The organism is Hyphomicrobium sp. CS1GBMeth3 (genome assembly GCF_900117455.1).
Classification (GTDB): Bacteria; Pseudomonadota; Alphaproteobacteria; order Rhizobiales; family Hyphomicrobiaceae; genus Hyphomicrobium_C.
The window spans coordinates 1,361,576-1,811,392 of record NZ_FPHO01000003.1 but is presented as its reverse complement, the minus strand read 5'-3'; the positions used below and the strand labels follow the sequence as shown (position 1 = coordinate 1,811,392).

Genomic DNA, 449,817 nt, shown 5'->3' with positions numbered 1-449,817 from the left:
CTCGTCCCTCCGGAACCCGCCGTATGCGCAAGGAAGCGTGTAACTCCGCGTGCGCCTTTCGTGAGCGAACCGATGCCCATTCCGCCGGCTACATAGGGTGTCGCGCCATAGACGCCCCGCCAGAGGTCCTGCGTGTCGAGGCCCGGCGCATTGACGTAGCCGCGCTGCTCTTGCCCGTCCGGGCCGCGCGTCACAAGCACGTCGTAGCCGTGGGCGTCCGTCTCGCGGCGGATGAAGCGATCGCCGAGCTGCTTCGCGATGATGTCGGACATCTGCGCGTCGGAAGCGCCGAGCATGGCGGCTGTCGCGGTCGGGCTACGCAGGTCGTCGGTGAACTGCTCGTAGACGGTGCCAATGCCGGCCTCTCGCGGGTCCTGGCGGCCGCGAAAATCCTGCAGGCGCCGTCCCCACCAAGTCTCGGCGTCGGGTTCGACGAATGGCGAAGCCGGTTCCGTTTCATGCGTTCTGGCCTCGCCAAACAGCAGATCCTCGCCATTGAGCTCGGGGGCTTGGGGCGCGGCCTGAGTCGGCTGGGCCTCTCCAGCGGGATTCGGGCCGAACAACAATTCTAGGCCATCGAGTTGCGGCGCGGCGCCCGACGACGGCTGTGCCGCCTGCGTTGCAACCTGCTGCGCCATGGAATACCACGCTGGTGCATCCGGCTCGCCGTTGGCAAGACGGAAGCGCGAGACGTGGCGGAGGGGCGGAGTGTCGATCGGCATCAGGCGTCAATCCCGAATTCTGCGCGCAAGCGCTGACGGACGACGGGCGCCACGTCTTGCGGCGTGAGGCCCGGGTTGCTGTCGAGGCTCTGCTTGAGAAGCTCGTTCGTGCGGCGCTGAATGAACTTCGGCATATCGTCGAGCGGCAGCGCCTTGGCCATCTGCTCGACGTCGGCGGGGAAGCCGTTCTGGGAAAGATAGTTGTAGCGCGCGAGCGCCATCTTGCTCATGCGGATGCCGTTCTTGAGCTTGGCCTCGAATTCGATGGGGCTGTCGCCGTCGAAGACGCCTTCACCCGGATTCGGCTGCGCTTTCTTGATGCGCTCCGCCTCCGAGATCGTCATGGCGGCTCCGGTAATTTCCTTGATGTACTGGTTGAGGTTGTTCAGGGCTTCGGCCCGGTTCGCGGAGTACGCGGCGAGCTCCTGCCGCTGCTGCGGCGCCAGTGATTTCCGCGTGCTCGAAAACTTGTCGAGGAGCGCGTTCCACTTGAAACCGAGGCGGCTTTCGATGGTCTGATACTCCGGCTTCCAGGACTGCTCGATGCCCTTGAGGCGCGAGTATTGCTCCGTCGTGTTGAACTGCTTTTCCTGCAGGGCGTTGATGGCCGGCTTCTGCATTCCGGGCGCGACCGCGCGCGACGCGTCGAGGAACTCTTTGCCGGCCGGCGCAAATCGCGGATCGAACAACATGGCGCCGCCGAGACGGCGCGCCTTGTCTCTGGTCATTGGTCCGAACGGTGTTTGCACGAAATCCTGACCGCCCGAGACGGAAGCGGCTGGTGGACCTTCGAACGGCGCGGCGTTCTGCGTAAGGGCGAGCTGGGCGGGCTGGTACCACGCAGGCGGCTCTCCGGCGTACGGGCTGCGGGGAGCGTTCGCGACACGCTCAACCGTCACCGTCCCGTTCGCATCCTTGCTCATATCGCTGCCGCGGTTCGATGTGTTTTGCCAGAGAGCGGGCAGGCCTTCGTCGACGGCGTTCTGCAAACCGGAGGCTGGGGCTGTCGGCGCTGACTGCGGCAACGGAGGCGGGGCCGTATCCGGGAGGAAAGGCGCCAGCGGAGACGCAGCGCTGGCGTCCGTCTCGCCGTCTCCGAGCAACCCCATGATGATGCCGCTCATCGCGTCCTTTTGCGAAAGCGCGCTCGTTTCGGCCTTGGTCTTGGCGAGATTCGCGCGCAGCATCTCGACATCGAGAGCGCGATCAGGATCCGCGTACTTGGCGAGCAACGGGAAGCCGCGATCGGGTCCGGCCGCGAGCAGCATATCGCCGAAGCCGGGCGGCAGGTTCGACCGTAGGTTCGGATTTTCCAGCAACCCTCGATAGGCCTGCTTCTCCTGCGCAGCCATCGATCGCCGGCGGCGGTCCTCCTCAAAGGCGGCGCCCACTCGCGCTCCTTGCATGGCGCCGTCCCAACCGCCCCCGGTAAGCAATCCGAGGCCGGTCAGCGTTATGGGATTCATGAACCCCTGTTGCAATCCTGCGAGAAGGCCTTGCGGCTCGTCGTCGAAGTTTCCGAGAAGTCCGGCCATGGTCCTGCCTCCCTCACGCGTGGCCGCATTCGGCACTAAAGCCGTATGCGAGCCCGCCAATTTGGATCATTTCAAACGCACCGCCGGGAGCGACATCGACCATGGCCTGCCACAGGCCCGCGGATGCTTCATTGAGACGTGTCGGCTGCTCCGGGATCCATACTCGTAGAATCGAGACATGCCCGTCTGACCATCGCACGGGGCGCAAGGTGTCCTCGTCGAACGGCGCGTATCGGCTCGCAACGAAGCCACCGTGCGCTGTCGCGCTTACGCCGTACGTGGAGAAGGTTCCGTTCGGGCTAGGCTCGGTGACCACGAATTCGCGCGCGGCGCTGTTCAGCATTGCAGCAGTCACAAGCTCGCCAATGCGTGAGAGCATTTCTTCCTCGGTGGCAGCGTAAAGCTCGCCGAGCGATAGCTCCCCGTTCGCCGCTGTCCCGAGAATGAGAACCCGGCGTTTCAGCGGCAATCCGAGGTTAATGAGATGCTCCGAGTATTCGAGTTCCGAAGCGATGGCGTCCTGCAGACGCTCAGACAGCGGTCCTTGTTTCATGGTGGTCACCTCAGAACGGGATCTCGTCGCCGGCGGCATGCGCGCCCGGGACGTTCGATTGCATCGGGGGATCACGCGGGCGCTCGGCCTCGGCCCGTCTTCCGGAATGGCCTCCAGCGCGATCGCGGGACGGCGCCGCGGCGATCATCAGATTCCAGATCGGGTTGCCTTCGGCGTCGACATCCTTCGACTTCAGCAGTGTGATTTTCATCGTGCCGAAAAAGCCGGAGATGTACTGATTTCCGGCGGCTGATGTGCGTTCGTACAACTTGCCGACGTTCACGGAGGGCGGGAACTCGCTGCGACGGTCAGACATGGGCAGGCGTCCTTTCGGTTGCTTTCACGCGGCGTGCTTCGCGCTCGGCGCGATCACGAGCTGCGTTGCTGAACACGCACGGCTTGCACCGGTCGGTCAGGCTATCGGCCGTGATCGGAGACGGCAGGAAGTCGCTGGCAGGGCGAAGCGTGCTGCACTGGCGGCAGATCTTGTGCGAGGGGAGAGGGCTAGGCTGCATCGCCAGGCCCTCCGAGCAGGTCGTAGCCAAGGCGCGAGACGTTAAACCGGTTCATCCGCGGATCGAGCGTGAGCTCGGCTAGCGTCGGCCGCCCCATGGTTTCGTGGTCCTTGAGCTTATCGATGTGCAGCAGCGTCGGACCGTCCATATCTGGCCGCCAAACCGCCCAGCCAATATCGGCCTTGTTGCCCCAATGGGCCGTGTCGGCGCCGTCGTTGAGGGTGAGCAGCTTCCCCTTAGCAAGCCGCTTTTCAACGCCATCCTTGGGCGGATGGGCAGCGACGATCATCAGAAGGTTGTAGTCGTCAGCGAGCGCTTTCAGGGCCATGATGAACTGGCCCATATAGTCGGTTTTCGAGAGGTGCTTCGGGACCTCGTGGTCGAGCTCGTTGACGGGATCGATGATCACGACGTCGACCCCGTGCGTCTTGACTGCGAAGGCGATGCGGTCGAGCAGCCGTTCAAGGTTGAGCACCGCACCCCGCGGACGACGCAGGAAACGAAAGGCCCCCCGAATTTCCGTGTCCGCCCTGGCCACGTCCTCATCGGTCCAGAAATCGATAGGCTTGGCGATGAGGTGGCGCCGCAGATCACGTTGGATCCGCGGTTTGATCTTCTCCTCAAAACTTGTGATCAGCGTGCGCCAACCGTGCTTGCGCCAGGTGCTGACGGCGAGTTGGCGTAGTAGGACTGATTTGCCCGAGCCATACGGACCAATCACCGGCATGAAGGCAGGGCGAACGAGCCGAAACCCATGGCGATCAAGTCCTAAGATTCCGGACTCATAGGTGACTTCTGGATCCGGATCCGGCACGTCGTCGATCGTGCAGACCTCTTCGGTCCACATCGGCTTGGCGGTGAGGACCAAGTTCGCGAGTGCCTGAGTGCCTTCGCTCTCCGCGTAAGCCGCGGCATTCGGAGCCTCGGTTGAGAAGCTCATCCAACGGCATCGCAGGTCGCCCAGCCGCACGGCGATGTCGTCCCGCAACTGCGCCGAGCCCACCGGATAGGCGAGCACAATGCTACCGAAGTGCTCGAGCGTTTCGTCGAGCTCGTAGCCGACCCGCGTGACGCGGTAGAGATCCTCGACGCGGGGGACAACGCGCACTGAGCGATACCCGGCTTCGCGGATGGCTCGGGCGGCACCCTCATCGTCGCAGAGGATCAGTTGAAGGGGCTTTTCGACGGAAGCAAGCATTATACGTACCTCCGCATGTGGGAGGGCTTGCTGCTGCCGCCATTGGTGATACTGGCAGACGGCGGCGGAAGACCTTTCTCGCGGCGGTGCTTGTGGTCCGAAACCGCGCTGCGGAAGTAAGCCCACGACCGAACCGAGCCGGGGGCGGCCCGATGGGCAGCGGCGGCAACGGCGGGCAGGATGTCGAGCTCGAAGTCGGCCCCTGACTGGATCCAGCCTATCGGCTCAGCGACGCTCTGAAGCCCCACGCCTTTCGCGACGGGATGCAGAGCACCATTGGCCGTTGCCATGAGTTTGGCGCAGAGCTCGGCAGGGTTGATTTTCGCAGGGCGAGCGTCAGCCGTCGCTACTACTGACGGTTCAATGGTAGGTTCAATGGTAGGTTCAGCCTTATATGTAGGGATCACCATTGACCCGGGGGGCGGGTCACAATCCTGAGCCGGGGTATGGTCAGAGTTATGATCCGGGGTCGGCTCATAGCCTTGAGCCATGCCCTGCACTGATAGGAACCTAATCAGGTTGGAAGCGCGAGCGCCTGTCGACGGACTGTAGCGCTCCTCGCGTGTGATGATTTTGCGGTTCGCGAGCTCGGCAACATCGCGCTTAATCGAGGCTTCTGAAGCGTGCGCCATCTCGGCTAGGCGACGACGGCTCGGATGGCACGTCCCATCCTTGCCGGCGAAGTTTGCCAGAAGTACCAAGACGAGGCGTGTGCGGGGCTGCAGATCGCATTCGGGATCTGCCAGCAGCTTTGTTACAGCGTTGATGGCAGCGATGCTCATGCGAGCTCCCCGTCGAAAACGAGGAAGCTTCGGCCGATTGCGCACACCATCTCTGCGTCGGCCGAAGTGGGTGCGGCTTCCTTCAGCGCAAACTTGAAGATCTTGTCGATCGAGGGCTTGAGCAGCTGATGCGAGCGAGGGTGCGCAAGAACGCCCGCCGCGATCAGCGATGTGTCCCCGTGATCAAGCGCTGCGCGCAGTATGTGGTTCATTTTGCCGTTCCTTGTTGGGGAGACGGCGGCAGGTCTTGTCGAAACGGAAGGACGCAGCTACATTCAATCCGTCGACGTTGCTGCCGTCGACGTTGGTATGAAGAGATCGCGCCCGCTCCTGACGTTGCCTGTCGGAGCGGGTGTTTCTTTCGGTGCTGTCGGAAAAAACCGTCATGCAGCCGCGGCCTCACGAGCATTTCGGAGGTCGCGCTGCCAGCAGGCGATGTCGTGAGCTGACCAAGCCACCTTCGTCTTGGAGAGAGGAAGCGGCCGTGGAAACTCTCCCCGTCCTATCCGCGCATAGATCGCCGTCTTGCCGAGAGAGGTAAGGCGCATCACCTCATGAATTGTTAGAAACCTGTCGAGGTCGGGGCGCGATCCATCACTTTTAACGACTGGGAATGTGCGGCGCTGGTCGTTGGGGACAGCTTCGACGTGCATCTGGTCTCACCTCGCTGTTTAGCGGTGAACCAGTCAAAACCACGGCGAATAGCCCTACCAAATAGGAACCTTTCGGCTATTGGATAGCTGCTTGAAATCCAATGGCAAACTCACAGAATTCGTCACAAAGCGCCTCGGGCGCGGAGGATTGCCTCACGAGGGTTGTGAGGTAGTCGTATTCCCGCTGGGCCGATTCCTGGCCGGTACTGCCCGCGTTGCGGTTTTTGAAATCCTGATGCCAGTCCTTCAGGTTGCGTTCGTATCGATCCTGGTCAACGCGATCGTCATCCTCTTTCTTGCGGCGGAAGAGCCAGGCCAGATCAAGTCCACGCTTCTCCAAACTGGTAAGCACGGCTCTACGTGCTTTGGCCTCGGTCCCATGGCGCTCGCCGAGGGCCTTTGATTTCGCAGAAACGGCAGCCGCGACAGTGGCCCTCAAAGCCAGTTCAACAGTGGGGACGGCTGTTCCTGGCGTTGGGTCTTTCAAGGACTCAGCGTGGCACCGCAATCGAAGCACCGTCTGCCACGGATAGCTCAGGGCCTCAAAGATGTAGGCTGCAGCAAAGATGTCGGCCACGAGTTCAGCCTTGCGCAAACCGCTCGTACTGGCTGCCGCTTGGGAGCGTGCTCCAGTAGCTGCCGCCGTGCTCACGATATTGTAGAAATTGGCGAGCGTGTTTGGGCTTGCTTCTCGCCCATTGATGACTGGTGCCTCGGTTAGAGGCATGGTTTCGCAGCGTGCCAACAGACGCTCTGGGATGGATATGGCGCGGACCTGTGTTGCGACGAGCCAAGGCAGTGGCTCACCATCTTGGTACGCTGCAACGGCCACTTGCTGGGTAGGGCGCAGAACGCCGGCGTCCACCGATCTTACAACAGCCGTTCTCTTCGCTGCCGGAGAGCCGACGCGTTGTGCGAACTTCCCCTTGGGACCTGGTTTAATGCGAAGACGGGACATGCGCATCACCTCGCGCTCACCACGGAATCAAACCGCGGCGGCCGGTGGTGAGGCCGGCTTTTCGGGAGCTACCCTAGCCGCGTCAGACTCGGTCTGAACCTGTTCGAGTCGGGGCGCAAGGCAGCCCACTGGCGCGGAAGCGTTCGCGAAGTATTCGGAATCCTATTGTCCCCGGTTTCCACAGAATCGTGGCTGCGTCCGGGCCCATCAACTAAGGTGCGCCCAACAATCGAGAATGGGAGCGATCGGAATGGCAGATGATCTCGCGGCAAGGCTGGCCGAGCAACTGGAGCAGCTTCGGGAGGAAGTGCGCGATTTGAAGCTGCGCATGACACTCGCGGAGGAAGGGAAGGCCAGCGCCAACCGGCGGCTAGATCGGATCGAGGCGCGGTTAGATGCGGTCGAACGAAAGACCGTCGTTGAGCTCTGAATGGGGCCGTTACTTCCCCAAATGGTTATTATGGGAAGTGCGGAAATCGAGGAGAATCCGGTACGCTGATCGTGATGTCGTGGCGTTTTTGGGTGCGCTGTTGAAGCTCGGACAGCCTTCCCGCAACCCTCCCGTTCTTCAGAAGCTCGCAGGCCTTGGCGTTCAAACGACCACTTCCTAGAGCGGGGTCGGACTCCACAGAAGGCGTCCATTGAGTTTACGCATCGGCTGCGGTTCCGTCGTCGGCTTGAGCTTGCGGTGCAGGCCCTCATATTCGAGCAGCAAGGCGGTGTATCGCTTACGCCGCATATAGCGGGGCCGCCTGCTGAGCGTCCCCCCGAGCAGATGCAGGATCTCGTCGCGCCTCTGTTCCCATCGCTGCGTCTTGAACGTCACCGTGCTCCGGTGCTTCAGGTCGGCGCACGTCCGGCACCCTATAGTGTTGTGCCGGAAATAGACCGTGCGGACGTTGCGGGCGCAGCAGGGACAGCGGAACCAAAGGCGCGTGCCCGCGATCGTATTCGGGGCTTCGACGATCTCGACGTGATGCACGGAGCGTTCGACGGTTCGCGTCTTGGAACTCGCGCTGATCGAGATGCGCAGCCCGTCCGCCGTGCGGGTGATGATGGCCGACGCCCATCGGTGCGCCAGATCCAGCACATAGCCGCCGTTGACCCAGGGCTGCCATTCCCAATCCGTGGCGTGCAAATGGGGCAGGCGGCGGTGCGCGCCAGGCTTCAACGTACCGAGCTTTGCGAGATCGAACGTCAGATGATCTTCGCAGACGCGGTTCCTAGGTGCTGAGTGCAAAATCTATCTCACCCTAAAAAATCGAAATCGACGCGACTTTTCCGGGACCCGTGATGTCCGAAATTGCGGTGCTGTTGCGTCTTCGGATGCCCTCGCCATGGGTTAGCAGTAACACTCTAGCACATTGATAGTCATGGCTTAGTGCCGGTTGACTGTGGTTCCGTCACAGTGTCAGGCCGACGCCGATAGAGTCCGCCTTCGAGAGCATGACTACGCCCTCGCCTTTCAGCGCCCGTTCGATCGCCTCAAGCGCATCCCGGCGGCGATGCCGTTTGGCGGCTGATAGCTGCTCATGCTTCTCGAGCGCGGCGACGGTGTTCAAATGCACCTGCGCCGCTGCCGCGAGGTCGCGCTGATGCCAGCCTATCAACGCCCGGCCGGCCCGGATCTGTGCGCCATCAACGATCATGAGGCGAAGGTACTATGGTTCCCGCGCGCTGCGAATCCCAGAGCTGTGAACTATCCACATGCCGATGGCATACCCTGAGGCCGCCACGATCGTTTTGCACCCTACGACATGGGCAAGGGTCGGCGTGTCAAGTTCGAGAAGGGAAGCAGGACAGACAAGATCCTGAAGAAACAGCTTCGAGCGTTTCGCAAGAAGTTCGGACGCGACCCGGGGCCCGGCGATCCGGTGTTTTTCGATCCCAACGCCGAGACACCGCAGCCGATGCCGCGCGCAACCATCGATGAGGCTATGCGCGCGTTGGCAGAGCAATTGCCGGCTGACATTGCATATGCATATCTCAAGACCGACGGGCTGTTGCCAGTCCAGGAGAACCTCCATCTGCTTTCCGAGGAGGATTTGGCCGAGTGGAATGCCGCTATAGACGAGTATTGGCGTCTCCATGGAGAGCAGGAGGACGGGAAGCCGAATTAGCTCGCAGACAGGCGGTGGCGCCAGCAGGTGACGCAGCGGACTGCAAAATCCGCGCGCCGTCCGTGCGGTCGTCGTCTTGCCGCACTGCTGAGACTATCTCCCGGTATGGAACCCTTCGCCTTCATCGTCTGCGCGCCACTGTGTCTGATCCAGGCACCCACCGATGGGCAATCGCGCGAGGTCTGCCTCTACCGCATGCAGGTCGCGCTCGCTGAGCGCCCACACGAGCGCGTCATCTGCGAAAGTCTCGACGCGCCCTACGGTGACGTCATCGATAGCGCCGGGAAGTGGAAGCGGCGCATCCCCCCATGGGAGGACATTCACACCGGATGGGCGGGGAAGTGAAGCATGGACGCCGCAACGTTGTTTATCATCTGGATACTCGCAGACGGCCGGGAGGTCGCGCGCGAGTCGCGGAAATTCCCGTCTGTCGCTGAGTGCGAGCAATTCATTGCAGAAGCTAACAAGCACCGCCCGAAGGGCTTCCCACCATCCCGCTACGAGTGTTGGCGGCACTATCGGATTGCGCCAGGGGTAGATGAAGCTCGGGCGCCCTGAAGTCCACTACCGATAATTCATGTTTGGGGAAGTAACAGGCCTCTGTGGATCCGGGCGGTCCAACAACCTAAGCCGCTTCGGACTTATCGGATCCTGCGATTTCGACGGTCAGCCGCAGCCCCAGAGCGCTCAGCACCTTTTGGATGGTTTCAAACTGCGGCGCGCCGTCGGCGCTCAAAGCACGGTATAGGCTTTCCCGGGAAAGTCCCGAGATCTCTGCGATGCGAGTCATGCCGCGAGCTTTGGCTGCAACGCCGATGGCGTGCGCTATGTGCTCAGTGTCGTTGGTGCGAAAGGCCTCGGCCACATAAGCGGCGACGTCGGCTTCATCGGTGAGATACTTCGAAGCGTCGAAGGGTTTTGATTTGGCCATGGCGTTACTCCGGATACTCTGCCGCTAGGCGTTTGGCTCTGATGATATCGCGCTCCTGGGTGGACTTGTCGCCACCGGCCAAGAGCAGGATGAATCGTTCCCCTCGTTTGATGAAATAGACCCTGTAACCCGGTCCGAAGTGCATCCTCATCTCGCTCACGCCCTCCCCCACCGGCTCAACGTCACCAGGGTTTCCGCGTTGAAGCCGTTCGATGCGGTTCAGTATGCGCGCCTTTGCGGGTTTGTCCGTCAGGCTACTCAGCCACGAACTAAACTCGTCGGTCTCTCGCACTTCGATCATGGGCCAAATTGTAGCCTGTGGGCTACAGCATGGCAAGGTAAACTTGCCACCTAAAACTTCGGAGCCGCCGGCTGGCAACTCAGGACAAAGGTTAGGAACGGTTCCTTTTCTCCGTCGAGGGTGATCCAGGTTACGGCGTCGCCAGTGATCCGATCAATCCGCCCGACGTGTACGCCGTGGCGCGCTCCTTTCGGCTGATACTTGCCTTCAAACCGGATCTCACGTTCGTCGCGGTGGGTGATTAAAAAATCGCCCAGCGAACTTTGTACGATGCCTTTATGATCGTCGACGAGGAATGATTTTTGACCTGTAGGCATGCCCTTGCCGGCGCCGGGGCCAGCAGCGAACCCGTCGCACGCAAGGATAACAGTGCCCGCTTGCGCAGCATCTAAAGATGCGATTGCCAGCAAAACCACGGCCGCCACCCTACGCATGCGTCACCCGAAAGGGCGCGCCGCGCGTCACGAGCACGAGCGCTCTGCGGTCTGACATGGCCGCTCCCCATAATGCCATGAGTTGCATATAGCCGCACCGGCAGGGGGCGATAGCGCCCCGTCAGCTTTTCTCTTTCGCACCGGACGACCGACGCTTCGCATGCGTAGGCCTCGGGAGCTTGTAGTGATCGCGAAGAATGGCGTTGACGACCCACGCTTGATTGCGGTCCTGCGCCGCGGCATCGGCCTCAAGGGCTTCCTTCACGTCGAGATCGAAACGCATAGCGATGGGGTGGCTCTTCTTCATGTAGCGACTTGTAGCGAGATGTTGTTGACGGGACAACCCTGCTGATGTAGCGAAGCGATGCGTAATGTTGCGCATAGTTGCGAGAGGTTGTGTCCCATGTTGCATCGGTCACCCCGTCCCCGTCGTCATGCGGTCGTCGTCTCAGGCGATCCGTACAATCCCCCCCTCACCGTACCCCCTGCGTTCTTCACCCGCCCCGCGCGCCTGATCTGGCGCGACGACGGCGATTTCGTCGAGCTCCGGCAAATCGTCGGCGCTTACTTCGCAGCCCTGGAGCCCGTCGGCGGGACGACGGAGGAAGCCTGCAACAGACTCGCCGATCCGGAATTGAGGGAAGCGCACGCGCGCTGGCTTCGGGCTTGCTGGGAATGTGAGGCGATGGCCGCCCATCACCTTGCTCGCGAGGCCGAGAATGTCCGCGACGTGTTTCTGCGCGCCGAGTTGCTGACGATGTACTACGGGCGCGGTCAGCTATCGGAACTGACCGGTTCGGACTGTGCCGCGCAACGGATGCTCGGCCGTCTTGTTGAGGCCTGCTGGAAAATCGGAGGGGCTGCACATGTCTAAGCTTTCGCGCCGTTCAATGCTCCGGGTTGTCGCTGGTACGGCCGTCGCCGCTCCCGTCGTCATCGCCGAGGCTTCGCCGCACCCAGCAGCGTTCCCCCTCACCGGAGATTGCGATATCGAGCTGCTCGAGCTCCGCCGCGCGATCGACGCCTATCAGGCGGCCGTGCGATACGAAATGAGCATCGAAGGTGACCCCGGCCATGCCGCTGCGGTCGCTGAGAGCGATGCTCGCGAGGCCGTCATCCGTGGCCTCGTCGAAGCCATTCACAAGCGCAAGCCGACGTCGATGCGCGACATTGCCCTGAGAGCCGAAGCCCTGCGGCAGTTCTTCTTTGATGGGCACCGCGAATGCGTTGGCGAGTGGGCCGACCGCGATACGAACGGACCAGACTACTGCCTCGCCAAGCTTTACGAAGCGGCTGTGATCGTGACGGGAGGAGAGCAGCATGTACACCAGTCATAACGATAATCCGACGGTGTTTGATCAGATCAGGGCGCTATACGGGATCGGTGATGTGGTCCTTTCTATGGCTCAAGCGGCCGACGAAAAAGATAAGGTCGCGCTGGAGTTCATTGCGACGGCGATCAGGGTTGCCACGGGAACGCTCGACAGCACTCTAGATAAGGACCATGACCGTCAGACGTATCGAGGCGAGGGCTTTCCGGGCCCCTTCGATCACATCCCTGACGACAGCATCCCGCTGAAAGGGCCGGCCCCGTCGACCACGATCAGCAACTAGCGGCCTTCATCCTCTGTTCAAAAAATGCGGTATAGGGTGATTGTCACGTTGGGACGTGTCCCCCGCGTCTTTCCCCAATGCAAAACGGAGCCTCGCTTTGTAAGAGCGTATGAGGCTCCGTCCCTTTTTGGCGTCTGGCACAATGCCGGCCTTCCCGCTGGCTGGCGCGCCATCGTCCACCTCACAGCACGTTCGCAATGCTTTCGGCGACCTTGCCGGCGAGATCGCGTCGATTGTCATCGTACCGCATCGTTGTTTGCGGATTGGCATGGCGCGCATGCTGCTGGGCAGCCCGCAGGTCGCCGTTGTTTACATCCAAAGCGGTGGTAATGCTCGCATGCCGTAGACCGTGCGGTCTCGTCTTGTAACCGGAATCGGCGCCGACGCCGGCGATGACCCAATGCACGCCGCGACCGGTGATGCGCCGGCCATGTGAGTTCCCGGATAGGCTGATGAACACCGCGTGCTGCTCGGGCGCCGCATATTTCTCGCGCTCATCGAGCCAGGCAGTCAAAGCTACGGCAGTTTTGTCTGGCAGCGTGCGCGCCTCTTTCTGCTTCCTGCCTTTGCCGAGGATCCAGATCCGCTTGCCGGCAAGGTCAAGATCCTCGAGGTCAAGGGATACGCATTCACCGCGGCGGAGGGCGAGATCAAACATAAGGCGAATGAGGGCAACGTCCCGAACAGCAATGCCGGGATGGGTATTCGTCAGCGCGATCTCGATCATGGTGCGCGTGCCCTCGAGCCCCGGACCTGTTGTGTCCCGATAAACCTGGGCCTTGAGTCCGGCCACTTCGGGCTCCCAATTGGAAAAGCCAATGGTGCGCGCAAGCTTCGCTGCGGAGCGGATCGCGGACAGGCGCCTGTTGATGGTCGACGGCGCCAGCTTCGCGTCGACCATGTGCGTTCGGTAGTCGAGCAACAACGCGTTCCCGTCGCCTCCGCTCAGCGCGAGCAGGTGGCTCATGGCGGAAGCCGCGCTCGGTTCTCCGAGGAACGAGGCGAAGAAATCGATGTCCTTGGCGTAGGCCGCGCGGGTGTTCGCCGTCTGGCTCTCCAGGAACGCCCGGTAGAGCCGTTCCGCGGGGGTTTCCGCGACGGCCGGGATGGCAGCTTGGCTGACGGTGAGTTCGTTCATGGCATCAACTCTTGGACTTGGCCTGATACTTCTTCGCCGGCTTGGCGGCCGCGCTCCTGCTCGCCGTCTCCGCAACCGCCATGGTCTCGCACATTCTCGAGGCCCAGCGTGCCAAGGTGGCGGACGAAGGGGGCGCCCGCGGTGCCTACGATCGCGCCGAGGCCGCTTACCAGCGCGCTGCGGCCGAACTCGAGGCGCTCGGCAATCCGCGTCCGGTTTCGGTCATTCAGGCCGACGTCCGCAACTTCAAGATCGACGCTGCCTTGTGGCGCCGCTCTGCACAATGCGAGGACGCCACCAAGCCGGACACGCAAGCCTACTGCGAGCCGATCCTTGCGCTCTACAAGGAACGGGGCGCAGCGGCGCGCAAGACGGAGCTCGAGCCGGAGGTTGCCCGCCTTCGCGACGAGCTCGGCAGCCTCGCCCGCCCTGAGGCCGTCTCAACCGAGGAAGCGGCGATCGGCGGCTGGTGGGCCTGGATCATGGGCGCTGCCGTTGTCTTCGTGGCAACGTTCGGCTCCGTGATCTTCGCCCGGTCCGATCGGGCGACCGTTGCCCAGCGCTGCAAGGCTCCGGTCGACGTGCTCGGACAGTCCGACTTTCCGGCCGTGTTCGATCATCAGGCACTGAGCGCGCCGACAGGCCCGGATCGTCCGGCAGGCGGCACGCGGATTGTCCGGATGCCGAAAGGCCCGAAGCCCAGCGCACCGGACGGACGCTCGGACGGTCGCAAGGCCGAGGTTCGCCACTACATCCGCGGTGAGATCGCGGATGGACGGAGCGTACCGAGCAGCGTGGCGCTCACCGGATTGTTCGGCGTGCCGCGTTCGACCGTTTCGGACTGGCTGCGCGAATGGGAAGCAGACGGCAGCATTCCGGAGCGTCGGACGGTCGGACGGTGCAAGGCGATCGTGCCGGAACACCGGAGAGTCGCGACAGACTGAGAGCGTACTAGACAAACTGGCCGGGCCCCGCCCCTCGAGGCGGGGCATCGCTGTTGCGACAAACTAGGCCGCGCGCCAATTGCCCTGCCCTCGCTGTATGGCGCGGTCCAATATTGAAAAGAGGACCGGTGGCCACACAGCTCCATCGTCCGCGGCACGAACGAGCAGCTCCCTGACCCTCTGGGGGCTCGATGCTTCGCCGGCTCTAAGCTCATCGTATGCTTGCGTCATCTTGCCGACCAGGGCGGACACCTTGGTCAAAGGGTCCGCTTCTCGAGAAAGCAGGCGTTTAACAACTCGCAAAAGCCGGAGTGCGCATCTCGAAATAAAAACGACCACTACAAACAGAGCGATGATCGCGGCCAACTCATTGTACTGGTACTCAGCCGCAAGCCATGCAAGCGCCAATGGCAAAACGTAAAGAAAGCCAATAATGCCTATTGCGCTCCTAAGACGATCCTTGAGCGTGAGCCACATTAGCTTGCCGGAGTCGCCCTTCGACATGACGTAGCGGCCGTACTCGCCAGAATCAAACCATAGAGAAAACATAGAGGCTCTCTTGAAGAAACGGGATGGACTTCGCTTTATCTCTTCCGCAAAGGACGTTATCTCGGTCGCAATTATCGCGTCGACAATAAGTACTTCGAACGTGGATGACTGAAACTCGCTGTCGATATAGGATTCCGCCACGCCAGCCAAATCCTCTAGATTACCATGACTGTATTCAGGACTCGTGTATCCATCCCTTACCGACGCAGAGACCTGCCTATGTCGCCAAATCTCTTTTGGTCGCACAAGCGGCTGAGTTAGATAGGTTTCGACGTGACAAGCCTGCGCAAAGCCGAAGACCAAAGCGCCAGCTTCGTAGACGGCCCCCTCAATCTCGATCTCGTCTCGTTCCGGCGCCCGCCTAATAAGGTCGGAAAGGAGTTTTGCATATTGCACTTTGAAGCTGGGAGCGTCTTCACTCGCCCACTCATCGAGGTGCCTCTGAACTGCTCGCTCTTTCAGAGAGCCGGGTGGCTCTCTGATGCCCTGCAACGCCTTGTCCAACTCCATTGGGCCCCCCAAAAAAATATCAGTGCACACCTGAAAATCGTCGTCGTCAATCCGGCGGCACTTAAAAACAGGCATCGATACAAGCGGGGTGCTTTGGCGTTGGAATCACTGTTTGAGGAAAAGTGGGAAAGACAGCCGCGAGACGTGGTGGCAACGCGCAGATGGATTTTCTTTCCCACTGCGCCCTAGGCTTTTGAAATCGTTTGGATCAGTCAGTCCGCCCCTGGGCACCATTTCCTTCAAACAGTTAGCTGATCTCTCGCATGGCTGACGCTGTGCAATAACCAGCCATGTCGTGGTCCTGTAATGACCTAGCGCTCGGTGGATTGCGGAGCTTCGCATGCTCTCGCTTCGCTATGCCTCGCACCCTCGTCGCTCGCTAAAGCTTCGCTCCTCGTCCTCGCATTCGCTCGGATGAAGATGCTCGGCTACCAACTGAGCTACCGCAAAGCAGGGACAAAGGAGATACCGACATATTTCTCCCAAGCTGGGGGCAGCCTGGGTGTTGGGGTCACACCCGGCCCACGTAGACGACGCCTACGGAGAGGGCACGCTCCCTGCAATGGTGGGCTGCTTTCAGAAAGGCGTTTTAATGAAGTGAAGGATCATCTGCATCCGCATCAGCTTCAAGTAATCGCTCACAAAAAATCGAGGAGATGGGTCAGAGGCACTTATTCGGTGCGATTTACGTGCGAAACACACCGTGGATAATTGCAAAGGATAACTGCTCTATATCATTTATATGATTGCCTAGGCCCCTCGCATATGCTCACTGTACGGATTGAGCATATGGGGGAGCACATGAAGTGCTTGTTATGTTGGGTCGGCGTTCACCGATGGGAATACATAGGACGCCCCAATAACCGGCGCGCGTGTTCAAGATGTGGGCGCCCTGAGCATATCGAGGACGGGTGTTGGATGCATATTTCAGATCCGCACTTGATAGGGCTGTTCCCACGACCTCACAAGGAACAACAAAAGCACAGTGAAGCAGGCATGCATCCGCCTGAAAATACCGAGCGCTCACGGGATCTGAAACTGGATGACGGACGCCTCCCACGCATCCAGAGCTGGGAGGCCCACCCCCGGGGTCGTCGCTGAAGGGGTTCATTTGTCCTATGAGAATAGGAGGCGTTTGGAACCTTTTTGACGGTCCGGAGCCTCTCATCGGCTTCGTAGATGCAAATTCCCTAAGAACATCTCTAGTGACTCATCGATAGCAGACTGTCGACAGGGCTTATCCGAGGCCGCGGGCGATAAAGCCGGGATTGAGGAAGCCGGTTTCGGTTTTGCCGTAGACGAGCGGCTTTCCCTCAAGATCTCTGAGGGAGCCGCCGGCTCCGACGAGGATCGCCTCACCCGCCGCCGTATCCCATTCGCTCGTCGGTGCGAAGCGCGGGTACATGTCCGCTTGCCCGTCGGCAATGATGCAGAACTTGATCGAGGAGCCGCGAAAGATGCACTCGTCGCCCGGCAGGTCGTCGAGGAAGGCGCGCGTCTCGGCATCGAGGTGCTTGCGGCTTGCGACGGCGACGAAGCGCTCAGCCTCGGGCTGCCGGCAGCGCAGCGGGCGGCGGCCGCGGAGCGCGCGCAAATCCTCGCCGGGGGCGAGCCAGCCGGTCCACGCGTCGCCGAACGCGCCGACGTAGAGAGACTCCAGCGCCGGCGCGTAAATGATGCCGATGATCGGTCTGCGGTCGACGATCAGCGCCAGGTTGACCGTGAACTCCGAGCGGCCCTCGATGAACTCCTTGGTGCCGTCGATGGGGTCGATGACAAGGAACGGCTCCACGGCATCGAAGCCTTCGAGGCCCCTGGCAGCGGATTCCTCGGCGATGACGGCGATGCCCGGCAGCACGCGGTGAACCTCGGCCAGGATCGCGGCCTCCGATTCACGATCGGCGATGGTGACAGGCGAGAGATCGGCCTTGGTCTCGACCGTGTAGCCTTGCGCGCGATGGGCGAGGATGATGGCACCCGCACGCGATACCGCCTGAGTGAATACCTTCAGGATCTCTGCCCGGGCGTCCGGGCCGAGATCGAGCATGCCCATCATTGCGACCTTACCTTGCTGCCTTTCCCGCCATCGAACCGCCCCAAGCCACGCTCGTCAATCGAAACGGTCTTTACGAGGGCGTAAATCGGCCTGCCCTCGGAAATTTCCAGTGCAGCGACAGCCTGACGCGTGACATAGGCCTGGATTCTGTCGCCGCCTCTGAGCTCGACGGTGACGACGGCCGAGGGGCCTGATCCGCTTGTGATCGCCTGCACGCGGCCTTCGAGCACCGTGCGCACGCTGAGGCCGCGGGGTGGCTCGGTTGCAAGCGACACGTTAGTTGCCTGGATGGCGACGCGGACCGTGCTGGCGTCCGGGCCGATCTGCGCGGGGATCACGATCTCGCCGGCCGGATGGGCCAGGATCGACACGGCAAACTCGGGGCTCTCGCGCAGCGGTGTGGCGGACAGGAACGAGACCGTCTCGAAGCGCTCGGCGGGTGTCTCCGGTACGTGCGCGGCGAAGACCTCGGACGGCGTTCCCTCGGCAACGACGCGCCCCGCAGCGAGCCGCACTACGCGGTTGGCGATGCGCGCGACCTCGTCGACGGCATGGGAGACGTAGATGATCGGAAGCCTCACCTCGTCGCGCAGGCGCTCTATAAAAGGCAGAATCTCCTGCTTGCGCTCCGTGTCGAGGGCGGCCAGCGGCTCGTCCATGACGAGCAAGCGCGGCTTGGCGAGCAGCGCACGTCCGAGGGCAACGCGCTGGCGCTCGCCGCCCGACAGCGTGGGCGGACGCGCGGTGAGCAGATGGCCGATGCCGAGCAGATCGACGACCTCGTCGAACGCAACGCCCGCTGCGTCGCTGGGCGCGAAGTAGCGGCCGTAGGCAAGGTTCTGGCGTACCGAGAGATGCGGCAAGAGCTGGCCGTCCTGGAAGACGAGGCCGATGCGCCGCTTGTGGACCGGCTCCCAGGTGCGGGCCGCGGTGTCGACCAGCACGTGTCCGTCGATGACGATGCGGCCATGGTCCGGGCGCTCGATGCCGGCGAAGAGCCTGGCGATCGTGGATTTGCCGGAGCCCGAGACGCCAAACAGCGCCAAGCAGCCACCGGGCGTTTCGAACGCCGCGTCGAGCACGAACCGCGGGCGAGTGAGGCGACACGCGAAGCTGATCATTCGAAACCGGCCCTTCGCTGTGTGGAGCGACGGACCAGAAGCTCCGAGGCGATGAGGGCCGCGAACGAGATGGCGACCGCGATCAACGAAAGCCGCAGGGCGCCGGCTTCGCCATCGGGCGTCTGCGTGTAAGTGTAGATTGCGGACGGAATGGTCTGTGTCTCGCCGGGGATGTTGGACACGAAGGTGATGGTGGCGCCGAACTCGCCGAGCGCCTTGGCGAAGGCGAGCACGGTGCCGGCAATGATCCCCGGCAGCGCCAGCGGCAAGGTCACGGTGGCGAACACCCAAAGGGGAGACGCCCCGAGGGTGGCGGCGGCCTCCTCGCTGCGGCGGTCAATGGCATCCAACGAGAGGCGAATAGCCCGTACCATCAGCGGGAAGCTCATGACTGCGGCGGCAAGCGCCGCGCCGGTCCAGCGAAACGACAGCACGATGCCGAACGTCTGATCCAGGAAGGCACCGATAGGGCCGCGGCGGCCGAACAGGATCAGTAGTACGTAGCCAGTCACCACAGGCGGAAGTACGAGCGGCATGTGCACGAAGCCATCCAGCACGGCCTTGCCCCTGAACGCCCCGCGCGACAGCACGTGGGCCACCAGAATGCCCACCGGCAAGCTCGCGAGGACCGCGACGCTCGCGACCTGGAGCGAGAGCTTGATGGCGACGATCTCTGCGGGGGTAATGGCCTCGAGGCCCATGACAATTCCGGCTTCGGCGTAGGAGGGCTTCACTATAGCCGATCAAAATGCCCAATCGCTCCTTGGGGCGCAATATTTTGTGCAATACAACGTTGCAATCCGGTGAGCATGACGCAGAGAGGCTTTGCCCGGCAGCTTAATGGATGGTTTGTGTGCCGATTTCCCGCAGCGTGTCCTGCGGCGAGGGGGCGTTGTCGCTTTTCGCCCGGTAGCCTTCGACGGTGCGCGTCAGAATGGCCTGGACCGCCGCCTTGTCGCGGATCTCCATGGCCTGCTTCAGGAGCCCCAGCTCGTGATAGAGCTCGGAGCGAATGCGGCTCGGCTCATCCGACTTGAAGATGCGCGGGTGCTCGGTCGTTTCCGTATGCGCGGCTCCCCCGATCAAAAGCTCCTCGTAGAGCTTCTCGCCGGGCCGCAATCCGACGTAGGCGATCTCAATGTCGCCCTCGGGATTGGCCGCGTCGCGCACCTCGAGGTTGGTGAGGCGAACCATGAGGCGCGCCAGATCATCGATGCGCACGGGCTCGCCCATGTGGAGCACGAAGACCTCGCCGCCCTTGGCCATGGCCCCAGCCTGGATGACGAGGCTGGCCGCCTCGGGAATCGACATGAAGAAACGGGTCGCATCCGGATGCGTGACGGTGACGGGGCCGCCGCGGCGGATCTGCTCGCGGAACAACGGTACCACAGAGCCCGAGCTTTCGAGCACGTTTCCGAAGCGGACCATCGTAAACACGGTCGACGTATTGCCGACAGCCTCGGCTTGCAGCACAAGCTCGGCCAGGCGCTTGCTGGCACCCATGATGTTGGTCGGGCGTACGGCCTTGTCGCTCGATACCAGAACAAAGCGCTCCACGCCGTGCCTGCTCGCGGCCTGGGCAGCGACCACGGTGCCGAAGACATTGTTATCGAGCCCGACGAACGCGTTCACCTCGACCATGGGCACGTGCTTGTAGGCCGCGGCGTGGTAGATCACCTCGATACCGTTTTCCACGACGACTTGGTCGAGAAGGCGGGAGTCACCAACGGAGCCCAGCACGGCCTTGAGCTCCGGAGGATCCGGCTTGTCGGCAAATAGCCGGCGGATCTCAAGCTCGATCGTGTAAAGCGCGCTCTCGGAAATATCGAGAAGCACGAGCACGCGGGGTGAGCGCACAGCCAACTGGCGGACGAGCTCCGAGCCAATCGAGCCGCCGGCTCCTGTGACGAGAACCGAGCGACCCGTCGTGTAGCGGTTCATGAGGTCGACGTTGGGCGTGACAGCGTCGCGGCCAAGAATGTCGCCGACCTCGACGGCGCGCAGGCTGTTGAGACTCACCTGGCCCGACGCGACATCTTCGTAGGTCGGGAGGATCTTCACCGAAACCGGGAACCGCTCGAGCTCCTGGAGCACGCGCCGACGCTCCTGGCGGCGATCCCCCGGCAGCGCGATCAACACCTCGCGCACCTTCTCGTGCTCGATCAGACGGCCGATGCGGTGCGGCGGGTAAACCTTGAGGTCGCTGACGTACTGGCGCCAGAGATTCGGCGAGGAATCGACGAAACCGACAACGTGGCGATCACGCGCTGTTTGGATCGCGCGCAGCAACGCGATGCCGACCTGATCGGCGCCATAAATCAGCGTTGCGGCGTCCTTTCTGGCACGAATGTCGGACCTCGAGCCAGCCGTCGCATCGAGGAGGGTTCGGATCAGCGCACGTATCGAGATGATCGCCGATGCGCCTACGAGACCATAGGTGATAACGACGGTGCGCGGGATGCCATGCTGGCCGAGCATAAAGAGCGTCAGCGCCCAGATCAGCACCGACAGCGCCACGGCAGCCAAGATCTGAACGTTACCGCGCCGGCCGATGAAGCGCGTCACGAGCCGGTAGATGCCGAACCGCCAGAGGATGGCGGTCGTCAGCACCGGCCCCACGGCGAGCAACAGCCCCGTCATCACGTTCGGCGGCATAAAGATCACGCCGTAACGGAGCCATAGCGCCGCGACCAGGACTGCAGAGAGCGTCAGAAGATCGATGATGACGAGCGCGGCGCGCTTCGGGTAGCGTGGCAGCGCCAGAATCCAGTCGCGAAGGCGAACAAGAGACGGCCTTCTCGCCCCCGTGCTTCTGCCCACTTCACCCACCCCCGCGTGTCTCTCCTCCAAGAGTCCTTATCTAGCAAACAATACGGCCATACGCCGATGTATTATTACGTCTGTTTGTATTTGAACGTCCGTCACAAAACTCTCATATTTCCACGCGCCGAGTTAGATGTCGATCGAGCATAACGCTGCCGCGCCGGGGGATTTCCGCTCAGCCGGGCTTCTTGACAGAGGTAAGCGGCGATGATCAGTAACCCTCTCCCTCAGCAGCGAACCCCCTCCTGGCAATGACGATACGAGCAGAACACGCGGCCCAAGCTCTCGAGCGCGCTCGCTCCATCATCGACCAGGAGATCGAAGCCATGTCGCTCCTGCGCGACAGCTTCGACGACAACCTGATCAAGGCAGTGGGGCTTATTCAGGCCTGCGTGGGACGTCTTATCGTCACAGGCGTCGGCAAATCGGGGCACATCGGCGCCAAGCTCGCGGCAACGTTCGCCTCGACCGGAACGCCTTCGTTCTTCCTGCATGCCGCCGAGGCCTCGCACGGCGATCTCGGCATGATCACTGGGCAGGATGTCGTGCTCGCGATCTCCAACTCCGGCATGACGAAGGAACTGTTCCCGGTGCTCGACTTCTGCGCCGCCAACGGCGCCAAAGTCATATGCATGACCTCCAACGACCAAAGCCGTTTGGCGCAGCGATCCGATATCTGTCTGCGCCTACCGCCGGTCAAGGAAGTCTGCCCGAACAATCTCGCACCGACATCGTCGGTGATCATCACGCTGGCGGCCGGACACGTGCTCGCCGTGCTGCTGATGGAGCGACGCGCCTTCGTCGACGCCGATTTCGGAAAGCTGCACCCCGGCGGGCGGCTCGGGCTCCTGCTCTCGTCCGTGCGTCGCTACACCGAGGAGTTCAAGGATGTGGTGCCGACGGTCCTGCCGACCGAACTCCTCGGGCACGTGGTCATCAAGATGGCAGAAGGCCAGCGCGGGTGCGTCGTGGTCACCGAGGACGGCACGAACCGCCTGCTCGGCCTCATCACCGAAGGCGACCTCAGACGCGCCTTCTCTCCCGACATGTTCTCCAAAACGGCGCAGGCAATCATGACGACCCGGCCCGTCGCAGTCAGCGTCGAGGATCTGATGAGCAGCGCCGTCACGCTGATGAAGGAGCGGCGGATCGCCCACATCGTCGTCGTGGACGGCGAGAGCGTGGTCGACGTACTGCACTCCAAGGACCTCATGCAGCGCGGCTACATGTAAGGCGCAGGCCCTGGCGCGCATAATAAAAGACCCCGGCACCACGAGGTCCGGGGTCTTCAAGTCTTTGCCCGTCGTTTTGAGATCAGGCCGCGACGGGAGCAGCCAGCGCGAGGTCGATCTTCTCCTTCAGGACCTTCTCGTTGAACGGCTTGATGATGTAGCCCGAGACGCCGGCGCTCTTGGCGGCGTTGATGTTGTCCTGCTTGGATTCGGCGGTGACGAGGATGAACGGGGTCTTGCCCATCTCGGGATCTGCGCGCACGACCTTGAGAAGCTCGTAGCCGGTCATCGGCTCCATGTTCCAATCGGAGATGATCAGGCCGTACTGCTTGGATTTGATTTTCTGGAGCGCCGCCTCGCCGCTCGAGGCATCGTCGACATTCTCGAAACCGATCTGCTTCAAGAGTTTTTTGATGATCCGCACCATGGTGCTGTAATCGTCGACGACGAGTACAGGCATGTCGTTCGCGCTCATAACCCACATCCCCTAAAAAGACATCGCGTCAACAAACGGCCAACCCACGGAGGCCGAACGCGCCGCGCTCTGCAATGCCTAGTGAGTATGCGAGCATATTGCTTGCGATAGTGTTAAGTGCCCGTTTCCGACCCGCCGCGGCGCGCGCCTGCGGCACGGCGTAACGGAATCGCAACCTCTCCCGGGTTAACCATGCGTTTGGATGATGACCCTTGCGCGCTTTTCGCGCATGCGTCAGAGCCCAATAAGAAGCAGGCCCGGCCTTCGCACCCGGAGCCGACAAGGAAGCGCGCATGTCCCATCCGCTCATCCGTGTGCTGGTCGTCGACGATTCGCCCTTCATGCGCGGCGTGCTGCCGCCGAAGATCGAATCCGATCCGCGTTTCAAGGTCGTCGGCACCGCCGTGGACGGGCGGGACGCCGTCGAGAAGACACTCGCGCTCAAGCCTGACGTGGTGACGCTCGACATCGACATGCCGGTCATGAACGGGCTCGATGCGCTGCGCGAGATCGTGCGTCTGAGCCCGGCATCGGTGGTGATGCTCTCGGCCCGGACCGAGCAAGGCGCCGCCATTACGCTCGAAGCGCTTGCGCTCGGCGCAGTCGACTTCATTCCGAAGTCGCGCGGCGTTGATCGGATTCACGAGAAGCTTCTGGCTGCCGTAGAGGCCAAAGCGCAGAAAACCCGCGCCTCCGCTCCGAAGCCCGTCGTCGCCTTGCGCCCCGCGCCCCCTTCCCGGGCAGCCGCGGGCGCGCGTATCAACGCCAAGATCTGCGTTATCGGCTCGAGCACGGGCGGGCCCCAGGCCTTGCAGACCGTCCTCTCGCAGCTTCCCGAGACGCTTCCCGTTCCCGTGGTTGTTGCCCAGCATATGCCGCCCAACTTCACCAAGGCCTTGGCACAGCGTCTGAACGATCTCTGCAAGCCGGCGGTGGTCGAAGCCGAGGATGGAATGGCGCTCACCAGAGGCAAAATCTACATTTCCCCCGGCGGCATGCAGACGCGCGTGACCCCGACCGAAATCCGGATCAGTGCGGACCACGGCGAGAGCCTCTACAAGCCGTCGGTCGACGTGCTGGCGGAGAGCGCGCGCGGCGCGTTCGGCAAGAACGTGCTCGGAGTCATGCTTACGGGCATGGGTGGCGACGGCGCCGCTGAAATGACCAAGCTGCACAAGCTCGGCGGCTTCAACATCTCGCAGGATCAAGCCTCGTGCGTGGTCTACGGCATGCCGCGCACGCTTTTCGAAATGGGCGGCGCCGACGAAGTGCTGCCGCTCGACCAGATCGGCCCGCGCATACGCACGGCGCTCGGCTGCTGATCTAGGAGACTAGTTCAGGTCCTCGGGCAAGCGCGGCACGGGCATGAACGGGATGCCATCCTCGGCCAGCTCCTTGACCTCTTCGGCCGTCGCCTCGCCGTAAATGCCGCGCGCGTCGCTTTCGTCGAAATGGATACGCCGTGCCTCTTCGGCGAAACGACCGCCGACGTATTCCGCCTTGGCGTGGATCTCGTCGCGAACCTTGCGCAGGAACTGCACGTACGCCTGAGGCGGCGTTGCGGCCGGGCGGGCCGCCGCCGCCGCGGGCCGATCCTCACGACGGGCGATGGCCGGCGCCATTACGGCCTTGTCCACAGCGGTATCACCGCAATGCGGGCACGTGACCTGCTTGGCGGCGATCTGCATCTCGCTGGCGGCGCCGCTCTTGAACCAGGCCTCGAACTCATGGCCGTCCCGGCACACGAGGCTGAACTTGATCATCACACGACCTCCGCGCCGGTTTTTCCATCCGCCGCAATAATCTCGAACGTCCTGTCGTGCCGCAAGGACGGCACCCGTGACCGGACGTCCTCGATAAGACCCGACTCTATATCGGCGAAAATGACTGACGGGTGAACGCCGCCTTCGGCAATCACCTGCCCCCACGGCGAGACGACCAAGCTGTGCCCGAACGTCTCGCGCCCGTGCTCGTGCACGCCACCTTGCGCCGCGGCAAGGACGAAGCACTGCGCCTCGATGGCGCGCGCGCGCAGCAGCGCCACCCAATGGGCTTCCCCCGTCACGCGCGTGAAGGCGGCCGGCACCGTCAAAAACGACGCGCCTGCATGGGCGAGCGCGCGGAAGAGATAGGGAAAGCGCAGGTCATAGCAGATCGCGAAGCCGAGCCCGCCCCACGGCAACTGAGCCACGACCGCGCGCGTGCCCGGCTCATAGTTCTTGCTCTCGCGGTAAATCTCGCCGTTCGGCAAGTCGACGTCGAACATATGGATCTTGTCATAGCGCGCCGTCACCTCGCCCTTGGGCGAGATCAGGAAAGCGCGGTTGGCGAGCTTTGTTTCGCTCGCCTTGATCACCATCGAGCCGAGGTGCAGCCAGATCTTAAGCTCGCGCGCGAGGTCAACGAGCTGCTGCAGGCCGGCATTGGCGCTCTCGGGCTCGGTGGCGGCGAACAGGCGCTCGCGATCGAGTTCCATGATGTTCGTGCATTCGGGCGTCTGAACGTAGTGCGCGCCACCCGCGGCCGCCTCGCGGATCAAGGCAGACGCGTCGCGTACGTTGCGCGCGGTATCGCGTCCGGAGCACATCTGGACGAGGCCAGCACGGAAGGTCGTCGTATCGGTGGGCATTGGCTTAGTGGCTCGCGGACAAAAGAGGATCGAGCTTGCCGCTGCGCTCCAGGCACATCAGGTCATCGCAGCCGCCGACGTGTCGATCGCCGATCCAGATCTGCGGGACAGTGTAGCGCCCCCCGGCCTTGGCCGTCATCTCGGCCCTTAGCTCGGCCTTGCCCGTCACGTCCACCTCCTCGAAGGACACGCACTTGGCGCGCAACAGCTCCTTTGCCATGTGGCAATAGGGGCAAAGCGTGCTGGTGTAGATCGTGACTTTGGGCATGTCTCCCGAGCGTCCTCGTCCGCCGGCCGCATTCAAAATCCGTGTTGATCCGATCGAGCCCCGCTGCGGACAGGTCCGAAGCGATCCTCTTATCCAAATGTAGCGACTAAGCTTTCGGCCGGAAAGTGCGGCTCTGCGTCATGTCACACCGATTTGCGGCATTTTTCCAGTGTTTACCGCCTTCACGACGGACTATGGGCATGGTCCGTGACCAGCGCCAGGGCGAGCACGTCGACGCGCGCGGCACCCGCGCGGCGCAGGGCCCGCGCGCACGCGCCAACCGTCGAACCGGTGGTGATAACGTCATCAACAAGCAAGATGTTGCGTCCCTGCGCACGTGCCGCGAGGCGGCTGGTGACGGCAAAGGCGCCAGCCACGTTACGCTGACGCTGCCCCCGCGAAAGGCCGACCTGGCTTGTCGTCGCCCGTGTCCGCGCGAGCAGTAGCGGCTCATGGCGCAGGCCCGTCAGGCGCGCGATCTCGGCCGACAGCACGGCCGCTTGGTTGAAGCGCCGGGCCAGGAGCCTGCGGCGGGCGAGCGGCACCGGTACGATTATCTCCGTCTCCACCAGCAGCTCCCGGCCGGCCTCGACGAGCCATCTGCTCAAAAGGCGGCGCACGTCGTGGCGGTCGTGGAACTTCAGGGCATGAACCAGCGTGCGCATGGAGCCAGTGTGGGCCGCGACGGCGCGGGCCCGGTTGTAGGGCGGCGGATCGGCTGCGGCGGCCGCAGAGATCATCGGGGCGCCGGTGTCGAACGGAAGCGGCGTTCCGAGCCGATCACACAGCGGTGGACGGATGAACTCGATGTCGCGCCAGCAGCGGGCGCAAAGTGCGTCGTGTGCGCCGATCGGCTCGCGGCAGACGAGGCAAACCGGCGGCATGACGAGATCGGACAAGGCGCTGAACGCCCGGCGGAACAGGCCCGGCGGCGCGGGCATGCCGTCCGATCCGGCGTCGTTCTCCGTGCTCCACTCGGCCACGCTTCGCCCTCCCGGGCCGCATGCTAGAGCGCGAACGCGCTCATACTCTTGATCAGACCAATGACTCACGCTTCGGACTGGTAGGGTCGGAAGCAATCATGGTCTAGACTGAAACCGACCGATACCACGCTTGGCGCGTTGCAACGAAAAGCTTCCGTATCCTTACGATGTCCGAGCCACACGCCATTTTCGACACCTCCCTGCTGACCTCCCGGCGCAACCGGGCCGCAAGCGAGGCGGCGTCGCACGACTTTCTTCTCGCGCGCGTCGCGGACGATCTGGCCGAGCGGCTCGCCATCGTCCGGCGCGACTTCGGCGTGACCGTCGATCTGGGCTCGCACCATGGCGTCGTGGGACGGCGCATCGGGGACTTGCCCAACGTCAGGCGTCTCATCTCACTCGATCCGGCGGAGGCGCTACTGGCCAAAGCGCCGGGTACGCGCGTTGCGGCAGCGCTCGACGTACTGCCGTTCGCGCCGGAGTCGCTCGATCTCGTGGTTTCGGGGCTGGCGCTGCATCTCCTCGACGATCTGCCTGGCGCGCTGATCCAGGTCCGCCGCGCGCTGAAGCCCGACGGACTGTTGCTCGCGGCCCTGCTCGGCGGGCAAACGCTCTTCGAGCTGCGCGACGCTTGGCTCGCCGCCGAAGCCGAACTCACAGGCGGGGCGTCGCCGCGCGTGGCACCGTTCGCGGACGTGCGCGACCTTGGGGGGCTGTTGCAGCGCGCAGGCTTTGCGCTGCCCGTCGCCGATTCCGAAACGGTGGCTGTTACCTATGCCGACCCGATCGCGCTGATGCGCGATATCAAGGGCATGGGTGCCTCCAACATGCTGGCCGACCGGCGCCGGGTGCCGGTGACGCGCGGGCTTCTGATGCGCGCTGCCGAGATCTATGCTGAACGGTTCGCGTTGCCCGGTGGGCGCGTGCCGGCGACGTTCGAGATCCTGACGCTGACGGCGTGGGCACCGCACGAGAGCCAGCAGAAGCCGCTGAAACCAGGCTCGGCGCAGAGCCGGCTCGCGGACGCGCTTGGCGTGCCGGAACGGAAGCTCTAACCAGCGATCCGGCGGACCATGAAGCGCGCGTCGGCATCGTAGGTCAGCAGCTTCTTCGTCAGCGCCGGCTCCTCGGTGACGACGAAGCCAAAGCGGCTCCAGAACGGCACCGACCCGTTCACCGCTACGAGCGACAGGTTTGGGGCTCCGGCCGCCTCGGCCTCGGCGATGATGGCTTTCACGATGGCGCCGGCCGCCCCCATGCCACGCACCTCGGACAACAGCGCGATGTCGTGGATGTAATAGGTCGTGGCGTGCTCGGGCAACGCGCCGAGCATGACGTTCAAAGCGGGCGGCTCGGCGTAGTGCCAGGGATGGGTGAGGGTATAGGCCAGCGGCTTGCCTGCGACCTCGAGCAACGCGCAACCGCGGGGGTACAGACGCAGTCGCTCGGCAATGATCGCATCGTCCTCCGGATAGGCGACGTGGATCTCGTCGGCGATGGCGACGATAGCCGGAAGGTCCCGCTCCGTCGCCGGCCGCCACACTCCGCGCTCGAGATCGACCTGCATGGCGTCCGCTCCTAGCCCAGGAGATCGCGCAGCCAGGGGACCAGCGGCGCATCGGCTGGCGGCATCGGGTAGTCGGCAAGGCGTTTTGCGCGGACCCAGGCGATCTCCTGTCCCTCGCGGGGCTCCGCGTCACCCTCCCAGTTGCGGCAGAGGAACAGCGGCATCAAGAGGTGGAATTCATTGTAGGTATGGCTCGCGAACGTGAATGGCGCGAGGCACGTCTCGCAAACATCGATGCCGAGCTCTTCCATCAGCTCGCGGCGTAACGCCTCCTCGGGGGTTTCTCCCGCGTCGACCTTGCCACCCGGAAACTCCCACAGGCCGGCGAGCGACTTTCCCTCCGGCCGCCTGGAGATCAAAACGCGGTTGTCGGGATCGACGAGTGCCGCGGCGGCCACCAGGAGAATGGGTTTGCTCATAAGCTTATCTGGACCTTCGTGAGATGGAGTGTCCGCCGCGTGGAGGGCTAGCAGCGCGGGGCATGCGCGCCGGACACTATGCGGCCGGGCGGCGCGTGACAAATCCGGATTCGCTGAACGCAAGGACACGGCGGGAGTCGCTCGGCCAGGGCGGCGCCGAGCCAATAATCGAAAGGGCCGCCCTCCAAGCCGCGGGCAAATGGGCCGCGCGCGGTTCTAATTCGCCGCTAATGGCCAAAACAATGCGAAGCCGGCCACCTCGTCGCCGCGTTGACGACGCGCCATGGCTTTCATTGGAAATGCCGCCGCAATACCAGACCATGCCAAATCGCCTTGAGAGACACGATAAATCGTGCCCGCATCAAGGAATGCGGCGATCTTTTGCTACATGGTGTTGAGGAGGACAAAAAGTCCGACACCGACAGCCGGGCCCAATAAGGTGGCTGCCACCAGCATTAAAAATGATCGAGCAAACATAACACGACAAACCCCGCACGCTACTCACACACCGCGCAAAGCCGCCCACCCTTCGCCGGTGCCAGTTCCGTTTCGCGGTGACCCCTCACCCGCGAAACAAAAATATAATACAACAAAAAATATATCTGCTCTACTGGCCATTCCCAATTTCGCCACAATATCGTTTCGCGGCGGCGAGGGCGTCATGTTGCGCCGCAATGCCGTCGGTGGATCTTAATATTTTTCTTATGTTGCTTCAGAAGCTTCCGCAGGGGAACGGTCCTGAATTATCTCTCGCGCGCAATTTTTCACCATGCGCGAACGCGGGTCGCGCCCCATCAGGGCGGCGGATTTCGTTGCCGACGCGCCACACGTCTTTCGTCCAGTGGGCGCTCAGCGGCGGGCAGAGAAGTTGCGCAGCGCGTCGAACAGGCGGAGCTGTCTTTCGTCCTGTCCCTTGGTCTCGTGGGCGAGCTGCTCGATGCGATCGAACGGCACCTGCTCGGCTTCGATCATCGAGCGCTGCGCCTTCATCGAGCGCACGAGCCCTTCCTGCACGAGGTGGAACTCGCCGACCGTCTGACCGGGCAGCACCGCGGCGGGATCGAGACCGCTCTCGCTCTGGAACGCGGCCTTGAGCTTACGCAACGCCGTGTCTTCACGCACGCGGCCGATGAACCAGCTCGTGATCTGATCGCGGCTCTTATAGTCGAGGTCGCCCGGCGACTGCGTCGCGAGCATCAGACCGAGGCCGGCCGAGCGAGCGCGCTTCAGCAAGCTCTGCAGCGGCTCGGCGGTTGCCGGCTTGGCATTGGCCGGGATGTAGAGGTCCGCCTCGTCGAACATGACGACGGCCTGCAACTCGTCGTTCGGGTTGCGCTGGCAGAAGCGTAGTGCCTCCGACAGGAACTGCGAGACCCAGAACAGGATGTTCTCGTTGTCGCCGAGGAAGCCCGTGTAGATGATCGAGAGGCGTGTGCGGCTCTCGCGCGCATAAGGACCAAGGCCCAGCAAGCTCTCCATGGTCAGGCTCTCGCCGCCGCCTTCGAACAAGGCAGCGTTGCGATGGCGGAGGCTGTCAAGCTGGGCGACGAGGTCGCGGCGGATCTTGCCCGATGGGTCCATGCGCTGCGTGAGATCGGTGAGCTCCGGATCCTCGTCCTCGAGCAAGTGGATCAGGTCGCCAAGCGTCACCTCGCGACTGTGACGCGAACCCAGGATGCGCAGCGCCACAGACAGCGTGCCGGACTGCTTTTGGTGCGTCGCCGAGTTCTTCAAGTGCAGCATGTCACCGAGGGCCGCCGCGGACAGGTTGGCAAGCAGCTGCTGCTCGTGGTCGGGCAGCTCGTTGATGCCGTTCGGGAGCAGCGTGATCGAGATCGGGCGGCCCGACGAGCGGCCCGGCGTGTAAACCGCGACGTCGATGGCGTCGGCCAGACGCTCACGCTCGCCACGGCGCTCGCCGAACTCGTCGTCGTTTGCGCGCCAGACGTCGGGGTTGGCGTAGCTGCAGAGGTCGCCCTTGCGGTCGATCAGAACGGCCGGGATGCCTTTCAGCAGCAGCTGCTCGATCAGGCACAGCGCAAGCGTCGTCTTACCGGAGCCGGAACCACCGAGCACTGCCGCATGGCGCTTCAGCACGTTCTGGTTCAGCGTCACCGGCTTGCCACGGGTGCCGATCTCGCGACCGGCGAGGATGCTGCTGCCGTGGGTGCCGGTCTCGTCGAGGATGACCGACATCGGCAGCTCGTCGTCGTTCGCGGGCAGCGGCTCGGCCGGATTTTCGCCGAGCGACCAGGGCGGCGGCAAGGCGGGATCCGACGGACGCGGCGCGGCGACGGCGACAGGAGCCGGAGCGGCCGTCTTGTTGTGCGCCGTGGTTTCCACCTCGCGCGAAGCCGCACGCGGCAGCTGGCGGCCAAGGAGGTCGAGGCGCAGCACGCTGATGATCGAGATGATGTTCGAGAGCAGCTTGGCGTCCTCGAACCAGGCCTGGAAGCCGGGGTCGTTACGATAGTGGGCGTGGAACTCGCGCACCATCATCATGCGCTCCCACTCGGGGATCGGGATCGTGAACAGCCGGCCTCCGCCCTCGCGGAATTTGCGGAAGGCTTGCGCCGTCTGGTTCTTCTTGTTCGGCGGGTAGTCGCTGGCGCGCAGCATGACGCAGGTCTTGCCGGCCGTCATCGGCAGCACCTTGTCGAGTTGGCGCTTCAGGCCACCGCCTTGCGTCGGGCGGTTGCAAAGGAAGACGCGCAACTCGCTCATGTGGCCGGATTTGTGCGTGACTCGGACGTCGACACCCGGCACCTCGTCCGACACTTCGAGCCGGCCGACGGCGATCTTGATCGCGCTGCCCCATTCCTCCTTGGCGAGCGAAAGGGCGGACGCGAAGACGTCTATTAACTCATTCTCGTCGGATGGGATCTCGGCTTCCGACGCGTTCTGGAACCGATCCCAGGCCTCGCGATAGTCGAGTGACGGCGACAGCGGGCGCGTGTCGCCTTGCTCGTCACCGCCGCCAAAGAAGCCACCGAGGACCGAGGCCAGCGTGGACGTCCAGGAGCCCTGATCGGCTTCGGGCTCGTCGTCCTCGTCGGTCGCGGTCTTGTCACGTAGACGGTTCTGCGCGTGCTCCAGCAGGCGGCGCGTCGAGAGACCGCCGAACTCCTCGAAGAAGTCCGGGCCGAAGTATTGTGCAGGGTCCGGGAAGCCCAGGCCGCCGCCTTGCTCTGCGATGCGCTCGAGGCGCTTGGCGATGATCAGGCGCGCCTCGTTCGGCGTGCGGCTTTCGAGCAGCGGCACGGGGCCCGACTTCTCGATGCGATCGATGTACGACTGGGCGAGCACGCCACGCACCTGGCCATAAAAATCCTCCAGGCACGAGATGATGATGATGGCGGTCGGCAGGCGGTTGGCGATCTGAATGAGGTCGCGCGCAGCCTTCTGGAAGCGCTCCTCGGCATCCTCGAAAAAGCGCAGGTCCTCGACCTGATCGATGGCGAACACCAGCGCCGAGCGGTCGACGGTCCACATCAGCATGCCGAGTGCGGTGATGATCTCGAAGGCGCGGTCCTCGCCCGTGTTCGGGTCGAGCGCGGCAACGGCCTGATGCGCGAGCTGCGTCAGCTGGCGGCCGAACAGATATTGACGGACGCGCTGGTCGATGCGCGGATCCTTGCGCTCGAGGTAAAGCAGCGCGCGCACGATGTTGATGTCGAGCTCGAGGTCGCGGAACTTGGGGCTGGCGACGATCTCGTCGGCGAGACGCAGGATCAGCACCGCCAGTGCATCATCCGACAGCGAGCCGTCGCGCAGCGACTTGAGATCGGCCTTAGAGAGCACCTCGGAGCCTTCGACGAGCCGCACGGTGAGACGCGAGATGCCGCTTTCGCTATCGTTGTCGGGGTCGTAGGGCTTCTCGAGCGAGTGCACGAGGCGGCGCAGATAATAGTCGGCGTAGTTCGAGACGTCGGGCGTCATCTGCGCGTAGCCGAAGTAGGCCTTGCCCTCGCGATGCGCCGACGTGCGCAGCGCGCGCAGCAGGTGCGTCTTACCGGCGCCGGATTGGCCGTGGAACAGAAGAATGCGCGACTGCGTAGCCGCGCTCGCGCCTCCCGCCGTCACCTGTGACAGCAGGTCGGAGAACTTGCGGCGGGCTTTGACGTGCACCTCGGGGACGTCGACGGGATCGGCCCGCCAGATGTCGTCCTCCCAGGTAATGCTGTGCTCAAAAGCCTGGGACAGCTTGTCCGCGCCCACGGCCTCGACAACGTCCTGCTGCATGCGTCACCGGTCTCCAACGCAATTCCAAAAAACCAATCGGGCCTTACTCTTCGACCCGCACGAAATGCCAAACGGTATTCTTGTAGGGAACGGCAGAGCTCTCGAGCGCTTGCATGTTGCGCTTGTCCTTGAGGTCGGCATTGGCAAGCACGAGAGCACCCGCACGGTGCGCCTCGGCCAGCATGCACTTGAATTCAATCTCGGAGACTTGCCAGAAAGGGTGACTTACGCGGATCGCATCCCAGACGTGGGAGATGTAGGCCTTGCGGTTGCCGGGCCATCCCTCAGCGCGGACGGCGGCGGCCTTCTGTACGGCGCGGGCAAATTCGGGAAGATCGGGGCGCGGTGTCTGAGGCGCGCGTTCGGCGGTGGGCGCCGGGTCGTTGGCCGCGGGCTTCAGCGCAGCCGGCGCCGCGACGACGACAGGCATTGGCGCACGCTCGGCTTCCACTGCGCCCGCCTCGGCGGTGCCTGCCTCGAGCGCGCGCGCGCCAAGGCCGCGTAGGATGCCGATACGAAGCCCTTCCAGCGTCGCATCCTTGCCGCCGGCGTGCTCGGCCGCGAGTTCGGCGATCAGCTTGGCGTCGGTCGCGAAGGCGCGCGGGGTCTGCGAGAGCTGGCCGGCGAGCAGGCGGCCCGCCTTTGCGGATAACGCCGAGCCCTTACCGAAGCCTGCCTTGATGCGGTTGCCGAAAGCGCGCTCAAGCGCGACGACGGCCAACTGGGCGCGCATCTTGGTTGGCGGCACATTCTTTTTGCCGGGGAGCGCAAAGGCCTTCTGCACGATGAGCGCGCGCAGGCCCTCGACGCGGGCCAGTGGCTTCAGGCGCGCGGCCGGTTCCTTCTCGAGGCCGAGCCCCTTGGCGATCAGTGCGATATCGCGCAGCTCCGCCCACGGCTTGGGGTCCCAGACCTTCTGGCCGAGATAGCGGGCGGCATCGGCGGCGCCGGCTTCCGTGGGCGTCAGCCGGTTCTTGGTCTCGACCGCAAGCCCGCGGGCGATCAGCTGGCCGATCTCCTTCTCGGCGAGGCGGCGCCAGTCGGCCGGCGAAAGCTTATGCGTGAACAGCGACGCCAGATCGGACGCCACCTGGGCGCGCGTGGCGCCGCCGTCTGCCGCTAGGCGGACGAGGATCAGATGGCCGGTCGCGGATGCGCCTCCGCGCCGCGGCCCGGCAATGGGAGCACCGCTGCCAAGCGCCGACATTCTCGTACGCCTCCGGGCTGGATTAACAATGATGGGGAAGCCGTACGCGCGAATCAGCGGCTCGATTCAGGAATAGTGAGGGAGAGCGTCTTGAGTTCCAAGGGATTCCGGGGCACGCGCGACTCATTTTTTGATGAGTTGCATCTGCGCATCCTGGGCTTCGTCTTTTTTCGCGGCTGCCCAATTGGCGACATGTTCGTTGGCAAAATTACCAACGGGCTTCGGGGGATGCAGATGGGGGGAGTCCGACTTCAGCCATTTCATTCCCTCGTTAACCACCGGGCAAGCCCGGCTTAATCTTAACGACGAGTTAACTCCTTACTGCGAATGTTGGCTCTCTATACCGCGCGTCCACTTGCGGGAGTTAAGGGAATGTATCGCGTCGCCCTACCGGTTCTCCTCGTGGCCTCCCTGGCCCTTGGGGCTTGCAGCCTCAACACGGGCGCCATTTCTTCCGGATACAACGGACCCAGCGAGAGCGCCTCGCTCAGCCCGCGCGGCAGCTCCGGCCTCACCGGCTCCGGCACCACGACAGCCTCCATCGACCGCAGCTCGCGCTCGTCGCTCAGCGGCGGTGGTACCCAGGTGGCTGCCTATACGCCCGACAAGGCGCCGCGCGGCTCGTTCGAGAAAGCCCCGCGCGGAGCGCTTTCGGACCGCGACTACACCGCGACGGCGCTCAATCCCGAGCGTGCGCGCGACCTCATCAACCAGTATCGCGCCGAGAATGGGCTGAAACCGCTCAAGCTCAATCCGGCGCTCAGCGAGGCTGCAAAGGCGCACAGCCGCGACCTCGCGAAGTGGGACCGCATCTCACACTATGGCTCCGACGGCTCGAACCCGTGGGATCGCGTCAAGCGGACGGGCTACAAGCCGCGCGTCGCGGCCGAGAACGTCGGCACAGGGCAGGTGACCTTCGAGGAGGTGCTCCGTGGCTGGAAGGAAAGCCCCGGGCACAACAAGAACCTCTTGCTCGCGGACGGGCGGGAGATGGGGCTTGCGCTGGTGCAGGACCCGAAGACGGAGTTCAAGTCTTTCTGGACGCTCGTGGTCGGCACCTCGATGTGACGCGCGCGTCGTCCGCGTGTCTCCTTTGACTCACGTGAAAACAGCTCAGCGCTGCTCGTCTCTGGCGCTCTTCAGGGCAGATGCCGTCGCGGTCATTGTGCGGCGGGAGGGCCTTTTGCTTTTGCTGCTCCGGAGGCCTCTGCCACGGCCTCCTCATGCAGCGTGAATTGCAGGAGCACTGTGCGCTGCAGGAAGCGATTGTAGTTGTCGTCCGACATCAAGGTCAGCACGGTCTCGCCGTCCTCTCCCGTCGAGACGGCGAGGGCTTCGAGGTTGTCGATCTCGGACGAGGCATGGTTCGCCTCGAGCAGCACCTTGCCCTTCGCCACAGAGCCAGGGCCGATGCTCCCTGCATCGATCTGGCGCAGGCGCACGCGCAGCCCCTCCAGCCAACGGAACCGGCGCTCCAGTACGAGCACGCTGCCGTCGGGCAAGCTTGCGGCGTCGGTGATACCGAAGCCTTCGATGCCCGCGACGGTGAAGCCGCGGGGCGTGTCGGATAGCCAGATCCAGCCGCGATGCACGTCTTCTCCGCGCAAGGGATGCTCGGCGAAGGCGACAAGCGCTCCTTTGCGGGGGCCGCCCGCGAGCACCGTCAGCGCCTCGATGCCGTCCATGCGCATGCGCGCCGCCTCTCTCGGCATCTTGAGATACGAGGACGGTTTGCCGAGCCTACCCTTTTCAATTTTGAAGAGGCCGATGCGGTCGACCTGCTCGAAGGCGATGTAGGCCGTGCCGTTCGACGGCGTGCCGCCGGCGAGCGCGAGGGCCTCAGCATCGCGCTCCCGCTCGCGGGCGAGCGGGCCGCCCTTCCTGTTGAGGAGGGCGCCAATGCGGGTATCGCGAAGGTCCTCGGGTTTGCCGGACGCATCGTAGGCGATCTTGCCCGTCATCCAGGCACCGGCATCCGACACGGCGACAAAGCTCTTGCCGTCGCCGGCCAGCGCGAGACCCGACCAGCCGCCGAAGTAGCGCGAGGGCGAGGAAAGCACCAGCCCGCCACGCCATTCGAGGCGCGGGGAGAGCTTGGCGCCCTTGTCAGCACCACCACGCGAGAAGCGCTGGATCGGGCGAGCGCGCACCTCGATCGCGTGCGTCTCCATGCCGGACGTATCGGGCTTCTTCTGCGCCGTGGCAGCGCCCGAACCCGAAAGGGCCGTTGCGAGTGCAATCACAACGGCCAAGCAGACATTCTTGGATTTTGTTGGCACGTGGCGACCTAACTCGCGCGGCGCAGGCGGCCGCGGCCGGGCGCGCGCGTCGGCATTCCCTTCGGCGTTTCCTCGAACAGCTCGACCAGCTTGTCCGTCATGGCGCCCGCGAGCTCGCTCGGATCGGAGATCGTAACCGCACGTGCGTAGTAGCGCGTCACGTCGTGGCCGATGCCGATGGCGATCAGCTCCACAGGAGAGCGGGTTTCGATCTCCTCTATGACCTTGCGCAGGTGCTGCTCGAGGTAGCTGCCTGAGTTCACCGACAGCGTCGAGTCGTCGACGGGGGCGCCGTCGGAAATCATCATCAGGATGCGACGCTGCTCGGAGCGTGCCATCAGCCGCTGATAGGCCCAGGCCAGCGCCTCGCCGTCGATGTTCTCCTTCAGAAGTCCCTCGCGCATCATGAGCGCCAGCGAGCGCTTGGCGCGCCGCCACGGCGCATCCGCCGTCTTGTAGATGATGTGGCGCAGGTCGTTGAGGCGGCCGGGCGTCGACGGTTTGCCGGCGGCGAGCCAATCCTCGCGCGACTGGCCGCCTTTCCAGGCCCGGGTCGTGAAGCCCAGGATCTCGACCTTGACGCCGCATCGCTCCAACGTCCGCGCCAGGATGTCCGCGCAGCAGGCCGCCACCATGATCGGCCGCCCGCGCATGGAGCCGGAGTTGTCGAGCAGCAATGTGACGACAGTGTCGCGGAAATCGGTATCGCGCTCGCGCTTGAACGAGAGCGGATGCATGGGGTCGGTGACGATGCGCGTCAGGCGCGCCACGTCGAGGGCGCCTTCCTCCAGGTCGAAGTCCCAGGCGCGGTTCTGCTGTGCAAGCAGACGGCGCTGCAGGCGGTTGGCCAAGCGCGCGACGATGCTCGCGAGCGACTTCAGCTCCTTGTCGAGGAACGTACGCAGGCGCTCGAGTTCCTCGGGATTGGAGATCTCCTCGGCGGCGACCTCCTCGTCGTAGGCGCGTGTGTAGACCTTGTAGCCGAAGGGCTCTGGGTTATCGAGAACCGACACATTGGGGCGCCACGGCTCGCTCGTCTCGAGGCCGTCCGGCTCGTCGGCGTCGGCATCGAAATCGTCGCTTTGGGGCTGCTCCATCGGCTGCTCGGACTCGCCGGCTTCGCCTTCCGAGCGCTCCTGCTCGCGCTCCTCCTCGGCCCCTTCGCCGCCCTGATCTTCGCTTTCCGCTTCGGCCTCACCAGCGTCCGGCTGCTCCTCGGAGGTCTGCTCCTCGGTTTCTTCGGATTGGCCTTCGGCGAGATCCTCGGCGAGGTCGAGCGCCTTAAGAATGTCGCGCACGAGGCGACCGAAGCTCTCCTGATCCTCGGCGACCCCCTTCATTCGATGGAAGACGCCCTCGGCGCGCTCCTCGATGTGAGGACGCCAGAGATCGACCAGAGCCCGCGCACCTTCCGGCGGGGCGCGCCCCGTCAGCCGCTCGCGCACGAGAAGCCCCAGCGCGCTGCCGAGCGGGGCCTCGTTGCGATCCGAAATGTTTTCGAAGCGGCCCTGACCGAACTCGTCCTCGCACTTCGCCGCGAGGTTGTCGGCCATGCCGCTCATGCGGTTGGCGCCGACCGCTTCGACACGCGCGCGCTCCATGGCCTCGAACACCTCACGCGCGGCGCCAGCGGCAGGGGCGAGGCGGCGATGCACGGCGTCGTCGTGGCAGGCAGCGGTCAGTGCCAAGCTGTCGGCCCAGCCGCGCAGGACGGCAACCTCGGCACGCGACGGCACGCGCGATGGCTCGACGAGGCGCACGTGCTTGCCTTCGAGCGCGGGTTTGGTCGGACCGTAGGTGACCTCGACCTCCGGATCGCCGGCGATGGCGCGCACGGTCAGGCCCAGCACGCGCTTCAGCGGCTCGGACGGGGTCTCACGGCGTTTCGAATTCTGCGTCATGGCATTCTGTCGGACTGCTGGTGGCGCGCCAGGCGGCGCCAGGCTCGGTCCTCGACCTCCTCCCGGGCTTCCAGGTTGCCGCGACGGATCTTGATCAGGCCGATCCAGATCCCGAGCGCAACGCCGGAGGCGATGCCGAGCACGGTGTTCTCAGCCTGCGTGTTGGCGGGTACCGCCAGGCTCCATAGGATGGCAAGCGCCACCGAACCAAACAGCGCACCGATCACGGCCAACAAGGAGCAAAAGAGCACCGTGCCGACAGGTCCCGTATGGCCCGCGGCGGCCAGTGCATCTCGATGCTCACGGTCCTGATCCATCAACGGCGGCGCTCAAGCGCTCCCTCTCAGCCGAGGGCAACGTTGGCGGCGCTCTCAGGCAACTCCTCGCCGAAGGCGCGCTGGTAGAACTCGGCGACCAGCGGCCGCTCCAGCTCGTCGCATTTGTTCAGGAAGGTGACACGGAAGGCGAAGCCGACGTCGTTGAAGATCTCGGCGTTCTCGGCCCAGGTCATGACGGTGCGCGGGCTCATCACCGTCGACAGGTCGCCGTTGATGAACGACTGGCGCGTCAGATCCGCAACGCGGACCATGGACGAGACGATCTTGCGCTTGGCATCCGACTTGTTCCAGCCCTTGACCTTCGACAGCACGATGCGTGCCTCGTCGTCGTGCGGCAGATAGTTCAACGTGGCGACGACCGACCAGCGGTCCATCTGGCCCTGGTTGATCTGCTGCGTGCCGTGATAGAGGCCGGACGTATCGCCGAGGCCGATCGTGTTCGTGGTCGCGAACAGGCGGAATGCCGGATGCGGGCGGATCACCTTCGACTGATCGAGCAGCGTCAGTTTGCCCGAGACCTCGAGCACGCGCTGGATCACGAACATGACGTCGGGCCGGCCGGCGTCATATTCGTCGAACACAAGTGCGGTATTGCTCTGCAGCGCGTAGGGTAGAATGCCCTCGCGGAACTCCGTCACCTGCTTGCCGTCCTTCAGCACGATCGCGTCCTTGCCGACGAGATCGATGCGCGAGACGTGGCTGTCGAGGTTGACGCGGATGCACGGCCAGTTGAGGCGGGCAGCGACCTGCTCGATGTGGGTCGACTTGCCGGTGCCGTGGTAGCCCTGGATCATCACGCGACGGTTGAACTTGAAGCCCGCCAGGATTGCGAGCGTCACCTCGCGATTGAAGAGATAATCCGGATCAAGGTCGGGGACGTGCTCGTCCGCTTTCGAGTAGGCCGGCACCTCAAGGTCGGTATCGATCCCGAACACCTGGCGGACCGAAAGCTTCATGTCCGGAAGGCCGGGCGTCGGAGAGGTCGTCGTAGCCGTGGATGTTTGCGCGCGCATTGAAACCTGTTCTCGGGCACGGGGCGCATGCCAAGCCGCGCCCCCGGTGGGCTCGCGGTTCCGCGTCCGTTGCCGGATGCGGGCCCGCAAGGGTTATACACAAGGCCTACGCCCTCCCAGCGCCGCCCGCGAAAAACGGGCCACGATCTGGCTCAGACGAGGCCCGCCTTCTTAAGATAGTTATAGGCTTGGATTATTTCTCGCAACGTGTCCGCCGAGCGCGTATCGCCGCCGTTCGCGTCGGGGTGGTGCCGTTTGACCAACTCCTTGAAGCGAGACTTGATTTCGTCCTTCGATGCGGTCTCCGGCAGGTGCAGGGCGTCCAGCGATTTCTTCTCGAGCGGCTTCAGCTGGCGCCGGCGCGCGTCCGCCGGCTCTTCGCGGGCTTGGCGCGCCCGTTCAGCGAACAGGTCGTGGGGGTCGTGGGCCCGAAAACCTGTGTCCGCCGCGCCCCGCGACATGCGCTGGCCGGTGCCATGCGCCCATGAGTTCGCGCCGACCTTCCAGGTCGGGCGGTGGCCGGTCATGGCATCCTTCTGGAAGTCGGTGACCTCGGCGTCGCTCATGCCGTCGAAATAGTTGTAAGCGGCGTTATAGGCACGCACGTGATCGATGCAGAACGCGAAATACTCCCCGTCGCGGCCGCGCCCTTTTGGCGCGCGATGTGGCGCCGGACGGCCGCAGCCCTTCCACTGGCAAGCCGGGTGCTTGCGGTCGGCGTCGTCAGCCGCCTGACGCTTCGAACCGACGCGGATCGAATCGAAGTATTTGGAATTGAGCTTCATGTCCTAGATTATGGTCTGCCGCTGGCGACCAGACAAGACGCACCTCGGGCTTGACACAACGGTCGCGCGCCAATTCCTCACTATGTACGGAGACTGCGACATGTCGGCAGAAGAGCGTCTACGTGAAAAGCTCATGGTGGCGCTCGAGCCAACGCGGCTCGACATCGTCAACGAAAGCGAGTTGCATGCGGGACATCGCAACTCGCCTGGCACGGGCGAAAGTCATTTCCGTGTTCTCATCGTGTCGCCAAGGTTCACCGGCGTGTCACGCGTCGGTCGGCACCGCATGGTGAACGACATCATCGCCGAGGAGCTCAAGGGTGGCATTCACGCGCTTGCCCTTTCCACTTACGCGCCAGGCGAGCCTTTGCGCTAGCGGCCGATCGGCTCACGCCTTAAGCGGTTACCGCAGCATCATCGCGCCTCACCGGTGCGCACGAGCCGACGCGAACTCCTCGAAGCCGTACCGGCGTCTTGGGTGTCGAGGCGCTTGATGCGCACCGCCGCGATCTTGTTGCGGCTTCGGCGCAGGATTTCGATGCGGTAGCCGTAAAACGTGAACACCTGGCCGGGCTCGGGGATCAGCTCCGCCTCATGCACGACAAGCCCCGCGATGGTGGTCGCCTCATCGTCGGGCAGGTCCCAATCCATATGGCGATTGAGATCGCGAATTGGAACAGTGCCGTCGACGTTAACGGTGCCGTCCGCCTGCGGGCGGATGTGGCTCTCGGCCGCATCATGCTCGTCAGCGATCTGTCCAACGATCTCCTCGAGGATGTCCTCGAGGGTGATCAAACCCTGCACCTCGCCGTACTCGTCAACGACGAGCGCCATCTGCGCCTTGCGCTTCAGAAACTGGGCGAGCTGATCCTTCAGCGTGGTCGTATCGGGCACGAACCAGGGCGTCGTGGCGAAGCTCATGATGTCAAGCTTGGCGACGTCCCAACTCGAGGCGGCGAGAGCGCCAAGGATGTCCTTGATGTTGAGTACGCCGACGATGTTCTCCGGCTGATCCTTCCAGATCGGGATGCGCGTATGCTGGGAGCGCAAGACCTCGTCGAGGATGACCTGCGGCGGATCGGCGGCGTCGAAAGTCTGCATCTTGGTGCGGTGGATCATGATATCCGCGATCTGAAGCTCGCCCAGATCGAGCACGCCGCCCAGCATGTGCGCGTCGTGGCGCGCAACGCCGCCTTCTCTCGTCCTCAGGTCGATCGCACCGCGGAGCTGTTCGCGCGCGGCCAGAATGTTTGCCTTGTCGTCCATTTTGCCGGGCGTGAACGCCAGCACCCAGCGCACGACAAGCTCGATTGCCTGCGTGACGGGCCCGAGCGTGGCTACCAGCACGCGCATGAACGGCGCCACGAGCAGCGCGACGCGATCCGCATAGGCGAGGGCGTAGGTCTTCGGAAGGACTTCCGCGAAGATCACGATCACGAGCGTCAGAAGGAGGGCCGCACAGACAAGACCCGCTCCCCCTGCCACATGCACGGCGAGGACGGCCGCGAGGCCCGCAGCCAAGATATCGGCCAGCGTACCGCCGATGAGCACGGCGCCGATCAGCTTTTCCGGAGATGCGAGAAGGCGGGCAACGAGCTCCGCGCGGGCGCTCCCTTCCTGCTCCAGCGCATGGATCTTGGTCCGCGAGACAGCAGAGAGTGCAGTCTCGCCAAGCCTGATAACAGCGCTCACCGCAACGAGGATGATGATCGCCAGCAGAAGTCCGATCTCGAACGTCATTCTTACACCAAGGCTGCCTCTCCCTTGGCGTTATAGCGGCTCTCGAGCGCGGACCGAAGGACGCGTTCACAAGGCGGCGTGTGCCGTGGGCTAGGCGGCGGCGATCTCGTCGGCGAGAAAGGCGCGCACCTGCGCCTCCTCAATGTCGCGCGAGATGAAGGCCTCGCCGATGTCGCGCGTAAGAATGAAGGTTAAACGTCCGTCGCGCACTTTCTTGTCCTGGCCCATGAGGCGGACCAGCTCGTCTGCATCGGCTTTGCCGCCCGGGATGCCGGCGATGCGCGTCGGCAAACCAACGGCCTCGATGTGGCGCGCAACGCGCTCGGCGGTGCCGGCCGGGCAGAGACCGAGGCTCTCCGAGAAGCGGAATGCCAGGCACGTACCGATGGCCACCCCCTCCCCGTGCAGGAGGCGATCGGAATAGCCGGTCCAGGCTTCGAGCGCATGGCCGAAGGTGTGGCCGAGGTTGAGCAGCGCGCGGTCGCCCGTCTCATGCTCGTCGCGCGCGACGATGGCGGCCTTGGCCTTGACGCTGGTCTCGATGGCGGTGACGAGCGTTTCCTGGTCGAACGCGAAGATGCCCTCATAGGCCTGCTCCAGCCAGGTGAAGAAGCCTGCGTCGCCGAGCAGACCGTATTTCACGACCTCGGCGTATCCAGCGCGCATCTCGCGTTGCGGCAGCGTCTTCAGAACGTCGGTGTCGGCAATGACGAGTGACGGCTGATGGAAGACGCCGATCAGGTTCTTGCCCTGGGGCGTGTTGATGCCCGTCTTGCCGCCGACAGAGCTGTCGACCTGGGCGAGCAGCGAGGTCGGGATCTGCACGAAGCGGATGCCACGACGTAGGATTCCGGCCGCGAAGCCGGCAAGGTCGCCGATGACGCCGCCGCCGAAGGCGACGACGAGGTCGCCGCGCTCCAGACCCATTTCCAAAAGGCGCTCGCACAAGGGGCCCAACGCGGCGAAGCTCTTGGTCGGCTCGCCGGCCGGCAGCACGATGGAGCCCTTGTGACGCCCCTCGGCGCGCAGGCTCGCTTCCAGGGCAGCGAGATGATGGCGCGCCACGTTCTCGTCGGTGACGATGCCGCAACGGGCCTTGCCGAGGCGGCCGGCGACGAGGCGGCCGGCCTCCGTCAGAAGATCCGGCCCGATCAGCACATCATAGGAGCGCCCGCCGAGCGGTACCGGCACGGTGCGGGCGGCTCGGGTCGTGGCGGCCATGGAATGGGCTAGGGTCGGCATAGGCTTGATCTCTGGACTTTGGGTGCGGCTTTCAAGGGTTTCTTGTTGGGACCGACGATTCACGCTTCAGGCTGATAGGGCCTGAAGCGATCGTGGTCCTTGTGCTGGGACCGACGATTCACGCCTCAGGCTGATAGGGCCTGAAGCGATCGTGGTCCTTGTGCTGGGACCGATGATTCACGCCTCGGACTGGACCCTGAAGCGATTGTGGTCGTTGGTATAGGAAGCGATCATGGTCCAGTATCAGATCGTGGTCGGTTGCGCCAATGCGGGGTGGCGCGACAGGGCGAGAACGATCTCTCCGACGATGCTTTCGTGCGGGATCTCGCGGCTTTCGACCGTCAAATCCGCCTCGGCGTAGACGGGATAGCGCTTCCGCATCAGGTCGCGCATGATCTGCTCGGGATCACCACCCTTGAGCAGCGGTCGGCAGTCGCGCTTCCCGACACGGCGCATGAGAACCGGCAGCTCCGCGCGGAGCCAGATGGAAATACTGGCCTCGCGGATCTGCTCGCGCGTCTCGGGGGTCATAAAGGCGCCGCCGCCGGTGGCGAGCACCTGCGGGCCGTTGCCGAGCAGCCGGGCGATCACCTTGGCCTCCCGGTCGCGAAAAAAGGCCTCGCCATGGTCGGCGAAAATCTCGCTGATGGACTTCTGGGCGACGCGCTCGATCTCGTCGTCGGTATCGACGAAGGGCAGGCCGAGGCGCGCGGCAAGGCGCCTGCCGATGGACGACTTTCCGCAGCCCATCAGCCCGACAAGTACGAGCGAGCGCGGCCCCAGCGCCTGGCGCACTCTCTCGACGATGTCTTTGTCCTGCTCCATGCGTCTCCACGGCTCGGATCGGCCTACGCGCCCGCCCGTAGGGCACTTTCCGCATCGGCCATCAGGGCCGCGTCACTCATACTGCAACTTGCCGCCCCAAGGCGAGCCGATTGACGGCGGAGGCCGATCCTGCCTTTGATCTTGGTAAGGACTTATCAGCCATAATCGCGCCACCTTGGGCCCGGACATACCTAACCGAGGCCGCCGTTTCCATCGTGGGCGCTGTCATCCGAGCGCAATCCTTAAGATGCCGAGCCTTTTCCGCTTCCTGATCACGACCGGTTCGCTGGTGGCCCTGATCTCGACCGGGTTGTACATTCTTGCGCACCAGTTCGAGCCCGAGCAGCACGAGGTGGTGAAAGTGGTACCCGGGGTCAAGATTCGAAAGCCTGAAACAACCCCATGACCGGCTGGCCGCACGCGCCCCGCCCTTCGATTTGGCTGCGTCCGGCCCTGGCCGCCCTGTTGCTTCCCCTGGCAGCAGCCGCAGCTGCGCAGGAGCGCGCGCCGACTGTCCTTCGCGAAGACCTGGCGGCGCCGGCCGCCTACGAGGAGCGAGCACGCGGCGTGATCCGCGAGGAGCTCGACCCCGTCATGTCGGCGGACGGCTCAGGGCTGCCGCACGAGCTCTGGAACGGGCTTTCCGCGGAAGCCTTCGCAGAAGCCATAGCCGGTCTTCAGCTTCCGCCGAAGTCGCCGACGCTGCAGGGCCTGTGGCGGCGGCTGATCGGATCAGACACGGTTCCGGTCTCGGGTGTCGATGGCGCGCGCTTCACGGCGTTGCGTATCGAGGCGCTCGAGCGCTCCGGCCTTATCGACGAAGTGACCGCCGTTCTGGCGCGCGATCCTCAAGCCTCTAGCGATCCTCTTCTGCTGGCGCTGACAGCGCGCAGCGAGATCGGTCTCGGCAACATGGAACGCGGCTGCGAGATCGCGCGCGGATTGCGGTCGGCGCAATCCGGACTGCCGAAGCCGATGCAGGCCGACGTCATCCTCATCAACGGCATCTGCGCGGTGGCGTCGGGCGACAAAGCCGCGGCCGCGATCCAGGCCGGCATCCTCAAGGAGCTCGATCTGGGGCTCGTCGGTGCCGACCTCCTGGACGCGATTGCCGGGGGGCTCAAGCCCGAGATCCCGAAAGATACGCCTCTCACGCTCCTCGACTATCGCGTCGCAGCGCTTGGAGGCGAGGCGGACGCGGGGGCGCTTATTTCTGCAGCGCAGCCGGCGCTGCTCGCGGGGCTCGCGCACGATCCACGCGTGGCGGCCGACGTGCGGCTCGCGGCAGGTGAAGCCGCTGCCAAGATCAATGTGCTTCCCGCGCAGGAACTGTCGCCGCTCTATCGCGCGGAGGGAGCGGGCGGAGACGCCGGCACCATCGAACGCGCGGGGCTCTTCAAGTCGGCTGAGGGTGAGCAGACGCCGCTCAAGAAATCGCGCCTCATTCGCGCGTTTCTCGATCACGCGCGGCGCGCGGGTTTCTATTGGCAGTCGTTGCAGCTCATGGCGGGGCCGACACAATCGCTGGAACCGGCACCGGAGATCGGCTGGTTCGCGGAGACGGGCGTCGAGGTCAATCTGTCGGCGGGCAACTTCGAGGCCGCCCGACGCTGGGCCGCCTTCATCGACGCGCCTTACACAGCCAACCGTCCCTCAGACCCGCTGGCGCATTGGATCGCGCTCGCAGATATCGCCGATCCGGCCGTGACAAGCGGCCATGGGCGTAGCCTCGCGGCCGTCGAGACGCTTGCCGCGCGGGGGCGGATTCCGCCCGATCTCTTGCACCGTATCGTGACGGTACTCGACGCGCTCGATATCGCCGTGCCGATGCCGCTGTGGGATTTTGCCGGGCGTGCGCCGCAACCCGCAGGCGGGCATCTTCCCGATACAGGCGTGTTGTCCGAGCTCGCGGATGCTTCGACAAAGAAGCAGTTCGGGCGCACCGTCCTCCTGGTCATGCGCACGATCGGGCCACAAGGCGCGGACGGCGCGCACATGATTGCGCTCGGCGATGCGCTGCGGGCGTTGCAGCGCGCGGGCCTCAAGGCCGAGGCACGCCAGCTCGCGCTCGAAGCGCTGTTTGAAGCTTGGCCGCGCACGGTGGGCCAATGACAGACGATCGGCAGCATGTGGCGGCGTTTCTCGAAATGATGGCCGCAGAGAAGGGCGCGGCGGCGAATACGCTCGACGCCTATCGCCGCGACCTCGCCGACTTCACCTCTTTTCTCGCAAACGCGGGCATCGAGATCGCGGATGTGCGGAAGGCGGAGGTGTCGCGTTATCTGCAGGAGCTTTCCGTTGCAGGGCTGAAAGCTACCTCGCGGGCGCGGCGGCTCTCCGCCGTGCGCCAGCTGTACAAATTTCTCGAAGCCGAGGGCGTCGTTGCGGAGAGCCCGGTGGAAGGTCTCAAGGCACCGGGCAAAGCGCGTGCGTTGCCGAAGACGCTCTCCGTCGACGAGGTGGACCGCCTGATCGCGACGGCGGCCGGCGCAGTGGAGGGGCTCACCGGGCGCGACCTCGTGCGCGCCGTGCGTCATCACTGCCTGCTCGAGATGCTGTACGCTACCGGCATGCGCGTTTCCGAGCTGGTCTCGCTGCCGCGCAGCGTGCTCAAGGGCGATCCGCGGCTGCTCCAGATCCGTGGCAAGGGCGGACGCGAGCGGCTCGTGCCTCTCAACGCAAACGCACGCACGGCGCTGACGCGGTATCTGGCGCTTGGCTCCACCCCCGAGGACGGCGTCGCGCCGATGATCCATACGCGCTATCTCTTTCCCTCGCGCGGCGACCAAGGTCACCTGACGCGGCAACGGTTCGCGCAGGACCTCAAGGACACGGCGCTTGCGGCGGGTCTGGATCCCGAGCGCGTCTCCCCGCACGTGCTGCGACATGCCTTCGCGAGCCATTTGCTCGACCGGGGAGCCGACCTCCGTAGCGTGCAGAGCCTGCTCGGGCATGCCGACATCTCGACCACCGAGATCTACACCCATGTGCTCGAGGAGCGGCTCAAGCGGCTTGTCACCGAGCACCATCCCCTGGCGAAGAAAAGCTCCTAGCGCGCAGGACTTAACCACCAGAGCTGCGGCCCATTTACGAATAATTGGGTGGGGGTTGACAGAAAATCCGCCAGGAGGTCAACGTGCCGCCTGCTTTCCGGATAATCTGCCCGCGTACCTCGCTGCCCGCATGAGGCCCCCGCTTGGAAACCACGAAGATCGACCGTCAAATCCCTGTCCGCACCTATCTCGACTTCGAAAAGCCGATCGCTGAGCTCGAGAGCAAGGTCTCGGAGCTCAAGGCTCTCGAGGACGGAGAGGGCGTGTCGATCTCGGAGGAGATCAAGAAGCTCGAGCAGAAGGCCAAGGCGGCGCTGGTCGACACCTACGGCAAGCTCACGCCCTGGCAGAAGACGCAGGTGGCACGCCATCCCGACCGGCCGCACGCGCTCGACTACGTCTCTGCGCTGATCGAAGATTTCACGCCGCTCGCCGGCGACCGCTACTTCGCCGAGGACGAGGCGATCATGGGCGGCCTCGGCCGCTTTCGTGGGCGCTCTGTCGTCATCATCGGGCACGAGAAGGGCTCGGATACGGAAGGGCGCATCCGGCACAACTTCGGCATGGCGCGCCCCGAGGGCTACCGCAAGGCGGTGCGGCTCATGGATCTAGCCGACCGGTTCAACCTGCCGGTCATCACGCTGGTGGATACGGCGGGTGCCTATCCCGGCATCGGCGCCGAGGAGCGCGGTCAGGCCGAGGCCATCGCCCGCTCGACCGACAAGTGCCTCGCCATCGGGGTGCCGCTGATCGCCCTTGTGATCGGTGAGGGCGGTTCGGGCGGCGCCATTGCCATCGCGGCCGCCAACAAGATCCTGATGCTCGAGCATGCGATCTACACCGTCGCCTCGCCCGAAGCCGCGGCCTCCATTCTGTGGCGCGATTCGTCGAAGGCCATCGACGCAGCGACGAACATGAAAATCACGGCCCAGGATCTCGACACCCTGGGGGTGATCGACGTCATCATCCGGGAGCCCGTGGGCGGCGCGCACCGGGACCGAGCGCTTGCGATCCAGACCGCTGGCGACGCCATCGCCAAGGCGCTGGCCGAGTATGACGGGAAATCCCCAGAAGAAATCAGGCGGTTGCGCCACGAGCGCTTCCTCAACATCGGCCGCCAGCTGTAACATCGGCCTCAGCCGTATATTGTCCGCGTACCGCCGCATGTGCGCCGTAATCCGTCGCAAGACTTGACTTTGCGTGCGTTCGTCCTGAAAAGTCTCAGGAATCCGTAACGTTAATGCAATCTTTACGGTTGCGGTCGGATGGTCGTTCGTATGCGCCAAGGGGGGAATGCGTGTGCGTCTAGACATCCTCGGTGACACCCTTGTCTCCCGCGTCAAGCTCGCGCTTGCGGCGGGGTTTGCGTGTGTCGCCGCGGGTTGCTCCAGTGTGCCCGCGCTTTTGCCGCCATCCGAGCAGCCGCTTACGCCCGAGACCGTCTCGCTCATCGGCAAGAAGGGCATGCAGGCCGGCGCCCCCATCTTCGTGCGCATCTTCAAAGAAGAATCCGAGCTCGAAGTGTGGAAGATGCGCGACGACGGGCGCTTCTATCACTTCAAGACCTACCCGATCTGCAACTGGTCGGGCGATCTCGGGCCGAAGATCAAGGAAGGCGACAAGCAGGCGCCGGAGGGCTTCTACACGATCGCCCAGACGCAGATGAACCCCAACTCCAAGTTCTATCTGGCTTTCAACCTCGGCTATCCGAACGCCTACGACCGCGCGCACGGACGCACCGGGCAGGCGCTGATGATCCACGGCAAATGCAAGTCTGCCGGCTGCTATGCGATGACCGACGCGCTGGCGGAGGAGATCTATGCGCTGGCGCGCGATGCCTTCCGCAGCGGCCAGCAGAGCTTCGAGGTGCACGCGTTCCCGTTCCGCATGACGCAGGAGAAGCTCGACCGCTTCAAGAAGCACCAGTGGTACTCCTTCTGGAAGACGCTCAAGGAAGGCTACGACTTCTTCGAGGCGAACCGCATCCCGCCGGCGATCGCGGTCTGCGAGCGCCGCTACGTCGTTAACGCCGTGCTGGCGGAGCCGCAGCTGATCGATCCGCTGGGTCGTTGCCCGCGCTTCTTGCGGCCCAATCTGCAGGCCTTCACGCCGCGGCCATCGGAGTGGAAGCTCGCCTCGGAGCGCTTGGCCGTGCCTGGCCCGAAGACGCGTGACGCCTCGGAAGTCGCATCCACGACGCGCGCGCAATCTGTTCCTGCCTACGCGAGCACGACAGGCTCCGTGCCCACGCTCAGCGGCATGCCGCCCGGCGCCTCGGCGCTCGGCTTCAATCCATAATGCGGGCCGCGATGCGCATCCTGCGTGCGCTTTTTCTGCTCGTCGTCGCGCTTGCCATCTCGGCCGTAATCTTCGCTTCCGTTCGCCCGGTCGAGGCGGAGCGCGTCTGGATCGGTATCGAGCGGCACTGGCGCTCGATGCTCGCGTCGTATGGCGTGGCGCTGCCGGGGACGCCAGACCTCGCTAATCTCGACAGCCGCCTCGCCGCGCATGGACTCAAAGTCGGCGACCCGATCTTCATGCGCATCTTCAAGCGCGAGTTCGAGCTCGAGCTCTGGATGAAGCGCGATGGCCGCTTCCACCGCTTCGCGACCTACCCGATCTGCAAGTGGTCGGGGGAGCTCGGTCCCAAGCTCAAGACGGGCGACCGGCAGGCGCCGGAAGGCTTCTATACGGTCGATGCGACGGCGCTCAATCCGAACAGCGCCTGGCATCGCTCCTTCAACCTCGGATTTCCGAACGCCTTCGACCGCGCGCACGCACGCACGGGATCGTTCCTGATGGTGCACGGGGGCTGCGGCTCGATCGGATGCTATGCGATGACCAATCCCGTCATAGACGAGATCTGGCAGCTCGTGACGAGCGCACTCAAGAGTGGGCAGCAGCGCTTCCAGGTGCAGGTGTTTCCGTTCCGCATGACGGAGCGCAACCTGGGGCGGCACGAGGCTTCATCGCTGGCGCCGTTCTGGGCCGACCTCAAGACAGGCTATGATCTGTTCGAAGCGAGCCAGCTACCGCCTAAGGTGAGTGTGTGCGGCAAGCGCTACGCCTTCCAGGCAGGCAGCGAAGGCAATGACGGCTCGGCGCCGATCGGGGCGGGCTGTCCCGCGGCGACAACGTCTGCGCCTTAACGTCTTCAGTTTTCCACATCTTGCATCGCCGACTGTGGCTTCACGGGTTCGCCGGCAATGCCGAATTATCGATACCGCCACGGCAGGCTTTCGTCGCCGCTTCGCTCATGCTTTGAATTGCAAAGCTTTCTAGGCAGGGCGGAATGGCTGGCGGGATGCGGAAACTGAGACGGTTTGCTGTACGGCAGGCGGCCAGCGCCGGCCTCGTCGCGGTGACTCTCCTCGGGGGCCTCGGCAACAGCCACGCGATCACCATCGAGCTCAAGGACGTTGCGCCCGATCGCATCGAGCGCCAGCGGGCCGCTGCGGACGGTCGCATCCCACTCTCCCGGACTCCCGATGTCGACCGTCTCGCCGAGCGCCTGCAAGAAGCCGGCGTGAAACCCGGCGCGCCGATGCTGATGCGCATCTTCAAGGAAACGAGCGAGCTCGAGGTCTGGCTCGAGAAGGGCGACCGCTTCCACCTGTTCGCGACTTACCCGATCTGCCACTGGTCGGGGACGCTCGGCCCCAAGCTGCGAGAAGGCGACAAGCAGACGCCGGAAGGCTTCTATGCGATCAACAGCCGGCAACTGCGCCATATCGGCCGGTGGCCGCGTGCCATCAATCTCGGGTATCCGAACACATTCGATCGCGCGCATAACCGCGACGGCTCGTATATCCTGATGCACGGAGGCTGTTCCTCGGTCGGGTGCTTCGCCATGACCAACCCGGTGATGAGCGAGATCCATGGACTGGCGAAAGCGGCGATCGGCGACGGCCAGCGCTATATTCCCGTGCACGTGTTTCCGTTCCGCATGACGGACGCAGCGCTGTCGGCGCGCGCCGACAGCCCGTGGCACGATTTCTGGGCAACGCTGAAGGAAGGCTACGCGTCGTTCGAGCGCACGAAGCGGCCGCCGCGGGTCAGCGTCTGCAAAGGGGAATACCGTGTCGAGGACGCGCTGCCGAAATCTGCGGCGGCCGCCGAGGAGCCGCAGGCAAAGCGTGGCCGCCGCGGACGGGCTCGTGGCGAGTTGATGCTGGGTGCGCTCAGGACGCACTGTCCGGAGCCCCTGGTCGTCACGGCGGATGGCAAAGAGCATACGACGTCCGCGACAACCGACCGCACGCCGGTCGACGGGCAGACTGTCACGCAGCGCTGAGGCGCTTGCCGCACGCTCTTTGCGCGTGTCATACACCCCCTCGTTCAGGAGCGAAATTTGAGGGAGTGACCCGGAATGTCGGACTCGCAGAGCGGAAAGCTCGAGAAGGCGCTGGAAACGGCCATTTTCGCCAGCCGCTGGATCCTGGCGCCGTTCTATCTCGGCCTGGCCATTTCCATCGTGATCGTTTTCATCAAGTTCATCGGCGAGCTGATCCACCTCGCGGCGCACGCTTTCTCATCCACCGAGAGCGAGGTCATTCTGGGCGTGCTGGCCCTTGTCGACCTGACGCTGATGGGCTCGCTTTTGATCATCGTGATCTTCTCGGGCTACGAGAACTTCGTCTCCAAGATCGATCACAGCGGGCACAAGGACTGGCCGGAGTGGATGGGAACCATCGACTTCTCGGGTCTCAAGCTGAAGCTCTTGTCGTCGATCGTTGCCATCTCGGCGATCCAGCTTTTGAAGCAGTTCATGTCTATCCAGAACGTCTCGGAGCGCGAGATCTTCTGGCTGGTCGTGGTGCACGTCGTGTTCGTGGTGTCGAGCGTTCTGCTTGCGCTCTCCGATCGCATCTCCGGTAAAGCCAGCCATTAGCGGTCTTGAGGCTCCGCCGCGTGCTCAGGCGACGCGGCGGGGCTTGCGCTTGGTCAGGAACGGCAGCAGGGCTTCCTGCGGGCGCGCCTTGCTGAACAGGTAGCCCTGACCCTGCTCGCAGCCGATGCTGCGCAGGCAAGCGAGTTCCGCGTCCGTCTCGATACCCTCGGCGGTCGTCGCCTTGCCGAGCGTCTCTCCGAGACCGACAATCGCGCGCACCACCGCCTGCTTCTCAACGTTGCTTGCGATACCTTCCACGAACGACCGATCGATCTTGATCTTGTCGAAAGGGAAGCTGCAGAGATAGCCCAGCGACGAATAGCCGGTGCCGAAGTCGTCCATAGCGATGCGCGCGCCGAGATTGCGCAGCTCTGCCAGCGTGTCGAGCACGTGGGTCGACCGATCGAGAAATAGGGATTCTGTGATCTCGAGCTCGAGGCGGTCCGGTGCGAGACCGGTCAGCGTCAGCGCGCTCTCGACCATCTCGCGCACGTTGCCGCAGCGGAACTGCATCGGCGACAGGTTGACGGCCACCCGCACATCCTGCGGCCAGGTGACCGCGTCGCGGCAGGCGCGGCGCAGAACGAACTCTCCGAGCGCCCAGATCAGGCCTGCTTCTTCGGCTATGGGAATGAATTCCGCCGGAGAGACGAAGCCGCGCCCCTCGTGCGACCAGCGCACCAGCGCCTCGGCTGCCGTGATGCGCCCCGTCTTCAGCGAGACCAGCGGCTGGTAGTGCACGTCGAGCGTTCCGCGCTCGATGGCCTGGCGCAGATCGGCTTCCAGGCTGCGGCGCTCCTGTGCGCGCGCGTTCATCTCCGCTTCGAAGTAGCGGAACGAGCCCTTGCCGCGCAGCTTGACCTGTGACAGCGCGAGGTTGGCGTTCTTCAAGAGCTTCTCGGCGTCCTCGCCGTCGCCCGGCGCAACCGCGATGCCGATGCTGGCTCCGATCGTGACCTCCTGGCCCTGGATCTTGAAGGGCGTGCTGACCACATCGATCAGCCTGCGCGCGACGGCGCTCACCTCCTCGGGGTCCGAGACATCGCGCATGATGATGCCGAACTCGTCGCCGCCGAGACGTGCGGGCGTGGCTTCCTGGCGTAGCGTGTTGGCGATGCGCCGCGCGACGGCCTGAAGCAACAGGTCGCCGGCACCCGGCCCCATCGTCTCGTTCACGGACTTGAAGTTGTCGAGCCCCAAGCACAAGGACGCACCCAGGCCGCCCTTGGCCTTGAGTCCAGTCAGCATCTTCTCGGCATGCTTGAGATGAGCCGCGCGGTTGGCGAGGCCGGTCAGCGAGTCGTGGCGCGCGAGGTAAGCTACCTGCGCCTCGGCACGCCGACGCTCCGTGATGTCGACCGCCGCAACCAGGATGGCGGGCGTGCGATCATGGACAATCGATTGAGAAAAGATCGCGACCTCGATAGCGGTTCCGTCACGCTTGAGGTGCGTCCATACATGTCCAGCCATGATACCGGGATCAGCGCTGTAGAGCTGCCCGATCCGGCCCGAATCCGTGTCGCGATGCAAAGCCTGAACCGGCTTGCCGATGAGATCATCATCCGGATAGCCGTAATGATCACGCGCAGAGGCGTTGGCAGACAGAATGCGCTTGTCGGAATCGGCAACGACGAACATCGGTACCGGGTTGGCCTCGAACAGCAGGCGGAACGAAGCCTCGCGCTCCTTGAGCTCCGTGATGTCGACGCGAATGCCGATCACTCCGCCGTCGCTCGTGCGCCGCTCCTCGATCATCAGGCAGCGGCCATCAGAGAGCCATTGCTCGTGGCGCTCGCGCGGCTGCCTGAGCTGGGCGAGACGTTCGGCGATCCATTCCTCCTCGCGCCCCTTCGCTGCGGGATAGTCGCCGCGGCTGACGCCGATGCGCAACGTGTCCTCAAGCTTGACGCCTACTTTGAAGAGGTCTGCGGAGCGATGGTAGATGCGTGCGTACTGCTCGTTCCAGAGCACGTAGCGGCCTTCACCATCGAGGAATACGATACCTTGCGGAAGGATCTCGATTGCTTCGCGCAGGCGCGAATTGGCTGTCCGGGCCTGTTCAACTGCGCTGCGTGCGAGCTTCAGCGCGCGCTCCACCTCCGTGGATTCGGCAGCAGCCGAAGCGGGGGCACCGTGCCGGATGGCGGCATCGCCCTTCAAAACCTTGAGCGCGGCGCGCAAGGGCCACCGCCCGCGCATACTCGTTCGCTTCTCTGTCGTCCGCCGCTTCATTGCCGAAACCCACTACCCAACACTTTGTACAGGCGTGAGTATTCCGGGCGGCTAATTAATGACCTCCTTCTCAGACATCTGACAAAATGGTTCCATATCAAAAACATGGCTTAAACAATGCCCGGCACTTGAGCACCTGACAGTCGCGAAAGGAGTCGTCCGGTAACGTCCGCGCAACTGTTGACTCCGGTTTGGTCTATTTTGTCCGTTTACCAGCCGTTATCAGTAGGCCGACCGTTTACAAATTGTTTTGCGTTGCTCAAACGCTTTGCATTCAATGAATTTTCCGGATTCTTGGTTTTATGGTTAGCGGATCGTCAACACGGTGGGCGACACAAAGAACCCCTCCCGCCTTCACGGCGAAAGGGGTCCCGAAACCACGCAGAAACTGAAAGCGATCAAGTGCGCCAGGGATGCTCCGGAAGCTCCGAGACACCGACTGGCTTGATGCCGGCCGCAGCCACCTGATGGTCGTTCTCCACCGAGCTGCCCGACACGCCGATGGCGCCGATCAGCACGCCTTCCTTGTCGACGATCGGCAGGCCGCCCGGGAAGGTGATCAGTCCATCGTTCGAATGCTCGATGCCGAACAGTGGACCGCCCGGCTGCGAGAGCTTGCCGATCTGGCCCGTTGGCATACCGAAGAACACCGCCGTTTTCGCCTTCTTGATGGCAATGTCGATGGAGCCCACCCACGCGTCATCCATGCGGTGAAACGCCTTCAGGTTAGCGCCGCTGTCGACGACGGCGATACACATTTTTGTCTTGGTTTTTTCCGCCTCCTTGCGGGCGGCTTCGATGATCTTCTTTGCGTCGTCGATTGTGACATGCATCGGTGTTCTTCCTCCGGTCTCGCGCGGGGGTTTGCGCAGGACGTGATATCGGCCCGGGAGGCATGAATTTCAACGGCGTTTAGAGCCGCACCTTCCGGGGAGTTAATTGCGGCTTCACGCCCTGAGCGAACGTGTCGAATTCTGCTTGCGTTCCGCGAAAAACGTTGAGATCGAGATCGCCCTCGACGGCCCAAGCGGCGGCCGCGTTTGTGATACTGCCAGATGCCCCACTACCCGTGTCGGAACAGGGGGGCGGGATCGTCAGGCCGCGGCCCCCAGAAGCGCTTGCCCGCGACGACCGAGTGCCCCGCAAAACCGGCGAGAAAACCAGAGCTCTTTCCTCACGCTATTTTCCGTCGGCAGCTTTCTCGCCGAGCTTGTAGAGGTTCGAGAGCAGCGCGTCGAAGCCGCCCGCTCCTGAGCCCGTGTGCAGATCGATGCGGCCGACCTTCTCGACGAGCTTTTCCAGCGCCTCGAGCTCCTTCAGACGCAACAGCAGCGAGTTGTTCTCCATCAGCTTCGCCGTGTTCAAGAGCGACCGCGTGGCGGCCGTCTCCTCCTGGCGGCGAATGATGTTCGCCTTGGCGACACGCTCAGCCTCCACGACCTTGTTCAAAAGCTCGCGCACGTCACCCGGCAGGATCACGTCCTTGACACCGATCTCTCCGACCTCGGCGCCGAGATCTGCGGCGCGCTCGGTCACGTAGGCGCGCACCTCGCGGTCGATGGTATCGCGCGCGGCCAGAATCTCGTCGAGCGTGCGCGCGGCAACAGCCTCGCGGATCGCGAACTGGATCAAGCGGTAGAGCGTGGCGTTGACGTCGGGCGCGGCAAGCGCTGCCTTCTCCGGATCGACGATGCGCGCGAAAGCCGTCAACGTCACGCGGATGCCGACGCGATCCTTGGTCAGTATCTCTTGTGCCGTTACCTCGAGCGGCTGCGGGCGCAGGTCCATCTTGACGATGCGCACCTGACGACCGACGGACCAGAACCCGTACCGGCCCGGTACAAGCCGCTCCGTCAAAACACCGTCGACAAACAGAAGGCCCGCTTCGCTCGCCTCGACGACCGTCGTCACGAGCGCGCCGCCGGCGCGCGCCGCATCCAGTCTGTCCAGGTGGCGCTTCTCGACGCGCCATGTCGACGCGGTGTCTATGACCTCGACATCGACAGCCGTCAGCGTCTTCCAGAACGCGCGCGTGGTGTTCGGCAGCACGAGGTGCTTCGGCTCGCCGTCGAGCGAGACGATGGCGACCTCGGTCGGCCCCGTCTGCACGATCGCAAAATTCTCGTCCGCGAGATCCGGCTCCGTCTTGGCGAACATGCGTGCGCGCTCCGGCGCAATTTCGGCACGCAGGACCTTCACGATCTCGACGGACGCTTGGCGGAACGGATCGAACTCGACGAAACGGCCCGGCTCGAGCAGGCGCACGAAGCGCCCGTCACGGTAGAGGAAGGCGCGCTCTTCGTCCTTCACGATTGCCGTGGTCCAAAAGCTCAGGCGGGACATGGGAAACTCCGGATACCTGTTGGCAGTCAGGGCACTCTGAGCGTGCCCCTCCTTTTCGTTCTTAGTTAGGGCCAGCAGGTCGCCGGCCGCTCTTCCACAACGATGACGCGGGCCCCCGCTTCAGCCACGCGGCTCGGCCTTCCGCGACATGCTCTCGGGCAAGCCCGCAGGCCCGCCTCCGATACGCGCCGCTCCGGCTTCGCCGCGAGGCGATATCCGCGCGGGGCACGGAGCGCTTCGCCGCTTGCCGCCGCCCCGCCATCTCGGCCGAAGCCTTGATGACGATGCTTGGGCAGGAACAACGACCGGCTCCCAGAAGTCGAGATCGCTTGGAGGCGATTGGCATGGGGATCGAACCCATCACAGCGAGATTAACAGTCTCGTGCTCTACCCACTGAGCTAGCCGTTTGGAGAAGCTAAAGGGACTCGAACCCTCGACCTCCCGGCATGGCCGGGCGCTCTGCCGCTGAGCTACAGCCTCAGATTCCCAGTCGACGCGGAACACGCGGCCGCAAGGCGGTGCGCGCCAGCCGGGTCTCGGCGAGCCCGGACACATGGCGCCGATCAGGAGGCCGTGAGTAAACAGCCGATTGGGGCGGAATTCCATTCCCGCCCTGCGAAACCGCTGCCGATCGTTACGCGAAAGCCTCATCCCGCACTCGATTGTTCGCAACGTGCGGCTCCGCGTTGCGCGCCGTGGGCCGGCGGAGTACCCCAACGGAGCGTTACGTCCGGGACAGCGAGCGGCTGCGGGGGGTCGGCACGCTGCAGAGCGGAGAGCAAAGCCGGCCGAGGCCGAAAGTCGTTACGGGATAGAGGGATGCCGAGATTAAGCCTGCCTGGCAGCGCGCTGAAGCAGCGCTACGACGTGATCGTCGTCGGCTCGGGTTACGGCGGCGGTGTCACGGCCTCGCGTCTTGCGCGCGCGGGCAAGCGTGTCGCCGTGCTCGAACGCGGGCGCGAGATCGAGACCGGGGCGTTTCCGCAGAAATTCTCCGAGCTCAAGAACGAGTTCCAGGTCACGGGCCAGAACTTCCGCACCGGATCCGAGCAGGCGATCTATGACGTGCGTCTCGGCCGCGACATGCACGTGCTGGTGGGCTGCGGGCTCGGTGGCGGCTCGCTCGTCAACGCCGGCGTGTCGCTGGTGCCGGACCGGCGCGTGTTCGCGGACGAAGCATGGCCGGGGCAGATCGTGCAGGACGGCACGCTCGATGAAGGGTTCCGGCGCGCCCGGCAGTGGATCCGTCCCGCGACCGATCCGCGGTTCCGCGAGATGACGAAATTCTCCGTGCTCGAAGCGGCCGGGCGCGGCATGGACGGCGATCCGGTGGCTTCGCCAGTCGCCGTGAGCTTCGAGGAAACGCTCAATCCCGCCGGCCTCTCGCAGCCGGCCTGCACGCGGTGCGGCGACTGCTGTGCTGGCTGCAACGTCGGCGCAAAGAACACCGTGGCGATGACCTATCTGCCGGATGCGGCACGGCATGGGGCCGAGCTCTTCACCGGTTTCAAGGTCGATGTCGTGCGCAAGGGCGCGGACGGCATCTGGCAGGTCGCGGCAAAAGCCGTGGGACCTGACCGCAGTATCCCGGAGGTTACGATCGAGGCGCCGGTCGTCGTGCTCGCCGCCGGCACGCTCGGCTCGACGGAGATCCTGCTGCGCGCACGCGCGGCGGGCCTCAAGCTCTCGGACAAGCTCGGTCATCGCTTCTCCGCCAACGGCGACATCATCGCCTTCGGCTATGGCGCGAAGCCTGTCGTCAACGCCGTGGGCGTCGGTCATCCGGCGAAGTTGGAGGGGCTCGACGTCGGCGTGGCAGTATCCGGACAGCTCGAGTTCCGCGACGCGGAGACGCTGGCCAATCAGCTCCACGTGCAGGAGGGTGCGCTGCCGTCGGCGTTCGCCTCCGTGCTGCCGGTTATGTTCCTGCCGAACGGGCGTCTGCTCGGCGCGCTGTCGAGTCTCGTCAGCGGCGTCTACAAAGGGCCGTTCGCGCATCTGCAGACGTTCTTCGCCGTCTCGCACGACAGCGCCTCGGGCCGTTTCGCGCTCGAGGATGATCGGCTGGCGCTGGCCTGGCCGGGCGCCAAGGACGAGCCCGTCTACGCGCGGCTCGACGCCATCCTTTCCGAGCTCGTGGCGGCGAGCGGCGGTTCATACGTCAAGAACCCGCTGGCGGGTACGGTCATGGGGCATCAGCCGGCAACGGCGCATCCGCTCGGCGGCTGCGGCATGGGGCGCGAGCGCGGCGAGGGCGTGGTGGATCACAAGTGCCGGGTCTTCGACGGCTCGCCCGGCGCGGACGAAACCGGCGTGCATGACGGCCTCTACGTCATCGACGGCGCGGTGATCCCGCGCTCTCTGGGCGTCAATCCGCTGCTGACCATCACGGCGCTCGCCGAGCGGGCGATGCTGCACTTTGCGCAGGACCACGGTCTCAGCTACACAACGGCACCCGTTTCCCCAGCCGCCGCAGCCTGAACACTCAAGGGCTCCGCAGGGTGTTCCAGTCGAGAGACGCCGCATGCGCATCGAATACCATCGCACGCTGATCGCGGATCGCGTGCGCAACCAAGCCTTCCATGACGCGCTCAAGCGCGTGATCAAGCCGGGCGAGACGACGGTTGCCGACATCGGCGCCGGTACGGGGCTGATCGGACTCATGGCGGCGAAGCTCGGCGCGCCGGAAGTGCTCCTGTACGAAGCGGCGGAAGTCGCCGGCGTCGCCGCCCAGACGATCAAGAAGAACCGCGCTCGCGCGTGCCATCTCATGCCCTGCCACTCGACCGAGATGGAGGATCCGCCGCGGGTGGACGTCGTGGTCTCGGAGACGCTCGGCAACTATGCGTTCGAGGAGAATATCATCGACACGCTGGCGGATGCGCAGCTGCGTCATCTCAAGGACGGCGGCGTGATGATCCCGGCCCGCATCCGGCAATTCGCCGTGCCGGTGATTTCGGATCGCATCCATCGTGAGCTCACGGTGTGGGACGAGGTAGGGTTCTGCGTCGATCTCTCGGACGCGCGCGAGATGAGCCTCAACAATGTCTACGTGAGAAGCTTCTCGCCGGACGAGCTTCTCGCGGGCGGCGGCGCGGCCAAGGTGTGGGATACGGTCACGCTCGGCTCCGACAGGAAGGGCACGCGCAAGGGCGAGGTTTCCTGGAAGCTGGATGCTTCCGAAACCATCTACGGCATCGCCTACTGGTGGGAAGCGGATCTCGCCGAGGGCATCATGCTCTCGACGGCGCCCAACGCGCCGAAGACGCATTGGGAGCAGCTTTATTTTCCGCTACGCGCGCCCGTGCGTGTCGAGGCCGGCGAAAGCCTGCTCGTGACACTGCGCTCGCGCTCGTCGGAAGAGGCGGGAACACACCTGGCTTGGACAGCGGTGCTGTTCGACCGCGACGGCGCCTCGAAAGCCCGCCAAGCCATGGACCTCGACAAGGGTTGGATTCCGTAACGCTACGGCAATCCGACACCCGCCGTGCCCGCCGGCTGCGGCGTAAGTCCCTGGTCGTTGGCAACGGCCGCCGCAAAGGTGAAGGCCACCGCTGACGGATCGTAGCCGCCAACCAGCTTGGCAACGAGGCCGCGGCGCGGCGTAACGGGACGCGTCAGGATCAGTGCCGAGCGCGGATCGAAGAGGCGCACGAACTGGGCGATGCGCGGCGCGATCTCGGTGCGGAAGCGCGAGCCGTTGAAGATGCCATAATGCCCGACGCCTTCGCACTCGATGTGCATCTTCTTCTCGATCGGCAGCCCCGTGCAGAGGTCGATGGCGGCACGACACTGGCCGAGGCCGGTGATGTCGTCCTTCTCGCCTTCGATCGTCATCAGCGACGGGCGGCGGATGGCGCCCGGATTGACGCGCCGTCCGCGATGCATCATCTCGCCCTGCGGCAGCGCATGGCGCACGAAGATCTGATCGATGGTCTCGAGATAGAACTCGGCCGTGAGATCCATAACGGCGAGATACTCATCGTAGAAAGCGCGGTGCTTCTCCGCCGAGTCGCCGTCGCCGTCGACCAGATGGAAGAAGAGGTCCTTGTGGGCCTTGGCGTGGCGGTCGAGGTTCATGGACATGAATCCCGAGAGCTGCAGAAAGCCCGGATAGACCTCGCGCCCGGCGCCTTCGTATCCCCACGGCACGCTGGTGATGACGTGGCGTGCAAACCAATCGGTGCCGCGCGAGACCGCAACGTCGTTGACGGCGGTGGGGCTCATACGCGTGTCGATCGGACCACCGGCGAAGATCATGCTCAGCGGCGAGGCCGGATCGCCGTCCTCCTCCATCAGCGAGACGGCGGCCAGCACCGGCACAGCCGACTGGCAGACGGCGAAAACGTGCACGTCGCCCTGGAAGGCGGCGAGCATGCCGCGCACGTAGTCGACATAGTCGTCGAGACCGAAGCGCCCGGCAGAAGGCGACACGGAACGCGCATCCTGCCAATCGGTGATGTAGACCTCATGATTGGGCAGCAGCGCCTCGACCGTGCCGCGCAGGAGCGTCGCGAAGTGGCCCGACATCGGCGCGACGAGGAGGATTTTCGGATCGGCGGCGCGCTGCGCCATCGGCATGTCACGCCGGAAATGGATGAGCCGGCAAAAAGGGCGCTGCCAGACTACCTCCTCCGTTACGGCAACGGTGCGATAGCCGATGCGCGTGGTTGGAAGATTGAACTCCGGCTTCTCGTAGCGACGCGTGGTGCGCTCGAAGACCTGGAACGCGGCGGACGCGTGGCGTCCCGCCGGCGTATGCGAAATTGGGTTGAACGGACTCTCGATAAGCAGCCGCAGATGCTCGGCCGCGGCGCGGGCCGGCTTCATCGCGGCATGGCTCAGCTCGTAGAGGTGATAAAGCACGATCGCTTGCTCCGATCTCGTGCAGTCAGCATCTGACCGCCAGTACCAGTCCCTGCCCATAACGCGCGAGGAGGCCAAATCGTACCGACGGAAGCGCGGCGAAAAGCCGCCCAGGCCGTATTTGCTGGGTTCTTGATTTTCTCCCCCATCGTCAGAATGCACTGATTCGAGGCATCTGACTAAGCGCCAGGACTGGGCGCTGTCGGGTTGTCTATCGCCTTCGACAGCGTGTCGGCAAGATCAGTTGCATCAACGCTGTGCGGGAAGTGGCGCACATACTCGCCGTTTCCGTCCATCAGATACATGAAGGAGCTGTGGTCGACGTTGTACTCGCCCGGGTTCTCAGCGTCGGGAACTTTCTTGGCATAGACGCGGTAGGCCTTGTTGACGGCGGCAACATCCTCGCGCGTGCCCGAGAGGCCGACAATGTCCTTGTGGAAGCTCGCCACATATTTTCCGATCACCTCCGGCGTATCGCGCTCGGGATCGACGGTGATGAAGACGGCCGTTATGCTCTTCGCCCTGTCGCCGAGCTTGTCGAGCGCCGCGGCGATGACCTGCAGACCCGCGGGGCACACGTCAGGACAATGGGTGAAGCCGAAATAGACGAGCAGCGGACGGCCCGCGTAGTCCTTCTCCGTCACGCGCTTGCCAGAACCGTCGGTCAGGGTAAACGGGCCACCGACCAGCGCCTTGCCCGTCGTCTGCACCGTGGACGTGCCCGAAGGTATGGCCGCCAACAGCACGGCCGTCATGACGCCTGCCGCGAGGCCGAATAAAAGGGCCAAAAGCAGCGTGCGGCGTGAGGCGCCTGCGATCTTCGGTCGGCTGGTGTCCTTGGTCATCCGGTCTCCCGCGGTCGGCATGTGGCGCTAGTTGCATCCGCTCCTGCTCCGTCTTCCCCTATCTGGACGATACCACGCCCGCTTGCAAGCCGTGCTAGAGTTGCCGATCTTTCAGGCAGCAGGATACCGAGAGAAGAAAGCCGCCCGTGCCCTCACGTCTCAACAGAGCGCTCGAAGCCAAATTCATGTTCAGCGGCGACAGCCAGCTGAGGCTGCAGACGATCGTGCGCCTCAGGTGGGTCGGCGTCATCGGGCAGATCCTGGCGCTCTGCGTCGTCTATTTCTGGTTCGGGTTCGACCTCCCGATCGGCCCCTGCCTGACCGTGATCGCGGTCTCGGCGTGGGTCAATGTGTTCCTCGCCATCCGCTACCCGGCGCGCCACCGCCTGTCGGTGAACTTCGCGACCGGACTGCTGGCCTACGACATCATCCAGCTCGCCTCGCTGCTCTACCTCACGGGCGGCATCGATAACCCATTCACCATGCTGATCGTCGCCCCGGTGACGGTCTCGGCTGCGACGTTGCCGCTCGTCTATACGGTCGGCCTTGGGCTTCTGGCCCTGGCGTGCACGTGGCTGCTCGCTTTCCACTCCATGCCCTTGCCTTGGTATGTGGAGCCGCCCTTCGCGTTGCCATTCCTCTACAAGATCGGCATCCTGGCGGCGGTCACGGCCTCGATGCCGTTCCTCGCGATCTATGTGTGGCGCCTGACGCAAGAGGGCCGCCAGATGTCGGCCGCGCTTGCGGCGACGGAGCTCGTGCTGGCGCGCGAGCAAAAGCTACACGCGCTCGATGGACTCGCGGCAGCGGCCGCACACGAGCTCGGCACACCTCTTTCCACGATCACGCTGGTCACCAACGAACTCGACCGGCAGATCGCCAAGGATAACCCGCACCGCGACGACATCCTGCTCTTGCGCAGCCAGGCCCAACGCTGCCGCGAGATCCTGCAGAAGCTCACGCGCCATCCGCCGGACGAGGATCCGCTGCATGGGAGCCTGACGGTCAAGGAAATGCTGCACGAGGCGGCGGCGCCCTATATGGACGGCGCCGCCTCGATCAAGATCCGTACCGCGCCCGCCGAGACCGCGACCGGGCCAGACGCACGCCATCCGCTTGCCAGCCGCCGTCCCGGGGTGATCTATGGCCTCGGCAATATCATCGAGAACGCGGCCGATTATGCTCAGGCGCGCGTCGACATCAGCAGCGAGTGGGACGGGCAGTCCGTCACCGTCGTGATCGCGGACGACGGTCCGGGGTTCAAGCCGGACGTCATCGATACCCTCGGCGAGCCCTACGTCACGACGCGGTCGGATGGGCGCAAAGAGCGCAGGAGCGGCACCAAGGTGGCCGGCATGGGATTAGGCTTCTTTATCGCCAAAACCCTGCTCGAGCGGTCCGGCGCCCGCCTCAACCTCGAGAACCGCGCGCTGCCCGAGCACGGGGCGATCGTACGCATCTCCTGGCCAAGGGCCGCTTTCGAGGCTCCGATCGCCAATCGAGAGACGGAAATTCCGCGTCCGGCGCGCAGGGTCGAGCCACCGGGCCCAAATGATCCAATTTCCGATTTGATTTGAGCTAGTTAGCTGTTTTTTCGCCCCGCCTCGCGCGTTTTGCCCGCGTAAACACTGTATCCACAACGCCAAAATTCACCCTACTCACGGTGCCTTTTTATGCAGGTGATGTTTGCGAACCGTTCTCGGCTATTATATTTGCAAGCTCGGGAGGTGTGCCGTGGTAACCGAAGACCTATCATTCCAGAAAGACGAGCTGCCGGAAGACCGCTCGCTCATCATCGTCGATGACGACCGCCCGTTCCTGCAGCGGCTGGCGCGCGCCATGGAGCTGCGCGGTTTCGAGGTTCGCAGCGCGCACTCGATCGCCGAGGGCATCGACCTGATCAAGCAGCAGGCCCCCGCCTTCGCCGTCGTCGACATGCGGCTCGAGGACGGAAACGGGCTCGACGTCATTGCCGAGCTGACGCGGGTCAGGCCGGATACACGCATCATCGTTCTCACCGGATATGGCAACATCGCGACCGCCGTGTCAGCGGTGAAGCTCGGCGCCGTCGACTATCTCGCCAAGCCTGCCGATGCCGACGACGTCACCGACGCGCTGCTCGCGCCGCATAACGCCAAGGCCGCGCCGCCAGAGAACCCGATGTCGGCGGACCGCGTCCGTTGGGAGCATATCCAGCGCGTGTACGAGCTGTGCAACCGCAACGTCTCGGAGACGGCGCGCCGGCTCAACATGCATCGTCGTACGCTGCAGCGTATCCTCGCCAAGCGCGCGCCGAAGTAGGCGCGCGACTGCCAAGCCCTTGCGAGCATCGCGCGCTCCTTCCGGAGCGCGCTTGCTTTTGCTCACGCGTCCGAGATATTGAGGCCGACGGCGGCCGGGAGCGTGGGGTCCAGCAGCGTGCACAGGCGTGACGCGGACGCGCGGGCGATGCGCAGCGTCATCACCTTGCGCTTGGGCGCCGTAAGCCGGATCTCCGGCGCGGGACGCAGAATCTCTCCGCCGTAACGATCGGCCACGATCAGCCCGGTGTCGTCGGGCAGGATCTCGAGGGGAAACTCCGGCGCCACGGCAAACAGCAGTCTGTCGGAATAGTCGCGATACTCGGGCCACTTGCGGTCACAGCGGAAATCCTCGAGGCATGACTTGATCTCGACAATCCAGATCATGCCGTCGGCACCCAGTCCGACAACGTCAGCCCGGCGGCCGTTCGGAAGCGGCAGCTCGGCGATGGCCGTCAGTCCGTGCGCCGCAAGCACCCGCACGACGCCGCGGCAGATCTCGCGCGCCGCCGCGGACTGCGGCCCACCGAGGGAGGTTTGCGGGTATTCCAGGCGGTTAACCGCGTTGTCCACATCGTCCTCTGAGTCGGTCATCGATCTGCCATTAGGGCGCGAAACATTGCCATCCTAGCTTCCCGTTGTGGCTACGCCTTGCCTGTTGATCGTATTCTACCGGCCGCCGTTTGCTGGCCAGGCATGTCATCAGAGGCCATACCAGGGGCTGCCTCGCTCCACGTTTCAATGATACCGTGAGACTGACATTCGCATGTTCTTCAAACGGCTCACAAAGAGCAAATCCGCGCCCCACCCGTCGGTCGAAACCGACGACCGACCCAGTAAGACCGGCCCGGTCATCGAGGTCAAATCGGGCGTTCAACCGCTTGCGGCGACGGAGTTGCGGCGAAGCGTGGACGGAAAGTCGCTCGGCTTCAAGACGACCGCGGACCTCGAGCCGGTCGGCGGGCTCGTCGGCCAGGAGCGCGCACTGGCGGCCATCGATTTCGGCCTCAGCATGCGGGCGCGGGACTTCAACATCTTCGTCGTGGGGTCACCCTCTTCCGCGAAAAGCGGCGCGGTGCGGATGCATCTGGCCAAGGTCGCGGCGGCCTCGCAGACTCCCTCCGACTGGATCTATGTGAACAATTTCGCGGACCCGCGCCGGCCGCGTGCCATCTCGCTGCCACCGGGGCGCGGGCCCAAGCTCGCGGACGGCATGCGCGCTGTGGTGGCGGAGCTCGTCTCGGCACTGCCGGCTGCATTTTCCTCCGAGGACTATCGGGCGCGGCGACGCGCCATTGACGAGGAGTTCCGCGGCGGACAGGAGGACGCGCTCGAAGCCCTCTACGCGCGAGCCGCCCAACAGAACATCGCCGTGCTGCGCACGCCTCTTGGCTTCGGCATGGCGCCGATGCACGACGGCAAGGTCGTGCGCTCGGAGGTGTTCAGCCAGCTTCCCGAGGCCATGCGGCGCGATGTCGAAACCCGCATTACGGCGCTGCAGACGGAGCTCGAAGCGATCCTCGCCAGCGCGCCGAAAGCTGAGAAGCGGCGGCGCCAGCAGCTCACAGACCTCAATGACGAGGTGGCGCGCCATGTCGTCGAAGAGACGCTGGATGCGCTCTCGTCGGCATTCTCCGATGTTTCCGACGTGGCCTCGTACCTCGCCGACGTCGAAAAGGACCTGATCCGCAACGCGGCACTGCTCGCCACCGAGGTGGAGGAACGCGCGGTCGCGGCTACGGTCGATCCGGCTGAGCACGTGCCCCGGTTTCGCCGCTATCTCGTCAACGTGCTCGTCACCAGCAACTCCGACAAGGCCGGTGCGCCCGTTCGCGAGGCGAGCAACCCGACGCTTCACAACCTCGTCGGCACCGTCAGCTACGCGGCGCAGGCTGGCGATCTGGTCGCCGATTTCCTTTCCATCCGCCCGGGCGCTTTGCACCACGCCAACGGCGGCGCACTGATGATCGAAGCCCGCCGCCTGCTCGGCATGCAGGGTGCCTGGGAGAGCCTCAAGCGCGCGCTTGAGACGGGCGAGATCCGCATCGCGCAAAACGCGTTGCAGCCGGACGGGATCAAGGTCGAGACGCTCGAGCCGGATCCCATTCCGCTCGTCATCAAAATCGTGCTGCTCGTCGACAGCGACGCACTGCTCACGCTGGAGCATACCGACCCCGATTTTCCGCAACTGTTCAAAGTGCAAGCGGATCTAGACGACAGCCTCGCGCGGAGCGCGGAATCCGACCGAACCTACGCCGGCCTCGTGGCTTCGATCGTCAAGCAGCACGGACTGAAGGCCGTGGACGCGAGCGGCGTCGCACGCCTGATGGAAGAGGCCCAGCGCGTCGCCGAGGATCGCGACAAGCTCTCGATCGATGCGGGGCGGATCGGCGATCTGATGCGGGAAGCCGACTACTGGGCCGAGGCCGACAACCGCAAGGTCACCACCGCTACCGACATCGCGCGGGCGCTGAAGGAGCGGGCGCGGCGCACGGACAGGCTGCGCGAGCAGGTGCAGGAATCTGTCGAGCGCGGGATCGTGCTGGTCGATACGGCAGGCAAGAAAGCCGGGCAGATCAACGCGCTCTCGCTCGTGCAGAAAGGTCAGCTCGTGTTCGGCCGGCCGGCGCGCATCACTGCGCGCGTGCATATCGGGCAGGGGCGCGTAACCGACATCGAGCGCGAGGTGGCGCTCGGCGGACCGGTGCATTCCAAGGGCGTCATGATCCTGTGGGGCTTCCTCGCGGGACGCTTCGCGCAGGAGGTGCCGCTCGCGCTCGCAGCCACGCTGGTGTTCGAGCAATCCTACGACACGATCGAAGGCGACAGCGCCTCGGCGGCCGAGCTGTTCGCGCTGATGTCGGCGCTGGCCGACGTTCCGCTCCGGCAGGAACTTGCGGTGACGGGCTCGGTGAACCAGCTCGGCGAAGTGCAGGCCGTGGGCGGGGTCAACGAGAAGATCGAAGGTTTCTTCGACGTCTGCGCCGCGCGCGGGCTCACCGGCACGCAGGGCATCCTGATCCCCGAGGCCAATCGGCAGAACCTCATGCTGCGCGAGGATGTCGTGGCGGCCGTGCGCGAAGGCCGCTTCTCGGTCTATGCGATCAAGACGGTGGACGAGGGCATCTCGCTGCTCACCGGTCTCGATGCAGGCGAGAAGAACTCAGAGGGGCGCTTCGGCGCCGACACGGTCAGCGGGCGTGTGGCGGCGCGGCTCAAGACTTTCGCCGAGCGGGCCCGCGCCTTCTCCGGTGCCGGCACGACGACAAACACCGCAGGCTCGCAATGATCGCGCACGTCGCCAACGCCGAGGAGCAACGCGGCCGCGTGGTGCTATGGCTGGGCGGCGGAGGCGAGATCCAGGAGGCGGCGGTCGATGCGGCGCTGCGGCTGGCGCAGGCATTCGAGTCCGAGGTCGAGAGCCTGTTCATCGAGGATCGGCAGCTGTTCGACATCGCCTCGCTGCCGTTTGCGCGCGAGGTCTCGCTTTCGGGGCGACAGACGCGCACGATGTCAGCAGATGCCTTGGCGCGCGATCTCAAGGCGCATGCCTCTGCGATGCAGCGCCAGGTGCTTGCCCGTGCAAGGGCGGCGGAGGTGAAGGCACTTGCCCGCGTGGTGCGCGCGGAGCCTGCGCAGGCGCTGGCCGAGGTCTGTGCCGAAAAGGGCCCGTGGAACGTCGTCGCCGTTGGCACGACGGTGCGCAACGGCACGGGCACCGGCCATCTGGGCGCCGGGCTCGCGGAAGTGTTCGAGGCCGTGCATGCGACGACAGGCGTCGTCGTTGCGGGTCCCAAGGCACAGCGCACGGCGGGGCCCGTTATCGCCATCGTCGAAGAGTTGGATCGCGCGGTGCCGATGATGCGCGCCGCGCAACGGATTGCGACCGCCACAGGGGGCGATGCGCGTCTTTGGCTTCTCGAGCAGAGCCAGACGCGGCAGGAGTGGCTCGAAGGCCAGATCCGGCTGGCGCTCGGCGCCACCTCGCGGCTCAAGCTCGAAGTTCTGGATATGGCGACGCACACGCCGCATAGCGTGGCGGCGCTCTTGCGGCGCGCTGGCGCCGGCTTCGTCATCACGCGCTTCGGCGGCCTGCTGACGCCCTCCGAAGAGCATGTGGCGCCCTTCGCAGAGGGGCTCGACGGGCCGCTGTTCTTGGTGCGCTAGGTCTCCGTGCCGCGTCAAACGAAGCTTGTCCCGCCGCATCGGGCCCGCTACTAGCTCGCCGTCCACTGGTTGGAATGCGAGATGCCCGAACTTCCCGAGGTCGAGACGGTGCGCATGGGACTCGAGCCCGTGCTGCTCGGCGGTACGTTCCAGCGTGTCACGACGCACCGCGCGGACCTGCGCTTTCCGTTCCCCGAAAATTTCGCGCGGCGGCTCACGGGTGCGCGTGTCGAGCGCCTCGAACGGCGAGCGAAGTATCTCATCGCGCATCTTTCGACGGGGGAAGCGCTCCTCATGCACCTGGGCATGACGGGACGCTTTCATGTGCAGGCACCGGGAGAAGCCGAGGCACACCTGCTCGGCGACTACGAGTATGACGCGGGCACCGCGCCGAAACACATGCACGCCGTGTTCGACATGCGCGGCGGCGGGCGCGTGACCTATGCCGATCCGCGCCGCTTCGGCTACATGCTGCTGGTGCCGGAAGCCGAGCTTGCCCAGCACGCAATGATGCGTGGGCTCGGCGTCGAGCCGCTCTCGGACGATCTGACACCCGCCTATCTCGCCACGCGCTCGCAAGGCCGACGCAGTGATCTCAAGGCCTTCCTCATGGATCAACGGATCGTGGCCGGGCTCGGCAACATCTACGTGTGTGAGGCGCTTTTCCGCGCCGAGCTCAAGCCCACGCGGCAAGCGTCCGTGCTGGCGACGGCGGGCGGCAAGCCCACGGCGCACGCGACGCGCCTCGTTGCGAGCATCAAGACCGTGCTCCGGGCCGCCATCGCGGCCGGCGGATCGACGCTGCGCGATTATCGCCAGGCCGACGGGCAGGCGGGCGCGTTCCAGAACACGTTCCGCGTCTACGATCGCGAGGGCGAGCCTTGCATCCGGCCCGGCTGCCGGGGCATTGTGCGACGCAGCACCCAAGCCGGGCGATCGAGCTTCTTCTGTCCGGTGTGCCAGCGCTGACAGACAACAGGAGCCGGTGCCTATGGCTTATGACACGATCCTCGTCGAGACGCGCGGTCGCGTCGGACTTATTACGCTCAACCGCCCGCCCCAGCTCAACGCCCTCAACGACCAGCTGATCGGGGAGCTGAACCAGGCCATCGACACCTTCGAGGCGGATGAAGCCATCGGCACCATCGTCGTCACGGGGTCGGAGAAGGCCTTCGCGGCCGGCGCCGACATCAAGGAGATGCAGGCCAAGACCTACATCGAGGCCTACAAAGAGGATTTCATCGGCAGCTGGGAGCGCATATCGCGCGCCCGCAAGCCCGTGATCGCGGCGGTGGCGGGCTTTGCGCTCGGCGGCGGATGCGAGCTCGCCATGAGCTGCGATCTCATCATTGCCGCGGACAGTGCGAAGTTCGGCCAGCCCGAAATCAAGCTTGGCATCATGCCAGGCGCGGGCGGCACGCAGCGGCTCATCCGTGCGGTGGGCAAATCGAAAGCGATGGAGCTTTGTTTGACGGGGCGCCTGATGGACGCCACCGAAGCCGAGCGGGCAGGGCTCGTCGCGCGCGTAGTGCCAGCTGCCGAGCTTTTGGACGACGCGCTCAAGACCGCGGAGACCATCGCGTCGATGTCGCTCACGGCGGCGATGATGACCAAGGACTGCGTGAACCGCGCTTACGAGACGACGCTTGCCGAGGGCATGCGCTACGAGCGGCGTACGTTCCACGCTCTGTTCGCGACGCACGACCAGAAGGAAGGCATGGCGGCCTTTCTCGAGAAGCGGCGCGCCGCTTTCAAAAACAGCTAAAGCGGGATGGCTGGGCGTTATGCTTTGATGCGCGTCTGCGTCACGAGCGACATGATGCAGAGCGCGACGATGGCGAGGCTGCCCCACAGGAACACCTCGTTGGCGGCCCAGTCTCCTTTTACGGTCGCTAGCTTGTCGGCACCGATGAGATAGGCGAGACCGCCTGCGGCCGCGATGCCGTGCACGATCGTCAGCGCCAACGGCGGGACATGCCGGTTGCTGGATCGCCCAAGCCACAAGGCGTAGAGACCGATGCCTGCTGCGAAGACGGCGGCGCCGGAGGCGTACTGAAAGGCGTGGCGCCACACCAGATCGGACAGCGAATAGATGGCAAAGAGAGCCGACGCGCCCCACGCATAAACCAAGGCCGCGAGCCAGACATTGCACCTCAGGGCTTCGCGGATGGAGGTCAGCCCGTCGGGCTGGGCGGCGGAGCCCGTGCTCTTCGACCAGAGGGGAGCGTTGACGCCGAGCCCGGTGCCGACGACGAACGCGATCAGAAGCCCCGCGGACAGCGACGGCAGAACCCGGTCGCCGCGCCCGGCGCCGAGCACCATCATGGTGATGCCCAAGGCGGAGGCCAGCAGCAACCAAGGAAGAAGCGGTCGCAGCGAGATTCCTGGCGCGTAGGGGCGCCCGTGCTGATTGAGGCTCATGCGAGCCCCTGACTAGGGGGAATCCTTCCTGGCGTCAATCAAGGCGTAGGCCGAGACAAGCGCCAACGCCACGGCGCCAAACAGGAAAATGCCGTTGCCGGCCCAGTCGTTATCGGTGGCGTAAAGAATCTCCTTGTCGGGATCGACGACTAGGCCGATCAGGGTCGCGATCATGCCGACCAACTGAGCGATGGCGAAATAGCGGCCGAGGCGCAGGAGCGTTGCGTCCTCGCGGCCCTGGCGCGCGTCCTTGGCCAGCAGCGCCGAAAAGCCGAGGCAGAGGAGGCCGGCGCCGGCAAACGCGGCCGAGAAGTGTGTCCACTCGCGCCAGGACAGCACGGTTGTGTAGATCAGCACCAGAGCGGCGGCGCCCCACAGCCATATCAGCCCCATGCCGCGTGCCGTTGCGCTCTCGACGAGGCTGCGCGAGGCGCCCGAGGCCCGCAACGATCGGCGCTCGCTAGCAGCGACGGCAAACAACAGCAGGTTGACGATGGCGACCGCGGCGAGCAGGCCGAGCGGCTCGGCGGCGCCGGCAGAATAGAGGACACCAACCAGCCCGAGGCCCAGCACGAGCGCCAGGCCGACAATGGAATAGACGGTCATTTCAGAGCGTTCCTCCCCGTGCGTGCGTCCCGCGTGCTCTTACAGCACCTTTTCGGGAAGCTGGGAAGCAATCGGGCTCCCTCCGTACGCTCTGAGCGTACGGGCTCGCCACATCGCCACGCGGTGCTCGACCGGAGGTGGTTCAGCCGGCGCCGAGGCACCAAGCCAGAATGGCCTTCTGCGCGTGGAGGCGGTTCTCGGCCTCGTCAAAGACTACCGACTGCGGCCCCTCGAGCACGGATTCCGAAACCTCGTTGCCACGGTAGGCCGGTAGGCAGTGCATGAAGATGGCACCCTTGGCGGCCTTGGCCATCAAGGCATCGTTCACCGCGTAGGGTTTCAGAAGATGCTTTCTGCGCGCACCGTCCGTATCGCCCATCGAGACCCAGGTGTCGGTCACGATGCAGTCGACGCCGCGCACGGCCTTTGCCGGATCGGTCATGACCGCAACGTCCGCCTTCTCGCGGCGTACCCAGTCGACGATGTCATCCTTCGGCGCCAGCTGCTCGGGACAGGCCACGCGCAACGCGAAGCCGAACTTCGCCGCCGCCTGCATCCACGATGCGGCGACGTTGTTGCCATCGCCCACCCACGCGACCGTCCGCCCTTTAATAGGGCCGATGTGTTCCTCGAAGGTCATGATGTCGGCCATGATCTGACACGGGTGCGTCTTGTCCGTCAGACCGTTGATGACCGGGATCGTCGCGTGCTTGGCAAGGTCGAGAAGCGTCTCGTGCTTGTTGGCGCGGATCATGATGGCGTCGGCGTAGCGCGACAGGACGCGCGCTGTGTCGGCGATGCTTTCGCCGCGGCCGAGCTGCAGATCGTTCTGGTTCAGCATGATCGCCTGGCCGCCCAGCTGACGCATGGCGATGTCAAACGAGACGCGCGTGCGCGTCGACGGCTTCTCGAAGATCAGAACCAGGACATCGTCCTCGATGCCCTTCGGCCGCAGCTTGACGGGGACGCGCTTGCCTGCGGCCTTCATGGCGTGGGCCGCATCGATGATGCGCCGCAGCGTCTTGGCGTCGATCTCGTCGAGATCCAGGAAATGTCGAATAGCGGTTGCTTTGGCCATGGCCTGCGGCCGGCTCCAGATCCGGGGTTGAAGTTCAGGTTTTGGGCTCGGAAATGTTGGCGAGCGCGCGCGACAGGCGTTCGACAGCTTCGCTGATCTCATGGTCGGCGACGATCAGTGGCGGCAGAACGCGCACCACGTTGTCGCCTGCGCCGACGAGCAAGAGCCGCTGCTCGCGTGCCGCGGCGACGACATCGGCCGGCGCAGCCGTGACCTTGATGCCGGTCAGCAGACCCTGCCCGCGGATCTCTGTCACGAGATCGGGGAACTGGTCCTTGAGGCGCGCGAGACCCTGGCGCAAGCGTAGCGCTTTCTGCTGCACGGCCTCGATGAATCCGGGCTCGAGAACAACGTCGAGGACTGCCTGGCCGACAGCCGTCGCCAGCGGGTTGCCGCCGAAGGTCGAGCCGTGGGTGCCCGCCGTCATGCCCGCCGCAGCGGCTTCCGTCGCCAGTATGGCGCCGAGCGGGAACCCGCCGCCGATGCCCTTGGCAACGGCCATGACGTCCGGCGTGATGCCGGTCCATTCGTGCGAGAACAGCTTGCCCGTGCGTCCGACGCCGGTCTGAACCTCGTCGAGCACGAGAAGAAGCCCCGCCTCGTCGCAGAGGGTGCGCAGGGCCTGAAGAAACTCCGCGGTCGCGACGTGCACGCCGCCCTCGCCCTGCACAGGCTCGATCATGATGGCGGCCGTCTCGGGTCCGATCGCGGCGCGCACGGCTTCGAGGTCGCCGAAGGGGACGTGATCGAAGCCCGGCGATTCAGGGCCGAAGCCTTCGAGGTACTTGGAGTTTCCGGCGGCCGCGAGCGTCGTCAGCGTGCGCCCGTGGAAAGCACCATGGAACGTGATGATGCGCGTGCGCTCGGTGTTTCCGGCGACGAAATGATAGCGGCGGGCTGCCTTGATGGCGCCCTCGCATGCCTCCGCCCCGGAATTGCAGAAGAAAACACGGTCAGCGAACGTCGTTGCGACAAGGCGCTCGGCCAGCTTCTCCTGGCCGGCAACGCGATAGAGGTTCGAAGTGTGCCAGAGCTTGCCGGCCTGCTCCGTCAGAGCCGCGACCAGATACGGATGGGCATGACCCAATGCGTTGACGGCGACCCCGGAGCCGAAATCCAGATAGCGCTCGCCGGCCTCGGTCTCAAGCCAGCAGCCTTCGCCGCGCGCGAAAACAATGTCCTGGCGCGCGTAGGTGGCCATGACGGCTGGCGACGAGCCCCCTGCGGGGCGCGTGGTCGGGCCGGCCTTACCTGTGAGGGGTTTGGACATAGCGCCCATCCCGCTCCCCAAAAATGACGAAAGCCGCCCTCCCGGCGGCCACGCGAAGCAGGGGTGATACGCGCGCCGGGTGGTAAAGTCAACGAGCGTTGCAGCGTGATTTTCGGGCTCGAACGCCGCGGAAGCTTGGGGGTCATCATTGTGCCGCGAGCGTCAGCAATAATTTCGGGGAAAGTCGGGACTGCCCGTACTTGCTGGGGCCACACGACTCACTCTGTGGCGAGCGAGCCACGCGTCCCCTGTCAATCCCCCGGCGTGCGTGGGGGCCGCTTGTACAGGAAAATCAAGTTATTGTAGGTTAATCCCGTCCAGACACGAGATGTCGCGTTGTATTGCGGCCCTCATGTGTTGCCTGTCTGGCCTGCGTTCGGACCCTTTGTATCGTCTCGGGTTTCTGCCCACCGGTCCGCTCTAGTTCTCTGCGTCATCTTCAGTTTGCGTTGCGAGTAGGGTGTGGCTCTGCTCACGCTTGGCGTGTGTTTCGCCAATCGCGTGGCCCGCCCCTGACCTCTCGCGCGCCTCCGCTTTCCGGGTCTTCGGCCCGGATGGCCCATGCTTATGGGGAGCACGATCATGGCCTGGAACGATGAACGGGTTGAGCTTTTGAAAAAGCTCTGGTCAGAGGGGCTTAGCGCTAGCCAGATTGCGGGGCGCCTCGGCGGCGTCACCCGCAATGCCGTGATCGGCAAGGTTCACCGGCTTGGCCTTTCCGGCCGCGCCACGACCTCGCGCATGAAATCGCATCGCCCGCGGGCACGGGCTGCCACCACGGCGCGCGCACGTATGCAGCAGAAGCCCCGCTTCGCCCAGCAGGGTAATCCGGCGCTGCGTGCGCTCTACCAGCCTGAGGCCGAACCCTTCACGCCGTCTGTCGAGGAGCTCGTCATTCCGCTCAAGGAGCGCCGCACGATCCAGACGCTGACCGAATGCTCCTGCCGCTGGCCGATCGGCGACCCGCAGGACGCCGAGTTCCATTTCTGCGGCAAGACCAAGGTTACGGGTCTGCCGTATTGCGAGTTCCACGCTCGCCGTGCCTTCCAGCCGCCGCAGCCGCGCCGCCGCGAGCGTGAGATTCAAGAGCCGCGCATTCCGGCTCTGGCTTCGGGCAAGGAAGAGCCTGCGGACGCATAAAGCCGCGCAACGAGCTACGCGGGGGGAAGGTCGGGCACACCGGGGGGCGTGTCCGACCTTCGTTTTTTCCGGCGGTGCCGTTCGTGCCGGGGGAGTCGCTCAGGCGGAATAGCTCATGCGGCCAGCGTCGAGGGCTCGGCGCAAGGCTTCGGCAAAGTCGCGACGCTCATCGTCGTTCAGGAGGCGTGCGAATTCCAGCTCCTGGCCATGAGAGGCGATCTTGAGGTGGTTGCCGCCGTCGGGGCGCTCGGTGAACAGCAGCCGTACCCAATAGGGGTTGAACTCGAAGCTTTTGCTTTTTCCGGACGGGGCCACCTGCGTCAGGGTCAGCGTCCGCGGGGTCAGCTCGACCTCCTCGTAGGCGCGCCCAGCGCGGTAGTTCAGCTTGAAGGCGATGTAGACGAGCAGCACGTCGAGGCCGAAGAAGCCCATCACCGGCCAGGCGCCCATCATCAGAAAAGCCATGCCCGAGACGAAGCTCACACCGCCGATGGCGAGCATCAAAATCAGGAACCCCCGCGGCGAAAGCGAGCGATGGGGGTGGAGAATGGCGCGAAAGACTCTCGCGTCGGGGGTTTGAGGTCCGCTATCGTCCATGGACTTAAACCTAGCTTCGGGTTCAATCTTGTCAAAGCGCCTTTCCTCCGAAGACCGTTCCGTCACTCCTGCCGCCGCGACCGTGCGGGGCAAGAGCCCGTCTAAGCCTCGGACGCCGCGTGGTCTCTCGTCCGCTGAAATCGAAGAGATTTTCCGTCGCTTCGCCGCCGCCAACCCGGAGCCCAAGGGCGAGCTCGAGCATACCAACCCCTTCACTCTGCTGGTTGCCGTGGTGCTCTCCGCGCAGGCGACGGACGCGGGCGTGAACAAGGCAACGCGGGCGCTCTTCAAAAAAGCCGATACGCCGCAAAAAATGCTCGCGCTCGGCGAGGAGGCCGTGCGCGATCACATCAAGTCGATCGGACTTTTCCGCGCCAAGGCAAAGAACGTCATTCTACTCAGCGACAGACTGATCCGCGAGTTCGGCAGCGAAGTGCCGCGCGACCGCGACGCGCTCGAGACATTGCCCGGCGTCGGACGCAAGACGGCGAACGTGGTGATGAACGTCGCTTTTGGCGAGCCGACGATGGCTGTCGATACGCACGTGTTGCGCGTCTCTAACAGGATCGGTCTCTCGACCGGCAAAACGCCGCTGCAGGTCGAAGCAGACTTGCTCGCGAAGGTTCCGCCGGAATACGGCGTGCATGCGCACCACTGGCTGATCCTGCACGGGCGCTATACGTGCAAGGCGAGGCGGCCGGCGTGTCCCGCCTGCCTCATCAATGACATCTGCCGCTATCCGGACAAGACCGTCTAGCCCGGCGTGCGTCGCGCTTTAACGCCAAGTCAACCAAAGTCGCGGGTGAAGCGATGGTTTGGCCGCAGATTAATTGCGCGTACATGGGCTTCCTCGTAGAAGTTCGACCTTGTTGCCCGGCAGTGTGTGGCGTTTCTGGAGCAATCCCTTTGAACCTCACTGGCCCCAAGCCCGTGCTGGCCAACACCGTCCCGGTGCAAACAGATGCGGGCATCGACACTTACCAACTTCTCGAGCAGATGCACAAACTTGCGCAGCTAAACGCGCGCTTCGAGATCGCCCTCAACACTATGACGCGCGGGCTCTCGATGTTTGATGCCGATGGCAACCTCATCGTCTGCAACGAGCTCTACCGTCAGACCTACGACCTGCCCGAAGAGCTCACGCTCGACGGAACGCCATTCTCGAGGATAATCGCCTATCACGCTGCGAAAGAAGGCCGCTCAGGCAGCGCCTCCGAGCTTAAGCGACAGCAAAGCTGGATCGCGCGCTACCTCTCAGAGCTGAAGCACGGCGAGATATTCAGCCACACGCACAAGCTTGAAAACGGGCGCTTCATACACGTCACCATTCAGCCCCTTCAAGACGGAGGCTGGGTCGACCTTCAGGAGGACGTCACCGAGAAGATGGCGGCGCGAGAACGCATGACCTGGCTCGCACGCCACTGCCCGCTGACTGAAATCGCAAATCGCTTCCATCTGCGCGAGAGGCTCGAAGAGTCGATCCCACAGCTCGGACCCGGCCGTAAGCTTGCCGTCCACCTGATCGGCCTCGACCTCTTCAAGCAGGTCAACGATGCGAAGGGCCACGCTTCGGGCGATACCGTTCTGAAGGCCGCCGCAAAACGCATGCTCAGCGCGCTGCGTGAAAACGACCTCGTTGGCCGCGTCGGCGGCGACGAGTTCGCGATCATCCAACTCGATATTGCCGGGCCCGACGATGCCGTGACTTTCGCACGCCGGATCGTGGAGACCCTCAACGCGCCGTACCGTGTGCTTGGCTCCAACGTGGAAATCGGCGCCAGCGTGGGCACCTCCTTTGCGCCCGATCACGGTAGCGACCACGACACGCTGTTTCGCAAGGCCGGCATGGCGCTCCATCGTGCCAAGAGATGCGGGCGTCGGAGCAGCCATCATGTCTACTCGGCGGAAATCGAAGCGCTTGCGCTCGAGCGTATGGAGCTCAGCGGTGCCCTCAGGGAGGCGCTCGCGCGGCGGGAGCTCGGGCTGCACTACCAGCCCATCGTCGACGTCAAAGCCGGTACGGTAACGGGATGCGAGGCGCTTATGCGCTGGTGTCATCCGCAGCTCGGCATGGTGCCGCCTGCGACCTTCATTCCGATCGCAGAGAGATCGGGCCTGATCGTCGCCATGGGCGACTGGGCGTTGCGTCAGGCCTGCCACGACGCCGCGGGCTGGCCCTCCGACATCCCGGTCTCTGTCAACATGTCCGCCGTGGAACTCGATCAGTGCGACCTCGCGACGCGCGTACAGAGAGCCCTCGACGATTCCGGTCTCGACGCGTGGCGGCTCGAGATCGAACTCACGGAGCGGGCGTTCCTGCATGACGCGGCCCGCACGCTCGGAACGCTGGAGCAGATTCGGGGACTCGGGGTCCGCGTTGTACTTGATGACTTCGGTAGCGGCTTCGCCTCACTCAATCACCTCCACTCGTTCACCTTCGACAAACTCAAGATCGATCAGTCATTCATCAGCGAGATGGCCAACTGCCACGACAGCCGGGCGATCTTCAATTCCGTCACGGAGCTGGCGAAAACGCTCGGCATGGGGCCGGTGGCCGAGGGGATCGAAGGCCTCAAGCAGCTCGAGGGCGTCGCCGTCGCCGGATGCGAAGAGATGCAGGGGTTTTATTTCAGCCAACCTGTGCCCTCGGTCGATCTCGAGGCGGCGCTGGAAGGCTGCGTCACCCGGCTTTCGCGGAGCCACGATGTCGCCAGCCTTTCCGCCTCCTGATGTCTGGAAATCACACGCTGGCCACTGCGTTCGCCATCCATCTCTCCCCGACGGGAGGGTTGAGCGAACAGCCGGATTAGGTGCTGCGGATAGCGATACCCGCCTCGGCCATGTGCCGCTTGGCTTCGCCGATCGTGTAGGTGCCGAAGTGGAAGATCGAGGCCGCGAGCACGGCGCTAGCGTGCCCTTCCTTCACGCCATCCACCAAGTGATCCAGCGTTCCGACGCCGCCTGACGCAATCACCGGCACGTGCACGGCATCAGACACGGCGCGCGTCAGCTCGATATCGAATCCTGCCTTGGTGCCGTCTCGATCCATAGACGTGAGCAAAATCTCGCCCGCGCCAAGCGCCACAACCTCGCGCGCGTAGTCGATGGCGTCGATGCCGGTCGGCTTGCGCCCGCCGTGGGTGAAGATCTCCCAGCGCGGCGGCTCGCTTTCGCCCGAGACTCGCTTGGCATCGATGGCGACGACGATGCATTGGGCGCCGAACTTTTCCGACGCCTCTTTCACGAACTCGCGGTTGGAGACGGCAGCGGTGTTGATCGAGACCTTGTCGGCGCCTGCTTCGAGCAGCTTGCGGATGTCGTCCAGCGTGCGCACGCCGCCTCCGACGGTCAGCGGCATGAAGCAGCGCTCGGCCGTGCGCTCGACGACGTCGAAGATGACGTCGCGATCCTCGTGCGAGGCGGTGATGTCGAGGAAGCAGAGCTCGTCGGCGCCGGCAGCATCATAGGCCGCGGCGGCTTCGACGGGGTCGCCGGCATCGATCAGATCGACGAAGTTCACGCCTTTGACGACGCGGCCATCCTTGACGTCGAGGCAGGGAATGATGCGGGTCTTCAGCATAAGGTCTCAGCTCGCCAACAATCGCACGACACTGTTTGCCGTTTGCCTCGCCCGGTAGCATATTCTGGTGCAATGCCACAAGAACGGGCCTTTTAGCACATGAGCTTCCTCGATCCGTATCCCGCGTGGCCGCTTCTTCTGGTGCTTTTCGTCGGTGCCGCTTTCCTCCTCAGACGCAAGCGCGCGCGCCAAGGCTCGCGGCGGCGCGGGCAAGACACAAGCGGTTATCAGGGCGATGGGACCTATGCGGCCTATGACGGCGCGCCATCCAGGCCGAGCAAAGACACGCACGCCGACGCCGGCGGCGATGTTCATGGAGGCTCGGACGGCGGTGGTGGCGACGGCGGTGGTGGCGGAGGCGATTGACCTTGCCCGTTACGCCGCAGACAACACAGCTAGCGCCTCTTTCGGATCCAGGCGGCCATCGTAAAGCGCGCGGCCCGTGATCGCGCCTTCCAGCATCGCATATTCCGGCGCGAGAAGGGCCTTCACGTCGTCGATCGAAGCCAGGCCACCCGATGCCACGACAGGGATCGTCGTCGCGCGCGCGAGCTCGGCCGTGGCCGGCAGGTTGAGGCCCTTCAAGACGCCGTCGCGCTCGATGTCCGTGTAGATGATGGCGGCGACGCCGACATCCTCGAAGCGGCGGGCAAGCTCGATCGCAGACAGCTCCGAGGTTTCGGCCCACCCCTCGACTGCAACCTTGCCGCCCTTGGCGTCAATGCCGACAGCGATGCGGCCCGGGAAGTTCTTGCAAGCTTCGCGCACGAGGGCAGGGTCGCGTACCGCGACGGTTCCCAAGATCACGCGGCGAATGCCGCGCGCGAGCCAAGTCTCGATGGTGATCAGATCGCGGATGCCGCCGCCGAGCTGCGCAGGCATGGTGATGGCCTTCAGGATGCCTTCCACCGCCGTGGCATTGACCGGCTTGCCGGCGAAGGCGCCGTTCAGGTCAACGATATGCAGATACTTGAACCCCTGCCGCTCGAACGTGCGCGCCTGCGCGACCGGATCCTCGTTGAAGACCGTCGCCTCGTTCATGTCGCCGAGCTTCAGACGGACACACTTTCCGTCCTTAAGATCGATGGCAGGAAATAGGATCACTCGGCTTCCCCCTCAGCCCGCTCAGTGGCGTCGATGTGTTGAGATGGTGGCGGCCGTTGCGATCCGTCGGCATGCCGCCTTGGCAGCGTGCGCCGCCATCAGTTTGCTTTGGTCCTGCCCGATCAATAGAGTTTGTCGTCGAGCGTCAAGTCCGAGTCATAACATATGCCGTCCGTGCGTCCTTTCCGCAAACCTCCCCATCCCCTGGTGGCGCAATCCCTGACGGAGGCGGATGCCATCGACATCTGGATCGCGCGGTGGCTCAAGGTGCGCCCGATCGACCTCATCCGCCGCTATCGATGCGACCCGCGCCGCCTCTACGAGATCTGGCAGGAGGATCGCTTTCCGGGGAGCCGCACGAAGGCGCTCGCGGCGTTCAAGGCACGCCACCCGGCCTTCGCGGACCGCATCGATCCAGGGCCGCACGTCCGCGTCTCAAAGACCGCGCATCCTGCCCAGCTCAGCCTTTTCGACTAGCGGTTGCGGGTCACAAGTTCTACATGCAGCAATATGACTTATTGCTTTGAATTTCTTAGCATGTTTTGTTGATTTTGCGGTCCGTCAGGCGGCAAATCGAGGGTTTGTGCCCGCAACCTCCGCCTTGGACTCACCGCGCCCCGACCCTCAAGAGAACAAAATTCGAACGGACTCTAGACGTGGTGAACGACTCATGCCACGTTCTCTCTACGTTCTCACCGCGTCCTTCAACTCTTCTCGCCCACGGAGAGCCCCCATGCGCACCTATCTGATCTCCTACGACCTCGCGAAACCGCACCTCATCAAGCACGTCGTTGCCCAGGCCATCATGGCCGCCGGCCAGAGCTGGGCCCGCCCGCTCGAGCAGACCTGGTACGTGCGCTCGGAGGAGAGCGAAGAGGCGCTGGAGGCCAAATTGACGCGCATTCTCGATTCCGAGGACGGGCTCTTGATCCAGCGCGTCAAGGACGAGGCGATCCTCACCAACACCTCGATTCGCTGGTTCAAGCGGCGCCAGGCCGGCGTCGAGACCGGCGGCGACACCAACATCATCGCCTTCCCGATGACGAAGCCCGTCACGGACGAGCCGGAGCTGCCGTTCGCGGAGGCCTGCTGAAGTTTCGTACGCGTCGCGTTCGTTGCGTCTGTTGCGTCCCTGCGTAGAGCGAACCCCGGTTCTCCCCCCATCCCCCGTGCCGGCGTTGCTCCTGAAAGGGAGGCCTTTTGGCCTCCCTTTTTTCTTGCGATGGCTCTCAAGGAAAAAATGTCGGCCGCGCGCACGCCCATTCGTCGTTCGGGCAGAGCGCCATGCAAACTCGTCCAGGGAGAGAACCGATGCGTTACGTGATCCTGGTGAAGGCCACTGTCGATAGCGAAGCCGGCACCATGCCGACCGAGGAGCTGGCCGGGCCGATGGCCGATTATCACGAGGAGATGGCGAAGGCCGGCGTGCTCGTCGACGGCAATGGCCTGCGTCCCACCTCGGCTGGCTATCGCCTGAAATATCAGGGCGACAAGCGCATACTGATCGATGGTCCCTTCACAGAGACGAAGGAGATCATCGCCGGATACACGATTATCAAGGTCACATCGACCGAAGAGGCGCTTGGCTGGTTCAAGCGCTTCCCGAACCCGCACAATGCGGACTGCGAGATCGAACTCAGGCGGCTTTACGAGCTTGAGGATTTCGGACCGCTCGAGTCCATGGACCGCTTCCGGGAGCTGGGCATCAACGGCGCGGAGAAAAAATCCTGACAAACGCGTGCCCAGAACTTGGGCACAAATTTAGCGCTTGGCGCAAACTTGTGGATAAGGGAGTTGCCTCACCGCTTTAACTTGAAGCGGCAACTCTGCAAGGCGCTAGATGCCTTGCCGCGCCGACGATTACGCTATTGCGCGGCTCGTTTGGTCAAGTAGAGGAGTACTTTCCCTATGGCATCCAATGAGAAAACGTCGGCCCAAGTCTCGGCCATCGCTCAACGTGCCCAGCAGAATCCAAAGTCCGTTACGCCTGAAGAGATTCAAGCGCTTGCGGCGTCGGTTCTGAATCAGTCCGATCGCAATCGGCAGCAGCAGCAAGACCCGCAGAACCAGCGCGGTGGCCAGCAAAATCAGTCGTCCCAGCAAAGACGGTAGCTGGCCCGGCTTCTTCCGTCAGTTTTTCGATCGAGAGCACGCAGCGAGTGGGTATCGTCATGATCCCGCTCGCTTGCGCGTTATCGGGGGAGCCCAAATCGCCAATGTTCTGGCACAGCACCTTGACCTCGTCGGTGTCCCGCACCAGCCAGCCAACGGACGCGACCTCCACCGGCTTCGGCTCGGACAGATCCGACAGATAGCGCCACTTGCCGCAAGGCTGGCGGCTGTCCTGCCAGCGGATGATGACCAGTCGGCAATCGCCCGACATCTGCCTCCCCGACGTTGCGCGGCCCCCATGATTCGCTGGGAATCATAGCAGAGTCAGGCCGTTCGCGCGGTGGTCGCTTTACCACTGTCGGGAGGATCCTGCGGTCAGGATAAGAAGCGGCGGCGCTCACCCCAAGGCGTTCACGGTTTACGCCCCAACCGCTACACCCAACCGCCGCTTCCGTAACGTGTGTGACTCATCTTGCCGAGCCTGATCTTGATCAGAAACAAGCCCACGGCGAAGCAACGGTCAGCTGCTCAAAAACTCGCTGGCCTTGAACAGGGACGCAAACGGAATGCCGGCGTCAGCGTACAACTTTGTGGCGCCCTCCTCGCGATCGAGGATCGAGATCACGAGCGCGATCGTGGCGCCAGCGGCCTTGAGTGCCTCGACGGCTTTCATGGCCGATCCGCCGGTGGTCGTCACGTCCTCGACGATGGCGACGCGCTTGCCCCCGACACCGCTCAGACCCTCGACCAGTTTTTTGGTGCCGTGATCCTTGACCGTCTTGCGCACGAAGAAGCCCGGCAGCGCGCGGCCGGCGCGGCGCGCTGCAATCGAGACCGGCGTGATCAGCGGCACGGCGCCCATCTCGAGACCGCCGACGATATCGGCGTCCGTCCTGGCGATGTCAGCAAAGATCAGCTCGGCGAGCAGCTCGGCGCCTTCAGGATCGAACATCGTGGGCTTCATGTCGAAGTAATGGTCGCTCTCCTTGCCGGAGGCGAGCACGACGTGACCGCGCACGAACGATTTCGATTTGATGATCTCGAAGAGGCGCGTCTTCGCGCCGACCGCGTCTGTCATGAGCGATGATCCGGAAATTGCGTCGGAATGCTCTTAGACGGCGCGAGGCGGCGCGTCCACCCGCCCTCCCGGTTTTAAAGTTGGATTACGGCTGCCACTTGAGGAAGTTGGCGAGGAGCGCGAGGCCGAGCGTTTGGCTCTTCTCCGGATGGAACTGGGTGCCCGCGACGTTGCCCTTGGCAATCACGGCCGTCACCGGCCCGCCGTAGTCGGTCTCGGCAACGACCACGGAGCGATCCTGCGGAACGAAGTGGTACGAATGCACGAAATAGGCGTGCAATCCGCTCGGTCCGGTCGGAATGCTGGACAAAAGCGCGTGCTCGCGCCGGGCTTCCAGCGTGTTCCAGCCCATGTGCGGGATCTTGAGCGCCGGATCGTTCGGCTCGATCGCGCGCACCTCTCCCTCGATCCAATCCAGGCCATCCGTGATCTCGAATTCGAGGCCGCGGCTTGCCAGAAGCTGCATACCGACGCAGATGCCGAGGAACGGACGGCCACGGCCGTGCACAGCTTCCTCCATGGCCTCGCGCATGCCGGGAACCGCTTCGAGGCCGCGCTTGCAATCGGCGAAGGCGCCGACGCCCGGCAGCACGACGCGGTCTGCCGTGCGCACATCCTCAGCGCGCGCGCTGACGATGATCTCGGCGTTCGCGTCCGATTCACGGGACGCACGCTCGAATGCCTTGGCGGCCGAGTGAAGGTTCCCGGAGCCATAATCGATGATGACAACGCGCTGCATAAAGGCTCAGGTTTTGACCGCAAAGCGGCTGCGGAGACGGTCGGACAGGCGGCGCGTGGCGGCTTCGATACGCGACGTCATATCGTCGCCCGGCGCGTTCACGGTGCCGTGGTGCGCTTCGGCTGCGGGATCGGACGGCGCGGTCGGCAGCCATGCCTCGAAGAAGCGGCGCTCCGCATCCTCCTGGTCGCGGCCGCCGACGGTCGCGATCTCGTGCCATCCGCGGCGCGCGAGCGCCCAGCGCTTGAGGTCGGTGGCCTCGAAGCCTACGATGACATTCAAAAGCAGCATCGTCCAGCCCGTCCACTGATCGCCCGCACCGAGAAGGCGCAGCAGCACGGTCAGAACGACAGCGGCGACGATATAGATCAGCAGCGACAGCCACTCGGCCCGGAACAGGAAATAGAACGGACCGAACAGTGCCGCGCGCCAGGAGAAGCCATCGCGGACGAACAGAAGCTGCTCGGCTCGCTCCAGCTTCGTGCCAGCGGGATCAGGCGGCTCGTGCACGGTGAAGGCAGCCACGCGTCCCGTTCCTGTGAAGAGCAATCGCAGCATCAGGCCAGCATCCCTTTTGTGGAGGGAACGCGGCCAGCCTGCCGCGGATCCAACGCCACCGCGCCGCGCAGGGCGCGCGCCAAGCCTTTATAGCAGGTCTCGGCGATGTGGTGGTTGTTCTCGCCGTAGAGGTTCTCGACGTGCAGCGTGATGCCGGCGTTCTGTGCGAACGCCTGGAACCACTCACGAAACAGCTCGGTGTCCATGTCGCCGATCTTCGGCTGCGAGAACGCGACCTTCCAGATGAGGTACGGCCGGCCGGAAACGTCGATGGCGACGCGCGTCAGCGTCTCGTCCATCGGCAGATGGACGTCGGCATAACGCGCGATGCCCTGCTTGTCGCCCAGCGCCTTGGCCACGGCCTGTCCAAGCACGATGCCGCTGTCCTCGGTCGTGTGGTGGAAATCGATGTGCAGGTCGCCCTTGGCCTCGAGCTTGATGTCGAACAGACCATGGCGGGCCAGTTGCTCGAGCATATGATCCAGGAAGCCGATGCCAGTCGAAATGTCGGACGCGCCGGTGCCGTCGAGATCGACGGTGGCGCTGATCTGCGTCTCTTTGGTCTTGCGGACGATGCTGGCTTGCCGCTTCACGGTGCATCCTCTGGGGGCAGGTTGGTTCGCGCGTCGTGCTTGCTATCGGAAAAGCGGTTCCCCACTTTTCGGGAAGCACGGCGACCACTCTGCCGTGGTTGCCTTAACGAACCCCAGCGTTTATCAGCTTCGGGGACCCTGGGCCAGAGCGCTGCCTTGCCCCACGTCCCCCTTTTCGGCACAGGACTATGACAGAACCCTCCCACAGCCCCACCGGCGCCCCCTGGCATGCGACGACTATCCTCACCGTACGCAAGGATGGACGTGTCGTGATCGCCGGAGACGGGCAGGTGAGCCTCGGGGCCACCATCATCAAGGCCAACGCGCGCAAGGTGCGCCAGCTCGGTAAAGGCGGGGTTATCGCCGGGTTTGCGGGTGCAACCGCCGACGCGTTCACCCTGTTCGAGCGGCTCGAAGCGAAGCTCGAGCAGTACCCCGGCCAGCTCATGCGCGCGGCCGTGGAGCTTGCCAAGGATTGGCGCATGGACCGGTTCCTCAGACGACTGGAAGCCATGATGATCGTGGCGGACAGGGACATCACGCTGGTGTTGACCGGCACCGGCGACGTGCTCGAGCCCGAGCACCACATCATGGGCATCGGCTCGGGCGGCATGTATGCGCTTGCCGCCGCGCGAGCGCTGCTTGACCAGCCCCTCGACGCCGAGGAAATCGCGCGCCGCGCCATGGGCATCGCGGGCGATATCTGCGTCTACACGAACTCCAACTTGGTCGTCGAAAGCCTGCCGTCCTCGAAATAGCGTCTGTCCGCGGCGAAACGCTTCGTCGCTCCCGCCTTCCGTTGGAGCTTCCCATATGGGTTGGATCTACCTGTTGCTGTCCGGTGTGATCGAGTGCGCATTCACGACCACCATCCGCTACACTGATGGCTTTACTCGGCTGTGGCCGACGGCACTGGTGCTCGCGCTCGCAGCCGTCAGCTTTTTTCTCGTCGCCAAGGCGACAGAGACGATCCCGCTTGGGACGGCCTACGCATTCTGGGGTGGGCTCGGTGCGGTGGGAACCGTTATCATCGGCGCCCTTTACTTCAACGAGCCGGTGACCTTCTGGCGCATGTTCTTTCTGGCGCTGCTCATCATCTCCCTGGTGGGGTTGAAGCTGGTCACGGAGTAGAGGTGGCGCTCATGGTTCGGGAGGTGACATGATCCGGGACGAGCATATCGAGGCTGCGATAGCCGAAGGCGCTCTGACGCCTGATCAGGCCGCGCGCCTGCGCGAGATCGCGCGCGGGGCATCTTCTGCAGGCGCGGCTCTCTCCGCCGATGCGCCGCCCGATCCCGACGACGAGAAGTTCCGCCTGATCGGCGGCTTCAACGACGTGTTCGTCACCATCGGCGTCGGCCTCTTGATCTCGGCTCTCTTCGCGCTGTCGGGGACCTTCGGGGCCAGGGGCGGATTCTCAATCCTCGGCATGGTCGCCGCCTGGGGCTTGGCGGAGATCTTCTCGCGGCGTATGCGGCTCGCGCTGCCGTCGATCGCGCTCGCGATCATGTTCGCAGGCTCTGCCGCGCTTGCTGCGTTCTCGCTCGGCAGCCTCTTCTTGAGCCCTGATGCCGATCCCTCCTGGGGGTACTTCGCTCTGCTTCTCGGTCTCGGCGCTACGATTGCCGCTGCTGTGCACGAATGGCGCTTTCGCGTTCCCATCGACGTGGCGATCGCGGCGATGGGCCTGTTCTGCGTCATCAGCGGCGGAATCGACCTCGTGGCTCCGAGGGCCGAGGGGGGGTTCAATTGGACCGTCACGACGCTGTTCGGCCTCGGCGTCTTTGCGACGGCCGTGCGCTTCGACGCCAGCGATCCCTTGCGGCAGACGCGCCGCGCCGACATCGCGTTCTGGCTGCATCTTCTCGCCGCGCCGATGATCGTGCAAGCCATGATGCCGCTCGTGACCGGCAACGTCGGGGAGATGGGTGCCGCGCAGGCGGTCGCAATTCTCATCGTCTTCACGCTACTCGGCATCGTCGCCGTCGTCATAGACCGGCGGGCAATGCTCGTTTCCGGTCTCACTTATGCCGGCATCGCGATCGGATATCTCATCACGCAGAGCGTCGAGGAAGGCTTTGGCCTTTCGCTGACGCTGCTTTTCCTGGCCGTGCTCGTGCTCGGGCTCTCGGCGGGATGGAAGTCGCTGCGCCGCGCCATCCTTCCGCTGCTGCCGCTCGGCTCGCTCCGAGCCTATATTCCTCCCGCCTGACGGAAACCTCCATGACCACATTCTCACCGCGCGAAATCGTCTCGGAGCTCGACCGCTTTATCGTCGGTCAGGGCGACGCCAAGCGCGCCGTCGCCATCGCGCTTCGCAACCGCTGGCGGCGCCAGCAGATCGAAGGGTCGCTCAAGGACGAGGTGCTGCCGAAGAACATTCTCATGATCGGGCCGACCGGCGTCGGCAAGACGGAGATTGCGAGGCGGCTGGCGCGCCTCGCGGGCGCGCCGTTCCTCAAGGTCGAAGCGACGAAGTTCACCGAAGTCGGCTACGTGGGCCGCGACGTCGAGAGCATCATCCGCGATCTCGTGGAAGTCGGCCTGCAGCTCGTGCGCGAAGCGAAGCGCAAGGAGGTGCGTGCACAGGCCGAGAAGAACGCAGAAGAGCGCGTGCTCGATGCGCTCGTCGGGCCGACGGCCTCGCCCGGCACGCGGGAGACCTTCCGCAAGCGCCTGCGCGGCAACGAGCTCAACGACAAGATCATCGAGGTTCAGGTTGCCGATACGGGTGCAGGCCTGCCGATGCTCGACATTCCCGGGATGCCGGGCGCGTCCGTCGGCGCCGTCAATCTCGGCGACATCTTCGGCAAGATGATGGGCGGGCGCACGAAGCCACGGCGCGTCACCGTCAAGGACAGCCACAAGGTCCTGATCCAAGAAGAGAGCGACAAGCTGATCGACAACGAGCAGATCACGAGCGAAGCGATCCGCGCCGTGGAAGAGAACGGCATCGTGTTCCTGGACGAGATCGACAAGATCTGCTCGCGCGGCGAGACAGGGCGCTCGGGCGCCGAAGTGTCGCGCGAGGGGGTGCAGCGCGATCTCCTGCCGCTGATCGAGGGCACCAGCGTCTCGACCAAGTACGGGCCGGTGAAGACCGATCACGTGCTGTTCATCGCGTCGGGCGCGTTCCACGTGGCGAAGCCTGCGGATCTGCTGCCCGAGCTGCAGGGGCGCCTGCCGATCCGCGTCGAGCTCAAGGCGCTGACGCGCGAGGACTTCCGGCGCATCCTGACGGAACCGGAAGCGAGCCTCATCAAGCAGTACACGGCGCTGATGGCGACCGAGGGCCTGACGCTCAACTTCTCCGAGGACGCGATCGAAGCGCTGGCGGATACAGCCGTGCTGGTCAACGCTACCGTCGAGAACATCGGCGCTCGGCGGTTGCAGACGGTGATGGAGCGCGTGCTCGACGAGATCTCGTTCGAGGCTTCCGACCGCCACGGCGATACGGTCACTATCGACGCCGGCTACGTCACGAGCCGGGTCGGCGAGCTGGCGAAGAACGCGGATCTCTCCAAGTTCATCCTCTGACGACCATTTCGCCTGCAGAGTTTCAGGAGCGCACCAAATGGTGCGCGCTTCGGCGTGCGCGCGCTTTGAAGCGGGTAAAACATCCCGAATACGCGGCGAAATCATCCCGCGAGGAATGTTCGAAACGTCTTGCTCGCGTCCGACGACTGATTAAAAGTAACGATATAATAAAACATACCGGAGGAGCGCGGGATGGCTCGAATTTTCCGCGGCACGGCGCTCGGCGCGGCCGTCGTCTCGATCGTGCTGGCGCTGCATGCCGGCGCTGAAGCCGAGGACGCCAAGATCGCTTCCGTGCTGACCATCTCGGAGCACGATGCGGATGTCTGGTCGGCCACCTACAGCGTCGACGGCGGCCGCATCCTGACCGCCTCTGCCGACCGGACAGCGCGCGTGTGGGACGCGAGGACGGGCAAGGAGCTGCTCCGCCTCTCGGGCCATACCGAAGCCGTGCGCCACGCAACCTACAATGCCGATTCAACGCTGATCGCCACGGGCTCGCGCGACGGCACGGCGCGGCTCTGGCACGCGGCGAGCGGCAAAGAGATCGCCGTGCTCGGCGGTCACGAGCTCATGGTCGAGCACGTGGAGTTCAGCCCGGATGGGACGCGCCTCGTCACCATACCGCACGACAAGACCGCGAAGCTCTGGGACGGCAAGACCGGCGCACCGATCGCGGATCTCGTCGGGCACGAAGCCTACATGACGTGGGGTGCATTCAGCGCGGATTCGAGCCTTCTGCTGACGGCGGCGAGCGACGAGACCGCACGCGTCTGGGACGGAAAAACTGGCGCGCCGCTGGCAACGCTTACCGGCCACACCGGCATGGTGAGCTTTGCCGCTTTCAGTCCCGATGGGGCACGGATCATCACCGGCTCCACCGATAAGACGGCCAAGATCTGGGACGCAAAGAGCGGCGAGCTCCTGCGCACCATCGATACCGGCCACAAGCGCGCGGTGCTGCGCGTCGCGTTCAGCCCGGATGGGACGCGCGTCATCACCGGCGCCGCCGACAAGCTCGCGAAAATCTGGGACAGCAAAACCGGCGAGCTTCTGTTGACGCTCGACAGCGGGCACAAGCGCATCCTCTCGGTTGTGCAGTTCAGCCGCGATGGGCGGCTGGTTCTGACCGCCGCGCACGACAAGACCGCGCGCGTGTGGGACGCGGCGACGGGCGCGCCGCTCGGCGTGCTGGCGGAGCATACGAAGGAGGTCGACACTGCCGAGATCAGCCCGGACGGCACGCATGTGCTGACGAGCTCGTTCGATGGGCTGATCAAGGTGTGGCCGGTGCCGACCGGAGCCCAGGCGGAGAAGTAAACCCGCGATTTGCGCGGGCGACACCGCGCGCGCGAGCCGTTATCATCGGTATGCGGCGCGTCGGGGCCCCGCGCGTTTCAACGTGGATCTTTCATGAGAGCTGTTATCGTTCTCGTCGCCGGGCTCCTCGGCACCGTTGCAGGATGGGTTATTGCTGCGTGCGCCACGATCGCATTCGGCGGCGCTTTCGGGCTGACGGAGTTCGAGGGCGAGCGGAGCATGACGGCGGTGTTCGGCATCGGCCCCGTCGGTGGGCTTGTCGGTCTCATCGCGGGCCTTTGGCTGGCGCTGCGCTGGAGCAAGCGTTAAGCACGGAGCGCTAGCCAGTGCGGCGCTTGCCGCTCGCGACGGACAGAGCGTTTGTTTTGGCCACGGCCTCGAGCGTATCGGCAATCTCGGCCGCGACCCAGGCATGAAACGCTGCCATGGCGCGCGTTTCCTTGCGTTCCGCGCCGCGCACGAGAAAGTAGCCATAGCTTTCGACCGCAATTCCGAACGGCCGCACGAGACGACCGCCGACCAGCGCGTCTCCTGCAATCACCTCGTCGGCGAGCGCAAAGCCCTGGCAAGCCTCGGCGGCGGGAATGGTGAGGTGGAGGCCGAGCGTCGGCCCCTCGGGCGATACGCGATCGGCAACGCGGGCGGCGGTCAGCCATTCATCCCAGTAGCGGCGCGACTCTTCCTGCAAGAGGAGGCCCGGCGGCAGCTCCGCCGGCGTTCGGATTCTCTTGGTCTCAAGCAGCGCCGGGCTCGCGACCGGCGTCAGATGTGTTCCGGTCAAAAGATCGGCGGTGACGCCCGGCCAGCCGCCGCGGCCGTAGCGGATGCCGACGTCTGCCTCGTCGCGTGCGAAGTCGACTAAGCGGCTCGTCGAGTCCAGGACAAGATCGACGTCGGGATTGGCGGCGGTGAAGCGGCCGAGCCTCGGCACCAACCACAGCGCAGCCAGAGACGGCTCGACGCTGACCGCGAGCTTCTGGCGCCGGCGGCGACGCCGCCCCGACACGCTCTCCGTCGCCTGTGCGATGACGTCGAAGCCACGCGTCAGCTCTGAGGCGTAACCGCGGCCGCGCTCCGTCAGCTCGACGCCGCGGCCCGTGCGTACGAATAGCTTGCCGCCGAGCCAGCCTTCAAGCTCGCGAATGTGGCGGCTGATGGCGGCATGGGTGACGTTCAGCTCGCGCGCAGCAGCCGTGAAGCTTTCGTGACGCGCGGCAGCTTCGAACGCCTTTAAGGCATTGAGCGGAGGGAGGTTACGAGCCATGGGATATGTAACAAAATCTTACACCTTATGTAAAGCAAAGGCGTTTGTGCCGCTGCTCCGCACGGCGCACTGTCGGCTCAACACACGAGCTGATGGAGAGCGTCATGCTGTTCGCAATCGAGAGCTTGGTCCGCTTCTTCGAGGAGTTGCTTGTCACCACCCGCCTCAAGGAGCCCGACCCGCCACCGTGGTACGCTGCCAATGATAACGGTGAGATGGACGCAGAAGATCACCGCTGGGCGGCTTACCGCTGACAAGTTAGGGGGCGGGTTTGAGCTGGATCTACCTTATGATTGCAGGCGTCATCGAGGTCGCCTTCACCACCGCCATCCGCTACACGGACGGCTTCACGAAACTAGGACCGACCTTGCTCGTTCTGGCTCTGGCCGGCGTCAGCTTCTTCTGCGTTGCGAAGTCCACGGCAACGATCCCGCTCGGCACGGCCTACGCGGTCTGGGGTGGGCTCGGCGCAGTCGGCACTGTCGTGACCGGCATCCTCTACTTCGACGAGCCAGTCACGGTGGCGCGTCTCGCGTTTCTCGCCCTGTTGATTGCGTCACTCGCCGGGCTGAAGCTCGTCACCGACTGAGGCGCGGGCAGCGTGCGGCGTGTGCGTGCTCATCCCCAGCCGGGATGGGTGCGCCACACGCTTTGCACATAAAGTGCGAGCCGGGCTTTACGCCGTGCTCCAGCGCCACACGCTCGTCGAAGACGAAGCATTCGCCCTGCCACAGGCTTTCCTCCGGCGCGACCGTCTCGAGGTATTTCAGGATGCCGCCTTCGAGGTGGTAGACCTCCGGAAAGCCTTGCGACAGCATGAAGGCCGAGGCCTTCTCGCAGCGGATGCCGCCCGTGCAGAACATGGCGACGCGCTTGTGCTTTGCGGGATCAAGATTGCGCGCGACGAAGTCCGGGAACTCGCCGAAGGTGCGCGTCTCGGGGTCGATCGCGCCAGGGAACGTCCCGATACCGACCTCGTAGGCGTTGCGGGTGTCGACGACGAGGACGTCGGGATCTGCGATCAGAGCGTTCCAATCGGCCGGCTTGACGTAGGTGCCAACGCGCTCAGACGGATCTGCCTCGGGCCGGCGCAGAGTGACGATCTCGCGCTTGAGCCTCACCTTGAGACGTCCGAACGGCATCTCATCCGTGTAGGATTCCTTGCTCGTCAGATCGGCGAACCGCGCGTCGGCGCGAAGCCAGGCAAGGACGTTGCGCACGCCCGCGTCGGGGCCGGCGATGGTCGCGTTGATGCCTTCCGGCGCGATGAGGATCGTGCCCTTGATCTCCTGCTCGCGCGCGACTGCAAGCAGGCTTTCCCGCAGGACGGCGGGCTCCGCGACGGCCGCAAACTTATAGAATGTCGAGACTGTGACGGGCATCGCCGACTTATAGTCCTGAAAGCTTATCGACCGCGCGCTTCATGCCATCGAAGATGCCGGGCTCGCTCATGGCATGGCCGGCTGCGGGTGCGATCTCGAGGCGTGCGCCGGGCCAGCGCCTGGCGAGCTCATAGGCCGCACGCGGCGGACACAAGAGATCGTAACGACCCTGCACGATCACGCCGGGAATTGAACCCAGCCGGCTTGCGCCGTCAAGAAGGGCATTCGGCGCAAGGAAAAAGCTGTTTGCGATGTAGTGCGCCTCGAGGATCGGCGTCGTCGGCACGCGCCCGTGCGCGGGCAGGCCGTTGGGCAGCGTCTCCGTCGCCGGCGCAAATTCCGACAGCGTACGCTCGAACTGGAACCACGCGCGCGCCGCGGCGTCACGGGCCTCGGTGTCTGCTCCGGTGAGGCGGGCAACGTACGCGCGCAGCGGGTCGACGCGCTCTTCCTCCGGCAGCGCCGTGACGAAGCTTTCGTAGAGATCGGGGCGCAACTCGGCAGGCCCACGGCGAAACGCCCAATCGACCTCATCGTCGGTGCCGAGGAACACAGCGCGCAACACGAGCCCCGACACTCGCTCCGGATGAGCTTCTGCATACGCGAGCGCCAGCGTCGAGCCCCACGAGCCACCGACGATCAGCATCCGATCGAAGCCCATGTGCTCGCGGATGCGCTCGATGTCGGCCACGAGATGTTGCGTGGTGTTGGCATGCGTCGACAGATAGGGATGGCTGCGGCCGGCGCCGCGCTGATCGAACAGCACAGCGTGGAAACGGTCGGGCTCGAATAGCAGTCGGTGATGGTGCTGCGAGCCGCTGCCAGGTCCGCCGTGCAGAAAGAGTGCCGGGATGCCGCCGCGCGCGCCAACCTCCTCGACATAAAGCCAGTGTCCGTCGCCGACGGCGAGCATGATGGCATCGAAGGGGCGCGGCGGCTCGCGCTTGGCAGCATGCGAAGACATTGGTGGAAAATCCAATTCAGAACTGGCACCGTGCGGCAGCGAGCCCGCGCATTCAAGTGCTTAATTTTCGGGCATCAACAGCGCGGAACGCACGCGCTGCCTTCGGCGTTATTTTTCGTATACGGAGGCGATTTCATGCTCATCAATTACGGCTTCGACATTTCCATCACCGCTGCTCAATCCACGCCGCTCATTACGCTTCTCGACATCCGCGCCGAACGACGCGGTGACATCACCGGCGAAGGCCCATTCGTCACCACACCCGAGGTGGCGGTTTCAAAGTACCGCGACCAGTTCGGAAATATCTGCCGGCGCCTGGTGGCGCCCGCGGGTGAGTTCCGTCTGACGCTCAGCGGGACGATCCGCGACTCGGGCAAGTCCGACCTTGTCGATGAAAGTCTCGCCGAGATTCCGATTCCAGAATTGCCAGACGACGTTCTCGTCTACCTGCTCGGCAGCCGTTATTGCGAAACCGATAGGCTCAGCGAACTGGCCTGGGACCGGTTCGGATCTTTGCCGCCAGGCTGGACGCGCGTGCAGACAATTGTCGATTTCGTGCACGATCATCTGACGTTCGGCTACCAGCACGCACGGGCGACGCGTACGGCTGCCGACGCGTTCTACGAGCGCGTCGGCGTTTGCCGCGACTTCGCGCATCTCACCATCGCGCTTTGCCGCTGTCTCAACATCCCGGCCCGATACGTAAACGGCTACCTTGGCGATATCGGCGTGCCGCCGGATCCGGCGGCGATGGATTTCAGCGCCTGGTGCGAGGTCTACCTGGGCGGCCGCTGGTGCACGTTCGATGCCCGCCATAACAGGCCGCGCATCGGACGCATCGCTGTCGCGCATGGCCGCGACGCGACCGACGTGCCGCTGATCCATAGCTTCGGCCCGCATCTCCTGAAGTCGTTCAAGGTCTGGACGGACGAGGTCACCGACGCGGGCGCGCAATCGGCACGGCCGGCGGCTTAGCTTCTGCATCGAGACCGGGTCTGCGCCCCAATGCGAGCGCGACGCCCGCATCAGGGCCAATTGTTTCAGAACATCGCAGGGTGCACCTTGTCCGGCGGCACATGTCCGTCGAGGAAGGCCTTGATGTTGATGATCACCTTCTCGCCCATGTCGATGCGCCCTTCGATGGTGGCGCTGCTCATGTGCGGAAGTGCGACCACGCGCTCGGACGCAAGCAGCTTCGGGTTGATCGCCGGCTCGTGCTCAAAGACGTCGAGACCCGCGCCAGCGATGGAGCCGGCCTCGATCAGGCGGGCCAGCTCGTTCTCGTCAATCACCTCGCCGCGCGCGGTGTTCACGATGTAGGCCGAGGGCTTCAGGAGCTTCAGCCGCCGCGCCGAGATCAGATGGTAGGTCGCCGGCGTATGCGGACAGTTTATGGAGACGATGTCCATGCGCGAGAGCATCTGGTCGAGGCTCTCCCAGTAGGTGGCCTCCAGCTCCTCCTCTATATCCACGGTAACGCGCTTGCGGTTGTGATAGTGGATCTGCAGGCCGAACGCCTTGGCGCGCTGCGCCACCGCCTGGCCGATGCGGCCCATGCCGACAATTCCGAGTCGCCTTCCGAAGATGCGATGGCCGAGCATCCAGGTCGGTGACCACCCGGCCCATTTGCTCTTTGGGTCCTTGAGGTAAGCGGCACCCTCGGCAACGCGACGCGGCACTGCGAGAATCAGCGCCATGGTCATGTCGGCGGTGTCCTCGGTCAGCACCCCTGGCGTGTTGGTGACCGTGATGGCGCGGTTGCGTGCGGTGTCGAGATCGATGTTGTCGACGCCGGTCCCGAAGTTGGCGATCAGCCGCAGTTGCGGTCCCGCCTGCGAAATGACGGCACGGTCGATGCGATCGGTCACGGTGGGTACGAGAACGTCGGCACTTCTGACAGCGTCTGCGAGCTGCGCCTGCGTCAGGGGCGTGTCGTCGGTGTTGAGCCTCGCATCGAAGAGCTCGCGCATGCGGGTTTCGACCACATCCGGCAGCTTGCGCGTGACGATGACGACTGGCTTCTTCGGGGGGTTGGGCATATCTCTTCCACAGGCGGGATCCACGGTCTCGGGGCAGTGTCTAACAGAAGGTCATGCCCGTGACAAAGTGATGGATTGTGTGGCGGCGGGAGAAATACGGGGCAGGCTTTGCGGGGAACTTGGATGCGATTGAATTGCCGGGGTTTGGTGGCTGGAACGGCGCTTGCCGTGCTTGCAGTTTGGGCCGGAACGGCGCTGGCCGGCGGCGCAGAGCAGCAGGCGCCTCCCGCCTCGTCGCCGGCTGCATCCTCGAGTGGGCTTCCGCTGCCGCGGTTTGTCAGCCTCAAGGCCGACCGAGTGAACCTGCGCGCGGGGCCCGGCACCGACTATCCGACGTCCTGGGTCTATCGGCGCGCGGGCCTGCCGGTGGAGGTCATCAGCGAATACGAGACCTGGCGGCAAGTGCGCGATGCGGAGGGCGCGACCGGCTGGGTGCTGCAGTCGCTGCTTTCCGGGCGACGAACGGCGCTCGTCACGCCGTGGGACCTCAAAGCAGGCCAGTCCGCGCCGCAGGTGGAGGTGCGCAACAGCGACAGCGAGCGCTCCCGCACGGTCGCCGTAGTGGAAGCGGGCGTCATCGCCAACATCCATTCCTGCGATGGGCGCTGGTGTCGCATCACGATCGACCGCTTCCGCGGATACATGCCGCAAAAGCAGCTCTGGGGAGTCTACGAAAACGAGGTCGTCAAATAGGGAACGATGGGCAAATTGCCCTTATTTTCCCTTTGGGACTAGGCGCACGACGACGTCGATGTGGCTTACGCGCATGCCCTCTGGCGGCTCGGGTACGCCGGCGACCCGGATCGAATCGCCTGGGATATCCATCAGCTCGCCTTCGGATTCGATAAAGAAGTGGCTGTGATTCGAGGTGTTGGTGTCGAAGTAGGCCTTGCCGCCGTCGATCGCGAGCTCCCTCAGAAGCCCGGCGCCGGTGAACTGGTGCAACGTATTGTAAACCGTAGCGAGTGACACCTGCTCGCCGGCCATCAAGGCCTCGGCGTGCAGAATCTCGGCCGAGACGTGCCGGTCCTCGCCGCCGAACAGGAGCATCCCGAGTGCCACGCGCTGGCGTGTCGGGCGCAGCCCCGCGTCACGAAGACGATTGGCGATTGCAGACGGCAGCCCGCCGGCCAATGTGTCCTCGGTGGTCAGAAGGTCGTCGGAAACGTCTTCGCTCATTCTCGATCGCAACCCGAAAGGCTCTCTGCCCAGGCCGTGGCGCAGGCAGTCGATACCGAATTATCCAACTGCCTCAGTATAGAAGCACCGCCCCCGCGCCGCAACCCGCTGCCAAGCCGCTGTTAACGGCAGAAATTCCGCCCGAACGCCCCTTCGCTCGCGCACTCCAGGGCGCTCTGTTCATCGGACAATACGTCACCTTTTCCAAGCCGCGACTTGACGGTGCTGCCGATTATAGTTTGAACGGCAGCCGGATGTGCTAGGACAACGCGGCTTGCGTGCGTTGGCGAGCATCATCCCTCGGAAGGACGGCCGGGCTTGTTCCCCACGGGTATCCGGCGGGTCGGGGCAAGGCGCCTCCGGGCGCCGGGGGACGGACACTGACACAAGGACAATGCTGATCGATGGCCGAGCGCCGTTCTAGCTACGATTACGAGGACTTGCTGGCCTGCGGACGCGGAGAGCTGTTCGGACCCGGCAACGCCCAGTTGCCGCTCCCTCCCATGTTGATGTTCGACCGCATCGCGCATATTTCCGATACCGAAGGGGCCCACGAGAAGGGTCAGGTCGTGGCCGAGCTGGCAGTGGCCGGGAACCCGCAGGTGGATTGGTTCTTCAAGTGCCATTTCCACGGCGATCCGGTGATGCCGGGGTGCCTGGGGCTCGACGCCCTCTGGCAGCTCACGGGCTTCTTCCTCGGCTGGCTCGGCGCCCCCGGACGGGGCCGGGCGCTCGGCGTGGGAGAGGTCAAGTTCACCGGCATGGTCCTGCCTTCGGTCAAGAAGGTCGAGTATGTGGTGGATCTCAAGCGCGTGATTCTGCGGCGGCTGAAGCTCGCCATCGCGGACGGCACGCTGAAGGCGGACGGCGAGGTGATCTACACCGCGACCGATCTGCGCGTCGGTCTATTCGAGGCGGGGGAGGCCCCTGCCGCCGGATAAGCCATAGCGGGATAAGATGGCGTTCTGGATGACGGCAGGCGGGCGAAGAAGGGGTTGTCGATGAGACGTGTGGTCGTCACCGGCATGGGTATCGTGTCCTCGATCGGGAACACGACCCAAGAGGTGCTCGCCTCCCTCAGAGAGGGCAAGTCCGGCATCGTGCGTGCCGAGAAATACGCCGAGCTCGGCTTCCGTTGCCAGGTGCACGGCGATCCGCAGCTCGACTGGGAATCCCAGGTTCCGCGCAAGCCCAAACGCTTCATGGAAGCGGGCGTCGGCTGGAACTACATCGCCATGGATCAGGCCATCCGCGATGCCGGTCTCGAAACAGGCGACGTCGTCAACGAGCGCACCGGCATCGTCATGGGCTCCGGCGGCCCCTCGACGCGCGCCATCGTCTGGTCGGCCGACACTGCGCGCGAGAAGGATCCGAAGAAGGTCGGGCCGTTCGAGGTCCCGAAGGGCATGTGCTCAGGCCCGTCCGCCGTGCTTGCCACCAGCTTCCAGATCAAGGGCGTCAACTATTCGATCTCGTCGGCCTGCTCCACGTCGGCGCACTGCATTGGCAATGCCGCCGAGCTGATCCAGTGGGGCAAGCAGGACGTCATGTTCGCTGGCGGTTGCGAGGAGCTGGACTGGACGCTGTCCGTCCTTTTCGACGCCATGGGCGCCATGTCCACCCACTTCAACGACACCCCCGCCGTCGCCAGCCGCGCCTATGACAAGAATCGCGACGGCTTCGTGATCGCGGGCGGCGCGGGCGTTCTCGTCCTCGAGGAGCTGGAGCACGCCAAGGCGCGCGGGGCCAAGATCTATGCCGAGGTCACGGGCTACGGTGCCACTTCCGACGGCTTCGACATGGTCGCACCGTCGGGCGAGGGCGCAGCGCGCTGCATGAAGCTCGCCATGAAGGGCCTGAACGGCCGTCCGATCGAGAAGGTTGACTACATCAATCCGCACGCGACGGCGACGCCGGTCGGCGACCAGAAGGAGATCGAGGCCATCCGCGAGGTGTTCGCGGGCCGCGAAATCCCCAAAATTTCTGCCACCAAGTCCCTCACGGGACATTCGCTGGGCGCGATTGGCGTGCAAGAAAGCATCTTCTCGCTATTGATGATGAACAACGGATTCATCTGCGAGAGTGCTAATATTAAGGAATTGGATCCGGCGTTCGAAGACATGCCGATCGTCCGCAATCGTATCGACAACGCCGAGCTTAACTGTGTCATGTCGAACAGTTTCGGTTTCGGTGGAACAAATGCCACTCTTATTTTTAACCGATACGATGGCTGAGGTGCTGCAAGTTGCCGGCTGGTGAGGCACCCGCCTCACGGAGACGGCTTGGCATGAAGGTTTATGAAAACGGACGCGGCTGGTTCGACACTGGCCGCAGATTTGGTGTGAGTGTGAGGTCGTCTATGGCCGAATTTGATGTCACCAACCCCGGCCCGCTGATGGCGGGCAAGCGCGGCCTGATCATGGGCGTCGCCAACGATCGCTCGATCGCCTGGGGTATCGCGCGCGCCCTGCACGGGCACGGCGCCAAGCTGGCGTTCAGCTATCAGGACGGCGCGTTCGGGCGCCGCGCTGTTCCGCTCGCGCAGTCAATCGGTGCCGAGATCATCGAGCCGTGCAATGTGCTCGACCTCAAGACCGTCGACAACGTCTTCGCGAAAGTGAAGGAGGTCTGGGGCAGTCTCGACTTCGTCGTACACGCGCTGGCCTTCTCGGATCCGCGCGAGCTTGCCGGCCGCTACGTGAACACGACGCGCGACAACTTCACCAACACAATGGTGATCTCCTGCTTCTCGTTCACCGAGATCGCGCAGCGCGCCATGGAGCTGATGCCGAACGGCGGCTCGCTTCTGACGCTGAGCTACGGCGGCGCGACGCGCTCGGTCCCGTCCTACAACGTGATGGGCGTTGCCAAGGCGGCGCTCGAAGCCTCCGTGCGCTACCTCGCCGCCGACCTCGGGTCGCAGAACATCCGCGTCAACGCGCTTTCAGCCGGCCCCATGCGCACGCTGTCCGGCGCCGGCGTGTCGGATGCGCGCGTCATCTTCAACTTCCAGAAAGAGCACGCGCCGTTGCGGCGTACGCCAAGCCTCAACGACGTCGGCGGGTCGGCACTCTATCTGCTGTCGGAACTCTCGGGCGCGGTGACGGGCGAAGTGCACTTCGTGGACTGCGGCTACAGCACCATCTCGATGCCGAGCCTCGATGCGCTCAAGACGGCGGACCAGGAAGCAACCGCCGCCGCTGCTGGGCGCTCGCCGCCCGAAGCCGCGGAATAGCAGCCAAACAGCCGCCGTATCGATCGAGACGAAAGCTCGCCGATTGACCTGGAAGGCGCCGACCGGCAAACAAGGCCGTCATGATTGGTGTCTTCGATTCCGGACTTGGGGGGCTCACGGTCCTTGCCGCGCTGACGCAGAGGTTTCCCGAGGTTTCGTTCGTCTACCTCGGAGACCATGCGAACGTGCCGTATGGCAACCGCCCTTCCGAGGAGATCATCGAGCTTACGCGCGCGTCCGTCGAGCGCCTTTTCGGGGTCGGGTGCAAGCTCGTTCTGCTCGGCTGCAACACGGCGACAGCGGTCGCCGCTCGGCGTTTGCAAACAAGCTGGCTTCCCGAGACGCCGTGGACGGCGCTAGGCCACAACGTCATCGGCATTGTCGCGCCAACGGTCGAAGCCGCGACGCAAACGCCTTGGGCCGTGACCACGCCGCAGTATCCGCAGAAATTCCTGACCGATCGCATCGCCGTGTTCGGCACCACGCGCACCATCGCCTCCAACGTCTATGCGGAGGAGATCCGCAAGCGCTGCCCGAAAGTCACCTTGGTGCAGCAGGTGTGCTCGGAGCTTGCCGGTGCCATCGAGCATGGCGCGGGCAAAGCCGAACTCGAACGCCTCGTGGAGACGGGCATTGCCGGCGCCATGGCTCAGGCCGGCGGCGAGCCGCCTCACCGCGCCATCCTGGGGTGCACGCATTTCCCCCTTGTCGAGCACCTGTTCCGGCGCCATCTGCCTCAAGCGACACGCATTCTTTCGCAGCCAGAGGTGGTCGCTGACAGTCTCGAGGACTATCTGCAGCGGCATCCGCGTTACAAGGGTGAGACGGTCGAGACGCCGCGCCGGGTGCTGCTCACCACCGGCGATCCCGCTGAAGCGAGTGCGCGGGCGCGTGTGTTCGCGGGCGAAGGCCTCACCTTCGAGCGCCTTGAAGTTTGACGAATGCGTCACGCCTTCGATGTTGCCTCGGCCGCATCTTTCTTGCGAGTCTTGCACCGCAGGTGGCTGCCGATCTCCGGGCTTGCGACCTCGAGCCGATGGAAGTCCTCGCTGTGTAGCTTGAGAAGCCGGCATTTCGAGGCCGTCACGAATGAGCCCTGCATCTGCTCCAGCTCAAGCATTTCGGAGACGCCGAAAAAGTCCCCCTTGGCATAAATGCGGTCGCCCGATGCCAGATGGTGCACGACTTGCCCGGATGCGATGAAATACATGGCGCGTCCCGCCGCGCCCTCACTCTGGACCTCCAGGTTCGGTGGCAGATTGTGGGCATGGAGGAGCGGCATGATCTTCTCGACCGAGCGCGCGTCCAGCTCAGCAAACAGGGGGATGCGCGACATGAGTGACCAAGTGACGACGAAGTCGCGCCGCGCAAGCTCCTGCGCAAACCCGGCAGAGATGATCGCCACGGGCAACGCCAGGATGCAGAGCCCCGTGACCATGACGATCGAGCCGAACGTCTTGCCGAGCGACGTGATGGGCGCAACGTCGCCATAGCCTACCGTTGTCAGCGTGGCGATCGCCCACCATGCTGCATCGGGCACGCTTCCGAAGCTTTCGGGCTGAGCATGACCTTCTATGTAGTAGATGCCGGTCGAGGCAAACAGCACAACCGTGAGGAGGAGAAGTCCGGCACCGATCAGCGACCGCCGCTCGTTGACGAGCACTCGCAGCAACGTGTGCATCGCCGGCGAATAGCGCGAGAGCTTGAAGAAGCGCAGCAGCCTGAGAGCCCGAAGGACTCTGAGATCGATCGTGACCAGCATGGCGATATAGAATGGAAGGATCGCGGCCAGATCGATGAGAAGTGCGGGGCGCAATGCAAACTTTAGCCGAGCTTTCCAGGGGGGAAAGGACTTTAGGAACGGCACCTCGACGGCGGTCCACAGGCGCAGGGCGTATTCGACGGTGAAGATCGCTACCGACAGAACCTCGAAGGCGGTGAAATAGGAGCCGTACGCGGCCGATAGCGACGGCACTGTCTCGGCCACGAAGGCGGCGATGTTGAGCAGGATGAGACTGATGATGACGCTGTCGAAGACCCGACTCGCCCGGCTTCCACCATGGCCGAATTCGATGATCTCGAAGATCCGTGCGCGCCACGACGAGCTCCCGTGAAGGGCGCGCCGCACGGCGGCGAGGCCCGCGAGCGCTCGCAGGCGCATGGCCGGTCCATCCGGGGAGAACTCGCCGACTGGGATTCCGCGGTCGTGATCCATGTTGAGAAGACCCCCTCCCCATGCCACGGGTTGAAGTCTAGCCCCGCAACCCGATACTGTCTCGGCCCAGCTTAGCTCGGCAAGCGCGCTGCGGCCGCGCGGTCAACGGAGATAGGCGAGATGGCCGAAGCCACCCCGATTTGCGATTTCGGCTGGAAGGCACCGGATTTCCGGCTGCCGGCGACAGACGGCAAGACCTACACGCTCGACGAGCTCAAGGGGCCGAACGGCACGCTCGTCATGTTCATCTGCAATCACTGCCCCTACGTGCAGGCGGTGCTGGATCGCATCGTGCGTGACGCCGAGGACCTCGCGCGGCTCGGGGTGGCGACGGTCGCGATCTCCTCGAACGACGCGGCGACCTATCCGGAGGACAGCTTTCCGCGCATGAAGGAAGCGGCGGATGAGCACGGCTTCCCGTTCCCGTATCTCTATGACGAGAGCCAAGACGTCGCACGCCTCTATGGGGCGGTCTGCACGCCGGACTTCTTCGGCTTTAACCGTGATCTCGAGCTCCAGTACCGGGGCCGGATCGACGCCAGCGGCCGCAATCCAGCGCCGGCGGGGGTGCGGCGGGGCCCCTTCGAGGCCATGAAGGCGGTGGCCGAAACCGGCCGCGGGCCTCTAGAGCAGGTGCCGTCTCTGGGCTGCTCGATCAAATGGAAGGCCGCCTGAGGCCGAAGGCCCCTCCCAAGAGCCCAGCCAGCCGGCCAAATCCGTTGACCGCGGACGGCCCCCACCGCTATAGACGGGGCCACCGACCCCGGCCGGCTCGGGTCTTAACGGCTCAGACGTGACCGTCGGTCTCATCGTCAGCCCGCTCGGAACGCAGGTTTCGGGCGGTCAATGCATTTGAGCTTGCGCTTTCTCCGCGCGGCCGACCCGCCACCGACGCAGGGCAAGGCTTCGCAAAAGCGCAGACGCAATTGTCATCATTTCTGAGCAACGTCAGAAAGCGTGCCCGGCGCCGGGAAAGCTTTCGAACAGAAGGAAAGCCTCAATGGCCAACACCAAGTCGGCAAAGAAGGCGGCGCGTCAGACCGTGCGCCGTACGGAAGTCAACAAGAGCCGCCGCTCGGCGGTGAAGAGCAGCGTACGCAAGGTCGAAGAGGCGATCGCCTCGGGCGACAAGGCCGCCGCGACGGCCGCTCTCAAGGCTGCCGAGCCCTCGCTCGTTCGCACGGCGCAGAAGGGCGTCATGCATCCGCGCACTGCAAGCCGCAAGGTTTCGCGCCTCTCGCAGCGCGTGAAGGCGATGGCCTGACCACTTTCGCACAGACTCTTTTGCAAAACTGATTGTCAGCCGCGAGAGTGTGCTGTGTTCGCCACAGGGAAGGCCGCGCGACGGAGTCGCCGGCCTTCCTTTTTGCTTCTAAGTGACGGATTTTTGAGGCTGTCCGAACGGGTGCTCCGGACTCGGATTTTTCGGCTCTCGATCGCGAGTCGAGGCGGCAAACAAAAAAGCACCCCTTTGGGACGTGTCACAGGAACGCCGTAATTTAAAATTGCCATCACACGACCGTCGTCGAATTGGCTTTGGCCTCAACGAGTTTCCCCACTGCACCTGTGGAGAGGACTCAAGTTTTCCACGTTGCACGCACCGCTCATCCAGTGCCTCGCCAGCGCCTTCTCCACCCATCGCGACGCTTGCGAAGAGGTTACCGGTCCGTTAAAAGAGTCCTTGTCAGCGCGACGGGGCCCGAGGGCTGTAATGCCCAGTATATCCCCGCCCGAGACTCTGGGTTTTTGTTGCGTAGCGTCATCCTGGAATCTTCAGTTTTTCAGTTGAGCGTAAGTATCCCGTAGGATTTCACGGGATGCCGATGCGTAATGCTGGATCATTGCTGACTTTTTACTTTGGTTAACCGTTCCGACTTGGGAATTTTTCTGGTCGGGCCGGGTAAGTGGTCGAGGGTAAGGGTTTGTCCAACAGCGTCAAAATTGAAGATGTGCCTGTGGAAGAAACATGGGCCCGCCTTCAAGCTGACGCCGACGCCGTTCTGGTCGATGTGCGGACTCGAGCAGAGTGGACGTTCGTTGGACTGCCGGATCTCAGCACGCTGAACAAGCGTGTACAGGCCATCGAGTGGCAGGCTTTTCCAGACAATCGGGTTGACCCGGATTTTGTGGAAAAGTTGAGCGGGCTGCTCGAGGGGGCCGGCGTATCGAAGGACGCTGAGCTGTTCTTCATCTGCCGGTCAGGGGCGCGCAGCCGTGCGGCTGCCGCTGCAATGGCAGACGCCGGCTATACGCGCAGCCGCAACGTCGCGGATGGCTTCGAGGGCCCTCTCGATGCCACCCAAAAGCGAGGACAGGTCGCAGGCTGGAAAGCAGCCGGCCTGCCTTGGCGGCAAGGATAGAGCGTCTGAGGGACTGGCGCGGCTCGTTTGGGCGAACGAGCAACGCCATGGATCGTCTGCCTTGCGGAAGGCAGGCTTAGCAAGTGCGGGGTACAAAAAATGCAAGCCATTTCGAAAGCGGAGCTGTCTCTAACTGCACCCGGTCGCGCCGTGCACCGGGGGCCAAGCGAGGCTGTTGTTGCCGTCGCTCCTGCGGCCGAGAGCGCGGAAGGCAAGGGCGCGAAGGTGCGTGCATTGCTGCGTGCCCGGCTCGGCGAGGACATCTATACGAGCTGGTTCAAAGCACTCGAGTTCGAAAGCTTCGACGGCAAGACTGTGAAGGTCTCTGTCCCCGTCGTCTTCCTGCGCAAGTGGATCCAGTCTCACTACATGGACGAGCTACTTCGGTGCTGCAAGGCGGAGTTCAAGACGGCAGAGCTCGTCGACGTTACTTTGCGCCAGCCCGGCTCGCCCCCTGCGCGCACCGTCGCCCGCGAGGCCGAGGCTCAGAAGCTGGCGCGTGAGGCCTCGGAGCCGCGTGCTCTCGGACAGATCGAGCCCGTGCGCATGCCGGTGATCCGTCCGGTTGCGGGCCGCACCAGCGTCGACGGTTTCGAGGGCTCGCCGCTCGATCCGCATCATACGTTCGACAACTTCGTGGTCGGCGCGTCGAACCGCATGGCGCACGCCGGCGCCATTCAGGTTGCCGAGACCGTGCTCACCGATAGCCCGGCCTTTAATCCGCTATATCTCTATTCGTCCGTCGGCATGGGCAAGACGCATCTCCTGCAGGCCATCGCCTGGGAGGTGAAGCGTCGCGCCGAGAACGCGCAGGTGCTCTATCTCACGGCTGAGCGCTTCCGCTATCAGTTCGTCGAGGCGCTGCGCGCGCAGGACTCGCTCTCCTTCAAGGAGAAGTTCCGCTCGATCAACATGCTGCTCATCGACGATCTCGAGTTCATGCAGGGCGAGAAGACCGAGCAGGAATTCGATCACATCATCAACGCGTTACTCGATGGTGGCCGTCAGGTCGTGGTTGCCTCGGCCCGTCATCCGGCGCAGATCGAGCGCTTGAACGAGCGCATGCGCTCGCGTCTGCAGCGCGGCCTCGTCGCCGAGATCGGCAGCTTCGACTGCGAGTTGCGCTGCCGCGTACTCGATCAGCGGCTTGCTGAGAAGCGGGCGCAGGATCCGGGCTTCGAGCTGTCGCGCGAAGTCGTGGAAATCCTCGCGAGCCGTCTCACCGAAAGCGGGCGCGAGCTCGAAGGCGCGATCAACCGCCTCTACCTCACGTGGCAGCATATGCGGGCGCCGATCACGCCGGACATCGCCGAGACGGTGGTGCGTGACCTCTACCAGGGTGTCGAGCCGCGCCGGATCAAGATCGAGGACATCCTGCGCATCATCTCGCGCCATTTCGGCGTCTCGAAGGGAGATCTGCTGTCGCAGCGCCGTCATCGCTCGGTGGTGTGGCCGCGCCAGATCGGCATGTATCTCGCCAAGCAGCTCACGCACCGGTCGCTGCCCGAGATCGGGCGCCGCTTCGGAAATCGCGATCACACCACGGTTCTGCACGCCATCCGCAAGATTGAGGGCGTGATCGCCGATGATGCCAGCCTGCGCGACGAGATCGACGAGCTGAAGAAGCTTATTAGCCACTAATTCCAACAGGCTGATAAGCCACAGAGTTTGAGCAAGGAGCGTGGCGTTTCGAGGGAGATCGGCGCCACGTTCGAGCGGGGCGGGAGCGGCGTCTTCGGATACCGCTCCCGAAGTCTCATCGGGCCAGGACAGAAAAAGCACGGCTTTGGGGCGCAAACCCCTTAGAAGGGCCTGCGCCCCCTTGAAATCCAAGGCGTGATCGGGGCAAGTTGTGCTCGCACGCCATTGCTTTCATCCATGAAGAAGGCTGAGTTTCTGCACCCCTCTGCTGAGCGGAGGACCGACGGGCTACACTTCTCCCACCTTTGACCCCGCCCAGAGGCGGGATCGTCAACTTCGAGGCTACAGATGAGGCTTGTGATCGAACGCGGTGAACTTCTGAGGGCGCTCGGACATGTGGCAAGCGTCGTCGAACGCCGCACGACCATTCCGATTCTCTCCAACGTGCTGCTCAGGGCGTCCGGACAGGCGCTCGAGCTCAAGGCTACGGACCTTGAGCGCGAGGTCATCGAGGAGGTGCGGGCCGAGGTTGGGGCGCCTGGCGCCGTCACCGTGCCGGCCCACATTCTGCACGACATCGTTCGCAAGCTCCCGGAAGGCAGCCAGATCGATATCCGCCGCGACGCCGAGAAGGAGCGCCTGACGCTCGCCGCCGGGCAGGCCCGCTTCGCGCTGCAGACACTCGGGCCCGAAGATTTTCCGGATCTCAATGCCGGCGATCTCGGCACCTCGTTCGAGATCGCCGCCAAGGATCTCAAGCGGCTCATCGACAAGACGCGCTTTGCGATCTCGACCGAGGAGACACGCTACTACCTCAACGGCATCTATCTGCACATTGCCGAGACCGGAAAGGCACCGGTGCTGCGCGCTGTCGCCACCGACGGTCACCGGCTGGCGCAGGCCGAGCTGCCGCGTCCGCCGAGCGCGGAATCGATGCCGGGTGTCATCATCCCGCGCAAGACGGTGCACGAGTTGCAACGCCTGATCGAAGAGAGCGCCGAGACCGTCACGGTTGCTGTCTCTACTTCGAAGGTGCGCTTCGAGATCGGCTCGGTGACGCTGACGTCGAAGCTCATCGACGGCACTTTCCCCGACTACGGCCGCGTCATACCGCAGGGGAACGACAAGGAGCTGCGCGTTGCCAACGCCGACTTCATGAGCGCCGTCGATCGCGTCTCCACGATTGCCAGCGAGCGCGGCCGCGCGGTGAAGCTCAACCTCGCCAGCGACAAGCTCGTGCTCTCGGTCAACAACCCGGAAGGCGGCAGCGCGACAGAAGAGATTGGCGTCAACTATTCGTCGACGCCGCTCGAAATCGGCTTCAACGCGAAATATCTGCTCGATATCGCCGGCCAGCTCGAAGGGGACGAGGCGCGGTTCCTTCTTGCCGACCCCGGGTCGCCAACGATGATCCGCAGCGCCGAGGACGACAACGCGCTTTACGTGCTGATGCCAATGCGCGTCTAGGCGGCAGGCGCCGGCAGCGTCTCGCGTTCCCTCATCCGGAAGCGAAGTCAATGCGAAGCATGGCTCCGCCATGACCGATCGCTTCCGACCTCTCCCGAACGCGAGAGGTATGGCCAGACCGGGCCGCACCTTCCACCTCTCCCTTGCGGGAGAGACCGCGCAGGGCGCTGCCCGGATGAGGGGGCGCCACGTGTACCACCCGAAACAAAGAGGCACGGCATTTGGCCTCGGCCATCGACCAGGACACGCGCCCCACGCCACAGACCTCGCCCCGGCTCTGGGTCGAGCGACTGACGCTTGCGAACTTCCGCAGCTATCCATCGCTGGCGCTCGAGCTTTCAGCCGATCCCGTCGTGCTCACCGGCGCCAACGGCTCCGGCAAGACCAACGTGCTCGAAGCCGTCTCGCTGCTGGCGCCTGGGCAGGGGCTGCGCCAAGCGCCACTCCCTGACCTCGCGCATACCGGCAGCGATGGCGCCTGGTCGGTCTCGGCGCGGGTGCATACGGCCTTCGGCCCCGTGACCATCGGCACCGGGCAGGCTGCCTCCGATCGCGGCGGGGAGCGCGCCTCTGGCCGCCTCGTGCGTATCGACGGGGACGCGAAGTCCGGTTCGGGCACCCTTGGCGACTACGTAGAAATGGTCTGGGTGACGCCCGCCACCGACGGCCTCTTCACGGGCCCCGCGTCCGAGCGGCGGCGCTTTCTCGACCGGCTCATCGTGTGCTTCGATTCCGGGCACCGTACGCGGGCGGGCCGCTTCGAGCGCGCGATGGCGCAGCGCAACCGCCTGCTTTCGGACGGCGTGACGCGTGGTGCGCAGCTCGACGGGCTCGAAGTGGTCATGGCGGAGATGGGCGTGGCCGTGGCCGCGGCGCGCGCCGAGGCCGTCGCGGCGCTGCGCTCCGTCATCGAGGCACGCTGGGCCCGCGATCCCGAGAGCCCGTTTCCCTGGAGCGAGGTGCGCCTCGAGGGCGCCATCGACAATGATCTCGCCTCGCGCGCGGCCGTCGACGTCGAGGACGGCTATGCACGGCTCCTGGGCGGCGTGCGCGAACGCGACCGCGCCGCGGGCCGCGCGCTCGACGGGCCGCACCGTAGCGACCTCGCCGTGATGCACGGGCCCAAGGCAACGGCTGCGCGCCACGCCTCCACCGGCGAGCAGAAGGCGCTGCTCATGGGCCTTCTCCTGGCGCACGCTGAGCTGGTCGCGGCCCGACGCGACGGCCTGGCGCCGCTTATGCTACTCGACGAGGTGACGGCGCATCTCGATGCGGACCGACGCGCGGCGCTGTTCGACGAACTCGTACGCCTCGGAACGCAGGCGTGGATGACGGGTACCGACCGACAGTCGTTTTCCAGCCTCGTCGGACGGGCCCAATTCTGGCAAGTCGCAGGTGGCTCCGTGGTGCGTTCGGACTGAGCTTTTTCAGACCTCGTTCGGACTTGCCGACGCACCCCGCCAAATCGCTGATTTTTAATACAAAATAAGTACTGAGTGAGGGGCTTCAGGCGCGCTTTTTTGCCCCTTTCGGGATGCGCTTTGTGATAGACTCGCAATTAGTCAGGAGAACTGCAGAAACAGGGACCGAATGAGCGCTCAGCCCGCCAAGAAAACACCTGCGCCGGAAGACTACGGCGCCGACAGCATCAAGATGCTGAAGGGCCTGGAAGCCGTGCGCAAGCGCCCCGGCATGTACATCGGCGATACCGATGACGGCTCGGGTCTGCACCACATGATCTACGAGGTTGTCGACAACGCCATCGACGAGGTTCTGGCCGGCCACGCCACGTCGTGCGAGGTGACGCTGAACCCCGACGGCTCGTGCACCGTGCGCGACGACGGTCGCGGCATTCCGACCGGCATCAAGCAAGACGACGACCAAGATCCGAAGCGTTCGGCTGCCGAGATCGTGTTCACCGAGCTGCACGCGGGCGGCAAGTTCGACCAGAACTCGTACAAGGTGTCCGGCGGTCTGCACGGCGTTGGCGTGTCTGTCGTCAATGCACTCTCGACGTGGTTGCTCGCACGCATCTGGCGCGACGGAAAGGAACACGTGATCGAGTTCCGCGACGGCGTCGCTACGGCGCCGCTCAAGGTCGTCGGCGATGCCGACGGAAACCGCGGCACCGAGGTCAGCTTCCTGCCCAGCACCAACACTTTCACCAAGGTCGAGTTCGACTACGCCACGCTTGAGCATCGCTTACGCGAGCTAGCGTTTCTGAATTCGGGCGCCAAGGTCGTGCTGACGGACGCGCGCCACGCCGACATCAAGCGCGAGGAATTCCTGTACGAGGGCGGCACGTCCGCTTTCGTGCGCTTCCTCGACCGGTCCAAGCAGGCGCTCATCAGCGATCCAATCATGGTCCGTGCCGACAAGGACCGCGTCGGCGTCGAGGTGGCGCTGTGGTGGAACGACAGCTACCACGAGAACGTGCTCTGCTTCACGAACAACATTCCTCAGCGCGACGGCGGCACGCATCTCGCCGGCTTCCGCGCCGCGCTGACCCGCGTCATCAATAAGTACGCGACCGACAGCGGCATCGCGAAAAAGGAGAAGGTAGACCTCTCTGGTGAGGATGCACGCGAGGGCCTAACCTGCGTGCTCTCGGTCAAGGTGCCGGATCCCAAGTTCTCCAGCCAAACGAAGGACAAGCTGGTCTCGTCCGAGGTGAAGCCCGTGATCGAGAGCGTGGTCTCGGACGAGCTTGCGGCGTGGTTCGAGGAGCACCCCAAGGAAGCCAAGGCCATCGTCGGCAAGATCGTCGAGGCGGCGCTGGCGCGCGAAGCGGCGCGGCGTGCACGTGAGCTGACGCGGCGCAAGAGCGCCCTCGATGGCATGCGTTTGCCTGGTGGCCTCGCCGAATGCCAGGATCGCGATGCCGCCAACACCGAACTCTTCATCGTCGAGGGCGACTCGGCCGGCGGCTCGGCGAAGCAGGGCCGCAAGCGCGAGTATCAGGCCGTGCTGCCGATCCGAGGTAAGATTCTCAACGTCGAGCGAGCGCGCATCGACAAGATGCTTTCCTCCGAGCAGGTAACGAACATCATCGGTGCACTCGGCACCGGCATTCGCGACGACTTCGACCTTTCGAAGCTGCGGTATCACAAGATCATCGTGATGACGGACGCCGACGTCGACGGCGCGCACATTCGCACGCTGCTCTTGACGTTCTTCTATCGGCAGATGCCGGAGCTGGTGGAAAAGGGGCACGTCTACATCGCCCAGCCGCCGCTCTACAAAGTTCAGCGCGGCAAGAGCAGCACGTACCTCAAGGATCAGCGCGCGCTCGAGGACTATCTGATCGACTCCGGGCTCGAGGACACTGTGCTGGTCTCGGGTGGAGAAGAGCGGGCTGGACGTGACTTGCGCGATATCGTCGACCAGGCGCGCGGTATCGTCAGCCTGATCGACCAGCTGCATTCGCGCTATGCACGCCAGATCGTCGAGCAGGCGGCCATTGCCGGCGCTTTCGATCCGGCGCTCCTGGACTCATCGACCTCGGCAAATGCAGCGGCCGGGACAGTCGCTGCGCGGCTGAACGAGGTCGCGGAGGAAACGGAGAAGGGCTGGTCCGGCAGCTTCGGCAACGACGGCTTCCTGTTCCGTCGCGAGGTGCGCGGCGTGACGGAGGCGCACGCGCTCGATCGTGCGCTGCTCGCTTCGCTCGATGCGCGCCGGCTGAACGAGAAGCGCAAGCACCTTGCCGAGGTGTACAGTCTTGGCACGAAGCTGCGGCGCAAAGGTGAGACGCTGGTCATTCACGGGCCGCGCTCGCTGCTCGACGCGATCTACGAAGCGGGCCGCAAGGGCCTTTCGCTACAGCGCTACAAAGGCCTTGGCGAGATGAACCCCGACCAGCTCTGGGAAACGACGCTCGATCGCGATGCGCGCACGCTGCTGCAGGTCAAGATCGGCGACGTGTCCGAGGTGGACGAGATCTTTTCCAAGTTGATGGGCGACGTGGTCGAGCCGCGGCGCGAGTTCATCCAGGAGAACGCGCTGACAGTCGCCAACCTCGACGTGTAAACCTGACGTCGATACGATCTGACTGCTTCCGCCCATGGCCCGGCTGTCGCGCCGGCCATGGGCTTTTCTATGCCATGTAGTGAGCGATGACGGCGACGTAGAAGGCGATTGTCGCCAAGTAGCCTGCGACCAGCCAGTTGCGTCCTGCTGGCGTGATCAACTCCGCGCGTCGCTTCGCTTTGCCGGAGTGGACCAGTACCGGCGCCGTCAGCAGCAAGAGGACGGTGAGGACATACCATCCGAGGTAGACCGAGGCGCCGATCCCTATCATCAGCGCCAACATGTTGATGATGGCGACGAACTCGGGATCCGAGGCGGAGAGCGCTGAATCGAGTACGTGGCCGCCGTCGAGCGGCAGCACGGGCGCGAGGTTCAGACCGTTCAGCACCGCGCTCGCAAACGCCAGATGCAGAAAGAGCTGCTCACCTGTGGCATAGGCCGTGACGAGGAACGCGCCGGTGGAAAGCAGGCTCAGGCCGGGGCCCATCAAGGCAACGAAGCCGCGTTCGCCTTCGCTCCGGTGCGGGGCGGCGGCGACCGCGACGCCCCCGAGGAACGGGATGAAGTAGATCCCCTGCACAGGAAGCCCGACCCAGCGCATGGCGAGCGCGTGGCCCGCCTCGTGCACGATCAGCAAGAGCAATAGGATCGCGGCGAAGATCCAGTCGAACAGGTAGCCGAAGCTCGCGTAAGTCAGCGCTCCTGTGACGAGTGCGGCGCCTAGCCGGTTCCTTGCAGGCGGTGGCGCGCCGACCTTGGCTTCGCAGTAGTCGCGCAGCCGGCGGCTATTCTGGCGGGCTCCGAGCGGAATGAGAAAACGGCTGGCGAACGTTTCGTGGGTCAGCTCGTGCGCGGTGGTCATCACCGTGCCGTCGCCGTCTTCCTCGAGCGTGCAGACGACGAAATAATCGGTGCCGGGCGCGATGTTGGGCGCGCTGCCTTCCCGCAGCACCTCGATAACCTGGCCCACGGGCGGCCTGCTTTCGACCTCCCGGAAGGCCATCGGAAATTCGGTATCACCAACGCGAACGGTACCCTCGTAAATCTCGGTCGAGCCGGGGCGTAGCGCCGTCCTGATCTCGATGGGGACGAGACCTTCAAAGGTGATCGAGCTGGCGGAGGCGGCGCTCCAGACCACGTCGCGCGGGGCCCTGATCGCAATCGCGTTGACATAGCGCCGACGGCGGCGGCCAAGCAGCGCATCCACGAGGCCACGCGCAAAAAAGTAGAGGCTCAGGAGGAGATCGGCCAGGAAGGTCATCGGGAAAGGCTTATCGCTGGTCTCGGAGGCCGAAGCAACATGTCCCGGAAGGCGGCCTCATTCAGTTCCGGCAGGAACACTATTGGCTGCCGCGTGTCCCGACAGATCCCGGATCGTCGGGGTGCGTCCTGTCAACGGGTTGTCGGGATCCCAGGCGACACGCACGGTCTCGAAGCGGGGTTCTTTGGCATCGTAGAGCAGCAGCCGTCCGGCCAAGGTCTCGCCGACGCCTGTGATCTCCTTGATGACCTCCGTTGCCTGCAGCGTGCCAAGCACGCCGACCACCGAGCCCAGGACGCCAACCTCCGAGCAGTTGGGCACCGTCCCCGGAGGTGGCGCCTCGGGAAAAATGCAGCGATAGCTCGGGTACGGCATGCTGTCGCCGGCCGTTGCGTACGGCTTCAGCGTCGTCAGATAGCCGTCGAACGGGCCGACCGCGGCGTGGACCAGCGGGCGGCGGGCGAAATAGCAGGCGTCGGAGACGAGGTATCGCGTGGCGAAGTTGTCGGATCCATCGGCCACTACGTCGAAGCGGCCGATGATGTCTGCGGCGTTTTCCGCATCAAGGCGGATATTGAGCGGCTCGACCACGACGTGCGGGTTGAGGCGGGCAAGGGTTCGTTGTGCGCTCTCGACCTTCGGCACGCCGACCGTGTCCGTCGCGTGCACGATTTGCCGTTGCAGATTGTCGAGAGAGACCTCGTCATCGTCGATGACACCGATGGTGCCGACGCCTGCCGCGGCAAGGTAGAGCAGCACGGGGCTGCCGAGACCGCCCGCGCCGACGACAAGAACGCGCGCAGCCTTGAGCTTCGCCTGCCCTTGGCCGCCGATATCATGCAGCACGAGGTGGCGCTTGTAGCGCTGAATTTCCTCCGGCGTGAGTGCCATCGCTTTCGCTTTCGTGAACGGACGCCTGCGGCTCGCGGCGTCTCCGTGACCGGCTTGTTGCCGGGCGCCCCGATGCCGTTAGCCGGGATCCTTGCTGGTGGGCGTGGCGTCGGCGGCTTTGCCAGGCACGGCCGGGCTGATCGTGGGCGCGGACCAAGGCCCCTCGATCTTAAACGCTCCCAGGGCCTTGTTGGATGCCCCAGCGGCGGCTGGCGCCGGCGTGATCGAGAGTACGAGATCGACGGCGCCCTTGTCGATATCGACGCTTCCCGTGGCGGTGACCACGCGCTCGTCGACAGTCGCCTCCACTTTGTCGGTGGTGAGGGCGCCGTTGGCAGCCGTGAACCGCGCCGTCAGCGTGCTCACGGTCGTGGTGGCGGCACCGACGGCGCGCCAGCCGTCGGTCGGGGGCGCCGGTGCGGCAGCGGCTGCAGCCGGAAGCGCCTCGAGATTAAGCCCGACCCGGCCGCCCTCGCTCATGTCGAGTGCAATGGTTCCGGCCAGCGATTTCGCGATGTCGGCTTCGCTCGAGCCTGAGGCGCGGACGTCGAGGCGGATGTCGCCCAAGCCGTCCAGGGCAGCCGGCCCGAGCCGCGGCGCGGCGACGGTTGCCAGATCGATGTCATTGAGCTCGGTACGCAGCGTGTAAAGCGGTTCGGCCCCCGTGGAATCTATCGTGAACTGGCCTTCTCCGCGTCCGCCCTGCTCGAGCTCCAGCTCAACGATCTCGCCGTAGAGCTTGCCATTGCGCACCGAGATGCTCGCGGCGCCGCGCCCCAGGCGATCCGAGCCGCTGGTCACGGACGCGGCCGAGAGGCGGATATCAGCATCGAGATCGCGCAGGAAAGAAGGCGAGACGAGACCAGGAACACGCAGGCTCGAGACCCAGTCGGACGCCAATGCCAGGGCGTACGGGCGTGAGGGCGTGGCGTAGGGCGCGACGTCGAACGCCGAAAATGCCAGCGTGCCCTCGACGGACGGTCGCTCGGCGCCGAGCTTCATCATCAAGGCGCCCGTTGCGGCATTGCCGTCCAGCGTGAACTCGGCGTGCTCGAACGACGCCGAGCGTTCATCCAGGGTCAGGCGACCGCGTGCGCTGAAGGCGCCGAGGCCCGGCCCGCTAGGCCACGACAGGCCGACCCAGTCCGCAACCGAGCGTAAATCCGTGATCGACAGCTCGGCGCCGTCGGCCGTGAGCTGTGCCACGTCTCCCGAGGTGAGGCGGCCATTGAATGCCAGCGCGACGTGCTCGCCCTTTACCGCGGCACGAATCTGCGCCGGGGTGCCAGGAGCAACCGTCTGCGGATCCGGGACCGTGAGGTCGACGGTGAGCGGCTCGCCGCGAAACTCGATCTGCCCCTTCATATTCAGAAGGCCCCCGCGGGCAGGAGCGACCTCGACGTTCACGAGCGAAACCGTCTCCTGACCTCCGCTCGCCGTCTCGAAGACCAGCGTCGAGTCCAGGATCGTGAGGCTGCGGAATTTGAAGGCGGAAAGAGAAGCAGCGACGGGCCGGAGATCCTCGGACAAGGCGGGCGCATCCGCATGTGTGGTGGACGCCGCCGGCGAAGCAGAGGTTTCGGAGGCTGCAGACTGACCGCGGCGGTCCACGATCAGCCGGGCGCCATCGAGAACGAGATCCGCCGTGCCGCCCGTCATCAGTGCGTAGAGCCGTGCGCCGATGCGGTTCTCGCCCGCCGCGGGACCGACCAGCGCGACGGTTCCTTTTTCGAGGACAACAGAGGGGGTTTGGAACAACGCGATCGGCGCGGTGATGGCCAGCCTCTCGCGCGAGTCCGCACGCACCGTGGTGCCGGGAATGGGCTCACCCTTGCGCGCTCCGACCATGACGGGCGCCACCAAGGCTGCGCCGATCGCAGCGATCAATCCGATCGCCACAAGCAATGGGCGACGCCTATCAGCTTTGCCGGTCATCAGGCCGCTGTCCCGCACAAGAAGGCATTCAAAGCGTGAGAGTCACAGAGATCGGCCGCCCCCCTCAGAGATCGGCGCCTCATTTCTTACTGAACGCAATCCGGGTGCGCAATACACCATGACAGCTCAAACTTGCGATGGATCAATGGAATAGCTTGACACATCAAATACCTGCGGCCTCGCTCCCAAAATCGTAGTTCCTCAGCATCGTGAGGAGCGGGAGCGCAGAATGGCGCAACGCAATATGTGACCTCGTCACTCACGGTGATTAAGAGGCAGGATTTGGGCCAGATGAAGACGTGACGTGACAGGATGGGAGAACCGCTGGGTACGGTCCTCCCTCCCGACTTAGTCGAGCTTGAAGCGAACCTGTTCGGGCTCGTGGTCTGGCATGGTGAGCGACACAACGACGGTCGTGCCCTTGCCGGCGTTGAAGCCGCCCGAGCCCTTGAGTGCGTTCCCGCCGGCCGGGGCAAGCGCGACCTGCTCGGTCTTGCCGTCGGCGAGCACGGTGGCCGTTGCTTTGGCGCGACTTGTGTCCTCCGCATCGCCGTCCTCATGCGTGATGTAGAGCTCGAGCGTGCCGCCCTTGGCGACGAGCTCGAAATGATGGTGCTCCGTGTGCTCGACGATGCCACCGTGCTTCGCCGAGTGATCATGGCCCTTGCCATGGTCGTGGTCGTGCCCCTCGTCGGCGAAGGCAAATCCCGCACCGATGGCGAGCGCGGCAAGAGCGGCAACGAATGGTCTGATCATCAAAAAACTCCTTTGTGATCTGGGTTAGAAGGCTTCGGCGTGAACGGCAGTGGCCTGCTCGGCTTGCAACCGCTCCAGCGGCTTCCTGCCGAACAGCAGGAACAGGACCGGCGTCAGAAACGCGTCGAGCATGGTGGCTGTGAACAGGCCGCCGAAAATCGTGATCGCGACCGGATGCAGGATCTCCTTGCCCGGCTCGTCGGCGCCGATCATCAGCGGCAGAAGTGCGATGCCGGCGGCGAGCGCCGTCATCAAGACGGGCGTCAGGCGCTCGAGCGTGCCGCGGATCACCATCTCGCGGCCGAAGCGCTCGCCCTCGAACAGCGTGAGGTTGATGTAGTGGCTGATCTTCAGGATGCCGTTGCGGGTGGCAATGCCGGTCAGCGTGATGAAGCCGATGGCGCTCGCGACGGAGAACGGCTGGCCTGCGATCCATAGCGCTGCCACGCTGCCGATCAGCGCCAGCGGCACGTTGCCCATGATGATCAGGGCAAGCGCGGTCGAGCGATAGCGCGTGTAGAGCACGACAAAAATCAGCGCGAGCGAGACCAGCGAGAGCAGCGCGATGAGACGCGAGGCTTCCTCCTGCGCCTGGAACTGGCCTTCGAGGCGCGTGAAGTAGCCCTGCGGCAGCGGAGCGGAGGCGATCTCAGCACGGACGGCCTCGATGATGCGTGCCATGTCCGAGCCATCCGTGTTCGCGAGCACGGCGATGCGTCGGCGACTGTTCTCGCGCAGGATCTGGTTCGGACCGTCGGTTTCGGTGACGTCGGCTACGGCCCGCAGCGGGATGCGGCCGGCCGGGCTCTCGATCAGCATGTCGCCGAGCGCGCGCGTCGTGCGATCGGCATCCGACAGGCGCAGCACGACGTCGAAGCGCTTCTGCTGGTCGATGATCTCCGAGACGACGCGGCCGTTGGAGAGCGTCTCAAGCTGCTCGGTGATCGTGCTCGGGTTCAGCCCGTAGCGCTTCGCCCTCTCGTAATCGACGCGAACCTGCAGCTCGGGGATGCGCACCTGACGCTCGGTCTGCAGATCGACCATGCCGGGGATACGGCGCAGGCGCGTCTCGAGGTCGGCCGCGAGTGCACGCAACGTGTCGTAATCGTCGCCGTAGATCTTGAGCGCGATCTGCGCGCGCACGCCCGACAGCATGTGGTCGAGACGGTGGGCGATGGGCTGGCCGACGGTGATCGAAGTCGGCAACACCGAGAGGCGTCCGCGTATATCGGCGAGAACCTCCTCGCGGCTGCGTTCGGAGCGTTTCAAGTCCACGTCCAGCTCGCTCACGTGCACGCCCTCTGCGTGCTCGTCGAGTTCGGCGCGCCCGGTGCGGCGACCGACGGAATGCACCTCCGGCACGGCTGCTATGATCATCTCGGCCAAGCGGCCGATGCGGTCCGACTCGGCGAGACTTATGCCGGGCTCGAGCGATAAGCCGACGAGGACCGTGCCCTCGTTGAAGGCGGGCAGGAAGGCGCGCGGCAACATCGATCCGGCTACGACGGCCGCCAGCACGGCCGCAACCGGCATGCCGATGACGAAGGTGGGCCGCTCGAAGCACCATTCCAGGCCACTCTTTTGCCAGCGCTTCAATACGCGCTGAAGTGGACTTTCGTGCTCCGCAAGGCTCTTCATGCGCGGCAGCAGCCAATAGGAGAGTACCGGCGTCACGGTCATCGAAACCAAAAGGCTGGCCAGAATCGAAATAATGAAAGCGATGCCGAGCGGGGCAAACAGGCGGCCTTCGATGCCCGAGAGCGCGAACAGCGGCAGGAACACGAGCACGATGATCGCCGTCGCGTACAGGATGCCAGTGCGGACCTCGATCGAGGCGTCGCCGACGACCCCCTCGATCGAGCGCCGGTCGCGCCCGCCCGCGAGGCGGTGCAGCCCGAGACGGCGATAGATGTTCTCGACGTCGACCACGGCGTCATCGACCAGCGCACCGATGGCGATGGCCAATCCGCCGAGCGTCATGGTGTTGATCGAAAGCCCCATGAACTGGAACACGATGACCGTAGTCAACACCGAGAGCGGGATGGCGAGCAAAGAGATCAGCGTCGTCTGCCAGTTAAGCAAGAAGGCGAACAAGACGATGGCGACCACGATCAGCGCCTCGACCAGCACCCGCTTCACGTTGTCTATCGACGTCTCGATGAACGTCGCCTGGCGGAACTGGATGTCCGCAACACTCACGCCGTCCGGCATCACACGCTGCAACTCTGGCAATACGCGCTCGATCTCGCGCGTGATAGTGACGGTGTCGGCACCAGGCTGCTTCTGCACGCCGAGGATGACAGCCGGCTTGCCGTTGAAGCCCGCGTCGCCGCGCTTGGTGCGGGCCGCGAAATCGACGTCCGCGACCTGGCTCAGGGTGATCGCCTGACCGTTGCGATAGGTAACGACGAGATTTCTGAGGTCATCGATGCGCGTCGAGCGGCCGATGTTGCGTATCAGGTACTCGCGCGTCTTCTGGTCGACGAATCCGCCGCCGGTGTTGGCGCCAAATGACTTGATGGCCTGCTCGATGGCCTCGAAGCTGATGTCTAGCCCTGTCATACGGCGCGGATCGGGGACTACGCGGTATTGGCGAACCTCGCCGCCAATGGGGATGACCTGCGATACCCCGGGCACGGTCAGCAGTTGCGGACGCACGGTGAAGTCGGCGATCTCGCGCAACTGCATTGGATCGACGACGTCTGGCTTCTGGCTGGACATGGCGAGCAGCATGATCTCGCCCATGACGGATGAGATCGGTCCCATTTGCGGCGAGATGTTCGGCGGAAGCTGCTCGCGTACGAGTTGCAGGCGCTCGGCGACCTGCTGGCGCGCGCGGTAGATCTCGGCGGACCAGTCGAATTCCACGTAGACGATCGAGAGGCCAACGCCCGAAACCGAGCGCACGCGCGAGACTCCCGCCATGCCGTTCATGGCGGTCTCGATCGGGAAGGTGATCAGCTGCTCGACCTCTTCCGGCGCAAGCCCTTCCGCCTCGGTCATCAACGTCACGGTCGGTCGGTTGAGATCAGGAAACACGTCGACGGGCAGGCGGGCGAGCGTGATCAGGCCATAGATGCTGACCGCAATGGCGGCCACGAACACGAGGAGCCGGTTGGCAAGGCTGCCGCGAACAATTGCGTTGAACATGAGCTTTTCCTTTGCGTTGCATCGCGCGGACAACCACTGCTGGGCCATCCGGGCGCACGCTCTCCTCACCGCACCTGATTGATCAGGCCAGCCGCCTTGATGACGATGCGGTCGCCTTTTTCGAGGCCGGCCGTCACCACGACGCGTTCGCCATCGAGCGGCACGGTTCGCACCGTGCGCGGGGCGAAACGCTCTGGCGCCACCTTGACCCACACTTGCGACAGGCCGTTCGGGGCGCGCACGACGGCTCCATCGGAGACAATGATGCCCTCAACAGGGGCGCCATGGCGGACCAGGACCTTGATCGTGGCACCGATGCCAAGCGAAGCGTGTGGCTCGTCGACACGGAACAGGAGAGGGAGGGCCTGCTGGCGCAGGGCGGGCGCGCGACCCACAAAGGTCAATGGGATCTTGTGGCCCTCGGCGTCGACTGCGGTTGCTTCGGTAACGGCGTTCTCGTCATCCGTTCCCGGGATGCCGATGGCTTCGATCCAGATGCGTTTCGGATCGACAATCTCAAACAACGTGTCACGCGCCGAGACGACTTGCCCAGCGCGCACGGTTGCCAACGAGATGATGCCCGAAACGGGGGCCGTGAGCTCCATGCGCTCCGCGTTCTTCGGTTCGAGAACGCGCTTTTGGGCGCGCAAGCTTTCGATCTCCGTCTTGGTGTCGTCGATCTCGCGTTGGGGGATGTAATCGCCGGAAATGCGCGTGAGCCGTGCGAGTTTCTGCTCGGCGATGCGCAGCTTGCCTTCAACGTCGGCCGTGACCTGGGCCAGCGTGCCGCGCTCGTAAACCGGCATGGCTGGCGCCAGCCGGGCGAGAACATCTCCGGCTTTCACCTTCTGGCCAACAAAAGAGACGCCGTTCTTGCCGAGCTCGATCTGGCCGTCCATCGGTGCCTGTACGCGACCCTCGTGAGCCGGATCTGCGATGACGGTCCCCACAAGCTCCGTCGACGGTTGGGCCTTCTCGACGACGGCTGGCGCCGTGCGCACGTGCAGCAGGCGTTGCGTGGTTTTGGGCAGAAAGACTTCGCCGTTGGGCAGCTTGACCGGCGCAGTGCCGCCGGCTTGCGCCGGGGCCGCCGGCCTGCCGAGATCATGGTCTTCGTGGGCGCGCACGCGGTCGGGGAGGGCGGCTGCGGCCACCGCCGCGATCAGGACGATCTCTGCCGCGCTCTTGAACTTCCGCGACGGCGGCACGGCGGCAGGAGCACTTGTGTCGTCCGGCGAAAGGCGCACCGGGCGGAACGCGAAGCTCAGAAAGAAGCCGCCGAGCCCGATGGTGAGCGCCAGCAGCCACAACTCCGGGCGCGTCGTCAGCGTCGACCACCAGGATGCGGAGCCGTGGTCATCCGACGCTTCAGCAGGGATCGCGATCACGCCTGCGAGCAGGTCCGGCACGCCGTCGGCCGTGACGACGAAGGTCAGCGCCTTGCTGCCGGGCTCATCCAGCCACTCGCCCTCGATCGCGTACACACCATTGCCGACCGCCTTTGCGGAGGCCTGGGGGACGCCTTCGCCCATCACTTCGACCGTCGCCCCGTCGACCGGCGCGTTCGTATCTTTGCGATCGAGATAGATGGTCAACGTGTGCCCGTCGGCTGTCGCGACGAGTTCTATGTCCGATCCTTCTGCGACGACCCTCGGCACTGTCGGTGCCGCGGTCGCGCTTGCTTCTCCATGCCCGCCATCTCCATGAGCGTGGCCGGGGCCGGCGAAGGCAGTGAAAAACATCAATATGAGTGCCGTAACGGCAGAACGGGTCATTTGGCGCCTCGGAATCCTTGAGGAGTCTCGAGCAACGCGACGGGTGGGAGATCGTTATTTTCGCCCGGCTACGCAGATCGCGAGAGCCAGAGGCAGCACATCACCGCGCCTATCGGTTGCCTGTCGCAATGCCTCGCGTCCGCTGCCGAATGCAGCCGATGGAAGGCATGGTCAGGCGATGGCGCGCGGCGGGCGGAAAAGAGGGGTTGCGAGCTGGCCAAGCGGAATGTGCGAGGCAGCGACCGGAACGGAGTCGTGCCGATGGGCCAGCTTCAAGGTGAGATCTGCGGCAGGCACTGCATAGGTGCAGCATCCATGCACGTGAAAGTGTGTACACAGGCCGCACTTCGAGGACGGGTCGTCGCCATCCTGCGTTGCATCGGCGACATCCGAACTATCGTCGACGTGATCATGATGACCCGCGTGGTCGTGGGCACCGTGATCGTGCAGGCCATGGGTACCGTGCTCATGCTTGTCGAAAGCCGCCAACGCGGAGCCATAGCCGTTCAGGCCGCCGGCCACGAGAACGGCGGCGACCATCAGGAAACTCAGGGCCTGGCGAGCCAAACGGCGCATAACAAACGAAAAACCCGAAGATTCGCAGTCGGTCAAGCCGACCTGCCGCTTTACTTGTATGCCTAAGATGTGGCGGCGTTGTGAAGTTCAGTCAAGCATCGCCACCAGGGCAGGGCTAAGAGTTTCGTTCAGATAGCGACCGTCGAAGCGCACGAAACGCGCCGCGAGGCGATGCTCTGCGGCGAAGGCCGGGCCTTCGTCGGGCCCCAAAAACGACGAGGGCCGTGGCGGCTGCGTCGGCCGTCATGCAGTCGTCCGCGGCTACGGTGAGGGAGACTAGGTCGCGCGTCACCGGTGCCCGGTGCGGATCCAGCGTGCGGGCGTAGCGGCGCTCGTCGCCTGATGTCGCGACCGACAATCCGGCCAGCGCCAGGATGGTGGGTTGCAGCGCGCCCGAAGCGCGCGGTCGATGGCGACGTTCAACGGCCCGGGTGGCTGGCAGCGATTAGCGGATGTTGAACTGGATCGGCATTGTGAACTCGCGCACGTCCGCCGCGGTCATGTTCGGCGGCGCCGGAATCGGGCTTGCGCGCGACAGCATCTCGAGTGCCTCGTCATCCAGAAGCGGGGAGCCTGAGCCATTCACCATGCGGGCGTTTTTCACGCGCCCTTTGCCGTCGACGGAGAAACTGACCATCACGACGCCCTGGATGCGGCGACTGCGGGCCTCACCCGGATAGCGCTTGTGCTTGCTCAAATGCAGGTTCAGGGCGCGCTGCCAGGAGAGCTCGGCTTGGTTGGGCTTGCGCGAATTCCCTTGGCGAGGCGCGGCGGGCTTCGGCCCTTTTTCAGCGGCCTCGATCGGCGGCGGCGCGGCGGCGACGGAGGCGACGGTCTGAGCCTGCACTTCCTCCTGCGGCTTCTTCTCTTCTTCCTCTTCCTTCTCCTCGACCGGCTTTATCTTCTCGAGAGCCACCTCGGGATCGGGCGCTTTTAGCGATTCCTCGACGGGAGGAAGAAGCTCTTCTGGTGTGATTTCCTTCACCTCCTCGGTGGGCGGTACGGGCACCGAGTCTTCGGAGAGCGGTCCGGGTGCCAAATTGATGCGTTCCTCGGCCGGCGCGATGGGCATCGGCGCCAGCTCGACCATCATCGCGCCTTCAGGGTCCTCTTCGAACTCCTCCGGCTCCCAGTTCCAAAGAGCTGCGGTCGCCCCGCCGACGTGCAGCGTCAGCACGAGCAGTCCGGCGCCGATCCAGCGGCGCCATCCGTGCCACGAGGACTGCAGCAGCTCGAAGGTGTTGCTCATGGACTGGTGGCAGCTCCTGATCCGGAGGGTGCGGGAGGTTGCGGCTGGCCCGGCTGCGCAGTGTTTGGCGTCGGAACCTCCTCGAGGCCCACGAGCGCGACCTTGAGATAGCCGGCCTGGCGTAAAAGGTTCATCACGACCATCAACTCGCCGTAGGGAACGGTCTTGTCGGCGCGCAGGAACACACGCTGCTGACGGTCAGATCCCGTGGTCGCGTCGAGTGCGCTCCCGAGCTGGCCGCGCGTGACGGTGTCGTTGCCGAACGCCAGCGTCATGTCCTGCTTGACGGTCAGGAACAGCGGCTTCTGCGGACGCTTCTGCGGTTTCGCGCTGGCGACCGGCAGATCGACCGGAACGTCGACAGTCGAGAGCGGGGCTGCGACCATGAAGATGATCAAGAGCACGAGCATCACGTCGATGAACGGCGTGACGTTGATCTCATGGTTCTCGGCGAGGTCATCGCCGTCTTCGAGACGTCCGGCCATGGGTCACCTCATTCCGCCGCGCGGGGCCGAGCGATCCTGAGACCGCGGTCGAGATCGCGGGACACCAACCGCATGACCTCAGCCGAAGCCTCAGCGATCATGGCCTTGTAGCCGCCGATCTGGCGCGCGAAGTGGTTGTAGATGATGACCGCCGGAATGGCGGCAACGAGGCCGATGGCCGTCGCAAGGAGTGCTTCGGCGATGCCCGGCGCGACGACGGCAAGGTTGGTCGTCTGCGTTTCCGCGATGCCGATGAAGCTGTTCATGATGCCCCAGACGGTGCCGAAGAGGCCGACGAACGGCGCCGTCGAGCCAATGGTGGCGAGCACGCCCGTGCCGCGGTTCATGTCACGGCCGGCCGCCGAGACGAGGCCATCGAGCCGCGAGGACACGCGCTCCTTGATGCCGTCCTTGTCGGATAGGTCTGCCGAAAGCGAGAGCTCGACCGCGGCGTGCTCGATCAATCCCAGGACAATGCCCTTCTGGCCCTGCAGGCGCTGAGCGGCCTCGGCAAGGCTCGACGCGGCATGGATGCTCGAGAAGGCGCGCGTGACGCGGCGCTTGGCCCACGACAGCTCGAGCGATTTCGCCAGCCACACAGTCCAGGTGACGACGGAGGCGAAGGCGAGGCCGATCATCACCGCCTTCACGACGATGTCGGCCTGCATGTACATGCCCCACGGCGACAAATCGTGCGGCAGCTGTGGACCTGCGGCGGGCTGGCCGGATGCGGGAGCTGCTTCAGTCGAAGCCGCCCCATCCTGGGCAACGTCGGCGTCAGTTGCCGCGGACGCTGCCGGCTCCGACGGCTGGCTCAAAACCGGGCTCGCGTCGGACGGCGCATCGGTTGGCTGAGCCGCGTCGGCCGCTGGTGCGGTCGGCGCGAAAGCGGGTGGTGAGCCCGGCTCCGTTTGCGCACTCGGCGGGGTTGGCGCAGCCTCGTTTGCGGCGGGCGTTTCAGAGGTCGACGGGGCCGGAGCCGGCTGCGATTGCGTCACATCCGACGGCGGCGGAACGGGCTCCTGCGCACGCGACGGCCCAACTACCGCCAGTATCGCCGCCAGAACAACGCCTGCCGAATGCGCTGTCCTGTAGCGAGCACCAGGAACTTTCGAAGAACAAAACATCATGATTCAAGGGTCCGCCGAGCTGATGACCGAGATTGCGAGGACATAAATTAAACTATACTAGCCCTGTCAATATTATGCCGCAAAAAAGCAACCCGGACCGCTCCTTGCGGCCTGTGCAAATCTGTCGCGTTCTGACTGCGATTGGGGGTCGGACTTGTGGTCGCGGCTGTGCGCCACCGTCCCCGCTGCTTCCGGAATATGCATTTACCGGAACGGCCCTGCCGTCGCAACGGACGCCCTGGCTTATGGTGAGCCTGTCTTTTAGGCAAAACGGGAATGTCTCCGGATTACTAACGATGCTCGCGCCACATTTTCCCCAGCAATCGCAGCATCGACATCTGGCATAAGACCTGCTTGATCTCAGGCGGTCTCTTCCAGCCGCGCAGATCCCACTGATCGGCCAGGCGCTCAATCAGCGGAGCCGGCATGAACGCCGATGCGCAGAACGACCCACTGGTTGAGCGGGTCGCCAGCCTCAACATCTGGTCTGGCCGCGTCGACCCTGAGCCGCTGCTCGGCGGCATCACGAACAAGAACTTTCTGGTGCACGACCAAGGCAGACGCTACGTCGTACGCACGGGCGGCGACATTCCGGTCCACGGCATCGTGCGCTCCAGCGAGCTTGCGGCTACGCGCGCCGCGCATGCGGCCGGGATCAGTCCGGCGGTGATTCACGCCGAGCCGGGCCTCCTCGTCATCGATTTCATCCAGGGACGGACTTTCTCACCGGAGGACGTGCGCGACCCCGGCAACCTTGAGCGCTTGGTTTCGCTCATCCGTCGCTGCCATCGCGACGTGGCGCTGCATCTACGCGGGCCAGCGCCGATGTTCTGGCCGTTCCATGTCGTCCGCGACTACGGCCATACGCTTTGCGACGGCGGAAGCCGCCATGTTCCAACGCTTGCGGATCTGCTAGCGCGCGCCGAGCGCCTCGAAGCGGCCGTGGGACCAATCGATGTCGTGTTCGGGCACAACGACCTGTTGGCCGCAAACATACTCGACGACGGCCGCAAGCTGTGGCTACTCGACTGGGAGTATGCCGGGTTCAATTCACCGCTGTTCGACCTCGGCGGACTGGCATCCAACAGCGAGATGCCGCCCGACCTTGCCGAGGCGCTGATCTCGTCCTACTTCGGCCGCCCGGTGGACGACGATCTTCGCCGGCGCGCCGCCGCCATGACGGCAGCCTCCCTCTTGCGCGAGACCCTGTGGGCCATGGTGTCGGAGCTGCATTCCACCGTCGATTTCGATTACGCCGCCTACACGGCCGAAAACCTCGCCCGCTTCGAGGCGGCCTACACGAGCTTCAAGACCATGGAGACCCAATGAGCGACCTCACGACCTCGGCCAAGATTGTCATTATTGGCGGAGGCATCGTCGGATGCTCAACCGCGTACCATCTGGCCAAGATGGGACTCACAGACGTGATCCTGCTTGAGCGCGGCGCGCTCACCTCCGGCTCGACGTGGCACGCGGCGGGCCTCGTTGGCCAACTGCGATCGAGCGCCAACATCACGCAACTGCTCGGCTACTCCGTCGCGCTTTACGACCGACTTGAAGCGGAGACCGGGCTTGCGACAGGCTGGAAGCGCAACGGCGGCTTGCGGCTTGCCTGCAACGCCGAGCGGTGGACCGAGGTCAAACGGCAGGCGACGACGGCCAAGTCGTTCGGGCTCGACATGCACCTCCTCTCGCCCAAGGAGGCGCAGGAGTTGTGGCCGCTGATGCAGGTCGACGATGTCGTCGGCGCGGCGTTCCTGCCGACGGACGGACAGGCCTCGCCATCGGACATCACGATGTCGCTCACCAAGGGCGCGCGCCAGGGTGGCGTCACGATCCAGGAGAACGTGACAGTCACCGGCATCGAGACCGAGGATGGGCGTGTGCAGGCGGTCGTGACCGATAAGGGGCGCGTCGCCTGCGAGAAGCTCGTCATCTGCGCCGGGCAGTGGTCGCGCCAGATCGGCAAGCTGGCCGGCATCAATATTCCGCTCGTCTCGATGCAGCATCAGTACCTGATCACGGAGAAGATCGAGGGGGTGACGTCGAGCCTGCCGACGCTGCGCGATCCGGACCGGCTCACATATTGGAAGGAGGAGGTCGGCGGGCTCGTCATGGGCGGCTACGAGCCGAACCCGATGCCGTGGGCGGAGACGAAGGCCAGCGAGCCGTTCGCGTTCCAGCTTCTCGAGAACGACCTCGAGCACTTCGAGCCGCTGCTCGAGCTTGCCGCGGGGCGCGTGCCGGCCATGGAGACGACAGGGATCCGCCAGTTCATCAACGGGCCGGAGAGCTTCACGCCCGACGGCAACTTCATCCTCGGCGAGGCGCCGGAGGCGCGAAACATCTTCGTCGGCGCTGGCTTCAACGCGTTCGGCATCGCAGCCGGCGGCGGCGCGGGTATGGCGCTCGCCGAGTGGGTAGCGAAAGGTGAGCCACCTTACGACCTCTGGCCGGTCGACATCCGCCGCTTCGGGCGCAACCACCTCGACACGAACTGGGTGCGCACGCGCACCATGGAAGCCTACGCCAAGCACTACACGATGGCATGGCCGCACGAGGAGCATCACTCGGGCCGTCCGCTTCGGCGCTCGCCTTTGTACGACCGGCTCACGGCGCAGGGCGCGGTGTTCGGTGAAAAGCTCGGATGGGAGCGCCCCAACTGGTTCGCGGAGGCAACGGCCGGCGAGGAGCCGCACGACGTCTACTCCTTCGGGCGCCAGAACTGGTTCGGTGCGGTCGGCCGCGAGCACCAAGCCGCGCGCGAGCGCGTCGCCGTATTCGATCAGACCTCATTCGCAAAGTTCCAGCTCCTGGGGCGAGACGCCGAGCAAGCGCTGTCTTGGATCGCGGCCAACGACGTTGCCAAGGCGCCCGGACATCTAATCTACACGCAGATGCTCAACGGCAAGGGCGGCATCGAGTGCGATCTGACCGTCGGCCGGCTCGCGGACGATGCCTACTACATCGTCACCGGTACGGGGTTTGCGACGCACGACTTCGACTGGATCCGCCGCTCCATCCCAGCGGGGCTGGACGCGCGACTTGTGGACGTGACCTCGGCCTATGGCGTGCTCTCGGTGATGGGCCCGCGCTCGCGCGACGTGCTGCAGGCGCTGACCAGCGAGGATCTTTCGAACACGGGCTTTCCGTTCTCGCGCATCCGGCAGATCACGCTCGCGGGTGCGCCGCTGCTGGCACTGCGCGTCACCTACGTCGGCGAGTTAGGCTGGGAGCTGCACATCCCTGTCGAGTTCATGGCCTCCGTCTACGACGCGATCATGGCTGAGGGCGCCAAGCACGGCATCGCCAACGCCGGCTACCGCGCGATCGAGTCGCTCAGGCTCGAGAAGGGTTACCGCGCCTGGGGCTCGGAGATCAGTCCCGATCATTCACCGCTCGTTGCCGGGCTCGGCTGGGCCGTCAAGCTCAAGTCGAACACGCCGTTCCAAGGCCGCGACGCGCTTGAGATGCAGTCCGCGAAGCCTTTGCCGCGCAGGCTCGCCTGCTTCACCGCCGATCCGGCCGTCGTTTTGCTCGGACGTGAGACGATTTATCGGAACGGCGAGCGTGTCGGATGGCTCGCGAGCGGCGGCTTCGGCCACACGGTGGGCCGCTCCATCGGTTACGGATACGTGCGCCGGTCGGGGGAGGGCGTCGACGACGCGTTCGTGCTATCCGGCAGCTACGAGCTCGAGGTGGCGACCGAACGCGTGCCGGCGACCGTCACGCTCGACGCACTTTACGATCCTGCCAATACTCGGATTCGCAGCTGAGGTGCGGTCCAGACGCGCTTGTGCCCGCGCTCGAAGGGCGACGGGCCGCACGTCGGTCAGCCCACGCACATAAAGCCGCAACTGTCACATTCTGGACTTATCGCGTAGACATTATGCCGTGTCGGTGTATTGTCCTCCGCGTCAGTGCGGATCAAGCCTCAGGGACAAGTAAGTCGTTACGTCGTGAGCGCGGCGATTTGCTTCGTTTGGGCAGGCGCACACCATCATCACCGGCTTCACGTATTAATTCTGACGCCTTAGGGGGCCAACTGCCGAGCAATGCTCGAGACACTTGATCCACTCGCGTTGTCTTTTGCCGGCGGCCTGCTTCTGGCTTCCGGCATCATCATGCTGCGCAAACGCTGGCTAGCACGCCGCAACGGCGGCGTCGGCTGGCTGATCGGCGGATGGCTGGCTGTATTCGTAGGCTTTGTTGTGCTCGGCCAGGCCTGGGGCGCGGAACTCGGCACGACGTATGCGCTCGGTGGGCTTTCACTCGCGGCCTACGCTTTGATCGCAGCCACGTTCGAACGGCGCGAGAGCCGGCGCCGCGAGGCGCGGGAAGCGGCCTACGATCCGGAAGAGCGGCCGACCAATTGGCCGCGCGGCGTTGCCAAGGCGCTGCTGGCCATCGTGCTCGCTGGCGTCGCCTCGATCGGGCTCGACGTTGCGGTCGCCGTCGCGCTGCCGCTGCCGCCGCAGGACCGCGCGGTCCTCGGTGGCCTTCTCGTTCCGATCCTGTGGGGTGGCGGCATGGCCTGGACGTTGAGCGATCCGCGCCTCGTGCGGGCGACACTGATCCTGATCGCCGTCTCCGCGCTCGGCTACGGCATCGCTTTCCTGCCGAAGGGACTTTCATGATGCAGGAAGCTGTTCAGCCGAAAACCCGCAAGAAGCCGTTCCTGCCACCGGAATTCGTGCGCGCCATGCTGGCCGGGCATTCGGCGCTCGGCATCGCGTTCGCGGCGTTGATCTACATCGTGTGTCTCAGCGGGACGCTCGCTGTGTTCGTCAACGAGTTCGACCGTTGGGAGCAACCGAACGCGCCCTTCGTTACCAGCAGCGTAACGGCTGACGTCGCGGTGCGCGCGCTCGACGAAGGATACCGCAGGGCGGTCGCTGCGAACGCGGCGCACGATATCTTCGTGCGAGGGCCGAGCCCCTCCCGGAGCCGGTTGATCGTGAGCTTCCACGATCATGAGACCGACGTGCATGAGACATGGCTCGGCAATGCCGAGGGCAACTTGCTCGTCGAGCATCATGCGCCCTGGTCGCAGTTCGTTGGCAACCTTCACATGCACCTGCATTTGCCGCGCGCGTGGGGCCTATTCCTGGTGGGCCTCACCGGCGTGGCGCTTCTATCCTCGCTCGTTTCCGGCTTGCTGTCCCATCCGCGACTGTTCAAGGACGCCTTCGCTTTGCGATGGGGTGGATCGCGGCGCCTTCAGGAGGCGGATCTGCACAATCGCTTGGGTGTGTGGGGGCTGCCGTTTCACGTCGCCGTCTCGACCACAGGCGCTCTGCTCGGACTGTCGTCGTTGATCGTCGGCGTGCTGGCGCTTGCCGCATACGAAGGCGACAGAGAGAAGGCCTTCGCCAGCATCCTCGGGCCCATGGCGACGGAAGACGAAACGGCGGCGCCGGTCCCCGATATCGCGGCCATGATCCGGGACGTGCAAACGCGCCAGCCGGATGCCGAGTTCGTCAGCGTGTCCATCCAGCACGTGGGCAAAGCCGGCCAGGTGGTGAATGTCGGGATGCGCACGCCCGGCCATCTCGCCAATTCCAATAGTTACTTTTTCGATGGCTCGGGCAAATCTCTTGGTGATGGTGGACTCGAGACCGGAAGCATCGGCAAGCAAATTCTGGGCGCACTGCAGCCCGTGCATTTCGGATGGTTCGGCGGTTTTCCGGTGAAGATCATCTACGGCATCCTCGGGCTTGCGATCACCATCGTGACGTCGACAGGCATCACAATATGGCTCGCGCGTCGGCGCGACGCCGGCCGCGCGGCGCCGCATTGGGAAAAGGTCTGGGCGGCCGTCGTCTGGGGACAGCCGCTCGCCATTGCGGTCGCCGCACTCGCTGTGCTGGCAGCCGGCGAGCCCGTCGCGCTGCCATCCTATCTGGCTGTCACGCTGCTGACCGTGATCGCTGCGCCCGCAGGGGAGGCGGCAACGTCCGTTGCCCGGCTGCTGCGGCTGTTGACGGGCCTTGTCACGGTTGCCGTCGTGGTGACGCATGGAGCCATGTGGGCGGGACGCATGACTGATCCTGCCGCGCTCTGGGTCAGCGCCAGCATGGCGGTCGGCGCTGTTCTGCTCGTGAGTTCCGCGCGTCCTCGATTTCGTCGGCGAGGTTGATGAGCTTGTTTTCGCCAGCGCCCCTAAGACCATTGCCCGTATGCGGAGATTCCGTGAGACAGCGTCAGGTCTCGATGAGCTGTTCTACGGCGAACTCGGCCGCATCGTCGAAAGGCTTGAGGACGACACTTGCGCCCCTTTTCAACAGATCCTCTGCGTCAGCCATTTTCTGAACCGAAAGAAACACCTTTCCCTTGTAGTTTGCCGCGTCGAGCCCGTGCAGCAGCGCGAGCTGAGGATCTGCCTCGGTCAGGGCGCCCCGCTCCCTCGGAACAGCAGATATCACGGCCTTTACGCCCGACAGGTTGAGGTGAGCGACGAATTCAGGATCCGTTGCGTCACCGAAGGTCGCATCCATGCCCATCCGCCTCCAGTCTGCCAAGGCTTCGGGGTCGAAGTCGATACCGAGAAGCTTGTAGCCTTTCTCTTGAAGTCGATGCCCGATTCGACAGCCGTATCGGCCAAGGCCGAAGATGACGAAGTCATAATTTGAATTCGACTTCAACGTGGCTGCGTCGTCGCTCTCCCTACGGGCGTTTCTGCGCTCAAAAATGCCGAGGTAAGGTTCGCACACCTCGTAAAGCCTGTGGGACCATGTGATCATGTACACCGATACCGCGATCGTCACGAGACCAACCAGGGTCACGAGCCCCATCGCCCCATCGGGGACGTGGCCTATCGCGACGCCCATCGCCATGAAGATCAGGGAAAACTCTGAGATCTGCGCCACCGTCAGACCCGCCAGAAACCCTGTGCGTTTGCGGTAACCCATGTATCCCATGATTGCCATGACGATGAGGGGATTGCCGATCAGAACGAAAATCGAGAGCACGATCGCGGGACCGATCTGGTCGCCAATCGCCGTGAGGCTTAAGGACGATCCGAGATTGATAAAAAAGAACAACAATAGGAAATCGCGGAGGCTCGCCAGGCGCGAGCTGATGGCCTCGCGATACTGCGTCGATGCCAGCGACACCCCCGCGAGCAGGCCCCCGAGCTCTTTCCCGAACCCAAGCATATCCCCCAAAGCAGCAAGGCTCGCTGCCCAGCCCACCGCAAAAATCACCATAAGCTCAGGCGAGCGCGAGATCAGACCAAGCAACGGGTCGGCCAGGTAGCGGATGAACAGCACAATAACAGCGACCATTCCAGCGCCGCCGGCAAAAACCATCGCGACGTCCGCGAATGAGCCGGACTCGTTACCGAGCCCGACGCCGAGCGCTGAAAGGGTGACCATCGCTAAGACGACGAAGATGTCCTGCACGATTAGGAAGCCGAGCGCGATCTTCCCATGCAGGGCGCTGATTTCCTGCTTATCCGATAGAAGCTTGACGATGATAATCGTTGACGAGAACGTCAACGCGACAGCGACGTAGATCGATGTTCGCCATTCGATTCCCAGCGCTAGACATATCAAGAAACCGAAGAATGCCGTGAAGGTGACCTGGCCAAGCCCTGTCGCCACTGCCACCTTGCCCAGGCTTCGAACCAAACCAACGTCGAGCTTGAGGCCAACCAAAAAAAGCAGGACGGCGATGGAAATCTTGCTCAGTGTTTCGATGAAATCGGTTGAGCTCACCAGCCCAAGGGCATCAGGCCCGGCAAGCACACCGACAGCAATGAAGGCAACCACCAATGGTTGCCGTGCGAGCAATCCGACAAATCCCACCGTGGAAGCAAGCAGAATCAGGATTGCGATTTCGTAGAATACGGAAGCAAACGTCGTGTCCATGCCGCTCTATCCAAGCCTCTCTGCGCGGCACGATTTCTCCCAAAAAGTGGAAGACATCCGAGCGCCTGCCGACTTCGACGGGGAGGCGTAGACCTGCGTTCCTGGATGGCCTCCAGGTTCTGGTCCCGGATACGTCAACCGATCATGTCCCATCGTCACCCCCAACGCCAACGCTCGCGTAATGTCCGCGCGTCGGCAAGTCCGCTTGCTCGGATGGATATAAGTATCGCAGTCGGAAGCGCGATTCTCGGGGCTGGTGCGGCAGGGGGCCAACAAGAATGCGTCGCAGGTAAAATGAGTGCAGCGCCTCGCCGCTGGCCCGGGATACGACTGCTGAGTTTGACGACGCTCGCCGGCTTGAACGCTGGCCGTTAAGTCATTGATTTTATTGGTATCGCCTCCCCGGTGCAGCCAATACCGCCTTCGTGATGAAATTCCATTCATTCTAGTTGCCTGAAGCGCGGGTTTCCCGATCGCTCAATCCGATACTGGCCTTCCATCATAGGAGACTTCGGCCGTGAAGCATCCCGTTGCCATTGTGTTGGCCGTGCCATTTCTGGCGGCGGCCTCCGTTAAGGCCCAAACGATAGATGTTCGTACCATCACCTGCAAAGAGGTCGCTGCGCTGCCCGACGCGACGCTTCGGCTGCTCGCCGTTTGGTTGGACGGCTACCTTGCCGACGATGAGAGCCCCGAGGATGCAAAGGTCGATCTTGCTGCGGCGCAGGAGGACGCCGAGGACATCCAAGCGCATTGCGAGCAGAATCCCGCCATGGGCCTGCTGCAGGCGGCGGAAGCATTGGAAGACGACTAAGCGTCAGCGCGCTCGGTAACCGCTTCTCCCATCGCAGCAGCCCGACTGAGCCTCAATTGGCTCGACGGGGCTGCCCTCGTAGGTGGCCGTGGACAGGCTCACCTCCTTGAGGACCAGGGACAGCGGCAAGAGTGTCGTGTCGCGTTCGATTTTCGCGCCGCCCATCACCGTAGCGCCAAAGCTCACGGCGCAGCCGTCCCCGATGCGGGTTCGCTTCACTTTTAGCGTCATGTTCTCGAAGCTGTGGAACTGTAGGAAGCCGTCGACCGTGCAGTCATTGCCGAAATCCACCGCGTTCCAGTCAGAGCACTGCATGGGCTGGGTTACGATTGTGCGGCTGCCAATCCGACATCCCATCCAGCGCAGGATGGGGTTCGAGAGGATCGTCCCGGCACTGAAGCCGAGCGGGCCCCGGCACCAGGCGAAGAAGCAGTCCTGGGCGAAAAAATAGGCAAAGTGCTTCCAGGACCAGAAGGGCGTCGCGTCGTCGGCTCCCCATCGGCCGACGAGGGCCGCCTTGATCCCTACGCAGAGCGCGATCAGGCAGGCCTCGGCAACGACAAGAGCAGCGATTGTGCCCGTGATCGGATCGGCGCCCCACCTCAGCCCGCAGACGAAGAGGATGGTGAAGATCAAGCCTTCGGCGATGCCCAGCGTCCCAACGCTGAAGAAGTCGTTGAGCAGGACCCGCGTCAGGAACAGCCGGAAGCCGGGCGGCTTGATGGCCTTGTTCTCCTCTTCGAACGCGGCGCTCGCGAACCTCACCGGCGGGTTGCCGGCCACCGTGATCGGCGCGCCCGGCCGCAACCGCATCTGGCGCCGAAACTCGATGTCACTGGCGGGCGTCGAGACACCCAGCATGAAGTTGTCCGGGAGCTGCCCGTACTCCGCCACGCAGTTGTTGCCGCTGAAGAAGTTCCTCGGCATTTCGAGCTGACGCAGCGTGAAGTGCGTCGCGCTGCAGTCGAGCATGTTCGTGAAGCAGCCGTTGGCCCAGAACACCTGCGTGTCGGCGCTCGCAGCGTCCGGGACGAGGTTGAACATCACGTCGCATTCCGACGCGCCAACCCGCGGAAAGCGCAGACCTGCGAGCGCGCGCAGATACTGGCCGGTGATAGTCCACGTCCATTGCCCCTGTAGGCTGTTCATCCCCTTCATTCGGTACATCAGCAGTGCGGCGTGAAGCCCGTGCACGGGGTAGAGCCCCGGCGCGGCGGCGGTCCAGCGGATGAAGAGACAGGTGAGCACGGACAGCACGACCGCCCCGAGCCAGGCACTGATGAAGGCGTAGAGCGTAAGCTGCCAGGCGATCTCCGGCAGCGGCGTGACCTGGAAATAGGTATCCGACAACCCGGCCTCGCCGGCGGGGATGAATTCCCGCGCGAACCATAGGATTGCCGCCCCGGGAAGAAGGCTGAGCCAGAAGTAGATGAACACCTGCATCAGAACATTGAGCGTCTCGAGCAGCCATATGGGCTGTGCATACTGGCAGACGCGCGCTGTGCGTGTGAGCTCCGTATAGTGGCCGGTGAGGCGCGCGGGCGCGCCCTCCCACATTTCGTGCGCGCCGACGTCGCCGAGGATGGGCGTGAACGGTGTGATCCACGTACCGCGCCCAATCGTCAGGTTCTCGACAACGGCGGCGCGCATTCCGATCTTGCAACCGCTCTCGAAGCGGATGGGGCCGACGTGCACGTTGGATCCCACGAGCCGCGCCGTACGGATGTAGGCCCCGGTCTGGATGGCGACGTCGTCACCAATGGAGAGCAGATCCACCGGTCCGGCCAGATAGGCGTCATGCGCGCATTGCAGATTGCGGCCCACGGTGGCGCCGAGCTGTCGCAGCGCGAAGGCCAGGAGCGGCGCGCTGCGGTACATCGCGCCGAGCGGCAGCAGCACCGCGCTCTCCAACCGGGTGATGCACCAGATGCGGAGATGCATCCGGCTCCACTTGGGATATACGCCCGGCGTGACGTTGTTACTCAAGGCGTCGCCGCCCATAATCCGCTTGATCGCCCTGACCCAAAGCAGGGCGGCGAACGGCAGAAGGAGACCCAGCAGATAGAGTGCGCCGCCGACGGCGATGAATGCCCCAAGGCTGGCCGTGGCGAAGAACGTCCCGATCTCGATGTAGGCCAAGGCGACGAAGAAGCCGACCAACCCCGGGAGGTACAGGAAGAGCGCGAAAAGCACCTGCAGGGTCGTGAAGTATCCAACCGGGAGCACCTCCGCCGCATGCTCGTCGCGCCTCGCCCTACTCTCCGCGGGCCTCGCGGAAACGGTCGGGGCGGTTGCTGCACGATGCGCCTGGCTCGCGCCTCTAGCGACCTTTCGCGGTGTGTTGCAGTCGGTCAGCAGCGCGCGGACCGAGACGTGCCATCCCGCGGCGTGCAGCCTTTGCGCCAAGCGTGCGATGGCGATCGAATGTCCGCCCGACTCGGCAAAGCCGTCGTCCCACCCGAGCGGCGCGTCGATCACGGCGCGGCAGATCGCCAGCACTTCCTCCGAGCCTGGCGGCAGGGCCGCCTCCGCGCGCGGCGGCTCGGTTTCCCGTTGCTCCCCGTCCTGCTTTCGCACCAGCGGCGGTTCGATTTCGGGTGCGGCAGGCTTTGTGAGCGTGGAGAGATTCGGCAGACGCTTCCTGTCGATCTTCCCTGACACCGGGCTCGTAGCGAACTTCTCCACGAGGTAGATGCTCGATGGAACCGACGGCGCCGGAAGTCGCTCAGCGAGGAGCGCCGTTACGCAGGTCGCCCATTCCGCCGGCGCGGGAACGGCTGCCCGGATCTTCCCCGGGAAGAGAGAGGGCGCAGCCACGAACGCAACGAGGGCCTCGTTCTGGTAGTCTAACACCGCGGCCTCGATCTCTCGGAACTCGCTCTGCAGGATATCCTCTACAGCGTGCGCCTCGACGCGGTGGCCGCGCACCTTTAGCTGCGCGTCGAGGCGGCCGAGGAAGTGTACACGCTGGGTGCGAATGTCGATCCTGCACCTGTCACCCGTGCGGTAGAGGCGACCGAACCTAGGGTGAGTGATGAACTTGTGGGCCGTCTGCTCCGGCAGGTTGCGATAGCCGCGCGCGAGGTGGACGCCACCGATGCAAAGCTCGCCGACCTCCCCATGCGGCAGCGGGGTGAGTCCGTCGACCTCGAGGATGACGTAGGTGACGTTGGCGAACGGTGAGCCGATGGTGATCGGCTCGCCCGCCCGTAGGCTCTGGCGGCTCGTGTCGGTGCTGCCTTCCGTCGGACCGTAGGTGTTGATGATCTGGCGCCGGCCGCGTGTCCACGGTTCGACCAGTGCGGCGGGAAAGGCCTCGCCCGCGGGCACGATGTAGCGGCACAGAGGATAGGGAAGATCCACCTCGGGCGTGAGCGTCAGAGCAGTGAGGAGCACCGGCGGGCAAAACAGCACTGTGACCTCGGCCTCGCACAGCACGGGGACCAGTTCCGGACCGGATCGGACCTGACCCTTCGTCAAGAGGACCACTGCACAGCCCGAGACCCAGGCGCTGTACATCTCGGAGATGCTGCCGTCGTAGCCGAGCGACGAGGTGAGCGAGGTCGCGTCGACGCCGGGCACGAAGTCGAAGTAGTCCGCGTAGGTGAGCGCGAGGTTCACGTAGCCGGCGTGCGGGCAGTCTACGCCCTTGGGCAGGCCGGTGGTGCCGCTCGTGTAGAAGATGGTGGCGAGGCGTTGCGCGGGATCGTCCAGCCAAGACGGTGGCCGCCGTTCCGGCAGTTCCTGCGGCAACGCCAACAGGTCGAGCGTGGGCAATGCGCGAAACATTGCCTCGCCGCGTGTCAGTACGACTACCGGGCGGGCGTCGTCGAGCATATGCGCCAACAGGGCGTCGGGTAGCGTCGTATCGAGGACGACCAGCGTGCCTCCGGCCCTGAGCACGCCGAGGTGCGCGGCGACGATCTCGCAGTTGTCTTGCGGCATCGCCACTGCGACCACCTGGTCAGGTCCCGTCAAGAACGGGGATACGGCCGCGGCCACGCGCTCGGCGCGCGCATCGAGCTCGGCGTATGTCAGCGTCTCGCCGGTGTGGGGAATCTGCAGGGCGGGCAGATCAGGGTACCGCACGGCGGAGCGGCTGAAGATCTCCGGGAGCCAGCGCACGCCCTTCTGGTGCGGCACCTTCGCCAAATGGTTGCGGCCGAATACGTCCGTCAAGCTGTAGGGGCATGTGTCGACAAGCTCACGCCACCTGCCCGCCCAGAGATACTGACGCCAAGCCAGAAACACCAAGATGAGGAAGCCCGCCAGGATGGTCGCCGCGAATGCCAAGGTCGTTCCTCACATGCTCGGAACCTTTGGGCACACTCAATCGAAGTAGCGCTCAAGGGTGCCCCTGCGGCGGACGTCCAGAGTGATGCAATGTGGGCCGCCGCCCAGCAGCTTTGAGTGGCGTAGTTGCAGGGGTATCACGTCAAGACCGTGCTTCTCCAGGAGCTTGATCAGCGACGGCTGGTTGCGGTCGACCACGACCAAGCTCGGATTGATGCTGAGGGCGTTCATGTCGATCCAGTCGCTGCCGATGCTCATCGAGATGTACTCGGCATCGTGCCTGTCCGTGTTCTCCATCGGTGGACTGTAGATGACCTCCCACTGCCTCAGGATCGGCGGCAGCGTGTCGTCGTTGAGACGCCCGGGATTGCAGAGCACGAGGCCGGGCCGCAGGGCGACGATCGTCGAATCGATGTGGCTCCCAAAGTAGACATCCTTGAGGAAGTGGACGCGATACCTGTCCCCCAGGCACGCCTGTAGCCAGCGGCCGCCGAGCTCGTTGCCGGTAGCGCTGACGAGGTAGATCAGGTCCTCGCCGAAACGCAGCACGTTTGCAGCGTCGAAGGCCGGCTCGTGGTTGTGCGGCGTGGGCTTCTCGAGATCGACGCCCTCGAAGAGAGAGTCGAGCAGCATCGGCTTCGGCGCGCTGTACCATCTCGCACCCGACCTCATGTACTCGAGCAACAGGGTTCGATAACTGCACGTCTCCTGGGCGCGGCTGCGGATGACATTGGGGGTCTCGATGATCTGGTCGCCGATCACCAGAATGAGGTCCCGGGGGCAATAATTGTAGTAGCCCTGTGCCTTCCATTTGATGGTGGAGAAGCTGGCGTCGTGCGGCCAGGTGTCCGGCCGTTGCACAGTGACGCCGGCCTTCTCCAGGATGTGGACGAACGCGTCCAGATCCTCCTCCGTCTCCTCGATGATCCGCTGCGGGAACTGCCCACGCGGAATCTCAGCAAGGGGCCGGTCGGGGAACTCCGCCACTTGCGTACTTTGGTCCGGCGTCGGATAGCGCGCATTCAGCACATTGCCGACGATGACCTCCTCCAGCGGGTCCCACTCGTTGCAGCTCCAGACCCGCGGCGCCGGGTCGACGTCCCTCCCTGATGAGGCAGCGCGGGACTCCGTCCGGCTCAACACGTCGCTAGAAACGTTCTGATCGCTAACCTGCATCCTTGCCTCACCATCGGACCGAGTTGCTGAAGAAGTCAGAAAGCGCGAGCGTTGCGTTGGACGATATGGCCGCCTGAAGCACGAAGTCGCTGACCGCGAGGTCGAGCACGCCGAGGCCGAACGGCGAGAAGATGCGCGGCCGTTCGAAGTCCGACTTAAGCCTCTGATCGAGAATATCAACCAAAGTGCCTGCTACGAAGTCCCTATGTCCCGTCGCCTGTTCTGCCAGATGGAGGGACGTGTTGGCCTTCAGGCAGTGATCGATATCATCGACGATGTTCTGCGCGGCGAGGATCACATCCACGGAGAGGTCACGCAGCGAGAGGTGCAGAACGGTCGGCGCGTGCGCGAGCAGTGTCTCGTCGGCGAGATGGGGCTCGAGCGCCGTGGTGGTGAAGAGGATTAATGAGGCACCCCGCAGGGCGCCTTCCAGATTAGTATGGACCTCCGCCGCTAGACCCTTCTCGTCGCGAATCCAGGCCTTGAACCGCGCGGCCTCATTCCGGTCTATGTCATAGAGGCGGACGCTTCGGAACTTCCAACCTCGAAAGAGCAGCCACTCGGCGGTGGCGCGGGCGATCACGCCGGTGCCGATGACGGCGAGCTCTCCCTCAAAAGGCGTCGGAGACAGATGCTCCGCTGCAAGGGCCGCGGAGGCGGCGGTGCGCGTCGCGCTGATGAGCGACGCCTCGATACAGCCAATGGGATAGCCCGTCGCGGCGTCGTTGATGATCTGAACAGCCGAGGCCCGGGCCAGGTTCCCGGCCCGGTTGGCCGGAAAGCTCGAGATCCATTTGATGCCGCTTTTTTGAACCGCCCCGCCGAGATGGGCCGGGAGCCCAATAATGCGCGCGCTCGGGCTGTCCGGAAACCGAAGAAAGGAGCTGTCGGGGTTTACGGACCTTCCGGCGGCATGGAGACGGTACGCGGTCTCGACGGCGGCGAAAACTCCGCTCCGATTGCCTTCGATTGCGCTTTTTACTGCCGAGCCTGGAACGACGTGGAATGTCGGAGCCGTAGCCACGTAGTGTTCCCTCACGCCTGGACAAGAACCTTGCTTTCTGACGTAATGACCTTCCGCACCCAACGGGGATCATAAACCGAGTCCAGATATTTCTCTCCGAGGTCTGCGGAGATGGCGACGATCGTGTCTCCGGACCTGAACTCCGGAGCCAGCTTCTCGATCGCGGCCAGCACGGTGCCGGTGCTTCCGCCGACGAGCAGGTGATACTTGCGAACGAAGGAGAGGCACGCCTCGATCGTCGTCGCCTCGTCGATTGCTACGACTCTGTCTGGGTCAGCCAAGTCGGCGAGCCTCGGCCTTTCGCTGGTTCCGATTCCCGGAATGTGCCGCTTTCTGGGCTGACCTCCGAATGTGACCGAACCTTCGGGCTCGACAGCCACAATCCTTATCTTGGGATACGTTTGGCGTAGTTGCTCGGAAATCCCAGCAAGCGTTCCCGTGGTGCCGGCGCCGACGAAAATCCAGTCGACGGTGCCAAACTCGTGCGCGATCTCGTTCGCGGTTTGCTCCGCGTGGACGTTCTTATTCGCGATGTTGTCGTACTGATTGAGCCATACAGCGTGAGGCTCCGTTTCAAGTATGCGATCTATGATTTTGAATCTATTTGCAAGGAACCCACCGTTAGTGCCGCAATCGTCGACCACGCAGACGTTGGCACCATAGAGTTCCATGCCTCTGATATTAGCGCGCGTGGCATTGGAATCCGTCACGCATATGAACTTGTATCCTTTGATGGCGCAGACCAAGCTCAGCGCGACGCCAAGATTCCCCGATGACGATTCAACGATAACTGTCTCGCCGGGCTTGGCAACGCCGCGCTGCTCCAGATCCTCGATCAGTCCAATGGCGGTCTTGATCTTGATCGAGCCGGTTACATTAAAGCCCTCAAGCTTCAGGAAGACGTCGTGATCGCCAGCGAAGGCTCTGAGACGATAGAACACGTCCCGAAAAATTATATCCAGCGGCGATTCAACAATCATAGCATAGCATCCCTTCGGGGCACTCCAGGGGCACTTTCGGGATATAGGAAGTAGTACCGATGCGCTCAACTGTGCGTGCACAGCAGCATTCGATCTGCAGCAGGTTTTGCGGAGCACTGTCAGATTTGAGAATACCTAGGGGACTCGAGGTGCTCTGTGCCTCGGCAAGAGGGCTGACGCCAGTGAGGTGCGGAACGGCACGAAAGGGGTGCTTTTGCGTGGCGCGGCCTTTCTTCCAACCCTGGCGCTTCACGAAGCGGCGCTGAATCCGCTAGTGGAGGGATAGGTTTCGGCCGCGATGCACTCGAATTCGATTGGGCCCGAACTAGGTGTTGTTCAAGCGACAGCGACCGCGGGTGATATGGTGCCACGTGCTTGAGGGAATGTCCGGGAACAGCTCGGCTTCGATCAACCAGAGAGACCAGAGGGGCAGATCGAAGAGATCCTCAACATCCGGGCGAACCTGCTCGCCCTCCAGGAACTTTCGAAGATGATTCATCGCGTCAGAAAGCGGACAGATGACTGCCACCGTGAGGTGCGGCTCGCGTGGGTGGAGCTTATTGGCGGTCGCCTTGGCCCGCCGCCGTGGTTCTTAGCCAATTGCGTCCTCAGGACACCAAGCGCACGACATCGGAGAACTTCGACCTGATAAATTGCCTCAGAGACTTGGAAAGGGCATCGTAATCACGTGCGCGCGGCGAGCTACTCCTGGAGACCAGAACAATTGTGCGTCCAGTCTTAGCATCGGGTAATTTGGCTACCTTCACATTCGCGTCCTTCGGAATTTCGGACCGCACATACAGCGCGGGGAAGAGCGCTATCCCCATACCCATACCCACCATGATCCTTAGTGTGTCGAGACTTGTCCCTTCATAATCGAGCTGCAGCTCTGCCCCATACTTTTCACATACATCGCGAACCTGTCGATGCAGAATATGTCCTGGCTCGAGTGTCAGAACCGCTTCTCCTTTTAGGTCACCGGGCAACAGTGCCGTCTTTTCAGACAGTCGGTGACCGCTTGGTATGGCAACCACGATCGGTTCCCAGAAAAGGGGGCGGATTTGGAGGTTGGTACTCCCAATAGGCAAAGACGTGAAAACCGCGTCGTGCTTACCTCGGTGCAGATTGGCGATAAGATCCTCAGAGAGTTCCTCGCGCACATAGAGCTTGAGCTGAGGATGTACATGGTGAATGTCGGGCAAGAGCTCAGGCAGCATGTATGGGCCGAGTGTCGGCAGGACGCCAATGCGCACGGTGCCGACAACGCCCTTTTTTCCCGCTCTGGCGATCTCGCGAATCTCCTCCACGCTCCTAAGAGCAATTTCTGCGCGTTCAAGGATGAGACGTCCTGCAGGCGTTAAGTGGGCGCCATGCTGTGCCCGTTCGACAAGTGCCAGTCCTAGGCGTTTTTCGAATGCTGCAAGCTGAGTGCTGAGAGTGGGCTGAGTAACGTGGCACAGCTCGGCAGCCCGGGCGAAATGGTGCGTCTCCGCAATCGCAGCGAGGTATTGAAGCTGTTTCAGACTAGGCATCGTTACTCGCATTACCCATTGTTATTTTCTATGAGAGATGGGGTTGATTTTAATTGGAATCAATATCGAGCTCCAGCTAGCTTCGCAGCAAAACAACATCAGCATCGGCGAGCTAGAGAGCCCGGGAAATGCAGATGTGACCTACCCCGAGCAGTTCCGCGGAGGACGACCGCCGGTGATACGAAAGTCGGCTTCAATGATGTCGGGCGTTGACGTGTATGTCATTTGGTCCGGCGCACCTCGGTATTTGGCCCGAGTGCCTAGAAGAACCGGCTGAGAGCGTGGCACGATGCATGCGCGTACAGTGCGGCGAGTGCGTCTGCACTACACAGGCCTCCGTGAACATCGCTCCTTCTATCGCAGTCTCCTTATTTTGCTGCAGCACATCGATCGGGTTTGCCCCTGGGTGCGCGTCACACGGCATGCAAAAGCCGTTCACGACACCGATCCGCTAGTGGCTTGACCGTCATTCTTGCGGTTGGGTGCGGCAAGGCTGCTATGCGCTCAGCCGGTCCCTTTGGCAGGGCGCACGACACAGAGGGCAAATCTTGTCTTGATTGTTTCAGCTTCTTGCTTGCCCGCTGGCCGTTCTACGAATGACGCCTTCTACAGCGGCTGCACGCCTGGAGGCATGTGGCCGATTTCCGGCCAATTGAAAATTTCAATCATGGGGCCGGTTGTGTTCAATTGGAACCTATCGAACCAAATCTCCACATGCGGATCAGCGGCGGTTTCTTCCGTCGACCCAACCAGTCTGCATCTGCAGACAAATCTGTGGAGTAGGAGCCATGATCACAAAGTTGGTGGCCACCGTCACGGCGGCCGCATTTCTCCTGGCCGGTCCCGCATGGTCATTGACGATTGCCAATGAGGACGCCGACGAGCGCGAGGTCACTCTCAGTCACGCCGGAACGGATCACAAGCTCAAGATAGGTGCCGGTGATTCCGCAACCGTGGATCAAGAGTTCTGTGCTGAGGGCTGTAGCGTAGCCGGTCCCAACGGCGAGGCGGTAATGTCTCAGATCGGAGACTCCCTCTTCGTCAAGGATGGCGAGGTACTTAAGACTCAGGCCGAGTAGCGAGCCAACCATCACGGGAGGATGCAACGTAGCCGATGCGTTCTCCCTCATCGCAAATATCGAACCCAAGGAACTCCGTGATGCAGAACCATGCATACGCATATGCGTGGCTTGCCTGTGCCGCCGTGGCGACACCGGCAATCGCCAATGATGAGCTGACGAAGCTCGCCGAGACCCCGGCCAACTGGGCCATGCAAACGGGTGACTATGCCAACACCCGCTATTCGAAGCTCGATCAGATCAACACCGAGAACGTGAAGGATCTAAGGGTGGTCTGGCAGTTCTCCACCGGCGTCCTGCGTGGACATGAAGGCTCGCCGCTGGTCGTGGACAACATCATGTATGTCCACGGTCCGTTTCCGAACCCCGTCTATGCGCTCGATCTCGATAATGATCAAAGGATCCTGTGGAGCTATGAGCCTAAGCAGGATCCGTCCGTCATTCCGGTCATGTGCTGCGACACTGTCAATCGTGGCGTTGCCTACGGCGAAGGCATGATCATCCTGCACCAGGCTGATACGACGGTCGTGGCGCTCGACGCGAAGACCGGCAAGGAGATGTGGAAGGTCGTGAACGGCGATCCCAAGAAGGGGGAAACCGGCACGAGCGCGCCCGTTGTCATCAAGGACAAGGTTATCGTCGGAATCTCCGGCGCCGAGTTCGGCGTGCGCGGCCACATTACTGCGTACAATCTCAAAGACGGTAAGCAAGTGTGGCGCGCCTACACGATCGGTCCGGATAACGAGATCCTGATGGATCCCGAGAAGACGATGTCACTTGGCAAACCTGTCGGCAAAGACAGCTCGCTCAAGACATGGACCGGAGATCAATGGAAGATCGGCGGCGGCACCACCTGGGGCTGGTATTCTTGGGATCCCGATCTCAATCTCTTCTACTATGGGACGGCTAATCCTTCGACTTGGAACCCGGTGCAGCGGGCCGGACCCGACGGCAAGCCCATTGATCAGAAGTGGACCATGAGCATCATCGCCCGCAATCCCGACACGGGCATGGCCGCATGGGCCTACCAGATGACGCCGTTTGACGAATGGGACTACGATGGCGTTAACGAGATGATCCTCGTCGACGACATGGAGATCGGCGGCAATAAGCATAACGTACTCGTGCACTTCGACCGCAACGGCTTCGGGTACACGCTCGACCGAGCAACGGGGGAGATCCTCGTCGCCAAGCCCTACGACAAGGACCTCAACTGGTCGACAGGCGTGGTCATGGACAAGTCAAGCCCCGAGTATGGACGACCGCAGGTCGTCCCGGAGAAGTCCACTTTCCTTAGTGGTCAGGACGTCAACACCAAGAATATCTGCCCCGCGGCCCTGGGCTTCAAAGACCAGGAGCCGGCGGCCTACTCGCCGCTGACAGGCCTCTTCTATATTCCCGTCAACAACGTCTGCATGGACTACGAACCGTTCAAGGTCTCGTACACACCCGGCCAGCCCTATGTCGGGGCGACACTGTCCATGTTTCCGCCTGAGGGCCAAGACCATACCGGGCACGTGACGGCTTGGGATGCGGCCAAGGGCGAAATCGTCTGGAAGCACGATGAGCCATTCTCGGTTTGGTCAGGCATTCTGACGACGGCCGGTGGCATCTTCTGTCACGGCACGCTTGAGGGTTACTTCAAGTGCCGCGATCAAAAGGACGGCAAAGAGCTGTTCAAGCACCGCTTGCCTTCCGGCTCAATCGGCAACGTGTTCACCTACGAGCACAAGGGCAAGCAGTACGTCGGTCTATACTCCGGCGTCGGCGGCTGGGCTGGGATCGGTCTTGCCGCTGGCCTCGACAAACCGACTGACGGCCTCGGAGCGGTTGGCAACTACGCGGGACTGAAGGAGTTCACCGCTCTCGGCGGCACGCTGACGGTCTACTCGCTGCCATAATCCGCAACAAATGAACAAGCATTGAGGGCCGGTGCAGTCGAATCCCCGCCTGCACCGGCCCTGGGTTTTTCCTCAGTGGGCCCCGCAGAGGGTTTAGCAGAGATATCTGTCAGGCGCCTGCTACGTGTGTGCCAGTCAGTCTGATCGATTGATCTGGCTGGAGCAGCTGAAACCCTGCTCTTGGTCCTCCGCTAGGACTTAGGTGTTGACTTAAGCAGACGGCTTCCGGTGAGGCTTCTCCCACAAGCCCAAATTGCTGCCGTTCCCTATTAACCTCTCTGCCTTGCCCGCTCGGCGAGCAAATCCGATGGAGGAAAGGCGGGCATCGAATCCATCACATGATCATGCTTCATGCCATCCAGGTATTCGACCGGCCTACTGCGAAGAGCGGACCTATCCAGTATGCGCCAAAACGGCTCGGACTCTTAGCGACTCACGCGGTGAGATCATCGTCAGCCTCTCCACCGACGACGTTCGCACAACCAATCGGCTCATCTTCGCCAATAGCAACATAGTGACCGCATTCTCGCCAAAGCTCATTTTAAGTGAACGTAACGCCAGAGCTGAGAATCATCGATCCTGAAGAAGCGATATCGCGATTGAGATGGGTTTCTTCCCTTCCAAGGGCGCTTGTCGTCGTTCACATCCCAATTTGTTGAAGTTACCTTCAGCGACATAAGCTCCACTTCCCATTCTATGTCGGGTGCCGCCTCGTCCTTGGGACCAAGGGCCGACGATCCCTTGGACTTCGGGATCGCTAGCGAGCGCTTGATATAAGTCGTTCCGTACTTCGTAGGCTTCGTGAAACCTCTGTGGCGTGACTCCAGCGCGTCGCAGTTCGCGCTCATGCGTAGTCAGAACCGATTTGGTGGAATCAATCACAGTACGGTTCGTCAATTCGTTACGGGCAACATCCTCCACGTGTTCGATGACGCCCGTCTCAACAGGTGCGGTCTTCTCTGCCATCAACTCCCCCTAACCCCGGAGGCTCACCCCGCCTCCGGAAGGCGCAGCTGTAGATGCCCTTCGGGCAGATCTGGAAATCCAGGCGACCGTCCAGAGACGAGGTCGTTTCGAGATGCCCTTCGCGCCGAACTCGCCGCGATCGGCGACGACGCCAAAGCTCCAAGCAATAAAGCCGTCTACGGCGATCTCCAAAGCAATCAGAGAGCTTGCAGACTGCCTTCACGGTAAGCACTCAAAGCTCGGGTGCGAAACTGTTTGCGACGCCGGGCTAATGGAAAAGGGGAGCAGCCAAGGCTTTAGCTGCCGTACTGTGGCTGTCGCGGCCTGCGTGCCAGCTTTTGCCGCGACGGCAGCTCGCAATAAGATCCCAAGCTACGACATCCGCAATCGTACCCGACACGAGAGCGTGCAGACTGTCGAAGCTACATCCGGGAGGCAAACAAGCTAACGGTTTTTAGGAATCGGTCTGACGTTCAACGCCGCCCGACCTGTGAAAGTGCTCCCACCACGAATGCGACGCCAGCGGCGATAACGACGGCATCGAGCGGGCGTTGCCTTGCAAAGCGCTTGGTCGATCTGAAGACGTATTCGATAAAGTCGGCAGGACGCTCGTAAGCAACCTCAGCCGTATGTGAAATGTTTTCGGCGGTTTCTGATGCGACCTCCGATACTCTATCCGCAACGTCCCTGGCGGTCGCTTTGATATCGTCGAGTGCCTCCTGACCGAGCTCTGCGGCGATGCCGGAGTCAGACAAGTCCTTCGGGTCTTTAGGGGTGGAGTCAGCGTCTTGCATTCTAACCAAGCCTGAATTGATTTCGAACCATTTGCGTCCAGGAACATAGATAGGGCGACGCAACCGTCGCCCTATCTTTGTCTCCTATCGCTGACCGCCGGGGTCCTGGTCCCCGCCCTGCTGCCTGTCGCGACCGCCTTGGCCTCCTTGCTGTTGCCGGCGGCGCTCTTCCGCCTGCCGCTGTTCGTCGGTTTGCTTTTGGCCGCCCTGCTGGTCCTGCTGGCGGTCGCGCTCGTTCTGACCGCTCTGTCGGCGGTTCGGGTCGTTATTGGCCATAGCCGTTTTCTCCTGTTGTGTTTCTGCAAAACATGAGCAATGGCGGCAAAGTTCCTACGGCCAAAATAAATTCCATCCTGAACAGGGGAAGCGCAGGCCGCAGTCGAATCGCTGGAACAGCGTTGTGTTTCGCATGTTGTGCTCCACGTCGGGGATTCGGCTCAGGAGCATCAAAATGAAAAAGACAACCTTGCTCATTTGCACAAGCGCAGCCGCTCTCTCCGTTATGGCGGGATCGGCGTTGGCACAAAGTCCAGATGGAGGCGGCCCGAGTGGAGCTGCACCCTCATCCAGAGACATGCCGTCACCTGGTGCGACGGCGCCGCCGGGTATGGAATCGGACAAGGGGCCCGCACTCGAGCGTGGCCCGGCATCTGAAAAAGGCCTGCGAGGACGAGACCGCTCCGAAGGAATGGAGCGCATGGACGGCGCGCGATCCGGCGGTTCTGCCGACGCGCAAAAAGGTCGAGACGATGCAGCCACGACGGGCGAGTCAAGCGGAGAGGCAGGCCGCGACGGCTCCAAGTCAGCAGATGATCGAAAGGAACGTTCGAAAGAGTCAGCAGAGGACCGGAAACCCGAAGGCAGCGCAACATCGGGCGCGTCCGAAGGCACTGCCGGTACTGATAGCCCGAAAGGCAGCGTAACCCAGCTGTCGGGCGAAAAGCGGACCAAGGTCCAGTCCGCGTTCCGGTCTCACAAGTCCGAAGCCGTCGTCAAAGATATCAGCATCGACCTCAACATCGGCGTCTCTGTTCCACGTAGCGTGACGCTCTATACCGTGCCGCAAGAGGTCATCGTCATCGTGCCGGAGTACCGCCGCTACAAGTACTTCATCTTCGAAGACAAGGTGGTGATCGTGGATCCCGATACGTTGGCGATCGTCGACATCCTAATCGTCGCGTAGGCCGGAGGCTGTGGGGCGCGCTGGCGCCCCACAGTTTTATCCTGCCTAGGCGGCTCAGTACATTGAGGAAAAGCCATTTGATAGCCGCCGCGGTCGGGATGGGTCCGATCGTCAGAATGGTTCGGGCGTTAGATCCACGCGGCAGCCCCTTTTGAACTCGGCTCGTCACCTGAACGCGCTGTCGTCAGCGACACTCTAGCGGATGGGGGGCGCCGCTGTCGGCGCCCCCAACGACCTCAGTCATCTTCACAAACAACGGCAAGCTCTTTCTCGGCCTCTTCGCGAGTCACATAGGCTCGATCGCCGATCACCACGACTGTTTCCTCGGTAGGCCTAGTCTCAACAATCTTGCACTCCTTATCGTCGCCTTCACGAACGATATAATATTCTTCAGCGATCGCGGGGGAGCAGATCGCCAGAATTGCCACAGTAGCCCACACTATTCTCTTCATTTTTTTTTGGCTCCAAGCATTCGCTGTGATGAGCACGTTGCGCAGAATTAAACACTCGTCCTTTGCCTAATGTTCCGCGGAAACACAGGCTGTCTGGACTGCGAAAGGCAAACGCAGCGGCCGATAGGCGGGAACGCTTTCGCGGGGAGCGCAATTTAATCCACAAAGCGAAGATGAAAAGTCGAATGGAGGAATCTGTGCGTAGCTTATTCGTCATCTGCGCTACCGTCGCTTTTGGCGCCGGTGCATTCGCTCAGGAGGTTTATGTCGACGGCGATGTTCCAAATGCTGGCGGCACCGTTGAGATGTACTCCGATGACACCGCCGTCGCTGTTCCCCCTGACCACTCAGATGTCCGGGTTTATGGTTGGAGAGAGTTGAGGCCAGACGATTGCGGCACGTTCAAATACTGGAACGGAGAGTATTGCGCAGATGCGCGTGACGAACCGGCGCGCGCGCCAGCCGAATAGCCAGCCGGTTGCGGGGGTGCGCGCAAATTTGTGGGGAGTTATTGTAAGGAGCTTTCAATGACAAAATTGCTCGTGTCCCTTCTTGGTGCATTTCTAGCGGCGTCCACCCCGGCCATGGCTCAGTCGTCCGGCGCGTCGCCATTGGACCCAAACAATGAGCGCAATCAACGGCCGGCGCCGAGTAATGCCGGACCAGCGAATCCTGGCACGGACACACCCGCAGCGCGTGTGCCGACGGCACCCGAGGATATCTACGCGGCCGAGAGGGAAGAAGGTGGCGCCGACGGGACATCGACCGGCGAAGCGGGCTATGAAATCGAACCCGTTGAACCTGTCCCTCCCCCGAACGCGCCTTACTAGGCAAAGTAAAGCTTAGATGAACTTAGGACGTGAGGCCTTCCTCTTTGCAAGCGCGAAATGGCGATTGGCGCGCCGTCGCTCTCGACGAGGGGGGCCGCGCTGCCGAAAGACGGTGGCCAGGAGTGGCTACTGCTTGAGCGTTTCGCGAATCTGTCCCGTCAAGTATTGATCCAAAACCCATGATGCGAGGAATCACGGCTCAGGGAGCTTATCTTTGGAAAGCGCAAAGAATGCAGCCGGTAGGCGTAAAACGAGGCAAGCAGAACACTCACGATCATTTACGCCTCAACGGTTGAACACCGTCGCCCAGCATCCGCCAAACGTCGTCGTTTCGCCGTTGCTCAAGGCGTTGGACGCCCCGGTTTTCACTTCAATATCCGCAATGTTCGCGTTCAGAAAGACAGCTACCTTCATCGCGTGCTGAATATCGATTGGGGGTGAAAGTTTGATCCGAACGTTGTGGCTCTCATCGAGCAGGCACCATGGTGCTCCGCCGCTGCCCGCTTTGACCACAAATGTGAACTTCCTGGCCACCGATGCCTCGCTCGAGGTGCAAGGGAACGCCGACCCTCGGAACCTCGCGGGGCTGGGCACTTCTCCTAAATAGTCACCTTCGCCTGCAAGCTATCCCGCACGGCTTTGTTGACAAACTGTCATAAGTGATAGGTGCTTGAGGGAGGCAAGAGAGTCCATCCCTTACAATCGGACCCCGGCTCTCCGGGTTTCCCTCGCGGTCAAACGTCCAGCACCTAGGAAGAGCACGGAGAACGCAGCGCTCTGCGGGCTGCGGCGCAGCTTAGACGCCTGCGTAGGCTTTAGACTTCAGCAGACTTGCTAGGTGCGCGGCGTTCGAGGCTAGCATCCGTGTCGTTTGAACAGTCTTGTCGTAAGGCGTTTCGAGATCCTTGTAGTCGGTCGCACCCATGGCTTGGCCAACCCAATAGGTGCCGGCGCCTGCCGCCAACGTGAACCCCACATCGTTGAGCGCCTGAAAGATCTCGGCATGACAGTGATGGGCGCCGTCCTCGTTGCCAACGATTGCTACCACAGCCACCTTGCCGAAGGGCGGCATGCGCTTCTTCTCGTCCGTCTCGCCAAGGAAGGCATCCATGCGCTCCAGCACTCGTTTGGCGACGCTCGACGGCTGACCGAGCCAGATCGGAGTGCCGAAAACGAGAATGTCAGCGGCCAGAATTTTCTTTCGCAATGCTGGCCAGTCATCGTCAGAGCCCTCGTTGGAGGTGACTCCCGGCTTGATATTGAGATCGACCACTCGCACGACTTCGCCGGAAATCCCGTATTGACCGAGCTCAGACAGCACCTCGTGTAGCAGTTTGTCCGTCGAAGACACAGCTTCGGACACCTTCAAGGTGCAATTCAGCGCTAGCGCGGCAAGAGCCATCAGCTCCCCCAAAAAACTGCGTCTTGATTTAGTGTTTCAATGCAACCCCTTGCGTCCCGGCCTGTTCCGCCATCCTGTGGCCTGCCTTTCGGGCATCCCTTATTCAATATGGCGACTACCCGGCCAGGAACGTAATGCCACGTGGCGTCCATTCATCAGCCCTCACCATAAGCAGAACGGACGAAGGCGGAGCGAGTTGTGGAACATGGTCCCCCCAGGGCAGGCGGTGTCATTTGCGGCAGCATTCGACTATCAAACGTGGTCGGGTCGAGCATCATGAACGATAAAACGTGCGCAAGGGACTGGGCGCCTCCGCAAGTCGTGGGACGCCCGAAATGAGGCGCCAAGCTAGCCGCTAGCTCGACCCGATAGCGTGAAAAGCGATTTCTAGACGCTTTAGCTCGCTCACCAGTTCGGTTTTTGGTCTGTCGGCGGACCGGCTCTGATGAACATTGCTCGCCAGTTTCTAAAGTATGACGCTTGATCAGTTCTTCTTTGAGGTGCGCCTCCGGTATCAAGTTTCGCATTTTCTTTGGCATCGATGCCTCCCTAACTTGTAGAGAAGCAACTTATTCCTCGGCTTTGCGGTTCCTGGTCGGAATCCCACTTCGGGGTAAGCACGGCTATTGAGGGTAAAGACAACTGTGTTGCAGGAATACTTCGCAATAGGATGTCAGCGCCGGTCAGCCCCTGGCCACCAAGTGCGGCTCCACCAGCATGTTTTTCGGCGGTGCGTTCTAACAGACCGATGAAACCGTTGCGGCTGGCAGAGCGGTCCAAAGCACCGCCAGCCCCGAAAGCGCCGCCAGAGCCAGCGTGACCTTCGCCAGGAATGTGTCCTCCTTGTCGTTTTCGGCTTCGACGAGCCGACGCGAGGCATCGATGCAAACAATGGCGAGAAGAAGAAAAGCGACGAGGGTCAGCCCTAAGACCATGCCCGCAATCACGGCCGCTGGCTCGGCCACAAGCGGATCGTTGCCAACGGACAAAGAGCACGCGACCGAAATCAGGACGTAAACGATGCCGAAGAAGCTGAGGAACACCGCCGGACCTGCCAAGGCCTCGATGAACTCCCGAATATGTCGCCTGCGCGCGCTCATCCCTCAGCCTCCCACAAGCCGCGGGAATCCATGGACGAGCAGAAGGCCAAGCATCCCTTGTCCGACCGCATAGAGCCAAAGCAGATAGGTGGTCTGCATCGACAGGCAGCGTTCGCGGTCGAGTAGCCCCGTCCAATAGCGCGCGATCACGAAGGCCGCCGCGATCACGACCAACACGACCAGCATTCCCTGCAGCCCGATCGCAAGATACGTCAGTGCGGCATATGCGTTTGCACTGGGGTGTACGCCCACTCGCATGTGCGCGGCGATATCAAACGCAAGAGAGACAGCGAGTGCGAGTGCGGCCAGTGCGACGACGGGCGGAAAAGCAACGTTGGCACTTCCGGGCTCAGGAAGATAAAGGCGCGCCAGGTGAATGAGCGCGCCGCTGGCAGCGAGCAGGACTGCAGACGCCAATGCCCACTGCGCGGGTGGCAGCGCCGAAAGTGTAGGGTCCGGCCAGACCTGTGGCGAAACCGTCCAAAGGTACAGATATGAAAACACGAACGCGAGGTAGAGCGCGGCGCCCACGAGCATGAGCAGCACCATCGCCCACCAAGAAATCGATTGCGGCCCGGTGGCGTAGCTTGGCACGCGATAACCTTCTGCGATCTCGACAGGTCCTTTGTCAGGACCTGGGTCGGTGTCCCACACCCAGATCCAAATCGAAACCAGCGCCAACGCCGCAAATATTGCAGCAGGGACGACCTGCCTTATGGTGAGCGATAAGAAGATCAGCGCGATGAACAAGGCGGCGCCCACGTGCGCCCAACCCGGCATCGGTAGGCGCATGACAAACTCGGGCTCGGCATCAATGGCGGAAGTGGCCAGAGTCTCGCGGCCTCCGGTCGGATTGCCCGGAAGGTAATAGCGGCCTGCCTCGACGTCCTCGCCTAGGTGAGGGTCGCTCCAGGCTGGATACCGATTTGTGACGATGGGCATAGACCGTATGCCATACACATCGTTCGGCAGCCATTCGAGCGTTCCGGCGTTCCAGATGTTTCCGAGCGTATCTCGCGAGGTGATGCGATAGCGACGCATGAGGTCGACCACGACAAGGAGAACGCCCGCGGCGAACACAGCAGCACCAACCGTCGAGATGAGGTTCAGCGTGGCCCATCCGACCTCCTCCGGATAGGTGTAGACGCGGCGCGGCATGCCGGCGAGGCCTGTCAGATGCATGGTGAAGAACGCCACATTGAAGCCGATGAACATCAGCCAGAATGCCCATTTGCCCAACCTCTCAGAGAGGCGATGGCGGCTGAAGACCGGCGTCCAATAGTAGATGGCGGCGAAGAGCGGAAACACCATGCCTCCGATCAGCACGTAGTGGAAATGGGCGACGACGAAATAGGTGTCGTGTACCTGTTGGTCGAAGGGGACCATGGCGACCATGACGCCTGTAAGTCCGCCAAGCACGAAGATGAACAGGAAGCCAACCACGAACAATCCCGGCACCGTGAACCTGATGCGACCCGCAGCAATGGTTGCGATCCATGAGAAAACCTGAATGCCGCTTGGAAGCGATACGGCCATGCTTGCGGCCGAGAAGAAATTCTGGGACAGAGCCGGCAATCCCGTGGTGAACATGTGGTGCACCCAGAGGCCGAAGCTGAAGAAGCCGGTTGCGATCAATGCGATCACGATCAGGCTGTGTCCTACAAGCGGCACCCCGACCATCGTCGGCAGGATCATCGATACGGCGCCTGCCGCGGGCAAGAAAATGATGTAAACTTCGGGGTGGCCGAAGAACCAGAACAGGTGCTGCCACAGCAGCGGGTCGCCACCTTTCGCCGCGATGAAGAATGGCCATCCGAATGCGCGCTCGAGCTCGAGCATCATGGTGGCAAGTATCAGCGCCGGAAATGCAACGATGACCATGCCGGCAAAGATCAGCATGCTCCAGGCAAAGATCGGCATGCGTGAGAGCGTCATGCCCGGGGCACGCGTGCGCAGCACGCCGATGATGATCTCGATGGCGCCGGCGATGGCCGATATTTCGATAAAGCCGATGCCGAGCAGCCAGAAATCCGCGCCGTATCCCGGCGAGTACGCCGCACTTGTCAAGGGCGGATACATGAACCAGCCGCCGCTCGGCGCGAGATCGAGAAACAGCGATAGAAAGAACACAGTGCCGCCGACGGTATAGGCCCAATAGGCAAAGGCGGTGAGACGTGGGAACGGCAAGTCTCGGGCGCCGAGCATCTGCGGCAACAAGAGAACACCAAGCGCTTCCACAACGGGCACGGCGAACAGAAACATCATCACCGAGCCATGCATGGTGAATATCTGATTGTAGACCTCCTGGCTCAGAAAGGTGTTACTCGGCACAGCCAACTGCAGGCGCATCAGGAGCGCGAGAATGCCGCCGAGCAGAAAGAAGACGAAGGCCGTGCCGACGTACCAGATGCCGACCCGCGTGTTGTTGATGTCTGTGAGTGAGCGCCAGCCGCGCGGTGTCTCCCAGGCTCGCTCGAGGGCCTCGAGTTCGCTTGGCGGCCGCGGCAGAGAATTGGGATAACCGTCCGCGGCGGTGGCGCTTGCGAGTTTATCGGTCATTATTTAAGGCTCGCGATATAGGCTGCCACGGCTTCGAGATCGCCGGCAGGAAGGTGCCGGAACTCCGGCATCAGGTTATTCGGCTTCAACCGATCGTTATCGGTGAGCCAGTACGCGATGTTCTGTTCCGACATCGCCAGCACCTCGCCGCCGATGGCCCCGCGGCTCGCCACGTGTGTGAGGTCCGGCCCCAGGCGGCCTGCTGAATCCGTTCCCCGCACGGCATGACAAACGATGCAATTGACGCGGAACACGTCCTGGCCGCGCGCAACCCGTGGATCGTCGGAAACCGCCATGGCAGGTCGCCGCTCGGCGGCAAGCCACGCGGCGTAATCGGCGGGCTCCATGGCCACAACGCGCAGCGCCATCATGGCGTGCGGGCCGCCGCAATATTCCGCGCACTGTCCGCGGTACGTTCCTGCACGCGTGGCGGTGAAGCGCAACTCGTTCGTGCGGCCCGGAATGAGATCGACCTTACCGGCGAGGGCCGGCACCCAGAAGCTATGAATGACGTCGGGCGAGGTCAGTTTGAGGCGCACCGGCCTGCCGACTTCAATGCGAATCTCGTTGGCGCTTGCGAACGCCGCCGCTACCGGATCTGTATAGGTGACACGCCACCACCAGCGCTCGCCTTGAACGTTGATTTCCTGCTCATCGTCATTCGGCGCGGCCGTTGCCGAGGCGAGCCAAAGCCCATAGACGAGCAAGGACGAGAGAACGACCGTTGGAAAGAGGATGCCCCCAAGTGCGATGGCCTCTGTGCTGCCGAGCGCGGCACGGATCCTATCTCCACCCAAGATCGCAAGGGCGGTTAACGCCATCACAAGCATGAAGATTGCCGCGCATCCAATGATGAGCAGCCACGTGAGACGTAACGCAGAACCCGCCTCAGGACTTGCCGGGATAAGTGTCGACTGTACGGTGCCGCAGCCCGGAAGAAGAAGTACGAGGAGCAACGTCATGAGCAGGGGGCTTTTTAGAACCGCAGCAGGTCGTGCGACGTCCGGATAACGGGCCTCGAGCGACGCAAACCAGCGTGCCGCCACGGCCACCCCCGCGGCCACGTAAGTGAGCGGGCATACGGCGATCATCATCAGGCCGGCAAGGTGTTGGTCCTCGATAGCGCTGAACGCGGCATGGCCGGCGTGGTGCGCGTGCGCCGCGTGAACGTCGTAAAGCAGCCGGGGGGAGAAGACGAGCACGGCCGCGAATAGGCAGAAGAGCTTTCCGGTTACGAGAAGTGCAAGGATGGCCTGCCACAAGCGGCGCTCAGCCAATCCGACGATCGCGCACCAGAACATGAGACCGGCCGCGTAGAGCGACGCGACCATCGCGACGTGCAGAGTGGTGCTCCCGTGCACTGCAGCGCCGAAGACCGGCGGCAGGTGCCAGAGCCAAATCAGAACGATTTGAACAACGGCCGCTGTGGCCAGCATCCGACCGGTCACCCGAGGGAGGAGATTACGCAACGTCCATGCACTCAACGGCGCCGCCACTCCGATCAGCGCAATGTGGTCCAGCATGTGCTGCGAAAGCGGGCCGAGTTTCAGCAGTGTGCCGAGCACAAGCGAAGCGAACAGGCTGGCGGCGGGCAGGACGGCGAGGGCTAGGCTTGCTCGAAGGCTAATGGCGCTGATGTCTTGGCGCAACTGCATCGCCACTCTCACCGTTTCCTCGTGTGCCGCTTCGGGACGGTTTTCGTTATCCGCTCGAAACGACGCATTCCGATTTTCGTTCCGAATTTCCGGAACTTCCCTGATGAGCTTGCATTCTCCTCGCGTGTGCAAAGCGCCCGGAGGATCATTCCCGTGCAACGCGTTCCCCTCTTTTCGCTGCTGACCCTTTTCATCACATGCACGGTTGCTCCTGCCCTCGCCCAAGAGATCGCGGCGCAAGAGACTGCGCGGCTCAATTCGCCTACGACGGGCGAAGGCATGAAGGTCAAGCCGCGAGCGCCGGACTTTGCGACCACGGGGCCCGAATGGCATGCGCCCGGTCTCAACCCCGCACTGACGCGCTTCAGCGCGCTCGATCAGATCAACGCGAAAAACGTCGCCAATCTGCAGGTCGTCTCGACGTTCTCGACGGGACTCAACAAGGGGCATGAGGCAGCACCGATCGTGGTCGGGACCACGCTCTATTTCGTGACGCCCTATCCGAACGTGCTCTACGCGCTCGACATCACGAAGCCCGGCATGCCGCTCAAATGGAAGTTCGAACCGAAACCGGAAGCCGCATCGCAGGGCGTTGCCTGCTGCGACGTCGTCAATCGCGGTGCTTCCTATTCAGACGGCCGCATCTATTTCAACACACTCGACGGCCAGACGCTCGCGGTCGACGCAGAAAGCGGCAAGGAAGTATGGCGCACGAAGCTCGGCGACATCACGGTCGGCGAGACCATCACCATGGCGCCTCTGGTGGCCAAGGACAAAGTCATCGTCGGCAACTCTGGCGGCGAGATGGGCGTGCGCGGCTGGGCGACCGCGCTCGATGCCGCGACGGGCAAGATCGTGTGGAAAGCTTACAGCACCGGGCCGGACAGTGAGGTTCTGATCGGCCCCGACTACAAACCGTTCTACGACAAGGAAAAGGGCAAAGACCTTGGGGTCACGACATGGCCCGCTGATATGTGGAAGCAGGGTGGCGGCACCGTATGGGGCTGGGTCAGCTTCGATCCAGAGCTCAATCTCATCTACTACGGCACGTCCAATCCGGGTCCGTGGAATTCCACGATGCGGCCTGGCGACAACAAGTGGACTGCCGGCATCTTCGCTCGTGACGTGGATACGGGCCAGGCCCGCTGGTTCTATCAACTCTCCCCACACGACGTCTCCGACTATGACGGCGTCAACGAGAACATCCTGCTCGATATCGACTGGAAGGGGCAGCAGCGGAAGGTGCTCGTTCATCCCGACCGCAATGGCCACGTCTATGTCATCGACCGAACCAACGGCGAGGTGCTTTCAGCCGAGAAATTCCATGCCGTCAACAGCTCGCACGGCGTCGATCTGGAAACCGGACAGCTTCTCTACAACGAAGAAAAGCGGCCGCAGACGAACAAGAAGATCACGGACATTTGCCCGGCTCCACCCGGCGCCAAGGACTGGCAGCCGGCTGCGTTTTCCCACAGCACAGGTCTGCTCTATCTGCCACACAACAATCTTTGCATGGACCTCGTCGAGACCGAGGTCGGCTATATCGCCGGAACACCCTACGTCGGCGCCGACGTCTGGATGAAGCCCGGCCCTGGTGGACACCGCGGCGAATTTTCCGCGTGGGACATCGCTTCCGGAAAGGAAGTCTGGGCGATCAAAGAAAAGTTTCCGGTTTGGAGCGGTGCGGTTGCAACAGCGGGAGACGTTGTCTTCTACGGAACGATGGAAGGTTGGTTTAAGGCCGTTGACGCCAAGAGCGGCAAGGAGCTTTGGAAGTTCAAGACCGGCTCGGGGATTATCGGTCAGCCGACAACGTGGGCCGGCCCGGCGGGCAAGCAGTTTGTCGCCATCCTGTCCGGCGTGGGCGGGTGGGCTGGCGCCATTGTCTCGGGTGAGCTCGATGGCCGGGACGGCACGGCCGCACTCGGTTTCGCCAATGCCATGCGCGATCTCCCCGATTACACCGCGGCAGGAGGCATGCTCTATGTTTTCGCGTTGCCTTAAGACGACGCTTGCAGCCGGCGCGCTCGCCGGTCTCGCGGTTGGACAGGCCTCTGGCCGTGAGTTGCGCGTCTGTGCCGATCCCGACAACCTCCCCTACTCCCACCAGAACGGCCAAGGGTTTGAGAACGAGCTGATGCGGCTCATCGGGCGCGAGATCGGAGCCGATATCAAATTCGTATGGATGTATCAGTGGCGAGGATTCGTGCGCAAAACGCTGCGGTCGGGCGTGTGCGATGTCATTCCGGGGATGGCGGTCGGAACAGAGCGGGCGCGCCTCACGCGACCTTACTACACCTCGAGCTATGCGTTCGTGACGCGAACAGGCAAGCGGCAAATCCGTTCCTTTGCCGAGCTTTCGAACGACATGAAAATTGGCGTTCAGCTCGTCGGTGACGACGGCATCAACACGCCGCCCGTCGAGGAACTCGCAGCACGCGGAATCAACGCCCACGTCAAAGGCTACATGGTGTGGGGGCAGTCACCGCCGCGGGGTGCGCCGCTTGAAAGCATCATGCGGGCGGTGGCTGATGGAACGGTCGAAGTTGCCATCGTCTGGGGTCCGCAGGCAGGCTACTTCGCGACCCGCGAGGACAAACCGCTGACCGTGGCCTCTGTGCCTACTTCCGACAAGACCGTTCAACCCATGCGCTTCGAAATTGCTATGGGCGTTCGCAAAAATGACGTGGCTCTCGCCGCGGAACTCGATGCGGCGCTCGCGAAGCTCAAGCCAGAAATCGACGCGCTGCTCGACAGCTATGATGTGCCGCGCAGCACGCCCACCGCTCAGCAAAAGGATGCTCAGCGATGAGACAGATACTTTCCGTGCTGGGTGTTATCTGCCTTGTCGGGCTCAGCGCAGCCCCGGCGCAGGATCATAAGCCAGCCCAGGAGCAGCGCCGCGTTGCGGCGGCAGAGGAAGAGCAACTTGTCATCCCGCAGGTTCCTCTCACTCCAGGAGGCGGCGCGCCTATCTCTCAGACGTCGCCAAACGCTGCGGAGTACGATGGAAACGAGGATATGATCCAGGCCGGCAAGCAGCTCTATTCCGCAATGAACTGCGTCGGATGCCACTCACACGGGGGCGGCGGGATGGGGCCGGCGCTGATGGACGATAGATGGATCTACGGATCTTCGATCGAGCACATCTTCTCCTCCATCCGCGAGGGTCGGCCGAACGGTATGCCGTCGTTCCGCGGCCGCCTTCCCGACGAGCAGATCTGGCAGATCGCAGCCTTCGTGAGATCCATTCCAAAGCAGGAATAAGCTACCACGGTTGCCCACGGCCCAATGGCTCTGAAACGGATTGTTCGCGTCCGGCAAGAGGTCCGTTACTAGTAGTGTCGCGGTCATACTCTTTGACGGCCACAACAGCGGGTTTCGGCAGCTTGTCATTCGTCATCTGACGGGGCCAGCAGCGGAAATCCGAGGATGCGGCGCAACGGTGTCCCCCTTTCTTGATGAGCCGGACGCTACACGATGCCATGCTTCTTCATAAGCGCTTGCTCGTCACCCGACACCCAGCCGAAGACCTTCGCCTCACCTGCGAGATTCTACACGAGGTAGTGGACTTCGTTTGTGTCCCCTCCATCCCTACGAGCATAGGTCGCTGTCAAGCCACATGGGCAACACAATGCAGCTCATCCAGCGGCGAGATGCGGATATCACGTAAACGCATCCTTTTTGTCCCGATCGCTCGATAACGAGCGTATCCCTGTGCAATCACCTGCTTGAGCTGGTCATCATTCCTCCCGGTCATGACACCCGCAGGTGAGGCCGCGATGAACTCCGCCGCATACAGCGAGGCGACCTCATTCAGCTCCATGTCGCCGCCGAGGGACTGATTGAAGAAGTTCTCATATTGCTCGAACAGTTTCCTTACGGCACTCTCCATCATTTCCTCTCCAAGTGCAGCTATGGCCTCTGAGGGCTCACCACAATCATCCAGCGCGAATGTCCGGAAAATCCTGGAACCCGTCGATTTCCCCGTCGGGATTTATCTTTTTTACGACGGGCCCATTGCCGCTTCGCGCGGTAACGCGCTGCTGGGTGGGCTATCATCCAACGCATTGATCCGGTTGGCTCTCGACGGCGATCGCATAGTCGGTGAAGAGCGCATAGACATGAATCGTCGCATACGCGACATTATCCAGTCGCCCGACGGTACCATTCTCCTTCTAAGCGATGGCATCGATGGCGAGCTACTTCGTCTAACATCAATAGGGAAGCCAACCGGGACCCAGTGGATTGGTGAACCGCTCGCGCGCATGTCAAAACTGAGCTGGTGCGGAGCCAGTATTCACATCCCAGTCCGGTTCTCGTTCAGAGCCCAAAGCGACCACACGCTGCTCGCTATGCCACCCTCCTCGCTGCTGATATCGCTGCCTTGAGGCATGAGCGGTATGTCTGCTACTTAGGCTCGGACTCGCTTCATCACCCTCGCCGTTGAAGCGTCCGTACGCGAAGCACAAGCTGCCGAAAGCGGTCTCGATGGCGGCAGTTCGGTGTGGAGCGGCCGTCATGCTGACGGTAGCTGTCTGTCGCGCCATGAGCTGTCGGCCACACCGCGAGCGGCGAACCTTCACTGCTCGGCGCCTGTTGTGGATTCCGGCTCCAGCGTGGAGAGGTAGGCTGAGACGGCCTCTATGTCTCTTTCCGGTAGTCTTCGTGCGTACCGCGCCATGACCCGAGCGTTATGACTTTCCGAGCGCACGCCAGTGCGGAATAGACGCAGTTGATCTGCAAGGTACCACGCCGATTGTCCGACGACGTTTGGCACGCCGGGTGCCCGCAAGACATCTTGCTTCACGTGGCATGTAAGGCAAGCAGGAGCGTGGATGGCGAGCTCGGATCGGGCGATCTGCGCTCCCCTCTGCAGGAGCTCTCGGCTGTAATTTGAGCTTGGCGAAGAGGTTCTTGATTGACCCGAGAAGAACACGGCTGCGGTCTTGATATCCTCGTCCGTCATTACCTCAGCGACGGGAAGCATGTATCCGCTGGGCCGGGTGCCGTCCCGAAATGCGCGAAGTGAGACCTCGATGTATTTCGCGTTCAAACCCGCGATCTTCGGGAAGACGCCGCCCAGGCCGTTGCCGTCCGCACCGTGGCAGAAGGCGCATGCCGTCACCGACCCTTGACTGACCTTCGGGGCAAAGGGTGGATGCGCGCCGACGAGTTCGCGGTAACGCTCAGTGTTGAGCTGCGGCAACTTCTGCAGAAAGGCAACCATGTCCCATATCTCGTCATCACGTTGGAGTGCCGGCCAGGATGGCATAGCGGTCATTTTGATGCCGTGCTTAACGAGCCAAAACAACTCATTGGGGGCGAAGATATTCCCCACGCTCAGGAGGGGCGGCGGGGGAGGCGTCATTCCCCGCGTTACTGCTAGCGGCGGATGATCCGGAGCGCCGTGACAGGGCGAGCAGGTCAACTCGTATTTCTTTGCACCCCGCAATATTCTGGAGGGGTCATCGAGCGCAGGGAGCACCTTTTCGGAGGAGTGGAAGGCGACCGAGTGGCGCATCGTAAAGTGCAAGAACCACGTGACGATGGGTGAATGCGGCGACGTGGCACCGACGTTGTAAATTCCGATCCAAGCAACGAAAATTGCCCCGATGACCGTCGCAGTGACAAACGCGGCAAGGGAGAGAAGAAGCGAACGCCAATACTGCTGAACAAAAAGTACGACAGGGCGCGCCGACAATCGGATTCTGGGCCAACGAGTTGAATTCATAGGCAATGCCGTAATGTGCTTAGTCGGTCGCGTTCGATAGGGCATAGATCATCACAGCTCTCAACAACCGCTCTTTGAGCGTGTTGGGGCACTCAAGCGCCAATCGTTCAAGAGCGGCGCGTTGGCTTTCATTGAGTTCGCTGGCGCAGAGGCCCTTAAGCGCCGCACGGGCCAGCGACAACTTTGAACCCGATGCCTTCTTGAGCCACTTGAGCGCCGGCAGTAACCTTTGCTCTGCCTCGGTCAAATCCGATCCAAACGGAAGGGAATCAAAAAATCCCTTCGCCTTTGCCGGTTCGAGCGCGTGGGAAACCCTGTCTGGCGTGTTCATCTGGAAGTGGCTTGGTCGCCTGTAGCTTTTCTCAAGCTTGCCGGCTCTTTTGGCCCTGGCGATCAGGGAGTCCTGAAATCGAGCGTCGGTGATGGCTACCATCGCGTCGATGCAATCGCGATCGCTCTGACCGCGCACATCTGCTGTACCGTACTCAGTAATGACGATATCTCGCAAATGTCGTGACACCGTAGTCTGACCGTACTTCCAGACAATATTCGATGCCACTCCTCCTGCGGAGTCGCGCGTTGCCCGCAAAGTCATCACCGAGCGGGCACCGTCAAGGGCAAAGGCCTGCGTGACGAGATCGTGCTGACCGCCAGTGCCGCTCACCACGCGACCATCCTCCAATGTGTCGGAAATGGCCGCCCCAAGCGCCGTTACCATCATTGCAGTGTTGACAAAGCGTGCATCTATACGCGCTCGACGTTTTCGACCCTCCTGACCGTAAACTTCGTTGACAAAAGAAATTGCTGTCATGCGAAAGCGATCGCGCTCTGCATCCGGCATCTCCCTGAGAGAGCGGTAGAAGGCATGCGATCCGAGAAAGAAGCCGGCGTGAAGGAGGGCACCGTCCTCGACTTGACGCTTGAGGATCCCGGCGCGGTAAATATCAAGAAAGCCTTCGACAAACATTTCGCTCATGCCGTAAAGGCCGATTGCAAACGGCTGGGTTGAGCGCGCCATGCGCCCTGTCGCAGTCGGGCGATCTGAATCAAGATCACCGTCGAGACGGCGCAATGTTTCGCAGAACACGTCATTGTGCTGGTGGCGAAGGCAAAGGGCGTAGGCCAGGGCATCGCCCACTGAGCCAATGCCGATCTCAAGCGTGCCACCGTCTGGAATCAGCGATGCACAGCGAAGCCCGATCGCATGGTCGGCATCCGACAATAGCAGGCGAGGCGCGCCGAAGAGCGGGAACTCATACGCGTCTTCTTCCAAGACGTGGTCGAACACCGTCGCCGGGAGGCTGGCCTCCCCACCCATAAACGGCAACTCGCTGTTAACCTGCCCCACGATCAAGCAGGTTTCGCCGCGCTTGCGCCTGTCTGCCACCGCTGGCAGGAGATCGAGGGTGATATCTGGATTACACGAAAGACTGAGCCGAGCATTGGTCCCGACTCCCCGCTTTGCTACAAGTTGCGCAATTACATTCAGGCCATGATCCGCCAAGTATCGTGCTGCATGGGAGTAGTTAGCTGCGATGTAGTTTTGCTGCGCCAGGTCCGCATGCAGCCAATGCCCGGCAAGCAGAAAGAACTCATGGACCTCGATGTTCGGCGGGACAGCGCCGTTAAGAACAGCATCCGCATATAGCAATCGCGGATATCCTGCGAATAGTCGCTCGTTCAGAGGCCCAACGAACCGACGCTCAAGCTTACCGGTCGCCTTGAAGGGCACAAGCGTGAGCGCCGTAAAGATGCGCAACCGGATCGTCCGATCGGCCGCCGCGCGTGCATAGAGTTCGTTCGCTACATGGTTTGCCTTGCCAAGCCCAAGCGGCAGGCCGAGCGCTATATCCTTACCGACCTCATCTAGAATATGATCGGCGAGCACTCCGACGTTGGCATGATACTTGGTCAAAGCGCCGCCACTACGATCGTTCCGAGGTTTTCGGATCCTGCGTCGCGTCCCGCGCAGGATCATTCTCCCCAGGCCGCGCCTTCGAAGGCTTTACCTGTTTCCTTCAGGTAAACTCTACGCAACGACATTGGTTGCAAGTAAAGCATGAGTTATCATTAGCAGTTAGTTTGCGAATCAACCGCTGGTTTCACGTGGACCCTCGCAGGTATGAAGGCGTTTCTCGAGCACAGACTGGAACTGACCTCGCAGCCGACCGATTTCCGAAGAGTCTCGATCGCCATTGAGATCATCGCTGAGCGGCGCACATGTCGGCGTTTGTTCAGAAGAGGTGATGGGCAGATTTTGCCGCCTCGCGCTTTGTTAGTTGCTCGATCCCGAAGCCGGCATTCACCCCCACGGCGCCGACCAAGTAACGACCGCACAATCAAACATGTCCGCTACTAAGGGCACACCGGTCAGTCGCACAATCCATCGCAACTCGTGGCGCGAGCCAACCTGCCGCAACGAGCAGCACGCAATCGAGAGAAAATGTCGGTGGATGTCGGATATGCCCGAGTTGCCGCGTCCTTGGGACGTGAGTGTTCGTGATTCCAACGGATCGGTAGCCAATTAAAGGACACGCAATGGCCAAGAATACGATTTGCCTTTGGTACGACAAGGATGCCGAAGCTTCCGCGCGCTTCTACGCCGAGATCTTTCCCGACAGCGCGGTAGGCGCCGTCCACCGTGCACCCAGTGACTACCCATCCGGCAAGGAAGGAGATGTGCTGACGGTGGAATTCACGGTTGCCGGCATTCCTTGTCTTGGTCTCAACGGTGGTCCGGCATTCAAACACAACGAAGCCTTTTCGTTCCAGATCGCCACCGATGATCAGGAAGAGACCGACCGTTACTGGAACGCCATCGTGGGCAATGGTGGCCAAGAGAGCGCGTGCGGCTGGTGCAAAGACAAGTGGGGCGTCTCCTGGCAGATCGCGCCGCGCGTGCTGACCGAGGCCCTGGCAGTGGGCGGTGATGAAGCAAAGCGCGCATTTGACGCGATGATGTCCATGCGGAAGATCGACGTCGCTGCAATCAAGGCGGCGCGGCGTGGCTGACCTCCACGGATCACCGCGGGTTGGCTGACCTGCCTCCGGCGCAAATGAGCCAGCTCGATACGTCATTCCAGCTGCGGATTTCTAACTTGCCGTGGTCCATGCCCCTTTGCAGTAGCCGACCACATCCGTCTCATTGGCAGTAAAATCACAGCCGGATTATGCCTTATTCCCCCTAGCATATAAGGAAGGTGTCGGCTCCGGTTCACCCCGCGTCCGCCAAGCGCTCCATCAAAATGTTATTCAGCGACGCGCGAAGCTCGTAGCTGAAGCCTTCCTTCTCGAACACAAGTCTGACACTCTGGCTAAAGGGTTTCGCCGCTTCCTCAAGCACAATACTGCCAAAGCCACGGCGCGTGGGCTGGCGCACGGCCGGGCCGCCCCGCTCCGTCCACCAAAACACGAAGTCGCCTTTGACGGGCTCGATGCGGCCACTTATGGCAATTCGTCCCGAAGGGTCAGATAGCGCGCCGTACTTCGCGGCGTTGGTAGCGAGTTCATGCACCATCAGAGCGAATTGCTGCGCCACATGTGCGTTCACGATTATGTCGCAGCCCTCTATGTCTACGGCGGAGGAGAAGCCGGCCATCTCCCGCTTCACGATCTCCAGCAGGAGCGCGCCCTCCAATGCACCGCCCGAGATCACCTGATTTGCATTTGCCAGTGCGGCCAACCTGCCCTCGAAGTCGGCCTTAGCCTCTTCGATCGTGCGGCCTTTGACCAGCGTGCGCGCAGCTATGGTCTGGATCACAGCGAATAGGTTCCGCGTGCGGTGTTGAAGTTCCCTGGACAGCAGCTTCTCCCGGTCCTGCGCCCGGCGGTGTTCCGACACGTCTATGACCGTCGCCAACACATATCTGTGCGAGTTTCTGGTAAATGGGCTCAGCCCCACCTCAGCGCGAAACTCACTGCCGTTCTTGCGCCGCCCGCTCAGGTCCTCCCCCCGACCCATCGGACGCGCCTCGGGGCTGGCGAAGAACCCCTGGCGGTATCGGGCGTGATTGCTCGCGTGGCGCTCGGGCACAAGGCTTTCGATGTCGTGTCCGACCAGCTCTTCGCGGCCGTAGCCGAACTGGCGTTCTGCGCTCGCATTGACAAGCTGGATCCGTCCGTCATGCCCAATCACGAGGATGCCGGTGGGCAAGGTCTCAATCAGTTGCCGTATATTGCGCTCCTGCTCGATAAGCTGATCCACCGCCTTGTGAAGCAGAGTCACCACCGCAATGATGATTGCTGCCATGAGCAGAAAGAACAGCCCCGACAAGATCAGCTGATCACCCGTGCTCCAGCGGGAGTCCCCAGCAAACAGCTGTAGGCCCAGGAAGCAGGAGAGGATGGTTGCCAGCATCGCCGGCCAAAGACCTGCGGTGAGCGCAGCCACCGTGACGGCGGGAAAATAGGTGATGAAGGGAAGGCCTACAGCGGGCCCGAGCAACAAGCGTAAAACTGTTGCCAGCGCCACCAGGACTAGCACGAGAGAATAGGCCAGGAGAGGGCGCCTGCGAATTTGCAGCAGACGCTGGATGCCAGGATGGGCCGTTAGAATGGTCGAGAAAGGCATTGCAACGCACCCTCTAGTATCGGAGTGCCTGAAAACTTGAAATTCTACATTGCTAAGGCCTTCTATTCTATGTTCTTCAACGCCTACAGATAGTAGTCCGGATCCGTGCTCTGCCGTATCCGTGTCATATAAGATTTTTGCCTTAATCGGTCGTGCGATCAAGTGGTTAAGGGCTGCAGCGCCAACCGCCCTATTCAGACAATGAACTTCACCGGCCACCTGTCGAGAAGCGGCCGACACCTCGCCTGCCCACCAGACGGAGACCGCGCAGACCGACTTCCACGCCGACGACATCAAGGCAACCGGTCAACCATCATCGGACAATGGCATCGATGGTAGCAACGATAGCGCCCCTAAGGACATGCGCCGCCCCGGCTGCGCAACGCATCGGCCGGTGGCACGGCTTGTTGGCGGCGGAGCGAGCTACTCGAAGTTTTCGAGTAATTGTCAAAAGTCGGCGCGGATTGGGCGCCCGAAGCGTCACTAAGAGAAACTCCGCAGAGCTCACCCCTCTGGCCGCGTTAGGTGGACCCGAGACAGTCGCGCGACTTTCTCAATGCCTCCTCGAGGAAGATCGGTGTGCATTAGTTCCTAACCTCAAGCGCTGCAACCGGGCACAGCGCTTGACGCTATTCTATTCTCAGTAAAAGTCCCTGCATCTTTCATATCTACGCCACCATACCCGCGATCCCGTTTCGATGGCGCGCCGTCTCAGCCACCGGCATTCGCCATAGTAGTATCCATCCGTGAAGTAGAATGCGATCCCTGGCCCCCAGCTGTATCTGCGCCCACTTCGAATATGGTCGCGGCGACCCGGTCCGCGCCAGCCGCGATCGCGATCCCGACGCCTGATCTCGACGTCTGCGCTTCGCCGATCGCCACGGTCGATGCTTCGAGCGCCACGGTCTCCACGCTCGACTCTGTCCCCTCCGTTGCCTCCCCGGCCGCCGCGATAAGAACGCTCGCCGCCGCCGTCACGCTGTACTGTCGTGTCGCCTCCACCACGACGCTCGGGGGGTGCTGCTGCGGCGATACTCGATGCACCAATGCAGCCGATGGCGAGAACGGCCACAAGGATTGAAGGTTTTTGATTGCTCATTGACGTCTCCTTTTTGCCCCCCGGCGTGATGGTAAAACGCGACCTCAGTTGGGATCGTTCCTTTTTGTCCCCTTCGAGCACAGCAAGGTCCGCGGCCTCGTCCACGTCTGTGCGAGACATTACGCTTGTTGCAATCGTCGCTGGGAGACTTGTTCGCGACGGACTGGCAGTCGTCGCAGTTACTGTGATCTATGATGCCGTCGTTCCTTGCGGCGGTCACCCGAGCCTTGGCCCGCTGCGGAGCGGAAGGTAGATTTTGGTCGCGCGGCCGAGCGCTCGAGCGTCAACTACCTAGCGCTGCCTGATTGAGAGCGAGGGCGCGATCACGGTCGAGATCCAACTGCATAGGCGTGCGCTGCTTCACTAGCCTTGGCGGCGTTGCCGGTCCTCGTCCAGCTGGGCGTAGAGTTCGCGCGTCGCGGCCTCGGTTTGCTGCACCGCACGAGGATTTTGGCGACGACGCCATGTGACGTAGATGCCATAGGCAATGAATACGCCGAGCAAGATCGGACCGACGAAAGTCATCAGAAGTGTCAGATAGCCGGTATCATCCATCTCGCTTGCCTCCAATAGGAGATAACGCGGGTTCAATAGTGGGGGTTCCCTGGCGAGCGCATGAGAGATCACCGACTGCGGCGTTATCATTCGGAGTGCTAAAGGACAAACCAGCAGCCCATTTCGCAACCCGTCTGGGCGGATCATTTCATTGGACCGAGTTGCGCCAGGCGTGCGCGCATCTCGATCGGTATCGGCGCCTTGATGAGTGGGTGGTAACGGCGCGACAGTTCCGCTCCAACTTGCATGATCGTAAGCGCGGGAGCAGGGTGGCGGCCGCGCCAAATATCGTAGTCGCTGCCAAATCTATTCCGGAGATCACGCCGCTCGTGACCTACAGCCACTGCTATGTAGAGCGTCAGATGAATTGCCAAAGCCGCATGACCAACTGTCATGTAAGGTGTCATCCAGAATCCAAGGATGACGCCCACATACATCGGGTGTTCCACGAAGCGATAAAGCCAATTTGTTTTCAGTCTCGGCGGCTGCGGCGCTCGTCCGTTGTACCAGGCCCAGGCTTGCTTTAGGCCAAGAAGCTCGGGCAGATTTATTGAGATGGCAGCAGCGAAGAGAAGGAGCCATCCAAGGCCAAAAGCCGTCCACAGCGCTGCCTCCACCGCGCCGTTCTTGAAGTGCCAAAGCACGATCGGCACCGGTTGCCACAACAGGATGAACAGAAAACCCGCAAGGATGGCGGCGTGTACGTACGTCGCGCGCTCGAGTGGAGCCGGCACGACAGCGGCGACAAGCCGCTTCACCGGTGCGCGCGCCATAACGGAATGCTGAAGACAAAAGAGGGTGAGCAGGAGAGCGTTTGTAAGCAATGCCCAGGCGGGAGCCATCGCCGGGCCTACATCGACGCCCGGTAGGAGCCACGGATTCGAGGCGTTGGGTAGATTACCTAGAAAAATGATGAAGGTTGCGAAAAATGCAAATGTGCCCACGAACGCCGCAAGAGCGTAAAATAATCCTAGTACGCGCGGCTCTACCGAGCGCTTCGGAAGTGGATTGTGTCTTCCCATTGGCATTTTCAACGTGACCGAACAATTGCGCGCCAAACTCATTGAGATGGCAACGGCCGCGACGTGCGCTGGTTCCTCATTCGTGCGTGCGCAGGTTCAACAACAAACTCGAGGCCTAGCTCAAGCGCACGTTAACACAAGGGCTACTCAATAGAACTTCCGCCTTCGATGATCCGTCCGGACGTGTAGTTGCGGTGAGCTGCCCGCAATATACCGCGCAGAATCGACGCCCAGTGGCTATAGACGCGGTGATCTTCGATTACTCAGGACCGCTTTAACCAGGTGAGCTGGAAAATCCGTTCGCTTCGCATTCGAGACTTTGACCGGGCCCACACAACCAAGGCTCGTTCCGTCCGCCGCCTCAAGCATGATCTCTCGACCTTGCTGTGTAACTCGTGCGTCGAGGGAGATGTCGTGAAGTGCCCACAGCATTGTGGCGCCGGAGGCAAGTATGCCGAGTGCGACGACAATAACCGCCCCTTAAATATGGCCCCGAGACGCCTGGCCGACGCTCTGAGCCACTCCGGCGCAAGGCGCGGCGTGCCAATGCACAAATGTCGTTTGCGGCTGCCCTCACTAGATTGCGCCCGGCTATGAGCGTTTCACTTCGGACTGGCCGTTGCTCTGGATAGCGTGTGGAATCTGCCATGGGTGGGCCGCGCGGATGTTGCCTCATTGATGTCTCTGTTACGGCTTCCTGACCGAGGTGTTGGGCGTCTCCGGTCACGATTGTTCGTGGCTTTGACTGGAAGCGAGCAAGCCCGGCGCAATCAGGCTGAATTTTTGCAAGCATCGACCAATTCCTTGTTGTTTTGATTATATGTTCCGATGCTGTCGATGGAACGGTAATGACGAGATGTTGGTTTTCTTGGCGCACATACACGGGCTGCCTTTGGTTATCGCACAAGCAGCCCGCTCGACGAGTTCGAGCGCCAATGGACTGCATCGCCGATATCGACAGGCTGAAGAAGTCCGCGCTTGAAGCGCAAGGGCGGGCAGATGGACCGCAAGCAGCAAACCGAATCTTATCGAGCGGACGCAGCCTGAGATCGCCGAAGCTACCCGGGAGAGGCCTGCTGGACCGTCAATTGTTCCAGCAGCTTGTTGCGGTCGCACTACTCCAGCGTATTGCACGGCAATTGTCTTTCGCTCCACGCTAGGTGTTGGACGGGAACTTTTCTTCCCACGGCGGGTACCACCTCTAAACGAGGCACGATATGCCGCACCTTGTCGATTACCTCGATAGAAACGGGCCGCTCCGCTCGTTCGATGAAGTCGAACTTGCTATGCTTCAACTTGTCTACGATCTCGCTTGCGCGAGCATTGGGCTTGAGCCGAGAGACCCGAGACGCGCATCTACGGCACGCATTGTGTTTCAAATGGTCGATGAATGCCAAGACCCCGAGGAGCAACTTTTTCGAACCCTAGAGGTTGTCAAAGGACCGGTATAGAAAGCCGGAATCATGAGGCGTTCTAACTCCATTACTGCCCTCGTTAATCGGGGGCTTTTTTTAAGTGTGCCACCGCTTCGGCACCTCGTTATTTACATGGGGACTCCAGGATCGGAGAGACCATCCGCAACAGAAAAGAGGTCGTCTTCGAAGGGTGACGCTCGCGATCGGGGAGACATGCGCGGCTCCAACGCGGCTCGGGAGCGGGCCGCGGGGCGCCAGGATAAGGATGACACCCGCGGAAGCCAGGACGCCAAATCGAAGGCGTCCGAAGGCGGGCACGCCGCCACGTCGTGCTCTGGTCGGTGCGTTTTCTCCGTTGAACGAGGCGGCGAAGAAGCGTCGGTTGGCTCATCAAGCATACGTGATCGCCGAGTCATATCACGGCTAGTTCGCGATTGGGGAACGGCCGCAAAGCCGCATTTCTGACCTCGACCTTCCGCTCCATGGATTGAATGATCGGGTCGGCGAACGCCACGCCCTGTGTGTCGCTGGCGCTCATGAGCGCGCCGGGACTGAAGACGTTGATCTCGAGCAGCTTGTCGCCCACGATGTCAAGCCCGACGAGGAACATGCCGTCGTGCAGCAACTTCGGACGAACAAGCTCGGCCACCCGAAGATGATCCGCGGTGATCGTGACCTTTTCCGCCACTCCCTTGGCATGCATGTTGGACCGTATGTCATCGCCAGACGGGACGCGCCGGACGGCCGCATACTTGCCATCTATTTCTAGTGGGCGTCCGTTCATTAAAAACAGCCGAATGTCTCCGTGCTTGGCCTCGGACAGGTAGCTTTGGACGATGATGTAGCCTTCCTCCGCGAGCGACTCGATGATCTGATTGAAATTCTCATCCTTAATTGATTTGATCATGAACACATTCTTGCCGCCGGAACCTTGGAGGGGCTTCACGATTACCTTGCTCTCTTGCTTCGAGACAAAAGCCTTGATCTCGGTGGCATCCTTGGAAATCAGCGTTATGGTGCGGACATCACTCGGAAACTTTTGGAAATAGAGCTTATTCTGCGCCTGCGCCAATCCTGCCGGATCGTTGAGCACGATCACTCCCTTTTCAACGGCAAACTGCCCAAACACGATGCCTGCCTGCGCGGCCCAAGGTCGTTCGATTGCATCGAGAGACGGGTCGTTCCTCAACATCAAGATGTCGACGTCCGTAATGTCGAACGTCTTGACTGGCACGTCGTCGGCTTGGAGCTCGGCGATCCAACCCTCGCCATTCGCGAATTTTTTCTTCCGCGGCACCACGGCCTTGATCGACATCCCGTCGTCCGGACGGAGAATGAAGTCATCAGGCGTCACGTAGCACACATCGTGCCCTCGCTCCCGCGCGTTCATGGCTAGAGCCGTTGTCGTGTACCGGGGGTACTCGGACTGCAAGCCATTGACGAAGAATGCGATGTGCATGACGGCCTCTTAATGAACCATCAGGTCGATAGGGGACAGGACCGAACCAGGGGTAGCGATTCGACGCTTGGCTGCGGACACCGAGACGAAATCTGGAACCAGCGGTATTGCCTTTAAGAGGCCGCGGTCGAGTAACTCCGTCATGAACGGAAAATGCCGCGACGCAATCTTTCCAATCCAGAACACATCAAGAGCACCGCCCTCTCTCAAATGATGAAGGACCTGCATCAACCCGCGCAGGTAGATCGCGTCCTTTGCTAGTCCGCCACTTCGGTGAACACGCATAGCGGCGTGAAAGGCTCCGCGGCTTGTCAGACCGCAGTGCTCGGTCAACATATTGAAGGTTTCCATGAAATCGGCGCCAGCGAGCATAGCCTCACACCCGAGCACCCGTGCTGCGAGGAGCCGCAAGCGCGGCCGGGTTAAACCACCAGAGGCGTACTCGGCAAACACCGCCAAGCCTTCTTGCATTTCTTCGTAGCCGGCGAGTCCAGAGCGAAGCAGCCGCAGACCCTGCTCCTGTCCATTGAAATATGTCAGGAGGTGAACGCCGACTTCGTGGTTCAGAATCGCTTCCACACGGTGTTTCGGGACGGCTGTTGTCCGAGAGATCAAAAGGCGCGGGCCGGAAACCATGAGACCCGCCGGCATATCGGCGCGTATCTCCACGCTTGGTGAGAAAGCTTCGAAACGGCGCCGGTAGCGTGATATCTGTTGCTCGGCTCGCATGCGCACATGGTGCGCATCGAGACAAACGTCGTCGTCTTCGAATCCGCGGTTCTCGTTTATTGCATCGAGATGCCGGATGATGTGCTCGGCCTCGCTCTTTAGTTCCGGCTCGACAGGTCCATACATGACGCGGCTGACATCCTTCGCACGTTCGGTCCCCCGTTCGTTGAGCAGGGTGAGTTGGAGGTCAATTTCGCGCCGCTTCTCATCAAACAGTTTTGTAAGCGTCGGGTCTTCAAGCTGATCCAGCGAGATCGAGAAAAGCTCGCGCTTTTTGGCTCCTACATCGAAAGTCAACGGGCGATAATGAAAATTTGGCGTCTCGGCAAACCGCTGGTGCCGGAATGTTTCCCACGCCTCCTCCGTGTTGATCGGTGTCAGATCCACGAGAAAGTCGAAAGATGAGCAGATCGCATCCATCTGACGATCGACCCGGCGCACTCCGTCGATGACGATCTTGCGTCCGAGTGCGCGATGCGATCTCGGCTTGAACGACGTCGCGGTGTACGCAAAAGCGTAGACAGCCTTCAAGAGCGCGTCATAGAGATGGGCGACGAGCTGCTCGAGAAGCTCGGGATAGATTTGCTCCGTGGAGGGTTGGCGGTAGATCGGCGCGATACCAATGCGAAGAAAAGGCATTTTTCGAGTGAGCTTCTCGAATCGCTCGTCCTCAGTGGCAAGCCCGGAGCGCTTTACGACCTGCGGCCTGCGATAGCGCATCTTGCTGCCCCTGAGGGCGTTAGAGAACGCGTCTCGGGCATCTGCCGCTCCCACACGCTCGTTGCAAGCAACGTCGATCTCAAACGTTGGGAGACTCGGATCGTCATCTTTCAAGCGACGATCCTCGCTCAATTCGAGGAGTTCGATCAGCAGGCAGGCTCCAAAGACGTCACCCATGAGCTCGGTGAAGTCAGCAAGACCTGAGGCTACGTCCTCGAAACGATCGACGACGATGTGCGAGGCTTGCGCTGTGGCGAGCTGCTCGGCGGCCAGCGCCGCGGTCTCGCCGGTTCGGATATGAAGACAAATGAAAGGCAACGCGCGATCGACGTGCATGCGGCCATGCGCGCCGAGTTTGGTTCGAATGAACCGCCCGGCTTCAAGCTCGCCGCCACGGTTTGACCGACGGTTGGTGTTCCGCGTCGTTGTAGCCTTGCTCATGGCCTGGGCACCTTCAATGCGCGCTCCAAAACGGGTACGGAGTCCGTTAGCAGTGCCCTTAGCTCAGCGAGCCACTGTCTGTTCGGCTCCCCGGTCCACTCGTCCATGAAAATCTTTTTAAATTCGACTGCGATTGCACATCCCGTTCGGGGAAACCGCTCATGGATGAAGCGGGTTTGCTCGCCACGCCCCTCGAAAGCCACGTTCTCCCGAACGTCGAGGCGCCGTCCCATAATCATGCGAGACGCGCAAAACTCCATGAACCCCTCGACCACTCGAGCCCATTGGACGCGGTCCATCGATGCTGTGCCGATGTTGATGTCGGGCGCGGCGTCCCCGGCGGTAGCAGGTGCCTTTGCTCCAGCGCGGCGATGGTTATAGCTGTGGACATCGAGCACGAGGAAGGTGCCGAAGCGCTTCTCCAGCCCGTCTAGCGTGCTCGCCAAGGCCGCATAGTATTGGTCGTGGATCTCGCGCAACCGCGCCACGACGTGGTCGCTTGGGGCTTCATGCCAGACGTCGAGATCCCAAGCCTCTGCTGGACTGAGATACACGGATTGTTCGCGCGCTCGGTTGAGGTCGACAGTAAATCTCGAACGGTGGAATACAAGGTAGCTTGGCAGACCCGCGATGAGGTCGCCGGTAAACGGATCTTCTTCTCGCAGACGCACATCTGCAGCGACAGCCAAAAGAGAGGCGATGTCGCCATCGACCAAGTGCCCGTCGTGGATTGCAGTACCGATGATCGGAGAATCGGCGCGGTGCAATGTCCACAGCGACAGGCGCCGGGTTCTGGGCCGTGCGTCGCTCGCCGAAACCAATTTCATCCTGGGACAGCCTGGACGCCGATGGTGCAAACTTAAACGGCTGGCGCTCAAAGATTGTTCCCGTCTACGGAGCACCGGCGCAATGCACACAACCAAGCTCGGTGAGCTGGAGGTCGTTTCATCCTGGCCCAGTCACCAGCTCGGGGAAGAGGGCTGAAGAACGGCCTAGCGGCCCTTCCTAATCTTCGGTGGCGAGCTGATCGCCGGTCGATCTGTCCCGTGTGTGGACATCGGATAATCGCGGTCGAGGTTCCGCAAATGGTCCGGAGCCGACTCTTCGCCGGTGCGCAACAGCGCCGTTGCAATGTGGCAATGCCAGGAGGACGACCGTCGACATATCGTGCCGGATCGGCATGGCGCTTAGTCTTCTCTACACTTCGTAAGAAGGAGCGCATCAACGCAGCACATTTGGCCGCATGAGTGTCGAGCAGGAGATGGGGGCCATCTAGGATGTGCGCCTCCATGCGCGGGAGCGCCTTCATCCAAGAGGGTCCTCAAGGTCGAAGAAAATATCGTGCCGCCCCCACAGCATGAGCGCCGGGGGCTGCCAGCGAGCGAGGTAATTGGCGATCCCGCCGAGTCGCGCGATTTGGCTGCGATTGTCGAGCACCAGCGCATGCTGTGTGTCGAGGCGGCCCGGGGGGTGACATGCTTCGCCAATCCTGCTTCCAGAGCCGGAGATCGATGCGTGGTGCGATGTCCTCGGGATGCCGCCCACATATTGATTGCGCGTCCCCTCGAGGGTCAGAAAGGCGGTCGCCTCGGCACGTGCCCTACGGGTACACGGCCACGAATCAGCGGACTGACAAGATCATAAATCAGCTTGCGATGCGGGCCCTCAAGGGGTGCAACGCGATCACCTGATTGCTAGCGCAGTCCGGACTGCCCACTACTGTGCCGGCTTGAGCACATCCAGGGCCAGGGATGCCGCTCGACTTCCGCACGGCTCAACTTTGCAAGGCTTAGCCAGATCGGGCTAGGCGTGGTCTCGGAATAAAACTCTCTCCTAAGGCGCAAGGCGATCATCTCGGCCACTTCGAGTGCTGCGTTTTCCATCCGCGTCGTTCCAACGAGCCAACTCTGCAACGAATACCTCGCGGCGCCTCCGTTGGTTTCATCACAATCAGGCGATTGATGCAGGCCAGGCCTTGTGCGTCTACGATGCACGGCATACATAATGACTGACCCGTCAGTCATTATGTGGTCAGGTCATGCGGCGTAGCTCATCAAAAGCGGAAGAAAAGACACGGAAGCCCGCAGCCCGGCCAAAGCCAAGTCGCGCTCCAAAGCCCGGTCGCACCTCGAAAAAGCAGCCCGGAACGCGCAAGGAAGCCATTCTCGACGCGGCTTTGTCTGTTTTCGCCGAGGAGGGCTACCAGGCGGCGCGCGTCGATGACGTCGCCCGCCGTGCCGGTGTCGCGAAGGGCACTCTCTACCTCTACTTCGACGACAAGGAGACGCTGTTCGAAGAGGTCGTGCGCGGCGCCATCTCGCCGGTGCTGGAGCGCATAAGCTTGCTCGCGGCCGCCCCCTACCTGTCGATCGAGCAGGTGCTCGACGCTCTCTTCTCCGTGTTCGAGAAGGAGATACTCGAGACGCGGCGCAAACTCATCGTCCGTCTCATCATTGCCGAGGGGCCGCGCTTCCCGCGCATTGCCGAGTTCTACTATCGCAACGTGGTCGGCCGCGTGATGCCGCTCATCGCCAATCTCGCAAAACGCGCCGCCGAGCGCGGTGAGCTGCCGAGCGACGCCGTGGCCCGCTATCCGCAGCTCGTCGCCGCTCCGCTCCTGGTCGCGGTCATCTGGGACGCGCTCTTCGCCAGGATCGAGCCGCTCGATGTCGCGGCTTTTTTCCGCGCGCACCGCGAGGTGCTGACCGGCAAAAAGCGAAGGACGGCGCCATGAGACGCAGAAGTGCCGTGGCCGCCGTTGTCCTCGCCGTGATCGTCGGCGTTGCCACCTACGCGTATTTCCGCCCGCACGGCACGCAGGCGGAATACCAGGGCTGGGTTGAAGCGGACTTGGTGTTCGTCAGCCCCGACGAGGCGGGTCGCATCGAGGATATGCCCGTGCGCGAGGGTTCGGACGTGGCGGTCGGCTCGCGCCTCTTCGCGCTCGACGACGACCTGCAGCGTGCCGCCGTTGCCGAGAGCGAGGCAGCCGTCACCAATGCCAAGCAGAGCTACGACCGCGCGCAAGTGCTCCTCAAGCAGGCCGTCGGGACGCGAAAGGCCTTCGACGATGCCGACGCGGCCTTGCGGACGGCCGAGGCGCGGCTCATCTCAGCGCGCACCCGGCTCGAGCGGAGGACACGGCTGAGTCCCGCCGCCGGGACCATCCAAGAGGTCTATTTTAGGAAGGGAGAGACGGTCGGACCGGAGCGGCCGATCGTGTCCATCTTACCGCCACAGAACATCAAGGTGCGCTTCTTCGTGCCGCAAACCAAACTGCCCGAAGTTCGGATCGGCGAGCGGGTTCTGGTCCGCTGCGACGGTTGCCGCGATGATCTCTATGCCCGCGTCAGCTTCATCGCGGCGCAGGCCGAGTTCACCCCACCGGTGATCTACAGCCTCGAGGAACGGGCGAGGCTCGTATTTCTCATGGAGGCGATCCCCGAGCTCCCCGAGGAGGTAAGGATCGGGCAGCCGGTGTCCGTCGCGCTCGTAGACACGCCGTTGCCCGAGACAACGCATGCCGAGAAGTGAGAACGAGCGCGACGTCGCGATCTTCGACCGCAGGCCCGCCAATGGCGACCGGCACGACAGCCCCTACGCCATCGAGGTCGAGGGCCTTACGAAGTCGTTCGGCAGCAAGGTGGTGGTGCGCGACTTGTCCCTGCGCGTGCGCCGCGGCCAGATCTACGGGTTTCTTGGCCCCAATGGCTCAGGCAAGACGACGACCTTGCGCCTGATCTGCGGGCTCCTCACACCGGACGCCGGGCGTGGCACGTGCCTCGGCTACGACATCCTGGCCGAGCGGGAAAAGCTCAAGCGCCACATTGGCTATATGACGCAACGGTTCAGCCTGTACCAGGATCTCTCGATCAAGGAGAACCTGGAGTTCGTGGCCCGCGTCTACGAGTTGCCGGATCCGGAGGAAGCGGCACAGCAGGCCATCGCGCGGCTCGGCCTCGAGGGGCGCGAGCTGCAGCTGGCGGAGACTCTCTCGGGTGGCTGGAAGCAGCGCCTGGCGCTCGGCGCCTGCATTCTACCCCACCCCAGTCTGTTGCTTCTCGACGAGCCGACCGCCGGCGTCGATCCGAAAGCGCGGCGCGAGTTCTGGGGCGAGATTCACAAGCTCGCGGCGGGCGGCATGACGGTGCTGGTCTCGACGCACTACATGGACGAGGCCGAGCGCTGCCACGAGATAGCCTACATCGCATACGGCGAACTCTTGGCGCAGGGCAGCATCCCCGAGGTGATCGAGGCCTCGCGCCTGCGCACCTACACCGTCAGCGGCCCGGGGCTGAACAGCCTCGCCGACACGCTGGCTGGAATGCCCGGCGTCGACATGGTGGCCCCATTCGGCACCAGCCTACACGTCGCCGGACGCGACGCCGAGGTTCTCGACGCCACGGCAGCAAAAATGGGCAAGGATCCGCATCTCCTATGGCGGCTCTCCTCTCCGACATTGGAAGACGTGTTCATCGACCTGATGGCAAGATCTCAGGACAACTTCCGATGACCTGCGATGCAACTAGGTGGTGGGGTGGCGCGATCTCGCGCGCAGTGGCAGTGTTCATTAAGGAGTTCGTGCAGCTCCGGCGGGACCGCCTGACCTTCGGCACCATGATCTTCATTCCCCTTGTGCAGCTCACGCTGTTCGGATTTGCTATCAACACGACCCCGCGTCACCTGCCGACCGCGGTGCTCGCCTACGAGGATACTGCCGTCGGCCGCTCCATCATCGCTGCGCTACGCAACACGTCTTATTTCGACCTGGTCCAGGTGGTGCATTCGGAAGGCGACATGGATCGGCTGATGCGGTCTGGGCGCGTGCTGTTCGGCGTCGAGATCCCGGCCAACTTCGAGCGTGCCGTTCGCCGCGGCTACAGGCCCGCGCTCCTCGTCGCGGCCGACGCTAGCGATCCGGTCGCCGCCGGCACGGCCCTTGGCGCGCTGGACGGCGTCCTCTCCACCGCGCTGGCACGTGATCGCGGACTTCCGGAGACCACCCTGCCCGCGCCCGCTTTCGAGATCCGCCAGCATCGCCGCTACAATCCGGCCGCCGTCACCAGCCTTAACATCGTTCCGGGACTGCTCGGCGTCATCCTAACCATGACGATGCTCATCTTCACGTCCCTTTCGGTGACCCGGGAAATCGAGCGCGGGACGATGGAAAGCCTGCTCGCCATGCCTATCCAGCCACTCGAGATCATGATCGGGAAAATCACACCCTATATCCTTATCGGCTTCATCCAGGCGGCGCTCATCCTCACCTTCGGCACGCTGGTATTCGAGGTTCCGATCACCGGCAGCGCGGCGCTGCTCGCGCTTCTGAGCACGCTCTTCATCGCCACGAATCTGGCGATCGGCTACACGTTCTCGACCATCGCCCAGAACCAGCTGCAGGCGATCCAGATGTCGTTCATGTTCTTCCTACCCAACATCCTGCTGTCGGGCTTCATGTTTCCGTTCGCGGGCATGCCGGGATGGGCGCAGGTCATTGGCGAGTGCCTGCCTCTCACCCATTACATGCGCATCGTGCGCGGGATCATGCTGAAGGGCGCGGACTTCTACGATCTGCTGTTGGAGGTGCTGGCCCTGCTGGCGCTCATGCTGATCGCCATGATCTTCGCCGTGCGTCGCTTCCGACGCACTTTGGACTGAGGATACGCCGACTATCAGATCGGAAGGCTGGGGCACCGGAGCGCTCATTTCCTGCTTCCGGGACTTTTGGCCAATGTCTACCGCTCCTCTCCAGAAAGCTGACCCCAGCAAGGCGGCATCAGAGTATCTGAACACTCATGCCGTGATGTCGGCTTCTGGGACAACCCGCCTAAGCAACAACGTCTGCCATATGCGGTCATACCCCGAGTAACAAGACGTCTAGAGCGTCAGTTTGCTGACCGAAACCCATGCCGGATCCTAGCGCAAGCGGAACCCTCGCTTCCACGAAACGTTGCGGACTTAGCACGCCGTGCGTGTTCGGTGCCGTTCCTGACCGCGATTGGATTGTGCGATGAGATCTCATCTAATCATCAAAGCGTCGATGGTGGCCGCGATGGCGATGTTCTCTCCCGCCTCTGCCGATTCGATCGTCACAAAGGCCGGCAAACTGAATGCCGAAACGATGACCAAGCTTGATCATCCCTGGTCCTTTGCGTTGTTGCCCGACGACCGGCTGCTCATTACCGAAAAGACGGGTTCCGTGCGCACGTTCGACGGCAAAACACTGTCGGAGCCCCTCGCCGGCGTGCCCAAGGTCGCCTACCGCGCGCAAGGTGGTCTGCTCGGTATTGCCCTGCATCCCGACTTTTCGACCAACAACCTCGTCTATCTGTCCTATGTGGAAGCCGCTGAGCAGCAGCCTGCAGGGGCTAAAGATCCCGGCGATCCGCGTCTGGGCGAGTATCAGCAGCTTGACGACGTGACGCTGAAGGGTCTCGCCGTGGCGCGCGGCCGCCTCGACGGCACAGCGCTCAAAGACGTTACGGTCATCTGGCGGCAGCAGCCAAAGACGGTTGGTCGCGGACATTTTGGCGGACAGCTCGTGTTTGCCCCTGACGGCAAGCTGATTGTCACATCTGGCGACCGGCAGCGTTTCGACCCTGCACAAGACCCGGCCGCGAATGTCGGAAAGATCGTGCGCATCAATGACAACGGATCGCTTCCCGAGGACCGGGTGTTCGCAGATCAGAGCAAAGGCTCGCAGGATATTCTGAGCCTCGGCCACCGCAACCCGCTTGGCATATCCATTGATCCTAAGACGGGCATCATCTGGGAGCACGAGATGGGCCCCAAGGGCGGTGACGAGGTGAATGTCATCGAGAAAGGCGCCAACTACGGCTGGCCACTGGTGAGCGAAGGCAGCCACTATGACGATAAGGAAATTCCCTCGCACAGCGACAACCAGAAGTTCAAAGCGCCGGTGCTGTCGTGGAACCCCTCGATTTCACCCTCGGGCTTGATTTTCTACCAAGGCAACCTCTTCCCGACGTGGACGGGCAAGGCGCTGATGGGCGGAATGTCGTCGAAAGCGCTGTTCGTGTTGGGCCTATCGGATGATCAGGGGGAAGTGGAGGAGCGCATCGGGATGGGCTTCCGGGTTCGCGACGTCATCGAAGCGCGCGATGGCAGTCTGTTCATTCTCAAAGACCACCAGGATGCCGATGAGAAAAACAATGTCGCTGAAGACGAGGGCGCGCTCATTCACCTGACACCAGCACGTGAACGCGCAACGGAGGCTCGCTAGGCCTGATGGCCCACGCCAAAATGGCATGAGATCTGCTACGCAGGTCGGTTGACCCAACGAGTAGAATGCTCTCGGCGAAGTACGGTTGCGCAATCCTTGATCACCCGGCACACGCCTTGTAGCTTGGGTGTGGCATTTCTCAGGATCGAACAGCGGACTTTTTCGAGGACGGAACTATAGGCGGCAGTCGTAGTCTCGCGGATGTCCGCTGGTGATGCTGTGGACGGCATCTGCGGACATCGGCGACCATCAATCGGCGTGTCCTGAGCGCCGATCCGTGTAAGTCCGTATCGAGGTGAAGAGCGGACGCCCGGTGAACGAACTCGAATGACTCTAGCGGCTATATGGCGCCACCGTTATCGTCAGCGTGACAAGAGCCCGCCTCCGCCGCCAATGCCACCACCGACGCCGATCCCGCCGCCAACGCCGGTCCGTGGCGCAGGGCCCAGTTTCGATGCGTCCGCCGATGGCGCCTCTGGCGCTCGGCTCAACGGACACGTCCGCGTCGGCGCCTGCGGCCGGCGGCGTGTCGACGCCGCGCGCGGACATCCATGTCGGAGTCGATGCGTGCCGACAGATCGGCCTCGAGATGGAGCTTGGATCGCGCCATCAGCCGCGGCCGATAGATGGTGACGGTCCCCGCCTCGCGCGCGCGCGCCGCCGCTCATACTCTCCGTCCAACTGGCTTTAGAAAGGCACCCGAGGAAAGCCGTACCACCCGATGACCCAAGGCAAGATCGAGCGCTAGCACCTTTCGCTCAAGTGCCGCATCCTGCTTGAAAACTACTATCTGCCGGATGACCTCGAGCGGGCGTTGCCGGCTTCGTCGAGCACTACAATCACCGCCGCTATCACGAGAGCTTGGACAACTTGACGCCCGCTGACGTCTACTTCGGGCGAGGTGCTCGCATTCTCAAACGACGCGAAGATATCAAGCGACGCACCATCGAGCAGAGACGCCGAAAACCCATCAACGCAGCAGCATAAGCCTCAACCAGATGAGCCGGACTCTCACTTAGATCAGCCGCTCAAATGTCCCGAAAACCCTGACGACGGACACTTCAGTAATATACTTCACCGCGGATCTGGGCTGGAAGTCCTGCGGGGGAACCGGACGGTCCGGACGACCGTCAAGCGTGAAGTCCATCAGGTTGCAATAGAGAACAACTTTGAGGTGGCACCGTCGCGGGACAAAAAAGCCGAGTCTGGCAGACCCGCCATCGCGGTCGCCGCCAGACTCAAGCGCCTTCTTTGTTACGACACGCCGGGCAGCAGATAGTTCTTGAGGAGATAGTTGATTGCCCGTTCCCAGCCTTCATCCGAGTTGTTGCGGATATCGACACTCCTGACGAAGACCATCTTGTTGTTGTGAACGTCGGTAATGTAGACGTTCATGTTGAGGATCAGGTTCGACACCTTCTGGACATTGATCCAGGCGACCCACTCGGCGCCGAGCTCCTTGCCGTAATCAACTTCGCAGCCGCCGCATTCGCCGGGCGCTTGGCCGGCGGCGATCCGAGCCTTTAGCTCCGGACCGACATCGGCAAAGCGATACTTGGTCGACTCCGTGAGCTTGCTCGTGAAGATCTGTCCAACCTTCTCGATACGTTTGCGCTCTGCATCGCTGGTCGGCTCGTACATCTCATTGTCGTTCTGAAAGTGGACGCCCAAAAAGGCGGTGTTGTACGCGTCTGCGGCGTTGCTGGCGCCTGCCAGGGCGGCAACGGCAGCCACGCCAAGCAGGGCGACCGTCGCAGCTTTGAGGATGTTGGTTACGTTCATTGGTTGACGCTCCTTGGATCAATAACCTTCCCCAAGCAAAGCCCAATTAACCGCATCCCGCCACTGAGGGTTGCCCCCGGGAGGTTGGGCATTTTCCACGACCTTTCCTTGCCGCCATTTCCCTATTTCGCGTTCGGCGCTAGGCTCACCATATCTGAGGCAGGAGATCGAACATGTCGCTTTCCGCGGTCTTCAGACTGCGTTCCCGGCGTACGGATGGACTGGACCTGAAATGGGTGTTGGTGCGGCGCATCCTGCTGGTTGCCTTGCTCTGCATGACCGGGGGTGCCCTACTGGTCCTGCGCGACGTCGGACGTGAGGCAGCATCTCAAAACGAAGAAGCGGCAGCTGCGGTCGTCAAACAGCTCGGTTTGCAACTCATTCGTATCGACGCCGCATTAGACCGCGCCGATCGATTTCCCGATTGGGAGGTTATCGCCACCTACGTGCTGCACCCGGGCCAGTGTCTGCAATATGTCGCCAAGGCGAGTGGCAAGTCCTACTCCAACTGCCTGGGTATGGATACGCACGGCCAGGTTTCACCAAACTGGTTCGTCAACGCGTATACGATCTTCCCGGGCCAATCGGTCGTTGAACGTCCGCTTCAGCACAAGGGCGAGGTGCAAGGAATAGTGATCGCCACGATGGAGGCCAGCGCCATCGCGGGGCGCGCCTGGCTCGAGCTGTCGCGCCTTCTTGGAATCGCGGCGGTCATGATCCTGGCCATGTGCCTCCTTGTGTATTTGGCGATCGAACGCTCGCTTCGGCCCACCGCGGAAATCCTGTCAGGCCTTAATCGGCTCGCGGATGGCGATCTGGAGCACCGGTTGCCACGCTTCAAGATGACGGAGCTCAACCGCATCGCCGAGGTGTTCAATGGCATGGCGCACCGGCTCGAAACGACCACACTTGAGCGATCCGAACTGGCCCGTAAGCTCGTAAACGCCCAGGAACAGGAGCGGCGCCACATCGCGCGCGAACTTCACGATGACGTTGCGCAAAGGCTGAGTGCCGTGAACGGGCTCGCAGCCTCAATTAAAAGGGCTTGTCAGCATGCAGCACCGTCGGCCGCGAGACAGAGCGAGGAACTGGTGACCATCGCCTCGGGCACCATGCGGTCGCTGCGAGAGACCCTGACCTACCTCAGGCCTCCCGAGATAGACGATCTGGGACTCGTCACGAGCTTGCAGAACCTGGTCGAGGGCCACAACAGGTTCGCCAACGGCGAAACGACGTTCAGCCTTGAGACCAACGGCAGGTTTGATGATTTGCCGGCCGAGATATCAGCTCACGTCTATCGCATCGTGCAGGAAGGACTAAACAACGCGGCTAGGCACGCCAATGCCAAAAGCGTGACCGTGATCATGGAAAACTCATTCGACGGCGCCACCAGCGCAGGGCGCATCGACCTTGCGGTCATGGACGACGGGAAAAGCGCGGCCGTTTCGCACGACGGCACAGGCGGCGTCGGCTTGGTCGGCATCCGAGAACGGGTGTACGCGCTCGCCGGAACGTTTGCCGCGGGCCAGCGCGACGGCAAAGGTTTTGAGCTCCGGGTCAGTTTTCCCGTTCGTGAAAGCGGAGAAGAAGCTGCATGAACCAGCCCATTCGCGTGATGCTTGTCGATGACCACGCCGTAGTCAGGCGGGGGTACCAGACTCTCATCGAAGAGCATGTAAACATTCAGGTTGTCTGTGAAGCCGCAGACGCCGACACCGCCTACAAACTCTATAAGTCCAAGGCGCCTGACGTCGTCATCATGGACATCACGATGCCGGGCCGTGGCGGCATCGATGCCATCCGCCAGATCCGCCAGTGGGATCCCGCCGCGCGCATTCTCGTGTTCAGCATGCACGCCAATGCCGCCTATGCCCTGCAGGCATTCCGGGCCGGAGCCAAAGGCTATGTCACGAAGAGCAGCGACCCGGAGCTGCTCGTCGCCGCCATCGAAAGCGTGGCAAAAAATAAGACCGCGCTCTGTCCGGAAATCTCCGAAGCCGTGGCAACCAGCCGGCTCAAGAGCGATGCCAACGCCTTCGAAGCCCTGTCACCGCGAGAATTCGAGATTCTCGGGCTGATCCTCGAGGCCAAATCTACCGAGGAGATCGCCGAGACGTTGCGGCTCGCACCCAAGACCGTTGGCAATTACCACTACGCAATTAAGAGCAAGCTTGGCGTCGGATCGGACATCGACCTCGTTTATTTCTGCATGCGGCACGGCCTCATCGCGCCGCTCGTGAGCCTTCAGTCTACCTGACAGCGGCTAAGCATTGGCAGTCTCGTCCAATCATTGTGCAAATCGCCCAAGGTTCTTCGGGCGATCCGCTATGGCGCGGGCGCTCGAAGGGCACCATCTTGCGAGGATCAGGAACGGCACGCAGCGATCGTGCCTCATTCAACAGCGAACGCCTAGGATCCATGAAAGCTATCGCCTTCGCCCTCTTTGCCCTTTGCTTCTGCCAGCCGGCGCAGGCAGACACCATCAATGCGCGTGAGGTCGTTAGCCGCCTGTTTGCGGCGGCCCCAGATCAGCCGCCAGATCTGTCGGGACTGGATCTCGCCAACCTTGACCTCGCCGGCGTCGACTTCAAGCGCGCCAAGTTGAAAGGGACGTCACTCTTTGGCACCGACTTGTCGGGGGCAAATTTGTCCGGCTGCGACATGAGCGGCGCCGTTCTCGATCGCGCCATTCTCACCAACACAAACTTTACCGATGCCACCCTGACGGAAGCCAGCATTCGCCGTCCTTCCATCTTCTTGGCGATGGTGCCAGCCGCGTCCGAGGCCGCCATCTTCCGCGGCGCAAATCTCGAGCGCGCGTGGCTCGAAGGACAGTTCGATTTCATCGACTTTACCGGTGCCAAACTCGCGGGCGCGCGCTTTGGTGGGCTCAATCCAAGGGACAATCAGGGTCTCATAACGGGCGCTGTTCTGCGCGGCGCCAAATTTGCCAGGGCCATTATGACGGAAGCCGTCCTGGAGCGCGCCGACCTAAGCTTCGCTGATTTTTCCGGGGCTCAGCTCGATAGAGCCAATCTGCGCAACGCAAACCTCACCAAAGCGACCTTCGACGGCGCAAGCCTGCGGGAAGCCGATTTGTCAGGCACTGCGCAGGACGATAGCCAACCGGCGCAGGGAGGCGGCTAAGCGCTCAGCATGAGCCGTAGCGAAGGTGGTGCCAGATACGCTGATCCCGACCACCATCTCCTCGAGCCTTCACAACTCGCCTCAGACCGCCGTGAGTGGGTCGCCGCCGCCTGTCCGCTGCCACGACGAGATAGGGCGTTCGTACGCACATAATCATGATGATTATCATATAACAGTTCCTAAGGCCCTGAAAACATGACAAGGAGACTCCAAGCGTGCCGCCCGACCAAAAACAGAAGGCCAAGGAGATAATCCTTGAGGCGGGAGCGCGCACGTTGCGCGAGAAGGGGTTCCATGGGGTTGGCGTGGATGGCCTCGCCGAGGCGGCGGGGATGACGTCCGGCGCCTTCTATTCAAACTTCGCGAACAAGGACGCGCTTCTGGAAGGGGTGATCGAGGCGAGCGTGCCTAGGTGAACCCTTCCTGAGCGAAACGGGAAAAGAGAGCGAGCAACGCAAGATCCTTCGGGATTGGCTTAAGACGTACATCAACGCCGAGCATCGCTCGGACCCGGGGTCAGGGTGCGTCATGCCGAGCCTAAGCGCCGACGTTGCACGCGCCAAGCCGGCGGTGCGCGACGCCTACGGGCACAAGATGAGGAAGTTTGTAGAGAAGATAGCCGGCGCCCTTCGCGGATCCAAGGCAGACCGGGAGCGGCGAGCTTGGAGCATCGTTGCTCTCATGGTGGGGGCGCTCTCGATATCGCGAGCGCTTCCCAACGGTGACGATGCCGACCGGGCGCTCGCGTCCGCGCTGCACAGCGCCAACGCCCTACTCAGCCCAAGTGACCCGACTCAGTAGGATCGGATCCCCGTGATCAACGCAGGAAAGAGGACCATCGTCGCCCCGCACGTGCTCGGGGCGACGATGGGTAGCGTGTGCCTACGGTTTGGGTGGCGCTGATATCATGTCCGCCACCTCAAAGCGCGGCTGCCACTACTTCTTGCGCGGATCGTCGGCCGGATCGACGTAGATCAGGTCAAACGGACCGTTGACCGTGACCTGGAAGATCGCGCCCTCGTCGCCGGTCCAAACATAGTGCGCATGGTCCTTGGGAACGATAAACGCGCTGCCTGCCGTGAGCATCTGCCCGGTCTTCTCAACCGTGCTGCCCTCACCCAGGCCCATCGATCCCTTCAGCATCACGACCGTCTCGATGCCAGGGTGCGTGTGCGCCGGCACGACGTAGTTCGCCGGCAGCTTCACCTGGAGAATGAACAGGCCCGGCTTCTCCGCATCACCATAGAGGACTGCGCTCTTGGCGCCGGGCGGGAACGCATTGTTGTCCTTGAACTCGATCTTATCGGCATAGAAGATAGAATTCTCGTCATGCGCTGTGGCAACAGTTGGCAATGCCGCCGCGAACATCGCGGCCGCAATCAGAGCATATCTCATCTGCGAAAGGCTCCTGTCTTGATGATTAAGGACGTGTCGTTTGATCGACCGCCGACGGGCCGCTCTGGCGCTTGGTCCCGAGGCTTGGGTTCGAGACAGCGTGCGCTCATGACGTCGGGAAGCACACCGGCCCCCTCTGCATCAGATGACTTCAGAAAACGCACCCCCATAACCCCGACGGCCCCGGCAACCGTGATCGCCACGGACCCGAAGATCAGCACATCGCGCCATGCCGGCAGGACATGCCGAACCCAGCCAATTGGCTGACTAGACGCGCCTTGTGCAGGCCATGCCATCCCGTTGTCTCACGCTGCCCCAGTCGACACGCGAGAGTAACAAAGCCCGATCAGAGACCGACACGGGGATTCACACGCGAAGCCTTGGGCAAATGCCACAACAATGGATCTCGACGATCCGCGCTCCGATAGAACGAGAGACCGAGCGATCAAACCTCGGTGATGACGAGCAGCGTTATGTAATCTGCCCAAGCGTTTCCGGGTGAACTGCCCTGATCGCCTGGCTTGAGGTCGAATAGTCTACACGAGGGTCGCCACGCTGATGGGCGCGACCTTCGGCAGTCAAGAACAAGCGCGGCGTTTAACGCCTACGCAAAAGAGAGGGTCTTGTGCGCAGAGCTATCACAGTTGCATTGGTCGCCTTGACCCCCGCGGCGTCGCCGGTCGCTTCGCCAGTGTGGTCGACTGAGATCAATGATCTCCGCTTACGATCGGCCCAAGAGCAAGCCGGTGACTGGTTGCTCTATGGACGAGACTATGGCCAACAGCGCTTCTCGCCGCTCAACCAGATCAATCCTGAGACCATCAAGCGGCTGGTGCCCAGATGGATGTATCAGACCGGTAGCGCCGCCACGTTCCAGACGACCCCGCTGGTTGCGGACGGCGTCATGTACGTCACTGCGCCGTTCTCGCATGTGGTCGCCCTTGATGCCAGATCCGGCCGAGAGCTCTGGCGCTACGAGCACAAGCGTATATCCGACAAACTGTGCTGCGGGCCAGCCAACCGCGGCGCCGCGTTGGGCTACGGCAAGGTCTATGTCGCGACCGTCGATGCTCGTCTCGTGGCGCTTGCTCAGTCAACCGGCAAGCCCGTTTGGGACATTGCCCTGGCGGAGCAAGGAGCGGGCGCGACCGAAAGCAAAGGCGCACTCGCCGCCGGAGACCCGTTGCACGGCCGGAACGTCACCGGGTCGACCGGTGTGGGCGCAGTCATCGCGCCGCTGGTCTACGACGGCAAGGTCATCGTCGGTATTACTGGCGTCGGCTATGGACTGCATCTCGACAGCCCGCGGCCCGGTGCTCCCTTGGGAGCGGTCGTCGGCGTCGCGGGGCGATACGGGCGCCCCGGTTTTCTCGCTGCCTATGACGCCGAAACAGGCAAGCAGGTCTGGAAATTCGATACCACGCAGCAAGGCTGGGAAGGCCAGTTCCGCACGGAGACGCCAGATGGCGTACCGCTCAATCGCGACATCAGGGCGGAGAAGGAGAGCCTCGCCCAACACCCCGACGCCTGGCGCTTCGGAGGAGGATCGATCTGGCATACGCCCGCAGTCGACACAGAAACGGACACCATCTACTTCGGCGTCGGCAATCCCTCGCCTCAGGCCGCCGACGGAACGCGTCCCGGTGACAACCTCTATACCGTTTCCCTGGTGGCACTAAAGGCTGCGACCGGTGAGCTTGTCTGGCACTACCAGCAAGTGCCACACGATATGTGGGGCTACGACGTCGCAAGCCCACCGTCGCTATTCGATGTCGAGGTCAACGGCAAGATGATCCCCGCCGTCGGCGAAGCCAGCAAGCTGGGCTGGTACTACGTGCATGATCGCCGCGACGGCACATTGTTGTTCAAGTCCGACGCGTTCGTCCCACAAGCCAACCTGTTCGCCCGGCCGACACGGGAGAGGGTTCGCATCACGCCGGGGCCGGCCGGCGGATCGAATTGGTCGCCCGCCTCACTCGATGCCTCCCGCCGCGTCGTCTATGTGGCGGGCATGCACATCCCCATGATCTACCGCACTGATGAACTGCCGGCCGATGGAGACAAGCCGGCCGTTCCATATTTCATCATCGAACCATCGCCCGAGCTGAACTGGGGGACGCTGACCGCGCTGGACCTCGCCAACCAAGGACGCATCGCCTGGCAGACTAAGACCAACAAGCCCCTGGTTGGGGGTGTCCTGGCCACGGCAGGCGGCCTTGTGTTTACCGGGCAAGGCGACGGCGACTTCTCCGCCTTCGATGCCAATACGGGCGCAAACCTGTGGAACTTTAATTGCGGAGCGGGCGTCAACGCCCCGCCCATCAGCTTCGCGATCGACGGAGAGCAATACGTGGCCGTGGCGGCTGGAGGCAGCCAGATCTGGGGCTTCCGTCAGGGAGGCGCCATCGTCGTGTTCGGGCTCACGGCCCATTAAGGGCGCCAGCCGTTGGAACAGCGGCAGCGCTCCCTTCAAATGACTTTAAGCTAGGCGGAGCCGCCGCAGCGATGTGGCTTGCGCTGCTATCTGACGGCTCCGCCGATACGCGAACTCACGGCCACGGCAACCAACTCGATGGGGTCACGCAGGGGATTGGCCTGCGCCGCGCCCTGGGGGCGCTTACCTGGCGTCCCCGATGCCGCGCGGCGTCAGCTGGCCGGCACTCGCAGCCTCATTAGTCCATGTCCGGTCCTGGAAGTGAAGTGACAACGACGTTGAGCTTGATGTGCACGTCGCTTCACTTTTTGCGCGCAATGTCCGCAAACTCGGCGGAGCAACACACTCATCTCGTCGCTCGGTCCCAATAACGGAAGTGGGCCGTTCATAGGTCGGCGTCCTTCGAAATATCAATGTACGTCTGCTTATGGAGGCACAGCAGTCCAGATCGCGCCAGAGCTGTCGCGCTGTCATGAAGTCAATCTAGCGGCCGTCTATGCCGGAGCTGCGTTACAGGCGCTTTTGCGACAGGCTCGCACACGTGCTCATTCTGCCAGCCCAGCTTTGCGCAGGCCGTCGGCAAATATCGAAAGGTGCTCGGGACGGCTGATCGGAAGCCAGTTCGTAATGTTGGAAATGCGCAAATCCGGATCGAGTATCCGCACCTCTTCCACTGCGCGCCTTGCATCCTCCTGACGGCCGCAGAGCGCGCGAGTCGCCGCGATCAGCGCCACGACCATGAGGAAACTCGGCAGATTGCCGTATGAACGTTCCGCCCATTGAGATGCCGTTTCGATCCGGCCGGCAAATAGATGGGCCATCGCGATCCCCGCCTGCATGCGATAGCGCTCGGGATCGACAGGGCTTAGCCGCATGGCGCGCTCGAAATGCGCGATGGCGCTCTCGCTTTCGCCGTGCCAGGTTCTGAGAAAGCCGCCGAGAAACCACGCCGACGCCAAGTTGGGATTTAGGAATACGGCCCTGTCGAGCAAAGCGATTCCACTGTCGAGATCGCCGGTGAAGTGCGCCAGCGCATGGCCGCCGCGCGTCAAGGCAACCGCATCGTCCCGGCCGAGCTCAATGGCGCGCTGTGCGAGGCGCAGGCCTTCCGTCATTTCCTTGTCGCGATTGATCGTCCATCCGTTGACCTTACGCCAGAAGTAGCACCAGGCCGCCATTGCGTGAGCCGATGCCGATTCGCGATCGATCTCGATGGTTTTTTGGAAGAGCGTCAGCGCCTCGTCCATGGAGGTCCGTGTGCCGCGATGTAAATGGGCGAGCCCACGCAGATAGCAATCGTACGCGGTTGCGCAGCGTGTCGGGTTCCGCTTCGCGCGCTCGATTTCGGCAAGCTCCACTTGCGGAGCGATGGCGCCGGCGACGCTTGTCGCGATCTGATCCTGAAGCTCGAAAATGTCGTCGAGCGTGCCTTCGAAGCGTTCCGACCACAAGTGGGCGCCCGTTCCGGCTTCGATGAGCTGACCAGTGATGCGCACGCGATCCTGAGCCTTGCGCACGCTTCCTTCGAGGATATAGCGCACGCCGAGCTCGCGGCCGACCTCCTTAACGTCGACCCGTCTTCCCTGATAGGCGAAGCTTGAGTTGCGGGCGATGACGAACAGCCACCGGGCGCGAGAGAGAGCGGAGATGATGTCCTCCACCACCCCGTCCGCGAAGTACTCCTGCTCGATATCTCCGCTGAGGTTCTGAAATGGCAGCACAGCGATGGAGGGCTTCTCGGGAAGCGAAGGTCCGCGGGAGGACGGGAGGTCGCCCGCCTGCAAGCCGCGATCCGGTTCACGCTCAGGTGGCTCGGCCGTGCTGACATGCGCGATGAAGCGAAAGCCCTTGCGCGGAAAGGTGCGCACGAGACGCTGTTCCCCGCCGCTGTCGCCGATGGCTTTGCGGACAGCGTTGATGTGACTGGTGAGCGTCGATTCCGAGATCACGCGCCCACCCCAGACCGCTTCCAGGACATCGTCCTTGCTTACGACGCGCTCCGCATTCTGCACCAGATACACCAGGAGGTCGAAGACCTGCGGCCCGATGGATACCGTCTCGGCCTGGCGCGTCAGTTCCCGTCGCCCGATGTCGAGCACGCAATCCTCGAAGGCGAACTGCACGTCGTGGCTCCATAGCAAACCGGTAGGGTGATCGTTCGATAGTACACAGATCATGTTGGGCCATGGAACCCCGGTTGCGTCCTTGGACGAAAAATCAAGGTAAAGCCAAGGATAAATCAAGAGCGCCACAAAGCCTTCCGCCGTCATTGCGCGCATTCTCCGCTCACAAACCGCCGGCCCGGCAGGCCGACGCGAATAGGAGCGGTCATGAAAATCGTCGTCATCGGAGGCAATGGCCTCGTCGGAGCGAATGTCGTCGGCAGATTGAGCCGAAGCGGGCACGAGGTCGTAGCGGCCTCGCCGAGGTCCGGCGTTAATACCATTACGCGCGAGGGATTAGCGTCGGCACTCTCCGGAGCTCAGGTGGTTGTCGACGTGACCAACGCGCCGTCATTCGAGGACCAGGCGGTTCTGGAATTTTTTGAGACGTCGACGCGCAACCTTCTCGCGGCCGAGGCGGCGGCCGGCGTCGGGCATCACCTCGCCCTCTCTGTCGTCGGCGCGGAGCATTTGCCCGATAGCGGGTACATGCGCGCCAAGGCAGCGCAGGAGACGCTAATCAAAGCGGCGCGCGTTCCCTACACGATCCTGCAGTCGACGCAGTTCTTCGAGTTCGTGGGTGGAATTGTCCAGTCCGGCACGGACGGCGGCGTGATCAGGGTCTCTCCGGCACTGTTGCAGCCGATCGCCTCCGATGACGTCGCGGCGGTGCTCGCCGAGTTCGCTGTCCGCGCGCCCATCAATGACACCGTCGAAGTCGCCGGGCCGGAGCGGATACCTCTCGATGTCATAGCCCGAAGCTATCTCGCAGCAAATGGCGACAAGCGCCAGGTGATCGCGGATGTGCATGCGCTCTACTTCGGCGCTCGGCTCGACGACCGGTCGCTGACACCAAGACGCAAGCCGCTTCTCGGATCAGTCCGTTTCGAGGATTGGATCAACCAGCACGCCACACAAGCCTAGGAGGCTGAGATGCTCAGGTCATTCTCCATCGCGCTCGCCGTCGCTCTCGGCGGAGCCGCAATTGCCAACGGCATTTACATGCTCGTCGCGCCGGAGAACTGGTATCTCGCGGTCCCAGGCGTGACCACGACAGGGCCATTCAACCAGCACTTCGTGCGGGACATCGGATTGGTGTTTCTGTTGATCGGCGCCGCTTTTCTACTTGGCGCTGTAAGAGCGGAAGCACGCGTCGTGTCCTGGGCGGCGGCATCGGTCTGGTTGTGCGGGCATGCGCTGTTCCACCTCTGGGAGGTGGCTGTCGGCATTTGCACTCCTTCGGCGCTCGCGCGAGATTTTCCCGCCGTGACGTTCCCTGCGCTGTTCGGTATCGCAATAACGCTTTGGGCAATCGCCGCCGCGCGATCTTCTTCGCGCGACCTGGAAGGACGGGCGTCGTGATGACCGCGTTCGCCGACAAGGTCGTCATCGTGACGGGGGGCGGCTCGGGAATTGGGCGAGCGGCAGCACTAGCCTTCGCTCAGCAGGGGGCCAAGGTTCTCATTACGGCGCGTCGCGAAGCACCCCTCGTGGAGGTGACAGCGGGCAGTCCACGCATCGCCAGCCTCGTCGCGGACGTGGCCGAGCCGGAGGACGCCGGACGAACGGTCGCCAGAGTGATCGAGCTTTGGGGGCGCCTGGATGTTCTCGTCAACAATGCCGGTGCGGGCGCCATCCTGCCGTTGACGGAGGCAACGGCAGAGAAAATCGCAAGTATCCTGGCCGTCAATGTTGTCGGCCCTAGTCTTCTCGCTGCGGCTGCGGTTCCCTATCTCGCTTCGAGCAAGGGCGCGATCGTCAACATATCGAGCACCTTCGGGCACAAGGCTGCGGCTGATCTTTCTCACTACGCCGCTAGCAAGGCCGCGTTGGAGCATCTCACACGGTGCTGGGCCCTCGAGCTTGCGCCTCGGGGCATACGGGTCAATGCCGTCGCGGCTGGGCCGACGGAGTCGAATGCGCTGACAGGAATGATGGGGCTCTCTCCTCAGGATGCTGCTGCCATAGAAGCGCAGGAGCGCGAGCACATTCCGCTCAAGCGCCGCGGCGTGCCGGGCGAGGTAGCGCGCTGGATCTTGGCGCTGTCCGATCCAGCCGCCGATTGGGTGACCGGTCAGGTCATCGCAGTCGATGGCGGACTGAGCGTGAGGTAGCCGTCTCTTCGCGTTCAGGGAGGAACGTCATGGATGACGAAGACGTCAACAAGCGCCGTCCCGCGGATGCTGAAATGGCGCGCGTTCTCAAGACCAAGCCGCTCAATATCGCATCGGGGCGCGATCCATCCGGCGGTGGAATTGCCCGCTGGCAGCACGGTGCGTTGCACGACGTCGTCCAGCCGATGGCCGACCACGTGGTCATGACTTATATCGACACTCTGCAACCCTTGGAGCGGCGGACGGGCCGAATCACCGCGACGGGCGTGGCACGGCCAGGTGTCGTAACGATCATCCCGGCGGGCACAAGCGCGCGATGGGACATCGGCGGCGCCGTCGATGTCATCCAGCTCTATCTTCCTCACGCGACGATCGAACGCGTTGCGGCCGAAGCCGATAGCGGTGCGGCGGCTGCGCTTCAGGAGCGGACCGGCCATCCTGACCCGATCACGTCGCGCCTGCTCATCACGGCGGCCGAAGCGATCGAGGGGCATACGATACTGGACGCCATGTTTCGCCAGCAACTCATGGGCCTGCTTGCAACTCGCCTGTTGGCAGCGCATGCGGTGGGGAATCCTCCCACGCTCAGCCCGGTTTCGGGTGGGCTCCCGCCCAGGATTTTACGTCGCGCATTGGAGCGCCTTCGCTCGGAAAGCGATGCGGACGTCTCGCTGGCGGCGCTGGCGGCAGATGCCGGCCTTTCGCGCTTTCATTTCTGCCGCGCGTTCAAGGAAAGCACCGGAATGCCGCCGCATGCTTGGCTTCGCCAGTATCGACTGGAGCAAGCGAAGGCCATGCTGCGCGATCCATCCTTGTCGATCATCGCCGTGGCCGTGGCGCTCGGCTATGCGTCGCAGACGGCTTTCGCCGCGGCATTCAAGAAGCTGACCGGCGTCTCTCCCAGCGAATTTCGCCGTCTCGCGACTTAGCAGCAATTGCTCTGCAATCACCGCAATCGCTCTGGCGCATCACGAGACGCCATTCGCTAAATCATCCGAATGCTGACGCGCCTCGGGCGGCAAGAACGGATCAGCGACTAGCGAAGGAGAGTTCGACATGTTGAACGTTTTGACCAAGCTGAAATTGGACAACATCCTGCGTCCCGCCGGATCGCTGCCGGACGAGTTGGTTCCGTCGCGCTACGCGCTACGTGTGGGCGATATCGACGTGCTCGTGGTCAGCGATGGTGTCCTGCCGCTCCCGACCGCAATGTTGGCTCACAACGCCGAACCGGCCGCACGTGCGGCTTGGCTGGACCACATGTTCCTCCCCCCGGACGCTTTCGACTGGGCGCTCAACGTGGTCGTCGTACGGAGCGGTGACCAGACTGTACTCATCGATGCCGGGCTGGGGCTCGATCCCGACCTGAACTTGCCGCGCGCCGGACAATTGATCAGGCGGTTGGAAGGCGCCGGCATCGATCTCGGATCCGTCACTGATGTGGTTCTCACCCACATGCACATGGACCACATTGGCGGGCTGATCGTCGACGGCGTCAAGGAGCGGTTGCGTCCCGACCTGCGGATCCACGTGGCAGCCGCCGAGGTCGCCTTCTGGGAGTCGCCCGATTTTTCTCACACCAATATGCCTGACGGGTTCCCGGACGCGCTGCGCTCGGCCGCCAAGCGTTTCATGAAAGAGTATCGCAATCATCTGCGGCCGTTCGACGAGGAGCACGAGGTCGCACCGGGAGTGGTCGCTTATCGCACCGGCGGCCATACGCCAGGCCACAGCGTGGTGCGCCTCGCATCCGGTGGGGAAGCCCTGACATTCGCGGGCGATGCCGTCTTCGCGGTCGGGTTCGACCAACCCGATTGGCACAACGGTTTCGAGCACGACCCCGAGGAGGCAGCACGCGTTCGCGTCGGACTTTTGCGCGAGTTGGCAGAAACCGGCGAGATGCTGGTGGCTACTCATCTGCCGTTCCCATCCGTCGGCCGAGTAGCCGTGGAGGGCAACGCCTTTCGCTGGGTGCCGGTCTTCTGGGACTACTGACTCCTACTAAACAACCGCGAGCTTTGAATCGCCGAGCAAGCTGCATCGGTCCCGCCGAGCGGGAGCAGAAGCAGCAGCTGCATCGCGCGGGATTGATCTCTTAGCTCACCTTTTCAGCCTCCAAGGAGACCCCGATGGGCCTACGTCTTTCCTCACTTGTCTCGACGCGTCGCGAAATCCTCGCGGCGGGCGCGGCGGCTACAGCGGCCGGCCTTTGGGCCACGAAGGGTATCGCCGCCACCCTCCCATCGTCTTCGCAAACAGAAGGAACTCTCGCAATGAGCACGATCACCAGCAAAGATGGCGTCCAGATCTTCTACAAGGATTGGGGCCCGAAAACCGCACAACCCATCGTCTTTCATCACGGCTGGCCGCTGAGTTCCGACGATTGGGACAATCAGATGCTCTATTTCGTCGGCAAGGGCTATCGCGTCGTGGCTCATGATCGCCGCGGCCACGGCCGTTCCAGCCCAGTCAGCGATGGTCACGACATGGACCACTACGCCGCGGATGCCGCCGCTGTGGTGGAGCATCTTGGCCTCCGCAACGCGATCCATATCGGACATTCGACGGGAGGAGGCGAAGCGACGCGCTATGTGGCGCGCCATGGAAAAGGCCGCGTGGCTAAGCTGGTTCTCATTGGCGCTGTGCCGCCGCTGATGGTCAAGACGTCCGCCAATCCCGGCGGACTGCCTATCGAAGTGTTCGACGGGTTGCGCAAGGAACTCGCGGCCAACAGATCGGCCTTCTACATCGATTTCGCGAGCGGCCCCTTCTATGGCTACAACCGGCCCGGCGCGACGCCTTCGCAGGCGGTCATCTGGAACTGGTGGCGCCAGGCTATGATGGGAAGCGCCAAGGCGCAATACGATGGCATCAAGGCTTTCTCGGAGACGGACTTCACCGAGGACCTGAAGGCGATCGACGTGCCGACGCTCGTCATGCACGGCGACGACGACCAGATCGTCCCTATCGCCGACTCCGCGACGTTGTCGGCGAAGCTGCTCAAGGCCGGCACGCTCAAGATCTATGAGGGATTTCCTCACGGGATGTGCACCACGCACGCCGACGTCGTGAACGCGGACCTGCTGGCCTTCATCACCACCTAATGTTTCCACCGTCGCGCTGACTCCGAATCCCGTCATTCGGCGGGGTGACGGCGGTAGGCGCGGCTTCAAGAGAGGAGGCAGTCGACATGCGACTGGTCATCATCGGCGCCGGCTTTGCCGGCATGTACGCGGCACTCTCCGCGGCCCGGCTGCGGGACATCAAGGGTGTTCCCGCATCGGATCTCGAGATCATGCTGGTTTCGCCCGAACCGACGCTCGTCGTTCGTCCGCGGCTTTACGAGCCCCACCCGGAGACGCTCGTAGCGCCGCTCGAGCAAGTGCTCGACGCAATCGATGTTACCTATGTGCGCGGGCGTGCCGAAACCATCGATGCCAACTGCCGCACGCTTGTGGTCGAGTTGCCCAACGGTGAGCGGACCTCACTGATCTATGACCGGCTGATCGTCGCATCCGGAAGCCGGTTGTTCCGGCCGAACATCCCGGGCATTTCCGAGCACACCTTCAGTGTCGATCAGCTGGACGACGCGATCGCGCTCGACCGCCATTTGCAGAGCCTCGCCGGTCGTCCTGCGTCCCAGGCGCGCAACACCGTCGTCGTCGCGGGCGCGGGCTTCACCGGCATCGAGGTAGCAACGGAGATGCCGGCGCGGCTGCGTGCCGTTCTTGGAAGGAATGCGACGGTTCGTGTCATCATGGTCGAGCGAAACGAAGATGTAGCACCCGACATGGGTCCAGGTCCGCGCCCCGTCATAGAGGACGCGCTCAAGAAGCTCGGTGTAGAGGTCCGCACCGGAGTGGGCGTTGCGGCGGTGGACAAGGATGGGGTCATGCTCTCCAATGGCGAGCGCATCTCAAGTGCGACGGTCATCTGGGCCGCCGGTATTCGCGCAGCGCCGTTCACGCAGCAGATTCCCGGAGAGCGTGACAATTTCGGCAGGCTGATCGTCGATCGGGATCTTCGCGTCGCCGGTGTGGAGGGCGTGTTCGCGACGGGTGATGCCGCCAAGGCAGTCTGCGACGACGATGGAAATCATGCGCTGATGTCGTGCCAGCATGCGACCCGCATGGGCGCCTTCGCCGGCAACAATGCCGCAGCGGAACTGCTCGGCGCGGCGCCGATCCCCTACCACCAGAAGGCCTATGTCACCTGCCTCGATCTCGGAGAGGCCGGGGCGCTGTTCACGCGGGGGTGGGATCGCAAGATCGAGCATGTCGGCTCCGCTGCAAAGAAACTCAAGCAGGAGATCAATACGGTCTGGATCTATCCGCCGAAGCCCGTGCGCGCCGCTGCTCTCGCGTCAGCAGATCCGCAGCGCGTCACGGATCTCTGATCCGGTGCATGCCGTCGACCAACGGAGAACAATTCCATGCTTCGAGATTTCGCAACATTGGCGCCCGGGTCATGCCGCTCACCAAACCTGCATACTCCGCCGATCCGTCGCGCGTCGTGCGTCTTGAGACTTCGGCTCACGCAATCACCGAGACGATGACGCTTTGCGCCGGATCATGCCCGGCTGTGATGACGTGTGCCGGCGAGCCGAAATGTTCTCGATGCCGTCTTTCAAGACTTTCGATCCTCGCTCGTCCCCAGCGAGGACCTTGCGACCCTGCAGCCTTCCCCCCGCTGCGATAGGGCGCGCACTGCGGCCGGCCTCTCCCCTCGGGGCCGGCCGCAAAAACATCGGGCATGCGGTTGCGGGAACGGTCAGGGCAGATCGGCGCGAGAGAAGGAGGTGGATCATGCGGTATTGCGTTTTCGCGGGCTCCAGCACCGGACACGATCCAATTTTTGGAAGGGCTGCTGCTCGCATGGGCACGACCCTCGCGGAGCGTGGCATCGGTTTGGTCTATGGCGGTGCATCCGTTGGACTGATGGGCATCCTTGCGGACGCCGCCCGGAGGCGTGGCGGTGAAGTGATCGGGGTCATTCCAAGATCGCTGGTCGAAAAGGAGGTCGCTCACAGCGGCCTAGCAGACTTGCGCGTTGTCGGCTCCATGCATGAGCGCAAAGCGCTTATGGGCGAATTATCCGACGGGTTCATCGCCTTGCCCGGCGGACTCGGCACGCTTGAAGAACTGTTCGAGGTATGGACCTGGGCGCAGTTGGGTCACCACGGTAAGCCGTGCGCGCTTCTCAACGTCGGCGGATTCTACGACGGTTTGACGTCGTTTCTCCACCACGTCGTCGAGGCAGCATTTCTCAAGCCGGTCCATCGCAACATGTTGATCGCCGCTGACGATGTCGACGCGCTGCTGTCGGCGCTGCTCGCCTACCAGCCGCCTAAGGTCGACAAGTGGATGGCCCGCTCGAACGCTTAAGCGCTGCACCTTGGGGTACTGGAATCTTCAATAGAAACGCGACAGAGAGCTTTTATCATGTTTACTCCGCAGACGCCGCTTGGATCGGGCTTCACCGCTCACAGCACCACCCTCGATGTCATCCGAGGTATCGATCTCATCGGCAAGCTCGCGATCGTAACCGGAGGCTATGCTGGGCTCGGGCTAGAGGCCGCGCGAACGTTGGTGTCAGCTGGCGCTCGCGTGATCGTCCCCGCGCGCGATATGGCGCGCGCCCGCAGATCAATCTCTGACATAGGCGGCGGGATCGAGGTTCGCCCTATGGATCTGACCGATCCCGCCTCGATCAATGCGTTCGCTCATGGTATCGTGCAGTCGGGTATGTCTTTGCACATTCTGATCAACGGCGCCGGGATCATGGCGGACCCGAACCTGGTTCGCGATGCGCGTGGCCACGAGCTGCAGTTCTCGACCAACCACTTGGGTCACTTCCAGTTGACCATGCGACTGTGGCCCGCGCTACGTCGTGCGAAGGGTGCGCGCGTCGTTTCTGTGTCGTCGCTGGGGCATCGCTTCTCCGATGTCGTGTGGGACGACATCAATTTTGAAAGTCGTACCTATGATGGATGGAGCGCCTATGGCCAGTCGAAGACTGCAAACGCGCTTTTTGCTCTTGAACTCGACCGTCGTGGGCGTAGCCAGGGCATTCGCGCGTTTTCACTTCATCCAGGTGGCATCGTAACCGGGTTGGCGAAGCACTTGCCGGTGGAGCGGCTCAAGGAAATGGGCAATCTCGATGCAAACGGCGAGCCCGTGATTGATCCCGATCGCGACATGAAATCGATTCCACAAGGTGCTGCCACACATGTTTGGTGCGCAGTCAGTCCGTTGCTCGAAGGCAAAGGTGGTGTCTTCTGTGCGAACTCGGATATTGCTCCATTATTTGAGGGTCATGAGCCCCCTGCTTACGGAGTGATGCCATTCGCAGTCGATCAAGAGTCGGCCAAGCGTTTATGGGACGTGAGCGAGACCATGACTGAAACAGCAATGCCGATATGATTTCGGCCGTCTGCACTAAGGGCTATGGGATTCCGGCGTTCTGCCGGATCTTCTGGCCCAGAAAGCTAAAGAACCGGGTCGGGATTCGCTAGCTAAGGAGATTTTGCGATGGACCGGAGCGCAAAGTGTGATCGTATCGATCAGGACCGACGCCAACTCCTTGCCGCTGCCGCGCTCGCTGTGCTCGCTTGTCCGGCCGGAACAGCCGGCGCTGCGGATGCAGAGGATCTCACCACGCAACAAACAAAGTCGCGATCAACGTACACGACATTTCGATCACTAAAGCAAGTCGACGCAGGTGTCTTGAATGTCAGCTATGCCGAAGATGGGCCAGCCGGAGGCCCGGCAGTCATTCTTTTGCACGGCTGGCCCTATGACATTCATAGCTACGTCGATGTCGCGCCGCTTCTGGCTTCAGCGGGATATCGCGTCATCGTCCCGTATCTGCGCGGATATGGACGGACGCACTTCATTTCGAAAGCTACACCACGGAATGGCCAGCAGGCGGTCATAGCCGCCGATGTAATCGCACTCATGGATGCCCTCAGCATCGAGAAAGCGGTCGTCGCGGGCTACGATTGGGGCGCACGAACAGCGAATATCATGTCCGCGCTGTGGCCGGAACGGTGCAAAGCCATGGTCTCTGTCAGCGGCTATCTGATCGGTAGTCAAGCCGTAAGCAGGATGCCGCTGCCGCCGCAGGCCGAATTCCAATGGTGGTATCAGTTCTATTTTTCCACCGACCGGGGGCGAGCCGGCTATGAGATGTACGCGCGCGATTTTGCCAAGCTCATTTGGAAGCTCGCGTCACCCAAGTGGCATTTCGATCACGCGACCTTCGATCGAAGCGCGGCCGCCCTCGACAATCCGGATCACGCCGACGTCGTGATCCATAACTATCGCTGGCGTCTTGGCCTAGTCGATGGCGAGCCGAAATACGACGAAATGGAAAAACGGCTCGCGCAATTGCCGGTCATCACCGTACCCACCATCACGATGGAGGGTGACTCCAACGGTGCTCCGCACCCCGAGCCCAGCACCTATGCGAAGAAGTTCACGAACAAGTACGAACACCGGCTCATCCAAGGCGGAATCGGGCACAACCTGCCTCAGGAAGCGCCGCAGGCTTTTGCTGAAGCCGTTGTCGACGTCGATCGCTTCTCGCCGTAGGCGTACAAAGAGAACCTCTCTGAAGTCGGCTTCAGGATGAAGTACGGACGTGGCTCTTCTCGGTACTCCGGTCGCCTCGCGAGCAGGAGCGTCTTCCGCTTTCTCGGCGGAGCAACACACTCATCTCGTCGCTCGGTCCCCTTTGCGGAAGTTCACAATCCGTGGTCGGCGCCCCGTAGGGAACGGCCGACTAGGTCCGCTCGTGGAGGTAAGGCAGTCCTTGAATGTTGGGCCTCCGAAGATCCTAACGAGTATACCTATCTGCGGATGTTTTAAGCAGGAGCCGAACAGGCGCGATGACCGGTGTCGCAGAAAATGTTGCGGCCGTATTAAGCACAACATCGCGTATCCTTCAGCTCCGTTGCCTTCCCGCGCAAGGCGCGCAATGGTGCCGCATGGTCGAATTGCTTGGCCCATAGCTCAATAATGTCCTCGGGACCGGATAGCAGGTTGGTTACGACGTCGCTGCCGACTGACGCGCAGCTACGCGTGATTTTCGTCGTTGTCGTCGTTCTCATTGTTGCGCTCGCGGTGACCGCACCATACGCCCGTCAGCCAACACACGGGACAGAGATTTTCGTTCCTGCTTACGCGGCGGCCATCTTCATGATCGAGGTGACGACCGCGGCTATCCTTCTCGCCACCTTTCGGGTGCGCGGATCAATACCGCTTCTCGTTCTTGCCTCAGGATACCTCCTCTCAGGAGTGCTTTCTGTTCCGTGGGCATTGACCTTCCCAGGCGTATTCCAGAGCGTTGGGCTCGAAGAGAACCTTCAATCGACGGCATGGATCGCAGCGATCCGACGGATCGGGTTTGCTTCAGCGATTGTCGGCTATGCTGCAATCGATCCGAGCCGGACGAAACGAATGCCGGGGCAATGGATACTCGCCACAGTTGCTGGCATCGGGTTGTTTGTCGCATCGGCATTATGGGTCATTCTGGCCAAGGGGGATGACCTTCCGCGGTTCATGGCGGATGCAAGAACCACCACGTCGATATGGGCGTACATACCGGCCCTATCGTTAGCTTTTTACGCGATCGCGTTTGTTACTCTGCTGACAAGACGCCGTTCGACGCTCGATATTTGGATGTGCGTCGTACTCTTCTCGCTCTGCGTTGAAATCCTACTGATCTCCTATTTGGGCGGAGGCATCAGGCTCAGCGTCGGCTGGTGGTCCGGGCGCTTCTTCGGCCTAGTTGCCGCCGGAACCGTGCTGTTCGTCCTTCTTGCGGAAACGACCGGCAACTACATGCGTCTCGCGCGAGCCACGGCGAACGAAAGACGCGCAAGGCTCAACAGGCTGACGGCCATGGAGGTCTTGTCCGCATCCATTGCCCATGAGATCAACCAGCCGTTATCCAGCATCGTGAACAATGCCAATGCCGGTCTGCGATGGCTGTCACGGGACGATCCGCGGATGGACAAGGCCAAAGAGGCACTCGAGATGATCGCCGACGAGGGACATCGCGCCGATAAGGTGGTGTCAGGAATCAGGCAAATGTTCCTCAAACGGGCGCAAGAGCGGGTGCTCGTGGACCTGAGACAGGTTATTGATGATGTGATTGCTCGGGGCAGACAGGAGCGCCTCCTCGCCGGGGTGGAGGTTGTGCGACACTTTCCGCCAGACTCCAGGTTCGTGGAATGTAACGCCGTTCAAATGGGACAGGCCGTTTCCAATATTCTCGACAATGCCGTCGATGCGATGAAGGATGGAGATCGACGAATACGGAGGATCACAATTCGGATCGACGATCCCGATCCTGGCGAGGTCGAAGTTTCATTTGCCGACACAGGGCCAGGGATAGCCCCGGATATCGCCGATCGGGTCTTTTTGCCGTTTGTATCCGGCAAAGGTGAAGGGATGGGCATGGGTCTGATGTTCTGCCAGTCAGTAGTCGAAGCGCACGGCGGTCGAATTTGGATCGTTTCGAATAGGCCATCGGGGCTGGAGCTGCGCTTCACGCTACCCGTGGACTCTTCCCGCATCGGAGACGCAGTCTCATGAGCAACGATCCGATCGTCTACGTGCTCGACGACGATCGTGCTGTCCGTGCGTCTCTAGAGACCTTGCTCGAGTCAGCTGGCTACGCCGTGCGGACGTTTTCCTCCGCAGACGATTATCTGGCGCGAGAGCGCGTCGACGCTCCGAGCTGTCTCGTGCTCGATGTCCGTCTCAAAGGAAAGAGCGGGCTCGAAATTCACCGAGAACTCGTGCGTGAGGGAGACACGCAGCCGATCATCTTTATTACGGGGCATGGCGATATTCAGATGTCGGTCGCTGCGATGAAGGCCGGTGCCGTCGAATTTCTAACCAAGCCTTTCCGGGACCAGGATCTGCTCGACGCGGTCTGTTCCGCCGTTTCGCGGGATGCCCGGCAAAGGGAAGAGGCGCGCCTGCTCGCGGCGGTCATTCGCCGTTACAACACCCTGTCGCCGCGAGAGCGGGAAGTCATGCAGCTTCTTGCGTCCGGCCTGATGAGCAAACAGGTCGCAGAACGTCTCGGCCTCAGCCAGGTCACGGTCAAGATGCATCGCGCTCAGATCATGCAGAAGCTGGAAGCCGAGAACCTCGCCGACCTGATCAGGGTTTGGGAGCGCCTCAAGGGGCTTCCCTCTATCAACTGATCAATCGGGATGCCGGCTTCCCAAACGCCGGGGTTGCCGCGCAACCGCGACCTGGCCCAAGGGCTGGGTTGACCCACCTCCACGCACAATTGCAGCCATCCGGCCCACAGCAGTAGCGTTCGCGCATGTCTGCAATCGCAAACGCATAGGCCGCAGCAAATCGGTCCGCTCAAAAGAGCCTTGGTGCATCGGCTGGAGGTACGGTCTTGAAGCTTTATCTCGTCTCGCTCGGAGCAGGCATTCTTGTCGGCGTCGTTTACAGCCTTCTCGACGTGCGCTCGCCTGCGCCGCCCGTGGTGGCGTTGATCGGGCTCCTCGGGATCCTGATCGGCGAACAGCTTCTTCCGGTCGCTAAGCACATTATCAGCGGACATGGCCTCGCTACCGCGATCGATCACGCCAATTGCCGTCGCCACGTTATGGGTGCGCTTCCCTCGAATTCGGATGATCGCGCGTGCGACGTCGAAGGTGGCGACCGAAGATAACGTCGATCACAACTCGTTTGGAACCACATGGCTCAGTATGCTGGGCGAAAATGAAGGAGCTACAGATGTCTTATCTCACCGAAGTCCTTACGCCGCAAAACAGTCAGCTCATCTTCATCGACCAGCAGCCCCAGATGGCATTCGGGGTCCAGTCTATCGATCGCCAGACTCTCAAGAACAACGTCGTCGCTCTCGCAAAGGCCGCCAGGGTGTTCAACATTCCGACGGTCATCACCACCGTCGAGACGGAATCCTTTTCAGGGCACACGTATCCGGAGCTCCTCTCCGTTTTTCCGGATGTGTCGCTGCTCGAACGGACGTCGATGAACTCTTGGGATGACCAGAAGGTCCGCGATGCCCTTGCCAAAGCCGGGCGCAAGAAGGTGGTCGTCTCTGGGCTTTGGACGGAGGTCTGCAACACGACGTTCGCGCTGTCGGCCATGAACGATGCCGACTACGAGATCTACATGGTGGCCGATGCATCGGGCGGAACCTCCAAGGATGCACACGATTTTGCCATGCAGCGCATGACCCAGGCCGGCGTGGTGCCGGTGACGTGGCTTCAGGTGCTGCTGGAGTGGCAGCGCGACTGGGCTCGCCGCGATACGTACGAGGCTGTGACGGGCATCGTGAAGGAGCACGGAGGCGCCTACGGAATGGGTGTCGATTACGCTTACACCATGGTGCACAAGGCGCCCGAGCGTGCCGAGCATGGCCCCGTGCTCGATCCCGTCGCTGCTGCGTAATCATATTCGATAGATCGTGCTCGACCGGCTTCTCCGCGCAGAAGACGCCGGTAGACCATGGAGGTTTCCATGACCATACGCCGCCGCAGCTTCGTGAAGGGACTCGCGTCCGCTGGAGTGCTGTCAACGGCGCAATCGCGCTTTGCTTGGGGACAAGAGATGACCGATTCACCCGATCTCGTCCTGCGCGACGGACGCATCACCACGCTCGATGCCGCCACGCCGGATGTGCAGGCGCTGGCGATCAAGGACGGGCTCGTCCAAGCGGTTGGTACGACCGACGACATCATGCGGACGGCCGTGCCCGGAACCAAGGTCATCGATCTCGGCGGCCGCCGTGTCATCCCCGGTCTCAACGATAGCCATACGCATCTGATACGCGGCGGGCTTAACTTCAATATGGAGCTGAGATGGGAAGGCGTGCCGTCCGTTGCCGACGCGTTGCGCGTTTTGAAAGAGCAGGCGGCCCGTACGCCTGCGCCCCAGTGGGTGCGCGTCGTGGGGGGGTGGTCGGAGTTCCAGTTCGCCGAGCGGCGAATGCCGACGCTCGACGAGATTAATCAGGCGGCGCCGGACACCCCAGTCTTTATCCTTCACCTTTATGGGCGCGCGCTTCTGAACAGGGCTGCGCTCAACGTTCTGGGATTCGATAAATCGACGCCGAACCCGCCCGGTGGCGTCATCGAGAAGGATGCCAGTGGGCACCCCACGGGACTGCTGCTCGCCAAGCCGTCAGCGCTCATTCTCTATTCAACACTGGCGCGTGGGCCGAGGCTTCCGGTCGAGGATCAGATCAACTCGACGCGCCACTACATGCGCGAGATGAACCGCCTCGGGATCACCTCAGTGATCGACGCGGGCGGCGGCGGCCAGAACTATCCTGACGACTACGACGTCATTCAACGCCTGCACGATGCCGGCGAACTCACGGTGCGCATCGCCTACAACCTATTCGCGCAGAACGCGGGCGGAGAGCTTGGCGACTACGAGCGCTGGATTTCGATGGTGAAGCCCGGAGCGGGAAGCAGCCTCTTGCGTATGAACGGCGCCGGCGAGAACCTCACGTGGTCGGCCGCCGATTTCGAGAACTTCCTCGAGCCGCGTCCCGACCTTGCGCCGACGATGGAAAGCGAACTCGAGCCGATTGTCGAGCTGCTCGCGGCGAACAAGTGGCCGTTCCGAATTCACGCAACCTACGACGAATCCATCGACCGCTTCCTCACCGTGTTCGAGCGCGTGAACGGGAAGCAGGCGTTCGACGCCCGGCTCATCATCGATCACGCGGAGACGATCAGCGACCGCAACATCGACCGCATCAAGGCGCTCGGCGGCGGCATCGCCATTCAGCATCGCATGGCGTTCCAGGGAGAATATTTCGTCGAGCGCTACGGCGCGGAAGCCGCTCAAGCGACCCCTCCGGTCAGCACGATGCTTGCTGCCGGCCTGCCTGTCGGCGGGGGTACGGACGCGACACGCGTGTCGTCCTACGACCCCTGGGTTGCGCTCTTCTGGTTGACGACCGGGCAGACCCTCGGAGGGCTTCCGCTCTACGGGGAAAGCAACACTCTCGATCGCGAAACCGCGCTCCGGGTCTGGACCGAGGGGTCGGCCTGGTTCTCCGGCGAAGCCGATGTCAAAGGGACGCTCGCTCCCGGCAAGTATGCCGACCTCGTGGTGCTGTCCGCGGACTACATGGCGGTTCCGCCGCAGGAGATCCGGCGGATCAATTCGGTGCTCACGATCGTCGGCGGAGATGTGGTCTATGGCGAAGGCAGTTTCGCGGACCTTTCGCCGCCCATCCCGCCTGCGTCGCCGGACTGGAGCCCGGTAAATACGGTTCCGAGCCCGGCGCAGCGTGCCGAAGTTGGCGGCGAAACGAAGCATGCGCGGGCGTGTGCCGACGGCTGCAATTCTCACTGCGGCGTTCACGGCCACGATCATATGATCGCCTGGAACAATCCGCTCCCCGTTTCCGACAAGAACGCCTTCTGGGGCGCTCTCGGCTGCTCATGCTTCGCGGCATGAGCATGCAGGAAAACAGGGCACAACGACACGCTAGACCGCGCGCCCGCTCACTCGCAGGCAGCTCTTTTGCGTGCCTGTTGGCGGTGGTGGCGTTGTCCTCGAGCGGAGGAATGGCGGCCGAGCCGCTAAACCTCACGTTAGACGGTGTCGTCGAGCCGCGGGCGAGGGTCGCCGTCGCCAACCAGGTCACGGGTATCGTAAGCCGGGTTTTGGTCGTTTCAGGTCGGCAAGTCGAAATCGGTGAGCCGCTGTTCGAGATCGATGCGGCGGAATTCGAGATCGACGTCGCGGCGGCGAAAGCGGCGCTCGATGAATCGATTGCGCAGCTGCGACTGGCGGAGGACGTAGCAGAACGGCAAAGCCGCCTTGCCGAACGCGGGAGCGGAGCGGAAGCGCGCGCCACGCAAGCAATGATCGAAGTCAACGTCGCAAAAGCGGTGGTCGCAAGGCAGGAAAGCGCCTTACGCAGAGCGGAGTTGGCGCTTCGGCGGACGCGTATCGTTGCGTCGATTGCCGGTATCGTGCGCCCTCGCGTGGCGCCGGGTGCCTTCGTCGAAGCGGAGGCTGGAACGGTCCTGGCCGAGATCGTCCAGACCGATCCGATCCTGGTCGGCTACAGCGTTTCCTACGAGGATCGGCAGCGGTCTCTCAAGAAGGCGGGGACGACGTCGGCGCGCGACATGTTCGACAAAATCGTTCTCTCTCTCGTCCTCCCCTCCGGAGAAACTTACGCGCATCATGGACAGCCGAAGTTCGAAAGTGCGGAAGTGGACAGGAGCACCGGCATGCTGACGACCTGGGCGGAATTCCCGAACCCGGACGGGGTTCTCGTGCCCGGCCTCACCGTGCAGGTTCTCTCGGCGATTCACAGCGGTCCGCCTTCAACGCGAGCAGCCCAGTGACGAACGCCACCGATACGCGAGCCGTGACGCCTCCCGGAGCATGGTCTCCATTCCGACACTCGGCGTTCACGCTGTTGTGGTTCGCGACGCTCGTCTCGAACATCGGCACCTGGATGCACGATGTCGGCGCAGGGTGGCTCATGACGGAGCTATCGCCCTCGCCGTTCGTCGTTGCAGCGGTTCAAGCCGCCACCACGCTGCCTATTTTCCTGTTCGCGCTGCCGGCAGGCGCTCTCGCGGACATTGTCGACCGGCGGCGTCTCCTGATCGCGGTCAATCTCTTTCTTGGATGCGTCGCCGCATTGCTGGCGTTCCTCGTGAGCCGGGATGCGGTCACGCCGATGTTGCTTCTCTCGATTACGTTTGTGATGGGGACGGGCGTCGCCATCATGGCGCCGGCTTGGCAGGCCGTGGTTCCGCAACTGGTTCCAAGGGAAGAGCTGACGTCGGCGGTGGCGCTCAACTCGATGGGCATCAACATCAGCCGTGCCATCGGCCCCGCGCTCGCCGGCTTCCTCATCGTCGCCTACGGCATGGCCGTGCCGTTCGTGCTCAATGCGGTGAGCATTATCGGTATCGTGATTGCGCTTCTGTGGTGGCGGGCACCCGAGGCCAAGCAAAGCCGTTTGCCGGCTGAAACGCTCGTTCCGGCGATGATCTCGGGCGTGCGCTACACGCTTCACAGTCGCCCCGTGAAATCGACCCTTTTGAGAGCTGCAGCCTTCTTCGTGTTCGGAAGCGCCTTCTGGGCCCTGCTTCCGCTGATCGCTCGCAACGTTCTGGCGGGAGGCGCTTCTCTCTACGGCATCCTGCTCGGCTGCCTCGGCGCTGGCGCCGTCGCCGGCGCGGTCTTTCTCCCGCAGGTCAAATCCCAGGTCGGAGCCGATGGCGCCGTGATGCTCGGAACGGTGGGGCTCTCGACCGTCATGGTCCTTATTGCGCTGGTGCCCGATTCCTATGTCGCGGCCGGATGCGCGGTCGTGGCAGGCATCTCGTGGATCGCGGTGATGTCTACGCTCAACGTGTCGGCCCAGACGGCGCTGCCAAACTGGGTGCGCGCACGGGGGCTATCCATTTTTCTCATGGTCTTCTACGGATCGATGACGGCTGGAAGCCTGCTGTGGGGACATCTTGCGACGCATGTCGGGATTCCCGCGGCGCTCGTCACGGCGGCCGCGGGGGCCCTCGTCGCCCTGTTGATCACGCGCGGGATCAAGCTCAGCCAGGGCGAGAGCATGGATCTCACGCCGTCGATGCATTGGCCCGAGCCCGTTATCGATCCTGGCCACGAGACAGATCGCGGGCCCGTCATGATCCAGATCGTCTACGATATCGAGGCGGATGACCGTGGGCGTTTCGTCGAACTCATGGGGCAACTCGCGCAAGCGCGACGCCGAAACGGAGCTTTCGGCTGGTCGCTGATGGAGGACCTGAGCATTCCCAATCGCTTCGTGGAGACGTGGCAGGAGGCGTCATGGCTACAGCACATGCGCCACCACGAGCATGTGAGCGCCGATGATCGCGCCGTGCAGCAGCAAATCTGGAAGCTCAATCGCTCAGGCGAGGCTTCGGCAACTCACTTCATGTCAGTGACGTGAGACGCCGTGGACGGTGGGACGGCTAACCCCACGACGTTCTCGAAGTGTCGTTGAAGCCAACTGTACAACGGAGCAGGCCAACTTCATTCAAGGAGCAAAGCGATGACGCAGCATGTACTTTTCATCGTCACCAACGCGGCCGTGATCGGCCCGCACAATCGTAAAACCGGCTTCTTTTTCGCCGAGGTCGCTCATCCGTTCGAGGTGCTCGACAAGGCCGGGATCGCGATCGAGTTCGCGTCACCTGCAGGTGGATGGACGCCGCACGACGCCTACGACGAGCAAGACCCCGCCCAGAAAGAGTTTTTCGAGAGCAAGGCCTTTCGTCGGCTGAATCACAGCCGCAAGCTGTCGGAAGTAGACGCCGCGGATTATGACGCCATCCTTGTGCCTGGTGGCCTGGGCCCCGTGGTCGACATCGCACGCAATGCGGACGTCCAGAAGGCCATCGTCCGCGCCTGGAGCACGGGTAAGATCGTGACGGCTGTGTGTCACGGTCCGGTCTCGCTGCTCGGTGTGGATCTCGGTGACGGCACACCGTTCGTGCGCGGCAAGAAGCTCACGGCGTTCTCGGCAAAGGAAGAATATGATTACGCCCGCGAGGATGTACCGTACGGTCCTGAGGACGCGCTGAGGGCCGAGGGGGCCGATTACTCGTCCGCCGACAACTGGCAGCCGCATGTCGTTGTAGATGGCCGTCTCATTACCGGCCAGAACCCCGCCTCGGCGGAACCGCTGGCCAAAGAGTTGCTCGCCGCCCTCAAGCGGACTGCTTGAGTTTGCAAGATCGTTCGAGCTGGCGGTGACAATCGCTGGCTCGTCCTCTATCGCCCTCAAACGCACCGCACGTGTGCGTCGATTGGAGTCTTCACATGACGTCCAAGATAACCGCCATCCTTACTGCCCGCCCCGGCAAGGGCGCAGAACTTCAGACCCTGCTTATCAGCATGGCGCCGCATTGCCGGGCGGAACCCGGAAATCTGCGTTGGGATGTCTGGCGCGACTCTTCAAACGAGGATCGCTACGTTCTCGATGAACTCTATCGAGACCGAGCCGCTGTAGAGGCGCATCGAGACACGCCCCACTTTCAAGATTATTTGGCTAGGATCACTGAGCTTGCGGAGAGAACGGCAGTGGTCTCGGGTCCGGTGGACGTCAAATAAGGAAACGGCGGATGCGGCCACCCCCTCTACGTCCGGCCCGCATCCGCGTTGAACTTGGCGAGATCGCCTTTAGAGCCGGAATATCGTCGGCCTGACGTGACCGCTCGAACTCGGTGAGGAAGCGAAGAACCCTGGACGACAACAAGGCGGTTGTTGCGCGTCCAGAGGCAGCTTCTCTGATCCGCTTCGAGATTGTTCTGCACAAGTGCCAGCGTATGGTCTGCGGCGGCCCCGGGCATTGTCATACCGCTGATGTCCGTTTCCGGGCGGAAATCAGACGCGAAATTTCATGTACCCCGTATACCTTCAGGTGCGCCACCGACGACCGCTTTCTCGGCATTTCGACGGCAGCGTCGTCCCATAGATGCAATCAGACCTCCCATGATCGGCGATGCCGAGGCGATCGCCGATCACGTCTGCTTACTGGTGCATCGCGTTAGATATCGATCTTCTCTGCGATCTCAATCGCGTCATCGACCTCGATGCCGAGGTACCGCACGGTGCTCTCAATCTTGGAATGTCCAAGCAGAAGCTGGACGGCCCTCAGGTTGCCAGTCCTCCGGTAAATCAGTACCGCCTTCGTGCGTCGCAGCGAATGCGTGCCAAACTTTGCCGGATCGAGGCCTATGCTGGCCACCCACTCCTGCACGAGCCGGGCGTACTGCCGAGTAGTCAGGCCGCCCGTGTCGCCACGACCCGCAAACAGAAACTGGCCCGACTTTCTGTCGGTGCGTCTCAGGTAGTCATCGAGTGCCTGTCGGGTTTGGTCGGTAAGCTCGAACCGAACTGGTCTGCCAGTCTTCTTCTGCCTGATTGTCGCTCGATCCGTCGCATATCCGCTCGGCGCGACGTCCTCAACTTTGACGGCGACGACGTCCTCAACTTTGACGGCGACGACGTCGCAGCCGCGCAGCTTGCTATCGATCGCAAGATTAAACAGGGCGAGATCACGCTTCTTGCCCTCGATTTGCAGCTTCGTTCGGATCGACCAGACATGGCTCGGCTTCAGGGGCGGCTTTGCGCCGACGAGTTTCCCTTTGTTCCAAGGCGTCCGGCGCGTGATCTTGTCAGCAGCAAGTGCATGGTCTTGTTCCATGGTCCATCTCCTTCATTGAGAGACAGAGCAGCATGAACCTGGCACGTGCTAACAACTTGGACACTACTGGTTTCAGCATAGATCTTCCGTCTGATGGTTGCCGCCCGTCGATTGTGACCTAACATAGATCGCCAATCCGCTTGAGGCATGGCCATCACCCGGCAACGACCGGAAGCTTCGCGATGGCCCTGATGCCGGGTCGCTCCTGCCATCTGATCGCGGAATCCGGTACGGCAAGGCCGAGCTTGGGCCAACGCGTCAGCAGGGCTTCAAGCGCGCACTTGCCTTCGATGCGCGCGAGCTGGTGGCCGAGGCAGAAATGGATGCCGGTGCCGAAGGCGAGATGGCGATTGGGGTGCCGCGACAGGTCAAGCTGTTCGGGATGGTCGTTCAACGCCGGATCCATATTGGCCGCAACGATCATGGCCATAATCCTGTCGCCAGCCTTCACACGAATGCTACTTAGCTCAATGTCCTTTCGGACGTAGCGCGGCTTTGAGAATTGCACCGGCGAGACGAAGCGCAAAAACTCCTCAACGGCCAAGTTGGCGCGACTCCAATCTTCCGCCAGCCAGTCGCGCAATTTCCGTTCGCGCAAGACCTCGTATGCCGATCCGCTGATCAGATGCGTCGTGGTCTCCGTTCCGGCGCCGAGCAACAAGAAGATCATCGCGACCATTTCGTCACGGCTGATCCGCCCGCCTTTCTTCTCGACGCGGATAAGCTCGGCGATCAGCCCCTCGCCGCCGTGCTTTCGCGCTGCCTCGAGCTGCCCTTCAAGGTAGCGTTTCATCGAGGCCATGGCGGGGATCAGGGCGAAGAAGCCCACAAAGCTGGCGAGGCGCGTGAACCTGTTGGTCCAAGCTATGAAGCGCGGGCGGTCGGACTCGGGCAGGCCAAGCAGCTCGCAGATGACAGAAAGCGGCACACGGCGCGCAAAACGATCAACCAGGTCCGCCGGGCTGCCGTCCGCGAACAGCTTATCCGCCAGTGTGTCCGCAATCGCCCGAATGCGCGGCTCCATGTCGAGTATGGCGCGGCGGCGGAACGCCTCGTCAACGATCTCCCGCAAGCGCGTGTGGTCGGGTTCGTCCATCGTCAGCATGTTATTGGCGAGCGTTCGGATGAGCCCTGACATCCACCACTGTAAGCCGGCGATCGTGCCATCCTTCTTGCGCAGGCTGAACGTCTCACTGTCTTTCAGCACACGGGCCGCCAGCTCCTGCGTCGTCGTGATCCAAACCTTGCCCACGATGGGGAAACGGATCTCGACCATGGGACCCATCGCGCGCAATCGCGCGATTGCGGCAGCGGGATCGCGAAAGTAGTCCTGGCTGCTGATGTCGATCTGCATGATTTCTGACATCCTTTGTGCGGTCCCGGAGATGCTCCGGCCAACCGATTCTTCTACGGGTCGATCGCGAGGCGATAGCCGATCCCGGGCTCGGTCAGGATCAACTCCGGCGCATCGGGCGAAGGTCTGAGCTTCTGGCGCAGCTGGCCGACAAAGACCCTCAGATACTGCAGGTCCTCCGTGTGGGCCGGTCCCCAGACCGCAGTCAGAATCTGGCGATGGGTGAGGACGCGCCCCGCATTGCGCACCAGAATGGCGAGCAGATCGAACTCCTTGGGTGTGAGCTTCACGGGCGCGCCGTCGCGCGTAACCTTGTGCGCCAACACATCCACCTCAAGGCTCCCGGCTTTGAATTGGGTTTGCTCCGAGGCCTGCTGCGCGGCATGGCGGAGGGCGGCCCGCAGCCTTGCGGTCAGCTCGCCAATCCCAAAGGGCTTGTTGATGTAGTCATCGGCACCGAGGTCGAGGGATTCGATCTTCTCGGCTTCACGATCGCGCGCCGAGAGCACTAGGATCGGTGTGCGGGACCAGCTCCGAAGCTCGCGGATCACGTCCTTGCCGTCCATGTCGGGAAGGCCCAGGTCGAGCACAATCACCTGTGGCGACAGGGTCGCGGCCGCCTTGAGGGCGTCCTTTCCCGTTGTGGCCGCCACGACGTCGTATCCGGCGGCCGCGAGACTCGGCTTCAGGAAGCGAAGAATCTGTGGCTCGTCGTCGACAATCAGGATGCGCGCACCACTCATGTCGTACCTTTATCGCCTTGATTGTCGCTCTGCCCCTCGCCAGCCGGAAGCAAGATTGAGATCTCGGTCCCCTTCCCGCTCGCTGCGGGACTCCTTGCCTCGATCGTGCCGCCCATGGCCTTGACGATCGCGGCTGAGATCGAGAGCCCGAGTCCAGTTCCCGGCGCGCGGCCATCGCTGCCGGCAACGCGGTAGAACTTCTCGAACACCTTGCTCAGTGACTCCGCAGGAATGCCGATACCTTCGTCCGAAACGGCTATGCGCACACCCCCCGCCGTCGCGCGCGCATCAATCCGCGTCACGGATACCGGCGGGCTATACTTGTGCGCATTGTCGAGCAAGTTGAACAGAACCTGCTCGAGCAGCGCGGCATCTCCCCGGATGAGCGGCAGTCCGTCCTCTAGCGACATTTGCACCCGCCGTTTGGGAAGGGCCCTCGCCGCCCGGGAGACGGCCCCGTTTACAGCGTCGCGGACATCGACCCAGTCGCGGCAGATATCGAGGGCCCCGGCCTCCAGACGCGTCATGTGGAGCAGGTTCGAAACGAAGACGGAGAGCCGGTTTGCCTCCTCCTCGATGGTGGCGAGGAGATCGGCGCGGTCCTTCTTTCCCATCCGATCACCAAGCTGACGTAAGCTCGTCGCAGATCCGAGGATGGAAGCCAGGGGTGTGCGAAGATCATGCGAGATCGAGGACAAGAGCGCGTTTCGCAAGCGCTCGCTTTCCACAGTCGTCGCGGCTTCGGTTGCCTGCTCTACTAGCCGTGTACGCTCGATCGCAATGGCCGCCTGATCCGCGAACGCCTGTACGGCGCTCGCCGTTGCCAAGGGCAAGGTGTCGGTCGTTTCGTCCGGCGCTACGCCGAGGACGCCGATCACGTTCGGCGAGGAGATCAGGGGGCGGAAGTGAAAGACAGCCGAGGGCATGGTCTCGGTCATGCGTCCGGCCGGCTCACCTTTACGGTGTGCCCACCGCGCGGCAGCCCAGTCGGCCGTACCGAGCGTGTCCTCCGGCGGCCAGCCACCCTCGATCGAGAGCTCGCCCGATTTTTCCAGAAGAATGATCGACTTTCCTTTCACGATCGCCGCCGATTGGGCAGCGAGGAGCCAGAGCACATCATCGATTTTAGGCGCGCCTGAGAGCTTGCGCGAGAACTCGTACAGGGCCTGCGTTGCCTCGGCGCGCTCGCGTGTTGCAGAGGCCTGCTCCCGCAGCCGCCCGGCCAGGCTACCGGTCGCTATCGCGACGGCCAAGAAGATGAGCAATGCGAACAACTCGTGCGGGGATGCAACAGTCAGCGTGTAGCGAGGTTCGATGAAGAAGAAGTTGAAGGCGAGAAAGGAAAACACCGCAGCGGCAATGGCGGAGTGGAGGCCGAACCGCAATGCGCAGATGAGCACGGCGAGCAGGAATACCATCGAGAGGTTCGGGAGATCCGTGATGCGCTCGAGCAGCGTCCCGACTGCAACGCTGAGCGCAACCGCCGCGGCAGCCGTCAGCCCACCGGTCCAGAGCGTATCGATTTTCGGAAGCGCAAACCGCAACGTGCGCGACGGAGACGTTTCCGGCGCGACGACGGTGACCGAGATCCCCGCGGCCTTCGCCATCAGTTCCGTCGAGAGCGACCGGCGCATCCAACCGCCGAGAAAACCGGGACGCGAGCGGCCGATGACGATCTGCGTGATGTTGTTGCGCTTGGCATAGGCGAGCACCTCGGCCGCCAGATCCCTGGCGTTGATGCGAACGGCCGTCGCGCCGAGGCGACCCGCTAGCCGCATCGCCTTCTCTATGCGGCGAACGTCCTTACGGTCCGTGCTTTCACGGTCGCTATGGGCGAGGTGGATAGCGATCCAGTCGGACTTGAGCGCTGCTGCCATGCGCGCGGCGGCGCGCACCACGGTTTCCGACAGCTCGTCGCTCCCGACGCAGACGAGGAGCCGCTCGGCCGTGGGCCAGGGCCCCTCGATACCCTGCTGGCGGAGCTGCGACAGCATCTGCTCATCGACGCGGTCGGCGGTGCGCCGCAGTGCCAGCTCGCGCAGCGCTGTGAGGTTGCTCAGTTGGAAGAACTTGTCGATGGCGCGGCGCGCGTTGTCCGGCAGATAGACTTTGCCTTCCTTGAGGCGCTTGATTAGCTCTTCAGGCGGGAGATCCACGACGACAATCTCGTCTGCCCTCTCCACGACCTTGTCCGGGACAGTTTCCCGCACCGTGATGCCCGCGATGCGCTGTACGACATCGGTCAAACTCTCGAGATGCTGGATATTGAGCGTGGTCCAGACGTCGATGCCAGCCTGTAGCACCCCATCGACGTCCTGATAGCGCTTCGGATGCACGAGCCCCGGCGCGTTAGAGTGTGCGAACTCGTCGACCAGAAGCAGTTGCGGTCGCCGCGCAATGGCCGCATCGACATCGAACTCCAATAGCGTGCGATTGCGGTAGGAGATGGCGCGGCGCGGAAGAACCTCGAGCCCCTCGATCAGGGCCGTCGTCTCCGGCCGCCCGTGGGTCTCGACGAGGCCGATGACAACGTCCAGCCCTTCCGCCTTGAGTGCGCGGGCCGCGGAAAGCATCGCGTAGGTCTTGCCGACACCCGGGGCCATGCCAAGAAACACCTTGAGCTTGCCGCGCTGCTCCTTTGCGGCAAGCTCAAGCAGCGCCCGTGGCGAGGGGCGGCGCGCCTCGTTGGTGTTCGTAGACTCGGCCATATCCTATCCGGAGCCCGCGCCGAATGCCTGGTCAAGGGCAAGATTGAGCTGCAAGACGTTAACGCGTGGCGCACCGATGACTCCCAGGTAGGGCGTTTCCGTATGCTTGGCAACGAGCGCCCGTACACGATCCGGCGCAACGGCGCGGGCCTTGGCCACGCGTTCGACCTGACGCTCGGCATAGGCAGGGCTAATGTGGGGGTCGAGGCCGCTGCCCGAGGCGGTGACGGCATCGGCCGGCACGGGGGCGGCGCTCTCCCGACGCAGCTTTTCGACATCGTCTTTGACCCGGTCCAGCAGCTCCTGCGAGAGCGGCCCCAGGTTCGAGCCTGACGATGCGAATGCGTCATAGCCCCCTTCGCCGGCGGCCGAGGGGCGACCTCGGAAATAGCGGTCGGATGCAAACGTTTGCCCGATCAGCACCGAGCCCACCACCTTCCCGTCATGTTCAAGCCGGCTGCCTTCGGCCTCGGTCGGAAAGAACACCGTGGCGAGTCCGGTCATGGCGAGCGGATAGACGAGACCCGTGAGGATCGTGAAGAGGACAACCAGCGCGACGGCCGGCCGAAGATAAGCGTGCATTGAAAATCTCCCTAGGCCAAACCGAGATTGGAGACGGCGAGGTCTATGATCTTGATGCCGACGAACGGAACGACGATGCCGCCCAAACCGTAGATCGAGACGTTGCGCCTCAGCAGGGCTGCGGCGTCTACGGGGCGATAGGAGACGCCTTTGAGGGCCAGCGGGATCAACGCGATGATGATCAGCGCGTTGAAGATGACCGCAGACAGGACGGCGCTTTGCGGCGTCGCAAGCCCCATGATGTTCAGCGCATCGAGCTCCGGGTAAGTCGCGACGAACAGCGCCGGGATGATGGCGAAGTATTTGGCGACGTCGTTGGCAATCGAGAACGTCGTCAGAGAACCGCGTGTCATCAAGAGCTGCTTGCCGATCTCGGTGACCTCGATGAGTTTGGTCGGATCGCTGTCGAGGTCCACCATGTTGCCCGCCTCGCGCGCGGCCTGGGTACCGCTTTGCATCGCGACTCCGACGTCGGCTTGCGCCAGCGCCGGCGCATCGTTGGTACCGTCGCCGCACATGGCGATGATGCGGCCACGTGCCTGCTCCGACTTGATGTAGGCGAGCTTGTCCTGCGGGGTCGCCTCGGCGATGTAGTCGTCGACGCCCGCCTCCGACGCGATGGCTGCAGCCGTTACGGGATTGTCGCCGGTGACCATCACGGTCTTGATACCCATGCGGCGGAGCGCGGCGAAGCGAGTCTTGACGTCGGGCTTGACCACGTCCTTGAGGTGGATGATCCCGACAAGGCCGGAACCTTCCGCAACCGCCAGCGGTGTGCCACCGGTGCGGGCAATTTCCTGCACAGCCTGCCGAAACGCATCAGGTGTCTGCTCGAGTGTCTGCCCGATCTGGGTGAGCAGTGCGTCAACGGCCCCCTTCCGAAGACGGCGACCGTCGATATCGATGCCTGAGATGCGGGTCTGAGCCGAGAACGGGACGACGTTTGTCGGCTCCCGGTTGTTGCCGGCAAGACCGTAGCTGCCGCGAGCAAGCGCCACGATCGAGCGCCCCTCCGGCGTCTCATCGGCGAGCGAGGCGAGTAGCGCCGCCTCGGCAACGTCCCACTCCGTGCGCCCCTGCACCGGCATGAACGCGGTCGCGAGCCGGTTGCCGTAGGTGATGGTGCCGGTCTTGTCGAGGAGCAGCGTGTCAACGTCGCCGGCCGCCTCGACGGCGCGGCCGGAGGTAGCGACGACATTGAACCGAACCAGCCGGTCCATGCCCGCGATGCCGATGGCGGACAAGAGGCCGCCGATGGTGGTCGGGATAAGAGTGACGAGCAGCGCGATTAGTACCGTCACGGACAACACGGTGCCGGAGTAGCCTGCCAGGCCCCACAGCGTGACGACGGTGATCAAGAGGATCAGCGTCATCCCGGACAGCAGAATGGAGAGCGCGAGCTCGTTCGGCGTCTTCTGTCGCTCGGCGCCTTCGACAAGCGCGATCATGCGGTCGAGGAACGAAGACCCCGGCGCCGCCGTGACACGGACCTTGATCCAGTCTGAGAGCACGACGGTGCCACCCGTCACGGCCGAGCGGTCGCCACCGGATTCGCGGATCACGGGCGCCGACTCGCCCGTGATGGCGGATTCGTTCACGGACGCGATGCCTTCGATCACGTCGCCGTCGGCCGGGATTGTGTCGCCCGCCTCTACAAGAACGACGTCGCCCTCTTGGAGCTCGTAGGCGTTGCGCGGCTCCCACAGATCGTCCTTCGTGTCATCGGGGTGCAAGAGTAGCTTCGCTACGGTATCGGTCCGTGTCCGACGAAGTGCGTCCGCCTGTGCCTTGCCCCGCCCTTCGGCCACGGCCTCAGCGAAATTGGCGAACAGCACCGTGAACCACAGCCACGCGGCGATCTGGCCTGTGAAGGCAAGGCCCTCGCGGCCGACTGCGGCATCGCGGAGGAAGATCAGCGTGGCGAGCGCCGCGACCACACCGGTGACGAACATCACCGGATTGCGGACGAGTTTCTGCGGCGCGAGCTTCAAGACGGCGTCGAGTGCCGCACGGCGCAGGATCGCCCGATCCAACAGGCTAAAGGTTGAGCGCTTGCTCATGACTGTCTCCTCAGAACGTCTTGCCGGCTAGCATCAGGACGTGCTCGACGATGGGACCGAGCGCGAGGGCCGGGAAGAATTGCAGTCCGCCAAGGATCAGGATCACGCCGATCAAGAGGCCGACGAACAGCGTCCCATGAGTCGGGAAAGTGCCCGGCGATGGCGCGCTCTTGGTCTTCGCCGCGACCGAGCCGGCAATCGCCATCATCGGGACGATGTAGGCGAAGCGTCCGAACATCATGGCGAGGCCCAGCGTGGTGTTGAACCACGGCGTGTTGGCGTTGAGGCCAGCGAAGGCTGAGCCGTTGTTGCCCGTCGCGGAGGAGTAGGCATAGAGGATCTCCGACAATCCGCGCGGACCGGCATTGGTGAGGCTTTCGAGCGCTGCTGGCAGCATGGCGGCAATCGCCGAGAAGCCCAGGATGAAGAGCGGAAGAACAAGAAGCGCCAGCACCGCGAGTTTCATCTCCCGCACTTCGATCTTCTTGCCGAGATATTCCGGCGTACGGCCAACCATAAGGCCGGCGATGAAAACCGCGAGCACGGCCATGACGATCATGCCGTAAAGGCCGGAGCCAACGCCACCCGGGAGGATTTCACCGAGCTGCATGAGGAACAGCGGAACGAACCCGCCGAGCGGGGTCAGCGAATTGTGCATGGTGTTGACGGCGCCGCAGGAAAGACCCGTGGTGGCCGCGACGTAAAGCGCGGACAGCGCTTGGCCGAAGCGAATCTCCTTGCCTTCCAGGTTGCCGGAGGATGCATCGACGCCTGCCGCGATCAGCAACGGATTGCCCGCCGTCTCGGAGGCGTAAACGATGGCTGTGCCGGCGACCAGAAGGATGCCCATGGCCGCCAGCAGCGCAAAACCCTGCCGCCCGTCGCCCACCATTCGGCCGAAGGTGAACGTCAGCGCGGTCGAAATCAGCAGCATGCTCCAGATCGACAACACGTTGGACCATGCGTTCGGGTTCTCGAACGGATGCGCGGCGTTGGCGTTGAAGAACCCGCCGCCGTTGGTTCCGAGCTGCTTGATGGCCTCCTGGCTCGCGACGGGACCAAGTGCGATGGTCTGCTTGGTGCCTTCGAGCGTGAGCATCTCGACGTTACCCACAAGCGTCTGCGGCACGCCGGAGGCGGCAAAGCCGATCGCGACCAGAATCGAGAGCGGGAGCAATACGTAGAGCGTCGCACGTGTGACATCGACCCAGAAATTGCCGATCTCTTTCGCTCCGCTACGAGCGAACGCGCGTGTCAGAGCAATGGCGAGCACGATGCCGGTGGCGGCCGAGAGAAAGTTTTGCACGGCGAGGCCGGCCATCTGCACGAAATGGCTCATGGTCGTCTCGCCGCCGTAGGACTGCCAGTTCGTATTGGTGACGAAGCTTGTGGCCGCGTTGTAGGCGAGATCGGGCGGGACGCCCTCGAAGCCTTGCGGATTCCCCGCGAGCACGCCCTGCAACCGCATCAGCGCATACAGGAGAACGAACCCCACCGCGTTGAGGGCGAGCATGGCAAGCGTATAGCCGAGCCAGTTCTGTTCGCGATCTGCCCTTACGCCCGCAGCCGCATAGAGCCTCCGTTCAAGGGGCATGAGAAGCGGCGCAAGCACCGTGCGCTCGCCTGAGAATACGCGCGCCAGGTAAGTGCCGAGCGGCCATGCCGCTACAAGGACCGCGCCAAGCACGAGCGCGATCTCGAACCATCCATTCCATGTCATTGTTTTGACCCTTCCGGGCCTCCTAGAATTTTTCCGGCCGAACGAGCGTGTAGACGAGGTAGGCGCCGAGGCCGACGGCGACGAGCAGACTGATCAGGGGATCGCCCATGGCCGCCTCACAACCGGGCGCAGAGGGAGGCGTAACCGGCCATCAGACCGAATCCGCCGAGGCCCAAGGCGATATAGACGAGATCAAGCATGTTCCGCTCCTCATGACACACGAGCGGAACGTGGCGCGACTGACATCAAGTCTCGATTGGGAATACGGGCCGGGAGCATAAAGGACATATAAAAAGGGTCCCGGCGAAGGGTGGCCCATAGAACCTTGGACAGAACGGCAGAAAGCGGATCAATTACGGACGTGCCCTACGCATGCACTCATCGAGTTCGCCCAACGTCACTGGACGTCCGCTTTCTCGGCATTTCGACGGCAGCGACGTCCCATGTGTGGACGGGATCCCGTTGGCAAGGACTTTCTGGCTTGTCTCGCAGAGCTGGTCGGTAGCTCCCATGTGTCCGGCCTTCTGCTCGGCGCGAACACCGATGTTTCGCCCACGAACACCTGTTAATCGGCAGACAGGGCAGACTATGCATCGCGTTCGTCGAACGTTCGGTGCTCGTGCGACTTGGCGCGGTCACCATGCTGAGGCACAACGCGAAAGTTATACCACAGCCTCCGGGCTGCGTGGCGGTGCCGCTTATAGAACACCTAACCCGACGAAATTGTTGTTCTTCCACCGGAGCCGCCGATTTTTCAGCGGTTCGATGGTCGCTTATCGTACGCCTTGGTAGGTAGGCCACCACTCCGGTCCTGACGTAGGTCATGAGGCCGCACCGGCGCGTTCGTTCGGCGGTCTGTCATGGCTCTGCAGACCGGGGTGAGGTTGCAATTTCTTTCGTGACATAGGGGAGTCACGAAATTCCTGAGGCGCGGTCGCGGCTTTCGTTCGCCCCCAAACGCAGACCATGACCCGGCTTTTAGGCCGGGTCACGCGCGGGCAATGCCACTCTCGTGTACTTCGCGCACGTCTCTACGATGATCATCCCGGCCGCCGCCTCCTTCCGCAACCTGACGTTAATGGTAGCAGGCGCCCGTCCGAACACGCGTGCGAGAGCGCGCTGAGAAGCCCTGAGCACGCCGTATTTTTCGAGATGCAGCTCCGGGAAGCCCCCGCATCCATTTTTCCGGAGATAGAGCACGAGGCCTCTTACGCTCCTGAAGCGTGGCATGGCGCCCGTGGAGCCTCCAGACGGTGGTTCGCGAGCTTCGTCTCGGTCGGCGGCAGCGAGCTTCCGTGAGGACCTGGGAGCGGGGCAGGGTCCGGCGACGGCCGGGAGGTCCTGCTCGCGGTTCGGTGACACTAAGGCGCGCGGGTCGGTCGTTGCTTCCCGGCGGCGGGCAGAGCCGAAAGCAAGGACCGGCAACAAACCGCTCGTAATCTCCATCATGAGAATGGCCGCGCAGAGCCAGACGTTGCCAAGGCTCATGCCCCAGGGAACGACGAGGAGGGCTATGGTGAAGCAATCGAACGCCACAACGTAGAGCCACACTGCGCCGGCAACGACATTGCCGCCGGCGGTCAAACGTCCGCTCACCGCCAACATAACGAGGCCGGACTTGGCGAACGCGCAGAGGCCACAGATGCAAGCAATCGCCACACGGCGCGGGAATAACTGGGGTACAGTACTGAAGCTTTCATAGGCGCACAGGCCCATGAGGATGCCAGAGGCCGCAACCACGGCACCGCCGACGATCCACAGCGATCCGAACATCATGAGCTTCAGGGTGAAGATAAGCCAGGAGGACGTCGACGTGGTCGCCGAGGCCGAACCCGTGCTCCGCCAGCGCTTGAGCCGCTCTGCGTTGCGAGACGGCCGCGAGTCGGTGGATGATCGTTCAACAGTCCAAACGGACCACCACCGAGTTGCGAGAGGGCTGTGAGACGTTGAGCGACAATTCATGACATCAACACTCAGACAACAGCACCATCAACTTCCCACTCTTCCACTCTTCCAAGGGTCAGATCAGTTCGTTCAAGCTCTTGCGCGGACGTGACATTTCGATCGGGTGCTCGCGTAGGCGGCGACAGGCCGCCTCCATCGCTGCGTCCATGACTTGTTGGAGGTCTCTCTCGAATTCTGCGGGGACGATGAAACTGTCATGGATTGAGAGCACAGGGATCCTGCGGCTCCGCATCTCGGCCTGCACCTCGGTGCAGATCCCGGCGTCGACGCGCTGCAACCTGAGCCCGACGCCCGTGCCCCAGTGGGGCGCCAGCTCGGGCCAGGCGGCCCGAATGGCATGGCAGAGAGCGCTTGCGATGTTCGGCCGTCCGGGCCGTTGCAAGTCCCTCGTCAGGGCCCCCCGAGCGGAACGCGATGACGGGGCATTCAAGAGCGTATTGACTGCGGCCTTGATGTCGGAGCGCTCGAACGGCGGAAGTCGATAGAAATCGAATTCCGGATCGCCGAATGGCAGATCGATGCCTGCGGTCGCACACAGCAGCTGAGGATGACAGCAGCGAAAGTCCAGTTCGACCGTTGGCCGCCCATCTATCCTGATTTGGCTCCTCGATTTCTTCTCTAGGTTTTGCCAGGTGGCGTACCATCGGCCGCCATGTTCGAAGTCAGCCCACGACGCGGTTGCAAGACTTGCCATCGCGCTTGCACGTCAGGCTGCGCGCGAGGATCATGCCGCGGAGCTTGAGCGCCAGGGGGGCCTACCATGCGCGTCGCCATCTACGCCCGATACTCCACCGACCTCCAATCGGAGCGGTCGGTAGACGACCAGCTCGCATTGTGCCGCGAGCGTGCCCAGAATGAGCGCTGGCAGGTTGTCGGAGAGTACGCCGACCGCGCCATCAGCGGCGCCTCGATGGTCAACCGTCCCGGTATTCAAGCTTTGATGGAGGCAGCGGCGCAGGGTACCTTCGATGCCGTCCTGTGTGAAGCCCTCGACCGCCTCTCACGCGACCTCGAAGACATTGCCGGCCTACACAAGCGGTTGAGGTTCTGGGGCATCGAGATCATCACCTTCGCCGAGGGTCCGATCACCGAACTCCACGTGGGCCTCAAGGGCACTATGTCCGCGCTGTTTTTGAAGGACCTTGCGCAGAAGACGCGCCGCGGCCTCGTCGGGCGCCTCAAGGCCGGATGTTCAACGGGTGGACGGACCTACGGTTACACGTCTGTGGATGCAGGCGTGCTCACTATCGTTCCCGAGGAGGCCGAGATCATTCGGCGCATCTTCCGCGAATACGCCGAGGGCCGCTCGCCGCTCGCCATCGTCGCTGACCTCAACCGCGAGCGTATCCCAGCGCCTCGTGGTGGGCAGTGGGCCGCGAGCACGATTAATGGCTCCCGCAAGCGGGCCAACGGCGTCATCGGAAACCGGCTCTACGTCGGCGAGATGGTTTTCGGGCGCCAGCGTAACGTCAGGGACCCGATCACAGGGAAGTGCCAGAAGCGGCTATGTCCCGAGAACGAGTGGATCGTCCGGCCGATGCCACAGCTGACAATAGTTAAGCTTGAGGTCTTCGCTGCGGCCCAGGAGCGGCGCAAAGCGACCTGCCAAGTGCGCCTGACGGAGCGGCGCCGTCCCAAGCACATCTTCTCAGGGCTTGTCCTCTGCGGTTGCTGCGGCGCATCAATGATTATGACGAACAAGCACCGGCTGGCGTGCTCAGCGCGCACCAACAAGCGCACTTGTGACAACGCCCGTACCATAGCCCTGTCCGAGGTCGAGAACCGCGTCCTTCGTGCCCTTCAGGAGCGCCTATTGGCGCCGGAAGTCGTCGCCGAGGCGGTTGAAACCTATCGGGCCGAGAGTGCCCGCCTCGCTGCCGAGCGGGCCAAGGCTGGCCGCCAGCACGCCCGTGAATTGGCCGCGGTGAGACGCAAAATCGAAGCGGTGGTGAACGCTATCGCGGATGGAGATCCGGCGAAGCCGCTCCTCGCCAAGCTCAAGGCGCTGGAGGCCGAGGAGGGAGCGATCCTCGCCCGCGCACCCCATGCCATCGAGGACGAAATGCTGGCGCTGCATCCGCGCGCCGTTGAGCGCTACCGGCAGAAGGTGGAGCAAATCCGCGTTGCCCTGACCAAAGGCGATGAGGCGGGCCGTGAGGCTGTAGGGCTGGTGCGTGAGCTGATCAAGAAGATCATCGTGATGCCAATGCCGACGGGAGAGGCTCTGCACCTCACCGTCGAGGGTGATTTGGCCGTTATGCTGGAGCAGGAACGCTCCACAAACGAAAAGTCGGTATTGATGGTACCGCCTCCCCGGCTCGAACGGGGGACCTCTAGATCCACAATCTAGCGCTCTAACCAACTGAGCTAAGGCGGCTTTCCATATGCGGCGGCTCAAACCAGCTCGCCGGCCGGATGCTGCCGATCGGAGGCGGGTGCGCCGCCATCCGGTCCAGGGGGGCCCTTATAGAAGCTTGGCACCCCGACGGCAATCCTCATATCCATTGCGCCCGCGGCCTTCAAGCCCAGACCGCCCGGCGGTCGCGTTTACATGTCCAGTTTCGGAAGATCATCAGGCAGCGTGCCTTCGGGCAGACAGGGACGAGCCGTGGCCTGGCACTGGAACTTGCCGCTCATGTTCTTGCTGCATTCGAGTGCCCGGTCGTCGGCATTGTCCCAATCCTGGTAGCCCCGCCCGAGCGCGCCCGCGCGCGACGACCACCACTGCTGCGCCGCCTCGATCGCCTCCTCCTGCGTCACGCCCGAAGACAGGCCGCCCTCGAGCGGATCGCCGCAGTACTTTCCGGCCTGTGCTTCCGTGCACCAGGGGCCCGTTGCCACCAGCAAACCGGTCGCCGCGCTTCTTAGCCTCGATCCCGTTCGCATGGTGCTCTCTCCGACAACTCGGCCCTTACGGCACGGTGACAAGTTTTATGACCCCGCGCGGTCCGCCTGGGCTCTTGATGCGGCGGATTTCCTTCAGACCGTCGAGATCAATCACGGATACGTCGTCGGAGAACCAGTTGGCAACGTAGGCGCGCTTGCCGTCCGCGCCGATCGCGACGCCTTCCGGGTAGTCTCCAACCTTGATCGTTGCCGGCGGTTGGCCGTTTCTGGTGAGGACCGACACCGTGCCGGCCTGCTGATTGGTCACGATGACGCGGGCACCGTCCGGCGTCACCGCGGCCCCGTACGGCATGGCGCCGCTGACCGGGGTCTCGATCACGGCCAGCTTCTTCGTGTCGATCACGGAGACGGTGCCAGCCTGCACGTTGCCGACGTAGAGGCGCGTTGCGTCTGGAGAGAGAGCCATAGCGAACGGTGCGTGGCCCACCGGAATGGTTGCGGCGACGGTCAAGTCATCCGTGCGCACGACGCTCACGTCGTTGCTCTCGCGGTTCGCAACGAACACCAGAGTCTCGTCGGGCGTCAGCTCCAGGTGAGCCGGCGCGCGGCCGACCGCGATCTTTTTTTTTGTGGGGACCTTGCCCGCAAGATCGATGACGGAGATGTGCGCGTCGTTCCAGTCGCCGACGAAAAGGCGGTTGTCCTTCGTCACAGCGATGCCGAACGGCGAGCCTTCGACGGTAAGCGTGCGCTCCACAAGCCCGTTCGCGACATCGACGACGGAGACCTGCCCGATATCGGGATGGGTGATATAGGCGAGGGCCGTCTCGGGCGCGACCGTGAGCACCGCAGGCGCCTTGCCGAGCGCGATCGGGTGGGTTGCCTTTCCGGCTCCTTCCTCGATCTCGCTCAGCGTGGCGCCAGCCTGGCTCAGCACGAAAACGCGCTCTGCCGCGCCGGCGGCTCGCTGCTCACCGCAGCACAGCGCCAGCATGGCGAACGCAGCTGCCCACGGCCGGCTGTTGACCATCGTCAGCGCCTCAGCTCTTACCCTCGACCTTCGCCTTGAGACCCTTCAGGCCTTCCTGCATGAACTCCGTCATGGCCTTGACGGCCGCTTCGTCGTTCTTGTCCTCGGGCGGGAAGTTGCTGGTGTCGGCGCGATAGAAGCGGCCAATCCAGGTCACGTCGCTGCCGTCTCCGGCCGGCGTGACGGCGATCGTTGCCGAGTAGAAGCTGACGGGGAATGCCTCGGCGTTCTCGGTCGAGAGGCGGTAGCCGTACGACATCTCCTTATCGTTGTACTCGTCGAGGCCTTCAACGAGATCGCCCTTCTCGAGCGAGATGGTACGCGTCGCTTTACCGGGCTCGTTGCCGCCCTCTGCCGCCACCTTCTTGATCTTCGCGTTCCAGCTCACATCGCCGAATTCTTTCAGAGCCTCCCACACTTTCGCGGGCGGCGCGGAGATCGTGATTTTCTCCTCGGCTTTCTGTGGCGTCGGCCCATGCGCGATCGCCGGCGTCGCGGCAGCGAAGCCGAAGGCCAGGGCGCACATCAAACGGATCAAAGACGTCATCGTTATCCTCGTGTTGTGACTTCAAGTTCTCAAGGCTGCGGCCGTGACGGGCGGCGCCGAAGGGTGCGTCCGCCTGACGGGAGTACGAATGCGGGCGAAGAGCGGCGCCGCGTAGAGGCCCACCAGCAGCGCCAGCGCCAGCGCTGCAGGCACGGGACGGACGTCGACCGCGACAGCGACAGGGCGCGGACGGGCGTGGGACGCGATCTCCTCGAGAAGGTTCGGCTGATCAACCAGATCGGCGCGGCCAAAGCCGATGCGGGCTGCGACCGTGTCCAAATACTCGGTGCGCACGGAGGTCAGATGCTCGTCACCCGATGGTGGATCGGTGCCGAAGGGTGCCCATTTCGGATGATAGCCGGGCCGCAGGTGGGCATCGGGCGGCGGCGGACCGGTACGGTTTTCCTGCGGCACCTCGTCTGCCGCATAGGTGCCGACCTCGTGGCCTTCGTCATCGAACTTCGCCAGAGGCACTTTCTCGCGTCCGCCGACACCGATCAGAAGTCCCTTCACTTTGCCTGGCGTTCCCTCGAAGTCCGGCAGCATGGTGCCGCCCGCGGGCAGGGGCGGCGCCTCCTGGCCATCGGTGAGGAAGAGGAGATCCGCTTTCAGATCCTCGGCAATTGTGGCTGCGTGAAAGAAGCCCTTGGCGACCATGCTGTCGCCCTCCCAGGCCATGCGCCAATCGAGCTCGTGAATGGCGGTTTCGAGCGGGGCGAAGTTCTCACAGACCTCGGCGGGGTTGAAGAGAAGGAAGGAACGGCGCTCGGTGAAAATGCCGAGCCCAAGCCGCGATTGACAGGGCAGGTCCGCGAGCAGCCGCCCGAGCGTGTCCTTTGCTGCATCGATGCGGCTCACGGTCTGGCCGCCCACCGTCATGTCGCGCGTGTTCATGCTGGCGGTGATGTCGACGACGGCGACGAGGTCGTAGACCTCGCGCGTGAGCTTGACGCGGGGCAGCACGATTGCGAGGCACGTCAGCACGGCCGCCGCGATCAGCACCCACAATCTCGCGTCCCGAAGCCTCTCGCGCATCAGGGAAGCCCCCTCGGAACGCCGGGGAGGTCCGTCCAAAGACGCTTCGGCGCGTCGGGCGGAATCTCTTCGCCCTCGGTCTCACCTCCCGGGAAATCGCGCACGATGCGCATGGCGACATCGTAGTTGTGCTTGATGTCCCACGCGCCGGGATCGAGCCTGAGCGCCAGGCGGTATTCATCCTTGGCGAGGCGCGTTGCCGGAATGGCCTTGTCGTGGTCGCCGCGGCTAACGGCTGCGATGGCCTCGCGGATGCGGGCGTTGGCGTGGTTGTAGAGCAGGCGCGCCCGAAGCTTCGGATCGGCCATGCCGGACGACGCATCGAGCACCTGCTGCGCCTCCTCGTCACGATCGCGCTGGAGCAGGAACGCCGCGCGCGCGAGAAGAACCTCGTCGGAGGCGCTGCGCGGATCGACGGATACGTCATCGCCGGCCTTGAGGGCGGCGATGGTGTCGTTGTCGCGACGGACGTCGTTGACGCGCAGCGTCAGCAGCGCCAGGGCCGCGACGGAGGCCATCAAGGCGGTGGCGAGTGCCAGCGTGCGCACCTTACGCAAGGCACGCGCCGCGGGTGCGAGAACGCGGGCCAGGGTGCTTTGCTGCTCGGCCTGCATCACGCGTCCTCCGTTGACGGGACAAGGCGCACCTCGGCCAGCTTGGCCGCGAGCAGCACAAGCAGGGCTGAGAGCGCCACGATGAAAGCGCGCGCTTTGAGATCCTCCTGCGGAATGCGCTCCTCGTATTTGATCGGGCTCTGCTCGAGCTTGCCGATCTCGGCGATGGCGTTGCCGATTGCTTCGGGGTTCTCCGCCTCGAAGGCGCGATACGTGATGCCGAGCGACTTGAAGAACTTATCGAGATGGCGCTCAGGCATGGCCTGCGGCGTATCCTCCTCGCCGGGTCCTGGAACCGTCGAGATGCCGGGCGTGCCCTCGGTGCGCAAGAACAGCCAATAGAGGTTCATCGGACGGCGCGCGAAGGCGGCGCGCAGCGCGTCCTGCACCTTTCGGTCGATGACCGCTGCGCCGTCCGACACCAGCAGAATGACGCGCGCCGCAGGCGACGTATCGGCTTCATGGATATCAAGCGCGAGCGCCAGGCCACGGCCGACGTTGGTGAACGCCAGACCCGGGCGATCCATTGCATCAACGGCGGCGGCGATGGCCTCCTTGTGGTCGGTCATCGGCAAGACGTGCATCGGCGAGGTCGAGAACGCCGCGACGCCCACCAGATCGTGCTCGCGGTGAATGACGAAGTTCTTGAGCAGGCGGCGCGCGGCTGCAGACTTGCTCTCCTCGCCACCCTCGGGAGCCCGTCCCGCGAACGTGTTGTCCATGCTCGACGAGCGATCGATGAGCAGCACCATGTGGGCGCCCTCGCCCGTCTTCTCGATGGTGCGGCCAAGCCGGTGCAAGCCGCCAATGCCGAGGATCAGCGCGGCGATGGCAATGGCGCCCGCAATGCGCAGCACCCAATCGAACACGATCGACAGAGGATCGGCCTCGATGCCATCGATGGACGGATAGCTCTGCGGGCGCTGCGCCGAGAGGAGCAGCGGTAGCAGTGCCAACGGCAACAAAAAGAGCACGCTCGGCGTGGTGAGGGCGAAATCCGTCATCTGGCTGCCCTTTCCTGACGGGCAAGCGTCGCGGCCAGCGCCTTGAGCTCTGTCGGCGGCAGCTGTGTCTCGCCTTCGCGCGGCGCCTCGCCAAAGAACACGGCGCGCGAAGCGGCGAAGAACCGCTCGACGAGCGAACGGCTCGCATCATGCTCGGGATGTGCCGCGAGGAAGGTATCGAGATCCGCCGCCAGCAGACGGTGGCCGGCTGCGGTATCAAACGCGCGGTGCATGGCGAGCAACGCGCCCCGGTAGCCATCCGCGCCGCCTTTGGCCAGTGCGCGCCCGATCTCGCGCACGGCGCGCGAGAAAGGCCGGGTTGGGCGCGTATGGAATGGCCACCACGCAAGATCGCGGGCGAGCAGGATAAGAAACAGGGCGGAGAGGCCGGCGGCGCCAAGCGCTGCCGTGCGCAGGCTGCCGGAGCGCCTCTGCTCAGCCGATGCATCCGGCCGCAGGAAGGTCTCGGCCGTCTCGCCGCTCTTCTCCGGGAAGATCTCACGGATGGGCGAGGTGATCAGCGTGAAGGATGGAATCGTCGCCGTCTCGCTGCCGTTCAGCCCGCGGATGCCGATGTCCATGGTGGGGATCGTCACCTTTCGCGGGTCAATGGGTGCGTAGAAGGTCTGGTACGTGATCTTGAGCGTGTGCAGGCGGCCATCGCCGTGGCGCTCGGAGCTCGTCTCGACGGCCCGCACCTCGAGCCAGTAGTTGGACGGCCCCGTACGCGGCAGCGAGGCCGGGACGATCTCGTCGTCCGGACCGGTCTCGATCTCGACGACGCGCTCGAGCGTATCGCCAAGGAAGTAACCGAAAGCGCGCGGCTCGATGGTATGGACGGCGCGCACCTCGGCTGCCGAGCGCCCCGAGAGCCCCACCAGCATCAACAGAGCGAGGCCGGCGCGCCGCATGTCTCAGGCTCCCGTGGCCAGATGAGCACCGAGGCGATCCCATGCGATGGAATCGGTGATCTCGAACGGCTCGCGCCCGTAGCGCGCAGCCAGCGTGCGGAAAAGAGACCGGCGGGCCTCGAACCTCCTTTGCCACTCCGCCCGCAAAGCAGGCCTCATGGCTACGAGGCGCCGCCGGCCAGTTTCGAGATCGGCGAGCTCCACGAGCCCCCAGGCGGGAAGCTTGGCGCTCTCGCGTGAATCCGCGATGCGGATCGGAACGACGTCGTGGCCCGCAAGCTCCTCGAACAGGGTTGCGAGTTGATCCTCGGGCAGCAGGAAATCCGACACGACGAGTACCAGGTTGCGCCGGCGCCCAATCCGGCGCGCGGCATCGATCAGTCCCGCAGCCCCCTTGCGCTCGGGCACGTAGGCGCGCAACGCCGCGACCATGTCCGCCTCGCCGACGCGCGAACGCGTGGGGGGCACGAACAGCTCCTCGCGCACCGTCTCATCGGCGGCGTAAAGCGCGAAGGTATCGCCGGCCCGGCGCACGGCCGTCGCAAAGACCTCAGCAAGGTCGGCGGCGATGGCCATCTTGCGTGCGGCGCCGTGGAATCCCATCGAGCCCGAGACGTCAAGCAGCATGACGACGCCGATCTGGCTCTTCTCCTCGAAGCGGCGCACATGCAGCGCCTCGAACGGGTCGCGTAGGCTTTGGCGCAGGTCGATACGGCGTGGGTCGTTGTACTCGAGCAGCGTCGCGAGATCGCGGAACAGGCCTCCGGCGCCCGACTGCACGCTTCGGTGCGTGCCCTGTCGCAGGGCTCTGCTCCGCCAGACGATCCGATAGGGCAGGTCGACCGGAACCGTCGCCGCCGTCTTCGGCATGGCGCTCATGGCACCGCAACCGTCTCGAACAGCGCGTCGATCAACTCGCGCGCGATGATCTCGCGCCGCATCTCGTAGACCGGTTCGAAGAAGATGCGATGCGCCATGGTTTCGAAGAACACCGCGCGTACGTCCTCGGGGACGGCCATGTTGCGGCCGTCGAGCCAGGCCGCGACGCGCGCGGCGCGCACGAGGTAGGAGAGGCCGCGTGGGCTCGCGCCTGCGGCGACGAGGCGCTGCGTGTCGACGCCCGGGATCATGATGCCCCCGGCAGCCGGATTGCGCACAGCCTGCCAGAGATCCAGCACGTAGCGCTCCAGCGCCTCGCTGGTTTTGATCTCGCTCTGAATGGCATGCCCGACGTCATTCAGCTCGGCGTAGGAGAGGATGTTCGGCTCGAGCCCGCCGATCAGGCGGTCGCCGTCATGGAAACGCGGATCGAAGGCGAGCGCGCGGCGGGCTTCCGCGTCGGTGGGTGTCGTGATCGCGATTTCCATCAGGAAGCGGTCGCGGGCGGCGGCCGGCAGCTCAAATGTCTCCTCGCGCTCGACGCGGTTGCGGTCGGCGAAGACCACGAGATGCGGGAACCGAAACTCGCGGTTGAAAGCGGATACGCTACGCTCCGCCATCAGGCGGAGCAGCAGAGAGTGCACCTGCGGGCGGGCGCGGTTGATCTCGTTGAAGAAGAAGATGGCGAGATTCTCGCCGGCCCTCAACACGGGGCCCTCTTCGACGCGAGGGCGGCCATCCTCGGCCAGATAGGTGTGATAGATCAGGTCGCCGGGCATCAAGTCGATGGTGCCTTCGATGCGCTCGTAGGCACCACCGACACAACGTGCTGCGGCGCGCAACAGCGTCGTCTTGCCGACGCCGACGTCACCTTCGAGCAGCACGTGTCCCCGCGCGAAAAGTGCGATCGTCAAGAGGCGGATGACGCGCTCCTGCCCAACCACCGCTTTTGCAATCTCGGCTTCGAAGCGTTGGGCCCGCGTGCGCCATTCGGACAGGTCGCTTCGTCCGACGGAAACGCCGGAGTCGATCTTATCGTCGTGCGGCATTGTTACCTCGCGGCCTGCGGAGCCGAACCGCCGCCTCGTTCAAAAGGAGGTGCGGCCTGAGCCGCACCCCAAGAACCCTCGGAGAGGAAGCAGAGCACTCTTGCAAGCGTGGCACTGCAGCCGAGGAGACCTAACGCCGATCGACTACTGGATCTTCTTGACGTCGTAGACCCACTTGCCGGTCTTCTTGAAGTGTGCGGCGCGCTGCGCGTTGCGCTCGTCCTGAGCGTCGAGCGCGGTCTGCTGCTTCGCGAGCTCCTTCGGGTCATGCTTCGGGTCGTACTTCGAGCCCGCGACCTTCTCCGGGTAGCCCGGCTTCGGTTCCCAGCAATCGCCGGGCGCCTTGCACTTCGTTCCGTCATACGCACCGGCGACGCCAGTGCCAACGGCGAGGATCACCGCGCTGGCGGCGAGCGTCACAATAGACTTCTTCATGGGTCAGTTCCTCCAATCCAAAACTTCCACGTCGAGCGGTTTGATCCGCTTTGTCATCCACGCGTCACCGGTGGCGCTCCCGCAGCAGGAGCGCCCTTCGGCTATGGCGCGGATGCCTTGCACTCGCCCGCGTCGGCGACCTGCTCGCCGCCTTCCGCTGGCTTGTGTTCTTCAGGCTTGAACGGCTTGAAGTTCTTCTTCTGCTCCTCCGTCAGCCAGTCCGCGTCAGCAACGTCGCCCGAGTAGATGTGACGAATCCAGGCGATGAGCTTCAGCAGGTCGTCGATGGAATGATCCGCGTGGGGACCCATCATACCTTGGGCGCCGCCGTAGATCGTCTCAAAGAGACCTTTGTCCGTCGTGTTCTTCGGGTAGGTCCAGTACGCGTCTCCCAGACCCGGACCAAGCTTGCCTTCGCCGTAATGGCCGTGGCAGCCGGAGCAGGCGGTCAGATAGATCTCCTCGCCTTTCGGAAAGCATCCCGGTACCTCTGTGTAGAGGTTGACGCCGGTCTCGAGAAAGTGCTTTGCGGCTTCGGAATCGCGTCCCTCAGGAAGAGAGGACTCCGGTACGTTCAGGTCCTCGCCAGTGATTGTGTGGCGGAACGATTCCGCCGCGACGCTTCCAGTTGCCAGTACGCAGCTCACGATCAGTGCTGAAGTCCAGCCGAACTTTCTTTTCTTCATCCTGTAGTCGAACCCGTTGTTGTTCGTGTTTTCCGTTTGAAGCTCATGATCTCGGGAGGCCCGCAACGAGCGGGATCCCTTCATCCTTCAGGATCTCCTCGATCTTCGGCTTAGCCTTGTCGAGCGCGAGCTCGAGCGCCGAGAGCAGGGCCGTGTCGTCCTTGCGAACGCCGACGGACTGGTCGAAGTGGTGAGGCACCTTCTCGCCGTCGCTGCGCACATTGTTGTCTGGGATGATCGTCAGCTTCACCCGATCGGACGCTTTCGCGTAGCGTGCGACCTCGGGGGCGAAGTTGACGGCCACGTCCGCCGTTCCGTCGGCCACCTCGTTGACCATGCGGGTCGGCGGAATGCGCGTGAACTTATTGCGCCGATCCTGGAAGTTGGTCAGCGAGTGCATGTAGTTGAAGTGCTCGCGGAAGAGACCGATCTTCTCGAGCATGATCTGGGCCGGCGTGCCGGGCGTGAAGCCGATCTTGTTCGCCTTGGCGAGATCCGGACTGTTCCAGTCCTTGATATCGAGCTTCGAGTCCTTGCGCTGGATGAAGACGTATGGCGCACGGTAATACGGCTTCGTCGTCGCAACGCGCGGATCGCCCGTATCGAGCCCCATCACGACGTCGCACATCTTCATATCGAGCTGGTCGCGGATGATGTAGATGCCGGGGCGCGAGAACCACACGAACTGCGGCTTGCGGCCCATGGTCTCTGCAAGTGCGACCGCGATCTTGTTCTCGAAACCGGAACCGTCGCGGTTGGAAAATGGGAGTTCGTCGGCAGCCGCGCAGATGCGCAGCACATCCGATGTCGTATCGTCTTGGGCCGACGCTTTACCGGTGAGGAGGCCGCATGCAAGGAGCGGCGCCACGACCGTGGTGGCCAATTTGCAGAAGCGGGAGGACGCTAGACGCTTCATCGTTTTCACCCTGGGTTTCCTCTTGTGGTTTGAGCTTGCCGTTTCTTTTGCTCGTGACTTCAGTCCGAGCCTTGCGGCTTTTGCTCTGCGCGACCCTTGTGGACATTTCGAAGTGTGCCTCTTGGTCTCTTTGGTCGCGTCTTTCGTTTTGGTTTTGAGATCGGTCCGCCGCAGCGCCTGTTTCCGAGGAGCGGAATTTCGGCGCTGCGGCGTTTTTCGATCAGGCCTTATCAGCCCTTCTCGTACTCACCGACGTTGATGTCCTCGGAGTAGGGGTTCTTGCCATCAAGCGAGAACACCTGGAGGCCACCACCCATCTGGGTGTAGTTGGCGAGGTTCTTGAAGGCGCCGACCGCGCCGAGACCGGCTGTCGGATCCTGCAGGTCGAACACGAGGCCAACGCCCGGCCAGCCACCGACGCCGTACATGATGGCGACGTACTGGGTGCCCTTGTGCTCATACGTCATCGGGTGACCGATCACGCCCGAGGGAAGCTTGTACTTCCAAAGCAGCTCGCCGGTGTCGGAGTTGCGGGCCTTGATGAAGCCGTCCAGCGTTCCGTAGAACACCAGGTTGCCAGCGGTCGCAAGCGTGCCGCCCCAGACGGAGAAGCGCTCCATCTTGTCCCACTTGTAGTCGCCGGTGATCGCGTTGTAGGCCTTGATTTGACCGAGGCCGAGGTAGTTCTGGCGATCGCCCTTCGGGCCCGGGTACATCCACAGCGTGGCGCCGACAAAAAACTGGCCGGCACGATAGGGAAGCATGAAGGGCTCCCAATCCATGCAGATGTGGTTGATGCCCATGAAGAAGAGTTCCTTCGTGGGATCGTAGGAGTCGTGGCCCTGGTTGTGGTAGCCCATGGCCGACGGGCAGATTTCCTTGCCCTTGTGGTCCATGCGCGTGCCGAACTCAGGATCGCGAACCGGAAGACCCGTCTTCAGGTCGACCTGCTTCACCCAGTTGACCGTGTCGTCGAGCTTGTTGGCCGAGATCAGGTCGCCGTTCTCCCGGTCGAGGGTGTAGACGATGCCGTTACGGTCCGGGTGCGTCAGAAGCTTACGCTTCTTGCCTTCCTTGTCCGTCTGCTCCGAGAGGATCATGACGTTGACGCCGGCATAGTCCCACTCGTCGTGCGGCGTCTTCTGGTAGCCGAACTTGGCCTTGCCAGTGTCTGCGTCGCGACCCCAGATGGTCATCGTCCACTTGTTGTCGCCCGGACGCATCGTCTCGTTCCACGGCGCCGGGTTGCCCGAGCCGTAATGGAAGAGGTTCGTCTCCGGGTCAAAGGCGTACCAGCCCCAGTTGGTGCCGCCGCCGATCTTCCAGGCGTCGCCTTCCCAGGTGCCCGTGCCAAGGCCCTTCTGGCCGTAGTGCGGGTTGGCGCTGTTGAAGTCATCGGCGAGGCCGATGTCCTCATCGGGTCCGGTCGCGTAGACGCGCCAAACCTGCTCGCCCGTCTTGACGTTGTAGGCCGTCGTGTAGCCGCGAACGCCGAGCTCGGCGCCGGACGAACCGACGAGAGCGAGGTCCTTGATCACGTACGGCGCCTGGGTCAGCGTCTGGCCGACCTTGATGTCGCCGTTCTCGACCTTCCAGTACTCCTCACCCGTCTCGGCGTTGAGCGCCACGAGATGAGCGTCGAGCTGGGTCTTGATGATCAGCGGCGGCGTGTCGCCGTCACCCGGCCAGTAGGCCAGACCGCGGTTGACGAGGTCGCAACAAGCGACCGAGCGTGCAGCCGGATCCTGCTTCGGCTTGTGCTGCCACAGGATGTGGCCCGGATCATTCAGATCGAGAGCGAACGTGTTGTTGGGGAACGAGGTGTGGACGTACATGACGCCATTTACGACCAGCGGCGTTCCCTCATGCCCGTGCAGCAGACCGGTCGAGAACGACCAGGCAGCGCGAAGCTGCTTCACGTTCTCGGTGTTGATCTGCGTATTGGGGCTATAGTTCTGTGAGCTATAGTTCTTGCCCGGCATGACCCATGCCTCGTTGCTCTTCGACAGCTCATTGAGCTTGTCGTTGGCGAACGAGGAGGATGCCATGGCGACCGTCAGCGCGACGCAAGACGCGCCAGCCAGCAGCCCCGTACCCAGGTGCTTCTTCATTCCCAAAACCTCGCGTTATCCATCCCAAGGCCGAGACATATCGTTCGCGAAAAACTGCGGGCGTTACCCCCGTCAGCCGCTTCGCGTCGTCTGTCTCTTTCCACTGTCGTGAGTGCCCCGACCACGTCCGGCGCCATCACGGCCACGGCCCCGATCTGCTAGCCCGTCAAAGGCTTGTTCCGCCCTGCTCGGTCACGCTTCTTGAACCGTGGCCGCACGCTAGACCGCGACATTCGAGGACGTCTTTAGTCCAACTGGCAGACATCGACGGGACAACTTTGCAAACGACCCGGGCTTGCTCAGGCAATGGGCAAAAACGTAACGATGTAACGTTATTGTGATCGCCGCATTGCGTCGTCTTGTGGTGTTTCGTTTTACGTGCGTCGCGCGTGCGTTCGCGCTGCGTACGCATTCAACAGAAGGCTCGGGCATGCAGTTCACCAATCATCACGCCACAGCTTGCAGAAACCGCCCGGCTCGCGTCGCCATCCTGGTTCTCCTCTCGGGCCTCGTACTCACTGGACTCTCGGCGTGCAGCGATGAAGCTCCGATCTCGCGCGACGGCACGCGCAAGGAAGCTGCCGTGGACGCGCCGCATAAGGTTAAATGGCTCGAGGTCGCTGCTCCGATCAGTCCGGCGCAATGGCTCGTCAGCCGTGAAGAGGATCAGCCTCGGCTCGCCAGCGATCCCGAGGTGCAGCGCATCGCCCAATTGCTCGCCACGGCGCACAAGCGCTATCGGGAGAGCGAGCGCATGATTGCGAACCGTTCCGTGCAGGTCGAAGCCATGCTGCATCAGATCGGGCTCAGCGAAGGTGCCACGGTCGTGCTCGATGGCCTGACAGGCATCGGCGGAGAGGTCGGTCAGGCAGAAGGCTACGGCTCGATCAGCCAATACTACTTCAATCTCCGAGCCGCCAGCGCATCACGCGCGGACGCGCTCGCAACCCTCAAGGCTCGCTACGGGTCGAAATCGTGACGAAAGACCAGACACTATGGGACTAGCTATGATGCAAGGCGCCGAGCCGCTCCGCGTGCTCATCATCGATGATCATCCGTTCGTGCTGCAGGGATGCGCGCGCATTCTCGAGGATGCGGAGATCGCGCGCGTGCTGCAGGCGGCGGGGCTGGCGGACGGATATCGGCAATACCGCGCGCATCATCCGCACGTCATCATCGTCGATCTCTCGATCAAGACGGCTGCGCTCGGTGGCCTGTCATTCGTGCGCCGGCTGCGGTTGCACGACAAGAAGACGCCGATCCTCGTGCTCAGCATGCATAGCGATCCGATGATCATCCGCCGCGCGCTCGAAGCCGGCGCCACCGGCTATCTGCTCAAGGATGCGCCGTCGGACGAGTTCCTCAAAGCGTTTAACACCGTGCGGCAGGGGCGGCCCTATCTCAGCCATGAGGTGGCGTCCGAAATCGCCTTCAGCGAAACACGACTCAACGCCAGCCCGCTGCAGGCGCTCACCGTGCGCGAGTTGCAGACGCTGTCGCTCATCGCCGAGGGCAAGTCCTACGGCGTGATCGCGGAAGAACTCAACATCAGTTACAAGACGGTCGCCAACACGACGTCGCAGATCAAGATGAAGCTCGGCGCACGCAGCCTGCCGGAGCTGATGCGGATTGCCATCCAGCATCTGCCGGGGCCGTCGGGGCGCCGCGGGCGGGATTGAGCGGGTTGCCCAGCCCTTGCTTCCCAGGCCGCGGTTATTCTGCTCATAAATTGCCGAAGGTCCTCGCGCCAAGGTGCGAGGACGGCTACTCTTTCGACCATGGCCCATGGTCCTGTCATCGCGTTCGCCACAGATCTCTCCTCGTCGGCCTTGTCCGAGCTCGAGGGCGGCCTTGCCGTGTGGCTGATCGACGTCGCAGGCGGGCGCGTGCTGGCCGCCAATGCCTCCGGGGCGACGCTTCTCGGGCTTGAAGAGGGGAGCCAGCCGCCAGCGCTCGACGCGGCGATGCCGGCGCTCGTCCGCCTGCGGGCGCTTTCCGCCGGAACGGAAGGTGCCCGCGAGCATCTGGTGTTTTGGGGGCGCGGCGGGGCTTTTGGCTGCCCGTGCCGGGTTTCGGTGCGACGCGACGGCTCGCGTGTTCTCGCGACAGTTGCCGTTCTCGACGAAGCGGAGACGGGCTCCGGCCGGGAGCCGGACGCCGCGCCTGGCGTCGCCGCCCAAGCGCCCGCCGTCCCCCGTGCGCTTCGCGCCAGCCTCGCCCATGAGCTCAAGACGCCTGTCAGCGCAATTGCCGCCGCGGCCGAGATCATGAGAGACGAGCGTTTCGGTCCCCTCGGCTCGGACCGCTACGTCGGCTATGCGTCCGATATCCTCGACAGCGCGCAGCACGCGCTCGGCCTGATCGACCGGATGCTCGCCGACGGCGGGGCGACCGCGGATCAAGGCGATGCTGCACGCCAGCTCGTCTTTGCCGAGATCGCGCCCGACGATGTGCTGCGTGCCGCCGTATCCCAACTCACGCCTCTCGCCGAGCGCGCCGGCCTTGCGCTCTCGCTCGAGCTTACGCCGAGGCTGCCGCATCTGATCGCCGACGCGACGAGCCTGCGCCAGATCGTGTTCAACCTCGTCACTAATGCGCTGAAGTTCACCGAGCGCGGTGGCCGGATTACCGTCGCGGCGCATTACGGTGGAGAGGGGCCGCTGACCATCGCGGTGTCGGACACAGGGGCCGGCATGACGGAGGACGAGGTCGCCCAACTGCTGGCCGGAGGCGGCAGCTCCGATCGGCCGCGCGCAGGCGGCGGCCTGGGTCTCGGCGTGCCGCTGGTGCGGGCGCTCGCCGAGGCCAACGGCGGCAAGCTCACCATCGCGAGCACGCCCGGACAGGGCACGACGGCGTCCGTCGTGTTCGCTGCCGATCACGTCATTCCGGTCTAACGGCCCGATCTCTCTCGCCGATCCCGGATCAGCCCACGAACATTACAGAATTTCGAATGTGTGACAGTCCGTCCGGCGAATTGTTGACTTTCTTGACGTAGTTACCGGGTGCTGCTCTATGGGCGGGCGTCTTGCAGGCGCGATCGCGGGGGCACGTCCTCGCGGTGGCCAGCCGATAGCGGGACCTTGACCCCCGATTATTGGAGACATGCTCATGATCCTCCCACGTCCGTTCGCGCGCGCAGCGGCCTCTACGTTCGCGCTGCTGCTCTCTTTCGCCGCGTTTGCTGGCCCTGCCGCACCGGCGCGCGCCGCCGAAGAGGTGAACGTCTACTCCTATCGCGAGCCGGGCCTTACCGACCCGATCTTCAAGACCTTCGAAAAAGAGACCGGCATCAAGGTCAATGTGATCTATGCCAAGGACGGCCTCATCGAGCGCATCACCGAGGAAGGGCGCAACAGCCCTGCCGACATCGTGCTGACGCCGGAGTCCGGCCTGCTCATCCGCGCCAAGGACGCCGGCATCACCCAGGCGCTCAAGTCAAAGGTGCTGGACGAGGCGATCGATGCCAAGCTGCGCGATCCCGAGGGCCACTGGTTCGCGCTCACGCAGCGGGCCCGTGTCGTCTACGCCTCTAAAGAGCGCGTGAAGCAGGACCAGATCACCTACGAGGAACTCGCTGATCCCAAGTGGAAGGGCAAGATCTGCGTCCGCTCCGGCCAGCACACCTACAACATTGCGCTCATCGCCTCGATCATCGCCCACGACGGCGAGGAAAAGGCAGAGGCGTGGCTCACGGGCCTGCGCGATAACCTGGCCCGCAAGCCCGCTGGCGGCGACCGCGAAGGCGTGCGCGACATCCACGCCGGGCTCTGCGACCTCGCCATCGCCAACACCTATTACATGGCCGCAATGCTCAAGAACCCGGACCAGAAGCCCTGGGCCGAATCGGTGCGCATCCTGTTCCCCAATGCGGCGGACCGCGGCACGCACGTCAACGTCTCGGGTGCGGCGCTGGCCGCGCACGCGCCGAACCGCGACAATGCGGTGAAGCTCATCGAGTATCTCGTCTCGCCCGAGGCGCAGGGCCTCTACGCCGAGGCCAATGGCGAGTACCCGGTGCTCGCGACGGCCAAGACCTCGGATCTCGTCAAGAGCTGGGGTGAGCTGAAGCCCGACTCCATCCCGCTTTCGGAGTTCGCCACGCTGCGCAAGAAGGCGTCCGAACTCGTGGACAAGGTCCGCTTCGACGCCGGGCCCAGCTCCTAAACTGCACAAATGACACACTCGTGAGGGTGCCGGAAATCTCCGGCACCCTTTTTTGTAGCTCAGGTCACTCGCCGTTGCCGAGCGCCTGCCGGATCGCAATCTCAACCGGTGCGTAGGCGCCGTCTGCGCGATCCAGCTGCAGCGCGCCGCGCGGCAAAAGCGGAGGCTGCGCCAGAAAGCGCGGCTCTGTTCCCCGATGCGGCTGCGCCGCGTGGACGAGGAACGGATGGCACAGATAGACCGTTCCGGCCTCGCCGACGGAAAGCACCTCTTCTCTCGTCTCCGTTGCCGGCGGGCGCTCCACGAGTTCGCGCAACGTCAGCCCGTCCGCGCCCTCCGGGGCGAGCATGCGGGCGACGTCCATGTGCGATCCTTTGCGTATCCGTGTGGGCGCGTCGTTCTTTCCCACGTCTGAGAACAGGAAAAGCATCAGCAGCGCGCGACCCTTGGACATGACGTTTGCGCGCCACTCCATGAAATCCGGCTCGTCTCCAAAGCTCATATCGACGTGCCAGCCATCGTCGCCAGGAGGTTCGCTCGATGGAAAGCGGACCGGGAACGTGCCCATCGCCATGAGCGGCAACCAGCGGCCGTGACCGACGAGCCGGTCGTAGGCAGACACGAGCGTCGGGGTATTCGCTGCTTCAACGAATGGCGCCGCGCTGTACATTCCCAGGCGGATCACCGGCTTCGTCCAGGCGGCAGGATCGTCGGGGGCGAGCCCCATATCGCGCCAGAGGATGGTGCGCGCAGCCTCCGCCAGCGCGGCCGGAAAGGCGTCGTCTATCCGAACGAAACCGTTCGAGATGAAATCGCTGACGTGCGCGTCGCTCAGCACGCGCGTTTCATGAGATGAGTTGGGCATGGATTACTTTCAATTTCGGCCAACCCAACAGGTCCGCGCCGGCGGTACCCGGGCTGGCAATTGACCTTGAGGCGCCGAAGCGCCGCTCTTCCGGCTCGCCGGGGCGAGCAAGGCCGTCAGGCCAGGAAGAAGGTCGAAGCGAAATTGAAAGCGGTCATCTGCATGGCGCGCCGATTAAGCAAACCTCTGGGCTTGCCGTCAACGTGCGTGATCTTGCCGGCGCGGGGCGCGATAAGCTCACTGCCGGAATCAGGAAGATCTTGACGGGCCGGGACCGTCCCGCAATGGTCGCTGCCGATGAGCCTTCCGACCTCAACCGCCCCCCGCACGTCGTTCGAAAGTCTGCAGCGCGCGCTGAAGGCATTTCGGGACAGCTCGCATGCGCCCGGGTGGAGCCTGACGGCCGGTCTGTTGCTCGCCGTTATCGGCCTGCCCGTGATCGCCGTGCTCTACCTCGCGGCGACGGCCTCCGCCAACGACTGGCCGCATCTTCTCGCCTACGTCCTGCCCGTCACATTGCGGCAGACGCTGCTGCTCATGCTCGGCGCCGGCATCATGACCCTCATCGCCGGGACCGGCACGGCGTGGCTCGTCACCATGTACCGCTTCCCGGGGCGCGCGGTGCTCGACCGACTGCTCGTGCTGCCGCTCGCGATCCCGACCTATATCGCCGCCTATTGCTATGGCGACCTGCTCGACTTCGCCGGCCCCGTGCAGACCAGCCTGCGCTCGCTGTTCGGCTGGACCGCTGCCGACTATTGGTTCCCGGACATTCGCTCGCTCGGCGGCGCGGTGTTCGTCATGTCGGCGGTGCTCTACCCTTATGTCTATCTCGCGGCGCGGGCGAGCTTCGTGCAGCAATCGGTCTGCGCACTCGAAGTCGCGCGCACCCTCGGGCGCAGCTCGATGGGAACGTTCTGGTCGGTTGCGCTGCCGCTCTCGCGGCCGGCGCTGGCGGCCGGTGCCGCGCTCGTCGCCATGGAGACGCTGAACGATCTCGGCGCCGTGCAGCATCTTGGCGTCGAGACGCTGTCGGCAAGCATTTACACGACATGGCTACAGCGCGCGAACCTGGGCGGCGCCTCGCAGATCGCAACCGTGCTGCTGGTCCTGATCATGCTGTTGCTGATCGGCGAACGTCTCGCGCGCGGCGGCGCCAAAGTGCACCATACGACCGGACGCTACCGCGCCATTCCGTTCCAGGACATCGAGGGCTGGCGTGGCTATGCAGCGGCGGGGCTCTGCGCGCTGCCGTTCGTCGCTGGCTTCGTTGTGCCGTTCATCGTGCTCGCCCGGTTTGCTGTGGGCCACGTCTCGGTCGCGCTCGAAGGCGGGTTCCTGCAGGCGGCGTGGAACAGCATGTATCTGGCGACGCTCGCTTCCGTGGTCGCGGTCATGCTCGGTGTCCTGCTGAGCTATGCGCCGCGGGTGGCCAAGACCCAATTCACGCGCGCGGCGGCGCAATTCTCGGGGTTCGGCTACGCGCTTCCCGGCACCGTGCTGGCGCTCGGCGTTCTCATTCCGCTGGCGGCCTTCGACAACGGTGTCGACGCCTTGGCACGCTCCTATCTCGGCGTGTCGACTGGGCTCATCCTCTCGGGCTCGGTGGCGGCCATCGTCTACGCTTATGTGATCCGCTTCCTGGCGGTCGCGCGCGGCGGAATCGAGGCCGGGCTAGAGCGCATCTCGCCAAACCTCGACGCGGCCGCACGCGCGCTCGGCGAGACGGCCGGCTCGGCGCTGTGGCGCATTCACCTGCCGCTCTTGGCGCCCGCGCTCGGCGCCGCCGGGCTCCTGGTGTTCGTCGATGCGCTGAAGGAACTGCCGACGACGCTGCTGCTGCGTCCGTTCAACTTCGAGACGCTTGCCACACACGTCTATGCGTTCGCGGCGCTGGAGCAGATCGAGAGCGGCGCGCTTGGCGCGCTGACCATCGTGCTCGCAGGCCTCGTGCCGCTGCTCCTGCTGCACCGGACGATCGCGGGACGCGCCGGTGACCGGCAATAAAAAAGCACCCGGCGGCCGAACTCTGACCGCCGGATGCTTTGCTGTGCGTGGTTCGCAGCTACTGCTGGACGCCTTCCACCTCGAGTGACAGCTCAACCTCTTTCGAGGCCGGTCCGAGGTCGAACGTGATGCCGTAATCGGCGAGCGCTAGGCGCGTGGTGCCCGTGAAGCCCGTGCGGTTGCCGCCCCAGGGATCCGCGCCGCCACCCACGAACGCGGCGTCAATCGTGACCTCCTTGGTGACGCCACGCAGCGTCAGGTCTCCGATGATCTTGGCCATTCCATCGCCTGCCGGCTCGACCTTCTTGCTGACGAAGGTGGCCTTCGGGAACTTGTCGACCTCGAGGAAGTCGGCATTGCGCAGATGCTTGTCGCGCTCGGCGTGGTTGGAGTTGACGCTCGCCGTCTCGATCTCGACGCTGACCTTCGAGGCTTCCGGTGCCTTCTCGTCGTAGCTATACGTGCCGGTAAAACGATCAAAGCGGCCGGTCAGCCAGCTGAAGCCCAGATGCTTGATGCGGAAATTGATCGAAGCATGGGCGCCTTTGGAATCGATTGCATAGTCGGCCGCGGGGGCAGCCGCAGGCCATGCGATCACGGCCGCGAGAGCGAGGGGGGCGAGGCGACGTATCATAAGTTCTTTCCTTTGCAGATTGAGTGATAATCAGATCTTCCGCGGACCGGACCACATGCGCGACAGGCTGCGGCCACCGTCAAAGACATGATGCTTGATGGCAGCGGCAGCATGAACTGCAGCCAGCGCGATCACGGCGTAAGAAAGCCACGTGTGCACGGCGCCGGCCGTGTCTTCGAGGCCCTTGTTCTCACCCGGTGAAGGGACGCTAAAGAGGCCGAACACTTCGATCGGACGTCCATCAGCCGTGGAGATGAGATAGCCGCTCACCAAGAGGGCGAGGAGCAACGGATAAAAACCCCAATGCACGAGACGCGCGGCGGATCGCTCGAACGGCGTCAGGTCTTCCTCGTCGGGCTTCACGCTCGACAGGCGCCAGCCGAAGCGCAAAGCCAGAGCGATTAGCAAAACAATACCGACGCTTTTGTGAAGGCTCGGGGCAGAATGGTAATAGGGGCTGTAGTAATCGAGGCCGACCATCCAAAGGCCGAGCGCGAACATGGCAACGATTGCCAACGCCATGAGCCAATGAAACAGACGGCTCACGATACCATAGCCATCCGATGTGTCACGGATCTGCACGTGTATCCCTCCGATGCCCGAGCCGAAGGTACATAACAACCGAGAAGGCCATTTCAATGTCGTGGGACGGCGCCACGCGGAAACAATCCGGTGCGTTTACGGCGCCAAAGGGCTTACACAGAAAAACGGCTGCGGGTGGGGACCCGCAGCCGTTTCGTTATCGAAACCGGTCTACTTTAGATGCCGAAGTAGATGCCGATGCGAGGACGACGGCGGTACGGCCGGTAGTAATACGGATAATACCCACCGTAATAGTACGGCCGATAATAACGACGCCCGTGCCAGTGGCGGTGGCGATGGTACCGATGGCGGTGGTAGTGGCGATGCCGCTTCCAGCGCCGCTTGCGCACTTCCTGAACGGCACTCTCTCCCGGAGCCGCCGACTTTGCTATTCCCGCGCCTGCTGCGGTCACAGCCTGAGCGGGAGCAGTCGTTGCAACGGAGAAAAGCGCTGCGCTAGCCCCTAGCACGGCCATAGCGATCAGCTTTCGCATGGCTTATTTTCCTTTCACTAGTTGGTCCCGGCTGATGTGCTTTAGTGTACTACGGATCCCAGCACTTCCGGATCACATTAATTGGCTCTCAGTTTGACGATGACAAGACATGTCTGTGGGCGGACTTTTTTCGCGCTGCAACGTTCGTTGATCCGCCATGAGCGTGCGACATGCAATTGAAGGCATCATCGCCATCTCTTGTGCAACTCCGCTCCTACGTCCATGGTTCCTGCGAGCCGGAGCGCGCGAATAGACGTGCAGGCAACGCCATAGTGTAATGCACCACCTAAGATGATCTTGTTCTCGATCAACTCACCGTTGCCAGTAGCCCGGTTCGCCACGTGACTCATCAGCCGTGCCCCCAATCCGGGCAATCTTCCTACCTGCCTCATGTCGATGGCCTGCGCGCCCTGGCGGTGGCGCTCGTCGTGGCTTTTCACGCCTGGCCGGCCGCGTTGCCGGGCGGCTTCGTCGGCGTCGATGTGTTCTTCGTTATTTCCGGGTTTATCATCACACGGCAGATATTCCTGGAAATGGAGGAGGGGCGCTTCTCATTCGCGGCGTTTTTGGGACGTCGCGCACGCCGTCTCATTCCCGCAGCGCTCGTTTGTTGCGTCCTCGTCACCATGGTCGCGACACTCCTTTTGATGCCGGACGCGCTCGTCACTTACAGCCAAAGCCTGCTCGCTGTCTGGACGATGACGGCGAACATCTACTTCTACTTCAACTCTGGGTATTTCGATGCGCCGTCGGCAGAGGCGCCCCTGCTGCACATGTGGTCGCTCGCGGTCGAGGACCAGTTCTATCTGACGTGGCCGCTCATCCTGCTTCTCATTTTCCGGCGTCTCGTCACGCGCCGGTCCGTCATCGTCGTGACGCTAGCGCTTGCGGGCTTATCGCTCGCGCACGCGACTTACGCCGCGGCGAGCGATCCAACCCTTGCTTTCTATCTTCCATTCTCGCGCGCGTTCGAGTTGCTCGCGGGCGCGGCGCTGGCGCTCGGCGCACCGCTGCTCACGCTGCGCTCCGCACCGGTGCGCACCGCCCTAGAGCTCACGGGCCTCGGTCTCGTCGCCGGCTCGGCGAGCATGCTTCACGCGGGGATACCGTTCCCCGGACTTTCGGCCATGCCGGTGGTCATCGGCTCGGTGCTGCTGATCGGGGCGGGTCTGTTCGGGCCAACACCCGTCTCGCGGTTGCTTTCGCTCGGGCCGGTCGTGGTCACCGGCAAGATGAGCTACTCGATCTATCTCTATCACTGGCCACTGCTCGCCTTCGCGACCTACTGGCTTGGCCGCGCCCCGGATGCGGCGGAAGCCGCCGTGCTCGTCGCTGCCGGTCTCGCTCTCGCAGCGCTCTCCTGGCTGCTGGTCGAGCAAGCGCTGACGCGACGTCTCGGTCTTTACGATATGGCTCCGTCCCGGCTTTTCAGCCGCACGGTTGCCGTTTCCTGCGCCTTCTCCCTGATTGCGGGTGCCGGCATCGCGGCACGCGGCCTTCCGCAGCGGCTCGATGGCCCGGCTTATCAGGTCTATCACGCGGCGTCGGAAGGAAACCCGCTGCGCACGGACTGCGACGGGTACGAGCTGGCCTTCCGGAATACGCGGCACTGCACGTTCGGGCACGCGCTCGAGAAGGATGCGTCCTACGATATCGCCGTGTTCGGCGATTCAAATGCCGATCATTTCGTGCCCATGGTCGCCCAGCTCGCCGGCCACGCAGGGCTCGCGGGGCGGCAGGTGACGCAGAGCTCCTGCGCGCCGCTGATCGGGGTCGCTTACGGCCGCGCGGCCTCACTCGAGGAAACGTGCGCGCGGTATCAGGAGACAATCCTGAAGTTCCTCGAGCGCAACCCGGGCCTCAAGATCGCGATCCTGTCCTGGGCCTGGAGCAACTACGGCAGCCTTTCCACGAACCGCGTGGCCGATCACACGAAGCTCGGCGCCGCGCCGAACTTCGACGCGTTCGTCACGGCGACTGTCGAGATCTTCCGCAAGCGAGGGATCAAAGTGCTCATCATCGGACAGGTGCCGCACTTCACAACGTTCTCGCTGCGGTGCCTGGCGGAGGCGGCACGCAACGACACGGAAGAGGTCGATTGCGCACTATCGCGCGACTACGTCGACAGCATGCTCGGCACCTATCAGCACGTCGTGGAGGCGATCGACGTCGCTGCCGACGACGTTTTCTTTCTCGACATGCGCGCTCTGCTCTGCACCGAAGCCCTGTGCAGCGCCTTCAAGGACGAGGTGCTGCTCTATCGCGACCGCGGCCATCTCAATGCTCTGGGCGCGGCATATCTTGCGCGGTACGCCGCACTCCCCGACCTCCGCCCTCACTAACAGCTCAAGGCACCGCGGAGCTCTCGGCGTGTGCAAGGTCCTGCTTGTTCCGCGCCTGTTGGGGCTTACGCAGCTCAACGATCAAATTATCGTCGAACAGCGACATCCAGTTCTTCCAGCGGAACTCGTAGCCAATGCTCCGCGCCAACGCACCGAGCGATCGCGGTGTGAAATAATTGACGTGGTCGGGGAAGCGGAAGCCGCACCATTCCGAGCCCATGATGTGCCGATTGATCGAGTTGTAGTTCGGTGAGCGCAGCACGATCTTGCCGCCCGGTTTTAGGCGCGCGAAGGCTCGCTCGAGGATCAGGCGCGGCTGTGCCTCGTGCTCGAGGTAGCTGCGCATAATGATGCTGTCGAAGAAACTCTCCGGAAAGCGCTCGATGCCCGTGGTGGCGGGCTCGTGATAGACAGTCCCACCACGAGCCCCAAAAATGGGGCGCGCGCGTTCGTAGAGGCCCTTGCTGATCTCGATGCCATAGGGCGTCGGCCCCGGAGGAATTCGCGTTCCGCCCCCGCAGCCGATCTCGAGCACGCGGTCGCTCATGACAACGGCGCGCTTGTGGCGCGCGCGGTCGACAAGCTTGCCGAGCTTCAAGCGGAAACGCGTTAGCGCATCGAAGCGGGCGAGCTTGTTGGTCTTCTTGCGCCGCTCCTTCTCCTCGGCATGCTGCTTCTCCCAAGCCAGCGTGACGGACAAATCCTCGTAGTCCGGTACGCGGCCCAGGTACACGAATCCGCACGCGCTGCACGCCACGACGGGCCACGGGCCGCGCGTGTACTTCTTCACGAGCGTGGTCCCGGAACGCAGGCACACCTCGCACGCAGGTCGCTCATGCGACCTTATGTTGGTCATAGATCTAGACGGCTCCGGTCCCACATTTGGGCGCACGTCATCCTTGGGTGACGCGCGGCCCCGTTTCAGCTCCTGAACGGCATGAGCTTACCGGGACGTTCCTCCGTGAACAATAGTACGTATATGACCGGAAGGAAGGCGATCAGCCCGGCTCTTGCGCGGAGAGCGGGCGCAAACTTCAAAGATATTTCGGAATGTCTTGGCTAGCCGAGCGGGCCGCTTCTGAGGGCTGCAATCTCCGCGTTCAGCGTATCGCGCAGGAACGTCATGGCCGCCGTCCTGAGGCCATCCTCGTCCATCGTGCCCTTTACCGGGACCTCGACGGTGGCCTCCAGCCATTGCCGGGACGCGGCAAGATCGGCCTCGTTGTCGCCCAGCACGATGTGGACGAGCACTGCCCGACCGACGCCATGCATTTCGAACTGATGCAGCTTCAAGGCCCCCACCCTTCGAGACAGCCCCCGCAAGTTATTCGACAGCCCGCACGCGTTGCTTCTAGCGCCGAGATTGGGCTGTCTTGAGGCGAAGCGTGCGGAATTGTTCGGGCAGGTCGGTTAGCGGCCGCAGCTTAAAGCGGGATGTTGTCGTGCTTCTTCCAGGGGTTCTCGAGGGTTTTGTTGCGCAGCATGTTGAGTGCGCGGCAGATGCGCCGGCGCGTGCCGTGAGGCAGGATCACCTCGTCGATGTAGCCACGCTCGGCAGCCACGAACGGGTTGGCGAACCGCTTCTGATACTCGTCGATGCGGGCCTTGATCTTCTCCGGGTCGCCGAGGTCGGCGCGATAGAGGATCTCGGCCGCGCCCTTGGCGCCCATGACCGCGATCTCGGCCGAGGGCCAGGCGTAGTTGACGTCGCCGCGGATGTGCTTCGAGCTCATGACGTCGTAAGCGCCGCCGTAGGCCTTGCGCGTGATCAGGGTCACCTTCGGCACGGTGGCTTCGGCGAAAGCAAAAAGCAGCTTGGCGCCGTGCTTGATCAGGCCGCCGTACTCCTGCGCGGTGCCCGGAAGGAAGCCAGGGACGTCGACGAAGGTCACGATCGGAATTTCGAAGCAGTCGCAGAAGCGCACGAAGCGCGCGGCCTTACGCGAGGCGTCGCTATCGAGCACACCTGCCAGCACCATCGGCTGGTTGGCGACGATGCCGATCGTGCGGCCCTCCATGCGCGCGAAGCCGGTCACGATGTTGCGCGCGTAGGCCTCCTGGATCTCGAAGAAATCCGCTTCATCCACGACCTTCAGGATCAGCTCCTTGATGTCGTAGGGCTTGTTCGGATTGTCCGGAATCAGCGTATCGAGCGAATGGTCGACGCGGTCGGGGCTGTCGGTGGCCGGCAGCGCCGGCACGCCGGACTGGTTGTTCGACGGCAGGAAGTCCATGAGGCGGCGCATCTGCAGCAGCGCCTCGACGTCGTTCTCGTAGGCGCGGTCTGCAATCGACGACTTCGTCGTGTGCACCTTGGCACCACCCAGCTCCTCGGCGGTGACGGTCTCGTTGGTCACGGTCTTCACGACGTCCGGGCCAGTCACGAACATGTAGCTCGTGTCCTTCACCATGAAGATGAAGTCGGTCATGGCGGGCGAGTAGACGTCGCCGCCGGCGCAGGGCCCCATGATGACCGAGATCTGCGGGACGACGCCCGAGGCCATGACGTTGCGGGTAAACACCTCGCCGTAGCCACCGAGCGCGTCGACGCCCTCCTGGATGCGCGCCCCGCCGGCGTCGAACAGGCCGATGATCGGCGCGCGGTTCTTCAGCGCCATGTCCTGGATCTTGGTCATCTTCTGAGCGTGTGCCTGGGACAGCGAGCCGCCGAAGACCGTGAAGTCCTTGGCGAACACATAGACCACGCGGCCGTTGATGGTGCCCCAGCCTGTGACCACGCCGTCGCCGGGAGTCTTCTGCTTCTCCATGCCGAACTCGGCGCAGCGGTGCTCGACGAAGGTGTCGAACTCCTCGAACGAGTTCTCGTCCATCAGAAGCTCGATGCGCTCGCGGGCTGTCAGCTTGCCGCGCTTGTGCTGCGCCTCGATGCGGGCGATGCCGCCGCCGAGCCGGGCGTTATCGCGCCGGCGCTCGAGCTCCTCGATGACTTCCTTCATTGAGACGTTCCCCGTATGTAGATGTCCGGTGATTGGCTATGGCTGGCGTGGGGATAGCACAGGGCCCCTCGGCCAGCCAATAAAGGAGAGACGGCGCTACGGACGCAGGGCTGTGGCCCTGCGGCGGAACCGCCGAGAGGGAGGACGACATGGCGAAGGCCATCCATTCGATGGTGCGGGTTCTGAACGAGGCGAAGAGCGTCGCGTTCTATAGTCAAGTATTCGGGCTTTCGATCGCCGAGCGGGTGGACTTTCCCGACTTCACTCTCATTTACCTTCGCAGCCCGGAGGCCGACTTCGAGGTGGAGCTGACGGTCAACAAGGGCCGGACTGAGCCTTACGACCTTGGCAACGGGTACGGACATATCGCCTTCGTCGTCGACAACCTGGAAGCGGAGCGGGAGCGGATCGCGGCGCTCGGATATTCCCCTAAAGATATCAAGCAGATGACGCACGACGGCAAGCCGTTCGGCCGGTTCTTCTTCATCGAGGATCCGGACGGGTACAAGATCGAGATGCTGGAGAAAAGCGGACGCTTCCGATAGGGCGCACCCATTCACCCTGTGGCACAAGCTCCGCATCAGCAAATGCCAGTAAACCTCTGACTCATCATATCGTTTTGTGCCCGGCACTTGCCGATGCAGCGCCCGCTGAATCGTCTGGTGCCACAGGGTCGTAACGAACTGTGCCATTCGAGGCGTCAGAGGCGGGGACGTGCATCAGATCGTGCCAAAGGCATCAGCCGTTGCAGACACGCTGCATCGTCTGGTGCCGGAAAGTCCGGCTACTTTTCCGGCCACCCTCAATGTGGTGCCGGCGGCGCTCGTTTGCCCCCATACCGGGGCGGCCTGCCCCGCACTCAGCCGGCTCTTCAGCCACCTCACGCCGGCAGGCGACGACGCCTGCGCTTGGCTCCGGGCGCTGGCGCCTTGCGGGCAGTGCCGGACGGCCTTCGAAGGCGGGCACGACAGTCTGCGCCGACTCCGCCTCGGGCAGCGCGAGCGCGAAATTTTGATCGCAGCCGCGACCGCAGGCGCACCGCTCGCCGTAACCGAGCCCGGCATGTCGCGCTCGCTCAGCGCGGCGCGGCGTCGGGCGGCGCTGTCTCTCAGTCGGGCCGGGCTGACGGCGCCTCACGAGGGCGGGCGGGCGCCGCGCGCGACCATCGTGCTCACCGAGCTCGGCCGCTACGTGATGTCAGCCTACGGCCGCTTCATCACAGCCGGCAAACCGGTCCGGTGGACCCGTCCCGCGCGCGGGGTGGCGCTTCCCGGACGCGATCCCGCCGAGCTTGTTGCCGAAACGCTGGCGTGCACGGAAGGCGCGCTGCGCGGCACGCTGGACGAACTCAAACGTGTGCTGCTCGCCGCCATCGGAGGGCGCTTCCAGGATCCGGCGCGGCTCGACGAGGTGACGCGGCACCTCGAACGCAAGGCGACGCTGCTCCGGGCCGTTCTGGAGCCGCAGCGGGCTGCCCAAGCCTAGGCCATTCGTACCAGGTGCCTCAGCCAGCCTGCCGCTTGAACAGCGCTCTACTCATCCCATATTTCGTTCATAAACCGGAGCCCTTCGGGGGCCGGCAGGCGGTGATCTGACTTGGTACCGCCGCGTTTAAGTAGAAAGAAGGTCGCTTATCGAAAGGGCTTTCGCTGTCATGAGCAGGCTATCAGTGCTGTCCAACCCGCTGCTTCTGGGCTTCGAGGAGATCGAGCGTCTCATCGACCGCACGGGCAAGGGCGGCAACGAGGGTTACCCTCCGTACAATATCGAGCGCGTGGCCGCTTCAGAAAGCGGCAAGGACAAGCTGCGCATCACGATCGCGCTCGCGGGTTTTACCCGCGATCAGCTGGAGATCGTGGTCGAGGACAATCAGCTCTCCGTGCGCGGACGCCAACAGGACGACAAATCGCGCGAGTATCTCTATCGCGGGATCGCGGCGCGCCAGTTCACGAGGACATTCGTGCTGGCGGATGGCATCGAGGTTCAGTCGGCGGATCTTTCGAACGGGCTGCTTGCGATCGATCTCGTCCGGCATGAGCCACATCGGCTTGTACGAAAGATCGAGATCGGTACCGGTTCGGATTGATGCGTCGATTCGACGCTAAGTGAACCCTGAAGGCGATTGATTCGTCTCGCTTAGGTGCCTGTCCGCTACAGCCAAGCGTATCGAATCGTAAGATCATGGTGTGAGGTAGCGAAGGAAATTCGGTGCCTGCCTCGTTACCATGACGTTGGAATACCTCGAGAGAGGAGGAGTTGCGTCATGAAAGAGAATACAACGAAGCGGCGCTCGAAGGCGCAGCCTGTGGTCGCTCCCGTGATGAGCGAGATCGAGCTCGCAAGGCTCGGTGGTGGGCAGGTGGCTTACATCAAGACGATGTCCTCCGACGAAGCGCTGGAGATGTTTCCGGCGATCGAAGATCTGCCGCGCGGCATCAATCTGTTCGCACTTCACGCAGCTGACGGCACGCCGATCGCGCTGACGGATACGCGCCAGGCGGCTCTCAGCCACGCCATGGATGGCGAGCTCGAGATCGCCAGCGTGCACTAAGCGCTGGATCAGGCGAGATTTACGAGGGCGAGTTCCGCGCTGGCGGGGCTCGCCCTTAAATTTTTCGCGGATGATGCGGAGCGCCGAGCAGCAAATGCGCCTCGTGGACCTGCTTACTTCGCCTTGCAGGCGTCGAGCTGCAGCTGGCGAGCTTGAAGCTCCGCTTTCCATCGGTCAGGACCAACGCCAGCGCACCACGCGACATGCGCTTTGAGGTCGGGTGCCCATTGCGGTCCGGTGAACCCGCATTTCAACTCGACGTTCTCCTGCTGCTGGCGTAGCGCGAGCTTGCCGTAGGTGTCACAATTTGCCTGTGCTTCGGCACCGCGCATCGATGCCGCGCCAAAGGCGGCCGTGACGCATCCCAGGGCCACGATACGCAGTGCGGACATCGTCGATCTCACCTCTGTTTTCCGAGCTGGCTTATGGCTCGCGCATGAAGCCGGCCTGAATGTGACCCGTCTCCCCCGGCGCGCTAGTGAAGCGCACCGCTGGAGCGTTAAGCCGTCATCAGGGCGGCGATCTCTTCCATCACGGATCGAACAGGAGGTGTCCACGTAGCGACGTTGGATGCGATGAGGCTCGCCTCGGAGCGCAGGATCAGGCCGTCATCGAGAATCCTGAGACCGTTGGCCTTGAGCGTCGTGCCCGTGGTCGTGATGTCTACGATCAGCTCGGCCGTGCCAGCCGCCGGCGTGCCTTCGGTTGCGCCGAGGCTTTCGATGATGCGGTAGTCGGTGACGCCGCGCGCAGCGAAGAAGCGACGTGTTAGGTTCAGATACTTGGTGGCGACGCGGTACCAGCGGCCGTGGGCGCGGCGAAACGGCAGCGCGATCTCCGCCAGATCGGCCATCGTATGCACGTCGACCCAGCAATTCGGCACGGCTACGACAACATCGGCATGGCCGAAGCCGAGCTTGCGCAGGAACGTCACGCGCGTGGCGGCATCCGACATCTGCTCGTTGACCAGATCCTCGCCGGTAATACCGAGGTGCACGCGGCCGGTCTTCAGGTGCCAGGCAATTTCGGAGGCCGACACGAAGGCCACGTCGATGTCGGGCAATTCGACGATCTCGCCGCGATAGCCGCGGGCATTGCCGGTCTTGCGCAACGTGAGGCCGGCCACCGCGAACGCTTCCTGCGTCTGCTCCATGAGACGGCCTTTCGACGGCACGCCGAGGATCAATTTTTCGGACATCAGGAGGCGCCTCCGTTCAAGGCGGCGAGGACGCGATCCGTGTGCACGGCAGCGCCGACGGCGGGCACGTCCTCTGCGGCACCGACAGCTTTCAGCAGGTGATCGTAGCGGCCGCCGCCCGCAATGGGGCTTTTGCGACCAAGCTCCGGCGTCACGACCTCGAACACGAAGCCCGTGTAGTATTCGAGCGCGCGGCCGAAGTCGGCCGAGAACTCGGCCTGGTCGAGATCGACGCCGGCACGCGCCATCAGCTCGAGCCGCCATTCGTGGGCACCGATCGCCGCCTCGACGTTGATGCCCATCAACGTCGCGAGTTCGCGAATACGGCGGACGGACGCACGCGCGGGCGCGATGATCGCCACATAGCTCGCGATCAATTGCGCGGTCTTGGCCGGCAGAGGCTCGGAGCGCGCATCCTCCACGCGGCCGAGCAGGTTCTCGGCGATCTCAGCCGTCGTGCGCGCGCCAATGGATTCGATGCCGTTCTCCTCAAGATAGCTGATGACGGCGGGCTCCGCGGTCTCGGGATTGTCGGGATCGATCGCGTCGCGCAACGGCTTTGGAATGTCAGCAGCCGGCGCGCCGGGTTCCGTCGTCAGCCGGCGCAGCTCCGCCTTGAAAGCATCCGGATGCCAGAAAAGATGCAGCAGCCGCCGGCGCCAGCGCGACGGCATGTCGGCGGCCCGCAGGATGGCGCTCATGAGTCCCAGGTCGCCGAAGCGCAACTGATAGGAGGAGAGCCCTGCGGCTTCGAGCCCGGTGATGACGGTGGCGACGATCTCGGCCTCGGCGCGCTCGCGGTTGGCCTCGCCGAAAGCCTCGATGCCGGTCTGGCGGAACTCGCGCGTATGGGCACGACCGCTGCCTTGCGGCTGAAAGCGGAATGCCGGCCCGTTGTAGCTGTATCTGGCGGGGACGTTCCCCGAGGGATGGCGCTCGATGTGCAGACGGCAGGTCGGCACCGTAATATCGGGGCGCATGCACAGCTCGTCGCCATCGAGGTCGGTGAAGACGTAGGTGCGGGCGCGCAGGCGCTCGCCGACCACGTCCAGGAAGACGCTGGCGGGCTGGATGATGGCCGGAGACACGGCCTCGTAGCCGGCGCGCGTGAACACCCCGAGCAGCGTCTGCGCGCAGGCTTCCAAGGCCTCGAATTGTTTCGCCGTCTCGGCGGCCATGGAGAGGTCCTCGACTCGTGCCCACGTGCCCTTGGCCTGAGCACGTGGTCGGATCAGTGGGCGAAGGATGGTTGTGGGCTCAAGAGGCCGCCCTTCGCGCCCCGGCCTTTCCCGCGAGCGGGGAAAGGGCGCCAGGGAAGGCCGTTCTTAGGGGTGAAGGCCCGGCAGGGCAAGCCGCGGACCGCCGGATGGTTCACTGGATGCATCGGAAAGTCTGGCTTCGGACTGCCGCCGTTGTCCCCGACGCGGGGATAGCGTAACTGGCAGCAACCCTCCTAACCTTTGGTGAACGCCTCATGCCGCCTCCGCGCCGCCCAAAGCGCCCAGCGCCACCTTCCAAACCTTCGGGCTATGCCGCCCGGGCGGCCGCGGTGGCGTGCCTCGTCTCGATCCTCGAGCGGGGGCGCCCGCTCGACGACGCCTTCGATGCGGCCATCGGCAAGGTGGGACCGCTCGAGTCCCGCGACAGGGCGTTCGCGCGCCTCCTCGTGATGACCGTGCTGCGGCGGAGGGGCGAGCTCGAGTCTGTCGTCTCCTCGTTCCTTACGAAGACGCCGCCCGACAGCGGCAGCCTGGTGCCGATCCTGCTGTCGGCTTCGGCGCAGCTCCTGATCCTCGAGACGCCTCCGCACGCCGCCATCAGCCTTGCCGTCGATCTCAGCCGTGCCGACCCGAAGGCGCGCCGCTTCGACCGGCTGACCAATGCCGTGCTGCGGCGCGTCTCGACCGAGGGCAAGGAGCTTCTGACGGGGCTCGACCCCGTCGCCTGCAACGTTCCGGATTGGCTGCTGGCGCGCTGGCGCGAAGCCTATGGCGACGAGACCGCGCGCGAGATCGCCGCCGCGTCGCTCACCGAGGCGCCGCTCGATCTTTCCGCCAAGGCCGAGGCCGGCGCGTGGGCCGAACGGCTCGGAGGTCACTTGCTCGCAACGGGCACGATCCGGCTCAGCCGCGCGGATGCGGGCCGCGTCGAGGCGTTGCCGGGCTATGGAGACGGCGCGTGGTGGGTGCAGGACGCCGGCGCGGCGCTGCCGGTGCGCCTGCTCGAGCCGGCCGCGGGACAGGAGATCGCCGATCTTTGCGCGGCGCCGGGCGGCAAGACCGCCGAGCTGGCCGCGGCCGGCGCGATTGTCACGGCGGTTGACCAGTCGCCGGCCCGACTCAGCCGGCTCAAGGAGAACCTGGCGCGGCTCAAGCTTGAAGCGGATGTGGTCGAAGCGGACCTGCGCGCCTGGGAGCCGGAGCGGCTTTTCGACGGCGTGCTGCTCGATGCTCCCTGCAGCGCCACCGGCACCATCCGCCGCCACCCTGACATCCTGCACTTGAGGCGCAAGGACGACACCTCGCAGCGCGTCGCTCTGCAGGAGGGCCTGCTCGACAAAGCCGCGCAGCTCGTCCGCCCGGGTGGACGGCTCGTCTACTGTGTCTGCTCGCTCGAGCCCGAGGAAGGCGAGCGCCAGATCGCGAAATTCCTTAGCGCGAACCCCGACTTCGTCCGTTTGCCGATCGCGCCGGGAGAAGCCGGGATCGACGCGGCCTGGATCACGCCCGAGGGCGACCTCAGGACGCTGCCTTTCCATCTGCCGCATGCAGAGCCCGAGCTGTCGGGAATGGATGGGTTTTATGCCGCACGCCTCGCGCGGCAGGGGGCCGACTATGCACACTCATAAGTCCATGGGGTCGATTGAGGACGGCCCTCGGCATGCTACCATTCCCGTTCTAAAGACGGCCGGATAGCACCTCACTCGGCCCGGAGAAGCATGGCGCGCCTCAAGATCTCGGAACGCATTCGCATTACGCATCTCGCTGCAGACCGTCTGCGGCGCGAGGCGATTTCGTCCGTGCTCTACTCCCCGCCGTTCCGCTGGCAATTCGGTGCGTCCTCGGCCGAGCAGCTTCTCATCGTGCCGCAGGATCTGAGGACCGCCGATCCGAGCTTCTGGGATGAGGTCGAAGTCGGCCACTTCGGATTGGCCGGGGCGGTGGCGCTTGCGGACGATGTCTCGCCGTTCGACATCGTACCGCCAAGCCAGGGCTGGGAGCGGGCACTGCACGGCTTCGCCTGGCTTCGACATCTGGACGCGGTGGACCGCCCCGAGGCGCGCGAGATGGCGCAGCTTCTCGCGTCGGAGTGGGCCATGCGCCATCGCGGGGGCGGGGGCATTGCGTGGGAGCCGCATGTCACGGGGCGGCGGCTGATCTCCTGGATTTCGCATTCGAGCCTTCTGCTCGAGGATGCGGACCCCGACACCTACGAGATCATCACGGAAAGCATCGGCATCCAGCTCGTGCGGCTGGCTGCGGGCTGGCGCTCGAGCCCGAGCGGCTATCCAAGGCTCGTCTCTCTGCTGGCGCTCCTGCTTTCGCAGCTCTGCATCTCGGGACACGAGGGGCAGGTGCCGGAGACGGAGAAGCTGTTCGTCGGCGAGCTCGAGCGGCAGATCCTGCCGGACGGCGGACACATCGGGCGCAATCCCGGCATCCTGGTCGAGTTGATCCTTGATCTTCTGCCGCTTGGCCAATGCTTCGCCGCGCGCAGCCGCACCACGCCGCCACAGTTTGCGCGCGCTCTCAAAGCCATGCTCGGGATGTTGAAGTACATGCGCATGGGCGACGGCATGCTGGCGCGCTTCAACGGCATGGGCGTCGCCTCGCCCGCCGGGCTTGCAACCGTTCTCGTCTATGACGACAACCCTGGCGTGATCCCCGTCAGTGCGCCCGCTTCCAAGTACGTGCGGCTTGAGCGCGGTACCTCGATCCTGATCCTCGACGCAGGCCAGCCGCCGCCACTCGAGTCTGCGGCGGAAGCGCACGCGGGCTGCCTCTCGTTCGAGCTCAGCGTCGGCACGTCTCTTATGCTCGTCAACGGTGGCGCGCCCTCGTCCGCCAATGCGGAATGGCGGGCCGCGTCGCGCGCTACCGCCAGCCACAACACGCTCTGCCTCGGTGAGAAGTCGTCATCGAAGCTGATCCGGCACAGATCGCTCGAAGAGCTGGTCGGCGGGCCGCCGATCCGCTTCCCGGACGAGGTCTCTCACAGGCTCGAGGCGCACGACGGCTCCCTCGAGGTCACGGCGCAGCATGACGGCTACGTGCGCCGCTTCGGCCTGGTGCATCGCCGGACGCTGGCGCTGTCGCCGACCGGGGGCCGGCTGCTCGGGATCGACCGACTGGCCGGCAGCAGCGGGACGTTGCGGCTCCGCCAGGACATCCCGTTCTCGATCCATTTCCACCTGCACCCGGCCGTGCGCTGCCGCCGGGGAGACAACCCCAGCATCGCCATCATCGAACTCGCAAATGGGGAGACCTGGTGGTTAAGCCTCGAGGGCGCGCGGCTCGCCATTGAGGAAAGTACCTATTTTGCCGATTCCGCAGGGCCGCGGCGTTCGCTACAGATCGTGGCGCGCGGCGCGACATTCGGCGAGACCGAAGTCCGCTGGGTCCTTGAGGGCCAGGACGGCCATCAGACATAAGACAAAAGCGTTCAAGGGAAGACGCCCCATGAAAGACCCCAATCCGAGAATCCGGCGCGCGCTAATCTCGCTCTCGGACAAGACCGGCCTCGATGACCTCGCTCACGCGCTTGCCGAGTGGAACGTGACGCTGATCTCGACGGGCGGCACGGCTGCGAAGCTCAAGGGCGCCGGGTTTGCCGTCCAGGACGTGGCGGACGTCACGGGCTTTCCCGAGATGCTCGACGGGCGCGTGAAGACGCTGCACCCGGCAATCCACGGCGGCCTGCTCGCCGTGCGTGGCAACGCCGAGCATATCGCAGCAGCCGAGGAGCACGGCATCGCCGCCATCGACCTGCTTGTGGTCAACCTCTATCCATTCGAGGAGACGCTCGCGAAGGGTGCCTCGTTCGACGATTGCGTCGAGAACATCGACATCGGCGGGCCGGCCATGATCCGCGCCGCGGCCAAGAACCACGCCTCGGTGACGGTGATCGTCGACAGGGCTGACTACGACGCCTTGCTCGCCGAGATGCGCGCCAACAGCGGCAAGACGACACCCGCGTTCCGCAAGCGCATGGCGGCGAAAGCCTATGCACGGACGGCGGCATACGATGGCGCGATCAGCAATTGGCTCGGTGCTGTCGCGAATAGCGAGGACGGCTCGGCGACTGGCTTCCCGCCAACGTTCTCGTTGCAATACCGCAAGGCGATCGACATGCGCTACGGCGAGAACCCGCATCAGAAGGGCGCGTTCTATGTGGCGCGCGATGCCGAGCCCGGCACCGTTGCGGGCGCGCGCCAGCTCCTCGGCAAGGAGCTGTCCTACAACAACATCGGCGACAGCGACGCGGCGCTCGAGTGCGTAAAATCGTTCTCCGACAAGGCGGCATGCGTCATCGTCAAGCACGCCAACCCGTGCGGCGTGGCGGAAGCCGATACGATCAGCGACGCCTACGACCTCGCCTATCGCACGGATCCAGAGTCTGCCTTTGGTGGCATCATCGCCTTCAACCGTGAACTGGACGGCGCCACGGCGGCCAAGATCGTGGAGCGGCAGTTCGTCGAGGTCATTCTGGCGCCGTCGGTGACGGACGACGCCAAGGACGCAATTGCGACCAAGAAGAACGTGCGCCTGCTCGTCACCGGCGCCTGGCCGCTGGCGGCGACGCCGCGTCTCGACGCGCGCACTGTGGCGGGCGGCCTTCTCGTGCAGGATGCGGACCTCGCGCTCTACGAGGGCCTGCAAGTGGTCAGCAAGCGGCAGCCGACGCCGGCGGAGATGGCGGATCTGTTGTTCGCCTGGAAGGTGGCGAAGTTCGTCAAGTCGAACGCCATCGTCTACGCGAAGGACGGCGCGACGATCGGCATCGGCGCCGGGCAAATGAGCCGGGTCAATTCCTCGCGCATCGCTGCGATCAAGGCCGAGATGGCCGGGCTCGACATCAAGGGCTCGGCGGTTGCCTCGGATGCGTTTTTCCCGTTCGCGGACGGACTGCTTTCGGCGGCGGAAGCCGGGGCCAGGGCGGTCATCCAGCCGGGCGGATCGCTGCGCGACGAGGAGGTGATCCGCGCCGCGGACGAAGCCGGTCTCGCGATGGTGCTGACCGGCATGCGCCACTTCCGGCACTGATGGCCGAGGCCCCGCGCATCACGCTGCGGCCGGCGACGCGCGCCGATTTCACCCTCATCCGCCGCTGGCTTGCACGACCAGATATTCAGGACTGGTGGGGACCAGTCACGGCGACGGAAGCGGAGGTCAATCTGGCACTCGGGGCCGAGCACGCGATCTGCCGTCTCATTGAGGCCGACGGCGAGCCTGTTGGATACGCCCACGCGGTCGACGCGACGCTGTGGGGTGACAACCTTCCCGACGAGCTTGAGCCCGGCACGTGGGACCTCGATCTCTTCGTTGCGACGGAGAAGCATCGCGGCAAGGGAGTCGGACAGGTGGCGCTGCGGCTCTTGCGCGACGAGGTGTTCGCGACGACGCTTGCGGTCGCCGTTTGCGTCTTTCCATCGGTCAGGAACGAACGGGCCGTGCGCGCCTACGAGAAGGCCGGCTTTCGGTGGCAGAGCGTGTGGCATGACCCACAGAGTGGACCGGCATGGTTCATGGTCGCCAGACGCGGCGATGCCGAGAAATGACGGCTAACCGCGCGAACGTGTGCGGACGCCAAGCATCAGGACCAAGCCAGCGATCAGGAATACGGCGATCGAGGCCATGCCGATGCGCTGGCTGCTCGATACCTGCGTGACGATGGCAACGAGCAACGGCGCCAGGAACGCGGTCACTTTGCCGGAGAAGGCGAACAGACCGAAGTACTGCGTCATCTTCTCGGGCGGCGCGAGGCGCGCGAGAAGCGCGCGACTCGCCGCCTGCACCGGCGCGGCGACGAGACCGACGATGGTCGCGAAGAGGAGGAACACGCGCTCGCCCGCGGACGAGAATGGCGCGGAGCCGGCCTCCTTCGGCGTAACCTCGCTCACGAACAGCACGTGCTCGCGATCGACCGACAGGATTCCGAAAGCGCCGACGAGCAGCAGCAACAGCGAGACGATGATGACCGTTTTCGAGCCGACGCGGTCATCCAGCACGCCGCCGATCAGCGCGCCGAACACGCCGGTCAACGTCAGCACGATGCCGAACAGCCCTAGCTCCATCGCGCCCCAGCCGAATACCGCCGCGCCGTAGATGCCGCCGAAGGCGAAGATGGCGGCCAGTCCGTCCGCATAGAGCATGCGTGCCACGAGAAACAGCAGCATATCGCGATCAGACGGCAACCCGCGGATCGTCTCCCACAGCTCGGTCAGCGGCGGACGCGCCGAGGCAAGGCGCACCTCGGGCCGCCTGTCGGGAACGAACAGGAAGAACGGGATCATGAACAGCGCGTACCAAAGCGCTGCGAATGGACCGACGAGGCGGTCACCCTCGCGCGCAGCGGAGTCGAGCGCCAGCACCGGCTCGATACCGAGCAACGTGCGACCCGTGTTAGGGTCCGCCACCACTAAACCTGCCATGACGGCGAGGCTCAGGAGTCCGCCGGCATAGCCGACCGCCCAGCCCGTGCCAGACAAGCGTCCGAGCTGGCTCGCGGGGACGAGGCTCGGCATGATTGCGTTGGTGAAAACGGTCGTGAACTCGGCCATCGCCGTCGCGATGACGAAGGCGATAAGGACGAGGGCGATCGTCGTCGTGTCGGCGCCGGGCACCGCGAACCACAGCAAGGCGAGAGCGCCGACAAGCAGGAGCGAGAACAGCGCCATCCAGGGCTTGCGCCGTCCCCGGCCATCCGCGACGGCGCCGAGGAATGGGCTGCCGAGCGCGATGAGCACGCCAGCCGCCGCTGCTGCGTAGCCCCACAGCGCTTGGCCATCGGCCGGTGTCGGCGCGACGGCGTTGGCGAAGTACGGCGCGAACAGAAACGTCAGGACGAGCGTGTAATAGGGCTGCGCGGCCCAGTCGAAGAGCACCCAGGAGACGAGGGCGCGCAGCGGGGCCGGCTTCTGCACCCCCGTTTCAGCTGCGGTATCCTGCACGGCGTGTCCCCCATCCCGGGCTTGTGGTTCGTGTTCTATAGCCCAGTCGGCTGGCCTGCGCGCGCAATTCCCGTCCTCCTGGTGGGGCGGGATCCGGGACCGATTTCCCGAATGCTTCGAAACTCGTGCAGGGCCCTCACCGCACAGCCAATGGCGAAGAGCCCAAAATGTCAGCCAGTCCAGTTGCCGGCGTAGTCGCCGCCGCGGAGCTGGAACGTGTCCTCCACGACATACGGGCCGCCGCCGACTTTCGGGCGTGAGGAGAGCAGCGCGAAGCTCTCGACCTGAAACGGCGGGCTGGTGAAAGCACCGAGCGCTCCCAGCGCCCGCGCGACCGCCTCGGGACGAGTGCCCTTCAAACGCGCCAGCGTCACATGCGGGCGAAACGAGTGCTTCTCGGGCTTGAGGCCGGCGTTACGGGCGGCGCGATCGTTGGCGCGCGCGAGCGCGTCGAGCCAAGGGTTGTCCGCTACCCCCGCCCACAACGAGCGCGGCTGCTGGCCGCCGAAGGCCCCGAAGCCCGCGAGACGCAGCTCGAAGGCGGGCTCGTCAATGGAGGCGAGTGCCGCATGGAACGCATCCGCCGTCGGATTGTCGATGTCGCCCGCGAAGCGCAGCGTGATGTGCATGTTCTCGGGCTCGATCCAGCGCGCGCCCGCGAGCGGCATCGCAAAGTCGGCAAGCCTTTCAGCCAGCGACGGCGGCAGCGGAATGCCGGTGAAGAGGCGCGGCATGGCAATTGATCCCAATCAGGATTTCGAGGCGTCGGTGCGCCGCTCGCGCACGCGGCCGATCAGCTCCTCGACCTTGTGCAGGATGCCCTCGACGATGACGCCGACGCCGGGGCCGGTCGGGTGCAGGCCGTCCTGCATGTTGAGCTTGGCATCCATGGCAACACCTTCAAGGAAGAACGGATAGAGCAGGGCGCCGTGCTTCTCGGCGAGGTCGCTGAAGATGCTCTCGTAGCGCACCTCGTAATCCTTGCCGTAGTTCTTCGGCGCCCTCATGCCGGCGATCAGCACGTCGATGTTTCGTCCACGGATCTTAGTGAGGATCGTGTCGAGGTTGGCGCGCGTCACGTCGGGATCGATGCCGCGCAAGGCGTCGTTGGCGCCAAGCTCAACGATTACAGCCTCGGTTCCCTCGGGGATGGCCCAATCGAAGCGCTCGAGGCCGGCTGCCGTCGTGTCGCCCGAAACGCCAGCATTTGCGATCTCGACCGCGTGGCCCTTCGCCTTCAACGCTTTGGCAAGTTGCTCAGGAAAGGCTTCGCTCGGGGCAAGCATGTAGCCCGCGGTCAGACTGTCGCCGAAGGCGACGATGCGCACGGGCGCTGCCTCATCAGCAGCCATCGCGCCGCCAACACTGGCCGCGAGCCAGAGGTTGACGAGTGCCATCCATCTCACCATGTGACGGAGGAAGGTCGAAGCACCCTGCTTTGCCTTCATTTTTTTGCCTCACCGCGCTTCGACACTGTTGCACCCGCCCGTTCGCGATTTTGCGCCCCATACGGAGCCTTTCCTCGTGCCCCAGCCGATCATCCAACTGACCGACGTCCGGCTCAACCTCGAAAGCCGCGCCGGCCTGGTCGAGATCCTCAAAGGTATCAGCCTCGATGTGGCGCGCGGACAGTCGCTTGCCATCGTCGGGCCATCAGGCTCAGGAAAGACGTCCTTGCTCATGGTCCTTGCCGGGTTGGAACGAGCCACTAGCGGGGATGTGCACGTTGCCGGGCGCGATTTCAATGCTCTCGACGAAGACCGCATGGCGCTGACCCGCGGGGAAGACATCGGTATCGTCTTCCAATCGTTCCATCTGATCCCGACCATGACGGCGCTCGAGAACGTGGCGTTGCCGCTGGAATTCGCGGGGCATGCGAATGCACGCGAGCGGGCGCGGACGTTGCTTTCGGACGTCGGGCTCGGCGTGCGCATCGATCATTTTCCGGCTCAGCTTTCAGGCGGCGAGCAGCAGCGCGTGGCGCTGGCGCGGGCGCTCGCCCCGCAACCGAAGCTCCTGCTCGCGGACGAGCCCACCGGTAATCTCGACGGCAACACCGGTCGGCAAGTCGTCGATCTCCTGTTCGGCCTCAAGCGCAAGAGCGGCGCCACGTTGGTCATGGTGACGCACGATGAACGCCTAGCTCAGCAATGCGAGCGCACGATCCGCATGGCCGACGGCAAGATCATAGCTGACGAATACCCCGTGGTGGCTGCATGACGACCGCGACGACCGACATTGACATCGCGGGCTCGCGTACGCGATCGGGCCTGGCGGTTTCGCGCCTTCTCGGAATCGCGCTCAAAGAGCTGCGCGCCGGTCTGCACGGCTTCTACATTTTCATGGCGTGCGTCGCGCTCGGCGTCGCCGTCATCGCGACGGTCAGCTCGCTTTCTGATGCACTTACCGCCGGTTTCGAGCGGCAGGGTGAGATCATCCTCGGCGGCGATGCCACATTCTCGCGCATGCATACCCGCGCCACGGATGCGGAGCGCAAATGGATCGAAGCGCACGGCCGCGTCAGCGAGCAGGCGACGCTCAGGACGATGGCGCGCCGGCTCGACGGCGAAGAGCAGGCACTTGTCGAAATCAAGGCGGTGGACGGCGCCTATCCGCTCGCGGGAGCCGTCGATGTCAAGGGCGCGCCATTCGCCGAAGCGATGGCCGCACCCGACGGAGCCGTTGCCGATCCCGTGCTCCTGAGCCAGCTCGGCCTCAAGATCGGCGACAAGATGCGGATCGGCGAGACCGAGGCCACGGTGATGGCAACGCTCGTCTCCGAGCCTGACGCGGTTGCCGATCGTCTGACCTACGGGCCGCGCGTGTTCGTCTCGCACGCGACGCTTGAGAAATCCGAGCTGGTGCAGCCGGGCACGCTCGCGCGCTGGCGCTACGCGGTAAAGCTCGACCCGGATTCCGCCGGACGGGCAATCGATCTCGCGCAGTTCCGCAGCGTCGCGAAAGCGGAGCTTTCGGAATCGGGCTTCGTCATGGCCGACCGGCGCGACCCCTCACCCCAGGTGACCCGCACGCTCGATCGCCTGCGCCAGTTCCTGACCTTCCTCGGCCTTGCTTCGCTGCTTGTGGGCGGCGTCGGCATTGCGAATGCGGTTGCGACGTTCATCGACCGGCGGCGCAACGTCATTGCCACGATGAAGACCGTCGGCGCCACCAGCCGCGTCGTTCTTTCGATATTCCTGATTCAGGTGCTGGTCATTGCGCTGATCGGCGTTGTGATCGGGCTCGCGGTCGGCCTTGCGGCGCCATATTTCCTGATCTCAGCCTACGGAGACCAGCTGCCGATCAAGGCGGATCTCACGTATTCCGCGGGGAGCATTCTGGCGAGCGTTACCTATGGATTACTGGTGGCGCTTTTGTTCACGCTGTGGCCGCTGGGGCGCGCCGAGCTGATCAAGCCTAGCGTGCTGTTTCGCGACGAGGTGGCGCCGGAACGTATCTGGCCACGGCGCGGCGTCATCGTGGCGACAGCGCTCATCGCGGTGACGCTGCTCGGTTTCGTCCTTGCGATGGCGGAATCGCTGCGCATCGCGGTCTATTTCTGTGGCGCGCTGGTTCTCGTATTTCTGGTCTTCACCGGGCTCGGCACGCTGGTCACGAATTTTGCCCGGAGGGTGCCGCGGCCCAGGTGGCCGGAGCTGTCGCTCGCGATCGGCAACCTCGGTGCGCCCGGCGGACTCACGCGCTCGGTCGTCATCTCGCTCGGCGCCGGGCTTTCTCTTCTGGTTGCAGTGGCGCTCGCCGATGCGTCGCTCGTCAACGAATTGACGAGCCGCCTGCCGCAGAAGGCCCCAAGCCACTTCCTGCTCGATGTGCCGAGGCCGGAGGCGCAAAATCTCATCCGCGTCGTGGAGCAGGCGGCGCCCGGCGCGCACGTCGTCGAGGCGCCCATGTTGCGCGGGCGGCTCGTCACGCTCAAGGGCCGCAAGGTGGAAGAGATCAAGCCGCCGGCTGAGGCGCAGTGGGTGCTCAACGGCGACCGTGGCATTACCTATGCGGATACGCTGCCGGAGGGATCGACGCTGGTCGAGGGCGATTGGTGGCCCGCGGACTATGCCGGCGAGCCGCTCGTCTCCTTCGAGCGCGATCTTGCAGGCCACCTCGGTGTCGGAATCGGCGACGAGGTAACCGTCAATGTGCTGGGGCGCAATCTCACGGCGCGCATCGCCAACTTGCGCGAGGTGAAGTGGGAAAGCCTGAGGCTCAACTTCGTCATGGTGTTCTCGTCGAACGCGCTGCGGGCCGCGCCACACAATCTGCTGGCAACCGTCAGCCTGCCGGACGGTGTTGCCACGGAGACCGAAGCCGGGCTCGGCCGGGCGATCGGCAAGGCTTTCCCGTCGGTCACCGTCATCCGGGTCAAAGACGCGCTCAATGCCGTTACGGCCATTTTCGAGAAGGTGATGGTGGCGATCCGGGTTGCCGGGGCTGTGACCCTGATCGCGGGCGCGCTCGTGCTCGCCGGTGCGCTGGCCACGGCTCAGCGCCGGCGCATTCTCGAAGCGGTCGTGCTCAAGGTGCTGGGGGCCACGCGCCGGCGCGTGCTGACGTCCCACGTGCTCGAATACCTGCTGCTCGCGCTCATCGCGGGGGCGTTCGCATCCGGACTCGGGGCTCTTGCTGCCTGGATCGCCGTCGAACAGGTGATGCGGATCCCGTTCACCTTCAGCGTCGAAGCGGTGACCCGGGCGTTGGCGCTGGCGATCGGGCTCGTGCTGCTATTCGGCTCGCTCGGAACCTGGGCCGTGCTCCGAGCGAGACCCGCCGCCATACTCAGGTCGGGCTAGTTGTTCGCACGCTTCTTCTTTTCACTCGGTAAATTACCCTAAGTATTTCGCTGGACCCTAAGGGACAATCCACATTAACATTCTGACCGAATTGACCTATATAAGCCGCTAAGTGCCCGGTGATCAGGACGTGCCTTGAAAAGGACTGCACCTGATCCAACATGCCCTGGGCAAATTCGGTTTGCGCTAGAAGTCTTTAAGGGGACTCAGAACACTATGGCACAGTTTGACAGCAGATATTCGCAATCGACGACCGTCGGCCGCGCCGATGTCGACGAAGGTCTGCGCGCGTACATGCTGGGCGTTTACAATTACATGGCGGCCGGCGTCGCCCTGACCGGCATCGTCGCCTACCTGATCTATTCAATGGCCGTTACCACTGACCCGGCGTCCGCCGCCGCCACGTTGCCGAACGGCCAAGCGCTGACCGCATTCGGCGTCGCGCTCTACACGAGCCCGCTCCGCTGGCTGCTCTTCCTGGCTCCGATCGCGTTCGTGTTTTTCTTCGCCTTCCGTGCCAGCTCGATGAGCCCGGCGGCCGCCCAGACCTCGTTCTGGATCTACGCCGCGCTGGTCGGTGCGTCGCTGTCGTCGCTGCTGCTCGTCTACACCGGCAGCTCGATCGCCAACGTGTTCTTCATCACGGCGGCCACCTTCGCGGCCCTCAGCGTCTGGGGCTACACGACGAAGCGTGACATCTCGGGCTGGGGCTCGTTCCTGTTCATGGGCCTGATCGGCGTCATCATCGCCGCGGTCGTGAACATCTTCATGCAGTCGAGCGCTATGCAGTTTGCGATCTCGGTCATCGGCGTGCTCGTGTTCGCCGGCCTCACGGCCTACGACACGCAGCGCATCAAGGACGTCTACTACGAGGTCGCCGGCAATGCCGAGGCGGCCGCCAAGGCTTCTATCCTCGGCGCCCTGTCGCTCTACCAGGACTTCGTGGGCCTGTTCGTCAACCTGCTGACGCTGCTCGGCGACCGCGAGTAAGACGGATACCCGTCCAAGAGAAACGAAGGGCCTCGCTCACCGCGAGGCCCTTTTCGTTTGGGCGCCGTGAGTGTCCTCAGCCGGCCTTGGCCCTAGTGGCTGAGCTTCACGCTCTCGCAGGCGGCGAGCACGCGCGCCAACTCGTGGCCGCGCTTCAGGATGACGCCGCTGCGCAGCACAACGCTGTACTCGCCTTGCCTGCGGGCCAGCCGCGGGCATTTTTCGACGCGGAACAGCGGATACTCCGACGCGCGCTGGAAGATGGCGAATACGGCTTTCTCCCGCCCCATCTGGAGGGCGTAGTCGCGCCACTCGCCGGCTGCCACCTTGCGCGCGTAGACCGCAAGGATAGCGTCGAGCTCAGCGCGGTCGAACGTGACGACCGGATGGGTGATGCTGCGGGATTGAGCCGAGGAGGCCAGGCTAAGCTGCGTGCGAGGCCGTGGCGAAGCGCCCGTGTCGGGCGGGCGGAAACGTATGGGGTCGGATTCGCTCAAGGGCGCCTCCCTGCTGCTATCGTTTATGATCGCGCCGGCCTCGTATTTTTTCAAGCGGTCGCGGTTCAAAGATTTCACAGCACCGCCACAATACCTCCCTCGCCGGGCCCCATTGGCCCGTATGATGGTTTTCATTAGCGATTGGCCCGGTCCATCCCCAGCCTTCGGATAAGCCCCAAGCCCCCATCCGAGGCCATCTCCCTGGACCGGGCCCATTCTTTTCCATCCTTCGACGACAACTCCAGCGGCACAGAAAATCCTTCGTGCCGCCGGAATGACGTCGCTTGGCTGCCGCGTGTCCGCCCCGATGCAGCATCAGACTCGTATCTGTTGACCTCCGCTCGGCTGCCTTGGCTGACCGGGTCCCCCAAGCCCCCAGTCCGGTCAGGGCTTGGTTGTCGGGCGGGGCCACGCTTCCCATTGTTGCTCTCGTCTCGGGCAAGGGGTCGGTGCGAACCGGCCCTTTGTCTTTCGCATGGGGTTCCGCTATCGATTGCCTCTCCCTGAGATTAAGCGAGGCGCGTGATGGCGAACAAGAGCGGCGCAAAGACAGCGGCAACCAAGACCCGGCAGAACCCGTTGCTCGCGCCTTGGCGGACGCCGTTCAAGGTGCCCCCGTTCCATTTGATCAAACCGCAGCATTTCAAGCCTGCGTTCGCCCAGGCCTTAGCCGTGCACCGGCGCGAGATCGCGGAGATCGCCTCACGCACGGCGAAGCCGACCTTCGCCAACACGATCATCGCCTTGGAGAAGAGCGGCACGCTGCTGAGCAAAGTGGCGGACGTCTTCTTCAACCTCGCGAGCGCCGACACTAATGAAGCTTTGCAGGCGGTCGAGCGCGACATGGCGCCGAAGCTCGCGAAGCACCAGAGCGCGCTTCTGCTCAATCGGCGCCTGTTCCTGCGCATTGCCGATCATTACGGGCGCCGCGAGGAGCTCGACCTCGATGCCGAAGCTCTGCGGCTCCTCGAACGCACCTACAAGAGCTTCGTGCGCGCCGGCGCAAAGCTCGATGCCAAGGCGCGCAAGCGCATTGCCGAAATCAATACGGAGCTGGCGACGCTCGGCACCCAGTTCACGCAGAATGTTCTCGCCGACGAACAGGCTTGGCATTTGATCCTCGACGGCGAGCGCGATCTCGCCGGCTTGCCCGACACTGTCCGTGCCGCGGCCGCGCAGGCTGCCATCGAACTCGGAAAACCCGGCAGGCATGCGATTACGCTCGCGCGGTCGAGCGTCGAGCCGTTCCTGCAATTTTCCTCGCGGCGCGATCTGCGCGAGGAGGCCTTCAAGGCCTGGATCAAGCGCGGCGAGCTCGGCGGCGCCACCGACAACCGCAAGATCACCGTGCGCATCATGGAACTGCGCGCGGAGCTTGCGCGCCTGCTCGGTTTCGACACCTTCGCGGCTTATGCGCTCGACGACACCATGGCGCGCACGTCCGCCGAAGTGCGCAAGCTTCTCGACAAAGTATGGCCCGCGGCGCTCAGGAGTGCGCGCGCCGAGCGCGATGCGTTGCAGGCGCGCGCGCGGGCGGGCGGCGACAACGCCAAGATCGCAGCGTGGGACTGGCGCTATTACGCCGAGAAAGAACGCAAGGCACGCTACGATCTCGACGAGGCGGAGGTGCGCTCGTATCTCAAGCTCGAGAACGTTCTTGAAGCCGCCTTCAACACGGCTGGACGCCTATTCGGGCTGGTGTTCGATGAGCGTGACGACGTTCCCGTCTATCATCCGGACGTGCGCGCGTGGGAGGTGAAGACGAAAGCCGGCGAGCACGTCGGGCTTTTCTACGGCGACTACTATGCGCGCCCATCCAAGCGCTCCGGCGCCTGGATGTCGTCCTACCGTACGCAGCAGAAGCTCGCCGGCAATGTACGCCCCATCGTCGTCAACGTCATGAGCGTGGCGCGCGGCGCGCCCGGCACGCCGACGCTGCTCTCGTTTGACGATGCGCGGACGCTGTTCCACGAGCTGGGCCACGGGTTGCACGGCCTCTTGTCCGACGTGACCTATCCGTCGCTCGCCATGACCAACGTGCTGCAGGACTTCGTAGAGCTGCCGTCGCAGCTCTACGAGCACTGGCTGTCGCGGCCGGAAGTTCTGAAGCGCTTTGCGTTGCATGCGGAGACGGGAAAATCGATGCCGCAGCGGCTGCTCGACCAGCTCGAGGCGGCGCGCACCTTCAACCAGGGCTTCGCGACAGTGGAGTACACGGCGTCGACGCTGCTCGACCTCGAGCTGCATTCGCTCTCCGATACGGCCGGGCTCGATGTCGATGCGTTCGAGAGCGAGGTGCTGGCACGCATCGGCATGCCGGCGGAGATCGTGCCGCGCCACCGCATCCCGCATTTCCAGCACATCATCGGCGGCTATGCGGCCGGCTACTACAGCTATCTCTGGTCCGAGGTCATGGACGCGGATGCATTCGCGGCTTTCGTCGAGACGGGCAACGTGTTCGACAAGCGCACGGCGACCAAGCTCAAGACGCACATCTACGCCGCCGGAAACAAGCAGGATGCGCTGGATGCATACGTGGCGTTCCGCGGCCGGCCGCCCGAGGTCGAAGGCCTCCTGCGCAAGCGCGGCCTTACTTAACGCGCAAAAAAGCCCTCACTCGCTCGGCGAGCGAGGGCGCTGCGCTTTATGTGACGATCGTCTTAGCTTGCCGCCTTGCGGTTCTGCCGGTTCGAGATCAGGTCGTCGACGACGGTCGGATCAGCCAGCGTGGACGTGTCGCCGAGGCTGCCGAACTCGTCCTCGGCAATCTTGCGCAGGATGCGGCGCATGATCTTGCCCGAACGCGTCTTCGGAAGTCCCGGCGCGAACTGCACTACGTCCGGCGAGGCGATGGGGCCGATCTCACGGCGCACGTGCAGCACCAGCTCCTTGCGCAGCTCTTCCGACGGCTGCTCACCGGAGATCAGCGTCACGTAGCAATAGATGCCCTGGCCCTTGAGATCGTGCGGGTAGCCGACGACGGCGGCTTCCGCGACCTTCGGGTGCGCAACGAGCGCGCTCTCGACCTCGGCGGTGCCCATGCGGTGGCCGGAGACGTTGATCACGTCGTCGACGCGGCCCGTGATCCAGTAATACCCGTCCTCGTCGCGCCGGCATCCGTCACCCGTGAAGTAGGTGCCTGGATACGTACTGAAGTAGGTCTGCACAAAGCGGTCGTGGTCGCCGTAAAGCGTGCGTGCCTGGCCCGGCCAGCTGTCGAGCAGCACGAGGTTGCCTTGCGCAGCACCTTCGAGGACCGTGCCCTTGTCATCGACGAGGGCGGGCTGCACGCCGAAGAACGGCAGCGTCGCGGAGCCGGGCTTCTGCGCGATGGCGCCAGGCAACGGCGTGATGAGAATACCGCCGGTCTCGGTCTGCCACCAAGTGTCGACGATCGGGCAGCGCTCCTCGCCGACGACGTGGTAGTACCATTCCCACGCCTCGGGATTGATCGGCTCGCCGACGCTTCCCAGCAGACGCAGCGACGAGCGATCGGTGCGCTTCACGAGGTCGTCGCCGGCTCCCATGAGCGAGCGGATCGCGGTCGGTGCCGTGTAGAACGTGTTCACCTTCCACTTGTCGACGACGCTCCAGAAACGCGAGGCTGTGGGATAGGTGGGCACGCCCTCGAACATCAGCGTGGTGCCGCCGTTGGCGAGCGGACCATAGACGATGTAGCTGTGGCCAGTGACCCAGCCGACGTCGGCCGTGCACCAGTAGATATCACCGTCGTGATAGTCGAACACGTACTGGTGCGTCATCGCCGCGTAGACGAGGTAGCCGCCCGTCGTGTGTACAACGCCCTTCGGCTTGCCCGTCGAGCCCGACGTATAGAGGATAAAGAGCGGATCCTCGGCATTCACCTCTTCCGGCGGACAGTCGGCCGAGACCTTCTCCATCTCCTCGTGCAGCCACAGGTCTCGGCCACCGGTCCATGAAATGGGATTGCCGGTGCGGCGCACGACGAGAACCTTCTCATCGCCCTCGGCGCAGCGCTTCAGAGCTTCGTCGGTGTTCTTCTTAAGCGGCACAGTCTTGCCGCCACGCAGGCCTTCGTCGGCGGTGATGATGAACTTCGAACCCGCGTCCTCGACGCGGCCGGCGAGGCTATCGGGCGAGAAGCCGGCGAACACCACAGAATGAATGGCGCCGATGCGGGCCGCAGCCAGCATGGCGTAGGCGGCCTCCGGGATCATCGGCAGATAGATCGTGACGCGGTCGCCTTTCTTCACGCCGTGCGCCTTCAGCACGTTGGCAAAGCGCGACACGCGCTCGTGCAGCTGGCGATAGGTGATGGCGGCATCCTCGGTCGGGTCGTCACCTTCCCAGATGATGGCCACCTGGTCGGCGCGCGTCGCGAGATGGCGATCGACGCAGTTGGCGGCAACGTTCAGCGTGCCGTCCTCGAACCATTTGATCGAAACGTCATCCGGGCCGAACGTCGTGCTCTTGACCTTGGTGTACGGCTTGATCCAGTCGACCCGCCGGCCGTTCTCAGCCCAGAAACCCTCGGGATCGGTGACCGAGCGCTCATACAGAGCCTTGTATTTAGCGTTGTCGAGCCATGCGCGGCTCGCCCACGCGGGCGGGACGGGATAAATCTTATCCGACATCGATAGTCCTCCCGGAGATCGTTTATTGTTCTGGCTACATTATGGGACCAATAGCCAGCTAGCCACAACTTGCCCCTTGGTCGAATTGATCCGGATCAGGCAGGGATCTTCTGCCCAAATCTGCGACACCCCGTCCAGCCGCCCAAAGAACAGACAGACCAACTAGGCGCTCGCGTTCCGAATGTCCGGTGTCTCGTCGGGTTCGGGACCGGGGTCGTCAGGGGCGCGGGGCGGCGTGAAGATACGAGGTTCCTCGACGGGCCGGGAGCGCTCGGGTGCGCGCGAGGCCGGCTTTGGTGACGCCGGAGAGGGCGCAGCGGCGTTGTCGGCGACAGCAGTCGCGGCTTTCGGAGCAGGCGCCGCCTGCGCAACGGGTTCGGCCTCCGACGCGGCGGGTAGGTCCTCCGTCTTCTTGGATTTCTGATCGTTTGCGACGGCGACGACCTCTGCTTTGACGATCACCGTTTCAGGCTCGCTCGAGGCGATGAACTCGGTGAGCTCGGCGCCAAGGATACGGCCCTCGTCCTCGACCTCGTCCGCCGGCACGCGCCATTCGAAGGAATCGATCTTGCCCGTGACCGGCGAGACAGGTGCCCAGCGATCCGAGATGACGCCGTCGGCAATCCACGCCGCATCGCGCGGCGCTGTGGCGGCGCGGGCGAGCCACTCGCGCGCCTTGCCCTTGTCGCCGTTCTCCTCGGCCTCGACGCGGGCCATGAGCGCCGCGACCCGCCGCGTCAGCCCCTGATCCAGGAACGGCTGCAGGATGCGGCGCGCTTCGTCGTAGTCTCGGGCCTCGATCGCGGCCACAGCCACGGCGATGGAGCTTTCGATCGACATGGGGTTCAGCGTGAACAGGTGCTTCACGCGGTCGAGCCGGTCGCGCGGGCTGTCGCCGATGCGCGCATAGGCATAGGCGGTCGCGAGTTCCGGATGCGGGGATTTGACCCACGTTTTCTGCATGATCTTGGCGGCGCGCGGCGTGTTTCCACGCGCAGCCAACAGGCGCCCCGCAACCGCCGCAGCCGGAATGAGGGAGGGGGCGAGCCCGTGCGCCTCGAGCGCCAGCGTCAGAGCCCTTTCGGGATCTTCCTCCTCGAGTGCCTGGGCCTGGGCGGCGAGCAGCACCGCGCGACGGCGATCCGCATCCGGCCGCTCCACATGGCCATAGCGCTTGGCGAGCGCCAGCGTCTCCAGCGCGCCGGCCCAGTCGCCCGCCTTGCATTGGATGGCGAACAGGGCCTCGACCGGCCAGGAGAGCTTTGGATTGAGCTTCAACGCCCGCTCGGCGAACTGGCGCTGCGCTTCCGTCTCGCCCTCGCGGCCGGCTTCGAGGAACAGTCCGCGCAGTCCGAGCTGCTCGGTGTCAGGAGCGGCAAGCATGGCTTCGAAGATGCGCCGCGCGGTGGCCTTGTCGCCGGAAAGCTGCGCGGCCTGGGCGCGCAGGAGATGCGTCAGCGGCTCGTTGGGCAGCGATTTGCGCGCCTGGACCGCATAGCGCGTGGCGGTGGCGCGGTCGCCGGCGCCAATGGCGATCATGCCCGAGGAGAGCGCGTCGAGGCCACGGCGCTGGCGGCGACGTGTGAGGAAATGGCTCACCGCGGCGGGGCTGGACCAGATCTGGCTCAGCAAGCTCCAGACGAGCAGCGCGGCGCCGATCAGCACGGCGAAAATCACGACCGCGCGGAAGACGCTGGTCTCGATCTCGTAGCCCTGCCACGTGATCAACAGAGAGCCGGGGCGATCGGCCAGCCATGCGAGACCGCTGGCCAGCAGAAGGACCCCGACGAGAAACAGGACGAGACGCGTCATCGCTCGCGGTCCTCTCAATTCTGGGCGGGGGCCGGGGCGCCGGACAGGGAGGCCTTGAGACGGCCTTCCACATCGGCGATGGCACGGTCGACGGTGTCGCGCGCGGTGACCTTGATCAACCAATCCTCCATCGGGATGCGCGCGCGTTGCGGCAGCGCGTTGGCTTGCGTGATCACGTCATTGAGGCGGCCGGCGTCGAGCGCTGCTTCGATGCGCGAGACGATCGCCTCGGTGCTGGTGTCATTGGCGTCGTGGCTGACCTTGCGGACGCGTACGACGGTTTTGGCGCCGGCCAGCAGCCGGTCGAGCACCGAGCCATCGGCCGGCTCGACGTCGGCGTCGAGCACGGCATTGATGAGCGGACGGAACTCCGCCTTGAGCTCGGGGAGCGTGGCAACGCCCGTCTCCTTGAAGCGCTCGAGCGGCGCGAGATCGAGCTGACCTGTGGAGGCCTTGCGCACCTCCTCCAGCTCTGCCGCGTAGGCGGAGCCCTGGCCGCGGTCGAGCGCGCGCTTCAGGTTGGAAAGCTCAAGCGAGAGCACGATACGTTCGGCATCCTGCCGCCGGCTCTGCTCGCTCTGGACCACGGTCTGCACGTTCTGCTCAAGCTCGGCGAGCTTGCTGTTGACCGGGCCAACGGCAGCCGTCACGTCGGCAGGCTTGGCGAACGCCTTCAACTGCGAATCGACCGAGCTTCTGAGCTCGCCGAGCGAGCCCGAGAGCCGTGTGGTCTCCTCCTTGACCGCTTCAACCGAGGCCCCAAGGCGGTCCACATCGGCGCGGGATGTGTCCACACGCTGCGTGCTGCGGGCCTGATCGGTGCGGATCTGGGACAGCTCGCGCTCAAGGCGCAGCGTCGCGGCCTCCGCCGCCTGGCGCGCGGAAGCGACGGCGGCCTCCACATCGGTGATCTTGGTCGTGACGGCGGCGAGATGCTGGGTGCCGCCGCTCGCTCCTCCGTTGCCGGAAGCGATCAACCTGAGCTGCTCTTCGAGCTTTGCCAGCCGCTCGCCGCTCGCAGCCGCGTCACCTTGTTGAGCGGCGGCGCTCAGCGACTTGGTCTCAGTTTCCAGCGTGCGCTGCGCGTCGCTCAGCGCCGCGACGTTGCGCTCCAGCTCGTCGAGCTTGGCGAGGCGGGCCTCGGCGTCGCCGAGCTTGGCGAGGCGGGCCTCGGCGTCGCCGAGCTTGGCGTTGATGGCTGCGATGTCCGCGCTCTGGCGCGGCACTTGCTCGAGCGCCGAAATGCGCGTGGCGAGACTGGACACGCTCTCGCTGCCGGCTGTCGGCAGCCAGTCGGGACCGAGGAACGCCGCGCCTGCATAGACGAGCGCGCCGCCGATCACGCCCGCCGCGAGGTGCGAAAGGAAACTGCCACCGCCGCTCGCGGCCGTGGCAGGCGCTTTCAGCGCCGGTTTTGACGCAGGCTCCTGCTTCGGCGTGCTGCCCGGCTGAGAGTGCTTGGAAGTCGCGTCCGCAGAGCCGGCGGGCTTCCCGCCAGGCGAAGATGCCGACGATGCGGTCGCTGCAGGCGACGCGCTCGAAGCTGCGGCCGCAGAGGAGGACGACGCGGACGCGGCCGGCTTTGTTGCAGGGCTCGCGGCAGACGCGCTCTTGTCGGCAGCCGGCGTTTCCGATGTGGCGGCCGGCTTCACCTCGGTTGCCTTGAGATCCAAGGTTGCGTGCGGGCGCTTGGCACCCGCCGCGTCGCCGCGGCCAGCATCCTTCGCGGGATCGGGCTTATCGATCATGGGAGCAGGGTCTCCAGGGGCTTGGCGGCCGGCCTCGGGGGCAAGGCGGGACCTAGGGTGAGTCTGGCGCCTCGCGGGCGATGAGGGCAAGCATTTCTTGCGAGTTAGGCAACCGGGCGACGGTAACGCTAACGGGGCCCAGCGGCGTGAGTTCCCCCGCGACAGCCTCGGACAGGCAGAAGTGCCGCAGGCGCCGGGCGGCTGCCGCAAGGGACGGGTCAGCCACTAACTCCGCGTAAACTCTGGCTGTACGCGGTGACATGAGCAAGACGGCGTCCAATTCGTCTCGGCGCAGTGTATCGGCGACCTCGGTCGGAAGCGCGGGCGCTGTTTCCGTCCGGTAAACGGTTTCGGTCCGCACCTCGAAACCGAGCGGCGCCAACGCGCTCTTGAGATCGAAGGCCAGCGTATCGCCCGCGAGATGTATCAGCGCTCCGGCGACAGGATCAGCTTCGGTGCGGATCACCTCCGCCAGCTCGGCGCCGGTGCCCGGCCCCTCGATGACGCGGCGGAAGCCGAGGCGGCGTGCGAGGGCGGCCGTTCCCGGCCCGACGGCGAATATCGGCAGCTCCAGCGCGGCACCGGGAACCGGCGCCACCGCGCGCAGGCCGTTGCGGCTGGTTGCGATCAGAGCCTGGGCACCTTCCAGGGACGGCATGGTTCCCGTGAGGGTCACCGACAGCAGTGGCGCCTGCATGATGCGGTGGCCGGCGGCCCTCAGTGCGTCACGCAGCGGGTCGGGCTCAGGCCCGGACTCCGGTCTCGTCATCAAGATGTGCATCAGGCGGACTGCGGAAGAAGAGTTTCGGCCCCGAGCTCGATAAGTGCGTCCGCCGCGGTCGTGCCGAGCGCCGCTGCCGATCCGACTGGGCCCTCGCGCTCGATATCAAAGCCGCGCTCGCCGTCGGGTGAGAAGACCTTGCCACGGAAGCGCAAGGTGTCGCCGTTGATCTCGGCGAGGCCGGCGATCGGTGTGCGGCAGGAACCTTCGAGACGCGTCAGAAAAGCGCGCTCGGCCGTGACGCAGAGCGCTGTCGGCTCGTGGTTCAAAAGTGCGATCAGGCGGGCGGTTTCGGTATCATCCTCGCGGATCTCGACGGCGATAGCGCCCTGGGCCACGGCCGGCAGCACATCTTCGGTTTCGATCGGGGCCGTGATGCGGTCCGCCATGCCGAGGCGATTGAGCCCGGCGCAGGCGAGCAATGTTGCATCAGCGACGCCGTCGGCCAGCTTGCGCAGCCGCGTCTGCACGTTGCCGCGGAAGCCCACGACCTTGAGATCGGGGCGAATGCGCTTGACCTGGGCCTGACGGCGCAAGCTTGACGTGCCGACCACGGCGCCCTCGGGAAGTGCTGCAAGGGACGCATATGCCAGCGAGATAAAGGCATCGCGCACATCCTCGCGCGGCAGCACGGCGCCAATGCCGAGACCGTCCGGCAGCACGGTCTGCATGTCCTTCATCGAATGCACCGCGAGATCGACTTCGCGGGCCAGCAGAGCCTCCTCGATCTCCTTGGTAAACAGGCCTTTGCCGCCGACTTCCGCCAGCGGGCGATCCTGGATCGTGTCGCCCGTGGTCTTGTAGACTCGGATCTCGAAGGCCTCCTCGGGCAGGCCGTGGGCGGCCATCAGGCGGCCGCGCACCTCATGGGCCTGGGCCAGCGCCAGCGGCGAGCCGCGTGTGCCAATGCGAAGGGTGCGAGCTTGCAAGTCAAGGGCTCCAAGTGTTAGGGCCACGGTGCTCCGCGGCGGGCGGCGCCATTAATGCCCGCCTCCGCAATCGAACGCAAATCGCGCCCGCGCCCGATCATCCGGTCCAGTTAATGCTTCAGCCAAGCCGCACGGCTGCATTCCATTTTCCGCGTTTCCTGATACCGGCCTGCGCCGGGATGACGGTCGGGGTATCGCGGCGGCTTGCCTCCGATTTTCCGGCGCTGCGGCGCGGGCCGGAGTGTGGGCTTCCTCATAAGGTGGTGAGTGCCGGCTCTCTTGTGCAAGGGAGGCGTGCGTGATGGCCGCCGGACATGCGGGCGGGGAGCCGCTGCTGATCCTCGGCATCGAGACGAGCTGCGATGAGACGGCGGCCGCCGTCGTGGCCCGCGACGGGCCAGCGCGCGGGTGCATCTTGTCGAATGTCGTGCGCTCGCAGCTCGCCGAGCACCGCCCTTACGGCGGCGTCGTGCCGGAGATCGCCGCGCGCGCGCACGTCGAATGCCTCGATACGCTGCTGGGTGCGGCTCTGTCGGAGGCCGGCGTTTCGCTCTTCGATCTCTCGGGCGTTGCGGCAACGGCTGGCCCTGGGCTCAATAGCGGGCTCGTCGTTGGGCTGGTGACAGGCAAGACGCTGGCGCTGGCGGCGGACAAGCCGTTTCTCGCCATCAATCATCTCGAAGCGCATGCGCTGACGGTCGGGCTCACGGATGGGGTTCCGCCACCCTATCTCCTGCTGCTGGTTTCGGGCGGGCATACGCAAACGTTGCTTGTCGAGGGCGTCGGGCGCTATCGCCGCATCGGCACCACCATCGACGACGCCATCGGAGAGGCCTTCGACAAGACTGCGAAGCTGCTCGGGCTCGGCTATCCCGGCGGACCGGAGGTGGAACGCGCCGCGCAGCGCGGCGATGCCAAGCGCTTTCCGCTGCCGCGTCCGATGCTCGGACGTGCCGAACCGCACTTCTCGCTTGCGGGCCTCAAGACGGCATTGCGGCAGCGCGCCGAGGCGATTGCGCCGCTCAGCGACAAAGACGTCGCCGATCTCTGCGCCGCCTTCGAAGCCGCCGTTTGCGACATCGTCATCGATCGCTTGTCGCGCGCGATGGACCTTTCGGAGAGCGCCTTCGAGCACGGCGCGCCGCGTGTGCTGACCGTCGCGGGCGGCGTCGCGGCGAACAAGAGCATCGCCGCCGCATTGGCGCGGCTCGCGCACGCACGCGGCTTTGCGCTCGCCGTGCCGCCTGCCGCACTCTGTACCGATAATGCCGCCATGATCGCCTGGGCCGGTGCGGAACGGCTGGCGCGGGGCCTTGTCGACGGTCTCGACTTTGCGCCAAAACCGCGCTGGCCTCTCGATCCCGAGGCGCCGGCCGCTATCGGCGCGGGGGTGAAAGCATGAATGTATGGCGCCGCAGGGCTCAATCTTCGCCGGAGGAGGGCGCACGATGCCGTTGACGATAGACCGCATCGGCGTGATCGGCGGCGGCGCGTGGGGGACGGCGCTCGCGCAGACGCTGACGCTCGCCGGGCGCGGCGTCGTGCTCTGGGCGCGCGAACCCGAGACCGTCTCGGATATCGCGACGCGGCACGTCAATCGCGCGTTCCTGCCCGGCGTGGCGCTCGATCCGAGGCTCTCCGCGACCGACGATCTCAAGGCGTGTGCGGACGCCGACGCGTTGCTGCTCGTCTGTCCGGCGCAGCACGTGCGTGCGGTGACGCGCGAGCTTTCTCCCCATATCCGCTCCGAGCAGCCCGTCATCGTTTGCGCCAAGGGCATCGAGCGGACGACCGGAAAGCTGATGAGCGACGTCGTAGCCGAAACACTGCCGGAGGCGACGCTCGCCGTGCTTTCGGGACCGAGTTTCGCAGCGGACGTGGCCCGCGGACTTCCGGCCGCCTTGACCATTGCTTGTCACGATGAGGCGCTCGGCGAATGTCTTGCCGAAGACCTTGGTGGATCTCAGATTCGCCTTTACTGGTCGGATGACGTGGTGGGCGTCGAGCTTGGCGGCGCGTTAAAAAACGTGCTCGCGATCGCGGCCGGCATCGTCGATGGAAAAGGGCTCGGTGCGAGTGCGCACGCTGCGCTCGTGACGCGCGGATTTGCCGAGATGCGTCGTCTCGGCCATGCGCGTGGCGCGCGGCCGGCAACGATGATGGGGCTCTCCGGGCTTGGCGATCTCGTGCTGACGTGCAGCAGCCCGCAGTCACGCAACATGAGCCTTGGGCGCGCGCTCGGTCAGGGCGAAACGCTCGATGCCGTGCTTGGGAAGCGCGTCTCTGTGACCGAAGGAGTCTATACGGCCGCCGTGGTGATGCAGCTCGCAGAGCAGCTTGGTATCGAGATGCCCATCACCGAGGCCGTGCACGCCGTGCTGGAAGGCCGCGTGACAGTGGACGACGCCATCAGCGGCCTCATGAATCGCCCGTTCAAGGCCGAGGATTGATCGCCCTCCCTCTGCGCTTGAGGCGGAGCCCGAATGGCGTAAGGTGGCGTCCGAACTCAAACCCAGAACGAGCCCGCGATGGCCTATTGGCTGCTGAAATCCGAGCCTGACGCATTTTCCTGGGACGACCTCACCGCCAAGGGTGCCAAGGGCGAGCCGTGGACGGGCGTGCGCAATTTCACCGCGCGCAACAACATGAAGGCGATGAAGCTCGGCGATCTCTGCTTCTTCTACCATTCGAATATCGGCAAGGAGATCGTCGGCATCTGCGAGGTGATCGCTCTGGCGCATCCCGATCCGAGCGACGATACCGGCAAATGGCAGTGCGTCGATGTGCGTGCGCTCGAGCGCCTGCCGCGGCCCGTTACGCTCGTCGACGTCAAGGTCAACCCGCGGCTTGCGGAAATGTCTCTCGTCAAATCCTTCCGGCTTTCCGTGCAGCCCGTGACGGAGGCGGAATGGAAGGAGGTCTGCCGCATGGGCGGACTCTCTTCGACAAAGCGCGTGAATAAGACATGAGCCCGGCGCTCGATCCTGACGATCCTCACGCAGCCGAAGCCTTCATCGTCGCCAATACGCGACCGCTCGCGCCGCCGCTGGTGCCGGAGGTCGTGCTGCATCTTGCCGAGGAAAGCCTGCCGATCTGGCAGAAGACCGAGGATGAACTCGGCGAGATGAACGTGCCACCGCCCTACTGGGCCTTCGCCTGGGCCGGTGGACAGGCGCTCGCGCGCTATCTGCTCGACAATCCCGAGATCACGACCGGAGTCTCGGTGATCGACCTCGGCTCGGGCTCGGGGCTTACCGCGATTGCGGCCAAACAAGCCGGGGCTGCACACGTGCTCGCCGCCGACATCGACCCGCTGGCACTTGCCGCCGTTCACGTGAATGCCGCGCGCAATGGTGTCACCATAGACGTGACACGCGACGATCTCCTGGCGCAGGAGCCGCGCCCGGCAAACGTCGTGCTGGTCGGCGATCTCTTCTACGAGCGGGAGCTCGCGGCGCGCGTCACAGCCTATATCGAGAAGGCCGCCGCGGCCGGCGCGCGGGTTCTGATCGGCGATCCCAAGCGCAGCTATTTTCCTGCCGGCCGCTTCACGCTGGCGGCGGAATACCAAGTGCCGGTGACGCGCGAGCTCGAGGATGCCGAGATCAAGCGCACGTCCGTCTGGCAGCTCTAGGGCGATCACCGCACTCTGGGTGGGGGGCTATAGTGGTCCGGTCCTTATTGCCGCGTGCCAGGCTCCTCGTGCCGGCGCAGCAGCTTAGCGTGCAGCGCCCGCGCCGTGGCTTCAATCTCGCGCAGACGGCCGTGGCCTATTTCGGAGGCAACGATCTTCATGGCGGCCGCCAGCGTCACGGGGTGCGAAAGCCCGAGCCGTACCATGATGCGCAAGGCGTCTTCCTCGGCCACATCCTGGATGTTGATGGGCTGGCGCATGCGCAAAATGAGATCGTTCAGAATGGGGTCCCGCGACGTCATGACTTGTCCCCCTCCTGGTACCCGGCGCTTTGGGGTCGGACCCATAACGTATTGGCACCCAAGGGCGGTTCCCTAGACTCCCGGAGCGGCGGTGCCCGAGGGACGGACGGTTGTCGCGCCTTCAAGTGACGCTTGAACGGGGGGCGGATTCGGCCTATCAAGGCGCGCCGCAGGGGCCTAGGCCTCCAGCCGACGGCAAAGCCGCAATAGCTCAGTTGGTAGAGCACGTCATTCGTAATGACGGGGTCACAGGTTCGAGTCCTGTTTGCGGCACCACAGCTTTCGACGATTCCTCATTTCGACAGCCTGCTTGAGCGGTGAGGCTTCAAATTCATTCGCCTCAGCGAGATGTGCTCGCAAATTCCGCAGCCCGTGGGCTTTCGTCCGCGACTGGAACGACCAGGCCGGCTGCAGAACACTCGATCTTTGTGCCAGCGCCTCCTCCGGAACCCCCCCATTTGTTCCGGGTTATGATATTGCCCCAAGTGGCTTGAGAGGAGACGTACAATGAAAATAACAATCGTTGCCTCCGCGTTGGTCCTGGCAATGGCCAGCACCGCTTATGCAGAGACCGGCCAGAAACTTGCCCAAGCCGAGTGCGACGCGCTCTGGATGCAGGCCGCCTCCGCGGACGGCAAGCTCTCCAAGAGCGCTGCCGCAGAATATGTCACCGATTTCGACGCGGTGAATCCCGACGGAGATATGACCCTTGAGCAGGATGAGTTCCGCAACGCCTGCAACCAAGGCCTCATCAAGAGCACCGCTACGACGGGAGCCGGCGAAGGCGCCTCCGGCAAAAACGCGCCCGCCGACTAATACACCCGACGGGGACAGGCCCTTCAGGAATATGCGAGCCAGCTAATCAATCCACGGTTGGCAAAGTTCTCCTGCAGGGCCTTTCCAATACCGGTTTCGCTTCCTGCAACACACCGCTTTTTGCCCGCTTCCAGCACTTCGTATTGGGACGCCCATAGTCTTTGCGCATCGGCGTGCACACTAAGCGCCTCGCTCACATGCATCCGGCCGGTCCGCGGCGCGAAATATTCAATCCCCTCGTGCGACTATGCAAGCGCGCGGGACCTTTCTGAAGATAGAAGGAGCCGGTTCAAGGCTAGGCACAGCTCCTCTCGAGAGTATCGCTCGCGTAGCACTTCCGCTCCCGGATACGTCCGCCTCACCGCGTTCGCCATCAGCGCGCTGCAAATCAGCACCGGCACACCCCGGTCCAGAAACGCCCAGATGACCGGGTCGCAACTGGTGTTTTGAAGCACCAACTGCACCACGGCGACATCGACGTGGGCGTTGCTTGCCAGCTCCATCACATGCGGGGAAAGATTCCGTTCGGGCCCCACGATATCGCACCCGAGTTCGCGGCAGGTGTCGATAACGTTCAGCGAGCGCGTCGGATCATCCTTCAGGACAAAGATACGAGGGCGCGCTATCGCATTTCCCGCGTTAGCGGGCGGCATGATCGCCGTTTCCTGCGTTCTATTCATCACCCCCTTTCTTTAAACAAATTCTCTGCGTCCACAATTGGTTAGCCAATCATTCTGCGGTGGTGTCGCGTACCATTCAAACGGCTCACGCCGCTACCTTTGCAACTATTTGGCAACTGACTAATTATTAGTAAGAATGCATACGGAGTACGTGTCATGAACGCTGCCAGAGAGGAGCGTCTTCAGGTCATGCTCGGCCCGGAAGAGCTTCGGGCCATAGATGATTTTCGCTTCGCCAACCGCCTGCCGACACGAGCTTCGGCCGTTCGCGAGTTGCTGAAACGCGGCCTCGCCGCGGCTCGCACAGGGCAAGTTCTCGATGGTTCGCGCTCGCAAGATTTCGGGGTGCTGAACACCGCAAACGGCAGTGGCTTCGGAGAGGGCGAAGACTCTTAGCTTCTGAATTCATGCTCCGCCTTCGGGTTCGTTTGAATTCCGTCGTTTGACGGCGTCACGGGTTCGAGCCCTGCTCGCGGCGCGATCTTTTTTTGTCGATTGTTGCGCGCAGCCGCCACGCCAACCGCGTGCGGAGATTCCGGTTCGAGGAAAGTCCTCGAACATGCACATTTTGATCGAGCTTCAAGCCGCTACGATAGCGCGCCTCGGCCCACCGGATTCAGCGCCGTTGCGGGCTGATCGCGTTTGACTGCACACATCGGTTGTAAACGTGTTCCAGCCCGTACGGCGCTTCGTTGCTTCGCGCGCCATACGGCAGCACGATGACTTGCCGATGGATGTAGGCACAGATCTCCGCGGTCAGCTTACGCTCGTTGATATAGGCGAGAGCGAAGTAGAGCAGGGCGGTCGCCATCACAGTGCAGGCAACGATGAGCTTGTGCTCGAAGGTCATTCGGCACGCCCCATATTTGACGATAACGTGTCGTCGCCGTGCGGGTACCGCTTGCGTTGTTTAATGTCGGCAATGGCGAGAATTTGCATGCTATCCGCTCATCCCGTTCGACCAAGGCGTCCGCATATAAGCAGCGTGCCGCCGGTGCAAGCTAAGGTTCCCCTGGCCGCCACGCGGAGCCGGCAGCCAGGGGGGGGCCGGAACGAAACCCGTCAGAGGCGCGTTCGGTCTCCGAAATCCTCGATTCCTCGCTAAGAATAAGGAGCCGCACATGGCCCAATCGTATGAATCCTATCAGAACGCTGCCGAACAGCGTGCCCGCGAAGCCAATGAAGCCGTTCATAAGCTGCGGCAGAAGGCCGGCGAAGCAGCCGAAACCGCGGCACGCGAAGGCGAGAAAGCGCTGAGAGCCGCAGGTGAAACAGCCGAGGACGCGTTCGCTGCCACCAAGCGTTTCGTGCGCGAGCAGCCCTATGTCGCGATCGGTGCCGTCGTGGTTGCCGCATGTGCGATCGGCGCGCTCTGGAAGATGTCGTCAGGGCGCCGCGACACCGATCTTCTGAGCCGCGTCTCGGACTACGTGGAGCCCGGCTACCGCGCGCTTCGCCGCCGCATCTAAATCCGTAAGCCGTCCCCAAGGCGGAAAAGAAGAGCCCATCCGTTTACCGCGGATGGGCTTTTTCACGGTCCTGCGGCGCCAGGAACCGCCGCTCCCGCTCGCGCGTTTCATAATGCTCTCATTTAAAGGGAGGACCGCTCTAGATGACGACGATCGATAAGAGAAAGAAGGCGGAGCTCGAGCAGGAACTCGACGAGGCGCTGGAAGCGACGTTTCCGGCCAGCGATGCGCTCGCGATCGGCGAGGACAAAGGCCCCGATCGGCCGATCAGCCGGCGGCCGCCGAAGATTGATAAGACGCTCGTCGACAAGCTCGCCAAGGAAGTCGCAAAGAAGAAGGGTGCCGCCTGAGGCCTGCGCGGCGCGCGCCCGGACACTTGGATAACGCTTCCCTCAAAACAGTGGCGGCAGCCTATCGAGAGCCGTACTCCCGTCAGGCCGCCGCTTCACACCAAGGTACGCTGGACCAATTCCCTGGCGCCATCGCGATTAAAGCGCGAAATCGTTTCAACTCTGCAAACGCAGCGCCGCTTCATCGGTTTACGAATATTTACTTTGGCGCGCCGGGTGGCGTGCGCGTGCCCAGCAGCGTGCCGACGATCGGCACGGTCAGCGCATGCGGCAGAAGCTTCACCGAGACGGCCGCAACGGTCGGGACGAGCCCCGGCACGATCAGCCTTCGCCCCAGCATGAAGCCGCGATAGGCGCTGCGTGCGACGGCCTCTGCGCCTTGCGACGGCAGTACCGTGCGATAGAGAGCGTCGTCGGCGTGCATGGCGCGATGAAACCGCGTGTCGACGGGACCAGGCGCTACGGCGGTGATGCGCACACCGCGCCCGCGCGCCTCGAAGGCCACCGCCTCCGTCAGCGAGACGAGATAAGCTTTGCTGGCGTAGTAGGCGGCCTGGTATGGGCCCGGAACGAGGCCGCCAAGCGAAGCAACGTTCAGAATGCCGCCGCGTCCGCGCGCCAGCATCGGCGGCAATGCGTGGTGCATCAGCCGGCTCGTCGCGGTGATGTTGAGCGCGATCAGATCCTCGATGCCCGCGCCCGGCTGATCGACGAAGACACCCGACAGCCCGACCCCTGCGTTGTTCACGAGCACGTCCGCGTAGAGGCCCGCTTCTGCGAGCGCAGCGTCGATGCGCTGAGGAGCGTCGGGCAGCGTCACGTCGAGTGCGAGCGGTACGGCGCGGACGCCGGTGGTGCGCGCGATCTCGAGGGCGGCCGCCTCGACGGGACCTGGCTCACGCGCGATAAGAAACACAGCACGTCCAGCGCGGGCGAATTCACCGGCAATCGCACGACCTATGCCGCGCGAGCCGCCCGTGATGATAACCGTGGGCGTCAAACCCTCAACAGCGGCAAGGGCTTCCGGCTCCGGCGAGACGCGGCGGGCAATCCAGCGGTCGGCGACGGCGCTCAAGGTATGCAACATGTGGGGACTTTCGCGGCTGCGCGTGCGCCATTTGTTTTCGGCATGGAATTCTTTCGAAATCTCACAATGGGACGGCTTTGATTCTGAATATCAAAATGAACAATTCCGGCGGAAGCTTCTGGTTCTCGCCTAGAATTCGAGAGCCCGATGCGTGGCGCTCGAGCGTCCAAAATGCGCCCGGATCTTGTGGATAACTTAGAAAGGTTGAGGCGCCCCGCACCGCGCGGCGCAACAGTAGAGAGGCTCGCTGATGCGGCGGGAGCAGATGCCTTCGCTACGGGAAGGTGCCAATTTACGGGCGTCGCGTACGACATCGAACCGATCCGTTTGCGACGATGCAACCAACCGAAGGCGTTGGGCATTTGCAAAGAACTTCTGGAAGCCGAAGCTTGATCGGAATCAAGCGCCATAGTCCGGCTGCAGACGAAATAGCGCTTCGGCATTGCATGCTTTGGATCACGTGTCGAAAAACGAACACTGGTGGAGGAGCGTACCATGAATGCAAGTGCGTCAAGATCGCTAGCCGACCAGGGCTTGGACAAGTCCGCCGCGCTCGGTTCATTTGAAGCTTGGCTGAACATCAACCGTCCGATGTTCGCCGCGATGACCGAGCTCAACGGCCGGTTCCTGGAGCAAGTTTCAAAGGCGAACAACGAGTGGCTTGGGTTCGTCAACCGGCGCTTGAACGAGGATCTGGCTGCCTCGCAACGTTTCATGGAATGCAAGACGGTGCAGGATCTGTTTGCCGCCTACTCTGACTTCTTCCAGCGGGCGCAACAGCAGTATCAAGCCGAGTTCCAGTACTTTGCGCGGCTGAACCAGAAGCTCGCTGATGAAACAGCAAGCGTGATCAAGTCTCAATTGGACGACGTGCAAGCGGATATCCGCCACTAAAGCATAGTCTCCATCGCTGATCGGCCTTGCCCGGCGCGTGCGCGCGCGGCCGGTTAGATAGGGTTTGTTTGTGTTTGCCTGCTGGGCCGCCGCGCCAATGGAGACAGCAGCACGACCACAGCCGCCAGCGCCAACCCGATCACGAGCAGCACCGACAGCTCGTTGGCTCCGGAGCCCAGGTAGCGGACGATAATCGACACCAGGATGTCGTACTTGAACACGGCGATCGTGCTCGCCGCGACGCCTGCGAGCTTGGCCGCCAGCTCAAGGTCCTGATCGTGCTGGCGGAACGAGAACAAGAGCAGCAGCATCGCCCAGGCGCCGAACAGAAAGCTCATCAGCGGCACGATCGAGCGGAAACCGCCTCGCTGCTGGACGCCGAACAGCGCATCCGCCGACTGCACGTAGGCCTGGCTCATCAGCGGGAAAAAGATCATGGCCGCGGCGCCGACCAGCACGCCGATCTCGATGCGACCGATCCGCTCCGGATAATGTCGCTTCACGCCGGAATGGCGCAGGGTCAAAAGAATGCTGATGGCAAGCAAGATGAACAGAAAGAACACCTTGCCGGGCAGAAGCAGCTTGTGAATGCGCCCGGTGACGGACTGATGCCCGGGGTCGAGATACAGATTGTCGATGGTCGATTGAAAGCGCTGCTGTGCGCGGCAGCACTCGGCGTCGGTGCTCAGCACCGGGCTTGCGGACAACGGCGTCGAGGCGAAACAGAAGCGCTTTGCCTCTTCGGTGTCGGCGCTCTCGATCAGCGGCTCGGGCTGACATGACCGGTAGAACTCGCGCACGCCGAGGCGGCGCTGGCTCACCTCGCGCAGGTTCGTAACGCCGTCGATCAGCGCGATGCGCTCGCACGGCCGCGCCGCATCTCCGCACTCTACGGGCTCACTCTTGTCGGCGGCGAGGGTTTCCGGCTTGAGGTCCCAGACCGAGCGGTGCGGATTGGCCGAGAGGCCGAACGCGATGTGGGCGGCAGCGGCGCCAATGACGACGAGCCCGACCAGAAAGCGCAGGAAGCCGAAACGGACGTGGCGCCAGTACATGTCCACGAAGGCGCACGATGGCAGATAGAACGCCGCGAGCGCGACGAGACCGAGAGTCGGGAAGAACAAGAACAGATGGCTGTCGAAGGTGGCGAAGGTCATGGCCTTCTCGGGACCGAACTCCCAGACCAGCACCGCCGGTACGGCGATGAAGGATGCCCCGAGCCCCAGGTAAACCAAGAACACGAACGCACGCGCACCAAGAGACATGGAATGATCCCGTCTGGAAGAAGCAGCCCCACTCAGCGGTCGAGATTATGCTGACCTAGCCGTGCGTGGCCTAGGGTTGCCCGGCCACGCTCACCGCCTCACAGTTCCTTGGTTTTGCTTGGAGATGCAGGCAGCCGCAAGGCCGCGCGAGGAAATTTACCAAACATGTCTCGCGCCGTGTGGCCGCGAAGCTGCGACAGGTTTGGTGCGGCCTCAGCCAGGCGGGCGCACGAGCAGCGCATCGCTTTTGGTCTCGCGCTCCAGGACGTAGCCGCCGGCCAGGAAGCGGGCCACGCAATCCGTCGCCCAGTCGCGGGTGTGGATCGTCTCCACAAGAACGCGCCGGGGCCACAAATGTCGTGGGGCCGTGTCCAGGAAGGGCACGAGTGCCCGGTCCTCATAGCCTTCAATGTCGATTTTCAAGGAATCTATGCGGGTTAGCCCCGCGGTCTCGACGATCTCATGCAGCGTGCGGACGGGAACGGGCGTCGCGCGCAAAGCGGCCCGCGTATTGGGGCCTTCGGCGACGAGGCTTGATTCCGCAAAACTCGATGTGTTGACGTAGAGAGTGGCTTCTCCCGGGTCGGCGCCGACCGCCGCTTCGAAAAACGTCACGTTGTCGAAGCCGTTAGCGTTGATGTTGAACTTCAACCGCCGGATCAGCTCGGGATGCGGCTCGATGGCGACGACGCGTCCGGACGGCCCCACTCTCTTGGCCGCCATAGCGGAGTAGAGGCCGAAATTGGCGCCGACATCGACGAAGACATCGCCGGGCTCAAGGCCGCCGACACTCAGCTCAAGCGCGTCCCAAGCGGCGCGGCGCTCCGGGAAAATCACGAAGCGCTCCGGGCCGTTGTCGGCTATGTGACAGCGCAGCTTGAGGCCGTCGAACTCGACGTCCTGCGCCGGGCACCGCCGCTGGATGAACCTGTATACGGGCTTCTTGAGCGCGCCGTGCACGACGCGATACTTGAGTGCGGCGAATGCGAGCGCAGCCGATCCGCGCGGCCGGCATTCGCCCCATGCCTTCACCACTTCCATGCGGGGTCCCCTTCCGCGATTGTACCGACATGATACGCCGGAGCACGGGCGCCGTCGCGGGTGTCAACGGGACGCGGCCAGGTGATCCCCCGTTAAATTGGGTGGCACGATAATTAATTGATTTGCAGTTGTTTCTTTCGGCTCGGCTGACTAATTGCGGCCGGCGGTACGGCTCGCGCTCGAGTGCACGACCACGGCGTCGCCCGGGGCCTGGTCCACTTCGAGGCCGGAGTACCGCGGGTCCATCGGGCAGAAGGCCAGCCCGATTGAGCGCATGATCACGAAGCGCATGGCCATCTCGCAGCCGCCCTGATGGTAGGGCGCCGTGCGCAATTCATCACGCCAGTCGGCGAGGAACTTTCGCACACGCTCGTTCGGCCGGAAGACCATGCTGCGGGAGGAGATGTGCAGCACCGTCTTCTGGCGGAACGGCCAGATGTGGTTGGTCAGCCGCAGCTTGGCGCGGGCGGAGATGTCGCCGGTGAAATCCAGGGCGGGCGCGAGCGAGCCGCGCACCGAGGAATCCGCATCGAGCAGAATGATGCTCGACTGCGGGTAGAGGTCCATGGCCTCAAGCACGATCTCGGGCTTCCAGTGCACGACGTTGCGCCACGTGGCGCTGCCCTTCTCGCGGGCGATCAGATGGTACGGATTTCCTGTTTCGGCGAGGTCTCTCGCCAGATTTTGGGCGAGGGGGCGATAGTTCGGCGTGAAGAACCCGACCACCACGTACGGCGGGGTGCCGCCGTCGACGCTGACGATGTCCCCAACGTCTCCAACCATGCCGCACTCCTCGTAACGTTCACATGCCGAGGCCTCCGACGGGCGGAGGCCTCCCTCCCGTCTCCTCAGGCGGGCCCGCAAGGTCTACCCGAGCGTTGCGGGTATTCAACGACTTTTTTGGGCTAGGCCGGGGGGTGGTGCGACGGTTAATCCGGCTTTGGCGGGCCTACCAACCTGGGCCGGGTTGCCTGCGGAGGGGCGCTGTTCTATGAACCGGCCAAAGCGCACCTCACACCGCGCGAGGGGATTGAAACTGACCGACGGCGACGTCACACGGAACGGGGTTACCCTGCCCGCGCCGGCGTTCCTACAAGCCGATATGCGGTTTTGCGCGGAAACAACGAGAGGCCCCATCGGACGCTATGCAGCAAACAATCATCTGCATGAAATGGGGCGATCGTTATCCCTCGGACTATGTCAATTCGCTCTGGTCGATGATCCGCCGCAACAGCAAGCGGGATACGCGGCTCGTCTGCTATACGGATAACGCCGAAGGCGTCGACCCGGCGGTTGCCTGCTATCCCATTCCGGAGCTTGTGCTTCCCGAGCGGGTACGGAACAAGCCGTGGCGCAAGATCGGGCTCTGGCGCCCGCAGCTTGAGGGGATTTCCGGGGACGTGCTTTTCATGGACCTCGACGTCGTCATCACGGGCTCGATCGACGAGTTTTTTGATTATGCTCCGGACGCGACATTCTGCGTAATCGAGAACTGGACACAGCCGGGGTCGAAAATCGGCAACACCTCGGTCTACAGGTTCCGGGTCGGATCGCACCCCTACCTCTACGAAAATCTCGCGCGCGATCCCGAGTCGATCCTCGCAGCCTTCCCGAATTCGCAGACCTATATCTCTCGCTCGATCAAGGAGATGCGCTATTGGCCTGCCGCGTGGTGCGTGAGCTTCAAGCACTCGCTGCTACCGAGGTGGCCGCTGAACTTCTTCCTGACCACGCCGCTGCCCGCCGGAACCAAGGTCGTTTGTTTCACAGGAAAACCAGATCCGGACGAAGCGCGCGATGGTCGGTGGCCGGCGCAATGGTACAAAAAGATTTACAAACATGTGCGACCGACTCCCTGGATTCGGGAGCACTGGCGATAAGCTCGATTTCGGGAGTGCATGCGGAATGTCTGTCATGCCGGTCGATGCCCAAGAGAAAAGCCGCATCCCGCTTTCCGACCATGTCGTCGGCACGCTGTTCCTGATCGCTGCTACCTCCAATGTCATTGCCGGTCGCTCGACGGTCTTCGTTCTGCCCGCGCTGACGTTGCTGGCGCTCGCCATGGCCTATATCGAACGCGTCTCCTGGCGCACTTTCCTTGAGCCCGCCCCGGCGAGCCGTCCGGTGGCGGTCTTTCTCGGCTTCGCGGTGTTGAGTGCCGCCTGGTCCGTCGATATGGCCGCAACGGCGGCGGCTACCCTGTCGATCCTGTTCATCCTGTTCCAGTGGCACATCATCGACCGCTGGATCTCCGAACAACCTGCGCGACGCCTGCATCATGTGGCCTTTTGGCTCGTGATTGCCTTTGCCATTGGCCTTATTTTTCTGCTGCTCGAAGTTTTCTCCAAACAGTATGTTCGCGCCGCGCTGATGGAGACGTTCTCATTGTTCAGGCCTTCCAGCCCTGCGCGGTATTACAGCATCGATCAGGCCGGCAATGTCTCGATCGCGAGCTTCGAGCTCAATCGCTCGATTGCCGCGTTGAACATGATCCTTTGGCCGGCCATTCTCTGCGCGCTCTCGAGTTGGACTGGCCGCAAGTTCACGCTGATCGCCATCGCGCTGATCGCAGGCACGGCGCTGGCGACGATCGGATCGGATCATGAGACCTCCAAGCTCGCGCTCATCGTCAGCGGTCTCTGCTTCCTCATTGCCTTCTACTGGCGGCGCACCGCATACGTCGGGCTTGCCGCGTGCTGGGTTGCTCTTGGCATCGGCGCTCTTCCGGGCGCGTACTTCGCGCACGACGTATTGGCCTTGCATCAAGCGCCGTGGCTGCAATCCTCAGCGCAGCATCGTATCACGATCTGGGACGAGACCGCCGACGAGGCACTCCAGGACCCGATCATCGGGCATGGTGCGCGCGCGGCCTACATCATGCGCCAGCAAGATCCGAAACGGCCGGACGGTGTCCGGCTCGAGCGCAGCGAGGACTCGGTCGCGATCCATGCGCACAACGTCTATTTGCAAAACTGGTATGAGTTTGGCGCGGTCGGCGTGCTTCTGTTCATTGTCGCAGGGCTTATGGTGCTGAACGCCATCCGCACCATTCCAATTGCTACCCAGCCCTATGCACTCGCTACTTTTGCGAGCTTTGCGGTGCATATCGCTTCAAGCTACGAGCTCTGGCAGAGCTGGTTCGCGAGCCTCTTCGCGTTGACGATGATCTACCTGTGGTGGGGGATCCGCGCCTTCGAGGCGGCCGGGGAAACGCAGCGAAGGCTCGCTTGACCTATTCGGCCGCCGCTCGGCCGGCGTTCTCGCTGAAGGCGGGATGGTTGCGGAACTCGGCCTTCTCCAACATCCGAAACGGCGCGCGCCGGGAGCGATCCGCGTCCGGCCAGTTCGCCATGTGGCGCGCGAAGTATTCTACTACGGACGGATCGCGGTCGGTCGAGATGCTGTGGCGGGCGAGCGCGGCGGCAACACGGCTCGTGACGGCGCTGCCGGCGAAGAAATCCAGAACCACCGAGCCTTCATAGGAAAGACTCGCAACTAGGCGCTCGATCACGGCGATGGGCTTCTGGGTCGGATGCCCGACGCGCTCTTTGGCGTTGCCGTTCAGGCGCGGGATGCGCCAGACGTTGGTCGGGTTTCTGCCCTTCTCGACCGACTCCGCGCGCAGCCGTTTGTCCTTGAGGTAGGCCTTTCGTGTCTTCTCGTCGAAAGGCTCGCGCACACTGTCGAGGTCGAAATAGTATTTGTCCGTCTTCGCAAACCAGAAGATCTCCTCGTGCCGGTTGGCGAAGAAGCGATGGGCACTCATGCCGTTCGGGTAGGCCCAAATGATCAGGTTCACGAGGTTCAGGAGCCGCCGGCGCCGCACCTCCGAGACGAGGGACAGAAGATCCCCGCTGCCAGCCTCGCCCTGAAACTGTAGGCCGCCGAAAATCACGAGGTTGCCTGTATCGGAGAGAACGCGACGGGCTTCGGTCAGCCAGTCGGCGGCCCAGCCGAGGTAGTCTGCGTGGGCGTCCCAGTCCGCCATCTGGATGTTGTAGGGCGGATCGCAGACGATGAGCTGGATCGAGGCATCGGGCAGGGCGCGCAGGATCTCGAGGCAATCGGCCGAAAAGACCGTATGGACAGAGGTTTCGAGTGTGCGCGGAGCGATAGCGTGCAGCGACTGGTGGGAACGCCCCGCTTTCCTCAGGGCATTCATGCCGATGTGACCCCGGTTGCGGTGGGAGCGGTTTGCCATTCGCCGATTTCGATGTGAGATGTGCGCTTCAGGGCGCCATCGAACGATATCCGCGGGGGCGTGCGGGTCTATCGAAATCTGAGAACGCCGCACAGGTCGCTTCCGATTGAGGCCAGCCGCCAGGGACCCTAGGGATTAGGCCCCAGGTGCGTTAAGTCTGTTCGGTGACGAATTTGCCATTTTTTGCCGTCAGACTTCCACACTCCTGCTCGCTTGCAGCCGCGGAAACCACGGGGGACCCATTGCTTTCTGCGCGACAGCTTGCCGACCGTGCGGCCACCCCGCTGCTGCGGGTAACCGCTTTATCTTTCTTGTTTTTCTGCGCGCTTGGTACCGAGGCCAAGTCGGCGCCGGAAAGCTGCGAAGAGGCGGTCGGCGCGACCGTCCTTGCCTCGCCCGTGACGCCCTGGAAGGGCGCGCCGCTGCGCGTGATTCTGGCAACGGAGAAGGCGCTCGATGGCGAGCTGACGCTCGTCGCACCGGACGGCACGGTCGCGGCCCGGACACGCACGCGAAGCGGCGGGCCGCCTTACTTCTGGTTTGCAGAGGTCGAAAAACCCGCCTCGGGCACGTGGAAGGCCAAACTCGCGCGCGACGGCGCCATCGACGCTTGGTGCAGCACGATCACCCACGACATCGCCGTGCAGAGCAAGAAACCGGCGCCGTTGCGGGCCAGCGCGAAAAGCGTTTGGCCGGTGCGCGCTGCCTGGACGCGCGCCAACGAGAACCTCTATTCGGCCTGGATCGAGAAGCTGTTCGACGCGCCGCTCGAGGAAACGCTCTCCTGGCCGGCGTTGCACGAGGTGCTGCGCAACCCGGAGCGCAACGCGCTGTTCAATCACCTGGGCCTCGGCGAGGACGAGAAGGGCCACGTCGTCAAGCCGGACTGCGCGGACCTTCCCTACTTCCTGCGCGCGTACTTCTCCTTCAAGATGGGGCTGCCGTTCGGCTACGCGAAATGCACGCGCGGCGGACGCGGCAAGCCGCCGAGCTGTACCGCGTGGTGGAACATCCAGAACGAGGAGCCTCCTCCCGCGCCGCCGCCCGAGGAAAAGACGGCATCGGGCGGTGATCTGTTCGGGCTGTTCGGCGCGGCCGCGGCGCCGCCGGCGCGGCCCACGCCACAGTCGCAGCGGCCAGCCGGGCTCGTGCCTGGCTTCGGCTATTACCTGGCGACGACGGTAGCCAACAGCGTGCATTCCGGCTCGGGCCGAACGCGCGCAACGGACGACAGTACCGATTACTATCCGGTGCCGCTAACTCAGGACGCCTTGCGTCCGGGTACGATCTATGCCGATCCCTATGGGCACATTCTCATCATCGCCAAGCGCGTGGCGCAGACGAGCGATGCGGCCGGCGTTCTGCTTGCCGTCGACGCGCAACCCGATGGCACGGTTGCACGCAAGCGGTTCTGGCGCGGCAACTTCCTGTTCGCAGAAGATCCCGCGCTCGGCAGCCCCGGCTTCAAGCGCTTCCGGCCAGTGGTGCGCGGCAAGGGCGGCCTCAGGCGGCTCTCCAATGCAGAGATCGCGAAGCATGCCGAATACGGGGACTTCTCGCTTGAGCAGACAAAGCTCGGGATCGAGGGCTTCTACGACAAGATGGACGACGTGATCTCGCCCGAGCCGCTCGATCCGGTGCGGGCCATGACGGAAGCCATCACGGCGCTGGACGAGCAGGTCCGGGCGCGCGTGACGTCGGTCGAGAACGGGCGGAACTACCAGAACCGCGGCGGCGCCGTGGTTTCCATGCCGGACGGTGCGTCGATCTTCGAAACTTCCGGAGCGTGGGAGGACTTCGCGACACCGTCCCGAGACCTTCGGCTTCTGATCGCCATCGACGTGGTGCGGCGCTTCCCCGATCGCGTGGCGCGGCGGCCGGGCCGGTACGCGATGCCGAAGGGCACCGATGCCGCGGGGATCAAGGCCGAGCTTGAGGCGACGCTCGCGAAAGAGCTTGCCGCGCGCAAGTTCTCGTATACGCGCAGCGACGGCTCGGAGTGGACATTGACGGTCAAAGACGTGGTCGACCGCGTGGAGGCCCTCGAGATGGCCTACAACATTAACGACTGCGTGGAGTTCCGCTGGGGCGCGGCCGAGGGCGGCGAGGAGGCGAAGACCTGCGCACGGCAGGCTCCCCAGGCACAGCGGGGCAAAATGACCGAATACCGCGCGTGGTTTACCGAGCGGCGGCGGCCTCCGCGCGGGTAGCCGCTCCCTCTGCCCGTACCGCCTTGCACCGCCCACAAAACGGGATATAGCTGTCGGTCAGGGGTCACTCGCGACTACCCCTCCAGGCGACAGCCCAAAGTTCGCGTCCATGTTCCCAACGTAAGGGGTGGGCGCCTATGCTTTTGTCTGTCACAGATCGTTCTGATCAATCCGTCATTATTCCTTCGTCACCGATGCTCGATGCAGGCGCTCCGCGCGCGTACGTCGACGGTGCCGGATCTCTGCGACCGCAGAGCGCTCCTCTCTCCATGCGCGTATAACGGAGGCGGCGATGAACGCACCATCGAGCACGGATACGCACACGCGTCCGCTTCAAGTTCCTACCTTTGCCGAGGCCGTCCGGGTCTGGGCCAGAATCGGGCTTCTGAGCTTCGGCGGGCCTGCGGGCCAGATCGCGCTGATGCACAAGGAGCTGGTGGAAGAGCGCCGCTGGATCGGCGAGCAGCGTTTCCTGCACGCGCTCAACTACTGCATGTTGCTGCCTGGCCCCGAGGCGCAGCAGCTTGCAACCTATATCGGCTGGCTGATGCACCGGACGGCAGGTGGCCTCGTCGCGGGGTTGCTGTTCGTGCTGCCAGGCGCGCTCGTGATGCTGGGACTCAGCGTCCTCTATGTCATCTATCGCGACGTGCCACTGATCGAGACACTGTTCTTCGGCGTCAAGGCGGCGGTGCTGGCCATTGTGGTGGAAGCCTTGCTGCGCATCGGGCGACGCGCGCTCAAGAACGACGCCATGGTCGCGATCGCCGTTGCGGCGTTCATCGGCATCTATGTGTTTCGGATTCCGTTTCCGCTCATTATCCTCGTCGCCGGCCTTGTGGGCTGGATCGGCGGCCGGCAGGCTCCGCACCTGTTTCTTGCGGGCGGGCACGGCGGAAACAATACGGCACCCGACGTCAAGGGCGCGATTGACGTCATGTTCGAGCGCGGAGAGCTCGAGCATATCAAGCCATCGCGGCGACGCGCCTTCACGGTGCTCGCGATCTGGCTGCCTGTATGGCTGGGGCCGGTGCTGCTGCTGTGGTTGCTGACAGGGTCCTCATCCGTTTGGACGCAGGCCGGCGCGTTCTTCAGCACGATGGCCGTCGTCACCTTCGGCGGCGCCTATGCTGTGCTCGCCTACGTAGCGCAGGCCGCCGTCGACACGTTCGGCTGGCTCGCGCCTGGCGAAATGGTTGACGGTCTCGGTCTTGCGGAGACAACGCCGGGGCCACTGATCCTGGTCCTGCAGTTCGTCGGCTTCCTCGCCGCCTATCGTGCGCCGGGCGCACTCGAACCTCTCCTTGCTGGCGGCCTCGGCGCGCTTCTCACGACGTGGGTGACGTTTGCGCCCTGCTTCCTGTGGATCTTCCTCGGTGCTCCTTACATCGAAGCGCTACGCGGTAATCAGACGATCTCGGCTGCCCTGTCCGCGATCACGGCGGCGATCGTCGGCGTGATCATGAACCTTGCCGTCTGGTTCGGGTTGCACGTCGTGTTCCGGGAGGTGCACACGTTCGATATCTTCGGCGTCGGTCCGGATCTGCCCGTGCTCGCCTCGATCGATTGGCGCGCGGCGCTACTTTCTGCTGCAGCGATGATCGCCATGCTGCGATTCAAGACCGGCATGGTTCCAACGCTTGCGGCCTGTGCGCTCACCGCGCTCGGGATGAGCTATCTTCCGACGTAACCGACGCAGGAGTCCGGCTGCACGCCGGGCTTCACTTGTCCTTCTCGAACCATTCGGTGGCGGGAAGGAACGATTTCACCTTTCCCTTCTCCAGCTCGAGGATCAGGTTGCAGGTCCGTTTGATCAGCGCATGGTTGTGGCTGGCGAGGACGATGATGCCGGCTCTCTCCGCCAGCTCGTTCATGCGCGCCCGCGCCTTCTCCTGAAATGCCGGGTCGCCGGCGCCGATCCATTCGTCCATCAAGAGGATCTCCGGCTCGAGGCTGGTCGCGACGGAAAACGCCAGCCGCGCGGCCATGCCTTGGCTGTAGGCCTTGATCGGCACGTCGATGAACTCGCCAACCTCGCTGAAGGCGATGATGTCCTCCATGCGACTTTCGATTTCCTGCTCGCTCCAGCCGTTGATGAGCCCGCGCAGGACGATGTTGCGCCGTCCCGTCGCCTCCTGCCTGAAACCGAGATAGATGTTGAACAGCGCATCCACGCGACCGGCCGTTTCGATGTGGCCAGAGGTCGGCTCGTAGATTCCGTACAGCACCTTCAGCAGCGTGGTCTTTCCGGAGCCATTGGCGCCGACGAGGCCAAGCCTGTCGCCGGCCCTGAGCGAGAAGCTCACGCCATCAAGTGCGGTTACGAGCGGCGTGCCGCCCTTGAGCTCGATGCTTCCACCCGTGGGCATCCTCGGTCGCTGCAGCGCAAGCGAAAGCTTGGCGCGCAGGCGGTACACAAGCCTGACGTTATCGGCGTTGATCGAAACCATTAGAGCATAAAGACAACTTGTTTGCGGTAGCGCCCGAGCAGCGCGATGGCGAATGTCCAGGCCAAGATGCAAATGGCCGCGCAGACCGCCAGTGCGTACGCCGGAAACGCGCCCGATACAATCGGCACCCGCACGACGTCGAGGAAGTAGGTGAACGGATTCCACCAGTAGAAGATGTGGCGGATGCCGTCGGAGCCGTCATAGCTCCAGAACACCGGCGTCAAGAACATGCCGACGCGCATGACGTTGTTGACGATGAACTGGCTGTCGGGAAAGTAGGCGCCGAGGAACGCAAAGACCGTGATCGCGGCGGGCGTGGTCACGAGGATGAGCAGGATGCCGACAAGGGCCCATGCCCACGCTGCTGTGACGGGCGTACCGCTGAGCGCCAGGATGCCGAGGCAGCCAACAGACGCATATCCCGCACGGATGGTCGACTGCATGGTTAGGCGCATGACGTAGACCGTGAGGGGAAGCGTGGTGCCTTTAATGAAGCTCTCCTCGCGCACGAACAGAGACACGCTGAGCGTCAGCGTCTCCATGATGAAGAACCAGACGAGCAGGCCCGTTGCGACGTGGGCCGCATAATGCGGCGAGCCGTCGCCGGTATTGAAGATGAAGATAAAGACGCCCGCGAAAGCCAGGTAATTGAAGAGCAGCCACAGGGGGCCGAGGACGGTGCTCTTGTGCTGATCTCCGATGTCCTCGCCTGCAAGCGCGAGCCATACCCGCCGCAGACGGAAGCCTGCGCGAATATCGGAAAGAGCGCTTTGCGTAACGGCCAGCATATGGGTGTTTTCCTCGCGCCTTCACTTCACCGTGCACGGCGATCGGCTTACGCGCTTGCCGTTGGCTTGCACAACCTTGACCACAGAGCCCGGAGCGAGCGGCTCGGCGAACGTGAATTTGAATCCGGCGTCGATCGGCAGTTGCTCGCGTGCAAGGTCGGGACGCTGCATCGCCGCCAACAGCCCTCTTGCCGGCCGGTCGTCGACCAGAATGGCGACGTGGCTTGCCATGCCGTCTGCCACCGCCCATCCCTGCACACCATCGCGCGCGCAGTTATCCAGCGTGCCTTTGTAGGAGCCGACTTCGTTGAACTCAATCACCTCCAATGACGTCAAACCCAGCTTGGCCTCACCTTGGGATCGCAAGGCAAGGGGAACCGTTTGCGATCGAATGGCACTGCTCGGGATCTTGAAAATGCGGCTGAACGAGGATGTGTCGGGATCGGTTTGCCATGTCTGGAGTAGCGTCTTATCCGCATAGAGCTCGACGCGCGTCGATTCTCGGCCTTTCGGGAGCATACCCTTGAGGATGACGACGAGACGGTCGTTTTCCTTTTCAACCGGAACTGCGAGGGATGCGCTGGCCGCGTCCATCCAAGTCACGGATTCGTCTTCCCGCCAGCCCTCACGCGTGATGCTGGTGCCGGATCCATAGCGGCCGAAATCGAACCTGCGCTCCATGTACCAGGTCGTATCGGCCGGCTCCGCCGCCAGGAACATCTGCGCCAGGTACGACCCAAACGCGGCCCCGCCGATACCGGCCAGGCCGAGCCAAATCCATCTCGTGCTACGTGATCGTCTACGGCCCATGCGAACGCTGATCTCGCTCCCCCGAGGAAGATGCCAAGGTCGCCTCCAGAGTCAACCCGCCACCTGCGGAACGTCGCCACGGCTCGCGCGCCGCGCCGTGCAACCATCTGCCAATGCGCAGGCCTGCCTTCGCCGGCACAGTGTGCGAGAGGGCACGCATGAGGCCTCTCATCGTCCAATACGCGCGCGCCGACAGATGAGGCCTCAACCGCTCAGTTGCTTCCTTCACGGCCTCCAGCGACTCTCCATCATTTCTGAGCACGGCGCGCGCATGGGCGGCGAGGAGCGCGCGACGAAAACGTGGCGCCACGATATCGCGCGCAGGATAGGAACCGGTTTTAGGCTCGTTCGGAAACGCCGTCAGAAGCTTTTCGGCATAGAGCATAAGCGACCGCACCATCGCGGCCGAGCGCGACGACGACGCATCGTGGAACCGATACATCACCAGGGGCTCATCGACGAAACCGTGCGTATAGCCCGCCCGCATCAGGCGCGAGAACAGGTCGTCGTCCTCATACCCTTTGAGCTCAATGTCGAAACCGTCGACGGCCTTCAGCGCGCGGCGCGACACCAGCGCGGCCGAGGGCAAGACGAACATGTCGTAGCGCAGGCAGTCGAGCACGCTCCCCTTCGGATGGGATCCCGGGCGGCTGTGCAACAGCGACGGCTGAATGATGTGATCCTCGGCATCTACGAGATCGACGTTGGCGTAGACCCAGCCTGGTTCGGAGGTTGCCGGAGCCGTGGCGAGGGCCGAGCCTGCTTGGTGCAGCTTTTCGAGGTGCCGAGGCCGCCATATGTCGTCCTGGTCGAGGAATGCGATCCAATCCCCCGTCGCGAGGCTCACGCCGCGATTGCGGGCGGCGGATTGGCCAGCGTTAGGCTGTGCGTGGATGTGAAGAGGCACGGGCGACTCGAGATCTCTCACACGATCTGCGCCGTCGTCCTCGGAGCCGTCGTCGACGATGATCACCTCGCGCGGAAGCACGGTCTGGGCGAAGACGCCATCGAGAGCGCGCGCGATGTGGTCGGCGCCGTTGTACAGTGGGATGACCACCGAGATGCTCGGGCTGTAAGTGCGGGGCGGCTGCATCATGTCTTTTCCAGCGGAGCGGTTCCGCTTGCGTCAGCCGCAGGGCTCACGCTGTTGCCGGGTTCCCTAAGTGCGAGCCTGATACCGTCACGAAATCCGCGGCCGATGGCAGACAGCGATGCGCGTCTTTTATTCCCCTTCAGCGCGTACGCGGCGGCCTGCAACCCGATGTAGGGAAGGATCTTGAGCTTCCAACGCATCGGCACGTGACGCAGGCCAAGCATACGGACCTGATTGCGGACATACGTGTAAAGGCGCGAAGGCGGCTGCTGAGCCAGCTTCAGCCTCGTGAGCGGTATCTCCAGGCCGCCTTGGCCAAGGCGATGCGGCATCGGAGCGTCCATCGCCGTCCAGCATGAAAGCCCCGCGTGCCATGCCCGGAAGCACCACTCGATGTCGATGGCGTCGATGAAAAAATCCTCGCGGAACGGCCCGACTGCCTCGTACGCCGCGAGCGAAACAAGCGAGCCTGACGATATGGCGAAATCGACGGCCTGGGTGTTCGGTAGGTCCGAACCGACGCTGCGTTCAAAGAGGCGCGTCGTTTTGAAACGCGTCGGCGATCCGTCAGGCGCGACAGGGAGCGCGCCAACAACGGCCACCCGATGCCCCGCAGCCGTGAGCTCGACCATCCGGGCGGCGAGCACTTCCACGGTCTCGGGCTCGATGTCGGAGTCCTGATCTGCCAGGAGCACCGCGTCAGCGCCACGCGCCTGCGCATATTGCAGAATGTGATTGTAAGCCCTTCCGAGCCCTACGTTGTCGGGCGACTGGACGATCTCGATGCCGCCGTCCCCAGCGCCCGTGCCGAGAAGCCGCGCGCGGTCGGTCTGCGAAACAGGAGAGTTGGCGAAGACGACGACGCGCTCGCTTGCGCACGCAAGCGCGGCGACACGGGGCATCAGCTGCTCAAGGTCGGGCCAGAAGGTGACGATACCGGCAACTCTACGCATTCACCCACTCACCCGCCCAGCGCGCTCCCTCCCCCCAACTCCACATCTGTTCGCGCACAATTTGGGCGCTGCTTGGTCGCGCCTTGGCCATTCGGGCCGAACGAGCAACAACGATGCCGATACGTTGCACCACCCCTTGTGGAAAAGCGGCGCAAGCCCAATGATCGACAAGTTCTGTATGTTATCTTATAAAAGTTATCGTTGATCGTGGTTCGGGGTGTGCGTATGCGTCGCGTGATGGCGGAAGCCGTGTTTGTCTTCATTCGCCTCTATAGTCCGTCGGGCCTTGCCAAGCAGGCTCGCTGAGGTTCGCGATAGGCGGCCACAGCCAGATTGGTCCCGCTTTCGATCGGCATGTCTGGCTTGTTCTTAGATTACCCATTTCATCCTCCGAAAACCTGAACCGCACATGCGTGCGGTTGGCCGCCTGGGTGTTCATCCGCAGGCTGCCCGGGCACCTGCGTCTGGCGACGCATCTCGTCCCGTTTATTTCGAATTTTCAATGGGTTATGGCGGAGAGAGTGGGATTCGAACCCACGAGACGGTTGCCCGCCTACACGCGTTCCAGGCGTGCGCCTTCAACCACTCGGCCATCTCTCCCCGGAGTGGAGCGGCGCAATATACCCAGAACGGCTCCAGAGGCAACAGAGCTGGCCGGCGGCGTCCTCTTTTTCGCGGACTCGTGTTAGATCGATCCGGCGGGCTGTGTCCGACGAGGCGACGTGATCGGTCGATCAAGCCCGAAAATGAGCATTGCATGGTCGTTTTCAGATTCCTTGCCGCTGTCTTCCTCCTGGTCGCCACCATCGCCCTGGTGTTCGACGCGACGCCAGCGGTCTACGGCGCAGGTCCCTTTGAGGGGACGACGCTCAGCGCCCACTGGCAGGATCTCGGGCCTAATTCCTTTGAAGCCGCGCAGAAGGCCGTGCAGGCTTTCGCCCCTTGGCTCTGGGACCGCGTGATCGCGCCGCTGCTCGACGTGCCGACCTTCATCATCTTCGGCGCGCTGTCTCTCGCGAGCGGATACGCGGGGCGCCGGCGCCGGGCGGCTCGGATTTTCGTGAATTAAGCCGAAAGCAGGGTGCAGCTACTTCTTTTGCGGGGCGATCTGTCCCGACACAGGAAGCCCTGCGGAGGCCGTTTGACCGATCGGCGTCTCGCTGGCGAGATCGTCCACGATGCCGATCGCAATCAGCACGACGAGCGCCCCCACGAGGCCCATCACCACGTTGTGATGGGAACGGTTCAACTCGGCGATCTGCGTTTCGTCGACCGCGTCGACCTCGTTCACGCGGCTTCCCTTGATGCCGAAGAACTTGCGGCGGAACGAACGGCGCACGTTGCCGCGGTCGATCAAGGGCAGGCGGGCCCGGTCGGCGATCTGCTTTGCAATCTCGGCATAGGGGAAGCACGGATCGACGTTGGCTTCGCTGACGTAGCCGATCTTAACCGCCTTATCGTCCTTGGTGATCAGCCGGGCGCCCTTCAGAAGCACGGGCACCAGCGATCCGCCGTAGATCTCGCGGCGCGTTTCGACCGTCTGCACCTCATCATAGGGGATCTCATAGCTCTTATAGCGGAGCATGGGCGTTGGGCCGCGGCCGGACGGCAATGTCATTTTCACGGACGTTTCACCGAACTCGACACGGGCGCGCAGCGAGAAGAGCAGCTCGATCACGATCAGGAACATGAGGATGGAAAAGGCCACCGCCACGATGCCGATGCCCACCGCATCGAAGAACAGGCCGTTCTGGATGCGCATGTAGATCATCGCCGGGAGGCTGGCGAAAAAGGGCAGCAGGATCAGGAAAATGAAGGAAAAGACCGTCTTGCGGCCGCCACTCGCGGCATAAACGGTCCGCTCATGCTTGACCTCGGGCAGGGCCGCATCCGCCCCTTCCACCGCCGTTGCCGACTGTGACATACGCACCCCCACCGTCCCTTAAGTGGGGCTCATTCTAGTGATGTTCTGTGACGGATGAAACCGGCAAAAGCCGCCCCCCGGGGCGGCCTTCCCTAGATCTCGATCGTTCTCGCGTCCCTAGCCGCCGAGGTGACCGCAGCCACTCCCTTTTCTGCGGCACTAGATGATGAGTAGAGTTCGCTCTTGCCGATGATCTTTCCGTTGTTTCCGGACTTCAGGATGAAATAGGGCTTTCCGTTCGTCGCGGTTTTGCGCTCGAAGTTCTTGTCGCTTGCAGCGTTTTTCTTAACCGACTCAATTCCGGTCTCCAAAGCCGCCCGCGAGGAATATGTCTCGCTCGTCAGCACGACCCGATTGTTTGCGGCTTTCAGATTAAACATGAGCTGTCCGTTGGCAGCCTTCTTGACTTCGAAATATCCTGGCATGTCGGTCCCTCGTCTCGTTTAGCAAAGTCCCCAACTCAGCTACGACTGCCTCCATGGACGAGAGCCCAGTCTTTGGCTGCGGTCACATCCAGAGCGGCTACCTTGCTGGGCCTGCTGCGGATCGCAACGGCAAATTAAGGCGGATTGCTTCGCGCTAGCAACGTACTTTTGTGCCACTAAGCCCGGCGACAAGCAGCGTACCCACCCCGTGAACCCTTGCCTCCCCCAAAAGGGCAGAGGAAAATGTTCGTTAGCGCGCACCGCTCTTTTTTTGGGGGAACGATTATCATGGCGAAGTGGAAGTTGAGAGGTAGGGCGCTCACGTCGATCGCAGCCGCGGCGGTGTTGGCCGTGGGAGGCACGGCGGCCTTGGCGGCGAAGGATTTCACCTTCAGCGAGAAGGCCAACGAACGCCTCGCCAAGAAGCTCAACCTGCCGATTTATTTCACGCTGCCGAAGAGCACGTGGGCGCCGCTCTCGGGACCGTTCAACACGACCGACATCCTGCTCGACTTCAAGCATCCGGACGCGATCAAGACCGGAAGCGACGCCGGCCTACGCCTGGTCGTCACGCCGCGGGCCGGCATGGCGGCGCGGCTAGCCAAGAGCGGCATCTTCCAGACGGGGGATCTCCTGCTGACGTTCCGATCCGAATGGGGCGGAGCCGGTGCCTATCCCAACGTGCAGATGGGGATCAGCCATACGGGCGTGGCCTACATCAAGGACGGGAAGCTCAAGAATATCGATAACCCGCTCAACGAGGAATACCTGGGCCGCGGTATGGTGGCGGACCTTACGAGCGAGCACTATCGGACGCTGAATCTTATCCATGTCATCCGCCCGCGCGGTCTCAGCGATGCCGAGCGCGCCAACATCCTTGCCTGGGCGACGCGCCTCAACAGCAGCGCCAAGCGCGTCTATCCGAGCCAGATCAAGTTCAACGACGACTACAATGCGCCGAAGTTCAAGCCCGGCAAGCCGGTGGAGTTTGTGAAGAACCTCGGACAGATCGCGCTCGGGCAGAACCCACCCGGCACGCTCGATCTCTATTGCTCCGAGTTTGCCTGGGCGCTGCTGTCGCTCAAGGGCTGCGACCCTACCGCGACGGCCGATCAGTTCAGGGGCAGCCGCGTGCCGTCGTGCGTCAAGCAGCCGATGAAGCCGCTCGATGCGGCCGGCAACAGCGTGACAAGCACCGGGCGCAGCGCCGTCGTCGGGCTCGCGGATGGACCTCTGACGGTGGTCGACGGGCTCAAGATTCCGGCGACACAGAAACGGGAGCTGCTCGAGTCCGTCTTCATCGAGAACCCCGAGGGCCTCAAGAAGATGTCGGAGGGCCACCGCAAGGTCGCGATCGACATGCAGCCCAAGTTTGAGACGCTCAAGGACTACTATCTGGGCGTCAGCGGCGGCAACGTCGTGCAGAGACTCAGGGCGAGGCTCATCCGAGCTGCGTTCAACCGGGCCGTGCCGGAGAACTACTCTCCGACATCCTATCTCCTCAACACGCTGCTGCCGGCCGACAACGTCAACCGGACGATGGATTACGTCGCAACCATCGTCATCGAGTAGGGGCTGCCATTGGCTGCCCCGGCGTCAGGCCGGGTCAGCCTGCCAGATCTGCACATCGGCCGGCGTTGCCAGGTGGCCCAGAAACATCTGCAGCACGCCCGTCGATTCACGCCATGCCATGTAGGCTTGCTGATCTTCGGGCGAATTCCACTCTTGCAGCAGCAGGACCCCTTCTGCTCCATCCTTTGTGACGTACGTCTTCGCGTAGCGGCAGCCGCGCGCTTTACGCGTATCGGGCAGTATCTCGGCGAGGAAGCTCTGGAAGGCCTTCGGGTCGGATGGCGTCAGGCGCAGCGTGACGACGATCGGCTTGCTCGGCATGGGGGCATCCTTTTCGAACCACAATGGACTAATGACCTTTTGGTCAGTAATATTGGTGGAGTCGCACATGGCGCAGTGGTGACCAAGTGGTCAACACGTCGCACGCCGTGCCTTGTTGGGTGACTCATGCAGAGAACCGGGACTGACGGTGGACAAGGGAAACGCAAGCGGCTCCTGCCCGAACAGCGCGAGGAAGAGATCGTGGCCGGGGCAACGCGCTATTTCGCCGAGGTCGGCTTCGACGGAAACATGAGAGATCTCGCCAAGCGGATCGGCATCTCACACGCGCTTCTGTTCCGCTATTTCCCGACCAAGGACGCTCTCGTGGACCGCGTCTACGAACGAACGTTCGCGAGCCGTTGGGATCCGGCGTGGGATGCACTGCTCAGCGACCAAAGGCTGGACTTTGGCGAGCGGCTCATTCGTTTCTACGGCGACTATGTAAAGGTGATCGACCGTCCCGAGTGGGTCAGAACATTCGTCTACGGCGGCCTTGCCGGCGTTGCCATCAACCAGCGCTATCTGAGCCTCATTCGGCGCAAGGTCATCGTGCCGGTTGCGGCGGAGCTCAGCCGGCTGGCGAGCGGCAAGCGTAGCGGCAGCGCTCCGACGAACGAGGCGCTCGAACTCTCGTGGGGACTGCACGGAGAGATCTTCTATCTCGCGATCCGGCGCTGGATCTACGGCGTCAAGCTCACGACGGACACCGACGCATTCGTCTCGCTGGTGGTGCGCAAGTTTCTATCAGGTGCGCTCGCGGCCTTGCGCTCGCACACCGATAACCGCTGAGTCCAGGGACGCCGGCAGATCACGATCCTCGGAGGCTTCGTCGCATCTCACCATTTGCCAGAACGCCGCCATCTTGGCCGCATCGTGATACTGCTCGGAGCGAGCGATCTTGCGACCGCGATAGGTGACAATATGGCGGTACGATCCGGCGAGCACGAGACCGGTTCGCCGGTGGCGAAGGTAGGCCTCGACGTTAGCGCGCCCCAGGCCGTCCTCGAAATGAAAATGCTCGATGACCGCCCGACTTTCTGCGACTGACGTGATCGACCAGAGAAAAGTGCGAAGCGCTTGCTTCCCTTCGATAACGAAGGGGACGCCGTTCAATGGGCCTGCATTGCACCAGTAGACGCAATCGTCTGCATAGTAACTCAGCAGACGTTCGATGTCGGCTCTGCACCAGGCATCGTGCGTTGCACTCAAAATATTGAGTGCGGTGCACTCGTCGAGCTTCTTCAAGGGCCAACCCCTATTCGGTGCCAGCGGCTGGCTTTGCGGCCGCCAGCTGAAAAAATCGATCCACGCAACGTCTGCACGGCAAAGGAAATATTTGAACTTTACATTGGTATTTTACAATTCAAAGTGGTGCCAGTCCAGCGCCTTTCCACTCACCAGAGGTGCGGTTACTGGCCTGAAAACCGTAACATTTCTTGAAGTCCGTTAGGCCACGGCTTCGCGATCGGCCTCGCGTTTGCGCTCCTGCTTCTTGCGCTCATTGGGGTCCAACCAACGCTTGCGTAGCCGGATCGACTTCGGCGTCACCTCGACCAGCTCCTCGTCGGTGATGTAGCTCATCGCCCGCTCGAGCGTGAGCTTTACCGGCGGCGTCAGCAGAACCGCGTCATCCTTTCCGGAGGCGCGAACGTTGGTGAGCTTCTTGCCCTTGACGACATTGACTTCGAGATCGTTGTCGCGTGTGTGCTCTCCCACGATCATGCCGACGTAGACCTTGGTCTGCGGACCAATGAAGAACGGGCCGCGATCCTGAAGGTTGAAGATGGCGTAGGCTGCTGCTTCGCCGTCCGAGTTCGAGATCAGCACGCCGGTGTGGCGGCCGGCGATCTCGCCACGATAGGACTCGTAGGCGTGAAACAGCTTGTTCATGACGGCTGTGCCGCGCGTGTCCGAAAGCAGCTCCGCCTGATAGCCGAGAAGGCTGCGCGTCGGGACGTGGAACACCATGCGCGTGCGCCCGCCGCCCGAGGGACGCATCTCCAGAAGCTCTCCCTTCCGCTCGGAAAGCTTCTGCACGATGATGCCTGTGTGACCCTCGTCGACGTCGATGATGACCTCCTCGATGGGCTCGAGCCGTTGGCCCGTCGCCTCGTCGGTCACGAACACCACCTTCGGACGCGAGACCGTGAGCTCGAAGCCTTCGCGGCGCATGTTCTCAAGCAAAATGGCGAGCTGAAGCTCGCCGCGTCCAGCCACGTCAAACGACTCGCCGCCCTCCGTCGAGGGCGTGACGCGAATGGCAATGTTGCGCTCTGCCTCTTTCTGCAGGCGGTCACGGATGACGCGGCTCTGCACCTTGTCGCCTTCGGTTCCGGCGAACGGACCGTCGTTGACGCGAAAGGTCATCGACAGCGTGGGAGGATCGACGGGCTGTGCCTCGATCGGCTGCTCGACCGAGGGATCGCACAACGTGTCGGCAACGGTTGCCTCGCTCATGCCAGCGATCGCGACGATCTCGCCTGCGTGAGCCTCGTCAACCGGAACGCGCTCAAGCCCGCGAAACGCCAGCACCTTGGTGACGCGGAACGTCTCGAGCAGCTTGCCGTCGCGGTTAAGCGCCTTGAGCTGCTGGTTGGGTTTCAGCGTGCCAGACGAGATGCGGCCGGTGAGGATGCGGCCGAGGAAATTGTCCGCCTCGAGCGTCGTCGCAAGCATGCGAGTAGGGCCGGGCTCGACGGTCGGCGGCGGCACGTGGCTTACGATGAGGTCGAACATCGGCGCCAGGTTCTCGCGCGGACCAGCCGGGTCGAGCGCCATCCAGCCGTTGCGGCCCGAGCCGTAGAGAACAGGGAAGTCGAGCTGCTCGTCGGTGGCATCCAGGTTGGCGAAGAGATCGAAGATCTCGTTCAGCACGTCGAGGTGCCGCTCGTCGGGGCGGTCGATCTTGTTGATGGCGACGATCGGGCGGATGCCGCGCTTCAGGGCCTTGGACACGACGAACTTGGTTTGGGGGAGCGGGCCTTCTGACGCGTCCACCAGGACCACCACGCCGTCGACCATGTTCAGGATGCGCTCCACCTCGCCGCCGAAGTCGGCGTGGCCGGGCGTGTCGATGATATTGATGCGCGTGTCTTTCCAGACCACGCTCGTGCACTTGGCGAGGATGGTGATGCCACGCTCGCGCTCGAGGTCGTTGCTATCCATCGCCCGCTCCGCAACCTTCTGGTTGTCGCGGAAGGAGCCCGATTGCTTCAGAAGCTCGTCGACGAGGGTGGTTTTGCCGTGGTCGACGTGCGCGATGATCGCGATATTACGAATGTTCATTGGTGTCCTGGGGTGCCTGCGCAACCTATGGTGGAGGCGTGTGCGCTGCAAAAATCTGGCGCGGACGTAGCACAACCGTGGCTGGTGCGCCAGTGACCTGCATTTCGTGGGCTTTTCCGACGCAGGGGAGGCTCAGGTCGCGATCTCGTCGTAGCCGCGGTTAAGGAATTGGATCAGGCAGAACCCGTTCCCGAACGGGTCCGAGAAAACGGCGATATGTCCCCAGACATGAGTTCGCACCTCGCCTTCCGGGGCGGCTCCGGCGGCGATCGCCGTTGCAGATGCGGCCTGGATGTCCGGCACCACGAAGTCCAGATGGACGGGTGTCCAATGCCGGGCGTAGCCGCGCCGATGGCCTGAGCCGGTGGCAGCGCTAGCTGCCGGCTTCTCGAGCAGGTAGATCGGGCTCGAAGCGCCGAGCAGTTCTACCGCGCCGGGGCCGAGGCGGCGGCCGACTTTGAGGCCAAGCGCACGGCAGTAGAAGTCGGTCGCCGCGGCAACGTTCTCGACGTCGATGTTGGCCAGGAGTTGCATGGTTCTCGATCTGCCTAGCGCTTCTGCTGCTCCTCCGCGTGCAGGCGCCAAAGGAACTCTTCGACGTCCGGCTTTCGGGGCGCATCGTGCGCTTTGTAGAGCGCAAGCTGGCGCGCTTCGATCCTGCCCGCTCCCCGTGTGGCCCCCGGCTTTTTGAGACGGCGCGCGACCGAGGCGGTGAGCGGATTATCAGGCTCCTTCAGGTCAAGCTCCTCGAGGAAATTCTCGCGCAGCGCATAGAACGACTGCAGAATGGCATCGCGGGCGAGCTTCTTTTCCTCTGGTGGAATGTCCGGGCGTTGCCGTGGATCGAGCGTCTGCAGTGCGCGGCGCATGTCATGCAGCGGCGCATACGGATAAAGCCCGATGAGCTCGTCCGTCTCTCCGACGTTCGCATAGACGATGCGCATGTTGTCGATGGTTTCGGAGATGCGGCAGAACGCGGCGAGATAGTCGTCGGTCGAGACGTACGGCTTCTCGCAATAGGTGAACAGCGCCGACTTGGTGCGGACGATGCCGCGCCATTCCTCCTCCAGGCTCTCCACGAACTTGGACCGTTTCTGGAAGACGTTGGCGAGATAGGCCGCGACCACAGTCACGAACACCAGCGCCATGTCCTTCAGATACTCGTAGAGATCCAGCGCCGCCGTTTTGATCGGCGTGCCGGCGATGCCGGGAATTCGATCGGCGAATCTCGCGCAGAGCGCGATGAGGAGAACAAGGCCGAGGCCGACGTAGGCGCGGCGGAGCGTGCGGTTGAGCGAGGCGCGGGTCATGGGAGGTCAAGCTGGCTGAGACGAAGGCGAGGCATGGTGATCGCGCGACGATGACATTTCAAGGGCCGTGCGATCGGCGACCTTCCCGGTCACGGTTTGCGCCGAGGGATAGGACATCCGGAGGCCCTTCCCTTGCTGCCAACCGCGTAAAATGCCAAGGGAAGACATGATCGACCCGCATCTCGCCGGCCGCCTCACCTTTCGGCACAGGAAGCCGACCAAGGCGCCGCTTCCGCCAGGCCGTCACGATCTCGGTCTTTTCGAGGAGCGAGATTATGTCATGGTCGTGCCCGACGGCATCGATGCGACCAAACCCACGCCGTTCATGGTCCTGTTCCACGGCGGCGGAGGGAGCGCCGAAAAGATTTTGCCGATCATGAAGCAGCACGCCGAGGACAACAAGTTCCTGCTGCTCGTGCCTCAATCGCTGTTGCCGACTTGGGACATCGTCATCGCGGGCAATGGACCCGATCTCGAGCGGCTCGACATCGCGCTCGCAGAGGTCGCGTCACGGTTTGCGCTCGATCCCGCTCGCTTTGCCTTCGCCGGGCATTCCGATGGCGGCAGCTATTCCTTGTCGAACGGGCTTTGCAACGGCGATTTCGTCACGCATGTATTGGCCTTTTCGGCGGGCTTCATGACCGCCCTCCACCAGGAGGGAGCGCCGTGCGTCTTCATTGCTCACGGATCCAAGGACGAGCAGACGCCTGTCGAAACGGCCGGCCGAGCGCACGCCGCGCGCCTCAAGCAAGCGGGCTACGACGTCGTCTACATCGAGCACGACGGTCCGCACAAATCGCAGCCGCACATCGTCGAAGCAGGCGTCCGATACTTCCTCAGGTATCCGACTGCGACTGTCGGATCGTAGCAGCGCGATCTTCCCGAGCTGGTGGATTTCGGCCAATCCGTCTCCACGCTACGCGCCAAAGAAAAATGCCGGGGATGTGATCCCCGGCATGATCTGCGTCACAACGTTGAGGCTGCCGGCTTATGGGCAGAACCAAACGGGGCCGACGACGATGCAGCCGCGCGTCTGCCAACCGTAAGGACGCGCGGAGTAACGACGCCAACCCGCAGGCGCGCGGTTGTAACGGTGGCCAGCGCGGTAGCCGTGACGGTGGCCCTTGCGGTAGCCCTTGCGATATGCGCGGCGCTTATCATTGCGATACTGAGCCTGATCAACAACGCCGGTTTCGAGAGCCAATGCGGCCTTAATCCCCGTGGGAGCCGAAGGAGCGGCGCTCGCGGGCGTAACGCCCACAAGGCCGAGCAAAGCAGCCGAAATGGCAAAAGCAGCAATCTTCAACGCGAATTCTCCTTGTTCTTGTTCCGGCGTATGATTGAATAACGGGGCTTACGGAACGAGGGTTCCAGGCCCTTGTGTGGAGTAACGACCGAAAGCGACATTTTCCGTCGCTGTCGTCTTCCTCACCAAAATTGTAAGGTTGCACTACCTACGGTCGCGCGCGGCGAGCGTCCGTAGTCTGAGCGCATTGAGCTTGATGAAGCCCTGCGCATCCTTCTGGTCGTAGGCGCCTTTGTCGTCCTCGAAGGTGACGAGGTTCGGCGCATAGAGCGACTTCGGGCTCTCACGTCCGACAACGATGACATTGCCCTTGTAGAGCTCGAGCGTCACCTCTCCCTCGACGTGCTCCTGCGACTTGTCGATGGCAGCCTGCAGCATCTCGCGCTCTGGCGAGAACCAGAAGCCGAAATAGACGAGCTCCGCATAGCGCGGCATCATCTCGTCCTTGAGATGCATCGCGCCGCGGTCGAGCGTCAGGCTTTCGATGGCACGGTGCGCCTGCAGGAGAATCGTGCCGCCCGGCGTCTCGTAGACACCGCGCGACTTCATGCCGACGAAGCGGTTCTCGACGAGGTCGATGCGGCCGATGCCGTTGTCGCGGCCGAGGTCGTTGAGGGCCTTGAGCAGCGTCGCCGGGCTCATCCGATTGCCGTTGAGCGAGACGGCGTCGCCCTTTTCGAAGCCGATCCTGATCGTCGTCACCTTATCCGGCGCATCCATCGGCGAGATGGTGCGCTGATAGACGATCTCAGGCGCCTTCTTGGCGGGATCCTCCAGCACCTTACCTTCGGACGACGAGTGCAGCAGGTTTGCGTCGACCGAGAACGGGCTCTCGCCCTCCTTGTCCTTGGCGACCGGGATCTGGTTCTTGCGCGCGAACTCGATCAGATCTTCGCGGCCCTTGAAGGTCCACTCGCGCCAGGGTGCGATGATCTTGATGCCAGGCTCGAGCGCGTAATAGGTGAGCTCGAAGCGGACTTGATCGTTGCCCTTTCCGGTGGCGCCGTGGCAGACGGCGTCGGCACCGGTCTGGCGCGCGATCTCGATCTGCTTCTTGCCGATCAGCGGGCGCGCGATCGAGGTGCCGAGCAGGTAGATGCCCTCATAAAGCGCGTTGGCGCGGAACATCGGGAACACGTAGTCGCGGACGAACTCCTCGCGCAGGTCCTCGATGAAGATGTTCTCTTTCTTGATGCCGAGCATCTCGGCCTTCTTGCGCGCGGGCTCGAGTTCCTCGCCCTGGCCGAGGTCGGCGGTGAAGGTCACCACCTCGCAGCCGTAGGTCTCCTGCAGCCACTTCAAGATGATCGACGTATCGAGGCCGCCCGAATAGGCGAGCACCACCTTCTTAATGTCCGGCTTGCCGTCTTTCGCGCTCATGGCCTCGGTCTCTTTTCCTCTCGGTGTGTGTTCAGAAGCGCGGGCACTATAGGCACCCGCCCCGTCGCCGCAAGGCGCACTCCGTCCCAGCGTCCCCACAGCAAAATCTGCCAAGTGTGCACAGGCTTTAGTCTACGGAGGGGATTTTCTCCATCGTCTTGCCGTGTTTTTCTGCATCAAACGCTATAGTGTGGCGGCGTATATGCACAGGTCATAGGCATCGGCAAGATGCCTAACGTTCGGGGGGAACGACTGTGAGAAGAACATCAGCCGCAGTGCTCCTTTGCGGATTCATGTCGGGCGGACTTGTTGCGGGCGTGCAGCTTTCGGCCGCCCAGTCGCCGGCGCCTGCTATCACCGTCAAAAGCGTGCCGGATGCCCCAGCGCCAACCGGCGCTCAGCCGGCGCCCGCAGCCAAAACCCTTTCCACCGGCGGCGAGGTGCTGCCGTGGGCCAACAAGCCGCTGACCCCGGTGGCGGCCCTGCCCGAATCCGATTTCGCGGCCGTGGAAGCGGCGGCCGCGCAATGCAGCGGCCTCTTCGAAGCGGCCTGCCGCGACCTCAAGACGTGCGCTTGGGTGGCGGATGTCACGTTCAATGACGGCACGCTGGTGCCGGCCCGTTGCGCCGCCCGTTCGCCGGTGCCCCCGAAGAAAGCGGCTAAGAAGAGCACGCCAGCCAAGAAAAAGGAGGCTGCGGCTTCCGCGCCCAACGCTCAAGCGACTGCCGTGCCAGTCGTTACGGGGTCGGAGAGTGTCCCGCAAAATACTGCCCGGGTTGTCGAGCGTGTGGATGACCCGCCGCCGGCCCCTCCTAAAAAACAAAAGCCTGCGCCCAAGCCACGGATAGACGCCAAAGCGACACCGGCGCCGCAAAAGACTGAAAAGCCTAAGGAAGAGCCCGAGCAGCAAGCGGAAGCCGCGGCTGCCCCGGAGAAGCCTGCTCCGTCGGAGCCCAAGTCCTCGCCGATGCCGTCGTTTGGGTCGATCGGAGGCTTCGGTGGCGGCAATGCGGTGGTCGTTACGGTGCCGCCGAGCAGCGAGTAGGGGCGGCCCTAACCTGGCCGGCCCCTATTGCTCAGAACCACATCAGGCCCAGGGGAACTTAAAGGTCACCGTGAACGGCGCCATGAACAGCGCCCCGAGCCACGCCTTCGGCGAGATGACCTGCGACACGGCGAATCCGCTGTCCGAGCGATAGGCTGAAAACGTACGGTCGATGCTCTCCTGCGCTGCCTGCGCGGCATCGAGGGCGGCGACATTTGCCTCGGCGGTCGGCAACGCCACCGAGCGTGGTACGCCAGCGGTCATCATTGCATAGGCCATGGGCCAGCTCGCGGGGTTGCCCTCAAGCGGGAACATACCCCACCAGGCCCGCACGGGCGCGAACATGGGCGAGGCGGCCCAGGCGTTGGACAAGCGCAGGAAATCGGGCAGAGGAGGCGTCGCCGGGATGGTCGGCTCCGTCACCGCGGACCGATAGGGCCTCGGGCCGCTCACGAGTTGCAGGCGTGGCGAACGATCCCGGTCGGTGGTGTCCGCCGCGCGTGCGGCCTGCCCCCAAAAATCCAGCGCCTGATTGGTCAGCGCGGCATAGGCCGCCGAAGCGGCTCGGGCATACCCGAAGGCCGCGGTTGCGTAACTGCGAGCAAAGCGCCCGGAAAGATCAGTATCGACGTGCGTCATCATCATCGACCTCAGCTCAGAATGTGAGTCGTCGGCGCGGATCCTGTTCGCATGCGCGATTGTGCATTGCAACAAGATACTCGCCGCCAGGGTTCCTGACAACGGGGTATTCCCCAGCCTTCACCTAAAGGCCCATTTAAAATTACTAAGTCTTTTCAGCGGTCGAGGGCCGGGGCTGTGGGGCCGCGAGTGCCCAGTAAGCAAGGCCGCCGACAGCGCCTGATGCGGCATAGGCCGCAAGTGCGTAAAGGTTCAGGATGGTCTGAGGGCCGGTCTCGCTGATGTACTGGACGAAAAATCCGGCGAGCCCGATGCCGACCCCGGCGGCGAGGAAGTAGAGGGCCGACCGCGCCGGGAGCCAGGCGGCGACCGCGGCAGCGAGAACCGCGAAGGGGATCGAGAAGACTGCGGTCTGGGTCGCGGCGAGTAGCGCCAGAAGGCCGAGGCTCTGCCAGCGCTCGGCTGACGATAGGCTAGCCAGGAGGTCACCGCCGGCCACGAAGAGCACCTGCACGGCGCCAGCAACCAGCACGGCAACCAAAAATCCGAACACGAAGCGGATCAGCGAGACCAACATTCCGGTGCCCCCTCAGCGCAGCCTACGAGGGACGGCGGTGCCGCTCAAGCGTTGCGTCCGGCGAGCAACCAGTAAACGAAGCCGCCCGCGAAGCCGGCGGTTGCGAACACGTGCCAGAGCGCCGGCAGTGCGTAGGTCATGGTGCCGGTATCGACGCGCGCGAGGAGCGGAATGATCGCCAGCGCGACGCCCCCGCCGACCATGTAGTAGAGCCAGGAGCGGATGCGGGCGACCTCGCCCACGAGGACGACGAGCAGGGCCGGGATCAGCGTCGCGCCGGAAGCGATGATGGTGCTTTGCCATGCGACGTCGTAGGCCGCCGACATGGTGTCGACCTCGTTGAGGTCGTGGATCGCATGCGTGACGTTCTCAAGCCCGAGCGTCACGAGCACGAACATCGCCGCGACCGTTGCGATCAGGAATGAGATCGGAACCCAGATCAGCCGTCCGATGGCTCGCAGCACCATGTGCGATCAGGCCCCGGGCTCTGTGGCGTCTACGGTGGGCTGAGCGCGCTCTCGCGCGCGCAAGCGCACGCTCTCACTCTTGAGCTGCCCGCAGGCGGCGAGGATGTCGCGTCCGCGCGGCGTGCGCACGGGGCTTGCGTAGCCTGCCTTGTTCACGATGTCGGCAAAGCGCTCGATGGTCTCCCAGTCGGAGCATTCGTAGCGCGAGCCCGGCCACGGATTGAACGGGATCAGGTTGATCTTGGCCGGAATGCCCGCCAAGAGCCGCACCAGCTCCTTGGCGTCGGCCGGGCTGTCATTGACGCCCTTCAGCATCACGTACTCGAACGTGATGCGCTTGGCGTTCGACACGCCGGGATAGGTGCGGCAGGCTTCAAGAAGCTCCTTGATCGGATATTTCTTGTTGATCGGCACCAGTTCGTCGCGCAGGTCGTCGCGCACGGCGTGCAGCGAGATGGCCAGCATGGTGCCGGACAGCTCGCCCCAGCGCGCGATCTCCGGCACGACGCCGGACGTCGACAGAGTGATGCGCCGCTTCGAGAGCGACAGGCCTTCACCGTCGGACGCGACCTCCATCGCCTCGCGCACGTTGTCGAAGTTGTAGAGCGGCTCGCCCATGCCCATCAGCACGACGTTGGTGATCTTGCGCTCGGTGTCGGGCAGAAGGCCGCCGTCGTCGGGCCGTTTGGCACCGGGCCAATCACCGATGCGGTCACGCGCGAGCAGGATCTGGCCGACGATTTCGGAAGCTTCGAGGTTGCGCACGAGGCGCTGCGTGCCGGTGTGGCAGAAGCTGCAGGTCAGCGTGCAGCCCACCTGCGAGGAGATGCAGAGCGTGCCGCGGTCGGCTTCGGGGATGTAAACCGTCTCGATCTCGGGAGCGCGCGCCTCGTGACCGCGGCGCGGCAGGCGGAGCAGCCACTTGCGCGTGCCGTCGACGGAGACCTGCTCGGTGACGATCTCCGGGCGATCGAGGGTGTAGCGAGCTTCGAGCTCGGTGCGCAGCGCCTTCGAAACGTCGGTCATCTCGTCGAATGACGTGGCGCCCGTGATGTAAAGCCAGCGCCAGAGCTGGGTCGTGCGCATGCGGAGCTGCTTCTCCGACACGCCGGCCACGGCCAGCGCCTCGGAGAGGCGCGCGCGGCTCATGCCAGCGAGCGTCGGCTTCGCGGGAGCGGCTGAGCTCCCGGCACCTTCGGCCACCTGGGGCAATGTATGGTCCAAAACCAATGTCATGACGCATCTTCTACCCATTTCACGTGCCAAGCGAAAGACCGCCCCGAGCGGCATAGTGGTAACCTTTTCCGAGGGGGGCCGATCCGGTATAAGGCGGCACGATTTGTTCCGGGCACGCCAGCTCGCGCCCTCCGACCCGAAAGATTTTCCGCCTCATGGCCAAGACCGACAAAAAAAGCGCCCCACAGCGTCCGAACGCCCGCCTGCCGAAGGGCATGCGCGACATCGGACCGGCGGAGCTGCGCCAGACGCAGGCCATGCTCGAAAAGATTCGCGCCGTTTACGAGCGCTACGGGTTCGAGCCGCTGGAGACCCCGGCGTTCGAATACACGGACGCGCTCGGGAAGTTCCTGCCGGACCAGGACCGGCCGAACGCGGGCGTGTTCTCGTTCCAGGACGAGGATGAGGATTGGCTTTCGCTGCGCTACGACCTCACGGCGCCACTGGCGCGTTATGTGGCGCAGAACTTCCAGGATCTGGCGAAGCCGTTCCGGCGCTATGCGACGGGGCCCGTTTGGCGCAACGAGAAGCCGGGGCCGGGCCGCTTCCGCCAGTTCACCCAATTCGACGCCGATACGGTCGGCGCCGAGAGCATCGCGGCGGATGCCGAGATGTGCATGCTGGCGGCGGACGCACTCGAAGCGCTTGGCATTCCGCGTGGGCAGTACGTGATCAAGGTGAATAATCGGAAGGTGCTCGACGGCGTGCTGTCGTCCATCGGCATCGATCCGACGAGTGCTGCCGACAGCGCGAAACGTATGACGGTCCTGCGCGCGGTCGACAAGCTCGACCGCCTCGGCCCTGGAGGGGTTGCAGAGCTGCTTGGCAAGGGCCGCAAGGACGAGAGCGGCGACTTCACCAAAGGCGCAGGGCTCGATTCCTCTTCAATCGAGAAGGTGCTGGCTTTCGTCGAGTCAGGTACGAAAGGCGATGCCGCGCTGGATGCCGTCGCTCCGCTGGTCACTGGCATCGAGATTGGAGCGCAGGGCTTGGACGAGTTGCGTGAGATCGGAGCACTCGTAACGGCGGCCGGTTACGGGCCTGACCGTATCAAGATCGATCCGTCTGTCGTGCGCGGGTTGGAGTATTACACTGGCCCGGTTTTCGAGGCGGAGCTGCTCATCGAAGCGAAGGACGAGAAGGGCAATCCGGTGCGCTTCGGCTCCGTCGGCGGCGGCGGGCGCTACGATGACCTCGTGGCGCGTTTCACGGGCCAGAAGGTGCCGGCAACGGGCTTCTCGGTCGGCGTCTCGCGCCTGCAAGCCGCACTCAATCTTATCGGGCGCGCGCCGAAGCCGGCACCCGGTCCCGTCGTCGTGACGGTCATGGATCGCGACCGCATCCCCGATTATCAGAAGCTCGTGCAGACGCTGCGCGAAGCGGACATCCGCGCCGAACTCTATCTCGGCAATCCGAAGAAGTTCGGCCGTCAGCTCGAATATGCCGACAAGCGCGGTGCGCCCATAGCGGTGATTCAAGGTACGAATGAGCGCGAGGCGGGCGAGGTGATCCTCAAGGATCTGATCGAGGGCGCCAAGGCGGCCGCCGCGATCACCGACAACAAGGAATGGAAAGAGGCGCGGCCGGCGCAGGTCTCCGTCAAGGAGGCCGATCTCGTCGTGGAAGTGCGCAAGATCCTCGCGCGCCATACGGACTGAGCGCAGACACAGGCTCTCGGCACAACCGGCCGTTTCGGGGACGTCGAAGTTTGCTCCCCTCACTACCTACGCGCAAAAATCGACCTCTCCCCAAGGGTGGGGAGAGGTCGATGCTAGGCATGAAGCCTGATCGGCGGATGAATGAGGGGCGGCTGACGACCTCAGCCCCAGGGGCCAGCGCTCCGCGACGGGCCCGACCACGGACCCTCCGGTCCACTCGGACTGCTCGATACCGCGCCACCGCTCAGGTCGATGCCGCTGCGCGTCATCTCCTCGGCCAACGCCTCGAGAGCCGCGACGCGGTTCGCTGTGTTCGGGTGGGTCGAGAACAGGTTGTCCATGCCCTGCCCGGTCAGCGGGTTGATAATGAACATGTGCGCCGCTGCGGGGATCTCCTCAGCCTCCTCGTTCGGGATGCGCTTCACGGCGCGCTCGATGCGCAGCAGCGACGCGGAGAGCCAACGCGGGTTGCCGCAGATCAGGGCCCCCATGTGGTCCGCCTGATACTCGCGCGAGCGGCTGATGGCCATCTGCACGAGCATGGCGGCGAAGGGCGCCACCAGCATGGCGAGGATGGCGCCGATCATGCCGATGCCGCCGCGCTCATTGTTGTGGCCGCCGAACAGCGCGCCGAACTGCAGATACTGCGCCAGCATCGAGATGGCGCCGCCGATGGTTGCGGCGACCGTCATGGTCAGCGTGTCGCGGTTCTTGATGTGCGCAAGCTCGTGCGCGATGACGCCCGCGAGCTCCTCGCGCGGCAGCGCCTCGAGCAGGCCCGTCGTTGCAGCAACGGCCGCGCGCGAGGGGCTGCGGCCGGTTGCAAACGCGTTCGGCTGCGGATTGTCCATAATGAAGACGCGCGGCATCGGTAGCTCTGCGCGGCGCGCAAGATCGCGCACGAGGCCATAATATTCGGGCGCGGTGCGCTCATCCACCTCCTGGGCGCCGAACATCTTCAGCACCATCTTGTCGGAGTTCCAGAGGCTGAAGAGGTTCATGGCAAGCGCTACGACAAAGGCGATCACCATGCCCGTCTGGCCGCCAATCGCGGCGCCCATCGCCACGAAAATCGCGGTCAGGGCCGCAAGCAGCATTGCGGTCTTGGTGTAGTTCATCGGCATTCGGTTCAACTCCCAGATGTCGATCTACGCAGGTGCGTATCGTCCGAGATGCTATATAGGTAGCGGATCGGCCCATCGCCAGCACCCCTTAACGCCCGGACTACGCATCTGAAATGACGCCGCCCGACGAAAAGAACCCCTCAGTATCCGAGTCAGCGCCGGCGGCCCGAAAGCCGTTGTCGCCCGCAGCCCAGCGCGCGCTTCAGGAGGCGGCCGAGCGCCGGGCCGCAGCCGAGACGCAGCGCGCCGATCGCCCAACGGAGATCAACGGCCCGGCAGGTCCCGAGCCGACACGCTACGGCGACTGGGAGAAGGGCGGCATCGCCAGCGATTTCTAATCCGTGCGCATTCGCGCGCAGACTGACGAACGCTTGGTGAAAGGCAGTTCCCACCTCCCAAGAAGCGCTTTAGGCTATCCGCGGGGCAGACATCGGGGCGGGGAGCTATGCAAAGGCAAGCGCGGCGAAAGCCACGGCGCATTCTTTCGAAGCTGTTTCTCGCGCTCGTGCTGCTCGTTGCCGTGGTCGGCGGCTACTGGTTCGGCCTCATTCCGCAGCGCTGGAGCCCGCTCAGTCCGATCTCGCTCGACGAGCGACCGCCGTTCCTCGTCGATCCGAGACTTTCGGTGCTGCGGTTCGATCCGGCGCTCTGCCACGCAATCCTCAAAGAGCCCCACATCGATGCGAGCCCGATTCCGGACCGTGCGACGGGCGCCAATTGCGGTTGGACAAATGCGGTCAAGTTCACCCATGTCGGGGGGGCGCAGATCGGCGTCGAGCCGTTGACGTGCGAGATGGCGGTGGCGCTCACGCTGTGGGTCGAGCACGAGGTGCAGCCGCTCGCCCGCGAGATGTACGGCCAGGAGGTCGTCCGCCTCGGCGATATGGGTACTTACGACTGCCGCAACATCGTCGGAAACCCGATGTGGAAGGGAGTGCGCAGCGAGCACGCCTCCGCCAACGCCATCGACATTTCAGGATTCACGTTCGCGAACGGACACAGCATCTCGCTCAAGCGCGACTGGAAGCGACAAGGCAAGGATGCCGAGTTCCTGCGCGCGGTGCACAGGCGCTCGTGCCGCTATTTCCGCGTGTCGCTCGGACCCGATTTCAACGCCGCACACCACGATCATTTCCACTTCGACCGCGGCCTCATGTGGTCGTGCCGTTAGGCGGCAACCCGACGCCAAGCGCCGGTCAGTCGCCGAGGCGGGCGGCACCGATGATGGGGCCGGTGTTCGCCTCCTGGATCAGCACGACGAGATCCTCGGTCTCCGGCCGCATGATGGCAGCCCGCGCGAGCCGGATGGTTGTCGGGCGGCCATTCCAGACGCCGACCGGCGTCAGCTCGCGAACGACGTTGTAGTAGGTCAGCGTCTTGCCGGCGTTCTCGCCGGACTTCACCACCACCTGTGCCGACTTCTGTACCACGGCGAGCCAGATGGTCGCTTCCTTGGGCTCGGAGTCGTTGGGCGCGGAGCCGGCCTCGATGATGATGCTGTTGCCGTAGTGCCAGAAGTGCACGGGCACACGGCTGCTGGCGAGGGCAGTTTCGCTCGCGCGGATGGCGCGGTCGATTTCGGATTCGCTTGAGCCTACGACCTCAACGGCGCCGTTGACCACGGCCTGGGGCGTGTAGACGGTGCCGATGCCAAAGCGCTCGGCATATTGGCGCTGGCGCTCCGCGTTGCGCGCGCCGGCCAGCGTATCCTTCCAGCCGAGATAGTCCCAGTAATCGACCGGGAGCGTCAGGCCGACGATGTTCTTCTGGTCGATGTACTGCTTCAGCAGCGCATCCGCCGCCGGGCAATCGGAGCAGCCTTGGCTCGTGTACATCTCGATCACGGCGTGCGGCGGCCCGGTCAGTCGCCCATTGGCTGACTGCTCCGGCTCCTGGGCCGGTGCGAGCGCGGGCGCAATCAGGATGCAAGCGATGGCGGCGCTCACCATTCGGCGCATCGGATGAGGTGCCTTTGACCCAAGCGTTGTTCTTGCGTGACCCGACCACGGCTCACGCGCTCGTCCGAAGAAATAGGGGCTCTCGCGGAAACGGTCCAGACCCGAGCACCGCGGTCTACGCGGGACGCTGGTATTTTCCCTTATTTTACCGTGCCCCGGCGCGGCCCCTCCGGTTACGCCGCGAGGTTGCGCAGCACGTAGGGCAGGATGCCGCCGTTCTTGAAGTACTCGATCTCGTCGAGCGTATCGATCCGGCAGATGAGCGGTACGGCCAGCGTGGTGCCGTCACCGCGCGTGACCTCGGCCTCGATGACTTGGCGCGGGCGGACGTTGGCGAGACCGCGGATGGTCACTTTCTCGCTGCCGTCGAGTCCCAACGACTGCCAGCTCGTGCCGGCCTCGAACACGAACGGCACGATGCCCATGCCGACGAGGTTCGAGCGATGGATACGCTCGAAGGACTGCGCGACCACCGCCCTGACGCCGAGCAGGTTGGTGCCCTTCGCAGCCCAGTCGCGGGACGAGCCGTTGCCGTATTCGACACCGGCGAAGACGACCAGCGGCACTTCCTCCTCGGCGTAACGCTGCGCCGCGTCGTAGATGGCGAGACGCTCGCCTGAGGGCTGGTGGATCGTATAGCCGCCCTCGATGACGTTGCCGGCCGCGTCCGTTACCATGTGGTTCTTGATGCGGATGTTGGCGAACGTGCCGCGCATCATCACCTCGTGATTGCCGCGCCGCGTGCCGTACTGGTTGAAGTCTGCAGGCTCGACGCCCTCATCGAGCAAGTATTTGCCGGCGGGCGAGGCAGCCTTAATCGAGCCGGCCGGCGAGATGTGGTCGGTGGTGATCTTGTCGCCGAACAGCGCCAGGATGCGTGCGCCTTCGATGTCGGTGATCGGTCGGGCTTTCTTCGTGATGCCCGTGAAATACGGCGGATTCTGCACGTACGTGGACTTGCCGTCCCAGCTGTAGGTAAGGCCCGAGCCTGCCTTTATCGAGCGCCAGTGCTCGTCGCCGTGAAAGACGTCGGCGTATTTCGACTTGAAGAGGTCGCGCGAGATGTTCTCAGCGATGAACGTCTGCACCTCCTGGTTCGAGGGCCAGATGTCCTTGAGGTAGACCGGCTTGCCGTCCGAACCGGTGCCGAGCGGCTCCGTCGAGAGGTCGTGCTTCACCGTGCCGGCGAGCGCGTAGGCGACGACGAGCGGCGGCGACGCGAGGTAATTGGCCTGCACGTCGGGGCTGACGCGGCCCTCGAAGTTGCGGTTGCCCGACAGGACGGCGGCCGCGACGAGGTTGTTGTCGTTGATCGACTTCGAGATCTCCGCCGGAAGCGGACCCGAGTTTCCGATGCAGGTGGTACAGCCGAAGCCGACGAGGTTGAAGCCGACCTTGTCGAGATCCTGCTGCAGGCCCGACTTGTCGAGATAGGCGGCGACGACCTGGCTTCCGGGCGCCAGAGAGGTTTTGACCCACGGCTTAGCCGTGAGGCCGCGGGCGATGGCGTTGCGTGCCAACAGTCCCGCCGCAATGAGGACGGACGGATTCGACGTGTTCGTGCAGCTCGTGATGGCGGCGATCACGACATCGCCGTGGCCGAGATCGAAATCGCGGCCTTCGACGGAAACGCGCTTATCGGCCTCACCCGGCTTCTTGTACTCGGTGTCGAGCGCGGTCAGGAAGCCCGACTTGACGTCGGGCAGAGCGATGCGCCCTTCCGGACGCTTCGGCCCGGCGACGGACGAGACGACGGTCGAGAGATCGAGCTCGAGCGTATCGGTGAAGACGGGATCGCCCACATCCTTGGTGCGGAACAGTCCCTGTGCCTTGGAATACTCCTCGACCAGGGCGATGCGCGCGGGATCGCGGCCCGATATGGTGAGGTAGTTCAGCGTCTCGCCGTCGACAGGGAAGAAGCCGCAGGTGGCGCCATACTCCGGCGCCATGTTGGCGATGGTGGCGCGGTCGGCCAGCGTCAGGTGATCGAGGCCGGGGCCGTAGAACTCGACGAACTTGTTGACCACGCCCTTCTTGCGCAGCATCTGCGTGACGGTGAGCACGAGATCGGTGGCGGTAACACCTTCCTTGAGCGCGCCGGTGAGGCGGAAGCCGATCACTTCGGGAATCAGCATCGACTGCGGCTGGCCCAGCATGGCTGCCTCGGCCTCGATGCCGCCGACGCCCCAACCCAGCACGGCGAGCCCGTTCACCATCGTGGTGTGGCTGTCGGTGCCGACGAGCGTATCGGGATAAGCCAACGTCTCGCCGTCGGTGCCGTTCGCCGTCCAAACCGTCTGCGCGAGATATTCGAGATTGACCTGATGGCAGATACCGGTGCCGGGCGGCACGACGCGGAAGTTGGCGAAGGCGTCCTGGCCCCACTTCAGGAACACGTAGCGTTCGCCGTTGCGCTGATACTCTAGCTCGACGTTGCGGCCGAACGCCTCCGGGCTGCCGAACGCATCGACGATCACCGAATGGTCGATCACGAGATCGACGGGCACTAGCGGATTAATCTTCTTAGCATCTCCGCCGAGCGTCAGCATGCCGTCGCGCATGGCGGCAAGATCGACCACGGCCGGAACGCCGGTGAAGTCCTGCATCAGGACGCGTGCTGGGCGGAAGCCGATCTCCTTCTCCGCCTTGCCCTTGTTCTCCAGCCAGTCCGACACGGCTTCGATGTCGGCTTTGGTTACCGAGCGACCGTCCTCGTGGCGCAGCAGGTTCTCAAGCAGCACCTTCATCGCGTAGGGAAGCCTCGAGATGCCCTTGAGGCCGTTCTTCTCAGCCTCGGGCAGCGAGTAGTAGACGTAAGTCTTGTCACCGACCGTGAGCGTCTTGCGGCACTTGAAGCTGTCGATTGAGGGCGGCACAGACGAGACGGTCGTGGAAGCGCTCACGTTTCTTCTCCTTGTATGCGGTATTCGTGATGGACGGATGCTGGAAGCACCAGTCGTGTTGCGCTAACGAGTCTGATTGCGTGCGCGCAGGCCTGCCGGAACACTTTTTGCTGTGGCGAACCTTGAAGCAAGCCAATTATATAGGCAGCCAAAGTCGAGAACCAGCACAGTCGTGCTTGTAAATTTTGCAGACTCGCTTTGTCGCAGCGGGGCCCGTCGAGCGCTTGCATCTTCATGCGGACAATTTGTCGGTCGAGCGCGGAACGCGCACGGTCATTGCGGGACTTTCGTTTACGGCGAAAGCCGGCGAGGCGCTACTGATCGTTGGTCCTAACGGCGCAGGAAAGACAACGCTTATTCGCACACTGGCGGGGTTCATCACGCCCACAGCGGGAAGGATAACGCTTAAAGACGACAACGACACTCGGGATACAGACGAGACCGACGTTGCCGCACGCTGCCACTACGTGGGGCACCTGACAGGCGTGAAGGCTAATCTCACTGCGACCGAGAACCTCATCTTCTGGGCAACCTATCTCGGCCAGCTTGGCAACCGTGACGCGATCCGCAACCGCGTCGACGACGCGCTTTCGCACTTCGGTCTTTCGTCGCTTGCCGACTATCCCGCCGGGCTGCTGTCGGCGGGTCAGAAGCGGCGGCTGGGTCTTGCGCGCCTCTCAGTCGCCGCTCGTCCGATCTGGCTTCTCGACGAGCCGACGGTGTCGCTGGATACGGCCTCGACCGAGCTCCTCGCGCGCCTCATCCAGGCGCATCTCGCGAATGGCGGACTGGTGATCGCAGCGACACATCTCCCGCTCGGCATCGAGCAAGCGGCCTATCTGCGGCTAGGGACAAACGGGAGCACCAACGCGCTGTCGGGCGAGGGGGCGCCATGAACCTCTTTCTCGCCCTCTTGAAACGCGACCTCACATTGGCCGTACGCGAGGGCGCGGCGCTCGGCACGGCGCTCGGCTTCTTCCTCGTTGTTGTCGCGATGCTGCCGCTCGGGCTTGGGCCGGACCTCAAGCTTCTGTCGCGCATCGCGCCTGGGATTCTGTGGATCGCGCTTCTGTTGGCGGCGCTACTGTCGCTGCCGCGCCTTTTCGAAGCCGATCACGAGGATGGCTCGCTCGAGGTCATGACAACGTCACCCTTGCCGCTCGAGCTGGCGGTGGCTGCCAAAGCGCTCGCGCACTGGATCTCGACCGGCATCCCGCTGGCGCTCGTGGCCCCGGTGCTCGGACTGATGCTGAACCTGGATCTCGGGCTGACGCCGGCGCTTGTCGCGACCATGCTGGCTGGCACGCCGGCGATCAGCTTTCTCGGCAGCGTCGGCGCCGCGCTAACGCTGAAAGCCCGCCGCGGCGGTCTCCTCCTCGCGCTGCTCGTGCTGCCGCTCTATGTGCCGACCCTGATCTTCGGCATCTCCGCCATCGGATTTGCCGGTCTCGGCCAAGAGGGGTTCGCTGCCTCCTTTTTGATCCTTGCGGCGATATCTGTGGCATCAGTGGCGCTGGCCCCGGTTGCGGCGGCGGCGGCGCTCAGGCTTCAGATGTCTTAGAAGCGGCGCGGATCCGTGCCAGACGTAGGGGCAAGCCTCTCGCCGCCTTAACGTTGTTTAACGTGCTTCAGATCGGAAAACCGGTTCCCACTTTGGGTTAAGCGCTTTAGATGAAGCCCATGCAAACTCTGACCCAGCGCCTTGCCAATCCGACCCGTTTCATGGAGCTCTCGCGTGCCATCCTCCCCTGGGTGGCGGGCGCGGCCGCTTTGCTGATCGCGTACGCGATGTACCTCGTGTTCTTCGTGGCGCCGCCCGACTACCAGCAGGGCGAGACGGTCAAGATCATGTACATCCACGTGCCGTCGGCGTGGCTCGCCATGATGGGCTACGCGATCGTCGCCATGTCGAGTTTTGGCCTGCTCGTGTTCCGGCATCCGCTGGCCGATGTGTCCGCTAAAGCGGCGGCGCCGATCGGGGCTGCTTTCACGCTCGCCGCGCTTATCACCGGCTCGCTGTGGGGCAAGCCGATGTGGGGCACCTACTGGGTGTGGGACGCGCGGCTCACATCCGTGCTGCTATTGTTCTTTCTCTACCTCGGGCTGATCGCGCTTCGCTCCTCGCTCGAGGATGAATCGCTGGCGGGTAAACTGACGGCGGTGCTGGCGCTGGTGGGCGTCGCCATTTTGCCGGTGATCAAGTTCTCGGTCGACTGGTGGAACACGCTGCACCAGCCGTCCACCGGCTTCACATCGAGCGTCGATCCGTCGATGCGCACGCCGCTGCTCATTTCGGCGCTCGGCTTCACGCTCTTGTTCATCGCGCTGCATCTCAAGGCTATGCAGAACGAGATCCTGAGGCGGCGGGTTAAGACGCTGCGACTCGCCGAGATCGAGCGCGGCGAGCGGGCATTCTCGGCGCAGGCGGAGTAGGATCATGGATCTCGGACCGCACGCGGCGTTCATCTGGGCGTCCTATGGCGCCTTCGTCGTGATCGTCGGCCTGCTCATCGGCTGGACGCTCTTCGACGGCAGGCGGCAGGCCAACGCGCTTGCCGACGCGGATCGGCGCGGGCTCAGGCGCCGCTCGGCCCAATCCTCAGGCGATCGGGACAAGGCATGACGGAAGGGCCTCGTTCCGAAAGTCCAGAAGCGCAAGCAGCCCCGGGGCGTCGGCGCCGCGGCTGGGTGCTCGCCCCACTCATCATCTTCGGAATCATTGCGGCGCTGTTCGCGTTCGCGTTGACCTCGGGCGATCCTTCGAAGCTGCCGTCCGCACTGATCGGCCGGCCGGCGCCCAAGACGGAGTTTCCGCCGCTCGAAGGGCTGCTCGAGAGCGGGCAGCCGGTGGCCGGTTTCTCGGCGGCCGACCTCGCGAAAGGCGAGGTCTCGATCGTGAACTTCTGGGCGTCGTGGTGTGTGCCGTGCATCGAGGAGCACCCGCTGCTCATCGCGCTTCGCGAGCGCACCGGGGTGGCGATCTACGGTGTGAACTACAAGGACCAGGCCGAGGCGGGGCGGCGCTTTCTCGGGCGCTACGGCAATCCGTTCACCGCCGTCGGCACCGACCGCAACGGGCGCAACGCAATCGAATGGGGCGTCTACGGCATGCCAGAGACGTTCGTGATCAACGGGCGGGGCGAGATCGCCTACAAGCACGTCGGGCCGATCTCAAAGCAGAGCCTCGAGACGCAGCTCGTGCCTGCGATCGCGGCCGCACAGGCTGCTGCGCAGAAATAACAAACCTTCAGAGCGGGAAGAACTCTCCGCGCGAGTGGTTCAGCACGCTCAACGTGCCCGTCGCGATCTCGAAATAGGCGCCGTGCAGCGACAGGCGGCCCTTGTCCTCCTCCTGCTTCACGAACGGGAACGTGCGCAGATTCTTGATCGACGTCTTAATGCCTTCCATCTCCAGCATTTTTTGCTTCTGGGCCTGGGCGGCCATCTGACTGGACGCCAGCACGGTCAGGCGCGCCTCGTCGAGGATCGACATCCATTTCGAGATGAACTGAGCTTCCGTCTGGATCGCGGCACTCTGGTCCAGCGCCGCTTTGACGCCACCGCAACCTGAGTGGCCCATGATGATCAAGTGCTTGATGCGCAGATTGAGGACCGCGAACTCGATTGCGGCGCTGACGCCGTGGAACTTGCCACCCGTCTCGAACGGCGGCACCAAGTTTGCCACATTGCGGAAAACGAACAGCTCGCCCGGCATGGCCGTGAAGATCGTTTCCGGATCGACGCGACTGTCGCAGCAGGAGATGATCATCACCTGCGGATCCTGGCCGTGGGTGGCCAGATCCTCGTAATGATCGGCGTTGGGAACGAAATGACGATGCTTGAAGCGGCGGAAGCGGTCGGACAGTTTCTCGGGGAAGCTCGACATTCTGGTTTGCCCCAGTGGAAAAGGGTTCTTATGGACCGGCGGCTCGCGTGGTCATTGCAGTGATTTCTACCTCAAGAGCGGGCCTGCGCGAGTAAGCAATCGTCGCACCCGCCCGAACGGGTGGGCCCCAACTCACCTGATGCGGAACGATGCCCATCCGGCAGCTTACTTCCGGTTGCGGCAGATTGCGGCACCCGCTATCGTCCGCCGGTTCCGGGTCTGCATGGCCCGAAATCAAAGGCTTTTCAACGGGGCGCGCCGGCCGGATAAAGGGTCGGCGCGATGGGGAATGACCGCGGAGACATCGACGTCCACTTTCAGCAAGGATCTGCTCGCCTCCGTTGTCGTCTTTCTCGTGGCCCTGCCGTTGTGCATGGGTATCGCCATCGCATCGGGCATGCCGCCGACCGCGGGCATCATCACGGGTATTATCGGCGGCATCATCGTCGGCTTCATTGCCGGCTCGCCACTGCAGGTGAGCGGACCTGCGGCGGGCCTCAGTGTGCTCGTATTGCAGTTCGTGCAGGCCAACGGCGTCGAGATGCTCAGCGTGGTCGTGCTGTTCGCCGGCCTTTTGCAGGTCGGCGCCGGCGTCCTCAAGCTTGGGCAGTGGTTCCGCGCCGTGTCACCAGCAGTGATTCACGGCATGCTCGCAGGCATCGGGGTGCTTATCCTGGTCGCGCAGTTCCATGTCATGTTCGATAACGAGCCGGTCGGGACCGGCATCCAGAACCTGCTCGGCATGCCCGGCACGTTTTGGGACGCGATCCAGTCCGACGACCATCGGCTCAAGGCCGGCGCGATCGGCCTGCTCACGATCGTCGCAATTGCCGGATGGTCGTACGCACCCAAGTCCTGGCGCCTCATGCCGGCGCCACTGGTCGGCGTGATCGTCGCCATGCTGGCGGCGGGAGTGCTCGGACTTTCCGATATCCACTACGTCGAGGTGCCGAGCAACATCTGGTCGACGGTCGTGTTCCCGACACCCGAGAACCTGATGCGCATCATCGAGGCGCCGATCTTCATCGGAGCTGTCTCGATTGCCTTCATTGCCAGCGCCGAGACGCTTCTGTGCGCGACTGCCGTCGACCAAATGCACAGCGGAGAGCGGACCAAGTACGACAAGGAGCTTTCTGCGCAAGGTGTCGGCAATACCCTCTGCGGCCTCCTGGGCGCGCTACCTATGACGGGCGTCATCGTGCGCTCGGGAGCCAACGTGGAGGCGGGTGGCGTGACACGCGCTTCCGCAATCTTACATGGTGTGTGGCTCCTGATCTTCGCAAGCGCGCTGCCGTGGACACTGGGCTACATTCCGGTCTCTGCGCTCGCCGCCGTTCTCGTCTACACCGGCTACAAGCTCGCGTATCCCAAGGTCGTGCCGACGCTGCAAAAGTTCGGCACGAGCGAGGTTGCGATCTACTTCATCACGATCGTCACGATCGTCGCCACGAACTTGCTCGCGGGTGTTGTGGTCGGCCTCGTGTTATCGCTCTTGAAGTTGCTCTATGCCTTCTCGCATCTGGAAGTGCAGAAGACCGAGGATGCGAGCAGCAACCGCGTGGATCTGCGCCTCAAAGGCGCGGCGACGCTCATTCGCCTTCCCATGCTCGCGAGTGAGCTCGAGCGGCTGAAGCCGAACACGCATGTTCACGTGCACATCGACGACCTCGACTACATCGACCATGCCTGTATCGACTTGCTGTCGAACTGGGATCGCCAGCACAGGACGACCGGCGGCTCGCTCGAGATCGAGTGGGACGGGCTCACCGAGAAGTACAAGAAGCGCAGCGGGCTCAGGGTCCGCGCCGAGGCGACGGGGCGATAAGGCGAGATCGGCTAAGGCCCGACAGACGCCTGGGCCCGGATCCCCGATCCAGCTAGCTGACCCGGCCGATGGGGAGTGGCGGACGCTTCGCGAAGCGCAGGATGGCGTAACCGGCCAGTGCCGAGCAAAGCGATCCAGCCAAAACGCCGATGCGGATATCGGCCGCGTGCTCAGGCTCGGGGAACGCCAGCATGCCGATGAACAAGCTCATCGTGAAGCCGATGCCAGCCAGGATAGCGACTCCGAAGAGCTGTATGCGCGAGCTGCCCTCCGGCCGGCTGCCGACGCCGAGCGCTATGGCTGTCGTCGTGAAGCCGTAGACGCCGATCGCCTTGCCGGCAAAAAGGCCGAGCGCGATGCCAAACGGAATGGCGCTCAGCAGGCTTTCCGGCGTGAACCCCGCCAGCGAGACGCCGGCGTTGGCGAAGGCGAAGGCCGGGAGCACACCGAAGGTGACCCAGGGGTGCAGCCCGTCCTGCAGCTTGACCGCCAGCGTATCCGACTGATCGCCATTGCCGTTGGAAACCGGAAGCAATGGAACTGCGAAAGCCGTGATAACACCGGCCAGGGTTGCATGCACGCCGGACTGCAGCACGCAAAGCCATACGAACGCACCCATCAAGACGTAAGCCGCCGTGCTCGTCACTCTGCGCCGGTTCAGAACGATGAGCCCGACGATGCCGACCGCGGCCAGCGCTAGCGCCGCCAGCGACAAATTCGTCGTGTAGAAGATCGCGATAATCAAGATGGCGCCGAGGTCATCGATGATTGCGAGGGCCAGCAGGAAGATCTTAAGCGACGAGGGGATGCGCGGCCCGAGCAGCGCCAGCACGCCAATCGCAAAGGCGATGTCGGTGGCAGTGGGAATCGCCCATCCCCTCAGCGCATAAGCGTCGCCCCAGTTGAGCCATGTATAGATGACGGCCGGTACGGCCATTCCGCCCGCGGCACCGATCACCGGGAGGGCCGCCTGGCGGATCGAGGACAGCTCCCCTTCAACCAGCTCGCGCTTGATCTCGAGCCCGACGTAGAAAAAGAAGACAACCATCAAGCCGTCGTTGATCCAATGCAACAGGTTCCTGTCGAGGCCCCACTCGCCGACGCGCACCGAGACGTGTGTATCGAGAAGCGCACCGTAGAGGTGCGCGGCACCGGAGTTGGCGAGGATCAGTGCAGCGACGGCCGCAATCAGAAGAATGACACCGCCCGACGCCTCGTGATGCTGGATGAAGTGCATCGCGTCGCGCAGTTTCTTCCGTCTCGCCATCTCGGATCGCCCCCCACTTGAATCTACCGGTAATTGGATTTGCGATACCGGGATGACGGGGTCAATCAAAACCGGTCTCGAGGTCGGCCATGCCGATCGGGTTCGTCGGTTCCCAAACACTGGCTTTGCTCAACGCCAGCTCGTCGGCGCCGTAGCTGGCATCGACGGCGCGCCGGACGCGGACGACGGCTTCCGCGGCAGCTTGTCGCGTCGGCCTGCCGCTTAGAAGCTCCGAGACGAACACTGCAGTGAGCAGATCGCCGGTGCCGTGCGGGGCATTCGCCATGAGGGGTACGGTGCAGTACGCGGCTTCATTTGGCTCCACCAACACGTTGGCGAGCCGGTTCTCCGGCATGGGGATCGAGCTTGCCAGCACCACCGGCGGCGGGAGCGACCGCGCGGCCGCCACGATGTCCGACATCGTCTCTACGGGGTGGCCGGAGAGGAACGCCAGCTCGAACCGGTTCGGCTTCATGTGTGTGGCGAGCGGCATCAGCCGGTCGCGCACCGCCTTGGCCGCCTCGGCCGGTACATAGAGCCCGCCTGGATGATCGCCGAGCACGGGGTCGCAGACGATCAGCGCGTCGGGACGATGCACGAGCAGTCGCTTCACCAGCGTTTCGACGAGGTGCACGTGATCGGCGCTCGGCAGATAGCCCGTCTGTACGGCGTCGACACCCTCCAACCAGCCGTTGCTGTCCAGCATGTCGATCATGGACGAGAGGGTTTCGGCCGGGATAGCGCTGCCCGAGGCACGCGGATGGCCAAGATGGTTCGACAACACGATGGTGGGAAGCGCGATCGTCTCATGGCCGTGGCGACCGAGCGCCGGCATGATCGCACGCAATCCCACGGTGCCGCGTGCCACGAACGAGGAGACTGCGAGGACGGTGGCCATGTTTGCCCTTGGTCGAATTTTCGTCGGCGCGGAGGCTGCCGCATAATCCGATCGCCGCATAGCCAATAGTCAGCTTGGTCGTGGGCTGACTTTGCGCTATTTGATTTTGCAGTGCAGCAAACCCTGCGCCCCGCCGCCCCGCCGAAGATCAAGAGGCCCAAGATGGCTCCCATTCGTCCTCGTCGCAGCGTGCTCTATATGCCTGGTGCCAATGAGCGGGCGCTCGAGAAGGCGCGGTCGCTCCCGGCCGATGCGGTGATCCTCGATCTCGAGGACTCGGTCGCGCCGGACGCGAAGGTGGAGGCGCGCAACAAGGTCGTCGAGGCGGTGCGCGAAGGCGGCTATGGACGTCGCGAGGTGGTGATCCGCCCCAATGCACTCGAGACGGCGTGGGGGACGGCCGACATCCTGGCTGCGGCTGCGGCTGCGCCGGACGCCATCCTGGTGCCCAAGGTCCAGCATCCGGGCGACATCATCAGCGCGGCCAAAATCCTGAAATCGGTCAACGCGCCGGAGCGGACCAAGCTGTGGGCGATGATGGAAACCCCCCAGTCCATTCTGCACGCTGCCGATATCGCCGCCGTCGGTGCCGACCCCGAGAACAGGCTCGTCTGCCTGGTCATGGGTACCAACGATCTGCTCAAGGAGAGCCGGGCGAGGGCGCTGAACGACCGCTTTGCCGTGGTGCCGTGGCTGGCGCTTACCGTGGTTGCGGCACGCGGCTATGGGCTCGACATCATCGATGGCGTGTACAACGATTTCAAGGACGAGGCGGGCTTTCGCAAGGAATGCGAGCATGGGCGCACGCTCGGCATGGACGGCAAGACGCTGATCCACCCCTCTCAGGTGGCGCCCTGCAACGAGATCTTCTCGCCGTCCGATGCCGAGGTCGACTGGTCCAAGAAGATCATCCGCGCTTTCGACGAGCCCGGGAACTCGAACAAGGGCGTCATCACGGTGGACGGCAAGATGGTCGAGCGGCTGCATCTCGAGCAGGCCAAGAGGACCGTCGCCATCGCCAACTCGGTTAAGGAAATCGAGGACTGGTTCTAAGGCTGCGACGCCTTTGCGCGTTCGGATGGGCCCAAAGGGCGCGAAATCGCGCACTCGCTTCAAGCGGCCAAAAATGCCATAGGACGGCCCGGACCTGAATTTCGAGACCGAGACGAGCGATGACCAAGACCAACCCGGGCAACTTTTTCGAGGATTACCGCGTCGGGCAGATCCTGAACCATGCCACGCCGCGCACGCTGACCGAGGGCGACGTTGCCCTCTACATGAGCCTTTATGGTCCGCGCTTCGCCGTACAATCCTCCGACGAGTTCGCCCGTGCCATCGGATATCCGCGCTCGCCCGTCGACGACCTGTTGCTGTTCCACGTCGTGTTCGGCAAGACCGTGCCCGACGTCTCGCTCAATGCCATCGCCAACCTCGGCTACGCGGGCGGGCGCTTCCTGAAGCCGGCTTTCCCGGGCGACACCCTTTCCACCGTCTCCGAGGTCATCGGTCTCAAGGAGAATTCCAACCGCGAGACCGGCACCGTCTACGTGCGCTCGACGGGCCGGAACCAGGACGGCGACGTGGTGCTCGAGTACACCCGCTGGGTCATGGTGCGCAAACGCGACAAGGCTTCACCAGCGCCGGAGGCCGTGGTGCCCGATCTTCCCGATCGCGTCGATCCCAAGGACATCGGCGCTGCCGTGCCGCCGCTCAACATCTCGGCTTACGATTACGCCCAAGCCGGTGCGCCCTACAAATGGGGCGACTACGAGGTCGGCGAGAAGATCGACCATGTGGACGGCATGACGCTCGAAGAGGCCGAGCACCAGATCGCGACGCGCCTGTACCAGAACACGGCGAAGGTGCACTTCAACCAGCACACCGAATCCAAGGGCCGCTTCGGCAAGCGCATCGTCTACGGTGGCGTCACGATCTCGCTCGCGCGTGCGCTTTCGTTCAACGGACTGAACAACGCCTTCCATATCGCGGCCATCAACGGCGGCCGGCACGTCGCGCCGCTGTTCGCAGGCGACACGGTGTATGCCTGGTCGGAGATCTTGGAGAAGGCCGAACTGCCGGGACGCAGCGATGTGGGCGCACTGCGCACGCGCCTCGTCGCGGTCAAGAACCAGGATGCGAGCAGCTTCCCGTTCAAAGCCGACGGCGGCGGCTACGCGGACGGCGTGATCCTCGATCTCGACATCTGGGTGGTGCTGCCGCGCTAACGCGGCCGCTATCCCGAGTTTGGAAATCATGATTGCCGTGCGGCGCGCGACGGCAACGCCGCAACTATTTGGCGAATTGCCCCGCATGTGGGCGCGCGCTAAAAGGCGAAAGGGCCTCGTGGTGGCCGGGACATCCAGGGATTCAGGACCAAATGGCTGAGGCCAATGCGAAGCGGGGTTCGCAGGCGGCACGTCCGCTCTCACCGCACCTGCAGATCTACAGGCCCGAAGTGAACATGGTGATGTCGATCCTGCATCGCCTCACCGGCGCCGCGCTTTATTTCGGCACCTTGATCGTGGTGTGGGTTCTGGTGGCCGCTGCGAGCGGGCAGGAGTATTTCGACTATGCCACGGGGCTGCTCGGAACCTGGCCGGGCTTGATCATCCTGTTCGGCTATACGTGGGCCTTGCTCAATCATCTCTTCGGCGGCATCCGCCATTTCATCTGGGACTTCGGATACGGCTACGACATCGAGATGATCGATCTCCTGTCGTGGGCCACGGCGGCCGCCGCCGGTGCGCTCACCATTTTGATCTGGGGCTATATCCTGTTCTCGGGCGGAGGCGCAGACCTATGACGATGCGCACGCCACTCAAGGAAGTGCGCCGGCTCGGTTCGGCGAAGGAAGGCGCGGACCATTTCTGGCTGCAACGCATGACGGCGGCGGCGAACCTGCTCCTCGTCATCTTCGCGATCGGGCTTGTGATCTGCCTCGTCGGTGCGGACTACCAGACGGTCAAGAGCACGCTCGGGCATCCGCTGGTGGCGCTGCCGCTCCTCCTCTTCCTCGCCTCAGCCGCCATTCACATGCGCATCGGCATGCAGGTCATCATCGAGGACTACGTGCACGGGGAGGCGGCCAAGATCGTGCTCCTGATGCTCAACACCTTCTTCGCCATAGCCGTCGCGGCGGCTGGTGGTCTTTCTCTCCTCAAGCTCTCGTTCGGAGGCTAACGCCCAGATGGCAGCCAAAACCAACGGGAAAGGGCCGGTCTCCGCTCCGGCCATCAAAGGACAGGCTTATCCGACCCACGATCATACCTACGACGTCGTGGTCGTTGGCGCGGGCGGCGCAGGTCTGCGCGCGACGCTTGGCGCCGCGGAAGCGGGCCTCAAGACAGCGTGCATCACGAAGGTGTTTCCGACGCGCTCGCACACGGTCGCGGCGCAGGGCGGCGTCGCGGCATCGCTCGGAAACATGGGGCCGGACAACTGGCGCTGGCACATGTACGACACCGTCAAGGGCTCGGACTGGCTCGGCGACCAGGACGCCATCGAGTATCTCTGCCGGCACGCGCCGGATGCGGTCTATGAGCTCGAGCACTACGGCGTGCCGTTCTCGCGCACGGAAGACGGCAAGATCTATCAGCGTCCGTTCGGCGGCATGACGACGGAGTTCGGCTCAGGCCCGCCCGCGCAGCGCACGTGCGCTGCCGCCGACCGTACCGGGCACGCGATGCTGCACACGCTTTACGGCCAGTCGCTGCGCTATTCGGCGGAATTTTTCGTCGAGTACTTTGCGCTCGACCTTCTGATGGACGAAGAGGGAGCCTGCCGCGGCGTGATCGCGCTCTCGATGGAAGACGGCACCATCCATCGCTTCCGTGCCAAGCGCACGATCCTCGCGACCGGCGGCTACGGGCGTACGTACTTCTCGTGTACGTCAGCCCACACGTGCACGGGTGACGGCAACGCCATGGTGCTGCGCGCCGGGCTGCCGCTGCAGGACATGGAATTCGTACAGTTCCACCCGACCGGCATCTACGGCGCAGGCGTGCTGATCACCGAAGGCGCGCGCGGCGAAGGCGGCTATCTCACCAACAGCGAGGGCGAGCGCTTCATGGAGCGCTACGCGCCACACGCCAAGGATCTCGCCTCGCGCGATGTCGTCTCGCGCTCGATGACGATCGAGATCCGCGAGGGGCGCGGCGTCGGCCCCGACAAGGACCACATCTACCTTCACCTCGATCACCTTGATCCCAAGATCCTGCACGAGCGACTGCCCGGCATCACGGAGAGCGCGAAAGTTTTCGCGGGCGTGGATCTGAGGCGCCAGCCAATCCCGGTGCTGCCGACGGTCCATTACAATATGGGCGGCATCCCGACGAACTATCACGGCGAGGTGCTGACGTTGAAGGGCGGCAATCCAGATCATGTCGTGCCCGGCCTCATGGCCATCGGCGAAGCGGCGTGCGTCTCGGTGCACGGCGCCAACAGGCTCGGCTCGAACTCGCTCATCGACCTCGTCGTTTTCGGGCGCGCGGCGGCGCTACGCTGCACCTCATCGATCGAGAAGGGCGGCGCGCAGCCAGATTTTGCGAAGAACGCCACAGAGGCGGCTCTCTCACGCCTCGACCGCTACCGCTATGCCAACGGCAGCGAGCCGACGGCGGCGCTTCGGCTGCGCATGCAGAAGGTCATGCAGGCCAACTGCGCCGTGTTCCGCGATGGGCCGGTGCTCGACGAGGGCGTAAAGAAGATCACGGAGATCTGGAGGGCGACGCAAGACATCAAGGTCACCGACCGGTCGTTGATCTGGAACTCCGATCTCGTCGAGACGCTCGAGTACGACAACCTGATAGCGCAGGCGGCCGTCACCGTGACCGGCGCCGCCAACCGCAAGGAAAGCCGCGGGGCGCATGCGCGCGAGGACTATCCGAACCGCGACGACGTCAACTGGATGAAGCACACGCTGGCATTTGCCGACTACGGCACGCAGTCCGTGACGCTCGACTTCAGGCCCGTGCACACTCACACGCTGACCAATGAGATCAAGTACATCGAGCCCAAGGCTCGCGTTTACTAGCACTCATTCCAAGCGCAGGAAGCTGCCACTGTGAAAGGACAAGCATAGGCGCTCGCCGCTTTCGGCGGCATATGTTGACTGGAAAGGTCTTGAATATAAGCTGGCCGCACCGATGCTGATAATAGTCAATGGGGAGCGCACCGATGTCGAACGATCCGATCCGTCCTTCAAACCAGCTCATCATTCCCGGCCTGGGGCCTGTTTATGGGAGCCTCGGTGAGTTCGCAGAAACGCTGCTTCGCGTCGTCGCCGGCCTCGCGCTGGTGACGCACGGCTTTCCCAAGATCATGAACCCGCTTGGCCCGGTGGGGCTGGTAGAGACTATCGGATTCTTTCCCGGTCCCGCCGCGTTCTGGGCCGTCCTGCTCTCGATGACCGAGTTCTTCGGCGGTATTCTGATCGCCATCGGCTTGCTCACGCGCCCGGCCGCTTTCGGTGCAATGTTCGTGCTGCTGGTCACGGTCTATTTTCACTGGATCCTGAAGAGCGAGGGGTATGCCGGGGCTGAAAAGTCGATTCTCTGGGCGACCATCATGTTCTATTTCGTGATCCGCGGTGCCAACAGCCAATCGGTCGACGCGCGCCTCGGAAAGACATTCTGAGCACGGGTGCGAGCACCGTCGGACCGGGGCTTCTTAGCGCTGGCACGCCTCTGCGCTTGGGTGTAGGAGCAGGGGATCAGCCGCGTTAATCCGGCCGACGGGAGGACATTCGCGCCTTGGCGGGAAAGAAAAATCCGGCAGAGTCTCCCGAAGCCGATACGCGGATCGCGCCCGATCCGTTCGCGGCCGTGCTGCCGGCTATCGCAGCACTCGGCACCATCTCCTCGATCGCGACCATCAACTGGGCGGCGCGCGAGCGCAGCGGAGACCGCTTGCGGCCCAAGCGCAAGGCGGTTACGGCGCTGCGCGAGCTTGAGACGTGCTGCCTGCATCTCGTCGAGATCTTCCGTCGCTTCCAGCGCAATCCCAAACTGTTCACCGGCGAAGGCGCGCAGGGCTCCTCGCCGCTGAAATTCGGCGTGCACGGACCGCGCGTCGGGCCGGATGCCTCCAAGCTCTACCAGCAGGCGATCAACGACGTGGCGTCGATGCTGGTGCTTGCCTCGCAGAGCGCCTTCGAGGTCATGTGCGCCATCGAGGACGGCACGGTGGACGCGCCGGAGGAGATCTTCTTCGGCTTCGGCGAGTGCCAGGATCTGCTCAACAAGCTGATCCAGAACCGCGCAACGCTCAAGGCGTCGGTCGATACCGGCGCAGAAGTTGCCGAGCGATTGGCCTCGCTCGTGCGCGAGCTCAAGAAGTACCGCACGGACTGAGCGTCGTCAGCTCCTGTTTCCGACCTCGTCGAACAGGATCGAGAATGTCGATCCCTTGCCGAGCGTGCTCGAGATCCGGAGCTCGCCACGGTGGCGAAGCACGATGTGCTTGACGATGGCGAGACCAAGTCCCGTTCCGCCCTTTTCGCGGCTTGCCTGCGCGTTCGCGCGATAGAAGCGCTCGGTGAGGCGCGGCAGATGCTCCGGAGCAATGCCCTGGCCGTCGTCGGCGACCGCAAGCAGCACGCGCGGGCGAGGCGGCGAGCCATCGAGCACGCGTGAGATCGCGATCTCGATGCGACCGCCTTCGCGACCATACTTGATGGCGTTGTGCACGAGGTTCTGCAGCACCTGCACGATCTCGTCCCGATCGCCGCGAATGCGCACGGGGCCCTCCGCCTTGGTGACGGCGATCTTTGCCTTCGACGAAGCTGCTACGGGATCGAGCGCCTGAGCGACGTAAGAGGCCACCTCGTTGAGATCGACGATGCCGCGCGGCGGCAGGTGGACTCGCATCTCGGCACGGCTTAGCGACAGGAGATCGTCGATCAACCGCGTCATACGGTTGGCCTGGCTCGACATGATGGCGAGGAAGCGGGCGCGTGCCTCGGGATCGTCTCGCGCGGGGCCCTGCAACGTCTCCACGAATCCGCGCAACGACGCGAGCGGCGTGCGCAGCTCGTGGCTGGCGTTGGCGATGAAGTCGGCCCGCATCTGAGCGAGCTTGTCCTGCTCGGTGAGATCGCGGAAGCAGGCGATCAGAAACGGCAGTCCGCGCCGGATCTCACGACCGCCAATGCGAGAGATCGTCGCCGATAGCCGACGCTCGACAGGCACCCGCTCGTAGAGGTCGACCACCACCTGCTGGTTGGCCGTCACGGCCCGCTCCACCGCAGCATTCAACTCCGGATGGCGCGAGAGCTGGCTCAGCGGCTGGCCCACCCGGATGTTGGGAAACAGCTCTTCGAGGCGGGCGTTGAAATGGATGATGTTGAAGTTGTGGTCCAGCGCCACTGTGGCGTCGGGCACCGCATCGACGATCAGGCGCCAGCTCTCGCCTTCGCGATCGTTGCCACCGCCTGAGCCGCCACGCCGGCGCGGCTCCACATCCGGGGACCTCTCCTTCTCACCGTCGGACTCCGCAGGTTCACGGCCTGCAACGACCATAGCCATGAGAAGGAAGCTGGTCAGGGCCAGGGCTCCGGACAGCCCGCCCGCGAACCACAACACGGTAAACACGATCGCAACCAGTGCGAGCGCGCGCGCGCGCTCGCGAAGGCGGCGGCGCAACGCACGAAACTGCGCTAAAACGCGCTCCACGCTCGATCTGGGTGCCGACAGGGATCGCACCAGCGGCCGGGGGTCCGTCATGGGATCCCATATTGCCTCGATCTGCATAATGGCCTCAACTCTCACGGTGCACCGCGGAGGCCGTTTCCGAGGTCATGGTTGTCAAGATGGGGCTCCCTTCGATCTTGGCGCATGGCCGAGGCCCCCGATAAACAACACTTGTGTGACAGTTCGTTTGGGGTCGGCGAGCCAGCCCCCAAGCCGCATTCGAGGACATCATGGGCAAGGCGAAGAGCGAGAAGGCGGGAACGCCATCCAAGACCAAGTCCGGCGCCAGCCGGCCGTATCCCGATTTCAACCTCGACGATCCCAAGCTGCCGGAGGAGATCGACGAGCGGGCGCTGAAATCTGGCGGCTATCCGTACGACAACAAGCTCAAGCGTAAGCCTTACGAGGAGCAGCTGCAGGCGCTGCAACTCGAGCTCATCAAGTTGCAGGACCATGTCCAGGCGAAACGCGAGCGCGTCGTCGTGGTGTTCGAAGGGCGCGACACCTCCGGCAAGGGCGGCTGCATCTCCCGCATTCTCGAGCGCATCAATCCGCGCCATTCGCGCGCCGTAGCGCTCTCCAAGCCCACCGATGCGGAGCGGGGGCAATGGTATTTCCAGCGCTACGTGGCCCACTTGCCGACGCGCGGTGACATGGTTCTGTTCGACCGGTCCTGGTACAATCGGGCCGGCGTCGAGCGCGTGATGGGGTTCTGCACCGAGGACGAGACGGCGCGCTTCCTACGCGATGCCCCCGAGTTCGAGGCGCTGCTCGTGCGCGACAACATCCACTTCTTCAAGATCTACCTGACGGTCGGGCGCGAAATGCAGCTCAAGCGCTTCCACGAGCGGCAGCACGATCCCTTCAAGCGCTGGAAAGTGACGGACGTCGATATCGCGGCCATCGGAAAGTACGACGACTACTCGCGTGCGGAGGCAGATATGCTTCGCTTCACGCACACGACGATCAGTCCGTGGACGGTCATCAACGCCAATGATCAGCGCCGCGCGCGGCTCGAGGCGATGCGGGTCCTCCTTTCGTCTTTGGATTATGCGGAGAAGGACGCGAGCGCCGTCGGCGCAATCGATCCCAAGCTCACCGAATCCGGCGCCGATTATCTGGCGCGGGCTTACCCGCCGTCCTGAAATGGAGACGGCCGCGCCAGGACATGACGCGGCCGTTTTCGATTCACGTGAAAAAGAGGCTCCGCATCGTTAGGGCAGCCGGAAGCCCGAGGTGAAGAAGCCGTAGAGCCAGGCGGTCACGGCGCCGAACCCGGCGCCGATCAGAAGCTCCGGCCAGATGCGATTGACGTCGCTGCCGAGGAACGGCGGCTCGCTCCGGATCAGCGGCAGCATGACGAGCACACCGACCACGGCCGTGCCGAGCAGCCCGATGAGGGCTCCGCGGAACGTCAGAGCGCCTCTCGGCACCTTGCCGAGGATGAAGGCGACGATCGCGCCCCAAAGGCCGCCCCAAGCCGCCCCGGACGCGAGTTCCGGGAGGCCCGTCGACAGCGACGGCTCCAAGGACCACGGCACGCGGGTCGCGTAGCCGTTGTTGAGCAGCCATAGGCCGATGGCCTCATGGACCGTGACGTAGGCAATGGCACCGGCGATGAAGCCCAGGACCAAGCTTTTAAGAGATGTTCCCTCCATGGCAGTCTCCCCTTCCCGTTAATAAACTAGGCTGTGTGCTCTTTTTTGAAGCAATATTGCCCGATTATCAGGGATTGGGAAAGATTGTCGCAGGATCATCTATTTTAGAGAGCACTTATACATATGTTCAATCTCTGATTGATATTCTGCGTTCGACAGTGTTTGGAGCGCAGGATGCCGTCCGTAACCGTCGAGAGGCTGCCGGTGCAAGTCATGCGGCTCGGGATCCTCGGCTTCGACCACCTGCAGATCGTCTTCCGGCATAACCGCTCCGGCTTAGCTCGGCAGGACGATTGGTTCGTGATCGAAGGACTTCGAGAGCCGGACAAAAGCGGTGCGCGACTTGCTGTGGAAGGCTGGGATGGCGGCACGACGCTTTCCGATGCCAACGGCGGCGTCGTGGGCGCAGAGCTCGAGGACAAGATCGGAACGGAGATCAGCCGCGGCGCGCAGAAGATCGCCGCGGGAAGCGAGGCGACCTCGCTTTGGGCGAAGCTCGTAGCCCATGCCTCCGACATCGAAGCGCAGAGGTTTCCCTATATCCCGATTACACTGCCAACGTCGCCGCTCCCTACGATCAACTCGTCGTCGCTCGTGGCCTCGCTGTTGCATTACGCCGGCATCGACGTCTCGAGCGCCTTGCCTTCGGGGCTGCGTTTCTCGCCCGGGACGACGACGCTGCTCGGCACGTCCGGCGATGACACGCTGCGCGTTTCGCGGGACTTCACCACGCTCGTCGGCGGCGACGGCCACGACGTGCTGATCGGCGGCGACGCCGCCGGTGTCGTCGACAAACTCTACGGTGGCTCGGGAAACGATGTCTTCCGCTGGTCGAAAGGCATCAACATTCTGCACGGCGGACAGCCGGGTCTCCCCTACGCCGACGACGGCATCGATACGGTCGACTACTCCGGTGCCGGAGAGATCCGCATCGAGGCGCTGCCAGCGCGGGCACCGCACATCTCGCCCGACTTTGTCGTGCATCACGCCAGTGGGCGCGACTACCTGTTCTCCATCGAGGAAATCATCTGGGACGGTGCAGCCGACGGCGTGACGCTCGAAGCGGGGGCGGGGCTTGCACCATCATTATCCGCGCGTGGTGGCTCGCCCCCTGGTCTTTCGGAGCCCGGCCGCTTCGGCCCCGGCTTCGACGAAGCGATCGCAGCTGACGGACACCTCGGATCCGTCGGTCTCGCGGCATTCGATTTCTCTTCCGGGCGTTAAGAGATGACCAAATGGCGCGGCCATGAGATGCTCGACAACTTCGGATCGAGTGTCGGATGACGCGTTTGAAATGCACGCTCAGGTCAGCCGTTGCCGGTGCCGTGGCCTTATGGAGCCTCTCTGCTCTGGCGGCCGCGGACGGTGTTCCTTGCGCGCCGGAGAGCGGCGGCAGTCATGACGTGCTGCACGTGATCGACGGCGAGACGCTGCTGCTCGACGATGGACGCGAAGTTCGCCTCATTGGCGCGCTGGCGCCTGAGCCAAACGATCCTTCCGCGAAAAGCCGCGACAGGATGCTCGCGGAGCAGGCGTCGCGCGCGCTTTCCGCGCTCGTCACCGACCGTGCCGTCACGCTTCGCTACGAGGGACGGCGGCGCGATCGCTACGGGCGCGTCCTGGCGCAGGTCTACGCGGGCTCCGCGAGCGACGGTGTTTGGGTGCAGAAGCGGCTGATCAGCGACGGCTTCGCCCGGGCCTATTCGCTGCCGGGAAACGCCGGCTGCATCGCCGCCTTAATGTCTGCGGAACAGACAGCGCGCACCGCCGGGGCTGGTCTCTGGGATGTCTCGTCCTACCGTGCGCGCGCGGCCGATGACGTTAGCCAGCTCCTGTCGCTCACCGGCCGCTTTGCCCTCGTCGAAGGGCGCGTCGCAGACGTCACGCGCGCGCAGCGCGTCACCTATCTCAACTTCGGCGCCGACTGGCGCAGCGACTTCACAGCGAGCCTTGCCAACGCCGACGTCGATCGCAGCGCCGGGGGTGCGGAGGCACTCGGCAAGCTCGAAGGCAAGCGGGTGCGTGTGCGCGGCTGGATCGAGCGGCGCAACGGACCGATGATCGTGCTCGGCTCGCCCGACGAGATCGAGGTGCTTGAGGATTCGGAAGCGGCGTCGCGCTGATGCCGTGAAACGGCGCATTCCGATCACGGCCTCCTGCTGCGAACAAAAAGCACCCCGCCAACGTGCGACGGGGTGCTTTGTTCGTTCGTTCGAGCGGCGCGCGTTAGGCGGCGCGCATATCGGCCGGATCGGCGCCTTCCGCGGCGCGGCGGCCACGCGCGCTCTTGGCGAGCACGTCAGTGATGCGCTGCACGGCGCCGCGCTCGTCGAGCTTCTCGACGGCAGCTATCTCGCGCGCCATACGGTCGAGCGCGTCCTCGTAGAGCTGACGCTCGGAGTAGGACTGCTCGGGCTGTGCCTCGGAGCGGTAGAGGTCGCGCACAACCTCGGCAATCGCGACCAGATCACCAGAGTTGATCTTCGCGACGTACTCCTGCGCGCGGCGGCTCCACATGGTGCGCTTGACGCGGGCGCGGCCCTTCAGCGTTTCAATGGCCTTCTTGACGATGCCGTCGTCGGCGAGCTTGCGCATGCCGACACTCTCGAGCTTGCCGGTCGGAACGCGCAGCGTCAGCTTCTCCTTGTCGAAGGTGATGACAAAGAGCTCGAGCGACATGCCCGCGATCTCCTGCTCCTCGATGCCGACGATGCGGCCGACGCCGTGAGCCGGATAGACGATGAACTCGTTGGTCTTGAAACCGTGGCGCTGGCTGACCGACTTCTTCTGTGCCGCCATGATCTGGCGCGCGGCTGCGGTCTTCTCGGCGATCTCCTTCGGCGTCGTGGGCTGCTGAGCCTGGACCGGAGCCGTAAGCTTCTGGCCGCCCTTGGCGAGGGCCGCAGCGGCGCGGGCCGGCGTCACAGCGACGTGCTCGGGACGCAGCACCTGCCGAACCGCCTTCGGAGCGGCAGCGGGCTTCGCCGCGACCGGCTGGGCCACGGGCTTTTTCACTTCCACGGCCTTGACGGCGGGCTTCGCTACCGGTGCCTTTGCGACAGCAGGCTTGACAGAGGTCGTCTTCTTGGCATGACTGGTCGTGGCGGCCGCCGGCTTTTTGACCGCAGGCTTCGCGGCAGCCGACTTGGTGGCGGACTTGATCTTCGAAGGCCGGGCAGCAGTCTTGGTCGCGGTAGACTTCGTCGTCGTCCGAGCCTTCACGTGCGCCTTGTTCTTCTGAGCCATAGACTTCTCACTCTCTGTATCACATCTCGTCCGGTCCCGCTGGACCGGCCGTCTCTCGCGCGCTCACGCTGGCAACGGACCTATTGTCTCGCCAGCCATGCCGTCACAGATAAATCCTGGGCCCGTCGGCACGTCACCTTGCCGCCGTTCCAGGACCTCCCCAGCATGTCGGGTCGCGGAGCGGAAATCGCCACCCTGTAACCTATTCACGGACGATAAGTCACAGTCCGTACAGGCTTTTCGACAGCGCACCGCAATACCCCGTCCCGAACTTACTGTTGTCCGCGGCCGGGTGTACCGTGTTTATCCGTCGTATGTTCCTGCTCGGTTCTTGTGCGCCCGAGGATTATCTGTAACACAAATTTCATGAAAATTGAAGCGGTACCCGGAATATAGGTGATCCAGCGCTTAAAGAACTTGCTTAAGTCTTCATTTTGATGCGTTGCACATAACTTTCCAATACCCGTCCAAAAGACAGTCGATTATCAGTCGCCCTCGCCGGGCTTGGAAGAAAAATATTTATCGAACTTGTCTTTTTCATCCCTGTATTGCTCCGCCTCGGGCAACGGCGGTTTCTTAGAAGTAATATTGGGCCACTTATCTGCGTATTCCCGATTGACCTCGAGCCAGCGCTCGACGCCGGGCTCTGTATCGGGCTTGATGGCCTCGACCGGGCATTCCGGCTCGCACACCCCGCAATCGATGCATTCGTCAGGGTGGATGACGAGCATATTCTCGCCCTCGTAGAAACAATCGACCGGGCACACCTCCACACAATCCGTGAACTTGCATTTGATGCACTTATCGTCGACGACGTAGGTCATGGTCCTGTCCAGGATCTCAGGGTGTGGTCCGGGGGTGTGCCAAAAGGAGCGCGCTATAGCAAGCCCCGCGACGCCACAGCCTTTCCGACCAAAGGCGCGTCTCAGCTGCCGCTGCGTTTCAATTCCTCGATCTGGCGCCGATCACGCTTGGTCGGACGGCCTGAGCCAGCGGTACGTTCTCCCCAGCTGCCAGCATCCTCCCGTTGCTCATTACGTTCGGCAGGTGGCGTCAGATCCTCATAAAGCAACTGGGCCTCCGCCGCCGGCCCTCGCCGCTCGCCGAGCCCGGCGATCTTCAACACACGGACCGTGCGCCGCAGTCGGGAGGTGATGACGTCGCCGACCTTGACCGTCTGGCTCGCCTTTTCCGCCTTCACGCGGTTGACCTTGATCTTGCCCTCCACGACCGCCGTCGCGGCCAGGGTGCGCGACTTGGCGAGTCGCGCAAACCAGAGCCATTTGTCGAGACGCTGGGACGTCTCCTTGCCGGGAGCGGGCTGCCCGGGCTTCGTCATGTGGGATTTTTTTCCTTGGCCTGCTTGGCCAACACGTCACGCAACGCGCCGAGGGATGCAAACGGCGAATCCGGGTCAATGCCGCCCTTCTTGGGCGGAGGACCCGCGGAGCGGATGGCGGGCGTCTGGCGATCCTCGCGGCGGCGGCGATCGTCCCGGCGGTCGTCGCGCTGACGGGGCGGCCGCGACCGGTTGCGATCCTGATCACGATGCTGGCCACGCTCCGGCCTGCGGTCGCGGTGAGCTTCGCGCCGAGCGTCTTCCGGCCGGGCTGCCGTGGCGGCCTGCTCGGTAGTTGCCAGCGTATCTGGCGACGTAGCGGCGGCGGGTGCGGCAGGCGTGCCCTCAGGCGAGGCGCCGTCGCGCCGACGGCCATGCTGGTGGCGCCCTCCGCCCTCGCGGCGCTCACGGTCGTGGCGTGGGCGATCCTCACTGCGGTGGCGACGCGGCCGCCAGATGTCGATGACGACCGTCTCTTCGACGGGCGGCGTTGTATCGGAGGCACCGGCTTCGGCGGGTACGGCGGCCTCCGCGGGCGCACTTGCGGGTTCCCCATCCTGAGCGGTGGGAGCAACACCGCTAGGTGCCTGAGGTACATCAGCCGCCGCTGTCTCGTCTCCGGTGGCTGCCGGAGCATCGGGCGCGGGAGCCGCGTCCGCGGCGATAGCCGTTTCCTTCGCCGCCTCGGCCGGCTTCGGCACGGTCTTGCGGTCGAGACGAAAGCCGAGCGCCTTCAGCACGTTCGACAGCTCGTCAGGGGAGCAGCCGAGGATCGACATCATCTCGGGCGTGACGATGAAGCCGCCGTCGCCCGTTGAGCCCTTAGGCGGGGGCGTGGCGTTGTCGGGGTTTGCGCGCCAGGCGAGCAGCGGGCGGATCAGGTCGGCGAGGCGCTCCAGGATGTCGAGGCGCACCGCACGCGGTCCGCAGACGTGGAAGCCATAGGCGCGGTAGAGCGGCTCGGGCGTTTTCTCGTGGACGGGCGCAGAAGTGAGTCCAGCCCGCGGCAGCTCCGCGGGCGCCTCAGGCGTGAGGCCGTGCGCCGGGCCGTTCTTCAACGTCCAGAGCGTTGCCGAAAGCTCGGCGGGCGCCGGCTTCAGAAGCGCGGGGAAATAGATGTTGAAGGCACCGAAGCGGACGCCGTACTTGCGTAATTGCGCGCGGGCTTCCTGATCAAGGTGCTTCATGTCCTCGGCGATCAGCTCGCGCTTCAGCATGCCGAAGCTTTCGGTCAGCCGGAACGCGATGCCGCGCGCGAGACCCGTGACGTCCTCGGCCTTGGCGATATCAACCAGCGGCTTCAGGCGCTCGGCGACGATCTCGTCGCGCCATGCATCAATGCGCGCCTGCACCTTCTCGCGGTCGGGGCCGGAGAGGTGCTCGTCGGCGAGCAGCACGGCCTGTGGCTTCAACGGATCATCGGCTGCTTCGAGCGCCGCGATCTCCTCGTCGCGCCAGAGGACGCGGGCGGTGCGCGACAGCTTGAACGCATCCGACTTGGCGGCCGCGACGCGGCGCGCGCGCATGCCGAGCTCGCGCGAAAGCACCTGTGCGGCGGCGCTGCGGGCCGCCTTGCCGTGGATACCCTCGGCCTGTGTCTCGGGGGTAAAGCGGAAGCCACGCAGGCGGCCGACAAAATGGTTCTCGACGTGGATCGAGCCATCGTCTGCGATCTCTGCCGAGAGCTCTTCCTTGTCGCGCAGGCCCTTCATGAGCGCGCTCGTGCGCCGGTCGACGAAGCGCTGCGTCAGCTGCTCGTGGAGCGCATCCGAGAGGCTGTCCTCGATGACGCGCGTGCGGCCCTGCCAATGGACTGGATCCTTCAGCCAGTCGGCGCGGTTCGACACGAAGGTCCAGGTGCGGATGTGCGCAATGCGGTTTGCGAGCGTGTCGATATCGCCATCGGTCCGATCGGCGAAGGCGACCTGTTTGGCAAACCAATCCTCCGGCACGCGGCCCTCGGGGCTCATCAGGTAGCTATAGAGCGTACCGACCAGCTCGGCGTGGTTCTGCGAGGAGATCTTGCGGTAATCCGGGATCTGGCAGACTTCCCACAGCCGGCCGACGGCGGCCGGCGTGCTCGCGAGGCGCGCGATCTCGCGGTCGTTGGCAAGCGTTTCGAGCGCCAGGACGTCGTCTGCCATGCGAGCGCGGGTCAGGCGATGCTCATTCGGCATCTCACGCAGGCTGTCGCGCAGGCGATCCAGCGATCCGAAGTCGAGGCGGCGGTTGCGCCACTGCAGCACGCGCACGTTGTCAAAGGTGTGTGTCTCGAGGCGCTCGACGAGATCCGAGTCGAAGGGCTCGCAGTTGCCGGTGACACCGAATGTGCCGTCGTTCATGTGGCGACCGGCGCGGCCCGCGATCTGGCCGATCTCGTTCGGCGTCAGGTTGCGGAAGTTCTGGCCGTCGAACTTGCGCACGGCCGAGAACGCGACGTGATCGACGTCGAGGTTCAAGCCCATGCCAATGGCGTCGGTGGCGACGAGGAAGTCGACATCGCCCGACTGATAGAGTGCGACCTGGGCGTTGCGCGTGCGCGGCGAGAGCGCTCCCAGCACCACGGCGGTCCCACCGCGCTGGCGGCGGATCAGCTCGGCGATGGCGTAGACCTCGTTGGCGGAAAACGCCACGACAGCCGAGCGGCCGGGCAGGCGCGTGATCTTCTTCTCGCCCGCGTAGGTCAGGTGCGAGAGGCGCGGGCGCGAGATGAAGTTGGCGCCGGGGATCAGATCCTGGATCGCCTCGCGCATGGTCTGGGCGCCGAGCAGCAGCGTCTCGGCGCGGCCACGCGCGTGCAGCAGGCGGTCGGTGAAGACGTGGCCACGCTCGGGGTCGGCGGCGAGCTGAATCTCGTCGATGGCCAGGAAGTCGACGTCCACGTCGCGCGGCATGGCCTCGACGGTTGCGACCCAGTAGCGGGCGCGCTCCGGCTTGATCTTCTCCTCGCCGGTGATCAAAGCCACCTTATCGACGCCGATGCGGGCCGCGATCTTGTCGTAGACCTCACGGGCGAGAAGGCGCAGCGGCAAACCGATCATGCCGCTCTCGTGGCCGAGCATGCGCTCGATCGCGAGATGCGTCTTGCCGGTGTTGGTGGGGCCGAGAACCGCGGTCACGTTGCGGATGCGCGTTTCCAGATCGCTGGCCATACGCGAGGTCTCCATGCAGGAAGAGCCCCTGGCATTGCATTGGCGTGCTTGGAGATCAAGCGTTTCGTTGCAGCACGGGAAGATCTGCACGATCGTGAAGCCCGGTCTGGGTAAAAAGCCGCACGGGGCTTCACGCTCCGGCGCCTCAACGAAGAAGGCACCGCGTGCGGTTCGCGGTGCCCTTCCTGGAAACGTTCAAAGCAGGGTTTGACGTCAGTCGACGGACGCGAGCTGCCCGCGGTCGGAGATTTCGACGTTGACCTTCTCGAGATCGATGCGGGCTGAGCCGGCCGGTGTCGGGAGCGTGACCGACTGCGGCAGCATCAGCTTGGCGGCCGGCACCATGCGGAACACGATCTCGATGTCGTTCGTCTCGGCGAGCTGCTGTGTCTCCGCGTTGGCGCGATAGCCGGCGATGGGGGTGTATTTGACGCGACAGACGATGGCGGTTTCATCCGGAATGCCGGCAACCGGCTCCTTACGGGCGAAGCGGAGCGCGATGTCGAAGCGCTGCTTGCCGTCGAAGATCGCGAGCTTGCGACCGCAGGGGGTCGAGGCGTCGCCATGGGTGATGGCGAGGATGGCGCTCAGGGGATCCACGACCCCCTTGAGATGGGACGCGGAGAGCGGGACCCAGTCTGCCGGCTCGGCGGTGGTGGGCAGCACGGTGAGGCGCTCTATGCGGTCCTCGGCGAAGCCCATGGCGACAGAGCCATTGCGCACCGTGCTCTCGTAATCGAAGCGGAAGTCGGCGGGCTTTGGCGATGAGGCCCTGAGCGAGCCGGACGTGCGGGTCACGCCCTTCCATTTGAAGACGCCGAGCAGGGCCGAGATCTCGACATCGGTATCGAGCGTGTAGCGGTTGCGTCCGACGTCGGACTTGAACTGGAAATTACCCAGGTTAAAGCCGTTCAGGGTGATCCGGTAGCTGGCGTCGACTCGCACCGGCGAGATGCCCGGAGGCGTGGGCGCTGCGGTGGCCAGCGGTGACGGGGTGAATAGAAAAGCGCCGAGAGCCGTAACGGCGAGACCAGCGACACACGCAAAAACGCGACGAGACGAAACTTGGTACATCATTACTTTCACCCACCCTTCCCCCCTACCGACACAACCTTTAGCGGGGAGGGCTCAAGCTTGGTTGACTGTCGATGCTTCAACGATCGTGCATTCTGCCGCCCAACGTTTAACAATTCGCTCCAAGGTGCGCCGCGCTGGCACGGGGTTTTGCCCACCCAATCCACAAGGGCGCTGGCCAGTTTCGGCGCCTTTTCCTGGTACCTGTTGCTACAATTCCTCTCGCGCATCCCGTGAGCCTTGACTTGACGCAAATGCGGGGCCTCGCGTATAGAAGCCGCCAACGGCCCCGCAGATTCCGATCTGCGGGCCATTCTCATTGATTTCCCCGTGATTTCGGGTCCGTCGGACAGGCGGGCGGTCGGTCGTGGGGCTCGACCGAGCAAGGATTTACAATGACCAGGCGCTGTGAGTTGACGGGCAAGCTGCCGCTTTCGGGCCAGCTCAGAAGCCATGCCGAGAACAAGACGAAGCGCAAGTTCCGCCCCAACCTCGTGAACGTGACGCTGATCAGCGAGACGCTCGACCGTCAGGTCAAGCTGCGCATCACCGCCCACGCACTGAAGTCGGTGGAGCATCGCGGTGGCCTCGACGCCTTCCTGGCCAAGGCCAGCACCGAGGATCTTTCGCCCGAGTGCCAGAAGCTCAAGCGCGAGATCGCGAAGGCCAAGGCCGAGAAGGCCGCCTAAACAAAATAGTTCCTTCCAGCGTTGCATGCGCCCACCGGGAGACCGGCGCGGCGCATGTTTCATTTTTGGAGCGCGCTCCTTCTTGCCCGCAGAACGCGTGGCGCGGCGCCATGGCGAAACAATGCTCCGCTTGGTCGTGCGTCCTGCAAGGCGGGAGAAGGGCTCAGGATCGGGCGAGGGCCGCGAGGTCGAGCGGCTTCGTCGTCATGGCGAGCCCGCCGTCGGCGGTGCGCGGCCAGTCGTCGGGGGCTCGGTCGCGGTAGAGCTCGACCCCGTTGCCGTCGGGGTCACGCAGATAGATCGCCTCGCTGACGCCGTGGTCGCTCGCGCCCTCGAGCGGAATGCCGGCGCCGAGCACACGGCGCAAAGCGTCCGCCAATGCCGCGCGCGTCGGATAGAGGATGGCGACGTGGTAGAGGCCGGTCGTGCCGGGCGGCGGAGGCTTGCCGCCCCTGCTTTTCCAAGTGTTGAGCCCGATATAGTGGTGGTAGCCGCCAGCCGACAAAAACACCGCCTGGCTGCCGTAACGCTGCGTCACCTCGAAGCCCAGCACGTCGCGATAGAACGTCAGGGCACGCTCGATATCGGCCACCTTGAGATGCACGTGGCCGATGCGCGTGACTGGGTCGATGGGTGTCGAATTCTCGGTCATGCCGTGGCTCGTGTCGCCTCCTGAGGCAGAAACAGGTTCTTGTTGGCAGCCAAAAACGCGGCGAGCGTCTGGGGCGGCGTGCCGGTCAGTTTCTCCACGGCGTCGGTGGCAGTCGCAAAGTTGCCGACGCGCGTCGCCGTGTCGAAGGACGCAAAAATACGCGCGATCGGCTCCGGCAGGCCAGCCGCGATGATGCCGCCCACAAGCTCTTCATCGGAAACGGCGACGACTTCGAGCGGGCGCACGTACGCCTCCCTCACAGCCGCAGCAATCTCTGCGTTGGTCACGGCGGTCGAACCGGTAATGTCGATGATCGCATTCGTGGCCAACGGGCCCGCAAGCACGTAGGCGGCGGCGCGGGCGCAATCCTCGCGTGCGAGGTAGGCCGAACGGCCGTCGCCGGCGGACGTGTACCACTTGCCGGCTGCGAGGGCGTTGGGCAGCGACAGCGCCAAGTTCTCAAAGTACCAGGCATTGCGCAGGACGGTCCATCCCAGTCCGCTCGCGGCCAGGGCCTCCTCGGTGCCGAGATGGTCCGGCGCGAATGGAATGGGCGAACCCTCGGGGCGCGGCATCGAGGTGTAGACGATATGCTTCACGCCCGCGTCCTTCGCAGCGGCGATCGCGGCCTTGTGCTGCGCGATCCGCGCACCGGGGCGATCAAGAGTGTCCGTGGAGATGAGCAGCACGCGATCGGCGCCCGAGAATGCAGAGGCGAGCGAGGCGGGCTCATCGAAATCGCCACGGCGCACCTCGACGCCACGGGCCGCTATGTCGGCGAGCTTGGCAGGGTCACGTGTCACGGCGATCAGGCGCGACGGCGCAATCCCGAGGGTATCGAGAAGGTTCGCCAGAACGCGGCGGCCGAGGTGCCCCGAGGCACCGGTGATCAATAAGGTCTCTGCTTTCTCACTCGGGTCCGACATGATGTTCTCCTATGAGTGGTTGTCTCTTTTTGAGACCACCTCTAAAATGGAGACTGCAGTCGCCACGTAAAGACGGCAGCTTTTCGGGAGATAGGCACTTTTAGGGAACCACCCAATGGACATCTCGAACCCGGTTCGGGATCTCATGGCGCTGTTCCGGAGCGGTGCGATTTTGCAGCCGTCGACCTGCCCGGTGCGCGATGTGCTCGACCATATCGGCGACAAGTGGACGACGCTCATCGTGCTCACGCTCAGTGATCGCCCGTACCGGTTTGGGGAGCTGCGCCGGGCCATTCCCGACATCTCACAGCGTATGCTGACGCAGACCTTGCGGGATCTGCAACGCGACGGGCTCGTCAGCCGCCATGTGTTTCCGACGTTGCCGCCGAGCGTGGAATATCGGCTGACGCCGCTCGGAACCTCGCTACTGGTTCCCCTTGGACAATTGATCCAATGGGCCAACGCGCACCACGCCGAGATCAAGGCGGCACGGTCTCGCTTCACGAGCGCGGACACGGCTGCCGGATAAGGCTTCTCCGGTTGGGCCTACATGGCGATGGCCGAGCGCAAACCTTCGAGCTCGGCGGCCATGCGGTTGGTGACTGTCTCACCCTGGTCGGCGAGGCTGGTCATTTCTTGGGCGACGACGCCGAAGCCGGCCCCGTGCTCATTGGCGCGGGCGGCCTCGATGCGCGCATTGAGGGCGAGAAGACGCAGCGTTTTCAGAGTGCCGCGAATGTTACCGGCTGCCTCGTCGACCTTATCGAGGGCGTCGGCACCGTGGCTCAAACGCTCGGCAAGGGCCGACATGGCGCCGGCCTCGAGAATGATGCCGTCAAGAAATGCAGGCTCGCCCGTTTCAGGATTGATCGTGGATGACGCGCCGCCCGTCTCGTGTACGTACAGCACGCGTCCGTCGCGATGGCGGATGCGATAGCTCACCTGCCAGTTGCCGCCGCGCGACAAGGCGTCGGCAACGGCCGTGTCCACTTTCGACAGATCCTCCTTGAGGATCAGCGAGGCGAAGCCGGTACGATTGCGGATGAAAGTCCCAGCATCATAGCCGGTGAGGCGTGCGAAGCCGTCCGACAACCAGAGCATGGCGTAATCGTTGCTATTGTAGCCCCGGTACATGAATCCATCGATGCGGATTCCGATGCTATTCAGAAAGTCGTCGGCAGAAAAGGTTGCCGCCTCTTGGACCATCACTTCAGCGCGCTCCGAGCCCTGAAAATCCTGGACTTATTTGCACCGATTCGCGGCCCACGTGGACGTAGGAGATTGCACAACGAAAGCCCGACCGACGCCTAGATATTGGTCAGTGCGATGCAACGCGCTCGGCCGGGCATGGTGAAGAGCGCAACGCCATGCCCGGCCCGAGGCGATCGTGGACCATCAGATCCGTGCCTCGAACGCGAGAGTCTACAGGGCCAAGTCGGCCGTCAGCGCGCCACCAATCTTAGGATCAAAATGACGAGCAGCGCGCCGATCGTCGCGTTGATGATGTCGCCCAGAATGCCGCCGCCGATATAGATGCCGATACGCGGCAGCAACCAACCGGCCACCACAGCGCCAACGATTCCCAACACGATATTGCCGACCAAGCCGAAGCCGCCGCCCGCAATGATCTGCCCGGCCAACCAGCCGGCGATGGCACCAATGATTAGCCAAATAATAAGGGCTTCCAAAGCCATGTGTCTTCCCTCCGTTGCAACGTGACGCAAGACGGACCGCTTCAGTCGCTCATTCATCTCCCCTGCCTGCGGCGATCTCGACGCAAGTCAGGCATGAACGACGTTACTTGAGTTCGCGGCACACCGATATGGGCCTTGTGTGCAGGTGCTCACATTCGTGATGAGGGCCTGATAAGCCTCAATCAGGCTGCGTGCAGGACTTGTCTGCTCACCTTACCTCGAGGGCCGGTACGGCGGTCACGAAGCGGGCGCCCCACTCGCGCGCGTAGCCGAGCTGGGCGATCAGCTCGTCCCGGAGGTTCCAGGGGAAGATCACGATGTAGCCGGGCCGTACCTTTCGCAGCTCCTCCTCTGCCACGACGGGAATGCGGCTGCCGGGGAGGAAGCGGCCTTGCTTGGCCGGATTGCGGTCGACGACAAAGCGGACGAGATCCGGGCGCACGCCGGCATAGTTCAGCAGCGTGTTGCCCTTGGCGGCGGCACCGTAGCCCGCAACGACAACGCCATCACGCCTGGCGTCCAGCAGGAACCCCAGAAAGCCATCCTTCATCGCCTCGGTGCGCGCCTGGAACCCAGTGTAAAATGCTGCGCTCTCAACGCCTGCCGCGCGTTCACGGTCGCGCGCGGCGGCGAGGCGCTCCGTTACGTCGTGAGCGCCCGTATCGGCGCGCTCGGCGAAGAGGCGCAGACTGCCACCATGGGTTGGAAGCTCCTCGACGTCGAACAGGCGCAAGCCGTTGGCCGCGAGCACGCACTCGGCCGCGGTGAGCGAGAGATACGAAAAGTGCTCGTGATAGATCGTGTCGAACTGGCAGCCCTCGATCAGTCGCACGAGCGAGGGAAATTCGAAGGTCACCACGCCTTGCGGCTTCAATAGCTCCGCAAAGCCCGAGACGAAGTCGTTGATGTCGGGCACGTGCGCCAGCACGTTGTTGGCGATCATCAGGTCGGCGCTTCTGCCCTCAAAGTGGAGCCTGGCGGCAAGCTCGCGGCCGAAGAACTCCTCGATAATCGGGAGCCCCTTGGCGCGGGCGGCCTCCGCCGTGCTCGCCGTCGGCTCGATGCCGAGGCACGAAACGCCGCGCGCCTTCACGTATTGCAGCAGGTAGCCGTCGTTGGCGGCCACCTCGACGACGTGGCTCTGTGGCGAGAGTGCGAAGCGTTCGATCACCGCGTCGACGTAGCGGCGGCTGTGCTCGAGCCAGCTGGCGGAGAAGCTGCTGAAATAGGCGTAGTCGGCGGCGAACAGCTCGTGGGCGCCAGCGAAGTCCTCGGTCTGGGCGAGCCAGCATCCGTCGCAGACGAGCACGCGCAGAGGGTACCATTTCTCGGGCGCGGCGAGCGCAGCGGCCGTCAAATAGGCGTTGGAGGGTGGCGCGCTGCCAAGGTCCACGAGTTGCAGCGACAGATCGCGATGGCAGTGTCGGCACTTCATGATGAGAGCCCCTTGAAGCCGTCGGCGACGTTCGGCAATGCGCGATCGCGTTCGGACAACTCCGTGATCGGCGCCGGCCAGCGGATGCCGATGGCGGGATCTTCCGCGCTCAATCCGCCCTCCGCAGCGGGGACATACGGCGCCGTGTGCAGGTAAAGCATCTCGCAGTCCGGCTCTAAAGTCTGGAAGCCATGCGCGAAGCCTTCAGGAATGACGAGCGCCGCGCCGTTGTCTGCGCGCAACACCTCTCCGTGCCAGCGCAGGTACGTCGGCGAGCTGGCGCGCAGATCGACGGCGACGTCGAAGACTGCGCCCCTGAGGCAGGTGATAATCTTCGTCTCGGCGTGCGGCGGATGCTGGAAATGCAGGCCTCGCACGGTGCCTTGCCGCAACGTCAGCGTGTGATTGATCTGTGCGATCTGCCGCGAGCCGAGCAGCGCCTTCATCTCGTCGGCGCAATAGAGGCGCTCAAGACAGCCGCGGCTATCGGCGATACGACGGTGCGCGAGCTTCGCTACGCCCGCGAGTGGTGTCGCCAGCATCTCGATGCGGCCGCTCACGCCAGCATCTCCCGTTCATACGATTCGATCTGCTTGAGCGTCTCGGCGGACATGTCGGCGCCGGACATCCAGGCCTTTTGCCAGGCGACGGTCTTGGCGACGGCGGTGCGCAAGTACCAGCGCGGCGTCCAATCCAGCGCCGTTCGCGCCAGCGTGCTGTCGAGCCGGAGCAGGCCGGCCTCGTGTGGCTGATCCTGTTGTGGCTCGACGACGACAGACGCAGGCGGCCCCCAGATCTCGGCAGCGAGCTTCGCGAGGGTGCTGACCGATACGTCGCCCTCGGCGTCCGGCCCGAAGTTCCAAGCGCGGTCGACGCCCGTCGCGGTGTCATCGAGCAGCCGTTCCGCGAGTTCGATGTAACCGGCGAGCGGCTCAAGCACGTGCTGCCAGGGCCGTACGGCATTGGGATAGCGCAGCCGCGCCGGCTGGCCGGCTGCGAAGGCTGCGAAGCAATCGGGCAGCAGGCGATCCTTGGCCCAGTCTCCACCGCCGATGACGTTGCCGGAGCGCGCCGATGCGATGCGGGCGTCTCCGGGCTTCGAAAAGAACGACAATCGATAGCTCGCGGCCACAATCTCCGCCGCTGCCTTGCTGGCGCTGTAGGGATCGTGGGCGCCGAGCGGATCGGTCTCACGAAAGGGGGCGGCTATCTCCTGATTCTCGTAGACCTTGTCGGTCGCGACCACGACGATGGCGCGCAGAGACGGCGTTTGGCGCGCGGCCTCGAGCACGTTCGCCGTGCCGATGACGTTCGTCGCCAGCGTGCCCAGCGGGTCGCGGTATCCCTCTCTGACCAGCGGCTGAGCCGCAAGGTGAAAGACGACCTCGGGAGCTGCGGCACGCATCGCTCGCAAGACCGCATCGGCATCGCGAATGTCCGCCCTGACATCCGCGGCCAGAGCCTCGCCCACGCGCGCGACCGAGAACAGGTTGGGCTCCGTCGGCGGATCGAGCGCCAGGCCGTGCACCTCCGCCCCCAGCCATCTCAGCCAATGACAGAGCCATCCGCCCTTGAAGCCCGTATGCCCCGTGACGAGCACGCGGCGGCCACGCCAGCTCCCGCTGCCTGCGCTCACCATGACCTCCACGGCGCCTTGCCGGACGACCACAGCTCCTCGAGCAGGTTCTTGTCGCGCAGGGTATCGATGGCCTGCCAGAAGCCATCGTGCTCGAAGGCCATCAGCTCGCCGTCGCGTGCGAGCTCGCTCATCGGCTGGCTTTCCCAACTCACATCGCCGTCGATGTAGTCGAGGCAGTCCGGAGAAAGAACGAAGAAGCCACCGTTGATGTAGCCGCCGTCTCCTCTCGGCTTCTCCATGAAGCCCGTGACCTGTTCGCCCTCCTTCTGCAGCGCTCCGAAGCGGCCGGGCGGGCGCACGGCGGCCACCGTCGCCTTGCGGCCATGGCGCTTGTGGAAGGCAATCTCTGCACTGACGTCGATGTCGGAGACGCCGTCGCCATAGGTGAGACAAAAGAACGGTTCGTTCTCAACGTAGCGCGCGATGCGCTTCAAGCGCCCGCCAGTCATTGTCAGCTCACCTGTATCCACGAGCGTGACCCGCCAAGGTTCGGCCTTGCGCTGGTGAATCTCCATGCGGTCGGAGACCATGTCGAACGTAACGTCGGAGACGTGCAGCGGATAATTCGCGAAGTACTCCTTAATGACGTAGCCCTTGTAGCCGCAGCAGATCACGAACTCGTTCACGCCGTGTGCGGAGTAAATCTTCATGATGTGCCAGAGGATCGGGCGCCCGCCGATCTCGACCATCGGCTTCGGCTTCAGATGCGTCTCCTCAGACAGCCGTGTGCCGAGACCACCCGCCAGAATGACGGCCTTCATCAGGTGCTTCCCCCGCGTGTCCGATCGTTTGATCGCGCTTTCGACGGAAGCAGCTAACTACGATTCAACGGGCGGTCAACGTCATGCGCCCACCGATCAATACGTAAATCGTGGAAGGGGCTGCGCGGGCTTGCGAATTGTGCGAGAACGTCGGCGCGCCGCGTTCTCCCCGGCGGTGTCTTTCGCACTCCAGGTTTCGCTATGCCCGAGCAGGATTTGAACGCGCCTGTTTCCTCTCCGGATGCCAATGCTGCGGCCCACCCAACCTTGGCGGAGCTTGCGCGCGGTCCCGTGCCGCCCTCAGCGGGCATCGAGTACCGGCCTTATTGGTGGGATGCCGCGCCGCGGGAGCACGCGGCCCCGCCCGTCCCACCGAATGCCGATGTGGTTATCATCGGCTCCGGCTTCACCGGGCTTTCCGCAGCGCTGACGCTTCTGCGGCACGGACGCTCGGTCGTGGTGCTCGAGCGCGGCGTGCCGGGATACGGCGCCAGCACGCGCAACGGCGGACAGATCGGCAGCGGGAACCAGAAGTTCCGGGTCAAGCGCCTGATCGAGCTGCGCGGCCGCAAGAAGGCCGAGGCCATGCTGCGCGAGGGCGTGCGCATGCTGGACTACGTCGGGCACCTCATCGAGAGCGAAGGTATCGATTGCCACTTCTCGCGCTGCGGCCGCTTCCGCGCGGCGATCCGGCCCGAGCACTACGAGGCCATGGCGCGCGACATGGAGGACCTGCGGCAGGTCGCAGGCATCGAGAGCTTCATGGTGCCTCGCGCCGAGCAGCATTCCGAGATCGGGTCCGACGTATTCTATGGCGGCTCCGTGCTGCCGAGCGACGCATCGGTGCATCCGGGGCTTTATCATGCAGGGCTCGTGCGGCGCATCGAGGAGCTTGGCGGCGCGGTGGTCGGGCAGGCCGGTGCGGAGGGCATCACACCGGATGGCGCCGGCTTCTCGGTGCAGACCCCGCGTGGCACGGTTCGCTGCCGCAACGTGATCGTCGCGACCAACGGCTACACCGATCGTCTGGTACCGGAACTGGGGCGGCGCATCGTGCCGATCGGCTCGGGCCTGATCGCGACTGCAGAGATCCCCGAAGCAATCTTCTCGCGTCTGCTGCCGAAGAACCGCGCGTATGGAAACACGAACCGGGTGTTCTATTATTTCCGTGCCGCGCCGGGCGAGCGTCGGCTGATCTGGGGCGGGCGCATCGGACGCGTCGCGGGCAACACGTCACCGCTCGCGTTCCGGCATCTCGCGCGCGATCTCTTGCACGTATTTCCCGAGGTCGGCAGCGTGCCCGTTACGCACGCGTGGGACGGCATGATCGGCTACACCTACGACGAGATCCCGCACCTTGGCCGTACGGCGACCGGCGTGCACTACGCGCTCGGCTACTGCGGGACGGGCGTGTCGCGCGCTACCTACTTCGGCCACAAGGTCGCGCTGCAGCTGCTCGGGGACCGGGAGGGGCAGACCGCTTTCGACGATCTGGTGTTCCCCGCTTTTCCCGCTCATCCGATTGCCAAGCGCGCCGTGCCGGTCGTCGAGACGTGGTACCGCGTGCGCGACGCGGCCGACGGAACAATGTCATCGCTCAAACGGCGCTCGTAACAGCGGGCCGCTTGATTGGGCATCAGCCTTTCGCCAGCAGCCAGAGAACCGCCACGGCGGCAGTGGCCGGCACCATGAAGACCACGAGCAAGATCAGCAGCTCCTGCTCCACGGTGTAGCCGGCCTTCACGACACCGACCCACATATTCACCAGCGCCACCAGAAGCCAGACCGAGAGGAACGCCTTGGTGGCGAGCGCGATGCCGCTCGCGTCGCCACCCCATAATTTGCCGAACAGGGCAAACACGCCGAGCAACAGCAGGCCACCGGCAATCACCTGGGCCATATGCATGGGCTTTTCTCCGGCCGATCGGGGGGCACTACTTCGTGGTGTAACCGCCGTTGACGAGGATCGTCTGGCCGGTCATCCACCAGCCGTCCGAGACAAGGAACCGGATCCAGGGGACGATGTCCTCGATGTGGGTAAGGCCGGTTGGCGTCGACGGCGAGAGCGCGGCGGCGGTCTTGTGGTAGGCGACGGCGTCTGCGCCTTCGGCCGGGTAGAAGAACGGCGTGTCCATGGGGCCGGGGCCGATCGCGGTGACCGAGATCCCGCGCGCGCCGAACTCCTTCGAAGCGGCCGTGACGAGCTTGGTCCCGTCGGGGAACATGGCTTCCACCTGCAGCATGTTGAGCATCTCGGGAACACCTTCCATCACGTGCTCACGCTTCAGGATCGTCGCGCCGTACTCCATCATGTCGGTCAGCATCGGAATGCTCCCCTCGCGGGCGCGCTCGAGAATCTCATCGCTGATCAGTGCGACGGCCTCCGGGTAGTTGAGCCGCACGCCGTTCTCGAGACGCCTACGGGACATTTCCGCTGCGGCCCAGATTTGGATGCGCTCTTCCTCTCGTAACGTCATATGCATCGTGGATTGTCCTTCGTCGGGCCTTGCATCAGTGCGCCCGGCAAATTCGTCCCCGCTTGGGGCCAAAGCTCGCCGGTCGCGAGAATTACCTAATCGAGCGATCGCTCGCACATACCCCGTGTGCACACGACCTAGCCATTTCGAGCATACGAGCGCGCGCCAGCATGGGTCATCTACCCAAACAGGGAGATTGTCCGGCCCAGATCCGAACGCTCTCATGAGCGGATTCGATGCCGGAATTGCTCACGCACGCGCCGTCAGACGCACACGCAGAGAAACAAACGGCACTCCGTCAGCGAAGCGCAGACCGAAAGCTGGCTGCGCGCGAACGCAACCGTTCGCAAGGTCCTTGGGAGGGACACGAGGATGGAATTGGGGGCACACCCGCGGTTCGCGGTGTGTCGGTGGGGGCCGGAAGCGACGGAGATCCGCGGCTTTTCGGCATGAACACGAGGGAACTACATATGACGACGCGTACAGGGCGGTTTACCGCCGCATGCCTAATCGCTGCAGTCTCGACAGGGGCTGTAGCCGCAAACGCAGGTGAAACTTGGAAATTCGGCGAGGACGCATCGCTGACGGTTGGTGCGGGCATCCGCGTCATCTATCGCGATGTCGACGGCGTGGACGATGCCGATGTCGAAAGCGTGCGCCTCTACACGGGCGGGCAGCTGACAAAGGTTATCGGCTTCACCTTCAATGCCGACGTTGGCCGCGATGCCGAAGGCGACATCGACAGCCTCCGCGCTTACGACGCCATCGCGCGCTTCGAGTTCAACGACTACTTCAACGTGTGGGCCGGACGCATGGTTCTGCCCGTCGATCGGGCGAACCTTGCCGGTCAATATTACATGGGCAATTGGGACTTCCCGCTCGTCAACAATTTCCCTTCGTACGTTGCCGGCCGTGACAACGGCGTTGCGATCTGGGGCCAGACGGGCGGCGGCAAGTTCAAATATCAGGTTGGTGCATTCCAGGGATGCAGCGACGACGCGCCTTGCTCCACCGGATCAAATCGCGACGACAATCCGCTCTTTGCCGGCCGACTGAGCTACGCGTTCTGGGATCCCGAGCCCGGCTACTATCCGGCAACCGACTACTACGGGCAGAAAGAGATCCTGTCGATCGGCCTTTCGACCGCATTTCAGGAAGATGCCACGGGCACCACGACTGATCGTGGCGATTACAAAAGCTTCGCCATCGACGGTCTAATGCAGAAGAAGATCGCGACGGGTGGCGTCGTAACGCTCGAAGGGTCCTATTATTACTACGACACCGACGACAAGGTTACGCCGCTCGTCAGCGGCAGCGGCTACTATGTGCTCGCCAGCTACCTCTTTCCCGAGAAGATCGGCATCGGGCAATTCCAGCCGGTGGCGCAGTTCCAAAGCCTGGATCGGGACGATGGCGGTCTCGACGTGACCAAATGGGAGGTCGGGACCAACTACATCATCAAAGGGCACGACGCACGTTTGTCCGCGATCTACTCTCAAACGGACTACGAAGGCGACGGTCAGGGAGCAATCGACGGCTACCTGCTCGGGCTCCAGCTTCAGTACTGATCAAGCATCGTCGTGATCGAGACAAGGCTCCTTTGCGGACTGCGTTTCCGTAAAGGAGCCTTTCTCATTTCGTCCGATCGCGCGTCGCGATGACGCGCCGCGCGTCCACGTATCGGCGTCGGATTGCCACCGCAGGCAGCACGTTGCCCAATATTGGTGCCGATCGACTGGTTGACAGCGGTTAAGCGAAAGAGAAAAACTATTCCCACCGACAGGCAATGAACATCACCACAAGTGAACACGGGGGCTACAGGGAAAGTCGGCAAGCGGAAGGATCGCGGCGTCGAAGGCGGGCTTTCTCATAGTGCGAGTGTCGGGGCAAATAACTGCGCTCGCACGAACTTGGCACTTTGAACGAGGGGCTAGGTTATGTGCACGACAGCGTACGACGCGGAAATCCGGGATCGTGTGAGCAAAAGCGAGAACTTCGGCGAGTCGCTGGATGTCCTCGCCGATATTGTCGGCCGAATTGGTTTCACCCAAGCTCTCTACGGTTACATTCCCAGCATGCCGCGCCAGCGCGACGGAACCTGGGCGCCCCTGAAACTGAATGTTCGAAATTTCCCCGCCGGCTGGGAACAGGGCTGGCGGCAGTTCATGGCTGTCGATCCCTATTATCGGGCCTGCTTTTCGGGAACCGATCCGATCGACTGGATCGACGTGCAACATAGCGACGAGATCTCACCAGCGCAGAACAAGGCTTTTGAGTTTCTCGGTGATTATGGGTTATCGCGCGGTATCACAATTCCGGTTCATCTGCCGTTTGGCCGCTTTGCCGTCATGAGCGCGATCGCCGACAGGTCGTGTAAGAACTGGCATGTGCTGCGTACCGGTGCACGAGAGCCCTTGTTCCGCGTGATGCACGCCTTCACGAGAGCGATCTTCCAGCGCGGTTTCGAAACACAGATCGAAGTGGCCGATCGCGTGATGCTGACACGCCGCGAGGTGGAGTGCATGCGTTGGGCTGCTCTCGGGAAAACCTCCGCAGAAATCGCGATCATTCTCGACCGCTCTCCCGAAACGATCCGATTGCACATCAAAAACTCGATCGCCAAGCTGAATGCCACAAACCGCGTACAAGCCGTCGCAAATGCCGTGGACCGTGGATTGATCTAGTCCGACCGCATTTGCACCGAGGGACCATCGACGGGACGGTTGGCGGAAATGAAACGGCCGTACGCCTCGCTCGCCAAGGAGCGAGACATCCAATCCAATTGCCCTCCCAAAAAGGGTTATTGTTGCGGGCGCCTCAGAGGCGTTTCCTGTGCGCGGTTCAATAGAACAAGTCCCGGAATACGGGGCTTTTCGTAAAAGAAACAAACACTCGCACAGGTTGAAATGTTGGACCAACTGGCGCTTGCGATTTTCTCATTCACGTCGGTGCTCATCTGGCCGATCGCGCTGCTGTTGCTGTTTGCCGTAGGGCACAGCGCATTCCTCGCCGGAGACGCCTTCGTCGAGCGCATTCAACGACGCGGACAAGCAGCAGCGCTGAAGACCGTCACGACAATTCCGGCGCCGATGGCGAACCGTCAGGGTATGCGGGAATGGCTCGTTCAGCGCGGGGCCGATCCAACCGCATCGTCGTGGCTCGTCCTCGACAGGACCGAGGCGGCGCTCGCAAAGCGTGTCGATCGCTCCCGTCTTTGGGTCCGCATTGCGCCAGCGCTCGGCCTCATGGGAACGCTGGTTCCGCTTGGTCCGGCTCTGGTCGCGCTCGCCAACAACGATCTTGCAACGCTGTCGAACCACCTGGTGCTCGCATTCGGCACCACCGTTCTGGGCTTGCTGGCCGCCGGGCTGTCGTGGGTCGTCATGACCGCGCAGGACCGCTGGTACCGCTTGGATCTCGCGGAGCTTCGCCATGCGCTGGAGAGCGCGGAATGAGACGGTCTCCGGCCGGATTGGGGCTGCTTACGCGCAGGGGCGACGATGACATCGTCTCGGCGGTCGCCAACCTGTTCGATGTCGGCATCGTGCTCGCCTTGGGTTTCATGGTTGCGCTGATCAGCGCACTCAACCTGCTCGACGTTTTCGCGCCGGATCAAAAGGTCACCATCACGAAAGAGCGGGCCGACGGCCTCGAGATCACGATCCGCGAGGGGCGCAAGACCACCATCCGCCGATTGAGCAAGACCGTCGGAAGCGGCGACGGCGCCCGCGTCGGCGTCGCGTATCGCCTTGAAGACGGAAGCATTGTCTATGTCCCCGAGGGCAATGATGAGCCTTCCGGTCAAGAGGCACAGTGATGCGTCTGGTCGGGGGACTGTTGTTTGTTGTTCTCATTGCTGGTGGATTGCTGGCAGCGACGCAATTTGGCGCAGCCCCGCAGGATGCACGCTTCACTGTTCTCTTCATCGCAACGGATCCGACAGTCGAGAAGATCAACCGCGGGCTCGATCGCCTTCTGCTCAGCAATCCTGATCTCGGGCGGCGCTTTAACGTCGTCGTGCGCGCTCCATCCAATACGCTCCGCGACTCCGAGCTTCCCCAGCACAATGTCCTTTTCGTCGAGTTGATGGACACGCAGTGGGTGGCATCGCAGGCCGATAGGATCGAGACATCCGAAGCGGGCCTGCGGCTCGGCATACAAGAATCCAGCTATCGCGGATCGTCCGACGAATTCGCGCGCCTGCGTTTGCGTACGGATGAGATCGTGGATGCCTATTGGGCGAACTCTGCACCCGGAGAGGTCGCCAACATGTTCCAGTTCATCGCGCATCGCTACCTCGGCGAGAAAAACATTCTTCCCGATCCGCCGCGCCCCGTTCTCGCGCACGGCGTTGTGGAGATCGAGCGCGATGGAAATATTCGCTTCCACGCGGAATTTCCGAACGCCATGATTGACTCTGACCGGCCCCGCGTGGCGATCCTCGAGTATGCGGCACGCGCGCGCGCGGAGTCGCTCGGGCTTGCAAGCGCAATCGCTAACGCGGTTCGCGAGCGGCATCTCGAGCCCGTGATCGTGTTCGCGGAGCGCGCGGTGCCTGCGGTGAACACGCTGCTGCGAGATGCCGACGGCGCACCCCGCGTCGATGCCGTGATCTCTCTGCATCACAAATTCCACGAGGAGGAGAACGCGGACACCCTGCGCGCGCTCGGCGTGCCCGTGTTGAACGCCATCCGTGTTTTCGGACGCACGGTCGATGAGTGGCGTCAATCGAAGCAAGGGCTGAGTTCCAGCGAGGTCGCCTGGCAAATTGCAGCGCCGGAGCTGGCGGGTCTCTCGCCGCCAAACGTTGTCGGCGCGATCGACAATAAGAACAGCAGCGTTGCTACAACGGCCATTCCCGAGCGCATCGCGCGGATTGCGGACCGGGCCGCCAAGCTCGTAGCGCTACGCGCGCGCGCGCGCGCCGATCGGCATGTCGCGGTCCTCTATTGGAACTACCCGCCGGGAAAGCAGAATATCGGCGCGAGCTATCTCAACGTGGTCCGCTCAATCCCGCAGATGCTGCGGCGCCTCGCGAAAGAGGGATACGCGCTCGGCAATCTCGACACGCAAACCGATGAAGAGCTGGAGCGGCGCATCCGAACGAACGGCCTGAACATTGGCCGCTTCGCTCCGGGAGACCTCGATCGCCTTATCGCGCGCGGCGACATCGTAAGCCTGCCCGTCGAAACCTATCAGAGATGGTTCGATACATTTCCCAAGACGTTCCGAGAGACCGTCCTCGCCCACTGGGGGCCACCGACCGCCTCAACCATCATGACGCGCCGGGTAGCGGGCGAATTGCATTTCGTCATTCCCGCACTGCGGTTCGGACATGTGGTCGTCATGCCGCAACCCGATCGCGCGCGCATGCAGGATCTGGAAGCGCTCTACCAGTCGCAGGAATTGCCGCCTCACCACCAATACATCGCCGCCTATCTCTGGCTGCAGCGTCAGTTCAACGCGGACGTCGTAGTACATACCGGCACCCACGGCACGCATGAATGGATGGCGGGCAAGGAATCCGGGCTCGCCGGTGACGATGCCGGCGAGGTTCTGTCCGGCGATATGCATATCGTCTATCCCTATATCGTCGATGACGTCGGCGAAGGCATCGTCGCGAAACGGCGCGGGGCGGCGACGATCGTCGATCACCTGACGCCCGCACTCGGCGGCAATCAGCTTGCGCCAGAGCTTCAACAGCTGGCCAATCTCGTTGGTGAATGGCGCGCCGCGGGCGCGACCTCCCCCGAGCGTGCTTCCGACCTCGCATCGGAGATCGAGACAGCTGTTGCAGATCGTGGATTGGCGATCGATCTGGCCGATCGTGGCTGGGGCGACATCCACGACAGCAACCGCAATGATCGCTTTGCGACGCTCGAAGACTATCTCGCTCAAATCGCGCACCAGACGATCCCGCTCGGCCTGCATACCTTCGGAGCAACGCCCGAACCCGATAGGCTGCCCCGCTTCGTCAATAAGATCGCGGAAGCAAACGGTGAGGCATCGCGGGAGATCGCGCTGCAGCGCCTGTCGCAAACCGGCGCCTCCGAATACGCGGGCCTGCTTGCCGGTGTCAGCGGGCAGTATGTTCCGGTAGGGCCGGGAAACGACCCGGTAAGAAATCTCGACGCCATTCCGACGGGAAAAAACTTCGCGAGCTTCGATCCTCGCGAAGTGCCAATGGCGGCAGCCGATGCGGTGGGCCGGAAACTCGCGGAAGAGCTGATCGAAAAACATCTCGCAGACCATGGCGCTGCACCCAAGAAAGTCGCCCTGCAGCTCTGGGGCGTCGAGCTTTTGCGTCATCAGGGCGTGCAAGAGGCACAGGGGCTCGCGCTGCTCGGTGTGCGGCCGCAGCGTGATGCACGCGGGCGGGTCACCTCACTTGAGCTTATCCCGCGTTCGGACCTCGGCCGCCCGCGGATCGACGTCGTCTTTCATGCGACCAGCCTCTACCGAGACACGTTCCCCGGAATGGTCGAACTCCTGGACCGCGCGGTGGCGCTTGCAGCCTCCTCTCCCGAGGAGGACAACCCGATCAAGCGCAACGCAGCGGCCCTCAAGCAGACGCTCATCGAAGCCGGATTTTCCGAGACCGTCGCGACGCAGCGAAGCCTGATCCGGATATTTGCCGAACCGACCGGTGAGCACGATTCCAAACTTCACGCGATGACCCATGCCAGCGGGAGCTGGGACAACGAGAGCCAGGTCGCCGACACCTACATCCGCCGCATGGGGCACGGCTACGGCGGCGGCATCTGGGGCGAAAGCGCGGAAGACGAGTTCCGCGCCGCCCTCAAAGACACCGACCTGATCCTGCATTCACGCGCGTCCAATCTCTACGCCACCCTCGATAACGACGACTATTTCTCGTACGGGGGATCGATTGCGCTCGGTGTTCGGCGTGCAAACGGCGGCGGTGCGAGCCCGGCGTTCTATGTCTCCGACCTGCGCAAATCCGGCGCGGAGAAGCACGAGCCTCTTCAGCGTTTTCTCGGCCAGGAGCTGCGCGCGCGCTATCTCAATCCGGAATACGGAAGCGAGATGATGCGCGAGGGCTACGCTGGCGCGCGCCACGTGTGGCAGGCGGTCGATTACCTGTGGGGCTGGCAGGTCGTTTATCCCGAGGTTGTCGATGCCGCCAAGTGGGAGGAGATGCACGCGGTCTGGATCGAGGACCGCAACGAGCTCGGCCTCGAGGCATTCTTCGAGCAGCACAATCCGTACGCGCGGCAGGGCATTGCGGCCAGGATGCTCGAGGTCGTGCGCAAGGGCTATTGGCAGCCGTCCGAGGCTACGACGCGATCCCTCCTCAAGACCTATATCGAAAGCGTCATCCGTCACGGTCCATCGTGCGAGCATCTGAGCTGTGACAATCCGGAGCTTCAGCGCTTTGCGGAGCAGACTGCCGCGCACCTCGGTGTCGTTACCCCGCAGCAACGGGATCAATTCCTGACGTCTATCGAGACGGCAACAACGACATCAATCGAGGTCGCGCTTTCTCAGCGCGCAGCAGACAAAACGCGCTGGCATCGCCAACCGCAAACACCGGATCGTGTTGCCCGCGATGTCGCATCTACCGAGGGAGATACGCGGCCGGTAACGGGCTTCGAGCTCGAAGAGGAGGTCGTCGCAGAGGCAGAGACCGCGCCGGCCCATACCCATCTCGAGGATCGACAGCGGCACGCATTCGCCATCCTGAGCGTCGCCTCGATGCTCGCTTGTCTGTTGCTTGGTGTGTTGTCTCGGCCGGCTCAGTCCGTGTGAGGCGTTGGGGGAGACGGTATGAGATTTCTACGGGGTCCGATCAGACGAGTTGGCGAGGTCGTCTCGCTCTCGTCCACATGCGCAGCGCTTCTGCTCAGCTGCTCGTGGAGTGGATACGTGCATGCGCAGGATGTCGCGCTTGAGGAGGAGTCATACGAGCTTGAGCCTCTTGTCGTGACCGCAGATCCGAACACGGCAAAAAAGAAAAAGCCGAGCGCAACGCTCACGCCGGAAATCACGGTCGTTACGGCAACACGCACCGAGGAGAGCATCGAAACACTTGGCTCCTCGGTCAGCGTCTTGGGACGCGCCGAAATCGAGGCGAGCGGAGAGCGGACCGTTATCGGCATTCTCAATCGCGTGCCGGGCGTCTACGCAACGCAGATCGGGGGGGTCGGCGCCAACAGCAGCGTTCGCATCCGCGGCGCCGACAGCGACCAGACGTTGGTGCTGATCGACGGAATGCGCGTCAACGACCCGAGCAGCCCAGGTGGCGATTTCGACTTTGCATCCCTGGCCCTGACGGACGTCGAACGCATCGAGGTGCTCAAGGGGCCGCAAAGCGCCGTGTGGGGCGGCGACGCCATCGGTGGCGTCATCAACATCGTGACGCGGAAGGGCGACGGCCCGCCGACGGCGCGTGCGTCCGTTGAAGGCGGCAGCTATGGGACCTACAAGGTCGGGGCCGGCCTCAGCGGCGGCACGGAGCGCGGACACTACGCCATATCCGGCACGTTCCTGCAGACGGATGGGTTCTCCCGCAACAAGCTCGGCTCTGAAAAGGATGGCGCGGAGATCTTCACCTTCTCCGGTCGCGGCGGATATCGCGTTGCGCCGAACTATCAGGTGAACTTCGCTGCTCATGTATCCAACTTGGACGCCGATACCGATCCGAGCTTGTCGAGCGCCAGCGGCGACGGACCGGGCACCTCGGAACGCTTCCTGTTCTCAGGCCAGATCGACAATATCGTCACCACGATGGGGGGACGGCTCGAGCATAAGGTCTCGCTTTCCTCGCTGTACGGCGATCGGGAGGCAACCAATCCGCGGAACGCTATGCCGACGACCTACTACAGGGCGGAAAGCTACGGCCTGGAGTATCAGGGCACATTTCGCGCAACCGATGCGCTGACGCTGACGTTCGGCAGCCGCTACCAGCAGGATCAGGCGAGCAACGAGGTGGGAGGCAGCGGCCTCGCCCCCATCTCGCAGTTCGACGATTCCATCGAGAACCTCTCGGGCTACGCGCAGGCGGCTTGGACCCCCGTAGACAATCTCAATCTATCGCTCGCGGGTCGAAGCGACGATTTCGGAATGGGCGGCGTGCACAATACCTGGCGCGCAACCGGCTCCTACCTGTTCGAAGCCACATCAACGCGATTTCACGCGAGCTACGGCACCGGCGCCAAACCGCCAACTATGTACCAAGCCTTCTTCAACGGGGCCGACCCGATTTTCGGAGGCACTCTCGTCGGAAATCCCGATCTCGATGTTGAAACGAGTCAGGGTTACGACGTCGGTGTCGAGCAATCGTTCTTCGATCAAAAGCTCAAATTCGACGTCACCTATTTCAAGCAGGATATCGAGAACCTGATCATCTATCAGAACGTCATTTTCGGCGTTCTGTCGACCTACGAGAACGTCGACAACGTGGCTTCCGAAGGCGTCGAGGTATCCGCAGCCGCTCAACTGTTGGACTGGGTGAGCGTCACCGGCGCCTACACCTATATGGGCGCTCAAGACCAAGCCGACGGAAACGATTTGGCGCGCACGCCGCGGAACGTGGCGTCTCTCGGGCTGCAGGTCACGCCGATCGATCGGCTCTCGCTCGGAGCGGAAGTGATGTACGTCGGCCGCCAGTTCAACCTCTCGCGAGAGCGGGACGAACTCGACGCGTTCACGCGTGTGAATCTCAACGGAACATGGCAGCTTGACGAAACCACTCAGGTCTTCGGCAGGATCGATAATCTCTTCGACGTCGACTACGAGACCGTAAGAAACGCCGGAGAGGCTGGCCGCTCTGGTTATCTCGGCGTGCGTATGAGCTTGAACTGAGACCGTCATCACATGCCGAACCAATCGTCCCTTTCAGATCCACAAAACGGAGGACTATCTATGAAACACGTGCTCTCTCGCGGTGCTCTCATCGCTTTGGCGATGCTGCCGACAGCGGCCTGGGCCCATCCGGGCCTGCATGGTGAAACGAGCTTCATGAGCGGGTTCCTGCACCCGCTCACGGGCATCGACCACATGCTGGCCATGGTGGCCGTCGGCCTCCTCGCAGCCTGTCTCGGCGGCCGATCGCTTTGGGCGGTGCCGGCAAGCTTCATCCTTGCCATGGTGATCGGCGGAGCCCTCTCCGTTGCGGGAGTCCATATTCCGGTCGTGGAGGGCGGCATCGCCGCCTCCGTCATCGTCCTCGGTGTGCTGGTCGCGATCCAAGCCAAGATTTCGGTCGCGTTTGCGGCGGCGCTTGTTGCTTTGTTCGGACTTTTTCACGGCGCCGCTCACGGCACCGAGATGCCTGTCGACGCGTCCCTGTTCGGCTATACGGCCGGGTTCGTCGTCGCGACTGCAATTTTGCATGCACTGGGCATCGCCATCGCGTTCGTCGCGGCCGCCCTGTCGGAGCGGCATTCCCAGAACGTTGCTCGCCTCGGCGGCGGTGCCGTTGCAATCGCCGGCATCGTCCTGACGGGTGCAAGCCTCTGAAGGCGAGTGGCGAGAACCGGGAGGCGGGACCCACACCCTTGCCTCCCGGCCTTCTTTGTGAACGCTCCGGGGTCGCCGATTAGATTCGGGTCGCATCCATAGCGTCCAACCAATTACCGGCGCCTGAAATATTAGAGAGAGAGCGATTCCGCTTACCGCTGGTGGCGCAACCAAGGGGGACGCTCTCCACCAATGGCATGCATACAATGCCCGGGCATGTTCGACGTTTCGATATCCCTCTTCACGCTGGTTACTGCGACCTTTTTCAGCGCAGGCGTCGTCAAGGGCGTCACAGGCATGGGCTGCCGACGGTTGCGATGCCCTGCTCGGAGCCCCCTTTTCGTCGCTCGCGGCGGCACGCCTTTTGATGGTTCCGTCATTCGTCACCGACGTCTGGCAACTGTTGGCAGGTCCGAGCTTCGGGGGGGCTTACTGCGCCTATGCTTTTTGAGCAGGGCAGGCCAGGAAACTTGGCATGCGGCCGCTGTCGGCAGAACAGCTAGTGGGGTGAGGCTAGTGAAAGGGTGACGTATACGACGTCGCCGTCAATCTCGGCGGTCATCGGCAAACCGCTGCGGCGAAAGACGGCAAGCATAGCCGCGTTCTGCGGCAGAACATACGCCTCGAAGCGTGCCAGACCTCGCTCGCGCCCGATCCGTACGAGATGTTTCAGGAGAAGAGAGGCATCGCCGCGTCCCCGCCACTCCTTACTGCAGATAAAGGCCAGTTCCGCACTTTTGTCGGCGTCGGACTCTCCTCCGACGGCATAGCGACCGCCGCCAATCAGGGCGTCCCTGCTTTCAGGTGGCCCTATGACCACGAGCGCGACGACGCGGTCGAAATCGACGTCCGTGATTGCGTGCAAATCCTGCTCCGACAAGTTCTTCTTGTACGTCAAGAACCGTGTGTAGACGGACTCGCGGTCAAGATCCTCGAACGCGGAAATAACCGCGGACCGGTCGTCCGCGCGAATCGCGCGAACGGTCACCGGCGTGCCGTCCGTAAGTGTATCGGAGGAAAGGTAGTTTCTCGCATCAATCACGGCACCACCTCTGGAGGGCCGCGCGGCAGGTCCGGAAGCCGCCATTTACTATATCATCCGATGGCGTACGTGTTTGCTTTTTTGATATAGTCCATTCTGTTGGTTTCCAAGGCTGGACAGCGTCGCGGAGGCTCGAATGCCTCTTATCGAGACCGAACTGGATTGTGCGGTCGGCAGCATCAGCCTCAAACCCGCCACGAGGTGCAACGCACTGTCGAATCTGGTCGAAGCGATCATCACGACGCTGAAGCGCTTTGCACGCGTAGTGCTACCGAAATTTTCCGGCCACTGAGTTCAGGAAGCGGGACAGCCCGCCGGGCAGGGAGGTTTGCATGGGAGACCGACGGTCGACACGAAAAAGCGAGAACGAGACCAAGAAGCAAAAGTCCCGCGACGACGAGCGAAACAGCGACGCCAAGCTGAAGCGCACGGCCTTTGAGAAGGAGCTCAAACGCCTGCATGGAGAGCTCGTTAAGCTGCAGGAGTGGGTTCGGCATGAAGGCCGCAAGGTCTGCATCGTCTTCGAGGGACGTGACGGCGCCGGCAAGGGCGGCACGATCAAAGCCATAACGGCACGCGTCAGTCCGCGTATTTTCCGCGTCATTGCGCTACCCGCGCCCACCGAGCGCGAGAAGTCGCAGATGTACATTCAGCGCTACATCCCCCACCTGCCAGCGGCCGGTGAGATCGTGATCTTCGACCGCAGCTGGTACAATCGCGCGGGCGTGGAGCGTGTGATGGGCTTCTGCTCCGAGGAGCAAACAAGGCGATTTCTAGATGTCGTGCCCGATGTCGAAAAGGCTATCACGGAGTCGGGAGTCATTCTGCTCAAGTACTGGCTTGAGGTCGGCCCAGAGGAGCAGACGCGGCGGCTCGAGGCCCGCATCGACGATCCTCGCAAGATCTGGAAGTTGTCGCCTATGGATTTGAAGTCGTATACGCGGTGGGACGACTATTCGAAGGCACGGGACGAAATGTTCCGCGCGTCGGACACGGCATGGGCGCCGTGGTACGTCGCAAAGTCCGACGACAAACGGAAAGCCCGCCTCAACATCATCGAGCACATCCTTAGCAAGATTCCGTACAAGAGTGTGCCGCGCGAGGAGGTGAAGCTCCCGAAGCGGAAAGCATCGTCAAGCGCATCCGGGCACCCGGTGAAAGAGGTGCCAGAGCTGCACTGACGATCGACGCTGTCGCCGTTCGAGTCTATTGAGCCGTCCAACCGCCTTCGATCGGGATCGCTGCGCCCGTGATCTGCGCGCCTGAGTCGCTGCAGAGGAATACGGCGAGTGCACCAATCTGATCGGCCGTAACAAACTGGTGGGTCGGTTGGGCGTGGAGCAGAACGTCGCGCACGACCTCTTCTTCCGAGATGCCCCGCGCCTTGGCAGTCTCAGGAATCTGCTTCTCGACCAACGGTGTCAGCACATAGCCCGGGCATATGGCGTTCACCGTTATGCCGTGCTCGGCCGTCTCGAGGGCTACGGCCTTGGTCAAGCCGAGGATCCCGTGCTTCGATGCCACATAGGCCGACTTGAACGGTGACGCGACGAGCGCATGTGCTGAAGCAATATTTATGATGCGGCCCCACTTGCGCTTCTTCATCCCCGGGACGACGGCACGCATGGCGTGGAAGGCTGCCGACAGGTTGATGGCGATGATCGCGTCCCATTTATCTGCGGGAAACGTTTCGATGGGCGCGACGTGCTGGATGCCCGCATTATTGACGAGGATGTCCACCTCCCCGAACGCGCTTCGCGCATGCTCCACCATCGCTGAGATCTCGTCGGCCCTGGACATGTCCGCGCCAGAGTAGGCCGTGTTGACACCGAAATCCTTCTCGATTGCCATACGGTGGCGCTTAATGTGGGTCTGCTCGCCGAGCCCATTGATAAGTACGTTCATGCCCTGCGCGGCGAAAGCCCGTGCGATTGCGAGACCGATACCGCTCGTCGAGCCGGTGACGATTGCCGATTTTCCTTTCAGTGTTGGCTTAGGTGTTGCTTCGATTTTTGCGGCTGCGCTTCCATGTCTCATCACACTTCTCCTCCAATGCCAGCTGGCGCCGCGAGCTATCTCGCTAGAGTGTCATCTCGGGCACCTGCTGCGGAATGACTAGTTCGGCGTCCGTCGCCGTTACGACGTCGGCGACCGAGATGCCCGGCGCCGTCTCGGCGAGCGTCGCGCGGCCGCCCGGAAATTGGAAGACTGCGAGTTCCGTCACGACAAGATCGACGACCCGTCGCGACGTGAGCGGCAAGGAGCACTGTTTGACGATCTTCGACTTTCCCTTGGCGCTGTGCTGCATGGCGACAACGACGCGCTTTGCGCCGGTGACAAGATCCATAGCACCCCCCATGCCGGGCACCATCTTTCCCGGGATCATCCAGTTCGCGAGCAGGCCATGCCCATCGACCTCGAGACCTCCGAGTACCGTCAGGTCCACGTGACCGCCGCGGATCAAACCAAAGGAGACTGCACTGTCGAAGGTGGACGCGCCTGGCAGCGCGGTCACAGGGTTACCGCCCGCATCGGTCAGCGTGGGATGCGCCATGCCTGCTTCGGGTATAGGCCCGGTCCCGATCAGTCCGTTTTCCGACTGGAAGAAGATGTGGACGTTCGCCGGAACGAAGTTCGCCACAAGAGTCGGAATTCCGATCCCCAGGTTGACCAGCATCCCCGGTCGCAACTCGCGCGCGATGCGCCTTGCGATGATTTCTTGTGCGTTCATGACAGTCACGCGTTCGCAACGAGGTAGTCGACCAATGGCGCGGGCGTCACCACGTGATCGGGGGCAATCAGGCCAACAGGCACGATGTGCTCGGCGCCGGCGATGACGGTCGCGGCAGCCATTGCAACAAGCGGGTTGAAGTTTCTCGCGGTAAGGGCATACGAGAGGTTGCCGAGGTAGTCGGCCAGGAACGCGTGAACGAGCGCGAAATCGGCGCGAAGCGGGGTTTCGAGCAGGTAGCCCTTCCCATCTACCTCGATCTTGCGCTTGCCCTCTTCGACGAGCGTTCCAACGCCAGTCGGGGTTAGCACCCCGCCGAGGCCATAGCCGCCGGCTCGGATGCGCTCGATCAAGGTCCCCTGCGGAACGAGCTCGACCTGGAGCTCGCCGGCGTGCATTTGTTTCTGCGTCTCGGGATTGAGACCTATATGGCTCACGATCGCGGCGTGCACGCGCCTGGCGCTGATCAGCTTGCCGATGCCTATCCCGGGCTTGGCGGTATCATTGGCGATGACGGTGAGATCGCGCTTACCTTGCCGCACGATCTCATCCACGATCCGTTCCGGCGTTCCAACCCCCATGAAACCGCCGACCATAATACGGGCGCCGTCTGGAATCAGCGCGACGACATCTGAGATCGATATTGTCTTCATGTGTGCCCCCAAATTCTTCGGGGTTCACGAGCCCGGTTTGGGCTTAGTCAATGATGTGATAGCCGCCGTCGATGTAGAGGGTTTCTCCGGTGATCAGCTTAGCACCATTCATGGCCAGCACAGCCACGGCGACACCGACATCGTCGATCGAGACCAGACTGCGACTGGGTGCCTTCGCCTGCGCTTTCTGTAGAAGCTTGTCGAACTCGCTGATGCCCGACGCCGCACGTGTTTTCAGTGGGCCAGGAGAAATGGCGTGCACGCGGATACCGTGCGGGCCAAGCTCGGCAGCGAGATAACGCGTCGCCGACTCCAGGGCCGCTTTGACCGGCCCCATGATGTTGTAGTTTTCGACCACCATTTGCGAGCCGTAGTACGTCATGGTGAAGAGCGTGCCGCCGTTTTTCATGAGGGGCTCAGCAAGCTTCGCCATGCGGATGAAGGACCAGCACGACAGCTCCATTGCGAGCAGGAAACCCTCGCGGGAGCAGTCCACGACACGACCGTGGAGGTCTTCTTTGGGTGCAAAGGCAATGGAGTGAAGGACGATGTCGAGCGTGCCCCACTTTCGTTTGACTGTGTCGAAGACGGTCTCCAGCTCACCGGGCTTCTGCAAATCCAGCGGCATCATTATGGGCGCCTTGACCTCGTTTGCCAGCGGTTCGACAAAGCGCTTCGATTTCTCGTTGAGGTACGTCACTGCCACATCGGCGCCAAACGCGCGAAACGCTTTCGCACAGCCCCACGCAATCGATTGGTCGTTGGCGATGCCCGTCACCAGTGCCTTCTTGCCCTTGAGAAGGGCTAGTGTCGACAGATCGATCATGCGCGTTTCTCCTGGAGACCGACATACTGCCGTTCGCGCGCCACGCGGAGCGTGTGCGTGGCGATCATCAGCTCCTCGTCGGTGGGAATCACGAAGCACGGCACCCTGGCCCCTTTTCGCGAGATGCAGATTGCATTCTTCCTGTTGGCTTGCGTCGAGAGTTCCAGTCCAAGCCATTCGAGCCGCCGGATCACGGCCTCGCGGATTGCAGGTGCGTTCTCTCCGACGCCCGCGGTAAACACGAAGGCGTCGATGCCGCCCATGGCCGCGGCGAGCATTCCGGTGAAGAGGACTATGCGATAGGTAAAGTAATCCAATGCAAACCTCGCCTGCGGATCTCGGCTGGCGAGAAGATCGCGAACGTCGTTGCTGATGCCGGAAATACCTTTGAGACCGCAATCCTTGTAGAGGAAATCTTGGATGGACGGCGCGTCCATTTTCTTTTCGCTCAGCAAATAGAGCACGACTCCCGGATCCAGCTGCCCTGGGCGGGTCCCCATGGGCAGCCCGTCCATGGCGGTGAAGCCCATGGTGCTTTCAACACTCTTCCCGCCGGCGATCGCACACATCGAAGCGCCGCTGCCCAGATGCGCAACGACGACACGACCGCCTGCGATTTCGGGCGCCACTTTAGGAAGTTGCCTCGCGATGTACTCGTAGGACAAGCCATGGAAGCCATAACGGCGCACGCCCTCTGCATAGAGGCTCTCTGGGATCGCATATCTGTCCGCAAGCTCGGGGTGGCCACGATGAAATGCAGTGTCGAAGCAGGCCACCTGCAACAGATGGGGACGACGTTCCAAGATCGTCCGTATCGGGGCGAGGTTGTTCGGTTGGTGTAGCGGAGCCAGGGGCGTGAGCTTTTCCAGCTCGGATAGAATTCCCGTGGTCACGACCACGGGATTTGCATAGTGCGGACCTCCATGGACAACGCGGTGGCCAACGGCACCCGGTAACCTGCCGCCTATCTGAGGACGAAGGAATGCAATGACCTTGTCAAGGGCTGCGGGAATGGTCCCGACCTCAGCCGGGGCCCAGGTCTCATCGGCAAGAATTGTCCGCTGTGCTGTCACCGCGAACAAACGCGGTCGCGTTCCAATACCGTCAACCTGGCCCTTTATCATTCTCTCGAGCCGATCACCCGCCCCAACCGTGAAAAGCTGAAACTTGATGCTCGAGCTGCCTGCGTTGACGACCAGAATTGTGTCGGTCATGGCTCAGGCCCTTATCGGTTCCTGCGTTCTACGGCTGTGGGCGAGAAGCGAGGCAACGGCACAGGAGGCCATACGGGTTCGCACATTGTCGGCGCGCGAGGTGAGGATCACGGGTACGCGGGCGCCAAGGACAATGCCTGCTGCATCAGCCCCCGATAGGAATGTCAGGTTCTTTGCCAGCATGTTCCCAGCTTCGAGGTCTGGCACGACGAGAATCTGCGCTTGTCCTGCAACGGGTGATTTGATGCCCTTGATGCGGGCGGCCTCCAGGCTGATCGCGTTGTCGAAGGCCAGGGGGCCATCCAGGACACCGCCCGTGATCTGGCCGCGTTCCGCCATCTTGCACAGCGCAGCCGCTTCTATTGTGGAGGGGATGCTTGGCGTAACCGTTTCAACGGCCGACAGGATCGCGACCTTCGGCACGCCGAGGCCAAGGGCGACATAGAGGTCGATCGCATTCTGAATGATGTCTCGCTTGGCCATCAGATCGGGCGCGATGTTCACGGCAGCATCTGTGATGAACAACGTCTGAACGTGGGTGGGGACGTCCATGATGAAGACGTGACTGATACGCCGTCCCGTGCGCAGCCCACCTTCCCTGCGCGTCACCGCGCCGAGCAGTTCATCAGAATGGAGGCTTCCCTTCATCACGAGTTCCGCCTTGCCTTCCCGTACGAGCTCGACGGCCCTTTCAGCCGCTGCGACGCTGTGAGGGACGTCGACAACCTCGGTATGGCTGATATCGATGCCGGACGCTTCCGCCAGTCCAACGATGCGTTGCCTGGGTCCGACAAGGATCGGCACAAGCAGCCTCTGCTCTGCCGCCTCCATGGCGCCGCGGAGCGAAGTCTCGTCGCACGGATGGGCGACGGCTGCTGAGAGCGGTAGCAATCGGGACGCTGCTGCAATCAAACGTTCGTATTTCTCGTGACCGTGAATGTGAGAAACAGTGGCCTTCTTCGTCATCGCAAGTTCTCCCGAACTACGAGAGCGGGCCGCCGCCAGGCGCTACCACTTCAAAAAAAGACCGACTTCGCCCGGCATACCTCCCGGGAAGCTGATGATCTCCGCATGCAATTTGTAGCCGTGCGGACGCAACTCCTTATTGAAGAATTCGTATGCCTTCAGAGCAAACCCCTGCAGAGTGCTCGGCCACTCGGGATCCGCGATGTTGATCCTGCGGCCCCCATCACTGCAGTAGCTGCTGGGGAACGTCATGACTTGGATTTGGTGCGCGCCGCGTTGTGCGGCGATGCTTACGGCCTGATTGATGCGCTCGAAGACTTCGGGATGAACGTCGCGAGCCATGAAAGCGTCGCGCAGATCGAGCTGCTGCTGCTCCTTCTTCTTTTGCAGCTTCCTCTCCTCATCCATCTTCGCCCACTCGGATTCGGACGCGATTTGGTCGAGATCAGCGGGACGTAAAAGCGTTACCATTGGTCCTTCCTCCCATCTGTTTATGCTTGGCCATGTGTTCGGCCTATTAATGCTTGCTGCCTCGCGGATCCTGCACATGGGAGTGGCGCAACTCCACCGCGTGCGGGCGCTTACGTCCGTTATCCGCTGGCCCTTTCTCGGTCTCATCTGCGGCTTGCTCGAGGTAGTGATCGACCTCTGCCATGCGCGCCTTGGCCTCTTCACCGCGGAGTGGAACCGCGTCGATCATGCGATGCACGGCCGCCGCCATGCGTCTTGCAAGGCCCGGATCTTTGGCGAGCATGCCGGGAATGGCCGCAACGGCCCGCTGCTCATCGAGCAACACGAGCAGGAATTGCTCACGGAGGACGCGCTTAAATTCCTCAAGCGTGTATCCCTTGCCCGCTTCCCTGCGCAGGGCGCGCAGAAGGTTGAAGCCACGCTCGTCGATTACTCCCTCGGGAAGCCGCACATAGATCAACGCGCGCAGCGCCGCCTCACGCGGACCGCCCTCGGACACTCTGCGTTTGATCTCCGCGATATGCTGACGCACTAACGCCGCATGGGCAGCCGTCATCGGATGCGGCTGGTGCGGCTCTTCGGCGTCAGCCTTCAAGCCGACAAGCGCCTGCAGCAACGACGAGCCGTAGATTGCGTGAAACGTAGCCTCAAGAAGCGTGTCTCGCATGTCTCGGTAGGCATTCAGCGACGTTTCTATGGCGTCCGAAACGGAGCATTGCGCCTGCCACAGGACGTTGCTTTCCAACGCAGGTTGCCTAGCCACCCGAACACACTTTGCGATCCATTCGATCGCTTTCATGTACGGATTTTCGTTGCTGAAGATCTCATACTGGAGACGTAGCGGATGCAGCTGGCGCATGGCGCCCGCCATTCCTTCTGTCATATATGGCCTGAGCCATGGTTGCATGAAGGTGCGATAGAGACCGAGATTGATCTCAGATATGCGCGCGGCGGCCGCGAACTCGCGGTCGTCCCCAGCATCGTTGGCGCCGTAGGCGCGAATGTCGTCGAGTGTGCGCGCCTCGAAGCGAACCAAGTACTCGCCTTCGATCAAATCGCTGTCTTTCCCGGCCGCACCCTTCGGAGTTATGACGGCCTCGTAGAGACCGGGCGGCAGTACGTCGATGAGGTCGATGTTACTCGTGAACTCGTCGTGCTCCTTGCGAGCAACGGAGCCGGAAACGAAGATACCGAGGTGGCCGATGGTCTCATGAACCGCGTAGACGATCGTTTGCCCATGGGCGCGAATGTCGTCGACGGAGCTATAGATATCCAGAATCCAGTCGAGCGCCTGTTGGGGAGGTGTGATGTTGTCGGCCCTCGAGCAGAAAACAAGGATCGGCGATCTGATGTTCCTGAGGTCAATCTGCGTTCCGTCGCTCGTCGCAAGCCGTCCCCTGGACAGTTTGTTGCCGATGAAAAGCTCATCGGCAATGAACTGCATCTCCGCCGCGTTGAGCAGCACATGCCCGCCCCACCACTGCTCGAATTCGAGATAGCGAGGTGCTTCCTTGTCGACATTTGCGTAGAGATTGTATTGCTTCGACCAGAGTGTGTTCGCCGGATTCAGATTCTCGAAATTCGAGACGAGCCAAGCGCCGTCGAATTTGCCGGCTCCGAGATCGCCGGTGAGGGCGGTGAGCCAGCTTCCGCCGAGTAGGCCGCCGGTGTAGCGCATCGGATTTTCGCCGCGCACCCCCGTCCAATAGGAAAGCGGGGACCCTGCGATAATGATCGGGCCAAAGAGTTCTGGTCGCAGGGCCGCCAACATCATGACCGCCCAGCCGGCTTGGCAATTTCCCACGACGGCTGGCTTTCCCTCCGCTTGGGGATGAGTTGCGACGATGCGCTCTAGGAACGCCGCCTCGGCCGTCGCGACATCCTCGATCGTTTGACCCGGGACCGGGTCGGGAAGGAAACCGATGAAGTAGCAGGGGTGCCCGGCCTTGAACGCTACACCGATCTCGCTCTCGGGCTTGAAGCCACCGATGCCCGGACCATGGCCAGCGCGAGGATCGACGATGACGAACGGACGCTTGCTTGCGTCGATTGTGACGCCCTTCGGTGGCTTGACGCGGGCAAGGACGTAGTTCACCGGCCGCGGCAAAGAACGGCCGTCCATGACGAGTTCGCAATCGAATTTCAGGACGTGCGGTGCGAGCTTGGCGGCATGCACTTGGTAGCGCGCGCTGCGCTCGCGCATGACGTCCAGAGCGAGGACGCTACGCTGCCAGGCGTCGATCCAGTACGCCAGAGCGTCCTGCGCAAAATTTACGGACCAATAGTTTGCAGAGGGCTCCAGAGATTTGAGACCGGCTTGCCTACTCATATGCAGCCTCTCGATCTACTCGATTGCGCAACGAGCTCTGTGGAACCTATGGCCGAACTGTCATCCGAGTCATGGCGCCGAGAGTTCCCAGTGTCCGTTTTTTCAGCTCAACGCGATCCACCTTTGTCAATGAGGGCGGTTCGTGCGGACTCACGTGGTTTTTTAGGCAATGAATTTAACAGCGTGAAGGAACAGCGTGTTTTAAAATACAATTTTCGCACCAAAGCCTGTTCCGTTCAAGCTTGCAAAAGGGCCTCGATTGACTTGCATCAGATTCCCGCTAGTCAAATTCAGACGGCCAGACTTCTACTGCTCCGGCGGGCGGGACAAAAACGAACAGATCCGGACGGAATGCTGGGTTCTCCGCCCAAACTAATTCATTCCGTTGTACGGAATTGTCGTTCGAGTCCAAGCTGCGGTTTACAATCTTACACGGGGCGGGGATGCCATCGCGCCTGATCCAGACATCCCAGTGATGTTCGAAACGTTGGACGCTCAAGTGATCACACGATTTTCCGCCGATCGTTTCCAAGCCAATGGACTTCAACGAGATCTGCTCGCTATCGCCAACGGCCCAGATGAAGTCGATCAGCTTCGCCTGAACTCCGAGCAGGCCAATGCCCAGATACATGGTTCCCACGATTGTGTTTCCGGCCGGCATGCGCGCGTACTTCTGGGTTTTCGGCCGGTACATTGTGAATGTCGTGCCGTCCGAGACAAAGATATAATTACCTTTGCTTGAGGACAGCTCGACGCGGAAGCTGCGCGGCTTGCGAATATAATAATGTGCCGTGCCGTGCTGGCCCATTCCGGGCAAGTCGCTCGTTTCACGAAACGAGGTCTGAAACTCAATCTCTGGGGCGTGCGCAAAATATTCGCGCATGCGCTGAAGGGAATTGGCGCCGTCTAATTCAACGACTGTCGCATCCGGGTTGGTCTGAGCGCGGCCGGGCTCGCCACAGACTGCGAAACAAATGGCACAGAACGCAAGAGTCAACAGGCGCATCGAGTGCCTCTCGCCAAGACTTTATCCGTCTCCGTACGATATTTGGCCCGATCCATCGATCAACGAGACGGGCAGATTAACCCTAAGCTCTTGCCGTTTCTCCTTTCCGGACTCGATTGCACAAGCGATCTCGTGGGCCGTTATGGTGTCGAGCCTACCGGGGCCCACCCGGTGCCTGGATCGAACGTTTCGATACGGCTCGCAATGCGGGCGCTGTTTTCGCCGAGATCGTTCTCGAATATCTCGCCGTCCTGATTAACGATGAAGGACTTAACCCCCGAGTTCCCATACTCGGCAGGCGTCGCGATCATGGCAAAACCACCGATCATACGGCCTCTCGCGATGTATTCGCGGCGGCCACCTGCTGCATTGGATCCTTGCTCCGTCAAAATCCGGTAGAGATAGCCGTGATAAGGCGTCTGCCGGGCTTTGCCGCGCCGGTAGCCTTCTGCGCGTGCTTCCGCCACGAGTGGCCCGAGAGGACTCTCCGCCTCGCCTTCGGCGGTCGGCCAATAGAGGCCATCGTGCTTGCCATCGCGGCTCACCAGCCTGCGGGCATATTGGACGCCCCTGCCGTCGTGATCGACTTCAGCATACTCGCGCTGCGCATCGACGTAGGCGCGCAACACTTCGATGGCTGCAAGCTCGTTCTCGCCGATGCGACGGTCGAGAATTTCCTCGGCACCTGCTGCGGTGTCAAAGCGCCACTTTCCGCCCTCGGCAACGAGCGGCAACGGGAACGGAAAGTCGTCCTTGCCGACGTAGAGGATAGTAGGTCCGCTTCCCGCTTGGTGGATTTCATGGCCTTCATCGTATGCGGCAACGAACCGTTCGCGGGCGTTGGCATCAGCCACGGCGTCTCCCGAACTCGCGATCTCCCGGCCGTCTGATCCCAACACATCGAGAATGGCGTCGATATCACCCGATCTTGCGGCGTCGACCAGAGCATCCACGGCCGCTTGCGGCGACGTATAGGTTTGTTGGCCGGCCGCTACTGGCGATGCCACGGCAACAGATGCGGCCAGAAACCACGAGGCCAGGCCGATGCTGGTACTACCTCGAAGAATCATCTGATCCTCCATCGCGTCGACTAACGGCGCCGACCTCCACCTCCACGCCGCCCGCCGCCACCACGCGGGCGGCTTCCTCTAAATTCACGGCTGCCGCTTGGGCGAGGGCGGGCGCTCGGTTTCATCGCAACGCGACTTGCCTTCCCGCGATCCGCACTTCTGCGCACGTCGGAGCCACGCTTAACATCGAATGCACCCGGGTTTGGCTTCTTAGCTTTTGCCCGCTCTCGATCGCGGCTGGCGGCTTTGCGATCCGCGGCGCGAGGCTTTTGACGCTCGCCAACACGATCCTTGACTTTATCGCTTGATCGCTTTCCGGTCTTGTCGCGGGCCTCTACCGCCCTGTCGTCGCCGCGGGGACGATCCTTGTCCTTGAGTCGGCTCTGAATCTCAGCGCGATCGTGGCCGCGGAACTCGTCCTTGCCTTTTGGCCCCCGGTCGGCCTGCTTATACTTGTCGCGCACTTCCTTGTTGCGGTAGGGCACGGATCCGCGGTGATCGGGCCGGTGCTCCCACTTCTTGTTCACGAGCCTGTCGCGATCGACGTTTATTTTGTTCCACTTGTCCACGTCGATATCGATATCGTGGCGATGCCAGTCGCAGCGGTTCCAGCCCCAGATGCCGGCTGCGATTGCCACGCCGGCTCCCCACCAGAAGCCGTCGACGTAATATGCTCCAGGATAGTTCCAGGCGTAGGGTGGATACGACGGGTACCACCAGTCGCCGTAGACCACGGTCGGCTCGTAAGCCGGCACATAGACCGTCTCTGGCGTCGCCGGCTCGATGATGTAAACCGGGCTTCCGTCGGAGCCGGACTCCCGCACAACCTTCTGTTGCTTGTTATCCTTGAGATTGCCAGCTTCGTCGGCCTTGTTACGCAGGAACTGGATCTCATCCATCACCTCGTCCTGCTGCGCAAGGAAGGCGTCGCCCAGCTTCTGCGTCCATTCGAGCTTATCGCTCATATTCTCGAGGACATCCGGGAATTGCACCAGCGCTTTGATGCTTGGGTCCCATTCTTTGCTCTCGAGCGCCTTTGTCAGAGCATCGCCCTTGAGTTTTCTATTTGCTTTATCGGCCCTCCATCGCGACGCTTGCACCACGTCGAGCGGGTAGGTCGAAGCAATGAGGACGTTCGTCAAAAGCTCATCGGGATAGAGGGCTATCGGCGCTAGGAGCTGCTGCAGTTCCTCCTTCTTGAGTTCGTCATTGTCGCCAAAGGCCGGACTGCACGCGAATATCGCAACCGTAAAGGCAAATAACGCCCAAGTGGCAAGTCGGTCGAGCATGGCGATGCTCCCTGATCGACACTGACAATGTCCGCCCGGCCAATTAATTCGGTGCGATGGGCGGCGAAGTGCCTGGCACTTTTATATCATGTTATTTTTACTGACTCAGTGATGCGTCGACGGCAAAACGAGGCCTGCTGCTCGCCGCTTCCTAATCGCGGGCGCTGCTACGCAGATCCTTCTGGATAAAAGGACCTCTAAGTTCTATTTTACAACAAGAGCGAAACCGACTGATAAAGTTTCGCAAGGTGAATTGTTGTTGCGCTGCGATATCAAAACGAGGCGGGGCTGTTCCATAAGGAATTCAATGGGGAGAGGTGCTTCCGGCTCACTCGATCAAGGAGGCACTTGTCGCGCATCGATTCATTTGAAGCAGCAAGACCGGCCAATGGCGCAAGGTGAGTAGGGAGGCAGCCCAATGCCAGATGCACACCCTTTGGCAACGCCGCATCTGCCCTTCTTTATCACCGCGCCTGGTCACACTGACGTTCTCCTCGTCGTGATGGCGTTCGTCCTGCTAGCGGCTGTACTTGGCGCAGGCGTGTTTTTCTTCTGGCTGCATTCGCTACCTGAGCGAATGGTCCACAACAGGGTGCAGTACGACCTCGTCGCCGTTCTGGCGCTTCTCTCGTTGTTCACACACATCCATGCGTTCTGGGTTGCGGCTCTGATCCTCGCCTTGATCAAAATCCCGGACTTCTCGTTTCCAAATTTCTCGAAGCCGCTCGACAGTATCGCGGGATCGCTGGAAACCATGGCCACTGAAAAGCCCGAGCTGCTCGAAGCTACGAAGGGAGAGAAAGGAAGCCAGAACCATCTGCGTCGACGCTTGCCGCAGGCCCGCGTGACCTAGTGAGGGTGCTATGCTTGAGCTGCTTCTCTGCTCATTCTTTACGATCCTGCCGGACTACATCTATCGCCGCTACGGGGAAGGAAAGCGGCTCGGCGTTGAGATCGGATTCTATTCGGTTTGGTACGAGTTGAGATACGGGATCACCGCATGCCTGATGTTAACTGTCGGATTGATCACTGTGATCTTCTACTTCCATCCCTCTACGACGAACGTCACAGGCTATTTTCGGACTGTGCCGATCCTGCCGGAGACAAACGGTCGCGTCGCAGAGGTCCTCGTGGAGTTCACGGGGAAGGTGAAGAAAGACCAACCGATATTCCGACTCGACGGCCGAAAATCTGAGGCAGCGCTCGAGGTTGCAAATCGACAGATCGCCGAGGTGGATGCCGCCATGGTCGTCGCGCAAGCGGACATAGCCGCCGCAGAGGGGCAGATCCAGCAGGCTAAAGGCGCTTATCAGCAGGCCCTGGACGAGCTCGCGACAAAGGAGGAGCTGCAGCGGCGCAACCCAGACGTCGTAGCGCAAAGGGAGATCGAGCGGCTCCGTAACGTGGCCGACGGGCGCAAAGGGTCGCTCGCAGCATCCGAAGCAACCAGAGAAGCCGCTCAAGTCAAATTGACAACCTTACTGCCGGCTCAGAAAGCCAGCGCAGAGGCTGCCAGGAACCAAGCAGAAGTCGAGCTTAGCAAGATGACCGTTCGCGCAGGCGTCGATGGTCACATAGAGCAATTCACTTTGCGAGTAGGGGATGTCGTCAACCCGCTGATGCGGCCCGCCGGCGTGTTGATACCGGCCGGCGCGGGTCGCCAGTACCTCATAGCGGGCTTCGGCCAGATCGAGGCTCAGGTTATGAAGGTGGGAATGGCCGCCGAGGTGACTTGTGCCTCGAAGCCGCTGACGATCATTCCGATGGTCGTCACTGCCGTGCAGGATTTCATAGCCGCCGGCCAGGTGCGAACGTCAGAGCAACTGGTCGATGCGCTGCAGACGGGCCGCCCTGGAACCCTCACGGTCTTTCTGCAGCCGCTGTACGAAGGTGGACTGGACGGCGTCACCCCGGGCAGTAGCTGCATTGCGAACGCGTACACCAACAATCACGACAGGCTGGCACACGGAGATGTCGGCGTCGGATCTTGGCTCTTCCTGCACGTGGTAGATACGGTCGCCCTCGTACACGCCATGATCCTGCGCCTTCAGGCGCTTGTTCTGCCGATCAAGGTCCTGGTTTTCACAGGACACTAACGTCGAACACTAAGGTTCGGTAGATGCGTTCCCTCGCTAGCGTCGCGCCTGGCCTCGCTGAGCTGCGCCACTACAGGTGGGGCGACGCGCCGGCTGACGTTAGAGCCGGGTTGTCAGTAGCGGCCGTTGCTATTCCAGTTGCCATTGCCTACGCGGAGCTTGCAGGCTTCCCTGCGCAAGTCGGCTTGTATTCGAGCATCCTTCCACTCGTTGCCTATGCCGTTTTCGGCTCGTCGCGCCAGCTCATCGTCGGACCGGATGCAGCTACGTGCGCGGTGGTGGCAGCCGCCGTTGCTCCTCTCGCCGGCGGGGATGCAACGACCTATGCGTCCCTTTCGATGACGCTGGCGTTTCTCACCGGCTTCATTTGCATCGCGGCAAGCTTTTTCCGGCTCGGCGCCCTAGCTGATTTCCTCTCCAAGCCCATTCTCGTTGGCTTTCTCAACGGCGTTGCGCTGTCGATCGTTCTTGGACAAACCGGAAAAATCCTCGGCTTCGATGTTCAGGCCACGGGGATCGTCCCCCGCTTGGTGGAGATCGTCGACAAACTCGATCAGACCCACATTCCGACACTCGCCCTGGCCGCGGCGACTTTTGCCGTTATCGTCGTCGTTCCGCTTCTTTGTGTATGGCTTCCAGGGGCGCTCGTCGGTTTGGTTCTCGCGGGTGTCGCTGTCACGGCATTCGGCCTCGCTTCGGCCGGCATCAAAACACTCGGCGTGGTGCCCGCTGGATTGCCCGCCATCACCCTGCCGCACGTGGATCCTGCGCTTCTGCCTACGCTTTTGGCCGATGCCGCAGGTCTGGCATTGATTAGTTTTTCAAGCCTCATGCTGACATCGCGGAGCTTCGCCTCGAAAAACGGCTATGAGGTGGATCCTGATCGCGATTTCGCTGCGCTCGGTGCGGCCAATGTCGCGTCAGCCCTGTCGCAGGGCTTCGCCATCAGCGGAGCCGACTCGCGCACTGCAGTCAGCGATGTATCGGGCGGGCGGACCCGCGCCGTAGGCTTGGTCGCGGCAGCATCGCTCGCGATTGTGCTGCTTTTTCTGACGGAGCCGCTGCAATACGTTCCCAACGCGGCGCTCGGCGCGGTCCTCGTCGTGGCAGGGCTGTCGCTCGTCGATGTCGCAACCGTTCGCCTGATCTACCGCATCGATCGAACGGAGGCGCTTCTTTCGGTGCTTGCCACTCTCGGTGTCGTAGCCGTAGGTGCCGTCAACGCCATTCTGTTGGCTGTCGTCCTTGCGCTCATGCGCTTCATCAGACTTCTTTCCCGCCCGAGCATCGAAATCCTGGGCAAAGTCGACGGCTTTCCGGGACTGCACTCACTCGAGCGTCATGAGGCGGGACAAGCGATCCCGGGGCTGCTGCTCTTTCGCTTCAACGCCCCGATCACGTTCTTCAATGCCCCCTACTTCAAACGCGAGGTCATGAATGCGGCCGATCAGGCTGGGCCCGACCTGCGGCACGTTGTTCTCGACCTACTTCCGATCCCGAGCATCGATGCGACCGGACTTCTGACAATGGTCGAGGTGGTCGACGCACTCAACGCGCGGGGCATCGATCTCAACGCTGCGGGGCGAGCAACCGAATGGCGCCTCTGGATGCAGGCACGCGGCTTCGAAGAACCGCGCATTCGCCTCTTTCCCACCCTGCGACAGGCGATCCGTGAACTGTCTGCGGGTTCAACTTCGCCTTTGCCCTGACAAGAGGTCGTCCGAAGGTCTCTCTCTTGTTCGAGAGTGGCGCACCCGACAGGATTCGAACCTGTGACCTCTGCCTTCGGAGGGCAGCACTCTATCCAGCTGAGCTACGGGTGCAGCTTTGATTGAGGCAACGATTCACCCGCCAGGCGGTAGAACCTGACGCGCTCGTGGCCTCTGGCCGGAGCCCCTGATAGCGCATTCCGGCAGGCGGGGCAAACGGCCTCTCGGCCTCCGATTGTGAATTGACACGGGCCGCGTCAACCAGGGGCTGACCTCGGCTCGCCGGATCCTTATATTGCGCGGCCATGAGCGAACCTTCTCCCGCCGTTTCCAAGCGCCCCGCCCCCCAGTGCTCCGTGCCCGAGGGCGAGCCCGTGCCGATCATCAAGGGTAGCCACGTCTACCTTATCGACGGATCCGGCTACATTTTCCGCGCCTTCCACGCGCTTCCCCCGCTTACGCGGCCGTCGGACGGGTTGCCGGTCGGAGCCGTGCACGGCTTCTGCGCCATGCTGTGGAAGCTCCTGGTCGAGACCAAGGCGTCGGAAGCGCCGACGCACCTTGCTGTCATCTTCGACGCCTCCGAGAAGACGTTCCGCAACGAGATCTACCAGGACTACAAGGCGCACCGGCCGCCGGCGCCCGAAGAGCTCGTGCCGCAGTTCCCGCTGATCCGGCAGGCCGTGCGCGCGTTCAACGTCGCCTGCCTCGAGCAGCTCGGCTACGAGGCCGACGACCTCATCGCGACTTATGCAAAGCACGTCGTGGATGCGGGCGGCGATGTCACCATCGTGTCATCCGACAAGGACCTGATGCAGCTCGTGCGGCCGGGCATCGTCATGTGGGACGGCATGAAGAACAAGAAGATCGGGCGCGACGAGGTGTTCGAAAAATTCGGCGTGTCGCCCGACAAAGTCATCGACGTGCAGGCGTTGGCCGGCGATTCCACCGACAACGTGCCGGGCGTGCCGGGCATCGGCGTCAAGACGGCGGCGGAGCTGATCACGAACTTCGGCGATCTCGACTCGCTGCTCGCGGCGGCGAGCTCCATCAAGCAGCCGAAGCGCCGGGAAAAGCTGATCGAGTTCGCCGAGCAGGCGCGCATCTCGCGCGACCTCGTGCGCCTCAAGGAGGATGTGCCGGTCGAGATCCCGGCCGAGCAGCTCGGCGTGCAGGATCCCAATGCCGAATCGCTGCTCGCCTTCCTGCGGCAGATGGAATTCACGACGCTAACCAAACGAATCTCGGAGAAGCTCGGTGTCTCGGCACCGGCGAGTGTGAGCCCTGTCGCTGCCGAGGAGAAGGCCCCCGTGACGACCGCCCGTCGCGAGCCCGCCGCCAGCCCGGCGCCGCAACGCGAAGGGGCTTTAGCGGCATCTGATACGCACGGGCCGGGGACGCCGGCTGCGGGAGCGGCCATCCTTTCGGCGAAGATCGCCAAGCTGCCGTTCGACCGCGCGGCCTATGAAACCGTCATCAGTCTCGACCGTCTCGCCTGGTGGATCGCAGCAGCGCGGGACACCGGCCGCTTCGCGTTCGATCTCGAGACGACGGCGCTCGACTGCATGACCTGCGATCTCGTTGGGTTCTCACTCGCCGTCGCGCCGGGCAAGGCCTGCTACGTGCCGGTCGGGCATCGCCCGGCGGAAGGCGGCTTCGACTTCGGCGACAGCGGAGGGCTTCAGCAGGCGCCGCTCGCCGAGACGCTGGCATTGATCAAACCGCTGCTTGAAGACACATCGCTGCTCAAGATCGGGCACAACATCAAGTTCGACATGCTCGTCCTCAAGCGCTACGGCATTCGGCTCACGCCCATCGACGACACGATGCTGATCTCCTACGTGCTCGATGCAGGCCGCTCTGCGCACGGCATGGACACGCTGGCCGAGCGGCATCTCTCGCATACGTGCATCGCCTTCGAGAAGGTTCTGGAGCTGGCCCCCGGCAAGAAGGGCGAGAAGAACTTCGCTCAGGTGCCGATCGAGAAGGCGGCCGAGTATGCCGCCGAAGACGCGGATGTGACGCTCCGGCTCTGGCACAAGCTCAAGCCGCAGCTGGTGGCGGAGCGGCTCACGGCTGTCTACGAGACGCTCGAGCGGCCGCTGGTGCCGGTCATCGTCGGCATGGAGCACGCCGGCATTCTCGTCGACAAGTCCGTGCTGTCGCGGCTCTCTTCTACGTTCGCGCAGACGCTGACGCGGCTCGAGGAGGAGATCAACGGTCTCGTCGGGCACAAGTTCAACCTCGGCTCGCCGAAGCAACTCGGAGAGCTGTTGTTCGACCGGCTCAAGCTGCCCGGCGGCAAGCGCACCAAAAGCGGGCAGTGGGAGACGCGTGCGGGGCTGCTCGACGACCTCGCCGCCAACGAGGACGTGCCGGAGAGCGCGCGCGGGCTGATCAACAAGATGCTCGAATGGCGGCAGCTCTCGAAGCTGCTCTCGACCTATACCGATGCGCTGCCGGCGTTCATTCACAAGGACACGGGGCGCATTCACACGAGCTATGCACTGGCCTCGACGACGACGGGGCGGCTCGCGTCGTACGATCCGAACCTGCAGAACATTCCGATCCGCACCAAGGAGGGGCGCGAGATTCGCACCGCCTTCATCGCGGACAAGGGCAATGTGCTGGTGTCGGCCGACTACTCGCAGATCGAGCTGCGCGTCTTGGCGCATATCGCCGACATTCCGCAGCTCAAGAACGCCTTCGCCGATGGGCTCGACATTCATGCCATGACGGCGTCCGAAATGTTCGGCGTGCCGATCAAGGGCATGCCGCCCGACGTGCGCCGGCGCGCCAAGGCGATCAACTTCGGCATCATCTACGGCATCTCGGCGTTCGGGCTTGCCAACCAGCTCGGCATCTCGCGCGAGGAAGCCGGCGCCTACATCAAGACCTATTTCGAGCGCTTCCCCGGCATCCGCGACTACATGGAGCAGACCAAGAAACACGCGCACGACGTCGGCTACGTGGAAACGATCTTCGGCCGGCGCATCCACTATCCGGAGATCAACACCAAGAACCCCGGCGTGCGCGGCAACCTCGAGCGCGCGGCGATCAACGCGCCGATCCAGGGCAGCGCCGCGGATGTCCTGCGTCGCGCCATGGTGCGCATGGGACCGGCGCTGGCCGACGCGAAGCTCGACACGGCGCGCATGCTTTTACAGGTGCACGACGAATTGGTGTTCGAGGTGTCGAAGGGCGAAGCGGAGACGCTGATAACGGTCGCGAAGGACGTCATGGAAGGCGCGGCGTCGCCGGCCGTGGAGTTCTCGGTTCCGATCCACGTGGACGCGAAGGCCGCCGCGAACTGGGAAGCGGCGCATTAGGCCGAAGGTGCTTCGGCATATCCGGTTTCCTTGCCCCGTCGAACCACGCGGCCCGCGCCGTCGGCGCGGCAAGGGGAATGCAGCACCGGATTTATGAGGAAGCTGGACCCGTGAGGATTTGGGTCAGGCGCTCCTTGATGGCGTCTTGGCGCGCTTCGTTCGCGATCTTCTTGTTGGTCAGGTCCGTCACGTAGAAAACGTCAACGGCCTTCTCGCCGAACGTCGTCACGTGGGCCGACGCAATGTCGAGCGAGAGGTCCGCGAGTGCGCTAGTCAGCTCATACAAGAGACCGGTGCGATCGCGGCCCGCGACTTCGATTACCGTAAAAGCATCCGACAGCGTGTTGTTGATATAGACCTCGGGCGCCACCGTGAAGGCTTCCACGCGCGGCGGCATCGGACGCCGGCCTTCGAGCAGCGCCGCAACCCACGTGTCGCCGCGCAGGAGGCGTTCGATCGTGTCCTCGATACGCCGTGCGCGGCGTATCTCGTCCTCATCCTCGTGGAACTCGCGCGCGAGCAGGAAGGTGTCGAGCGCGAAGCCATCGCGCGTCGTCGTCACATGGGCGCCCAAGATGTTGGCGCCGTTGGCGGCGCAGGCACCGGCAAACAGCGCCAGCAGACGCGGATGGTTCGGCGCGAAAACGGTGAGCTCCGTGATGGCCGTGAAGGCGTCTGTCGTGTGATCGGCGGCGAAGGTCTTGCCTTCCTTTTCCGCGCGCTGCAGCAGGCGCGCGTGGTAGGCGCGGCGCTTCGGCTCCGTGCGCAGCCAGTAATCGGGATAATGGCGCTCGATGAAGCGGTCGACCTCCTCCTCATCCCAGTCGGTCAACGCCTCTCGCAGCTCCTTCTGTGCTTCCGCGACGAGCTTGCCGCGCGGAATCTGCGTGTGGCCACCCGAGACTAGGGGCTCCGCCTCTGCGTAGAGCGTGCGCAGGAGTTGGCCTTTCCAGCCGTTCCAGACTCCCGGGCCGACGGCGCGAATGTCAGCCACCGTCAGCAGCAGAAGCAGCTTCAGGCGCTCTGGGCTCTGCACGATGTCGGCGAAGTCGCGCACGGTCTTCGGGTCATTAATGTCGCGGCTCTGCGCGATGTTGCTCATGGTCAGGTGCTGCTCGACGAGCCAGACCACGGTGTCGGTCTCGGCCGGCGTGAGCCCCAGCCGTGGGCATAGCCTGCGTGCGATCTCGGCGCCGACAATCGAGTGGTCCTCGATGCGCCCCTTGCCGATGTCGTGCAGGAACGCCGCGACGTAGAGTACGCGACGGTTCTGGATGGTCTTGATCAGCTCCGTCGAGAGCGGCAGGTCGCCGGCCGAGTTGCCGCGCTCGATCTCGGTCACCTGGCCGACGGTGCGGATCAAGTGCTCGTCGACGGTATAGTGATGATACATGTTGAACTGCATCATCGCGACGACGTGGCCGAACTCCGGAATGAAGCGGCCGAGCACGCCGCTCTCGTTCATACGACGCAGCGTTGCCTCCGGGTTCACGCGGCCGGTCAGTAGCTGCAGAAAGATGCGGTTCGCCTCGGGATCGTGGCGCAGCTTCTCGTCGATCAGGCGGTACGAGTGGCGAAGCTGGCGGATCGCATTCGGATGCAGGAACGTGTTGGTGTTCTCGGCCTGCGCGAAGAAGCGGATCAGATTCACGGGATCGCGCTTGAACACGTCAGGATCGGCGATGTTCATACGGCCGTTGTCGATGCGGAAGTCAGTCTTCTCGCGGATCTGACGGCGCGTCATCCAGGTGAGCGGGTTCAGCACGCTCTCGAGCACGGGCGAGCTCTTCATCTGCTGGATCTCGAGCGCCGAGCACAGGATCGTCGTCAGGTCGCCGACGTCCTTGGCGACGAGGAAGTAGTGCTTCATGAAGCGCTCGACGGCGCGCAGGCCGCCCTTGTCGCGGTAGCCGAGCTTCTCGGCGAGCACGGGCTGCAACTCGAATGACAACAGCTCCTCGGGGCGGCCCGTGTAGAAGTGCAGGAAGCAGCGCACGGTCCAGAGGAAGTTCTCGCACTTCCTGAAGGTGGCGGCCTCTTCCTTCGTGAAGATGCCACGGGCCACGGTCTCGGGGCCGACCTCGTGGCCCAAGAGATATTTCGAGAGCCAGTGCAGCGTGTGCAGGTCGCGCAGGCCGCCCTTGCCGTCCTTGATGTTGGGCTCGACGCGATAGCGGCTCGCGCCCGCGCGGCGGTGGCGCTCGCTGCGCTCGGCCATCTTTGCGTCGATGAAGGCGCGCTCGGAACCGCGGATCACGTGGTCACGGAAGCGGCGCTCGAGCTCGGCGTAGAGGCTTTCGTCGCCGTGGATCAGCCACATGTCGAGAAGCGAAGTGCGTATCGTGGTGTCGCTCTGCGCGAGCTTGACGCACTGGTCGACTGTGCGCGTCGCGTGGCCGACCTTGAAGCCCAGGTCCCACAGCACATAGAGCATGTACTCGGCGACGCTCTCGCCCCATGGCGTCTGCTTGTAGGGCAGGAGGAACAGGAGATCGATGTCGGAGCCAGGCGCGAGCATCTCGCGGCCATAGCCGCCGGTCGCGACCACCGCCATGCGCTCGGCGTCGGACGGGTTCGTCGCCCGGTACACGTGCGCGATGGTGTAGTCGTAGAGCAGGCGGACCAACTCATCCTGGAAGCGCGCCAGGCCCTGGGCGCAGCGGCGCCCGTTGCCGTCGGCCTCGAGTTGCAGACGCGCCGTGCCGCGCGCCGCCTTGACCAGCGTCTTCAACCGCTCGACCACGGCCGGGCGCGCCTCTTGCGGGCTGCCGTGGGAACGGACCAGGGCGGTGAGGGTTTCGCGCAGCTCTCGGGGGTCGAAGTAGGGAGCCGGCGGGAATTGAGACTTATGCATCGCCAGATCCTAAGGCATTGGCTCGCGTCGTGTGACTATCATTTGCCCGTCGCATCCGCCCGAAGCTGCTTCAAGCGGTAGAGCGCGTCGAGGGCCGCCTTGGGCGAAAGCTCGTCGGGGTTAATGGAATCGAGCGCCGCCTCGACCTCGGACGGGCCGCTTGCGGCGGGCGGATTCTCCGTCCGGGCGGAGGCGAACAGGGGCAGCTCCTCCAGCGGCCCGTTGGACTGGCCACGGCGGCGGTCCGCCTTCTCCAAGAGTGCCAGGACCTCGCGGGCGCGGCCGATAACGGGCGCCGGCAGGCCTGCGAGCTTCGCGACCTGGATACCGTAGGAGCGGTCGGCCGCGCCGGCCTTGATCCGGTGCAGGAAGACGATGTCGTCGCGCCACTCCTTGACGTCCATGGTCACGTTGGCGACCGAGGCGAGGCGACCGGACAGGGCCGTCAGCTCATGGTAGTGGGTGGCGAACAACACGCGCCCTGCGCTTGTTTCGTGCAGGTACTCGACGGCAGCCCAGGCGATGGAGAGGCCGTCGAACGTTGCCGTGCCGCGGCCGATCTCGTCGAGGATGACGAGCGAGCGCGACGTCGCCTGGTTCAGGATGGCGGCGGTCTCGACCATCTCGACCATGAACGTCGAACGGCCACGCGCGAGATCGTCGGCGGCGCCGACGCGGCTGAACAGGCGGTCGACGACGCCGATGTGCGCCTCGACCGCCGGCACGAAGGACCCAATCTGGGCCAGGATGGCGATCAGCGCGTTCTGGCGCAGAAAGGTCGACTTACCCGCCATATTAGGGCCGGTGACGAGCCAGATGCGTGCGTCCGGCATGTCGTCCTGAGCCGGCGTGCTCTCTGCGTCGGCGCGGCCCAGGACGCAATCGTTGGCGACGAACTGCGGGCCTTTGGCGCGACGCAGAGCCTGCTCCACCACCGGATGGCGGCCGCCGCGGATCTCGAAGGCTTGGCTATCATCGACGACCGGGCGGACATAGCGCTCATTGTGAGCCAGGTGAGCCAACGCCGTCGTGTGATCCAGCTCTGCGAGCGCGGCGCCGACGTCGGACAGCACCCGCTCCTCGCGGGCTACCGCCGCAGCCAGCTCGTTGAAGATCTCCTGCTCGATCGACAATGCCCGCTCGGCGGCGGAGGCAATGCGGCCCTCGATCTCCGACAGTTCGACCGTGGTGAAGCGCATGGCGTTTGCCATGGTCTGGCGGTGCCGGAAGATGTCGGACAGTGGCGGCTCGGAAAGCGGCTTGGCGTTTGCCTGCGTCACTTCGATGAAGTAGCCGAGAATGTTGTTGTGGCGGATCTTGAGCGTTTTGATGCCGGTTTCTTCGACATAGCGGCCTTCCAGCTCGGCCATGACGCGGCGGCAGTTGTCGCGCAGCGCGATCGCGTCATCGAGGGCCGGCCGGAAGCCGCGGCGCACGAAGCCGCCATCGCGGCGCAGGTGCGGCGGCTCGTCGACGAGGGCCGCATCGAGCAATGCGCGCAGCTCGGCGCCCTGGCCGTCAATGCGCTTGAGCAGGCGTGCCAGCTCATCGGGGAAATTGATCACGCCGGCCTTGGCGCTCAAGTGGCGCGCGACCTCGGCGGATGCGGCGAGGCCCTGAGCGATGCCTTTCAGATCGCGCGGGCCGCCGCGGCCGAACGCGAGGCGTGAGACGGCGCGGGCGAGATCCGGCGCGCCCTTGAGCGTTGCGCGCACCGCGTCGCGCAGCGGCTCGTCATCGACGAGCAGGGCGACGGCGTCGAGCCGAGCCTCGATCGCGTGCGGGTCGGTCAGCGGCGTCGCAAGCCGCGCGGCCAGCTCGCGGGCGCCGGCTCCAGTCACGGTGTGGTCGATGGCGTCGAGCAGGCTGCCCGCCTTCTCGCCGGACGTCGAACGGACAAGCTCGAGGCTGGCGCGGCTCGCGGCATCGATGACGAGCGTTGCGCCGGCGCCCGAGCGGTGCGGCGGGCGCACGACGGGCTTCTTGCCGATCTGAGTGAGGTCCACGTAGCGCAAGAGCGCGCCGATGGTGGCAAGCTCAGCCCGCGAAAAGGTGCCGAACGCGCCAAGGTCGACGACGCCGAGGCGCGCCTTCAGATCGCGCTCGCCGGCCAGACTGTCGAACGACGCCTGCGGCACCGGCGTGGCCGCGCCGCCAGCGCGCTCGATCCAGGCCTTGAGGTCCGCTTCGCCGATCAGAGCATCCGACACGATGACCTCGCTTGGCGCGAGGCGCACGAGCTCGCCCGGAAGATCGCGCCCGCGCGTCTCGCCGACCTCGAACTCGCCGGTCGAGATATCGAGGGACGCCAGCGCCACGCTCGCATCGGAGCCGATCAGCGGCCCCTCTGCCTCGGATGGGGCGCGGAAGAGCGCGGTCAGGTAGTTGCGGCTCTTGGCGTCGAGCAGCGTCTCCTCGGTCAGCGTACCGGGTGTGACGAGGCGAACGACGTCGCGCCGGACGACGGCCTTGGAGCCGCGCTTTCTGGCCTCGGCGGGATCCTCGAGCTGCTCGCAAACGGCGACGCGGTAGCCGAGCTTGATCAGGCGCTGCAGGTACTCGTCGGCGCGCACTACGGGCACGCCGCACATGGGGATGTCCTGGCCGAGATGCTTGCCGCGCTTGGTCAGCACAATCCCTAGCGCCTGGGAGGCAACGACCGCGTCGTCGAAGAACAGCTCGTAGAAGTCGCCCATCCGGTACCAGAGCAGGCTGTCCGGGTTGGCCGTCTTGATCTCGAGGAACTGGGCCATCGAGGGCGTCGCCTCGCCGATGCCGGCGGCCGGCGGCGCGGAAGCCTGAACGGCGGGGGCATCGCTGTCGGCTGCGGCCGCGGGGGTCGGATGGACCTCCGCCGCGTCGTCCCTGCGATTTCGTCGTGCCCCCGCCATGCGCCCGCTGCCTCCGTTCCCGGCCCACGGATAGCCGGTCGGAGGTGGAATTGGAAACCCTCCGGGCAGCGCATCGGGGAAAAAGGCGGGGACCGTGTGTCACGGGGCTCAGAACGCCCGAGGCCCCCCGGGTTCTCCACACGGGCAGTTGATTGCCGTCGAAGCTAAACCTCGACGGCGACGCGGCTTCTCAGCTCGTCGGGGGCGCCGAAGTAGCCGAAGTAGCGCGGGTCGATGTTCTCGACCGGCAGCACGATCAACACATCGATGGTTCCGAACTGGCGATCGATCACGGCGCCGTCGCCGACAAAGGCGCCGAGCCGCAGATAGCCCTTGATCAGCGGAGGCAGTGCTTTCAACGCTGCTTTCGTGTCCACCTTATCGCGGGGGACCCGGTCCATCGGGACATAGAGCCGGTCATGGGCGCGGCAGCGCCACTCGTCCGGCGCGAGAGCATGGTGGTGCAGGAAGCTCAGCGCCATAGCGTGGGCCTTGGGGTCGGTCCCCTCGAAGCTCGCGCAGCCGATCATGACGTCGACTTTGTGCTCGCGCACATACGTCCAGAGGCCGTGCCAGAGCAGCTCCACCGAACGCTTGGTGCGGTAGGGCTGAAGCACGCACGAGCGGCCCAGCTCCATGAAGCGGTAGCGCGGGGACTTGGCCGCAATCAGCGGGCCGATGTCGTACTCGCCCGCGGTGTAGAAGCCGAGCGATCGCTGGGCGACCTCCTGGCGCAGCACGCGGTAGGTGCCGACGACGTGGGGGCGGCGGGAGCGGGCCCAGGCGCCAGCTACTGTCCGCGCGCCGACGCTATGATCCTCGACCAGCAGGTGATCGCAGATGGCGTCGTAAGGATCCTGATCGAGGCGGCGCATGCCGGCGATCATGCTCGGCGTGGCGCTCATTTCCTCGTAGAACACCTCGTAGCGAAGCCGCTGGGCGCTCAGGATGTCCTTGCGTCCCTGCGCCAAGCGCACTTCGAGGTCGCCGATGCGGCCATAGACCTTGGCCGGCGGCTTGCGCACGAACGGCAACATCGGTGCCGGCTTGGCATCGTTCAGCGTGCGCAAAGCGAGGAGGCCGCGCGGCGCATTGAGGCGCGGGCGCTCCTGCCACCGCCCAGCGATGCGCTTCGTGATGCCGCGCATCCTGCCTTGCCGAGCGATGGTCATGGACGTTCCACCTGCGATGGGCGCCGAGGCTCGCGGCGCAGTTAACTGACGGCTTCAGGAGCATCACATCCCCGCGTGGGCAGGAACGCGGCTCGCAGGAAGCCTGCCGCCTATGAAACATTATTCGGAGACAATTTTACGACGATGTGGAAGGAGATCCCCCCGGAGGTGCGGGGGCATCGAGCGAGCGCGCGGCCTCAACGGTCATCAACGGCACGCCGTTCTTTATCGGAAAAGCCAGGTTGGCCTTTTCACTGATCAACTCGCGGGCTGCACGGTCGTAAGTCAAAGGTCCCTTGGTCACCGGGCACACCAGAAGCTCCAGAAGCTTCGGGTCTGGCTCCTCGGGCGATTGGTCGGAGCGCGTGTTGTCGGGCATCGCATCCTCGTTACTGCAACGTGCCGCCGGAGCCGCCGCGCGTGGCGCTTTCCATCTCGGCGAGCGCCACCAGAACCTCGGCGCGCGACTTGAGGTCGTTGGCCTCGAGCAGCGCCTGCTTCTCCTCGGGACCGTACGGGCACATGACGCACAAAGCGTTGACCAGAAACTCGCTCGGTGCGCGATCGATCACCGACCAATCGGTCTTCAGATTGTGCTCCTCGAGATAGGTGCGAAGCGCCTCGATCAGGCGCGGGCGATCGACCAGCTCCTCACCGAGGCCGCGCGTCAGATCGGCGGCGAAGCGGTCGTAGCTCACGGTCGCCGTACGGTAGGGGCGGCCGCTCTCGGCTTCACCCACGATCTCGAAGCGCGAGATGCCGGTCAGCGCGATGGCGATGCGGCCGTCGTCGAGTTCCTGGTAGCTCGTCACGCGACCGGCACCGCCGATGCGGCGCAGCGGCACGGTGTTGCCGGGCGGACTTTCCTCGTCGTCGGATCCCACCGGCTGCACGAGACCCAGCATCCGCGATCCGCTCATCACGTCCTCGATCATCTCGAGGTAGCGCGGCTCGAAGATGTTGAGCGGCAGCGTCGAGCCCGGAAGCAGGATGGCTCCCCGCAACGGAAACAGCGGAAGGCGCGGCGGAAGGTCAGACGGATGCCTGTATTGGTCGGCAAAGGCCACGTAAGGCTCCTCAGCTGAACAGGATTGAGGATAGGCGACGACGGCCTTCGAGAGTGCTCGGGTCCTTGGGTCCCCAGGCATCAAAGAGCAGCACAAGCTGCTTGCGCGCGGCCTGGTCGTTCCAGTTGCGGTCGCGCCGGACGAGATCGAGCAGATGCTCGAGGGCCTCTTCCTTCTTGCCGCGCGCAGCCAGGGCGACGGCGAGATCGAACCGCGCCTTGAGGTCCGCCGGATTGGCCGCGAGCCGCTGCTCGAGCTCGGCGCTGTTGTCGTCCTGGCCTGCGATCTTCGCAAGATCGAGGGCAGCGCGCGCGCTTTGTACCGGCGCGCTTCCCTGCTTGTCGGGCGGCACGAGGGCGAGCGTCTGCTCGGCGCGTGTCGTGTCACCGCTTGCCAGATAGCAACGGGCAAGGCCGGCCAAAGCCTGCACGTTCTGCTGGTCCTCCTGCAGCACGGCGGCGAAGGCTTCCGCTGCGGTCTGCAGGTCGCCCTGATCGAGGGCGGCTTCAGCCGCCTCAAGCACGCCTGCGAGATCATCCTCGCCGCCTTCGCCCAGCAGGCGATCGATGAAGCTGCGCACCTGACTCTCCGGCAGCGCGCCCATGAAACCGTCCAGCGGACGACCGTCGCGGAAGGCATAGACCGTCGGCAGGGACTGGATGCGAAGCTGGCCGGCGATGGCGGGATGCTCGTCGGTGTTGATCTTCACCAGACGCACCTTGCCGTTGTAGCTCTTGACCACCTTCTCGAGGATCGGCGTCAGCTGCTTGCACGGGCCGCACCAGGCGGCCCAGAAGTCGACGAGGACGAGCGCGCTCCGAGACGCATCGATGACGTCCTTGGCGAAGCTCGCCGAGGTTCCATCCGTGATCACGTCCTGCGCCCCCGGCGAAGCCCCGCCGGGTTTCAATCCTCCCAGGTCCATTCCGTCACTCCTTGCGTCCTCGAAATCGGCCCGGATGTTCGCAGCCGCCCGCCAAGCTGGCAATATGGTAGGCTCATGCGCAATATGCGAGCCTTGTTCGGTATTTCGGCATGGCTCGCGCCGGCAACCGATGCAACCATCCCCAGGTCATGCCCGAAAAACGGGCGACGTATCGTCTCGTCGGGAAGGGCCTTGCAAAGGGGCGGCGGTTGCGCAATAAGACCGGGCGCGCCGCCCACGCGGCGCCATTACCCCATTCTCGGACGCGGGCGTAGCTCAGGGGTAGAGCATCACGTTGCCAACGTGAGGGTCGTGAGTTCGAATCTCATCGCCCGCTCCATTCTTCCCAGATTTTCTGGCTTTTCGACCTGATTTTCTCAGGTCGCAGGCTGCTCGGTCGACACCCGGGCCGTCGTGTCGTCGGGCGTCTCCGGTGCCTGAGGGAGCGGAGGCGGCGCCGCCGGAATGGACGTCGCGGCGGAAGCAAGACCCATGCGCGTCAGGATCTCCTCGCACAGGTGGCGCACGGCCTTGCCTGTCTCACCCGGATACTTGGCAAAATAGGATCGGTCCGGCGTGTGGAAGCGGGCTGCCTCCTGCAGCGCGATGGCGCGCGGGATCACTTGGTCGAAGCAGCGGTTTTCCGGATTGCTCAAGAGCCAAGCGTGATAGTCCTCCTCGGTCGGCGAGCCGAGGTCCTTCATGTTGACGAGCACGCCGAGGTTCTCCGCGAAGCCCATCTCCGGGTTCAGCGCCTTGAAACGGCGGAAGACCTCGAGACCGCAGACCGAGATGTAGTCGGCCTTGGTCGGCGAGATGTGGAAGTCTGCTTCGCGCAGCCAGCTCTCGGTCAGCACCGACAGGCCCGGCGGGCAGTCGATCAGAATGATGTCGAACACGTTGCGCGCCTCACGCAGGAGCTCGCCGATCACGGCGCGCAGGCGTGCATGCTGCGATACCTTCGACACCTCGCGCTCGAACAGCGTGAGCTGCATGTCGCTCGGGATCAGGAAGACGCTCTGCGCGTCGTCGACGTCGGATACATTGCGCACAACGAAGCGCAGCCAGTCGGCCGGGGCGTCCTGCAGCACACGCGCGACGAGGAAGTCGACCATCGTCAGTCCGTTTTGCTGCAGGCGATGCAGATTCGGGATCGTCATCAGCATGCTGGAGACGGAGGCCTGCGAATCGCTATCGACCACCAACACGTTCTTGCCGTGGTACGTCGACAGAGTTTCAGCCACGGCGAGCACAAGGGTCGATTTGCCGACACCGCCCTTCGTGTTCATGACAGCAACCGTATTGCGCATGACGATGCGCGGCCTCCCCTCAAACTTCATGTCCGGACGCGTTGCGCGCTTCACCGCCGCCAGCTTACCCGATGTGCGTCGGGATTGTGGCAGCCTCGCGAATGAACGCGATTTTTAGCAGCTCTCCGTGCGGATCTTCCGCAATGGTAGCAGATCGGGCCGCCTGTCTGCGAGGAGACGCGGTGCCTCGGTCCGTTCGCTCACCAATTCGCCGCGCGCACCCACGCGGAGCCTCCGCGACGCACAAGCACGCGCGCCCGCTCGCGCCCGACCACTGGCGGATGATCGTAGATGATACGCGCCGCCGGGCGCACGGCAACTGCACGTTCGCGCATCGCGTAGACCGGCGGCGACACAACGCGAACGCGGCGGCCCGGCGCAACCACCACCTCGCGCGGCACGAGCTTGACCTCCGCCGGCACCGGAACCTTGCAGCGGCGCTCGCCATAGGGGCCATACGTCGTTTCCCAGCGCCATCCACCGCGACGCACGACGACCTCCTGCAGCATGGTGCGCGTCACGGGCGGTGTCCTCACGTATTCGACGCGGCGCGGCGCCACCAGGACACGCTCGGCCCGCATAACGACGACGGGCTCTGTCTCGACCACCTCGCGGTAGCCCGGCCGCAACACGACGGGCCGATCGACCGTGCGGTAGACGTCCGGCAGGCGGACCCTGTCGTAGCATTCGCCGCCGCGGCAGGCGGCGGCGGGAGAGGCGTCAAAGGCGAGGAAAATGATTGCGGCGAGAGCCACAGGACGACGCGAGGACATGGAAGAAGCGCTCCAGGCAGGAGCCCGGAGCTTACTCACCCCGCGCAGCCGTCTGTTCGCATCCTGCTCGATTGGTTAAGCACAAGTCATTGAAACGGCGCGCGTTCGAATGAGTTTGGCATGAAAGTCTCAAGGCAACCCACCGGGCACTCGATTTCCCGCGCCGGCTCTGTCTGCTACATCGTTGGCCCCGGCACTTCCATCTGACGAGGCTCAGCCATGACCCGCGCTTTCGCTTCCCTCGGTTTCCGTCCGTTCGCCTTGCTCGCCGTCGCCTTCGCGGCGCTGTCGCTCGGCGGCTGTGGCGTCAACAACATTCCGACCTATGAGCAGAGCGCCAAGGCCGCCTGGGCGGAGGTGCAGAACCAGTACAAACGGCGCACTGATCTCATCCCGAACCTCGTCGAGAGCGTGAAGGGATTCGCGGAGCAGGAGCGCAAGGTGCTCACCGATGTCACGGAGGCGCGCGCCAAGGCCGTCAGCGTGCAGGTGCCGGCCGATATCCTGACCAATCCTGAGGCGATGAAGCAGTTCCAGGATGCGCAGAACACGCTCGGCGGCGCGCTTCGGCAGCTTCTCGCGGTTGTCGAGCGCTATCCCGATATCAAGTCCGGGCAGAACTTCCTGGCGTTGCAGAGCCAGATCGAGGGCACCGAGAACCGCATCTCCATCGCGCGGCGCGACTACATTCAGGCCGTGCGCCAATACAACACCGAGATCGCGACATTCCCCGGACGGCTTTGGAAGATGGTGCTCTATCCGTCCGCGCAGGAGATGGCGACGTTCGACATTCCTGCTGAAGAGCAAGCGGTACCAAAGGTCGATTTCGGCACGAGCAAGTGAGCGCACGAGCGGCACGGGCTTCGAAACGATTGATCGCGGCGGCCTTGGCGCTCGCCGCGATCGTTTCTCTTTGCACGCAGACGATGGCCGCGCCGACGTTCCCGCCGCTCACGGGGCGCATCGTCGACAACGCGGGGCTATTGTCCGCTGAGGATCGCGCCGCCATCGAGGCGGACCTCGCAGCGCTCGAAGCGAAGTCGACGGACCAGCTCGTCATCGTGACGCTGCCGTCCCTCGATGGCTACGATATCGCCGACTACGGCTACCAGCTCGGGCGGCATTGGGGCATCGGGCAGGCCGGCAAGGACAACGGCGTGCTGCTGATCGTGGCGCCCAACGAGCGCAAGGTCAGGGTCGAGGTTGGGCGCGGGCTCGAGCCTATCGTCACCGACCTGATGAGCACGATCATCATCGAGAACGCCATCCTGCCGGAGTTTCGCCGCGGCAATTTCGGCGCCGGCATCCGGGCCGGCGTGCGCGACATCAAGGATACTCTGCTCGGCGACAGGGAAGCCGTGAAGGAACGCGCACGCGGTCTCGACCGCAACGACGGTCCCGACTGGCTCGGCATCTTCCTGATCGCCTTCTGGATCGCAGTCGTCCTCTACATCGTTTACGCGCAATATCGCTATGCCGCACAGGCGCCGCAGACGGCGGGCCGTGAGGGCCGCGGGTTGCGGCGCGGACGTGCCGACCGCGACGACGGCTTCGTCATCTTCCCCGGCGGCGGCCAAGGCTCCTGGGGTGGCGGCGGATGGTCGGGCGGCGGGGGAGGCTGGTCCGGTGGCGGTGGTGGTTTCGGCGGCGGTGGCGGATCGGGAAGCTGGTGAAGGTGCGTGATGGTGCGACTGATGTTTTCTAAGAGCGACGAGAACCGCATCGCGGAAGCCATCACCGAGGCCGAGAAGGCGACATCAGGTGAGATCGTGGCGGTGGTCGCGGCCGAGAGCAGCACGTATCTCTACGCACCGTTTCTCTGGGCCTCCGTGATTGCGCTTCTGGTGCCGTGGCCGCTCCTCATCTGGACGTGGTGGCCGTCGGCCTGGATTTATCTCGCACAGCTCGGCGTATTCGCCCTGGTGCTCGCGGCGACGCTACCGCGGCCGGTCCGCTATTGGCTGGTTCCGCGCAGCGTCAAGCGAGCGCGAGCACACCGGCGCGCCAAGGAGCAATTCCTGGTGCAGAACCTGCACACGACATCAGGGCGAACCGGCGTTCTGATCTTCATCTCGGTCGCCGAGCGGCATGCGGAGATCGTTGCCGACGCGGCCATCGAAGCGCGCGTGCCGAAGGGGACGTGGCAGGAGATCGTCGACCGGCTTACGGCGGCATTCGCCGCTGAGCGGCACACGGACGGTTTCGTCGTGGCCATTCGCGAAGTGGGCGGGCATCTCGCGACGCATTTCCCGCCGGGCTCGTGCAACAGTAACGAGCTTCCAGATCATCTCATCGTCCTCGACGAGGTGTGATCCTACAAGGTGAGGACGACTTTGCCGGTGGCTTCGCGACGGTCGAGCACGCCGATGGCCTCGCGCACCTCCGACAGCGGGAACGTGCCATGGATGCGCGGGGCGAGCTTGCCGTCGGCGATCCAGCCCAGCACCTCGATCATGTTGGCGCGGTGGCCCGCCGGATTGCGGCGCACGGCTTCGCCCCAGAACACACCGATGGCGTCCGCGCCCTTCAACAGCAGCAGGTTCAGCGGCAGCTTCGGAATCTCGCCAGCGGCAAATCCAACAACGAGGAAGCGGCCTTCCCAGGCGAGTGCCCGCACGGCCGGCTCGGCATATTTGCCGCCGACGCAATCGTAGACGACATCGACGCCGCGGCCGCCGGTCAGATCCCTCAAAGTCTGCTTCAGATCACCCGAGTCGTAATCGATGACCTCATCGGCGCCCAGCGCGCGGCAAACGTTGGCCTTGTCGCCCGAGGCGGCGGCGATGACCCGCGCGCCAAGCAGCTTCGCGACCTCGACGGCGGCCTGGCCGGCACCGCCCGAAGCGCCGAGGACAGCGACCCAGTCGCCGGGCTTCACGCGGCCGCGGTCCTTGAGCCCGTGGATCGCGGTGCCAAAGGTGACGCTGATCGCCGACGCGACGACGTCGGACACCGCCGGCGGGATGGGGATCAAGCTCGCGGCGGGAAGCGCAATCTTCTCGCGTGCGCCGCCGTACCCCACAGATGCTGCAACGCGATCGCCGACCTTAACTTCCGTAACGCCGGGGCCGAGGCTCTCGACCACGCCCGCGATCTCGCCCGATGGCGAGAACGGCAGCTCCGGCTTGGTCTGGTATTTGCCGCGCGTGATCAGTGTGTCGAAGAAGTTCAGCGCCGCGGCGCGGACGCGCACCACGGCTTGGCCTTCGCCGGGCACCGGGTCTGCAATTTCCTCGACAACCACACCTTGCGGGCCGTCGAGGCTCTTGCAAAGGGCCGCCTTCATGTGTGACCTCCGAGGGCAAAATCCTGCCGCCTCTCTACCGGGAGCCCGGCCGTTACGCGAGCCCCTTCATGACCACACCACCGCAAGCCTGGCCTCCCAAAGCGCGCGGCTATTTCGCCATCGGCGCCGAGCGCTCCTCGAAGGCCCTCAATCTCGGCAATTTGATGCGGTCCGCGCATGCGTTCGGGGCCAGCTTCACTTTCACCATCGGCGCGCAGTACCAGGCGCTGGAAGCGCGGGCGGACACATCCAAGGGGCACTGGCACCTTCCGCACTACAACTGGGAAACGCCAGGTGAAATGGTGCTGCCAAAGGGTTGCAAGCTTGTCGGCATCGAGCTCATCGACGCGGCTATTTCGCTGCCAAGCTTCCGCCATCCTCTGCAAGCGGCCTATGTGCTCGGACCCGAGCGCGGCTCGCTCTCGGAGGAGCTGCTCAGCCGTTGCGACTACACGGTCAAGATCCCGACCAGCTTTTGCGTCAATGTGGCTATGGCCGGCGCAATCGTCATGTATGATCGCGTTAAAAGCCTCGCTCCGTTTGCGGAGCGGCCGGTTTCCGAAGGGGGGCCCCAAGCCAACACCGGTGCTGTTCGCGCCGATCAACACCGTAAGGGACAGCCCGGCGGGTGACAGCTGGGCTCTTAACCCTCTATAAGAAGCCGGATTCGCCAGAACAGGGGGCTGACGAACACCGCATGAGACCGTTGTTTTCCACCATCCCGCTCGTCGTCGCGGCGCTGGTCGTCGGGGTTGCGCCCCTTGCCGCCCAGGAACCTGGGTCGGTGCAGACCGGAGCGTTTGGCGACTGGCTTGTTCACGAGAACGCCGGTGAGGGACCGAAGACCTGTTTTGCGGCCTCGCAGCCGAAGGCCAAGGAGCCGGCAGGCGCCAACCGCTCCAAGATCGTGCTCTACGTCTCTGCGTGGCCGAAAGAGGGCGTGAAGTCCGAGGTCTCGGTCAAGCTCGGTTATCCGATCAAGCCCGACAGTACCGTGTCAGTTGCGGTCGGAGACGCCGAGTTCCAGCTCTTTCCCGATCAGGATCGCGCTTATGTGGCTGATGCCACCGAAGAGCTGAAGCTCGTCGATGCGATGAAAAAAGGCTCGTCCCTCATCGTCAAGGGGACCTCCACGCGGGGCACGTTGACCACGGACACCTATTCGCTGATTGGCCTCGGCCGTGCGCTCGATGCGGTTGCGGCGGCCTGTCCGTCGTGATCCCACAGAAAGCAGCGGGCTTTTTGCTCAGGATCTCGTACGGACCGGATTCCTAAGCTGAATGTAGAGCGCGCCTTCTCCGCCATGCGAAATGGCGGCGGTCGTGAAGCTCACGACGATGGCGCGCAGCTCCGGTTCAGCCAGCCACATCGGCACGTTCTTGCGCAGCACACCGCGCTCCGAGCGGCCAAAATCATGCTCATCGCGAGATCGCGGGCCGCCCTTGCCGGTGATGACGAGAACCCAGCGCAAACCGCGTCCAAAGCAGGAGAGCAGGAAGCGCCGTAGAGCGGCGTGCGCCTCGTGCTGGCGCATGCCGTGAAGGTCGATGCGGGCCTCGATCTCGATCTGTCCCTGGCGCAGCTTGCGCGCGGCCTTGCGGTCGAAGTCGGCAAGATCGGGGGCGGTATTCTGGCGTGTCGGCTCTCGAGGCGGCGCGGCGGCGGCGCGCTCTGCCGGTTTAGGCTCGGCTTTTGCCGCGGACTTTGACTTGGGCTTGAAGGGCGGGGCTGCGTCGATCTCGGCGAGCCCTGGATGGTGGCGTGTTTTTTTCGTCTTGAGCGGCTTTAGCGTCGAGGCCGTGTGTTCCCACAGCGCCTCATCCTCCTGGCTCAAGTGGCGCTTACGCCCCGGTGGATGGGGCGGTTTGCTCACGACGTAATCCCCGTGCGCGGCAGAAGAGCGAAGAAGCGGCCCGCGTGCTTGGTCGCGCCGGCGCGGCGACCCGCCTCGTCGCCCGAGCCGAAATAAAGATCGCCGCGCTCCGGGCCGCGAATAGCGGACCCTACGTCTTGCGCGATCATCAGGCGCGCGAACGGCTTCTGACCGCCCCACGGCTTCAACTGGGGCGCACTAACGTAAATCGGCGTTCCAAGGGCGTGAAAGGCCGTGTCGACGGCGAGGCTGCGCCCCTCCGAGAGCGGAATCTCGAACGCGCCCAGCGGGCCGTCGTCTTCGTTCTCGAGCTCGCGGAAGAATACGAACGAGCGGTTCTCCTGCATAATCGCGCGCCCGCGCGCCGGATCGGCAGACAGCCAAGTTTTGAGGACGTCCAGCGTCATCTCGTCCGGCGTGAAATGTCCAGCGTCGATCAGCACGCGGCCGATCGACGTGTATGGGTGGCCGTTCTTGCCATCGTAGGTGATGCGGATGGTGCTGCCGTCCGGAAAGCGGACGCGGCCCGAACCCTGCACGTGCAGGAAGAAGGTATCGACCGCATCTGCGAGCCAGATCAGCTCCAGGCCCTGGCCCGCCAGCGCGCCGTTCTCGATCTCAGCGCGCGTGGCATAGGGCTCGACACCGGTTGCGGTCTTGCGTGCGTGCGTCAGACCGCCGGCGAGCGCACCGCGCTCCTCCTCGCGCACGAGGTTCACGAGGTCGGCCGGACGACGGTAGACGGGATTGCAGAACGGGCTCTTTGGCTGGCGGGAGCCGGCCAGCACCGGCTCGTAATAGCCGGTCAGCAGCCCTTCCGCGCCGTTGTGCACGACGCGATGGGGTACGAAATGGGCTTCGAAAAACGCGCGGGCGGCTGCGGCGTCAGCGACATCGGCGGAGAGCGCACGCTTCGCCACATCGATCAACAATGCGTCGGCCGTCTTCGTCTGTCCCGAAGCTGTGCCTGGCGCGTGAACGAGAATGCGTGCGGAGCGCAGAAAAGCGCGAAAAGCCGCTACGTGATCGTCGGCTTCCCAGCCCGGAAGCTCGGCGAACGTTACGGGCGCGAACTCAACCTCAAGCCTGGCCAACTCTGACGTTCGGGCTCCGAGTGGCATGACGTGTCGTTCGTGGTGGATTTCTGTGGGACCGACGCTTCGGATCCATGGATCCGAAGCGATCTTGAGTGTCCAGGAGGGGCGTTAGTTGGGCGCCTGCGTTCCGACCAGTTTCCAGTTGAGGTTCCGGCGCGCCTCCCGGCTCGAGATGTCGCGCGAGAAGGTCCAGATGTCGGTAACATCCTTGATGCGCGTGTCGTCGCCGTCGATGATGTTGCCGGCCTTGTCGCGCGTGGCGCTGATCAACTGGCTGACGAAGCGCAAAGTGATGCTGGCGATGCCCTTGGGGCTCACCTCGGCCTCGATCATGTCCGCTTTATTGATGCCGACGAAGCTCTGGTCGATGACATGGCCGCGCTGCTCGCGCTCGCTGATGGCGCGGGTGAAGCTGTCGAGCACGTCCGCGCTCAGGAGATCGCGCAGCAGGCGGCGGTTGCCCTCTGCGAAGGCCGTCACGATCATCTCGTAAGCTTGGCGTGCGCCGCGCACGAAATGCTCGGGATCAAATGCCGGGTCGAGCTTCAGGATGTCGGTCAGGCCGTTCGCCAGCGCGGTATCCTTGCCGGCGAACGATTTGATGCGTTCCTCCACCTCGGCGACGGACACCGCGGTGTCGGTGCTCTCCGCCTCACGCTCACGCCGGGGGAGGGTGACGACCTTGTCCGATTGTGTCGCGGCGGCCGTCTTCTGGAGCTGCGCTTCGCGCCGGCGCTTTTCGATGCGCGCCTCGTCCTCGCTCGTGCGGCGGCCCAGAACGCTCCTGAGCTTCACAATCGCGACAATTGCAATAACTAGAGATAGAAGCGTCAGAAGATTGATTTCGCCATTCATTCTCGGCAGCTTCCTGGCAAGCTCGCGTAAACGGGGTTTGCCCTGATGTAAGATCGCGTGAGAGATCCGTCTAGGCGTACCATCTCCCGACGGCAAACCGGCCGCACGTCGGAGGCGCGCAGAGCGTGATCCACAACTTAGGCCACAACGAGGGAGAAGCCAATAATCTTGCCGTCTGGGATCCGGAGCGGCCGTAATTTCGGGACTTTGGCCAATTGCAGGCCCCGGCTGGGCGTGTTAGCCAGCACGCGATCCTAAACACCCTTTGCCGGCTTAGCTTAACCGAGTTCCGGCATTGCAGCACGGAAAGCGTTCGACGATGGCAGACGACGACACCAAGACCGCCGCCAAAGGCTCCGAGGCCGCCGATCAGGCCGGGCAGAAGCCCGTCGAGGCGCGGGTGGTGGGGCAGTTCATCAAGGATCTGTCGTTCGAGAACCCGAATATCGGCAAGCTGCTTTCGAGCACGCCGGGCGAGGCGCCGAACATCAAGCTCGAGATCAACGTAGCCGCCAAGCGGTTGCAACCCGAGCTTTTCGAGAGCGCCATCGACTTCAAGTCCGTCGCTTCCAATGCCGAGGGCACGATCTACGACCTTGAACTCGTCTATGCGGGTCTGTTCCAGCTCAAGAACGTTCCCGACCAAGCGCTGGAGCCGTTTTTGCTCATCAACTGCCCGACGCTGATCTTCCCGTTCCTGCGCCGGCTGGTCGCGGACATCACGCGCGAGGGTGGCTTCCCGCCGCTGATGCTCGATCCGATTGACTTCGGGCAGCTCTTCCTGCGCCGCAAGAACGAGCTTGCGGCTGCGGCAGCGTCCGGCAAGCCGAACTGAGCTTAAGTGGCTTCGTCGGGCGCGAAATAACGCTTCCAGATGGCCTTTGGCCCCAGCGTCTCGACGAAGGCGCGATGGGCGGCAATCATCTCGTCCGTCAGTCTCGCGGCGAGCGGAACCGGGCGTGGCCCTCTTAGGGCCGTCGCGCCGACGGTTGCGTCGCGAGCGGCACTTGCCCGCTCGCCGCCGAGCACCAGGCTGGCCTGGCGCTCCCCGAGCAGCTCAACGTACACATCCGCGAGCAACAGCGAGTCCATCAAGGCGCCGTGCTTGATGCGCTTCGAGTTGTCGATGCCATAGCGTTTGCAGAGGGCGTCGAGGCTGTTCGGCCCGGCGGGATGCTTGCGTCGCGCCAACTGCAGCGTGTCGACGACGCGGCTCATCGAGATCGTCGTGGGGTGGCCCCAGCGCTCGAGTTCGGCGTTCAAGAAGCCGATGTCGAAGACCGCATTGTGGGCAACGAGCGTATCGCCGGCGATGAAATCGAGAAATTCCTGTGCGACGTCCGCGAAAAGCGGCTTATCGAGCAGGAACTGCGTCGAGAGTCCGTGCACGGCTTCTGCCTCGGCCGGCACGTCTCGCTCGGGATTAATATAGCGGTGAAACTCGCGGCCTGTCGGAATGCGGTTCACGATCTCGATGCAGCCGATCTCGATCAGCCGGTCGCCTCTGCGAGGATCAAGCCCGGTGGTTTCTGTATCGAACACGATCTCGCGCAGCATCAGGCGGCCTTCATGCTTGGATCAACGCGAGACAGGGGTTCTGAACAGGGCGGGTCTTATTGCCAATGACGCGCGTAGGCGTGGGCAGGGCGCGACTTCAGCTCGCTCAAGATAGCATCGACCTGGGCCTCGGTGTCGGCCAGCGACGTGCCGGTATCCACAACGAAGTCGGCGCGCTCGCGTTTTTCCTGATCTGGCAGCTGCCGCTCCAACAAAGCATCCAGGCGCTCTTCCGTCATGCCCGGCCGCTCGAGCACGCGGGCCCGTTGGTGGTGGGCCGGTGCCGAGACGACAATCACGACGTCCACGTGCAGATGACGGCCGACCTCCAGCAGAAGCGGGATCTCGAGCACGGCGAGCCAATCGCCACGTCCGTGCGCTTCGTGCAGAAAACGTCGCTCGAATTCGGCAACGAGCGGATGCACGATCCTTTCCAGCGTTCGAAAGCGGCCCGCATCGCCCGCGAGCGCGGCCGCGAGCTTGACGCGATCGACGCGCCCCTCTGCCGTCGTGCCCGGGAATGCCTCCTCGATCAGCGGCACGGCCTCGGCGGTGTAGAGCCGATGCACCTCGGCGTCGGCGTCAAAGACTGGGATGGCGCGCGCGCGCAGCATGCCGGCTACCGTCGATTTGCCCATGCCGATCGATCCGGTGAGGCCAACGATTAGCATCAGGCGGCCTCAATATCGGCGGCGATCAGGTTGTAGAGCTCCACCGTGACTTCCGGACGAACGCCGAACCACTTTTCGAATCCGGGCACGGCCTGATGCAACAGCATGCCGAGGCCGTCGACCGTCCGCAGGCCATGGCGGCGCGCATTGCGGATGAGCCCGGTTTCGAGCGGCACATAGACGATATCGGAGACGATGCAGTCGGGATGGAAATCAGTGAAATCCATATCCAGGGAGCCGGCTCCTTTGAGGCCGACAGACGTGGTGTTGACGAGCACCGCCGCCTCCGTTGAGGCGCGGGAGCGCTCATCCCACGAATAGACCTTGACGCGCGGACCGAACGCGGCGGCGAGCGCTTCGGCGCGCTCGGTCGAGCGGTTGAACACGCGGACTTCGCTCACGCCCGCTTCCAGAAATCCGTAGACAATGGCGCGGGCTGCGCCGCCAGCGCCCAGAATCGAAATCGGTGCGGTGCGGTGGCGCCAATCCTCGGCTTTTAGCGTCAGATAGGCCATGTAGCCATAGGTGTCGGTGTTCGCGGCGCAAAGGCGCCCCTCGGCATCGAGCCACAGCGTGTTGGCGGCGCCGACGGCTGCTGCTGAGTCTTCGCGCTCGGTAGCCAGCCGGAACGCCGCCTCCTTGTGCGGAATGGTGACGTTGCAGCCGGCCAGCCCTTCCGCTGCGAGCGAACCCAGGAACGTTTCGATCTCCTCGGGCCGCACGGCGCGCTTCGTATAGCTGCCGTCGATGCCATACCACTTCAGCCAATAGCCGTGGATCGCGGGCGAGCGCGAATGCTCGATCGGCCAGCCAATGACACAGGCGCGCTTCATGCGATGATCACCTCCCGACGTCTTAGCTCGGCGAGCAGCGGCAGCACCGGCAGTCCGAGAATCGTCGTGTGGTCTCCGTCGATGGACTCGAAGAGCTGAATCGCCGGGCCTTCGATCTGATAGGCACCGACCGACGTGGTCACGGCCTCTCCAGCGCGCAAAAGATAGGCATCGAGCGCCGCATCGCTGAAAGCGCGAAGCTTCAGTTTCGCTGTTTCGATATGGCGCCACTCGATGTTTCCGCCGCGGGCGAGGGCGACCGCAGAATGCAGCGCATGCGTCTTGCCGCGCAGCTCGATGAGCTGTGCACGGGCTTCTTCGATCGATGCCGGTTTCTCGAACAAGCGGCCCTCGAACGACAAAACCTGATCGGCGCCTATGATAAGTGCCGTGGGCTTTTTCTCACTTACCGCTCTGGCCTTTTCGGCCGCGAGGGCATCAGCAACGGATTCATGTGAAACATGCGCATCGGACGCGCGCATGGAATCGCGAATCGCGGCTTCATCGACGTCGGCAGGCGATACGTCGATCGCGAGTCCGGCCGCTTCCAGCAGAGCGCGGCGTGTCGCGCTGCCAGACGCCAACACAAGCGATGGATGTTCGCTGCTCATGGCGGGTTACTTATCAGGACTTTGCGCGGCGATATCTTCGACGCCCTGCGCAAGCTCGCCTGCCTCGCGGTCGTGCATGAGGCTGATGATGGTTGCGGCCGTTTCCTCGACCGAGCGGCGCGTGACGTCGATAATCGGCCAGCCATGCTTAGCGCACAGCTTGCGTGTGTAGGCGATCTCGGCGGCAATGCGGCTGCGATCGACGTAATCGTCGAGGTCGCGGTCGGCGAGCAGCAGCGCGCGATTGCGGCGCACCTCCGCGATTCGATCCGGGCTCGCGATAAGACAAACGACGAAGGCCTTGTGATTGCTCGCAATCTCCTCCTGAAACGGTAACGAGGGCACCAGAGGCACGTTGGCGGTCTTGTAGCCGCGCTGGGCCAGATAGATGCTGGTCGGTGTTTTCGACGTGCGCGAGATGCCGAGCAGAATGATGTCAGCCTCGTTGAGGTCGTCCGGAAGACGGCCGTCGTCGTGCGCCATGGTGAAATTCAAGGCGTCGATGCGGCGGAAGTAGTCGGCATCGAGCACGTGCTGGCCGGCGACCGTCGGTGTCTGGGGCGCCCCGAGGTACGATTCGAATACCTGCATGATCGGCTGCAGCACCGCAAGGCACGGAATCTTGAGTTCCTTGCAGCGCAGCTCGAGCTCCGCGATCAGATCCAGATTGACAATTGTGTAGAGCACGATGCCGGGCGCCTGCTCGATTTCCTGCAGCACGCGTTTGAGCTGACGCGCATTCCGCACCAACGGGTGCACATGCTCGATGGGCCGGATCTGTGCGTACTGGACGGCCGCAGCCTTGGCGATCGTGGTCAGCGTCTCGCCGGTCGAATCCGACACGAGATGGAGGTGGAAATAGCTCGGCTGGCTGTTGGCCATCTGTGGATCAGGAGCCTTGTTGAGCCGGGACGGAACGGCCGGGCCGGCATGCGGTGGGTAAGGTGTGCCGGTTGTCCACCGAGATACCCCGATTATCTCCGATGTGAACCATTTTTCTTAACGGACAAGCATCCCCGTTGATGGACGAGCCTTCGACAGGCTCTTGCGGACAATCAACATGGTATCCCCAAGAGCCTCAGGCTAAGAGAAGCTGGCAAGTGGTTGACTCTCATGGCGAGGGCCGGGCCTAGTGGCGCGCGAGTGGTCGGTGCGCCAAGATTTTGTGGGCCGGCTCGTCCGGGCCGTGAGAAGCGTTGGAGAACCAGGGGACAGTGCCGCCATACCCACAACCCACGCCCCTAAAAACAATAACAGCAACTCAAGTGACTCTTATATTTTGATTGAAGGGAAGATGATGGGCGAACGTGGAGAGACCTGCGAACGCAGGTTCTTGGCGCCATTCCGCGGAGATGTGCTGGACGTGCCGCCGATCTGGCTCATGCGCCAGGCTGGTCGCTATCTGCCGGAGTACCGTGCAACGCGGGCCGAGGCCGGCGATTTCCTCTCGCTCTGCTACACGCCGAAGCTCGCCGCCGAAGTGACGCTGCAGCCGATCCGGCGCTACGGCTTCGATGCAGCTATTCTGTTCTCGGACATTCTCGTGGTGCCGGATGCGCTGGGTCAGCGTGTGCGGTTCGTGGAAGGCGAGGGGCCGCGGTTGGATCCGATCCGGTCGGTGGACGGCCTCGCGCAGCTCGACGTCGCGAAGGCGGTGGGAAAGTTCGACATCGTCGCCGAGACGGTCGCTCGGCTGCGCCAGGATCTGCCGCGCGAGACGGCGTTGATCGGGTTCTGCGGCGCGCCGTGGACGGTGGCGACCTACATGGTGCAGGGGCAGGGCTCGGCGGACCAGGCCGAGGCACGGCTGTGGGCCTATCGCGATCCTGAGGGGTTCCAGGCTCTCATCGACGTGCTCATTGCCGCGTCAGTCGACTATCTGGACCGGCAGGTCAAAGCTGGGGCGGACTGCTTGCAGATTTTCGACACTTGGGCAGGCTCACTGCCGGACGACGAGTTCGATCGTTGGGTGGTGGCCCCGACGCGGGCCATCCGGGAGGCCATCGGCGACTTGCATCCCGACATTCCCGTGATCGGCTTTCCGCGCGGGGCTGGAGCGACGGCAGTCTGGTACGTGACGGAGACGGGCGTCGACGGGGTCGGCTGCGACACGGCAACGCCGCCGTTCGTCATGAGCGAGGCCTTCGACGAGGAGGACGTGGTCGTGCAGGGCAACCTCGATCCGCTGCTGCTCGTTGCGGGTGGGGCGCGGCTCGATGAACGTGTGGACGAGATCCTCGACCTCATGCGGAACAAGAGATTCATATTCAACCTGGGGCATGGAATCGTGCCACAAACCCCGCCCGAGAACGTGGCGCGGCTGGTCGCGCGGGTGCGCGGCGGAGGTTGAGCTTTGATGGCAATGGTGGTGCGCCCGGTAGGCTTTCGCCTTGATTTGGTGGGAGATTCCACCGAAGTGGGCGGGTCTTATGGCTGAGGGTCGGACAGAGGCATCGCCCGGAATGCGGGCGGCGGCAGCGCTAGCTATCACCGTTTTGCTTTGCGTTATCGTCGCGACGGCCGCCGGGCCGGCCGCCTATCCCTGGCTCAAGGCGGTGCACGTTGTTGCGGTCATCTCCTGGATGGCCGGTATGCTCTATCTGCCGCGACTTTTTATCTACCACTGCGAGGCGACGCCCGGCTCTGAGACGAGCGAGACCTTCAAGGTCATGGAGCGGCGGCTGCTCCGGATCATCATCAACCCGGCGATGGTCGTCACCTGGGTGCTCGGCCTTTGGCTCGCTTGGCAGGGTGGGCACTTTGCCGCTGGCTGGCTGCACGCCAAGCTCGCACTCGTGCTTGCCCTTTCGGGGGTTCATGGTTTTTTCTCGGCGGCGGTGCGCCGGTTCGGCGAAGACCGTAATACGCTCAGTGCGCGGCAGTGGCGGATCTGGAACGAGACGCCGACCGTGCTCATGATCGGAATCGTTATTCTCGTGGTGGTGAAACCCTTCTGAGCTCTCTGGCATTTCACTCGAGACGCTTCCGCTCACTCGATTCGTTTGCTATATAAGGATCTAGATCGATCACCCCCTAGTCTCTCCGGCTAGGGACTTGGCTAGTCGGCGGACCGCCGCTTGAGCCAAGCGGCGCCCAGCCAAACACCCCCAAATTTTCCCACCCCAGGCCCGGCAGTGCCCCTCTCCCGCCTTGTTTGCCGTGGCCGCCATGGAGCGGTTCATGACCGAAATGAAGCTCGAGGACCTCAAGCTTAAGTCCCCTACCGAGCTGCTTAGCTTTGCCGAAGAAAACGGCGTCGAGAATGCCAGCACGATGCGTAAGCAGGAGCTGATGTTCGCTACGCTGAAGCAGCTGGCGGCCAAGGATATCGAAATTACCGGCGTCGGTGTCGTCGAGGTGCTGCAGGACGGCTTCGGCTTCCTGCGCTCGCCGGATGCCAACTATCTGCCCGGTCCGGACGATATCTATATCTCGCCCTCGCAGATCCGCCGTTTCGCGCTGCGCACGGGCGATACCGTCGAAGGGCAGATCCGCAGCCCCAAAGAGGGTGAGCGCTACTTCGCTCTGCTCAAGGTCAATCGGATCAATTTCGAGGACCCGGAGAAGGTCAAGCACAAGATCCACTTCGACAACCTGACGCCGCTCTATCCGACGTCGTGGCTCAAGCTTGAGATCGAGGACCCGACCATCAAGGACTTCTCGGCGCGTGTCATCGACATCGTGGCGCCGCTAGGCAAAGGCCAGCGCGCTCTGATCGTCGCCCCGCCGCGCACCGGTAAGACGGTTCTGCTCCAGAACATCGCTCACTCGATCACGGCCAACCACCCGGAGTGCTATCTCATCGTGCTGCTCATCGACGAGCGGCCGGAGGAAGTCACCGACATGCAGCGCTCGGTCAAGGGCGAGGTGATCTCGTCGACGTTCGACGAGCCGGCCTCGCGGCACGTGCAGGTTTCCGAGATGGTGATCGAGAAGGCCAAGCGCCTCGTCGAGCACAAGCGCGACGTCGTCATTCTGCTCGACAGCATCACGCGTCTTGGCCGCGCCTATAACACCGTCGTGCCTTCCTCGGGCAAGGTGCTGACGGGTGGCGTCGATTCCAACGCGCTGCAGCGGCCGAAGCGGTTCTTCGGCGCGGCGCGCAACATCGAGGAAGGCGGCTCGCTGACCATCATCGCGACGGCGCTGATCGATACCGGCAGCCGCATGGACGAGGTGATCTTCGAAGAGTTCAAGGGCACCGGTAACTCGGAAATCATCCTCGACCGCAAGGTCTCCGACAAGCGCGTGTTCCCGGCCATCGACGTTGCTCGCTCCGGCACGCGCAAGGAAGACCTGCTGGTTCCGAAGGATCAGCTCAAGAAGGTCTACGTGCTCCGGCGCATCCTCAACCCGATGGGCACCATGGATGCCATCGAGTTCCTTATCGACAAGCTGCGCTCGACCAAGACCAACGGCGAGTTCTTCCAGTCGATGAACACGTAAGCGTCGCACCCGTTTCAATCGGAACATGAAAAAGGCCGCCCTTCGAGGCGGCCTTCTTCTTTTCAGTGGTGACGATCCCAGGAGCCTATTCCGCGGCGTCGTGGATGGCGCGGGCTTTGGCGGCGGCCGTCGTCAGATTCTTAGGCGGGCCTTCGCCGGGCCGATAATGGATCGGGAATACGAGCTGCTGCACGTAGCCCTTGGGGAACTGTGGCACCTCGTCGATGCCCATGTCGCTCGCCGTGATGGGCCGCGGTGGTTCCGGATTGAACGTCCCGAGCAGGCGATCCCAGATCGTCAGGAACAGACCGAAGTTGCAATCGCCTTCCTTGCCCCAGTTGACGTGGTGCAGGTGGTGGATCTGGCCGATCGAAAGGTGATTGCGGAACGGCCCCAATGCGTAGGCGACGTTCGAGTGTTGGATGATCAACTGCACGGAGATGGCAAAGCCCAGCAGGATGGCGACCTGAACCGGCATGCCGGCGAGGGCGAGCGGCGCTGTGCCGAGCACCATGTCGATGATCTGATGCAGCGGATGGCGCACGAGCCCGTTGAAGCCGTACAGGCGAGACACGCCGTGATGCACGGCATGCAGCCGCCACAGGAACGCGAAGCGATGGCTCAGGTAGTGCAGGAACATCAGCGCGAAGTCGGCAAGCACGACGGCCATGATCAGCTGCGCCCAGATCGGCCAGTCGCGCGGCCAGATGCCGGCGCTCATGCCGCCCGAGAACAGCCAGCCCATCAACGGGATGGTCAGAACGCCGTTGAGGTTCTGCAGCTCGTAGACGATCGCGTGCACGACGTTGGTGTGCTCATCTCCGTGCGAGTCGTTCCACTCATCGTACCAGGGAAGGATGCGCTCCGCGGCGAACGCGGTTCCGATCGCGGTCAGCAAAAGAAATCCAATGCCAGCCGCAATCCAAAGCGGCGAATGATCGTTCACTACGACGTAGTATGCAGCGCCGTTCAGGCCGAAGAACATGAACGGGAAGTAACCGTAGCGAACAATCTTGCGCAGCGTTTCAGGCGTCATGAACACCTCGTGTCTTTCAAAAGCTCGGACGTTTTCATACCCTTAGATGCGTATGGTTCGCTCGCCGGAACTCTAACTATGCTAAACGCGGTTTTCACAGCATTTTTTGTTACTTCCGCCGTAAGAAACTTTGATCTTAAACAATCGACCGTTGGTCGATGATCAGTTGTCGCAGGGCGTTTCTGCTTGTGATCGGAAGGGAGCATTGCGGGCCCGAGCACAGGTAGGCGGTTGCCCGCCCTGCGTCTGCCGACTTACCCCGCAGGGCAGACGGACCTATGTCTCCGACTGAGCCTTTCGTTCCAAGCTCGATGGCACCCGGAACTGAAAGTTGCTTCAACACTTTATTCAGGGATTCACCGCTCATTTCCTCGCCCTCGATCAGGACTACGAGTTGCGGAGCCAAGACATCAATCGCCGCGCCGAGAAGACCGGTGTGGCCGCCCAGGTTCTGCGCAAGGTCAGATGAGAAGGCCTCGAGGATCGATCCAGCCCGTTCAAAGTAACGCTGCTCTCCGGTCACGGTTCCGATCGCGGCGAGGTTGCTGACCATGGTCGCATTGGCGGAGGGGGTGGCATCATCGGTTGCGGTACGCAGGCGCACGATCACATCGCGGGTGTCATCGGCGGCGGTGAAGTAACCGGCGACATCCTTCGCCCAGTAATGCTCATCCAGGATCTCGACCCAGCGGACAGCCTGCTCCAGGTAGCCCGTTTCGCCCGTCGCCTGGTAGAGGCGCAACGCCGCCCAGATCATATTGGCGTAATCGGTGGCGGTCGCGGGGGCACGGCCGGCTCCGTGGCGAACCGAGTGAAGGAGGCGACCGGAGACGGTCATCTTTTCCGTGACGAAGGTGAAGGCTTGCCGGGCCATCGTCACCCAAGGTGAACGATCTAAGACGACGCCTGCACGGGCGAGCGCGGCGATCATCAACCCGTTCCAGTCGGCCAGGACCTTGTCATCCCAGCCGGGGCGCACCCGCTTGCTGCGGGCGGCCAGCAGCTTCGCGCGGAGCTTGCGGAGCCTCGCTTCTTCGTCGGGCGTGCCGAGCCCCTCGGCGTGCAAGCGGTTCAATATCGTGTGGCCCTCGAAGTTGCCTTCGGGCGTGACGTCATAGGCCTGCTTGAAGACGGCACCGTCGTCGGGTCCGAGCACCTCATCGATTTCCTCGGGCGTCCAGACGTAGAACTTGCCTTCCTCGCCTTCGGAATCGGCATCGAGCGCAGACGCGAAGCCGCCGCCCTCGACGACCATCTCGCGGGCAATCCAGTCGACCGTCTCGGCGATGCGCTCGGCGAGCAGCGGGCTTTGCGTCTCACGCCAGACCTCTGTCATGAGATCGATCAGCAGCGCGTTGTCATAGAGCATCTTCTCGAAGTGAGGGACGAGCCACAGCTCGTCCACCGAGTAGCGCGCGAAGCCTCCACCGAGGTGATCGTAGATGCCGCCCATGGTCATCCGCTCGAGCGTCTTCACCACCGCAGCCTTCGCGGGCTCGTGGCGGTAACGGATGGCGCCGCGCCAGAGCAGCCAGAAGAAGCTCCACTGCGGAAATTTTGGTGCGCCCGCGATGCCGCCGTGGACGGGATCGACGGCGCGAGCGAGCCGCATCGTCACCTCGCGCAGGATCTGATCGGTGACGCGCGGGCCGGCGCCGCGGTCGGATTGTTCGGCGAGCGACTTCATCAGCGCGTCGGCATTGCCGGCCACCTTCTCCGGCTCGTTGCGATAGATATCCGAAAGACGCTCCAGCACGTCGACGAAGGAGGGCCGGCCGAAGGTCGGGACCTTCGGGAAATACGTGCCACCCCAGAACGGGCGCGCTTCGCTGTCGAGGAACATGGTCAGCGGCCAGCCGCCCTGCTGCCCCAGGCGGTGAAGGGCTCCCATGTAGATGGCATCGATGTCGGGGCGCTCCTCGCGGTCGACCTTGATGCTCACGAAGTGATCGTTCATCACGCGTGCCGTCACCTCGTCCTCGAAGCTCTCGTGGGCCATCACGTGGCACCAGTGGCAGGCGGAGTATCCGATCGAGAGCAGGATCGGCTTGCCGGTTCGCTTGGCCTCGGCGAGCGCCTCTGGTCCCCATGCCCACCAGTGCACCGGGTTGTCGCGGTGCTGGAGAAGGTATGGGCTCGTCTCGTCACCCAGGCGGTTGCGGCTCATGCTAGTGTCCTGTCGTTTCTCATCGCGTCTCATGTGGGGTCTTCTTGATAACCCGCAAAGCGACCGCAAGCGTTCCGAATAAAGTTCCATCATGGCCAACGATCCCGAGCAGACGATCTTTGCGCTGGCGAGTGCCCAGGGGCGCGCCGGCGTGGCCGTGGTGCGGGTTTCGGGTCCGGGGGCGGGGCGCGTCATGGATTTCATGGCGGGGCCGAGGCCGCAGTCGCGCCGCGCCGTAGGGCGTTTCATCCGCCATCCCGAGAGCGGCGAGAAGCTCGACCGGGGCGTGGTGATCTGGTTCCCGGAGCCCAAGAGCTTCACCGGCGAAGATGTGGCGGAGCTCTACCTGCACGGTGGGCGCGCCGTGGTGCAGGCCGTGCTCGGGGCGTTGAGCCTAGTGCCCGGGCTCAGGATGGCCGAGCCTGGGGAGTTCGCGCGGCGTGCGTTCGAATCCGGCAAGATCGATCTCGCGGAGGTGGAGGGGCTCGCCGATCTCATCGACGCCGAGACGGAAGGCCAGCGGCGCCAGGCGCTGGCGCAGGCCTCGGGTGCATTGTCGGATCTCTACGACGGCTGGCGCGCGAGCCTTGTCGAAGCGCTGGGATTGATCGAGGCGGGGCTCGATTTCTCGGATGAAGCCGACATCGGCGCCAAGACGTTCGCCGATGCGACCGCCATCGTCGCAGTCCTTCACCAGGCGATGATCAATCATCTCGCAGACGGTCACCGCGGCGAGATCCTGCGTGACGGTTTCCGCGTCGCGCTGACGGGGCCGCCCAACGCGGGCAAGTCGAGCCTGCTCAACGCTATCGCGCGGCGGGATGCGGCCATCGTCTCGGAGGAGGCGGGCACGACGCGCGACGTCATCGAGGTGCGTCTCGATCTCGGCGGGCTGCCGGTGATCGTCTCGGATACGGCAGGCTTTCGCGAGACACAGGGTGCCATCGAGCGCGAAGGCATGCGGCGCAGCCTCGAGGTGGCGAAGGGCGCGGATCTCGTGCTGTGGCTCGCGGAGGCAGAGGCGCCGCAGACGGCGATCCCGGTGGAGCTTGCGCCGCTCGCCGACCGGACGCTGCTGGTGCTCAACAAGATCGATCTTCTGTCGAACGGCAACGGAGCGCCGGCGCTTCCGGACGACATGGTGCCGCTCTCGGTGAAGACCGGTGCGGGTCTCGATGATCTCATCAAGCGGCTGACGGTGATCGCTCGCGAGCGCATCGGTCACCAAGGGGAGCCGGTGCTGACGCAGGTCCGTCACCGGCGCCTGGTGGAAGCGTGCCGCGACAGCCTGGCCACGTTTCTTGCCGGCTCGCGCGACGAGGTGGAGCTGCGGGCCGAGGATCTGCGGCGGGCGGCGGACGCGCTGGGGCGCATCACGGGCCGCGTGGACGTGGAGGATGTGCTCGATCACATCTTCGGTCGGTTCTGCATCGGGAAATAGATGCGGACGGTGAAGCGGCACGGGATGTTTCACGTGAATCCATTTCCGGGTGAAGGATCGGCATCAGGTGTTTCACGTGAATCGTTTTGGTGGCGTGTGACTATCGATGAGACGGAATACCGACCGTTTGTCATTCCTTTTAAGATAAGTGAGTTTCGGTGAATGACGTCGGCGGCGATACCAGCGATATTTCCAGCTCTCGTCGCCGCGCGGTGGGCGTATACGAACTTGGCCGCTGAGGCCAAGGCGGATCCTGCCGTTGCGACGGCCTCTCCCAATCCGCTCAACGATCCTGCTTACTGCCAAGCTTGGGTGGAAGCGGATGCGCGTCGCAAGGGCGTCGACTTCACGTACGGTGGATACATGGAACCGCGTGATCACCTATGGCGCGGGCATTATCACGACCCCGATAAGATGCGGCACACCGCAGTCGACTACAACGTTCCGGCCGGCACCGAGGTGGTGGCTCCAGCTGGCGGAAGGGTTCTGCGCGTGGTGCGCGATACCTCTTACGGAGGTTGGGGCGGATGCGTGTTCGTGCAGCTCGACAATCCCTATCGAGGCGCGGGCTACTACCTCATGGGCCACCTCGCGCACGCACGACTTCCGGAACCTGGCGACGTACTCCAGCGTGGAAGCCGGGTCGGGTTTATCGGCAAGCCGCGCGAGAACGGCGTCTGGTTTCCCCACCTTCACCTGCAATGCTTCGACCAAGCAATCTTCGACCGTTATGTGCCGGTCCTCGACGACATGGATGGATATGGTCCAAATGACGAGCTCGAAAATTCACATATGCCCGATCCCACGGATTTAGGGAGCGGGCGGCATCGCTGATCTGTTTTGCGGATGCCATGGCACCCAAAATTTGGGGCCGTTCGAAATCAATGTTTCACGTGAATCCAAAATTTGGCGGAAATGATCGCGGTGGTGTTTCACGTGAATCACATTCGAATGGCACCTATTGATAGGCGGGGACACTCGCTGTCTCCATGGGATTGGCACACCGGGTCTTAGCGAGCGTCATCAGGTACTCGTGTCGTTGTGACAGCGCTTTTGCCTCTTTTCCGGCGGCGTCCTGAAAGTCCATTCCGAACCACACCGTCCATGAATAGGCCAACGACGCCCGCGGCAACGTTTTGGCCTACCTTCCACCCTGCTCGGTTGCGAGGTCGGAAATCCGATCGTTGTTGATCTTGGCTTCCGCCTGGATTTGTTCGCATGTCATGGTCAGATCGACTGCTTGAACGACTAACGACCATCACGAAAATGAATTTCAACATCATCCAACCCCTAAAATATGGGGTTGAGCCTATTTGTGCCCCTCGGCCGCCATAAGACCTGGTGACTGACTGATTTGTTGGTGGGCGGGCTATCAACACAATTGTTCAGGGCTGGTGTTTGGAGCAGCCATGTTTCACGTGAATCACTCGGTGCTGGGGTTAGTGGCTTGTGAAGCTGACGCCGGAGAGGATCTCGTGGCTCGTAGCAAGCGGCGACATGAACGGCTCGATGCGGCTGCCATTGTGAGCTGTCTGCGTGGTGGGCTCGCAGCGGTCGGATGCTAGCGACAGCAGGTATTCGTTGCGCTGGGATAGCGCGTGGGCCTCCTTGCCTGCGGCGTTCTGCAGATCCATCCCGAGCCAGGCCGGCCAGACCATGAAACCGACGATGCCGGCGACGGCGTTCTGGCCCATCTTCCAGCTCTGCTCGATGGCGAGGTCTGAGATCTTCCGATTGTTGCGCGTCGTCTCCGCCTTGATGGCGTCGCAGTCGAGTTGTGGATCGGAGGCAAGTGCCAAAGGCGTGGGTTGCGGAATGCGACCAGCGCAGGCGGACAGCGTCAACGCCACAAAGAACCCGATACAAACTTTCCGCATCCGTTGCTCCAACCGCGCGGTAGGGAGCAAGCGTAGATCTCGCAAAAAGGCGCCGCCGTGGTTGAATAAAGCGCGGGTTGTGCATCACTGGTGCTATCCACATGAAACGTCTGATGAGCATTTTTGCGCGTCATGGCGATAGGGTCGCGCCCATGTGGTCGCTTTGACCCCGCGATGAGCGTCCTGTATCTGTCCGCTACCTTGAAGCGGGTTGGTAGGTGATCGGCAATGGCCGGGCAGACCTTCGATGTGATCGTCGTCGGCGGCGGGCATGCGGGCGTGGAAGCGGCCGCCGCGGCTGCACGCATGGGCGCATCGGTTGCGCTTGTTACGCATCGGTTCGAGACCGTCGGCGAGATGTCCTGCAATCCGGCGATCGGTGGGCTCGGAAAAGGCCATCTGGTGCGCGAGATAGATGCGCTCGACGGGCTCATGGGGCGCGTCGCGGATGCGGCGGGCATCCAGTTCCGGCTGCTCAATCGTTCGCGCGGACCGGCGGTGCAGGGGCCGCGTGCGCAGGCAGATCGAAAGCTTTATCGCGAAGCCATGCAGCAGGCCGTACGCACAACCGACGGCCTCATGGTGCTCGAAGGTGCGGTCGAGGATCTCATTGTCGATGGAAGCGTGGTCGAAGGTGTGATCACGCAAGCCGGCGAGGAGATCCGGGCCGGCGCCGTGGTTTTGACCACCGGCACTTTTCTCAATGGCCTCATCCATTTAGGCGATAAAACTCAGCCTGCAGGACGCGTCGGCGATGCGCCTGCGCTGAAGCTCTCGGAGCGGCTATATGGGCTCGGCCTGCGCATGGGGCGGCTCAAGACGGGCACACCCGCGCGGCTCGCACGCAGCTCGATCGATTGGGATTCGCTGCGACAGCAGGCGGCGGACGCTGATCCGGTGCCGTTCTCGTTTCTGACCGACAGGATCACCAACCGCCAAGTGACGTGTGCGGTCACGTCGACCACTGCCGAAACGCATGCGATCATCCGCGCCAATCTCGCGCGCTCGCCGATGTATTCGGGGCAGATCGCCTCGCGCGGGCCGCGCTACTGCCCGTCGATCGAGGACAAGGTGGTGCGGTTCGCCGACCGCGAGGCGCATCAGGTGTTCCTGGAGCCGGAAGGATTGGATGACGATACGGTCTATCCGAACGGCGTCTCGACCTCGCTTCCCGCCGATGTACAAGAGTCTTTTCTCAAGACTCTTCCAGGGCTTAAGTCCGTTATCTTAAAGCGTCCTGGTTACGCGATCGAGTACGATTATGTCGATCCGCGCGAGCTTCTGCCGACGCTCGAGACGAAGCGGCTCTCGCGTTTGTTCCTCGCCGGGCAGATCAACGGCACCACGGGGTACGAAGAAGCGGGCGCGCAGGGTGTTGCGGCCGGTATAAACGCGGCTTTGGCGGCCAGTGGCGGGCAAAAAACGTTCGTTGTGTCGCGCGCGGACGCGTATCTGGGCGTCATGATCGACGATCTGGTGACGCGCGGGGTCACCGAGCCCTATCGCATGTTCACCTCGCGCGCCGAGTACCGGTTGCGGCTGCGGGCCGACAATGCGGATCAGCGTTTGACGCCTTTAGGCGCCGAATTGGGCTGTGTGAGCACGATTCGTTCACGTTCGTATTCAAGTAAAAACAATGAGTTAGCATTACTTGCTAATGTTCTTTCTCAAAAAACGCTCACACCGCGAGAAGCGGAACGAAACGGAATCGAAATTAACAAGGATGGGCGGCGGCGAACCGCGTTCGAAATTCTGTCTTATCCTGACATGAGCTTCGCGCGGCTGGCTGAGATCTGGCCTGAGCTGAAATCCGTCGATCCAAAGATCGCGGCGCAAACCGAAATTGACGCTCGCTACGATTCCTACGTCAAACGGCAGGAGGTCGACGTGGCCGCGCTCCGCAAGGACGAAGCCATCGCCATTCCGGCCAAATTTGATTATGCAACTCTGGCCGGGCTCAAGGGTGAGCTCGTGCAGAAGCTTTCGGCGCAGCGGCCGGCGACGCTGGCGCAGGCCGGGCGCATCGAGGGGATGACCCCGGCCGCGCTGATGCTCGTTCTGGCCGCCGTCAAAAAGCAAACGCAGCGGAAAAAGGCGTCATGACGCCGGCTGGCGGCCGCATCAATACGCCCGAGGCCTTCCAGGACGCGTTCGGGGTTTCACGTGAAACGCTCGACCGCCTCAGGACTTATGAGGCGCTGCTTAAGACCTGGCAGAAGACCATCAATCTCGTAGCGCCAGCGACTTTGGATCAGGTCTGGCATCGGCACTTCGCGGATTCGGCTCAGCTTTTGGCGCTGGGGCTCGAGCCTCCGTTTTTTCCTCCGCCCGGCGGGCAAGAGCCAGGGTTGGTGCCCGCGGCCGAACCGCAGGGAGGAAAAAGCTGGCTGGATCTTGGCTCCGGGGCGGGTTTCCCCGGCCTGGTTCTGGCCATTATGCTGGCCGAACGGGACCCCGCGGCCCGCATGACGCTGGTCGAAAGCGATGTCCGGAAGGCCGCCTTCCTCGGCGAGGTGGCCCGAAAAACAGGGGTTGCTGTGGAGATTCGGGCCGAGCGGAGCGAAAAGTGCGCGACTCAGGCTAACTCTCCGATAAGAGACGCAATCACAGCGCGCGCTCTGGCGCCGCTGCCGAAGCTCCTGGGGCTTGCCTTGCCGTTTTTTTCTCCCTCGACCGTTGCCCTGTTTCCAAAGGGTCGCGAAGCCGGGATAGAAATAGAGGAGGCAAAAAAGCGATTCGATTTCGATTGCGCGCTTGTCCCAAGTCTGACCGAGGCGGAGGCGCGTATTGTGATCATACGAAATTTGGCTGCGAGGACGGAGGGTTAGTCCCGTGACAGGCCCAGGACCCAAGCTCAGGACGCTGGCGATCGCCAATCAGAAGGGCGGCGTCGGCAAAACGACCACGGCAATCAATCTCGGAACGGCGCTGGCCGCTATCGGCGAGCGCGTGCTCGTTATCGACCTCGACCCGCAGGGAAACGCCTCGACTGGCCTCGGCGTGCCGCCCGAAGGCCGCTCGCGGACCTCCTACGACGCTGTTATCGGCAATGCGAGTCTCGCCGAGGTGGCCGTGCCGACGGCAATCCCGGGGCTCGCCGTGGTTCCGGCGAACCAGGACCTGGTCGGGCTTGAATCGGATCTTTCCGGTGAGGCGAGCCGGGCTTACAAGCTGCGCGACGCCGTGGCGGCCCTGGCGGCCCAGCAGGCGGGCAAACCCGCGGATCAGAGCTATCGCTACGTTCTGATCGACTGCCCGCCGTCGCTCAACATCCTGACGCTCAACGCGCTCGCGGCTGCGGACGCCGTTCTGGTGCCGGTTCAGTGCGAATTCTTCGCGCTGGAGGGCATTTCGCAGCTCAAGGAAACCATCGATCAGATCCGGGCTACGCTCAATCCTAGCCTCGAGATCCAGGGCGTGGTTCTGACCATGCATGACGCGCGGACCACGCTGTCGCGCGAGGTTGCGCAGGAGGTTCGCGCGTTTTTCGGCTCGAAAGTCTACGAGTCCGTTATTCCGCGGAATACGCGCGTCGCCGAGGCGCCGTCGCACGGCAAGCCGATCCTGCTTTACGATTATGATTGCGCGGGAAGCCAAGCCTACATCCGCCTCGCTACCGAGATCATCGAACGCGAGCGTCAGAATAAAGCTGCGTAATATTCTCTATCTAACGATAAAATACAGGGCAGCCGCCATGAACTCTCCGCTACCAAAAAGCCGGCTCGGCCGTGGTCTGGCTTCGCTAATCGGGGAGACGCCGCAGGCGAGCCAGCCGCGTGTTCCGGTCGAGGGTGAGCAGCGGATGCTCTCGGTCGCGCAGATGCGCAGCAGCCGCTTCAACCCGCGCAAGGATTTCGCGGAGCAGGATCTGGCAGAGCTCGCGGACTCCATCCGCACCAAGGGGCTCGTACAACCCATCGTCGTTCGGCCGCATCCAGATGAAGCGCAGGCTTACGAAATCGTGGCCGGCGAGCGTCGCTGGCGCGCGTCGCAGAAAGCCGGCGTTCACATGGTGCCGGTCATCGTGCGGGACCTCTCCGATCGAGAGATGCTCGAGCTCGCGATCATCGAGAACGTGCAGCGCGCCGATCTCAACGCGATCGAGGAGGCGAACGGCTACCGGGAGCTCATCGAGCGCTTCGACTATAGCCAGGAGCAGGTTTCGGAGATTATCGGCAAGAGCCGCAGCCATGTGGCCAATACGCTGCGCCTTCTGAAGCTGCCCGCTTCCGTTCAGACGTTTGTGCAGGAAGGCAAGCTTACGGCCGGACATGCGCGCACGCTGGTCGGCCGCGAGGATGCGGAGGCTCTGGCGCAGCGGATTCTCGAGCAGAACCTCAACGTGCGCGAAGCGGAGGCGCTGGCGCAGGCTGGGCCGATCGGGGTTGCCGGCTCGACGGGTGGCGCCCGCAAAGCTCGCGAGAAAGATCCGGATACGAAGGCGTTCGAGAAGGAGCTGGCCGATACGCTCGGGCTCAGGGTCGAGGTCAAACGCGGCTCCGGCGAGAGCGGCAATCTGATCATCAAGTATGGAAACTTCGATCAGCTCGACTATATCCGCATGCGCCTCACCGGCTCGCAGGGCGGCTGAGGCTGCGATCCGTTAAGCGTGGGGTGCGCTCGGCGCTGGACAATGGCGCGCTCGGTGCTTATGGCCGGGTGCCTGCTCGCCCACCTCAGGATCCGCTGCGGTCTCGTGGACGTGTCGGGGTATCGGCTGCTGCCGGAGTGACAGTCTCAGTCGAACGCGCCAATACTTTTTCTCCGTCGTCCAGGGCGGAGGCCGGGAGGCTTTTCCCATGAGCGACGAGGTTCTGTTGCGGCTTGCCGAGACGATCCGGGCCCGGCGCACAGCGGGCGCCGACAAATCGTACACGCGCCAGCTTCTCGACGCGGGGCCGGAGCGGTGCGCCAAAAAGCTGGGTGAGGAGGCGGTCGAGACCGTTATCGCCGGCGTTTCCGAGAGCGACGACGCGCTGCGTGCGGAAGCTGCGGATCTGCTTTATCATCTTCTGGTTCTGCTCGAGGCGCGCGGCATCGCCTTGAGCGATGTGCTCGCCGTGCTGGAAGGCCGCTCGGCACAGTCAGGCCTGGCGGAGAAGGCAGCGCGAAACAGTGGAGAAGCCGGCAAGGCTTCCGGGTGACCGCGAATGAGTATGCGGAGCAAGGCGCAGCCGGTACCGGACACCAGCGCACTCGAATTTGTCGGCGCGGCGCACAGCCACGAGCTGCAGTTTACGCCCTATCGTGTTTTCACGCGCGAGCAGTGGGCGAAGCTGCGCGCCGATACGCCGATGACACTGGCGCCGGACGAGCTCGAGGTGCTGTCCGGTATCATCGAAGAGTTGTCGGTCGAAGAGGTGGAGATGATCTATCTCCCTCTGTCGCGACTTCTCAATCTGTATGTGGCGGCAGCGCAGAAGCTGCATGCGGTAAGCTCGACGTTTCTCGGCCGCATGGACTGCAAAGTGCCGTTTATCATCGGTGTGGCTGGGTCGGTCGCAGTCGGTAAAAGCACGACGGCTCGTGTTCTGAGAGCGCTGCTCGCGCGCTGGCCGGATCATCCGCGCGTGGATCTCATAACGACCGACGGCTTCCTGTTTCCGAACCGCGATCTCGAAGCGCGCGATCTCATGAACCGGAAGGGCTTTCCGGAGAGCTTCGACACCGCGCGTCTGATCAGTTTCCTCGCCGACGTCAAAAGCGGAAAGGAAAAGATCGAGGCTCCGGTCTACTCGCACTTCCACTACGACATCATGCCTGGCCAGAAGATCGTGATCGAACGGCCGGATATCCTGATCGTCGAGGGACTCAACGTGCTGCAGCCGCCGACCTTCGAACGCGGCAGCGAGCCTGGTCCGTTCGTTTCCGATTTCATCGACTTTTCGATTTTCATCGACGCTGATTCGGACACGATCGAGAAATGGTACGTGGAGCGGTTCATGCGCCTCAGGAACACGGCGTTTCGCGATCCCGCGTCGTATTTCCATCGCTACATCACGTTGACGCACGACAACGCCATCGCGCGGGCGCTTGAGATCTGGCGCGAGATCAATTTCAGAAACCTCACCGACAACATTCTGCCAACGCGCCCGCGGGCGCGCCTCATCTTGCGCAAGGATGAGGACCACGGTGTGAGCACAGTTGCTTTGCGCAAGCTTTGAGCGAATCGGCAGCGCGCCGGCCGAGTACGACGTTGCGGAATTAATCGCAGCTTTAGGTTGGATCGGCTTTTAGATCCGGGAAAGTGCAAAAAATAATCTCGCGCAATGAACGATTTGCGCGTTCCCGGATTAAATCGGGAAGTTTTCCCTCTAGACGTGCTGCGATGCAGCAACGAAATAGGGAACGTTTCCCGATCACTAACTTACCTTTCCAAGGAGATGACAATGAAGCGCGTGTTCGCTGTTTCCGCCGCTATGGCTCTTGGCATGGGTGCTGCCTACGCTGACGACAAGCCGACAGATGATGAGGCCGCGAAGATCAAGGCGGCTGTTGCCGAGTGGGGCTGCGAGGGCGGCACCTACGAAAAGGAGAGCGAGGGCTCCGGCGTCTACGAGGCAGAGGACGTGAAGTGCAAAGCCGGTCAGTACGATTTCCGCCTCGACAAGGATTTCAAGGTCTTCGTCATCACGAAGGACTAAGGGCGGGTAGCCCATCCGGCGAACATCATCTTCCGGCGGCTCCTTCCTGGAGCCGCCTTTTTCATTTTTTGAGCAGTCGTCAATGCTCAGGCGACGAGCTTCTCGAGCTTGGCCAAAATAGCGCCGCCCATCTCGGCCGTGCCCACCTGGCGCATGCCGGCCTGCATGATGTCGCCGGTGCGATAGCCCTCCGCCAAGACGTCGGCGATGGCGCGATCGATCAGGTCGGCTTCCGTGCTCATGCCGCACGAGTAGCGCAAGGCCATGCCGAAGCTCGCGATGGTTGCGATCGGGTTAGCGAGACCCTTGCCCGCGATATCGGGCGCGGAGCCGTGTACGGGCTCGTAGAGGGCAAGACGCTTGCCGGTCTTCTCGTCGGCGGCGCCGAGCGAAGCCGAGGGCAGCATGCCGAGCGAACCGGTGGCCATCGCGGCCTCGTCCGACAGCACGTCGCCGAACAGGTTGTCGGTGACGATGACGTCGAACTGCTTCGGATTACGCACGAGCTGCATGGCGCAGTTGTCGGCGAGGATGTGATTGAGCTCGACGTCGGGCGCGTAGGACTTGTGGGTCGCGGTGACGACCTCCTTCCAAAGCACGCCCGACTTCATGACGTTGTGCTTCTCGGCGGAATGCACCTTGTTCGAGCGCTTTCTCGCGAGATCGAAGGCAACCTTGGCGATGCGCTCAATCTCGTATGTGGTGTAGACTTGCGTATCGACGGCGCGCTTTTGCCCGTCCTCAAGCGTCACGATTTCCTTCGGTTCGCCGAAATAGACGCCGCCCGTCAGCTCGCGCACGATCATGATGTCGAGGCCTTCGACGAGCTCGCGCTTGAGCGAGGATGCGTCGGCGAGGGCCGGGTAGCAGATGGCGGGGCGCAGGTTGGCGAAGAGCGCGAGATCCTTGCGCAGGCGCAGGAGGCCGGCCTCGGGGCGTGCCGCGTAGGGGACCTTGTCCCACTTAGGACCGCCGACCGCACCGAAGATCACGGCGTCGGAGGCCTTGGCCTTGGCAACGCATTCGTCGGTGACGGCGACGCCGTGCGCGTCGTAGGCCGCGCCGCCGACGAGGTCGCTGTCAGTCTCGAACTTGGCCTTGCCGCTCCGCTTGTTGAAGAAGGCGATGATGTGCTCGACCTCGGCCATGGTTTCAACGCCGATGCCGTCGCCCGGCAGAAGGAGCAGCTTATGCGTGGTCATAGGGAGTTCCGTCAGGAGGGATTTCGGTGGCGCGGTACTAGCGTGCCGGCGGCCCTGGGGCAAGCTGCACTGCGAAGGCGAGTGTGCAGCTCCTCGGCCGCGTCAGCCAATGAGCGGGATGGCGAGCAGCAGGGTAAAGCCGTTCAGAGTCAACAGGGCGCCGAGAATGCCGACGCCGATACTGGCAACCAGAACCGCCGTGCCGCCCGAGATAATGGCGACGGAGGCCAGGACGATGGCGATCTGCAGCAGGGCCTGGGCGTAGTCGAAATAGGGGTCTTTCTGGATGGCGATATCTCGCTCCGCCTCGAGCGCCTTGCCGCGGTGGAACAGCTCGTCGAGCCCCTCGTTCGATTTGGGGTCGGAGGTGAGGATTTTATCCTGCTCGCGGTAGCTCGCGATCTTGGCAGAGATGGCGGTCTTTGCCTCGCCGGATAAATTGGGGTCCGACAGGCTCACGAGCTCGAACTCGTCGAGCTGCATGCGAAGCATTTGCCGGCGCAGGTTCTTGGCCTGGAAGAAGGCCCAGGTATTGGAAGCCTCGATGTTCTTCAGCGTCGCTTCCTTGGCGGCGTTGCCGCCGCCCAGCGAGCAGATGGCGAGGGTGACAGCGAGCACGCCGATGTAGACACCGATCCAGCGGTCGCGGTTGCGTTGGCTCTGGTCGGTTGCGTCGCGACCGAGATCGTCAAATGCCATCGTCGCGGCCCTCGGAGCGCACAAGCTCGCGGTACTCCGCGACATCGCCCGCGTCCGACAGGCGATAGACTTGAGGCGCAGCCGTGGCCAGCTCACGGTCGAGAATCTCTTCCGGCGTGAGCTTCTCCAGATGCATGATGAGCGCGCGCAGCGAGTTGCCGTGCGCGGAGACGATTACGTTCTTGCCGGCGGTGAGCTCCGGCCAGATCTTCTCCTCGTAGTAGGGAATGACGCGGGCCGCCGTGTCTTTCAGGCTTTCACCGCCCGGGGGCGGCGTGTCGAAGCTGCGGCGCCAGGTGAGCACCTGTTCCTCGCCCCACCGCTCGCGCGCCTGGTCCTTATTCAGTCCGGAGAGCTCGCCGTAGTCGCGTTCGTTCAGCGCCGGATCCTCGATGATGTTCGGGGTCTCGCCGCCCATCTCGCCGAGGATGATGTCCAGTGTGTGCTGGGCGCGCTTGAGCTTGCTCGTGAAGGCGATATCGAAGCGCAGTCCTTCGGACTTCAGCACGCGGCCCGCCCAAACGGCCTCGATGAGGCCCTTGTCGGTGAGGTCGGGATTGCGCAGGCCGGTGAAGATGTTCTTTTTGTTCCACTCGCTCTCGCCATGGCGCACGAGCACCAGCTGGTTCATCATGGCGGAAATCCGTTTGGTTCTTTGCAAATTTGACATCTAAAGCCCTAACACATCGCTCATGTTGAACAGGCCCGGACCTTTGCCCTGGCCCCACAGTGCTGCCTTGACGGCACCACGCGCGAAAATGCTCCGGTCACCGGCCCGATGCGTGATTTCGATGCGCTCACCCTCGCCCGCGAAGATGACCGTGTGATCACCGACCACGGTACCACCGCGCAGCGTTGCAAAGCCGATATCGCCCCGGCGACGCGGACCGGTGTGACCCTCACGGGACTTAACGCTGTTAGCCTTGAGATCGATGCCGCGACCCTCGGCCGCTGCCTGGCCAAGCATCAATGCCGTGCCCGAGGGGGCATCCACCTTCTGGCGATGGTGCATCTCGACGATCTCGATATCGAAGTCCGCGTCGAGGGCCTGGGCAATGCGGCGAGTGATGGCTGTCAGCAGATTGACGCCGAGGCTCATGTTGCCTGCCTTGATAACAGTAGCGTGGCGGGCCGCAGCTTTGATGGCTGCCTCGTCGCTATCGTTAAGGCCGGTCGTCCCGATGACGTGTACGATGCGCGCGTTTGCGGCGAGACCCGCGATCTCGACCGTGGCCGCCGGAATCGTGAAATCGATGACAGCGTCGCTGCGGGCCAGCAACTCGAGTGGGTCGGACGTGACAGAGAGACCGAGGGCCGGGAGTCCGGCGAGGGTACCGAGGTCGGCGCCGACGTGTGGCGAGCCGGCAGGTTCGGTGCCGCCGGACAGCACACAGCCCGAGGTGGCTGAGATCACGCGGACAAGTTCGCGGCCCATGCGGCCCGCAGCTCCCGTCACGGCGATTCGGATCTCGCTCATCAGGTCCTCAGGGGGGTTCGATTGGGCGCCGATATAGCACGCTCACGGCCCAGCGGAAGTGCGGCGCTTCCGCCAGATTAAAATTCCAGGGGAGGTAAGGTTTCTTTAGTCGTGATCGGTGGCGACAATCGCGGATTTCAGCCACGAAGCTGTGTAGAACAGTCTGACTTCTGTGCTGAGGTATCCGATGGCCGGTCAGTGGGTCCGACTGCTCGCGATCAGCGCCGCGCTTTGGTGCGGTGCGGCTGAGGCTATCCAGCCGGTCAGAAGCCTTTACACGGCTATCGACCTTTCGGGTTGTACGGCCGTGCCCGGTGCGGTGGACGGCGCGGCGCGGCTTTGCCGCGGTTTGCCCGGCTATCCCGTCTACCTCGCCGAAGGCGATCGCGGGGTGTTTCTCAGCGTCGGGCCGGATCCTGAGAAGCGCCAGGCCGCGCGACAAACGCTCAGCGCATTCAATACTTTGTTTGAGAAGGGTGGGCAGCGACCGACTGTCGAGTGGCGGTTCGTCGTGCGGGACGCGCGGACGGTGCCTTATGCCACCATCGTGCGTTACTTCACCGAAAGCCCGACAGGGGCCGGGCAGGTGCTCGTGGTCATGCGCGTGACGGAGCGCGAGGCATGTCACGTGGCCTACATCGACGCGCTGGCCAACCTCAATGCGATCGTGCTTGCGCGCAGGATCGCGGACAAGGTCGCGCGGTCGCAGCCGTGCCCGCAAGAGGCTTCGGTGCAAGGCGCGCGTGGGCGCAGCCCCATGTAGCTCCATCCATCGTGTGGAGATGCGGCTGGCGTTTTGTGTGCAACTAGATTTGTGACGCTGCGGATTTTACGACGACCAGCCGAAGGCGATCTTTTCGAGCTTTTGGCCGCCGATGGTCTCGAAGCCTTGCTTCACGGGACGGCCGCCGCGACGCCAATAAAAATCCGTCGCAATGGTGTTTTCGGCGAGCGCCCAAACGATCAGGCCTTTCAGGCGACGCTGATCGAGGCCATAGCGGCAGGCTTCAAACAGGTGCTCACCAAGACCGATCCCCTGGAACACGGGCGTGATGTACAGCTCGTAGATCTCGCCCTGATACGGGCCGCGCGTGCGCGAGAAGCCAAGCGTCGCATAGCCGATAATGGTGCCGCCCTTCTCGAGCACGATCAGACTGTCGCCGCTGCGAATGACGCTTGCCCACCAATCGGGGCCGCGACGGCGGATCATGTTCTCGAGGTGGCTGTGGGGAAGAATGCCGCGATACGCCTGCACCCAAGATTGGCGAAATGTCTCGGCGACAGCTGCGGCGTCGGCGAGCTTGCCTTTGCGGATCTTGATATCGGAACGCGACCCTAACATGTTTCCACTATAGCGAGAATTTTTGCCGGCGGAAGGCAAAGCGCGCGCTCTTCGAAAAAAAAGAAAAGCCCGGCGTTTTTAAGCGCCGGGCTTTTCACCGTAACGGGACAGAAAGCAAACTAGCTTGCCTTCTTGATCTGATCGAAGGTCTTGGTGGCGGCAGTGTTCAGGCTCTCGAAGGTCTGCTGTGCGACTTTCGTCGACAGCTCGAATAGCTCCTTGGACTGGGCGCCGGCGGTGGCGAACTGCTGCTGCACGAAGCCGGTCTGGAGACGGAGCAACTCGGGCAGCGTCTTGGCACGGGCGAAAGACTGGGCGGCCTCGAAGGCAGCCTCGGTGTTGTTCTCGGTGTTCTTCAGAACCTTGTCGCTGATCGACTTGGCGCCTGCGAAGGCTGCAACGGCAACTTCCTCGAAAACCTTGGCGCCGTCCTTGGCGACGGTCGAGAACTTGTCATAGGTCTCGCGCGCCTTGGTGACGCTGTCCTCGGCGATGGCTTGAACCTGCTCCGGAATGCGGGCGTCCTTGGCGGCAGAGAGGAACTCTTGGGTCTGACGGGTGAAGTCGTTCACGGGGTTTGCTCCTAAATGGAATGATCAAACTCTGCGGGCTGAGGAAAGGGGGGGCAGCGGGTGCGCGGGCCGGAGACGCGAACCAAGCGATGTCCAACTTTCGAAACGCACCATAGCAAATCATTTTTGCACTGCAACATGAAAATTTGTTGCTCCGCGAAGTCGTCGTTTGATCTGAATCAATCGGATTTTGCTGTTAACTTTTCATGCGCGCTGGCATACGAGGCTGATTGTCCGTCTGCGCACCATCTCGCACATGCGAAAAGAGATAGGCACGTCATTGTCTTACGGCTGACGAGCGGTGAAAATGTCGCGATAGCCCATCGCGGTCCGGTCGAACAGAATGTCCCGCGGCTCGAGCTTGCGAGCGAGCGCCAAGCCCTCCAGTGAGCGGCACCGCGACAAAGCGACATAGGCCTGGCCGTGCGCGAAGGTCCCGCGGCCAAGGTCGATGTAGACGTTGTCGAGGGTCAAGCCCTGCGCCTTGTGAATGGTGAGGGCCCAGGCAAGGCGCACCGGGTACTGCCGGAAGGTGCCGGCGACGGTGCCGACGATCTTCTCCTGCTCGCGGTCGTAGGCGTAACGGCGTTGCTCCCAGCTCACGGGCTCCAGCTCGTGCTCGCGGCCCGAGACCTCGACAAAGACCTTCTTCTCCTCGAGACGCGAGATGCGCGCGATGGTGCCGTTGACCCAGCGGCGATCGGGATCGTTGCGCAGGAGGATAACCTTGGCACCGGTCTTCAAGGTCAGTGCGCTGTCGGTCGGGTGCGAGGCCTGCGTGAAGTCACCCGTTATTCCGGCTTCGTAGGTCACGGCACGTCCGGGCAATGCATCGAGATAGGCGGCGTTGATGCGCTGGGCGGCGGCGTTGGTCGGCGTCAGGATGACGAAGCGGTCGCCTTCGCCCAGCGTGCGGATGGGCGCGACGCGCTGGTTCAGCTCGGCGAGATCGTCGGCGTCGGCTTCGCCGTCGCGGATGCGGTTCAGGACCGAGATCAGCGCCTCATCGCTCTGGCGGAATACCTGTGTCAGCTCGAGCAGCTCGGTGCCGGCGCCCTCGCGCAGGGCCGGCACGGAGAAGAAGAACGGGCCGCCGAACTCCTCATGCAGATGCCCCGCCACCTCGGCCTCCTGCACCACGGGCGGAAGCTGATGCAGGTCGCCAAACAGGAGGAGACGGACGCCGCCAAAGGGCTCGCGCGGGCGTCCGCGGTTGATGCGCAGGGATTGGTCGATGGCCCACATCAGGTCCGAACGCACCATCGACACTTCGTCGATGACGAGGAACGCCAGCTTGCGCATGACGGTGCCGTTGCGGCTGCGGCGGATATCCTCGGAGCGGATCAGGCGTGGCGGGAGCCCGAAGAAGGAATGAATGGTCTGGCCGCCAACGTTGACGGCGGCGAGGCCGGTCGGTGCCACGACGACAAGCTCCTCGGCGATGGCGTTGCGGAGCGCACGCAGAAGCGTGGATTTGCCGGTGCCGGCCCGGCCGGTGACGAACAGGTGTCCGTCGCCTTCGCGGACGAATTCGAGCGCGCTGCTGTACTCCTCTGTCGGCGTCACACCCTCGGGCCAGACTTGGTTGGCGGGTGGGATGGAGGCAGGTGCTGTCGAGGGAATCGTCACGAAGGGCCTTTCGACGGGCAGCGGGAGGCTGAGCTAAGGTGATGCGGGCGCGCCTGTCAAAGCGGGAGCGCGGAGTTGCCCCCAAATCGCGGGATAGAGGCGCCACGCACGTGGAGCTGAATGGCGATTACCGCGCATGTGTCCGGGTTCCGGCCTGCAAGTTGGCCGCCAGGGTTGCCTCCAGCGGGGGCGTAGGCTGCGAATTGGTCCTTGAAAGGGGGGGCTGGCGCGCGTAAGTGAAGCCCGCCGTCGGATATTCCGACGCATTTTTAGCTACCGTCGGAGATATCCGACGGGCTCAAAAAGGACCCTGAGCCATGGGCTACAAAGTCGCTGTCGTCGGCGCGACCGGAAATGTCGGACGCGAGATGATGAACGTACTCACCGAGCGGAACTTTCCCGCTGACGAGATCTATGCGATCGCGTCGCGCCGTTCGCTCGGCACCGAGGTTTCGTGCGGCGACAAAACCCTCAAATGCCAGGACCTTGAGCAGTTTGATTTTTCCAAGGCTGACATCTGCCTGATGTCGGCCGGCTCGGCGGTGTCCAAGGTCTGGAGCCCGAAGATCGGTGCGGCCGGCTGCGTCGTCATCGATAACTCGTCGCACTGGCGCTATGATCAGGACGTGCCGCTCGTCGTGCCCGAGGTCAACGCGGATGCGGTGACGGGTTTCACGAAGAAGCACATCATCGCCAATCCCAACTGCTCGACGGCGCAGATGGTTGTCGTCTTGAAGCCGCTGCATGAAGCGGCCGGCATCAAGCGCGTCGTCGTGTCGACCTATCAGTCCGTGTCGGGCGCCGGCAAGGAGGCGATGGACGAGCTGTGGGCGCAGACCAAGTCCAAGTACGTTCCTGGACAGGAGGTCGAGCCCAACAAGTTCACCAAGCAGATCGCATTCAACTGCATTCCTCACATCGACGTCTTCATGGAGGACGGGTACACAAAAGAGGAATGGAAGATGCTCGCCGAGACGAAGAAGATCCTCGATCCGAAGATCAAGCTTACGGCGACGTGCGTGCGTGTGCCGGTGTTCGTCGGTCACTCGGAATCGCTCAACATCGAGTTCGAGCGTCCGATCACAGCGGATGAGGCGCGTGAGATCCTGCGCGACGCGCCGGGCGTGCTCGTCGTCGATAAGCGCGAGCCGGGTGGCTACGTGACGCCGGTTGAGGCCGCGGGCGAGTATCCGACCTACGTCTCGCGTATCCGTGAGGATGCGACCGTCGAAAACGGTCTCGCGCTGTGGATCGTGGCTGACAATCTCTTGAAGGGCGCGGCGCTCAACGCGGTGCAGATCGCGGAGACGCTGGTCGAGCGCAATCTCTTGAAGGCAAAGGCCGCAGCTTAGCTTGGCTCATTCGCTTCGTTTTGTCGATATGGCCGCCCGCAAGGCGGCCATATTCGTTTATTCGGCGGCGGGTTTGTTCAGTGCGTAGCGTTGCAAAAGACCGACCTGCGAGATTGCGAACACCATGGTGATCGGCATGATGCCGAAGACCTTGAACGTCACCCACTGGTCGGTCGTGAGCAGGCGCCAAGCGAACTCGTTCAAAAGCGCCAGAAAGACGAAGAAGCAGGCCCAGCGGAACGTCAGTTTGCGCCAGCCTTCCTCGGTCAGTGAGAATACATCGCCGAAAAGGTAGCTCAGCAGCGACTTTCCGAAGTAGAGGCCCCCGAACAGCACCGATGCGAAGATGCTGTTCACGATGGTGGGCTTGAGCTTGATGAACAGCTCGTCCTGCAGCAGCAGCGTCAGCCCACCGAACACGATGACCACGAAGGCCGAGACGAGCGGCATGACGGGTACGCGTCCGAAGAGGAGGCGGGAGGCGACGAGCGATACCAGCGTTGCAGCGATGAAAAGGCCCGTTCCCCAGAAAATACCCGCGCGCGCATTGACCAGGAAGAATACGACCAGGGGGCCCAGCTCGACGACGAACTTCAGGAGCTGCTGGCTGCCGCTTTCGTTGGTCTCTGTCTTCGTTTCCGTCTGGCTCATGGGCAGGTCATACTTTCGTTTCTCGAACGTCGCGTTCGCTTGCGGCGGGGTGGCGTCAGCACAAGGAACGCCGCAACCCGTGCCTTCCGTCTGTTGCGCGTGCAGGGGTACCCTAGCACATCACAGATGGTGCCTGCTCATCCACTTGGTCAACAGCCAAGCGTAGAGGCCACTCAGTGGCAGAATGATAAACAGCTTGAAGGCGATCCAGATGTCTACGCCATTCATGGCGTAACCAAGAACGGTGTAGACGTGATCATCCCTGAAGTAGAGGCGGACGACCTCGTTGAGCCCCGCCGTTAGCAGGAAGAACCAGGCGAACGAGCGTGTAAAGGTATCCCATCCTTCTTTGGTGTAGTGGAACGTCTTCTCGAATACGTACTGGAAGAAGTTGCGATTGGTCCACAATCCGAAGAACAGGAAAGCGGCAAACAGCGCATTGAAGATTGTGACCTTGATCTGCACCCACATCGGGTCGTGGGTGACCAGAGTCAGTGCGCCGAAGACGATCGTCACAGTGGACGCGATCAGCGGGAAGACTGGTGGACGGTGGAACATGTAGACCATCGCAATGATGGCCGCGATGGTGGTGAGGATCAGCGCCCACGTGCCCGCGTTGATTCCGTAGAGCGCGTTGACGACGAACATCGTCACAAGCGGCCCGAACTCGCTCAGTATGTTGACCGTCTGCTCGGCGTTGAACGGATAGAGACGCTTGCGGGGGCTCATGATCGCTGTGTGACCTTGGGTGTTGGTTTCGCGCAGCTCGGCATGTGGATCGGCTGCCAGGCTTCTGACCTCAGTTTTCGGCGATTGCATCGGCATAATCCTTGGCAGAGAAAGATTGCAAGTCGTCGACACCTTCGCCCACGCCGATGGCGTGAATCGGGAGCGCGTGCTTGGCGGCGATCGCAACCAGGATGCCGCCGCGCGCGGTGCCGTCGAGTTTGGTCATGACGAGGCCGGTGACGCCGGCTCGCTCGCGGAAGACGTCGACCTGTTGCAGCGCGTTCTGGCCCGTCGTGGCGTCGAGTACCAGCAACACGTCGTGCGGGGCGGTGGGATCGACCTTCCGAATCACGCGGACGACCTTCTCCAGCTCCTGCATCAGGGCGTCCTTGTTCTGGAGACGGCCGGCGGTGTCGATCAGCAGCACATCCGAGCCATTGGCCTGTGCCTCCTTGACGGCATCGAACGCGAGCCCCGAGGCGTCGGCGCCGACGTCGCGGGCGATCACCGGCGCGCCGGTGCGCTCACCCCAGATCTTCAACTGGTCGATGGCGGCGGCGCGGAAGGTGTCGCCGGCGGCTAGCGTCACGCGGCGGCCTTCGCGCGTCAGCTTGGCGGCGAGCTTGCCGATGGTCGTGGTCTTGCCCGAGCCGTTGACTCCCAGCACGAGGATGACGTGCGGTTTCTTGGCGGGATCGATCTCGAGCGGGTGAGCGAGCGGTTCGAGAACGCGGGCGACTTCGCTGGCCAGCGTCTCGCGGATTTCCTCGGCCGAGATTTGCTTGTCGAAGCGACCCTTGGCCAGCGCGGTGGTGATGCGCGACGATGTTTCGATGCCGAGGTCGGCCGCGAGGAGCAACTCCTCGAGCTCGTCGAGCGTGTCCTGATCGAGCTTCTTCTTGGTGACGAGGCCGGTGATGCCCTCGGTCAAGCGTGACGAGGTTTTTGCAAGACCGGTTTTCAGCCGCTCGAACCAGCCCTTGCGCGCCGGCTCCGGCGGCGTGGGTGCGGCTGGAGCTTCGGGTGCTGGTGTCACAGTATCCGGCGCCGTCGCTTCGGTTTCCGGGGTGTCAACGGGCGGCGCATCGGCGTGCGGCTCTGCCGGAGACGGATCCGGCCTGTCGCCGGAGCCGAACATGCGGCCGAAGAAGCCTTTGCGTTTGGGTTCGTTATTGCTCACGCGTCGATCATTCCGTTCAGGCGGCGGCCATCGTGGCGGCCGAGCGTGGCCCACAGCAGCGCGCCGATGGGTGCTTTGCGATCAATGCTCACCTCCGCGAAGTGCGGCGTGCGGCCGATGTCCTCTCGCTCCATCAGGAGCTCGATGCGCGTGCCTGCAAGGCGATCGAGGTAGTGGGCGTGCGCTGCTTCGCCCTTGGCGCGCAAGCGGGCGGCGCGCTCCTTGATGATCTGGCGGTCGAGCTGCGGCATGCGCGCGGCCGGTGTGCCTTTGCGCGGAGAGAACGGGAAGACGTGTAGGTAGGTCAACTCGCACGCGTCAACGATATCGAGCGTGTTGGCAAACATGTCCTCGGTCTCAGTCGGGAAGCCGGCGATGAGATCGGCCCCGAATACGACATCCGGGCGCAGGCGGCGCACGGTCTCGCAGAATCGGATGGCATCGTCGCGCAGGTGGCGGCGCTTCATGCGCTTCAGGGTCAGATTGTCGCCAGCCTGCATTGAAAGATGTAGATGCGGCATCAGGCGCTGCTCGTTGGCGATGGCGTCGAGCAGGTGTTCGTCCGCCTCGACCTGGTCGATGGAGGAGAGGCGCAGGCGGTGAAGCTCGGGTACGTGTGCCAGGATCTGCTTCACGAGGCGGCCGAGCGACGTGCGGCCCGGAAGGTCGGCGCCGTAGGACGTGATGTCGACGCCAGTCAGCACGATCTCGGGATAACCTGTTTCGATGAGCTTGCGGATCTGCGAGACGACCTCGCCGGCGGGAACCGAGCGCGACGGGCCGCGGCCCATCGGGATGATGCAGAAGGTGCAGCGGTGATCGCAGCCGTTCTGGATCTGCACGTAAGCGCGGGCACGCGAGCCGAAGCCGTCGATCATATGCAGGGCGGTCTCGCGCACGCTCATGATGTCGTTGACGGCGATGCGCTCGAGCGTTTCGGTCGCGAGCGCGCGGAAGGTTCCGGGTGCCAGCTTCTCGGCATTGCCGATGACGTGATCCACGCCGTGGATATCGGCGAAGCGCTCGGGCTCGATCTGCGCGGCGCAGCCGGTGACGATGAGGCGCGCGCCGGGGCGCTCGCGGCGCAGCTTGCGGATGGTCTGCTCGGCCTGGCGTACGGCCTCGCCCGTCACGGCGCAGGTGTTGACGATCACGCAATCCGCGAGGCCGGCGTCGGACGCATGGCGGCGCATGACCTCGGATTCGTAGGCGTTCAGCCGGCAGCCAAGAGTGACGATCAGCGGTTCGGTCATCGCGTCATTCGGGGCATCAGCGGGAAGCGTCATGCGGCTCTTAGGTCAAACGGCCCACAGGCACAGGGTGAGGGGACAAGGCGGGCTGCTGCTTAGCCGCAGCGGCAGGCTCCTCTCCGAGCGTGCCTTCGTGCTCGAGCGCCGCAGGGCCAGTCATCAGTATGTGGTTGTCTGCCGCCCATTCTATGACGAGCGGCCCGCCGGGCAGGTTTACGGTTACCTTACGATCCACCAAGTTCTTGCGCATGGCCGAGACGGCCGTGGCGCACGCGGCTGTGCCGCAGGCCTGCGTAAGTCCGACGCCGCGCTCCCAGGTGCGGATGGCGATCTCGGTGCGGGAGATGACCTCCGCAATCGTCACGTTGACCCGATCCGGGAACAGCGGGTGGTTCTCGATCAGCGGGCCGAAACGGCCGAGGTCATAGCCGGCGACGGGCTTGTCCACCCAGAATATGACGTGGGGGTTGCCGACGTTGACTACCGAGGGGGAATGCAGGAGCGGCGCATCAATGGGGCCGATCTGCAGCTCGATGGCGCGGGTGTCGTGAAACGCTTCGGCGAGCGGGATCTCGGCCCAGCCGAAGCGCGGCTCGCCCATGTCGACGGTGATGGCCGATAAATCCTTCACAGAGACCCGCAGGATGCCGGCGCGGGTCTCGAAGCGCAGATCGTGCTTGCCGGTGCGCTCCGTCTCAAGCCAGCCGATGCAGCGCGTGCCGTTGCCGCAGGCTGCCGATTCCGACCCGTCGGTATTGAAAATGCGCACGAATGCGTCGGTGCCCGGTGTGCGCGGCGGATCGAGCACCATCATCTGGTCGAAGGCGGTGCGCGGGTTTTGGGCAATGGCGCGGATGCCGTCCGGGCCGGGCAGCGCGCCGCCGCGGCGCAGATCGACGACAACGATCTCGTTTCCGAGGCCGTTCATCTTGACGTAGCTGAGGGAACCGGGGGCGCTCATGACGCGACTATATGGGCGAAGTACCGCGAAAAGACAAACGCGCTTCGGCGATCGCGGGAGCCTGTGAATGGGTCCGCCAATTCGCCTTACAGATCAAACGCCCCCTCGGCAAACGGCGTCGGCACCCTACATATGGTCGGCAACGTGGCAACAGATAAGAGGTGCTCTGATGAGCTTGCGACCGGGCATGGCGGTAGCCGCTCCCCTTTTGTTCCTGATGTCGGACGCAGCCCTTGCCGCGCAGACCAACGCTCCCGAGGCGCCCAAGACGGCGGTTAAGTTGACGAACGTCGTGGAAGGTCTCGAGAATCCTTGGGCGCTCGAGTTTCTGCCGGACGGCCGCATGCTGGTAACGGAGAGGCCCGGCCGTCTGCGGGTGATCAGCAAGGACGGCAAACTCGGGGCGCCGATCACGGGCGTACCGGAGGTGATGGCCCGAGGCCAGGGCGGTCTGCTCGACGTGGCGCTCGCCAACGACTACGCGGACAGCGGGCGCATCTTCCTTTCATACTCAGAGCCCCGAGGGGAGGGGAAGAACGGCACCAGCGTCGCCAGCGCCAAGCTCGTGCTGGACGGCGACGGCGGTGCGCTCGAGGACTTCAAAGTCATCTTCCAGCAGCAGCCGGCCTACGACAGCGACCTTCATTTCGGCTCGCGTATCGTCGTGACGCCTGAGGGCAACTTGTTCGTGACGCTCGGCGAGCGCAGCAAGCAGGAAATCCGCGGCGAAGCACAGAACCCCAAGAACCACATCGGCAAAATCGTCTACATCAAGCCCGACGGCAGCCCCGCAGCGGAACCGCCGGTGCAAGACGGCTGGGATCCGCTGATCTGGTCGATCGGTCACCGCAACGTGCAGGGCGCGGTGCTTGATCAAGCGACCGGCAAGCTGTGGACGCTCGAGCATGGGCCGCAGGGTGGCGACGAGCTCAATCAGCCGGAGCGCGGCAAAAACTACGGTTGGCCGATCATCATCTACGGCAAGGAGTATTCCGGTAGGCCCGTCGGTGAGGGCATTTCGGAGCGCGCTGGGCTCGAGCAGCCCGTCTATTACTGGAACCCGTCGATCGCGACCTCGTCGCTCGAGCTGTACACGGGCGATCTCTTTCCGGATTGGAAGGGCAACTTCCTCGCCGGCGCGCTCAAGTACATGCAGGTGCAGCGTCTCGTCGTGAAGGACGGCGAGGTGGTTGCACACGAGGTGCTGGCTGAAGACATCGGCGATCGCGTGCGCGACATTAAGCAGGGGCCTGATGGCGCCGTCTATCTCGTCACCGACGAGGAGGGGCGCATCGTGCGCATGGCGCCGGGCTAGAGTTTTGTTCCGATTCAGTCAGGACGGAAACACGCCAGAGTGCGACGTTGAGAACGGGTCGCTCCGAGATCAGTAGCCGCCCGGGCGCCCGCTGCCTTGCGTCGTCGTGTCTGGCGCGCCGCCGTCTTTCGGCTTGATCTTGTCGACGCCGTGCACCTG

At 63.4% G+C, this 449,817-nt stretch carries 423 protein-coding genes, 7 tRNA genes and 5 pseudogenes (2 of these 435 only partly in view); 196 read left to right on the top strand and 239 right to left on the bottom strand.

Annotated elements, in window-relative coordinates; genetic code table 11:
• From CS1GBM3_RS15860 to CS1GBM3_RS19610, 8 genes are all read right to left on the bottom strand, one after another.
• On the bottom strand, positions 1-722 hold the start of the coding sequence (locus CS1GBM3_RS15860; protein ID WP_072396455.1) for a hypothetical protein. Its footprint begins 1,723 nt before the window's first position; the window shows 722 of its 2,445 coding nt (coding positions 1-722); it begins with the start codon at positions 720-722; the stop codon falls past the left edge of the window.
• Entirely contained in the window at positions 722-2,257 is a 1,536-nt protein-coding gene (locus CS1GBM3_RS15855; protein WP_072396453.1) for a hypothetical protein, read from the bottom strand. The genes CS1GBM3_RS15860 and CS1GBM3_RS15855 overlap by 1 nt, the downstream gene beginning before the upstream one ends.
• 13 nt (positions 2,258-2,270) lie before the next feature.
• Positions 2,271-2,810 carry a hypothetical protein gene (locus tag CS1GBM3_RS15850; RefSeq protein WP_072396451.1) on the bottom strand — a complete coding sequence of 180 codons (540 nt, stop codon included), beginning with the start codon at positions 2,808-2,810 and terminating at the stop codon, positions 2,271-2,273.
• Positions 2,811-2,820: 10 nt separating this feature from the next.
• Positions 2,821-3,093, bottom strand: coding sequence for a hypothetical protein (locus CS1GBM3_RS15845; protein ID WP_139247946.1), 273 nt, complete (start codon positions 3,091-3,093; stop codon positions 2,821-2,823).
• 221 nt (positions 3,094-3,314) lie between these two features.
• Positions 3,315-4,523: an AAA family ATPase gene (locus CS1GBM3_RS15840; RefSeq protein WP_072396448.1), complete on the bottom strand. Its 1,209-nt coding sequence runs from the start codon at positions 4,521-4,523 to the stop codon at positions 3,315-3,317.
• On the bottom strand, positions 4,523-5,305 hold the full coding sequence (locus CS1GBM3_RS15835) for a helix-turn-helix domain-containing protein (RefSeq protein ID WP_072396446.1): 783 nt from the start codon (positions 5,303-5,305) through the stop codon (positions 4,523-4,525). Before CS1GBM3_RS15835 ends, CS1GBM3_RS15840 begins: the two co-directional genes overlap by 1 nt.
• Positions 5,302-5,517 (bottom strand): hypothetical protein, encoded by a 216-nt coding sequence (locus tag CS1GBM3_RS15830; RefSeq protein ID WP_072396444.1) that lies wholly within the window; start codon positions 5,515-5,517, stop codon positions 5,302-5,304. Before CS1GBM3_RS15830 ends, CS1GBM3_RS15835 begins: the two co-directional genes overlap by 4 nt.
• 517 nt (positions 5,518-6,034) lie before the next feature.
• Positions 6,035-6,916, bottom strand: a complete 882-nt coding sequence (locus CS1GBM3_RS19610; RefSeq protein ID WP_139247945.1) for a hypothetical protein — start codon at positions 6,914-6,916, stop codon at positions 6,035-6,037.
• A gap of 250 nt (positions 6,917-7,166) precedes the next feature.
• Between CS1GBM3_RS19610 and CS1GBM3_RS15815 the strand changes: the two genes are divergently transcribed.
• Complete coding sequence (locus tag CS1GBM3_RS15815; RefSeq protein ID WP_072396441.1) at positions 7,167-7,346, top strand: hypothetical protein; 180 nt, start codon at positions 7,167-7,169, stop codon at positions 7,344-7,346.
• Positions 7,347-7,523: 177 nt separating this feature from the next.
• Here CS1GBM3_RS15815 and CS1GBM3_RS15810 read toward each other — a convergent pair whose 3' ends face one another.
• Entirely contained in the window at positions 7,524-8,156 is a 633-nt protein-coding gene (locus tag CS1GBM3_RS15810; RefSeq protein WP_072396439.1) for a hypothetical protein, read from the bottom strand.
• Positions 8,157-8,319: 163 nt separating this feature from the next.
• Positions 8,320-8,565 (bottom strand): helix-turn-helix domain-containing protein, encoded by a 246-nt coding sequence (locus tag CS1GBM3_RS15805; RefSeq protein ID WP_072396437.1) that lies wholly within the window; start codon positions 8,563-8,565, stop codon positions 8,320-8,322.
• 108 nt (positions 8,566-8,673) lie between these two features.
• On the opposite strand from CS1GBM3_RS15805, the gene CS1GBM3_RS15800 reads away from it, so the two are divergent.
• Positions 8,674-9,036: a hypothetical protein gene (locus CS1GBM3_RS15800; protein ID WP_072396435.1), complete on the top strand. Its 363-nt coding sequence runs from the start codon at positions 8,674-8,676 to the stop codon at positions 9,034-9,036.
• A gap of 105 nt (positions 9,037-9,141) precedes the next feature.
• A complete protein-coding gene (locus tag CS1GBM3_RS15795; RefSeq protein WP_072396433.1) occupies positions 9,142-9,381 on the top strand; it encodes a hypothetical protein in 240 nt (79 codons plus the stop codon).
• Between the two features lie 280 nt (positions 9,382-9,661).
• Here the strand turns inward: CS1GBM3_RS15795 and CS1GBM3_RS15790 are convergent, their stop codons facing one another.
• From CS1GBM3_RS15790 to CS1GBM3_RS19605, 4 genes are all read right to left on the bottom strand, one after another.
• Positions 9,662-9,967 (bottom strand): addiction module antidote protein, encoded by a 306-nt coding sequence (locus CS1GBM3_RS15790; RefSeq protein ID WP_072396432.1) that lies wholly within the window; start codon positions 9,965-9,967, stop codon positions 9,662-9,664.
• 4 nt (positions 9,968-9,971) lie between these two features.
• A complete protein-coding gene (locus tag CS1GBM3_RS15785; protein WP_072396431.1) occupies positions 9,972-10,268 on the bottom strand; it encodes a type II toxin-antitoxin system RelE/ParE family toxin in 297 nt (98 codons plus the stop codon).
• A gap of 50 nt (positions 10,269-10,318) precedes the next feature.
• Positions 10,319-10,684, bottom strand: coding sequence for a hypothetical protein (locus CS1GBM3_RS15780; protein ID WP_139247944.1), 366 nt, complete (start codon positions 10,682-10,684; stop codon positions 10,319-10,321).
• A 139-nt stretch (positions 10,685-10,823) separates the two neighbouring features.
• On the bottom strand, positions 10,824-11,009 hold the full coding sequence (locus CS1GBM3_RS19605) for a hypothetical protein (RefSeq protein WP_139247943.1): 186 nt from the start codon (positions 11,007-11,009) through the stop codon (positions 10,824-10,826).
• A gap of 96 nt (positions 11,010-11,105) precedes the next feature.
• Here CS1GBM3_RS19605 and CS1GBM3_RS15775 point away from each other — a divergent pair, with 96 nt between their 5' ends.
• The 3 genes from CS1GBM3_RS15775 to CS1GBM3_RS15765 are packed head-to-tail and all read left to right on the top strand — an operon-like array spanning position 11,106 to position 12,316.
• The gene (locus CS1GBM3_RS15775; RefSeq protein WP_072396429.1) at positions 11,106-11,576 is read left to right on the top strand and encodes a hypothetical protein; all 471 of its coding nucleotides are present in this window, start codon (positions 11,106-11,108) and stop codon (positions 11,574-11,576) included.
• On the top strand, positions 11,569-12,039 hold the full coding sequence (locus CS1GBM3_RS15770; protein WP_139247942.1) for a hypothetical protein: 471 nt from the start codon (positions 11,569-11,571) through the stop codon (positions 12,037-12,039). The genes CS1GBM3_RS15775 and CS1GBM3_RS15770 overlap by 8 nt, the downstream gene beginning before the upstream one ends.
• Entirely contained in the window at positions 12,023-12,316 is a 294-nt protein-coding gene (locus CS1GBM3_RS15765; RefSeq protein ID WP_072396427.1) for a hypothetical protein, read from the top strand. Before CS1GBM3_RS15770 ends, CS1GBM3_RS15765 begins: the two co-directional genes overlap by 17 nt.
• A 181-nt stretch (positions 12,317-12,497) precedes the next feature.
• Here CS1GBM3_RS15765 and CS1GBM3_RS15760 read toward each other — a convergent pair whose 3' ends face one another.
• A complete protein-coding gene (locus tag CS1GBM3_RS15760) occupies positions 12,498-13,454 on the bottom strand; it encodes a tyrosine-type recombinase/integrase (RefSeq protein ID WP_072396426.1) in 957 nt (318 codons plus the stop codon).
• Between the two features lie 41 nt (positions 13,455-13,495).
• Between CS1GBM3_RS15760 and CS1GBM3_RS15755 the strand changes: the two genes are divergently transcribed.
• A complete protein-coding gene (locus CS1GBM3_RS15755) occupies positions 13,496-14,398 on the top strand; it encodes a hypothetical protein (RefSeq protein ID WP_072396425.1) in 903 nt (300 codons plus the stop codon).
• 63 nt (positions 14,399-14,461) lie between these two features.
• Here CS1GBM3_RS15755 and CS1GBM3_RS15750 read toward each other — a convergent pair whose 3' ends face one another.
• From CS1GBM3_RS15750 to CS1GBM3_RS15730, 5 genes are all read right to left on the bottom strand, one after another.
• Entirely contained in the window at positions 14,462-15,457 is a 996-nt protein-coding gene (locus tag CS1GBM3_RS15750; RefSeq protein WP_139247941.1) for a hypothetical protein, read from the bottom strand.
• 1,237 nt (positions 15,458-16,694) lie between these two features.
• Positions 16,695-17,513 carry a 3'(2'),5'-bisphosphate nucleotidase CysQ gene (cysQ, locus tag CS1GBM3_RS15745; protein WP_083567663.1) on the bottom strand — a complete coding sequence of 273 codons (819 nt, stop codon included), beginning with the start codon at positions 17,511-17,513 and terminating at the stop codon, positions 16,695-16,697.
• Positions 17,510-18,634: a molybdenum ABC transporter ATP-binding protein gene (gene modC, locus CS1GBM3_RS15740; protein ID WP_072396422.1), complete on the bottom strand. Its 1,125-nt coding sequence runs from the start codon at positions 18,632-18,634 to the stop codon at positions 17,510-17,512. Before modC ends, cysQ begins: the two co-directional genes overlap by 4 nt.
• The gene (modB, locus tag CS1GBM3_RS15735) at positions 18,631-19,335 is read right to left on the bottom strand and encodes a molybdate ABC transporter permease subunit (protein WP_072396420.1); all 705 of its coding nucleotides are present in this window, start codon (positions 19,333-19,335) and stop codon (positions 18,631-18,633) included. Before modB ends, modC begins: the two co-directional genes overlap by 4 nt.
• A gap of 136 nt (positions 19,336-19,471) precedes the next feature.
• Positions 19,472-21,454 carry a polysaccharide biosynthesis protein gene (locus CS1GBM3_RS15730; RefSeq protein ID WP_244534671.1) on the bottom strand — a complete coding sequence of 661 codons (1,983 nt, stop codon included), beginning with the start codon at positions 21,452-21,454 and terminating at the stop codon, positions 19,472-19,474.
• A 254-nt stretch (positions 21,455-21,708) separates the two neighbouring features.
• On the opposite strand from CS1GBM3_RS15730, the gene CS1GBM3_RS15725 reads away from it, so the two are divergent.
• Entirely contained in the window at positions 21,709-22,689 is a 981-nt protein-coding gene (locus CS1GBM3_RS15725; RefSeq protein ID WP_072396418.1) for a KpsF/GutQ family sugar-phosphate isomerase, read from the top strand.
• Between the two features lie 82 nt (positions 22,690-22,771).
• Here CS1GBM3_RS15725 and CS1GBM3_RS15720 read toward each other — a convergent pair whose 3' ends face one another.
• Positions 22,772-23,164 (bottom strand): response regulator, encoded by a 393-nt coding sequence (locus CS1GBM3_RS15720; protein WP_072396417.1) that lies wholly within the window; start codon positions 23,162-23,164, stop codon positions 22,772-22,774.
• Positions 23,165-23,457: 293 nt separating this feature from the next.
• Here CS1GBM3_RS15720 and CS1GBM3_RS15715 point away from each other — a divergent pair, with 293 nt between their 5' ends.
• Positions 23,458-24,486, top strand: a complete 1,029-nt coding sequence (locus CS1GBM3_RS15715; protein WP_072396416.1) for a protein-glutamate methylesterase/protein-glutamine glutaminase — start codon at positions 23,458-23,460, stop codon at positions 24,484-24,486.
• 9 nt (positions 24,487-24,495) lie between these two features.
• On the opposite strand, the gene CS1GBM3_RS15710 is transcribed toward CS1GBM3_RS15715, so the two are convergent.
• The 4 genes from CS1GBM3_RS15710 to CS1GBM3_RS15695 all read right to left on the bottom strand — a co-directional run bounded on the left by CS1GBM3_RS15710 (position 24,496) and on the right by CS1GBM3_RS15695 (position 27,044).
• Positions 24,496-24,927: a DUF1178 family protein gene (locus CS1GBM3_RS15710; protein ID WP_072396415.1), complete on the bottom strand. Its 432-nt coding sequence runs from the start codon at positions 24,925-24,927 to the stop codon at positions 24,496-24,498.
• On the bottom strand, positions 24,927-25,793 hold the full coding sequence (locus tag CS1GBM3_RS15705) for a carbon-nitrogen hydrolase family protein (protein WP_072396414.1): 867 nt from the start codon (positions 25,791-25,793) through the stop codon (positions 24,927-24,929). Before CS1GBM3_RS15705 ends, CS1GBM3_RS15710 begins: the two co-directional genes overlap by 1 nt.
• Positions 25,794-25,797: 4 nt before the next feature.
• Entirely contained in the window at positions 25,798-26,061 is a 264-nt protein-coding gene (gene grxC / locus CS1GBM3_RS15700; RefSeq protein ID WP_072396413.1) for a glutaredoxin 3, read from the bottom strand.
• A 182-nt stretch (positions 26,062-26,243) separates the two neighbouring features.
• Complete coding sequence (locus CS1GBM3_RS15695; RefSeq protein ID WP_244534670.1) at positions 26,244-27,044, bottom strand: ComF family protein; 801 nt, start codon at positions 27,042-27,044, stop codon at positions 26,244-26,246.
• 167 nt (positions 27,045-27,211) lie between these two features.
• On the opposite strand from CS1GBM3_RS15695, the gene CS1GBM3_RS15690 reads away from it, so the two are divergent.
• On the top strand, positions 27,212-28,099 hold the full coding sequence (locus CS1GBM3_RS15690; RefSeq protein WP_072396412.1) for a methyltransferase domain-containing protein: 888 nt from the start codon (positions 27,212-27,214) through the stop codon (positions 28,097-28,099).
• On the opposite strand, the gene CS1GBM3_RS15685 is transcribed toward CS1GBM3_RS15690, so the two are convergent.
• From CS1GBM3_RS15685 to CS1GBM3_RS19860, 5 genes are all read right to left on the bottom strand, one after another.
• Entirely contained in the window at positions 28,096-28,611 is a 516-nt protein-coding gene (locus tag CS1GBM3_RS15685) for a GNAT family N-acetyltransferase (RefSeq protein WP_072396411.1), read from the bottom strand. The two genes, CS1GBM3_RS15690 and CS1GBM3_RS15685, sit on opposite strands and share 4 nt — an antisense overlap.
• Positions 28,612-28,622: 11 nt before the next feature.
• Complete coding sequence (gene mutT / locus CS1GBM3_RS15680; protein ID WP_072396410.1) at positions 28,623-29,030, bottom strand: 8-oxo-dGTP diphosphatase MutT; 408 nt, start codon at positions 29,028-29,030, stop codon at positions 28,623-28,625.
• 849 nt (positions 29,031-29,879) lie between these two features.
• Positions 29,880-33,272, bottom strand: a complete 3,393-nt coding sequence (locus CS1GBM3_RS15675) for a helicase HerA-like domain-containing protein (protein ID WP_072396409.1) — start codon at positions 33,270-33,272, stop codon at positions 29,880-29,882.
• A gap of 43 nt (positions 33,273-33,315) precedes the next feature.
• Positions 33,316-34,479, bottom strand: coding sequence for a hypothetical protein (locus CS1GBM3_RS15670; protein WP_072396407.1), 1,164 nt, complete (start codon positions 34,477-34,479; stop codon positions 33,316-33,318).
• 123 nt (positions 34,480-34,602) lie between these two features.
• Positions 34,603-34,743, bottom strand: coding sequence for a hypothetical protein (locus CS1GBM3_RS19860; protein WP_171946512.1), 141 nt, complete (start codon positions 34,741-34,743; stop codon positions 34,603-34,605).
• A gap of 108 nt (positions 34,744-34,851) precedes the next feature.
• On the opposite strand from CS1GBM3_RS19860, the gene CS1GBM3_RS15665 reads away from it, so the two are divergent.
• A complete protein-coding gene (locus tag CS1GBM3_RS15665) occupies positions 34,852-35,547 on the top strand; it encodes a CAP domain-containing protein (RefSeq protein WP_072396405.1) in 696 nt (231 codons plus the stop codon).
• 92 nt (positions 35,548-35,639) lie between these two features.
• Here the strand turns inward: CS1GBM3_RS15665 and CS1GBM3_RS15660 are convergent, their stop codons facing one another.
• The 5 genes from CS1GBM3_RS15660 to CS1GBM3_RS15640 form a co-directional block, all read right to left on the bottom strand.
• On the bottom strand, positions 35,640-36,722 hold the full coding sequence (locus CS1GBM3_RS15660; RefSeq protein ID WP_244534711.1) for an esterase-like activity of phytase family protein: 1,083 nt from the start codon (positions 36,720-36,722) through the stop codon (positions 35,640-35,642).
• A gap of 44 nt (positions 36,723-36,766) precedes the next feature.
• Positions 36,767-38,659 carry a cobaltochelatase subunit CobT gene (gene cobT, locus CS1GBM3_RS15655; protein WP_072396402.1) on the bottom strand — a complete coding sequence of 631 codons (1,893 nt, stop codon included), beginning with the start codon at positions 38,657-38,659 and terminating at the stop codon, positions 36,767-36,769.
• A complete protein-coding gene (locus tag CS1GBM3_RS15650; RefSeq protein WP_072396400.1) occupies positions 38,656-38,976 on the bottom strand; it encodes a hypothetical protein in 321 nt (106 codons plus the stop codon). Before CS1GBM3_RS15650 ends, cobT begins: the two co-directional genes overlap by 4 nt.
• Before the next feature lie 26 nt (positions 38,977-39,002).
• On the bottom strand, positions 39,003-40,010 hold the full coding sequence (gene cobS, locus CS1GBM3_RS15645; protein WP_072396398.1) for a cobaltochelatase subunit CobS: 1,008 nt from the start codon (positions 40,008-40,010) through the stop codon (positions 39,003-39,005).
• Positions 40,011-40,162: 152 nt separating this feature from the next.
• The gene (locus CS1GBM3_RS15640) at positions 40,163-40,795 is read right to left on the bottom strand and encodes a DnaJ domain-containing protein (protein WP_072396396.1); all 633 of its coding nucleotides are present in this window, start codon (positions 40,793-40,795) and stop codon (positions 40,163-40,165) included.
• A 100-nt stretch (positions 40,796-40,895) separates the two neighbouring features.
• On the opposite strand from CS1GBM3_RS15640, the gene CS1GBM3_RS15635 reads away from it, so the two are divergent.
• Entirely contained in the window at positions 40,896-41,171 is a 276-nt protein-coding gene (locus tag CS1GBM3_RS15635; RefSeq protein ID WP_072396394.1) for a BolA family protein, read from the top strand.
• 38 nt (positions 41,172-41,209) lie between these two features.
• Here CS1GBM3_RS15635 and CS1GBM3_RS15630 read toward each other — a convergent pair whose 3' ends face one another.
• The 3 genes from CS1GBM3_RS15630 to CS1GBM3_RS15620 all read right to left on the bottom strand — a co-directional run bounded on the left by CS1GBM3_RS15630 (position 41,210) and on the right by CS1GBM3_RS15620 (position 44,602).
• Positions 41,210-42,535: an HlyC/CorC family transporter gene (locus CS1GBM3_RS15630; RefSeq protein ID WP_072396392.1), complete on the bottom strand. Its 1,326-nt coding sequence runs from the start codon at positions 42,533-42,535 to the stop codon at positions 41,210-41,212.
• A gap of 90 nt (positions 42,536-42,625) precedes the next feature.
• A complete protein-coding gene (gene aroB, locus CS1GBM3_RS15625; protein ID WP_083567661.1) occupies positions 42,626-43,777 on the bottom strand; it encodes a 3-dehydroquinate synthase in 1,152 nt (383 codons plus the stop codon).
• A 243-nt stretch (positions 43,778-44,020) separates the two neighbouring features.
• Positions 44,021-44,602 (bottom strand): shikimate kinase, encoded by a 582-nt coding sequence (locus tag CS1GBM3_RS15620; protein ID WP_072396391.1) that lies wholly within the window; start codon positions 44,600-44,602, stop codon positions 44,021-44,023.
• Positions 44,603-45,004: 402 nt separating this feature from the next.
• Between CS1GBM3_RS15620 and CS1GBM3_RS15615 the strand changes: the two genes are divergently transcribed.
• The 7 genes from CS1GBM3_RS15615 to CS1GBM3_RS15585 all read left to right on the top strand — a co-directional run bounded on the left by CS1GBM3_RS15615 (position 45,005) and on the right by CS1GBM3_RS15585 (position 52,546).
• Positions 45,005-46,714 (top strand): hypothetical protein, encoded by a 1,710-nt coding sequence (locus CS1GBM3_RS15615; RefSeq protein ID WP_072396390.1) that lies wholly within the window; start codon positions 45,005-45,007, stop codon positions 46,712-46,714.
• The gene (locus tag CS1GBM3_RS15610; protein WP_072396389.1) at positions 46,711-47,655 is read left to right on the top strand and encodes a site-specific tyrosine recombinase XerD; all 945 of its coding nucleotides are present in this window, start codon (positions 46,711-46,713) and stop codon (positions 47,653-47,655) included. Before CS1GBM3_RS15615 ends, CS1GBM3_RS15610 begins: the two co-directional genes overlap by 4 nt.
• Before the next feature lie 143 nt (positions 47,656-47,798).
• The gene (locus CS1GBM3_RS15605) at positions 47,799-48,782 is read left to right on the top strand and encodes an acetyl-CoA carboxylase carboxyltransferase subunit alpha (RefSeq protein ID WP_171946511.1); all 984 of its coding nucleotides are present in this window, start codon (positions 47,799-47,801) and stop codon (positions 48,780-48,782) included.
• A gap of 166 nt (positions 48,783-48,948) precedes the next feature.
• The gene (locus CS1GBM3_RS15600; RefSeq protein WP_072396388.1) at positions 48,949-49,953 is read left to right on the top strand and encodes a L,D-transpeptidase family protein; all 1,005 of its coding nucleotides are present in this window, start codon (positions 48,949-48,951) and stop codon (positions 49,951-49,953) included.
• 11 nt (positions 49,954-49,964) lie between these two features.
• Complete coding sequence (locus CS1GBM3_RS15595; protein WP_244534669.1) at positions 49,965-50,804, top strand: L,D-transpeptidase family protein; 840 nt, start codon at positions 49,965-49,967, stop codon at positions 50,802-50,804.
• Between the two features lie 155 nt (positions 50,805-50,959).
• Complete coding sequence (locus CS1GBM3_RS15590; protein ID WP_083567894.1) at positions 50,960-51,949, top strand: L,D-transpeptidase family protein; 990 nt, start codon at positions 50,960-50,962, stop codon at positions 51,947-51,949.
• A 75-nt stretch (positions 51,950-52,024) separates the two neighbouring features.
• A complete protein-coding gene (locus CS1GBM3_RS15585; RefSeq protein WP_072396386.1) occupies positions 52,025-52,546 on the top strand; it encodes a TIGR00645 family protein in 522 nt (173 codons plus the stop codon).
• Positions 52,547-52,570: 24 nt separating this feature from the next.
• Here CS1GBM3_RS15585 and CS1GBM3_RS15580 read toward each other — a convergent pair whose 3' ends face one another.
• The 5 genes from CS1GBM3_RS15580 to CS1GBM3_RS15560 all read right to left on the bottom strand — a co-directional run bounded on the left by CS1GBM3_RS15580 (position 52,571) and on the right by CS1GBM3_RS15560 (position 57,602).
• Positions 52,571-54,727 (bottom strand): putative bifunctional diguanylate cyclase/phosphodiesterase, encoded by a 2,157-nt coding sequence (locus CS1GBM3_RS15580; RefSeq protein ID WP_244534668.1) that lies wholly within the window; start codon positions 54,725-54,727, stop codon positions 52,571-52,573.
• Between the two features lie 449 nt (positions 54,728-55,176).
• A complete protein-coding gene (locus CS1GBM3_RS15575; RefSeq protein WP_072396384.1) occupies positions 55,177-55,611 on the bottom strand; it encodes a GlcG/HbpS family heme-binding protein in 435 nt (144 codons plus the stop codon).
• 346 nt (positions 55,612-55,957) lie between these two features.
• The gene (locus CS1GBM3_RS15570) at positions 55,958-57,121 is read right to left on the bottom strand and encodes a slipin family protein (RefSeq protein ID WP_072396383.1); all 1,164 of its coding nucleotides are present in this window, start codon (positions 57,119-57,121) and stop codon (positions 55,958-55,960) included.
• A 330-nt stretch (positions 57,122-57,451) separates the two neighbouring features.
• A tRNA-Asn gene (locus CS1GBM3_RS15565) sits at positions 57,452-57,525 on the bottom strand.
• A gap of 4 nt (positions 57,526-57,529) precedes the next feature.
• Positions 57,530-57,602 (bottom strand) — tRNA-Met (locus tag CS1GBM3_RS15560).
• Positions 57,603-57,941: 339 nt separating this feature from the next.
• On the opposite strand from CS1GBM3_RS15560, the gene CS1GBM3_RS15555 reads away from it, so the two are divergent.
• Together CS1GBM3_RS15555 and CS1GBM3_RS15550 are read left to right on the top strand one after the other, a co-directional pair.
• Positions 57,942-59,603: a GMC family oxidoreductase N-terminal domain-containing protein gene (locus CS1GBM3_RS15555; protein WP_072396381.1), complete on the top strand. Its 1,662-nt coding sequence runs from the start codon at positions 57,942-57,944 to the stop codon at positions 59,601-59,603.
• 43 nt (positions 59,604-59,646) lie between these two features.
• Positions 59,647-60,585 carry a 50S ribosomal protein L11 methyltransferase gene (locus tag CS1GBM3_RS15550; protein WP_072396380.1) on the top strand — a complete coding sequence of 313 codons (939 nt, stop codon included), beginning with the start codon at positions 59,647-59,649 and terminating at the stop codon, positions 60,583-60,585.
• Between the two features lie 2 nt (positions 60,586-60,587).
• Here CS1GBM3_RS15550 and phaZ read toward each other — a convergent pair whose 3' ends face one another.
• Both phaZ and CS1GBM3_RS15540 read right to left on the bottom strand, forming a co-directional pair.
• Positions 60,588-61,988, bottom strand: a complete 1,401-nt coding sequence (gene phaZ / locus CS1GBM3_RS15545) for a polyhydroxyalkanoate depolymerase (RefSeq protein ID WP_072396379.1) — start codon at positions 61,986-61,988, stop codon at positions 60,588-60,590.
• 179 nt (positions 61,989-62,167) lie between these two features.
• The gene (locus CS1GBM3_RS15540) at positions 62,168-62,833 is read right to left on the bottom strand and encodes an SCO family protein (protein ID WP_072396378.1); all 666 of its coding nucleotides are present in this window, start codon (positions 62,831-62,833) and stop codon (positions 62,168-62,170) included.
• A 146-nt stretch (positions 62,834-62,979) separates the two neighbouring features.
• Between CS1GBM3_RS15540 and CS1GBM3_RS15535 the strand changes: the two genes are divergently transcribed.
• Positions 62,980-64,410: an ActS/PrrB/RegB family redox-sensitive histidine kinase gene (locus CS1GBM3_RS15535; RefSeq protein WP_244534667.1), complete on the top strand. Its 1,431-nt coding sequence runs from the start codon at positions 62,980-62,982 to the stop codon at positions 64,408-64,410.
• Between the two features lie 157 nt (positions 64,411-64,567).
• Positions 64,568-65,134: an ActR/PrrA/RegA family redox response regulator transcription factor gene (locus CS1GBM3_RS15530; RefSeq protein ID WP_072396377.1), complete on the top strand. Its 567-nt coding sequence runs from the start codon at positions 64,568-64,570 to the stop codon at positions 65,132-65,134.
• 62 nt (positions 65,135-65,196) lie between these two features.
• Here CS1GBM3_RS15530 and CS1GBM3_RS15525 read toward each other — a convergent pair whose 3' ends face one another.
• Positions 65,197-65,727 carry an MmcB family DNA repair protein gene (locus CS1GBM3_RS15525; protein WP_083567657.1) on the bottom strand — a complete coding sequence of 177 codons (531 nt, stop codon included), beginning with the start codon at positions 65,725-65,727 and terminating at the stop codon, positions 65,197-65,199.
• A gap of 172 nt (positions 65,728-65,899) precedes the next feature.
• Here CS1GBM3_RS15525 and CS1GBM3_RS15520 point away from each other — a divergent pair, with 172 nt between their 5' ends.
• The 4 genes from CS1GBM3_RS15520 (at position 65,900) to CS1GBM3_RS15505 (ending at position 71,065) form a co-directional block, all read left to right on the top strand.
• Positions 65,900-68,422 (top strand): Lon protease family protein, encoded by a 2,523-nt coding sequence (locus CS1GBM3_RS15520; RefSeq protein ID WP_083567655.1) that lies wholly within the window; start codon positions 65,900-65,902, stop codon positions 68,420-68,422.
• Positions 68,419-69,300 carry a hypothetical protein gene (locus CS1GBM3_RS15515; protein ID WP_072396376.1) on the top strand — a complete coding sequence of 294 codons (882 nt, stop codon included), beginning with the start codon at positions 68,419-68,421 and terminating at the stop codon, positions 69,298-69,300. The genes CS1GBM3_RS15520 and CS1GBM3_RS15515 overlap by 4 nt, the downstream gene beginning before the upstream one ends.
• Before the next feature lie 81 nt (positions 69,301-69,381).
• On the top strand, positions 69,382-70,269 hold the full coding sequence (gene mutM / locus CS1GBM3_RS15510; RefSeq protein ID WP_072396375.1) for a bifunctional DNA-formamidopyrimidine glycosylase/DNA-(apurinic or apyrimidinic site) lyase: 888 nt from the start codon (positions 69,382-69,384) through the stop codon (positions 70,267-70,269).
• 22 nt (positions 70,270-70,291) lie between these two features.
• Positions 70,292-71,065 carry an enoyl-CoA hydratase gene (locus CS1GBM3_RS15505; protein ID WP_072396374.1) on the top strand — a complete coding sequence of 258 codons (774 nt, stop codon included), beginning with the start codon at positions 70,292-70,294 and terminating at the stop codon, positions 71,063-71,065.
• Between the two features lie 17 nt (positions 71,066-71,082).
• On the opposite strand, the gene CS1GBM3_RS15500 is transcribed toward CS1GBM3_RS15505, so the two are convergent.
• From CS1GBM3_RS15500 to CS1GBM3_RS15485, 4 genes are all read right to left on the bottom strand, one after another.
• Positions 71,083-71,721, bottom strand: coding sequence for a hypothetical protein (locus CS1GBM3_RS15500; protein ID WP_072396373.1), 639 nt, complete (start codon positions 71,719-71,721; stop codon positions 71,083-71,085).
• A gap of 12 nt (positions 71,722-71,733) precedes the next feature.
• Positions 71,734-72,327: a hypothetical protein gene (locus CS1GBM3_RS15495; protein WP_072396372.1), complete on the bottom strand. Its 594-nt coding sequence runs from the start codon at positions 72,325-72,327 to the stop codon at positions 71,734-71,736.
• Positions 72,328-72,469: 142 nt separating this feature from the next.
• Complete coding sequence (gene argF / locus CS1GBM3_RS15490) at positions 72,470-73,405, bottom strand: ornithine carbamoyltransferase (RefSeq protein WP_072396370.1); 936 nt, start codon at positions 73,403-73,405, stop codon at positions 72,470-72,472.
• Between the two features lie 34 nt (positions 73,406-73,439).
• Complete coding sequence (locus tag CS1GBM3_RS15485; RefSeq protein WP_072396368.1) at positions 73,440-74,606, bottom strand: aspartate aminotransferase family protein; 1,167 nt, start codon at positions 74,604-74,606, stop codon at positions 73,440-73,442.
• Positions 74,607-75,257: 651 nt separating this feature from the next.
• Here CS1GBM3_RS15485 and CS1GBM3_RS15480 point away from each other — a divergent pair.
• The gene (locus CS1GBM3_RS15480) at positions 75,258-75,815 is read left to right on the top strand and encodes a GcrA family cell cycle regulator (RefSeq protein WP_072396366.1); all 558 of its coding nucleotides are present in this window, start codon (positions 75,258-75,260) and stop codon (positions 75,813-75,815) included.
• A 99-nt stretch (positions 75,816-75,914) separates the two neighbouring features.
• On the opposite strand, the gene CS1GBM3_RS15475 is transcribed toward CS1GBM3_RS15480, so the two are convergent.
• Positions 75,915-76,412 (bottom strand): DUF2244 domain-containing protein, encoded by a 498-nt coding sequence (locus tag CS1GBM3_RS15475; protein WP_072396364.1) that lies wholly within the window; start codon positions 76,410-76,412, stop codon positions 75,915-75,917.
• An 82-nt stretch (positions 76,413-76,494) separates the two neighbouring features.
• Here CS1GBM3_RS15475 and nth point away from each other — a divergent pair, with 82 nt between their 5' ends.
• Positions 76,495-77,169, top strand: coding sequence for an endonuclease III (gene nth / locus CS1GBM3_RS15470; protein WP_244534710.1), 675 nt, complete (start codon positions 76,495-76,497; stop codon positions 77,167-77,169).
• A 149-nt stretch (positions 77,170-77,318) separates the two neighbouring features.
• Positions 77,319-79,142, top strand: a complete 1,824-nt coding sequence (locus CS1GBM3_RS15465) for a putative bifunctional diguanylate cyclase/phosphodiesterase (protein WP_244534665.1) — start codon at positions 77,319-77,321, stop codon at positions 79,140-79,142.
• 76 nt (positions 79,143-79,218) lie between these two features.
• Here CS1GBM3_RS15465 and hisF read toward each other — a convergent pair whose 3' ends face one another.
• Positions 79,219-79,992: an imidazole glycerol phosphate synthase subunit HisF gene (gene hisF, locus CS1GBM3_RS15460; protein ID WP_072396360.1), complete on the bottom strand. Its 774-nt coding sequence runs from the start codon at positions 79,990-79,992 to the stop codon at positions 79,219-79,221.
• 99 nt (positions 79,993-80,091) lie between these two features.
• Between hisF and CS1GBM3_RS15455 the strand changes: the two genes are divergently transcribed.
• A complete protein-coding gene (locus CS1GBM3_RS15455; protein WP_072396358.1) occupies positions 80,092-80,358 on the top strand; it encodes a hypothetical protein in 267 nt (88 codons plus the stop codon).
• Positions 80,359-80,367: 9 nt separating this feature from the next.
• Here CS1GBM3_RS15455 and hisA read toward each other — a convergent pair whose 3' ends face one another.
• Positions 80,368-81,096: a 1-(5-phosphoribosyl)-5-[(5-phosphoribosylamino)methylideneamino]imidazole-4-carboxamide isomerase gene (gene hisA / locus CS1GBM3_RS15450; protein ID WP_072396356.1), complete on the bottom strand. Its 729-nt coding sequence runs from the start codon at positions 81,094-81,096 to the stop codon at positions 80,368-80,370.
• 165 nt (positions 81,097-81,261) lie between these two features.
• On the opposite strand from hisA, the gene CS1GBM3_RS15445 reads away from it, so the two are divergent.
• From CS1GBM3_RS15445 to CS1GBM3_RS15435, 3 genes are all read left to right on the top strand, one after another.
• The gene (locus CS1GBM3_RS15445) at positions 81,262-81,573 is read left to right on the top strand and encodes a hypothetical protein (RefSeq protein ID WP_072396354.1); all 312 of its coding nucleotides are present in this window, start codon (positions 81,262-81,264) and stop codon (positions 81,571-81,573) included.
• Positions 81,574-81,829: 256 nt separating this feature from the next.
• Positions 81,830-82,189 (top strand): hypothetical protein, encoded by a 360-nt coding sequence (locus CS1GBM3_RS15440; RefSeq protein ID WP_072396353.1) that lies wholly within the window; start codon positions 81,830-81,832, stop codon positions 82,187-82,189.
• Positions 82,190-82,407: 218 nt separating this feature from the next.
• The gene (locus CS1GBM3_RS15435) at positions 82,408-82,827 is read left to right on the top strand and encodes a YciI family protein (RefSeq protein WP_072396352.1); all 420 of its coding nucleotides are present in this window, start codon (positions 82,408-82,410) and stop codon (positions 82,825-82,827) included.
• 250 nt (positions 82,828-83,077) lie between these two features.
• Here CS1GBM3_RS15435 and CS1GBM3_RS15430 read toward each other — a convergent pair whose 3' ends face one another.
• The 5 genes from CS1GBM3_RS15430 to hisB all read right to left on the bottom strand — a co-directional run bounded on the left by CS1GBM3_RS15430 (position 83,078) and on the right by hisB (position 86,176).
• Positions 83,078-83,479 (bottom strand): hypothetical protein, encoded by a 402-nt coding sequence (locus CS1GBM3_RS15430; protein WP_072396351.1) that lies wholly within the window; start codon positions 83,477-83,479, stop codon positions 83,078-83,080.
• 249 nt (positions 83,480-83,728) lie between these two features.
• Entirely contained in the window at positions 83,729-84,286 is a 558-nt protein-coding gene (pyrE, locus tag CS1GBM3_RS15425; RefSeq protein ID WP_072396350.1) for an orotate phosphoribosyltransferase, read from the bottom strand.
• Between the two features lie 85 nt (positions 84,287-84,371).
• Positions 84,372-85,025, bottom strand: coding sequence for an imidazole glycerol phosphate synthase subunit HisH (gene hisH / locus CS1GBM3_RS15420; protein ID WP_072396349.1), 654 nt, complete (start codon positions 85,023-85,025; stop codon positions 84,372-84,374).
• A 6-nt stretch (positions 85,026-85,031) separates the two neighbouring features.
• Positions 85,032-85,583 carry a DUF2628 domain-containing protein gene (locus CS1GBM3_RS15415; protein ID WP_072396348.1) on the bottom strand — a complete coding sequence of 184 codons (552 nt, stop codon included), beginning with the start codon at positions 85,581-85,583 and terminating at the stop codon, positions 85,032-85,034.
• Positions 85,583-86,176, bottom strand: a complete 594-nt coding sequence (gene hisB, locus CS1GBM3_RS15410) for an imidazoleglycerol-phosphate dehydratase HisB (RefSeq protein WP_072396347.1) — start codon at positions 86,174-86,176, stop codon at positions 85,583-85,585. Before hisB ends, CS1GBM3_RS15415 begins: the two co-directional genes overlap by 1 nt.
• 188 nt (positions 86,177-86,364) lie before the next feature.
• On the opposite strand from hisB, the gene hslV reads away from it, so the two are divergent.
• From hslV to CS1GBM3_RS15380, 6 genes are all read left to right on the top strand, one after another.
• On the top strand, positions 86,365-86,934 hold the full coding sequence (hslV, locus tag CS1GBM3_RS15405) for an ATP-dependent protease subunit HslV (protein ID WP_072396346.1): 570 nt from the start codon (positions 86,365-86,367) through the stop codon (positions 86,932-86,934).
• 55 nt (positions 86,935-86,989) lie between these two features.
• Positions 86,990-87,307 carry a DMT family transporter gene (locus tag CS1GBM3_RS15400; RefSeq protein ID WP_072396345.1) on the top strand — a complete coding sequence of 106 codons (318 nt, stop codon included), beginning with the start codon at positions 86,990-86,992 and terminating at the stop codon, positions 87,305-87,307.
• A gap of 28 nt (positions 87,308-87,335) precedes the next feature.
• Positions 87,336-88,388, top strand: coding sequence for a hypothetical protein (locus tag CS1GBM3_RS15395; RefSeq protein WP_072396344.1), 1,053 nt, complete (start codon positions 87,336-87,338; stop codon positions 88,386-88,388).
• 11 nt (positions 88,389-88,399) lie between these two features.
• Positions 88,400-89,713, top strand: coding sequence for an ATP-dependent protease ATPase subunit HslU (gene hslU, locus CS1GBM3_RS15390; protein WP_072396343.1), 1,314 nt, complete (start codon positions 88,400-88,402; stop codon positions 89,711-89,713).
• A gap of 192 nt (positions 89,714-89,905) precedes the next feature.
• Positions 89,906-91,033, top strand: a complete 1,128-nt coding sequence (locus CS1GBM3_RS15385; RefSeq protein ID WP_072396342.1) for a WD40 repeat domain-containing protein — start codon at positions 89,906-89,908, stop codon at positions 91,031-91,033.
• Between the two features lie 93 nt (positions 91,034-91,126).
• Positions 91,127-91,342: a hypothetical protein gene (locus CS1GBM3_RS15380; RefSeq protein ID WP_072396341.1), complete on the top strand. Its 216-nt coding sequence runs from the start codon at positions 91,127-91,129 to the stop codon at positions 91,340-91,342.
• Between the two features lie 10 nt (positions 91,343-91,352).
• Here CS1GBM3_RS15380 and gcvA read toward each other — a convergent pair whose 3' ends face one another.
• Positions 91,353-92,297, bottom strand: coding sequence for a transcriptional regulator GcvA (gcvA, locus tag CS1GBM3_RS15375; RefSeq protein WP_072396340.1), 945 nt, complete (start codon positions 92,295-92,297; stop codon positions 91,353-91,355).
• Between the two features lie 104 nt (positions 92,298-92,401).
• On the opposite strand from gcvA, the gene CS1GBM3_RS19855 reads away from it, so the two are divergent.
• Positions 92,402-92,551: a hypothetical protein gene (locus tag CS1GBM3_RS19855; RefSeq protein ID WP_171946509.1), complete on the top strand. Its 150-nt coding sequence runs from the start codon at positions 92,402-92,404 to the stop codon at positions 92,549-92,551.
• Between the two features lie 17 nt (positions 92,552-92,568).
• Entirely contained in the window at positions 92,569-92,886 is a 318-nt protein-coding gene (locus CS1GBM3_RS15370; RefSeq protein ID WP_072396339.1) for a DMT family transporter, read from the top strand.
• On the opposite strand, the gene CS1GBM3_RS15365 is transcribed toward CS1GBM3_RS15370, so the two are convergent.
• Both CS1GBM3_RS15365 and pip read right to left on the bottom strand, forming a co-directional pair.
• A complete protein-coding gene (locus CS1GBM3_RS15365) occupies positions 92,876-93,679 on the bottom strand; it encodes an oxygen-dependent tRNA uridine(34) hydroxylase TrhO (RefSeq protein WP_072396338.1) in 804 nt (267 codons plus the stop codon). The genes CS1GBM3_RS15370 and CS1GBM3_RS15365 overlap by 11 nt on opposite strands.
• 7 nt (positions 93,680-93,686) lie before the next feature.
• A complete protein-coding gene (pip, locus tag CS1GBM3_RS15360) occupies positions 93,687-94,643 on the bottom strand; it encodes a prolyl aminopeptidase (protein WP_072396337.1) in 957 nt (318 codons plus the stop codon).
• A gap of 135 nt (positions 94,644-94,778) precedes the next feature.
• Between pip and CS1GBM3_RS15355 the strand changes: the two genes are divergently transcribed.
• Entirely contained in the window at positions 94,779-95,618 is an 840-nt protein-coding gene (locus tag CS1GBM3_RS15355; protein WP_072396336.1) for a transglutaminase-like domain-containing protein, read from the top strand.
• Between the two features lie 65 nt (positions 95,619-95,683).
• Here CS1GBM3_RS15355 and CS1GBM3_RS15350 read toward each other — a convergent pair whose 3' ends face one another.
• Complete coding sequence (locus CS1GBM3_RS15350; RefSeq protein ID WP_072396335.1) at positions 95,684-96,682, bottom strand: 2-hydroxyacid dehydrogenase; 999 nt, start codon at positions 96,680-96,682, stop codon at positions 95,684-95,686.
• Positions 96,683-96,805: 123 nt separating this feature from the next.
• Here CS1GBM3_RS15350 and CS1GBM3_RS15345 point away from each other — a divergent pair, with 123 nt between their 5' ends.
• Positions 96,806-97,375: an SH3 domain-containing protein gene (locus CS1GBM3_RS15345; protein WP_072396333.1), complete on the top strand. Its 570-nt coding sequence runs from the start codon at positions 96,806-96,808 to the stop codon at positions 97,373-97,375.
• 21 nt (positions 97,376-97,396) lie between these two features.
• Here CS1GBM3_RS15345 and irrA read toward each other — a convergent pair whose 3' ends face one another.
• A complete protein-coding gene (gene irrA, locus CS1GBM3_RS15340; RefSeq protein WP_072397565.1) occupies positions 97,397-97,816 on the bottom strand; it encodes an iron response transcriptional regulator IrrA in 420 nt (139 codons plus the stop codon).
• A 449-nt stretch (positions 97,817-98,265) separates the two neighbouring features.
• Between irrA and fabA the strand changes: the two genes are divergently transcribed.
• The 4 genes from fabA to CS1GBM3_RS15320 all read left to right on the top strand — a co-directional run bounded on the left by fabA (position 98,266) and on the right by CS1GBM3_RS15320 (position 102,034).
• A complete protein-coding gene (gene fabA, locus CS1GBM3_RS15335) occupies positions 98,266-98,802 on the top strand; it encodes a 3-hydroxyacyl-[acyl-carrier-protein] dehydratase FabA (RefSeq protein ID WP_072396331.1) in 537 nt (178 codons plus the stop codon).
• A 60-nt stretch (positions 98,803-98,862) separates the two neighbouring features.
• Positions 98,863-100,095: a beta-ketoacyl-ACP synthase I gene (gene fabB, locus CS1GBM3_RS15330; protein WP_072396329.1), complete on the top strand. Its 1,233-nt coding sequence runs from the start codon at positions 98,863-98,865 to the stop codon at positions 100,093-100,095.
• Positions 100,096-100,220: 125 nt separating this feature from the next.
• Positions 100,221-101,096: an enoyl-ACP reductase FabI gene (gene fabI, locus CS1GBM3_RS15325; RefSeq protein ID WP_072396327.1), complete on the top strand. Its 876-nt coding sequence runs from the start codon at positions 100,221-100,223 to the stop codon at positions 101,094-101,096.
• Between the two features lie 80 nt (positions 101,097-101,176).
• Positions 101,177-102,034, top strand: a complete 858-nt coding sequence (locus CS1GBM3_RS15320; RefSeq protein ID WP_072396326.1) for a glutamate racemase — start codon at positions 101,177-101,179, stop codon at positions 102,032-102,034.
• An 8-nt stretch (positions 102,035-102,042) separates the two neighbouring features.
• On the opposite strand, the gene CS1GBM3_RS15315 is transcribed toward CS1GBM3_RS15320, so the two are convergent.
• A complete protein-coding gene (locus tag CS1GBM3_RS15315) occupies positions 102,043-103,311 on the bottom strand; it encodes a cyclic nucleotide-gated ion channel (RefSeq protein WP_083567649.1) in 1,269 nt (422 codons plus the stop codon).
• A gap of 120 nt (positions 103,312-103,431) precedes the next feature.
• Between CS1GBM3_RS15315 and CS1GBM3_RS15310 the strand changes: the two genes are divergently transcribed.
• The 7 genes from CS1GBM3_RS15310 to gyrB all read left to right on the top strand — a co-directional run bounded on the left by CS1GBM3_RS15310 (position 103,432) and on the right by gyrB (position 112,808).
• Positions 103,432-103,986 (top strand): thioredoxin family protein, encoded by a 555-nt coding sequence (locus tag CS1GBM3_RS15310; RefSeq protein ID WP_072396325.1) that lies wholly within the window; start codon positions 103,432-103,434, stop codon positions 103,984-103,986.
• A gap of 325 nt (positions 103,987-104,311) precedes the next feature.
• The gene (gene rpsT, locus CS1GBM3_RS15305; protein ID WP_072396324.1) at positions 104,312-104,575 is read left to right on the top strand and encodes a 30S ribosomal protein S20; all 264 of its coding nucleotides are present in this window, start codon (positions 104,312-104,314) and stop codon (positions 104,573-104,575) included.
• A 691-nt stretch (positions 104,576-105,266) separates the two neighbouring features.
• Positions 105,267-105,671: a rhodanese-like domain-containing protein gene (locus CS1GBM3_RS15300; RefSeq protein ID WP_244534664.1), complete on the top strand. Its 405-nt coding sequence runs from the start codon at positions 105,267-105,269 to the stop codon at positions 105,669-105,671.
• A gap of 99 nt (positions 105,672-105,770) precedes the next feature.
• A complete protein-coding gene (gene dnaA / locus CS1GBM3_RS15295; protein ID WP_083567647.1) occupies positions 105,771-107,312 on the top strand; it encodes a chromosomal replication initiator protein DnaA in 1,542 nt (513 codons plus the stop codon).
• 348 nt (positions 107,313-107,660) lie between these two features.
• Positions 107,661-108,779, top strand: coding sequence for a DNA polymerase III subunit beta (dnaN, locus tag CS1GBM3_RS15290; protein WP_072396322.1), 1,119 nt, complete (start codon positions 107,661-107,663; stop codon positions 108,777-108,779).
• Positions 108,780-109,000: 221 nt separating this feature from the next.
• Positions 109,001-110,200: a DNA replication/repair protein RecF gene (gene recF / locus CS1GBM3_RS15285; protein ID WP_072396321.1), complete on the top strand. Its 1,200-nt coding sequence runs from the start codon at positions 109,001-109,003 to the stop codon at positions 110,198-110,200.
• Positions 110,201-110,369: 169 nt separating this feature from the next.
• Complete coding sequence (gyrB, locus tag CS1GBM3_RS15280; protein WP_072396320.1) at positions 110,370-112,808, top strand: DNA topoisomerase (ATP-hydrolyzing) subunit B; 2,439 nt, start codon at positions 110,370-110,372, stop codon at positions 112,806-112,808.
• 67 nt (positions 112,809-112,875) lie between these two features.
• Here the strand turns inward: gyrB and CS1GBM3_RS15275 are convergent, their stop codons facing one another.
• From CS1GBM3_RS15275 to CS1GBM3_RS15250, 6 genes are all read right to left on the bottom strand, one after another.
• Positions 112,876-114,069 carry a metalloprotease gene (locus CS1GBM3_RS15275; protein ID WP_072396319.1) on the bottom strand — a complete coding sequence of 398 codons (1,194 nt, stop codon included), beginning with the start codon at positions 114,067-114,069 and terminating at the stop codon, positions 112,876-112,878.
• Between the two features lie 57 nt (positions 114,070-114,126).
• The gene (locus tag CS1GBM3_RS15270) at positions 114,127-114,960 is read right to left on the bottom strand and encodes a HesA/MoeB/ThiF family protein (RefSeq protein WP_072396318.1); all 834 of its coding nucleotides are present in this window, start codon (positions 114,958-114,960) and stop codon (positions 114,127-114,129) included.
• A 78-nt stretch (positions 114,961-115,038) separates the two neighbouring features.
• Positions 115,039-116,895: an AsmA family protein gene (locus CS1GBM3_RS15265; RefSeq protein WP_083567645.1), complete on the bottom strand. Its 1,857-nt coding sequence runs from the start codon at positions 116,893-116,895 to the stop codon at positions 115,039-115,041.
• 348 nt (positions 116,896-117,243) lie between these two features.
• On the bottom strand, positions 117,244-117,651 hold the full coding sequence (locus tag CS1GBM3_RS15260; protein WP_072396316.1) for a hypothetical protein: 408 nt from the start codon (positions 117,649-117,651) through the stop codon (positions 117,244-117,246).
• Between the two features lie 24 nt (positions 117,652-117,675).
• Complete coding sequence (locus CS1GBM3_RS15255; RefSeq protein ID WP_072397561.1) at positions 117,676-120,801, bottom strand: efflux RND transporter permease subunit; 3,126 nt, start codon at positions 120,799-120,801, stop codon at positions 117,676-117,678.
• Between the two features lie 65 nt (positions 120,802-120,866).
• Entirely contained in the window at positions 120,867-122,576 is a 1,710-nt protein-coding gene (locus CS1GBM3_RS15250) for an efflux RND transporter periplasmic adaptor subunit (protein ID WP_083567643.1), read from the bottom strand.
• Positions 122,577-122,837: 261 nt separating this feature from the next.
• Here CS1GBM3_RS15250 and CS1GBM3_RS19850 point away from each other — a divergent pair, with 261 nt between their 5' ends.
• A complete protein-coding gene (locus CS1GBM3_RS19850) occupies positions 122,838-123,218 on the top strand; it encodes a hypothetical protein (RefSeq protein ID WP_171946508.1) in 381 nt (126 codons plus the stop codon).
• Positions 123,219-123,597: 379 nt separating this feature from the next.
• Here the strand turns inward: CS1GBM3_RS19850 and CS1GBM3_RS15235 are convergent, their stop codons facing one another.
• The 3 genes from CS1GBM3_RS15235 to exbB are packed head-to-tail and all read right to left on the bottom strand — an operon-like array spanning position 123,598 to position 126,016.
• Positions 123,598-124,401 (bottom strand): energy transducer TonB, encoded by an 804-nt coding sequence (locus tag CS1GBM3_RS15235; protein WP_072396312.1) that lies wholly within the window; start codon positions 124,399-124,401, stop codon positions 123,598-123,600.
• Positions 124,398-124,886 carry a TonB system transport protein ExbD gene (gene exbD / locus CS1GBM3_RS15230; protein WP_072396311.1) on the bottom strand — a complete coding sequence of 163 codons (489 nt, stop codon included), beginning with the start codon at positions 124,884-124,886 and terminating at the stop codon, positions 124,398-124,400. The genes CS1GBM3_RS15235 and exbD overlap by 4 nt, the downstream gene beginning before the upstream one ends.
• A gap of 8 nt (positions 124,887-124,894) precedes the next feature.
• Positions 124,895-126,016, bottom strand: a complete 1,122-nt coding sequence (gene exbB, locus CS1GBM3_RS15225; RefSeq protein ID WP_139247939.1) for a tonB-system energizer ExbB — start codon at positions 126,014-126,016, stop codon at positions 124,895-124,897.
• Between the two features lie 426 nt (positions 126,017-126,442).
• Between exbB and CS1GBM3_RS15220 the strand changes: the two genes are divergently transcribed.
• The 4 genes from CS1GBM3_RS15220 to CS1GBM3_RS15205 all read left to right on the top strand — a co-directional run bounded on the left by CS1GBM3_RS15220 (position 126,443) and on the right by CS1GBM3_RS15205 (position 132,155).
• A complete protein-coding gene (locus tag CS1GBM3_RS15220; RefSeq protein WP_072396310.1) occupies positions 126,443-127,345 on the top strand; it encodes a phosphotransferase in 903 nt (300 codons plus the stop codon).
• On the top strand, positions 127,342-129,792 hold the full coding sequence (locus CS1GBM3_RS15215) for a GcvT family protein (protein ID WP_072396309.1): 2,451 nt from the start codon (positions 127,342-127,344) through the stop codon (positions 129,790-129,792). Before CS1GBM3_RS15220 ends, CS1GBM3_RS15215 begins: the two co-directional genes overlap by 4 nt.
• A 279-nt stretch (positions 129,793-130,071) precedes the next feature.
• Positions 130,072-130,653 (top strand): hypothetical protein, encoded by a 582-nt coding sequence (locus CS1GBM3_RS15210; RefSeq protein WP_072396308.1) that lies wholly within the window; start codon positions 130,072-130,074, stop codon positions 130,651-130,653.
• The gene (locus tag CS1GBM3_RS15205; RefSeq protein ID WP_072396306.1) at positions 130,650-132,155 is read left to right on the top strand and encodes a PepSY-associated TM helix domain-containing protein; all 1,506 of its coding nucleotides are present in this window, start codon (positions 130,650-130,652) and stop codon (positions 132,153-132,155) included. Before CS1GBM3_RS15210 ends, CS1GBM3_RS15205 begins: the two co-directional genes overlap by 4 nt.
• A 64-nt stretch (positions 132,156-132,219) precedes the next feature.
• On the opposite strand, the gene CS1GBM3_RS15200 is transcribed toward CS1GBM3_RS15205, so the two are convergent.
• The gene (locus CS1GBM3_RS15200) at positions 132,220-133,887 is read right to left on the bottom strand and encodes a cation:proton antiporter (protein WP_072396304.1); all 1,668 of its coding nucleotides are present in this window, start codon (positions 133,885-133,887) and stop codon (positions 132,220-132,222) included.
• Positions 133,888-134,404: 517 nt separating this feature from the next.
• On the opposite strand from CS1GBM3_RS15200, the gene CS1GBM3_RS15195 reads away from it, so the two are divergent.
• Positions 134,405-134,701: an HdeA/HdeB family chaperone gene (locus CS1GBM3_RS15195; RefSeq protein WP_072396303.1), complete on the top strand. Its 297-nt coding sequence runs from the start codon at positions 134,405-134,407 to the stop codon at positions 134,699-134,701.
• Positions 134,702-134,704: 3 nt separating this feature from the next.
• Here the strand turns inward: CS1GBM3_RS15195 and CS1GBM3_RS15190 are convergent, their stop codons facing one another.
• The 5 genes from CS1GBM3_RS15190 to CS1GBM3_RS15170 form a co-directional block, all read right to left on the bottom strand.
• Positions 134,705-138,994, bottom strand: a complete 4,290-nt coding sequence (locus CS1GBM3_RS15190) for a non-ribosomal peptide synthetase (RefSeq protein WP_072396301.1) — start codon at positions 138,992-138,994, stop codon at positions 134,705-134,707.
• A gap of 36 nt (positions 138,995-139,030) precedes the next feature.
• The gene (locus tag CS1GBM3_RS15185) at positions 139,031-140,170 is read right to left on the bottom strand and encodes an amidinotransferase (protein WP_210186219.1); all 1,140 of its coding nucleotides are present in this window, start codon (positions 140,168-140,170) and stop codon (positions 139,031-139,033) included.
• A 7-nt stretch (positions 140,171-140,177) separates the two neighbouring features.
• On the bottom strand, positions 140,178-141,194 hold the full coding sequence (sbnB, locus tag CS1GBM3_RS15180; protein ID WP_072396300.1) for a 2,3-diaminopropionate biosynthesis protein SbnB: 1,017 nt from the start codon (positions 141,192-141,194) through the stop codon (positions 140,178-140,180).
• Between the two features lie 11 nt (positions 141,195-141,205).
• The gene (sbnA, locus tag CS1GBM3_RS15175; protein ID WP_139247938.1) at positions 141,206-142,243 is read right to left on the bottom strand and encodes a 2,3-diaminopropionate biosynthesis protein SbnA; all 1,038 of its coding nucleotides are present in this window, start codon (positions 142,241-142,243) and stop codon (positions 141,206-141,208) included.
• A gap of 539 nt (positions 142,244-142,782) precedes the next feature.
• Positions 142,783-143,706, bottom strand: a complete 924-nt coding sequence (locus CS1GBM3_RS15170; RefSeq protein ID WP_072396298.1) for a hydrogen peroxide-inducible genes activator — start codon at positions 143,704-143,706, stop codon at positions 142,783-142,785.
• Positions 143,707-144,494: 788 nt separating this feature from the next.
• Here CS1GBM3_RS15170 and CS1GBM3_RS15165 point away from each other — a divergent pair.
• Positions 144,495-144,785, top strand: a complete 291-nt coding sequence (locus tag CS1GBM3_RS15165; RefSeq protein ID WP_072396297.1) for a hypothetical protein — start codon at positions 144,495-144,497, stop codon at positions 144,783-144,785.
• An 80-nt stretch (positions 144,786-144,865) separates the two neighbouring features.
• Complete coding sequence (locus CS1GBM3_RS15160) at positions 144,866-146,686, top strand: methanol/ethanol family PQQ-dependent dehydrogenase (RefSeq protein ID WP_072396296.1); 1,821 nt, start codon at positions 144,866-144,868, stop codon at positions 146,684-146,686.
• 570 nt (positions 146,687-147,256) lie between these two features.
• On the opposite strand, the gene CS1GBM3_RS19600 is transcribed toward CS1GBM3_RS15160, so the two are convergent.
• Together CS1GBM3_RS19600 and CS1GBM3_RS15155 are read right to left on the bottom strand one after the other, a co-directional pair.
• Positions 147,257-147,652 carry a hypothetical protein gene (locus CS1GBM3_RS19600; RefSeq protein ID WP_139247937.1) on the bottom strand — a complete coding sequence of 132 codons (396 nt, stop codon included), beginning with the start codon at positions 147,650-147,652 and terminating at the stop codon, positions 147,257-147,259.
• Between the two features lie 473 nt (positions 147,653-148,125).
• Positions 148,126-148,446 (bottom strand): DUF883 C-terminal domain-containing protein, encoded by a 321-nt coding sequence (locus tag CS1GBM3_RS15155; RefSeq protein WP_139247936.1) that lies wholly within the window; start codon positions 148,444-148,446, stop codon positions 148,126-148,128.
• Positions 148,447-148,584: 138 nt separating this feature from the next.
• Between CS1GBM3_RS15155 and CS1GBM3_RS19845 the strand changes: the two genes are divergently transcribed.
• Together CS1GBM3_RS19845 and CS1GBM3_RS19840 are read left to right on the top strand one after the other, a co-directional pair.
• The gene (locus CS1GBM3_RS19845) at positions 148,585-148,758 is read left to right on the top strand and encodes a hypothetical protein (RefSeq protein WP_171946507.1); all 174 of its coding nucleotides are present in this window, start codon (positions 148,585-148,587) and stop codon (positions 148,756-148,758) included.
• A 385-nt stretch (positions 148,759-149,143) separates the two neighbouring features.
• Positions 149,144-149,629 (top strand): DUF1236 domain-containing protein, encoded by a 486-nt coding sequence (locus CS1GBM3_RS19840; protein ID WP_171946506.1) that lies wholly within the window; start codon positions 149,144-149,146, stop codon positions 149,627-149,629.
• Positions 149,630-149,865: 236 nt separating this feature from the next.
• Here the strand turns inward: CS1GBM3_RS19840 and CS1GBM3_RS15140 are convergent, their stop codons facing one another.
• From CS1GBM3_RS15140 to CS1GBM3_RS19345, 6 genes are all read right to left on the bottom strand, one after another.
• Entirely contained in the window at positions 149,866-150,081 is a 216-nt protein-coding gene (locus CS1GBM3_RS15140; protein ID WP_072396290.1) for a hypothetical protein, read from the bottom strand.
• Between the two features lie 1,115 nt (positions 150,082-151,196).
• Positions 151,197-151,445, bottom strand: a complete 249-nt coding sequence (locus CS1GBM3_RS15130) for a hypothetical protein (protein WP_139247934.1) — start codon at positions 151,443-151,445, stop codon at positions 151,197-151,199.
• 262 nt (positions 151,446-151,707) lie between these two features.
• Positions 151,708-152,313, bottom strand: coding sequence for a flavodoxin family protein (locus tag CS1GBM3_RS15125; protein WP_072396287.1), 606 nt, complete (start codon positions 152,311-152,313; stop codon positions 151,708-151,710).
• Between the two features lie 737 nt (positions 152,314-153,050).
• A complete protein-coding gene (locus CS1GBM3_RS15120; protein ID WP_072396286.1) occupies positions 153,051-153,413 on the bottom strand; it encodes a hypothetical protein in 363 nt (120 codons plus the stop codon).
• Positions 153,414-153,416: 3 nt separating this feature from the next.
• The gene (gene ctaD, locus CS1GBM3_RS15115; protein ID WP_072396285.1) at positions 153,417-155,972 is read right to left on the bottom strand and encodes a cytochrome c oxidase subunit I; all 2,556 of its coding nucleotides are present in this window, start codon (positions 155,970-155,972) and stop codon (positions 153,417-153,419) included.
• Positions 155,972-157,627, bottom strand: a complete 1,656-nt coding sequence (locus CS1GBM3_RS19345; protein WP_083567634.1) for a cytochrome c oxidase assembly protein — start codon at positions 157,625-157,627, stop codon at positions 155,972-155,974. The genes ctaD and CS1GBM3_RS19345 overlap by 1 nt, the downstream gene beginning before the upstream one ends.
• Before the next feature lie 153 nt (positions 157,628-157,780).
• Between CS1GBM3_RS19345 and CS1GBM3_RS15100 the strand changes: the two genes are divergently transcribed.
• Genes CS1GBM3_RS15100 through CS1GBM3_RS15090 form a run of 3 tightly spaced genes read left to right on the top strand, consistent with a single transcriptional unit; the run spans position 157,781 to position 160,894 of the window.
• Complete coding sequence (locus CS1GBM3_RS15100) at positions 157,781-159,631, top strand: methanol/ethanol family PQQ-dependent dehydrogenase (RefSeq protein WP_280173499.1); 1,851 nt, start codon at positions 157,781-157,783, stop codon at positions 159,629-159,631.
• Positions 159,612-160,439 carry a quinoprotein dehydrogenase-associated putative ABC transporter substrate-binding protein gene (locus CS1GBM3_RS15095; protein WP_072396284.1) on the top strand — a complete coding sequence of 276 codons (828 nt, stop codon included), beginning with the start codon at positions 159,612-159,614 and terminating at the stop codon, positions 160,437-160,439. The genes CS1GBM3_RS15100 and CS1GBM3_RS15095 overlap by 20 nt, the downstream gene beginning before the upstream one ends.
• A complete protein-coding gene (locus tag CS1GBM3_RS15090) occupies positions 160,436-160,894 on the top strand; it encodes a c-type cytochrome (RefSeq protein ID WP_072396283.1) in 459 nt (152 codons plus the stop codon). Before CS1GBM3_RS15095 ends, CS1GBM3_RS15090 begins: the two co-directional genes overlap by 4 nt.
• Positions 160,895-161,100: 206 nt before the next feature.
• On the opposite strand, the pseudogene CS1GBM3_RS15085 reads toward CS1GBM3_RS15090, so the two are convergent.
• The 3 genes and pseudogenes from CS1GBM3_RS15085 to CS1GBM3_RS15070 form a co-directional block, all read right to left on the bottom strand.
• Positions 161,101-161,522 (bottom strand): annotated as a pseudogene (locus CS1GBM3_RS15085) (nuclear transport factor 2 family protein).
• 687 nt (positions 161,523-162,209) lie between these two features.
• Positions 162,210-163,331, bottom strand: coding sequence for a c-type cytochrome (locus CS1GBM3_RS15075; RefSeq protein ID WP_072396281.1), 1,122 nt, complete (start codon positions 163,329-163,331; stop codon positions 162,210-162,212).
• Between the two features lie 49 nt (positions 163,332-163,380).
• Positions 163,381-165,276, bottom strand: coding sequence for an acetyl-CoA hydrolase/transferase C-terminal domain-containing protein (locus CS1GBM3_RS15070; RefSeq protein WP_072396280.1), 1,896 nt, complete (start codon positions 165,274-165,276; stop codon positions 163,381-163,383).
• A gap of 623 nt (positions 165,277-165,899) precedes the next feature.
• On the opposite strand from CS1GBM3_RS15070, the gene CS1GBM3_RS15065 reads away from it, so the two are divergent.
• Positions 165,900-166,373 (top strand): VOC family protein, encoded by a 474-nt coding sequence (locus CS1GBM3_RS15065; protein WP_072396279.1) that lies wholly within the window; start codon positions 165,900-165,902, stop codon positions 166,371-166,373.
• Between the two features lie 202 nt (positions 166,374-166,575).
• On the opposite strand, the gene CS1GBM3_RS15060 is transcribed toward CS1GBM3_RS15065, so the two are convergent.
• Positions 166,576-167,931, bottom strand: a complete 1,356-nt coding sequence (locus tag CS1GBM3_RS15060) for a PAS domain S-box protein (RefSeq protein WP_072396278.1) — start codon at positions 167,929-167,931, stop codon at positions 166,576-166,578.
• A gap of 799 nt (positions 167,932-168,730) precedes the next feature.
• Here CS1GBM3_RS15060 and CS1GBM3_RS19595 point away from each other — a divergent pair.
• Positions 168,731-169,012, top strand: a complete 282-nt coding sequence (locus CS1GBM3_RS19595; RefSeq protein ID WP_139247930.1) for a hypothetical protein — start codon at positions 168,731-168,733, stop codon at positions 169,010-169,012.
• A gap of 381 nt (positions 169,013-169,393) precedes the next feature.
• Here CS1GBM3_RS19595 and CS1GBM3_RS15050 read toward each other — a convergent pair whose 3' ends face one another.
• From CS1GBM3_RS15050 to CS1GBM3_RS15025, 5 genes are all read right to left on the bottom strand, one after another.
• Complete coding sequence (locus tag CS1GBM3_RS15050; protein ID WP_072396276.1) at positions 169,394-169,585, bottom strand: hypothetical protein; 192 nt, start codon at positions 169,583-169,585, stop codon at positions 169,394-169,396.
• Between the two features lie 143 nt (positions 169,586-169,728).
• On the bottom strand, positions 169,729-170,607 hold the full coding sequence (locus CS1GBM3_RS15045; RefSeq protein ID WP_171946505.1) for a methyltransferase family protein: 879 nt from the start codon (positions 170,605-170,607) through the stop codon (positions 169,729-169,731).
• A 1,827-nt stretch (positions 170,608-172,434) separates the two neighbouring features.
• Entirely contained in the window at positions 172,435-173,481 is a 1,047-nt protein-coding gene (locus CS1GBM3_RS15035) for a glutathione synthetase (protein ID WP_072396274.1), read from the bottom strand.
• A 9-nt stretch (positions 173,482-173,490) separates the two neighbouring features.
• Complete coding sequence (locus CS1GBM3_RS15030; RefSeq protein WP_072396273.1) at positions 173,491-175,371, bottom strand: flavohemoglobin expression-modulating QEGLA motif protein; 1,881 nt, start codon at positions 175,369-175,371, stop codon at positions 173,491-173,493.
• A complete protein-coding gene (locus CS1GBM3_RS15025) occupies positions 175,368-176,198 on the bottom strand; it encodes an N-formylglutamate amidohydrolase (RefSeq protein WP_072396272.1) in 831 nt (276 codons plus the stop codon). Before CS1GBM3_RS15025 ends, CS1GBM3_RS15030 begins: the two co-directional genes overlap by 4 nt.
• Positions 176,199-177,409: 1,211 nt before the next feature.
• On the opposite strand from CS1GBM3_RS15025, the gene CS1GBM3_RS15020 reads away from it, so the two are divergent.
• The 7 genes and pseudogenes from CS1GBM3_RS15020 to CS1GBM3_RS19980 form a co-directional block, all read left to right on the top strand.
• Positions 177,410-178,105, top strand: a complete 696-nt coding sequence (locus CS1GBM3_RS15020; RefSeq protein ID WP_072396270.1) for a TetR/AcrR family transcriptional regulator — start codon at positions 177,410-177,412, stop codon at positions 178,103-178,105.
• The gene (locus CS1GBM3_RS15015) at positions 178,102-178,905 is read left to right on the top strand and encodes an HlyD family secretion protein (protein WP_072396269.1); all 804 of its coding nucleotides are present in this window, start codon (positions 178,102-178,104) and stop codon (positions 178,903-178,905) included. The genes CS1GBM3_RS15020 and CS1GBM3_RS15015 overlap by 4 nt, the downstream gene beginning before the upstream one ends.
• On the top strand, positions 178,892-179,884 hold the full coding sequence (locus CS1GBM3_RS15010; RefSeq protein ID WP_083567628.1) for an ABC transporter ATP-binding protein: 993 nt from the start codon (positions 178,892-178,894) through the stop codon (positions 179,882-179,884). The genes CS1GBM3_RS15015 and CS1GBM3_RS15010 overlap by 14 nt, the downstream gene beginning before the upstream one ends.
• Positions 179,881-181,029: an ABC transporter permease gene (locus CS1GBM3_RS15005; RefSeq protein ID WP_072396268.1), complete on the top strand. Its 1,149-nt coding sequence runs from the start codon at positions 179,881-179,883 to the stop codon at positions 181,027-181,029. The genes CS1GBM3_RS15010 and CS1GBM3_RS15005 overlap by 4 nt, the downstream gene beginning before the upstream one ends.
• Before the next feature lie 352 nt (positions 181,030-181,381).
• Positions 181,382-182,614 (top strand): PQQ-dependent sugar dehydrogenase, encoded by a 1,233-nt coding sequence (locus CS1GBM3_RS15000; protein ID WP_072396267.1) that lies wholly within the window; start codon positions 181,382-181,384, stop codon positions 182,612-182,614.
• A 454-nt stretch (positions 182,615-183,068) separates the two neighbouring features.
• A complete protein-coding gene (locus CS1GBM3_RS14995) occupies positions 183,069-183,305 on the top strand; it encodes a hypothetical protein (protein WP_072396266.1) in 237 nt (78 codons plus the stop codon).
• A gap of 9 nt (positions 183,306-183,314) precedes the next feature.
• A pseudogene (locus CS1GBM3_RS19980) lies at positions 183,315-183,601 on the top strand (integrase core domain-containing protein); the annotation flags it as partial.
• Between the two features lie 267 nt (positions 183,602-183,868).
• Here CS1GBM3_RS19980 and CS1GBM3_RS14985 read toward each other — a convergent pair.
• Positions 183,869-184,396: a DUF3280 domain-containing protein gene (locus CS1GBM3_RS14985; RefSeq protein WP_072396265.1), complete on the bottom strand. Its 528-nt coding sequence runs from the start codon at positions 184,394-184,396 to the stop codon at positions 183,869-183,871.
• Between the two features lie 173 nt (positions 184,397-184,569).
• Here CS1GBM3_RS14985 and CS1GBM3_RS14980 point away from each other — a divergent pair, with 173 nt between their 5' ends.
• The 4 genes from CS1GBM3_RS14980 (at position 184,570) to CS1GBM3_RS14965 (ending at position 187,959) form a co-directional block, all read left to right on the top strand.
• The gene (locus CS1GBM3_RS14980; protein ID WP_083567627.1) at positions 184,570-185,994 is read left to right on the top strand and encodes a histidine kinase; all 1,425 of its coding nucleotides are present in this window, start codon (positions 184,570-184,572) and stop codon (positions 185,992-185,994) included.
• Positions 185,991-186,653 carry a response regulator gene (locus tag CS1GBM3_RS14975; protein WP_072396264.1) on the top strand — a complete coding sequence of 221 codons (663 nt, stop codon included), beginning with the start codon at positions 185,991-185,993 and terminating at the stop codon, positions 186,651-186,653. Before CS1GBM3_RS14980 ends, CS1GBM3_RS14975 begins: the two co-directional genes overlap by 4 nt.
• A gap of 161 nt (positions 186,654-186,814) precedes the next feature.
• Positions 186,815-187,543 (top strand): pentapeptide repeat-containing protein, encoded by a 729-nt coding sequence (locus tag CS1GBM3_RS14970; RefSeq protein ID WP_072396263.1) that lies wholly within the window; start codon positions 186,815-186,817, stop codon positions 187,541-187,543.
• 215 nt (positions 187,544-187,758) lie between these two features.
• The gene (locus CS1GBM3_RS14965) at positions 187,759-187,959 is read left to right on the top strand and encodes a TetR/AcrR family transcriptional regulator (RefSeq protein ID WP_072396262.1); all 201 of its coding nucleotides are present in this window, start codon (positions 187,759-187,761) and stop codon (positions 187,957-187,959) included.
• Positions 187,960-188,479: 520 nt separating this feature from the next.
• Here CS1GBM3_RS14965 and CS1GBM3_RS14955 read toward each other — a convergent pair.
• Positions 188,480-188,938: a cupin domain-containing protein gene (locus CS1GBM3_RS14955; protein ID WP_072396258.1), complete on the bottom strand. Its 459-nt coding sequence runs from the start codon at positions 188,936-188,938 to the stop codon at positions 188,480-188,482.
• Between the two features lie 754 nt (positions 188,939-189,692).
• Here CS1GBM3_RS14955 and CS1GBM3_RS14950 point away from each other — a divergent pair.
• Positions 189,693-191,372 (top strand): pyrroloquinoline quinone-dependent dehydrogenase, encoded by a 1,680-nt coding sequence (locus CS1GBM3_RS14950; RefSeq protein WP_244534662.1) that lies wholly within the window; start codon positions 189,693-189,695, stop codon positions 191,370-191,372.
• A 545-nt stretch (positions 191,373-191,917) separates the two neighbouring features.
• Here the strand turns inward: CS1GBM3_RS14950 and CS1GBM3_RS14945 are convergent.
• Positions 191,918-193,495 (bottom strand): winged helix-turn-helix domain-containing tetratricopeptide repeat protein, encoded by a 1,578-nt coding sequence (locus CS1GBM3_RS14945; RefSeq protein ID WP_072397542.1) that lies wholly within the window; start codon positions 193,493-193,495, stop codon positions 191,918-191,920.
• 207 nt (positions 193,496-193,702) lie between these two features.
• Between CS1GBM3_RS14945 and CS1GBM3_RS14940 the strand changes: the two genes are divergently transcribed.
• From CS1GBM3_RS14940 to CS1GBM3_RS14850, 19 genes are all read left to right on the top strand, one after another.
• Positions 193,703-194,458: an SDR family oxidoreductase gene (locus CS1GBM3_RS14940; protein ID WP_072396256.1), complete on the top strand. Its 756-nt coding sequence runs from the start codon at positions 193,703-193,705 to the stop codon at positions 194,456-194,458.
• A 9-nt stretch (positions 194,459-194,467) separates the two neighbouring features.
• Positions 194,468-194,896: a hypothetical protein gene (locus CS1GBM3_RS14935; RefSeq protein ID WP_072396254.1), complete on the top strand. Its 429-nt coding sequence runs from the start codon at positions 194,468-194,470 to the stop codon at positions 194,894-194,896.
• Complete coding sequence (locus CS1GBM3_RS14930) at positions 194,896-195,648, top strand: SDR family NAD(P)-dependent oxidoreductase (protein ID WP_072396252.1); 753 nt, start codon at positions 194,896-194,898, stop codon at positions 195,646-195,648. Before CS1GBM3_RS14935 ends, CS1GBM3_RS14930 begins: the two co-directional genes overlap by 1 nt.
• A 29-nt stretch (positions 195,649-195,677) precedes the next feature.
• On the top strand, positions 195,678-196,577 hold the full coding sequence (locus CS1GBM3_RS14925) for a helix-turn-helix transcriptional regulator (protein ID WP_072396250.1): 900 nt from the start codon (positions 195,678-195,680) through the stop codon (positions 196,575-196,577).
• 127 nt (positions 196,578-196,704) lie between these two features.
• Positions 196,705-197,643, top strand: a complete 939-nt coding sequence (locus CS1GBM3_RS14920; RefSeq protein WP_072396248.1) for an MBL fold metallo-hydrolase — start codon at positions 196,705-196,707, stop codon at positions 197,641-197,643.
• A gap of 278 nt (positions 197,644-197,921) precedes the next feature.
• Positions 197,922-198,752, top strand: a complete 831-nt coding sequence (locus CS1GBM3_RS14915; protein WP_072397541.1) for an alpha/beta fold hydrolase — start codon at positions 197,922-197,924, stop codon at positions 198,750-198,752.
• A gap of 86 nt (positions 198,753-198,838) precedes the next feature.
• Complete coding sequence (locus tag CS1GBM3_RS14910) at positions 198,839-200,044, top strand: NAD(P)/FAD-dependent oxidoreductase (RefSeq protein ID WP_072396246.1); 1,206 nt, start codon at positions 198,839-198,841, stop codon at positions 200,042-200,044.
• 409 nt (positions 200,045-200,453) lie between these two features.
• Positions 200,454-201,032 carry an LOG family protein gene (locus CS1GBM3_RS14905; protein WP_072396245.1) on the top strand — a complete coding sequence of 193 codons (579 nt, stop codon included), beginning with the start codon at positions 200,454-200,456 and terminating at the stop codon, positions 201,030-201,032.
• Positions 201,033-201,089: 57 nt separating this feature from the next.
• Positions 201,090-202,070, top strand: a complete 981-nt coding sequence (locus CS1GBM3_RS14900) for an oxidoreductase (RefSeq protein ID WP_072396244.1) — start codon at positions 201,090-201,092, stop codon at positions 202,068-202,070.
• Between the two features lie 108 nt (positions 202,071-202,178).
• Positions 202,179-203,240 (top strand): alpha/beta fold hydrolase, encoded by a 1,062-nt coding sequence (locus tag CS1GBM3_RS14895; protein ID WP_072396243.1) that lies wholly within the window; start codon positions 202,179-202,181, stop codon positions 203,238-203,240.
• Between the two features lie 450 nt (positions 203,241-203,690).
• Positions 203,691-205,247, top strand: a complete 1,557-nt coding sequence (locus CS1GBM3_RS14890) for an MASE4 domain-containing protein (RefSeq protein ID WP_171946504.1) — start codon at positions 203,691-203,693, stop codon at positions 205,245-205,247.
• A complete protein-coding gene (locus CS1GBM3_RS14885) occupies positions 205,244-205,867 on the top strand; it encodes a response regulator transcription factor (protein WP_072396241.1) in 624 nt (207 codons plus the stop codon). Before CS1GBM3_RS14890 ends, CS1GBM3_RS14885 begins: the two co-directional genes overlap by 4 nt.
• Positions 205,868-206,073: 206 nt before the next feature.
• The gene (locus CS1GBM3_RS14880) at positions 206,074-206,352 is read left to right on the top strand and encodes a XapX domain-containing protein (protein WP_072396240.1); all 279 of its coding nucleotides are present in this window, start codon (positions 206,074-206,076) and stop codon (positions 206,350-206,352) included.
• Between the two features lie 65 nt (positions 206,353-206,417).
• The gene (locus CS1GBM3_RS14875) at positions 206,418-207,098 is read left to right on the top strand and encodes a hydrolase (protein ID WP_072397540.1); all 681 of its coding nucleotides are present in this window, start codon (positions 206,418-206,420) and stop codon (positions 207,096-207,098) included.
• Between the two features lie 159 nt (positions 207,099-207,257).
• Positions 207,258-209,123: an amidohydrolase gene (locus tag CS1GBM3_RS14870; RefSeq protein ID WP_072397539.1), complete on the top strand. Its 1,866-nt coding sequence runs from the start codon at positions 207,258-207,260 to the stop codon at positions 209,121-209,123.
• A gap of 110 nt (positions 209,124-209,233) precedes the next feature.
• Positions 209,234-210,025 (top strand): efflux RND transporter periplasmic adaptor subunit, encoded by a 792-nt coding sequence (locus tag CS1GBM3_RS14865; protein WP_072396239.1) that lies wholly within the window; start codon positions 209,234-209,236, stop codon positions 210,023-210,025.
• Positions 210,022-211,623, top strand: coding sequence for an MFS transporter (locus tag CS1GBM3_RS14860; RefSeq protein WP_072396238.1), 1,602 nt, complete (start codon positions 210,022-210,024; stop codon positions 211,621-211,623). Before CS1GBM3_RS14865 ends, CS1GBM3_RS14860 begins: the two co-directional genes overlap by 4 nt.
• Before the next feature lie 102 nt (positions 211,624-211,725).
• Positions 211,726-212,400 carry a type 1 glutamine amidotransferase domain-containing protein gene (locus tag CS1GBM3_RS14855; RefSeq protein WP_072396237.1) on the top strand — a complete coding sequence of 225 codons (675 nt, stop codon included), beginning with the start codon at positions 211,726-211,728 and terminating at the stop codon, positions 212,398-212,400.
• Between the two features lie 95 nt (positions 212,401-212,495).
• Complete coding sequence (locus CS1GBM3_RS14850; RefSeq protein WP_072396236.1) at positions 212,496-212,786, top strand: putative quinol monooxygenase; 291 nt, start codon at positions 212,496-212,498, stop codon at positions 212,784-212,786.
• A gap of 436 nt (positions 212,787-213,222) precedes the next feature.
• Here CS1GBM3_RS14850 and CS1GBM3_RS14845 read toward each other — a convergent pair whose 3' ends face one another.
• The 7 genes and pseudogenes from CS1GBM3_RS14845 to kdpA all read right to left on the bottom strand — a co-directional run bounded on the left by CS1GBM3_RS14845 (position 213,223) and on the right by kdpA (position 223,049).
• The gene (locus CS1GBM3_RS14845) at positions 213,223-213,882 is read right to left on the bottom strand and encodes a tyrosine-type recombinase/integrase (RefSeq protein WP_072396235.1); all 660 of its coding nucleotides are present in this window, start codon (positions 213,880-213,882) and stop codon (positions 213,223-213,225) included.
• 72 nt (positions 213,883-213,954) lie between these two features.
• Positions 213,955-215,236, bottom strand: a pseudogene (locus CS1GBM3_RS14840) (cytochrome P450).
• A 53-nt stretch (positions 215,237-215,289) separates the two neighbouring features.
• Positions 215,290-215,979 carry a response regulator gene (locus CS1GBM3_RS14835; RefSeq protein WP_072396234.1) on the bottom strand — a complete coding sequence of 230 codons (690 nt, stop codon included), beginning with the start codon at positions 215,977-215,979 and terminating at the stop codon, positions 215,290-215,292.
• Positions 215,976-218,687 (bottom strand): sensor histidine kinase, encoded by a 2,712-nt coding sequence (locus CS1GBM3_RS14830; RefSeq protein ID WP_072396233.1) that lies wholly within the window; start codon positions 218,685-218,687, stop codon positions 215,976-215,978. Before CS1GBM3_RS14830 ends, CS1GBM3_RS14835 begins: the two co-directional genes overlap by 4 nt.
• Before the next feature lie 3 nt (positions 218,688-218,690).
• Positions 218,691-219,269: a potassium-transporting ATPase subunit KdpC gene (gene kdpC / locus CS1GBM3_RS14825; RefSeq protein WP_072396232.1), complete on the bottom strand. Its 579-nt coding sequence runs from the start codon at positions 219,267-219,269 to the stop codon at positions 218,691-218,693.
• Positions 219,270-219,280: 11 nt separating this feature from the next.
• On the bottom strand, positions 219,281-221,329 hold the full coding sequence (gene kdpB, locus CS1GBM3_RS14820) for a potassium-transporting ATPase subunit KdpB (RefSeq protein WP_072396231.1): 2,049 nt from the start codon (positions 221,327-221,329) through the stop codon (positions 219,281-219,283).
• A gap of 10 nt (positions 221,330-221,339) precedes the next feature.
• Entirely contained in the window at positions 221,340-223,049 is a 1,710-nt protein-coding gene (kdpA, locus tag CS1GBM3_RS14815) for a potassium-transporting ATPase subunit KdpA (RefSeq protein WP_072396230.1), read from the bottom strand.
• Between the two features lie 107 nt (positions 223,050-223,156).
• Here kdpA and CS1GBM3_RS19835 point away from each other — a divergent pair, with 107 nt between their 5' ends.
• A complete protein-coding gene (locus CS1GBM3_RS19835; protein WP_171946503.1) occupies positions 223,157-223,330 on the top strand; it encodes a hypothetical protein in 174 nt (57 codons plus the stop codon).
• 697 nt (positions 223,331-224,027) lie between these two features.
• Here the strand turns inward: CS1GBM3_RS19835 and CS1GBM3_RS14805 are convergent.
• From CS1GBM3_RS14805 to CS1GBM3_RS14725, 17 genes are all read right to left on the bottom strand, one after another.
• Positions 224,028-224,822 (bottom strand): hypothetical protein, encoded by a 795-nt coding sequence (locus CS1GBM3_RS14805; RefSeq protein ID WP_072396228.1) that lies wholly within the window; start codon positions 224,820-224,822, stop codon positions 224,028-224,030.
• A 247-nt stretch (positions 224,823-225,069) separates the two neighbouring features.
• A complete protein-coding gene (locus tag CS1GBM3_RS14800; protein ID WP_072396227.1) occupies positions 225,070-225,708 on the bottom strand; it encodes a hypothetical protein in 639 nt (212 codons plus the stop codon).
• Between the two features lie 1,116 nt (positions 225,709-226,824).
• Complete coding sequence (locus CS1GBM3_RS20175; protein ID WP_244534661.1) at positions 226,825-227,244, bottom strand: hypothetical protein; 420 nt, start codon at positions 227,242-227,244, stop codon at positions 226,825-226,827.
• A gap of 70 nt (positions 227,245-227,314) precedes the next feature.
• Positions 227,315-227,391 (bottom strand) — tRNA-His (locus tag CS1GBM3_RS14790).
• Positions 227,392-227,561: 170 nt separating this feature from the next.
• A complete protein-coding gene (locus CS1GBM3_RS14785; RefSeq protein WP_072396226.1) occupies positions 227,562-227,900 on the bottom strand; it encodes a hypothetical protein in 339 nt (112 codons plus the stop codon).
• A gap of 25 nt (positions 227,901-227,925) precedes the next feature.
• Complete coding sequence (locus CS1GBM3_RS14780) at positions 227,926-228,891, bottom strand: YncE family protein (protein ID WP_072396225.1); 966 nt, start codon at positions 228,889-228,891, stop codon at positions 227,926-227,928.
• Positions 228,892-228,901: 10 nt separating this feature from the next.
• Positions 228,902-229,438 (bottom strand): SRPBCC family protein, encoded by a 537-nt coding sequence (locus tag CS1GBM3_RS14775; RefSeq protein ID WP_083567623.1) that lies wholly within the window; start codon positions 229,436-229,438, stop codon positions 228,902-228,904.
• Positions 229,439-229,459: 21 nt separating this feature from the next.
• The gene (locus tag CS1GBM3_RS14770; RefSeq protein ID WP_072396224.1) at positions 229,460-230,473 is read right to left on the bottom strand and encodes a vWA domain-containing protein; all 1,014 of its coding nucleotides are present in this window, start codon (positions 230,471-230,473) and stop codon (positions 229,460-229,462) included.
• On the bottom strand, positions 230,473-231,087 hold the full coding sequence (locus tag CS1GBM3_RS14765; protein ID WP_072396223.1) for a tetratricopeptide repeat protein: 615 nt from the start codon (positions 231,085-231,087) through the stop codon (positions 230,473-230,475). Before CS1GBM3_RS14765 ends, CS1GBM3_RS14770 begins: the two co-directional genes overlap by 1 nt.
• Positions 231,087-232,091 (bottom strand): vWA domain-containing protein, encoded by a 1,005-nt coding sequence (locus tag CS1GBM3_RS14760; RefSeq protein WP_072396222.1) that lies wholly within the window; start codon positions 232,089-232,091, stop codon positions 231,087-231,089. The genes CS1GBM3_RS14765 and CS1GBM3_RS14760 overlap by 1 nt, the downstream gene beginning before the upstream one ends.
• A complete protein-coding gene (locus CS1GBM3_RS14755) occupies positions 232,088-233,002 on the bottom strand; it encodes a hypothetical protein (protein WP_072396221.1) in 915 nt (304 codons plus the stop codon). The genes CS1GBM3_RS14760 and CS1GBM3_RS14755 overlap by 4 nt, the downstream gene beginning before the upstream one ends.
• A gap of 3 nt (positions 233,003-233,005) precedes the next feature.
• Positions 233,006-233,881 carry a DUF58 domain-containing protein gene (locus CS1GBM3_RS14750; RefSeq protein ID WP_072396220.1) on the bottom strand — a complete coding sequence of 292 codons (876 nt, stop codon included), beginning with the start codon at positions 233,879-233,881 and terminating at the stop codon, positions 233,006-233,008.
• Complete coding sequence (locus CS1GBM3_RS14745; protein WP_072396219.1) at positions 233,878-234,930, bottom strand: AAA family ATPase; 1,053 nt, start codon at positions 234,928-234,930, stop codon at positions 233,878-233,880. Before CS1GBM3_RS14745 ends, CS1GBM3_RS14750 begins: the two co-directional genes overlap by 4 nt.
• Positions 234,931-235,074: 144 nt before the next feature.
• Positions 235,075-235,365: a methanol dehydrogenase [cytochrome c] subunit gene (locus tag CS1GBM3_RS14740; RefSeq protein WP_072396218.1), complete on the bottom strand. Its 291-nt coding sequence runs from the start codon at positions 235,363-235,365 to the stop codon at positions 235,075-235,077.
• A 101-nt stretch (positions 235,366-235,466) separates the two neighbouring features.
• On the bottom strand, positions 235,467-236,135 hold the full coding sequence (gene moxG / locus CS1GBM3_RS14735) for a cytochrome c(L), periplasmic (RefSeq protein WP_244534660.1): 669 nt from the start codon (positions 236,133-236,135) through the stop codon (positions 235,467-235,469).
• Entirely contained in the window at positions 236,095-236,967 is an 873-nt protein-coding gene (moxJ, locus tag CS1GBM3_RS14730; RefSeq protein WP_083567620.1) for a methanol oxidation system protein MoxJ, read from the bottom strand. Before moxJ ends, moxG begins: the two co-directional genes overlap by 41 nt.
• A 230-nt stretch (positions 236,968-237,197) precedes the next feature.
• Positions 237,198-239,078 carry a methanol/ethanol family PQQ-dependent dehydrogenase gene (locus CS1GBM3_RS14725; protein ID WP_072396215.1) on the bottom strand — a complete coding sequence of 627 codons (1,881 nt, stop codon included), beginning with the start codon at positions 239,076-239,078 and terminating at the stop codon, positions 237,198-237,200.
• 430 nt (positions 239,079-239,508) lie between these two features.
• On the opposite strand from CS1GBM3_RS14725, the gene CS1GBM3_RS14720 reads away from it, so the two are divergent.
• From CS1GBM3_RS14720 to CS1GBM3_RS14705, 4 genes are all read left to right on the top strand, one after another.
• Positions 239,509-240,057 carry a hypothetical protein gene (locus tag CS1GBM3_RS14720; protein WP_139247927.1) on the top strand — a complete coding sequence of 183 codons (549 nt, stop codon included), beginning with the start codon at positions 239,509-239,511 and terminating at the stop codon, positions 240,055-240,057.
• 31 nt (positions 240,058-240,088) lie between these two features.
• Positions 240,089-240,757: a response regulator transcription factor gene (locus tag CS1GBM3_RS14715; RefSeq protein ID WP_072397535.1), complete on the top strand. Its 669-nt coding sequence runs from the start codon at positions 240,089-240,091 to the stop codon at positions 240,755-240,757.
• 99 nt (positions 240,758-240,856) lie between these two features.
• A complete protein-coding gene (locus tag CS1GBM3_RS14710; RefSeq protein ID WP_072396213.1) occupies positions 240,857-241,975 on the top strand; it encodes a sensor histidine kinase in 1,119 nt (372 codons plus the stop codon).
• A gap of 214 nt (positions 241,976-242,189) precedes the next feature.
• Complete coding sequence (locus CS1GBM3_RS14705) at positions 242,190-243,245, top strand: Fe(3+) ABC transporter substrate-binding protein (RefSeq protein ID WP_072397534.1); 1,056 nt, start codon at positions 242,190-242,192, stop codon at positions 243,243-243,245.
• A 64-nt stretch (positions 243,246-243,309) separates the two neighbouring features.
• Here CS1GBM3_RS14705 and CS1GBM3_RS14700 read toward each other — a convergent pair whose 3' ends face one another.
• Positions 243,310-244,110 carry a phytanoyl-CoA dioxygenase family protein gene (locus CS1GBM3_RS14700; protein WP_072396212.1) on the bottom strand — a complete coding sequence of 267 codons (801 nt, stop codon included), beginning with the start codon at positions 244,108-244,110 and terminating at the stop codon, positions 243,310-243,312.
• A gap of 297 nt (positions 244,111-244,407) precedes the next feature.
• On the opposite strand from CS1GBM3_RS14700, the gene CS1GBM3_RS14695 reads away from it, so the two are divergent.
• Entirely contained in the window at positions 244,408-246,117 is a 1,710-nt protein-coding gene (locus tag CS1GBM3_RS14695; RefSeq protein WP_083567618.1) for an ABC transporter permease, read from the top strand.
• 58 nt (positions 246,118-246,175) lie between these two features.
• On the opposite strand, the gene CS1GBM3_RS14690 is transcribed toward CS1GBM3_RS14695, so the two are convergent.
• From CS1GBM3_RS14690 to CS1GBM3_RS19585, 3 genes are all read right to left on the bottom strand, one after another.
• Positions 246,176-246,751, bottom strand: coding sequence for a YceI family protein (locus tag CS1GBM3_RS14690; protein ID WP_072396211.1), 576 nt, complete (start codon positions 246,749-246,751; stop codon positions 246,176-246,178).
• Between the two features lie 30 nt (positions 246,752-246,781).
• Positions 246,782-247,333, bottom strand: coding sequence for a cytochrome b (locus tag CS1GBM3_RS14685; RefSeq protein WP_072396210.1), 552 nt, complete (start codon positions 247,331-247,333; stop codon positions 246,782-246,784).
• A gap of 176 nt (positions 247,334-247,509) precedes the next feature.
• Positions 247,510-247,827, bottom strand: a complete 318-nt coding sequence (locus CS1GBM3_RS19585; RefSeq protein WP_139247926.1) for a hypothetical protein — start codon at positions 247,825-247,827, stop codon at positions 247,510-247,512.
• A gap of 341 nt (positions 247,828-248,168) precedes the next feature.
• On the opposite strand from CS1GBM3_RS19585, the gene CS1GBM3_RS14675 reads away from it, so the two are divergent.
• Complete coding sequence (locus CS1GBM3_RS14675) at positions 248,169-250,169, top strand: acyltransferase family protein (protein ID WP_072396209.1); 2,001 nt, start codon at positions 248,169-248,171, stop codon at positions 250,167-250,169.
• Between the two features lie 4 nt (positions 250,170-250,173).
• Here CS1GBM3_RS14675 and CS1GBM3_RS14670 read toward each other — a convergent pair whose 3' ends face one another.
• From CS1GBM3_RS14670 to CS1GBM3_RS14660, 3 genes are all read right to left on the bottom strand, one after another.
• Positions 250,174-251,025 (bottom strand): class I SAM-dependent methyltransferase, encoded by an 852-nt coding sequence (locus CS1GBM3_RS14670; protein WP_083567616.1) that lies wholly within the window; start codon positions 251,023-251,025, stop codon positions 250,174-250,176.
• A 203-nt stretch (positions 251,026-251,228) separates the two neighbouring features.
• A complete protein-coding gene (locus CS1GBM3_RS14665) occupies positions 251,229-251,462 on the bottom strand; it encodes a hypothetical protein (RefSeq protein ID WP_072396207.1) in 234 nt (77 codons plus the stop codon).
• A 131-nt stretch (positions 251,463-251,593) separates the two neighbouring features.
• The gene (locus CS1GBM3_RS14660; protein ID WP_072396206.1) at positions 251,594-253,126 is read right to left on the bottom strand and encodes an acyl-CoA carboxylase subunit beta; all 1,533 of its coding nucleotides are present in this window, start codon (positions 253,124-253,126) and stop codon (positions 251,594-251,596) included.
• A 149-nt stretch (positions 253,127-253,275) separates the two neighbouring features.
• Between CS1GBM3_RS14660 and CS1GBM3_RS14655 the strand changes: the two genes are divergently transcribed.
• The 4 genes from CS1GBM3_RS14655 (at position 253,276) to CS1GBM3_RS14640 (ending at position 255,677) form a co-directional block, all read left to right on the top strand.
• A complete protein-coding gene (locus tag CS1GBM3_RS14655; protein ID WP_072396204.1) occupies positions 253,276-253,671 on the top strand; it encodes a VOC family protein in 396 nt (131 codons plus the stop codon).
• A gap of 169 nt (positions 253,672-253,840) precedes the next feature.
• A complete protein-coding gene (locus CS1GBM3_RS14650) occupies positions 253,841-254,611 on the top strand; it encodes a hypothetical protein (RefSeq protein ID WP_072396202.1) in 771 nt (256 codons plus the stop codon).
• 169 nt (positions 254,612-254,780) lie between these two features.
• Entirely contained in the window at positions 254,781-255,212 is a 432-nt protein-coding gene (locus CS1GBM3_RS14645) for an Hsp20 family protein (RefSeq protein ID WP_072396201.1), read from the top strand.
• Positions 255,213-255,389: 177 nt separating this feature from the next.
• Entirely contained in the window at positions 255,390-255,677 is a 288-nt protein-coding gene (locus CS1GBM3_RS14640; protein WP_072396200.1) for a BQ00720 family protein, read from the top strand.
• A gap of 113 nt (positions 255,678-255,790) precedes the next feature.
• Here the strand turns inward: CS1GBM3_RS14640 and CS1GBM3_RS14635 are convergent, their stop codons facing one another.
• The 3 genes from CS1GBM3_RS14635 to CS1GBM3_RS14625 all read right to left on the bottom strand — a co-directional run bounded on the left by CS1GBM3_RS14635 (position 255,791) and on the right by CS1GBM3_RS14625 (position 258,053).
• Positions 255,791-256,069: a hypothetical protein gene (locus tag CS1GBM3_RS14635; RefSeq protein WP_072396199.1), complete on the bottom strand. Its 279-nt coding sequence runs from the start codon at positions 256,067-256,069 to the stop codon at positions 255,791-255,793.
• 107 nt (positions 256,070-256,176) lie between these two features.
• Entirely contained in the window at positions 256,177-256,875 is a 699-nt protein-coding gene (gene hisG / locus CS1GBM3_RS14630) for an ATP phosphoribosyltransferase (protein WP_072396198.1), read from the bottom strand.
• Entirely contained in the window at positions 256,875-258,053 is a 1,179-nt protein-coding gene (locus tag CS1GBM3_RS14625; protein ID WP_072396197.1) for an ATP phosphoribosyltransferase regulatory subunit, read from the bottom strand. The genes hisG and CS1GBM3_RS14625 overlap by 1 nt, the downstream gene beginning before the upstream one ends.
• 296 nt (positions 258,054-258,349) lie before the next feature.
• On the opposite strand from CS1GBM3_RS14625, the gene CS1GBM3_RS14620 reads away from it, so the two are divergent.
• From CS1GBM3_RS14620 to CS1GBM3_RS14605, 4 genes are all read left to right on the top strand, one after another.
• Complete coding sequence (locus tag CS1GBM3_RS14620; RefSeq protein WP_072396196.1) at positions 258,350-259,723, top strand: RsmB/NOP family class I SAM-dependent RNA methyltransferase; 1,374 nt, start codon at positions 258,350-258,352, stop codon at positions 259,721-259,723.
• 90 nt (positions 259,724-259,813) lie between these two features.
• Positions 259,814-261,526 carry a heparinase II/III family protein gene (locus CS1GBM3_RS14615; RefSeq protein WP_072396195.1) on the top strand — a complete coding sequence of 571 codons (1,713 nt, stop codon included), beginning with the start codon at positions 259,814-259,816 and terminating at the stop codon, positions 261,524-261,526.
• Between the two features lie 28 nt (positions 261,527-261,554).
• Positions 261,555-263,138 carry a bifunctional phosphoribosylaminoimidazolecarboxamide formyltransferase/IMP cyclohydrolase gene (gene purH / locus CS1GBM3_RS14610; RefSeq protein ID WP_072396194.1) on the top strand — a complete coding sequence of 528 codons (1,584 nt, stop codon included), beginning with the start codon at positions 261,555-261,557 and terminating at the stop codon, positions 263,136-263,138.
• Positions 263,138-263,653, top strand: coding sequence for a GNAT family N-acetyltransferase (locus tag CS1GBM3_RS14605; RefSeq protein WP_072396193.1), 516 nt, complete (start codon positions 263,138-263,140; stop codon positions 263,651-263,653). Before purH ends, CS1GBM3_RS14605 begins: the two co-directional genes overlap by 1 nt.
• A gap of 3 nt (positions 263,654-263,656) precedes the next feature.
• On the opposite strand, the gene CS1GBM3_RS14600 is transcribed toward CS1GBM3_RS14605, so the two are convergent.
• From CS1GBM3_RS14600 to CS1GBM3_RS14590, 3 genes are all read right to left on the bottom strand, one after another.
• Positions 263,657-265,045 (bottom strand): MFS transporter, encoded by a 1,389-nt coding sequence (locus CS1GBM3_RS14600; RefSeq protein ID WP_072396191.1) that lies wholly within the window; start codon positions 265,043-265,045, stop codon positions 263,657-263,659.
• 170 nt (positions 265,046-265,215) lie between these two features.
• Positions 265,216-265,779 (bottom strand): RNA 2',3'-cyclic phosphodiesterase, encoded by a 564-nt coding sequence (gene thpR / locus CS1GBM3_RS14595; protein WP_072396189.1) that lies wholly within the window; start codon positions 265,777-265,779, stop codon positions 265,216-265,218.
• Between the two features lie 15 nt (positions 265,780-265,794).
• Entirely contained in the window at positions 265,795-266,493 is a 699-nt protein-coding gene (locus tag CS1GBM3_RS14590; RefSeq protein ID WP_072396187.1) for an arylesterase, read from the bottom strand.
• Between the two features lie 76 nt (positions 266,494-266,569).
• Between CS1GBM3_RS14590 and CS1GBM3_RS14585 the strand changes: the two genes are divergently transcribed.
• The 3 genes from CS1GBM3_RS14585 to CS1GBM3_RS14575 all read left to right on the top strand — a co-directional run bounded on the left by CS1GBM3_RS14585 (position 266,570) and on the right by CS1GBM3_RS14575 (position 270,840).
• Positions 266,570-267,265 carry an ABC transporter ATP-binding protein gene (locus CS1GBM3_RS14585; RefSeq protein ID WP_072396185.1) on the top strand — a complete coding sequence of 232 codons (696 nt, stop codon included), beginning with the start codon at positions 266,570-266,572 and terminating at the stop codon, positions 267,263-267,265.
• Positions 267,262-269,850 (top strand): ABC transporter permease, encoded by a 2,589-nt coding sequence (locus tag CS1GBM3_RS14580; protein WP_072396183.1) that lies wholly within the window; start codon positions 267,262-267,264, stop codon positions 269,848-269,850. Before CS1GBM3_RS14585 ends, CS1GBM3_RS14580 begins: the two co-directional genes overlap by 4 nt.
• Positions 269,851-270,066: 216 nt before the next feature.
• Positions 270,067-270,840 carry a Bax inhibitor-1/YccA family protein gene (locus CS1GBM3_RS14575; protein ID WP_072396181.1) on the top strand — a complete coding sequence of 258 codons (774 nt, stop codon included), beginning with the start codon at positions 270,067-270,069 and terminating at the stop codon, positions 270,838-270,840.
• Positions 270,841-270,932: 92 nt separating this feature from the next.
• On the opposite strand, the gene CS1GBM3_RS20170 is transcribed toward CS1GBM3_RS14575, so the two are convergent.
• Positions 270,933-271,262 carry a DUF2794 domain-containing protein gene (locus CS1GBM3_RS20170; RefSeq protein WP_072397530.1) on the bottom strand — a complete coding sequence of 110 codons (330 nt, stop codon included), beginning with the start codon at positions 271,260-271,262 and terminating at the stop codon, positions 270,933-270,935.
• A 600-nt stretch (positions 271,263-271,862) separates the two neighbouring features.
• On the opposite strand from CS1GBM3_RS20170, the gene CS1GBM3_RS14565 reads away from it, so the two are divergent.
• Entirely contained in the window at positions 271,863-273,935 is a 2,073-nt protein-coding gene (locus tag CS1GBM3_RS14565; protein ID WP_072396179.1) for a M3 family metallopeptidase, read from the top strand.
• Between the two features lie 62 nt (positions 273,936-273,997).
• On the opposite strand, the gene acs is transcribed toward CS1GBM3_RS14565, so the two are convergent.
• The 5 genes from acs to hemC form a co-directional block, all read right to left on the bottom strand.
• Positions 273,998-275,950 carry an acetate--CoA ligase gene (acs, locus tag CS1GBM3_RS14560; RefSeq protein WP_072396177.1) on the bottom strand — a complete coding sequence of 651 codons (1,953 nt, stop codon included), beginning with the start codon at positions 275,948-275,950 and terminating at the stop codon, positions 273,998-274,000.
• Positions 275,951-276,112: 162 nt separating this feature from the next.
• Positions 276,113-277,762, bottom strand: coding sequence for a heme biosynthesis protein HemY (locus CS1GBM3_RS14555; RefSeq protein WP_072396175.1), 1,650 nt, complete (start codon positions 277,760-277,762; stop codon positions 276,113-276,115).
• Between the two features lie 14 nt (positions 277,763-277,776).
• Positions 277,777-279,510, bottom strand: a complete 1,734-nt coding sequence (locus CS1GBM3_RS14550; protein WP_072396173.1) for a COG4223 family protein — start codon at positions 279,508-279,510, stop codon at positions 277,777-277,779.
• A 52-nt stretch (positions 279,511-279,562) separates the two neighbouring features.
• Entirely contained in the window at positions 279,563-280,279 is a 717-nt protein-coding gene (locus CS1GBM3_RS14545) for a uroporphyrinogen-III synthase (RefSeq protein ID WP_171946502.1), read from the bottom strand.
• 11 nt (positions 280,280-280,290) lie between these two features.
• A complete protein-coding gene (hemC, locus tag CS1GBM3_RS14540) occupies positions 280,291-281,220 on the bottom strand; it encodes a hydroxymethylbilane synthase (protein WP_072396169.1) in 930 nt (309 codons plus the stop codon).
• 331 nt (positions 281,221-281,551) lie between these two features.
• Between hemC and tsaD the strand changes: the two genes are divergently transcribed.
• The 4 genes from tsaD to CS1GBM3_RS14520 all read left to right on the top strand — a co-directional run bounded on the left by tsaD (position 281,552) and on the right by CS1GBM3_RS14520 (position 284,854).
• Positions 281,552-282,622, top strand: coding sequence for a tRNA (adenosine(37)-N6)-threonylcarbamoyltransferase complex transferase subunit TsaD (gene tsaD / locus CS1GBM3_RS14535; RefSeq protein ID WP_072397529.1), 1,071 nt, complete (start codon positions 281,552-281,554; stop codon positions 282,620-282,622).
• Between the two features lie 46 nt (positions 282,623-282,668).
• Positions 282,669-283,670, top strand: coding sequence for an NAD(P)H-dependent glycerol-3-phosphate dehydrogenase (locus CS1GBM3_RS14530; protein ID WP_072397528.1), 1,002 nt, complete (start codon positions 282,669-282,671; stop codon positions 283,668-283,670).
• A gap of 78 nt (positions 283,671-283,748) precedes the next feature.
• On the top strand, positions 283,749-284,189 hold the full coding sequence (locus CS1GBM3_RS14525) for an EVE domain-containing protein (RefSeq protein ID WP_072396166.1): 441 nt from the start codon (positions 283,749-283,751) through the stop codon (positions 284,187-284,189).
• Positions 284,186-284,854, top strand: a complete 669-nt coding sequence (locus tag CS1GBM3_RS14520) for a class I SAM-dependent methyltransferase (protein WP_072396165.1) — start codon at positions 284,186-284,188, stop codon at positions 284,852-284,854. The genes CS1GBM3_RS14525 and CS1GBM3_RS14520 overlap by 4 nt, the downstream gene beginning before the upstream one ends.
• Before the next feature lie 44 nt (positions 284,855-284,898).
• Here CS1GBM3_RS14520 and CS1GBM3_RS14515 read toward each other — a convergent pair whose 3' ends face one another.
• Positions 284,899-285,156 carry a hypothetical protein gene (locus CS1GBM3_RS14515; RefSeq protein WP_072396164.1) on the bottom strand — a complete coding sequence of 86 codons (258 nt, stop codon included), beginning with the start codon at positions 285,154-285,156 and terminating at the stop codon, positions 284,899-284,901.
• Positions 285,157-285,356: 200 nt separating this feature from the next.
• Between CS1GBM3_RS14515 and CS1GBM3_RS14510 the strand changes: the two genes are divergently transcribed.
• Positions 285,357-285,432: transfer RNA gene (locus tag CS1GBM3_RS14510), tRNA-Thr, on the top strand.
• A gap of 231 nt (positions 285,433-285,663) precedes the next feature.
• Complete coding sequence (locus CS1GBM3_RS14505; protein WP_139247924.1) at positions 285,664-285,972, top strand: hypothetical protein; 309 nt, start codon at positions 285,664-285,666, stop codon at positions 285,970-285,972.
• A gap of 245 nt (positions 285,973-286,217) precedes the next feature.
• On the opposite strand, the gene CS1GBM3_RS14500 is transcribed toward CS1GBM3_RS14505, so the two are convergent.
• The gene (locus CS1GBM3_RS14500; RefSeq protein ID WP_072396162.1) at positions 286,218-286,652 is read right to left on the bottom strand and encodes a hypothetical protein; all 435 of its coding nucleotides are present in this window, start codon (positions 286,650-286,652) and stop codon (positions 286,218-286,220) included.
• Between the two features lie 156 nt (positions 286,653-286,808).
• On the opposite strand from CS1GBM3_RS14500, the gene CS1GBM3_RS14495 reads away from it, so the two are divergent.
• A complete protein-coding gene (locus CS1GBM3_RS14495) occupies positions 286,809-287,048 on the top strand; it encodes a hypothetical protein (protein ID WP_072396161.1) in 240 nt (79 codons plus the stop codon).
• A gap of 220 nt (positions 287,049-287,268) precedes the next feature.
• Here CS1GBM3_RS14495 and CS1GBM3_RS14490 read toward each other — a convergent pair whose 3' ends face one another.
• Complete coding sequence (locus tag CS1GBM3_RS14490) at positions 287,269-287,502, bottom strand: hypothetical protein (RefSeq protein WP_072396160.1); 234 nt, start codon at positions 287,500-287,502, stop codon at positions 287,269-287,271.
• Positions 287,503-287,773: 271 nt separating this feature from the next.
• Between CS1GBM3_RS14490 and CS1GBM3_RS14485 the strand changes: the two genes are divergently transcribed.
• Together CS1GBM3_RS14485 and CS1GBM3_RS14480 are read left to right on the top strand one after the other, a co-directional pair.
• On the top strand, positions 287,774-288,121 hold the full coding sequence (locus CS1GBM3_RS14485; protein ID WP_072396159.1) for a hypothetical protein: 348 nt from the start codon (positions 287,774-287,776) through the stop codon (positions 288,119-288,121).
• Between the two features lie 143 nt (positions 288,122-288,264).
• A complete protein-coding gene (locus CS1GBM3_RS14480; protein ID WP_072396158.1) occupies positions 288,265-288,471 on the top strand; it encodes a hypothetical protein in 207 nt (68 codons plus the stop codon).
• 199 nt (positions 288,472-288,670) lie between these two features.
• Here CS1GBM3_RS14480 and CS1GBM3_RS14475 read toward each other — a convergent pair whose 3' ends face one another.
• Entirely contained in the window at positions 288,671-289,558 is an 888-nt protein-coding gene (locus CS1GBM3_RS14475; RefSeq protein ID WP_072396157.1) for an SDR family NAD(P)-dependent oxidoreductase, read from the bottom strand.
• Between the two features lie 495 nt (positions 289,559-290,053).
• On the opposite strand from CS1GBM3_RS14475, the gene CS1GBM3_RS14470 reads away from it, so the two are divergent.
• Positions 290,054-290,452, top strand: a complete 399-nt coding sequence (locus tag CS1GBM3_RS14470; RefSeq protein ID WP_072396155.1) for a phasin family protein — start codon at positions 290,054-290,056, stop codon at positions 290,450-290,452.
• Positions 290,453-290,505: 53 nt separating this feature from the next.
• Here the strand turns inward: CS1GBM3_RS14470 and CS1GBM3_RS14465 are convergent, their stop codons facing one another.
• The 3 genes from CS1GBM3_RS14465 to CS1GBM3_RS14455 form a co-directional block, all read right to left on the bottom strand.
• A complete protein-coding gene (locus tag CS1GBM3_RS14465) occupies positions 290,506-291,717 on the bottom strand; it encodes a hypothetical protein (RefSeq protein ID WP_072396153.1) in 1,212 nt (403 codons plus the stop codon).
• Between the two features lie 213 nt (positions 291,718-291,930).
• Positions 291,931-292,758 (bottom strand): FkbM family methyltransferase, encoded by an 828-nt coding sequence (locus CS1GBM3_RS14460; RefSeq protein ID WP_072396151.1) that lies wholly within the window; start codon positions 292,756-292,758, stop codon positions 291,931-291,933.
• Between the two features lie 150 nt (positions 292,759-292,908).
• Positions 292,909-293,541: a hypothetical protein gene (locus CS1GBM3_RS14455; protein ID WP_072396149.1), complete on the bottom strand. Its 633-nt coding sequence runs from the start codon at positions 293,539-293,541 to the stop codon at positions 292,909-292,911.
• Positions 293,542-293,903: 362 nt separating this feature from the next.
• On the opposite strand from CS1GBM3_RS14455, the gene CS1GBM3_RS14450 reads away from it, so the two are divergent.
• The gene (locus CS1GBM3_RS14450) at positions 293,904-294,638 is read left to right on the top strand and encodes a hypothetical protein (protein WP_072396147.1); all 735 of its coding nucleotides are present in this window, start codon (positions 293,904-293,906) and stop codon (positions 294,636-294,638) included.
• A gap of 25 nt (positions 294,639-294,663) precedes the next feature.
• Entirely contained in the window at positions 294,664-295,989 is a 1,326-nt protein-coding gene (locus CS1GBM3_RS14445; protein WP_072396145.1) for an O-antigen ligase family protein, read from the top strand.
• 1 nt (position 295,990) lies between these two features.
• On the opposite strand, the gene CS1GBM3_RS14440 is transcribed toward CS1GBM3_RS14445, so the two are convergent.
• Positions 295,991-296,959, bottom strand: a complete 969-nt coding sequence (locus tag CS1GBM3_RS14440) for a DNA-methyltransferase (protein WP_072396143.1) — start codon at positions 296,957-296,959, stop codon at positions 295,991-295,993.
• Between the two features lie 311 nt (positions 296,960-297,270).
• Here CS1GBM3_RS14440 and CS1GBM3_RS14435 point away from each other — a divergent pair, with 311 nt between their 5' ends.
• Both CS1GBM3_RS14435 and chrA read left to right on the top strand, forming a co-directional pair.
• Positions 297,271-299,169 (top strand): hypothetical protein, encoded by a 1,899-nt coding sequence (locus tag CS1GBM3_RS14435; protein ID WP_244534709.1) that lies wholly within the window; start codon positions 297,271-297,273, stop codon positions 299,167-299,169.
• 292 nt (positions 299,170-299,461) lie between these two features.
• Positions 299,462-300,859 (top strand): chromate efflux transporter, encoded by a 1,398-nt coding sequence (gene chrA, locus CS1GBM3_RS14430; protein ID WP_072396140.1) that lies wholly within the window; start codon positions 299,462-299,464, stop codon positions 300,857-300,859.
• Between the two features lie 31 nt (positions 300,860-300,890).
• Here chrA and CS1GBM3_RS14425 read toward each other — a convergent pair whose 3' ends face one another.
• From CS1GBM3_RS14425 to CS1GBM3_RS14400, 6 genes are all read right to left on the bottom strand, one after another.
• The gene (locus tag CS1GBM3_RS14425) at positions 300,891-301,538 is read right to left on the bottom strand and encodes an ABC transporter ATP-binding protein (protein WP_244534659.1); all 648 of its coding nucleotides are present in this window, start codon (positions 301,536-301,538) and stop codon (positions 300,891-300,893) included.
• An 80-nt stretch (positions 301,539-301,618) separates the two neighbouring features.
• The gene (locus CS1GBM3_RS14420) at positions 301,619-302,407 is read right to left on the bottom strand and encodes an ABC transporter permease (protein ID WP_072396138.1); all 789 of its coding nucleotides are present in this window, start codon (positions 302,405-302,407) and stop codon (positions 301,619-301,621) included.
• Positions 302,408-302,428: 21 nt separating this feature from the next.
• Entirely contained in the window at positions 302,429-303,001 is a 573-nt protein-coding gene (locus CS1GBM3_RS14415; RefSeq protein WP_139247923.1) for a hypothetical protein, read from the bottom strand.
• A 205-nt stretch (positions 303,002-303,206) separates the two neighbouring features.
• Entirely contained in the window at positions 303,207-304,313 is a 1,107-nt protein-coding gene (locus CS1GBM3_RS14410) for a glycosyltransferase family 2 protein (protein ID WP_083567610.1), read from the bottom strand.
• Positions 304,310-305,263: a glycosyltransferase gene (locus CS1GBM3_RS14405; protein ID WP_072396135.1), complete on the bottom strand. Its 954-nt coding sequence runs from the start codon at positions 305,261-305,263 to the stop codon at positions 304,310-304,312. The genes CS1GBM3_RS14410 and CS1GBM3_RS14405 overlap by 4 nt, the downstream gene beginning before the upstream one ends.
• A gap of 510 nt (positions 305,264-305,773) precedes the next feature.
• Positions 305,774-305,863 (bottom strand) — tRNA-Ser (locus CS1GBM3_RS14400).
• Positions 305,864-306,020: 157 nt separating this feature from the next.
• On the opposite strand from CS1GBM3_RS14400, the gene CS1GBM3_RS14395 reads away from it, so the two are divergent.
• A complete protein-coding gene (locus CS1GBM3_RS14395) occupies positions 306,021-306,332 on the top strand; it encodes a hypothetical protein (protein WP_072396134.1) in 312 nt (103 codons plus the stop codon).
• 18 nt (positions 306,333-306,350) lie between these two features.
• Here CS1GBM3_RS14395 and CS1GBM3_RS14390 read toward each other — a convergent pair whose 3' ends face one another.
• Together CS1GBM3_RS14390 and CS1GBM3_RS14385 are read right to left on the bottom strand one after the other, a co-directional pair.
• Entirely contained in the window at positions 306,351-307,187 is an 837-nt protein-coding gene (locus CS1GBM3_RS14390; protein ID WP_072396133.1) for a hypothetical protein, read from the bottom strand.
• Between the two features lie 92 nt (positions 307,188-307,279).
• Positions 307,280-307,612 carry a YegP family protein gene (locus tag CS1GBM3_RS14385; protein WP_072396132.1) on the bottom strand — a complete coding sequence of 111 codons (333 nt, stop codon included), beginning with the start codon at positions 307,610-307,612 and terminating at the stop codon, positions 307,280-307,282.
• Between the two features lie 288 nt (positions 307,613-307,900).
• Here CS1GBM3_RS14385 and CS1GBM3_RS14380 point away from each other — a divergent pair, with 288 nt between their 5' ends.
• Complete coding sequence (locus tag CS1GBM3_RS14380; RefSeq protein WP_072396131.1) at positions 307,901-309,184, top strand: hypothetical protein; 1,284 nt, start codon at positions 307,901-307,903, stop codon at positions 309,182-309,184.
• 24 nt (positions 309,185-309,208) lie between these two features.
• Here the strand turns inward: CS1GBM3_RS14380 and CS1GBM3_RS14375 are convergent, their stop codons facing one another.
• Complete coding sequence (locus CS1GBM3_RS14375) at positions 309,209-309,505, bottom strand: putative quinol monooxygenase (RefSeq protein WP_072396129.1); 297 nt, start codon at positions 309,503-309,505, stop codon at positions 309,209-309,211.
• Positions 309,506-309,631: 126 nt separating this feature from the next.
• On the opposite strand from CS1GBM3_RS14375, the gene CS1GBM3_RS14370 reads away from it, so the two are divergent.
• Entirely contained in the window at positions 309,632-310,294 is a 663-nt protein-coding gene (locus CS1GBM3_RS14370; RefSeq protein WP_072396128.1) for a TetR/AcrR family transcriptional regulator, read from the top strand.
• Here CS1GBM3_RS14370 and CS1GBM3_RS14365 read toward each other — a convergent pair.
• From CS1GBM3_RS14365 to CS1GBM3_RS14350, 4 genes are all read right to left on the bottom strand, one after another.
• Positions 310,250-310,750: a nuclear transport factor 2 family protein gene (locus tag CS1GBM3_RS14365; RefSeq protein ID WP_072396127.1), complete on the bottom strand. Its 501-nt coding sequence runs from the start codon at positions 310,748-310,750 to the stop codon at positions 310,250-310,252. The two genes, CS1GBM3_RS14370 and CS1GBM3_RS14365, sit on opposite strands and share 45 nt — an antisense overlap.
• A gap of 201 nt (positions 310,751-310,951) precedes the next feature.
• Positions 310,952-312,790, bottom strand: coding sequence for a translational GTPase TypA (gene typA / locus CS1GBM3_RS14360; protein ID WP_072396126.1), 1,839 nt, complete (start codon positions 312,788-312,790; stop codon positions 310,952-310,954).
• A gap of 132 nt (positions 312,791-312,922) precedes the next feature.
• A complete protein-coding gene (locus CS1GBM3_RS14355; protein WP_072396125.1) occupies positions 312,923-313,324 on the bottom strand; it encodes a VOC family protein in 402 nt (133 codons plus the stop codon).
• A 14-nt stretch (positions 313,325-313,338) separates the two neighbouring features.
• Entirely contained in the window at positions 313,339-314,100 is a 762-nt protein-coding gene (locus tag CS1GBM3_RS14350) for a hypothetical protein (RefSeq protein ID WP_072396124.1), read from the bottom strand.
• A gap of 166 nt (positions 314,101-314,266) precedes the next feature.
• Between CS1GBM3_RS14350 and CS1GBM3_RS14345 the strand changes: the two genes are divergently transcribed.
• Positions 314,267-314,968: an alpha/beta hydrolase gene (locus CS1GBM3_RS14345; RefSeq protein ID WP_171946501.1), complete on the top strand. Its 702-nt coding sequence runs from the start codon at positions 314,267-314,269 to the stop codon at positions 314,966-314,968.
• 120 nt (positions 314,969-315,088) lie between these two features.
• Here the strand turns inward: CS1GBM3_RS14345 and CS1GBM3_RS14340 are convergent, their stop codons facing one another.
• Both CS1GBM3_RS14340 and CS1GBM3_RS14335 read right to left on the bottom strand, forming a co-directional pair.
• Positions 315,089-315,406, bottom strand: coding sequence for a hypothetical protein (locus CS1GBM3_RS14340; RefSeq protein WP_083567606.1), 318 nt, complete (start codon positions 315,404-315,406; stop codon positions 315,089-315,091).
• 144 nt (positions 315,407-315,550) lie between these two features.
• On the bottom strand, positions 315,551-316,786 hold the full coding sequence (locus CS1GBM3_RS14335) for an argininosuccinate synthase (protein ID WP_072396122.1): 1,236 nt from the start codon (positions 316,784-316,786) through the stop codon (positions 315,551-315,553).
• Positions 316,787-317,040: 254 nt separating this feature from the next.
• Here CS1GBM3_RS14335 and CS1GBM3_RS14330 point away from each other — a divergent pair, with 254 nt between their 5' ends.
• Positions 317,041-317,832: a hypothetical protein gene (locus CS1GBM3_RS14330; protein ID WP_210186218.1), complete on the top strand. Its 792-nt coding sequence runs from the start codon at positions 317,041-317,043 to the stop codon at positions 317,830-317,832.
• Positions 317,833-317,874: 42 nt separating this feature from the next.
• Here the strand turns inward: CS1GBM3_RS14330 and CS1GBM3_RS14325 are convergent, their stop codons facing one another.
• The 4 genes from CS1GBM3_RS14325 to rlmN form a co-directional block, all read right to left on the bottom strand.
• Complete coding sequence (locus tag CS1GBM3_RS14325; protein WP_072396120.1) at positions 317,875-318,477, bottom strand: hypothetical protein; 603 nt, start codon at positions 318,475-318,477, stop codon at positions 317,875-317,877.
• Positions 318,478-318,616: 139 nt separating this feature from the next.
• Positions 318,617-319,048, bottom strand: a complete 432-nt coding sequence (locus CS1GBM3_RS14320) for a hypothetical protein (protein ID WP_072396118.1) — start codon at positions 319,046-319,048, stop codon at positions 318,617-318,619.
• 44 nt (positions 319,049-319,092) lie between these two features.
• On the bottom strand, positions 319,093-319,515 hold the full coding sequence (locus tag CS1GBM3_RS14315) for a hypothetical protein (RefSeq protein ID WP_072396116.1): 423 nt from the start codon (positions 319,513-319,515) through the stop codon (positions 319,093-319,095).
• 6 nt (positions 319,516-319,521) lie between these two features.
• Positions 319,522-320,751: a dual-specificity RNA methyltransferase RlmN gene (rlmN, locus tag CS1GBM3_RS14310; protein WP_072396114.1), complete on the bottom strand. Its 1,230-nt coding sequence runs from the start codon at positions 320,749-320,751 to the stop codon at positions 319,522-319,524.
• Between the two features lie 155 nt (positions 320,752-320,906).
• Between rlmN and hisS the strand changes: the two genes are divergently transcribed.
• The gene (gene hisS, locus CS1GBM3_RS14305; protein ID WP_072396112.1) at positions 320,907-322,409 is read left to right on the top strand and encodes a histidine--tRNA ligase; all 1,503 of its coding nucleotides are present in this window, start codon (positions 320,907-320,909) and stop codon (positions 322,407-322,409) included.
• Positions 322,410-322,570: 161 nt separating this feature from the next.
• Here the strand turns inward: hisS and htpX are convergent, their stop codons facing one another.
• On the bottom strand, positions 322,571-323,527 hold the full coding sequence (gene htpX / locus CS1GBM3_RS14300; protein ID WP_072396110.1) for a zinc metalloprotease HtpX: 957 nt from the start codon (positions 323,525-323,527) through the stop codon (positions 322,571-322,573).
• Between the two features lie 119 nt (positions 323,528-323,646).
• Between htpX and CS1GBM3_RS14295 the strand changes: the two genes are divergently transcribed.
• On the top strand, positions 323,647-323,871 hold the full coding sequence (locus CS1GBM3_RS14295) for a DUF1674 domain-containing protein (RefSeq protein WP_072396109.1): 225 nt from the start codon (positions 323,647-323,649) through the stop codon (positions 323,869-323,871).
• 107 nt (positions 323,872-323,978) lie between these two features.
• Positions 323,979-324,704, top strand: a complete 726-nt coding sequence (locus tag CS1GBM3_RS14290; protein WP_083567604.1) for an extensin-like domain-containing protein — start codon at positions 323,979-323,981, stop codon at positions 324,702-324,704.
• Between the two features lie 25 nt (positions 324,705-324,729).
• Here CS1GBM3_RS14290 and CS1GBM3_RS14285 read toward each other — a convergent pair whose 3' ends face one another.
• Both CS1GBM3_RS14285 and acnA read right to left on the bottom strand, forming a co-directional pair.
• On the bottom strand, positions 324,730-325,482 hold the full coding sequence (locus tag CS1GBM3_RS14285; protein WP_072396107.1) for a DUF1223 domain-containing protein: 753 nt from the start codon (positions 325,480-325,482) through the stop codon (positions 324,730-324,732).
• Positions 325,483-325,664: 182 nt separating this feature from the next.
• Positions 325,665-328,394 carry an aconitate hydratase AcnA gene (acnA, locus tag CS1GBM3_RS14280; protein ID WP_072396105.1) on the bottom strand — a complete coding sequence of 910 codons (2,730 nt, stop codon included), beginning with the start codon at positions 328,392-328,394 and terminating at the stop codon, positions 325,665-325,667.
• A gap of 224 nt (positions 328,395-328,618) precedes the next feature.
• Between acnA and ccmA the strand changes: the two genes are divergently transcribed.
• From ccmA to CS1GBM3_RS14255, 5 genes are all read left to right on the top strand, one after another.
• Complete coding sequence (gene ccmA, locus CS1GBM3_RS14275; RefSeq protein ID WP_072397525.1) at positions 328,619-329,290, top strand: heme ABC exporter ATP-binding protein CcmA; 672 nt, start codon at positions 328,619-328,621, stop codon at positions 329,288-329,290.
• The gene (ccmB, locus tag CS1GBM3_RS14270) at positions 329,287-329,955 is read left to right on the top strand and encodes a heme exporter protein CcmB (protein ID WP_072396104.1); all 669 of its coding nucleotides are present in this window, start codon (positions 329,287-329,289) and stop codon (positions 329,953-329,955) included. The genes ccmA and ccmB overlap by 4 nt, the downstream gene beginning before the upstream one ends.
• 119 nt (positions 329,956-330,074) lie before the next feature.
• On the top strand, positions 330,075-330,827 hold the full coding sequence (gene ccmC, locus CS1GBM3_RS14265; RefSeq protein WP_072397524.1) for a heme ABC transporter permease CcmC: 753 nt from the start codon (positions 330,075-330,077) through the stop codon (positions 330,825-330,827).
• 4 nt (positions 330,828-330,831) lie between these two features.
• Positions 330,832-331,017, top strand: coding sequence for a heme exporter protein CcmD (gene ccmD / locus CS1GBM3_RS14260; RefSeq protein WP_072396103.1), 186 nt, complete (start codon positions 330,832-330,834; stop codon positions 331,015-331,017).
• A complete protein-coding gene (locus CS1GBM3_RS14255; protein WP_072396101.1) occupies positions 331,014-331,634 on the top strand; it encodes a DsbE family thiol:disulfide interchange protein in 621 nt (206 codons plus the stop codon). The genes ccmD and CS1GBM3_RS14255 overlap by 4 nt, the downstream gene beginning before the upstream one ends.
• 7 nt (positions 331,635-331,641) lie before the next feature.
• On the opposite strand, the gene CS1GBM3_RS14250 is transcribed toward CS1GBM3_RS14255, so the two are convergent.
• Positions 331,642-332,280: a carbonic anhydrase gene (locus CS1GBM3_RS14250; protein WP_072396099.1), complete on the bottom strand. Its 639-nt coding sequence runs from the start codon at positions 332,278-332,280 to the stop codon at positions 331,642-331,644.
• Between the two features lie 289 nt (positions 332,281-332,569).
• Here CS1GBM3_RS14250 and CS1GBM3_RS14245 point away from each other — a divergent pair, with 289 nt between their 5' ends.
• Positions 332,570-334,105 (top strand): SulP family inorganic anion transporter, encoded by a 1,536-nt coding sequence (locus CS1GBM3_RS14245; RefSeq protein WP_072396097.1) that lies wholly within the window; start codon positions 332,570-332,572, stop codon positions 334,103-334,105.
• A gap of 52 nt (positions 334,106-334,157) precedes the next feature.
• On the opposite strand, the gene nhaA is transcribed toward CS1GBM3_RS14245, so the two are convergent.
• Together nhaA and CS1GBM3_RS14235 are read right to left on the bottom strand one after the other, a co-directional pair.
• The gene (nhaA, locus tag CS1GBM3_RS14240) at positions 334,158-335,372 is read right to left on the bottom strand and encodes a Na+/H+ antiporter NhaA (RefSeq protein WP_072396095.1); all 1,215 of its coding nucleotides are present in this window, start codon (positions 335,370-335,372) and stop codon (positions 334,158-334,160) included.
• A 61-nt stretch (positions 335,373-335,433) separates the two neighbouring features.
• Positions 335,434-336,270, bottom strand: coding sequence for a bifunctional hydroxymethylpyrimidine kinase/phosphomethylpyrimidine kinase (locus CS1GBM3_RS14235; RefSeq protein WP_072396093.1), 837 nt, complete (start codon positions 336,268-336,270; stop codon positions 335,434-335,436).
• A gap of 162 nt (positions 336,271-336,432) precedes the next feature.
• Between CS1GBM3_RS14235 and CS1GBM3_RS14230 the strand changes: the two genes are divergently transcribed.
• The 7 genes from CS1GBM3_RS14230 (at position 336,433) to CS1GBM3_RS14200 (ending at position 342,620) form a co-directional block, all read left to right on the top strand.
• A complete protein-coding gene (locus CS1GBM3_RS14230) occupies positions 336,433-337,323 on the top strand; it encodes an HpcH/HpaI aldolase/citrate lyase family protein (protein ID WP_072396091.1) in 891 nt (296 codons plus the stop codon).
• A 119-nt stretch (positions 337,324-337,442) separates the two neighbouring features.
• The gene (locus tag CS1GBM3_RS14225; RefSeq protein WP_072396089.1) at positions 337,443-338,495 is read left to right on the top strand and encodes a MaoC family dehydratase; all 1,053 of its coding nucleotides are present in this window, start codon (positions 337,443-337,445) and stop codon (positions 338,493-338,495) included.
• Between the two features lie 152 nt (positions 338,496-338,647).
• Positions 338,648-339,073: a succinate dehydrogenase, cytochrome b556 subunit gene (sdhC, locus tag CS1GBM3_RS14220; protein WP_072396087.1), complete on the top strand. Its 426-nt coding sequence runs from the start codon at positions 338,648-338,650 to the stop codon at positions 339,071-339,073.
• Entirely contained in the window at positions 339,070-339,450 is a 381-nt protein-coding gene (sdhD, locus tag CS1GBM3_RS14215) for a succinate dehydrogenase, hydrophobic membrane anchor protein (protein WP_072396085.1), read from the top strand. The genes sdhC and sdhD overlap by 4 nt, the downstream gene beginning before the upstream one ends.
• A 7-nt stretch (positions 339,451-339,457) precedes the next feature.
• Positions 339,458-341,302: a succinate dehydrogenase flavoprotein subunit gene (gene sdhA, locus CS1GBM3_RS14210; RefSeq protein ID WP_072396083.1), complete on the top strand. Its 1,845-nt coding sequence runs from the start codon at positions 339,458-339,460 to the stop codon at positions 341,300-341,302.
• A 143-nt stretch (positions 341,303-341,445) separates the two neighbouring features.
• Entirely contained in the window at positions 341,446-341,904 is a 459-nt protein-coding gene (locus CS1GBM3_RS14205) for a DoxX family protein (protein WP_072396081.1), read from the top strand.
• A gap of 116 nt (positions 341,905-342,020) precedes the next feature.
• On the top strand, positions 342,021-342,620 hold the full coding sequence (locus CS1GBM3_RS14200) for a hypothetical protein (protein ID WP_072396080.1): 600 nt from the start codon (positions 342,021-342,023) through the stop codon (positions 342,618-342,620).
• Between the two features lie 6 nt (positions 342,621-342,626).
• On the opposite strand, the gene CS1GBM3_RS14195 is transcribed toward CS1GBM3_RS14200, so the two are convergent.
• Entirely contained in the window at positions 342,627-343,991 is a 1,365-nt protein-coding gene (locus CS1GBM3_RS14195) for an ATP-binding protein (protein WP_171946500.1), read from the bottom strand.
• A 197-nt stretch (positions 343,992-344,188) separates the two neighbouring features.
• Between CS1GBM3_RS14195 and ppk2 (CS1GBM3_RS14190) the strand changes: the two genes are divergently transcribed.
• Positions 344,189-345,103: a polyphosphate kinase 2 gene (gene ppk2, locus CS1GBM3_RS14190; protein ID WP_072396078.1), complete on the top strand. Its 915-nt coding sequence runs from the start codon at positions 344,189-344,191 to the stop codon at positions 345,101-345,103.
• 69 nt (positions 345,104-345,172) lie between these two features.
• Here the strand turns inward: ppk2 (CS1GBM3_RS14190) and CS1GBM3_RS14185 are convergent, their stop codons facing one another.
• On the bottom strand, positions 345,173-345,616 hold the full coding sequence (locus CS1GBM3_RS14185; RefSeq protein ID WP_072396077.1) for a hypothetical protein: 444 nt from the start codon (positions 345,614-345,616) through the stop codon (positions 345,173-345,175).
• Between the two features lie 174 nt (positions 345,617-345,790).
• On the opposite strand from CS1GBM3_RS14185, the gene CS1GBM3_RS14180 reads away from it, so the two are divergent.
• Positions 345,791-346,840, top strand: coding sequence for a calcium-binding protein (locus CS1GBM3_RS14180; RefSeq protein ID WP_072396076.1), 1,050 nt, complete (start codon positions 345,791-345,793; stop codon positions 346,838-346,840).
• Between the two features lie 56 nt (positions 346,841-346,896).
• Positions 346,897-347,739 carry a thermonuclease family protein gene (locus tag CS1GBM3_RS14175; protein WP_072396075.1) on the top strand — a complete coding sequence of 281 codons (843 nt, stop codon included), beginning with the start codon at positions 346,897-346,899 and terminating at the stop codon, positions 347,737-347,739.
• Between the two features lie 103 nt (positions 347,740-347,842).
• Here CS1GBM3_RS14175 and CS1GBM3_RS14170 read toward each other — a convergent pair whose 3' ends face one another.
• The 5 genes from CS1GBM3_RS14170 to CS1GBM3_RS14150 all read right to left on the bottom strand — a co-directional run bounded on the left by CS1GBM3_RS14170 (position 347,843) and on the right by CS1GBM3_RS14150 (position 354,430).
• Positions 347,843-348,862, bottom strand: coding sequence for a CarD family transcriptional regulator (locus CS1GBM3_RS14170; RefSeq protein ID WP_072396074.1), 1,020 nt, complete (start codon positions 348,860-348,862; stop codon positions 347,843-347,845).
• 485 nt (positions 348,863-349,347) lie between these two features.
• Complete coding sequence (fdxA, locus tag CS1GBM3_RS14165) at positions 349,348-349,686, bottom strand: ferredoxin FdxA (RefSeq protein WP_072396073.1); 339 nt, start codon at positions 349,684-349,686, stop codon at positions 349,348-349,350.
• A 101-nt stretch (positions 349,687-349,787) separates the two neighbouring features.
• Positions 349,788-350,201, bottom strand: a complete 414-nt coding sequence (locus CS1GBM3_RS14160) for an RNA-binding S4 domain-containing protein (protein WP_072396072.1) — start codon at positions 350,199-350,201, stop codon at positions 349,788-349,790.
• Positions 350,198-353,353 carry a helicase-related protein gene (locus CS1GBM3_RS14155; protein WP_072396071.1) on the bottom strand — a complete coding sequence of 1,052 codons (3,156 nt, stop codon included), beginning with the start codon at positions 353,351-353,353 and terminating at the stop codon, positions 350,198-350,200. Before CS1GBM3_RS14155 ends, CS1GBM3_RS14160 begins: the two co-directional genes overlap by 4 nt.
• A gap of 213 nt (positions 353,354-353,566) precedes the next feature.
• Positions 353,567-354,430 carry a DUF3108 domain-containing protein gene (locus CS1GBM3_RS14150; RefSeq protein WP_083567597.1) on the bottom strand — a complete coding sequence of 288 codons (864 nt, stop codon included), beginning with the start codon at positions 354,428-354,430 and terminating at the stop codon, positions 353,567-353,569.
• A 392-nt stretch (positions 354,431-354,822) separates the two neighbouring features.
• Between CS1GBM3_RS14150 and rpmB the strand changes: the two genes are divergently transcribed.
• Entirely contained in the window at positions 354,823-355,116 is a 294-nt protein-coding gene (gene rpmB / locus CS1GBM3_RS14145) for a 50S ribosomal protein L28 (RefSeq protein ID WP_072396069.1), read from the top strand.
• Positions 355,117-355,279: 163 nt separating this feature from the next.
• Here rpmB and CS1GBM3_RS14140 read toward each other — a convergent pair whose 3' ends face one another.
• Together CS1GBM3_RS14140 and CS1GBM3_RS14135 are read right to left on the bottom strand one after the other, a co-directional pair.
• A complete protein-coding gene (locus CS1GBM3_RS14140) occupies positions 355,280-355,768 on the bottom strand; it encodes a VOC family protein (RefSeq protein ID WP_072396068.1) in 489 nt (162 codons plus the stop codon).
• Positions 355,765-356,694 carry an SDR family oxidoreductase gene (locus tag CS1GBM3_RS14135; RefSeq protein WP_072396067.1) on the bottom strand — a complete coding sequence of 310 codons (930 nt, stop codon included), beginning with the start codon at positions 356,692-356,694 and terminating at the stop codon, positions 355,765-355,767. The genes CS1GBM3_RS14140 and CS1GBM3_RS14135 overlap by 4 nt, the downstream gene beginning before the upstream one ends.
• A gap of 145 nt (positions 356,695-356,839) precedes the next feature.
• Between CS1GBM3_RS14135 and CS1GBM3_RS14130 the strand changes: the two genes are divergently transcribed.
• Positions 356,840-357,223, top strand: coding sequence for a winged helix-turn-helix transcriptional regulator (locus CS1GBM3_RS14130; protein WP_072397522.1), 384 nt, complete (start codon positions 356,840-356,842; stop codon positions 357,221-357,223).
• A 17-nt stretch (positions 357,224-357,240) separates the two neighbouring features.
• Here the strand turns inward: CS1GBM3_RS14130 and CS1GBM3_RS20270 are convergent, their stop codons facing one another.
• The 6 genes from CS1GBM3_RS20270 to rfbF form a co-directional block, all read right to left on the bottom strand.
• Positions 357,241-357,900, bottom strand: a complete 660-nt coding sequence (locus CS1GBM3_RS20270; protein WP_072396066.1) for a methyl-accepting chemotaxis protein — start codon at positions 357,898-357,900, stop codon at positions 357,241-357,243.
• 236 nt (positions 357,901-358,136) lie between these two features.
• The gene (locus CS1GBM3_RS14120; protein ID WP_072396065.1) at positions 358,137-358,388 is read right to left on the bottom strand and encodes a GlsB/YeaQ/YmgE family stress response membrane protein; all 252 of its coding nucleotides are present in this window, start codon (positions 358,386-358,388) and stop codon (positions 358,137-358,139) included.
• A gap of 208 nt (positions 358,389-358,596) precedes the next feature.
• Positions 358,597-359,823 carry a class I SAM-dependent methyltransferase gene (locus CS1GBM3_RS14115; RefSeq protein WP_072396064.1) on the bottom strand — a complete coding sequence of 409 codons (1,227 nt, stop codon included), beginning with the start codon at positions 359,821-359,823 and terminating at the stop codon, positions 358,597-358,599.
• Positions 359,820-360,365 carry a dTDP-4-dehydrorhamnose 3,5-epimerase family protein gene (locus CS1GBM3_RS14110; RefSeq protein ID WP_072397521.1) on the bottom strand — a complete coding sequence of 182 codons (546 nt, stop codon included), beginning with the start codon at positions 360,363-360,365 and terminating at the stop codon, positions 359,820-359,822. The genes CS1GBM3_RS14115 and CS1GBM3_RS14110 overlap by 4 nt, the downstream gene beginning before the upstream one ends.
• 14 nt (positions 360,366-360,379) lie before the next feature.
• Positions 360,380-361,459 carry a CDP-glucose 4,6-dehydratase gene (gene rfbG / locus CS1GBM3_RS14105; protein ID WP_244534658.1) on the bottom strand — a complete coding sequence of 360 codons (1,080 nt, stop codon included), beginning with the start codon at positions 361,457-361,459 and terminating at the stop codon, positions 360,380-360,382.
• Positions 361,456-362,223 (bottom strand): glucose-1-phosphate cytidylyltransferase, encoded by a 768-nt coding sequence (gene rfbF / locus CS1GBM3_RS14100; protein WP_072396063.1) that lies wholly within the window; start codon positions 362,221-362,223, stop codon positions 361,456-361,458. Before rfbF ends, rfbG begins: the two co-directional genes overlap by 4 nt.
• A 216-nt stretch (positions 362,224-362,439) precedes the next feature.
• On the opposite strand from rfbF, the gene CS1GBM3_RS14095 reads away from it, so the two are divergent.
• Complete coding sequence (locus CS1GBM3_RS14095; protein ID WP_072397519.1) at positions 362,440-363,837, top strand: NAD(P)/FAD-dependent oxidoreductase; 1,398 nt, start codon at positions 362,440-362,442, stop codon at positions 363,835-363,837.
• A gap of 22 nt (positions 363,838-363,859) precedes the next feature.
• Here CS1GBM3_RS14095 and CS1GBM3_RS14090 read toward each other — a convergent pair whose 3' ends face one another.
• From CS1GBM3_RS14090 to ureA, 3 genes and pseudogenes are all read right to left on the bottom strand, one after another.
• Entirely contained in the window at positions 363,860-364,129 is a 270-nt protein-coding gene (locus tag CS1GBM3_RS14090; protein ID WP_072396062.1) for a hypothetical protein, read from the bottom strand.
• Positions 364,130-364,157: 28 nt separating this feature from the next.
• Positions 364,158-364,418 (bottom strand): annotated as a pseudogene (locus CS1GBM3_RS19975) (SDR family oxidoreductase); the annotation flags it as partial.
• A gap of 9 nt (positions 364,419-364,427) precedes the next feature.
• Positions 364,428-364,700, bottom strand: a pseudogene (gene ureA, locus CS1GBM3_RS19970) (urease subunit gamma); the annotation flags it as partial.
• A gap of 470 nt (positions 364,701-365,170) precedes the next feature.
• Between ureA and CS1GBM3_RS14080 the strand changes: the two are divergent.
• From CS1GBM3_RS14080 to CS1GBM3_RS14050, 7 genes are all read left to right on the top strand, one after another.
• Positions 365,171-366,268: a porin gene (locus tag CS1GBM3_RS14080; RefSeq protein ID WP_072396060.1), complete on the top strand. Its 1,098-nt coding sequence runs from the start codon at positions 365,171-365,173 to the stop codon at positions 366,266-366,268.
• Positions 366,269-366,676: 408 nt separating this feature from the next.
• On the top strand, positions 366,677-367,384 hold the full coding sequence (locus tag CS1GBM3_RS14075; protein WP_171946499.1) for a helix-turn-helix transcriptional regulator: 708 nt from the start codon (positions 366,677-366,679) through the stop codon (positions 367,382-367,384).
• Between the two features lie 222 nt (positions 367,385-367,606).
• Positions 367,607-368,155 (top strand): MotA/TolQ/ExbB proton channel family protein, encoded by a 549-nt coding sequence (locus CS1GBM3_RS14070; RefSeq protein WP_072396056.1) that lies wholly within the window; start codon positions 367,607-367,609, stop codon positions 368,153-368,155.
• Positions 368,152-368,517: a DUF2149 domain-containing protein gene (locus CS1GBM3_RS14065; protein WP_072396055.1), complete on the top strand. Its 366-nt coding sequence runs from the start codon at positions 368,152-368,154 to the stop codon at positions 368,515-368,517. Before CS1GBM3_RS14070 ends, CS1GBM3_RS14065 begins: the two co-directional genes overlap by 4 nt.
• On the top strand, positions 368,517-372,470 hold the full coding sequence (locus CS1GBM3_RS14060) for a cobaltochelatase subunit CobN (RefSeq protein WP_072396054.1): 3,954 nt from the start codon (positions 368,517-368,519) through the stop codon (positions 372,468-372,470). Before CS1GBM3_RS14065 ends, CS1GBM3_RS14060 begins: the two co-directional genes overlap by 1 nt.
• Before the next feature lie 18 nt (positions 372,471-372,488).
• Positions 372,489-374,525 carry a TonB-dependent receptor plug domain-containing protein gene (locus tag CS1GBM3_RS14055; RefSeq protein WP_083567585.1) on the top strand — a complete coding sequence of 679 codons (2,037 nt, stop codon included), beginning with the start codon at positions 372,489-372,491 and terminating at the stop codon, positions 374,523-374,525.
• 60 nt (positions 374,526-374,585) lie between these two features.
• Positions 374,586-375,182, top strand: coding sequence for a HupE/UreJ family protein (locus CS1GBM3_RS14050; RefSeq protein ID WP_072396052.1), 597 nt, complete (start codon positions 374,586-374,588; stop codon positions 375,180-375,182).
• Between the two features lie 499 nt (positions 375,183-375,681).
• On the opposite strand, the gene CS1GBM3_RS14045 is transcribed toward CS1GBM3_RS14050, so the two are convergent.
• Complete coding sequence (locus CS1GBM3_RS14045; protein ID WP_171946498.1) at positions 375,682-376,224, bottom strand: GNAT family N-acetyltransferase; 543 nt, start codon at positions 376,222-376,224, stop codon at positions 375,682-375,684.
• Between the two features lie 136 nt (positions 376,225-376,360).
• On the opposite strand from CS1GBM3_RS14045, the gene CS1GBM3_RS19830 reads away from it, so the two are divergent.
• Positions 376,361-376,516 (top strand): hypothetical protein, encoded by a 156-nt coding sequence (locus CS1GBM3_RS19830; protein ID WP_171946497.1) that lies wholly within the window; start codon positions 376,361-376,363, stop codon positions 376,514-376,516.
• A gap of 40 nt (positions 376,517-376,556) precedes the next feature.
• Positions 376,557-377,405, top strand: a complete 849-nt coding sequence (ppk2, locus tag CS1GBM3_RS14040) for a polyphosphate kinase 2 (RefSeq protein WP_072396049.1) — start codon at positions 376,557-376,559, stop codon at positions 377,403-377,405.
• Positions 377,406-377,430: 25 nt separating this feature from the next.
• On the opposite strand, the gene CS1GBM3_RS14035 is transcribed toward ppk2 (CS1GBM3_RS14040), so the two are convergent.
• The 11 genes from CS1GBM3_RS14035 to CS1GBM3_RS13985 form a co-directional block, all read right to left on the bottom strand.
• Positions 377,431-378,261: a 3-hydroxybutyrate dehydrogenase gene (locus CS1GBM3_RS14035; RefSeq protein WP_072396048.1), complete on the bottom strand. Its 831-nt coding sequence runs from the start codon at positions 378,259-378,261 to the stop codon at positions 377,431-377,433.
• Between the two features lie 43 nt (positions 378,262-378,304).
• Complete coding sequence (locus CS1GBM3_RS14030) at positions 378,305-378,955, bottom strand: 3-oxoacid CoA-transferase subunit B (protein WP_072396047.1); 651 nt, start codon at positions 378,953-378,955, stop codon at positions 378,305-378,307.
• Between the two features lie 5 nt (positions 378,956-378,960).
• Positions 378,961-379,608, bottom strand: a complete 648-nt coding sequence (locus CS1GBM3_RS14025) for a CoA transferase subunit A (protein ID WP_072396046.1) — start codon at positions 379,606-379,608, stop codon at positions 378,961-378,963.
• A 43-nt stretch (positions 379,609-379,651) separates the two neighbouring features.
• Positions 379,652-380,434 (bottom strand): enoyl-ACP reductase FabI, encoded by a 783-nt coding sequence (gene fabI, locus CS1GBM3_RS14020; protein WP_072396045.1) that lies wholly within the window; start codon positions 380,432-380,434, stop codon positions 379,652-379,654.
• Positions 380,431-381,648, bottom strand: a complete 1,218-nt coding sequence (locus tag CS1GBM3_RS14015; RefSeq protein WP_072396044.1) for an acetate/propionate family kinase — start codon at positions 381,646-381,648, stop codon at positions 380,431-380,433. The genes fabI (CS1GBM3_RS14020) and CS1GBM3_RS14015 overlap by 4 nt, the downstream gene beginning before the upstream one ends.
• Positions 381,649-381,651: 3 nt before the next feature.
• A complete protein-coding gene (locus tag CS1GBM3_RS14010; protein ID WP_072396043.1) occupies positions 381,652-382,614 on the bottom strand; it encodes a phosphate acetyltransferase in 963 nt (320 codons plus the stop codon).
• Between the two features lie 42 nt (positions 382,615-382,656).
• Positions 382,657-383,085, bottom strand: coding sequence for a hypothetical protein (locus tag CS1GBM3_RS14005; protein ID WP_072396042.1), 429 nt, complete (start codon positions 383,083-383,085; stop codon positions 382,657-382,659).
• A gap of 46 nt (positions 383,086-383,131) precedes the next feature.
• Positions 383,132-385,414, bottom strand: coding sequence for a DUF3141 domain-containing protein (locus CS1GBM3_RS14000; RefSeq protein ID WP_083567582.1), 2,283 nt, complete (start codon positions 385,412-385,414; stop codon positions 383,132-383,134).
• A gap of 280 nt (positions 385,415-385,694) precedes the next feature.
• Positions 385,695-386,420 carry a DUF2092 domain-containing protein gene (locus CS1GBM3_RS13995; protein ID WP_072396041.1) on the bottom strand — a complete coding sequence of 242 codons (726 nt, stop codon included), beginning with the start codon at positions 386,418-386,420 and terminating at the stop codon, positions 385,695-385,697.
• 140 nt (positions 386,421-386,560) lie between these two features.
• Complete coding sequence (locus CS1GBM3_RS13990) at positions 386,561-387,490, bottom strand: DUF2950 domain-containing protein (protein WP_072397517.1); 930 nt, start codon at positions 387,488-387,490, stop codon at positions 386,561-386,563.
• A gap of 20 nt (positions 387,491-387,510) precedes the next feature.
• The gene (locus CS1GBM3_RS13985; RefSeq protein ID WP_072396040.1) at positions 387,511-388,779 is read right to left on the bottom strand and encodes a DUF3300 domain-containing protein; all 1,269 of its coding nucleotides are present in this window, start codon (positions 388,777-388,779) and stop codon (positions 387,511-387,513) included.
• A 418-nt stretch (positions 388,780-389,197) separates the two neighbouring features.
• On the opposite strand from CS1GBM3_RS13985, the gene CS1GBM3_RS13980 reads away from it, so the two are divergent.
• The 3 genes from CS1GBM3_RS13980 to CS1GBM3_RS13970 are packed head-to-tail and all read left to right on the top strand — an operon-like array spanning position 389,198 to position 392,584.
• Positions 389,198-389,632: a hypothetical protein gene (locus CS1GBM3_RS13980; protein WP_072396038.1), complete on the top strand. Its 435-nt coding sequence runs from the start codon at positions 389,198-389,200 to the stop codon at positions 389,630-389,632.
• A 10-nt stretch (positions 389,633-389,642) separates the two neighbouring features.
• Positions 389,643-390,875 carry an HlyD family secretion protein gene (locus CS1GBM3_RS13975; protein WP_072396037.1) on the top strand — a complete coding sequence of 411 codons (1,233 nt, stop codon included), beginning with the start codon at positions 389,643-389,645 and terminating at the stop codon, positions 390,873-390,875.
• 23 nt (positions 390,876-390,898) lie between these two features.
• Complete coding sequence (locus tag CS1GBM3_RS13970; RefSeq protein ID WP_072396035.1) at positions 390,899-392,584, top strand: SulP family inorganic anion transporter; 1,686 nt, start codon at positions 390,899-390,901, stop codon at positions 392,582-392,584.
• A 37-nt stretch (positions 392,585-392,621) separates the two neighbouring features.
• Here CS1GBM3_RS13970 and CS1GBM3_RS13965 read toward each other — a convergent pair.
• A tRNA-Arg gene (locus CS1GBM3_RS13965) sits at positions 392,622-392,698 on the bottom strand.
• Between the two features lie 191 nt (positions 392,699-392,889).
• On the opposite strand from CS1GBM3_RS13965, the gene polA reads away from it, so the two are divergent.
• Positions 392,890-395,913, top strand: coding sequence for a DNA polymerase I (gene polA / locus CS1GBM3_RS13960; protein ID WP_083567578.1), 3,024 nt, complete (start codon positions 392,890-392,892; stop codon positions 395,911-395,913).
• Positions 395,914-396,004: 91 nt separating this feature from the next.
• Here polA and CS1GBM3_RS13955 read toward each other — a convergent pair whose 3' ends face one another.
• The 6 genes from CS1GBM3_RS13955 to trxA all read right to left on the bottom strand — a co-directional run bounded on the left by CS1GBM3_RS13955 (position 396,005) and on the right by trxA (position 404,822).
• Positions 396,005-398,767: a [protein-PII] uridylyltransferase gene (locus CS1GBM3_RS13955; RefSeq protein WP_072396033.1), complete on the bottom strand. Its 2,763-nt coding sequence runs from the start codon at positions 398,765-398,767 to the stop codon at positions 396,005-396,007.
• Positions 398,768-398,805: 38 nt separating this feature from the next.
• The gene (mutS, locus tag CS1GBM3_RS13950; protein ID WP_072396032.1) at positions 398,806-401,658 is read right to left on the bottom strand and encodes a DNA mismatch repair protein MutS; all 2,853 of its coding nucleotides are present in this window, start codon (positions 401,656-401,658) and stop codon (positions 398,806-398,808) included.
• Between the two features lie 164 nt (positions 401,659-401,822).
• A complete protein-coding gene (locus CS1GBM3_RS13945; protein WP_244534657.1) occupies positions 401,823-402,830 on the bottom strand; it encodes a l-ornithine N(alpha)-acyltransferase in 1,008 nt (335 codons plus the stop codon).
• Between the two features lie 136 nt (positions 402,831-402,966).
• A complete protein-coding gene (locus CS1GBM3_RS13940; protein ID WP_072396030.1) occupies positions 402,967-403,209 on the bottom strand; it encodes a Trm112 family protein in 243 nt (80 codons plus the stop codon).
• Between the two features lie 10 nt (positions 403,210-403,219).
• Positions 403,220-403,897, bottom strand: coding sequence for an LON peptidase substrate-binding domain-containing protein (locus CS1GBM3_RS13935; RefSeq protein WP_072396029.1), 678 nt, complete (start codon positions 403,895-403,897; stop codon positions 403,220-403,222).
• 10 nt (positions 403,898-403,907) lie between these two features.
• Entirely contained in the window at positions 403,908-404,822 is a 915-nt protein-coding gene (trxA, locus tag CS1GBM3_RS13930; protein WP_072396028.1) for a thioredoxin, read from the bottom strand.
• A 265-nt stretch (positions 404,823-405,087) separates the two neighbouring features.
• Between trxA and CS1GBM3_RS13925 the strand changes: the two genes are divergently transcribed.
• Positions 405,088-405,162: transfer RNA gene (locus CS1GBM3_RS13925), tRNA-Gly, on the top strand.
• Between the two features lie 37 nt (positions 405,163-405,199).
• Here CS1GBM3_RS13925 and CS1GBM3_RS13920 read toward each other — a convergent pair.
• Complete coding sequence (locus CS1GBM3_RS13920; RefSeq protein ID WP_072396027.1) at positions 405,200-406,162, bottom strand: ParA family protein; 963 nt, start codon at positions 406,160-406,162, stop codon at positions 405,200-405,202.
• Positions 406,163-406,332: 170 nt separating this feature from the next.
• On the bottom strand, positions 406,333-406,905 hold the full coding sequence (locus tag CS1GBM3_RS13915; RefSeq protein ID WP_072396026.1) for a hypothetical protein: 573 nt from the start codon (positions 406,903-406,905) through the stop codon (positions 406,333-406,335).
• A 219-nt stretch (positions 406,906-407,124) separates the two neighbouring features.
• Here CS1GBM3_RS13915 and CS1GBM3_RS13910 point away from each other — a divergent pair, with 219 nt between their 5' ends.
• From CS1GBM3_RS13910 to CS1GBM3_RS13900, 3 genes are read left to right on the top strand one after another with little or no spacing between them, the layout of a single operon-like run.
• Positions 407,125-407,748, top strand: coding sequence for a LemA family protein (locus tag CS1GBM3_RS13910; protein ID WP_072396024.1), 624 nt, complete (start codon positions 407,125-407,127; stop codon positions 407,746-407,748).
• Complete coding sequence (locus CS1GBM3_RS13905; RefSeq protein ID WP_072396022.1) at positions 407,745-408,578, top strand: TPM domain-containing protein; 834 nt, start codon at positions 407,745-407,747, stop codon at positions 408,576-408,578. Before CS1GBM3_RS13910 ends, CS1GBM3_RS13905 begins: the two co-directional genes overlap by 4 nt.
• Positions 408,579-408,599: 21 nt before the next feature.
• Positions 408,600-409,217: a TPM domain-containing protein gene (locus CS1GBM3_RS13900; RefSeq protein WP_072397516.1), complete on the top strand. Its 618-nt coding sequence runs from the start codon at positions 408,600-408,602 to the stop codon at positions 409,215-409,217.
• A 2-nt stretch (positions 409,218-409,219) separates the two neighbouring features.
• On the opposite strand, the gene CS1GBM3_RS13895 is transcribed toward CS1GBM3_RS13900, so the two are convergent.
• Positions 409,220-410,191 carry an NADPH:quinone oxidoreductase family protein gene (locus CS1GBM3_RS13895; protein ID WP_072396020.1) on the bottom strand — a complete coding sequence of 324 codons (972 nt, stop codon included), beginning with the start codon at positions 410,189-410,191 and terminating at the stop codon, positions 409,220-409,222.
• A 68-nt stretch (positions 410,192-410,259) separates the two neighbouring features.
• On the opposite strand from CS1GBM3_RS13895, the gene CS1GBM3_RS13890 reads away from it, so the two are divergent.
• Complete coding sequence (locus CS1GBM3_RS13890; protein ID WP_072397515.1) at positions 410,260-410,823, top strand: RNA methyltransferase; 564 nt, start codon at positions 410,260-410,262, stop codon at positions 410,821-410,823.
• A gap of 65 nt (positions 410,824-410,888) precedes the next feature.
• Positions 410,889-411,410: an invasion associated locus B family protein gene (locus CS1GBM3_RS13885; RefSeq protein ID WP_072396018.1), complete on the top strand. Its 522-nt coding sequence runs from the start codon at positions 410,889-410,891 to the stop codon at positions 411,408-411,410.
• Between the two features lie 27 nt (positions 411,411-411,437).
• On the opposite strand, the gene CS1GBM3_RS13880 is transcribed toward CS1GBM3_RS13885, so the two are convergent.
• From CS1GBM3_RS13880 to CS1GBM3_RS13870, 3 genes are all read right to left on the bottom strand, one after another.
• Entirely contained in the window at positions 411,438-412,064 is a 627-nt protein-coding gene (locus tag CS1GBM3_RS13880; protein ID WP_072396016.1) for a Smr/MutS family protein, read from the bottom strand.
• Positions 412,061-413,158, bottom strand: a complete 1,098-nt coding sequence (locus CS1GBM3_RS13875) for a murein transglycosylase A (RefSeq protein WP_244534656.1) — start codon at positions 413,156-413,158, stop codon at positions 412,061-412,063. Before CS1GBM3_RS13875 ends, CS1GBM3_RS13880 begins: the two co-directional genes overlap by 4 nt.
• Positions 413,159-413,269: 111 nt before the next feature.
• Complete coding sequence (locus CS1GBM3_RS13870; RefSeq protein ID WP_083567573.1) at positions 413,270-414,016, bottom strand: Tim44/TimA family putative adaptor protein; 747 nt, start codon at positions 414,014-414,016, stop codon at positions 413,270-413,272.
• 319 nt (positions 414,017-414,335) lie between these two features.
• Between CS1GBM3_RS13870 and secB the strand changes: the two genes are divergently transcribed.
• On the top strand, positions 414,336-414,851 hold the full coding sequence (secB, locus tag CS1GBM3_RS13865) for a protein-export chaperone SecB (RefSeq protein WP_072396012.1): 516 nt from the start codon (positions 414,336-414,338) through the stop codon (positions 414,849-414,851).
• 2 nt (positions 414,852-414,853) lie between these two features.
• Here the strand turns inward: secB and dnaQ are convergent, their stop codons facing one another.
• From dnaQ to CS1GBM3_RS13840, 5 genes are read right to left on the bottom strand one after another with little or no spacing between them, the layout of a single operon-like run.
• Entirely contained in the window at positions 414,854-415,570 is a 717-nt protein-coding gene (gene dnaQ / locus CS1GBM3_RS13860) for a DNA polymerase III subunit epsilon (protein WP_072397512.1), read from the bottom strand.
• A 59-nt stretch (positions 415,571-415,629) separates the two neighbouring features.
• Positions 415,630-416,244: a dephospho-CoA kinase gene (gene coaE, locus CS1GBM3_RS13855; RefSeq protein WP_072396010.1), complete on the bottom strand. Its 615-nt coding sequence runs from the start codon at positions 416,242-416,244 to the stop codon at positions 415,630-415,632.
• Complete coding sequence (locus CS1GBM3_RS13850) at positions 416,244-417,077, bottom strand: shikimate dehydrogenase (protein WP_072396009.1); 834 nt, start codon at positions 417,075-417,077, stop codon at positions 416,244-416,246. The genes coaE and CS1GBM3_RS13850 overlap by 1 nt, the downstream gene beginning before the upstream one ends.
• Positions 417,074-417,688: a Maf family protein gene (locus CS1GBM3_RS13845; RefSeq protein WP_072396008.1), complete on the bottom strand. Its 615-nt coding sequence runs from the start codon at positions 417,686-417,688 to the stop codon at positions 417,074-417,076. The genes CS1GBM3_RS13850 and CS1GBM3_RS13845 overlap by 4 nt, the downstream gene beginning before the upstream one ends.
• A gap of 6 nt (positions 417,689-417,694) precedes the next feature.
• Positions 417,695-418,570: a pyruvate, water dikinase regulatory protein gene (locus CS1GBM3_RS13840; RefSeq protein WP_072396007.1), complete on the bottom strand. Its 876-nt coding sequence runs from the start codon at positions 418,568-418,570 to the stop codon at positions 417,695-417,697.
• A gap of 415 nt (positions 418,571-418,985) precedes the next feature.
• On the opposite strand from CS1GBM3_RS13840, the gene hemE reads away from it, so the two are divergent.
• From hemE to rho, 3 genes are all read left to right on the top strand, one after another.
• Entirely contained in the window at positions 418,986-420,038 is a 1,053-nt protein-coding gene (gene hemE, locus CS1GBM3_RS13835) for a uroporphyrinogen decarboxylase (RefSeq protein WP_139247921.1), read from the top strand.
• Positions 420,039-420,150: 112 nt separating this feature from the next.
• Complete coding sequence (gene hemJ / locus CS1GBM3_RS13830; RefSeq protein WP_083567566.1) at positions 420,151-420,645, top strand: protoporphyrinogen oxidase HemJ; 495 nt, start codon at positions 420,151-420,153, stop codon at positions 420,643-420,645.
• A 223-nt stretch (positions 420,646-420,868) separates the two neighbouring features.
• Positions 420,869-422,134, top strand: a complete 1,266-nt coding sequence (rho, locus tag CS1GBM3_RS13825; protein WP_072396005.1) for a transcription termination factor Rho — start codon at positions 420,869-420,871, stop codon at positions 422,132-422,134.
• Between the two features lie 85 nt (positions 422,135-422,219).
• On the opposite strand, the gene CS1GBM3_RS13820 is transcribed toward rho, so the two are convergent.
• The gene (locus tag CS1GBM3_RS13820; RefSeq protein ID WP_072397507.1) at positions 422,220-423,170 is read right to left on the bottom strand and encodes a sterol desaturase family protein; all 951 of its coding nucleotides are present in this window, start codon (positions 423,168-423,170) and stop codon (positions 422,220-422,222) included.
• 136 nt (positions 423,171-423,306) lie between these two features.
• Entirely contained in the window at positions 423,307-425,337 is a 2,031-nt protein-coding gene (locus CS1GBM3_RS13815; protein WP_072396004.1) for a thioredoxin domain-containing protein, read from the bottom strand.
• 91 nt (positions 425,338-425,428) lie between these two features.
• Between CS1GBM3_RS13815 and mnmE the strand changes: the two genes are divergently transcribed.
• Positions 425,429-426,778 (top strand): tRNA uridine-5-carboxymethylaminomethyl(34) synthesis GTPase MnmE, encoded by a 1,350-nt coding sequence (gene mnmE / locus CS1GBM3_RS13810; protein ID WP_072396003.1) that lies wholly within the window; start codon positions 425,429-425,431, stop codon positions 426,776-426,778.
• 162 nt (positions 426,779-426,940) lie between these two features.
• The gene (locus tag CS1GBM3_RS13805; protein WP_072396002.1) at positions 426,941-427,612 is read left to right on the top strand and encodes a peptidoglycan DD-metalloendopeptidase family protein; all 672 of its coding nucleotides are present in this window, start codon (positions 426,941-426,943) and stop codon (positions 427,610-427,612) included.
• A 605-nt stretch (positions 427,613-428,217) separates the two neighbouring features.
• Here CS1GBM3_RS13805 and CS1GBM3_RS13800 read toward each other — a convergent pair.
• Positions 428,218-428,655 (bottom strand): hypothetical protein, encoded by a 438-nt coding sequence (locus tag CS1GBM3_RS13800; protein ID WP_072396000.1) that lies wholly within the window; start codon positions 428,653-428,655, stop codon positions 428,218-428,220.
• Between the two features lie 228 nt (positions 428,656-428,883).
• On the opposite strand from CS1GBM3_RS13800, the gene mnmG reads away from it, so the two are divergent.
• The 7 genes from mnmG (at position 428,884) to CS1GBM3_RS13765 (ending at position 435,299) form a co-directional block, all read left to right on the top strand.
• Complete coding sequence (mnmG, locus tag CS1GBM3_RS13795; protein ID WP_072395998.1) at positions 428,884-430,758, top strand: tRNA uridine-5-carboxymethylaminomethyl(34) synthesis enzyme MnmG; 1,875 nt, start codon at positions 428,884-428,886, stop codon at positions 430,756-430,758.
• Positions 430,759-431,006: 248 nt separating this feature from the next.
• A complete protein-coding gene (locus tag CS1GBM3_RS13790; RefSeq protein ID WP_348533611.1) occupies positions 431,007-431,483 on the top strand; it encodes a 16S rRNA (guanine(527)-N(7))-methyltransferase RsmG in 477 nt (158 codons plus the stop codon).
• A gap of 4 nt (positions 431,484-431,487) precedes the next feature.
• On the top strand, positions 431,488-432,312 hold the full coding sequence (locus CS1GBM3_RS13785; RefSeq protein WP_072395994.1) for a ParA family protein: 825 nt from the start codon (positions 431,488-431,490) through the stop codon (positions 432,310-432,312).
• Positions 432,313-432,349: 37 nt separating this feature from the next.
• The gene (locus tag CS1GBM3_RS13780) at positions 432,350-433,246 is read left to right on the top strand and encodes a ParB/RepB/Spo0J family partition protein (RefSeq protein ID WP_072395993.1); all 897 of its coding nucleotides are present in this window, start codon (positions 432,350-432,352) and stop codon (positions 433,244-433,246) included.
• 208 nt (positions 433,247-433,454) lie between these two features.
• Positions 433,455-433,799, top strand: a complete 345-nt coding sequence (locus CS1GBM3_RS13775; RefSeq protein WP_072395992.1) for a phosphoribosyl-ATP diphosphatase — start codon at positions 433,455-433,457, stop codon at positions 433,797-433,799.
• 12 nt (positions 433,800-433,811) lie between these two features.
• Positions 433,812-434,819, top strand: coding sequence for a type I pantothenate kinase (gene coaA, locus CS1GBM3_RS13770; protein ID WP_083567564.1), 1,008 nt, complete (start codon positions 433,812-433,814; stop codon positions 434,817-434,819).
• Between the two features lie 225 nt (positions 434,820-435,044).
• Entirely contained in the window at positions 435,045-435,299 is a 255-nt protein-coding gene (locus tag CS1GBM3_RS13765; RefSeq protein ID WP_072395991.1) for a hypothetical protein, read from the top strand.
• 86 nt (positions 435,300-435,385) lie between these two features.
• On the opposite strand, the gene leuB is transcribed toward CS1GBM3_RS13765, so the two are convergent.
• The 4 genes from leuB to dapB all read right to left on the bottom strand — a co-directional run bounded on the left by leuB (position 435,386) and on the right by dapB (position 438,677).
• Entirely contained in the window at positions 435,386-436,501 is a 1,116-nt protein-coding gene (gene leuB, locus CS1GBM3_RS13760; RefSeq protein WP_072395990.1) for a 3-isopropylmalate dehydrogenase, read from the bottom strand.
• Positions 436,502-436,603: 102 nt separating this feature from the next.
• Entirely contained in the window at positions 436,604-437,200 is a 597-nt protein-coding gene (locus CS1GBM3_RS13755; RefSeq protein ID WP_072395989.1) for a DUF4337 domain-containing protein, read from the bottom strand.
• Entirely contained in the window at positions 437,190-437,831 is a 642-nt protein-coding gene (locus tag CS1GBM3_RS13750) for a 2,3-bisphosphoglycerate-dependent phosphoglycerate mutase (protein WP_083567872.1), read from the bottom strand. The genes CS1GBM3_RS13755 and CS1GBM3_RS13750 overlap by 11 nt, the downstream gene beginning before the upstream one ends.
• 39 nt (positions 437,832-437,870) lie before the next feature.
• Positions 437,871-438,677: a 4-hydroxy-tetrahydrodipicolinate reductase gene (dapB, locus tag CS1GBM3_RS13745; RefSeq protein WP_171946495.1), complete on the bottom strand. Its 807-nt coding sequence runs from the start codon at positions 438,675-438,677 to the stop codon at positions 437,871-437,873.
• A gap of 187 nt (positions 438,678-438,864) precedes the next feature.
• Here dapB and CS1GBM3_RS13740 point away from each other — a divergent pair, with 187 nt between their 5' ends.
• Entirely contained in the window at positions 438,865-439,440 is a 576-nt protein-coding gene (locus CS1GBM3_RS13740; protein ID WP_072395987.1) for a hypothetical protein, read from the top strand.
• A 66-nt stretch (positions 439,441-439,506) separates the two neighbouring features.
• Here CS1GBM3_RS13740 and CS1GBM3_RS13735 read toward each other — a convergent pair whose 3' ends face one another.
• From CS1GBM3_RS13735 to CS1GBM3_RS20265, 3 genes are all read right to left on the bottom strand, one after another.
• On the bottom strand, positions 439,507-440,019 hold the full coding sequence (locus CS1GBM3_RS13735; protein WP_072395986.1) for a GNAT family N-acetyltransferase: 513 nt from the start codon (positions 440,017-440,019) through the stop codon (positions 439,507-439,509).
• Between the two features lie 119 nt (positions 440,020-440,138).
• Positions 440,139-440,591 carry a phasin family protein gene (phaP, locus tag CS1GBM3_RS13730; RefSeq protein ID WP_072395985.1) on the bottom strand — a complete coding sequence of 151 codons (453 nt, stop codon included), beginning with the start codon at positions 440,589-440,591 and terminating at the stop codon, positions 440,139-440,141.
• Positions 440,592-440,876: 285 nt separating this feature from the next.
• Positions 440,877-442,220 carry an ATP-dependent DNA helicase gene (locus tag CS1GBM3_RS20265; RefSeq protein ID WP_072395984.1) on the bottom strand — a complete coding sequence of 448 codons (1,344 nt, stop codon included), beginning with the start codon at positions 442,218-442,220 and terminating at the stop codon, positions 440,877-440,879.
• Positions 442,221-442,537: 317 nt separating this feature from the next.
• On the opposite strand from CS1GBM3_RS20265, the gene CS1GBM3_RS13720 reads away from it, so the two are divergent.
• On the top strand, positions 442,538-443,572 hold the full coding sequence (locus CS1GBM3_RS13720) for an aspartate-semialdehyde dehydrogenase (protein ID WP_072395983.1): 1,035 nt from the start codon (positions 442,538-442,540) through the stop codon (positions 443,570-443,572).
• Between the two features lie 57 nt (positions 443,573-443,629).
• Here CS1GBM3_RS13720 and CS1GBM3_RS13715 read toward each other — a convergent pair whose 3' ends face one another.
• The 5 genes from CS1GBM3_RS13715 to dapF all read right to left on the bottom strand — a co-directional run bounded on the left by CS1GBM3_RS13715 (position 443,630) and on the right by dapF (position 448,343).
• Positions 443,630-444,223, bottom strand: a complete 594-nt coding sequence (locus tag CS1GBM3_RS13715) for a septation protein A (protein WP_072395982.1) — start codon at positions 444,221-444,223, stop codon at positions 443,630-443,632.
• A gap of 120 nt (positions 444,224-444,343) precedes the next feature.
• The gene (locus tag CS1GBM3_RS13710; RefSeq protein ID WP_244534655.1) at positions 444,344-445,042 is read right to left on the bottom strand and encodes an inner membrane-spanning protein YciB; all 699 of its coding nucleotides are present in this window, start codon (positions 445,040-445,042) and stop codon (positions 444,344-444,346) included.
• Positions 445,023-446,132 carry a signal recognition particle-docking protein FtsY gene (gene ftsY, locus CS1GBM3_RS13705; RefSeq protein WP_072395981.1) on the bottom strand — a complete coding sequence of 370 codons (1,110 nt, stop codon included), beginning with the start codon at positions 446,130-446,132 and terminating at the stop codon, positions 445,023-445,025. The genes CS1GBM3_RS13710 and ftsY overlap by 20 nt, the downstream gene beginning before the upstream one ends.
• Complete coding sequence (gene mtaB, locus CS1GBM3_RS13700) at positions 446,129-447,385, bottom strand: tRNA (N(6)-L-threonylcarbamoyladenosine(37)-C(2))-methylthiotransferase MtaB (RefSeq protein WP_072397503.1); 1,257 nt, start codon at positions 447,383-447,385, stop codon at positions 446,129-446,131. The genes ftsY and mtaB overlap by 4 nt, the downstream gene beginning before the upstream one ends.
• A 40-nt stretch (positions 447,386-447,425) precedes the next feature.
• Complete coding sequence (gene dapF / locus CS1GBM3_RS13695; RefSeq protein ID WP_083567563.1) at positions 447,426-448,343, bottom strand: diaminopimelate epimerase; 918 nt, start codon at positions 448,341-448,343, stop codon at positions 447,426-447,428.
• A gap of 169 nt (positions 448,344-448,512) precedes the next feature.
• Between dapF and CS1GBM3_RS13690 the strand changes: the two genes are divergently transcribed.
• On the top strand, positions 448,513-449,658 hold the full coding sequence (locus CS1GBM3_RS13690) for a PQQ-dependent sugar dehydrogenase (RefSeq protein ID WP_072395979.1): 1,146 nt from the start codon (positions 448,513-448,515) through the stop codon (positions 449,656-449,658).
• 69 nt (positions 449,659-449,727) lie between these two features.
• Here CS1GBM3_RS13690 and CS1GBM3_RS13685 read toward each other — a convergent pair whose 3' ends face one another.
• A protein-coding gene (locus tag CS1GBM3_RS13685; RefSeq protein ID WP_072395978.1) for an EF-hand domain-containing protein crosses the window boundary here: on the bottom strand, positions 449,728-449,817 show its end. The gene runs 423 nt beyond the window's last position; only the last 90 of its 513 coding nucleotides appear in the window; the start codon falls outside the window, past its right edge; it ends in the stop codon at positions 449,728-449,730.

Coding starts and splice junctions, on each gene's coding strand:
- CS1GBM3_RS14180 (WP_072396076.1), top strand. CDS start 345,791: ATGCCGTCCGTAACCGTCGAGAGGCTGCCGGTGCAAGTCATGCGGCTC.
- coaA (WP_083567564.1), top strand. CDS start 433,812: ATGCGGAGCAAGGCGCAGCCGGTACCGGACACCAGCGCACTCGAATTT.
- CS1GBM3_RS14515 (WP_072396164.1), bottom strand. CDS start 285,156: ATGACGTCGCGGGACCCCATTCTGAACGATCTCATTTTGCGCATGCGC.
- CS1GBM3_RS14915 (WP_072397541.1), top strand. CDS start 197,922: ATGAGCACGATCACCAGCAAAGATGGCGTCCAGATCTTCTACAAGGAT.
- CS1GBM3_RS14155 (WP_072396071.1), bottom strand. CDS start 353,353: ATGGCCAGCGATCTGGAAACGCGCATCCGCAACGTGACCGCGGTTCTC.
- CS1GBM3_RS15540 (WP_072396378.1), bottom strand. CDS start 62,833: ATGACCAAGGACACCAGCCGACCGAAGATCGCAGGCGCCTCACGCCGC.
- CS1GBM3_RS13985 (WP_072396040.1), bottom strand. CDS start 388,779: ATGCTCGACCGACTTGCCACTTGGGCGTTATTTGCCTTTACGGTTGCG.
- CS1GBM3_RS13980 (WP_072396038.1), top strand. CDS start 389,198: ATGCCAGATGCACACCCTTTGGCAACGCCGCATCTGCCCTTCTTTATC.
- CS1GBM3_RS15315 (WP_083567649.1), bottom strand. CDS start 103,311: ATGGATCACGACCGCGGAATCCCAGTCGGCGAGTTCTCCCCGGATGGA.
- CS1GBM3_RS13775 (WP_072395992.1), top strand. CDS start 433,455: ATGAGCGACGAGGTTCTGTTGCGGCTTGCCGAGACGATCCGGGCCCGG.
- CS1GBM3_RS15785 (WP_072396431.1), bottom strand. CDS start 10,268: ATGATCGAAGTGCGAGAGACCGACGAGTTTAGTTCGTGGCTGAGTAGC.
- CS1GBM3_RS15620 (WP_072396391.1), bottom strand. CDS start 44,602: ATGGAGCAGGACAAAGACATCGTCGAGAGAGTGCGCCAGGCGCTGGGG.
- CS1GBM3_RS14355 (WP_072396125.1), bottom strand. CDS start 313,324: ATGCAACTCCTGGCCAACATCGACGTCGAGAACGTTGCCGCGGCGACC.
- CS1GBM3_RS14980 (WP_083567627.1), top strand. CDS start 184,570: ATGTCGCTTTCCGCGGTCTTCAGACTGCGTTCCCGGCGTACGGATGGA.
- CS1GBM3_RS14975 (WP_072396264.1), top strand. CDS start 185,991: ATGAACCAGCCCATTCGCGTGATGCTTGTCGATGACCACGCCGTAGTC.
- CS1GBM3_RS14425 (WP_244534659.1), bottom strand. CDS start 301,538: ATGCCCACGGGTGGAAGCATCGAGCTCAAGGGCGGCACGCCGCTCGTA.
- CS1GBM3_RS15255 (WP_072397561.1), bottom strand. CDS start 120,801: ATGTTCAACGCAATTGTTCGCGGCAGCCTTGCCAACCGGCTCCTCGTG.
- CS1GBM3_RS13870 (WP_083567573.1), bottom strand. CDS start 414,016: ATGAATGGCGAAATCAATCTTCTGACGCTTCTATCTCTAGTTATTGCA.
- CS1GBM3_RS14235 (WP_072396093.1), bottom strand. CDS start 336,270: ATGGCCACCGTCCTCGCAGTCTCCTCGTTCGTGGCACGCGGCACCGTG.
- CS1GBM3_RS14385 (WP_072396132.1), bottom strand. CDS start 307,612: ATGCCAGGATATTTCGAAGTCAAGAAGGCTGCCAACGGACAGCTCATG.
- CS1GBM3_RS14855 (WP_072396237.1), top strand. CDS start 211,726: ATGACGCAGCATGTACTTTTCATCGTCACCAACGCGGCCGTGATCGGC.
- CS1GBM3_RS13895 (WP_072396020.1), bottom strand. CDS start 410,191: ATGAAGGCGGCCCTTTGCAAGAGCCTCGACGGCCCGCAAGGTGTGGTT.
- CS1GBM3_RS14575 (WP_072396181.1), top strand. CDS start 270,067: ATGGCACAGTTTGACAGCAGATATTCGCAATCGACGACCGTCGGCCGC.
- CS1GBM3_RS14955 (WP_072396258.1), bottom strand. CDS start 188,938: ATGAGATATGCTCTGATTGCGGCCGCGATGTTCGCGGCGGCATTGCCA.
- ppk2 (WP_072396078.1), top strand. CDS start 344,189: ATGGGCAAGGCGAAGAGCGAGAAGGCGGGAACGCCATCCAAGACCAAG.
- CS1GBM3_RS13945 (WP_244534657.1), bottom strand. CDS start 402,830: ATGACCATCGCTCGGCAAGGCAGGATGCGCGGCATCACGAAGCGCATC.
- acs (WP_072396177.1), bottom strand. CDS start 275,950: ATGTCGGATAAGATTTATCCCGTCCCGCCCGCGTGGGCGAGCCGCGCA.
- pip (WP_072396337.1), bottom strand. CDS start 94,643: ATGTCTTCGCATGCTGCCAAGCGCGAGCCGCCGCGCCCCTTCGATGCC.
- CS1GBM3_RS15170 (WP_072396298.1), bottom strand. CDS start 143,706: ATGCCTAGTCTGAAACAGCTTCAATACCTCGCTGCGATTGCGGAGACG.
- CS1GBM3_RS14780 (WP_072396225.1), bottom strand. CDS start 228,891: ATGGTCAACAGCCGGCCGTGGGCAGCTGCGTTCGCCATGCTGGCGCTG.
- CS1GBM3_RS15705 (WP_072396414.1), bottom strand. CDS start 25,793: ATGCCCACCGATACGACGACCTTCCGTGCTGGCCTCGTCCAGATGTGC.
- argF (WP_072396370.1), bottom strand. CDS start 73,405: ATGGCCAAAGCAACCGCTATTCGACATTTCCTGGATCTCGACGAGATC.
- CS1GBM3_RS15630 (WP_072396392.1), bottom strand. CDS start 42,535: ATGACGTTCGAGATCGGACTTCTGCTGGCGATCATCATCCTCGTTGCG.
- CS1GBM3_RS15030 (WP_072396273.1), bottom strand. CDS start 175,371: ATGAGCAAGGCTACAACGACGCGGAACACCAACCGTCGGTCAAACCGT.
- hisF (WP_072396360.1), bottom strand. CDS start 79,992: ATGCTGAAGACCCGCATCATTCCCTGCCTCGACGTCAAGGATGGCCGC.
- CS1GBM3_RS19610 (WP_139247945.1), bottom strand. CDS start 6,916: ATGTCCCGTCTTCGCATTAAACCAGGTCCCAAGGGGAAGTTCGCACAA.
- CS1GBM3_RS14700 (WP_072396212.1), bottom strand. CDS start 244,110: ATGCCCAACTCATCTCATGAAACGCGCGTGCTGAGCGACGCGCACGTC.
- kdpA (WP_072396230.1), bottom strand. CDS start 223,049: ATGACATGGAATGGATGGTTCGAGATCGCGCTCGTGCTTGGCGCGGTC.
- CS1GBM3_RS14205 (WP_072396081.1), top strand. CDS start 341,446: ATGTCGAACGATCCGATCCGTCCTTCAAACCAGCTCATCATTCCCGGC.
- CS1GBM3_RS14995 (WP_072396266.1), top strand. CDS start 183,069: ATGCGTCCGCCGATGGCGCCTCTGGCGCTCGGCTCAACGGACACGTCC.
- CS1GBM3_RS13920 (WP_072396027.1), bottom strand. CDS start 406,162: ATGAAGTTTGAGGGGAGGCCGCGCATCGTCATGCGCAATACGGTTGCT.
- CS1GBM3_RS15805 (WP_072396437.1), bottom strand. CDS start 8,565: ATGATCGTTGATGGCGCACAGATCCGGGCCGGCCGGGCGTTGATAGGC.
- CS1GBM3_RS19345 (WP_083567634.1), bottom strand. CDS start 157,627: ATGCAGTTGCGCCAAGACATCAGCGCCATTAGCCTTCGAGCAAGCCTA.
- CS1GBM3_RS15665 (WP_072396405.1), top strand. CDS start 34,852: ATGTATCGCGTCGCCCTACCGGTTCTCCTCGTGGCCTCCCTGGCCCTT.
- cobT (WP_072396402.1), bottom strand. CDS start 38,659: ATGACGCAGAATTCGAAACGCCGTGAGACCCCGTCCGAGCCGCTGAAG.
- CS1GBM3_RS15185 (WP_210186219.1), bottom strand. CDS start 140,170: ATGCAGGTTAGCGATCAGAACGTTTCTAGCGACGTGTTGAGCCGGACG.
- CS1GBM3_RS14005 (WP_072396042.1), bottom strand. CDS start 383,085: ATGGTAACGCTTTTACGTCCCGCTGATCTCGACCAAATCGCGTCCGAA.
- CS1GBM3_RS14940 (WP_072396256.1), top strand. CDS start 193,703: ATGAAAATCGTCGTCATCGGAGGCAATGGCCTCGTCGGAGCGAATGTC.
- CS1GBM3_RS14850 (WP_072396236.1), top strand. CDS start 212,496: ATGACGTCCAAGATAACCGCCATCCTTACTGCCCGCCCCGGCAAGGGC.
- CS1GBM3_RS14475 (WP_072396157.1), bottom strand. CDS start 289,558: ATGTTGCATACCTTGAGCGCCGTCGCCGACCGCTGGATTGCCCGCCGC.
- dnaA (WP_083567647.1), top strand. CDS start 105,771: ATGCAAGCCATTTCGAAAGCGGAGCTGTCTCTAACTGCACCCGGTCGC.
- gyrB (WP_072396320.1), top strand. CDS start 110,370: ATGAGCGCTCAGCCCGCCAAGAAAACACCTGCGCCGGAAGACTACGGC.
- CS1GBM3_RS15840 (WP_072396448.1), bottom strand. CDS start 4,523: ATGCTTGCTTCCGTCGAAAAGCCCCTTCAACTGATCCTCTGCGACGAT.
- CS1GBM3_RS15550 (WP_072396380.1), top strand. CDS start 59,647: ATGCGCATCGAATACCATCGCACGCTGATCGCGGATCGCGTGCGCAAC.
- CS1GBM3_RS14875 (WP_072397540.1), top strand. CDS start 206,418: ATGTCTTATCTCACCGAAGTCCTTACGCCGCAAAACAGTCAGCTCATC.
- leuB (WP_072395990.1), bottom strand. CDS start 436,501: ATGACCACGCATAAGCTGCTCCTTCTGCCGGGCGACGGCATCGGCGTT.
- CS1GBM3_RS13955 (WP_072396033.1), bottom strand. CDS start 398,767: ATGCATAAGTCTCAATTCCCGCCGGCTCCCTACTTCGACCCCCGAGAG.
- CS1GBM3_RS13750 (WP_083567872.1), bottom strand. CDS start 437,831: ATGAACCAGCTGGTGCTCGTGCGCCATGGCGAGAGCGAGTGGAACAAA.
- hemJ (WP_083567566.1), top strand. CDS start 420,151: ATGCGGGCGGCGGCAGCGCTAGCTATCACCGTTTTGCTTTGCGTTATC.
- CS1GBM3_RS15505 (WP_072396374.1), top strand. CDS start 70,292: ATGGCTTATGACACGATCCTCGTCGAGACGCGCGGTCGCGTCGGACTT.
- CS1GBM3_RS15385 (WP_072396342.1), top strand. CDS start 89,906: ATGGCTCGAATTTTCCGCGGCACGGCGCTCGGCGCGGCCGTCGTCTCG.
- sdhA (WP_072396083.1), top strand. CDS start 339,458: ATGGCAGCCAAAACCAACGGGAAAGGGCCGGTCTCCGCTCCGGCCATC.
- CS1GBM3_RS14870 (WP_072397539.1), top strand. CDS start 207,258: ATGACCGATTCACCCGATCTCGTCCTGCGCGACGGACGCATCACCACG.
- CS1GBM3_RS14660 (WP_072396206.1), bottom strand. CDS start 253,126: ATGAAGGAAGTCATCGAGGAGCTCGAGCGCCGGCGCGATAACGCCCGG.
- CS1GBM3_RS14710 (WP_072396213.1), top strand. CDS start 240,857: ATGGCCCATGGTCCTGTCATCGCGTTCGCCACAGATCTCTCCTCGTCG.
- CS1GBM3_RS15355 (WP_072396336.1), top strand. CDS start 94,779: ATGCTCATCAATTACGGCTTCGACATTTCCATCACCGCTGCTCAATCC.
- CS1GBM3_RS14525 (WP_072396166.1), top strand. CDS start 283,749: ATGGCCTATTGGCTGCTGAAATCCGAGCCTGACGCATTTTCCTGGGAC.
- hemE (WP_139247921.1), top strand. CDS start 418,986: ATGGGCGAACGTGGAGAGACCTGCGAACGCAGGTTCTTGGCGCCATTC.
- CS1GBM3_RS15165 (WP_072396297.1), top strand. CDS start 144,495: ATGATCACAAAGTTGGTGGCCACCGTCACGGCGGCCGCATTTCTCCTG.
- CS1GBM3_RS15090 (WP_072396283.1), top strand. CDS start 160,436: ATGAGACAGATACTTTCCGTGCTGGGTGTTATCTGCCTTGTCGGGCTC.
- CS1GBM3_RS14465 (WP_072396153.1), bottom strand. CDS start 291,717: ATGTCTCTTGGTGCGCGTGCGTTCGTGTTCTTGGTTTACCTGGGGCTC.
- CS1GBM3_RS14590 (WP_072396187.1), bottom strand. CDS start 266,493: ATGAAGGCAAAGCAGGGTGCTTCGACCTTCCTCCGTCACATGGTGAGA.
- CS1GBM3_RS19830 (WP_171946497.1), top strand. CDS start 376,361: ATGCCTCTTATCGAGACCGAACTGGATTGTGCGGTCGGCAGCATCAGC.
- CS1GBM3_RS14745 (WP_072396219.1), bottom strand. CDS start 234,930: ATGCCGCACGACGATAAGATCGACTCCGGCGTTTCCGTCGGACGAAGC.
- CS1GBM3_RS14415 (WP_139247923.1), bottom strand. CDS start 303,001: ATGGACGCGGCCAGCGCATCCCTCGCAGTTCCGGTTGAAAAGGAAAAC.
- fabB (WP_072396329.1), top strand. CDS start 98,863: ATGAGACGTGTGGTCGTCACCGGCATGGGTATCGTGTCCTCGATCGGG.
- CS1GBM3_RS13840 (WP_072396007.1), bottom strand. CDS start 418,570: ATGGCCAACAGCCAGCCGAGCTATTTCCACCTCCATCTCGTGTCGGAT.
- CS1GBM3_RS14170 (WP_072396074.1), bottom strand. CDS start 348,862: ATGGCTCAGAAGAACAAGGCGCACGTGAAGGCTCGGACGACGACGAAG.
- CS1GBM3_RS19585 (WP_139247926.1), bottom strand. CDS start 247,827: ATGCGAAAGCTGATCGCTATGGCCGTGCTAGGGGCTAGCGCAGCGCTT.
- CS1GBM3_RS15210 (WP_072396308.1), top strand. CDS start 130,072: ATGCTCGAGACACTTGATCCACTCGCGTTGTCTTTTGCCGGCGGCCTG.
- dnaN (WP_072396322.1), top strand. CDS start 107,661: ATGAGGCTTGTGATCGAACGCGGTGAACTTCTGAGGGCGCTCGGACAT.
- CS1GBM3_RS14065 (WP_072396055.1), top strand. CDS start 368,152: ATGAGACGGTCTCCGGCCGGATTGGGGCTGCTTACGCGCAGGGGCGAC.
- hisH (WP_072396349.1), bottom strand. CDS start 85,025: ATGCAGCGCGTTGTCATCATCGATTATGGCTCCGGGAACCTTCACTCG.
- mnmE (WP_072396003.1), top strand. CDS start 425,429: ATGGCCAACGATCCCGAGCAGACGATCTTTGCGCTGGCGAGTGCCCAG.
- CS1GBM3_RS15350 (WP_072396335.1), bottom strand. CDS start 96,682: ATGCCCAACCCCCCGAAGAAGCCAGTCGTCATCGTCACGCGCAAGCTG.
- CS1GBM3_RS14175 (WP_072396075.1), top strand. CDS start 346,897: ATGACGCGTTTGAAATGCACGCTCAGGTCAGCCGTTGCCGGTGCCGTG.
- CS1GBM3_RS15025 (WP_072396272.1), bottom strand. CDS start 176,198: ATGAAATTGGTTTCGGCGAGCGACGCACGGCCCAGAACCCGGCGCCTG.
- moxJ (WP_083567620.1), bottom strand. CDS start 236,967: ATGAAGCGTCTAGCGTCCTCCCGCTTCTGCAAATTGGCCACCACGGTC.
- CS1GBM3_RS15155 (WP_139247936.1), bottom strand. CDS start 148,446: ATGCAAGACGCTGACTCCACCCCTAAAGACCCGAAGGACTTGTCTGAC.
- CS1GBM3_RS14390 (WP_072396133.1), bottom strand. CDS start 307,187: ATGTCACAGTCGGCAACGGCGGTGGAAGGGGCGGATGCGGCCCTGCCC.
- CS1GBM3_RS14905 (WP_072396245.1), top strand. CDS start 200,454: ATGCGGTATTGCGTTTTCGCGGGCTCCAGCACCGGACACGATCCAATT.
- CS1GBM3_RS13690 (WP_072395979.1), top strand. CDS start 448,513: ATGAGCTTGCGACCGGGCATGGCGGTAGCCGCTCCCCTTTTGTTCCTG.
- ccmC (WP_072397524.1), top strand. CDS start 330,075: ATGCAAACTCTGACCCAGCGCCTTGCCAATCCGACCCGTTTCATGGAG.
- cysQ (WP_083567663.1), bottom strand. CDS start 17,513: ATGATGGGCATGCTCGATCTCGGCCCGGACGCCCGGGCAGAGATCCTG.
- CS1GBM3_RS13915 (WP_072396026.1), bottom strand. CDS start 406,905: ATGTCCTCGCGTCGTCCTGTGGCTCTCGCCGCAATCATTTTCCTCGCC.
- CS1GBM3_RS15020 (WP_072396270.1), top strand. CDS start 177,410: ATGCGGCGTAGCTCATCAAAAGCGGAAGAAAAGACACGGAAGCCCGCA.
- CS1GBM3_RS14120 (WP_072396065.1), bottom strand. CDS start 358,388: ATGGCTTTGGAAGCCCTTATTATTTGGCTAATCATTGGTGCCATCGCC.
- CS1GBM3_RS15265 (WP_083567645.1), bottom strand. CDS start 116,895: ATGACCGGCAAAGCTGATAGGCGTCGCCCATTGCTTGTGGCGATCGGA.
- CS1GBM3_RS15250 (WP_083567643.1), bottom strand. CDS start 122,576: ATGACCCGTTCTGCCGTTACGGCACTCATATTGATGTTTTTCACTGCC.
- CS1GBM3_RS14025 (WP_072396046.1), bottom strand. CDS start 379,608: ATGAAGACAATATCGATCTCAGATGTCGTCGCGCTGATTCCAGACGGC.
- dapF (WP_083567563.1), bottom strand. CDS start 448,343: ATGAGCGCCCCCGGTTCCCTCAGCTACGTCAAGATGAACGGCCTCGGA.
- CS1GBM3_RS15850 (WP_072396451.1), bottom strand. CDS start 2,810: ATGAAACAAGGACCGCTGTCTGAGCGTCTGCAGGACGCCATCGCTTCG.
- CS1GBM3_RS15475 (WP_072396364.1), bottom strand. CDS start 76,412: ATGGACGATAGCGGACCTCAAACCCCCGACGCGAGAGTCTTTCGCGCC.
- CS1GBM3_RS13910 (WP_072396024.1), top strand. CDS start 407,125: ATGACCCGCGCTTTCGCTTCCCTCGGTTTCCGTCCGTTCGCCTTGCTC.
- CS1GBM3_RS14895 (WP_072396243.1), top strand. CDS start 202,179: ATGGACCGGAGCGCAAAGTGTGATCGTATCGATCAGGACCGACGCCAA.
- CS1GBM3_RS14830 (WP_072396233.1), bottom strand. CDS start 218,687: ATGGCCGAGTCTACGAACACCAACGAGGCGCGCCGCCCCTCGCCACGG.
- CS1GBM3_RS14460 (WP_072396151.1), bottom strand. CDS start 292,758: ATGGAAGTGGTGAAGGCATGGGGCGAATGCCGGCCGCGCGGATCGGCT.
- CS1GBM3_RS15815 (WP_072396441.1), top strand. CDS start 7,167: ATGGCAGATGATCTCGCGGCAAGGCTGGCCGAGCAACTGGAGCAGCTT.
- CS1GBM3_RS14115 (WP_072396064.1), bottom strand. CDS start 359,823: ATGAAGTGCCGACACTGCCATCGCGATCTGTCGCTGCAACTCGTGGAC.
- CS1GBM3_RS13740 (WP_072395987.1), top strand. CDS start 438,865: ATGGCCGGTCAGTGGGTCCGACTGCTCGCGATCAGCGCCGCGCTTTGG.
- CS1GBM3_RS15015 (WP_072396269.1), top strand. CDS start 178,102: ATGAGACGCAGAAGTGCCGTGGCCGCCGTTGTCCTCGCCGTGATCGTC.
- CS1GBM3_RS14725 (WP_072396215.1), bottom strand. CDS start 239,078: ATGAAGAAGCACCTGGGTACGGGGCTGCTGGCTGGCGCGTCTTGCGTC.
- CS1GBM3_RS13755 (WP_072395989.1), bottom strand. CDS start 437,200: ATGGCATTTGACGATCTCGGTCGCGACGCAACCGACCAGAGCCAACGC.
- CS1GBM3_RS14970 (WP_072396263.1), top strand. CDS start 186,815: ATGAAAGCTATCGCCTTCGCCCTCTTTGCCCTTTGCTTCTGCCAGCCG.
- modC (WP_072396422.1), bottom strand. CDS start 18,634: ATGATCAGCTTCGCGTGTCGCCTCACTCGCCCGCGGTTCGTGCTCGAC.
- CS1GBM3_RS14740 (WP_072396218.1), bottom strand. CDS start 235,365: ATGAAGAAGTCTATTGTGACGCTCGCCGCCAGCGCGGTGATCCTCGCC.
- CS1GBM3_RS15060 (WP_072396278.1), bottom strand. CDS start 167,931: ATGCCTTTCTCGACCATTCTAACGGCCCATCCTGGCATCCAGCGTCTG.
- CS1GBM3_RS15400 (WP_072396345.1), top strand. CDS start 86,990: ATGGGTTGGATCTACCTGTTGCTGTCCGGTGTGATCGAGTGCGCATTC.
- CS1GBM3_RS14245 (WP_072396097.1), top strand. CDS start 332,570: ATGACCGCGGAGACATCGACGTCCACTTTCAGCAAGGATCTGCTCGCC.
- CS1GBM3_RS15855 (WP_072396453.1), bottom strand. CDS start 2,257: ATGGCCGGACTTCTCGGAAACTTCGACGACGAGCCGCAAGGCCTTCTC.
- CS1GBM3_RS15715 (WP_072396416.1), top strand. CDS start 23,458: ATGTCCCATCCGCTCATCCGTGTGCTGGTCGTCGACGATTCGCCCTTC.
- CS1GBM3_RS14755 (WP_072396221.1), bottom strand. CDS start 233,002: ATGCGGCGCGCCGGCCTCGCTCTGTTGATGCTGGTGGGGCTCTCGGGG.
- CS1GBM3_RS19855 (WP_171946509.1), top strand. CDS start 92,402: ATGCTGTTCGCAATCGAGAGCTTGGTCCGCTTCTTCGAGGAGTTGCTT.
- CS1GBM3_RS15125 (WP_072396287.1), bottom strand. CDS start 152,313: ATGGCTCTTGCCGCGCTAGCGCTGAATTGCACCTTGAAGGTGTCCGAA.
- CS1GBM3_RS15575 (WP_072396384.1), bottom strand. CDS start 55,611: ATGCATGTCACAATCGACGACGCAAAGAAGATCATCGAAGCCGCCCGC.
- pyrE (WP_072396350.1), bottom strand. CDS start 84,286: ATGACAGACGCGGTCGGCGCGAAGACGCGCCTCTTCGAGATCATCAAA.
- CS1GBM3_RS13805 (WP_072396002.1), top strand. CDS start 426,941: ATGACGTCGGCGGCGATACCAGCGATATTTCCAGCTCTCGTCGCCGCG.
- CS1GBM3_RS15775 (WP_072396429.1), top strand. CDS start 11,106: ATGTTGCATCGGTCACCCCGTCCCCGTCGTCATGCGGTCGTCGTCTCA.
- cobS (WP_072396398.1), bottom strand. CDS start 40,010: ATGCGCGCGCAAACATCCACGGCTACGACGACCTCTCCGACGCCCGGC.
- CS1GBM3_RS14705 (WP_072397534.1), top strand. CDS start 242,190: ATGATCCTCCCACGTCCGTTCGCGCGCGCAGCGGCCTCTACGTTCGCG.
- sdhC (WP_072396087.1), top strand. CDS start 338,648: ATGGCTGAGGCCAATGCGAAGCGGGGTTCGCAGGCGGCACGTCCGCTC.
- CS1GBM3_RS15795 (WP_072396433.1), top strand. CDS start 9,142: ATGGAACCCTTCGCCTTCATCGTCTGCGCGCCACTGTGTCTGATCCAG.
- CS1GBM3_RS14140 (WP_072396068.1), bottom strand. CDS start 355,768: ATGACCGAGAATTCGACACCCATCGACCCAGTCACGCGCATCGGCCAC.
- CS1GBM3_RS15160 (WP_072396296.1), top strand. CDS start 144,866: ATGCAGAACCATGCATACGCATATGCGTGGCTTGCCTGTGCCGCCGTG.
- CS1GBM3_RS14035 (WP_072396048.1), bottom strand. CDS start 378,261: ATGAGACATGGAAGCGCAGCCGCAAAAATCGAAGCAACACCTAAGCCA.
- CS1GBM3_RS14370 (WP_072396128.1), top strand. CDS start 309,632: ATGCAGAGAACCGGGACTGACGGTGGACAAGGGAAACGCAAGCGGCTC.
- CS1GBM3_RS14080 (WP_072396060.1), top strand. CDS start 365,171: ATGACGACGCGTACAGGGCGGTTTACCGCCGCATGCCTAATCGCTGCA.
- hslU (WP_072396343.1), top strand. CDS start 88,400: ATGACCACATTCTCACCGCGCGAAATCGTCTCGGAGCTCGACCGCTTT.
- CS1GBM3_RS14500 (WP_072396162.1), bottom strand. CDS start 286,652: ATGAATAGAACGCAGGAAACGGCGATCATGCCGCCCGCTAACGCGGGA.
- CS1GBM3_RS15675 (WP_072396409.1), bottom strand. CDS start 33,272: ATGCAGCAGGACGTTGTCGAGGCCGTGGGCGCGGACAAGCTGTCCCAG.
- CS1GBM3_RS14565 (WP_072396179.1), top strand. CDS start 271,863: ATGGCGAACAAGAGCGGCGCAAAGACAGCGGCAACCAAGACCCGGCAG.
- CS1GBM3_RS14615 (WP_072396195.1), top strand. CDS start 259,814: ATGGCGCGCCTCAAGATCTCGGAACGCATTCGCATTACGCATCTCGCT.
- CS1GBM3_RS14920 (WP_072396248.1), top strand. CDS start 196,705: ATGTTGAACGTTTTGACCAAGCTGAAATTGGACAACATCCTGCGTCCC.
- CS1GBM3_RS14325 (WP_072396120.1), bottom strand. CDS start 318,477: ATGATGATGACGCACGTCGATACTGATCTTTCCGGGCGCTTTGCTCGC.
- ccmB (WP_072396104.1), top strand. CDS start 329,287: ATGAACCTCTTTCTCGCCCTCTTGAAACGCGACCTCACATTGGCCGTA.
- nhaA (WP_072396095.1), bottom strand. CDS start 335,372: ATGGCGAGACGGAAGAAACTGCGCGACGCGATGCACTTCATCCAGCAT.
- CS1GBM3_RS13720 (WP_072395983.1), top strand. CDS start 442,538: ATGGGCTACAAAGTCGCTGTCGTCGGCGCGACCGGAAATGTCGGACGC.
- CS1GBM3_RS15750 (WP_139247941.1), bottom strand. CDS start 15,457: ATGGAGTTGGACAAGGCGTTGCAGGGCATCAGAGAGCCACCCGGCTCT.
- CS1GBM3_RS15045 (WP_171946505.1), bottom strand. CDS start 170,607: ATGGGAAGACACAATCCACTTCCGAAGCGCTCGGTAGAGCCGCGCGTA.
- exbB (WP_139247939.1), bottom strand. CDS start 126,016: ATGATGTTTTGTTCTTCGAAAGTTCCTGGTGCTCGCTACAGGACAGCG.
- CS1GBM3_RS14230 (WP_072396091.1), top strand. CDS start 336,433: ATGGCTCCCATTCGTCCTCGTCGCAGCGTGCTCTATATGCCTGGTGCC.
- CS1GBM3_RS15800 (WP_072396435.1), top strand. CDS start 8,674: ATGGGCAAGGGTCGGCGTGTCAAGTTCGAGAAGGGAAGCAGGACAGAC.
- CS1GBM3_RS15035 (WP_072396274.1), bottom strand. CDS start 173,481: ATGCACATCGCATTCTTCGTCAATGGCTTGCAGTCCGAGTACCCCCGG.
- fabA (WP_072396331.1), top strand. CDS start 98,266: ATGGCCGAGCGCCGTTCTAGCTACGATTACGAGGACTTGCTGGCCTGC.
- CS1GBM3_RS14395 (WP_072396134.1), top strand. CDS start 306,021: ATGGTCGTTTTCAGATTCCTTGCCGCTGTCTTCCTCCTGGTCGCCACC.
- CS1GBM3_RS14670 (WP_083567616.1), bottom strand. CDS start 251,025: ATGACCAACATAAGGTCGCATGAGCGACCTGCGTGCGAGGTGTGCCTG.
- CS1GBM3_RS15215 (WP_072396309.1), top strand. CDS start 127,342: ATGAGCGACCTCACGACCTCGGCCAAGATTGTCATTATTGGCGGAGGC.
- rlmN (WP_072396114.1), bottom strand. CDS start 320,751: ATGACATTGGTTTTGGACCATACATTGCCCCAGGTGGCCGAAGGTGCC.
- polA (WP_083567578.1), top strand. CDS start 392,890: ATGAGCGAACCTTCTCCCGCCGTTTCCAAGCGCCCCGCCCCCCAGTGC.
- CS1GBM3_RS13780 (WP_072395993.1), top strand. CDS start 432,350: ATGAACTCTCCGCTACCAAAAAGCCGGCTCGGCCGTGGTCTGGCTTCG.
- rho (WP_072396005.1), top strand. CDS start 420,869: ATGACCGAAATGAAGCTCGAGGACCTCAAGCTTAAGTCCCCTACCGAG.
- CS1GBM3_RS14450 (WP_072396147.1), top strand. CDS start 293,904: ATGCAGCAAACAATCATCTGCATGAAATGGGGCGATCGTTATCCCTCG.
- CS1GBM3_RS14495 (WP_072396161.1), top strand. CDS start 286,809: ATGAACGCTGCCAGAGAGGAGCGTCTTCAGGTCATGCTCGGCCCGGAA.
- ccmD (WP_072396103.1), top strand. CDS start 330,832: ATGGATCTCGGACCGCACGCGGCGTTCATCTGGGCGTCCTATGGCGCC.
- CS1GBM3_RS15120 (WP_072396286.1), bottom strand. CDS start 153,413: ATGAGCGCGCGCAGGCGACATATTCGGGAGTTCATCGAGGCCTTGGCA.
- htpX (WP_072396110.1), bottom strand. CDS start 323,527: ATGAACTACACCAAGACCGCAATGCTGCTTGCGGCCCTGACCGCGATT.
- CS1GBM3_RS14000 (WP_083567582.1), bottom strand. CDS start 385,414: ATGAGTAGGCAAGCCGGTCTCAAATCTCTGGAGCCCTCTGCAAACTAT.
- CS1GBM3_RS14070 (WP_072396056.1), top strand. CDS start 367,607: ATGTTGGACCAACTGGCGCTTGCGATTTTCTCATTCACGTCGGTGCTC.
- CS1GBM3_RS15095 (WP_072396284.1), top strand. CDS start 159,612: ATGTTTTCGCGTTGCCTTAAGACGACGCTTGCAGCCGGCGCGCTCGCC.
- CS1GBM3_RS14530 (WP_072397528.1), top strand. CDS start 282,669: ATGCCGTTGACGATAGACCGCATCGGCGTGATCGGCGGCGGCGCGTGG.
- CS1GBM3_RS14695 (WP_083567618.1), top strand. CDS start 244,408: ATGAGCCTTCCGACCTCAACCGCCCCCCGCACGTCGTTCGAAAGTCTG.
- CS1GBM3_RS13890 (WP_072397515.1), top strand. CDS start 410,260: ATGACCACACCACCGCAAGCCTGGCCTCCCAAAGCGCGCGGCTATTTC.
- CS1GBM3_RS15440 (WP_072396353.1), top strand. CDS start 81,830: ATGCGCACCTATCTGATCTCCTACGACCTCGCGAAACCGCACCTCATC.
- CS1GBM3_RS15595 (WP_244534669.1), top strand. CDS start 49,965: ATGCGCATCCTGCGTGCGCTTTTTCTGCTCGTCGTCGCGCTTGCCATC.
- CS1GBM3_RS19835 (WP_171946503.1), top strand. CDS start 223,157: ATGGCCGCCTCACAACCGGGCGCAGAGGGAGGCGTAACCGGCCATCAG.
- hisS (WP_072396112.1), top strand. CDS start 320,907: ATGGCCAAGACCGACAAAAAAAGCGCCCCACAGCGTCCGAACGCCCGC.
- CS1GBM3_RS15430 (WP_072396351.1), bottom strand. CDS start 83,479: ATGTCGGGCGATTGCCGACTGGTCATCATCCGCTGGCAGGACAGCCGC.
- CS1GBM3_RS15365 (WP_072396338.1), bottom strand. CDS start 93,679: ATGCCCGTCACAGTCTCGACATTCTATAAGTTTGCGGCCGTCGCGGAG.
- typA (WP_072396126.1), bottom strand. CDS start 312,790: ATGAACATTCGTAATATCGCGATCATCGCGCACGTCGACCACGGCAAA.
- CS1GBM3_RS14010 (WP_072396043.1), bottom strand. CDS start 382,614: ATGACGAAGAAGGCCACTGTTTCTCACATTCACGGTCACGAGAAATAC.
- CS1GBM3_RS15345 (WP_072396333.1), top strand. CDS start 96,806: ATGCGATTGAATTGCCGGGGTTTGGTGGCTGGAACGGCGCTTGCCGTG.
- CS1GBM3_RS13975 (WP_072396037.1), top strand. CDS start 389,643: ATGCTTGAGCTGCTTCTCTGCTCATTCTTTACGATCCTGCCGGACTAC.
- thpR (WP_072396189.1), bottom strand. CDS start 265,779: ATGCCGCGCCTCTTCACCGGCATTCCGCTGCCGCCGTCGCTGGCTGAA.
- mtaB (WP_072397503.1), bottom strand. CDS start 447,385: ATGACCGAACCGCTGATCGTCACTCTTGGCTGCCGGCTGAACGCCTAC.
- CS1GBM3_RS15220 (WP_072396310.1), top strand. CDS start 126,443: ATGAACGCCGATGCGCAGAACGACCCACTGGTTGAGCGGGTCGCCAGC.
- CS1GBM3_RS14605 (WP_072396193.1), top strand. CDS start 263,138: ATGGCCGAGGCCCCGCGCATCACGCTGCGGCCGGCGACGCGCGCCGAT.
- CS1GBM3_RS13970 (WP_072396035.1), top strand. CDS start 390,899: ATGCGTTCCCTCGCTAGCGTCGCGCCTGGCCTCGCTGAGCTGCGCCAC.
- CS1GBM3_RS14470 (WP_072396155.1), top strand. CDS start 290,054: ATGAATGCAAGTGCGTCAAGATCGCTAGCCGACCAGGGCTTGGACAAG.
- secB (WP_072396012.1), top strand. CDS start 414,336: ATGGCAGACGACGACACCAAGACCGCCGCCAAAGGCTCCGAGGCCGCC.
- CS1GBM3_RS14625 (WP_072396197.1), bottom strand. CDS start 258,053: ATGGCCGCCGAGACGGCGAAACAATTCGAGGCCTTGGAAGCCTGCGCG.
- CS1GBM3_RS15570 (WP_072396383.1), bottom strand. CDS start 57,121: ATGTCCCGCCTGAGCTTTTGGACCACGGCAATCGTGAAGGACGAAGAG.
- CS1GBM3_RS13885 (WP_072396018.1), top strand. CDS start 410,889: ATGAGACCGTTGTTTTCCACCATCCCGCTCGTCGTCGCGGCGCTGGTC.
- CS1GBM3_RS14380 (WP_072396131.1), top strand. CDS start 307,901: ATGGCGAAGTGGAAGTTGAGAGGTAGGGCGCTCACGTCGATCGCAGCC.
- CS1GBM3_RS14255 (WP_072396101.1), top strand. CDS start 331,014: ATGACGGAAGGGCCTCGTTCCGAAAGTCCAGAAGCGCAAGCAGCCCCG.
- CS1GBM3_RS14420 (WP_072396138.1), bottom strand. CDS start 302,407: ATGCTGGCCGTTACGCAAAGCGCTCTTTCCGATATTCGCGCAGGCTTC.
- rpsT (WP_072396324.1), top strand. CDS start 104,312: ATGGCCAACACCAAGTCGGCAAAGAAGGCGGCGCGTCAGACCGTGCGC.
- CS1GBM3_RS15500 (WP_072396373.1), bottom strand. CDS start 71,721: ATGAGCCTCAATCAGCACGGGCGCCCCTACGCGCCAGGAATCTCGCTG.
- CS1GBM3_RS14835 (WP_072396234.1), bottom strand. CDS start 215,979: ATGAGTGGTGCGCGCATCCTGATTGTCGACGACGAGCCACAGATTCTT.
- CS1GBM3_RS15320 (WP_072396326.1), top strand. CDS start 101,177: ATGATTGGTGTCTTCGATTCCGGACTTGGGGGGCTCACGGTCCTTGCC.
- CS1GBM3_RS15685 (WP_072396411.1), bottom strand. CDS start 28,611: ATGCAGGTCGATCTCGAGCGCGGAGTGTGGCGGCCGGCGACGGAGCGG.
- trxA (WP_072396028.1), bottom strand. CDS start 404,822: ATGGACCTGGGAGGATTGAAACCCGGCGGGGCTTCGCCGGGGGCGCAG.
- CS1GBM3_RS15260 (WP_072396316.1), bottom strand. CDS start 117,651: ATGATCAGACCATTCGTTGCCGCTCTTGCCGCGCTCGCCATCGGTGCG.
- CS1GBM3_RS15720 (WP_072396417.1), bottom strand. CDS start 23,164: ATGAGCGCGAACGACATGCCTGTACTCGTCGTCGACGATTACAGCACC.
- CS1GBM3_RS15065 (WP_072396279.1), top strand. CDS start 165,900: ATGGCCAAGAATACGATTTGCCTTTGGTACGACAAGGATGCCGAAGCT.
- exbD (WP_072396311.1), bottom strand. CDS start 124,886: ATGGCCGGACGTCTCGAAGACGGCGATGACCTCGCCGAGAACCATGAG.
- CS1GBM3_RS15140 (WP_072396290.1), bottom strand. CDS start 150,081: ATGAAGAGAATAGTGTGGGCTACTGTGGCAATTCTGGCGATCTGCTCC.
- CS1GBM3_RS14750 (WP_072396220.1), bottom strand. CDS start 233,881: ATGAGCGCCATGCCGAAGACGGCGGCGACGGTTCCGGTCGACCTGCCC.
- CS1GBM3_RS14645 (WP_072396201.1), top strand. CDS start 254,781: ATGAGCAGGCTATCAGTGCTGTCCAACCCGCTGCTTCTGGGCTTCGAG.
- CS1GBM3_RS14925 (WP_072396250.1), top strand. CDS start 195,678: ATGGATGACGAAGACGTCAACAAGCGCCGTCCCGCGGATGCTGAAATG.
- CS1GBM3_RS14760 (WP_072396222.1), bottom strand. CDS start 232,091: ATGACGGATTTCGCCCTCACCACGCCGAGCGTGCTCTTTTTGTTGCCG.
- CS1GBM3_RS13765 (WP_072395991.1), top strand. CDS start 435,045: ATGAAGCGCGTGTTCGCTGTTTCCGCCGCTATGGCTCTTGGCATGGGT.
- CS1GBM3_RS15000 (WP_072396267.1), top strand. CDS start 181,382: ATGAGATCTCATCTAATCATCAAAGCGTCGATGGTGGCCGCGATGGCG.
- CS1GBM3_RS14720 (WP_139247927.1), top strand. CDS start 239,509: ATGCAGTTCACCAATCATCACGCCACAGCTTGCAGAAACCGCCCGGCT.
- CS1GBM3_RS14135 (WP_072396067.1), bottom strand. CDS start 356,694: ATGTCGGACCCGAGTGAGAAAGCAGAGACCTTATTGATCACCGGTGCC.
- CS1GBM3_RS15495 (WP_072396372.1), bottom strand. CDS start 72,327: ATGACCGTCTATTCCATTGTCGGCCTGGCGCTCGTGCTGGGCCTCGGG.
- CS1GBM3_RS15590 (WP_083567894.1), top strand. CDS start 50,960: ATGCGGAAACTGAGACGGTTTGCTGTACGGCAGGCGGCCAGCGCCGGC.
- CS1GBM3_RS19600 (WP_139247937.1), bottom strand. CDS start 147,652: ATGGCAGAGAAGACCGCACCTGTTGAGACGGGCGTCATCGAACACGTG.
- CS1GBM3_RS14555 (WP_072396175.1), bottom strand. CDS start 277,762: ATGACGCGTCTCGTCCTGTTTCTCGTCGGGGTCCTTCTGCTGGCCAGC.
- CS1GBM3_RS19850 (WP_171946508.1), top strand. CDS start 122,838: ATGGGCCAGCTTCAAGGTGAGATCTGCGGCAGGCACTGCATAGGTGCA.
- CS1GBM3_RS13820 (WP_072397507.1), bottom strand. CDS start 423,170: ATGACGCCTGAAACGCTGCGCAAGATTGTTCGCTACGGTTACTTCCCG.
- CS1GBM3_RS14690 (WP_072396211.1), bottom strand. CDS start 246,751: ATGATACGTCGCCTCGCCCCCCTCGCTCTCGCGGCCGTGATCGCATGG.
- CS1GBM3_RS14160 (WP_072396072.1), bottom strand. CDS start 350,201: ATGACGAAGCCCGGGCAGCCCGCTCCCGGCAAGGAGACGTCCCAGCGT.
- CS1GBM3_RS14900 (WP_072396244.1), top strand. CDS start 201,090: ATGTTTACTCCGCAGACGCCGCTTGGATCGGGCTTCACCGCTCACAGC.
- CS1GBM3_RS14805 (WP_072396228.1), bottom strand. CDS start 224,822: ATGTTCGGATCGCTGTGGATCGTCGGCGGTGCCGTGGTTGCGGCCTCT.
- CS1GBM3_RS14865 (WP_072396239.1), top strand. CDS start 209,234: ATGGCGGCCGAGCCGCTAAACCTCACGTTAGACGGTGTCGTCGAGCCG.
- kdpB (WP_072396231.1), bottom strand. CDS start 221,329: ATGAGCAAGCGCTCAACCTTTAGCCTGTTGGATCGGGCGATCCTGCGC.
- mutT (WP_072396410.1), bottom strand. CDS start 29,030: ATGAGCAAACCCATTCTCCTGGTGGCCGCCGCGGCACTCGTCGATCCC.
- CS1GBM3_RS15710 (WP_072396415.1), bottom strand. CDS start 24,927: ATGATCAAGTTCAGCCTCGTGTGCCGGGACGGCCATGAGTTCGAGGCC.
- CS1GBM3_RS14885 (WP_072396241.1), top strand. CDS start 205,244: ATGAGCAACGATCCGATCGTCTACGTGCTCGACGACGATCGTGCTGTC.
- CS1GBM3_RS15585 (WP_072396386.1), top strand. CDS start 52,025: ATGTCGGACTCGCAGAGCGGAAAGCTCGAGAAGGCGCTGGAAACGGCC.
- CS1GBM3_RS15380 (WP_072396341.1), top strand. CDS start 91,127: ATGAGAGCTGTTATCGTTCTCGTCGCCGGGCTCCTCGGCACCGTTGCA.
- CS1GBM3_RS14785 (WP_072396226.1), bottom strand. CDS start 227,900: ATGCGAACGGGATCGAGGCTAAGAAGCGCGGCGACCGGTTTGCTGGTG.
- CS1GBM3_RS14985 (WP_072396265.1), bottom strand. CDS start 184,396: ATGAACGTAACCAACATCCTCAAAGCTGCGACGGTCGCCCTGCTTGGC.
- CS1GBM3_RS15610 (WP_072396389.1), top strand. CDS start 46,711: ATGACAGACGATCGGCAGCATGTGGCGGCGTTTCTCGAAATGATGGCC.
- CS1GBM3_RS14635 (WP_072396199.1), bottom strand. CDS start 256,069: ATGTCCGCACTGCGTATCGTGGCCCTGGGATGCGTCACGGCCGCCTTT.
- CS1GBM3_RS19605 (WP_139247943.1), bottom strand. CDS start 11,009: ATGAAGAAGAGCCACCCCATCGCTATGCGTTTCGATCTCGACGTGAAG.
- CS1GBM3_RS15005 (WP_072396268.1), top strand. CDS start 179,881: ATGACCTGCGATGCAACTAGGTGGTGGGGTGGCGCGATCTCGCGCGCA.
- CS1GBM3_RS15010 (WP_083567628.1), top strand. CDS start 178,892: ATGCCGAGAAGTGAGAACGAGCGCGACGTCGCGATCTTCGACCGCAGG.
- CS1GBM3_RS15835 (WP_072396446.1), bottom strand. CDS start 5,305: ATGAGCATCGCTGCCATCAACGCTGTAACAAAGCTGCTGGCAGATCCC.
- CS1GBM3_RS14195 (WP_171946500.1), bottom strand. CDS start 343,991: ATGACGGACCCCCGGCCGCTGGTGCGATCCCTGTCGGCACCCAGATCG.
- CS1GBM3_RS13710 (WP_244534655.1), bottom strand. CDS start 445,042: ATGCAATCGCCGAAAACTGAGGTCAGAAGCCTGGCAGCCGATCCACAT.
- CS1GBM3_RS13715 (WP_072395982.1), bottom strand. CDS start 444,223: ATGAGCCAGACGGAAACGAAGACAGAGACCAACGAAAGCGGCAGCCAG.
- CS1GBM3_RS14030 (WP_072396047.1), bottom strand. CDS start 378,955: ATGAACGCACAAGAAATCATCGCAAGGCGCATCGCGCGCGAGTTGCGA.
- CS1GBM3_RS14185 (WP_072396077.1), bottom strand. CDS start 345,616: ATGGAGGGAACATCTCTTAAAAGCTTGGTCCTGGGCTTCATCGCCGGT.
- gcvA (WP_072396340.1), bottom strand. CDS start 92,297: ATGGCTCGTAACCTCCCTCCGCTCAATGCCTTAAAGGCGTTCGAAGCT.
- CS1GBM3_RS15830 (WP_072396444.1), bottom strand. CDS start 5,517: ATGAACCACATACTGCGCGCAGCGCTTGATCACGGGGACACATCGCTG.
- CS1GBM3_RS14550 (WP_072396173.1), bottom strand. CDS start 279,510: ATGATCGATAAGCCCGATCCCGCGAAGGATGCTGGCCGCGGCGACGCG.
- CS1GBM3_RS14285 (WP_072396107.1), bottom strand. CDS start 325,482: ATGGTGAGCGCCGCCATCGCTTGCATCCTGATTGCGCCCGCGCTCGCA.
- CS1GBM3_RS14455 (WP_072396149.1), bottom strand. CDS start 293,541: ATGGTTGGAGACGTTGGGGACATCGTCAGCGTCGACGGCGGCACCCCG.
- CS1GBM3_RS15435 (WP_072396352.1), top strand. CDS start 82,408: ATGCGTTACGTGATCCTGGTGAAGGCCACTGTCGATAGCGAAGCCGGC.
- CS1GBM3_RS14485 (WP_072396159.1), top strand. CDS start 287,774: ATGGCCCAATCGTATGAATCCTATCAGAACGCTGCCGAACAGCGTGCC.
- CS1GBM3_RS13815 (WP_072396004.1), bottom strand. CDS start 425,337: ATGAGCCGCAACCGCCTGGGTGACGAGACGAGCCCATACCTTCTCCAG.
- CS1GBM3_RS14350 (WP_072396124.1), bottom strand. CDS start 314,100: ATGACCCGCGCCTCGCTCAACCGCACGCTCCGCCGCGCCTACGTCGGC.
- CS1GBM3_RS14060 (WP_072396054.1), top strand. CDS start 368,517: ATGCGTCTGGTCGGGGGACTGTTGTTTGTTGTTCTCATTGCTGGTGGA.
- CS1GBM3_RS15445 (WP_072396354.1), top strand. CDS start 81,262: ATGCCGTCCGTGCGTCCTTTCCGCAAACCTCCCCATCCCCTGGTGGCG.
- fdxA (WP_072396073.1), bottom strand. CDS start 349,686: ATGACCTACGTCGTCGACGATAAGTGCATCAAATGCAAGTTCACGGAT.
- CS1GBM3_RS19840 (WP_171946506.1), top strand. CDS start 149,144: ATGGACGGCGCGCGATCCGGCGGTTCTGCCGACGCGCAAAAAGGTCGA.
- CS1GBM3_RS14655 (WP_072396204.1), top strand. CDS start 253,276: ATGGCGAAGGCCATCCATTCGATGGTGCGGGTTCTGAACGAGGCGAAG.
- CS1GBM3_RS14015 (WP_072396044.1), bottom strand. CDS start 381,648: ATGACCGACACAATTCTGGTCGTCAACGCAGGCAGCTCGAGCATCAAG.
- aroB (WP_083567661.1), bottom strand. CDS start 43,777: ATGCCGACCCTAGCCCATTCCATGGCCGCCACGACCCGAGCCGCCCGC.
- CS1GBM3_RS14845 (WP_072396235.1), bottom strand. CDS start 213,882: ATGGAACAAGACCATGCACTTGCTGCTGACAAGATCACGCGCCGGACG.
- purH (WP_072396194.1), top strand. CDS start 261,555: ATGAAAGACCCCAATCCGAGAATCCGGCGCGCGCTAATCTCGCTCTCG.
- CS1GBM3_RS15555 (WP_072396381.1), top strand. CDS start 57,942: ATGCCGAGATTAAGCCTGCCTGGCAGCGCGCTGAAGCAGCGCTACGAC.
- mutM (WP_072396375.1), top strand. CDS start 69,382: ATGCCCGAACTTCCCGAGGTCGAGACGGTGCGCATGGGACTCGAGCCC.
- CS1GBM3_RS15275 (WP_072396319.1), bottom strand. CDS start 114,069: ATGACCTTCCTGGCCGATCTCCTCCTGAGCCTCTACTTTTTTGCGCGT.
- rpmB (WP_072396069.1), top strand. CDS start 354,823: ATGACCAGGCGCTGTGAGTTGACGGGCAAGCTGCCGCTTTCGGGCCAG.
- CS1GBM3_RS15515 (WP_072396376.1), top strand. CDS start 68,419: ATGATCGCGCACGTCGCCAACGCCGAGGAGCAACGCGGCCGCGTGGTG.
- CS1GBM3_RS14480 (WP_072396158.1), top strand. CDS start 288,265: ATGACGACGATCGATAAGAGAAAGAAGGCGGAGCTCGAGCAGGAACTC.
- CS1GBM3_RS14770 (WP_072396224.1), bottom strand. CDS start 230,473: ATGCGCGAGAGGCTTCGGGACGCGAGATTGTGGGTGCTGATCGCGGCG.
- CS1GBM3_RS15270 (WP_072396318.1), bottom strand. CDS start 114,960: ATGGCACTCACGCCGGAGGAAATTCAGCGCTACAAGCGCCACCTCGTG.
- dapB (WP_171946495.1), bottom strand. CDS start 438,677: ATGAGCGAGATCCGAATCGCCGTGACGGGAGCTGCGGGCCGCATGGGC.
- CS1GBM3_RS14580 (WP_072396183.1), top strand. CDS start 267,262: ATGACGACCGCGACGACCGACATTGACATCGCGGGCTCGCGTACGCGA.
- CS1GBM3_RS15600 (WP_072396388.1), top strand. CDS start 48,949: ATGCGTGTGCGTCTAGACATCCTCGGTGACACCCTTGTCTCCCGCGTC.
- hisG (WP_072396198.1), bottom strand. CDS start 256,875: ATGTCCGAAAAATTGATCCTCGGCGTGCCGTCGAAAGGCCGTCTCATG.
- CS1GBM3_RS15640 (WP_072396396.1), bottom strand. CDS start 40,795: ATGAAGCTCAATTCCAAATACTTCGATTCGATCCGCGTCGGTTCGAAG.
- rfbF (WP_072396063.1), bottom strand. CDS start 362,223: ATGAAGGCCGTCATTCTGGCGGGTGGTCTCGGCACACGGCTGTCTGAG.
- CS1GBM3_RS13850 (WP_072396009.1), bottom strand. CDS start 417,077: ATGAAGCGCGCCTGTGTCATTGGCTGGCCGATCGAGCATTCGCGCTCG.
- CS1GBM3_RS15770 (WP_139247942.1), top strand. CDS start 11,569: ATGTCTAAGCTTTCGCGCCGTTCAATGCTCCGGGTTGTCGCTGGTACG.
- CS1GBM3_RS15670 (WP_072396407.1), bottom strand. CDS start 34,479: ATGTCGGCGCTTGGCAGCGGTGCTCCCATTGCCGGGCCGCGGCGCGGA.
- CS1GBM3_RS14640 (WP_072396200.1), top strand. CDS start 255,390: ATGAAAGAGAATACAACGAAGCGGCGCTCGAAGGCGCAGCCTGTGGTC.
- CS1GBM3_RS15690 (WP_072396412.1), top strand. CDS start 27,212: ATGTCCGAGCCACACGCCATTTTCGACACCTCCCTGCTGACCTCCCGG.
- CS1GBM3_RS15765 (WP_072396427.1), top strand. CDS start 12,023: ATGTACACCAGTCATAACGATAATCCGACGGTGTTTGATCAGATCAGG.
- CS1GBM3_RS14715 (WP_072397535.1), top strand. CDS start 240,089: ATGCAAGGCGCCGAGCCGCTCCGCGTGCTCATCATCGATGATCATCCG.
- kdpC (WP_072396232.1), bottom strand. CDS start 219,269: ATGCACGCTTATCTTCGGCCGGCCGTCGCGCTGGTTGTCCTCTTCACG.
- CS1GBM3_RS19595 (WP_139247930.1), top strand. CDS start 168,731: ATGGTCGCGGCGACCCGGTCCGCGCCAGCCGCGATCGCGATCCCGACG.
- CS1GBM3_RS14090 (WP_072396062.1), bottom strand. CDS start 364,129: ATGCATATGGCCCAGGTGATTGCCGGTGGCCTGCTGTTGCTCGGCGTG.
- CS1GBM3_RS14335 (WP_072396122.1), bottom strand. CDS start 316,786: ATGAGCGCGAAAGACGGCAAGCCGGACATTAAGAAGGTGGTGCTCGCC.
- CS1GBM3_RS14765 (WP_072396223.1), bottom strand. CDS start 231,087: ATGCAGGCCGAGCAGCAAAGCACCCTGGCCCGCGTTCTCGCACCCGCG.
- CS1GBM3_RS14440 (WP_072396143.1), bottom strand. CDS start 296,959: ATGGCAAACCGCTCCCACCGCAACCGGGGTCACATCGGCATGAATGCC.
- CS1GBM3_RS15520 (WP_083567655.1), top strand. CDS start 65,900: ATGTTCTTCAAACGGCTCACAAAGAGCAAATCCGCGCCCCACCCGTCG.
- CS1GBM3_RS15790 (WP_072396432.1), bottom strand. CDS start 9,967: ATGGCCAAATCAAAACCCTTCGACGCTTCGAAGTATCTCACCGATGAA.
- sdhD (WP_072396085.1), top strand. CDS start 339,070: ATGACGATGCGCACGCCACTCAAGGAAGTGCGCCGGCTCGGTTCGGCG.
- CS1GBM3_RS14375 (WP_072396129.1), bottom strand. CDS start 309,505: ATGCCGAGCAAGCCGATCGTCGTCACGCTGCGCCTGACGCCATCCGAC.
- CS1GBM3_RS14930 (WP_072396252.1), top strand. CDS start 194,896: ATGACCGCGTTCGCCGACAAGGTCGTCATCGTGACGGGGGGCGGCTCG.
- CS1GBM3_RS14545 (WP_171946502.1), bottom strand. CDS start 280,279: ATGACGAGACCGGAGTCCGGGCCTGAGCCCGACCCGCTGCGTGACGCA.
- hslV (WP_072396346.1), top strand. CDS start 86,365: ATGACAGAACCCTCCCACAGCCCCACCGGCGCCCCCTGGCATGCGACG.
- CS1GBM3_RS15635 (WP_072396394.1), top strand. CDS start 40,896: ATGTCGGCAGAAGAGCGTCTACGTGAAAAGCTCATGGTGGCGCTCGAG.
- CS1GBM3_RS14505 (WP_139247924.1), top strand. CDS start 285,664: ATGAAAATAACAATCGTTGCCTCCGCGTTGGTCCTGGCAATGGCCAGC.
- CS1GBM3_RS14290 (WP_083567604.1), top strand. CDS start 323,979: ATGCAAAGGCAAGCGCGGCGAAAGCCACGGCGCATTCTTTCGAAGCTG.
- CS1GBM3_RS14800 (WP_072396227.1), bottom strand. CDS start 225,708: ATGGCAAGTCTTGCAACCGCGTCGTGGGCTGACTTCGAACATGGCGGC.
- CS1GBM3_RS14250 (WP_072396099.1), bottom strand. CDS start 332,280: ATGTCGAGCTTCCCCGAGAAACTGTCCGACCGCTTCCGCCGCTTCAAG.
- CS1GBM3_RS14295 (WP_072396109.1), top strand. CDS start 323,647: ATGACGCCGCCCGACGAAAAGAACCCCTCAGTATCCGAGTCAGCGCCG.
- mutS (WP_072396032.1), bottom strand. CDS start 401,658: ATGGCGGGGGCACGACGAAATCGCAGGGACGACGCGGCGGAGGTCCAT.
- CS1GBM3_RS14445 (WP_072396145.1), top strand. CDS start 294,664: ATGTCTGTCATGCCGGTCGATGCCCAAGAGAAAAGCCGCATCCCGCTT.
- CS1GBM3_RS15525 (WP_083567657.1), bottom strand. CDS start 65,727: ATGACCGACTCAGAGGACGATGTGGACAACGCGGTTAACCGCCTGGAA.
- CS1GBM3_RS13995 (WP_072396041.1), bottom strand. CDS start 386,420: ATGCGCCTGTTGACTCTTGCGTTCTGTGCCATTTGTTTCGCAGTCTGT.
- CS1GBM3_RS15415 (WP_072396348.1), bottom strand. CDS start 85,583: ATGCTGCGATTGCTCTTCACAGGAACGGGACGCGTGGCTGCCTTCACC.
- CS1GBM3_RS14150 (WP_083567597.1), bottom strand. CDS start 354,430: ATGATGTACCAAGTTTCGTCTCGTCGCGTTTTTGCGTGTGTCGCTGGT.
- CS1GBM3_RS15200 (WP_072396304.1), bottom strand. CDS start 133,887: ATGGACACGACGTTTGCTTCCGTATTCTACGAAATCGCAATCCTGATT.
- CS1GBM3_RS14520 (WP_072396165.1), top strand. CDS start 284,186: ATGAGCCCGGCGCTCGATCCTGACGATCCTCACGCAGCCGAAGCCTTC.
- CS1GBM3_RS15725 (WP_072396418.1), top strand. CDS start 21,709: ATGACGATACGAGCAGAACACGCGGCCCAAGCTCTCGAGCGCGCTCGC.
- CS1GBM3_RS14775 (WP_083567623.1), bottom strand. CDS start 229,438: ATGACGTCTTTGATCCGTTTGATGTGCGCCCTGGCCTTCGGCTTCGCT.
- CS1GBM3_RS15050 (WP_072396276.1), bottom strand. CDS start 169,585: ATGGATGATACCGGCTATCTGACACTTCTGATGACTTTCGTCGGTCCG.
- CS1GBM3_RS14620 (WP_072396196.1), top strand. CDS start 258,350: ATGCCGCCTCCGCGCCGCCCAAAGCGCCCAGCGCCACCTTCCAAACCT.
- CS1GBM3_RS13990 (WP_072397517.1), bottom strand. CDS start 387,490: ATGATTCTTCGAGGTAGTACCAGCATCGGCCTGGCCTCGTGGTTTCTG.
- grxC (WP_072396413.1), bottom strand. CDS start 26,061: ATGCCCAAAGTCACGATCTACACCAGCACGCTTTGCCCCTATTGCCAC.
- CS1GBM3_RS13845 (WP_072396008.1), bottom strand. CDS start 417,688: ATGAGCAGCGAACATCCATCGCTTGTGTTGGCGTCTGGCAGCGCGACA.
- CS1GBM3_RS15480 (WP_072396366.1), top strand. CDS start 75,258: ATGGCCTGGAACGATGAACGGGTTGAGCTTTTGAAAAAGCTCTGGTCA.
- CS1GBM3_RS14410 (WP_083567610.1), bottom strand. CDS start 304,313: ATGATGCAGCCGCCCCGCACTTACAGCCCGAGCATCTCGGTGGTCATC.
- modB (WP_072396420.1), bottom strand. CDS start 19,335: ATGGGCCTCGAGGCCATTACCCCCGCAGAGATCGTCGCCATCAAGCTC.
- CS1GBM3_RS13940 (WP_072396030.1), bottom strand. CDS start 403,209: ATGCCCGACAACACGCGCTCCGACCAATCGCCCGAGGAGCCAGACCCG.
- CS1GBM3_RS13800 (WP_072396000.1), bottom strand. CDS start 428,655: ATGCGGAAAGTTTGTATCGGGTTCTTTGTGGCGTTGACGCTGTCCGCC.
- CS1GBM3_RS14910 (WP_072396246.1), top strand. CDS start 198,839: ATGCGACTGGTCATCATCGGCGCCGGCTTTGCCGGCATGTACGCGGCA.
- chrA (WP_072396140.1), top strand. CDS start 299,462: ATGAACGCACCATCGAGCACGGATACGCACACGCGTCCGCTTCAAGTT.
- CS1GBM3_RS15310 (WP_072396325.1), top strand. CDS start 103,432: ATGGCCGAAGCCACCCCGATTTGCGATTTCGGCTGGAAGGCACCGGAT.
- CS1GBM3_RS15395 (WP_072396344.1), top strand. CDS start 87,336: ATGATCCGGGACGAGCATATCGAGGCTGCGATAGCCGAAGGCGCTCTG.
- CS1GBM3_RS13900 (WP_072397516.1), top strand. CDS start 408,600: ATGTTTTCTAAGAGCGACGAGAACCGCATCGCGGAAGCCATCACCGAG.
- CS1GBM3_RS14490 (WP_072396160.1), bottom strand. CDS start 287,502: ATGACCTTCGAGCACAAGCTCATCGTTGCCTGCACTGTGATGGCGACC.
- coaE (WP_072396010.1), bottom strand. CDS start 416,244: ATGCTAATCGTTGGCCTCACCGGATCGATCGGCATGGGCAAATCGACG.
- CS1GBM3_RS19860 (WP_171946512.1), bottom strand. CDS start 34,743: ATGAAATGGCTGAAGTCGGACTCCCCCCATCTGCATCCCCCGAAGCCC.
- CS1GBM3_RS15760 (WP_072396426.1), bottom strand. CDS start 13,454: ATGAACGAACTCACCGTCAGCCAAGCTGCCATCCCGGCCGTCGCGGAA.
- CS1GBM3_RS14225 (WP_072396089.1), top strand. CDS start 337,443: ATGACCAAGACCAACCCGGGCAACTTTTTCGAGGATTACCGCGTCGGG.
- CS1GBM3_RS15615 (WP_072396390.1), top strand. CDS start 45,005: ATGACCGGCTGGCCGCACGCGCCCCGCCCTTCGATTTGGCTGCGTCCG.
- CS1GBM3_RS15205 (WP_072396306.1), top strand. CDS start 130,650: ATGATGCAGGAAGCTGTTCAGCCGAAAACCCGCAAGAAGCCGTTCCTG.
- CS1GBM3_RS14935 (WP_072396254.1), top strand. CDS start 194,468: ATGCTCAGGTCATTCTCCATCGCGCTCGCCGTCGCTCTCGGCGGAGCC.
- CS1GBM3_RS14110 (WP_072397521.1), bottom strand. CDS start 360,365: ATGCTGGCGACACCACTCGCGGGCGTAGCGAAGCTCGCGCACCGTCGT.
- CS1GBM3_RS15650 (WP_072396400.1), bottom strand. CDS start 38,976: ATGGATCAGGACCGTGAGCATCGAGATGCACTGGCCGCCGCGGGCCAT.
- CS1GBM3_RS14315 (WP_072396116.1), bottom strand. CDS start 319,515: ATGGTGCTGCGAGCCATCGGACGGCTGATCTGGGTTCCGATCTCATTC.
- CS1GBM3_RS15235 (WP_072396312.1), bottom strand. CDS start 124,401: ATGAGCAACACCTTCGAGCTGCTGCAGTCCTCGTGGCACGGATGGCGC.
- CS1GBM3_RS14130 (WP_072397522.1), top strand. CDS start 356,840: ATGGCGCTGTTCCGGAGCGGTGCGATTTTGCAGCCGTCGACCTGCCCG.
- CS1GBM3_RS15455 (WP_072396358.1), top strand. CDS start 80,092: ATGAGCTTCCTCGATCCGTATCCCGCGTGGCCGCTTCTTCTGGTGCTT.
- CS1GBM3_RS15485 (WP_072396368.1), bottom strand. CDS start 74,606: ATGGCCACCTACGCGCGCCAGGACATTGTTTTCGCGCGCGGCGAAGGC.
- ppk2 (WP_072396049.1), top strand. CDS start 376,557: ATGGGAGACCGACGGTCGACACGAAAAAGCGAGAACGAGACCAAGAAG.
- fabI (WP_072396045.1), bottom strand. CDS start 380,434: ATGATCGATCTGTCGACACTAGCCCTTCTCAAGGGCAAGAAGGCACTG.
- mnmG (WP_072395998.1), top strand. CDS start 428,884: ATGGCCGGGCAGACCTTCGATGTGATCGTCGTCGGCGGCGGGCATGCG.
- CS1GBM3_RS14345 (WP_171946501.1), top strand. CDS start 314,267: ATGATCGACCCGCATCTCGCCGGCCGCCTCACCTTTCGGCACAGGAAG.
- CS1GBM3_RS14320 (WP_072396118.1), bottom strand. CDS start 319,048: ATGTTGGTCTCGCTGATCCGCTTCGTGTTCGGATTTTTGGTTGCCGTG.
- CS1GBM3_RS20270 (WP_072396066.1), bottom strand. CDS start 357,900: ATGGTCCAAGAGGCGGCAACCTTTTCTGCCGACGACTTTCTGAATAGC.
- ctaD (WP_072396285.1), bottom strand. CDS start 155,972: ATGACCGATAAACTCGCAAGCGCCACCGCCGCGGACGGTTATCCCAAT.
- fabI (WP_072396327.1), top strand. CDS start 100,221: ATGGCCGAATTTGATGTCACCAACCCCGGCCCGCTGATGGCGGGCAAG.
- CS1GBM3_RS14055 (WP_083567585.1), top strand. CDS start 372,489: ATGAGATTTCTACGGGGTCCGATCAGACGAGTTGGCGAGGTCGTCTCG.
- CS1GBM3_RS14050 (WP_072396052.1), top strand. CDS start 374,586: ATGAAACACGTGCTCTCTCGCGGTGCTCTCATCGCTTTGGCGATGCTG.
- moxG (WP_244534660.1), bottom strand. CDS start 236,135: ATGAAGGGATCCCGCTCGTTGCGGGCCTCCCGAGATCATGAGCTTCAA.
- CS1GBM3_RS14405 (WP_072396135.1), bottom strand. CDS start 305,263: ATGCGTAGAGTTGCCGGTATCGTCACCTTCTGGCCCGACCTTGAGCAG.
- CS1GBM3_RS13735 (WP_072395986.1), bottom strand. CDS start 440,019: ATGTTAGGGTCGCGTTCCGATATCAAGATCCGCAAAGGCAAGCTCGCC.